The following is a 461,373-nucleotide window of genomic DNA, read 5'->3' as shown; positions in this document are numbered from 1 at the left end:
AAATGCGCTGGTAGCTACGATCATATAATTATCAAGGTCGTATGGCAGACCATAATGCTCTTCATCCCAACGCATGGAATGTTTCAACGCTTCCATCGCGATTTTGCATTTTGGAATGTCTTTTTCTTCAGCATAGATTTCTAGTGCCACATCACGACCTTCTGATGTGGTATAGCGGTCTTTCATCACTGCCAGATCACCGATTACGCAGGCAAATAAATAGCTCGGCTTTTTGGTTGGATCTTGCCAAAGTGCATAGTGACGGTTTTCATCCACTTCGCCGGTTTCGATCAGGTTACCGTTAGCCAGTAGAACCGGATACTTTTTGTCAGCTTCGACACGAGTGGTAAATACAGACAATACATCTGGGCGGTCTGGATAGAACGTAATTTTACGGAAACCTTCCGGTTCGTTCTGAGTTACGAATAAATCTGAACTGGCCTGATACAGACCTTCCAGCATGGTATTGCTTTCTGGATGAATCTTGACCACTGTTTCAATAGTCGCCTGATCTGGAGCATTGCTAATCACCAGTTGCTCAGCATCCAAAATATAATCTGATGCATTTAGTGGCTGACCATTTAACTGGATCGATTGCAGTTCCAGGTCACGGCCAAGCAATACCAGATCATCTGCTGTTTGGCGCTGCATCTCCAGTTTGCTGCTGACCAGCGTATGATCGTCATAGACTTGAATATTCAGGTCGATTGAATCTACAACAAAAGAAGGTTTTTGATAGTCTTTTAAATAAATGGTTTGATCTGCTTCGATCACCGGATTCGCCGCGATATTCATATAATGTCCTGATCCTTTATTGCACAGCTTCTAAGGCAAAAGATTGTCAATGCATTGATCATACGCCTTGATCTTGAACCTGTCTGTGCGTTTCATTTGTATTGTATATGGGAATAATTACTGATCTTTTCAATTGAGCTACATCAAAATATACGATAATCGCCTTATATTTGCCCGATATCTAAAATCCCCATCTCTAAAACAACTTAAAGATAAAATAAAAAAAGCTTTCATCTGCACTGTATGATTCCTCTATGCATGATTCCTGCACATGCAAAGTATTATTCCAATATGAAAAATTACTGCCTGGGTTCAGGACAACCTTATATCTAATTTAGATGCTGGGCGCTGCAAAACCTGACTTCTAAAAGATTAAGTTCTGGTTAATCTGCGTTCCAAATTTCATTTTAAATGCACAAATGACATGCACCAGTTTGAATGCATTTTGCATCACCCAACAGCAATGGCAGGATTCAAAGAAAGATATATGCCAAGTTTTCGGCTAATATCATATTTTTTTACATTTTCTTATGTGCTTGATTTTAAAATATATAATTTATGATTAATAGCAATTCCGAAATATTGATTAAAAAATGAGCATAGTTTTTGCTACAGTTTAAGTGTGTTTTCTCCAAGCGCAAAGACTCCAAGAATAACGACAACAAAGAAATTGAGGTGAGCTATGTATTTAAAACAGCATGTGGTACGGATTGAAAATCTTAAAACACTTCAGGTTCTGGATCAGGCCAATATTGATCATAAAGTCATTGCCCTGTTTATGAGTTCTGAAGGCGTTCAGCTACAGGCGCATGAGGTCAGTGCGATTCTGAATACTTATGATGCACTCGGTGCCAAAAAGGTTCCATCCAAAAAAGTGCAGGCGTTGATTCAAGCGAAACATCAGGGAGAGGAAGACGAAACATTACCCTGCCCCGTTTAAAAACGATGATCCAGTTTTCTTGAATACAGGGCTACTTTCGGTAGCTCTGTTCGTTTAAAGGCTCTCTTCTTCTGAAATCTGCTTTATTAAAAATATTGTCAAATGACGCGTGACTTTGATGAGCTGTGTATAATCGCAGTTTCTCTTCATTCTGGAGTTGTGCGCAATCATGGTATTCAACGTTCTGCAAAAACAGCTTGATGAAAGTACGCAGTGCCCGTTATGTAAGGCCTCCATGTACTGGATCGAGGCAGAACAGTATGATCAGGACATTACTTATCATGAATGCAGCCACTGCCAGCATCAGCTCTATACCGACCAGAAACATAACTGTTATTGCGATCAGTGTCTGGCTCAGCGTAAACGTATGCTGAAAGAAGTCCGTTTACAGGAAAACCGGAAATTTCATAAAAAACAGGATCGGCATGAATATGAGCTCAATCAGCTCAGCTTTATTAATAAACTGTTTCTGCTCTCGATTCTGGATGAACAGGTTCTGGAACATAGCCAGCATCAGGAATATATTGACTGGCATGCCATTAAATATTATTCCATCAGCCCGAATTACCTGTATCAGCATGGTCTGGTCAAAAATCTGCTGAAAGACCAGATTCTAGTTCCTAGAGATATTCAACAAGAGAATCAGCAGTACTATATTAATGTACGTCTGGATGGCTATTCTGAGCCAAGCCTGTTTAGTATTACCCAGCAATTGCGTTACTGGTTCTATGAAAATCTGAGCAAAGGCGTACCTTTTAAAAGTGCGGATGAAGTCAAAGATGCACTGTATTGTCTGCTGTATCAGGAAGTCATTCAATTCGCTCAGTTCTATTGCCGTAGCTGGGGTATCCAGATTGCGGGCAATCAAAGTTTTCAGGCTTTCTGCTATCGCCTGCTCGATGTTTTGGCTGTGGGACAGATTTATTATCTCGTGCAATCGGCCCTCGAATATCTGTATCAGCAGAAAGCTTTAAAACCACGAAATGAAAATTTCATTAATACCAATTTACTGAAAAAGACCCTACAGCAATATCGGGAACGTTCAGTGAATGAAAAATGGGAAACCTCAATTCTACCTCGCCCACCGCAATTGCCTTTGAGCAAAATGAGCAGCATCCTGTTTTTTCGTTTCCTGGGTTATGATGAAAATATTTTCTTCCAGCCGATCTGGCGTTCATGGCAGAAGATTGAACCACGCCTGAAATTTTATTCACAAAAACGCTGTATGCATTGCGGCTCACAAGAGCTTACTGTTGAATATGATGCTAGCGATTATGTCAGCCTGTTATGCCGTAACTGCAAACATCAAGACCATTATTTTACCCGCTAAGCATTTAGCAGCCCTATTCATATTTCAAAGATCAGGATGATGAATACTTCCGTGCAACAATTACAAAATACTTTTCTCGATCAGATCTGTGAAGCCTGGTCATTGCTTCAAGAGCAGCAACCCTTGGTGCATGTGATGACCAATGCGGTGGCCAGCAACTATGTGGCCAATATCTTGCTGGCTGCGAATGCTTCGCCCGCCATGATTGATAATCCTTTTGAAGCAGAGGGTTTTGTCAAAATTGCCGGGGCACTCAGTTTAAATTTGGGAACGCCGACTACTGAACAGGTCGAGGCAATGCAGATTGCTGCGAAAACAGCACACAGCATTCAAAAGTCATGGGTACTAGATCCTGTTGGTTATGGAAATGTACTGCATTGGCGTTCAGGTGTTGTGGATCAGCTCATGACCTATCAACCCACAATTTTACGGGGAAATGCTTCAGAAATTGGTGCTTTGGCAGGGAAAAATATTGAGTCCAAAGGCGTCAATAGCACTGTCGATAGCTCGGAAGTTTATCTACAGGCGCAGTCCTTACTGAAACAATGTGAATGTATTGCTATTTCAGGTGAGTCTGATTACATCATTTCCAGAGATTATCCGGTGATTCAGGTTTTAGGCGGCTCATATTTACAGCCGCGCGTCACAGCAACTGGATGTGCCCTAGGCGCACTGATTGCAGCGTATAGTGCAGTAAGTTCTCCTCCGATCGCAGCACTCTCTGCTCATGTACATTTTGCAATTGCCGGTCAATTGGCTTTTGCCAAAGCACCGACCTTAGGTCATTTTAATGCTGCATTTATCGATGAGATCCATCAATTGAATATAGAAACGATCCGTCAATATGCAGACTTTCGGATTTTGGCAGACTAAGCATCAGTCGGGTGTTTTATAATGAACACATGGAACACCCTATTACACTATTCAACTTATTTTTTAGATAATTAAAGTCAGCCCTAATCTGGCAAAAATAATTTTTCAAGCGCTCAAGCTGAGGATTGTGTAAGTTTTGGATGAGCTTTTGTATCTCGAATTTATCTAATATCTTTCAAAATTACGTGAAATATATATTTTACCACTTAGTCAAATTTACACTTATTTTTAAACTTTATTTAAATTTGTTTAATAATTCTAAATAAAGCATGTCTGGAATTTGATACTTCATTAAGATTTCTTACTTCTAAACCAGTAAAACCTATTACGCATTCTTGGCTTCTGAAATATTCAATACTCCATTTGGCCTGAAGAATAAGCTTAGGTGAGCATTAATATCTAAGTCATAAATAATATTCAATAAAAAAGTCAGTTGCCCTTAAGCGACTGACTCAAAAAATAATCAAGACAGGCGATTAACCCTGATAATGGATACTCACCGACTTAATCCGGTTATTTTCGATTTCCATTACCTGGAATTGAACACCTTGGTAGTTCAGTTCAGTGCCTACCTCGACCACACTATTGGTTTTATCCAGAATCAGACCAGCAACACTGATATAGCCTGCATCTTCATCAATCAGATCCAGCATACCGAGCTCAAGTTCTAACTGGTACAAATCCAGCATACCAGATGCAATCCAGTGTGTATCATCAACTTTGACCAGATCCAGCTGCTCATCGGCATCCGGGAATTCACCGGCAATTGCCTCAAACACATCTAGCGGTGAAATCAGACCTTGTACATGACCAAATTCATCGCTCACCAGCACCAGAGAGCCTTTTGAGGTACGTAAGGTATTAATCGCGTCAATCACCTTCATTCTTTCAAAGATATAGATAGGGCGATGACGCTTGATCAAAGCTTTTAATTCTTCCGGTTCATCCAGCACATCTAACAGTTCTTTGGCACGAACGATGGTAATCACCTTATCCAGACTGCCCCGACAAACCGGAAACAGGCTGTGGGGTACAGACAGGATTTTTTCACGGATCTGTTCCGGACTATCTTCCAGATCGACCCAGGAAATCTGGCTTCGTGGGGTCATGATCGATGCTACAGAACGCTCTGCCAAGGTCAATACTCCGCCAATCATATAGCGTTCTTCATCCGCAAAGGTTTCCTGTGCTTCATGCTGAGTAGTACTGGTGGTTTCAAGCTTAGCGCCCATCAGTTGGAGAATACTGTTAGCGGTACGGTGACGCAGCGGAATCTTGGCCTCATGCTTCGCAGCATTGCGCTGACTAAACTGGTTAAAGGCTTCAACTGCAATTGCAACGCCAATACCGGAATAGATGTAACCTTTCGGAATATGGAAACCGAAACCTTCTGCCATGAGACTGATTCCGATCAGTAACAGGAAGCTCAAACACAGAATCACGACCGTAGGATGACGATTCACAAAGTTAGTCAATGGTTTAGACGCCAATAACATCACGGCCATCGCGATAATCATCGCCGCCATCATGACATAGATATTATCGACCATGCCTACGGCGGTAATCACCGAGTCCAGTGAAAATACGGCATCCAAAATGACAATCTGGGCCACGACTGCGGTGAAGCCCGCATATGCCACCTTGGTGGTAACCTGTATTTCAGGCTTACCTTCAATTTTTTCATGAAGTTCGGTAACAGCTTTATAGAGCAGGAATAAACCACCAAAGAGCAGAATCAAATCCCGTCCGGAGAAGGTCCAGTTAAATAATTGAATAAGCGGTTGAGTCAAGGTGACTAACCAGGAGATCGCGAACAACAGACCTAAACGCATCAGCAAGGCCAAGGATAGACCAATCACACGGGCCTTATCACGCTGTTCAGGAGGAAGTTTCTCAGCCAGAATGGCAATAAAGACTAGGTTATCAATACCTAAAACGATTTCGAGAATAATAAGAGTAATTAAACCAACCCAAATTCCGGGATCTAATAAAAATTCCATTAGAACACCATCCCGTTTGAGTATGTAAGCAACGAATATGGAAGATCAACGCACGGCGAGGGATCCATTTAATTTAACCTTTTCGACTTAAGATGTATCTATTATGCATAAACTTATGATTTTTGAACAATAAAATTTATAAAAAACTGTTGCACCGCTTTGCCTCTCCTCATTCTAAAATCTTTTAATTTTCAAATCATTGGCCTGAATCTGTTATGTTCTACATAACTCATTACAAATTAAAGAAAATTTAGGCTTCTTTTTGACCCTAAGCGCATTAAATCTATCTGATAGAAGCCTGAGATATAAATTACTGTTTCTCTTAATATTCATATCTAATCATGCATCATAAAATATTGAATCATCCACTATCCGACTAAGTCCATTAAATCCACTTATCTAAAGACATATTTTAAATATGGATTTTTTATTAAAATAGTTCATACACGTTATAAATAGTTAGTCGTGGGATCAAAAAGATGCATAAGTTTCTCATCCAAAACGATTTTATTAGATGGGTGACCAACTTAAATGTACTCGCTCTAGCTTTCGATCAGATTTGAGAAATCCGAATCTGCGTCGTGCTACAGATTAAAAAATGTATCAGAGCATTCATTTAAACAGTATCGATTTTGAATTGTATTTCCGCATACTCACCAAAAGTAATATATGCGCAGGTCGGCCATTTATCCATATGGTTTGCCAATCTAGTTCTTATTCAGACTCTAAATTTAATCTGGAGTCTTAAGATTTGTATGTCATATCAATGCCATTCATCTGGATAAAGACAGTTACAATTTGCCCCGATTGATCTACAACACTTAAATCACCTGATTTTTTTGGTGTTAAGAAGATCTAACAAATGCAATCTCGTTAACATTTTAAAAATAAAGGTTGAAACATGTATAAACTTTTACATAAAATGTCAGTGCCCTAGAAAAATAAATAAAAGGAACATTTCATGACTAAAAAATATGCAAAATTTTTACCTTGTGCAGAAGACTTTAATTTAGAAAACTTCCCATACTACTGGGTGACTCAAGTTCATGCCCAATATGTCCTAAATGTAGATCATGCACTTAAAAAGTATGGTGTCGATAATTCACGTCGCCGTATCTTGCTTGCTCTTAAAGCCAAACCACATGCCAGCGTTTCTGACCTGTCAGAAATGGTCGTATCTAAAATGTCGACAACCACCAAGATCGTTTATCGCTTAAAAGATGAAGGTCTGGTTGAAACCTATTCCTGTGAAGACGATGCTCGTATTACCCGTGTCGCGCTGACTGAAAAAGGAATGGAAATGACACATAAAATTAATGACCTGACCAATGTTGTACTGGAACAGTCATTTGAAGGGCTAACCCCATTACAAATTGAAAAAACCATGGAAAGCTTACGCCATATCTTTAAAAATTTGGCTCGTTAAGTATTTTTCAATTTTGAATTTAGCTGGCGAGATCAATAACACCTTTTATAATAATTAACGATCCGCCATTGCTTTCTAGGTTTTAGGATTCAAAAAAGTTCAGCTGTGGACTGGCTTTTTTGATTCTTTCTTTTGGTACATGTGAACATTCGAACTCCTCTACTGGAAATCCCTGTACAAAGCTGCGAATATCCGGTTGCGTGAGATTCAGCCATTCATGTAAACGTTCGTGCGGAATCACAATAACTGAACGTTTAATATTCCCCGGCTCATGAAACTCTTTCATCATGGGATGGTCTATTGCATCCATCGTAATCATACTAGCCGAACGTACGATTTCATCCTGCACCCGAGCAATTTCATACAGTGCCGCAATAAAGGTCGCTTTTCCATCTTTACGCCTGACACCCCAGCGCTGTGGTTTATTATCAAAATACTTTGACTCATAAAATTCCGAGACGGGAATCACCCCAAACTTGCATTTGGCTGTCGCTTCTGCAAAGGTTGGTTTTTGCAGCAAAGTTTCATTTCTGGCATTGTAGGTTTTTGTCCCAATCGTTTTATCCTCTGCCCATTTGGGAATGAAGCCAAAATTAACCGAACGCCATTCCAGACCTTGATCAGATTGAAATAACAAGGGTGTAGCATAATTCGGATAGACTTCTTCCGGATATTCAAAGGGAATTTCCGGTAAGCCCAGATCATGTATTTGCTGTGAAGTTAAAGGCTTAAAGTTGGCACACATGCTTAATCAGACAGATCACTTGATGTTCTGATTATAGCTTGATGCCAAGCTTAAACCTGTATGGATTATGAACAAGTTTCTATCATGTAATATTATTCACTGGGTACAGTCAGCCAGTGAGTACGGGTGAATTCCTCAAAAATCCAGCGTCCATTAAAACGCCCAAGTCCAGAGTTTTTCTCTCCACCAAACGGTGCATTAGCCTGATCTGCCACACTAATACCATTGATATGGGTCATACCGATATCCAGCTGCTCCGTAAAATGAATACCACGTTCAATATTCGAGGTGCAAACTGCACTGGATAAGCCAAAACGGGTATCATTGGCCAGCTTTAAAGCATGTGCTTCATCACGAGCTTTCAGTATCGGTAGAATTGGTCCAAAACTTTCTTCCTGAGCCAGTGGAGATTCAGGTGCTACCCCAGTAAAGATATGTGGATAAACCAGATTACCTTCTATACCCCCTTCATATACCAGCTCTGCACCCTGCTCTTTTGCACTTTGAATAATCTGCTGATGTTTTTTGACCTGACTCTGATTGATGATCGGCCCAATGATGGTCTCTTCCAGATTTGGATCACCCACAGCAACAGTTTTCACTCGCTCTAAAAGCTTTTCCACATAGGCATCATGGATGGATGCATCAACAATGACCCGATTCGTGCTCATACAGATTTGTCCCTGATGCATAAAGCGCCCCATGATTGTCAGTTCTACTGCCAGATCAAGATCAGCATCATCCAGAATCACCAGTGGCGCATTTCCGCCCAGTTCTAGCGCCAGACGTTTAATTCGAGGGCTGGCTAAGGCTTTGCTTCCTACATTCTGTCCGACTTCAGTAGAGCCCGTGAATGAGATCATTTTTGGAATCGGATGTTCGACAAAATAGTCACCGATTTCACTGCCTGCACCTGATACCACATTGAGCACACCTGCAGGTAAGCCAGCTTCTTCAAACAGTTTTCCTAATAAGGTTCCACCTGTCACTGGCGTATCACTTGCTGGCTTGAGTACCACACTATTTCCACAGGCAATCGCTGTTGCTACCGAACGCATGGATAAATGAAATGGAAAATTCCATGGGCTAATGACACCAATCACACCCAAGGGTTTACGCAGTACCAGACTTTTACGTTGGGGATCTTTGCTCTCCAGCTGTTCAGTCTTGATCTGCTCAGGAAATTTCTGACTTTCCTGAATAATGGATAATGTCAACGGCATTCTAAAATTGACCCCTTTTACCTTACAAATGGCAAAGTAAAATTGACCCCTTTGATCTCGTATTAAGTTTCAACCTGGGGCTGAATCCCAATTCTTTTTTTACCCTTCAAACGATAACTCTCACCCGATATTTGTACCACATGACAGTGATGTAATAGCCGATCTAACATCGCAGCGGTCAACGTGACATCATCCGCAAATGACTTAGACCATTGGCTAAAGGGTAAGTTACTCGTCAATATCGTACTGCCTTTTTCATAACGCTTGGCAATCACGTTAAAGAACAGATTCGCTTCTTCACGTCCAAATGGTAAATAACCAATTTCATCGATAATCAGTAACTTTGGTCCCAGTACCGCACGCTGCATATAGGTTTTCAATTTACCTTGCTGATAGGCTGTACTCAGTTGCAGCATTAAATCCGCTGCGGTAATGAACTTGATCTTAATGTTGTTCATGATGGCCTTATAGCCTAATGCCATAGATAAGTGCGTTTTTCCTACTCCGCTAGCCCCCAGAAACACCACATTTTCTGCTCTAGCAATAAAGCTCAGATTGAACAGTTCAATCACCTGTGATTTAGGGGCCCCTAGGGCATAATTAAAATCATAGTCTTCCAGGGTTTTGACTTGAGGCAGGCCTGAGAGTTTCATCAGTACCTGCTGACTGCGCTGTTGCCTGGCAGCATATTCATGCGTCAAGATTGCTTCAACAAAGTCGGCATAACTTCCATCCTGACCTAATGTTTGTTGTGCATGATGTGACCATTGTGATGCGATGGCAGGCAGATTGAGCTTTTGGCAAAGCTGCTCTATACGGTCGTATTGCAGATTCATCAGGAAACTCCTAGCAACTGATCATATACCGATAAGGGATGCTGCAAACTCTCGTAGGGCATGACATGCTGTGCTGCTGCAACAGGTACAGTGCCAGAACCTGTATCTGATTGCGGTAATGGCGTAAATTTTTGCTGCTCCTGTTGCAGTCGAACAGCCGGTTTTTCTTGCGTGGTGGCATGAATCCGCTGATTGGCGGTTTCATGCAGCCACCGGCCAATGTGGGCATTGGCGACATCAACATTTAACAGTAAACCCGAAGTCTTCAGGCTTGCTTTCAATGGCACAATAAAGCTTGATTTGAGGTATCCATTAAAGCGTTCAACTTTGCCTTTGGTCTGTGCACGGTAGGGCTTACATACGCGAGGACGAAAGCTGTATTTCTTGGCGCAGTCGAGCAGTTTGGGGTTCCATTTATGCTGCCCCTCCTGATAGGCATCCCGTTCAATCATGATCGTTTTAGCGTTATCAAACAGGATTTCTTGAGGTACTCCTGCAAAGAACTGAAATGCATTTTCTAGACCATCGATCCATGCATCGGTACGTTCATGATCATAAAATTTCACGAAAGTCGCTCTGGAATACCCTAATGTTGCGACAAAGGCTTTCAAAGTCGTGTTGTTGCGTCGAATCGTGGTGAAATCCACCTGCATTTGTTGGCCAGGTTGGGTTTCAAAACGAATGATCGGTTCCGGTTTAGCAACTGGTTTTAATGTTGCGAGATATTCCCTCAAGATCCTGATCTTTCCTGGATATCCCAACCTTAAAATTTCCTGGTAGAGCACAACAGCAGGAATCCATTCAGGATGAGCTGCGTTTACACGTTTGAGTAAATAGGGTTTATATGGATCAAGAATACTTGTTCTAGGTTGTGTACGCCGATACTGAGGTGTTTCCTTCTGCCGTAAATATTTACGTACGGTATTTCGGGACACCCCCAGTTCACGACTAATGGCTTTAATGGATTTACCTTGCTGATGAAGTATTTGGATTGTCACTGCTTGCTCCAAAGTTAACATGTTGAGCAGTCCAAAATGACCGCTATATTAACCAAGGGGGTCAGTTTTTAAATGCCGTTAGGGGGTCATTTTTACACTGCCGCTAACAGGATAAAGCAGCGCCAACTTCCAGACCCGCTTTAAAACGGGTACTTCCAGACTCAAGAATTAACCAGTCAATAATTTCATCTTGGCGTACCTGAATCACATGTTGTAGTTTTTGCAGGATTTGCCGTCTTAACTCTACTGATTTAATAGCACTCTGCTGAAAGGCTTTATCAGCTGCCACATAAGCCGCATCAACATCTGCAGTACTGGCCGCCTGCAAAGTAAAGATCGTATCCTGGGTGTAGGGATTCAAATTCTGAATCATTTTCTGGGAACGGCCAGGTTGCCACTGGCCCGCAATAAACTGCTGATCCAAATTTTGATATGCCATGCTGTTCTTCCCTGCAATTTATTGATTTGCTTTTACTTTAGCAGAGCCATTTCAGGATGGAAGTGACAGCGACGAATTGTTACGCTTTTATCTTTAGCTTTATAAGTAAGTGGAACTTACTGATGCATGATTCTCTTTTATCGCAGTTTAAATCTTCCAGTACATCAGCCAAAATACGATTCTTAGAAATTAAAAATTGAGAATTAAATTGAGTCTTAAATGTCATGATCCAAAGTTCTACAACTACCCAGCATGAGGAGCTGTAAACGCTCATAAGAATACCGACTGGCAGATATAAAGCTACTGTTTAACAGATAATTATTATTAAAGTTTTCTTCTGTGACATTGTTCTGTTTTAGGTGTTCAGTCAGTTAGTTTACCTTCCAAAAGAACATTTTTATCCTTAGATCTTTTTTAAGAGCAATAAAAAAGCCTCCGAAGAGGCTTTTTTTCAAGTTACAGGATTAGTCACCTGTATAACCTTTAAGCTTTAAACGAGCTGCATGTAGAAGCGGCTCTGTATAGCCTGATGGCTGTTCACCACCTTTGAAGATCAGATCAGAAGCAGCCTGGAATGCAATACTATTGTCAAAATCAGCAGCCATTGGCTTGTACAGTGGATCATTCGCATTTTGCTCATCCACAATTTTCGCCATGCGTTGCATTACTTCTTCAACCTGTTCACGCGTTACAATTCCATGACGTAACCAGTTGGCAACATGCTGAGAAGAAATACGTAAAGTTGCACGGTCTTCCATCAAGCCCACATCATTGATGTCTGGAACTTTAGAACAACCTACACCCAGATCAACCCAACGAACGACATAACCCAAGATACCTTGACAGTTATTTTCCAGTTCTTTCAGTTTCTCTTCTTCAGACCAATTGGTATCAGTTGCAAGAGGTGGAGTCAACAAATCATCTAAAGGCAACGCTTCAGTTGCAAGCAATTCTTGCTGACGGTTTGCCACGTTAATTTGGTGGTAGTGAATCGCGTGAATCACTGCACCTGTTGGAGATGGAACCCATGCACAGCTTGCACCTGCTTCAGGATGTTCAGTCTTGGTTTTGTACATGTCTAACAGCATGTCTGGTTTTGGCCACATGCCTTTACCAATCTGTGCTTTACCACGTAGACCTGTTTGTAGACCTACCATGACGTTACGGTTTTCGTAAGCTGGGAACCATTTTTGGCCTTTGATTTCGCCCTTACGCACGAATGGACCTGCTTCCATGAAGGTATGGATTTCATCACCTGTACGATCCATGAAACCGGTGTTAATGAAGATGGTACGGTCTTTCGCCTGAGCAATACAGTTTTTCAGGTTAACTGAAGTACGACGCTCTTCATCCATGATACCAATTTTCAGCGTTTTAGCAGGTAAGCCAAGCGCCTGTTCAGCACGTTCAAACAGTTCAACCGCAAATGCAACTTCTTCCGGACCGTGCATTTTTGGCTTAACGATGTACATAGAACCGGTACGTGAGTTCTTGATCGTGTTCTCACCACGGATATCAGCCACAGAAAGCAATGGAGTGACCAATGCATCCATAATGCCTTCATAAATTTCTTCGCCATCTACAAGGATCGCCGGGTTTGTCATCAAGTGACCAACGTTACGAAGCAGCATCAATGAACGGCCATGAACCTTGGTCTCACCGCCTTCAACATTTTTGAAAGTACGGTCAGCATTTAGTTTACGGGTAATGGTCTTGCCATTTTTCTCGATAGACTCTTCAAGCGTACCTTTCATCAAGCCTAACCAGTTACGGTAGCCTTCTACTTTTTCTTCAGCATCAACTGCTGCAACAGAGTCTTCCAAGTCCTGAATCGTCGTTACAGCTGCTTCAAGCACAACGTCTTTTACGCCTGCAGCATCTGTTTGGCCAATTGGGCTGTTTGCATCAATCTGGATGATCGCATGCAGGCCGTTATTTTTCAGTACAATTTCAGTCGGTGCAGAAGCTTCGCCATTGTAACCAACGAATTTAGAGCTATCCGCAACAGTTGTGGTAGAGCCGTCTTTCAGCGTTACAACCAGTGCATTACCTTCAACTGCATATTTGGTTGCATCAGCATGTGAACCTTGTGCCAGCGGGAATGTTTCATTTAAGAAGTTTTTCGCGAATGCGATAACTTTCTCACCACGTTTCGGGTTATAGCCTTTACCTTTTTCAGCACCATCTTCTTCAGAGATCACGTCGAAGCCGTATAAAGCGTCGTATAAAGAACCCCAGCGTGCATTCGCTGCGTTCAGGCAGTAACGTGCATTACGTACTGGAACTACCAGCTGTGGGCCAGCCAATAGTGCAATCTCTTCGTCTACATTTTCAGTGCTGATCTGGAAATCTTCTACTTCTGGTAATAAGTAGCCAATTTCAGTCAAGAAAGCTTTGTAAGCTTGTAATTCAAATGTGTTATTGCGATGCCATTCATCAATTTTAGCTTGAATATCATCACGCTTAGCCAAAAGTGCTTTGTTTTTAGGGCTAAGATCAACAACGACTTGTTCAAAGTTCTTCCAGTATGTTTCGCTGTCCAAACCAGAACCTGGTAGTGCTTCATTTTCGATAAAATCGTAAAGTTCTTTAGCAATCGCTAACTTGCCTTTTTGAATACGTGCAGTCATTGTCTTTCCTGATATTGCTACTTTTTATACAAGAGATTCTAGTATACCGATTAAAATCTAGCTGAATAGTACTATCACACCGCAAAATAATGAGCATTTTTCTAATAAGAATACCCTCATATTCTTATTAAATGATGTCACACACGATGCAATATCATCCTGCTAAATACCCTCATGACAGTGTATAAAGTTTTTGAAATGTAGAAATTAGACTTAAGTTCAGATTTTTGAATAAAAGTTGTCCGTTCTTTTTATACAAGGTCATATTTAGATCAAGATTAAGCCATGTTTGGCTGAGCTTGTCGATCTTTGACGCAATGGAATGCATAAAAAAGCGCCGGTCATGACCAGCGCTTGTTGTATTTATTCAGGCTCACTTGAAGCTATTTTCTCGATCTGGCGATGTTCTGAATGCAGATATTCATCTGATTGCATCTCTAGCAAACGTGAACGGGTCCGTTCAATTTCGAAAGCCAGTCGCTCACCCTTATAAAGATCAATAATATTATCTTCTGAAGTCAGCAGTAATTTGACTCCACGGTCATAAAATTCATCGACCAGATAAATAAAACGGCGTGTGGCATCATTTAGGAAATCGGTTAAATGCGGCACATTGCTGACCAATACTGTATTGTAGATATTCGCAATTTCAATGAAGTCAGCCGGACTACGCGGTTTTAGGCATAGTTCAGAGAACTCACACCACAACACATCTTCAGTATGTGCCACAGTTTCAACAATGCGGTTATTGATGATGATTGGTTCTTGAGAAGAGGTTTGGGTTTGAGTCAGTGCGGTATAGCGATGTGCCAACCAGTTTTTATTATCATGCGTTAGTGGATATTTGAATAATTGCGCCTGCTTTAAGACACGTAAACGGTAATCCACACCAGCATCTACATTCAGAATGACACAGTTTTTCTTGACCATTTCAATGGTTGGCAGAAAACGGTCACGGTGAATCCCGTTTTTATATAAACCATCCGGTGCAATGTTCGAAGTCGCTACTAGCGTAATGCCACGTTCAAACAGCTTCTGGAACAGATCACTCAGAATCATGGCATCTGTCACGTTAGATACAAAAAATTCATCAAAGCAGATCACCACAGCATCTTTATAAATCTGATCCGCTACGAGATCCAGCGGATTACGCTGACCTGAAAGCTTGTTTAACTCACGATGCACATGCTGCATAAAATGGTGAAAGTGCATACGGGTTTTGCGGCGAAATGGAATCGACTCATAAAACTGATCCATTAGCCAGGTCTTGCCACGACCTACTCCGCCCCACATGTATACACCCTTCGGCGAAGTCTGACGGCGGAAACGGCGAAAGGCTTTCTTAGACGCTTTAAAGCGCTGAATTAATTCCAGCCAGGTACGATTTAGCTCATGTACTGCCATGGCCTGTGCATCATCAGGCATAAACTGTCCTGAAGACAAAGCCTGTGCATAACGTTCTGCAGGAGAGATCGGACTAAAAGCGGTGCTGTGCTGTGAATTAAAATCGGACATAGGTTTCGTACTATTCAGGATCTGTTTAATTATAGCGGAGTTTAGAACGCACACTATAACACTTTGGCATTAACTAACTTAGGCTATTTTATATATTGCCGAGGACTTTGCCCAAACCAGCGCTTAAAGGCATGGTTAAAAGCAGCCGGTTCGGAATAACCCAATAACTCTGCAATCATTTCAATCGAATACTGTTTATATTCAATGAGTCGCAAAGCTTTATCTTTAATAATCTCTTCACGAATCTGTTTATAACTGGTATCGAACTGCTGTAATTGATGGCGTAAAGTACGTTCTGGAATATTCAGAGCCTGAGCCGTTTCAGCCATACTCGGCATCAAACCGGTTTGCAGCTCCAGATAATCCTGTACTCGCTGTACCACAGTCGGGACATCAGCATCTTCCGCCAGACGTTCCAGTTCAGCCAGACACTTTGCTTCATAGACTGCAAAGGTCTCCGCATCTGCTGAAGGAATCCGGATATCCAAAATGGCCTCATCAAACCAGAATGCAGCTCTTGCAGCACCCAACTGTACCTGTGTTCCATAATAATCATGATAGATTTTCTGGGTAGCAGGTTGTTCCGGTGCGGCGAAAGGCAGTTCAATCTGCAAGTCAGGCTTGGACAAACCCATCATCTTGTAAATATCGCGAATGAACTTGAAAGTACCTGAAATCTCAGCTTGCGCGACCAGCATTCCCAGATGATCTTCCGTTTTCTTGGGATAATAGCAAAGCGCACTGCGGTACTCACTTTGCTCCACTCCCAACTGACCGGTAAGATGCGTCAATTGCTGAAAACGAATCACCTGATGCATCGCATCACGTACGGTTGGACTGGTCACCAGCAACATCAGCAAAGGCCCATAACCTGCCAAAGCATAATGCTGGCCGATCAATAAACCCTGTTCTGGCTGGATATCCTGACCCACCACCTTGAGCACATCATATTCCACGCTTGGGTGAATAATTGAAGTCGGATCAAGCGCATCAACACGCAAGCCGATATTTTGCAGTTTTTGATCGACCTCTATGCCAGCCTTGCGCATGCCCTGGATCAGATACATCAGACTGAGAACAGAACGTTTCATAACCATACAAATACAATGTGATAGCTCTAGTTGTACTATAAAAATAAGCAGTCGACTATTGCCGTTTAGATCAATTTTATATCTAATAGCCAGTTAATAAATCAAGATAATTATCCATTATTAAAATAAGCAAGGAATGCGAAGATGCTGGACAATACAAGCCCTACCCACACTCATCCTTATACCAAAGTGGCCATTATCGGTGCCGGTTTTAGCGGGATAGCGATGGCAATACGTTTACAGCAGCAAGGCATCCATAATTTTATTATTTTAGAAAAAGATAGCGATTTTGGTGGAACCTGGCGCGATAATCAGTATCCGGGAGCAGCCTGTGATGTGCAATCTCACATATGTATTCCCTTTCCTTTGCTCCCAAAACTGACTGGTCAAAACGCTATGCCGAAGCACCGGAAATTTTTAGCTATATTCAAAATTTAGTCAGTGATTATAATCTTCGGGCTTTTGCTCGGCTCAATACTGAAGTACTCGGGGTTCATTATCAACAAGAGCGCTGCTTATGGCAGATCCATCTGCATGATCAAAGCATTCTGGAAGCTCAGTTTGTAGTATTTGCCTCTGGCCCTTTACATGTTCCTCAAATTCCCCATATTGCGGGCATTGAAAAATTTAAGGGTAAAATCTTTCACTCTTCTCACTGGGATCATAATTATGATCTCAAGGGGAAAAATGTCGCATCGATTGGGACTGGTGGCAGTGCAATTCAATATATCCCTGAAATTGCACCCGAATGCAAACAGCTCTATGTCTTGCAACGCAGTGCGGCTTGGGTCATTCCACGGGATGAGCGCCTATATCATGACTTGGAAAAAAAGCTGTTTTCCAAATATAAATGGTTCCGCAATTTACACCGTATTCGGCTGTACTGGTCCAATGAATCACGCGTGGTGCCTATCGTTAAACCAGCTGTCATGAAATATGCTCAGAAACCGGCTGAAGCTTATATTCGTTATCAGGTCAAAGACAAGGAAACTGCCAAGAAGTTAACTCCAGATTACATCATGGGCTGTAAACGGATTCTGGTATCCAATCAGTATTTCCCCACCTTTAACCGTAAAAATGTGGAACTGGTTACTGAAGGCATTCGTGAAGTGACCGAAAACAGTATTATTACTGTAGATGGTAAAGAACGTCCGATTGACTGTCTGATCTACGGTACCGGATTTATTACTGATCCAAGAATTTATCTGAAAAATTTTGACTGCACTGGCCTAAATGGCATTCACTTAAATGATGTCTAGAAAGATGGTGCCGAAAGCTATTATGGAATCTGTGTGAAAGGTTTTCCGAACCTGTTCCAGTTATTAGGACCGAATACTGTGCTGGCACATAACTCAGTGCTTTTTATGATTGAATCGCAAGTAAGTTATATCCTACAAATGATCGCTCTAGTGGATCAATCACATAGTGATGCAATTGTGGTCAAAGATCAGGTACAGGAAAAATTCAATCAGGATGTCCAACATATGCTGGACAATACGGTCTGGCAATCTGGCCGTGTCAGCTGGTATCAACAGGAAGGTGGGAAAAATTTTGCCTTGTGGCCCACTTATACCTGGAAATACTGGCTCAAAACCAAAACCCTTAATGCAGCAGATTATTATTTTTTAAATAAAGCCAGTTAAAAGCCCTTCACATTCATAGTGCTAGCGATGGCATAATAAAGACTGATTTATCATACTTTTTTATTATGCAATCGCTTTGGTTAGTATCCCAGCTTCTGGTCTGTTTAGTGCTTGGTTTTGTTTTTGCGAAACGGCTTCCTGCTCCCCTCACAAAAATCTGCTTTAAGGTTCTTCCGTATTTTAGTTATATTTTGCTGATTGCCATCGCTTTTGAGTTTTCTGAGCTTCTGACGGAATTACCTCACCCTGCCCAGATTCTAAATACCTCTTTTACAATTGCTTTTCTCACCTCTATTGGGGCATTTGGCTGTTGTTATCTGCTATTTAAATGGGCAGATTTCCAGCCTTCTTCTGGACGAGTCTCCACTGACCTAGTGATTAAATCACTAATCAATATCAGTTATGCATTCTTTGCCTTAGCTGCTGGATACTTGCTGCATTATAGTTCCACCCAAATGGGTTTTTCTGTTCAGATCAGCACTTGGCATTTATTACTGGTCTTTATGTTTCTGATTGGACTGGATCTTGCCTACTCACCACTTGACCGCTCATGGTTAAACTGGAAAATCCTGCTGGTTCCGACAGGTTGTATTGCTGGTTCATGCATAGCAGCAGTTGCCTATTCTTTCTGGAATCCAGATATTCATTTAAAAGACCTGATTATGTTGTCACAAGGTTATGGTTTTTATTCTATGTCGGGTGTTGTCGTCACAGAACTGAGAAATGCAGAACTGGGTAGTATTGCCCTGATGAATGACCTGTTTCGAGAAATTTTTGCGATTTTACTGATGTATTCTGCCGGCTGGCGTTACCCAAGATCAGCAATTTCTGCTGCAGGTGCGACTGCGATGGATGTGACTTTACCCATGGTCAAACAGGCCTGTGGCAATGATTTTATTCCACATGCCATGATGAGCGGTTTTATTTTATCTGTATTGGCGCCAGTAGCGGTAAGTGTGTTGGCGGTAATTTAAAAATCCCTCCCGACCTTTCTTTTTTAAAGGGAGGAGAAGTCCCCCTTTCATAAAGGGGGATTTAGGGGGATTTAGGGGGGATTCAATTAGAAATAAAATAAACTACGGAATATTAAAAATTCAAATCAACCCTACTCAATGAATCTCCTACTGTCTCCATCATCTCTGAAGCGAGTTCTACAATATCTATGCTATCAAGGCCTGACATCCAGTCCCATGAACCCGACTGTGCCTGTTGTTTATATTTTTCCTGCTGTTCGAACTGGTCTGCTATTTTTTCCATCTCCAGCCTTTGTTCTAGCATCTTTTGTTCTGGTGTCTTTATTATTCTCATTTGAAATTCCTTTTTATTTTTATACAGCTTTTCTCAATGTATAAAAAAAGCCTCTCATATGAAAGGCTTTTCATCACGTAACCGGAATTACAATGTTGCCAAAATATCTTTTAGAGTCTGACGAGGATTTTCCGACTTGGTAATTGGTCGTCCAATCACCAGATGTGTTGATCCATCCAGCATTGCCTGTTTTGGTGTCACAATACGTTTTTGATCGTCTGCATTTGAACCTTCAGGACGAATCCCAGGAGTGACCAGTGCAAATTCTTTTCCAATAGTTTCACGCAGCATTTTCGCTTCTTGTGCGGAACAGACCACCCCATCCAAGCCACTATCTTTGGTGAGTTGAGCCAGACGTTTTACATGTTCATTAGGCTCAATATCCAAGCCAATATCTTTCAAGTCTTCACGCCCCATTGAAGTCAACACAGTTACCGCAATGAGTTGAGTCTTATAGTTACCTGCTTTTAAACGCTCAACACAGGTCTCCATCATTTTACGACCACCTGAAGCGTGGACATTGACCATCCACACGCCCAAGTCTGCCGCAGCACATACCGCTTGTGCAGTGGTATTCGGAATATCATGGAACTTCAGATCTAAGAACACGTCAAAACCTTTGTCTTGAAGTGCTTTTACAATGATAGGACCTTCATGAGTAAATAACTCTTTGCCCACCTTTACTCGACATAAGGCAGGATCGAGCTGCTCTGCAATCGTTAAGGCATCAAATTGACTTTTAGCATCCAGTGCAACGATGATACTCATGAGAAGACCCTTCAAATTGACAAAATTAAACCATTATACGGACTAGCCCTATAACAACCAAGAATATTTTCGCAAAAATGATTTTTTGATTCAAATTAAGTCATTTATTTATATAATTTTTATATATTTCTTCTAAATATAATTTAGCAATAAAAAACGCCTTAGAAGCTAAGCTAAAAGGCGTTTAATCAAAACAGGCGAAGTAAAAAAATCAGTAGATTACTTCGACTTCTCATTTTTGTCTAAAGCGGTGCCGATGGCCTGTCATTAGAATTAATATCTAATACTGTTTTCTCATGTCGTGTATGAGCTGCCGCTTCTGCTGCCATCATCTTGGCAGTATTCAACTGTTCCTTACGTAGATGTTCAATATCTTTACGTAGTCGTTTAATTTCCCAATTACTCTGAAAAACGCGGAAAACCTGCACGCCGAGTAACAAGCCAACCACTATTCCTAAGGAAAGAGTCAAAAGGAGCAATAACCCTAAGCGCATTGCAGGAACTTGAGTAAATAACAAGTCCACTGAGACCTCAGTCCCGTTTTGCAACACCAAAGCTAATGAATAGCCAAAGACAAGCAATAAAAGAATGACCAGAACGTAACGCATGAACACCCCGTAAATATCTTGTTTATTTGTTTGCAGATTCGTTTACTGCATCACGAAGTGCTTTACCTGGCTTAAAGTGTGGAACAGCTTTTGCTGCAACTTCAACAGATTTACCAGTTTTAGGATTACGACCCACGCGAGGCTCACGATGATGCAATGCAAAGCTGCCAAACCCGCGAATCTCAATACGGTTATCAGATGATAAAGCTTCAATCATTTGATCAATCATAATTTTAACTGCTTCTTCCACTAAAGGTTCAGCCAAATGCGGATTCTTTAGCGCGATGCGCTCTATTAAGTCAGACTTATTAAGTGCTTCAGTAGTCATCTGCGACCTCTTTAATTATCAAGCTACTCGGGATCTATTTTCCGATAATAACCTGTTTAAATACAAAACGGTAGCGCAATAATTAAATACTACGCTACCGTTTACAGTATTTGTGTAAAAAGTATTACTTAACTTACATTAACAATACAATTCACCATCTACTCTTAGTGATTCATTTGCGCTTTGATCAAGTCACCAATAGTTTTAGGACCATTGTCTTGACCAGCAGCAGCTGTTTTCAGGTTAGCAACAGCTTCTTTCTCTTCAGCTTCGTCTTTCGCTTTGATAGACAAGTTGATAGAGCGAGATTTACGATCTACATTGATGATCTTAGCTTCAACTTCTTGACCAACTTCTAGGAATTTAGTCGCATCTTCAACGCGGTCGCGGTTGATTTCAGATGCTTTAAGAGTTGCTTCAACTTCATCAGCTAACTTAACAGTAGCGCCTTTAGCGTCAACTGCAGTTACAGTACCTTTAACAAGTGCACCGCGTTCGTTAGCAGCTAAGAAATCGTTGAACGGATCGCTGTTCAATTGTTTGATACCAAGGCTGATACGGTTGCCTTCAGCATCTACAGACAGGATAACTGCTTCAACAGTGTCACCTTTCTTATAACGACGGATCGCTTCTTCGCCTTGTTCGTTCCAAGAGATGTCAGACAAGTGAACTAGACCATCGATACCGCCTGGTAGACCGATGAAGATACCGAAGTCAGTGATTGACTTGATAGTACCTGAAACTTTTTCACCTTTGTCGTGGTTCTTAGCAAACTCTTCCCATGGGTTAGCACGAGTTTGTTTAATACCAAGAGAAATACGACGACGCTCTTCGTCTACTTCAAGAACCATAACATCAACTTCGTCACCGATCTGAACTACTTTAGATGGGTGGATGTTTTTGTTAGTGTGGTCCATTTCTGAAACGTGTACTAAGCCTTCAACGCCTTCAGCGATTTCTGCGAAACAGCCGTAGTCAGTCAGGTTAGTTACGCGAGCTTTAACGATAGAACCTTTAGGGTAACGGCTCATAATCGCTAACCATGGATCTTCGCCTAATTGTTTAAGGCCTAAAGATACGCGGTTACGTTCGCGGTCGAATTTAAGTACTTTAACAGTAACTTCTTGACCCACTTCAACAACTTCTGATGGGTGCTTGATACGTTTCCAAGCCATATCAGTGATGTGAAGAAGACCGTCGATACCGCCAAGGTCAACGAATGCACCGTAGTCAGTAAGGTTTTTAATAGTACCAGTAACTGTTTGACCTTCTTCAAGCTGAGCAAGAAGCGCTTCACGGTCAGCTGAAGATTCAGCTTCCATAACAGCACGACGTGAAACAACAACGTTGTTACGTTTAGCGTCAAGTTTGATTACTTTGAATTCTAACTCTTTACCTTCCAAGTGAGTAGTATCACGGATAGGACGAGTATCAACTAAAGAACCTGGAAGGAACGCACGAACTGGACCGATGTCAACAGTGAAACCGCCTTTAACTTTACCAGAGATAACACCAGTAACGATTTCGCCGTCTTCAAAGATTTTTTCAAGTTTAGTCCAAGTCTCAGCGCGTTTAGCTTTTTCGCGAGAAAGAACTGTTTGACCCATACCGTTGTCAAGTGCTTCAACAACTACGTCTACAGTGTCGCCAACTTGAACTTCAAGTTCGCGCTGTTCATTTAAGAACTCAGCACGGTCAACAACGCCTTCAGATTTAAGGCCAGTGTCAACAGTTACCCAATCAGAGTCGATGCTTACTACAACGCCTTGGATGACTGCACCCTTTTCAACGTTGAGGTTTAATTCGCTTTCTTCAAAGAGGGCTGCAAAAGATTCGGTCATGATATATCCGATAAAGTCAGCGGTCTTGGATCAGACAAGGCCGGTTTAATTAAGCATCTACATAGTCCATATAAAACTGATCAAGCTATGCGTCTGCTGAAATAATAGGGTTATTGAGCTAATTGCTGATCCACATACGTAGTCATCAGCTTGAATACTTCATCGATATTCAAATCTGAACTATCGATAATGTACGCATCAGCAGCAGGTTTGAGCGGAGCGACAGTGCGCTCCATATCTCGTTTATCCCGTGCTTCGATATTAGCTAAAATGTCGTTTATTTTAACATCCAGCCCCATACCCTGCAACTGCTTTACACGTCTTTGCGCGCGGGATTCAGCCGAAGCTGTCAAATAAATCTTGGCTTGTGCCTCTGGGAAGATACTGGTCGCCATATCGCGGCCATCTGCCACCAGACCAGGGGCTTGAACAAAAGCATGTTGACGGGCCACCAGAGCAGTTCTAAGTTCAGGAATTGCAGCAACTTTTGAAGCATACTCACCCACCCGTTCGGTACGGATAGTTTGGGAGACATCTTCACCATTCAGCCATACCTGAACACCTGATTCAGTGCTGACAAATTGGATATCCAAATTTGTTGCAATTTGTACGCATTCAGCCAGTTTAGTATCCAGTTCATCGAGTAAATTATGGTGATGCAATGACAGTCCTAATAAACGATACAAAGCCCCTGAATCCAGTAAATGAAAATGGTAATGTGCTGCAAGTTTTGCAGCCAGTGTGCCTTTGCCAGATCCACTTGGACCATCAATGGTAATAATTTGAACTGTCATTACTTTCCCGTTATTTATACAGATTTTGCAAGTTTTGCGAGGCCTAGTTTAATCCCTGTCTTGAGCTGTGCAAGAATTAATTTACTGACAAATGGAAGACGTGCCTGCAATTCTATCGTATAAGTCACCAGACTTTTGTTATCGTCCAATGCTTCAAACTCAATAATACCCAAATGATGTTTAATCAAAGGATTCTTTACGATCTTGTATTCAATACGGGAGTTCGGCTCTAGCAAGGTAATTTGCTCTTTTAGCGGCTTGACTGGACCTAAACCCATGCTACGCACAGAACCCACACCATCTGGGCGCTCAGGGTCTGCCGAATCCTTAATCCGTTCCACCTGCATTGGTGCAAAAGCCACGTTATAAGCATCGTGTTTAGACAGCAATTCAAAAACCTTATCAATCGCTGCTGGGAATTCTTTTTTTACCTGAATCGCATTTTTCATTTTTCTTTTTCCTGAAAATAAATGATTTTAAAGTGAGCAAAGTTTAACGAATTAGATTCGATTTATTTATGAGCATTCAGTAATTTTTCTTGCAATTTCAGCTGGCGTTTTTGTTCACGACGCAACTTGAAAAATGCACTCAACTGCTCAGCACACTGCTGCTGCATACAGCCCGAGTCAAATAGAAATACATGATTATAGTAGCCAGTCTCAAAAAGCTTGCGTGCACTCACCAAAGAACCTGCTTTGGGCTCATTTGTACCAAAAACGACCCGTGAAATACGCGAATGCACCAATGCACCTACACACATGGTGCACGGTTCCAGAGTTACATAGAGGACAGCATCTTCAGGCAGGCGGTAGTTTTTCAGGTTCTGACAAGCTTCACGTAATGCTACGATTTCAGCATGGGCAGTCGGATCATTTAAAGAAATAGGCGCATTGTAGCCACGGCCAATGACCTGATTTTGACTGACAATCACCGCACCTACAGGAATTTCACCCTGCTCAGCAGCAAGTGCAGCCTGCTCATAAGCAAGCCGCATCCAGTATTCATCGGTAAATTGTGTTTCGGACATTCAGACTTAAATCACACCATAGTGTTTGAGTAGCTCATTCCAGCTTTCAATAGTGGTTATCGGTGGATTCTGAGACAGAATGCCTTTCAGGCTTAACTCACTGCCTTTTTGCCATTCTGGAGACAGGTCTTTATCAACCAGACGAGCACGTACGCCTTCAACAAAGTCAGGATGACGGATTTTCCAGTCTGAAATCTGAGTTTCCAGTTCAAAAATTTCATTCCAGGAATGAACCTGTTTACCCCATTGCCATAATAACCAGCTTAGAGCAGCGGTTGCAGGTGAACCTTTTTGCAGGTTTTCACTGGCCTGACGCAACCAGTCACTGCGCGCATCACTTAAACCAATAATCGATTCATAATCGTGCTCGAAGTTTACGCCACGACATACACTATGGATTACATCTAGTGAGTTTTGCAGAGGACCCGGGCCTACCGGACGATGCATACTATTCAAGATGTCATCAATCGCACGGAAATCCCCAGCTGGATAATGTTCCCAGTCTATATTTATGACTTTATCCAAAACTGAAGCACGCTGTGCATCACAGATATGGGTTGCCCAGCCAATGCCGTAAGCACCGGCAGCAGTCATGATGGAACCCGTTAAACCAGTAAACAGTCCAATCGCTCCACGGTCTGCCAGAAATCGGGTTGCACCCACATCTGGATATAAACCGATATTAATCTCAGGCATCGCCAGACGCGAATACGGCGTCACCAAACGGAATGGAGCCGCCATAAACAGGCCTAAACCGCCACCCATGACATAACCTTCCCCCCAGACCAATACCGGCTTGGCATAGTTATGCAGCAATAAATCTAGCGCATATTCCTGTTCAAAAAACTTATTGGCCGTTGCCACTTCATCATTAATTACCAACTGACGCAGCTTACGCACATCGCCACCAGCACAAAATGCTTTAGGCGTAGTTGAATCTAACCAGATCGCTTTTACGCTGTCATCTGTATGAAAGTCCTGAAAAACTTCCAGCAGTGCAGAAACCAGAGATTCATCTAAAGCGTGTAATGATTTTGGACGATTCAGGCGAACAATGCGCCAGCCATTATTGGCTTGTTCAACAATCAGGTCCGAATGGTAAGGTTTAGTTACAGGAGAATAAGTCATGCGTCCAGCTGCCAATCTATAGGCTCAATGCCATGTTGTTTGAGATAATTATTCGTTTTCGAAAAAACTTTACAACCAAAAAAACCACCCCGGTTTGCTGACAAAGGCGAAGGATGTGCCGCCTTTAAGATCAGGTGTTTATTTTGATCAATGCGCTGTCCTTTACGCTGTGCGTATGCGCCCCAAAGAATAAAAACGATATGTTCACGTTGTTCATTCAATACATCAATGACGTGATCTGTGAATTCTTCCCAACCACGTTTCTGATGTGAAGTTGGCTGTGCTGCCTCTACAGTCAGTACAGCGTTGAGCAGAAGTACACCCTGTTCCGCCCAATGAGTCAAATCACCATGTTTAGGGATTTTTACGCCTAAATCATTATGTAACTCATGAAAAATATTACGTAAAGATGGAGGTAATGCAACCCCTTTTTGCACCGAGAAGCTTAAACCATGCGCCTGATTCAGGCCATGATAAGGATCCTGACCAATAATGACCACTTTAACCCGATCTAATGGCGTCGTATTTAAAGCATTAAAAATCAGGTGATTCGGAGGATAAATCACCTTGTCTGCTCTTTTTTCTTCAATTAAAAACGTTTTTAAGGCATCCATTTTTGGACTCAATAAAAACTCACTGAGTCCATATTTCCAGCTGTCATCTAACTGAACTTTATTCAGTTTGGCAATTTGCTGTTCATTTAAAGACATGCTTCAATCCTAAATCTATGTCAGTCTGCGTTTATATTCGAATTTTTAAGGCTGGACTTGCAGATCCACAGCCGGATTATGAAATGGAAGGCCCTGTTTCAGTTTCGCAAACATCTCTGGATCTGTCCATTCTGCCTGCACCTGTTCCGAGAATTCAATCTGCTCCAGGCTAAGTGGACCCATCTGTTCATTCTGGATATCTTCCAGAAAGCTTTGCGCATAGCCTGTATCAGTTTCATGGACAATCACAGAGTAAACTTCAACATCCCCTTCACCATTCTGGGTAATGGTGGATGCCAATACCTGCTGAGCCAAGAAGAAGAAAATACGTGAAAACTGTTCTGCAGACGGTGAAACCGGCAAAGATACCCAGCGTGCACTAAAGTTTTTACATGCCTGAATATATTCAGGATCATCTTTTTTCCAGAAGCAGATCGCATGGTCAAAAGAATCAAAGAAATCCTTAATCACCCCTTTGAGCAGACCAAAATCATATACCATCTGACCATGATCCAACTTCGACGCTTTCAGCAATAACTCGACTTTATAACTGTGACCATGAATCGAACGTTTACAGCGATCCGAGGTGCAGTTACGCACAATATGAGCATTTTCAAACTTAAATAACTTACGAATTAACATACGCCGTAATGTCGTCAAAAAATAGGTGAATTAATTTCAATTATAAAGCAAAAGTAAACCGATGAGGATTAATTTTGCAGTTCGTCATGATAGGGAAAAGGGATTGAAGCGAAAACAGATTAAATTCCAAAAAATGAGATGATTTAAAAATGGTGGAATTTTAAAAAGGTGCCATGCTTCGATAGGCAACATAAACCTTCTTGTCCTGCCGCACCAGATCACTACTAAACTGACGTTTACGCTCACTCAGCATCACTTCGATACGTGCTTTAAAGTGATTGGATTGCACCCCAAGCAGGTTATTAAACAGGTTGTGTTTGGCAGCATCCACCTGAGCAAAGGGTTCTAGTGTCCAAAGATCAGCTATATTGGAAAAATATTCCAGATTTGCCTGACGGCGATCCAGCAATTGCTGCACGGCATTCACATCCAGCTTTTCATCCATGCTCGCCAAAAGAAATGCAGATGCGGTATTAATATTGACCGTAGTATCTGCTACAGGCGCAGTACTTAGATAAGGTGCAATTAGTTTGTACTTGTTTTCTTCAAAGCCTCGTACCAGTTTCAGCTCTTCAACGCTATGAAATTTGGCATTCGGAGGTAGGGAACCATTCGGCAAGCCCTGATAATAATTAGATTCTGCACCCATTGGGCCATTTGGCATTTCATCTTCATCCTGCCAGTCGATCACGGCTTCACTCAACTGCTCTGGCAATCCAGCACGTTTCAATATCAGCTCAAACCAGGCTTTAGCATTTTCATTCACTGTGCCTTCTGCTGTAATCAGGCTATTTAAATTAAACTTACCCGACTCATCTTGCAGTATTCCCGAGACATAACCATCTTCAACCGGAAAAGCCGGCATCGGCTGCGCCCAGGTTTCATTTAAATGATCAACTTCCGCTGCATTCTCTGCGTCATCGACCAGCAATTCAGAAAAAAACGCTTCAGCACTTTTGGCATACATCAAAGACTGGTTTTGTCGCATTAAATAAGCGGTACTTTCAACAGTTGCAGCCTGACGTTTAGCAATAGTCGCAGCCAAAATAGTTGCAAGCGCCACCATCACTAGAATGGTAATCAGAGCAATCCCCTTCTGCTGTTTGATCATCATTGCTTTGTTCATCTGCATTTTATTATTCTTTGTCAGGTTAACTTTTGGGTTTCAAGCAGGAAATCTGTATTCAATAAACTGAAAATCCACTCATAACTGACCCCATTAACCATTAAGTTAATTTTAATGCCTTTGGGCAGACGTTGTTTTTGCTCAATCTGATTTAAATCAAGAGATGAGTCTGGCCATTGGGTCATTTCATTCGGATTAAGCACTACGATCTGAAACTGCTCAACCTCGGACAACAACACACTGGATTCAGGTTGATCACGACCAGTCTGATTTAAATTCCGGTATTTCAGTCGATATAGTTTTTGTTCATCTGCTCGGTACTGATATTCAACCCGTTCATCTGGAGAAACCCCCTCTTCCAGAGGATCGGTGACTCCAGTCTTACTAAAGTTAAAACGCTCGTTTTGCAAAACCAGTGCCGGCTGAATATCACCATTAATATTGGCCGTTAAAGGCACCGCCTGTACAGTATCACGCAAGATCTGCTGATAAGTATCTTGCAACTGACTTAAGCGCTGTTCATGCACCGCATTACGGTCTTTGGTTTGTATAATATAATCAAATACTTTCCAGCCTAGAGCAGACAGTACGGCGAAAATAGCAATAGCAACCAGTAGTTCGACCAGCGTAAATCCCTTTGACTTCATGGCGCTTCATTCATCCGGTGATTAAAGAACATCAAGCTGCTAATTCCATTTTCTGCCTGACCAGTTTCAGTGTTGACCAGACTCACCTGTAATTCAATACGTTGTACATTAGGACTTACAGTAGGCTCACTGCGCTTATCAATTTGCCAGGTTTCGCCCTGCTGGGTGAGTTGTTTAGATTCAGTACCAGTGAGCCACTGCTGATTGATTTCCATCAGTGCCGCTTCATTCAAGGCAACAAACTGAGCTTGGGTTCTCAAAATGGCATTCGAAGTCGATTGGGTATATTGCATGGCAACTTTAGTCAGGGTCATAGCTGCTGTGGCAAAAATCGCCAGCGCAACCATCACTTCCAGCAAGGTAAATCCTGAGGCACGATTAAGTCGAGTAATACTCGACCTGAGCGGCATTGTCGCGCAAGAAAGTCCAAAAGCTGTGCTTGAGGAGCCGCGATGAGTGAAATGCTGTTTCACCGCTGCGCAAGACGAAGAGCTATGCCCGGAGTGCGCACGATCAGCATTTGACTTAAATGGCTTGATTACATCAGCTCCGGCACTCTGCTTGAAAACCCTAGCTTTCATGGACTTTACCCAAGTGATCAATTTCAATCGGATTGCCTACTTCACGATCTTCCAGATAAAACTGGATTCTGACCGGTTTAACTTCACCATTGCCTAACCAGATCAGCTTGGGTGCATTGGCTTCAGTAAGATCCCGATTTTGGGCATTATTATAACGCTGCTCTAAAGGCTGAATCCGGAAAGAGACCTGTTCCGGTAAACTGCGCAGATTAAACTCCGCATAACTTTGCCATTTCTGCTGATTTAAAGTCGGTTCTGCCTGATTAGGTGAACGATATTCCACGACCCCGTAGCGAAATGGTGAAATATCAGTGGCAGCCTGAACATCAAGCGCAAGAATACGGGATTGATCATTAGCTTCCCGCAAGATCCGCTGCAAATCCAGTAACAGGACTTCCCGCGTCTGCATTGCCTTGCGCTGATCTACCCCACCAATATTCAATACAACTAGTGATGCCATAATACTCATAATCACAATCACCACCATCACTTCGATTAGAGTGAATCCACGAATGGAGGCGTGATGTGATCTGATCATAGGCAACTCTTAGGCGAACTACTCGGCAGGATGGACCTGTTTCGGTAAAGCTAAAGCTTGATCAATAAGGGCAACGCGCAAGGTATCGCGTGAACCAAGATAGCGCTGGTAGAAACTGGAGTTAAGAATAGCAGCTGCACCATGGGTCAATGACCAGATTGAGGCCAGATAATCACGCACCGACATGCTGCTATTGATTGAAGCCAGATAGCTTTCAGTCATACGGATAATCAGACGTAAGCGCTGTTTGCGCACCTGATAAAGTTCGCTAAACAGATGCTGAATTCCAACACCTGTTGTAGAAAGACGTTCTTCAATCTGATGAAAAAGGACAGTACGTTCAGGGTGATGCAGATGATGCAACATAAAGAATGCCAGATGTTCAGGAAAAGCCTTATCACTATCCTGGATCATTTCCAGCAACATGCGCTCATTACGGATAATCAGCAATATGTACAATTCATCTTTACTCTGGAAATGCTTATAAAGAGTGCCTTTGGCCAGATCCAGTTCTGCTGCCAGTGCATCCAGGGTCATCCCTGCTTCACCATTTTCTAGCAGTAACTGTTCTGCAACTTGAAAAATCAAGGTTTCTCTTGCTCGAAACTGAGCCTGACGATCCATCTTCACCCTATAACTCTCTTGTACTCTTATCTAACTTTACTTACTTTGAATTCAGAAGATTCTCAAAGTTCTGCTTTGTGATATAAGCCATTTCTTCTAGCGACTTATCATATACATCGCAAAGCGCTTTGGCTACATAAGGAACGTATTTTGGTTCATTAGATTTGCCACGATATGGCATTGGAGCAAGGTAAGGACTATCCGTTTCGATTAAAACCCGATCAAGTGGAACCTGTTTGGCAACGTCACGCAAATCCTGGGCATTTTTAAAAGAAACAATACCGGAGAAAGACACATAGTAACCGCAGTCTAAAACAGCTTTAGCGGTTTCCCAGTCTTCGGTAAAACAGTGCAAAATGCCATGGGTAGATTTCTCTGCACGAATAATATCAACCGTGTCATGCTTGGCAGAACGGGTATGCACAACGACAGGTTTTTTCACAATTTGTGAGGCATGAATATGACGGGCAAAACAGTCTTTTTGCTCGGCAATAAAATCGGTGCTGTGATAATAATCGAGCCCCGTTTCACCCAGCGCCCAGACTTTTTCTGGCTGTGCCAGTTCAACCAGATATTCAGTGGTCGCACGCGCCATCGTTGCCGCATCTTCGCAAGGATGTACACCGACGGTATAACCGACATCAGGATGACGGGCCGCGATTTTTGCCAGCTCGATATGATCATCCAGATCCACCGAGATACTCATAAACTTGGATACGCCTGCTTCACGGGCCTGAGCGAGCGCCTGATCCAGATCACCGTTATAAGGTGTTAAATCGAGCAGCGTTAAATGGCAATGAGTATCTACAAACACAATGAGTTCCTACCGAAGGTAAATTAACTACATAGTGTAACTTTTACGTCCATCAGATTTAAGACCCGCAACCAGACGATCTGCTTCATTTTTGAAGAAAACGCCTTTTTCACCGGTGAGCTGAATCCCAAAACCTTGTGGCTTGATGCCATTCTGCTTTTGAGATATCCAGATTACTTTTCCGGTTAATGGAATTTTCTGCGTCTGTTCAGGTAAAGTCGTCAAAACAAAAACTTCTTCACCTAATTTTACTGGCTGCTTGGAAGGAATAAAAAGTCCACCACCTACAACATATGGCATATAACTGGCAAATAACGTTTCAATATCCGGAATATTAGCCTGAATAATACCGCCCATACGTGGTTGCATCTTGTTTTCCCCTTAAGCTAAAGATTCATCAGCTTGATACACAATTCATCGAGCACCAGATTACTTTGTACGTTCTGCTCAAGATATTGTTTGGCTCGCTGAAAATCCTCATAAATTTTAAAAAGTATTTCCAATGAATATTGTTCGGCCAATACATTAAAGTCCAGATCAATGTTTTTTACGGCCTGATTTAGCTTGACACAAATTAAATCGGACAACAAGTATTCAAACATTTGACCAAATTCACCAAAACTCAGGCTTTTATTCCATTTGGTCGCAATTGCTATTGGCATATTTTTTTGAATGACCAGTTTTTTCCAGTCTTCCATGAATTCCTGACGTAATGGCAACCAGGAACTTTGTGCAACCTCAATCGCTTGCAAAGGCATCTGATTGGATAAATTCATTAATAGCTGCTGCTGGCTCGAACCTGCTTCAGGTAACTGCGCCTCTACATATTCACTAAATTGCGCTGATGAAATCCGGTCTAAAGCAAAATGCTGTAAACGGCTGCGAATAGTTGCAGGCAATTTCAGATAATGATCCGCAAGCAGAATAATGACAATATTTTCACCCGGTTCTTCCAGAGTTTTCAGCAAGGCATTAGAAGAAGCAATATTTAATGCTTCAGCGGGTTCAATGACAATGACACGCCAGCCATCGACGGTCTGCTGTACAAAAGGCAGAAGATCACGGATCTTTTCAATTTTAATTTTGGCATTCTGTTTTTTATTGTCTTCATCAGTGCTGATATAGACGTAATTCGGATGGGTATCCGCTTTCAGCCACTGACAACTGCCACACTCACCGCATGGCCCCTTAGGCTGACGGTTCAGGCATAAAACCCAGACCAGAAACTGCTGGGCAAAGGCTTCTTTACCACAGCCTTTTTTTCCATAGAACAATAAACCATGCCCAAGCTTAGGAAAACGCCCGGTTAGCGTTTCCCAAACCTGTTGCTGCCATGGATAAATCTGTGCATTGACATCAAGCGGCATGGAGAATTCTCAAATTAAGCAAAAGAAGATGGATCCATCTGGTTCAAGCGATCCAGATCTTCCTGCGTATCGACACCTGGCGGTAAATTGGCTTCTGCCACAGCAATGGCAATACGGTGACCATTTTCCAGTACACGTAACTGTTCTAAAGATTCCAGTTTTTCCAGCACACCCATTTCCCAGGTTACATATTCCTGTAGCAGTTTCACGCGGTAAGCATATAAACCCAAATGACGATAAGCCTGATCATGCAGTTTCTGTTCAGCTAGCTTGGCACCATCACGGTCATAAGGAATCGTAGCACGACTAAAATACAGTGCCTGATTGTGCTTAGACATCACAACCTTAACGATACTGTCACGCTTGAATTCCTCTAAATGATGAATTGGCTCACACAGAGTCGACATTGAGCAAGCCGGTTGATCTTCTAAGAGTTGCGCGACCTGTTTAACTAACTGGGCTGGCAATAAAGGTTCATCACCCTGCACATTTACGATAATGTCATCACTCGCCCAGCCCTTGATTCGAGCTACCTCGCTTAGACGATCGGTACCTGATGGATGATCTGCTGAAGTCAGGACCACATCAACGCCTTCAGCACGGCAAACTTCTGCAATACGTTCATCATCTGTCGCCACACACAGGTCATCAAAGCCCTGCACTTTTTTAGCCTGATCCACGACACGCAGAATCATCGGACGACCATGGATTTCCAGCAAAGGTTTACCCGGCAAACGTGAACTGGAGAAGCGTGCAGGAATAACTATATGTTTCATCGTAAATAAACCTTAGGAAATAGAAATACCCTGTTGCTCTAATTGCTGCTGCAATATTGTATAACAGGCAGGTGACAAGACTGCATCGACCGGCACCACCCAGATATTCCGCTGATAATCTGGATACTGTTTGAGTAATGCCATAATTTTAACTGCATCTTTTTCAGTAGTAATGATCGGACTATTGTCATCGAATTGCAGATCTTCAATTTCATAATCATGATGATCTGGAAATTCATGACACTGAAATTGCTGCAGCCCCAGATGTTCTAGTGTTTGATAAAAACGCTGTGGAAAACCGATGCCGACTACTGCATAGAAAGCCGCAGTTGGATCAAAGCTTTTGATAACATCTTGATTTAATAGATAGGGCTGAGAGGCTGCAAGATGCATATGCAAAGGTGAAACTGGATTTGCTGCATGTTCAATTACGGTACCCTCTTCTAAGCGGGTAACGGGTTCACGCAGATAACCTTCAGGTAAAAGTTTCTGGTTGCCCAAGCCTCGGTTATTGTCCAGCACAATCCATTCAATCTGACGATTTAAAGCCCAGTGCTGCAAACCGTCATCACAAATGATTAAATCCAGTGCATGCTTTTCTAGCAAAAGCTCAATGCTCTTCTGGCGATTTGGCCCCACAGCCATCGGCACACCAGTCGCTTGGACAATTAAGGCTGGTTCATCTCCTACCACTTCAGGCAAGGTATTTAAATCGACATAGGCAGGAAAAGGACCTTTACCACCATAACCTCGGCTGATCACACCAATCCGTAGGCCTTTTTCATTAAGGTAATCCACCAGATGAATTAGCAAAGGTGTTTTACCACTCCCACCTACGGTAATATTCCCAATCACCATTACTGGAATAGGTGCGGTATAGCTTTTTTTGATCCCTTTACGGTAAAGCCAGTGATTGCTGACAAAACCCAAGCGGTAAAGCCATGACAAAGGACGCAGCACAACCAGCCACTTTGCCTGTGTATTCCAAGCATCCTGAATGATCTGTGCCAAAGCCATGACTTAATGTTCCTCGAAATTACGTTGGTGCAGCTGATAATAAGCACCTTGGCGCGCAATCAGCTCAGCATGATTACCCTGCTCTATAATACGACCCTGATCCATCACCACAATGCGGTCGGCATTTTCAATTGTTGATAGACGGTGGGCAATCACAATCGTAGTCCGATCTTGCATCGCCTGATCAAAGGCACGCTGAATAAAGTATTCAGATTCATTATCCAGCGCACTGGTCGCTTCATCCAGAATCAGAATCGGTGCATTTTTCAAAATGGCACGGGCGATCGCAATACGCTGACGCTGACCACCTGACAGATTCAGACCTTGAGCACCTAGTGGCGTATCATAACCTTGTGGCAAGGCCATAATAAAATCATGGGCATAAGCTGCTTTTGCCGCTGCAATGATTTCTTCATCACTCGCATTTTCTAGCTGGCCATAAGCAATATTTTCACGAACAGTACGGTTAAACAGCACTACCTGCTGGTTTACCATCGCGATCTGGGTACGTAAAGCAGTCAATTCATAATCAGTAATCGGTTTTTGATCCAGCAAAATTTGCCCGGATGTAGCTTCCTGATAACGTACCAACAGATTCACTAGAGAGGTTTTGCCTGCTCCTGAACGTCCAACCAATGCGACAGTCTCGCCCGCTCTCACTTCCAGGTTAAAGTCATGAATCGCATGGTGACCATCGCCATAAACCAGATTGACATCTTTAAATTGAATATTGCCTTTTAAGGCATCATTGAGTTTGCCAGTATTATGCTCTTCAGGCATATCTAGCAATTCAAACACAGAATGTGCGGCCGCCATACCACGCTGAATTTTTTCATTCACATCAGTTAATGTCTTGATTGGGCGTGCCAACATGCCTGCAGCTGTAATATAAGCAACAAATTCACCCGCAGTAGTATCTCCCAGAATTTGTGGGCGCAACGCAATATACATCACGATACTGAGTGAAACTGACATGATCAGCTGTACCACTGGACTGTTCAGCTGCTGCACTGCCACCATCTTTAAGCCACGGCGTAGATTTTCCAAAGAATTCTGTTTAAAGCGTTCCTGCTCATAAATCTGACCACCAAAACCTTTGACAATCAGATTGGCATTTACAGTTTCCTGAACCACATGGTTCACATCACCCATGGTGTCCTGAACCTGTTGTGATAGCTTGCGCATCCGTTTTGAGGCTTTACTGATCACAAAACCAATCACAGGTCCAAAGATCAGAATACACATGGTTAAACGCCAGTTGGTATATAAAAGATATCCCAATAAGGCAATTGTGATCAGACCTTGCTGAATGATCGTTCTAAGTGCTTCAGTTGAGGCTGCGGTGAGCTGCTCAACGTTATACATAATTTTGGCCGTAATATGACCGCTGGTATTGTCCAGAAAATATTGCGCAGGCAAACGCAATATTTTGGCAAAGACTTCCTGACGAATATTAAATACCAGATTACGGGAGATGACCGCCGTATAATATCCACCGAGGAATAGGCCTAAGCCCCTGAAGAACATCAGTACTACCACTAAGAATGGGAAAAGTAAGGTGAAACCCTGGTCTCTGTTTTGTATCGCCTCAATGATATATTCCAGTAATTTGGCTACAGAAACTTCTGTCGCCGCATTCATAGAGAAACCAAGCAGGACAATTAAGGCTGTGCCCCAAAATGGTTTTAAATAGTTTAAAAGGCGAAGATAGACCTTAAAATCGTGCTTCACTAATAACCTCGAGTTGGTACTTTCGTACTGATGTTGACATTAACAAAGCCAAGTTGCCCTGCAACGTCCATGACACGAATAACATCCTGATGTGTCGCTTTTGCATCAGCGGCAATGACAAACATTAAATCACGACGTTCATTCGAAATCTGTTTAATTGCCGTATTTAAATCTGCTGCATCTTTACTGGCAATAGACTGACCATTCACGGCATAGTGACCATTGGCATCCACAATCACTTCAATTTTCTGGTCAAAATTCTTGGGCGGCACACCTTGCGCATCTGGAAGCGTTAGGTTCATCCGGCTCACCTGGTTAAACGTGGTTGAAAGCAGCAGAAAGACCAAAATAAATAGCAGGCAATCAATCATGGGCGTCAGATTGATATGTACATCTTCCACCTGGTTACGTTTAAATTTCATGCCCCTGCTCCTAGCTTGCTTTCTTGATGCGTTCTTCTACATCATCTGAAGCATTCAAATAGAACAGGTTGGCATGAAATAAGGTTGCCTGCTGTTCAAGTTCCGCCACATATTCCTGAACCAGACGCTGGAAATAACGATGTGCAAATAAAGCAGGAATAGCAATCAACATACCCGCTGCTGTTGTGATCAGTGCTTTGGAAATACCGGGCATCATTAACACCGGGTCACTATTAGTACCGACATCAATCATTAAAAATGATTCGATAATCCCAATGACTGTACCCAGCAAACCGAGTAAAGGCGCTACTGCGCTCAAAGTACCCAGAAAATTAATATTTTTTTCCAGATAGCCAATTTCCTGTGAAGCTATCACTTCCATCTGAGCACGAGCATATTGCTCAGACTGGTGACGCGCTTCAAAACCAGCAGTAAATACACGACCCAAAGTACTGTTTTTCAAAGCTGAACTCTGTTGCAGCTTTTGCATGGCTTGGTCTGCATTTTGTGCAGGACCTATCAGAAGTGAGTTGGGCAGTACCAGACTCTTTTTTAAACGAATGAAGCGCTCGACCGAGATCGCCAGCATAAATATCGAACACAATACTAGCGGCAGCATCAACCAGCCGCCTGCTTTAACCAATTCCCACATCTGATTTATTCCCCAATAAAAACAAATTTTAAATTAATTATTCTTCGCCCAGGATCGAAAGAATCCCATCCAGCTCTTCTAAAGAATGATAGCTAATGACCAGCTTGCCTTTTCCTTGCTTGTTGTAGTCAATTTTAACATCCGCACTAAAGCGCTCAGACAGACGCTGAGTCAGCTGCTGAATGTCTGGCGCAATCGCTGCTTTTGGTTTTTCTGTTTTCGGTGCATTGTAGTCGCGTACCAACTGTTCGGTTTGGCGTACTGATAGGCTTTTTTCAATGACCATCTCAGCAACTTTAAGCTGATCTTTAGCCTTCAAAGTCAGGATGGCACGTGCATGTCCCATATCCAGCAAGCCCTGCTGCATAAAGTCTTTTACTTCTTCAGCCAGAGTTAGCAGACGCAGCAGATTGCTCACTGTGGTACGCGCCTTACCGACAGTATCGGCAATTTCCTGATGGCTTAAACCAAACTCGTCATGGAAACGCTGCAAAGCCATCGCCTGATCAATCGGGTTCAGGTCCTGGCGCTGAATGTTTTCGATTAAAGCTAATGCAATTGCGACCTGATCATTCAGCTCACGCACAATCGCAGGAACTTCAGTCAGGCCTGCCAGTTGTGCCGCACGCCAGCGACGCTCACCCGCAATAATCTCGTATGGATAGCGTTCATCATCGACCGGACGGATCACGATCGGTTGCATGATGCCATGCTTTTCAATCGATGCTGCCAGTTCCTGCAGATCCTGCTCATTGATATAGCGACGTGGCTGATATTCACCACGTTTCAGCAGATTGACATCAATCTGTTTCAACTGACCATGATCAAGACCTTGTGCTTCGAGTTGTAATTTTTCTTTTTGAATTGATCCCAGCAAGGCATCTAAACCACGACCTTTGGCGAGTCCACGTTTCTTGACGGTCATGCTTTACTTCCTTTTTTCACTTTGCTTTTCTTTAATACTTCAGCTGCCAGATTCAAGTAAGCAACTGCACCCTTTGAACTTTTTTCAAAATAAATCACTGGTAGACCATGTGCCGGCGCTTCAGCCAGACGGATATTACGTGGAATCACGGTTTCATAAAGTTTTTTACCAAAATATTGCTCTAACTCTTCTGAAACATCACGGGTCAAGGCATTTCGTGCATCATACATGGTACGCAATACACCCACGATCTGTAGGTCTGGATTAAGTGCCTGCTGAATGCGGTCAATGGTTTGTGTCAGATCAGCCAGACCTTCCAATGCATAATATTCGCATTGCATCGGGATGATGACACCATCCACCGCTGCCAATGCATTCACGGTGATCAAGCTTAAGCTTGGTGCACAATCAACAATGATATAGTCGAATGAGGATTCAATTTCCTGCAAAGCTTCACGCAAAATGAATTCACGGCCTTTTTTCTCGGCAATCGCCAGCTCCACACCAGCCAGATCACGGTTTGCCCCTAAAACCTTATATCCGACTTCAGCTTTAGTAATCGCAGTTTCAATCGGCACTTCACCTAGCAATACATCAGTCACTGAATACAGCAGGTCATTTTTCTGAATCCCCGACCCCATGGTCGCGTTACCTTGAGAATCCATATCCACAAGCAAAACGCGTTTTTTTAACACAGCGAGAGATGCCGCCAAATTTACTGCGGTTGTGGTTTTACCGACACCACCTTTCTGGTTGGCAATCGCAATAATTTGTGCCATGTTGACCCCGATCCTTCAAAAATTTTAAATACGTTTTAATAGAAGTAAATGACGTTGTTCGTCCAAGCGCGGAACCTTCAGTTCAATAATCTGACAGCTAAATTCATCTTTTAACGCTGCCACTTCCTCTTCAGGAATCAAACCTTTCATGGAAGCAATAATACTCTGCTCATGCATATACGGTTTAGATGCATTCACAAAATCTGTCAATGAAGCAAATGCACGACTGGTAATCACATCAAACTGACCCAGCTCACTGATACTGTCTTCATTTTCCACACGGGTTTGTACTGCAATGACATTTTTTAATTTTAGGTCTGCAATAAACTGCTTCAGGAAACGAATTTTTTTACCGTTTGAATCCAGTAGTACACATTCACGCTCAGGCTGACATAAAGCAATGATCATGCCCGGCATACCACCACCAGTCCCGATGTCGAGCAAACGACCTGCAGGCAAATCCTTTAGAATACTCAAACTGTCAAGCAGATGCTTAACTAGCATTTCCTTAGGATCACGAATTGCAGTCAAATTGTATGCTTTATTCCACAACACCAAAGCGTCCTGGTACTTGAGTAATAAATTTAAAGCTTCATCAGACAGCTCTAAACCTAAAGCCTGGCTACCCTGCTTTAGTTCTTGAAAAAACGTGTGCATAAACAATCAATGCTCGAAAAAGTTAAGTGGAAGTATACCGTTTTCTCTATATTGGCACAGTAGGGAGTGCTTAGTGAATATTCACTTAAGCAGACTTCCCTTCTCGGATCATTAAATCCAATGCATTCAAACGCTCAGGTGTTCCCACATCCACCCAAATACCTGTCAATTTAGAAGCAGCAATCTTTTTTTCCAGCATTGCTGCTTTTAATAGTGGTGCTAAAGGACGTTTTCCAGCCTCTAAGCCTGCAAACATTTTCGGATGAATCACTGATACACCACTAAAAGTCAGGTTTTCACCCGCCACCTGCTGGTCAAAGGTATAAGCCTTGCCGTCTGCAAGTGTAAAATCACCGTTAGGGTGCTGCTCCGGGTTTTGTACCAAAACCAGATGTGCCAGATTTTCACCCAGCTCAACATTCAATAAAGGTGCAAAGTCCATGGTTGTCCAGACATCACCATTGACCAGAATAAAAGGCTCATCACCCAGAAGTGGTAAAGCATTAATAATGCCACCGGCTGTTTCCAGCCCTTCACCTTCATGTGACCACAAAATCTTGACACCAAACTGTGAACCGTCACCCAAAGCCTGAGCCAGTTTTTCACCTAGCCAGGCAGTATTGATGACAATTTCATTCACACCCATCGCAGCCAGTTTTTCAATATGCCAGACAATTAATGGTTTGCCGCCCACTTCCAGCAAAGGTTTTGGCGTATGCAAAGTTAAAGGACGCATGCGGTTGCCCAAGCCAGCCGCGAGAATCATCGCTTTCATTTAGGCCGCTACCTCGTATGAACCATATTTTGCTTCAAAAGCTGGCATCACTTTTTCATGAATAAACTGCATAAATGGCTGTAATTCTGGATAGTCTTTGGTTTCTTCGAGCAGATACCACATCACACGTGGCAGGTCTTTTAGATAGCCAGATTTCCCATCTCGCTCAAATAGACGTACGAAAATACCTAAAATCTTGATATGACGCTGAATCGCCATCATATCCGCATCTTTTTTAAACTGTTCGAAATCACGGTCCTGTTTTGCCGCTGCTGGTAACAGGTCATAGAACACTTTAAACCAGCGATACACGCGATCTGCATTCCACTGCACATAGGCATCACGGGTAATAGAGATCAGGTCATAGGTATCAGCACCAATCACTGCATCCTGAAAATCAATCACACCCAGTTCGGTTTCATTTTCGATTTTCATCAGGTTACGGCTATGAAAATCACGATGCACAATGACTTGAGGTTGTGCCAAAGCAGCATTCGCCAGTATCGCAAATGTGCGCTTGATCAAAGCAGATTCCGCTTCAGTAGGCTGGATTTTTAGAGCAGGTAGCATCCAGTCAGTCAGCAACTCCATTTCAGAAATAAGCTTCTCATAAGAATAAGCAGGAAACTGACCTTCTCCAGGAATGGACTGCAGCTGAATCAGCTGTTTAAAACTTTGCTCATAATAGGCATCAACCGTCTGATCATTCAGCAGATTTGACAACAGCACATCACCAAAATCTTCGAGCAGCAAAAAACCATTTTCCAGGTCTTTGGCCACAATGTGTGGAACACGTACGCCATGGGCATCAAAAAATTCATCAATCGTCACAAAAGGCACACAATCTTCTTTTTCTGGTGGTGCATCCATGAGCATAAATGTTTTATTATTCAGTTTGATTCGTGCATAACGACGAAAACTTGCATCGCCTGCTAAAAAATGTGTTTCAAATTGATCTGAACCGAGTACAGAAGCAATCCAAGATTGTATCAATTGTTCGCGTTGAGTATTCATTTGCAATAAATTCTAGTACAGGCTGAGTTTTTAAAGTGCTAAGTGTAGCTACTTATCAACTTTTTCTCTATGATGCGACAATAATTAATTGCGATAAAAGCATGATTGGTTAATGAGACAAATGAAGCATCACTTTAAAATAAACCCTCTAGCGACTGCGATCTTAACCCTTTTATGTAGTAGCTCGGTCTCAAGCTATGCTGCATCAAATGACTCATCCAATGTAAATGCGGAACAACTTAAACAGCGCATTAATGAGACCTATCCCGGTGAAGCATTCTTCTCACAATATTATGTGGATAAATCTTCGCCAGAAGCACAGCAGCGTCAAGGTAAATACCTCAGTTCAGCCTATTGTGAGGGCGCCTGGGTCACTCCTATTGCACCTGATGCACCGACGATTGACCCTGAACAGGCAACTTCAACCATTACTGCAGACTATGGTCATTATAATCCGGCCGGGGATTCCTACTTAGAAGGCAATGTGATCATTGATCAGGAAGGTCGCCAGATTCGTGCGGAACGCGTGACGATTGATCAGACTCAAACCTATGCTAAGGCAGAAGGTCAAGTCCAATTGGCCCAAGGTGGCTTGATTTCGCAAAGCGATGATATCAATTACAACCTGAAAACCCAGCAAGGTGACTTAAACAATAGTTTCTTCATTGCCGAAGAACAACATGCGCATGGTCGTGCTGAAAAGATTGCCAAAACCTCTGACGATACGCTTGAACTGGAAAATGCCACCTATTCCACCTGTCCACCTGAACAAAAGCCGACCTGGAAAATTCAGGCAGATCAAATCAAGCTGAATCAGGAAACCGGTCGTGGTGAAACCCGTAATACCAAGCTCTATGTGAAAGATGTTCCGGTACTGGCTGTTCCTTATTTTAACTTCCCAATCGATGATCGCCGTACCACAGGGATTCTGACGCCAACTTTCGGATTTACCAATGATGGGGGTCTGGAATTGGGTATGCCGGTTTATCTTAACCTGGCACCACAATATGATGCGACCATTACGCCACGTTATATTAGTGACCGTGGTGCGATGCTGGATGGCGAGTTTCGTTATCTAACAGAAAACTATGGTGAAGGCCGGATTTGGGGTGGCTACCTGCCATCTGATGAAAGTTATAGCAATAAAGACCGTAAAGACCTACACTTCCTGCATAACTGGCAAATCAACGATCAGTTCTCAACAAATCTTGAATATAATTACGCATCAGACAAGGACTTTTTTGCCGATCTGGATAATAACCCAGATTCAAAAACAGACCTGAACTTGCGCCGTGCTTGGGAAGTTAATTATAAAAATGGTATCCCCGGCTTAAAAGCTCAGTTTAAAGTTGAAGATTTCCAGACGCTTGATCCTGCCGTTCTGGATGAGGACCGCCCTTATGCGCGTTTGCCGCAGCTTTTGGTGAATTATAAGACCGGTAACCCACTGGGTTTACAATACGAATTTAATAACGATACGGCTTATTTCCAGAAAGACATCAGAAATACTGAAAATATTGATACCGGTGATGAAGCCATCTATCAACCAAGTGGTACACGCATCTATAATGATTTCTCGGTACGCTATAATCACTTTACCCCTTGGTCATTCTTCATTCCTCAGGCGACATTACGCAATATCAATACTTTCTATGATCAAGATACTATTGATCGTATTAATAATAATCAAACCAGCTCATCAAGTGAAAATCATTCTATCGTAGTGCCACAATTTACGCTGGACACCGGTTTAATTTTTGAAAAAGATGGTCGCTATTTACAGACCTTGACGCCTCGCCTGTTTTACGCTTATTCACCATATGAAAATCAGCGCAATCAGCCAAACTTTGACTCTGTCGTAGCCTCAATTAATTATGATCAATTATTTAGTGCACGCCGCTTCTATGGTAATGACCGCTTAGAAGACAATAACTTCGCTTCTTTAGGTCTTAGTTACAGTTTATTTAATGAAGAAGGTTTAGAGCGATTACGCGCCAGTGTGGGACAAAGTTTCTTCTTTGAAGATCGCCGTGTCACATTAGATCGTGAAGCAGATAAATTTGATCGTGAAAGCCATACTGGTCCAGTTATTCAGCTTAGAAGTCAGTTAAACAAAAACGTGCATGTCAACCTAAATTCTAGCTGGATGTCGAATGGCTCCAATGCCCAGCGTGATGTACAGGTTTATTATACGGGCGATCAGGGCAATCTATATAACGTAGGCTATTTCTATCGTAAAGATATTCCAAACCGCCAGGAAAGTTATGATCAGGTGGTTGGCTCATTTATCCAGCCAATTGCCAATAACTGGCGTCTGGTCGGCCATGCACAATTTGACCTGGACAATAGTGTCGCACGTGAATATTTACTTGGCGTAAACTATGAGTCATGCTGTTGGGGAGTATCTGTCTATGGCCGCTCATACTACAATGACCTAGACGATATCAATGACCCGGATGTGAAAGCGAAACGTGCAGTGATGGCTGAAGTAACGCTTAAAGGTCTTGGCGGGTTAAGCAACAAGCTAACCTCATTACTAGAAAATCGTATTCTAGGTTTTAACAATATCAATCAAACTTGGACAGAACGTTAATGAAGACAAAACAGTTAAAACAAATTTTTAAAGCGACCGCACTTGCGCTATGTCTTTCTTCAGCGATGACGACTTTTGCTGTTGCCCAACCTAAAGATGAAGTTGTAGCTGTTGTCGACAATAGCGCTATTCTGCGTAGTGATCTGGCACAAAGCGTTGCTGAAATTTCTCACCAGTTGCAAAAGCAAAACAAGCCTGTTCCACCGCAACCTTATCTTGAACAACAAGCACTTGAACAGCTAATTGTACGTCAGGCTCAACTGGAACAGGTTAAACGCTACAATATTCGTCCAGATGAAAAATCTTTAAATGAAGCAGTGCTTAAAGTAGCACGTGATTCAGGCTCCCCTAGCTTGGAAGCTTTCCAGCAAAAACTGGATGCTATCGCGCCGAATACGTATGCCTCTTTACGTAACCGTATTGCAGAAGATCTAGCACTTAGCCGTTTACGTCAGCAAGCAGTAAATTCACGTATTCAAATCAGTGATCAAGATGTTAAAAACTTCCTGAATACACCACAAGGTCAAGCTTTGTTAGGTAGCCAGGTACATGTTCTGCATTTACGTATAACCGGAGAAAATGCTCAACAGATTGCTGCGCAAGTAAGAAATGATTTAAGCAGCAGCAATGATATTCAGGCGATCAGCAAAAAATATTCAACTGGCGATATTAAAGTAGATGCATCTGATATGGGTGTTCGAAACCTATCAGAAATTCCAGGCGAACTCGCTGCACGTGTTTCTACTTTGCAAGCGGGTCAAACATCTGAGCTAATTCCTGCGGCAGATGGCGTGCATGTCCTGAAACTTTTAGAGCGTAAAGATGGTGAACAAAAAGCACTGGTACCTCAATACCAGACTCGTCATATTCTGATTCAAACATCAGAAGTGGTTAGCCCGGAAAATGCTAAGCAGATGATTGATAGCTTGTATACGCGTCTTAAGCAAGGTGAAGATTTTGCAGTATTGGCGTCTACTTTCTCTAATGACACAGGTTCAGCGCGTGATGGCGGCAGTTTAGGCTGGGTCAGCCCAGGTGTCATGGTACCTGAATTTGAACAGCGTATGAAAAGTACGGCAGTAGGTCAGATTAGTGAACCATTCCAGTCACAATTTGGCTGGCATATCCTGCAAGTGACCGATACACGTCAACAGGATATGACTCAGGAATATCAGGAACGTATGGCCCGCCAGATTCTGGGTGAACGCCAGTTTGATGCTGAGCTAGATAGCTGGTTACGTGAAACCCGTAGCAATGCCTATGTAGAAATTAAAGATCCACAGCTAGATCCTAAACGCGCTCGTTAATTTAAGAGAAGAAAAGCCAGCATTATGCTGGCTTTTTTAATGACTTAATTCTTTAAATAATAAAAAGCCTCTTATTAAGAGGCTTTCTATTTCAGATCCGATTAACGATTGTTTTCGTCGTCAGAAGAATCTTCAAATTTTGAATCGTTGTCAAAACCTGCGCCTTGACCACCAAAGCCAGCGCCTTGACCACCAAAGCCAGCACCTTGACCACCGAAGCCACCTTGACCACCGAAGCCACCTTGACCACCGAAGCCGCCTTGACCACCGAAGCCACTTTGACCACCGAAGCCAGCACCTTGACCGCCGAAGCCACCTTGACCGCCAAAGCCACCAGCAGCGCCTTGACCACCGAAGCCACCCGCGCCACCTTGACCACCGAAGCCCGCACCTTGTGGACCAGCAGGAGCACCAGCTGGACGAGGATTACGTGCAGGTACTACTGTAGAAATCGCGTGTTTGTAAACCATTTGGCTTACTGTATTTTTTAATAATACAACGTATTGGTCAAAAGACTCGATGTGACCTTGTAATTTGATACCGTTTACTAGGAAGATAGAAACTGGAATACGTTCCTTACGGAGAGAATTCAAGAATGGATCTTGTAAAGTTTGACCTTTAGACATGTTATAACTCCAAAAATTTAAAAATCAGCGCAAAAAACTATCTCTATTTTTCAATTAAAAATTATAAAAAAGATAGTACTCAAATTTTGCTTTATCCGTGACAGTTTCGCAAGTCTTCTTGGGCCTGCTCGAGCGTAAAATATGTTGTAAATTTATGCTTTTCTTGCAAAGATCTCAACCAGGTATATTGACGTTTGGCAAGTTGTCGTGTCGCAAATAAAGCCTTATCCTCCATTTCCTGTTGTTTTTCATGACTTAGGTCACCTTTTTTTAAGAATTCTATGGCTTGGCGGTAACCTACTGAACGCATTGAGGGTAAATTTTCGTCAAAATCGTATTTTCCCATTAATCCTTTAACTTCATTTAAAAATCCGTTTTTCCACATAATTTCAAGACGTTTTTCAATACGCTTATGCAATTCTAACCGATCAGGCATTAAGGCATAATTATAGAAACTGTAACGATATGGTAAATTTTTTGGTTGTTCTGCTTGTAGTTTTGTAATCGGCTCACCTGTTAGCTTAAAAACCTCTAATGCGCGGATAATTCTCTGTTTATCACTCACTTTAAATTTCTGACCCGCCAAGGGATCTACCTGACATAATTTAGCATACACCGCTTCCCACCCTTCACGAGCTGCTTTCTCTTCAATCTGGGCACGCACCGCGTAATCTGCGCTTGGTAAATTATCAGACAAGCCTTCAAGTAAGGCCTTAAAATACAGCATGGTGCCACCCACCAGAATTGGAGTTTTACCACGTGCATGAATATCATCAATCAGACGGCAAGCATCTTCGACAAAGTTTGCTGCAGAATAGACTTCGAGCGGACTAATAATATCGATTAAATGATGCGGATAGCGCTCTAACTCGTCTTTAGAAGGTTTCGCTGTACCAATGTCCATTTCCCGATAGACCAGCGCAGAATCGACAGAAATCAGCTCAAAATGACCTTGCTCGTATAGTTCACATGCCAAAGCAGTTTTACCGCTTGCAGTTGGTCCCATTAAATTGATGACCGGCAGTTGATTGGACATGTAAGGTTACTCTCCCCGAGCAAAAAGTTTATCAAGTTGAGACAATGGAAATGCTCGCCAGGTTGGACGACCATGATTACATTGGCTCGCAAATTCAGTTTGTTCCATCTGACGCAGCAAAGCGTTCATTTCAGACAGACTCAACATTCGATGTGCACGTACCGCACCATGACAGGCCATACCTGCAAGAATCTGATCACGTTTTTGCATTAACCCCTGTCCCTGATCATTCGGATCCAGATCATTCAGTAATTCAAGGATCAAGGCATCAAAATCAGCCTTATATAAAATGGCCGGTACGCCTCGCACAATGACCTGTTCATCACCATACTGGTCAATTTCCAGACCTAAACGAGCAAGTTGATCTTTGAGTTCGTCAACACGCATGGCTTGCATACGACTAATGCTCACCACTTTAGGAATCAGCAATTGCTGGGATATCCAGAATTCCGGTTTATCCCAAGCCATTTTCATCTGTTGCAGCAGAATACGCTCATGCGCCGCATGCATATCTACGATGATTAAGCCTTCGGTATTTTGCGCTAGTATATAAATACCATGCAGCTGGGCGATCGCAATCCCTAAAGGATGCTCATCCACTTTACTATGTAAATGTGACTGTAATGCATTCGATGCTGAATGACTAGTTTCTGCTTCAGTTTCTCTTAAAGGAGCGAGATAACTTTTCAAGGCATTATTCAGCTGCTGTGAACCCGAATATGACTTACTGTAATCCTGTGCATAATGCACAGTTTGTGGACCAGATGATTCAAAATCCGTTAACACATCAGAAGCTTCTTCTTCACGCTGATGATATGGATATGTGGCGGGAATAACTGGTTGAGTGACTACGGACTGATGCAGGCTAAACTGCTCCTGATAGCGTGGCTGAGGTGTAATTGCAACAACTTCAGACTCAGTTTTCATGGCCTCAGCCAGATCAGCGGTCGCAGTCTGGAATTGTGCCAGGGTTTCCTTGGCATAGTGACGTACAAATTCATGTACTTCACGCTGGTTCAGGAAACGAATTTCATGTTTGGTCGGATGCACATTCACATCGATACTTTCTGGATCGATTTCCAGAAAAAGTAAATAAGCGGCATGCTGATGCCCATGCAGGATACCATCATAAGCCATACGCAGAGCGTGCGAAATGGTCTTGTCCTTAACGATCCGGCCATTCACATAGACATATTGCAGATCGGCTTGAGCCCGTGCATCCGAAGGATGTCCGAGCCAGCCAGATAAACGCATATTGATACTATCTGCATCAATCCAGTAAGCATTTTCAGTAAACTGACGGCCAAGTAATTGTTGCACACGTTGAAAACGCAAAGCACCACTATCTGCGACCGGCAAATTCAGCTTGATGGTTTGGTTATGTTCCAATACAAAGCGAATATCGAAATGCGTTAAAGCCATACGGCGGACAATTTCTTCGATATGTCCAAATTCAGTGCCGGGCTTTTTTAGAAATTTGCGCCGCGCCGGAACATTGAAGAATAAATCCTGCACCCGGATCTGGGTACCTTTGGATGCTGCGACCGGTTGAATGTCTTGATGATCAAAAGCCGTACCGTTCACTTCGACCTGATAGCCGATACCATCTTCATTCTGGCTACTCGTTAGAGTCAAACGAGACACTGCAGCAATTGAAGCCAATGCTTCACCACGAAAGCCCAAGCTGGTAATCGCATGCAACTCTTCAGCTGTTTGAATCTTACTGGTTGCGTGACGCATCACGGCCAATGGCAAATCCTCATGATGAATGCCTCGGCCATTATCAATGATTTCAATCAGCGTACTGCCGCCCTGTTCCACCCGGATGATCAGCTCGGTTGCACCCGCATCAATCGAGTTTTCCAGCAACTCCTTGACCACAGATGCAGGACGTTCAATCACCTCACCTGCGGCAATCTGGTTCGCCAGCGCAGGATTAAGTGCACGGATACGGCGTATGCTTAGATCATCAACCATTTGGGAATTCACGCTCCAAAGCTTGCTGTAAGGCCAGATTAGAAGAAATCAGACTTGCAGTACGGGTCAGCTCATCTTCTGATTTTAAAATTTCAATAATTAAATCGGCTTGTGGGATTTCATCGCCACCCTTAGAAGGCCATTCAAATAAAAATAGCGCATTGGGAGTTTCTAAATAATCCCGAATTCCCATCAATTCAAGTTCATAAGGGTCATTGAGACGATATAAATCAAAATGAAAGATATCCTGACCATTCACCTGATAGGGCTCCACCAGTGTATAAGTCGGACTTTTTACTGAGCCTTTATGACCGAGTTGTTGTAAGTAATAACGCGTCAGCGTGGTTTTCCCCGCACCCAAGTCACCAATCAGATATATAACGCCCGCAGAAAAATTATTTGCCAGAACTTTGGCCAGATTTTGGGTGTCATCTTCATGTTTTAAAGTGACATTAAATGAATAAGGCATATTACTCACGACATGATGAAAAAGAATAATTATGATAGCATCGCAACGCTTTAAAAGCCTATTCACCTCTGTGAGAAACTGTATTTTTTCACAGCATCCGTTCCAGACCAGAGATAGATCCACGTTGTGATGACTTCGACTGTTGAATTTAACCCACCCATGCTAAATGGGGTTACGGCAAGTAAAGTATTCCTGCAAGCGACCTCAGATTCACCCAATACAGTCTATGCCTATCTCTGTGCACAATTTCCACATATTGAGTCAAGCGAATGGCAATCCCGTTTCAATAATGGTCTGGTTTATGATGCTCAGGGCAATACCTTAAGCATCGAAAGTTCTTTTCAAGCGAATACTCATTGTTTTTATTATCGTTTTTTGGCACACGAAGTGCATGTTCCTTTTCAGCATCAGATTTTATTTGAGAATGAGCATCTGCTGGTCGTAGATAAACCTCATTTTCTGACCATGAGTCCTACTGGGCAATATGTACAGGAAACCTTGCTGGTACGCCTAAAACAGCAAACTGGAAATGAACATCTTACTCCGATTCATCGATTGGATCGTGAAACGGCAGGTGTGGTGCTGATTTCAAAATGTGTGCAATCGCGTGGGGTTTATCAGCAAATGTTTGCGACTCGGCAAGTACAGAAAACTTATCATGCGATTGCGGCTTATCGTGATGATTTAAGTTTTCCTCTCATCACAAAGCTGAAAATGGAAAAAGGCCAGCCCTTTTATACCATGCAGGTGGTAGAAGGAGAACCTAATAGCGAAACCGAAATTCAACTGCTACAACATGATCAACAATGGGGCAAATATGAGCTAAAACCGCATACAGGAAAGCAACATCAGTTAAGGGTACATTTAAGTCATTTGGGAATTCCGATCCAGAATGATCCTTTTTATCCGCAGGTTTGCCATAAGGCGGGGGATGATTTTTCTACACCGTTACAGCTACTGGCCAAACACATTCAGTTTACGGACCCAGTTACCCAAAAGCAGATGCAATTTAGCTCTGAACTTGAATTGACACTGTAAATCTCTTGTCATTACAGATTATTTTCTAAAAACGGCAATTTGACGATTGAAATCCCGAAGTTATCTATTAGAATAAGGCGAAAAGTTAAGTAATTTAAAGCTTTGAAAATATTATGAGAAAAACTGAAGTTTATCAAATTCGCCTGGATTCCCAAGAAAAGAAACAGGCATTTGCAGTATTTAAACAATTGGGGATTACGCCGGCTCAGGCAGTTCGTCTTTTTTTTAAACAGGTGGTTCTGACCAAATCAATCCCCTTCTCGATTGAAAATCAGAATATTAATCTGGAACAGCTGATCAAGTTACGCAAGCAGAAACAGAATGAACTTAAGGCAGAACAAACCTCAAGTCCAAGTACTACAGCGATTCCAGCAGATCATCAGGAGATGAATCTGGATGATGATCATTTTGATTTATTTGAAGAACTGAATGCCATTTTAGGTGAGAGCGACAAAATTTAACATTGTTGCATTTACGAACAATTCTTAAGTTTCTCTCCTTTCAAACTTCGCTATGCTTGATGTTAATGATAAATAATAAAATTAACATGGAGTAAGCCGATGATCGTGCGACGTGCCCAGTCAGAAGATATACCTAACCTGGCCGTTTTATTTGATGAGTACCGTCAATTTTATGGTACTTCTTCCAATCTGGATTTATCTTACGAGTTTTTGAAACAGCGTTTTGAAGATGGTCAAACTGTCATTTTTATCAACACTAAAGATGAGATTTTTACCGGATTTATTCTGCTGTATTTAAGATTTTCCTCAGTCGCATGTTCTACTTATTATGTGCTGGACGATGTCTATATTAGTCCGCCTTATCGCCGGCATGGTGCAGCCAAGCAACTGGTTGACACTGCTATCTTGTTTGCCCGACATGAAAATGCGCTTCGAATCAGCCTGGAAACGCAAAAAACCAATTATCAGTCACATAAACTTTATGAGTCACTTGGATTTATTCAGGATAATGAATTTGTGACGTTCCATTGTTTCCTGAAATAAATCCCAGACTTTATTCGGTACGGAATTTTGCCTGTGCCACTTGTTCTGCGTCCAGATAGGTCCATTCCCCTATTGCCAGTTCATTCAAGGCCAATGCACCAATCTGGGCACGATGCAGCTGCTCCACTTTATTACCAACAGCTGCCAGCATACGTTTCACCTGATGATAAACCCCTTGATGAATGGTTATTTGCAGACGATTTTCATCTAGACGAACAATATCTGTAGCAGCAAAGGTGCCTTTTTCATTTCTCAATTCCACACCCTGTTCAAGCTGTTGAATCTGCTCATCTGTCACGGGATCGGTAGTAGTCATCTGATAGACTTTCGCCACATGTTTTTTAGGATGGGTCAACGCTTGTAGAAACTGACCATCATCCGTCAGCAATAACAATCCGGTGGTGTCCTGATCGAGACGACCTACACATTGAATTCCACGGTTTAACAGGATGTCATCAAACAGATCAAATACACTGAAATGATGTGTGGTCTGATGTGAGCACTCATAATCTTGTGGCTTGTTGAGCACAATATATACTTTTTCCCGATAGCGATACTCATGACCATAGACGCTAAAAGTCAGATCTTGCAGATTCAGCTTATGCTTGGGGTTATCGATGAGTTCGCCTTGAATCGAAACAGCACCATTTTTAATCAGTTGCTGACAATGTTTTCGTGAGCCGAAACCTTGTGATTGCAACATTTTTTCCAATAGCATCTGTCTGAACCTGTTTAAACGAACAATAGGCGCATTCTATACCGAAAACCAACTAGATTCAGTTCTTATAAGGCTTTCTCCCTTTAAATGGGTAAAAAGCCTATAATCCTGTGACTTTTCATTTTTCCTATCTCCTTATGTCCCAATTTGATCTGAATCTGCTTGTTCTTCTGGTTCTACTGGCTTGCGGTATTTTTAGTCATAATACTGCTGTGACCATTGCCGCGGCCGTGTTGATCGTATTAAAAATCACGCCTCTCAATGAACTCTTACCTTATATACAGCAACATGGCCTAAATATCGGGATTATTATTTTAACCATTGGAGTATTGGCTCCGATTGCTAGCGGAAAAATTCCCGGTGACAGTATTCTGAAATCTTTTCTTAGCTGGAAATCTTTACTGGCAATTGCAATCGGTCTATTTGTTGCCTGGCTTGGTGGACGCGGGGTGAAACTGATGTCAAGTCAGCCTGATGTCGTTGCAGGTCTATTAATTGGTACGGTCGCAGGTGTGGCGGTACTTCGTGGTGTCCCAGTCGGGCCATTAATTGCAGCCGGGATTTTATCGTTATTGATTGGAACGCAATAAGTCTTTAACCATGATTGTGCAATATTCTTAAAAATTAATATTCTAAAATTAAGAACTGCATAGTATTAAATCACATGATCAGCGACATGGATGTCGCTCGTTGGATTGAGGTACAGGATGTACCTTCAATCCAACAAAAGATTTTTGTTACTTTTGATCTTTCAAAAGTAAAAGCTCAGGTTAAATACTAAAATTTAAAAACCCAAATTTTATTCCACAAACAGCAAGGCCAAACGCACCTGATCATAACCCATACGCGGGCTGGTCAGTTCCACGATTGGGCGTAATTTAATACTGCCATCATCATTAAAATGATCTGAATTTTGACGTTTGGTTAGACGTTTATAAATCTTACGGACTTGTTCAACAACTTCCTCACCCGGATGAGCTACTGAGATATCAAGACCTTGCTCTTTATGCAAACGTCCGAGATGGTTAATGATGGTTGCTGGTGTCAAGCCACGTTCAGTTGCAATATCGGAAATCTCATACCCTTCTTCAAACAGTTCACGGGTTTCATCCAAGGTTGCAGTCGCGTAGTTTTGCTTACCACCATTTTTGGCAATTTTCTTCTCATTACGCTGGATCTCAACTTCGTTCAAAGTGCCACCACAATGGCGGATAAAGGCCTTATGCTGTACAGTCAAATCCACGTTTTCAAAATTCGCTTCTGCTTCATCTGACAGTTCCTGAAAACGGCGATCAGCCTTAATGGCAAGACTATCAAGTTCCAGAGCCTGTTCATTAAAGCCTTTCAAGCGTAGACCATTTAAGCTTTTTAAACGGGATAATGCTACATAGCCCTGACCTTTTTCAAAGGTATGACTCAGGTCAATCTCAGCAGCTTCTAGCGTCATGCCTTGAGACTTATGAATGGTAATCGCCCAAGCCAAACGTAGTGGAATCTGCTGGAAACTGGCAATAGTTTTACCTGCTTCATTATCTACCGACCAGGTTTCAGGCTCTACAATTAATGTAGTTCCATCTGTCAGTTTAACTTTTGGCAGAATGCCATGCTCATCATCATCTTCAAAGCCGATCACTTCACCCAAGCTGCCGTTGATATAACCCATATCAAAGTTGTTTTTCACGAACATGACCTTGGCATGTTTTTTCAGGGTTAAGGCTTCGGGTGCTCGGACTGAAGACTTTAAGGCTTCAATCAGTTTTTCATTACCATCACATTGCGCATCAAACTGGCGGGGATCCTGATCAATTTCATTCAGATGCTTAAAGTTAATGCTGTCGACATCCATATTGTGGGTATAGAGACGTGTATAGGTATCGCCAATGTCCTGCTGACGTGTACCCTGTAGCGCTGAACGATGTTCAGGTGAAATGGCCTGTGCACGAATGGCATTCAGAATATCATTTAGATAGTCATTGCCCTGACGGTGCTGTTCAGTCAAGTAACAGACACGGAACTTGGCTTCAACCCAGGCATCCGACATAAAGCAGAATTTATCGCGGTTACGCTCATCATTTTTCCCAACGGGCGGCAACTGGAAAAAGTCCCCTGCTACAATGACCTGAATCCCACCAAAAGCTTCATCACTTTCCTTGAAATATTTCAGCACCTGATTGACCAGATTGAGCTGCTTGGCATGCAGCATGGAAATTTCATCAATGATCAGGACTTGCGCATTTTCCAAGTGTTCTTTCAGGTATTTACGCTCTTTCATGCGCTTCAGATCTTCTTCAGACAAAAAGTCTTTGATCCCGATTCCTGCCCAGGTATGAATGGTCATGCCATTCATATGCGTTGCCGCAATACCAGTCGATGCAGTAATGGCAACCGACACCTTACGGGCTTTCAGATAATTGATATATTGATTAAGCGTATAAGTTTTCCCTGCACCCGCAGAACCGGTTAAAAAGACATTTTCCCCTGCTTTTAAGAGCTTAAGTGCAGTTTCCTGTTTCATAAAAGAGATACCGTAAAAGAACGGCTATAGCCTAACGATTTTTGCCGGAAAAGTTAAGCTTCACGGACAGAAAAGCACTGAATCAGGTCAAGCCTGCAGGTTTAACCAGTTAATAAAATGCTGGGCAATATTGATATATTCAACTTCCGCTTTTTGATTATTTGGATACTCAAGCTGGTCAAAAATGACTTGGTCATTCTGCAACTGACAGCCTAAAATCAAAGGTAATTTAATGGCAGGATGTGACATGCGAAAGGCCACATATTCACCTTCGACTATACGCTGTGCATAACTTGCAGCCAGACAGTTCCGGAATATTCTAGCCTCTTCAATAATCCGCTCTAGTGTTTTCAATTCCTCAAACCGCCAATTAAAATACAGTAGAAAATGTGCTTGTGTGAGCGGCCTCCAGCTGGCTAGAGCAAAGTCTTTTTTGAGCTTGGCAATAATCTCTTGCTTCTGAATTTGCTCATGCCAGACAACTGCCTGCGTAAATAAACTGGTCCAGCTTAAATTTTTAGGCATTTCTGTTTGAGTAGAAAAATACTCCGGCAGATAATCACGGATATAACCATCCAAACAGGATTCCCGCACATGCCTTGCATGTAAATAAAAGCGCTTCCTGAACTCTACAAATGGAATCTGGTTACGTTGTAGCACGTTATAAAAATCACGGTCTTGCTGAGTTTGGGGCCGAATATAAGCCAGCACATCCTCAGGCAAATCACGGGTGACCTTATACAGATGCTGCATATAAGCCTGCATCACCCGACTTAAGTTGGCGTAAACTCTTTTAGTCATCTGATCACCCATTGCCACTACATCCCGCAATAATCCGATCCATTCATCCAGATATAGAATCGATGGACTAATGGCAATACGATGATCCTCAATAGCCTGACGCGTCCCTTTGAGAACAACTGTTCGATTTAGCTCATGCTCAAACCAGTGATGCTGAATGGCATATTGATGAACATCATCAATAAACAGACGTGCTGCGATATATTGAAAATATTGCAAGGTAGCTAAAACAATCTGCGGATGAATATGATGCGTATCGATAAAGCTTAAAGCTGTTGCTGCTACCCGCACACTGCTATGTTGAATGTTGCTGCTCAGCCAATCCAAGATTTCCGCAGGCTGTTTAAATAGCCAGTTCACTACGCGATGACAGTCAAATAAAGGAAGTTTGGCGACTTTTTTTTGCCATAAATAAGGATTATTTTCCAGAAAATTGCGTTTGGATAGCAGATCATTCCGATGCCAGCTATCACGATTCATCAACCGAACAAAGCCCAGTAGATGACTTTGCTCTTCAGCATGCCGATACAGCAAACGGATATCGTCAATATGGTCATTCAGCTCATGCAGATTGAACCGGTTTTCAAAGGATAAGGAGATAATCCGGAAGGTTGCTGGGTGCAGAAACTCAGGCGCACTAAAACAAAATGCATCCAGACTATCCATAACTGACTGAATCGATAGAAACTCATCTGGCTGCAAATATTGCAAGGAAAAGATTTGCTGTAGCTGTTTTAAGACATTCGCAGGAATCTCATGCCCACTTTGAATCCAATTACTGATACAAGGCTGAGTATAAACTTCGGCTTTAATCATAAAGGAGTCGATGATTTCAGCCTGCACAAGCGACATCTGTTTTAAGCAATTAGCAACTCGGTCAGGCGCATTAACCCATATATAGACTTGATCAATAATGAGCTGCCGGAGCTGTTTGGCTTTATCACGTAAAAACAGGGAATGCTGGGGCTTTAAATCACCAGTCAGAAAGTAAATATCCTGAAAGAAAAACTCTTCCAAAGCCTCTGCTTTAGCCAGCCTGGAATCAATCTGCATTTCTGCTAAGGCATGGGGACTTTCCAGATTTAAATCTTGAGGTGTATATAGCTGTATATTTAATAAGCCATTAAGCAGATCAATTCGATGCTCATCCTGATGAATCCTGAACAAATTCTGGGCATTCACATGACCAATAAGCGCCATTTGATCCAGATACAGCTGATTTAACTCAGGAAAAATACTGAGGCATTGTTCAGCGAGCTGTCTGAATGGCAGTAACAAACCCTCCTGTTCCATATTTCCCCCTTCGTTTTAACCCTATTGAGTTACAGACCTACTGAATTTCAATCCTTTAAAATCGCTTTTTCCTTTCTATTACAGAAATTGAAGCATGGTGATTTTTTAGACGATTCGATCTCAATGTAAAGCAAAGCAGGAATGATGAAAAGACCTAGACTTCATCTTGCCGACGTCTGTCAGCCAACAGTTCTAGCCCCTGATAGATCTTGTGTTGTAAATACTCACGAAAATCAATCAGATCATTCTCGTGCTGCACATGATGAATTGGCTGCCGCGGCATAAACTGAAAATAAAAAGGCAAGCGTTTGGGAAACAGATTTTTAGGTAAGGAAGGAATCACGTCACCATGACGTAATAATTTATTGAGTTGGGGAATTTTTAATAATTTTTGAAAATACTTATGTTGAATGATCTTATTGGCATCAAATCCAATCTCATAGATTTCATCACCGCCCAGTGCAGCAAAAGGGACAATATCGTATTGAAACTCTTGTGCTAATTTCAGAAAACCGTAACGCTCTTTCCAGATCAGCTGATACTGCTCACCTTCCCGCTTCAGCACTTCACGGCCACCACCCGGAAAGACCAGAATCGAGTAGCCTTGCTGCATGGCTGAGCGGACATAGTCCTGTACACCATCAATAGCACCAAATTTCTTCACTGCTTCACGCCATAGCGGCACATAAAAATGGCTATGATCAGCAATACTGACCACAGCCACTTGATGTTCGTTGTACAGGTAATCAATCAGCATTGGCGCATCAAAGATGCCATACATGGAATGATTACCCACATACATTGCAGGTCGACTGGCATCAATATTTTCAGCCCCTAGAAAAGTAGGCGTGAAATACAGTTTGGATAAGGCACTTAAGCGCCTGATCCATGCTCCGTCATGCTTGACCTGCAAAATATACTCCCGGCTTATGCCACGCGTTTTTGTACCAGAATTGAACCTACTGAGTAGCCTGCACCAAATGAACACAGCACGCCATATTCGCCGTCTTCAACTTCATTTGCAGTACGGTGTAAGGCAATAATGACACCTGCTGAAGAGGTATTGGCAAACTCATTCAGAATGATAGGTACCAGACCTGGCTTGGCATTTTCTTTGCCCACTACCAGTTTTAGAATCAGTTCATTCATGCTGGCATTAGCCTGGTGCAACCAGAAGCGTTTCACATCTGTAGGGGCAATATGATTTTTCTCAAGTTGAGCAGTAATCATCTTCGCAACCAGTGGACACACTTCTTTAAATACCTTACGACCGTCCTGACGGAAACGTTTGTCGTCGATATCCGCATTTTCTGACGTATTCAGGAAACCGAAGTTATTGCGGATATTGTTTGAGAACTGGGTAAATAATGAAGTATCCAGAATCTCGAAACCGGTTTTAGTTTCAGTATCTTCAATGATCGATGCTGTTGCGACATCACCAAAAATAAAGTGACAGTCACGTGAACGGAAATCGGTATGTGCAGAGGTAATTTCAACATTCACCAGCAATACACGACGTGCACCTGCTTTGATAGCATCAGCAGCCTGTTTTAAACCAAAAGTTGCTGCTGAACATGCGACGTTCATGTCATACGCATAGCCTTGAATACCCAGAGCAGTCTGGATTTCAATCGCAACCGCAGGATAAGCACGTTGCAGGTTTGAACATGACAGGATCACGACATCGATATCTTCAGCAGTAACACCGGCATTTTCCATCGCCTGTTTTGCTGCGATCACACCCCATTCTGCCTGAAGGGAAATTTCATCATCTGAACGTTCACGTAGATTTGGACGTAAACGTTTTGGATCGAGGATGCCAGTTTTTTCTGACACATAACGGCGTTGTACGCCTGACGCTTTTTCAATAAATTCTGCGCTAGAACCACGACGCGCATCTAATTCGCCTGCAGCGATTTTATCTGCATTTTCGTGATTATACAGTTCCACATAAGCATTTAAACTTTCAACTAACTCTTCATTGGTAATGACATCTTCCGGATGGAACAAGCCAGTACCCGTAATACGGATGCCCATGTAAAACTCCTTCTCAAAATGACCTATATCTTAACTGATTCCAAGACGTTCCCATACTTTTTGCAGGCGAGTTGGAGAAACGGGTGTTTTCGTTTTCATCGGTTGAGAAAACAATGAGATCCTTAACTCCTCAACCATAAAATACAATTCTTTAAGGCGAGCGTCATTTTTAAACTTAAATAATTTTTCCATCCACGGATCAATTTGGTCAATGGCGGAATCATCCCTCTGTAGGTTATTTGGCAAGCGCTCTAAACGCAAGATCAGGGCTTTCAAATAACGTGGAAATTCTGACCATACGTCGGAAGGTTTCCGATAAACGAAGTCAGAAAGACTCATCAAATCAAGCTGATCCTCAATATCATCAATATTTTTTCCAAATATAGATGGGTCTAAAACCAGTAATTTACGACGAATTTCCTGCCACTGGATATAAATATCCGTGATTTCTTTCAGTGCAGTCTGGCCATGAGTCAGGAAAGATTTTTTTACATCCTCTACCAACTTTTGGAACTCTTGCATATTGACAGGCAGCTCATTAATTGACAGGTGGAGTGTGGCATAAACTAACATTTGCTCCAGTTGGGCCTTATCGCCAAGCGGTGAATATGCCAGTGCCAGCGGTTTGGAAATCTGTTTTTTCAGCTGACGCACCAGATCTCCGAGCTGCATATGCACCAGCCGAATGATCCCTTCACGATGCTGTTTGACGGCTTCAGCCTGATCATTAAAGGTCTGAATCACGACACCAGATTCATCTTTCTGTTCCAGTGCAGCAAAGTCTTTGGTCGGAACCAATGCCTGATATTGCTTGACCACTACACCCGTCACTTTCTGCGACGCTTCAAAGACAAAGTTTTCCGGGAAGGTTTTAAACTCACCTTTTAACTGTTTCACCGGACTATGAGTTTCAGTACGGCAACGGGCTTTCAGCTCGGCCAGATCACGGCCTTGTTCAATCAAACGACCTTTTTCATCAATCACCTTGATCAAAGGCAAGAGATATTGCTCAACCCGATCCAGGCTAAAATCTTTTTCTGTAATCTGCTCGCCACGCAACTGGAAAGCCAGAAAACTGAAAATATGCTCACGTAGATTGACTGCATCAATACGGGCTGCCAGCTTTTTCGCAGTATCTGGAATCGGCACCAGACTACGGCGTTTATCTTTAGGTAAACTCTTTAATAAAGCTTCGATCAGCTCCAGACGCCAGCCCGGAATCCCCCATGACCAGATATTTTCATCGACCTGCGGCAAAGCCTGCAGCGGGATTTTAACCGTTGCACCATCTTCATCATGACTTGGGTCAAAACGGTAACTGGTCGCCAGACGCAATTCACCATTACGTAAATAATCCGGAAACTGTTGTGTGGTCGGACGATCATTCAGCCACAGCGCATCATCATCAATAAACAGATAACGTGGATCATGTGGCTCTACTGTCGCACGCCAGTCCTCAAAACTGCGGCGACTGGCTACTTCTGGTGGTACTTTGGAGGCATAAAACTGGTAAATGGTTTCTTCATCCACGACCAAGTCACGACGGCGTAGCTTGTCTTCTACCCGCTCCACTTCTTCCAGTTTCAGCAAATTATGCTTCAAGAAGGGTGGATTAATGCCGAGATTACCAGTAGTCAGTGCATCACGCAGGAAGATTTCATGCGCAGCCGGCTGATCCACTTTCTCATAATTGACCGGACGTTTCGGCTCGATGATTAGACCAAACAGAGAAATCTGATCATACGCATTGACCACACCTGCCTTTTTCGACCAGTGTGGTTCGAAATAATGATGTTTCAGTAAGTCACGCGCAGCGAGCAGAATCCATTCCGGCTCAATCTTTGCCAGAGTTCGTAAATACACCTGCGAGGTTTCAACCATTTCAAAAGCCATCACCCATGGGGTATTGGTTTTGTGCAGCGTTGATGCCGGGAAAATTCGTGCTTTCTGCTGACGGACTGCCATAAATACATTACGTTCATCAGTCTTGTTGGCAATAAAAGACAGTAAGCCGGTCAATAAAGCGCGATGCAGATTTTCATAACTGGCTTTCTTTTCATTAAAGGACAGCTTTAAGCCTTTAGCCAGATCCACCAGCTGCTCATGAGTTTTCTTCCATTCACGCAGACGTAACCAGCTCAGGAAATGATTACGTGCAAAAGTACGACGTTTGTTTTCGCTCATACTTTCACGGTTGTTATGCAAGGTATCCCAGAGCTTGATATAAAACAGGAAATCTGAATCTGCTTCACGGAACAAGGCATGTTTCTGATCGGCCTGCATCTGCTTATCCGCAGGACGTTCACGTGGGTCTTGTACTGCCAGAGCTGCAACAATCACCAAAGCTTCATTCAGCGCACCAAAATGAGCACCGCCAAGAATCATTCGCGCCAGACGTGGATCAATTGGCATTTTTGCCATTTGCTGACCGATTTTGGTTAGAGAATCCCCCTTGCCTTGAAGTCCTCCTTTCGTAAAGGAGGATTTAGGAGGATTAGTAGAATCTCCCCCAACCCCTCTTTCAGAAAGAGGGGCTTTACTCTTCTCCACCATCGCCCCAAGCTCAATCAAGAGCTTGCGACCATCATTGACCAGACGGTGATCTGGTGGCTCAATGAAATCAAAATCTTCCAGTGAACCTAAGCCCAGACTTTGCATCTGTAAAATAACGGATGCCAGATTGGTCCGTTTAATCTCTGGTTCGGTAAATTCAGGACGACTTAAAAAGTCTTCTTCACTATACAGACGAATACAGACGCCTGGCGCAATACGACCACAACGGCCTTTACGCTGATTGGCAGCAGCTTGAGAAACCGCTTCGATCGGTAAGCGCTGCACCCGTGAACGATAGTTATAACGGGAAATACGGGCAAAACCGCTATCAATCACATAACGGATATTAGGTACAGTCAGTGCAGTTTCTGCTACGTTCGTGGCGATAATAATGCGTCGGCCGCCGCCCGAAGGATTAAAGATTTTTTGCTGTTCTGCTAATGCTAATCGTGCGTAGAGTGGTAACACTTCAGTATGGCGTGGACCATGCTTTATCAGGGTTTCCTGCAGTTCACGAATTTCCTGTTCGGTACTGGCAAAAATCAGGATATCGGCATGTTCCGGATGTCCCTTTTCCTGTGCATCCTGAAAACATTCTTCTACAGCTGCAACCACTGCACGTGGCAGATTTTCTTCAAAATCATCAAACTCGTCATCATCACTGCCGACAATGCTCATTTCAGAAATTGGACGATAACGCACTTCTACCGGATAGCTACGCCCTTCCACTTCATAGATCGGCGCGCCATTAAAGTAGTTACTGAAACGATTTACGTCCAGTGTTGCCGAAGTAATGATCACTTTTAGATCTTTACGACGCGGCAAGAGCTGCTTGAGATACCCCATGATGAAATCGATATTCAGCGAGCGTTCATGCGCTTCATCGATAATAATGGTGTCGTATTTGGTCAGGAACCGGTCATTGGCCAGCTCTGCCAATAAAATACCATCCGTCATCAAACGGACAATCGAATCCTGCGAGCCCTGTTCATTAAAACGAACCTTAAAGGAAATTGATTCACCCAGTTTCTCGCCAACTTCTTCCGCAATACGCTGTGATACGCTACGCGCAGCCAGACGACGTGGCTGGGTATGGCCAATCAGACCAGTCAGGCCGCGACCTGCCAGCATGGCGATTTGTGGTAATTGCGTGGTTTTACCGGAACCGGTTTCACCAGCCACAATAATAACCTGATGCTGCTGAATCGCTTCAATCAGCTTGTCTGCATACTGGGTAACAGGCAGATCCTGATTCAGCTTGATATTGGGAATGCGTTCGATACGCTGCATGACTTTGGCATGCGATTTTTCAAATAATTCTTGATATTGCTTTTGGTTGGCATCTTTACCTTTTTGGAGTCGATTTAAACGATGACGGTCACGCGCCATAACGAGCTGATCTACATTTAAAGGACTCTGCACTGAGAAAACACCTGATATAAAAAAAGACAATAGGCAGCTATTTTACGCTGTATTGCCCCTAAGCGAAAGAACGGCCATTTTGAATATTTTTATAATTTTTTAATTTTTACCCTTGAATTTTACTGCTTGCGGCATCATGTCTGAAGAGGCATTAAACCGGGGTGAGTCTTGTCATGATGTATTCACCATTCTACGGTTGAATCATTTATATCAAGAGCAATGCTGTTTGCGCTAATGGTGTTTTATTTTTAGCTTAATTCGGTTTTTCCGATGTATGTTATGTAAAAATACTGTTTCAGCAAGAAAAATAATTTCTGTACCCTATTGGAAATTAAATACAAACCTCAATCATGGAGACAATGATGAGCTTAATTAATACTGAAGTTAAACCGTTCAAAACAACTGCGTTCCAAAATGGTAAATTCATCGAAGTAACAGAAGCTGACCTTAAAGGTAAATGGTCTGTAGTATTCTTCTACCCAGCTGACTTCACTTTCGTTTGCCCAACTGAACTTGGCGACCTTGCTGACAACTACGAAGAATTCAAAAAATTAGGCGTTGAAATCTACTCAGTTTCTACTGACACTCACTTCACTCACAAAGCTTGGCACGATTCTTCTGAAGAAATCAAAAAAATCCAATACGTAATGGTTGGCGATCCTACTTGGACTCTTGCTAAAAACTTCGACGTACTAATTGAAGCTGACGGCCTTGCTGACCGTGGTACTTTCGTGATCGATCCAGAAGGTAAAATCCAAATCGTTGAAATCAACGCTGGCGGTATCGGTCGTGATGCTCAAGAACTTCTTCGTAAAGTTAAAGCAGCTCAATACGTACACGCTCACCCAGGCGAAGTTTGCCCAGCTAAATGGAAAGAAGGCGACGCAACTCTTGCTCCTTCAATCGACCTAGTTGGTAAAATCTAATCTGTATTAGATTGAACTGATTCAAAAAAAACCACGCTTTTAGCGTGGTTTTTTATTTGAACATTTATTTGATTGCTCTATTGGCCAACCGTTTTATTTTCCTTTTTCTTCTATCTAAAGCCATCCTGCCAAATCTTTATTTTTCATCTTAAAGATCATATAAAAATCAGGCATGCATATTGCATCCTCTTCATAACAATCCCCTACTTATGCTTACAATTCAGTTATACATCTTCAATGTCAGTTGGCATAAGTTCAAGACATAAGATAATAATATTCAGTGGAGGAAAACGTATGCAAAAACTGCTAACCGTGATCTCATGGGCTTATAGTCCTTCTAGCCGCCACCTGAAAATCATTTATAGCAATGGCGATATAGAGCTCTACCATCCTGTTCCCGAATTTGTTTATGACAACCTGTTAAGACGACAAGATAAAATGGCCTTTGTACAGAAGTATCTTGAATACAACTTACATTTTGACCGGGTTTGCCTGTTTTAATTTAACTAATTTCTACTTAACGATAAGTCACCATGAGTAAGCCAGCTCCAATCGGCAATGTACTCATGATAAAACGTGAATCCTGCTGGATCAGCTGAATAAATTCTTCTACTTCCGCAGCATGTGAAATCACATTATCCACCAGCAATACTCCACCTTTTGGCTTGAGCAATCGGGCCAAATGGGTCCAATAATCCACATAAGTATCACGTTCCGCATCTAACAATATAAAATCAAATACGTCCTGCTCAGCTTGCAGATAATACAAGGCATCTGTCACTTTAAAATCAATCAAATCCTTTAAGTCTAGCTGATTTGCATACTGCTCGGCCTGCGCAACTCTTTCTGCATCTATTTCTAATGTTGTAATTATCGCTTGAGTCTGCCGGGCAGCTTCGGCCAGCCATAAAGTGGAATAGCCTGTAGAAGTCCCAATTTCCAGAATACGTTTGGACTGCTGGGCACGAATGAGTAATGATAAAAATCGGCCTGATTCAGGCTCAATATTTCGATAGCGTTGCAGACGTTCAGTTTGCTGAAGATCATGCGCATGAAAGGTCTTATACAGTTCCTGCATGAAACTTTCAAAATGTTGTAATTGATTCATTGCTCTTCCCTGAGGTTATCTAAATAAATTTTTTATGGATTGATTAAAGTGCCTGAACCAATTTAAAGCGTTCTACTTCACGATCATCACTGGTATTAATACTTTCCGTAAACATGGATAGCGGTCGAACCCAAATCGAATAGTCACCATAAAGACATTGGTAAACCACCAGCTTTTCCTCCGTTTCACTATGTGTTGCCACATGCAGGACCTGATAAAGTTTACCCTTATAATGTTGATAAATACCGCGTTGTAATTCCATCGTTCAACTCTCAAATGCAGAATTCCAATCTTAACTGAAAAAGACCAATCACACTTTAAACTATTTGAAAATTCATGCTAAGCACCCATATATAAGCTTGAAATTAATCATGAATTTTTCAATACATTTGCAAAACCGATCAGATTTATAAGAACAAACTGTTTTATCTATCTATCGATTTGGCTTAGTATCTACTTATCGAATGAATTCTTACTCCTTTGGAGACGTTAGCAATGTTAGATCAAAATACTTCAGCTCAATTAAAAACACTACTTGAACGTTTGGAAGGCCCGATTGAATTAGTGGCAACCCTGGATGGCTCTGACAAGTCAGCCAAAATCAAAGAACTGGTTGAGGAAATCGCTCAGCTTTCTGATCTAGTCACTGCCCGTCTTGACGGTACCAACAAACGTGCACCAAGCTTTGGTGTGGCAAAAGCCGGTGAACAGCCTCGTGTGTTCTTCGCAGGCTTGCCGATGGGCCATGAGTTTACGTCGCTGATTCTGGCATTGTTGCAAACTTCAGGCTATGCACCAAAAGTCTCTGCCGAAGTTCTGGAATCAATTAAAGGCTTAGGGATCAAATCTGACTTTGACGTATTCGTATCACTCAGCTGTCATAACTGTCCAGACGTAGTGCAGGCGTTAAACCTGATTGCTATCTATAACCCGGGTACGACTGCAACCATGATCGATGGTGCCTTCTTCCAGGATGAAGTGGAAGAACGCAAAATCATGGCCGTACCGATGGTGTTCCAGGACAATGAACATATCGGTCAGGGCCGTATGACACTGGAAGAAATCATTGCCAAACTGGATACCAATGCCGCAGCCAAAGACGCGGAAAAACTCAATGCCAAAGATGCATTTGATGTGTTGGTGATTGGTGGTGGACCTGCGGGTAATACTGCAGCGATCTATGCAGCACGTAAAGGCATCAAAACTGGGATCGTGGCTGAACGTATGGGCGGTCAGGTGATGGATACCATGGACATCGAAAACTACACATCAGTGCAAAAAACCCAAGGTCCAAAATTTGCCGCTGAAATGGAAGCTCATGTTCGTGAATACGGTGTCGACATCATGAACCTGCAACGTGTATCTGACATCAAAGGTGCAGATAGTACAGCGAATGGTCTGGTAGAAGTAACTTTAGAAAATGGTGCGAAACTTGAATCTAAAACCGTGATTCTGTCTACTGGTGCACGCTGGAGAGAAATGAATGTTCCAGGTGAGGCAGAATACAAAACTCGTGGTGTAGCGTACTGCCCACACTGTGATGGTCCATTGTTCAAAGGTAAACGTGTAGCGGTGATTGGTGGTGGTAACTCGGGTGTAGAAGCTGCGATCGACCTTGCGGGTATTGTTGAGCATGTAACGCTAGTTGAGTTTGATACAAAACTGCGTGCGGATCAGGTACTTCAAGATAAATTGAACAGCTTGCCAAACACCACCGTAATCAAAAATGCGCTTTCTACCGAAGTGATCGGTGATGGTTCACAAGTCACAGCGTTGAAATACAAAGACCGTGCAACTGATGAAGAGCACACTGTTGAGTTGGCTGGGATCTTCGTTCAGATCGGTTTGTTGCCAAACACCGACTTCCTGAAAGGAACCGATGTTGAGCTAACTAACCGTGGTGAGATCATGATTAACGAGCGCAATGAAACCAATGTGAAAGGTGTGTTTGCTGCAGGTGACTGTACCACGGTTCCTTACAAACAGATCATCATCGCCACTGGTGAAGGTGCCAAAGCATCATTATCTGCCTTTGATTACATCATCCGTTCTGGTCAGTAATCCTTAAAATTCATGAATTAAAAAAAGCCCGCATTGTGCGGGCTTTTTACTATCTTAAAGCTGATTTATTCCTGTAGTAATTGAGCAGCCAGTTTTTCAATATTTCCCATTTCAGGATGTACAGCAGCGACATTGGCTAAAATCGTAACTGCCTTTCTCTTGTTTAAATCAATCATCAAAATAGCAGAATGCCCTGCGGTATTTCCCCCATGCCAGATGATTTTGGTGCCATTGTCCTGTTCTCGCACAAACCAGCCCAATCCCAATTGGTAGCTACCTGCTTTTTCTGTAGTTGCTTGCTGAGTTAATTGTACTGCCGCATTTTTTGCATCGAGCTGAGCTTGTGCAAATCTGGTTAAATCTGAAGCTGTAGAGAGTACACCGCCCGCAGGTAAAAAGGTATCAAATGTCCAGGTGGTGATTTCTTTTCCTTGGGCATCAAATGCAGGCACAAGTTGCTTAGCTGCTTGATCAGGCGAGGTATAGCTATTTTTCATCCCATACTTTTTAAATACATATTCATTGAGTAACTCAGCAAAATCCTTATTTTGCGATTGACTCAAACTCTGTCCTAATAAAGCCACAGCCAAATTAGAATAATGTGGCACTTTTCCACTGTTATTTGCATGTTCAAGCTCTAATGAATTTTTTAAATATTCTTCCAGTTTAGCTGCATCATATTCCTTATATGGATCAGTATCATCATCTACTTCCAAATTACTCGGTAGTCGTGGCAGTCCAGACGTATGATTGGCTAAATCCTGAAAGCAAATCTGGATATTGTCCTTGAATGGAAAGGCATAATAAGGATTAATCTTGTCATCCAGTTTAATTTTATTTTGTGTCACCAATTCAGCCAATATAGTTGATGTCATTACTTTGGTAAGAGAACCAATTGCAAAGACTTTATCCTAATTGGCCTTGGCCAGGATTTTGTCCTTATGTTTCTGTACCCCATAGTAATGGGTTTTGTCTTGATCTAATACCGCTATAGCCACTTGAGTCTGCTCTGGAAAAGTCCGTGTAGCCTGATAAATTTTCTCTGCAATCGCTTTTGGATAGCCTTGAATAGCATTGACTGTCTTATTATTTGCTGCAGTAGATTCGATATAGGGCGTAAATAAAAGGCCGGAAATCTGTTGATCATTATTCAAACTCATGCTGAGTTTCAGACGGTCTTTTTCAAAGTTGGCCTTATAGACTGCAGTCTCTTTACCTTTAGACTCTATATAGTCAATACTTTGTATTTTGCCGAGTTGCTGCTGTAAGTCTTTAGAGACTTTTTCAAACATATTTAAAGGAATCGCCTTTTTCGCTTCAGGTGAAAACTTTTCAAAAATTGCTGCATAATTTTGCGCATTAAAATCCTGCTGAAACTGGGTAATAACTTCCCTTTCAATATCCGATTGTGCATAAAGACTGCTCATACAGAGCAAGGATGATAAAAACAGTGATATTTTCTTCATGAGATCAGTATTGTTCCTTAAGTTTATAGTGCACTTTCATAAAAATTATTGAAATTAAACATTTTTATAGACTTAATACAGTGCAACGAATAGTTAAAAAATAAGCAAAATATATTCCATATCATTCTATTTTGTGGAGCAGATCAATTCATCTAAGTTCTTGCCCTGTCTATTTCCCATTTTATACTTGTTGTTCTTAAGCTCCACTCGAACTGGTTCAAAAATTGCTTATGAATTTATAGATAGCATAGTTAATTATTCCAGAGAAATTTCTCGAAATAACTTAATAATGTTATGCACTTAGCCAATTATTATTTGTTTTCCTCACTAAGACTTGGGTAACTTTTTGTTATATGACTTGTCAGCGTCTAATTGCATCATTAATATGACATGTAGGCCTAAAATAAAAGTCCGTGAAAGATAACAAAAAAAAATATCAGAAATGTAATGGAGCTTAGCAATGTACTATCAATATCACTGTGCGTGCTGCGATAAAGTTGTGGAAGCTGGCCAAAAAGAATGTCATGCTTGTGGCTCACATAATATTCGCAGCCCTTATGGTTTTTGGATTTTATGTCTGGTGGCCTGTCTGGTTACTGCAATCGCGTTCAAGGTAATGCATGTTTATATCCAGTCACAGCAGCAGGAAGTGCCAGCTCAGTCATCATTATTTGATGTGCTACAACAAGATAATAAACGTCCGCGCTAATTTTCTTATCCTCCAGCAAGACCTGACTTGGATCAGGTCTTTTTTATGCGCTTTTAACTTGAATATGAAATGCTACCAGAATAGAAAATTTGAATTACAATAAGTCATCTTGCAGTGAGAGATGAAAATGGTTCAGTTAATTAAAAAAGGCGGCTTACGTGAGCGTGCCAATCGCAGTCGCAGTTATCAGGGTTCGGAAAATACTGAGACTACCCTTAAACCGAATCGTTATCAGTCTCCAGTGCAGAAACAGGATAATCTAGTTTCTGACGCTTCCGCTGCACAGCAGCTTTCTAACGAAAACTCCTCTGTTACCCCATCGAATTTAGATTTTTAGTTCATTAGAACCAGCGCGTCATACCATAACCAGACTGCAAAAATCAGGAATAACCCGCCTGAAATCATATCGATATAACTTCCTGATCGCTGGTAAGCCTCTTTAATTTTAGGATGGGAAATTAATAGCATTAGTAAAGTAAAAGTAATAAATGTTTGCAGCGGAATAATCACTGCCAGTTGCGCTTTTAAATAATCAGAAGCTGATGAACTCAGTGCAAGTGAAAATACGCTACTGAAATAGATCAGAGTTTTAGGATTCGACAGATTAGTCAATAAACCCTGCATAAAATAACTTTTTGGTGCTTCTACCGTATTTAAATCATCTTGAGTTTGATGTCTGTTCTGAAAACTTTGCCATCCGCCTTTTAACATGGCCCAGCCCATTTTGGCCAAAAATAACCCACCGATGACCATCAATACCTGCTGAATCCAGGGAAACTGGTCGATCAATACGGTAAAGCCTGCTAGCGTCAATACCACCCAAACTACGATCCCCGCTGAAATTCCAGCAATCACCTTTAAGGCATTCATACGTGTCGTAGAGGCTGCACTTTTTGCGATAAGTAAAATGTCAGGACCGGGGCTTAATTGAGCTACAAAATGTAGAAAACAGATGGTAAAAAGCAAAGACATTTAAAAAAAGATCAAATGGTAAAAAAAACTATTATAACTTTTGTTTAACGAAATTAGAAAGTTCCAATAAAAAAGCCGAATCATGAGATTTGGCTTGAAGTATTTATATTGAAAGCGTAATTTTATTTCTTGTTCACATCTTTCATTTCAATTTTCTTGGGTTCCGGGGTCACTTCACGGGCTTCACCATCAATAATGGTTGAATCCCTATGACCACCCTGCTGGTTTTGCATATCCTGCATTTGACGCATCATTTCCGCAAACGGGTTTTGACCTGCACCGCCACCGACATCGCCCATCATGCCACCCATCATTTTTTCCATCATGGCTTGCTGACGTTTCATCATCATTTTCATCATGGCTGCCTGGAAAGCACGTTGTACAGGTGGAATCAGCATTAATACCGCAAGTACATCACTAATCAAACCAGGAATCAGCAGAAAAAAGCCGGCTAAGATCTTAGGTAAATTATTCGATAATGCCGGATCTGCACTCATCTGTCCCATCTGCATTTGCTGCATTTGCGGCATAACGCCGGCCGAATATTTCCGGATTAGGTTCATACCGATAAAGAAGGCCGCCACGAACCAGAAAAATACGTACCACATGCTCCCGACAAGGTCACCCACGCCAATCCATACAAATACTTCGAGGACTAAGCCGGCCAGGATAATAAGAAATAATTTCATGAAAATTAATCTAATCTCAGTAAAATAAATATTAGGATGCTGTAATCAACTGCTTCATCAGGATCAAGCTTTTTTGATACGCTTATGTAACAATATGGGCATTATTTTATTTTTAAAGTGCAGGCATGTCATTAATTATTGGGATTGATCCCGGTTCACGTCTAACAGGTTACGGTATCATCCAGAAAGAAGGTTCAAAACTTACTTTTGTTGATGCAGGAACGATTAGAACTGAAACAGCGGAAATGCCTGAACGTTTAAAACGAATCTTTGCCGGTGTAGAACGGATTGTCAAATTTTACGGCCCGACCGAGGCTGCGGTGGAACAAGTGTTTATGGCACAAAACCCGGATTCTGCTCTTAAATTGGGTCAGGCACGTGGTGCCGCAGTCGCAGCCTTGGTGAATCTGGATCTGAAAGTTGCTGAATATACAGCGCGTCAGATCAAACAGTCTGTGGTGGGCTATGGTGCTGCAGACAAAGAACAGGTTCAGATGATGGTTATGCGTATTCTGAACCTGACAATAAAACCGCAACAAGATGCTGCCGATGCACTTGCTGCTGCGATTTGTCATGCCCATGCTTCAGGCAGCATGAGTAAAATGGCCGTATTGAATGCCTTGGGCGGTATGGCACGCGGACGCAGCCGGGTCAGCACCCGCCGCCGTTAATCTTCGGTTAATACTTTAAAGTCCTGAAAATCCGCGTCTTGGAGATTCAAACTCTGCTGATGTATTGCAGTGACTTTTGCACGTTGTGGTCCAGTTCTGCTGAGCTGGATCATTTTCCGAACAATCGCTTCCTTCCCAACAATGATAGCCTCAACTTCGCCTGTTTCCAGATTACGTACAAAACCCTTTAAACCTAATTGAATTGCTTGTTGTTCAAACCAGCGACGGTAGCCCACACCCTGCACTTTACCCTGAATGATTAAATGAATGGCCTGCATTTTTATTTTCCTTAGTGGTTCACAACCTGGTAAATGGCATGTTTCATATCTTGCGCCTGTAAGCCGCGTTCACCCTTTTCCGCCAGTACATCACCTGCAAGTGCGTGCAAAGTTACGATCTCGTGTAAATGGATAGTATTTCTAAATTGGGCTTTCAAACTGGCGATCATGCCAGCAAGTACATCTCCCATTCCTCCGGTTCCCATACCGGCATTGCCTGCGGTACAAATATAAAGATCATCCTCTAAAATCAGACTACCTGAACCCTTGAGCACCCATTGTCCCTGATATTTTTGCTGGAGCTGTTTAATTGTCTGAATGCGATCTGCTTCGACTCCTGATGCTTTCATTTCTAGCAAAGTAGCCGCTTCACCCGGATGCGGTGTTGCATAAGTATGGGCATTCAAATTTTGTGGTGCTTTTGCCAGAAACCACAAGGCATCTGCATCGAGAACTGTCTCCAGTTCTGATTGCTGAATCAGGTCAAACCAGTAATTATATTGCTTCTCAGCCCAAGCATCGCGTCCTAACCCCATACCAAAACAGACAGCATCCACATGACGAACTAAAGCTTGGCGTTGCTCAGCATCTAGCGCATTAATATCACGCAGCATGATATTCGGAGCACGTGACAAAATGGCAGTATGATGTTTGGCATCACAAACCACAGTGACCTTACCTGCACCGGCAGCAAAGGCTGCCTCAGCTGCCATAATGACCGCACCACCCATATCAGCATGCCCCCCAATCACGAGCACATGCCCATAACTGCCCTTATGTCCAAAAGCTTCACGTTTAGGCAGATGAATTTGAGTCGAGGAAAGTTGGGCAATCGGCACAAGTTCAGCATCGGGAGGAATAACCGAGATGACCTCTACCTTGCCGGCATATTCTTTGCCTCGTCCGGTAAATAGTCCCGCCTTTAAACCTAAAACATTAAAACTATGATCTGCCTTAATGGCAACCGGCAAAGACTGGCCTGTATTGGCATGCAGTCCGCTTGGAATATCCACTGCAATTTTAAGACCTTGCTGGGCATTAATGCTTTGAATAATCTGTTGCCAATTTTCATTCAGATCACGGTTCAAACCGATCCCAAATAAGGCATCAATATAAACTTCATATTGTTTCTGAAAATTAAAACCTGAATAAGTAGGTATACCGATTTGCTGAGCTTCCCCGATTGCTTGAGCCAGATCCTGTGATGGACCGGGTTCTGCTGTATAAATATCTATTTCAAAACCGACCTGTTTTAAATATTTTCCTACCAGATAGCCATCACCGGCATTATTACCCTGACCGCAACAGACAGCGATTTGAGTCAATTGCTGTTGTTCCAATAAAGGGATGAGTCGCTGCGCAATCGACCATGCCACCTGTTGCATCAAACCATAAGAACTATTTTGCTTGCCAAACCAGCGCTGCTCCCATGCTTGTATATCACGGCTATGATAAACTTGCTGCTGCATTTCTTATTTCCTGTTTCTGGTTTATGACAACACCCGATTCCCAAGCGCAAATTCAAGTTTATCAACAAGATCCAAATGAACTGAAAGCGTGGATCAAAGCGCAGGCACGAGAGCTGGGTTTTTCTGATTGTGTCATTGCCAAACCGGATGCTCAAGCAGAATTAGTACGTTTGCAGGAATATTTAGACCGCGGCTATCACGGTGATATGAAGTTTCTGGAAGAAAATCTGGAAAAACGTGCCAATCCCACACTGCTTATTCCCAATACCAAATCCGTGATCTGTGTACGAATGGACTATCTGGTCGATCTTCCAAAACCGCGCTTAGTGCCCTATGCACCAAATTCTGCGATTATTGCCCGTTATGCCCGTGGTCGTGATTATCATAAAACCATGCGCGGGCGCCTAAAAATGCTGGCTGCAAAAATTCGGGAAAAAGTCGGTGAATTTGAATCCCGCCCCTTTGCAGACTCTGCACCTGTATTTGAAAAATCTCTGGCCGAAAGTGCGGGCATGGGCTGGACCGGTAAACACACTTTATTAATCCACAAAAAATCCGGATCTTTTTTCGTTTTAGGAGAACTGTTTAGCTCATTGGAACTGCCCTTTGATGAGCCTGCAAGCAAACATTGTGGTTCATGCACAGCCTGTATTGATATTTGCCCGACACAGGCTATTGTTGAACCTTATATGCTGGATGCACGTCGCTGTATTGCTTATTTAACCATTGAATATAAAGGAATCATTCCAGAAGAGTTACGTCGAGGGATTGGTAACCGGGTTTTTGGTTGTGATGATTGTCAGTTGATTTGTCCGTGGAACAGTTTTGCCCAGAAAACCAATATTGAAGATTTTCACCCCCGACATGGACTGGATCAAGTGAGTTTACTGGATCTCTGGCAATGGGATGAAGCTACATTTTTAAGCTCAACTGAAGGCAGTCCATTACGGCGTACCGGCTATCAGAGCTTTATGCGCAATATTGCGATCGGCTTGGGTAATGCGCCTTTTGATCCACAGATTGTCCAGGCATTACAAGCTCAGCAGAATCAATATGATGAGATTGTACAAGTTCATATTGACTGGGCCATACAGGAACAACTGGCAAAATCCCGGTAATTTTCAATTTTTACTTCGGTTCACATTTTCTCGTCAAAGCCTTACACAGTTACTGTGCAAGCTATGGCATAAAGGAAAAAGAATGGAAATAAAGCCGGAGGTGGATATGCAAAAGTCATCTGATACACAACATCAAAATCAGGAACAGCTTGAAGAGTTGCAACATCAACACCAGAAGGAGCAACAACAGCAACAGCAGCAGTCACAACATGGCCCGCTTGGCTCTCCAAAAAATAATCAGCACGAACAAGATGAACGTGTATTAAACAAGCAACATCGTAGTGATTTACAAAACCAGAATATTCACGGAAATCATCGTGAATAAAGTCCGATCAAGAGTTCAACAACAAAGCCCACCTTGTGTGGGTTTTGTTTTTTCTATAAGGTCATATTTTGCTAATGAAGACGGCGATACTTTTACTTAAGATGGAGCCTGATAAATAAATATGAACAAGGATGGACAGATGAACAGTATTGATCCAATACGTAATGATTGGTCTCGTGCAGAAATTGAGACCCTGTATCAACAACCTTTAATGGACTTACTCTTTCAAGCTCAACAAGTTCATCGTCAATATTTTGATGCCAATACCATTCAGGTCAGTACCCTGCTCTCTATTAAAACCGGTAAATGCCCGGAAGATTGCAAATACTGTTCTCAGTCCGCACATTATGATTCCAAACTCGAAGCGGAAAAACGAATCGCAGTAGAAAAAGTAATTCAGGAAGCTAAAGAAGCTCTGGCTTCTGGCAGTTCACGTTTCTGTATGGGAGCAGCGTGGCGTAATCCGCATGAACGTGATATGCCTTATGTGCTGGACATGATACGTGAAGTCAAAGCACTTGGACTCGAAACCTGTATGACTTTAGGCATGCTGAATGCCTCACAGGCAGAACGCCTGAAAGATGCTGGTCTGGATTATTACAATCACAATCTGGATACGTCACGTGAATACTATTCACATATTATCAGTACCCGCAGCTTTGATGACCGACTAGATACACTGGATCATGTGCGCCAAGCTGGCTTGAAAGTGTGTAGTGGTGGCATTGTAGGCTTAGGTGAAAGTCGCAATGATCGGATCGGTTTATTGTTTGAGCTTTCTACACTTCCGATTCACCCAGAATCTGTACCTATCAATATGCTGGTGCCAATTGAAGGCACACCGATGGCAGATGTTGAAAAACTGGATGTGATTGAATGGATTCGAACTATTGCAGTGGCCCGCATTCTGATGCCCAAAAGTTATATCCGTCTTTCGGCAGGCCGTGAATCACTGACTGACTCAGATCAGGCATTGGCATTTATGGCGGGTGCCAACTCGATTTTTTCAGGCGAAAAACTGCTAACGACTCCAAATACAGCCAAAGGTCGTGACCAGCAGCTCTTTGAAAAATTGGGACTGGTAGCAGAACAACCTAAGCCAAGCATCCGCGCATTGGCGACTGATGCAATGGCAAGTTAATTGAAATAATTCAAGATGCTGAAAAGTTATGTGCAGTAATTAAAATGCCATAACTGGAATTGAGATAATCACCGATCCGGATCTGGTCTGTTCCATTGGCATGATGTACGACCAGTTCCTGCGTCAGTGCATCAAAACTAAAAGAGTCATAACAGTCCTGATGCAGGCTTAACCAGTGCAAAGTGTCAGCCAGATTTTCATCTATAGCTAAATACTAAATAAATCATTACAGTAATCTTTAAACAATTTATCAATATCTTTAACTCTAAATTTATTGCGAATCATTTTTACTCGTGACCACATTTTTTCTATAGGATTTAAGTCCGGGCTATATTTAGGAAGCCACACAATGTAATGGCCTGCACAACGTATCAACTCCTGAAGCCTTGTTCCTTTGTGAAAGGTGGCATTATCCATAATCAATACACTGGTTTTTTTCAGCTTTGGCAATAAATCCTGTTCAATCCAGCATTCAAATACCTCGGTATTCACTGAACAATCAAATACTCCAACTGTAAGCAATCTATTTTCGATTAATGCGCCAATCGCATTGCTACAATTTTTTAACTGCCAGTTAAATTCAGCTTCAGCTCGCGCTCCTTTATAGCTATAACTATGCGATCTCGTACTTTCGCTTTGAAAACCACTTTCATCGATATAAACCAGTGGTAATTGTTGTTCTAAACATTCAATCAAGTTCTGAAATTGCCGACGTTGATTTTGATCTGCTTTAGGGTGCTTTAACGTCTTTTTTTACGCGATATTCCTGCAGCATGTAGCGCATTAAATACTGCATGTGTACTGACACCAAAACGTTCTGCCCGTTCACTGATGTAATCATCGGGATATTGTTCAACATCATTCAATATTTGCTCTTTGCTAATTTTAGCTGGGCGACCAGGAATAGGTTTAGTTACAGTGGACTTTTTCCAATTCTGAATCGTCTGTATACAGACGTTAAAATGCTGTGCTGCTTTTCGCACAGACATTTTATCTCTAGTCATAATTTCTATGACTTTGTCTTTAAAATCTTTTGAATATCCCATGTTTCTATTGTTCTATATTTTTAAGTATTTGGCTATACAATATAGGTTTTGGCATGGAAATCTTTGCTCATTTAAGCCTTCTCATCATGTGATACTGGTAATGATTTTAACGGATATGAGTTTAGATTAAATATAATGGATATAAAAAAGTGAGCATATTGCTCACTTTTTCTTGCAGTATTTTTTTAATCTCTTTGGGTACCACATTTGCGGCATTCCCAATCTGCCCCAATTTCCTCCATTTGCTGGTATTCATAAATGTGCAGACAAAATATTTTTTTTAATAATCGAAGCATTGCTAAAACTCCTGTAATTATTTTTTATCAGCTTCCTGATCTTTCTTCCTGAAACATCCATGATTTTGGTTTAAAAATCATATTATATTTATTAACATATTTTTACATTCTGTCAAATACACTTCATCTGCTTTTTAAAGTTTTCTTTCGATTCAAACATCATCATTTCATAGGTTACTGATTTATAGAAGTTATCTTTAATCAATAAGGTTTTTATAAGACAAGGAATTGAGCTTTAAACTATTCTATAGGCTATATAACGCCTGATTCAGTCAATATCAGGCTTAGAGAGATTCGAAAAAGACTGAAGATAGATTCAGGCTTTCTATAAATTCGTTCAAATAATTTTGTCGGAATCATTACAGTGTAGCTAACTACTAGCCAGAGTTTAATGCTTTTAAATTCCTTAAATTTCCTCTATAAAATTGAAATTTGAAAGCTGCTTTTTAGTTTGAAATAGATCATAAAAAAGTGAACCAGAATCTGCTTTAGTGCCAACTAAGAAGAAATGATCAAAATATTCTTCGCCTTTACCTGGAATGATCTATTACCTACTAAAAGATTTTTATAATGAATTTTTAGACCAAGCAAATTCGAATCGAGATCACGCATATCTACTTCCTTTGCCTATTTTAATGTGACGAAGTCGCATCTACAGCTTTGGTATAAGGTACTTCTTCACATTATTAGATTAATATAATCATCATAAAGTTAGAAAAAGGTTTGAAATGCGACAGGTTTACATTTCTTTTGATTCTTCACAAAAACAATAATAATTACCATGGGTGTAAATCATGAATTATTGTGAGAATAAGGAATGATGACAGAGCAAAATCTGATACTACACAGACAAAAAATTGATCAGCTACGCCAAAGCAGTAGTTTATCGCTATCTTATGCTGCACAGCTAGAACAGAGCATTCGCGCTGTCGATCAAAACCCAACAGTCTAGCTGCGTGTTTTCCAGCGAACATTACATGCCATCGGTCCAAGATATGGCCTGTTATGCTGCACCCATTATTGATCCGTATTCCAAACACATTCTGGGTGTAATTGCCTTATCCACTGAATGGCAAAAGCATAATAGCTTGGGTCTACTGGCAGCAGAACGCTGTGCCTCAATTATTCAATCTGCTTTACTGGAATCACAAAGACAGCGTTTATATATTCGTGCTTTTTTTGTCCCACAGGTCATTTTTAATGGTAAAGCTTTAACAATTACACCACGTCAGACTGAAATTCTTGCGATTTTAGCTTTATATCCACAAGGTTTAAGTATGGATAATCTGCATCAGGCGCTCTATGGTGAACGCAAAGTGAGTATGGGTACCTTAAAAGCAGAAATGTCACAACTTAGAGATCTTTTAGGTGGCATGTTGGGTTCACGGCCTTATCGTCTACTCGCTCATGTAGAAGCCGATTTCCTGCAAACAGAACAGTCTCTGGATGCCGGTTATATCGATTCTGCGTGATGCCATTTTTAAAGCAAATGAAACGGATGTATTGCTTAAACATATAGCTCGTTTCCCCGAAGCAATTGATACAGTAAAACGCTTGATTGAATTGATGCCAAAGAGTCAGCCAGTGCATCAGGCATTACTTAAATTTCAGGATATTTAAATATTAGCAGTTATTTAATTTTAACTTTTATGCTTATAATAAATTTTCAATTGAGCTAAAAATTAAAAAATCACCCCATACTTTAAAATTTATAATTTTGATATACGCTGAATTATCAGGAGACTTTCCCTTGGGAGATTTTAGGCAGCCAACTTATAAAAGTCTTCGGCCATTTGATTTGGTGTCTTAAAACCCAAACCCTTTTGAATTCTTCGATGATTATAAAATAACTCAATGTATTTTATAATATCTGCTTTGGCTTCTTCTCTGGTTTGATAGTTGTAATGATGCACTAACTCATTTTTCAGTATTCCCCAAAAGCTTTCAATCGGTGCATTATCGTAACAGTCTCCGCGCTTGCTCATTGAACCTTGAAAACCATATTGCTCAAGTATATTTCGATATTCATGGCTGCAATATTGACTTCCTCTGTCTGAATGCACAATCAGTTCTTTGGTTGGTTTTTGATTGTGAATAGCCATATTTAGCGCATTACAAACAAGCTGTGTTGTCATGCGCTCATTTAAGCTATAGCCAACCACTTGCTTCGTGTAAAGGTCTTTTACCGCTGCTAAGTACAGCCATCCTTCAACAGTCCATATGTACGTAATATCACTTGACCATGCTTGATTTGGTCTAGTCATTGAGAATTGTTGCTCCAGCAGGTTTTCATAGATCGCTCGATTATGGTCACTATTCGTAGTCCTTTTAAAACGCTTGTGTCGCTTACAATACAGGTGGTTCAGCGCTTTTATCTGACGTACAGCGTACATACTCATTTTTATGCCCTGAGCTTGTAAGTATTTGGTTAATCGAATATAACCATAGCTCTGCCTTGTCTCCTCATGGGCTATTTTCACCAATATCGTCTGTTGATTTCGTTGAATCGTTCTTTTGCTCACACCTCTCTTGAGCCAATCATAAAAACATGAAACTGAAACATGAAGTAATCGAGCCATTAAGGTAATTGGAAATGAATATCTTTTTTGTTTCATATAGGCGTACCTTACTGACTTTCTTTGGCAAAGTACGCTGCTGCCTTTTTTAAAAATTCACGTTCCATTTCAGCTATTTTGAGCTGTTGTTTAAGTTTTTTATTTTCTTCGAGTAGAGCGTTTAGATCAGGTGAATACTGTTTTGTACCTGCTAAAGTTCCAGCCTTTGCTTTGGTATTCCAATTTGAAAGAGTTTGCATTGAAATGCTAAGTTGTCTAGCTGTTTCCGAGACATTGCCTTGATTGGCTTCAATTAATTTGATGGCTTCAGCTTTAAATTCTGTGGTGTAAGTCTTGTATTTCTTGCTCATGGTAAACTCCTGATGAGTGTGTTTAGTTTACCAAGTTAAAACCTCCTGTTTTTTCAGCACACATCATTTTGATTGCTTTTCATTTAATAAACTGCGGACAGAAATCACTTATAGCAAGATATATGATTCTATTCTTATCAAACCTACAGTATATTATCCTGCTTCAGAATAAAAGTATTTAGTTTCTGTTTTTGAGCTAATTAAATTTTTGAGAAAAGAACAACGCCTGCTCCTTATCCCCTCAAGGATTTAGGATAAGCCAAAATGACCGTATGGAGATACGTTTTCTTGGCCCGCTTTCAAAAAGCCGTGAGCAGGGTCGTAAAAAAATGTAAGTCCATCGAGTGGAGAGTTGACTTACATAGAGGCTTACAGCGCCGTTTTAAAAAATTTTGACTACTTGTGCATCCCTAGCCTTATAAAATAAACATAAGGGATAAGTAAACCGTTTTTTTTTAATCTGTAATTTCCTAAAAGCTATGGTTTGATTCCTTCTATCATTTCTCTTTTATTATCAAAGGCCTTTACCGTAATAGAAGTATGGAATAAATCTGTAGAGAAACCTACCTACCAAAATCCTACCTTTTATGGGGTTATTCTATTTTCTAAATATACTGATAATAAACTTGGATCTGCTTCTATACTTTATTTAATTAATTACATAGTGCTTATATGGAATCTGGAATTAAAAAGCACTTAAGAGAGTTACCCTTAAGTGCTTGATAAATTTGGTGGGCCCAGACGGACAACAACCCTCTCCTACCCTATTGTTTTTATTACACTAATTAATATTAAAAAATTACGGGATACAAGCTAGGATACATGATTCAAGTGTTGCTTTTTTGACCTGTTGAACTTTTTTCACCACCGAACTCCCCTACCACATCACCGTGTTTACTGGATTTTTACAATACAAAGCTTCTTGGTAAAAGAGGAACCCACATCAATGTAATGGCAATTATCTATTTTAGTATGCTCTTTTACAATGGTGTGACCCAGATAGATTTCATCAATATTTTCCACAGTATCGTAATGTTCTGAATGATTACGGATACGTCCTCTCCCCCACAGCGCATTCGCATAAGCCGAACTTACACCTGAAATTTTATAGTCGCCTTGTGCAATGTCGTGCTTAAAAGCATTCCAATCATGAATATCGACGTCTGCATGTACTACACCAATGATTTTATGTTCGAATTGAACCTCAATAACTAAAGGAAGTTGTTTAAATAGTTCGATAATTTCAAATTGTTGCTTCGCACTCAGTTGATAAAACCACTCCCCCCCATTACGTGCATGTATATCTTTTATTTTACGATCATGAGGCGACCTTATGCACATTTCTTCATGGTTACCTCGTACCGTAAAAAACCAAGATTGATTCAATAAAGAAATACATTCTAAGTTTTCTTCGCCTCGATCTACAAGATCACCTGTACAAATGAGTCCGTCATTTTGAAAGTCAAAATTGATTTTCTTGAGCTCTTGCATCAAAAGGCTATAACAGCCATGCAAATCACCAACCACATATATATTATCCATTTGATTTGCATTGATTGTACAAATAGGAGAATAGCTCATTGACTTAATTCTTCACACTTAATTTTAATATCATTACCGACTTAACAGCTTTCCAATCATAAGCACTCGATCAAAGCTATACACATGCGCAAAAGGACTTTCTACACAACGTCCAACTAATGGCAAATTATGATCAGTTTGGCCAGTTCTAAGTACAACCTCTGCTGAACAAATAGGACATATCCCTCTAAACCGAGTTACACGTGTTAATTGATTACGCTCTCTATCACGATACATCTCAATATCAGCATGTTCTTCAGCTAATGAAATAAACGTCATAGGTGCTTTAATGACACGATGCTCCGGTAAATTCCACATTGGAACGAACCAATATTTGAATGATAGGTAAGAAAATCCAATTAGACAGACTATAAATAACAAATCAAGTGTCGTGAAGTTTTGTCCTTCACGTACTAAAACTATTGAAAATGCACAAACATATAAAGCCCATGAAATAAAACCGCCAAAGAGAACTATCAGCATAAACAGTCCTCTTATACTTTTATTTTTTATTTCACCATTCTTAAATATAAATCGATAAAACCACGACATCTTTATTGCTGAAGAATCTACACGTTCATAAGTGATGTACTCAATATCTTCCTCATTTACTAATTTTTCATCAACACTTTCAATTACAGTCTCTTGAATGTCCAACCAAAAAAGACGCTCATTACCTTTTCCACCAACAGTGTCGTTCGTGCGTACAACCGGCACATATCCGATTTCGGAAAATTTTTGAATATGCTTAGAACTTAAACGCTCAAGGTATTCATTCAGTTTTCTTTCATTGATCCATTTTCCTAATTCTTTTGGATCTACGTTATCCGCAGAAAGCTTCCCATCTACAGCTGCCTTCAATTTATACCTTGAATAGGCAACATGATCATCAACTTGCCCCTTTAATAGCCCAAGCGTCGCAGCACACATTACCTTTAAGCATTCATAAGCCCTATTTTGTGCTAAATCATCCTTGAGCACACTCCATAAAATTGAAAAAACTTTTAATTTTAATTCAAACACTTAAACCCCCACATACCCGTATATACCCCGTTTATACAGTGTTATCAGAATTAGACCATAAGCATAGTGAGTGAGTAAATCAACTTCACTAAGGATTTTAGTCATGACGATGCATATTGCATTAAACGAAAATAATAAATTGGTTAATATTGAGCAGGTTGAACGTGGACTCGCTTGCCAGTGTACTTGCTTTGAATGCGGTGAAGCCGTTATCGCTCGTAAAGGTGAGATTAAGGAACATCATTTTGCTCATGCAAGTAATAAAGCAAGCTGTACCATTAACCCTGAATCTGTACTCCATAAATATGCTAAAGAAGTTATTCTTGAATCTATGGGACTTATGCTTCCCGCTTTACCTGAATCAGATAATGAGGCAGCATGGTGGACCTTCGAAAACTTACTCCCTGAATTCTCTCTAGGCTTAATCCGTCCTGATCTTATTGGTTATTTTGATGGGGAACCTATTTTAATTGAAATTGCAGTTACTCATTTTATTGATGCTGAAAAACTCAAACGTATTGAAGTCTTAAAATCAAAATGCATTCAAATCGATTTATCGCCACTTCTTAAAAGTGATATTGCAATTCCAAGTATCGAAGCCAAACAGCAAATCCTTGAAAATATAGAAAATAGAAGATGGGTTTATCCATTCCCTTCAGAGGAAACCAGTGCGCAGCAAAAAGCTACTAATCCTACGCACGTACCCGCCACATCACACATGACCTCGTCACAACAGAACACTACTCCAACTTGGCAGGACTATAAATTTAAAGTAAAAGGCATGCATGTAAATGTACGCCATTTTTCGAGTGGGATGATCTCAGTAAATAGTACATATAACCCAGAAATCATTGCATTGCTTAAAGAATGGAAACGTGAAGGACGTGGTTCATATAATCCAACATATAAATCCTGGAACTATTGGCTACCATTTTCCGAGAAAGTTATAGAACGACTCCAAGTACTCAATGAATGAAGGGTATCCCCTATAAATTTCCTGTCTATGCATATATGTAATACGATAAGTGCGAAAATTGGAACTTAACTAGTCAAAAAGTACCGTTTAGTACCCAATATCGCACTTATCGTATAGAGAAAACACTAGTAATTTTTAAATTTTGCAATTCATATACGTTAAATGGCACTACTCTAAGCTTTGCACCATCTGTACTCTTTTAATAGTTGCCGATTTATTAAGCACTACAACGCAATCATCTTGATAAAGAAAAAAATAAGGTTAAGAAGACTAAAGTTCATAATGGATACGCCAATCTCAACTTAAAATAAGATTTTCGAATTGAATTGGTGAATGACCAAGCTTTTTATTTAGCACCACACAAATTGTATGCGACAGAATTTTACGAGTTATGCGGTGGGTTAAATGCCATAGATCTTTTGCCCTCACTTTCTGAATGTGAAAGCGATCTGTTAATTGACCAATCACTGTTTCAATCTTTCTTCTGGCTTTCATCAGTATTTGCAGTGTCTCTTTAGGTCTGAAATCTATCATGTTTTTTCTAAAGGGTGTTTGTAAATCAATACCCTGATATTCATAATATCGTTTCAATTCTGGTCTTAAATAGCCCTTATCTGCTCCCAGTAAACCGTAAATATCATTCGTAATTTCAGGTGCAACATCTCGCTCATCACAATGAGCAGGTGCAAAGGTATAACCCGAAATCATGCCTGAAAGATTAATGACGATATGAGCTTTGAAACCATAATATTTTTCTTGTTTTGCAGCACAATAACTAAAACCTGCGTATTCTTTAAAGTTTTTATGCTTTCTAGCTCTGGTATAACTACAGACAGGGAGTGGGAAGCCATCAATAAAGTGAATGTTATCTGAACCATAACGCTGAATGAGCTGTGCCATAATGGATTGACTGACATGCCACAGGTTTGCACAATGTTTACAGAAATTGGGATAAGATCCTAATTTTGGAAACCATTCTAACCAATTGTTTTTGAAATACATCCAAATATTTTTGTCTGTATCTAAACCAAGAAATTCACCTACTATTTGCATAGTGATGATTTCTGCATCAGTAACAGCAGGCGGAAAACCACGAGTTCTCAGGGGCTGAGTAACAACAATGGGATAAAGTTCTTCTATGATTACATAGACAAAAATGATAAATTCTTCAATGGACATAACTTTGCTTTAATTTCTTGGTGGAAACTAAAATAGGGTTATGTCCTTTTTATTTCAATCACTTAAAAAGTTGAGATTGGGGTAATGGATATATTATTTCTATCACAAACTGCATATTCTTGCATAAAAGTACCACCCATTCCTGTTCCTGCCATACCAGTCAATCCTGTTCGTGCTATACCACTTTAATGGATTTTTTGGACAAAGCCGTTAGGTGAGCAAACATTTGTTCAATACATTGGAGCAAGTAAAATATTATGGAAAAAATTGGTTGTGGCATTACACTAGGAAAGACCATCTGAAGCAAACCAAGAAAAGACCAACTTTAATGGCTGCTTAACCTATGCTTTTAATTTCTGTTATTTATGTGAGGCCCTCTCATATACCAAAATTTAGAGTCCACATCATGATATTGATCTATAAAGCTACGGCACCATTCTAAATTTTCAGCTTATTACCTCACTCATTCAATATAACTTAATAACTCAAATGAATAATCCCTAAATTTACAATAAATATTATCTTCTTCAGTTTGGATTAATTCATAAAACACATTCTCTAAACCTTCGTCATTATTTACAATTAGCATCTTAAAAAATTGATTATAAATTCCATTTAATTTAGATATATTTAAGTCACTTACATTAAAAAACAATACCTTTAAAAACTTTGATTCAATAAAGTCCCTCAAATTATCGGCCAAAATAATTTCCAAATTATAACACTGGTTAATAAAGTCATACTTAAATGATAAATTAAAAACCTCATCATAATTATTAAATTCTTTATTCAATATTTCCAAGCTCATCGTACTCTCCAATATTTATATATTTAAAAACTCAATCATGATTTATCATAATGTTTCTACCGCCAACTGTCCCTGGACCATATTCATATAAATGAGTATGTGGGGTGCTATGGTAATTTTTTGGATCATTTCTATTACCATACCCATGATTTGTATAATCGATTCTTCGCATTTGTCTACCATATTGATCATAAAATACTTCTGACCTTTCCATGTTTCCTGTGCGTGAATTATATCTATTCTGCTCTCTATATCTGATACCTGGTTCTACCTGATGAGGAGCTTTTCCTGCCCACGCACTATCAGGTAAGCAAGTCGTTCTTGAAGTTAATTCCCTAAGTTGTTGATTCAATATATTAATATCATTTCTATTATATCTTGCTGGACTATAATTAGGACTAACCGTTGAATAACTAAAAGATGGATCATAACGTCGTATTTGGTTGATTAAAGAGGCTGCTTGAAAATTGATAGTAGATGAACCATTAGATGGATTCATTACTCGACGATTTAGTCCATTTTCATCAGTTGAATTGATAGGGTCATTTTCTACATAAGCATAAGTATTTAATCCACCAGCCAGTCCTATCGGATCACTTTGCGTATAACGGCCTATACTTGGATCATAGTAACGATTCCAATTATACCAAAGCCCACTTTCAGTATCATAATACTGTCCAGGAAAACCGATGTTAAATTGTCCAATACTACTTTGAACCATTGAACTATCATAACTGCTCGTCTGTGCTTTCCAAACTACCGCTTTACTGACATTGGTTAGGACTTCTGGTCGCCCCAAATGGTCACTATGAACAAAATTTACTTTGTTACCCCGTACCACACCAATTACTTGTCCACCCAACCAGATATATACGCTACCTAAACCACCTGTTTGTGTCGCTGATAATCCAGATTCAGCTAATAGTCGTCCGTCAGGCGCGTAGACATAATTAATACTACCCGCACTACTCATCTTACGACTACGCAAATTAAAGACATCATAATCATAAGTATTTGTTACACTACCAGATTTAACTGTTTTTAAACGGTTAAAGCCATCATAGGTGTAATCGACTGTACCACCATGTCCTGTTTTCTTGGTCAAATTACCAAGACTACTATAAGTGAATTGTTTAGCTTCAGTTGTAGACGTACTTGCTAGGCGATTCGCTGTACTTGTTTGGTAATTAGTAATTAGATTGGTATTGCCGGTACGTGTGAGACGATTACCATTTCCATCGAAAGTCCAACTTTCGCTATAAAGGGGAGAGGCTGACTTGGTCAATTGTCCTAAAACATCATAACTATAGGTTGTGGTTTTATTGCTTTCTTGGCTATTGGTAATTTTACTTAACCAATTATTATTGTTGTAGTTATATACTAAATCTTGAATAGTTGGAGTCTTGATGGCTGTCAGGCGATAATCTCGATCAAAAGTATTGGTTTTAATTAAGCCATTGCCATACGTCCAGTTTTTAATTTCACCATAGGGTTCATATTGAATATTACTTACTACAGTCTGGTCTATACCTTGTATTTTTACCTTTACTGAATTAACTCGGCTCAAAGCATCATAATGATAACTCACCTTAAAACCATCACTGGCTCGACTTTCACCGATTAATCGACCATATTCATCATAGGTCCAATAAACTGGATAACTGACACCATCAGTTTTGGTTATTTGTACACTTAATTGCCCATCTTTTGTATAACTATAGCTTTTAGAAGTAATACCATCTGAAATAGCACAGAGGCGACCTTTACCGTTTGTACAATTATCATAAGTCCATGTTTGGATTTCATTACCTGTTTGTGCCTTGGTTCGTCGATTAAGTGCATCATACGTATATGTCGTCACAACGTTGTTTGCACGTGTCAGTTTAATCAAATTACTATTTTGATCATATTCATAGGATGACACTCCCGTATCTTGGCTACTTTGCATTATTAGATTACCAAAGCCATCGTAACTATATGCTGTCGTTGTGCCACGAGCATCTTTAACAAACCTTAACTCATTAGCCCCTCCGTAACGATATTCTATTGTATTTCCATCTGGATTAACTTGTGTATTGAGTTGATTGAATACATCATATTGATAGGTTGTGGCTTTATTTAGCGAGTCCGTTTTTTTAATCAGATTGCCATTAGCATCGTAATTATAACGAATATTTTGACTATTATTTCCTTTATCTGCTGTTGTCCAACCAAGTTGATTATGTTCATTCGCTTGAGAGTATCTAACATTATTACCCTCTCTATATTCGATAGTTAACAGCTTACCCAATTTAGAATAAGTAAAATACTGTCCGCTAGTGATACTATTTCCGACACCATGGGTAATACTCGCAATGGTACCATTATCATTATAATTAATGGTTTCCCTCATACCATTACGTTCAATCTGGGTAACCCCAAAAGCACCATATTGATAAGTCGTTGTACGAACCTGATTGCTGGCTAAGATTTCTTTTTCAATTGTGATACGCCCACGAGCATCATAAGTAAACTCAGTAACTAAACCATTAGCATCCGTGATTTTACCGGCTTGCCCTAGTCCATTATAGTTACTATAACTGGTGATGTGTCCCAGAGCATTTCTTGTTTGGGTCAAGTCTCCAACTGCATCATAATTATATGTTGTTGTTTTTCCATTGTTATTGATTGCTACATCTTTGAGCATACCATTACTATGGAAGGTATAACCATAACCTGTAATGCTACAAATGGTTGTATTCTGCTTACTACATTGCTTAACGCTTTTAATTCTATATTTAGCAAGATGTGTCACAGGATAGTATTCATAAACGACTTCATCAATCGGCTGATTATTTATACTATTGTAACTACCGTAGCGTTCTATTTTACTTAAAAGATTAGAAGCTGGTGCCCATTGATATTTAATAGTCGTGATTCGACTACGATCTGTACCTTTTATACCTGTAATTTGCTGTGTAACTTTACCAGTAGCGTCCCTTGTATATTCTGTTGTATTACCATTCCAATCTGTACTAGAACTAATATAACCATTACTATCATAAGTAGTTGATACACTGCTATTAGGGCAATTGCTTACGCCACTACGTTCAATCTTAGCAAGTTTATTTTTATTATTATCAGTATAAATATACTTTGAAATAGCCCCTAGGGCATTAGTAACTATTGTATAGTTACCACCAAAAGTTAATTTATCCGTTTGTGTTCCATCGCTTCTACCACTTTGTATTGCTTGATTACCGTTATAATAGTATGTATTGTATCTTTTACCATCAACTGATATTCCAGTTAAGACTTGGCTTTCAGCCCCATTCTCTCCATAATGATAAGTTTTTACACTATTATTAGCTGGATAATGAACCTTCTCCAACCTATCACCATTATAAGAATAATTATATACATTATTATTAGCATCTGTTGCACTAATTATTTTATCCCCCGACCACTTTAAAGTTATTTTTTTGCCACTTGTATGTATTACATTCAAAGTATCAAGAACATAAATAAAGTCACTATTTCTAGATAAATTATATTTAAAAGTCCACCCCACGCCATGAGAGTTAATTTTTTTTAAAATTTCTCCTGTCCCCCCATGATATACCTCGACACTTCCGTCATTGTATGTTAGCGTATAATTAATATTAAAAATATTCTTAAAGTCTTCATCCTCAACAAGTTTTGCATCAAAATTAGCTAAAACAGCAGTGTTTTTATTATTATGATCTCTGACTAGCTCAATAATACCTTCAGGGTTTTGTCTATAAAAACTACCAATGTCATCTCGTAATAATTTATAATCATAACTATGTTTCCACTTACCATTTTTCGAAAAATCTGAAGCACCGGAATTTCTTGAGTTATAAAAACGAATAAACTCTAAGGGCATTTCACCTTTCATGGTAAAATCAATTTCTTTTTGAGTTTTTTGCCCATTACTTATTGTAATTGGATTATTCGTTTTATCACAATTTATTTCAGCAGAAGAGTTACTATTTATTGTTGGAAGTATAAAAACTGGAGGTACCCAAGGAATACTAGTACCTGGAGCATCATAAGCTCGAAATTGATTTAAACAAGTCGTACAACCAAAGTTATCTTGAGTAGCTTTCACACTGATAACTGGCAATTGAGTAGTATTTGCTATAGCTAAATTATTAATAAAAACTAGATTTAGAATTAATAAAAAGTAGATTTTTATCTTATCTCCACAATACAATTTAACTAATTTCTTTTCAGAGTTATAAGACATAATTTTTTATACCTATAAAAATTACATAATAAACACAAAAAAAATATAGTCAATAATCATTCTCAATAAAAGTTATTTTTCTTTGACTTCCTTCATTTCCATTACATAGCTTTGTTGCTGCTCCTTACTAAGGCATGAATCACACTCCCCAAACAGCTACAAAACCACTAATTCATCCTCATACAGTCAAGCCTCCATCAACCGTGGAAATATTTCCATTTGGTTTAATTCCAATTGTAATGATCAAGCAGAATCAGACATTTCCATAGGTAGACCTCACACCCAAGATATAAGCTAAATTTGGATGGGAGGGAGATTTTCTAATTTAGCAAGTTTTGTAAACAGAACCAGTTAATAGACAAATAAATTTATCACCAATAACGTTGTTTTAATTAAATAACTACTGGTATTAAGTATTTGATATTTAAAAATATACCGCTAACTTCTTTTTAGTGTTTAGTTAATTTGGCTGTTATACGGTACTATTTCTTAAGAAAAATCTGAAAAGTATTTAAATTTATTACTTTTACCTATCAAGATTATGAATTCGTATCTTTAATTCCTTCACTTGCAACATGAACAGTAGATAACCAATCAGACCATTGGCCTTCATATAGTTGTGCAGTGTGAGCACTTGGCTGCTTTCTCCAAATTTCCTCCCACCAATAAGATGGTTGAGTATGGTGTAGGAGAGCTAAAGGGTGTGTGTATAGTTTACGAAGCTCATTAAATTTTTCTTTCTTCATTAAATAACTATGTACTGAATTACGGTGAGGACTATCATAAAGGTGAGCCCATAAACTCGCAAAATTTTGCAGCATTCTTCGCCCACCATCACCAATTACTGTAGAAATATGAGCTCGAGTTTCCAATACATTTACTTTCTCATTCTTATATTCTCGAACAATCACTAACTCACCCTCAGGGGAGATATTCCTTACAAAGTGAATCTTTTTAACTTTGCTCATAAAAATTTCATGATCAGAGATGCCTTCTGTTTGAAATAGCTCTAGAATATCTCGCTCAGGTGAACCTGAAGCATCGAAGGAAGAATGTGGTGTTGGATAGCCATCACCATGCACCAGCCAATCTTGCTCTACCCCTAAGAATTCAGCGATTTTTCTGAGTTCAACAAATGTAGGTTCATGTTTACCTTGTACCCAATCCAAAAAGATTTCTGCTGTTTCATACCCAAGCTGTTCTGCAATATGTGAATATTTTAACTCTCGAAAGTTATTGAAATTCGCCCATTGAATAGCATGAACTAATCTATCTGATAATTCTTTTTTACGATCTAAAAGTTGGTAAGGACTTAATATAGTATTCCCATTCTCTGCATCTAACTTTTTAAAATTAAAACTATTTTCAAGACGTGACACAATTTCTGCATTCATTGAACGTTTTGCATCTTGTGCTTCAGCTTCAATTCTTTGTTTTAATTCAGTGGGTATTCTGAGTTTTACTTGAGAATCAGTTAATAGACTCATAGAACATGGACCTTATATATTGATATATAAACCACATTGGTTTAAAATATTTAAACCAATGTGGTCCAAAGAGGTTTCTATGAACCCCAATACTCATGAACTTGCTCAGCTTAAAATTCGTATTCCTGCTCATTTAAGAAAGCAATTACAGGAAGAATCTATTGCTCAACAAAGATCCATGAATGCTCAAATTAACTTTATTTTAAAGCAATTTTTGCAAATTCCTAGCGATGTACAACAGATGAAAGATAACTAAATACGGCAGAAATAATAGAGACTCATGCGGGTACATGAGTCTCTAAAGTTGTCTTAATTTTGCCGTCAAGACAACTTCATTGTATTGAACATCGATTGATTTATCAATGTTCACGCAGTGCTTTCTGCCTCTTTTAAACCAAAGAGGTCCATTCCTATGCGTATTGAAACAGATAAAATTAGGCAAATTGTTCGACTACTTAATCTTGGGTATAGCCAAAGGTCAACAGCGATACAGGCTCGGACTAACCGCAGTTCTGTAAAAACGATTTTTGATAAATTAACACTTTTTCCGATTGATAATAGTGAGCTTAATTTATTTACTAATCTGGAGTTGTTGGATTATTTTGAGATTTCACGCACTCCAACTTACCCAACACGAAAAATCTATCCTGATTTTGAATATATCAATCAAGAGCTCAAAAAGCGGGATATGACTCTGGAACTCCTTTGGCAAGAATATATTGCTCAATATAAAGAAGGTCTTTCATATTCTCGTTTTTGCCATGTATTAAATCATTTTCGCAATAAAAAACATGCGTCAATGCGCCAAACTTTTAAGAGTGGTGAGGCTTTACTTGTTGATTTCTGTGGTAGAACAATGGAAATTACTTCACCTGTAGATGGGTCAAAGAGCTATGCTCAAGTATTTGTAGGGGTTCTAGGGGCTTCTGCTTATACATTTGCTTATGCTGTGCCAAGTCAAAGGGTGGAGCATTGGCTTGAATGTTTTATCAAAACTTTTGATCATATCGGTGGTGTTCCTGCAACCGTAATCACAGACAATCTCAAATCAGCAGTCATTAAAAATAATAAGACGGGCTTAATCTTTCAAAAAGATTTTGAAGACTTTGCTGCACATTATGATTTTGCAATTATTCCAACTCGTCCTCGTCATCCAAAAGATAAGGGTCTAGCTGAAGTCAGTGTTCAGATTGTGCAACGTGCAGTACTTGCTTCATTACGAAATCAAAAATTCTTTTCTATTGAAGAATTAAACCAAGCCATTCAGCAAAAGATGGATATCATCAATCGAAAAACAACTCGACGTTTTACCATCAGTCGCTACGAACAGTTTTTGTCGCTGGATAGCAAGGATATATCACCATTACCACTTTATCCTTATGAACTCTGTTCATGGAAAAGACATGTGCGGGTGAGTGAATTCTATCGAGTTGAATATGATGGGAATCAATATTCAGTTCCTTATACCCATATACATTTGCATGTCGATCTCAAAGTTACTCAATCAACACTACATATCTTTTATGAGCGTGAAAAAATTGCGGAACATGCAATTAATTACGGTATTCGCCAAGATATATGTCTTGATGAACATATGTCACCTACACACCTTACTCAAAAAGGTTTATCAAAAGATGAAATTATTTATTGGGCAAATCGGGCTGGCCCAAATACTTCACAGTATGTATGCCATATTTTAAATCAAAAACGTGATCTTTCTAGAAATATTAAATCATTGAACAAGTTGAGAAAATGGGTAGTTGACAATCAAAAGTCCCATTGTCTTGAAGAGGCTTGTGATTTTGCATCACAACGACAAATTTATGCTGTGGATCGACTACAACGCATCATTGCAAACAGTGCTTATCAAATCCAGCAACAACCTTTGTCAGATGCATTAAGTCATATTCCAACATCCCACCATAATATCCGCGGTGCTGATTACTATTTACAAAATTCTGGAGTTGCTCATGCTTAAACAATCTGTGAAAGATAAATTAGAGCAGCTTAAACTCAAAGGCTTCTTGCGTACAGCAGAGGTTTCTTTAGATCAAATGCTTGCTCAAGGTAAAAGCGTTGAAGATTTTTTAGATTTTTGCCTAGACGCAGAATTAAATGATCGGACAAATAGAAGGATCGAAAGACTTTTTTCGATTGCAAAGTTTCGTTACCCAACTGCACGATTAGAGCATATTGACTATGCCCCTGAACGGAAGATAAAAAAGGCTGATATTTCTCGTTATACAAATTGTGAGTGGATCAGTGATTGCAGAGGGTTAATTATCTCTGGGGCGACAGGTGTAGGTAAATCATGGTTAGCCTGTGCTTTGGGTGCAGAAGCTTGTCATCTCAGCTATAGTGCTATGTATTTTAATGCAATAAGCCTATTCGATGAAATTAGCAGTGCAATCACATTAGGTGAAATCAAAGATTTTAAGAAAAAGGTATGTTCTGTGAAATTACTTATTATTGATGATTTTGGATTAGGTGGTTTTAATCAGTCTTTAGCTCCATCATTTTTGGAAATCATTGATAAGCAATCACAAAATGGTGGCTTGCTCATTACCAGCCAAGTTCCGAAAAGATTATGGTTCGAACAATTCCAAGATCCAACGATTGCGGATGCAGTTATGGATCGCATTTTACATCGTTCATACGAGTTAGAAATTTCTGGTCGATCTTATCGGGAAAAAATCTACTCTCAATAAGGGCAACTTTATTCAGTTAAGGGAGCTTTGGTCTATACCATTCTCCCTTTTATTATAATTAAAGTGGTATAGCACGAACAGGATTGACTGGTATGGCAGGAACAGGAATGGGTGGTCGTTTTATCCAGTATTTTGCACACAAACTTATGATATAAATAATATATACAAAAATTTACTCCAAACAACATAAATTATGTACTTATCAAATATAAAACTTTGGAATTTTAGAAAATATGGAGTAGTTGGAAATACTTTTGATCTAACTAAACCTAATTTAGACCTTAATTTTACCAAAGGTCTAAATGTGCTAATTGGTGAAAATGATTCGGGAAAAACGGCAATCATAGATGCCATTAAATTGGTTTTAAAAACTCATAGCTACGATTACATCAAGGTAGAAGAGAAAGACTTTTTTGACGGTTCTACACGATTTAGGATTGAACTTGAATTTTATGATTTAACTGATGATGAAGCTAAAAACTTTACAGAATGGTTAGGCTGGAAAGGTACTGGAGCTGATGCTAAAACATTCTTAAAATTAAATTATGATGTCACTCGCAATGATAAAAAAATTACTCCTTCAGATATAAAAGCAGGTGCTGATTCAGAGGGTTATCTATTAACGGCTGAATCAAAAGAATATCTAAAAACAACATATTTAAGACCTTTAAGAGATGCTGAAAATGAGTTGATCTCAAAACGAAATTCTCGACTTTCCCAAATTTTATTAGGTGATCCTACTTTTAAAAACAAAGATAAAAATCATGAACTTGTTCATATGTTTGAAGGTCTGAATACAAATTTAAAAAAATATTTTAAAGGTGAAGAAATAAGTTTTATCGACAAAGATGGTAATCCAGTAACAAAAACTTATGATGATGGGAAGACAATTAAAGACAAAATTGATGGTTACATTAAAAATTTCTACAATGAAGGCATTTTCACTGAATTTAATGTTTCGTCAACAGAATTAAAAAGTATTTTAGAAAAGTTTTCTCTTTTTTTAGAATCACAAAGAAATGTAGGTTTAGGCACTTTAAATCGACTTTTTATGGCTGCAGAGTTACTTCACTTAAATAAAGAAGATTGGCATGGGTTACGTTTAGGATTAATTGAAGAGTTAGAGGCTCACCTACATCCGCAAGCCCAAATGCAAGTGATTGAAGCATTACAAAGACAAACAAATATTCAATTAATTATTTCAACACATAGTCCCAATTTAGCATCAAAAGTTAAATTAGAAAATTTAATTCTATGTAATAAAGGCAATGCTTTTCCTTTAGGGAAAGAATACACAATGCTAGAGCCTGATAGCTATAAATATCTAGAAAAATTTCTCGACACTACTAAGACAAACCTCTTCTTTGCTAAAGGAGTGATTCTAGTAGAAGGATGGGCGGAAGAAATTTTAATTCCAAGTTTCGCAAAAGCTATAGGAAAAGATTTAACGGCAAAAGGCATTTCTGTCGTTAATATTGGTGGTGTTGGTTTTCAACACTTTGTCGATATTTTTCTTCGAAAGCAAGAATCTCATATGACTATTCCTGTTGCGGTGATTACGGATTCTGATGTAAGAACTTATGAAAAAGTTGGCGAAGACTACTGTCCCAAATCATCTAAAGTACTAGAAGGTGAAATCGCTAATAAAATTAAAGAAATTAATGAAAAATCGAATCAAAATGTTAAATATTACGCCGCTAAACAATGGACTTTAGAATATTCTATTTTCAAATCTAAAAAACTGTCAGCATTATTTCAGAAACATTCTAAAGCTATACATACAAAAACCAAATGGGACTCAAACTTTGAATTAGAACTCGCAAAAAAACTCATCAATCAAGGGCTAAAAAAAACAGAAATAGCTTATCGTTTAGCTCATGAATTAGATAAAGAAATGAACAAGCACGAACCTGACAGAACATTAAATCTTCATGAAACTGAATCGACAGACAGTATTTATTATTTAATCGAGGCGATTGAATATGTCACAAACAATTGAAATTACAGATGAAGATATAGATTACTCTGAAAAAATTTTACTACCTAAAGGTAAAGTTTTTGATGATGAGCGACGCGACTTTATCCGTAATTTATCTACGATAGATTTACAAGCTGTTCCTGGTAGTGGAAAAACAACAGCTCTTTTGGCAAAATTATTAATTTTAGAAACTAAGCTCCCTTTATCTGATGGTTCAGGAATTTTAGTTCTATCTCATACCAATGCAGCCGTAGACGAAATTAAAGAAAAAATTCATCAATACTGCCCAAAGCTTTTTCGTTATCCCAATTTTATTGGAACGATACAAAGTTTTGTAAATGAGTTTTTAGCTATTCCTTATTATAATTTTAAACTTAAGAAAAAACCACTACGTATTGATAATGAAATATATGCAGAACAAATAGAATTTGCTCTTCCATACAATACAAAAATAGCTCTTTCAAAACGTGGCATAAATTATATTGACATATTAAGTAATTCATTTATAAGTAATAAAGAAATATTTCAGCATTTTTGGAGTAATAAAGAAGTAAATATTCCAAAAATTGGTAACCATACAACTACATATAAAGAATTAGCAAACATAAAACTTAATTTACTAAAAACTGGCATTCTTAGCTTTAGCGATTGCTATGCTTTAGCACAAAAATATCTAAGTAATTATCCTATTATTTACAAAATTATTAATAAAAGGTTTCAATACATATTTATTGATGAAGTGCAAGACATGGATACTCACCAATATGAGCTCATTGAAAATATATTTACAGAAAATAAGGATACAAATAGTACAATTCAAAGAATAGGAGACAAAAATCAATCTATTTATAATTCAATAAAAACTGAATCAATTTGGCAAGATAGGGACAATGTTTTTCACCTTTCAAATAGCCAGCGTTTAAGTAGACCAATCGCAAATATTGTTAAAAATTTTGCACTATATCCTGAACACTGCTCAAGCATAATAGGAATGAATGAATGCCAGCTTAAACCGCATATATTATTATTTTCAGATTCATCTATTAAGAACGTTATCCCACATTTTTCTCAACTTGTACAACAATATAAAGGTTCTGGTGAACTAAACTTTCGTCAAGATAAACCTCTAGAAATAAAAGTCATAAGTTGGAATACCGATTGGAAAGAAGATGAAGCTAGTCGTACTAACCCGTCTAAACTTAGATTAGAAGATTATCATCAAGTTTTTAAAAAAAATGAACAAAAACCTAAAGAGGATTATAAATGCTTAAAAAGTTACCTTCATTTCTATGATAAAAAGTACACCACTCTATCTATGATTAGAAAAAATATTTTTCATGCTCTACTTAAGATCTTAAGAATCGAAAAGATTTCGACAAATGAAAATCGTCTTTATACTATTTTAAATTTAATTAATTACCTAAAGGTAAATTCAGAGCAAAATTATGCAGATTTAAACTTAAAAGTATATCAAATTTGTTTAAAGATAATTAAAAATGAACCGAATCAGGCTTTGTCTGATTTACAAACTTATATTCCTGTATTCCTTTCTTATTTTAAAGAAAATTATAGTCTTTCTTTAACGTGCAGTAATTTTATTAACAATGATACAACTGGTATTGACCAAACTAGTAACAATCAAACTTCTACTTCAAATATTATTGAAGAAAATGATCTAAAAATTGAAATTACTAGTGTTCATTCTGTTAAAGGTCAAACACATGATGCAACACTATATTTAGAATCATATTATTATGAAGATGGAAAAGGCAGTAATGCTAAATCTTACGAGTCGCAAAGACTTGCAAATCAATTTTTAGGAAATCCCTTTAATCTAACCACTGAAAGAGCGAAACAATCAACAAAAATGGCATATGTAGGGTTTTCACGAGCAACTCAGCTACTATGTATAGCAATACACAAAAATAGATTTGAACAATACCTAAACACAATAGATCGAAATATATGGGAAGTTAAAAATATTGAATAGTGATTAATCTTGGTCTGCCCCGCTCCTAGACAAATTTTGACTATTCATTTCACATAGGAGAGAACATTATGAGTGGACAAGGATACATCCCAGATGTTTAAAGATGAAGCTATTAAATTTATTATCAACCGTAGATATTCCACCACAAATGTAACAAAATATTTAAAACTACTATTCAAAATATAAAACTATAATGTAGGTAATTTGATAGGCATCTTATAAAATTTTATAAATTGATCAATTGGCTGAGCTTTTAATAATTTGGGTAATTGTTCGAAAGATCGTTGATCTGGATAAATAATTAAACAATCTACAACAATATTCTCCATTTCTTCACCACTATAACCAAAGCATTTCAGAATTTTTTTATCACGAGCATATCCTGCAATTTGTCTTATATCATCAGAATTGTATCGCCCCCTATTTTTCTCATTATCCTGATAGAGCTGCTTATATTTTGTATCAATCACTATTTTTTCAGATTCAGTAATTAATAGAAAATCTGGTTCACCATAATTGGCTTTTTCCTGAAAATGAATTTTCTTACCATATTTCTCTTTTAGTAGCCCTAATACATAAAGTTCAAAGAGCTTTGGCATATCAATCCAAAAAGGTGGAACACTTACTACCTTGTCATCAATTTCCTTAAGATTGTAACCAAATCTCTTTATGATCATTCTTGCTAAATCGAGTGCTTCTTTATATTCCTTATAAAAAGCATTTATTTTCGTTTGTTTAGTTAAATGAAGATCAAAATTCTTATCATCTACTTCATGAAAAGCTGGTTTACAAAAGCTTATTAGAGGCAAAAAATAATCCGAAAATTGCCGATATTTTGCCAAATACATCTCTGCAAATTTCAAAGCAGACTTTAAAATTTTATTTTCAATAGAATCGACACCATAGACTTCAAAATTACATATAGTCTTATTAGGTCTGTTCTTTAAGATATTTTGTTTTAAAGTCTTTGAGACAAGCACCTTACCTTTGATCTTAGAACTTAAATTCTGTTCTACTCGGTAATATGACTTTTTTAACCCTTTTCGAACTACAGATTTTAAAACTTGCAGATACCTGATCATTAACAGTGGTGTAATTAAATCCTGTTTCTGATTGATCTCGATATATGGTTCATCAAACTTAATTTCGTACAAATCCTTTGAATACGCTGATATATCAGAATGTTTCATACATGAGAATAACATCTGGAAATAGTCAGTTTCTTTTGTCTCCTCATTCAATTTTGGAGCTACATAAATAGCTGTGTCATTCTTTTTAAGCCAATCAACACCAACATAATAATTAGTATGTAAGGTAATACCACCTTGACTAAATTTAAGCTCTATACACTTTTTTTCCTTATTATCACAAAAAATAATTTCTTTGACATTAGCCAAATTATCTACTGTGATATTAAGAGGCAAATGTTCAAATGTTTGTTGTAAATTCACTTTAGACCTTTAAGTTCTCAATATGTGCTGCAGCAGACTCTAGTAAAATCCCATCTTTCAAATATTCTTTTAAAATTGGTTTAATTTCATAATCCAATTTAATTTTTAGTTTATTGTCATCTTGGACTAAAAAATAACTATGCCCAATCATGACATCATCTTTCTGGAAATCGGGTGACAGATGTTCTTTAAATAATGAATCTACATTTTTGAAAAGATTTTTAGCTTTTTGATTTTCAATAATGGACTCATTTGGTCGCACATCAACAAATGCAAATCGCCTTCTTATTGCATAATCGATATGTCCTACAGATCGATCAGCAGTGTTCATTGTGCCAATGATATATAGGTTTTTAGGGAGAATAATCTCCCTTCCACTATCCCCATATTCATACATAGATACCACTGATTCTCCTCTATACTCTAGAGCATAAATAAGTTCACCAAGTACTGAAGGTAAATTGGCTCTATTAATTTCATCAATGATTAATACATACTTTCCATTTGGATTTTCTTGAGCTTTTTTTGCAAAATCTGCTAATATTTTATTTTCTACGTTATAAGATATACTTCCATTATCATCAGTTTCTGCAACAATCCCTCTTACAAAATCCTCATAAGAATATGCTGGATGGAATTGTATAATTTGATATTCACCTTGGCTAATCACTTCATTTTTTTCACTAATATCTTCTCCAGTTTTTAAATTAAAATTGGTAGACAAAATATTTGAGAATTCAAAAACTGAAATATCTAAATTAAATTTTGTTTTTTTATCCAGATAAATTTCATAAAGCTTTTTATTTTTCTCAAATAAATTTAGAGCTGAGCAATCAAATTTAAAAACTTTTAAAGCATGGTTAATCATTTTTTCACTATTTATAGGAAAATATTCTGTTGGATAGTATGTATTTAAAATTTTTAACATGAAGCTATCACCGAAATACTTGACAACCTCATCAAGATTTTTTTGATTTACCAAATTATGAAGTTTTTGTGCTACTTCTTTCATCGCAGCTTCATCATCAGTGACATTTTTAATAAATCCGTGCTTACTATATTCCTGTGTACTCTTTTTCCAATAGATTTGGTATGAACGAGATGATCCTGGGAAATAGTACCCCAAAGGTTGAAGTCCTCTCTCAATCCACCAACAAAAGTTATCTCGCTCACCTGTACCAGTACAATATTTATATAAAGTTAATTGCTGGTCTAAACTTTCTTTAGGAAATTGTTCTAAAAACTCATTACGAAGACGTTGATGGAGTTTTCTAGTGGCTTGAATATGATCGCTAGTCGGATCAAATTTTTTTAGTTCACTATCGATAATTTCTTCTGGATGACCAAGCACGTTTGGTTTGATCATGTCTTCAGCGATCAATTTTGCTAAACGAGTTTTCCCCGTTCCTGGAGGACCTTGTAAAATTATTTGGTACTTATAAGTAAGTAAATTAATCGTATTATCCATTACCACTTTTCCATTTATATCTTGATACCAAAATTTAATAAAGTCTGAATTATTAGCTATTTCAATAGTTGTGGGTAAATATAAAGAATCATTCCAACTACCGTGATAATATTTCTTAAATTTTCCTTTATATAAACTGCCTTCTAGCGATAAAATTTCTATCTTTCTAACCAAATCGAACCAAATACTATTATCTACATTCTCATAGCATTCACTTATTACTTTTACTAGAGCAAGTGGACCATCGCTTCTAATGAGTACAACATCGCCTATCTGGACATCCGTATTAAATTTTTGTGGTTGTCCTCTATCATTCGGCCATTGATTCCCTAAACCTATAACACCATTTTCGAGAAGAATTCTTTTTGCTTCAGTACGGTTAACAGCTTCTTTATCACTAGGATGAATCTGCATATGCCAAAAATTCATATTTTTTTACTCTGAAATATCTTTATTTATAACAAAACCTAACGTTCTCTATTCACCAACACATCATAAATAATATGTGCAAACTGCTTCATCTTCGTTGGATCACTCATGAGCTGTGTCATCTGCTCAGTATGGGCATCATTGCTATCCAAGACGGCGTCATCAAGCGCCGTATCAAACTCACCGAGCATCGCCTGCTCACGCGTGTTGTTCTGAATCTGCTTCATCATCCGTATGTTCTCAGACATCTTATCTGCCACGGTATGAACATAATTAATCATGTCTTTATCAGTCAGCTTATCCGTGATAAAGATCTCATTCACGCGGCTTAAGATCACCGACAGGAAGTCTTCTTTCTTGTCTTTCGCCTTGGCTGTACCCAAATTATTCCCAGGTTCAAGTTTATGCTCAGTACTGTCTGCTTTAAGCTGAATATCTTGCTGACGTAACTTAGACAAGCGGTAATGGCTCATCGCCACATTGCTCAGATCAATCTCATCTTCATCTGCAGCTTGTTCACGCAGCATTGGGCGTAAGTTACGCGCAAAAAGACTGAGCTTCTCAAGTTCTTGATCATCATATTCCACGATTTGAGACATAAATTCATAGAAACGGGTGAAACTGCCTAAATCCTTTTTGAAGATTTCCAGAGCATCACGGGCTTTCTTCGCTTCAGCAAATTCGTTTTCAGCATTGGCAATCAGTACGGCGTCACCTGTCTGTTTACAGCGTTCTAAACGGTTCTTGGTGACATCATAATCATTGATGGCTTGTTTATAGCGATGCTGCCAACGTTGTAAAGCGGGCTTACAGATGTTAGCGAGTGCTGCACTGGATTTATTTTTGCTGTAGAAGGCCTCAACGAACTGTTCTACCTCAGTCCAGAGGAAAATGCCTGAGGCTTTCAGCTTTTCAAACAGATCATAAACCTGATCAGGATTGGATACATCCGCCAGTCCCGCTGTTTGATAATATGGCTGGAAAGCATCCAGAATGTCTTGTGGATCGTTAAAGAAATCCAGAACAAAGGTGCCTGACTCCGCTTTACCCGGATAAGTCCGGTTTAAGCGCGATAAGGTCTGTACACACTCCACCCCACCCAATTTCTTATCCACGTACATGGCACACAGTTTCGGCTGATCAAAGCCGGTCTGGAACTTATTTGCCACAATCATCACCTGAAAGTCATCGCTATCGAATGCCTTACGCATCTCACGACCTTTCATATTCGGGTTCATATTGCTTTCGGTAAATTTTTGACCTAACAGATGACTACTGTCTGCATCATTGGCATTAAATTCTACATCGCCTGAGAATGCCACCATGGCTTGAATGTTGGCATAGTTCTGTTCAGTAATGTATTTATCAAAGGCTTGTTTATAGCGTACCGCTTCTTTACGAGAACTGGTCACCACCATGGCTTTGGCTTGTCCACCGAGTAAACCCATAATATTTTTCTTAAAATGCTCAATGATGATATGCACTTTTTGCGAAATATTATGATCGTGTAAGCGTACCCACTGATTCAGCTTGGTCTTGGCCTTCTTGGCATCGACCTGAGCATCTTTTTCTTCGATCTTCTGCTTCAGCTTATAGATCACTTTATAGTTGGTGTAATTCTTCAGCACATCCAAAATAAATCCTTCTTCAATCGCTTGGCGCATTGAATAGACATGATATGCCACAGGAATATTGGTTTTAGACGGCGGCATGCTTGGATCGGGCAAGCGTCCAAACAGTTGTAAGGTTTTATCCTTTGGGGTTGCGGTAAAGGCATAGAAGCTTAGGTTTGCACTGCCCTTACGTGATGCCATCACCGCATCGAGTACATCTTCAGAAGAAAGCTGTTCATCTTCATCACGCTCTTCAATCATCAAAGTTTCTTTGAGCTGACGCGCCGTGGAACCGCTTTGCGATGAATGGGCTTCATCGGCAATGACGGCGTATTTACGTTCTTTTAAACTGGCGCTGTTTTCAATAGCACGCAGTACAAACGGGAAGGTCTGAATGGTGACGATGATAATCGGCTGGGCCATTTCCAAGGCTTTGGCCAGTTTCTCGGATTTTGAGCCATCACCTTCTTTATTGTTAATCCGCCCCACGACACCATCGGCATGTTCAAACTGATAAATGGTATCTTGTAGCTGTGCATCCAGAATGGTTCGGTCTGTGACCACAATTACAGAATCAAACATCTTTTTATTGTTGGCATCATACAGACTGGACAACTGATGCGCCGTCCATGCAATCGAGTTGGATTTACCTGAACCTGCACTGTGCTGAATCAGGTATTTTTGTCCTGTGCCTTCAGCCAATGAATCTTTAACCAAGTTATTCACCACTTTCCATTGGTGATAACGGGGGAAGATCAGGCTTTCTTTTTTGTATTTGCGCCCTTCCCAGTCTTCCTTTTCTTCAATCTGTAAATGAATAAAGTTACCCAAAATATTCAGCAAGCTATCTGGGGTTAGGACTTCATTCCATAAATAGCCTGTGGCATATTCATTCACATCTTCAGGCACATCATTGCCTGCACCTTGATCTTTGGTACCTTTGTTAAATGGTAGGAAGTAGGTTCTGTCACCATTTAAATGCGTCGCCATATAGACTTCATACTGACTGACGGCAAAATGCACCAATGCCCCACGCTTAAACATCAGCAAGGGTTCAGGCTTATTGGTTTCAGGGTCTTTGGGCAATCGGGTTTTTCGGTACTGTGTCATGGCATTTTGCACAGCCTGTTTAAACTCGGACTTGAGCTCCAGAGTTGCCACAGGAAAGCCGTTGATAAACAGTACCAGGTCAATCCGCCATTTTTTGGCTTGCTTGCCTGTTGCCTCTAATTCAGCTTTGGATGTGTATGGGCTATACACCAGTTCAGGCACGACACGGCAGATATTTTGCTGATAGCGCTGATTCAGTTCGGGGTTTAAACCATGTTCAGGTTTAAACTGACAGAATGAAAAGCGTGTGCCACGGGTCTTGATGCCATGACGGAGTATGCCCAATGTGCCATAACTGCGGGATTCAACATCGGTGGCATTGATATCGGCTTTTTTAAGCTGAGCCACGACGGTATCTAAAAAATGGCGTTCGGTATCATTCGGGAAGATGTTTTTAAATTTCTGCCACTCGACCTGTTGGGTCTTTTGTACAAAGTCGAGTACGTCTTGCTCATACAGGGCTTTTTCACAATTGTAGCCTTGCCCAGAACCCACAATCCAACCATGCGATTGCATTTGCACAATAATATCTTGCTGGAAGATAGTTTCTAAAGTTGCATCCGATCTCATGTTCCCCTACCCCTAAATACTCAAATTTCTTTATTACTGTTCTATTTGCCAAACTGGATAGCTTTGCCAATCTTCAGGGAAGCCCATCGCTGTTTTTGATATGTTGTGATGTGTCAAAAGCAGATCAACCAGACGTTTACGCCATGTATGCTGCGGGGCGATTTTGTCCATGAAATAGAGTAGAAATACCAGACTGTTATAAATTTTTCGATCTGCTGCGTTGGTATTTTCAAAATTGCATTGCACCCGAAGCCCCATTGGCTTACTGCGTGGCTTGGCAATGGTTTTGGTAAATTTTCGGTTCCATAGTCTTGAATGATGGGCACAGGTATTTCTTAGGTAGACAAAGTGCTGTAACAGCCCTTCAAACTGTTTTTCATCGCAATCAAAATGACTGGAAATGGCTTTACGTGTCTGAATCGGTGCCAAGAGCTGATACCATTTGGACAGTTGCCCAAAACTCATGACTTCGCAGGTTGCCCAAATCGGTGGTAATTCAGGCTCATCATAGTTACGTTTATAGTGTTCTATAAAGACTTCATCTGCGCGGGACACTTCAGTTTTCAGTGATTCGAGTAAGCTGTGCCATCTAAAGGCGGGTTTAAAGTACTGCCCTTGCAGATAGGCGTGACAACCATGCCGATGTGCCAATTCATAGGCGAAACGGGTGCGAACGGCAACTTCCAGGCGTTCTATGGCATCCAGGATGAGTAACCTTAATTCACGATCAAATACATACAGCGCTAACACCTGTTCAAAACTGGTATCTAGTTTAAAGCAATGTGGTGAGTGGGTATGTTCAAACGGAAGCCAGTAGGCACCTAAGCGATAATAATTGATTTGCTCTAGGTAAAATTGTGCATCTTGCTCATTGGCAAATTGCATACCACGCGCTTTTAATAGCTCAATTTGTTCAGCAAAGGTTTTGGCGGGCTTGTTAAAAGATTTCATAGATGGCTTGCCCTGATTGTTATATTTTTTAGGGCTCCAGAAACAAGTAACCCGACAGTTTGAGGATGCAATTGCTTGCCTAGCCTTGTCGGGTGTTGTTGAGCATATAGTGAATCATTGCAATTATTTATGCAATGATTTTTTGTATCTGCTTGATTCCACATTTGTTTGAGGCAACTGAGAATATTCATGCGCTAAACTCCGTTTTAGCCTCATTGGGGTGTTGCCAGTTGTGTACGTCAATTTTTCCTGTAACCGCAGATGAAATAAGGGCTGTACGGCGTTCTTTAAGTCGTTCCACTGCTTCTTGAGCTTTCATATTTAAGTTACTCAATACTGCAAGTTTCTGTTCAATAAAGGCTCGAATTTGAATTTGTTCTTCTAAAGGAGGTACTAAACAATTTATATTTAGATAATCTTCTTTTGCAATATTCTGCATACTGCTACTGGCACCTTCAGCCCCTAAAGCAATCTGATCCCTAAACCCTTGAACAGTCATAAAATGAGATAAATACTCAGCATCTATATCAATATTTTCAAAAAATATTGTTTGCCAGAGTCTATCTGGCAAGTAGATATTATCAGCCTCGACTTTTACTAATGCACTAGCTCCAACTAATTCAGGTGTATTCATACGACTGATAATAATCGCCCCTTTACGGACTTTACATTTCACACGATGAATATCTTCAGGGACTACTGTCTTATTTTCCTCGATTCGGAAACTACGGGTATAAACACAACTAGTCTTCAATACCCCTAATTCATTACTTTGAGCAGGAATATCAGCAGCATTTACACTACAACCTGATTCTAAAGAACGAATAATATTTTTAAGTCTTGAAACACCCCAATGCTCAGGCACTTGCCCCAACCATTCCACGCCTGAATCTTTCAGTTTTACATCAGGATTTAAACCTTTGGTGACTGCATGGCTAATCACTGCTTGACGCTTTTCTTTTAGCAGTTCAATCAGCTTTTCTTGTTTGGCAATTAAGCTGTCAATTTTTGCGGTTTCATGGTTGAGGAAATTAGCTATAATTTTTTGATGATTTAATTTCTCAGGTAGAGATAAATATAAATCTCCATATTTTTCAGCACTAACATTTTGAATCGTAGATTGAATTTGTGATCCTGATATGTACTTCCAATATGAATCAGACTGAAAAAACCAATAAGCAAATTGTGAATTTAATTTTCGACAATCTGGTCGAGCACGAATGAGATAACCTGCAAAACAACTTACTCCAAACTCATCCTTGAATAAAAAAGACTTTCCTACTGTTGCTCCACTTCTTGCTAATAGAATATCCCCATCTTCTAACAGGTAGTTCTCAGCAATATGATATGGCAACGATCTAAAAGTATTTGGATCTAATGAGCCATCATTATTCATATCGGTAATACGAATATATCGAGGATTATTGGGATTATCGTCTTCAGCAGCCTCATTTGCACCATAAACTAGATTGCCTACTATCAAATGCTTTAATCGAATTGCATCCCAATGACTAGGAATTTCCACTAACCATTCAACACCTGAATCTTTATATTTAGCATATTTCTGATACTTCGCCATTAAGAATGCACCTCTTGAAGCAGTGCCATAATTTCACGGCTGACCGCATCTAAATCCGCATCAATCTCGCTTAAATCACGTGGTGGTTCATACACATAAAAATGACGGTTAAACGGAATCTCATAACCGACAATGCCAATTTCGCTATCTTGTGCATCACGCTTATCGGCATTAATCCATGCATCAGGTACATGCGGTTGCACCTCACGCTTAAAGTAAGACTCGATTAAATCGGTGGTGCTTTGGCTTGGGTCAAGGGCAATGTTCTCCGCATCACGCAAATCACCATCCTGTACAAACTCAACCACTTTGCCTTTATAGCTAAACTGACCATATAGCCGATTTTCTGCGCCTTTCACCACTTTGTTCACAACTGGCTCAGCATCAGCATTCTTCCAGGTAATGGCATCAATAAATTGCTTCTTCTCTTTAGTCTCAAGCTTCACATTGGCATCTTTTAACGCTTGCTTGAGTACATCATCAAAGGCATTAAAGTCATCACATTGCGCTGTACCAATCTTGGTTTGCAGGCTTTCAGCTTTACGCATCAATAAACGCTGTTCTAACCACAGTTTTGGCTCAAGCACGGTCTTGATATCTTTTTCTTTCAGCTCGCTAAATTCAGCTTTAATCAGCGCACGGATTTCCACGTCAAACTCGTCAAGCTGACCATAGCTGTCTTCTGTCCACGTTGTAGCGTATTGCGCATACACTTTTTGCATCACTGCATTAAAAGGCTTCGGTGCAAAACGTAACGATGCTACGGCGTCATCACTTACCTGAGCAGATAAACGCAATGGACGCTCAATGGTCACACGGCGGTAACCAAACTCGTAACTGTTAAAGATTTTGCTAGAAAAGGTTTTAGCAGCTTCATTTTTAGGATTAGCCGATTGACGACCACGATTAGATTTAACCTCTGCGGGTTTATCCAGTTCACGTGCATCCGTCACTTCAAAGTCACCATAACTGCGGGTAATCATCGCGATATCATCTTCGCTCATTTCATTACGCTTAGAGCCAAGAGACTTACGCATTTTGCTGTACAGGTTACTACCATCAATCAGCTGTACTTTGCCCTTACGTTGAGTCTCTTTTTTATTGCTGAGTACCCAAACATAAGTCGCAATACCGGTGTTATAGAACATATCGGTGGGTAGCGCGATAATGGCTTCCAACAAATCTGCTTCTAAAATATAACGGCGGATTTCACTTTCACCACTGCCCGCACTGCCCGTAAACAATGGCGAACCATTCAAGATAATACCAATACGACTGCCTTGCGCCGTGGCGTCGTCTTTATTGCGCATCTTGCTAATCAGATGCATCAGGAACAGCAAAGAACCATCCGATACACGTGGCAAGCCTGCACCAAAACGACCTTCAAAGCCTTTTTGCTCATGCTCGTCTTTGATGTCCGATTCGATCTTTTTCCAGTCCACTCCAAATGGCGGGTTAGACAGCATGTAGTCAAACTTCTCATACGCCAACTGGTCATTGGACAGCGTATTGCCGAGTTTGATGTTACGCACGTCCTGACCTTTAATTAGCATGTCTGCTTTACAGATCGCATAAGACTCTGGGTTTAACTCCTGACCAAAAACCCGCATCACCGCATCAGGATTATGCTCATACACATATTCTGAACCTGAGGATAAAAATCCACCCGTACCCGCCGTCGGGTCATAAATTGTGCGGATGATACCGTCACCATTCAGAACGTCATCATCCTTGCTGAATACTAGGCCTGTGGTTAAACGAACGATGTCACGCGGGGTAAAATGTTCCCCTGCGGTTTCATTTGAACCTTCGGCAAAACGGCGGATCAGTTCTTCAAACACCAAGCCCATTTCATGGTTAGATATATTTTTTGGACTGAGATCAATTTTAGGGTCTGAAAAATATTGAACGACTTTATAAAGCAAGTTGGCATCATCCAGAAGACCAATAAATTCGTCGAACTTGAAGTGTTCAAAGATTTCACGTGCGTCTTTGGAGAAGTTTTGAATATAAGTATTGAGGTTTGAACGGATGTCCTTTTGACCCAGGCTGCCTAAATCCAGTTCTGAGGTATTGAAAAATGACAAACCACCTGTGGCTCTGAGCAATATCTTTTCTTTAGCATCTTCAGGAAGTTGCTTTTCTTTTTGTTTTTCTTTTTCATTAGCAACCAACACATCCGATTTGGTAGGCGCCAATACACACTCCAGACGGCGAAGCAGTGTAAAGGGTAGAATCACACGACCATATTGCGATTGTTTGAAGTCACCACGCAGGAGATCGGCAACCGACCAGATAAAAGCTGCTACTTGTGAAAAATTATTATTTGTCATTAAAAAATACCGCTAGCACTCAGGCTATAAAAACTTGAAATTTATAGTTTCATTGTGCCTGATTTACAACATGTTTTGCTAGAGATAGACTGTACAAAAGAATATTAATTAGTATGCCTATGAGTTTTTTAAGTATTATTGAAAATAAAGAAATTTTTAGCTTTATGCTCAATAATGAGCAATGGGACAGATTGAAGGTTGATATAAAATACAGCGATCATTAAAAGTTTGTTCTAGTAAGCCCTTCACGTCTGTCCATACCATTTTGGTACTCCCTCAAACCTATCAAGCTCTTTATCGTGAAGGTATATCACCAATCTAATTCTGGCTTTGCGGTCTTTATAACCAGTTTTTGAGTTCGTTTATTATTACCTGAGGCTTTTTTGCGAACTTTACCTTTGAGCTTAAGCAACTGTATCGGTGAAAATGATACTTCAGGTATCAATTGATCTAGATTACCCAACATATTGAGCGCACCTAAAATAGCGATCAGCTCTACTAGTCGAACGTCGCCTTTCTCCGCATTAAGGACAGCTCTCCGACTAATCCAAGCTTTATTAGCAATCTCCGCTTGTGTCATATCTTGATTCAATCGGATGCGTTTTAGGCGCTCACCTATTACTGACGCAATATATATCGGACTATCATTTTCGGAATAATTCATTATTTATTATCCTCATCTAGCTATGTGTTGTGCCGCCGTCATATAAAAATCTAGTCAAAATACCAAAATCTTTAGATCCAAATATGGCACAGCTCTCATGTTAGTTGCCAGTTCTTTGTTAATATCTATGCCTAACTAAATGCGCATTTACCCTAGCTAAAACTGAACATAATGAACGTCCCATCATCAGTTTCCGATGGACTCAATCTTGGCCGCTCTTCCGTATAAATAAAATAAGAAAAATACAAAACACAGTTAAACCAGTCACATTCAAAAACAAAGAATCAATAACTTAAATAAAAAAATCTATCTAAGCAAACCCTTAGCCTAGTTTAAAAAGAATTCAAATTCATCAAAAACCACTCACATTTATAGCAATGTTTTTGATGCGAAAAAGCAATTAAATGCCTATTTTGAATTTTATAATTTGAAACGACCTCATTCGAGTCTGGACAAAATGACTCCAGATGAGTTTTACTATGACCAGCTACCACAACAAAATAAGGTAGCTTAACTAGAGCAGAATATCACTTATAAATAAGCTTTTAGTTGTTCAAACAAGTGGGACCACCTCTAAATCAATAACATTGCTCAACACGAACTCTAAATTTCTACACGATTGAGCCTTCACATCATCAAAATGTGTATAAAAGATCCACAATATATACTTATTTATTTGCGAAGATTCCTCTTGAAAGTTGAACGACATGTTTACTTTCTTCATGGCATGTGTGAGCTGATCAGTAAGACGAACTCACACATCTCGTAACACGAAATAGAGGTTCTAAAATGATAAAAACAACTCTTAGTATTCTTGGTCTCAACCCTAGCACTCGCTGCTGATCCACTCAATGGAACAAAGTGGAAAACCATTGATGATAAAACCAAGCAACCTTTATCTGTTGTCCAATTTACCGAGACATCGAATGGCGTGCTTTCTGCAAAAATCGTTGATGTTTTCACACCGGGTGAAGCACAGAAATGCAGCAAATGTGTAGGTAAATATCAGAACAAACCTTTATTAGGTGCTCAGATTGTTCATGGACTAAAAAATACCGGTAAAAACACCTACGATGGCGGTAAAATTACTGACCCTAAAAATGGTAAGACTTATAGCTTCAATGCCAAAATGTCGAATGATGGCCGTACCTTAAATGGACGTGGTTATATTGGTGTATCGGCTTTAGGTCGTAGCCAAACATGGATTCGTGTGAACTAATATTAAACGCTAGACTTAACATATGCTGTAAGTAAAAAGCGACTCAAAAGAGCATTGCTGTCCCACAATTTTTCACAAGAGGAAGCTCATTTGAGCTTCCTCTTGTTTTATGGGTATTTTATCGGGTGAAAATAAAGCTTTTAAAGTTCTTCTTTCAAACAAATTCACTTGAATTATTCTGAGTAAACGTTGAACTGTCCAACCTGTTTTCCCTAAATGTTGAGCGAAACTCACCAATAAATAGGCGATCATCGCAATCCAGATTTGTGTCTGAATTGCGTTCCTGCTGCGGCCTAGAAACGCTTTTAATTTGAGATTCTGCTTAATCGCCTTAAAGAACAGCTCAACTTTCCAACGATCTTTATAAATCGCCGCAATGGTGGAGGCGGCTAAATGAAAGTTATTGCTGAGAAAGCTAAAGTGCTTGCCACTTTGCTGATCTCTATATTCAATTCTTCTTAACACTGGGGCTTTTCTTTTTAGGGCATGTGCGCTATTCAGCTGAATGGTTTCATCTTTTAGAATACCTTTGGATTCAAGCACTGGATGTTGCTGGATCACCTGATACACAGATTTAGGCCTAAAACGTGTAACAAATCCAATGTTTTGAGCGGTCAGATTTGCATACCATTGGTAATCGACATAGCCTTTATCAAAAACTACAATGCTGCCAGCAGGAAACTGGAATTTGCGGCCTTGTACCATGTCATTTTCTTTGCCATTTTCAACTGCAACAAACTCAGGAATATCATTGCTGTGATTCAATCCTATGCTGAGTTTCATGCTGGCTTTTGAGTCATGAACTTTGGCCCATTCACATAAGGAAAGCGACAGGTCAATATGACTGGCATCCAAGGAATACAAGGGATTCTTAAAGCGAAATTTATGAGCTACTTTTGAGTGTTCATAGTATTTAAGCAACTTGTAAAATAGCTGTTGATACAAGGCAGCAGGCTGCTGCTCATTGATTCGTGCCAGCGTGCTTCGGGGAGTAGACTTTGCTCCGAGATGACTTAGCTTTTCCTGTTGGCACTCCAAATTGGATTGAATATCTCTCAGACTTTGCCTACAAGAGAATTGAGACATCAATATGGCAATAAACTGATCCCACCGGGAAGCCGCTCTAAATTTCTGTCCAACATGGTGTACTTTAGCAAGTTGTTCAAAATCCTGTCGCACAACAGGTTTAATTAGCTCATGAAATACGGTATTCTGATGTGACAAAACCTGAATCCTAGTCGTTAAAGTGTTTGTTTGCACTCATATTTTAACTGTTAGGACTCAGGTTTTTTTATTTAAAGCAAACTATGGGACAGCAGTGCTCAAAAGAGTCGCTTTTTTAGCAATAATGATTAAATTTCATATTTTAAACTGTATAGCGTTTGCTCAATCCCCACTCTGCCAAAATTCGGCGGTAAGTGGTTGATGAACGATCTGCCTCAAAATGTGCCTCCATTGAAATATCTAAAGGAAGTTCTTCTGGTTTTTGGCTTTCCACCATGTCCTGATCTTCAGCGAAGATTTGTGCATTGAAATCATAAACTGCCTGTAAGTCTCCTGTAGTATCAAAGTTACGAGTTAAGGGAACGAATAATCGCGTTTTATTGTGCGAAACTGGACAGCACGCATTTAAAATTTTAAGTAAGCCATTTTCAGGAAAGTCGATAGTCAAAATAGCTGAAAATGGTGGATAGACATCGAAAGTACGTTTCCATAAAAAATCATCTGGTGCTAAATGTTGTAAGCCATGCGGATAGTTACTGACATCACTCACATACTCTGTATGTAAGCCATAATCCGTTCGAACGGTCGAATATTTTTGTACTTTAGGATTTTCACGATCAGCAAAACTTTGGTTATGTACCCATGCAAAGTGCGCAACATCAATAAAGCCTTCAAGCTGACGGCCACTTGATCCAGCAATATCGACAAATGGAGGGAGAATTGACTGATGTTCTTCACTGTCCCACGTGTCTAAATCTGGAAAATTGGCTTTCGATACATCGCGGTTAAATAAACTGGTCCAAATAAGTCCATATTTTTCTACAACTGGAAATTTGGTCAGTGAAAAACGATCTGAAATTTGTGTAAGTTCCGGCTGTGCAGGAATTTTTACACACTTTCCTTCACCGTTATAATGTAGGCCGTGGTATGGGCAAATAATTTCTTCGCCTTTCACCCAGCCTTTGGTTAATGGCACACCACGATGCGGGCAAATATCACGCACGAGATGAATTTTTCCACTTTCAGTTTTATACAATGCCATTTTCACATCAAGTAATTGTACTTGTTGCGGTTGTTCTGAAACGTCCTGTGTACGTGCAACTGGGTACCAATGCTGCGCTAAAATATTCCAATCGTTTGCATCAAATGAACTGCATTGTGGTTGGGTAAATAAATTCAGTACAGGAATCGCATTCATTTTTAAATCTCTACATTCGCATTATTTGCAGAACTTTTATGCCATGTAACTAGGGCTAATTCGTTCTTTTCTAAGTCAAAAATACGTTTGGATAGCATTTCTGTCTATTAGAATGATTTGCATACAATGTTCTGTTTTTTAGAACACAAAAGCAGAATGAATTGAAAAAATCAAAAGTTATGGCATGAAAATCGCTTAAGCATGGATAAGTACTTTGTAAACTGCCCGTGAGATTGAATAGCTGTATGTCGATTACCTTTTCCCGATTTTCTGAATATTTTATGGCTGTTGCCCGTACTGGCAGTTTACGTAAAGCCGCAGAACAGCTTTTTATTTCAGTCTCTGCAGTGCATCGGCAAATTGTTCTTGCTGAAGAAGAGTTAGGCGTTGCTTTATTTGAGCGTTTACCGCAGGGGCTGAAGCTAACGTTAGCAGGTGAATTACTTTATGCTGATTTGCTTAAATGGCAAAAAGAATATCAGCTGACTCGAATTCGATTTGATGAAATTCAAGGATTAAGTCGCGGCAATATTGAAATGGGTTTTATTTCTGCCCTAAATGATGGTTTTGTCGTGGATTGTATTCAACGCATGGCTGAAAGCTATCCATGGATTAATCTCAATATCAGTATGAATAGCAGTGAAGAAATATCGAGAAAAATCATTGATGCAGAATTAGATTTTGGCATTATCTTAAATCCTAAAAGTCACAATCAATTAGAAATCTTATCCTTTATTGAAATTCCTTTAGGCTATGTTTTATCACCACATCACACCTTAGCCGGCATGGATAAAATCTATTTATCTGACACTTTAAATGAGCGTCATATCATGCCAAGTGAGCCCTTAGTCATCAGTGATTATGTACATACACTCTATAAACATCACAAATTTAATCCTATACAAAAGATAGAATGTAATGACATTAGAATGATAACATCATTAATTCAACAACAATTAGGCATTGGCTTAATGTCATATATGGATGCATTACCACTTTTAAACTCAAAAAAGATCGTATTTAAGCCCATTCGTGAAAAAGGTATGCATCGTTTAACCATTGCACTGTGCGTCGCTTCAAAACGTCAAACATCTCGTCTTTCACAAATAATGGTAAATTTATTGGTCGAAAAAATGGAAGAAATCAAATTGCAATTAAAGCAACTTCCTTAAACATTTAATCCTTTGCTCTTCAATCTAATGTTTCTAAATAGCTAAAAAAAGCCAGTGTGAATATTCACACTGGCTGCTGAAAGCTAACCTTTTAGTTTTACATTTCTTTTTGTGTCTTACAGCTTAGTCGAGTGGATTACCGACAATGTTACTAATAATTCCCTTCATAATATGATTGCCTTGTTCTTTACGTAACTCTTCATACCACTCTCGGGTCACCGCTTCATCTTTCATATGTGTCACATCACAGCGCTTACGGGCACGAAGTACCAACTCATTGGCACGTTCATTACGCTTGTTCTGATAGCGACGTAAAGAATCTTGTAAACCTAAGGTATTAATTTGCAATGAACGTGCCAAATAGATAGCATCTTCCATCGCTTGGCAGCCGCCTTGACCAATATCAGGTGTTGTACTGTGCGCTGCATCACCTACAATCACCACTCGACCTTTGTAAAAATCGGCAAATGGTTCGATATCGTGAATTTCTACACGATTGGTCTTTTGCACATCGACTGCATCAATTAACTTTTGGACAGGCTCACACCATCCTTTAAAGTATTGTTTGAATAAAGCTTTGTATTGGCTACGATCATTTTCAAGACCAACAGCTAACGGCACATCAAAAAAGAAATAGAAACGATTATTCGCCACTGGCATCAGTGAAACACGTTTGCCTTCACCTACAAACGTTGTCCATTGATCTGCTGCGGCATAATCGTCTGAGACATCAACGAGACCATTCCAATTGACATAGCCTGCATAGCGTCGCTCAACTTGCTCACCTAAAACATAGGCACGAGTAATTGAGTGTGTACCGTCTGCACCCACCAATAGATCAGATTCTATTTCGCTACCATCTGCAAATTGAATTTTTACACGCTCTCCTTCTTCAACAAAAGAAATCATTTTCTTAGCTAGATGAATATCTTCACGACCAAATTCATCCATTAACATATTCTGAAGTTCCGCACGTGATACCGGATATGGTCGTTGCCCGACTTCTTCAATCAATGGATAAAGGCTAAACTGGGTCATCACATCGCCCGTCAGACCATCAATATAAGCAAGGTTATCCATTTTGCCGCCAAGCTTTTCAACTTGCTCTGTCAAACCCAAATAATTTAGACATTTCACACCGTTAGACCATAACGAAATAGCAGCACCCACCGGTAAAATTTGTTCTGCCTGTTCATAGATGGTTACTTGGTGTCCGAATTTTTTTAGTGCGATGCCTGTAGTTAGACCCGCCATACCTGCACCAATAATTGTAATTTCCATCTATAATTCCCCTGTGTTTTATAAGTTTCTAAGTCATAAAATGCTAAAAGCGTGCCATTTTTTATAAAGCGCCCTGAAAAAAATCCAAAGTTGGCACACGCTGTGCATCTAAACGCGTGTAAATGCTTGTTTTTATCGTTTGTTAAATTTTTTGTAGCACGATAGCGCAAAGCATGAATTTTGAAAGAAAATAGCGAATGGATTTAATATATGGCGACTTTATTAGCACCCGATTTTGATATTCCTGCACAATTACAGACACTTACCAATTTGGCAGATGACCGTATTGGTGCAAAAATTATTGAATGTTCAGATGAATTTTTCGCAGAAGCAAAACGTATGCTTCAATTTGACGCACCAATTTTTGTTGAAGATAAATTCGATGACCATGGTAAATGGATGGATGGTTGGGAAACGCGCCGTAAACGTCACACAGGTTATGACTGGGCAATTATTCAATTGGGCGTAGCTGGGCATATTAAGGCTTTAGATATTGACACTACCTTCTTCACTGGGAATTACCCTGCTTCAGCTTCAGTTGAAGCCTGCTACGCCCCTGATGGCGATCTTGCTCAAGCTGAATGGTTGAACATATTAGAGAACAACGTACTTGGCCCAAGTCAGCATCATGTTTTGCCGATTACAGCTGACCAAGTTTTTACTCATGTGCGTTTAAATATTTTTCCTGATGGTGGTGTTGCTCGTTTTAAAGTGTATGGTGAAGTGAGCGTTCAACAACAAGATCACACTGCAACAATTGATTTAGTTGCTTTAGAAAATGGTGGACGTGTAATTGCTTATAGCGATGCACATTTTGGTCATCCACGTAATCTGATTAACCCAGGTCGCGGAATTAATATGGGTGATGGTTGGGAAACCAAACGTCGTCGTGCACCGGGCTTTGATTGGTGTATTTTGGCTTTGGGTCAAACTGGTGCAATTGAAAAAATTGATATCGATACGGCACACTTTAAAGGCAACTTTCCAGCCCAAGTCTCTATTCAAGCCGTATATGTTAAAGATGCAACTGATCCACAATTAATTCCACAAAGTATGTTCTGGCCATTTTTGCTTGAAGCACAAGACATGCAAATGGATCATATTCATAGCTTTGTAAACGAAATTTTGCAACATGAAAAGATCTCGCATATTCGCATTAATATGATTCCAGATGGTGGTATCAGCCGTATTCGTTTGTGGGGTAAAACCAAAAGCTAAATTGAAAGCTTGAATACTTTCTACATCGAGAAGGATAAGTACTGTGGTTTTATCCTTCTTCTCCTACACTTGATATAGACAATAAAAGAATTACACATGGTTCAAACAATTCAGCTACAGCCCCTGAGCATTGAAAACTTTGCCCCTTTTGGTGAGGTGATTTGCTGCGGAGGACAGGATTTTTTTCATATCAATGATGCACATACCGAGCGTTATCATGCCCTTGTAACCACTGAAATCTTCGGTGAAGCACATGCAGGTATTAGTATTTTTCGTAATATTAAACAGACAGAAATTCCTTTTTCGGTTTCGATGCTTGAGCGACATCCGAATGGCTCACAAGCTTTTATCCCGATGCAAGGTCAGGCTTTTTTAATTGTGGTGGCACCTGCATTGGATGATCAAACGCCTGATATTTCAAAACTCTGTGCTTTTATTTCAGATGGTACACAAGGTGTTAACTACCATGCAGGTACATGGCATCACCCTCTATTAACTTTAGAGGCGCCAAGTAACTTTGCCGTGGTTGATCGTATTGGTATTGGACATAATTGTGATGTTTATCAGTTTAATGAAGTACTCAATATCGTGGCATAAATTTAAACTATCATTGAAATTGAAACCTCAATTTAAAATTGTCTCAGAAATTAAAAGCCCCATCCGTGGGGCTTTTAAGTCTTGTGCAGTATGTTGTGTAACGATGTACGGTTTTAACGAATCAATTAGAAGTGATATTTCACTAGCGCACTGACGTTATTTTCATCTTTACCTTTAATATTATATTTATTATTCCAAACTGAATGCTCAACGCCTACATACAGGCGTGTATCTGGGGAAATATGTTGCCCCACATTCCATTTATATTGACTGGTCCAGTTCATCTCACTGGCTGAGCCTTTTTCCGCAGTTGACCAATCCAGAAAAGCATCTGCTAAGAAAGATTCTGAGCCAATTTTAAAAGGTATGGCATAGGTAAGCGTCATTTGATAGTCATCAGCTTTAGTATCATTATTCACTTTATATAAATTTAATTTTGCATATTGAAAATATGGCACATCAAAGTCTAAGCCAATACCATAGAGAAAATTATCCATGTTGCTACCCGCTTCCCAAGTGGTTGCAAGCAATACATCTTTTACAGGGCCAAATTTAAGTTCTTTACCCGTTACAGCGCCTAAACTCAATCGTGGTGATGCTTCAAAATAGGTTTGATCGCCGACGTCATTATGTGTACGGTCGGCAAAAATGAAGAAATCACCATATTTAAGCTTTGACGCGTATTCAAATGTCACAGTGGTTTGTTTGTCTTCTTTTGCAATGAGCTGATAGTCGGTGCCATATAGACCGGTAATACTGAAGTCTTGCCAGATTGGGGCTGCAAAGATAGAGTTGGCTGAAATAGTGCATAGAATTGCAGCTGAAAGAGGCATAAATTTCATTAAATTGTTTTTCCTAGCGATAAATACGTTTTGAGTAATTTATTTAGCAAAAACAAAGCCAATATTAGATTTTTTAATAAAAAAAGCCCACATTAATGTGAGCTTTTTTTATTTATTTTGAATAGCTTAGTGATGACTATCTATAACAATATTGCTGGTTTTATTCACTTCTTTACTTTTAAAAAAGTTTAGATGGTTAAACACAATATTTAATACGATGGCCATGAGGCACGTTGAACTAATACCTGAATGGAACAGGGTTTGTACCCATTTTGGGAAGTTCGCATAGAATGAGTGATCAATAATTGGAATCATACCTGCGGCAATTGCTGTAGCAACAATGATTAGGTTCTTTTGCTCACTATAATCAATTTTAGCTAAAGTACGAATACCACTTGCAGCCACTGTACCGAACAATACCAAACCTGCGCCACCCAATACCGGTACAGGAATTGCAGCAATCAAACGGCCCATAATTGGTAAAATACCCAATACAACTAAAATTAAGCCACCCGCTGCAACAACAAAACGGCTTTTTACACCAGTAATCGCGACCAAGCCTACATTTTGTGCAAAGGCACTTTGCATGAATGAGCCAAATATTGGTGCTGCTGCACTTGAAAGCATATCGGCACGTAGCCCATTGGTAATACGTTCAGCGTCGACTTTGGTACCGACAATTTCACCAACAGCGATAATATCAGCTGTAGTTTCAGTCATAATCACCAATGTCACAATTAGCATGGCAATAATGGCACTCAGTTCAAATGTTGGCATACCAAAGGCAAAGAAACTTGGGAATTGAATCCAATTGCCATTTGCGACTTTTGAGAAATCGCCAAAGCCCATCGCATATGCCAGCACTGTACCTAGCACAATTGCTAATAAGATGGATAAACGACGAATTGTAGCGTTTCGAGTAATATTCAGCACAATGACAATGGCTAAAGTTAGAAAAGCCAAACTAATATTTTCAGCACTGCCCCAATCAGGCGCTTTGCTATTTCCACCCATCATCCAACGTACTGCGACAGGTAGCAATGACAAACCAATCACGGTAATCACGCAGCCGGTCACGATTGGCGGGAAAAAACGAATAATTTTTGAAAAATATGGTGCTAAAAAGAAACCGATTAATGAAGCAACAATAACCGCACCATATACTGCCGAAAGCCCGCCACCTGCAGTGACTATGGCAATCATCGTTGCCACACCAGCAAAGGATACGCCTTGAACTAGGGGTAATTTTGCACCGATGTATTTCACACCGACCGTTTGTAAAATCGTGGCTAAACCACCGACAAATAATGCTGCTGCAATTAATAAACCAATTTGTGCAGGTTCAAGTCCTGCGGCTGTACCAATAATCAGTGGCGGCGCAATAATACCGCCATACATCGTCAATACATGTTGTAAGCCATAAGCTAGGCTTTTCCCTGCACCTAAATATTCATGTTCTGGTGAAACTGTTTGATTTTGTTCTGTCATTTTTATATCCCCCGATCCGTTTTATGATGCTGTTTTTAGCTACCGCGATATGTTGAATAGGCAAAAGGGCTAATCAACAAAGGAATATGAAAATGCTGTGAGGCATCTTTTACTAAGAAATGAATCACTGCTTTTGGGAAAAAAGTTTCGGTATTAAGACTTTCAAAATAGTCCGCTGTGGCAAACTCTAAGCTATAGCTACCCGTAGAAAATTCGCTTAAACCAAAGTCGGTCACACGGCCATCTGCATTGGTTTGCCCTTCACCAAGTAACATACCGTCTGCATTGAATAATTTAATCAAGACATTGGCAGCAGGTTTCCCCAGATTTGTATCTAAAATATGTGAGCTGATCATGCACTTAGCTCCTGTTTTAATCTTAATAAGGCAATTTCAGCCAATTGATGATGGACAATACGCTTTTCAGTTTCTGGATCATTCAGCAGACGGTACTGCAATGCTTGTAATACATTTTCACTGCTTAAGCCTGAAGCTTTAATTAAGAAGATATAGCCGTACTTTTTTTCATAAGCGATGTTGCCTTTGAGCAATGCCATTTGTGTTTCTTCATCGGCTGAAATAGCGGATTGTTCACGGTTGGAAAAATTCTTTTCTAATTCAGAAAGTTCAGCTTGGGCTTTTTTTTCACCAATACGCGGGTGATTATCTAAAGCAGATTTAATTTCTTCCCACGACCATGTACGAGCAGCTTGAGCCGCGTATTCCAAAATACTGTCTAATGATGCATACGGACGCTGACTGAGCAGCTCATTCGCCCAGCTTTCAATTTGCACACAGTGCTTTAAAAATGTTTTTACATCGGCTTCGGATGCTTGATTAAATTCAACAAGTTGCACTATTAAATCGCCTAAAAATATTTAATGTTCGTTCAAAACATGTTTTGCAATATCAATGCCAATCCCTTATTTCTTAGACAAATTGCTTTTTATAGGCACAAAAAAAGAGGCGCTAAGCCTCTCTTTCTTCTTTATTTTTTTTATTACGGTGCATGGTGTTTTATCCAATGTTCTGCAATATCGGCACGACGACAAACCCATACTTTTTCATGCGATTGCACATAATCTAAGAATCTTTGTAGTGCTTTAAAGCGTCCTGGTCGCCCTAAAATACGACAGTGCATACCAATAGATAGCATTTTTGGCGCAGTTTCACCTTCGGCATATAACACATCAAAGGCATCTTTAAGGTATTGATAAAATTGCTCACCACTATTAAAACCACCCGGCGAGCAAAACTTCATATCATTACTTTCAAGTGTATATGGAATGATTAAATGCGGACGTGTTGCACCATCTACATTCGTCACTGTGCTCCAAAATGGTAAGTCATCGCCATAATAGTCACAGTCATATTGAATCTGAGGAAATTCAGCAAGTAATTTTCGAGTATTCGGGCTATCACGTCCGGTATACCAACCGATTGGTGTTTTACCAAATAGCGTTTCAAGCACGCTAATAGCTTGATCCATATGTTGGCGTTCTTGTTCGATTGGCATATCTTGATAATGCAACCAACGTTGACCATGCGATACGACATCATAATTGGCTGCTTTAATCGCTTCCACAATGTAAGGATTGCGTGCCAAAGCCATACCCACACCGAAAATGGTCATGGGGAGTTGGCGTTTTTTAAACTCTTGGTGAATGCGCCAAAAGCCCGCTCGTGAGCCATATTCGTACATGGAATCCATCGACATGTGTTTGTCTGGAAAACTGGCCGCGCCAATAATATCTGACAAAAACTGTTCTGAACCTGCATCACCATGTTCTACATGGTTTTCACCGCCTTCTTCATAGTTCAATACAAACTGAACCGCGACACGAGCACCATTTGGCCATTCCACTTTGGGTGGTTCTCCATGATAGCCAATCAGATCTCTGGAATAGTCTTGTTGTTGAATCTGGTCTATCAGATCTTGCCCACGTAAATATGTTGCTGTCACATCCACTTCCTAATTTGTTATATCAAACAGTCAAAAAATAGAATGAATTAAGCAATTAGTGCGCCAAAACTTAGTATACAAGTTTTATTTCCTTTCGGCTTTGTTGCACAAAGATTTGAAATGCAAAGCGCCCCTAATTGAGCCAAATTTAAGGCGTAACTTGGGTAAGTGGTCGACCTAATTCCGTAAATCTGTTGAGGACTGCTACACGTGCATGAATTTCATTCACCTGACTAGGAAAGCTTCTTGCCATTAATTTATCGCCTAATAATTTGATGCAATGCATCTTGGTTTCCACCAAACTGCGGCGATGATAGCCTGACCATTTTTTCCATAATGTCCTGCCTAAACGTTTAACTGTTCGAAGTAATTCATTTCGCTCTAGCGAGCTACTCTTTGTATCTTTCCATGGTTTCGCATTTTTTCTAGGTGGAATCACCGCATGTGCTTGCCGATCTGCAATGACCTGACGGCATTGCTTGGTGTCATAAGCTCCATCGGTATAAACAGAGTCAATCTGCTCAATGCTTTTGTCTTCTACAAAGCGTGGTGTAATCTGGAGCTATCCAATTTAATCCGCAAAGTTTAATCAGACTTTGCACAAAGCCAGTAACCATACGTAAAGACAGACGGAATAAGGATTTAATCATTAAGCAGCATTGGATGGCTGCGTCGGAGTAGGTTTGATTTCGCCCTTGTTTGCCTTTTGATGGCGCATACCATTGCGTAGCAGGATCAAACCAAATGGCAATATTTCCGCGACTCATGAGTGCTCGGTTATATGCGGGCCAATTGGTTGTGCGGTAGATTTTGTGTGTAGGCTTCTTCATTTGAAAATTATATCGCTGAAAAAGCCTTTACAGATAGGTTTGTGCAACAAAGCCTATCTGCATTAATCTTTTAAGACTTGCCTGTGGAATCATGATTTCATTTGTTTTTTACACTTATTGGTAGATGGGTATAATCATAAATTATTAAATTTTACATTTTTTGGATTGTTAGCCCTTATAGAGGTAGTCGTATTTTCATATTTTAAAGATTATTTACTTTTCAAAAATACTAAAATTTAAAAAAGAGAAGCCTTTCATATTCAGAAAGGCTTTGTGAAATAGTGTTTTGGAAATGATTAAAATAAGAAGTAACGCTGCGCCATTGGTAACACTTCCGCAGGCTCACAAGTCAAATGCACACCATCTGCACGTACTTCATAAATCTCAGGGTCAACCTCCATTACAGGACAATAAGTATTTAACTTCATATCTGCTTTCGAGATATTACGCGTGGCTTTACAAGGACTAATCAACTTCTTTAAAGCCAATTGTTCATGTACGCCTTGCTCTATTGCCACTTGCGATAAAAAGGTAATGCAGGTGTTATGTACGCCACGAGGGTAAGCGCCAAACATCGGACGATAATGCACAGGCTGTGGCGTTGGAATTGAAGCATTAATATCACCCATCGGCGCAGCTGCAATCATTCCGCCTTTAATAATCATCGAGGGCTTAACACCAAAAAATGCAGGCTTCCATAAAACAATATCGGCTAATTTACCCACTTCAATCGAACCAACTTCATGGCTTAATCCATGGGTAATGGCAGGATTAATCGTATATTTAGCAATATAGCGCTTCACACGATTGTTATCGTGATTTTGATTATCACCTTCGAGTGGGCCGCGTTGCACTTTCATTTTATGTGCTGTCTGCCAAGTACGTAATATTACTTCACCCACACGCCCCATCGCTTGCGAGTCGGAAGACATCATGGCAATTGCGCCCATATCCTGCAAGATATCTTCTGCAGCAATAGTTTCACGGCGAATCCGACTTTCAGCAAAAGCAACATCTTCAGAAATTGCAGGGTCTAAATGGTGGCAAACCATCAACATATCTAAATGTTCATCAATGGTATTGACGGTATATGGACGTGTGGGATTGGTTGAAGATGGTAAAACATTGGGTTGACCAATTGCTTTTAAAATATCTGGTGCGTGACCACCGCCCGCACCCTCAGTATGGTAAGTGTGGATGGTCCGGTTATTAAGTGCTGCTAAGGTTTCTTCTAGAAAGCCACTTTCATTTAGTGTGTCTGTGTGAATGGCAACTTGTACATCGTATTGATCCGCCACACTTAGACAGTTATCAATCGCGGCTGGCGTCGATCCCCAGTCTTCATGTAATTTTAAACCCACCACACCGGCTTTGATTTGTTCAGCGATTGGTTCTGGCTGACTCAAGTTGCCTTTACCTAACAGACCAATATTCATAGGTAAATCATCAATAGCTTGTAGCATGGTCGCAATATGCCATGGGCCTGGAGTTACTGTGGTTGCAGATGTTCCTGCGGCGGGGCCTGTACCACCACCAATCATTGTAGTTGTGCCTGACATTAGTGCTGTTTCAACTTGTTGTGGGCAAATCCAATGAATGTGAGTATCAATCCCTCCCGCCGTTAAGATTTGTCCTTCACCTGCGATGACTTCAGTTGCTGCACCTAAAGGAATTGTAATGTCAGGTTGAATATCAGGGTTACCTGCTTTACCTATTTTCCAGATACGACCATTTTTAAGTCCAACATCGGCTTTGACAATACCCCACCAATCGACAATTAAAGCATTGGTAATGACGGTATCAGCGACCTCATCAGACAATAATTGTGACTGTCCCATACCATCGCGAATGACCTTGCCACCGCCAAATTTAACTTCTTCACCATAAGTCGTGAGGTCTTGTTCAACTTGAATAAACAATTCTGTATCAGCTAAGCGAACTCTATCACCTACTGTAGGGCCAAACATTTCCGCATAAGCACGGCGAGACATTTTCATTAATATATTTCCTATTCTAGATTTTTTGGCTTTAGCAGCTTTTGCATCGGAATAAATTGAATACCCCATTTCTCCGTTAGCGCACCGACCACTTCAAATCCATATTTTTTATAAATATCGAGTGCATAATGACTTGAATTTATTGTGATTATATCGGGATCATTTTTAAGTATTTCTTGCTCTAAAAAGTCCCACATTTGTCGACCATAACCTTGACCGTGATATTCAGCTTTTAAGAAAATACAAAACACGAAGAAACCAGCCACATTCACATCAAATAAAATCAATAACTTAAAATAAAAATTCCAAATACACCCTATTTCCCACCCGCTTTGAGCCTCTCAAATTCATCAAAAACCGCCCACATTTATAACCACTTTCTTGATCTTTTTATAAAAATTAAAAGTTTTTTGTACTTCTTGATCTAAGTTAAAAAAATCAGGAGGGCGAATAAATGAAGCCTACAAAAGCAAATTCTCAGCTAGCCAATAAAAGACCGTTTTATACAAAGGAGGTCATGATCCGTCCTTACCCGCCTCTGTTCAAAATTTACCAAAGCTACGCTCAGATTTTAAATGCCTCGCAACTGCCAACACACTTTCAACATGACGTGAGCCTAATATCTGCTACTGCACCTGCTCCAGCTGAGTTATTCGCAACAGATAACTTTCTTCTTGTTTATATAGCACAACAACAAAATATTCGAATCAAAGCTCGAAGCATTGTAGAAGCTGATGTAGACCTCATTCAGGTTCAATATCAACTCAGCAACACACTCTTTAAGTTGATGACTGAGCTCAAGATCAATCCACAGGCTCTTAATCCCGATAAGCTACTTCATAACTTAAATCAGTCTCTATCGAAACAAGCAATTTACGATGTGAATCAAAAGCTTTATGACAAACCCAGATGCAGTCTTTCTCGAGACCTACTCGCTAAGTTAATCGATTGCAGTCGTAATCAGCTACTTTATCGCCAGAAGCAAATCAACGGCACTCACGACCTACGAATTCAAGCACTCAAAAATAAATGTAAAGCACTCACGAGCGTACAACCATGCGCATCACAATTTTGGAGTTTAGACCATGAAAATTGAAAACATCATTGAGCGAATGCTAGATCATGAATTTTTTGATCAGGACTATCAAAATGCTATCGCACAGCACTTAAAACCTACAGTCTTAATCCCTGAATTAAAACCCTTATTGAAAACAACAGTCAGCTTCGATGCAGACTCTAAGTTTGAACTCCCAACAAAACTACCTCTCCCCCCAAGTGTGTCTAAACATCCGATCTGTGCCTATCTCTATTCAGTAGATCAGCATGAATATCCTGTTATACAACGATGGGCTGTGCATAATTTACATGCAGCATGTATTCTTAAAGCAATTCCGAATCCGACTGAAAAGGATCACCAAACCACCATTATTAGAGTGTTTAATCGATTTAGATTAGCAAACGAAGCTTATGCCGCATCGCAACAAGGCAAACAATTGAATCGGTATCAGCAGGAATATTTGTGGTTATGGGAGCAATTGCCTAGCCATGAGATTACCTTGGCTGACTTCGTGAAGAGTTTACGGGAATTAGAAAACGACTCTAAACTCAATCGTTTTCAGTATCTATTACTGCTTGATATACGGCGATTCTATGATTATGTCTTAGCACTTAAACCCAAGAAACATTACTCAGCACCACCCAAGCACATCGATGAGCCAATTTATTTGGATGAACACAACGCCATTTTACACTGTCCATATGACATGCCTCAGAAACAGCATCCTGCTCTCTTTTATGAGGAATTACAGGATGAACAGCCAAATCAGCAATACTCACTCAATACAGCGCAGGTATCGCCTTTAGCAAGCCAATCGAGTTATTTGCAACATCAAGTGAGTAAACTGACACAACAGCATATCATTAGACAACAACATAATTTTAGCTGTAGCAAGCATTATCCAGATTTCAACAGCCTGAGCTTACTTGTAAAACATTGCCATCAAGTCTATTTGAATCATCCAGAAAAAAATAAAGCGTATCTTTTTATTCTACTCAGTTTCTTAAGCGGTGTTCCGATTGAGCAATGGCTGGAGTTACAGACAAATCAGCGCCGTGTCCTAAATAATCGACAGAAGCTCATTTTAGAAAACGACCAATATTTTTTACGTTCAAAATTCACGCTATTTGAGAACACTGACTTTAAATTTAAAGAACAGTTACTCAATCAAGTGACCTACTTCGACTTACCACTAATTAAAGAATTAGTAGATGGTCTAAAAAAATCTCCTGTTGTGAGCCAGGAGCAAGTCAATCAAGCATTAAAAAAATGCCGTCACGAACTGTTTATTCCGTCTTTATCAACTAAAAAAATAAGTGTTTTACTACATCATTGTATTTATAGACATACCAAGAACGAGCAACTCGCTGACATACTTACGGGTATTGATGCCAATCGATCGGTTTCTATTTCATATTGTTCGTATCCAATCTACCGTTTGCAGCAAAGCTATCAGGGTACAGTACATCAGCTATCAAAAGACTTAGCAAAAGAAATCTATGTCATCGATGATGAGCAACAAAGGTTTGGTAGTTGTAAAGCCCCTAAACCAGCAATAGTAACGGCTATATTTGCATACTTACAACATCAGATCATTCAAGCTGAACATCAAGGAAAAATGCTTGATATGTTTAATCACTATAATGTATGGCTTTGGCATATCTTATTATTGTTCAGTGCAGCTCGACCTGTCAGCGACTTCCCAGGTTTCTTAAAAAATTTCGATTTAAAACAACAATGGCTTTGGCTTTCAGATAAAGAAATTCACAGTAGAACAAATGATGGTCGATTAATTCCTCTATGTGATTTTGTTGTAAAGCAAATCCGCTTATTCATTACCTATTTAAATGAATTCCAACAACTGTACCCAGAGCATCAACCGTATATTCAAGAAATTTTAAGCAGTAAAAAGCCTCTCCTCAGTGTCTATCAACATGGACAATGGCAAGCACTTAGCCCTCATTTAGTCAGCAGTTTCACTCGTATTATGCAACTTGATCATGCAAATTGGCTTAGGCACACGACTCGTGCATATCTCACTGAAAAAGTAGATGAAAATTTAATTTTAGCCCTGTTTGGGCATGAGCAGCATCAACAAGAAATGGGGCAAAAATTCTCAAGTCTCTCACTTCAACAATATAGAACCCTCACTACTCATCTTAACGAGATGCAGCACACTTATAAAATTGATGGAATGGATGAACATGCTTAAAGAAAAACACTATGCACATGAACGCCGTACAAAGAATAGAGATCAAAAGCGCATAAAAGAGCGCTTACAAATTCAAGCAATCATCGATGAATTTCTATCGTTCGAACAATTACAGCAAGCACAGCAATCAGAAGGAATACCAGCTCTCTTTAACCAAGTGACTCAGCATCTAGATCAACATAAACTTAGCTTTTCTTTAAAAAAGAACTTTTATCAGCATTTCCGAAAACAGATTATTCAATACAATCGAAGTCTTCAAACAGACGTACCTTTACCAACTCAATACCTAGTTTCTATTCAACGCACACCATTAATATTCAATGAATCGTGGCTAGATGGTTCAAAATTCGCAGTACAGCTTAAAGAAAAGCTTTTAAGATATTGGTACACGGCAAATGGTTTTACAGCGGATGAAAGTATAGGAAACATCCTGATCTGCGCAATCCTGTATGGCGGAATCTCTAATCTTTCCAGCTTAGATGCCTTGTTAGAAAATTTAAAAGAACAAGGCCCAATCTATCATCTTCAGGCATTACAACTACCGCTCATTTTTTTAGAACCTCATTCACCACACTATGGTGATTTATATGATCCTAAACAAACCTTAAGAAAATCACGAAATTTCGTACCCGATCGGTTAACTCAGCTCTGGATTTCTCGATTTAAAACACAATCAATAGATATCCAACACGATTGTTACACTTATATCCGTTACGTTTTTAATGCCTTAGAGCTTTCTTTTAACCAGAAGAAATTTTATCAGCTTTTACAAGCCTCTAGTCATTCATTTATGCAACTAGAAAAGGTCAAATTAAGTTCTGCGCTTGCACAGTGTTTAACTGAAGAAATAGAAACCTGTGGCTTAAGTCCAAGTGCTTTTAAACGCTATCTCTCACCTCAGCCAATACTTGACCACTCCCATCAAGCTGAAGAACCACAACCCCAAAATACCAATAACAAAGCAAAAGAGGAACAATTACACACTGCAGATCCTCTTGAGGCACTCACTGCTTTGCATAAACAAATTTTAACGTGCTTCAAAAATACTCATAAGATCACCACGGATCTATGTAACCTACTGCACAACCAACATGCCCATCTTCCAGAAAATGCTAAACGGCTTGGGCTTTGGCTATTTAGCTTATTTCATCCTGCCGTAGAAGATATTGAATCTATCGCCAAGCTTTATCAAATTGATCAAAACAAGTACTTACGCTATATCAACCAACAGCAGAAGATTCGCCATTCCTCAATTTATAGCTATTACACCAAGTTAGCAGAGACATGGTTACTACATAGCACTGACTTTATAGAAGAATCCAATCTCAACGACCATCTAGACGTGATCTACAACCGTATGTTAAACGGCATCGGTAAATCTAAATCACAGAAATTCGCCCTCTTAAAACGATTCCATCAATTTCAACAAATGCTATTCAATGCTGAATCCTTTCCACTGCAGACCGAAGGGCAAGATTTCAGCTCACCAAAAGCTGAAATCATCTCTGCAAAAACTTTTCAACAGATGCTCATCCAACTCAAAGGCTATCAAAACCCACGCTATACGGTACATGATTTAGAAATGCTAAGTATCGTATATACGATAGCTTTTCGCTCAGGGATGCGCATCAATGAAATGCTCGGCTTACGAATTAAAGACGTGGAAGGTGTTCAAGCCAGTTCAATTTGGATCCGTCCATATCGTTCAAAGAAACAAGAACATTTACTTAAAACAGATAGTGCTGAACGTAATCTCAACCTTCAAATTCTACTTACAGAAGAAGAGCATTTTAAATTTCAGAGATACTGCACGACACGCCGTAGGGCTTATTCATCCAATGACTATCTATTTACACTTTGGAATAGCACAGAACGTATTAAGCCATATATGGTCACCACACCATTACAAAAGATACTTGATGCAATGTTGCCAAGTCATTGTTATACCTTTCATTCGTTAAGACATAGTGCAACAAACAATCTCGCTATGATCTTGAATATGGACTATGAGTTTGTAAATGCCTTCACGGACTATTCAAACGATCACTATCAGCTACTCCGAAATGATCTCTTACGTTCTAAAACACCACAAGACTGTTGGTATTTACTATCCCATATATTAGGTCATATTGATCCCACTGAAACGTTTAGGAGCTATTTGCATCTAGCTTACATAATGGCAGGTTATCAGTTAAGAAAATTTGACCCATGTTTGGATCGAACCGTTATTCAAAAAATCTGTCCTAGCTTAAAATCACCACGACACCATCAAATAGCGCTTAGCTATTACGATGAACAAATATCACGAACAATAAAAATAAAATCTATAGCAACGCCTGATGAATACATCAACACATCTAATATTAAAGTTGATTTAACTCAAGCAGAGAACAACATTTTTATTTATGGAACGAGCAAGTCAGCTTATCCATTCCCTCTGATCGCAAAAATACTCAAGGCATTAGATCAATCTTATACACCTGAGCTTCTTGCTCAAAAGTATGACTTTTCAATTGAGACCCTCATACTGTGGCAACAAAATATACTTAGACTCAAACAACTCAAAAATCGCAAGAACCGGCCTCGCTTCATTATTGATGCTGATAAATCACAACGCATACTTCCGCATATTGAAACAACGGAAGAAAAAATAGTCTTAGAATATTTTTTTAAACAGCTCAACCAGCATAGTTATAATGATATCCATATATTAAATGCACTAGCTATTTTTGAAATGAAGGCTAACATTTCACACGCGGGATTAATCTTTAACAGTGCTGAAGTAAGACTAGCAAATCGATTTTTGACAGGTATTTATTCTTTATTTCCAGCAAAATATTGGCAGACCGCTCTACCTCCTAAAATCTCACAAGATAAGCTTATTGAAAAAATGCATATTAAATCAATACCTTACCGAATGAACAGCAGTTTAAGTAATGCTTTTAAGCTTGAACTAGTATCACAAAACAATGGAAAGGCACTAACCGCCTTACGCTATTGCATGTTGGTTTTACTGATCCTATGTACGCCGTCGCAACCTAGATCATAGCTGATCTGGCTGATAACCTGAAAACTCATAAAAGTCATGCAACAATTGAGCATAGACATCTGAAAAATTTATTAAGTTTTCCGGTTGTAAACCATAATGGTCAAAATAGCGATCATCAATGAAATAAGCTAATCCTATGTGCGTGTTGAGATAAGTTGATACGCCCAGTTGCCTACAAAAGGCAGGATTATATTGCAACTGTAATTGCGTATTACAAATAATTTTTGAGGCTACAATTTTAGCTACATTGCGAATATTCAGATGTCGAATACTAGGATGCATCGATGTCAAAATTCGACTCGAAGAATAATTCATCATGAGCGTTTGGCCTTCAATTGATTTAGATTTTTATCAAGTAATGATTTAGTTACTTCTCGTTTCACAAGTAAGCATCTAAACTATGTCTATATTTATATAAAAACATGACTAAAACGTCAAGTTTTTATTGTCTATTTGGCGGTAATAATGACACTTGAATTAGACTCGAATGAACTTAAAATTCGATTGAAAGAAGTCAGAAAGATACGAAAGCTGACACAGCAAGAACTTGCTGAAAAAACGGGAATACCCGTAACCTCTATTGCGCATTTTGAGTCGGGCTCACGTAAACCTTCTTTAGAAAATTTTTATAAGCTCATTGTCGTACTTAATATATCAGCAGACTACATCCTAGGACGAAGTAAAGATATGAGTGCATTAGGTGTTGATCCCCTTGTGAGCACCCTGCAAAAATTACCTGAGGTTGAGCGAAGAATGATTGAGAAATTTATTGTTTCTTTAGATCATAACTAGAGTCGACCCTGCATATAGAATCTGAAGACTAGAAAATTAAAAAACCACTTAAAGTGGTTTTTTTGCATAGCCCCGAAATGGATATAAACACATTGTGTGTTTGCTATGTGGAATTGATCATCTAGTATTGCCTAGATGGTTGTTTAAATAGTGATTATTCACTCCTACATTTAGCTTTGTAAGTTTTATACCACTCTTCAATTTCGGCTGTATCAAAATATACTGCTGCTTGACGAGTACTACATTCTTTCAATGGCCGTGGAAATGAAAGATCATTTTCGATGATTTTACGTAAGCAATCTCGTGTTACATTAAGCAACTCACAAACTTGGTTGTATTTTAAGCGAAATGGCTTCATATTGTGACAAACCACTGGTATATCTAAATCATCAAATTTTTTAACAGTACGTACAATACTACGACGAGTATGTGATGTATGTGCTCTAAAATGATCCAATTGAGGATCCTCGTTTAATAATAGAGAAACCATGCTATCAAAAAAAAATAATTCAAATCCCATCCGTCCTAAAACACAAAAAAAGTGATCACGTTTTTGTGTTAATGCTTAAGTAAAGACTCGATATAATTACTCCACCATTGCATTATTTCGTAGCGTTCTTCTAGATGTGCTTCTTTATCATATGCCCCTTTAACGCCACCTTTTAAGTGAGACAGCGCAGACTCGATCACCTGAGATTTAGAACTAAAATTTTTATTCAAATTTGTTGATGCAATATGCCTAAATCCATGGGGATTTTGCTTACCTCGATACCCCAACCTGTTTAATGCCGCATTAAATGTCAAATTAGAAATCGGTTTATTAATATTGTCACGGCTTGGAAATAAGTATTCACTTTCTGGAGAAATCTCTTTTAACTCTATTAGAAGGTTCATAACATGTTGAGATAGCGGTATACCATGCTCAATGCCTCTTTTCATCATACTCGGCGGTCGGATCCATACAGCTTCAGCAAAATCAAATTGTTCCCATCGTGCCTGTCTCAGCTCCCCTGGTCGAGGGAACATATGAATTAAAAGCTCTAAGCCGATCGCCACGGGTCGAGAAGAGGAATTTCTGATTAAAGAGATCATTTCAGGTAACTCATGAATTTTTACATGCTTCATGCTCTCTGTTTCCCCTTTAGCTAAATGATCTCTTATACCTTCTAAAGGGTTATATAGGAGATCTTTCTTAAATTTAGCTAAACTATAGGCTCCATAGCAGTATGAGATCAATTTTTCAATACGGTTAAAAATACCTTCGTTAATTTGTTTTTCTGTATAATGATTTAACCACTCTCTAGAAGTAATTGTAGCGTACTCCCGATCCCCAAAAACTGATAAAAGATGTTTCTCAATGGACTGTTTTTCTTTTCGGTAGGTTTCAGCTTTCCACGTTAATTTCTTACGTTCTAACCACTCATTCATTAAAGTAGAAAATAAGGCATCTTTATCTTGTAACTTTATTTTTTTAATCTCAGCCTGTGTTTTTATTTCAAGCGTACCATTTAACATACCTTCTGCTTTTTCTCGTGCCTGTACATAATTTACTGTTGGATAAGCCCCCAAACCAATCCATGCCCATTTACCTTGATCATTCTTATACCGATACTGCCAAGACTTTTTACCGTTTGGCTGAACTCGACAATACAATCCAGCAATGTCTGTAGGTTGACGATATTCTTTAGCTTTCGGCTTGAGTGCTTTGTAAATATCTTCAACGCTTTTTTTACGTCTTACATTTACATTCTGAGGTGTATTTTTTGAATGAGCGTTTACATCACTTTTTACATCATTTGTTTTCATAACTTATGGAATCTCCAGAGATTTTTTCCTTGGTGTATCCCTGAGTTATATTTTAAATTTAGGATACAAACAAGGATACACAGAGCGTGTTCCCATACGAAGTTATATAAGTTTAAACAAAGCAATAAAAAACCCTTAACTCTTTTAGAATTAAGGGTTTGAATTTCATATGAGTGTATATGATTATAAAATTTGGTGGGCCCAGACAGACTTGAACTGTCGACCAACGGATTATGAGTCCGCTGCTCTAACCAACTGAGCTATAGGCCCTATATAGGCTGAATTTGTTATATTTCAACTAGTTCAGGCGCATTGAATACTAGCCAAGATTAGATCAAAAAACAAGTACTTTTCTTGCTGCTTGCACACTTAGCCAGCAATCATTTTTTATCTTTAATAACTGTTCTGTTTAGGATTTAAGACTTCAGTCTAAGTTGAGCTAGCAAAAGCCTCATATGACATCTATATTTTCTATTTAAAATAAAGAGAGCTGTGCTAATTATTCGAATATCAAATTAATAAATTGATCGCTTTTACGTCTCAATACAATCATAACCAATAAAAATACCAACTATTATGTATAGAAATACAATCTCAGAAGATATTCTTTAAAAAGTTATAAAGACTAAAATTCCGATTCCAATTTCTCGTCTTTACGCAAATCCATATAGATTTCGATTAAAGACCATACAATAACCAGTGCTAAAAGAAGCATTGAGAACGTGAAAGCTGTAATATACGTCATAGGTTTCAATATCAGAGAGAAAATGACCACAAAATAGAAAAGACACAATTTCTTCTTTTCTTTGACAAAAGTCTAATAACTAAAATTTGTGCTGGATAGTCATTTTTTCATCATTTTAAGACTTATTTTATATAAGATGATATATACTAATGATTATTAAGTATTTATTTATATCTTTCAGGTCTTAAAAAACTATTGAATATACTTTTTTGATCTTGGATTTTTCATATTATTAGGGTCTGTTGACATTTACTGTTCATAATTAAACCTATAAAGGTAGCCATAAAAATACACAGGCTAAAGCAACAGAACTTTGATAATTTCTTTTGAGCTTGTCATATCGAGTAGCTATTCCTCTAAATTGCTTTAATGTACAAAACATATTTTCAACTAAATGCCTGATTTTATATAAATACCAGTCCATATGATCATTGTTCGATTGGCTATTTATTTTCTTTGGTATATTCGCTTTTGTCCCTGTTTTTCTGATCTGTTCACGCAGTGGTTCTGAATCATAGCCTTTATCTGCGCAGACCACTTTTGTCTCTTTTAAGTCTAATGTTGATATTAAATCAGGTGCAACTTTGACGTCATGTGTGGTTCCATCGGTAATCATGAAATCAATAGGATTGCCATGTGCATCAACAATCAAATGTATTTTTGAGGAGTTTCCTCCTACACTTTTAGAAATAGATTGATTCGCTATACCGGCAGAATGTTGATGAGCACGTACGTGAGCGCCATCAATAAAAATCCACTCCATATCGGGGCATGATGCTAATAATTTGAATAATCTAAGTAACTTACCACTGCTTGACCAACGATTAAAACGTTTGAAAATAGAGTTGGAATGACCAAAACAAGAAGGAATATCTCGCCACGGACAGCCTGTTCTAATTCTATAGAGAATAGCTTCAATAAAATTACGTAAGTTTGAGTTGTGATGAATAGATAAATTACGCAAAATAGTTTTCAACTTTTGCCAGTGTTGATCTGTCAGCATGGTACGAGGCATAGCGAATAGTAAAATTGGGTTTGGCGATTTGATTTTACTACTTCGCTATTTTTTAAGCTAAAAGTGTCAACACACCCTAATGAATTTGAAATAAAGCCTATTGACTGTGAATAAGAACAGGAAGAAATTATGCAGTTCATACCGTTAGCTCTTATTTCTTTCTATTTATGCTCAACAAATTTATTGGCGAATCTGCATTTAAACTTGCCGGTTGGCAATATCATGTCGAACCTGATGTGCTCGAAGATAAACAGGTCATTGTTGGATTTGAACATACATCCATGATGGATGCGGTTCTATCTTTGGCGCTCTTTAAGATGTATGACATCAAAATTCATACCCTGATCAAGAAAGAACTGTTCAAAGGCCCAATGAAACCAATTCTGGAAGCCATGGGTGGTATCGCGGTCGACCGTAAGGCGAATAAGGATATTGTCAGCGTAATGGTTGAACATTTTCAGAATAATGAAAAATTCAATCTGGTGATCGCACCTGAAGCCACCCGTGCCAAAAATGGTGAAACGCGTAAACCGATCCGTACCGGTTTCTGGCATATTGCCAAAGCTGCCAATGTGCCAATTGTGCTTATGTATGCCAATTCCAAGACTAAGCAAGGTGGGATTTTTGGCAAAATTTATCCGACTGATCTTGCACATGATCTGGCTTTAATCAAGCAGCTCTATAAAGAGAATGTTGGTCTAGATATCATTATCCCGGAATAAACACTCCATGAAAGGGCTTGAGAATAATATTTCTCCTGCCCTTTTCTTATTTAGGTATTTTCTCAGCAAATATTTTCTTAAGTTTTTATTTACATTTATTGTTTTGCCTTTCTGTTTTACTGCCTATTTTTTTGGCATTATCATTAAATCTCAAATCCAGACTCTTTTTTCAAAAAAAGAGCTTATGGTAGAATCGGCGCAATTCGATAGGCATACAGCCAATCTACAAGGAGCATATTTCGCATGGCGGGTCATTCCAAGTGGGCCAATATTAAGCATCGTAAAGCAAAACAAGATGCCAGTCGTGGTAAGTTGTTTACCAAATACATTCGTGAATTAACAACTGCTGCCAAACTCGGTGGCGCTGATGCGGGTAGTAATCCTCGTCTACGTGCTGTTGTAGAAAAAGCATTATCTGTAAACATGACACGTGATGTGATCAATCGCGCGATTCAGCGTGGTGCCGGTGGTGAAGATAACGACGATCTGAAAGAAGTAACCTATGAAGGTTATGGCGTAGGCGGCGTTGCAGTTATTGTTGAAACTATGACAGATAACCTGAACCGTACGGTTCCTGATGTACGTCACTGCTTCACTAAAACTGATGGTAACCTCGGTACCAACGGTTCAGTGTCCTTCCTGTTCACTAAACGTGGTGAGATTACTTTTGAAGATGTGTCTTTAGAAGATCAAATCATGGAAGTAGCACTTGAAGCGGGCGCGGAAGACATCGAAGTGGATGAAGATGAAATTCTGGTCATCACTACGCCAGAAAGCTTCGGTACAGTACAAGATGCTTTAGCTGCTGCAGGTTTAAAATCTGATAACGCAGAAGTGGTGATGAGCCCGTCTACCAAAGCTGAAATCACAGATATCGACCAAGCGAAAAAAATCATGAAAATGATTGATATGCTTGAAGATCTGGATGATGTTCAAAACGTTTATACCAACGTTGAATTCTCTGATGAAGTTTTAGCGCAACTTGATGCCTAATCTTCTAGCAGATCAAAACGCACCTTCGGGTGCGTTTTTTATATTTGTTAAAAAATACCTGGAATTTTAAACCTTATTTAAAAGACCACTACAGTTAAAGACATTATATTCCTTAATCACGAAGCTGGAATGCAGCGCTACAACATGCTCGATCTTACCAATTCTACTTAATAGAATCTGACTATAATTTTCCATATCACGTGCCACAACTTCGACAATAAAATCCGCAGACTGTCCTGTCACCAGGAAAGCGTTAATGACTTCCGGAATATTTTCTAATTCTTCTAAAAATTTGGCAAAAGTATCGCTATCATGCTTGCTCAAGGAAACCTGCAACAGCACATGCAGGCTAAAGCCCAATTTTTGATAATTAATTTCGCGCTTCAAGCCACTGATAATATTATGATCGATTAAATGTTTGATCCTGCGGTGCACCGAACTCACAGATAAATTTACTCTTTCAGAGAGTTCATTTAGATTGACATCTTCATGGGTCAAAATTTCAAGAATATGCTTATCAAAACGATCTAATTCCATCTCTAATCTCTTGCCATTTTATTTAAATACATCATCATTTAACTCTTAGTATTGTGATTTTTTTCGTAAATTACCAGTTATTTGAAAAAAAATGCCAGACACATCTCAATGACTAGTTTTAAGCCATGTTTATGGTCGGTCGTCGTATAAAACAAATTTTCGATAAGCGACGCTTTTAAATAAATTATTCTTATTTATCACTAAACTATTTATGAATAAAAACTATGAAGCTGATAACTGAATTTGCAAAGCATGATTAATCCAACTTAGATTTACACTTGTATAGAAATTGAATAAGAATTGAGCGGTTTATCTAAAACACACAACAAACATAACAAGATAAAAATTCGCAAGGAACGGTTATGGCTTTTAGTATTCTTAGTTCAATTAAAATTAAACTCAGTCCCGTGCTCACGACAGAGACGTAAAATACGAGTTTACTCAGCGGTTTATTGGGTGGCAGTCTTTCTGGCATTATTGGTTCTATTACAGGTTCTACCCCCTCTACCTCCTTCCCTGGATTCTCTCTTAAACAGCCTGCTTTCTGGCAATAGTTTAAATCCCAGTTCCCTCACTGATTTAATTAGCCAGTTAACGAAAGCCAATGGTGGCAGTTTCGACATAGGTTCAATCAGCAATCTGCTTAGCAGCTTAATGGGTGGTAATACCTTAACCCTGGATTTAAATGCAGTTATCAAATTGGTCAGCGGATTGATAGGTGGCAGTGCTGGCAATCTGGATGTTAGTAAAATTGCTGAACTGGCTGGCAACTTATTGCAAGGTGGTGATATTGGTATTACGCAAATCGTTCAATTAGTTAGCGGCTTAATCGGTGGCTCAACAGGTAGTTTAGATACCAGTTCAGTCAATCTGTTAGCCAGTAACCTAATGAGCAATGCAAGCAGTAATCTTGATATCGGTGCTATTACCGATTTGCTCAGTGGTCTAATTAGCAATTCAGGCAATATCGATGCTGGCACCATTGCGCAAACTGTAGCGCAAAGCCTGATGCCACTGCTTGCATCGATTGATACAGGTAATTCATCTATTGATATGAATCAACTTACGCAAGTTTTACCAACAGTGGTTGGTAGTGTGACTACATTGGTATCTGCAATCAGTTCTGCAGGTTCAGGTAATGTGCCAGACACCATCGCGGATGTACTAAAAGGCATCAATCCACTATTGAATCTATTAGCGAATAATGACGTTCTTGATGCTGATCAGGCAGAAATCGTAAATACGCTTTACGATGTCCTGAATGGGGTACAAGTGGTACTGGACTTTGTGAATAACCCATCACTACTCACCTTATCCAGCGACCTCAACAATGTGATTACCGCACTAAAACCTGTGATTGCGCTGATTGATAGCAAAGGTCAATTCTCGGATCTTCTGGATGGTGTTCAGTGTCCTGAAATTGGCGACCTGCTCGGGTCACTCGGTTCTGGCGTGCCAAGCTTAGACGGTTTAGGTCTGGATGCATTCACGGATAGTGTTGACAATTTAGTCGGTAACAACTCGTCCCTACAACTGCCTGATCTTAGCGAATTGATTTCCGGCATTAGTAATACTGATACGGCTACGAATATCAGCATTACTGAAATCCTCCCAACCATTAAAGAGACCATTACCAATCTCTCAAGTGGTAGTTCCCTGCAGAAGTTTGACTTTAGCTCACTGCTCAGTGGATTCAATAAACCAAGTGATATTGATCAGACCAGCCCTTGGGGTTAATTCTAATCTCATCAAAAAACGCGCTTTATGCGCGTTTTTTTTATTTCATTTTTAATTTTATACACCGCGCCAATCAACACGGGCATTGCGCTCATTACGATACATCTTTTGAATATATTGCCCTAATGGCAACTCAGCCAGATGACTTTGATATTCCCGGTATTCATCCGACATTGACTCAAAGCTTTCCCTCTCCCACGGCGTTCCCGGAATAGCCAATAGAGGGGCCAGAATCGAACAGACGGCAATATCGGCCAGAGAGAAACGCGAACCGACGAGATAAGATCCTTCTTTTTCCACACGGATCTGGTTAAGCTGCTCAACCGAATCCTTGATAAATTGTTTGGACTGTTCCAGTGTTTCTTCAGTTAAGGCATAACCCTTGGTCAAAAGGGTTTTTAGCAATGGCTTGGAGAATTTTTCAAACTGGCGCAGATAGCCTTTTTCACCAATCAGGATGTCCATTGATTCATGATCATGCGATAAAGCCTGAGCCAGCATCCAGCGACGCACATGGCGGCCTAATTCCTGAGTGATTTCATCAATATCTAATGCCTGCTGGCGCAAGCTTGCTTCTGCAGGTAGCAGACGGTGTTCAGGATATTGCTCATCCAGATATAGGGCGATTTTGGTCGAGTCCGCAATCCACTGTTCCCGATCACGCAGAATCGGTAAACGATTTTGTCCGGTTTTCAGGCGGGTAAAGGCACGATGGGCACCCGGCATCAGATTTTGCGCAACATATTCCAGTTCTTTGTAATCCAGCATCCAACGTGCCTTTTCACAAAAATGAGAAAGTGGAAACTGGTATAAGATGCGCATAAATTCTCCATGCTTGTTTTTAGGTCAGATCGCATTAAAACCATCTAATTTAGTCGGATACTTTAGTCACCCCAGACTGGAAATACAATGAACTTTTTATTCAAAATAAAGATGTTGCTTATTCAACACGGCGATGAGTATTTTTATACATTTTTTTGTCTTGATTATCTATAAAGCAGATATGCACTGCTTTAAACTCATCTTTTAAAAACAAGGAAATATTAAAAACCTATTTAATTTTAATCAGTTACTATATTCCAAATTTATAAGAATCTAGCAGTTTTTATCTTAAATAGCTTTTTTCATAAGCTTTGCAAAAGCAATTACTTAATTACATAAAGCTTTCGCTGTAACGTTTTGGCATCGATTTAGGATGTCATTATGTCTCGTTTAACTTCTGAAAAAGTTCATATCATCGAAAATGATCTCGACGCAATTAATGCTGCTTATCAGGTTGCAGACTTTGCCCTGGAAGGTCGTAATCAGCGTGATCAGCAACGTCTATTACCTTTTGCTGAGATTGACCTGTTCAGCCAGAAAGGTCTGGGCGGCATGCGCATTCCGAAACAGTATGGCGGTGCATTTGTTACCAATAAAACCCTGGCGCATGTATTCCGGATTATTAATAAGGCTGACTCTAGTGTTGGACAGATTCCGCAGAACCAGATTGCATTACTCAACATGATCCACATCATGGGCACAGAAGAACAAAAACAGTTTATTTATAACGAAATTCTAAAAGGTAAGCGTCTGGCGAATGGTGGCCCGGAACGAAATACTAAAGATACTAAAACCTTGGCAACCACACTTACCCTTGAAAACGGTCGCTATTTTGTGGATGGCGAGAAATTCTATTCAACTGGCAGTAGCTTTGCCCATTGGCTGGCGATTAAAGCGATTCATCCAGAAGGCCATGTAGTACTAACCATTATCGACCGCAATGCTGAAAGTGTGGAAGTGATCGACAATTGGAATGGCTTTGGTCAACGCACGACTTCGAGTGGTACCATCAAACTTCAGCATGTCGAAGTTGATCCGCTATTGATTTTTGATGAGCGTCTGTTAGGAAATCAACCAAGCTACCGCGGTGCCTATTCCCAATTGATGCAGGTCGCGATTGATGTCGGCATTGCCGAAGCTGCTTTTGCCGATACGCTGACTGCCGTACAAAAAGCACGTCCAATTGTCGATGCTCAAGTCGAAAAAGCCAGCTTAGAACATTATACCCTGCAGGAAGTTGGCAAATCTTCTGTGCTGCTCGATGCCGCGATTTTACTGCTGGATGAAGCCGCTGAATATCTGGATGAACTGGATCAACTGGAAGCAGTGACCGATGAGCAGGCAGCCAAAGCCTCAATTCTGGTGGCTGAAGCCAAGGTCTATGCCAATGATGCAGCTTTGCATATCTCGGAAAAATTACTGGAATTGGGTGGAAGTCGCTCCAGCCTCAGTCAGCACAATCTGGATCAGCATTGGCGTAATGCCCGTGTGCATACCTTGCATGACCCGATCCGCTGGAAGCTGCATGCACTTGGGGATTATTACCTGAATCATAAACTCCCTGCCCGCCACGCCTGGATTTAAGGATATTTGCCATGACTTCATTTCAAAACATTAGTCCATTGCAGTCAGAACAGCTGACACATGCGCACATCATCAAATCTGATGAAGAAGCACTAGAAATTGCCCATAATCTGGCAGAGCAGTTCAAGATTAATTCAGTACAACGTGATGCTGAACGTATTCTGCCTTTCGAAGAAATCGAGGCTTATAGCCAGTCCGGACTCTGGGCGATTACTGTACCTAAAGAATATGGTGGTGCAGAAGTGTCTAGCTATACGGTGGCACAAGTCATTGCCCTAATGAGCGGTGTGGATGGATCAATCGGTCAGATTCCGCAAAACCATTTCTATGGTCTCGAAATCCTGCGCAATAACGGCACGGAGGAACAAAAACAGAAACTCTATGCCGAAGTCTTAAAAGGTGCACGTTTTGGTAATGCCCTAGCTGAATTCAAGACCAAGACTGCTGCACAGCGTCAAACCGCGATCCGCAAAACCGAGCAAGGCTATGTCATTAACGGCGAAAAATTCTATTGCACCGGCAGCCTGTTTGCGCACCGCATCCCAACATTGGTCGTGGATGAAAGCGAGCAGCAATTCCTGGCTTTTGTGCCACGTGACAGCGAAGGTCTCACCTTGATTGATGACTGGAGCGGTTTTGGCCAGCGTACCACGGGCAGTGGTACAGTGAAATTCGATAACGTACACGTGCTTGAAGAAGATGTGGTGCGTTTTGATACAGCCTATTCCCACCCAACCATTTCCGGACCTTTTGCACAATTGCTGCATGCCTCCATTGAAACCGGTATTGCCCGCGCTGCATTTGAGGAAACCTTAAACCGTGTACGTCAGGCACGTCCGTGGATTGATTCTGGTGTAGACAATGCTACAGATGATCCACTGACCAAATTTGAACTCGGTCGTGTCGTAACAGATGTACGTGCTTCCGAAGTCTTGCTCAAACAGGCTGGCCGTTCCGTTGATGCTGCTAAAGCTGACCCAACTGAAGCTAGGGTTGCCAAAGCCTCACTGGATGTAGCCAAAGCCCGTGCACACAGTAGTGAAACTGCTTTAAAAGCATCATCAAAACTAATTGAACTGGCCGGCAGCCGTGGCAGCCAGCGCGAAGATGGACTGGACCGTTTCTGGCGTAATGCTCGCGTGCATACCCTGCACGATGCCTCACGCTGGAAATACTATTTCATTGCCAATTATTTGCTGAATGGTGTACTGCCTCCACGCCGGGGGACATTGTAATGACAATTACTAAGACTGATCCAAAAGCAAAAAAAATCCTGCTCAATGCCTTTGATATGAACTGCGTGGGTCATATCAATCATGGTTTATGGACTCACCCACGAGATGAGTCACACCGTTTTAATGAGCTGAGCTACTGGACTGATCTGGCAAAAACGCTTGAAAAAGGCCTGTTCGATGGTCTGTTTATTGCCGACATTACCGGGGTGTATGACGTCTATCAAAATGGCATTGATCTGACTTTAAAAGAATCAATTCAGTTACCCAGCCATGATCCAAGCACGCTGGTGTCTGCCATGGCAACCGTCACTAAAAATCTCGGTTTTGGGGTCACGGTGAATCTCAGCTATGAGTCGCCATATCAGTTCGCCCGCCGTTTTGCCAGTCTGGATCATCTGACCCATGGCCGTATCGGCTGGAATATTGTTACTGGTTATCTGGACAGTGCGCAGCGCCTGATTGGTGAAAATGGCTTGAAAGATCACGACTTACGTTATGAACAGGCCGAAGAATTTTTACAGCTGTGCTACAAGTTCTGGGAAGGCTCCTGGGAAGATGATGCTGTGCTGAAAGACAAGCAGCAACGTATCTTTACTGATCCAGCCAAGGTGCACCAGGTCAATCATCAGGGTCAATTTTATCGTAGCCAGGGCGTGTTCCAGGTTTCACCTTCTGTTCAACGTACGCCTGTGCTGTTCCAAGCCGGTGCTTCACCACGGGGTATGGCCTTTGCTACTCAACATACTGAAGGCATGTTTATTGGTGGTGATCATCCGGACAAGATTAAAAAACAGGTTGATCAGATTCGTCGTCAGGCCACTGAACAAGGCCGTGATCCTGAAGCGATCAAGATTTTTGTCGGCATTACCATCGTGACTGCAGAAACGGATGAACTGGCACAGCAAAAGCTGGATGAATATCGCGCCTATGCCAGCCCTGAAGCAGGTCTTGCACATTATTCCAGCTCAGTTGGCATTGACCTGTCCAAATTTGCTGATGATGAACCAATTCCTTACAAGAAGACCAATAGTATTGCGACGGTTAATGACAAATTCAAAGAGCAGCAGATCACACCCAATGACCTGAAAGCTCAACATGAGCTGGGTGGTCGTTATCCACTTATCGTAGGTAATGGCGCAACAGTGGCAGAAAAACTGATTCAGCTGATTGATGAAACCGGTATTGATGGCTTCAACCTGACTCGCACGGTTGCACCTGAATCGCATCAGGATTTTATCCAATTAGTGATTCCTGAATTACAGCAGCGCGGACGCTATAAAACTGAATATGAACAAGGCAGTTTCAGACACAAGCTATTTCAGCAAGGAGACCGCTTACCTAGTGCGCATCCAGTGCAGCAATTCCGATGTCAAAGCTCCGCCTCAACAGCGAACACGAACCTAAAACAAAAACAATCAGCATAAATTTATTTTGAGGTGCAACATGGCACAAACCGTTAAAACAAAATTCACCGTTGTTGGGGTGATTATTGCCGCCGTCATTATCGGACTGGTGGTGTGGAACCAGCAAAAGAAATCCGGTTCGGATGAACTGGTGATTGGGATCAGCCCATCTTTTGCTAAGCCTTTACAGGTCGCAGCAGAAGAAGCCAGACAGCAAGGTGTGAATGTCAAACTGGTCGAGTTCTCGGACTGGAATACACCGAATATCACCCTGAATCATGGCGATATTGATGCCAACTTCTTCCAGCATCAGCCATTTTTGGATAATGCCAAGAAAGAAACTGATTTTAAAATCAAGGCATTTGCCAAAGGTGCAGCGACTCACGTTGGCCTGTATTCCAAGAAAATTAACAGTCTGGATGAACTTAAAGACGGCGCAAAAGTTGTAGTACCAAATGATCCAGTCAATCAAGGTCGTGCGCTACTGTTATTGCAACAAGCCAAACTGGTAACTTTAAAAGATCCAAACAACCACCTTTCTAGCCTAAAAGATATTGCAGTGAATCCGAAAAAACTGCAATTCGTTGAAGTTGAAGGTCCGCAAACTGCGCGTGCCATTGATGATGTTGATTTAGCATTTGGCTATCCACACTACCTACGTCTGGCTAAAACAGCTGATCCAGAACAAGCATTGCTATTTGACTCTAACAAGGACAACCGTTACGCGATCCTGTTTGCCGTACATGAAGACTATCAGGACAAAAATGACAAGCTGAAAAAATTTGTTGAAATCTATCAGAACTCACCTCGCGTGAAGGAAGCACTAGATGCTGACTTTGGTGCGAAGCTCTGGTTCCCGGGCTGGAAATAAGGAGAATACTATGGTGAGTTTTGGTTCTCAGGTGGCGTTTTACGTTCCGCATATCAAAATCCGCAACCTGAACAAATACTATGAGGTACAAGGCAAATCGGTACATGCCTTAAAGGACATCAATCTGGATATTCCTGAAGGAAATATCTTCGGGATTATCGGAAAAAGTGGCGCGGGGAAATCTTCGCTACTACGTACTTTGAATGGTCTGGAACAGATCAGTGAGGGTCATATCCATATCCATCAACAAGATCTGGCTGGGCTCACCCATGCTGAACTTATCCAGTTACGTCAGCGCATTGGCATGATCTTTCAGCACTTCAACCTGATGTCAGCCAAAACCGTCTGGGAAAATGTAGCACTACCTTTAAAAGTCGCGAATTATAAAAAATCAGACATTGATGCACGCGTGAATGAAGTCCTGCAACTGGTCGGCTTAAGCGAAAAAGCGCAGAACTACCCTTCTCAGTTATCCGGCGGACAAAAGCAGCGTGTCGGCATTGCCCGTGCGCTGGTGCATCATCCGGAAATTCTACTCTGTGATGAAGCCACTTCTGCACTAGACCCAGAAAGCACTTCAGTGGTACTGTCTTTACTGAAAGAAATCAACCAGAAACTCGGCCTCACTATTGTACTAATCACCCATGAGATGCAGGTCATTCGTGAAATCTGCGATCAAGTCGTCGTAATTGAAAAAGGTGAAATTGTTGAATCCGGTGAAGTCTGGTCTGTATTCTCCAATCCACAGCAACAAATCACCCAGGAACTGCTGAATCTGGAACAACTGGAACTGCCATTTGCGATCAGTCCTGAAGTCACTGCTGATACTACACATAGCATTATCAAACTTCGCTATGCCTCTAGTGTTCAGCATTCACCAGATTTGAAAGTGATTTTCGAACAGTTCGAGCATCCGGTGCATCTCTATCAAAGTCATATCGACAGCATCCAGAATCATCTGGTCGGTAGCCTGATTGTCGCGGTTGCTGATCTGAATCTGGATACCGACTTACTTCAGCAAAAATTAAAACAACACATTGCACAAATTGAGGTGATTGGCTATGCACGACCAACTCATTGATTTATTACTGACAGGAACTACTGATACCCTCATCATGGTCGGTGTATCCGCAATCGTTGCCTTTTTAATTGGCTTACCAATGGCGGTAGTGTTAGTCAGTACGTCTGAACATGGTATTTACCCATCTAAACCCATTAATCAGGCTTTGGGCTGGGTTGTGAATATTACCCGTTCGGTGCCTTTCCTGATTTTGATGGTGGCGCTGATTCCTATTACCCGCTGGATTGTGGGGACCAGCTATGGTGTCTGGGCAGCCGTTGTACCTTTAACCTTAGCAGCGACTCCTTTCTTTGCCCGGATTGCTGAAGTAAGCCTACGTGAAGTCGATCAGGGGCTGATAGAAGCGGCTCAAGCAATTGGCTGTAACCGTAAGCAGATTATCTGGCATGTGGTATTGCCTGAAGCTTTACCGGGGATTGTGGCTGGTTTTACCGTCACTTTGGTGACCATGATTAACTCCTCGGCGATTGCCGGTGCGATCGGTGCAGGTGGATTGGGTGATATCGCCTATCGTTATGGCTATCAGCGTTTTGATATGCAGATCATGCTAGCCGTGATTGTGGTGCTGGTAATTCTGGTCATGCTAGTTCAGGCCACTGGTGACACCCTATCGAATCAGCTCGATAAACGTAAAATTTAAAAACATCTATTTCATAAGTTTTCAACAAAGCATCCAGCCATGACCTGACTTTGTCATGGCTTTCATGTAAAATCACTGGCAATTTTTATATAACGCTTTGTGAGTTATTTCATGGGTTTTAATTGTGGTATTGTAGGCCTGCCTAACGTTGGTAAATCTACGCTTTTCAATGCATTAACTAAAGCTGCAATTGCTGCGGAAAACTTCCCATTCTGTACGATTGAACCAAACACCGGTATCGTGCCTGTGCCTGATCCACGCCTGGACAAACTTGCTGAAATCGTAAAACCACAACGCGTGGTACCAACTACCATGGAATTCGTGGACATCGCGGGTCTGGTTGCTGGTGCATCTAAAGGCGAAGGTCTGGGTAATCAGTTCCTGGCGAATATCCGTGAAACGGATGCAATTGCTCATGTTGTCCGTTGTTTCGAAGATGAAAACGTGATTCACGTCAACGGTAAAATTGATCCGCTTGATGATATCGCAACGATTAACACTGAACTTGCTCTAGCTGATCTTGAAACTGTGACTAAAGCAGTGACTCGTTTGGCGAAGTCTGCCAAAGGTGGCGATAAAGAAGCGATCGCGACTAAAGCAGTTCTAGATAAAATTCTTCCTCTTTTAGATGAAGGCAAACCTGCTCGTGCTGCAACCTTAGATGATGACGAACGTAAACTGGTACGTGGTTTTGGTCTGTTAACGCTTAAACCAACCATGTATATCGCCAACGTGGCTGAAGACGGTTTTGAAAATAACCCGCATTTAGATGCTGTACGTGAACTGGCTGCTGCTGAAAATGCAATCGTGGTTCCACTTTGTAACCAGATCGAAGCAGAAATTTCATTGCTTGAAGATGAAGACCGTGCTGAATTCCTGGAAGCTATGGGCATGGAAGAACCAGGTCTGAACGTGGTGATTCGTGCAGGTTATTCATTGCTTGGTCTACAAACTTACTTTACTGCTGGCGTACAGGAAGTTCGCGCCTGGACGGTTAAAGTCGGCGCTACTGCGCCTCAAGCTGCGGGTGTAATCCACACTGACTTCGAAAAAGGCTTTATCCGTGCTGAATGTATTGCTTACGATGACTTCGTACAGTACAACGGCGAAGCTGGCGCCAAAGAAGCAGGTAAATGGCGTTTGGAAGGTAAAACTTATATCGTTCAGGACGGCGATGTTCTGCACTTCCGCTTTAACGTATAAGTTTAAAACCAAAGAAAAGCCCCAAATCTGGGGCTTTTTGTTACCAAATTTGGCTTCTTGCTATTTTCATAAGCATCTTTACACCTTATTTATAAAAACCATACCTCACAACATAAATGATAATAATTCTCATTGTATTTAATGCAACTCAAGCGTATTTTAAAATTTAGTCGAAAATTCCACTCACTCAATTACGCTTAAGGACAATTAAAAATGAGCTATACCCTTCCCGAACTCCCTTATGCTTATGATGCATTGGAACCGCATATTGATGCTAAAACTATGGAAATCCACCATGCCAAACATCATCAAACTTATATCAACAACATCAATGCAGGTATTGAAGGCACAGAATGGGAAGATCTTTCTGTAGAAGAACTGGTAAGCAAAGCCAATCAGGTACCTGAAGATTTGAAAAATAATGTGATTAATAATGGTGGCGGTCATGCCAACCATTCCCTGTTCTGGACAGTAATGAGTCCAGAGGGCGGTGGCAATCCTGAAGGTGAAATTGCACAAGCGATCGACAAGGAGCTTGGTGGCTTTGAAGCTTTTAAAGAAGCTTTTACCAAGGCAGCCTTAACCCGTTTTGGTAGTGGATGGGCCTGGCTCAGCGTAGCACCTGATCAAACCATTATTGTAGAAAACAGTGCCAATCAGGACTCACCACTCATGCATGGCAATACTCCGATTCTAGGTCTGGATGTGTGGGAACATGCGTACTATTTGAAATACCAGAACCGTCGTCCTGAATATATTGCCGCTTTCTTTAATGTGGTGAACTGGAAGGAAGTGAATCGCCGTTATCTGGAAGCACTTTCAATATAAATGAATACAGTAGGACGAAATCTCATGTCTTGGCACTCTTTACGCTTGATCTGCGGCCTCAGTATTCTTTTGGGCGGAGCAGTGTTGTATCTAGAACGTCTGTTCATGTTGCTTTAAGACATGATCGTCTAACTGTATGGGAAGCCTTATTCTGAGGCTTCTTTTATTTTTTGCTGTTTGAATTTTCTATAGGGAGATGGATTTAAAATTTAAGAACGCAATTCACAAACATTGACGCTATCAAAGCCATTGGTACATGGTGCCACTTCACACGCATGAGAAGCTTGTACTGCACTTACTAAAACAGTACTTATACTTATCGCTAAAAACAATTTATTTAACATTTAAAATTACTCCAAAAATTAACTTTTATCTCTAAATCGCTTGATTATGAGTCAACTATAGGACTTTTTTAATGACTCAGGGCAATATTTCTTGATTTTAATTATTTTTTATTTATATAAATAGAATCGTTTTTTATAACAAAAAAGCGGAACCGAAGTTCCGCCTGAAGATTATAAAACCCGATTAAGACTGTTCAGCTACTGCATTACCTTTCTGCTTTGGATCAGTATTTCCCAGTTCAGGATGAGCAATTGCTCCCTGACATTGCTGTTTATCACGCTCATAGTCGGCCTGTCTGTGTGCCACGCTACTGCTATTTTCAACGGTGCTACGTGCCCAGATTTCCAGACTGGTTAAAGCCTTGCGACATAAGGCATATTTGCCTTCCGTCACTGAGTCAGTCATTTTCACATTAATGCGCCAGTCAGTACTTAATTTACGGGCCGGTTGACGCACCTGAGCATCAATCTGCTCCATTTCCTTGTTATAGACCAGCGGATCGACTTCATTCATGAATTGCCATGCAGCATTAGCATAAGTTGTTGCATCATTGGAGAGTTTAGGTGCCGCTTTAATTTCGGCCTTTGGCGCTTGACTGTCATTTCCACAAGCTTGAAGAAATAAGGTGCTGCCGATTAAAACACCGACCAGCATTGCACGTGTCTTGAACATCAACATATCAGAATCGCCAGTTAAATATTTCGGCACTATGCTAGTAAATTCGCGTACAATACACAATCTTGATTTAATCCCTGTTTTAACTCTCTCCCTCAAGGTGTTTTGTGTCTGACCACAATCCAGTAGCGATGCAACCTGCCGGTTTCTGGCAAGGTGCCAAAGATAGCCAGGCCATTATATTTACTTACCTTCCGGTCTCCTTTGCCTTTGGCGTTTCTGCCACCCAGTTCGGCTTTACTGCCTGGGAAGCCTTATTTCTGTCCTGCTCCATGTATGCCGGTGCCAGTCAATTTTTAGTTGTAGCTCTACTTGGTAGCGGTACTTCGATCTGGATGACTGCATTGACCGTAATTGCTTTGGACATTCGCCATCTTTTATACGGCCCAGCTTTACAAAACCTGATCCAAGATCGTTTAAACTTGAAGAAAACCGCAGTCTGGGCTTGGGGTCTTACTGATGAAGTCTTTGCTTCAGGTATGATCAAGCTGTCACAAAGGCGTCAGGAATGGTCAGAGTCGTGGATGCTCGGTCTGAGTCTGTTTAGCTGGTTATCTTGGGCGATAGGTTCATTTCTAGGCGGCCTATTTGCTGATCAGGTTAGTCATCTGCCACAATTCTTGCAGGCGGCTTTAGATTTCCTGCTACCTGCCCTGTTCTTAAGTTTCTTATTGGCAGCTTTTGAAAAGAAACATACCTTTGTCGTGACCAGCACGATTATTGTCTCAGCAGTTGCCTGTTATTTTATCGATTTGTCCGCTGCGATCTTTATTGGCATCAGTTCCGGCATTTTGGCCGGCCTGTTCAAGCACTATGTACTGAAAAAACCAGATCCTGAATATGCAGGAGATCAATCATGAATTTTGAAATTATTTTGGTCGGGATTATTGTCGGAATTGCCAATTTTGCCTCACGTTTTGGTCCATTCTATGTGATTCAAAAATTTCAGCAGGGTTCGCAAAAACGTGGTGCGCTATGGTTGAAAATTGCATTGGGTTCGATTGGAATTGCTGCCATCAGTTCCATGCTGGTTGTGGCGACTTTACCGCCCTTATTGGAAACGCCAGATAAAAGCTTTGCCATGTTGATCGGTTTTATTGTACTCGCTGGACTGTATTTCAAGTTCAAGAAAATTGTCATGGCGACCTTAACTGCTGCTTTAACCTATGGTCTGATTTATACCTATATCCCCATGCCTTTTTAAGCCTTTTAGTAAATTAGAAATCTCATTCAAGACTTATGCTAAATTAAATATATAAGTCTTTTTTATATAAGAAGAAAATAAGGAAAGTGTTGGCATGTTCGAGCCAAAGCAAATGATTGAAGGGAAAATATTTATTCATCATCGACGTGATGAAATGTTGGCTATTTTAACCAGTATGAATTACCCGGCTGCTATTTTGAATGTTTTATCAATGCACAGAATTTTACTGGTCATTTTGTAGAAGTGGTTGCTGAACCCGCAGATTATGTCCGTGTCATTTATATTCAGAAGCATGGCAAAAATAAAATCATTGCCCTCTACAATCAGACTCAACAGGTGATCCATCTGCACCCTAAACAAATCATTTTTAGCCAATGGAGCCTGTTACATAAAGGCATTCCAAATCTCATTTCTGTATTTTGCTTTAGTGTAATTTTACTGTTTTTATTCTTTGCACTTGTCGCAATATCAAATCATCAATTCCATTTTTTCACTGTATTCCTCGATGCACTGCAATTTTCAGGATTTGGTTTATTGCTATGGATATTTGGTTTTATCTGTCCTTTTGTCATTCCCTTTTACGCCTTTAAGAGTATACAAAGTCTGAAACTTCTCCATCAACTTCAGCTCAATGACAAGCAAATTCTGCATATGAAAAAACTCAATCCGCAAAATCGTATTTATGATTTAAACCCTATGAAAAATACAGTAAAGCGAACTGCCTGATTTCAGATGCAATTCTCTATAAACTTTTATAAATAAAACTGCTGGCCAATATCACAATTTTGTATGAAACTCGGCTTATCTCGGCATTGAGTTCTGTTATGCTAAAAGTCCATAAAATCAAGCATGGATAATACACATGAACGTGACTATTGGTACTCCTCTTCAATCTTCAGCTTTTAAAGTTCTATTGCTAGGTTCAGGAGAACTAGGTAAGGAAGTGGTGATTTCCTTGCAACGTTTAGGTGTAGAAGTTCATGCTGCAGATCGTTATGCAGATGCTCCTGCCATGCAGGTGGCACATTTTTCTTATGCCTTAAATATGGCAGATGCAGCGGAACTCAAACAGCTCATTCAAAAAATTCAGCCGCATCTCATTGTTCCTGAAATTGAAGCGATTGCGACAGAAGTACTGGTTGAAATCGAAGAACAGAATATTGCAACTGTAATTCCTTCTGCTAAAGCGGTTAACCTGACCATGAATCGTGAAGGCATTCGTCGTCTGGCAGCTGAAGAACTAGGCTTACCGACGTCTGCTTATCGCTTTGCCGCTTCTCTGGAATCTTTCCGCGCAGCCTGTGATGACATTGGTTATCCAAACTTTGTGAAGCCGGTGATGTCTTCTTCAGGTAAAGGCCAATCTCGCGTGAAAAGTTTTGAAGAAGTTGATGCTGCCTGGGAATATGCGCAAACAGGTGGTCGAGTTAATCAGGGCAAAGTAATTGTCGAATCACAGATTGATTTTGATTTTGAAATTACCCTGCTTACTGTGCGGGCTAAAAATCCTCAAACTGGCGAAATCGAAACCTCTTACTGTGATCCAATCGGACATCGTCAGGACTCAGGCGACTATGTAGAAAGCTGGCAGCCTCAGCCAATGAGCCCTGCTGCTCTGGAAGAATCAAAACGTATCGCCAATAAAGTCACCACGGCATTGGGCGGTTGCGGCATTTTTGGTGTAGAACTCTTTGTCAAAGGCGACAAAGTATGGTTTAGTGAGGTTTCACCTCGCCCGCATGACACTGGTCTGGTCACTTTGGCTTCCCAGTTCCAGAGTGAATTTGAACTGCATGCCCGTGCTATTTTAGGCTTACCAGTCAATACAGCTCGCCATAGTGTGGCTGCCAGTGCCGTAATTTACGCAGGTGTCGATGATCGCAACCTTTCATTTTCTGGCCTGAATCTTGCTTTAGCCCATGCCGATACCGATTTACGCCTGTTTGGTAAACCTGAAGGTTTTAAACGCCGCCGTATGGGTGTCGCGACTGCGCGTGCAGAAAGCATTGAACAGGCTCGCGAGCTGGCTCAACAGGTTGCTGACCAAGTTAATGTGAATCAAAATTAAGTAAATACAACGGACCACTGTTCATGATCAATACCTCCCCACTGCTGAATTACATTAAAAGTCACAATGACATCAAAGCGATCAACCAATGGCGTAGCGATGTAGAAAATCAGCTTCAGGAATGTTTTGAAAATGGACAGTCTATCCGTGACATCATTCAGGCCCGTTCCAACCTGATTGATGAGGCTCTGCAATTCCTGTGGAATCATGCTGAACTGGATCAAACCGATTTGGCACTTTTCGCAGTCGGCGGTTATGGCCGCCGCGAAATGCTGCCATATTCAGACGTCGATATCATGATCCTTTCTGAAGATGATTTCACTCCAGAGCAGGAAAAGCTGATCTCCAGTTTTATTTCTTCTCTTTGGGATGTGGGCAATTTCAAACCGGGCATCAGTGTCCGTACCATCAATGAATGTGTCAATCAGGCCAGCAGTGACCTTACGGTAGCGACTTCCCTAATTGAAGCACGTCTTATTATTGGTAATGAAAATTTAACCAAGTGGCCACGCCGGATCGTGTCACAAACCTGGACCGATAAAACCTTTTTTGATGCGAAAATGGATGAGCAGCACAAACGCTATGCTCAACACAATAATACTGAAAGCAATCTGGAACCGGATATTAAAAATGCACCAGGCGGTATCCGCGATATCAACCAGATTGGCTGGATTGCCAAACGTCATTTCCGTGTCAACCGTATTTATGACCTGGTGCATCTGGGCTTTATTTCAGAATTTGAACTTGCTGTACTCGAAGAAGCAGAAAGCTTCCTCTGGGAAATTCGTCATCATTTACACCGCCTGACCAAGCGCGATGAAAACCGCCTGCTATTCGATTATCAACGAGATATTGCGGCGATGTTTGGCTATACCCGTGAAGAAGGTCAGTCACCGAACTATCCAATCGAACAGTTTATGAAGCGCTATTACCGTAGCGCGCAGCAGGTTTCAACTTTGAATGAAATGCTGCTGGCTTATTTCAATGAATCAGTCATTACCCCACGTTTACCTCAATATGAACGCCAGATTGAAGAAATTAATGAAAATTTCAAACTGGTCGATGGCAAGTTAGCAGTTCAACATCACAAGATTTTCTCAGAAAAGCCAAGCGCCATTCTGGAAATTTTCTATTTGCTGGCTAATCGTCCTGAAATTGAAGGCATACGTGCCCGTACTTTACGTCTGCTTACTTTGGCAGCTAAACGTATTGATCAGGGTTTCCGTGATAATCCGGTACACCAAGCCCTGTTTATGGCCATCATTCGTTCACCGCATCGCCTGTACGAAACGCTAGTTGCGATGAAACGTTATGGTGTTCTGGGCAAATATATTCCAGCTTTCGGACAGATTACCGGCCTGATGCAATATGACCTGTTCCATATCTATACCGTAGATGCACATACCCTGCTCTTGATCCGCAATCTGAACCGCTTCAAAGAACCCGAATTTGCCAAAGAATTCCCAGTGGTCAGCTCCGTGTTCCAGCGCCTAGCACGTCGTGACATTGTTTATCTAGCGGCTATTTTCCATGATATTGCCAAAGGTCGTGGTGGCGATCATAGTGAGCTTGGTGCAGCCGATGCGATTCAGTTCTGCCGTACCCATGGCTTTACCGAACGTGAATGCAATCTGGTTGCTTGGCTGATTGAAAACCATTTGTCCATGTCGGTGACTTCACAGAAAAAAGACATTTCCGATCCGGATGTAGTCAAAGAATTTGCTGAAAAAATGGGCGATATGGAGCATCTGGATTATCTGTACACGCTGACAGTGGCAGATATCAACGCGACCAATCCAAAACTCTGGAATACATGGCGTTCATCTTTAATGCGTCAGCTTTATACACATGCGCGTGATGTGATCCGTTCAGGTCTCGGCCGTCCGGTTGATTATCAAATGCTGATTGAAGATACCAAATTCGAAGCTAGTGAACGTCTGGTAGAACATTTCTCACTCTATGACGTTGAAAAAGTCTGGCAGGAACTGGGTGACGACTACTTCCTGAAAGAATCTGCCGATGAAATCGCTTGGCATACCCGTGCCATTCTGGAACATGGCGATAATCCTGCACCATTGGTATTAATGCGTGCGCATCGTAAATATGCGCAGGATGCCGTGCAGATCTTCATCTATACCCAAGACAAGCCAAATCTGTTCGCTACCACGGTTGCTGTTCTGGATCGCATGAATCTGGACGTTCAGGATGCCCGGATTATTACCGCGACCAAAGCCTTTAGTCTGGATACCTATGTCGTACTTGACCGTTTTGGCACGCTGCTGACTGACCCAGAACGTGAAGCGACTGTGATTGAAGCCTTACAGGATGCCTTAAGTCATTCTGATGAATATCCAGGTCTGATGCAGCGCCGCATTCCGCGTCAGTTACGTCATTTTGATATTGAAAATACTGTCGATATCACTCTCAATGAGGCTTTAAATCAGAATATGGTGGAAATTGCGACACTTGACCATCCTGGTTTACTTGCGAAAATTGGCGGTTTATTTATGATGCAGGGTCTGGATATTCACTCTGCTAAAATTGCCACGCTTGGCGAACGTGCTGAAGATATTTTCTTTGTCACCAAAAAAGATGGCAGCCCAATGACCCAAACAGAGTCCGACAATTTTGCAGCGGCATTAAAAGCTGCTCTGGATGAAGCCTCACATCAGGTCAATGCTCAACACTAACACACTGCTCGGTAACACATTCATGAACTCTAGCTTGTTTTTATTGCACCCATATCCGTTTGAAAAGTTAAATAAACTTTTTGCGGATATCCAGCCTGCGAATATGCCATTGATTCCCCTTTCAATTGGTGAACCAAAGCATCCAGCACCCGAGTTCGTGAAACAGGCGATTATCGATAATTTCCAGCATCTATCGACTTATCCGAACAGCAAAGGCTTACCTGAATTACGAGAAAGCATTGCCAACTGGCTGACTCGTCGTTTTAAACTGAATAGCATCAGTGCAGACAGCAATGTATTACCGGTTTCCGGTACCCGTGAAGCGATCTTCTCTTTTGTTCAGGCGCTGATTAATCGTGAAGATGCGCCTTATGTGGTGATGCCAAACCCTTTCTACCAGATTTATGAAGGTGCTACCCTGCTTGCAGGTGCAAAACCTTATTTCATTAACTGTACTGAAGAAAATGATTACTTAGGCGACTTTGATGCAGTTCCGGCTGAAGTCTGGGAAAAAACTGCCCTGTTATTTGTGTGTACACCGGGCAACCCAACAGGTGCTGTTCTTTCTAAAGAGCAGTTTAAAAAGCTGATTGCACTGTCAGACAAATATGATTTTGTCATTGCTTCTGATGAATGCTATTCAGAACTCTGGTTTGATGAAGCACCGACAGGTTTACTGGAAGTGTGTGCCGAGATTGGCCGAGATGACTATAAAAACTGTGTCGTTTTCCATTCTCTATCTAAACGCTCCAACCTGCCAGGCATGCGTTCAGGCTTTGTTGCAGGTGATGCCACTTTACTCAAACCTTATCTGCAATACCGTACTTATCACGGTGCAGCGATGCCGGTGCAACACCAGTTAGCATCAATTACCGCTTGGAATGATGAAGCCCATGTGGAAGAAAACCGGGTACAGTATCGTGCCAAGTTCGATCTGTTCCAGAAAGAATTGGGGCACTTGCTTCCGCTGAAAAAACCGGATGCGGGTTTCTACTATTGGCTCAAAGTGGACAATGATGAAGCTTTTGCCAAAATGTTGATGGAAAAAGCGCATATCAAAGTATTACCAGGCCGTTACCTGTCTCGTGAAACTACACAAGGCAACCCGGGTGAAAATCATGTGCGTCTGGCATTGGTGGCTGATCTGGCACAATGTGAGCAGGTAATTCAGCGTTTAAAAGCGATTCTTTAATCTTCTAAGACCTAAACACAAATAAAAAAAACCCACTTTCCAGAAGTGGGTTTTTTTATGGATATTGACTACAAATTATTTTTTATTTAACTTATTTTCTATTCATTAGAAATTAGACATTTCAAATAAACTTATAAAACCTTTTCAATTTCTGTTTCGAGATCTTCAGGTTTGGTGGTAGGTGCAAAACGGTTTAATACCTTGCCATCACGACCAATCAGGAATTTGGTAAAATTCCACTTAATACCATTTCCTAGAATTCCTTTAGAATTATTGGTCAAGTAACGGAAGATCGCATGCGCTTCTGGACCTTTAACATCTACCTTGGAAAACATTGGGAAAGAAACCCCATAATTTTTCTGGCAAAATTCACCGATCTGTTCATTTGAACCTGGATCCTGTCCACCAAACTGGTTGCATGGAAAACCTAAAACTTCCAGTCCCTGCTCTTTATATTTCTGGTAAAGCTTTTCCAGACCTGCAAATTGTGGAGTGAAACCACATTTGCTTGCGGTATTTACGATTAAAAGTACTTTTCCTTCATAATCTGCAAGTCGTTTGTTTTTCCCATCTAACAACTCAGCTTCAAACTGATAAATGCTGGTCATGGATAAGTTTCCTCGTCAGTTTTTTCTTGTGTTTGTAATTCTAAAGAGGCTGAGTTTACACAATAACGTAAGCCAGTCGGTTCCGGACCATCCGGGAAAACATGTCCCAAATGTGCATCACAATGATGACAAACAATTTCTGTTCTCACCATACCATGTGAAGTATCAGGTAATTCTTCTACAACTGAGCTGCTCACAGGACGATAGAAGCTTGGCCAACCGCAACCGCTGTCATATTTAGTGGTTGAAGAAAATAGTGGTGTACCACAGCAACGGCAGACATAAGTCCCTTCCTGTTTTGTATTCCAGTACTTACCTGTGAATGCCGGTTCAGTTCCTTTTTCACGCGTAATGCGAAACTCTTCTGGTGATAACTCTCTTTGCCATTCCCGGTCTGTTTTATTGAGTTTTCCCATCACTAACTCCTTTAAATCTTTGACATTCAATGTCATGCTTCAGTACTTCCATATTTACGCTAGAGATGAAAAAATTTCTAGCGAAATTTCAGCATAGATTGTGATATTTGCGTAATCTATAGGTTTAACTTAAAAATTAATTGGATGGAATTATGTCCGGTATTGGTAACACCCCCCCTCGCGAGATCAAGAAATCGTCTAAGCTTGAGCATGTTTGCTACGACATTCGCGGACCAGTGTTACGAGCGGCCAACGAGATGGAAGAAGCCGGACATAAAATTATCAAACTGAATATCGGAAATCCCGCCCCATTCGGCTTTGAAGCCCCGCAAGAAATCATTAATGATGTTGCACTGAACCTGCCAAATGCGATTGGCTATACAGATTCCAAAGGAATTTTCCCGGCACGTAAAGCGATCTGTCAGTATTACCAGCAAAAAGGCATTCTGGATATGCACGTGAACGACGTGTATGTCGGCAATGGCGTATCTGAGCTGATCGTGATGGCGATGCAAGGCCTGCTGGATGACGGCGATGAAATGCTGATTCCAATGCCGGATTATCCATTATGGACTGCGGCAGTGAACCTGTCTGGCGGTACTGCGATTCACTATAAATGTGATGAAGAAGATCACTGGTATCCAGATATTGCGGATATGGAAAGCAAAATCACGCCAAATACCCGCGGAATCGTGATTATCAACCCGAATAACCCGACTGGTTCGGTTTATCCGCGTCATGTATTACAGCAAATCGTGGATCTGGCGAAGAAATATGATCTGATCCTGTTTGCAGACGAAATCTATGACAAGATCGTTTACGATGGTATTGAACATGTTTCAGTAGCTTCGCTTGCAGGCAAGCAATTATGTGTATCGTTCAACGGTTTATCTAAGGCCTATCGTATTGCTGGCTATCGCTCAGGCTGGATGGCGATTACTGGTGATAAATCACGTGCAATGGACTACATTGAAGGCCTGGATATGCTGGCTTCAATGCGTCTTTGCGCGAATCATCAAGCACAATATGCAATTCAGACTGCACTCGGTGGCTATCAGTCTATTAATGACTTGATCCGCCCAGGTGGCCGTCTATATGAACAGCGTAATATTGCCTGGGAAATGCTAAACGAGATTCCGGGGGTATCTTGTGTGAAACCGGAAGGTGCGATGTACTGTTTCCCTCGTCTTGATCCAGAAATCTATCCGGTTGAGGATGACGAAAAACTGATGCTTGATCTGTTACGTGCCGAGAAAGTTCTATTGGTTCAAGGTACTGGTTTCAACTGGCCAACACCGGATCATTTCCGTGTGGTATTCCTGCCAGCAGAAAATGAACTGCGTGAAGCGATTACCCGTTTAGGCCGTTTCCTGGCAAAAATGCGTTAATTTATAAAAGTTAACTCAAAAAACCGCATTTATGAATGCGGTTTTTTATTGTTTAAAAATTTCCGCGACAAGCTTTATAGATATTTAAAAAGAGGTATGCTGTTAATCTAGAGTTTCTTTTCTCAATAAAATCTATTCAGCCTTTTCTCCTTTAGCTTGATGATTCATGCTATTTTTTGAACAAATATAAAACTTCAAGAGTATATGGATGTCCTCAAATACGGTCAAGCTTAGTCTTTTTCTCTGCCTGAGCATGTGCTTAGGCATCGGCATTCTGCGTTTTTCCTATACTGCCCTGTTACCTGGTACACGTGAAGCCTTTGTCTGGAGCGCGAGTTTTGCCAGCCTTTTGGGTAGTGCCAATCTACTGGGTTATTTAATGGGTGCTTTTGCAGCGATGCGCTTGCCTCAAGATCGAAGCATGAGTACCTATATCCAGCTTGCTGCAATAGCTGGAATGGTTAGCTTATTCTGTTGCGCTTTTTCAGGGTTTTCTGAAATCTGGTATATCAGCTGGCGCGTGATCTCCGGTATCAGTGGTGGTCTGCTCATGATTTTGTCACCAAGTGTCGTGGCTCAGTGCTGCGATTTAAAAGACCGTTTTAAGATCAATTTTATTGGTTTTAGCGGAATTGGATTGGGGGTTTTACTAGCTACACTGTTTTTACCTTATCTTGACCAGATTTCCATACGTACGGCCTGGCTGATCTTATGTGGGTTTGCCCTGATGATTTGTATCTGCTTAAGCCTACTGATACAACAATTTAAACCCTATCTAGCTAAACAATCTGTTTCTCATGCTGCTCAAGTACCTTTAAATACAGTCTTTTATAGTTTACTGGCGGTTTATGCCTGTAGTGCATTTGCCTATATTCCGCATTCCCTGTTCTGGATTGACTATCTCAGCCATGAACTAGGATTAAGCTTATTCTGGATTAACTTTAACTGGATTCTATATGGTTTGGGCAGTGCCTTAGGTGCTTTTTCTGCCTATATTCTGGCAAGAAAATTTGGCAATTTTACCGCCTTAAAGATTCTTTATAGTGTGTATATTCTGGCGATTTTCATCGCGACTTTAAATGCTAACCCGTTCCTCACTTTCAGTTCTTCTTTTTTTACCGGAATGTTGAATCCCGCTGTGGTTTTCCTCACCTCTTATACCATTTTGCAACTGTATGGACTGGCCTATAAAAAGCTCTGGAGTATTGCGACTCTATGTTTTGCCTCTGTTCAGCTGATTAGTGGATTAAGTTTTAGCGCCCTGCAATATCTTGGATTGAACTATCATCAACAGTTTATGCTGGCTGCTTTAGTTTTATTAGGGGGAACATTACAACTGTTCTGGAATACACGTTCTTCCAAATATAAGATGGATGAGCAACCGCAACCGGTTTCTGTTCAAGAAGAAAGAATTAAATAAAGATTAAAATCAGTCAATGCCCCAAATCCCAAGGAATAGGACCACGTCATTAAACGTGGTTTTATTCCATTTAATCTTTTTTCAAATCTTTAAGCGGATTACCAAACTGTTTTAGATATTCAACGCCCAATTGCCGTGAACCCTGATCATTAAGATGATTATCATCTTTAAAACGATACAAAGGCACATCATTCAACATCGTTTTACATGCCTGCTGATCACAGATGACTTTGGTTGGATCAATAATTTTTAATTGTGGATATTTCAGTTTTGCTTCTGCCAGAATCTGATTGAATTGCTTTAAATGTGCTTCATAACTTTTTCGAGAAACTGTACATGAAGCGTCTCGATGAAGAATCTCTTTACGAATATTACAATCAGATGGAATCCCTTCCCAGTCTAGATGTGGTACATCATTAATTAGCACCACCTGATCACTAGATTGATGGGCAATTTCTAAGGCTTTCATCAAGCCTGCTCTAAATATCTCTTCCTCAGTATGATGGACACTATCTTTAAGTTTTATATTATCGTCAAAATACTGCGCATAAGAACCCGCCAGAATAATCATTGGATAATGGGTTTCTTTAAGATGCGCAGTAATAGCATCATTACGTTTTTGGAATTTGGTCAATTCTTTCCATTGATTCAACTTTAATTCAAATCGCTGTACATCTGGCAGATAAAAGGTTGAGCTTTGCGTAACGTCATAACCGCGTAAATCAGCATCCTTTGCCCATTCATCCAGCATTGCTGTGTAGGCATTGGCATGCGAATCGCCAATCAACAGGAAATCAATATCTTCTTTAGATTGTCCTAAGACACAATCCTGAGCATTGGGTAAAACATATTGGATCCGCAGTATCCATGCAGTTACTACGAATCACATGTGCATACGTGTGTAATGCTTCCTGTTTGTCATGCACCGATTTTGGAAAACGCTCCGGGAAACCTTCATGTGTTTTGATGGTTTGGGCGATCGCAATAAAACTGACTGCAGGTAACATAAATCCAAGAATAATCACTTTATAATTTGCAGCCATCACAAAGCGTTTCAGTGGTGTTTCAGTCAGTTTATAAGTCAGAAATGCACATATAAGTGATAGAAAAACAATAATAATCTGATTTTCCAGATTCAAGGGCAGCATATAAATGCCAAAGAACACGATGATTGGCCAGTGCCATAGATACAGAGGATATGAAATCTTGCCAATCCAGGTACTAAGACGATTACTCAGTAATAAATTACTTGAAGATATAGATTGTCCCAGATAAATAATGAGTGCCGTTGCAAGACACGGGATCAATGCCATCAGTCCTGGGAATGGGGTTTGCTGATCAAAATAAATTGCAGTTGCAAATAGAACACTTACTCCAGCCCAGACCAATCCCTGTAATAGTTTTTTTGGCAGATTCAGTTTTGGCAAGCAGCTAATCAATGCGCCAATCAATAACTCAAACGCTCGTACCGGCATGCTATAGTAAACTTTGGCTGGATTATGAGTCAGTTGCTGCTGGGCGTATATAACTAAAGCGACAATAAATACACTAATAACAAGCCAAAGATATTTACGTGAGGTTCTACTCAAGAATAGCCATAGCAAGAGCGGCCAGAAAATATAAAACTGCTCTTCTACGCCCAATGACCATAAATGCAACAAAGGCACATTTTCTACATTCGGACTGAAATAATCTCCCACCTCATTTCGCATATACAGATTGGCAATGAGCACAGTGGCATACATGACGCTTTTAAAATATTCCGTCAGCTCACCCGGCAACATCACCTGCCAAGCAATCAGGCTGACAATTGCCAGTACAGTAAAATATGCAGGTGCCAGACGGATCACCCGTTTCTTATAAAACCGTGCAATTGAAAATTGCTGCAACTCAATATCGCGCTTCAAAATGGTCGTAATGAGATAACCGGAAATGACAAAGAAAATATCAACACCAATATAGCCGCCAGAAAATAGTGACCAGCCGAGGTGATTGAAAATGACCAATGATACTGCAATCGCTCTCAGGCCATCGATATCTGGTCGATAAGCAAAACTCATAAAAACAGGAAAAACGGGAGATACGCTATTTTATGCTTTTCATTCTTTAGATGGCGATCTTTTACATTTTTTTTACATTCACCTGCGCTTATTCCAATTCTTCTACCTTTAAATAAGGATAAGGATTGGTCGCACCTTCCCCACTGAGATAAATCCCATAATGCAAATGTGGTGGTGTATTTTTCGCATTACCGGTATTGCCGACATAGGCAATGATTTCACCTGCTTCTACCCAGTCTCCTTCCTGAATATGTTCAGCATAATCATCTAGATGAGCATAATAATGTTGGCTTAAATTCGGGCCAGTAATCCAGATAACTTTACCGCCCAAATTATTGGTTCCAATCTTACGGACGATCCCTTGGGTCGCACTGACTACCGGTGTTCCCCGTTTAGCAAAAATATCAGTCCCCTCATGTTTGCGACCTTCACTCCGTGCTTCACCCCAAGTATCCTGAATCTGGCGAGGTTTTACTCCTTGTACAGGAATTTCTACTGGTCTAATCAGCTCAGCTTTTTTTAATTGCCAATAGAGGTAGGGACTTTTCCAGCCCGCTGGTTCACCTGATGGCGGTGGCTGACAGGCAGTAAGTAATATGCTTAAGGAAAATATTAAAAGCAGGATTCTGGGAATTTTCACAATAGCTCGCTTAGCTGTTTAATGAGGAGTTCGTTTTATCTTAAGGAATACACAGAAATTTAAAGTCAAAATCCTGTTATTTTTAGTGATGTTTTTTCCCAATTGTTTTTCGAAAACAGTCTTAAAAATAGCAAAACCCTCAGCTGAGGGTTTTGTTGAATCAGTTTAAATCTTATTTACGCTTTTTCGCACGGGATGGTTTAGAGGGTTGTTGCTGTTGCTGTTGTTGCTCTTCATTCTGAGCACTGTCCTTTTTATCCTTTTGCTGAACCTGCTTATGTTTTGCTCTTGATTTAGCCATAGAATAAACTCCTTTGGAGAACTGTCTCTATCACTGGAAGTTGCATTAATCACTTTAACCTTTATATAAAATAAGCCAATCGCGGAGCTGTATCCAAATACGTCAATGTAAAAGCATCTTTAGTTAAGTCATTCAATTCAGATTAGATCTTTATTCGAGGTATTTACATCGCTTACATAGCGTTGCATGTTGATACCTGTTTTAACCCTGAATATAAATATGGTTTTCTGAATGAAACCCTTCAAATATTTAACAATAAATGTGCGTCTAACGTGATGATTCAAATTTAGCATTGATGTATCAACGTTCACAAAGTTTCCAGTTCAGAATCGAACCAACACAGTAATAGTATATTTAGTATGAGAGGCTATAAAACGTAGGCCACAGTTTTCGCAGTAAAGGAATAACTGGATGATCAGGTAGATTGAATATTAGATCTGTATTCAGAGTCATCTTGCCACTATTTTCAGGTTTAACAATTTATTAATAGACCTCTTGCGAAAGTATCGTTTTACCTAATTTTTGAATTGGCTAAAACCTTATAAAATGTAGCTTTGGGCTGTTTAAATTTTGACTAACGCAAGAAGTCTAATTTATATCTTTCTAATTATAAATTTAATATTTTCAATTTCTAAAACATTTCTTTAATTAATTCTACAAAATAATTCATAAGATAATTGTTCTTACATAAGGTGAAAGGGTTTTCACGCTAAGCCCGAATATCTTACATAAGCAGACACCGCTCATACATGTGCAGAGAGTTTTATCCCCTATACTGAAATCAAGTTTTAGAAAATTAGAGGATTTTGTATGAAACAGTTTTCGAAAATTCTAATACTCATTACGATGGGCTTTTATGGTACTTCTACTATTGCAGCAGATGCTATTCCTTTGGAAGCTAAAGCTGCCGCAGAAGCACAAAAAGCTGCGCTAGAATATTCTGAAAATCAGAAGAATGATTCAGACTCAGACTGAAAACAAAATAAAGCCCACGAAGGGCTTTATTTACATACGGGAATCATTAGGAAAAGTTATTTTAATAACTCAATGATTGTCCTACTCCATAAACCATCAAGGTAATAAGGAATACGACCAATGCGGAGACAGCTAATTCTGCTTTAGTCATGTGTTTTTCCCTCATGGAGAGCTGTATATTATTTATACACTACATAAGCATAAAACCAAATAACAAAATATTACATAATCTTGAATATTTAAACTAAAGTAAAACACAATATAAGAGAGTAAAACTATAAATTAAACCTTAATTATCAATAAATATATTCTTAATTTTCATTTACTTAATGGATTTTATTTAAAAAATTAATAGATTATTTCTTTGAAATCATAAAATAATCTTTGTTTATAAAAAAATTTTCTATGTAATATATTGCCATTCCAAAATTTAAGCTTTTGAACTTAATGTCTTTTTAAGTTATTTCATAGCTTCTAATTTTACTATTTCATAATTTATTTTCCTTATTTGATATCAAATTAAAACGGCTTTGTTGCACAAACCTATCTGTAAAGGCTTTTTCAGCGATATAATTTTCAAATGAAGAAGCCTACACACAAAATCTACCGCACAACCAATTGGCCCGCATATAACCGAGCACTCATGAGTCGCGGAAATATTGCCATTTGGTTTGATCCTGCTACGCAATGGTATGCGCCATCAAAAGGCAAACAAGGGCGAAATCAAACCTACTCCGACGCAGCTATCCAATGCTGCTTAATGATTAAATCTCTATTCCGTTTGTCTTTACGTATGGTCACTGGCTTTGTGCAAAGTCTGATTGAACTTTGCGGATTAAATTGGACCGCACCAGATTACAGTACGCTTTGTAGAAGACAAAAGCATATTGATATTGCAATCAGCTACCAAAAAAGTAGCGATGGGCTGCATCTACTCGTAGACTCTACAGGCATGAAGTTTCTAGGTGAGGGCGAATGGAAACGCAAGAAACATGGAGCTGAATATCGTCGCCAATGGCGTAAACTACATATTGGTATAGATGCCAAAACCCTACAAATACGCGCTATTCAACTCACAACCAATAATGTCAGTGATTCACAGGTGCTTGGTGATTTACTTAATCAGATTCCACAAGATGAGCAGATTGACTCTGTTTATACCGATGGAGCTTATGACACCAAGCAATGCCGTCAGGTCATTGCAGATCGGCAAGCACATGCGGTGATTCCACCTAGAAAAAATGCGAAACCATGGAAAGATACAAAGAGTAGCTCGCTAGAGCGAAATGAATTACTTCGAACAGTTAAACGTTTAGGCAGGACATTATGGAAAAAATGGTCAGGCTATCATCGCCGCAGTTTGGTGGAAACCAAGATGCATTGCATCAAATTATTAGGCGATAAATTAATGGCAAGAAGCTTTCCTAGTCAGGTGAATGAAATTCATGCACGTGTAGCAGTCCTCAACAGATTTACGGAATTAGGTCGACCACTTACCCAAGTTACGCCTTAAATTTGGCTCAATTAGGGGCGCTTTGCATTTCAAATCTTTGTGCAACAAAGCCCTTATCTTATCTAAAAATATTCAAATGATAAAAATAAAAAATCCCAACAATATATGTTGAGATTTTCTATTTATAATCAAATTAAACTAGCAGTAAATATAAGTAATGCTCAGGCTATAAAATCTCGTAAAATGTGTTGATTAATCACTTCATCAAAACTTAGATTCGAAAGATTTTGCTTGTTATGTTTGATGATTTTATAACAATAACTTGCTGCAATACCCATACTAATTAAAGTCAACAATTTCATTGTTCACCTCAAAATTAAAAATATTAGAAACTGTGAAATTAAAATATCAGCTTGTTTTGTAGTGGTCTAAGTCAATTTGGAAAGCTTTTTGTATGGTATGTAAATTCATCAAAGCCATTTCAGGTCTATAAAAATCATTATCAATTTTTTGCTTTGCCTTGAATTGCCTTATTTTCCCTTAACTAAATCGACAAGTGCAGTCGAAAATGTAGATTATCGATGATTAACATTCTTAAACGGAAGATCATATTTGAATACAAAAAGTACATCATTTTAAAGCGGCATGGTCGCAATCAAACGCAATCAAATTTGATGCAAAACATAAATTCGAGGAAGATAAATCAGAATCTGCTATGATAGCTTCCACTTAGTGGACTCTTTTATGTCTTCCCTTATCTCCTATTTATAAGTAAAGGAGTATTACAATGGGCAACATGACTGCCACATCAGAATTATTTTATATATTTTAGTAGGTTAAAGTGAAAATTGTCATTCTTAACAAGCCTTATGACGTCCTCTCCCAATTTCGTCCAGATGAAAAACATCAGACTATGGCGGATTTCGTAGACGATCCGGATCTGCGTATTGCCGGTCGTCTGGATATGGATTCTGAAGGTTTGATGTTCCTGACCGATCATGGTGGTTTAAACCAATATATTACTAATCCAGCCAGCAAAAAATTCAAAACTTATCTGGTTCAGGTCGATGGTGATATAACCGAAGAAGCTCTAGAACAGCTTCGTAAAGGCGTTGAACTGAATGACGGTATTACGCTGCCAGCCAAAGCAATTAAAGTCACTGAACCGGAATGGTTATGGGAACGCAATCCTCCTGTACGTTTCCGTGTTTCTGTTCCAACTTCATGGGTCGAAATTTCAATCTGTGAAGGTCGTAACCGTCAGGTTCGTCGTATGACTGCAGCAGTCGGCTTTCCTACCTTACGTTTGATCCGCACCAAAATCGGTTCGATTGATCTGGTTCAATTAGGTTTACAGCCAGGTGAAACTAAAGAAATTGAACCCCTACTTTATCCAGACTTTAAAGATGTGCCTGCTCAAGAACCTTACCGCTCGCGCTCTTATGTGAAAAAGCCGGGTGGTACCGGTGGTAAACCGATTAACAAGAAAGTAACGAAAGACGGCACCAAGAAAAAAACCGGTACACCGCGTATCTGGCAAATGGAAGAAGGTGAAAAACCACGTCGCAAGACTAATGGTACTACCCGTCCAAATACTAAGAGTCGTGGCCGTCGTACCCGTTAAGCCACTGCTCAGGTCGGGAAGATCAAACTAAAGACCACACCTTGAGGATGGTTATTCACCTGAACTTCCCCCTGATGCAACTGCATAATCGACTGCACAATCGCCAAGCCCAAACCACCCGTTTGGGCTTTTTGATGCCGGCTGCTTTCAATCTGGTAAAAACGTTCAAACAGATGGGCTAAATACTGCTCGGGGATCTGTACACCTGCTGTCAGCACATCAATCCGACAGCTATTTTCTGTAGTCATCGCCGTGATTCTGATCTCTCCATTTTCCTTTCCATACTGCACTGCGTTGCTGAGTAAATTGGCAAGCGCACGTTGCAGATATTCTGGATGCGCAGCTATATTCAGTTGAGCCGGAATATCCGTATAAATAGATATATTTTTTTCTTCTGCCAGAAGCTAAAAATATGCCAGCAAATCTTCTATGATCTGGCTCAGTTCTAGTGTCTATTTTTCTATCTGATAATGACCATGTTCTACCCGGGCGATAAACAGCATGTTTTCAATCATCTGGGTCAGACGTTCATATTCTTCCAGATGAGAATACAGCAGATTTTCTAATTCATCGCGACTACGTGACTTCGACAAGGCAATCTGGGTTTGCCCCATCAAGTTATTCAGGGGCGTTCGTAATTCATGAGAAATATCTTCAGAAAATCGGACCAGCTGTTCATAGCCTTGCTGTATTCGGTCCAGCATGGCATTTATGGCCTCTGTTAGTTGCTGCACCTCAATAGTTCGGGATGGCAACTCGATGCGTTGATCCAGCTGCTGTACATTAATCTGCTGAGTGGCATAAATTAATTGACGCATGGATCGTAGCAGATAGTGTTCCATCAGCCAGGCTAACAAGGTGGATAAAATAATACCAAGCAGAGTGTAGATCACTAATTTTATCAGGTAATGCTTTAAAACCTGTTGCCCTGCTATGAGTTGCTTACCGGCAATCAGTTGATAAGTCTGTCCATTAAAGTCCACTTGCTTAAATGCCAAACGGGTCGTGGGTTGTTCAATTTTTATTATTTTGATAATTTAGCTTGGTGTGATAATCCAATAGAGGAATAGTAATATTTAAAGGATTAATATCAATTAATGTATTCTGCGCGTTTTTAAGGATCAGTAAGTTGTCTTCCTGTCCAAGCATATTCTCATAAAGCTCTGGATGTTCGATCAGCACCTGAAAGCTTTGCTGATCAGCCAGAAATATTTCAATCCTGGAAATCCGCAAGGCCAAAGCTTCATCCTGCTGTTGTTGCACTATCTGCTGCATATTGTGATAGGACACAATCCACCGATGCTTAGAAAAACGATACAGGAAATGAGGCCAAAAGCGATGCCGAGACGTGTGCCCAAATGCATTTTCATGCTTGCGCATCCAGCTTATAGCCCATACCACGTACCGTATGAATAAGTTTTGGACTGAAATGGTCATCAATTTTAGAACGTAATCGGCGTACAGCAACATCAACGACATTGGTATCGGTATTAAAATTAATATTCCAGACCAGTGAAGCAATTTGTGTCCGGGTTAACACTTCGGACTGGTGTTCCATCAGCAACTGCAAAAGTGCAAACTCTTTTTGGGTAAGCTCAATTTTTTGCTGGTCTCGAAATACTTCCCGGGTTAAACGATTCAGCTCTAAATTGGCCACTTGATACATTTCATGTTGTGTTTTGGGTACACCGCGCAGCAGACTCTTGATACGGGCCAAGAGTTCGATATAAGAGAAAGGCTTGATTAAATAGTCATCTGCACCTAGTTCCAATCCTTTGACCCGGTCAAGCACATGATCTTTGGCCGTCAGCATGAGTACGGGAACTTTAGAGAAAGTACGCAAAGTTTTGAGGACTTGCTAGCCGTCCAGGTCGGGCAGCATCACATCCAGCAATACCAGATCAATCTGTTGCTGTTCCAGCACCGATAAGGCATGCAGGCCATTACCTAGCTGTGTAGTCTGGTAGCCGGATTCATTTAAGCCTGTAGCCAAAAAGCCGGCAATTTTGGTTCCATCTTCTACAATTAAAATATGCATGGGCTGAGTTTAATCAATTTCATACAGCGCAAAGATTACAAATTGGTAATCTGATTGTCATCCATGGGCCTCAATTATTTGATTATGATCTTCTCAATTTCTATATGATTGAACATTATCATGATAAGCAGATTGAATCAGAGAAAAATATTGTTATATCTAGCGAGCTTGGCGATGGTCAGCTTAAGCCATGCTGAATTAAAAACGGCCTATATTATGGACTTGAACACAGCAAACCAACTTGCTGAGAATGTCATGCAAGCTTGTCAGAAAGCCAGCAAACCCGCTGCAGTCACGGTACTGGATCAAGGCGGCAATGTTCTGGCCAGTCAACGGTATGAATCTGTCGGAATTCACAATTTAACTGCATCACAGCGTAAAGCCTTTACTGCATACTCGACTAAGACAAGTACATTGGATTTTATGCGTCATGCACAAAAGAACCCGGATGCACAGAATTTAAATACCTTGGGTGAATTGTTATTACTGGGCGGCGGGGTGCCTGTGGTTTATAAAAACCAGCTCATTGGCGCTGTTGGTGTTGCAGGCTCTGGTGGCTCTGAACAGGATCATCAGTGTGCCGTACAAGGCATTCAACATACTTTAAAACAACTTTAATTTTATCCATCTATTGAATAGGATCAAACCCATGAAAAAAATTATTTTTGGTGCTCTTCTAGCGGTGACAGCAAGCTTTTCTTTTGCACAGAATCCTTTAAGTGTGCATGTGCTGAATCAGGAAACTGGGCTGCCTTCCGCCAATGTCGCGGTGATTTTGGAAGCTCAGCAAGGTGACAAGTGGATAAAACTGAATGAGTTAAAAACAGATGCTAATGGCCGTATTAAAGAGTTTTATCCTAAAGATACTGCTTTACAGAAAGGCATCTATAAAGTGACCTTCAAAACCGGTGACTGGTTTAAGGCCAATAATCAACGCACCTTCTTCCCTGAAGTGCCTGTGGTATTTACGATTGACGGTACTCTAGAGCACTATCATATTCCCTTATTACTGAGCTCTTATGGTTATTCAACCTATCGTGGCAACTAATCCTTATTATCTATAAGCGTCATTTTCATGGCGCTTTATTTTGATGTGTAAAACAGCTGCATTTTATCATTCATCTGGCTTTCGCTTGTTATTTATCTCCTGAAATGCTATTTATGATTCACATAATTATTATTTTTAAAATAAAGTGTATCTAAAAAGGAGTTTTGCAATGGATCAGCAAGTGAATCAAATGTTTAACCAGGACCGATTAATTCAGTATCTCGGTGCACATCTAATTTCCTATAACCACAATCATGCGAAGATTGAACTTAAAGTGACTGAACAACATTTACAGGGACATCAAACCTGTAACGGCGCTGTGATTTTTGCATTAGCTGATGCTGCATTTGCCATTGCCTGCAATACCGGCGAACACCCAGCAGTCGGCCAACATTGCGGGATTCATTATTTAAAACCAGCTTTGTTAGGTGATACCCTTATCGCCATAGCTGAACATAAGGCCAGTAGCGGTCGTAGTGGTATTTACGATATTCAGATCCTGAATCAGAAAGATCAAATCGTGGCTGAATTCCGTGGAACTTCACGACTGATCATTAAATAAATCATCTAAAAAACCCAATAAAAAACCGCTGTCTTAACAGCGGTTTTTTTAATAGCAACATTCTGATTAAGCTTTCAACCATTTCTCGGCTTTAGCTTGATCTTCAACTTTTAACTCAACCTCAGTCAGTTCAGAACCACCATTTTGAACTTCAAAAGTCATCAGCTCATCACGACGGAATGCATGGACAGTATACGTACCTTCCTGTTTCGCATATTTCTCGACAAGTTTCGTCGTTGCTTTAAGGCCATCAATCGCTACAATTACATCATTCGCTGAAAGGCCCGCTTTCACCCCTGCTCCATCACGACGTGCAGACTGAACCAGCACACCTTCAGGCTTATCTGCAAGTTTCAAACCAAATGGTAATGACTTGTCATTTTTCAGCGTATAGCTCACGCCAAATTCAGGTAGTAACTGATCTAAAGGCAATTCATCTGTGGTATTGATCAAATGATTGATCTGTTCTAACCAGTTATCACCTGTCAATTCCTGACATAACTCAAAGATAGTCCGTTCATTGACCTGAATGCCATTTTGCGTATTTTCATAAAGCTTACGCATCAAAGCGTCCAGACTTGAGCCACGCAGACGGAGACCTAGATCAAGACACAATGCGACTAAACAGCCTTTATTGTAGTAGCTTGTACCGGCATTGTTTGAGTTTTCATCCTGACGATAGAATTTCACCCAGGCATCAAAGCTAGACTCAGATACTGACTGGATAAAACGTCCCGGGTTTTGCAAATAGCGATCAATCTGCGCTTTCAGCAATGCAATATAAGATTCCTGATTGATCACACCACTACGTAGCAGAATCAGGTCGTCATAATAAGACGTAAACCCTTCAAAGATCCAAAGCAAAGAGGTATAGCCTTCTTTGTTCAGGTCATAATTCACGAAGTTTTCTGGACGAATAAATTTAACTAACCATGAATGGAAATACTCATGACTACATAGACCAAGGAAACGCTGATAATCTTTCGATGGCTCTTCAGGCTCATCTGCTTTAGGGAAGTCATCACGCGGTGTAATCAGACTGGTTGAGTTCGGATGCTCCAGACCACCATAGCTGTTACCGGTTGCCATAGTCATAAAGGTATAATCATTGAATGGTGCAGAACCGAACATGGAAATTTCTGTCGCACAGATTTTCTCAATATCCTGCTTCATACGCTGTTCATTCATCGCATGTTTGCCTGACACCACAAACTCATGCGGAATGCCATTGGCTTCAAAACTGAAACGGGTCTGCTCTGCCAGTTCAAACGGTGCATCAATCAGTTCAGCATAGTTTTTTGCTTTTAAGGTATAGCGACCTTTGACCAGACTTTTGGCCTGCATACCCGTCGCAAGCTGGAAATGTTTCAGCTCATCCGGCAGGAATACTTCAACTTCAATTTCTTTACGTTCCTGACCTTCCAGCCCCAAACATGCACAAGCCGGGTTCACATAGAGACGGTTTTGATCCACATATGCACCACGAACAGACAGGTCATACGCGTAGACATCGTATTCCACAGTAATCAGTTCATGATCCGTATTGAATAAACGCCATTTATTCTTTTCAAACTTCTGGATTTGTAGCTGGCGTCCATCCTCATCATAAGCCTTGACCGCCTCAATATGCTTTGAGAACTCACGAATCAAGTAACTGCCCGGAATCCAGGTCGGTAAAGAAAGGACTTGCGTTGGGTCTGCTAAAAAGCGAAGAGTTACGTGAATAAGGTGCTGACGATAATCGTCAAATTCGATTTGATAATGCAACATAATGGGCGATATAAAATACAAATAAATGAGTTATAGCTTAGCTTAGCATTTTTTAGGCCAGTATTGCTTAGCTGTCGCATTTGTCTACATTTCTGACTAGCTATCCTTTAAAAAAAGGCATAGCATGCGTGAAAATTAAATCGTTCATCGACCGGTTGGTTATTAAGGAACATCTTTGAAATACATCATCTCACTGCTTGCAGTTCTCAGCCTGTTTGTGCCTGCAATTTCATATGCTGCCCTTCTGAATATTTTGCCTGAAAGCGTTGAAGCAGAAGCCTGGACCATTCTTGACTCACAATCAGGTCAGGTCATTGCCGAACACAATGCCGATGTTCAACGTGCACCTGCTTCCCTCACCAAAATGATGGTCGCTTATATTGCACTCAAGGAAATTCAGGCAGGTAAATTGGATAAAAGTGAAGTATTAACTGCAACGCCGATTGTGAAAACAGTGATGTGGGATGAGTCACAAATGTACCTGAAAGAAGGTGAGCAGATTTCGATTGATCAGCTTCTAGCAGGCCTGATTATCATGTCGGCGAATGATGCTGCTGTGACATTGGCAGAAAAAATTTCAGGTGATATTCCAAGCTTTGTCGAGCGAATGAATCGGGAAGCAAAAGCTTTGGGCATGGTACATACCCATTTCCAGAATCCGGCCGGCATTACCATGCCTGAGCACTATTCTACTGTAGCCGATCTGGCGCGTTTGTCGGCAGCTGTGGTCAACCAGACTCCAGACTATCTGTATTATTCCAAGCAGCCAAGTTTTAGCTATAACAACCATTTTCACCGCGCCACTAACCGCGTGTTGCAAGTGGACCCAAGCGTGGACGGTTTAAAAACGGGCTTCACTCGCGCAGCCGGCTATAACCTGGCGCTTACCGCCAATCGTCCGACTTATGATATGGAACTGCCCCATCGTCGTTTGATTGTGGTAGTTCTAGGGACTAAAAGTGCTGCCAAACGTGCTGAAGTGTCGCATAAGTTGATGAATCTGGCGTATACCTATACTCGTAATGAAGTCGCCATTAAAGACAAACAGTTACTGGCTGAATTACCGGTGATCAAATCGACTTTAAAAATGTTTAAGGTAGAGACCAAACAGCCGCAGATTATTACGACCTCTTTATATGATCAGAATTATGCCATTGACCTGAACCAGTTCGATCAAAACCATCAACGAGTGATGTTGAATACAGGTGATGGTGTAATGCAAAGCATTGAACCGCTACATGAAACCCAGACCCATATTAATGTAGAAATGAATGCTTCTGAACTGATTGCACCTATGGCCAAAGTGATGCCATTGGCGACGATTCATGTCTATCAGAATAATCAGCTTATTCGTACCATCCAGATTGAAGATATGGTTGAGCTTGAAGAAGCAGGTTTCTTCCAGAAATTCTTAAGCTGGTTATCCAGCTTCTTTGGCATCTTTGCAGAAAGTGCACCAAGTGCCAAACTCTATCCAATCCAGAAATAAGCGCTGAATACAGTTAGAAGGCCTCTCATTTGTCTTCTAACTCCCTCCATAGATTTCTTCCTTTCCTCTCGTCAATTTTACCTCCCCTGACATAATTGCTACGTTTTGTAATTTGTATAACAATTCTAATCAAGACGGCCTGCTGCCCATGCCATAGTATATTTGGTCTAAATTTCTCTTATTTTTATTAGAAAAATAAATAGGTTAATAATATATGACAGCACATCGAATCGTAATTGTAGGTGGTGGCGCAGGTGGATTGGAGCTGGCTACTCAATTGGGCGAAACCTTAGGCAAGAGTGGCAAAGCACATATCACCCTAGTAGATCAGAAACTGACGCATATCTGGAAACCCTTATTGCATGAAATTGCTGCAGGTACGCTTAATCCGCATGCAGAAGAAACCAATTATTTTAGTCATGCTGCAGCTCATCATTATCACTTTGTGCTGGGAACATTTATTGATCTGGATCGTGAGGCTAAAGAAATTATTCTGGAAACAGATTATTTTTCTAAAAAAGCTCAGCCTAAACAGAAGAAACAGATCAGCTATGACACGCTAGTGTTAGCACTAGGTTCCACTTCCAATGATTTTAATACGGAAGGTGTTGCCCAATACTGTCATTTTCTCGACAGCCGCCAGCAGGCCGATGTCTTCCAGCAGGATCTGCTACATCTTTATCTCAATGCTCAAAATCAAACCTCTTCCCGTGAGCTTAAAATTGCCATCATTGGGGCTGGTGCGACTGGTGTAGAACTGGCTGCCGAGCTGGTGATCGCCAAACAAAACTTTTTTAAATATGGTCTGAACAAAATTGATCCAAATAAAGTCAAAATCACTTTGATTGAAGCCGCTGATCGGATCTTACCTGCACTGTCTGAGAAAATGGCTGAACACACCATGGAGCAACTCGATCGTCTAGGTATTGAGGTATTAACCAGTCATAGGGTCGCTAAAGTCGATGAAGACCAGATTTACTTTGCTGATGATTCAAGCCTCGAAGCAGAAATTAAAGTCTGGGCTGCTGGAATTAAAGCACCTGAAGTTCTGGCAAAACTTAAAGAGCTGGAAAAAGACAACATTAATCGCCTAAAAGTTTATGCAACTCTGCAAACTCTGTCAGACCCGGATATTTTCGTTTTTGGTGATTGTGCTCACTGTCAGCCTGAAGCAGATCAACCAGCTTTAGGCCCTCGTGCACAGGTCGCCAGCCAGCAGGCCGCTTTTCTGGTCAGAGCCTTAAAAGCACGCATTAATGGCGAAAGCTATTTACCGATGTTCAAGTTTTCTGACAAAGGCTCATTAGTGTCTTTAAGTCAAAACAGTGCTGTCGGTGAATTATTGGGTCAGGTCAATGTTCAAGGCTTTGTCGCGAAATCCATGTATGTATCCCTGTACCGGATTCATCAGGCCACCATTCATGGCTATGCCCATGCTGGCCTGTTAACTGCCAAAGACTTTGTTACACGAAAAATTGCACCCAAGCTGAAATTGCATTGAAATTGTAAATATTGTCCTCATATATGAAAAAATCATCATTAAACATGTCAAATTGCATTTTTTTGCTATTTTTAGTCTACAAAAATACAATTTCACTTTATGATGTACCCTTAAAAAATTGAATGGATCAATTAATATGACTGCTATTGCAAATAACCTCGTGGTTTCTTTCCACTACACATTGACTAACGCAGAGGGCGAAACTCTCGACAAATCTCAAGGTGAACCACTTGCCTATTTGCACGGTGCAGGTAACATCATCCCTGGTTTAGAAAAAGCTTTAGAAGGCAAAACTGTTGGTGAAAAATTCACTGTAAATGTTCCTGCTGCTGAAGGTTATGGCGAATATAACCCAGAGCTAGTGCAAGAAGTGCCTAAACAAATGTTCCAAGGCGTAGACAACATCCAGGCAGGCATGCAGTTCCAAGCACAAACTGATGACGGCGTTCAAATCGTAACTGTTAAAGCAGTTGAAGGTGACAACGTAGTTGTTGATGCTAACTTCCCGCTTGCTGGTCAAGATTTAACTTTCGAAGTTGAAATCGTGTCTATCCGTGAACCTTCTCAAGAAGAACTTGATCACGGTCACGTACACGGTGCAGGTGGTCACCACCACTAAGACTTCCCGGTCTTTAGTATAAAAAGGCAAAGTGAAAACTTTGCCTTTTTTATTGCCTTAAGATTTTAAATATAAAAAAGCAGGACTACTACCCTGCTTTTCATCATTAAAATCGCGAATCACTCAAATTACGCAATCATTAACGTTTGTTATAGATCTGCATTGCTGCTGGCAGATTTTGACGCATTGCTGCGATACGTTGACTGTTCGATGGGTGAGTAGACAGGAAAGTCACGCCAGTGCTACCACCTTCAAGCTTGTTCATTTTTTCCCAAAGAGTAATCGCTGCATTCGGATTATAGCCAGCACGCGCCATTAAGGTTAAACCACCTTGGTCCGCACGACTTTCCAGGTTACGTGAGTAAGGCAAGCCGATACCAATCTGGCTACCCAATTGTGCTACTGCAGCACCACCTTGTCCTACGCCCGCTGCATTTAAACCAATACCCAATGCCAGATCAGTCAGGGCTTGTGCACCAAGTTTCTGTTTCGCATGCTCTTCCAGGGCATGGACCATTTCATGACCCATAATGGCTGCAATTTCAGCATCGGTCAGATTCAGCTTGTTCACGATACCGGTATAGAACACCACTTTACCACCAGGTGCCACAAAAGCGTTGACCTGATCAGATTTCAATACAGCCAACTGCCATTGGAATGCAGTACCTGTCTGGTTCAGCTGGTTGGCATAAGGTTTTAAACGGTTAAAAACAGCATTAATACGACTATATGTCGCTGAACTGGTATCCAGCTGGCCTTTCGCTTTAGCGTCTGCCACCATGGCATTGTAGCTTTGGCTGGCTGAAGCATTTAAAGTCGCTGTATCTGCACCTGCAATATCGGCAATAGTTGTACAACCAGACAAAGTAATGGCTGCGGCTGCACCCATACCTAACAAGAATTTATTTTTCATTATAGTGACTCCACCATAAGCAAAAGGTTAATTTACATTGTAAAAAATTATAAGTTAAAGGCCGGAGCAACTAAATGTACAATTACTTCATCTTGTTATATTTTATGTAATTTTAACCCCAATACTGTATCGCAAGCCAATAAATCAGACAGACAATATTTAAACCTAAATATAAATGACACAAAGGTTTAATTTTTTCTTCTAAAATTTCACTTTTACGCTTAAAAAATAGAAAAGCATTCTGCAGCAAGATGACCGGTACCAATACACAGGCAATGATCACGCTCAAGCCAATGAATGCCCCATAAATAATGTCAGGATCCTGAGTTTGGGCACGGATGATCAGCATCGCAATGGTCGGTGCGCCACCCATCGCGAATAACAAGGAATAGAACATCGTTCCCGATATATTTTTATGCATCCTGCATACTCATATTTTATTTTGTTTTATTCTAACAAGCGCTATGCCACTGCACAGCACTTGCCGTTAAGACTTTAGTCCTGAATTTCGAAATTATTTCTTAGTCTTGTATACCGTCATCGCTTCAGGCATCAGCTGTTGCAAGGCTGCAATTCGGTCATCATTCGTTGGATGCGTAGAAGTAAATTTATTCAGGACACTATTACCACGGCTGTCTTGTGCATTCATTTTTTGCCACAACGTAATCGCTGCATTCGGGTTATAGCCTGCTCGTGCCATTAGCATGAGACCGCCTTTATCGGCACGGCTTTCCAGATTACGTGAGAACGGCAAGCCCACACCAAATTGAGCCCCTATATCCAGCAGTAGCCCACCATAACCACCAGCAGACTGCCCGACGTACTTGCTACCGATACTTACTGCCAGATCAGTAAGTGCTTGCCTTGCGCTCCTACCTTATTCTTAGAATGTTCCTCAAGCGCATGTACCATTTCATGCCCCATGATGGCAGCAACTTCATCATCTGTGAGTTTTAGTGTATCGACAATGCCCGTATAGAACACCACCTTGCCACCTGGTGCAACATAAGCATTAATCTCGTTGGATTTAATCACCGCCACTTGCCAGTCAAACTTCTGACCAGTCTGATTCAGTTGATCTGCATACGGCTTCATTTTCAGAAAAACCCGATTTACTTTTTTATAGGTGGCAGAAGTCATATCCAGAATCTGTTTCTGCTTGGCCTCTGTCAGCATCTGATTATAGCTTTGTGCTGCACTCAGATTTAATGTGGCTGAATCAGCCCCCATCAGATCTGCAACCGTAGTACACCCCGTTAATGTGGTCGCAATGACCATCCCCACCAATAATTTTTTATATTTCATGACCTTCTCAAATATATAAGGTCAAAACATCATAAAGAATCCAAACAGGTTTTCAATCATTTTTATAAGTTCGTTCAAATAAAAAAACCCTGTGAAATCACAGGGTTTTTATCATTTTTAGCTTAAGCGATTAAGCATCAAACGGATGGCGAAGAATAATGGTTTCTTCACGGTCTGGGCCAGTTGAAATGATGTCGATTGGACATTCAATCAATTGTTCAAGACATTTCACATAGTTAATCGCCGCTTGTGGCAATTGATCTAGTGATTTCGCCCCAAAAGTAGATTCTTTCCAGCCTGGCATAGTTTCGTAGATCGGTTTTAAAGTTTCGAATGCAAGCGCATCAGAAGAACCAACACAGCCAGAATCAGCAGCTTCGTAACCTACACAGATTTTCACTTCTTCTAAACCGTCAAGAACGTCAAGTTTAGTCAAGCAAATACCAGACAGTGAGTTCACTTCTACTGAACGACGCAGGATTTCAGCATCGAACCAACCACAACGGCGTTGACGGCCAGTAGACGCACCAAATTCTGAACCTACAGTACCCAGGTGTTTACCAATTGCATCACCTGTATCTGTTGCAGCGTCATACACCAACTCAGTTGGGAATGGACCTGAACCTACACGAGTGGTATATGCTTTAGTAATACCAAGAACATAGTCAAGGTGTAATGGACCAAGACCTGAACCTGAACTTACGCCACCAGCAGTTGTGTTTGAAGAAGTCACGTACGGGTATGTACCGTGGTCAACGTCAAGCAATGAACCTTGCGCACCTTCGAACATGATTTTCTTGCCAGCTTTACGGTAAGCGTGAAGTTCACCAGTTACGTCCATAACCATAGGCTCGATCACTTTGCGCCATTCGTCGCAAAGCGCAAGTACGTCTTCAACTTTAACTGCTTCAACACCGAAGAATTGAGTCAATTGGAAGTTATGGTATTCAAGCAATTCTTCAAGCTGAGCTTTCAGATGTTCGCCACCACGCACCAGGTCAGCAACACGGATTGCACGACGCGCCACTTTATCTTCATAAGCAGGCCCGATCCCACGACCAGTTGTACCAATTTTCGCATTACCACGTTTTTTCTCACGAGCTTGGTCAAGTGCGATGTGGTGCGGAAGAATCAATGGACAGTTTGGAGAAATGCGTAGACGTTCACGTACTGGCACGCCTTCTTTTTCAAGAATATCCATCTCTTTGATGAGCGCTTCAGGTGAAAGAACCACACCATTACCAATTAAGCACAATACGTTTTCACGTAAAATACCTGATGGAATGAGGTGTAATACAGTTTTCTTACCACCAACCACGAGAGTATGACCTGCGTTATGTCCGCCTTGATAACGAACTACTGCAGCCGCTTGATCTGTGAGCAGGTCGACGATCTTACCCTTACCTTCGTCGCCCCATTGGGTACCAAGTACCACAACATTCTTGCCCATAATAGCCTCATTACATCATGCTGTTAAAGTTGAAAGTCCCACTCAGCGACATGAACACTGAGTAAAACAATTAAAGCGATTAAATCGTTTTGATGGTCCACTCACCGTCCACATTCACCAGCTGGTGAGTTGCATACGGTACCGAGTTTAAATCATCATTACCTAATAACTGAATTACACTTAAGCCTTGTGCACGGGTTGCCTGAATCGCATTTAATAATGCAGCATCTGTACCCTTTGGTGCTACCACAACTTTAGCTGTAGCAAACTTGCCTGCACTTAAAGCATATAAGTCACAGGAGAAACCGGTTGCCGGACGTGCACGACCGAAATGCTCACCAATACCATCATAACGGCCACCTTGTGCCAGTGCAGCAGCACGGTTCGGTGCATAAACGGCATACATCAGGCCGGTGTGATAATGGTATGAACGTAACTCGACGACATCAATCCCAATATGCAGATTCGGCCAACGTGCCTGAACTTCATTTTTGGTGGTTTGCAGTGCATCAAATGCCTGTTTGAAGGCTGGATTTTCTAATACTTCAGTACTTAAATTCGTTTTTAAGGCATCCAGGTCACTTGCAAAACGGCCAAGCGTATAGAAGTCTGATCCAAACTTAAGATTTGCAGTAAATTCAGCCAGTTCTGGCAATGCTTTACGTTGATAAAGATCAGACAATTGGCGTTCGGTTGCTTTACTTAAACCGGCTTGTACAATCAGACTACGGAACAGCCCCACATGACCTAAGTCAAGGTGGATACTGTCGGCCAGACCTGCTTCCTGAATCAGGCTGATCATCAGGTCAACCATTTCCACGTCAGCATCAATGCTGTCAGAACCAAATAATTCTGCACCCAATTGCAATGGTGCACGTGTGGTATTAAATCCTTGAGGTTTCGTATGTAAAACCGTACCCGCATAACAATAACGAGCCACACCTTCCACTGGATGTACATGCGCATCGATACGAGCCACTTGTGGTGTCATATCGGCACGCACACCAAGCAAACGGCCAGACAGCTGATCGATCACTTTAAAAGTGGCTAAGTCTAAATCCTGATTCGATTCTGAGAGAGAAGATAGAGATTCAATGTATTCAATAAATGGCGTGTACACCAGCTGATAACCTCGAGATGCGAGGAAATCCAGTGATTGACGGCGCAGGCTTTCGATGACTTGCGCTTGTTCTGGTAATACATCAGCTACACCATCAGGTAATAACCATGTCTCTGAAATGGGCATGTTGTAAACCTAAATTCTTGTCAGCGCGGAATAAACCGCATAAAAAAATCGGGAGCACACCCGATTTCTCCTAGTCTAGCACGATCGTTTAGGCTGTGCATCGCAATTTTGATAATTTTCTCTGACTGAACAAAGGACTTAGATAGATAAACCAAATCATCTCCCTCTTATCAAGAGAAAATAGGCTGAATAAAATTTAATAACCAACATATCAAATTGATTTTCTAATATATTTCCCCAACCAAAACAATGACGAAAAATTTATTCTTGATTCAATCCTCATCTATCCAAGGGTAAAAATTTATAAAATATCAGTACTAGATGCTTAAAAATAATCCTATAGGACTTACGCACTATTATTTATAGATTCTCTGTGGTAGCAGATGATTTTTATCGAGAATAAAGTCATCAATGAAGTTTTTGATAACTGGTCTAAATAATTTCTTCTGCCAACGATATATATTTTCAAAGATCCGCTCAAACTGGTTCTTTTGTATCTCAACATAGGCCATCAAGGCTGAGAAAATATGATTCAAAATCAGTTTAGATCGTCTTACTTGAAACTTTTCAATATGACAAACCTGTTTAATCACCCGGTGATATTGCTCTATTTTCCAATGACTTGAATGTAATTCATGAAAACCCTCAAAGGACAATAAATCATCTTCATCTTGATGCACAATATAAAACCTCTGCTGTTCTTTTAACTGAGTCTTAAATAATTGTACAAAGCCAAAATCTTTGAGCCAGACCACTTGACCCTGATGGAAATCTGGCAATAAACGCAGTTGAAACCATTGTCCTTTTTCTGGGGAAACCTTACGGTTACAGTCGATACCAAACATAAATCGAATACCATATTTTCTTATGGTTTTTAGATTTCCAGTCGATGAATACCAACTATCACCTGTAATAAATTGAATCTTTGCACCCCAACTGAGTACTTCACTTAACATATCCATAAAGTAATCATTCTTGGTTTTACTTTCAGATTTGTCATAAATTCGGAAATTAATTGGAATATTTTGACCATTTTGATCTGTCGCATACAAGGTAATGAGATTAATACCCTTGACGGATCGGTGGTGTTTGCCTGACCAAAAATAGCTAACCAAGTCCATATGTTGACTATATGGTTTATCTAAAACAGTATCATCAATACTGACTATAAGTTTATTATTATCAATATGTTGAATTGATTCTTGATATAGGTCGTGAGGTGTGTAGTCTTCACGCTCTAGAAAGCGATTTACACTATCATGCGAGATATTATAAGTCTCGGCAAGTTGTGTGCAGCTAATAGAGTTCGGTTCTGTCATGAGAAAGCCCATATAAATGGGTAATGTACAAGTTGCTGTAGAAGCATGTTTAATTCGTCTAATCACAGATACTTTATAAAGTATTTTAATACTTTTTTGAATCCGTCAATGCGTAAGTCCTATCCTATACAAAAACCCAATGTGGAGACTTAAATGACCAAGAAAACAGCATCATTCTGGTAGAGTTTAAAGGGACTGCAAAGACTCCGGTATTTCTTATAAACTTTCTTTCTCCTTCTAGAATAAAACCCGATCATCTCATGCCTCCCTTTCAGCCACGTATAACGCCTTCTGATGCCACTCCTCTGAGTGAGTTTCAGCGTGGTGTGAAAGACTGCATACCTTTATTATTGGGTGTAATTCCTCTGGCACTGGTCTTGGGTGCAACAGCAGCACAAAAAGATTTTAGCCTGCTTGAGTTTCCCTTGCTGACCGGGCTGAACTTTGCGGGTGGTTCCGAGTTTGCAGTTTTAGAAGCTTGGACTGATTCACCGCATCTTCTTACCTTGATCTTTATTACTTTTCTCATTAACAGCCGCTATATTCTGCTCGGTGCCAGTCTGGTGCCTTATTTAAGACATCATCCAAATCGAAAAGTCTTTCCGGCATTATTCTTTATGGTCGATGAAAGCTGGGCCTTAAGCCTGACAGATGCACAGCTTCGACTGGCATAGTTTGGATATCAACATGCTTTTAGTCTGCCTTATTATGCCGGGCTATGTATTGTTCTTTATCTGGCTTGGGTCGGCTTTACCACTTTAGGTGCTTTGGTTGGGCCGGTGTTAAGAGATATTCACTATTTTGGTTTTGATATGGCTTTCCCAGCCATTATGCTGATCTTACTGAAAGGTATGTGGAAAGGTTTTACTGAAGCCAGACCTTGGCTAATCAGTTTAATTTTTGCTGCTCTGACTTATAGCTATCTGCCAGGCAACTGGTATGTGCTGATTGGTGCGCTTGCTGGCATTGCCGCTGCCTTCTGGCTAATTCAGGAGAATGAAGCATGATCCAGATGAGCACTTTTATCGCAATCTTATTGGTGGCGCTAACGACTTACTGCACCCGGATACTTGGCTATGTCCTACTCAAAAATAAAACTTTGAGCAAACGTCAGCGTAAAATTCTGGAAGTGATTCCAGGCTGTGTACTGATTTCGATGATCGCCCCATATTTTTTACGAGATGATCCGGCTGATCTGGTAGCCATAATGGTGACACTATTCGTTGCATCACGCTTTGGCATGCTGCCGACCATTTTGATTAGCATGGCCTCGGCAGCTATTTTAAGAACCTTACTGGTTTAAATCCTTTATATAAGGCTAAACCAGCATGAAAAGGTCTTATGACTTTGGTTCTATTACTTTAGCGAGCAGATTTACCAGTTCTGCATTTTGCAGCTCAACTTTTTGCAGTTTAGCCGTAGTCTGATCCAGTACTTCCTGCTGAACATGCATTTTTTTCGCCAGATCCTGCATAATTTCCAAGGTCTTTTTTAAATTTTCTTCCAGATACGCCACTTTTTCCTCAACTGGCACGCCTTCCACACTTTGTGAACTCTCATTATTATTAAATTGCAGCCAGATCAAAAAAATCACAGCCAAGGTCAGTAATATTATAAATCCCCAGATCAACATCATGTGCTTGCTCTTATTCCATTTAATTATCTTTATCTTAACGAAAAAATATCCAGATCACAGAAATATTCGGCATAAATCCAGAGCTTTTCGATCAATTACGTTCAAGTTCTTATTCATTTTCTTCTAATTTTTTAATCTTGCATAAAAAAGCACCCCATTTGGGATGCTTTCAAAATAGCTTAATCTGTATAAAAGGATTCACAGAGATCCAGCAAACGGTTGGCATAACCCCATTCATTATCATACCAGGCAAATACTTTGGCCTGATGCCCCACTACCAAGGTTTGGGTCAGATCCACAATCAATGAATAAGGCGAATGATTAAAGTCTGAAGATACTAGAGGCTCATCTGTCACAGACATGATTTCAGCAAAATCCTGACGTGCAGCGTTCATTAATACTTCATTCAACTGATGATCAGTAATGGGTGACTGGGAGATAAAGGTTAAATCAATGGCCGCTACATTAATGGTTGGCACGCGAATCGAATAACCATCAATCCGGTTTTCCATCTTCGGCATTACGCGTTTTAAAGCACCCAAAGCCGAAGATGTGGTTGGAATAATATTTTGCCCAGAAGCTCGGGCACGTCTTAAATCACGATGGGCATGATCCAGTACTGACTGATCCGCTGTCACTGCGTGAATTTCAGTCATCAGTGCAGTCTCAATACCAAAGGCATCATCAATGATTTTGACTAGAGGTACCAATGCTTGCGTAGTACAAGAGACACTGGAAATAATCTGGTCACTTTCTTTGACATCACGATGGTTGACGCCATAGACAATTGCGGCATCCACTGTATCAAACGGTGCAGCACCGATAATGACCCGTTTTGCCCCGGCAGTAATATGCTGAGTCGCAGCCTCACGCGAACGGAACAGGCCGGTACATTCCAATACCACATCAATATTCAGTTCATGCCATGGCCTTTCCACCGGATTCGCCTGTCTTAACACCTGAACTTTCTGATAGGCATCGCGATAAGTGACATGCAGGTAGGCATACTCATCTTCATAAGTCAGATCAACCTGCCCCGGGAAACGACCATGAGTAGAATCATATTTAAATAGATGCAATAAGGTTTCAACGTCGGCAACGTCATTAATGGCAACGATGTCAAAATTAAAATCTTTCGGATTTTCAAACCATGCACGCAACACATTGCGTCCGATTCGTCCAAAACCATTAATTGCGATACGTTGCATCGACATTCCCTACTGCGGCATAAAACTTTGTGCGCCTATATTAATGGAATTATCCAGCTGACTGATAACTATTCAGCTAAATCCACTAAAAATTACACAGAATGTCCAATATTTCATCGAAAAATTCATACTTTACTTGAAGCAATCCAGTCTTTCTATCAGCGAGAATTAAGATAAATTGCTGTAATGACAATAGCTTTTGATTTTGCAGGGCATTTTTCTGATTTTTCCAATATTCATTCCTTATAGTTTTATGATCTATAAATATGAAAATCATTGGTTGAACAGGCATTTTCCGTTATAATTTGGCGTTTTTAAATATTTAAGCCCCGCATTGCAGCAGAGAACCAACCTTCTTGTCAGACTGTGATGTTTTTAGCCAAATCGGAAATTATGGAGTGACTTGGTTGTGAGTACTCGTTTTATGACATCAGCTGAAATTCGCGAAGCTTTTTTAAGCTACTTTGAATCGCAAGGGCATACACGTGTCGCGTCGAGTTCTCTGGTTCCTGCCAACGACCCAACATTATTGTTTACCAATGCTGGTATGAACCAGTTTAAAGACTGCTTCCTGGGTCTGGAAAAACGTGACTACGTTCGTGCAACATCTTCACAAAAATGTGTACGTGCAGGTGGTAAACACAACGACTTAGATAACGTTGGCTATACAGCTCGTCACCACACATTCTTTGAAATGCTGGGCAACTTCTCGTTTGGTGATTACTTCAAACGTGATGCAATTAAATTTGCCTGGGAATTCCTGACCGGCGACAAATGGCTGGCTCTGCCTAAAGACAAATTGTACGTAACTGTGTATCACACTGATGACGAAGCGTTTGATATCTGGAATAAAGAAGTTGGTCTAGATGCCAGCCGCATTATCCGCATTGGTGATAACAAAGGCGAGAAATATGCTTCTGATAACTTCTGGGCAATGGGTGACACTGGTCCTTGTGGTCCATGTTCTGAAATCTTCTATGACCACGGTGATCATATCTGGGGTGGCCTGCCTGGTACGCCTGAAGAAGATGGCGACCGTTTCATTGAAATCTGGAACAACGTCTTCATGCAGTTCAACCGAACTGCAGATGGCGTACTGCACCCTCTTCCAGCACCTTCTGTTGATACAGGTATGGGCCTTGAGCGTATTTCTGCGGTTCTACAACACGTCAATTCTAACTATGAAATCGACCTGTTTCAAAATCTATTGAAAGCTGCTGCTGAAATCATCGGTCTAGATACTTCAGACATTGAAGCGAAAGCACAAGCTGAAAACAAACCGGTTGAATACCCTGCTTCACTTAAAGTGGTTGCTGACCATGCACGTTCATGCTGCTTCCTGATTGCGGATGGCGTGAACCCTTCAAATGAAGGTCGTGGTTATGTACTGCGCCGTATTATCCGTCGTGCAGTTCGTCATGGTAACAAACTGGGTGCGACTGGTTCATTCTTCCACAAAATGCTTCAGCCTTTAATTGATGTGATGGGCGCAGCTTATCCTGAACTTGAAGCAAACAAAGCACGTATCGAAGCCGCTTTGCTGAAAGAAGAAGAACAGTTTGCTAAAACACTTGAGCAAGGTCTGAAATTGCTTGAAGGCGAATTGTCAAATCTGAAAGGTTCAGTGATTCCAGGTGAAATCGTATTCAAACTTTATGATACTTATGGCTTCCCAACTGATCTTACAGCAGATATCGCACGTGAACGTGATTTAACCATTGACGAAGCGGGCTTTGAAAAAGAAATGGCGGCTCAACGTCAACGTGCACGTGATGCAGGTAAATTCGCAATCGACTATAACAGCGTTGTTAAAGTTGAAGGCGAAACTCAGTTTGAAGGTTATGACGCAACAGCAGGCGAAGGTCGAATCATCGCGATCTACAAAGATGGCGAGCAAGTTGACGAAGTGGTTGAAGGCGACGAAGCACTGATTGTTCTGAACCAAACTCCTTTCTATGCAGAAAGCGGTGGTCAGATCGGTGATACAGGGCTCTTCAAAAACGATACTGGTATTTTCGAAGTTCAAGATACCAAAAAATCTGGTGGTGCATTCGTTCACCAAGGTATCGTGACTATGGGTAACCTTAAAGTTACTCAAAACGTTGAAGCAACGGTTAAAGCCGAGATTCGTGCTGCAACTGCTCGTAACCACTCTGCAACTCACTTGCTCCACGCTGCCCTACGTCAAATCCTGGGTTCACACGTACAGCAAAAAGGTTCATTGGTTGCTTCTGACGTATTACGTTTCGACTTTGCCAATGATCAGCCTGTAACTTTTGAACAGCTGCAAGAAATTGAACGTCTGGTAAATGCTGAAGTAATTGCCAATACGCCTGTTACGACTGAACTGCTCGACATCGAATCTGCGAAAGCCAAAGGTGCGATGATGCTGTTCGGTGAGAAATACGGTGAAGAAGTTCGCGTATTGTCTATGGGTTCAGTGATTGACGAGAAAAACTTCTCGATCGAATTGTGTGGCGGTATTCACGTTAAACGTACAGGTGACATCGGTCTGTTTAAAATCACGTCTGAAGGTGGTGTCGCAGCAGGTGTACGTCGTATTGAAGCCGTAACCGGTACTAAAGCGGTTGAAGCCGTACAGAAAGTCGATCGTGATGTTCAATATATCAATGGTTTGTTAAAAGCACAGAACCATCAAACAGTCGAAAAAGTTGAAGCTGTGGTGGACACTGCGCATCAATTGCAAAAACAGATCGAACAACTGAATCAAAAATTAGCAAGCCTACAAGCCGGTGAACTTTTAAGTCAGGTTCAAGAGCTTGCTGGTCGTAAAACACTAATCACGACTGTTCAGGGTATGGATGCGAAAGCATTGCGTAATCTGCACGACGGTGTGAAATCAAAATTAGAAAATGCAGTCATTGTTCTTGCAGGTGTAGAGGGTGACAAGGTGAGCTTGATTGCATCTGTGGCGAAAGACTTTACTGCTTCTATTAAAGCGGGTGACATCATCAAACACTTGGCTGCAGAGCTAGGTGGTAAAGGTGGTGGTAAACCTGACTTGGCACAAGGTGGCGCGCCACTTAACGAGAAGTTTGCTCCAGTGATGGCTGATTTAGCAGCTTGGCTTGAAGCAAAATAAAAACTTCATTTTGTGTAACTGACCCTGATCGGAAAATCAGGGTCATGGTTTATATGGAACAACTATGGCATTAATCGTTCAAAAATATGGCGGTACCTCAATGGGTACTCCCGAGCGCATTCTCAATGTTGCTCGTCGTGTGAAGCGCTGGCATGACCATGGCCACAAGGTGGTTGTAGTCGTATCTGCTATGAGTGGTGAAACCAACCGCTTGCTTGCTCTCGCGAAAGCCATTACCGAAACCCCTGACCCACGTGAACTTGACCAAATGGTTTCTACGGGTGAACAGGTAACGATTTCCATGTTAGCTATGGCGCTGAATTCAATTGGCGTTGAAGCTAAATCTTTAACTGGTCGCCAGGTTGGTATTAAAACTGACAGCGCATTCACCAAAGCACGTATCGAATCTATTGATACTGATGTATTGACTGAAAACCTAGATGCAGGCCGCGTGATTGTGGTTGCAGGTTTCCAGGGCTTTGATGCTGATGGCAATACCACAACTTTAGGTCGTGGTGGTTCTGATACCTCAGGTGTTGCCCTTGCTGCAGCGCTAAAAGCGGATGAATGTCAGATTTACACAGATGTTGATGGCGTATATACGACTGACCCTCGTGTTGCTCCTAAAGCGAAAAAAGTAGACCGTATCTCTTTCGAAGAAATGCTGGAAATGGCATCTTTAGGTTCTAAAGTTCTTCAAATTCGCTCTGTAGAATTTGCAGGCAAGTACCAAGTGCCTTTACGCGTACTCTCAAGCTTCGATAATGACACTGATGGCGCATTTGACGAAGACTTCAAAAACAACGTCGGAACTCTTATTACTACTGAACTGGAAGACAACATGGAACAGCCAATTATCTCTGGTATCGCGTTCAACCGCGACGAAGCTAAACTGACTATTCTGGGTGTTCCAGATGAGCCAGGTATTGCATCTAAAATTCTTAAACCAATTGGTGATGCCAATATCGAAGTGGATATGATTATCCAGAACGTTGAAGAAGATGGTACAACTGATTTCACGTTTACTGTAAACCGCGGTGAACTTGCTAAAGCCAAAAAAATCCTTGAAGAGACAGCTCAAGCGATTGGCGCACGTGAAGTTGCAACTCGTGATGACATCGTAAAAGTGTCTATCGTCGGTGTAGGTATGCGCTCTCACGCAGGTGTAGCAAGCAAAATGTTCACTGCTCTTGCTGATGAAGGTATCAACATCCTGATGATCTCTACTTCTGAAATCAAGATTTCTGTGATTATCGAAGAGAATTATCTTGAGCTTGCAGTTCGCTCACTTCACACTGCGTTCGGTTTAGACCGTGAACATGGTGAATCTAGCGCACGCGCTTAAGAGAACTACAAAATACCGTTATTGTCTGACAGTATTTCATTAAATCTCTACAAAAATGCAGGGCCACTATAGTTTTTTTTATAGTGGCTCTGTTATATTAAGCCTAAGGATTTTCAACAGTCTGGATAGTTAACCTCTTCATTTCATGGATAGGACTTTCTATTCAAACTTTAATTATATAATTTTAGGTTGTGTTTTTTTATTACATTCAATAGATTGCAGGTTTTGCATTTTGCAAGGAGAGAAACATGCTGATTTTGACTCGACGCGTCGGGGAAACTTTAATGATCGGAGACCAAGTCAGCGTGACTGTACTTGGCGTAAAAGGCAACCAGGTTCGTATTGGGGTAAATGCTCCGAAAGAAGTCTCTGTACACCGTGAAGAGATTTACCAGCGTATCCAGCATGAACGTGCAATGCATGAACATCTTCAGCATATTGACCAGGATTATCAACCTTCTTCTTATGAAGATGATAACCAGACACAAAATAACTTTAACCGTTAATTTTGTATGAATATAAAAGCGGCTTTTAAGCCGCTTTTAATTTGCCTAATTTTCAACTGCATAGCAAAATAATCAAACTTTATCCCGCCTGCTGCTGATCAAGCAACGCTGCCAGCACTTTTTTCACTGGTCCAAAACTACGACGATGTTCATCAATCACCCCGTGTAAGGCAATCGCTTCAAAATGTGCTTTGGTCGGATAGCCCTTATGCTTGGCAAAGCCAAATTGCGGATATTTTTGATCCATCTCCACCATCTGGCGATCACGGGTCACTTTAGCCAGAATACTGGCTGCTGAAATCTCAGGATGCAAGGCATCCCCACCTACGACCGCATCACAACTCATCGCAAGGCCCTGAGGAATCTTGTTGCCATCGACCAGTACATGTTCCGGCTGAATGCTTAATGCTTCCACAGCGCGGCGCATTGCCAGTAAAGAGGCCTGCAAAATATTATGCTCGTCGATTTCTGCTGCAGAGGCCTCAGCAATCGCCCAAGCCAATGCTTTTTCCTGAATCTCAATAAAAAGTTTTTCGCGCTTCTTCTCGCTTAGCTTCTTGGAATCATTTAAACCCTCAATCGGGTTATTCGGATCCAATATCACAGCCGCAGCGACCACCGATCCTACTAATGGCCCACGCCCTGCTTCATCTACACCAGCAATATTCATTTTATTTCCCATAAAAAATAGGCTGAACCAGTCAGCCTATTCAAATTTGATTTTGACTTAGTTTACAGCTTCAGCCACACAAGCGTTAATAGTATTTGCAACGACATTGCCTACAATAGTCGCACGTGCTGCTGGGTCAATTGCTGCAGTTGCCAAATCCACCGCAGTCACGTTTTGTGGTGCTTTTTCACTCACACAACCACAGATTTCAGACTGGATATTCTGTTTTTGTGTTTCTGTCATTAAACGTGTTGCAGTTTGCCAAGCCGGAATATTATTCAGTTCAGTGACACATTTTGCATTGATGGCAATTTTAATGGCTGCAGAACCGAGTTGCTGACCTGTACTTGCTTGAGTTGTGGTGCTGGCACCTTGTGGTGCTACACATGCAGAAAGAACAAGTGTTAATGGTACAACAACAGCCAATAATTTTTTCACGGATTTTATCCTTTTTTCAGCTTTTAAAATATGCGCTATTGTGCCGAAGTTTATCGCAATAAGAAATCTAAAAATGAGTCATGATGTTTAATCTGCGCGCAGCCAGACTCATAGCCATCACAGGAAAGAAGACTCACTATTAATCTAAAGGTAAAGTCTGGATAATCCAGCACCCAAAAATCCTTAATTGATAAACTCACCCATACAGCCTTTTAAGCTATTGGCAATTGCTTTACGGGTCAGCTCTTTTTTAGTTTCTTCATCAATGGTTGCTTTTAACAGGGTTTTGGCCGGCACACCTTCCAAAGCATGCTCACCCACACAGCCACACACTTTTTGCTGTAAATGCTGTTTATTGGCTTCAGCCATGAAATAAGTACCCATTTTCCAGACTTTGGAATCTTTCAGCTCTTGGCCACACTGATACTCAATCACAGGTTTCAGGGCTTTCTGAGTCATTGAGGTATCTGCACAAGCAGGATTGATTAAGCTAACAGCAAGAACAGGCCACAGGAATTTTAATTTCATCTTTGGTTCACAAATCAAATTATAAAAGGCAGAGCGAACTCTACCCTCTTTGGGCTAACAAATTTACTGGAATGATATTTTAAACAAGTGCCTGAATCAGGCTGATCCATTTCTGTTTTTCAGTATCAGAAATAAATGAAGCTTCAAAAGAATTAATTGCGAGCTGTTTAAGTTCTTCGTTGCTTAGATCTAAAGCTTCAGCAATGGCAATGAAATTGTCATTCATATAACCACCAAAATACGAAGGATCATCTGAATTCACTGTCACATGCACACCCTGCTGCAACAGGCGACGGATATTATGCTGCTGCATATCATCCACAACACACAGCTTTAGGTTTGAAAGTGGACATACTGTGAGCGGCATCTTCTCTGCAATCAAACGCTGCATCAATTCTGGATCTTCCTCAGAACGTACGCCATGGTCAATACGGTTAACTTTTAATAAATCCAAAGCTTCCCAGACATATTCTGCCGGACCTTCTTCACCCGCATGTGCGACTACCAGAAAACCGGCTTCACGTGCTTTAGCGAAAACACATTCAAACTTAGACGGTGGATGGCCGACTTCACTTGAATCCAGCCCCACTCCAATGATCCGATCTTTATAAGGCAGCGCTTGTTCTAATGTTTCAAATGCTGCTTCTTCACTAAGATGACGCAGGAAACACATGATCAGATGTGAAGTAATGCCTAACTTAGCTTTCGCATCATCACAGGCTTTCTGCAAGCCATTAATTACGGTTTCAAAGGCAATGCCACGATCGGTATGCGTCTGCGGATCAAAGAACATTTCAGTATGCACGACATTATCATCCGCACATTTTTCAAAATATGCCCAAGCCAGATCATAAAAGTCCTGTTCATGAATCAGAACATTGGCACCCGCGTAGTAGATATCCAGGAAAGATTGCAGATTATGGAAATTATAAGCCTGCTTCACTTCCTCAACTGATTTATAAGGAATGCTAATTTCATTACGCTGTGCAATCGCAAACATTAACTCAGGTTCAAAGGTACCTTCGATATGCACATGCAGCTCAGCCTTTGGCAAAGCCTGAATCAATTCAAGACGGTTCATCGCTACTCCTGATTAAACCTGAGAAAAATAAAAAAGGGTGCAAACTGAGTTTACACCCTTTTGATATTCGACAAAAATTAGCCGCCAAACATCCAGAACTTCAATGCCCATAGTACTGCGATGATCCATACCATGTATGGAACAGTTTTCGCTTTACCTGTCAGCAGTTTAATCAGCGCATAGCTGATAAAACCCATTGCGATACCATCTGCAATTGAATACGTAAATGGCATGAATACAATGGTCAGGAACGCCGGAACCGCTTCAGTAATATCATCCCATTCAATATGGACAATACCCTGAATCATCAATACACCGACAAATAGCAATGCTGGTGCAGTTGCAAAGCCTGGTACAGATTGAGCCAATGGAGCCAGGAACAGGCAGGCAATGAACAGCAAGCCAACCACAACTGCAGTCAGACCGGTACGACCACCTGCTGCAACACCCGCTGATGACTCAATATAAGGTGTAGTTGAAGAAGTACCCAAAGCGGCACCTGCAACAATCGCAGAAGAATCGGCAAATAATGCTTTTTTCAGACGCGGCAATTTACCATCTTTTAACAAACCTGCACGATGTGAAACACCTACTAGCGTACCAGTAGAGTCAAACAGATCGACCAAGAAGAATACGAAGATCACACCGATCAGGCTAGCTGTAAACAGACCTTGAAAGTCCATCTGCAAGAAGGTTGGTGCCAGTGAAGGAATTTGACCCACTACACCCTGGAACTGGTTATAACCTAAAGCAGTAGAAATCGCAGTGATTACCAAAATACTGATAATGATCGCACCACGTACTTTGAAGTGATGCATTACCACCACTAACAGGAAGCCAAGTAGCGCAAGCATAACAGTTGGCTGTTTCAAATCACCCAGACCCACCAGGGTCGCTTGATTATCAACAATGATGCCAGCATTTTTCAGTGCTACCAGAGCCAGGAACAGGCCAATACCACCACCAATCGCCAGTTTGAGAGACATTGGAATGGCATTGACAATCGCCTCACGTATTTTGAACATACTAATGGCAATGAAAACCAAACCTGATACAAATACTGCACCTAATGCAGTTTGCCAAGGCACACCCATTCCCAGACAGACTGAATAGGTAAAGAAGGCATTCAGCCCCATACCCGGCGCAAGTGCAATTGGATAATTGGCAATTAGCCCCATTACCAGACAGCCAATTGCGGCTGCAAGACAGGTGGCTACAAAGACAGCCCCATGATCCATCCCGGTTTCGGATAAAATCATCGGATTAACAATAATGATGTAACACATTGTCAAGAACGTGGTTACACCTGCCACAACTTCTGTACGGAAACTGGTTTTGTTTTCACTCAGTTTGAACAGACGTTCCAGCATATTTTCTGAAGATGGATTAGGAGTCGTCATGACCTAGCCCCTATTGAGTAAACTTTATGCTTTAAGCATGCCGCCGAATCCAGGAAATTTTATAGAAAACTTCATGAATTTTAAGGATCTGTTAGCAACGAATATGCCAGCTTCGCCATTTAGCGGGTCAAAATGTTTCAATAGCGAACAGTAAGAAAACTGCGCTAGAAAAACTCAAAAAACAATCTAAACAAAAAAGCTGCATAACCCCTATGCAGCTTTTTTCATCATTAGAATCAAATACTTAATTAAAGTAAATTTGATCTAACTTTATCTTTTGCAAATTATAACACATTGATTTCTGATTGCTTCTTAGAATTTATATTTTATTAAAAATTAATATAAGTCAGTTTTATTATTATTAAATTTTCTTTTATTTATTATGATTTTATTTTTATCTTTTTACCTGACCCCCCTAATTAAAAAGCTTATGCAAATCTATTAAGGTCGGGGCCGATTTGCATTCAGCAATTTAGTTGAATGTTGTACTTCTTTCAAAATCTGATGAAGCTCTTCATGTTTTCTTGTTTCGGCCTGTTGGTGAACACAATAACCGAGTAAACCCACCATCAGCACAAAAATAGGAATCGTATAAATTTTCATTTTTGTAGTTGAGTTATGTAACAGCATTGAAATTATGCTAACAAAATAACAATAAAATTGTGACATAGTTTACAAGTAACCCGATAAAATGCAGTTTTTTCAATTATTTAGAGTTTTTATATTCTTCATTTTTTTATACTTCTTATTCAATTAATCATAATTTTTTGAGTCATATTTTTTTATTTTTTAGTCATTTTTTGAATATTAAAAGAAATTAATTGATTGATTCTATTTTTTATTTTTTTAGAAATTTGTTTTTACTATATAAATTTATCGAGTGAAAAATATCTTTTAAAGCTCACTATAGCTTTCATTATTTTATTTAGCTTTTCTTCTAAAAAATTCATCCATTTCCTGTTAAAAATTCTTCTAAATAAATGATATTTTGAAAGTTCCTTCCCTATTTTTTAATTTTTATTCAATTCAACCTAATATTGCTAAACTTAAATTTACCCAAGACTTTTAAGAAAATTTCTTCATTCAGTCTTGGGTGAATCTTTTACCTTAAGCAGCCAGCTGCTCATCACGTTTAAATACCAACTCACCTTTTAGTGAACTTTCAGCATCAAAATAATACCCATCGATATTAAAGGCTTTTAAGTCTTCAGTTCGTTTAATCTGGTTTTCAATGATAAAGCGCGCCATTAAACCACGAGCTTTCTTGGCATAGAAGCTGATGACTTTATATTTGCCATTTTTCTGATCTAAAAATACCGGCTTGATGATTTCAGCCTGAATTTTGCTTTCTTTCACTGCCTTGTAATATTCATCCGAAGCAATATTGACCAGAATTTCAGACTCTGCTGCTGCCAGATCATGATTGATCAGGTCAGTGATGGTATGTCCCCAGAACTCGTAGAGATGAGCACCACGTGGGTTAGTCAATTTGGTTCCCATCTCCAGACGGTAAGGCATCATCAGATCCAGCGGACGCAATAAGCCATAGAGGCCGGATAACATACGCAGATGGTTCTGTGCGTAATGAATCTGATCCTGCTTTAATTGGTAAGCATCCAGACCGGTATAAACATCCCCTTTAAAGGCAAAGATTGCCTGACGAGCATTGGAAAAATCAAAATCCGGCTGCCAGTCTCTGAAGCGTTCCGCATTCAAATTGGCAATTTTTTCACTGACGCTCATTAAGCTGGAAATTTCAGTTGCTGATAACTTGCGGGCAACTTCTATCAATTCCTGGGAATGTTCCAGCAATCTTGCCCGAGTAAATTGATCGGTAGGTAAAGGTGTTTCGTAATCTAGAGTCTTGGCTGGAGAAATTAAAGCAAGCATAGCGACCTGGTTAAAAAATGATTAATCAAACTATATCAGTAGACTTATTTTAATTCCAATTCATGTTTTTATTTATCATAATCGTTAAAATAGAAAATTCTCCTGCAATTTATCGGTTTGCTATGTCCGAACCAATCTACCTCCAAGGCCCTGCTGGCCAACTTGAGGTTTTTGTGGATTATCCTCAGGGTGAAGTGAAAGGATTCGCGATTGTTTGTCATCCCCATCCATTACAAGGTGGCACACCACAACATAAAGTTCCGGTGTTACTGGCGCAAATGTTTTTAGAGCGTGGTTGTGTTGTCTATCGTCCAAGTTTCCGTGGTTCTGGTCAAAGTGCCGGTCTGCATGATGAAGGCTTTGGCGAAACGGATGATATACTTGAAGTCATTAAATATGCGCGTCGCCAACATATTGACCTGCCTTTCTTTGCGGGCGGTTTCAGTTTTGGCGCACATGTTATGGCCAAGTGTTACGCCGCCCTGCCAGTTGAACTGCAACCTTCAAAAGTGATTTTGTGTGGTCTACCGACTGCAACCGTAGCTGGCCTACGTCACTATGTTACACCACAGATCAAAGGTGATATTTTATTTATTCATGGTGAAGCGGATGATGTCACGCTTTTATCCGACATGATTGAATGGGCCAAGCCTCAACGTCATCTGGTCACGATCTTGCCTGGCGCAAATCATTTCTTTACCGGTTATTTAAAACAGCTTCGGATTGCGATGAGCCGTTTCCTCGCATTAAGCTGATCAAAAAAACCTCATCGAATGATGAGGTTTTTTTATTCAGAAATAAAATCTTTAGCATGAATTTCATAAATTACAGCCCGATATTTAGGTTTATCTAGGTGGTTGGTAATTTTTCCACCTACACGTTCTGCAATTTTTCGGCTAGCCCAGTTTTCTTCGGCTACCGGATAGCTCAAAGCTTTGATCCCTAATGTATTAAAAGCATAGCCCACAATACAACGTACTGCCTCATGTCCATAATAATGACCATGCGCCGTTTCACGAATCCAGATACCCACTTCAGGTATTTCATCATGCAGTCGATGCAAACCACATAATCCGATAAATTCATGTCTTTCAATATGGCGAATCACAAAAATATATTCTTTATGATCAGCCATATTGTTTAGCCAGTTTTGCCAGACTGTTGCAAATACCTGTTCAGATTCCGGTGCATCCCATGCCATAAAACGGGTCAAACTCGGGGTAATCGAGGCATAGGCTTCCGCAGCATCGGATGACTTAAAATAATCTAAAACAAGACGTTTACTTTGCAATATAGGCGAAAGACTTTGCATTTGTTGAACTAGTTCTTCCACTCAAACTCACTAAAACTTTCTTGTTCTTTCAACGATGCTTCAACAGCTTGTGCCAACTGATTTAATAAACTTTGTTCTGTAATCCGGTCCAGCCAGTCCTGTTCTTCATCCGGGTAAGAGGCGATTTCACAAATCAGGTGCCCTTCCTGGTCTCGTGTCTCACAGCTCACTGATAATGGCAACTCGTGTTCATCGACACTTACGGCCACTTGTGCGCCACTTTGCGCCAAGGTTTTAAAGCCATATTTACCGAGCTCTTCCGTCAGCAGATGTGCCACATATTCCTGAGCCTGCTGACTGCCCTGTAATTGTTCCTGGCTCTGAGGATTGGCCATAAATTTTAATTTTCGCATTGCTACATCCAAATGGCTTTTTTGTTGTATGGTTTTAGCATAAGCCAATATAAACAAAACAGCCAAGCAAAAGCTTGGCTGTTTCATGTAAATTTTAGAATTATTCTGTCACTTCAATCGCCAGACCAGCTTGAGAAGTCAGTTCAGTGAAGGTTGGGAAACTGGTTGCGACGGTTTCAGTCCCAACAATCTTGATTTCACCTGAGTTACGCAGACCTGCAATAGAGAAGCTCATGGCAATACGATGATCATGATGCGATTCAATTTCACCGCCAGTAAAGATTGGTGACCAGTCGCCTGTCTTACCTTTACCTTCGATAATGATGCCATCATCAGTTGGTGTACAGTCAATGCCCATGGTTTTCAAACCATCTGCCATCACTTGAATACGATCAGATTCTTTGACACGCAGCTCAGCAGCACCAGTTAGAATCGTTTGGCCTTCTGCACATGCAGCAGCAATGAATAATGCCGGGAATTCATCAATTGCTAGTGGCACTTGGTCTTCCGGCATATGAATGCCTTTTAACGTACGTGTACCGCGAATACGAATGTCTGCAATCGGTTCACCGCCTGCAATACGTTCATTTTCAACAGTGATGTCCGCACCCATCTGTTTCAAGATTTCAATCACACCAGTACGGGTCGGGTTAATGCCTACCGCTTCCAAAGTCACGTCTGAATTTTCAGTAATCGCTGCACCGACCATAAAGAAAGCTGCAGATGAAATATCAGAAGGCACCTGAATGTTAGTACCCACCAGCTTGCCGCCACCTTGCAGGGAAATACGGTTGCCTTCAGTTTTTACTTCATAACCAAAAGCACGCAACATACGTTCAGTATGGTCACGGGTTGGTTCAGGTTCAGTCACTGAAGTTTCACCTTCCGCCCAAAGACCTGCCAGCAGAATACCTGATTTCACCTGAGCAGATGCCATTGGCAAGTCGTATTGAATACCTTTCAGGTTTTGATTACCCGTAATCGATACTGGTGGTGTACCACGTTCACCCGTAGTTTGAATCTGCGCGCCCATCAAACGTAATGGTTTTGCAATACGCTCCATTGGACGTTTAGACAGGGATGCATCACCCGTCATCACCGAATCAAATTTCTGAGCTGACAGCATGCCAGCCAGCAGGCGCATCGAAGTACCCGAGTTGCCCATGTAAAGCGCAGACTTCGGTGCTTTCAGACCTTGCATACCCACGCCATGAATGGTCACTTCACCATTTTTAGGGCCTTCAATGCTTACGCCCATATCACGGAATGCCTGTAAAGTTGCAAGTGCATCTTCACCCTCAAGGAAACCCGTCACATGCGTTGTGCCTTCAGCGATGGCACCAAACATGATGGAACGGTGTGACACAGATTTGTCACCTGGCACGGTAAATTTACCTTGGAACGTCTTGGCACCTGGTTGAATGGTAAATTGTTGTGTCACTTTATTTTTCTCCATGAGAGGTTTCTTGGCGAGCATATGATTGAAGTGCTGACGCGCGGCTTGCGCATGCCCCAATAAGCCCATTAAAGCTTGTGAATCTTCATCTTCAATCAGCTTGCGGATAATCGCGAGTTGAGCTTCAAAGCCGTCCACGGCATTGAGAATCGCCTTTTTATTGGCAAAAAAGATGTCATGCCACATTTGTGGATCACTGGCGGCAATACGCGAGAAGTCGCGGAAGCCACCGGCAGCATAACGAAAAATATCCAGATTGTCTTCGCGCTTGGCCAGTTGTTCGACCAGGTTGAAGGCCATCAGATGCGGAAGATGACTGGTATGGGCCAGCACTTCATCGTGCTTTTCCACATCCATACAAATCACTTCCGCTTTGGCCACCTGCCACAGTTGAATCAGTTTATCGACCGCCCATTGTCCGCTGCTTGGTAACGGCGTCAAAATCACCTTGTGATTGGCAAATAGATCGACCTTACCTGCATGCACGCCGGTATGTTCAGCACCCGCAATTGGATGCCCCGGCACAAAACCGGCTGGCAGATTTTCACCAAACACAGCTTTGGCTGCTTCTACCACATTGCCTTTGGTACTGCCAACATCGGTCAGAATGGCATTTTCCAACAAATAAGGTTTGATCGTTTCTAGCACTTTCTGGGTAGCACGAACAGGTAATGCCAGTACCACCAGATCTGCCCCTTTGACGGCTTCTACAGGATCTGCATATCCGTTGGAAATCAGACCAAGTGCCTTGGCATCTTCCAAGGTTTTTTGTGAGCGGGTCGATGCCACGATGTCATTGGCTAAATGCTCGGCCTGAATGACACGCGCCAGACTTGAACCAATCAATCCAAGTCCGATAAAGGCAACTTTTTCAAACAGTGGCTGCGACATAACTTAAGCTTTCGCCTCTAAGCCAAGCACTTTGCCTAATGCAGCAAGGAATTTGGCATTTTCAGCTTCAGTACCAATCGATACGCGCAAGTGGTTTGGAATACCCACTGGACGCACGATCACACCTTCTTTCAACAACTTGTTAAATGTTTCTGCTGGATCAGCCTGTACATCGACCAAGATGAAATTCGCGCGTGAAGGTACATAGTTCAGGCCCAAAGCTTTGAAGCCAGCTTCAAGCTGTGCCATACCTGCTTTATTCACTTCACGAGATTTCTCGATGAAGGCTTCATCTTTCAGTGCAGCAACTGCAGCAACCATGGCTAAATGGTTCACGTTGAATGGCTGACGGATACGATTTAAATAGTCAGTTACTTCAACCGATGCCAATGCAAAACCAACACGCAGTGCAGCCAGACCATAACACTTAGACAAAGTACGGCTGACAATCAGATTAGGATACTGCTTCAGGAATTTCAGGCTGTTGAAGTTTTCCGGGAAATATTCCACATAAGCTTCGTCCAGTACCACGATGACATTCGCTGGCACTTTCTGCATGAATGCTTCAAATTCAGCTTCTTCAAACCAGGTGCCTGTCGGGTTGTTTGGGTTCGCAATAAAGATCAGCTTGGTGTTGTCTTTAATTGCAGCCGCCATCGCCTCAAGATCATGCGAGAAGCCTTTTGCTGGTACTTCAATCGCTTCAGCATGGATCGCTTGAGTTACCAGAGCATATACTGCAAATGCATGCTGGCTGTAAATCACAGAATCGCTTGAAGAAACGAATGCGCGGGCAAACATTTCCAGTAAGTCGTTTGAACCGTTGCCCAAAGTAATCTGGTCATGATTAAAACCAAATTGTGCTTTGATCTGGTCTTTCAGGATAAAACCACCACCATCTGGATAACGACCAATTTCTGCCAGTTCTGCAGCGACTGCTTCTTTGACTTTATCTGAACAGCCCAGCGGGTTTTCATTTGAAGCCAGTTTTACGATATCAGTGATGCCCAACTCACGCTCAAGCTCATTGATCGGTTTACCTGGTTGATATGGCTTTAATTTAGAGATGCCTTCATTGGCTGGGACAAACGACATTTTATACTTCCGATTTACAGATGAACCAGTGGTTAGCACCCTCGCACTAACCACGAAAGGCTGCTTTTATAAAACAGCTGCAGGATATGAACCAAGCACGCGGACTTCTTTCACAAGCGGACGAATTTCTTCGATCGCAGCTTTAACATTTTCCTGCTCAATATGACCTTCAAGATCGATAAAGAATACATAAGCCCATTTTTCAGGAAGTGCAGGTCGAGTTTCAATACTGGTTAGACTAATGTTGTGTTTGGCAAATGGAGCCAGAATCTCTAGCAATGCACCGGCACGGTCATGTGCAGAAACCAGTAATGAAGTTTTATCATTACCACTTTGTGGCACTTTTTCACGGCCAATTACCAGGAAGCGTGTAGTGTTTTCTGGATTGTCCTCAATATTGCTGTGCATAATCTCAAGATTATAAATATTCGCAGCAATTTCAGAAGCAATCGCAGCAGAATGCCATTCATTCTGAATACGGCGCGCAGCTTCAGCATTTGAACTGAGTGCCACACGTTCTACACCTGGATAATGAGCATCCAGCCATTTACGGCACTGAGCCAGAGTTTGCTGATGTGCATAGATCTGTTTAATACTGTCTTTACGGGTATTTTCAGAGATCAGGAACTGATGATGAATGGGTAATTCTACTTCGCCAATCACATTCAGATGCGAAGTCTTGAAACAGTCTAAAGTGTGGTTCACTACCCCTTCAGAGGAGTTTTCAACCGGTACCAGACCATAATGTGCACTGCCCGCTTCTACTTCACGGAACACTTCATCAATGGTGGGTAATGGACGAACTACAGCATCATGACCAAAATGTTTCAATACTGCTGAGTGTGTGTAGGTACCAGCAGGTCCCAAGAATGCAATACTTTGCGGTGCTTCAAGCGCCAAACAAGCCGACATGATCTCGCGGAACAGACGTGCCATCGTCGTATCTGACAATGGTCCTTCATTGCGCTCCATAACATTGCGCAAAACCTGTGCTTCACGTTCCGGACGGTAAAACAGCGGATTTTCTTCAGATGCGAATTTTGCTTTTGCTACAGCCTCAGCCAAACGTGCACGACGGTTAATCAATTGCTGGATTTGTTGATCAACTGAATCGATATCTTCACGAATTTTAGCCAAGTCTAAAGAAGCCGTTGTGTTTTGATCGTCGTTGATCATCGTGATGTCGCCCTTCATAAACCTTATCTGTGCAGTATAACAATTAGTGCGCTGCAAATGTTACACAATATAACTTTAGTAGATTAATTCTTAAAAACAGGGAGTTGATTTTAACCGTTAATCGCTTTAGTCACATCTGGTAACATTTCTTTCAGCATTTTCGCATGTTTTACATTATCAAATTGTAAACTTTGCCCGCTCATCTTAACTGATTTCTATCAAGATGAAATATCACTATTTCTTAATCTACATAACGATTTTAAGCATAAGAAAATAAAAATAAAGCCATCTCGATACTTCTAGTTTGACTACTTAAAATCTGAGTGACAGTTCACAATAAAATGCACATAGAAAACTGTTTTTTTAATCATTTTCCTTTGATTTAATTTGATTTTTTACACTAAATCACTATTTGGTTACAAAGCAGAGACGTTTTTTAAACCTTAAATCGCTAGTCTAATTTAAAACTATATTGGGGGTGCCTATAATGCCAAAAAGAATAGCGGTACTTGTAACGAATAATTTTGAAGATCTTGAATATACTGAGCCTGTTGCGGCCTTACTCGCTGCAGAGCATAGTGTCTGTAATATTGAACTACATGCCGGAAAAGTCGTACATGGATTACATGGTCAGTCGAGTGTAACGATTGATTGGGGAATTGATCATATCAGTATTGATGATTTTGATGGCCTACTCATTCCGGGCGGTGAATCGCCTGTATCCCTCGCCAACGATACGCGAGTCTTACATTTCATTCAGGCTTTTAATGAGACCAAAAAGACCATCTTCAGTCTTTGCGACGCATCTTTATTACTCAGTGAAGCTGATGTTTTAAAGAACCGCATCATTACCAGTATCCGTGCGCATGCACCTCGAGTACAACATGCAGGTGCGACGTATTATGATGTCGAACTAGTCAATGACAATAATCAGCTGATTTCATCTCGAGTACCCAATGATTTGCCAATTTTTATTCATGAATGTCTGGATGTATTAAAATCTTAAAATAATAAAATATCTAGATTTCAAGAATATTCTTTCCATAAAAAAAGAGTCCATTTCGGACTCTTTTTTTTATCTGTTAAGTTTTAACGTCCAAGCAGACCGCGAGCGACAATTTCTTTCATGATTTCATTGGTACCGCCATAGATCCGTTGAATGCGGGCATCAACAAAGAAACGCGAAATCGGGTATTCAGTCATATAGCCATAACCACCAAAGAGCTGAAGCAGATTGTCAGCAACTTTCATCTGCATATCTGTCGAGAAGCTCTTTAGCGCTGCTGCAGTTTCAACATCCAGCTTGCCTTGCATATACAACTCAACATTCTGGTTATAGAAAGCTGCTGTTGCCAGCTCGTCAATCTTGGCCTGTGCCAGTACAAAACGGGTATTCTGGAACTGACCAATCGCCTGACCAAAGGCCTGACGCTCTTTGACATATTGAGTCGTTAGATCAATCGAGCCACGAATGGCGCCCAGTGCAGTAGCAGCAATAGCGGTACGTTCACGTGGGAGTTCCTGCATTAGATATACAAAGCCCTGACCTAGCTGACCCAGCAACTGATCTTTCGGTACTTTGACATTATCGAAGAACAGCTCTGAAGTATCCTGTGAATGCAGACCAATCTTGTCCAGATTCTTACCTTTTTTAAAGCCTTCCAGATGCGTATCCACCAGCATCAAAGACACACCTTTGGCGCGTGCTTGCGGATCGGTTTTCACGGCTAATACGACTAAGTCAGCATGCTGACCATTGGAGATAAAAGTTTTAGAACCATTCAATAAATAATGGTCATCCTGCAAGATGGCATTGGTTCGCATGGCTTGCAGATCAGAACCAGCACCCGGCTCAGTCATGCCAATCGCACCGACCACTTCACCAGACACCATTTTCGGTAACCAGTATTTTTTCTGTTCTTCAGTACCAATATGCAGGATATACGGCGCTGCGATATCCGAATGGCAAGACAGACCAGTTGAAATTGCGCTATAGCCTGCTCTTGCCGACTCTTCGATTAACATCAGGGAATAGTGGGTCGGAACACCGTAGCCACCATATTCTTCCGGAACATCGACACATAAGAAGCCATTTTCACCCATCGCATTCCAGACTGAACGCGGCATCATGCCTTCACGCTCCCACTCTTCATAGTAAGGCGCTACGTGTTCATTCATAAAGCGTTTGAAATTGTCGCGGAAAAGTTCCAGGTCAGCATCGTAAGCCAGCATTCTTTTATCCTTATCGTGTTTATCGTTTTATTTCCTGTGCACAGGCTAACTATTTTTAGAAAGGCTGTCATGTGCCTGACTTATTTTTTCGCTAACTTCACAGTCAGATAAAAATAAAAAGGAAGCCGAAGCCACTGCTGTCCCATAGTTTGCTTTAAATAAAAAAACCTAAGTCCTAACAGTTAAAATATGAGTGCAAACAAACACTTTAACGACCAGGATTCAGGTTTTGTCACATCAGAATACCGTATTTCATGAGCTAATTAAACCTGTTGTGCGACAGGATTTTGAACAACTTGCTAAAGTACACCATGTTGGACAGAAATTTAGAGCGGCTTCCCGGTGGGATCAGTTTATTGCCATATTGATGTCTCAATTCTCTTGTAGGCAAAGTCTGAGAGATATTCAATCCAATTTGGAGTGCCAACAGGAAAAGCTAAGTCATCTCGGAGCAAAGTCTATTCCCCGAAGCACGCTGGCACGAATCAATGAGCAGCAGCCTGCTGCCTTGTATCAACAGCTATTTTACAAGTTGCTTAAATACTATGAACACTCAAAAGTAGCTCATAAATTTCGCTTTAAGAATCCCTTGTATTCCTTGGATGCCAGTCATATTGACCTGTCGCTTTCCTTATGTGAATGGGCCAAAGTTCACGACTCAAAAGCCAGCATGAAACTCAGTATAGGATTGAATCACAGCAATGATATTCCTGAGTTTGTTGCAGTTGAAAATGGCAAAGAAAATGACATGGTACAAGGCCGCAAATTCCAGTTTCCTGCTGGCAGCATTGTAGTTTTTGATAAAGGCTATGTCGATTACCAATGGTATGCAAATCTGACTGCTCAAAACATTGGATTTGTCACACGTTTTAGGCCTAAATCTGTGTATCAGGTGATCCAACAACATCCAGTGCTTGAATCCAAAGGTATTCTAAAAGATGAAACCATTCAGCTGAATAGCGCACATGCCCTAAAAAGAAAAGCCCCAATGTTAAGAAGAATTGAATATAGAGATCAGCAAAGTGGCAAGCACTTTAGCTTTCTCAGCAATAACTTTCATTTAGCCGCCTCCACCATTGCGGCGATTTATAAAGATCGTTGGAAAGTTGAGCTGTTCTTTAAGGCGATTAAGCAGAATCTCAAATTAAAAGCGTTTCTAGGCCGCAGCAGGAACGCAATTCAGACACAAATCTGGATTGCGATGATCGCCTATTTATTGGTGAGTTTCGCTCAACATTTAGGAAAAACAGGTTGGACAGTTCAACGTTTACTCAGAATAATTCAAGTGAATTTGTTTGAAAGAAGAACTTTAAAAGCTTTATTTTCACCCGATAAAATACCCATAAAACAAGAGGAAGCTCATTTGAGCTTCCTCTTGTGAAAAATTGTGGGACAGCAATGAAGCCGAAGCTTCCTTTTTATGACCTACAAGACGAACTCGAATTTAATGAGCGTTGTTGCCTTCCTGCGCCATTTTTTCATCAATTTCAGCCGGATTTGCTAATGCATAGTTCAGCTTGTCCATGTCTAACTGACCGACCCATTTTGCTACAACCAGAGTTGCCAAAGAGTTACCGACTAGATTGGTCAAGGCACGAGCTTCAGACATGAAGCGGTCAATACCGAGAATCAAGGCCAGACCTGCAACCGGAATATTACCTACAGCCGCTAAGGTTGCTGCCATCACGATAAAGCCTGAACCAGTTACACCCGCTGCACCTTTAGAAGAAATGAGCAATACGAGAAGCAAGGTAATCTGGTGAGACAAATCAAGTTGCGTATTGGTCGCCTGTGCAATGAAGATTGCCGCCATTGTCAGGTAAATCGAAGTACCATCCAGGTTGAATGAATAACCTGTTGGAATGACCAAACCTACCACTGACTTTTCAGCACCTGCAAGCTCAAGTTTTTTCAGCATACGTGGCAATACAGATTCAGACGATGAAGTACCCAGTACAATCAACAGCTCTTCACGAATCAGGCGAATCATCTTGACAATGCTAAAGCCGGTAAAACGAGCAATTGAACCCAGCACAATAAAGATGAACAGCAAACAGGTGATATAGAAGCAGATGATCAACTGGGCCAATTGCGCCAGAGAACCGATCCCATATTTACCGATCGTGAAAGCCATCGCACCAAATGCACCAATAGGCGCAAGTTTCATGATCATGTTCACGATGTTAAAGAACACATGTGAAATCTGATCTACCAGTTTGAGGACTGGCTTACCTTGTGCACCCAGTTTGTGTAATGCAAAACCGAACAGGATCGCAAATAAAAGGACTTGCAGGATTTCGCCTTCAGCAAATGCTCCAACCACCGTATTTGGAATGATATTCATAAAGAAATCAACGGTAGACTGAGAAGCACCCGACTCTACATATTTAGAAATCCCGGCCGTGTCCAGCGATGCCGGATCAACATTCATCCCAACGCCTGGCTTGGCAATATTAATTACCAGAAGACCAATGATCAGCGCTATCGTTGACACGATTTCGAAGTAAAGTAGAGCGACACCACCAGTTTTACCAACTGATTTCATACTCTCCATGCCTGCGATCCCACTAACCACGGTACAGAAAATCACAGGTGCGATGATCATTTTAATTAAACGGATAAATGCATCACCCAGCGGCTTCAGTTGTTCGCCCAAACCTGGAACATATTGTTCTGCACCATTAATGATTTGTGTACCACTTGGCGAGAAATGTCCGACGAGGATACCCGCAATAATGGCTACAATCACTTGAAAATAAAGCGACTTATAAATTGGTTTTTTAGCCATAACCTTACTTCACGATATACTTCTAACCAGAAGCAATATTCAGTTTTCACTTATTTTTAAAAAACAAGCGTCCAATACTTCATTGTCTGAAACAAAAAAGTGCCTATGTATCAAAAAATTAATCTGATACTGAAATTAGAATGTGTATGTACATTTAACAATCACAGGAACACTGATCCTTAAGAAAAATCAGTGCATTGATCAGGAGATAAAGCAAACACAAGAATTGCGTGAAATTTTAACCGTTTTTTAGACTTTTGTTTAACCCGAAATGTTAAATTTGCCTAAATACTAAACAATACCTCTTAGACTATAGTCTTATAAAACTATAATAATTCTGCAAAATAAGAAGGTGAAATACCAATATCAGCGTAAAATATGCCAATACTTGATGAACATGATTGATCTATGCCCATGACCACAAAGCGAAATATTTATAAAGATGCCGAACATCCTTTTGCCCAGTTTATTCGTATTATTGGCAAGGGAAAAAATGGTGCACGTTCTTTAAGCTATGAAGAAGCCTATCAGGCTTTTAGCATGATCCTGAAAAATGAGGTGCTGAACGTACAACTGGGCGCTTTTCTGATGCTATTACGTGTCAAGGAAGAATCTGTTGATGAACTCGCAGGCTTTGTGCAGGCGACCCGGGACCAGCTGAATTTTAAGGCACTGGATGTTGATCTGGACTGGTCCTCTTATGCAGGCAAACGCAAACATTATCCTTGGTTCATTCTGGCTGCGCTTACCCTTGCCAAGCATGGCTATAATATCGTGATGCATGGTGCTTCAGGTCATACCTTGAATCGGGTCTATACCGAACAGGTACTTAACTACTTAGGCTATCCAATCTGCCAGAATGATGCTGACGTGGAACAGCAGCTTAAAGACAAACATTTTGCTTACCTGCCTCTGGAGGTGATCTCTCCAATTCTGGCTGAGCTGATCGGGCTACGTAATGTTATGGGTCTACGCTCCCCGATTCATACGCTGGCACGTCTGATTAATCCATTTAATGCCAAAGCGACTTTACAGGCTATTTTCCACCCTGCTTATCGTAGTTCACATCAGCAGTCCGCTTATAAGTTAGGTTATCAAAATAGTGCAGTCATTAAAGGTGAAGGTGGCGAATTTGAACGTAACCCGGATGCCAAAACTTTAATCTGCGGGATTAAGAATGGCGAACTTTATGAGCACGAATTACCAAAACTGACCGACAACCGTAGTCCGATTGAAGAAGAGCTGGATCTGGCTGTATTTAAACAAGTATGGGAAGGTCAACGCTCACATGAATATGGTGAGATCGCAGTTGTCGAAACTATGGGCATTGCACTGTATACCATGGGCAAATGTGACAGCTATGAAGTAGCGATGCAAAAAGCCAGAGGGCTCTGGAATAGCCGCCTTTCAGTTTGATCAAGCCAAAAAACAGACATTAAAAAAGACCACATTTGTGGTCTTTTTTTCGGTTTCGATTAAACGAAACGGATTGGCTTGAATTCCGGCTCATTTTTGTGATGATCATCATCACACTGTTCACCTTCTTCTTTAGTGCCACGATCGATATAACCACTACGTTCGGTTTCTGGCAGGTTTTTCATTTCCCAGGCATAGACAGCCTGCATACAGGTCTGACGCTGCTCCTGGGTCAGTGCCACACCATTCGGCCACTTGCCAATTTCAATGGCTGTTCTTAAGCGTTCTACAATCTCAGGATTGAGTACGGCAAGCATTTGTTCAATATTCATATTTAATCCTGCTTAAGATAGTCGAAGTCCTGATTCCAGCCCAGTTTGGTTCGACATGCATTATAGAAGTCATAACCTGGCGGATGCAGAAGATTCAGTTTAAAGGGATGCTTACGAATATGGACGCTATCGCCAACATTCAAAGACACACTGTGTTGTCCATCCGCACTCACCATCGGCAGTACGCGATTTTCACGAATCATTAGTTTAATTTCACTATGCCCTCCGACCACAATCGGACGTGAAGACAAGGTATGCGGATGCATCGGCACCAGCACAATTGCATCCATACTTGGATGCACAATCGGTCCACCACCGGACAGTGCATAGGCTGTTGAACCGGTCGGTGTAGATACAATCAGGCCATCACTATGCTGGCGATAGACATATTGTCCATCAATATTCAGCTCGAAATCAATCATGTGTACCGATTTACCTGAGTGCAAGACCACATCATTCAAAGCAATCGCGTCATAGATGATTTCACCTTTAGAGCGAACTTCCATTTCCAATAAGAAACGGCGTTCTGCCTGAAAATCACCTTTTAATACCTGATCCAGTTTGAAGATGACTTCGGTTGGCTTGATATCGGTCAGGAAGCCCAAACGACCACGGTTCACCCCGATCACTGGCGTATTGTATTTTACCAATGCCCGCGCTGCATGTAACAGTGAACCATCCCCACCTACCACAATCACCAGATCAACCACTTCGCCCAACAAGGCGCGGCTAACTGTTTGGGTATTCTGATAAGGAACCAGTTCAGCTGTATCTGCATCAAAAACAGGATGTAGACCTAAATTGAGCAGATGATCGTGGATCAGGCATAAGGTTTCAACCACTGAAGATTTATCCGGGCGTCCAATCAACCCGATATTTCGAAATGTCTTGTGGGAAATTTGCACCAGTGTCGTCGCTCCGCTTCGAATCTTGCTTATCATAACATTAAGCTTAAATAGGATGACAATTTATAACATGACAAAGCTGTGCAGGATTGAATTGAAATAGATTGAAATTAAGGAGAAAATGTGAAGTTTAATTTTAATTTTAATCTCAATAATTGATTAAATATTGCAAAATAATGAAAAGCTTCGCATGATTAGCACAATTTCACAGGGTCTTATCGTCATTTATGAAATCTGAACGAGGTATGGGGTTCATTGCCTTAATCTTCTCCATTCTAGTCATTTCTGCATTTGTAGCATTTAGTATCTATTTGATTAAATTAGATAATATTGTACGTGAAAAATTTGAAGGCCAACGCTGGGATATTCCGGCCAAGGTTTTCGCACGCCCGATGGAAGTGTATGTAAATGCCCCTGTCAGCCAGCAGGATTTCCAACAAGAATTAAAATTACTGGGTTATAAAGGTTCAGACAGCTATACCAAATCGGGCAGCTTTGTCAGCACTGGCAATACCATGTATGTGCATACCCGTGGCTTTGATTTTGGCGATCGCGTTGAACCTGAACAGGTATTGAAAGTCAGCTTTAATGGCGATCAGATTGCTGAAGTAAGTGCGACCAAGCCCTCTTCTAGCGGGATTGCCCGTCTGGAACCTTTATTGATTGGCGGTATTTATCCACAGCATAATGAAGACCGTGTGCTAATTAAGCTCAATAAAGTGCCTAAACCGTTAATTGATGCTTTAATTGCTACTGAAGACCGCAATTTCTACAATCACCATGGCGTATCTCCACGCGGGATTGCACGTGCAGTGGTGAGCAATATTACTGGTGGTAAGCGTCAAGGTGGTTCAACCCTCACCCAGCAGCTGGTCAAGAATTTCTACTTAACACCAGAACGTACCTTAAAGCGTAAGGTAAATGAAGCCTTTATGGCGATGCTGATTGAATTGCATTATGGCAAAGATGAGATTCTGGAAGCCTATTTAAATGAAGTGAATCTGGGCCAGAACGGCAACTATTCTGTAAATGGTTATGGTCTGGCTTCACAATTTTATTTTGGCCTCCCGTTACGTGAACTGAATATTTCTCAACAGGCCTTTTTAGTCGGTCTGGTTCAAGGTCCAAGCCTGTATAACCCATGGCGTAATCCCGAACTTGCGAAAAAACGTCGTGATGTGGTTCTGAATAATATGCTGGTAATGGGTAATCTGACCCAAGATCAGTATGAAACAGAAACTGCCCGTCCGCTGAACGTCATTTCCAAGCCAACTTTGGGCCCTGCCCGCTTCCCGGATTTTCTGGACATTGTTCGCCGTCAATTGCGTACCGAATATCAGGAAACTGATTTAACCAACCAGGGTCTGCGTATTTTCACCACCTTAGATCCATTGGCACAAACCCGAATTCAAGACAGCTTTAAGAAAAGTGTAGCCCGTTTAAGCAAAGCCAATCCAGGCCGTCTAAAAGATTTGCAAGGCGCTGTTCTGGTCGCACACCCTGAGAATGGCGAACTGGTTGCAGCAGTAGGCTCTACTCAGGACTTTACCGGTTTTAACCGTGCTTTAGATGCCAAACGTCAGGTTGGATCTTTACTCAAACCGGTGATTTATCTGACAGCGCTAGAATCAAATCGTTACCACTGGGCCAGTCCAATTGAAGACAGTCAGATCACCATTCAAAGTGATGGCAAACCATGGACTCCGAAAAACTATAGCGGTAGTGTACATGGTGTAGTACCGATGTCTCTTGCCCTATCACAATCCTATAACCTGTCTGCGGTGCGTTTGGCACAGGAATTTGGCCTGTCGACCTTTATTAACCATTTGAAAAAATTTGGTGTGACTTCTGACATACCAAATTATCCATCTATTTATTTAGGTGCGGTAGATATGTCACCGATGGAAGTGATGAATATTTACGGCAACTTCGCAACAGGTGGCTTTAAATATCCGGTGAAATCGATTCGTTCTGTAGTCGATGCGAATGGCCACTCGCTTGAACGTTACAGCTTAAGTGTTCAGCCGACGATTGATCCAGCATCAGCCTATGCTCTGAATTATGGTTTACAACAGGTCATGTCGAGTGGTACTGGTCGTTCTGCTTATAACAGTTTGCCACGTAACCTGAATCTGGCGGGTAAATCGGGTACGACAAACGATACCCGTGATTCATGGTTTGCAGGTTATTCTGGCAACTATATGACAGTGGTCTGGTTAGGTCTGGATGACAACAAAGTCACTGGATTAACCGGTTCTTCAGGTGCCCTTCCGGTCTGGACCAATGTCATGAAACAGCTACGTCAGAAGCCGGTGAATCTGGCTCAGCCTAATGAAATTGAATGGCACTGGCTGGACCGTTATACAGGTAAACTGACTGCCCAAGGCTGTGATGGTGCCATGTATATTCCGATTTCACGCCATGCTCTACCAAATCAGGCGACTGCTTGTGGCATCTCACATTACGCCACCGAGCCTTATACGATTGATTCAGAACCTTCACCAGAAGATGAGGAAGAAGATGATCTCAGTCGTTATATACAAGAAAGTGAAACAGAAATAGAACGCGAAGTTGCTAAACAAACCCGTATTATCGCGAGTGGAAGTTATAGCCAATAATTGAGCCTATGTTTATGTTAAGAAAATTGATTCCTGGTCTGCTCATCCTCGGTCTGGTGGGCTGCCAAAGCATGTCGGAACCAGAACAGCCTGCGGCTCCGTCCAAACCTCCGGTTCAGCAAAAACCGAAGTCCTCTACACCTGATGGTGTAGTGATTACACCCTATGATCGACCAGAGATTAAACGTCAAAAAATTGTGATCCCTGAGCAAAAGCCCCAGTCACAAAAATTTGATGACGGACGTAACTTACCTGCATTTAAAAAATTGATGCAGCAAACTCAGCAGGCTTATAGCAAGCAGCAATATAATCAAGCTGAAACTTCTGCCGTACAGGCTCAGCGTTTGGCGCCTCAAGCTTCAGAAACTTATCTGTATCTTGGCTTGATCGCAAACCGTAAAAACCAGCCGGCCCGTGCAGATGCTTTTGCCCTACGTGGTTTGAGCTATGCGCAGACTAATGCAATGAAAAAGCAGCTCTGGCAGGTACGCCTGAAAGCAGCTCAACTGCAAAAAAACACCAAAGCCATTCAGCAAGCTCAGCAGGCCTTAAAGAAATTTTAAGGCCCTGGCGTGAGCCCAGTTATTTATAATAAGTTTTTGACTTAAACATAACGGATCCCTGCAATCCCATAAGCATGCTGGTTTTGAGCATAGTCTAGATCTTCAGCCTTCATACCACCTAAGGCAAATACAGGAATCTGTACCTGTTTAGCCATCTGTTTAAATTTTTCCCAACCTAAAGCTGCGGTATCAGGATGTGTTTCTGTTGCCAGTACCGGGCTGAGTAAAGCTGCTTCACAGCCTATATTTTCTGCATGTTTTAATGCTTTCAGATCATGACAGGCTGCAAGATAACGATAGCCACCAGCTAACTCCCCTTTTTGTAGTTGCATCAATTGAGACTGTTTCAGGTGAATGGTACGAATGGTTTGCTGCTGCAATTCATTCAGTTGTGACCAAAGTCTCTGATTGATGATCAATCTGGATAACTGATCGACTGGAATCTGCTGTAACTGGCTGATGTATTCAGGGCTGGCCATTACTCGCCAATATAGCATCTGGTCTTTTTCCAGATTATTCAGGTGACTTAAGTCGTCAGAAATTTTGATCTTCCGCGGCCATTGTAGCTTTTGAATCATGGCCTGATTGGCTTTAGGAAAGTTCAGCTCACTGAGTTCATCCCGGCTATAGCAGCGCCAAGGCTGCTTGATCTCAGCTAATTGTTCTGGCTGAACCGAAGCATGGAAAATATGCAGATTGACGATGACATCTTCATATTCATGCGAAATAAAATCAAAGGTATGCCATTGCTCAATATCAATTCCGACTTCTTCAATCACTTCACGTCGACTTGCCTCTACAGGCAATTCGCCCTGTTCTACTTTTCCGCCTGGAAACTCATATTTATTGCCCTGATGCTGTTTGGCTTCACGCCAACCGACCAGAACCTGATTTTGATGAAATAAAATAGCAATTGCGACATGAATTGTGGCTTTGGACATAATGTTCTGAACCATTGAAGTTTTACAGATTGTAAGCAAATTAGAGTTTTTTATAAATGAAGCAATTATTCGTTGACAGATCTATTCGATAATGATTATCATTTAAATCAATCCAAAACACACCACGGAGTCGACGGAATGAACGCACCATTTAGCCTATTTACCCGTAATAATGATACTCAGCATGCGCTACCGATGTTGCATTCGAACAATTTATTTGCGCTAGGACGAGAAATCCGGATCATGCATGCGGGTGAAGAATACCGTCTACGTTTGACTCGTAACAATCGTCTCATCCTGACTAAGTAATTTAAATACTCCAAAAATAATAAACGTGGGAACAGGCAGTATGAATCAGCGCATACTGCTTTTTTAATTGCTAGATCCAATAACTATATTATTTAACCTGAGTTCGATGAAATATTTTAGCTTTTTAGCAAGTTTTGGAAAGTTGGCTTATTTGGATTTAAGCAATAAGCCACTATAGCAGCCATAATATTCACCATAAAGTTATTCACCGAACGATGACGTGAATGGTCAATTTGATGTAAGTTTTTTAACTGATCATTCACTGTTTCGATCAATCCTCTTCTGCAAAGCAATTGTTTTTCTTCTTCAGTTTGGATGGGTTTATTTTTCATATTCTTGCGTGACGGGGTTAATAGTCTGAGCCCCCTTGCTGCTAAAGCTTCAGTTTTTGCTTTACTCAGATAGCCTTTATCGCCCAGTAAAATACCTTTTAACTCTTGGGTTAAAGATTCAAGTACAGCAACATCATGAACACTTCCCGATGTAATCTTGAGATTAATAATTTCACCCAAGTTGTTGATAACAATATGGACTTTAAATCCATAAAACCAACCTGTGCTACTTTTACCACGACCAGCTAAGCCTTTAAATACACGATGTCTTTTAATTCTAAGATTATGGCAAACGACCAATTTAGTCGAATCAATAATACAAATTCCGGTATCTTCTCCTTTAACTTGATGGAAGAAACTACTCAAAGCTTGCAAACAACGCGGCATAATTTCAATAAAACGATTGTAACTAAGAAGCTTGGGAAAAGCTGATTTCCAAAATGGGATGATCATATGACAATAAAAATATTTGAAAAATCTAAACCCGGATTTATGAAATAAAATGACAATGGTCATGACTTCAGACAAACTTAAAGCTGACTTTTTCATTGTTGTTTTTTGATCAGAAATTAGAGCTTTCTCTAAAGATTCATTAAACTTTTTGCAGAAATCATCCAAGATACAAAATAATTCGGTAATATAGTCCATGAAAAAGCCTTGCTCTGAAATGTTTTGTCTTCGTAACCAAGATATTACAGATGCTAAGGCTTTTTTTTATTTATTTTTTATGTCGAACTCAGGTTATTTAGATTGAAAAATTAATGAAACTTTAAGTCCACCCAAAACTGACGGCGCATAATCAATCTTGGCCGTATGTAACTGCATAATCTTTTGACAAATGGACAGTCCCAAACCTGAACCTTGTGTTCGCGTACCCAAGGCTCGGTAAAAACGCTCACCTAAACGTTGCAATACGTCGGCCTGAATCCCCTCTCCAGAGTTTTCAATCATGAGTTGTGGATTCTGACTTTCAACTATCGTCCTGATTTCGACCTGTCCCTGCACAGGCGTATAACGAATGGCATTATCAACCAGATTGCGGATACAGCTAAAAATCAGCTCTGCATTTGCTTCAATCACTGCATCTTCAAGTTTTAAGTTCCAGTGAATCTCTTTTTCCTGAGCAAAAGGTTGTAAAGCTTGTAAGACCTCATGAACCAATACTTTAAGATTAACCTGTTGTTTGGGCAGCTGCTCTGCATGTTCTGGATCAAGCCGAGCCAATAGCAATAAGTTTTCCAGAATCTGCGTTCCGCGGTTGACGTCATTCTGAATCATCTGTAACGCTTGCCCAAGTTGGGCATCTTCCTGATATTTACGTTTCAGCACCTGTAAACGCATCTGAATGGCAGACAATGGGGAACGCAACTCATGTGAAGCGTCGGCAGTAAAACGTTGCTCGGCAGCCAATGATTTTTCTAAACGGCTCAACATGGCATTCAGCTGACGGACAATCGGTTGCAATTCATTAATCTCAGGATCAGGACTTTGAACCGGAGTGAGATCCTGTGCAGATTTAGAACCGATTTCTCGGGAAATTTTATTTAAAGGTCTTAATTGCCGCTTAATGGCAAAACGTAAAATCAGCCACTGTAATATCCATAGGATAAATAAAATCCCGGCGAAACCTAAAGTCGTTTGCCAAAGCTCATCAAAGCGTACTGAAAGCGGTTGTACCACTTTCACTTTCAAGTCTTGATCTTCAGCAATCAGGATGCGAATAAAATGGCCATTTTCATAATCAAAGTGAAACCCGTTTTTCTGTGCAACTGGTATCTCATTAATCAGTTCATCATCAATTGAAGTGGTCAGTACCTGCTGATTCAGTAGTAAGGCATATTGAATATCAAACTGCTCACTGATTTCATCGACCTGCGTATTTTTGGCCTGGTTCACATCTCCCAGAAGTAACTCTGAAATTTCTTCCATTAGGTCATCATGCAGATCAATCGCCTGATAACTGGAAATTCCCAACAACAGCAGCCACGCCAGAAATCCTGCCAGTATGGAACTGAACATGGCATGTTGAATCAGCCGACTTTGCAGGGAAATAGGTGCCTTCATATGGAGGCCTCGGGTTTATGCATCCGGTAGCCCAAGCCACGAATGGTTTTAATCATCTGACTGCCGATTTTTTTACGTAGCTGATAAATAAAGACTTCAATCGCATTGCTTTCGATTTCATCTCCCCAGGCATAGAGTGATTCTTCCAACTGTTCTCGGGTAATGATATGTTCTGGTTTTTGCATCAGCTTATATAAAATCTGGAATTCTTTTGCAGTCAGATTAATGCTCTGCCCCGCCTTCATTACAGTCTTGGCTTGAGTGTCCAGACTAAGATCCTGCCATTGCAGGATATGATGTGGCATTTGCTGTTTTTGTCTGAGCTGGGCACGCACGCGAGCGGAAAGTTCTTCCAGACTAAAGGGTTTTACCAGATAATCATTGGCCCCTAGATCGAGTCCTGCAACCCGGTCATGAATACTGTCCTTGGCGGTAATAAATATAACGGGCGTATCTTTCTGTTTATTACGCAAGCTTTTAAGAATGTCGTCTCCGGTTGCATTCGGCAGGCCACGGTCCAGCAAAATACAGTCATACTGATGCTGTTCAATCGCCAGAATCGCATGATCCCCACGATCAACCCGATCAATCACATAACCGTCCATTTCCAGCCAGGTTTGAATACTTTCCGCCTGAGATTCATCATCCTCTGCCAAAAGAATACGCATGTTATGCTCCGCTTGTTTTATCTTTCTATCTTGCCTTGAAAAAGTTCCAGACTCAAAAAAACCACATGCTTTTTGGTAACTTGCATGTGGTTTTTTGTTGCTGTCTTCAGATTCAGTTCAGGAAATCATGCTGAAATTAAAACTGAACTTGGTCGACATCAATTTCAACACGTTTCGCAGGTTTATAGTCAATGTCCACTTCACCAATGATTACCATAGGTGTTTTAGCTGATACTGGTTTACCCTGCCAAAGTTCATCATCAATTTCGACAGTAATGGTGCCGGTATTGTCACGGAACTGGTATTTTTCATCACCGACAGCTTTCACCACATAACCTTTCAGCTGAACCTTGCTGTCATCTTTCATGGTCAACGCTTGCTTAACTGTAGTCGTTTTAGCAAATGCAGCCTGATTCACCGCAGTTTCACTACTCGCAACTGCGGCAGTCCCAATTGAACCCATTAATGTAGCTGCTAAAACAGTATTCATCATCATTTTCATTGCAGTTACCTCTTTTTAAAGTCTTGCCCTGTTTCGATAATGCTATTAAAACAGCCGAAGATGAATTGAATCTTAAGATCGCTTCATCTTCAGAATTAATTTAATGGCACAACTCTCAAAACTTCTTCAAGCGTGGTGACCCCTTCCAGAATCTTGCGAGCACCGGCAATCCGTAAAGGTTCTACCCCTTCTTTTTTTGCCTGCTGACGTAATTGATTCAGGTTAGCATCCACTCCGATCAACTGCTTGGTAGTCAGGCTAAGCGGCATAAACTCATAAATTCCGATTCGGCCTTTATAACCGGTATGGCGACACTCTTCACAACCGACTGCTTTAAAAACAAATTCCGGACGTGGTAAAGGATAGTCCACTGCCAGATGTTGCCATTCCTGCTCATCCAGGAAACTCTCCTGCTTGCAGTGCGGACATAGCTTACGTACCAGACGTTGAGCCAAAACGCCCAAGATGGTGGCTGCTGTTAAAAATGGTTGTACGCCCAGATCATGCAAACGGGTCAGACTCGACGGCGCATCATTGGTATGTAAGGTAGAAAGTACTAGGTGACCGGTTAATGCTGCCTGAATCGCCATATTGGCCGTATCTTGGTCACGAATCTCACCGACCATGATTATGTCTGGGTCCTGACGCATCAGCGCACGCACACCATCGGCAAATCCTAGTTCAATTCCGTTATTGACCTGCATCTGGTTAAAGCTCGGCTCGAGCATTTCAATCGGGTCTTCAATGGTACAGACATTGACTTCTTCGGTCGCCAGCTGTTTCAGTGTCGAATACAAGGTCGTAGTTTTACCTGAACCGGTCGGGCCTGTGACCAGAATAATACCGTGACTGTGACTGGTCAGATTATTCCAGTCATTGAGTAAATGTCCTTCGAAACCGAGCTGCTGAAAACTTCTGACTAGAACTTCTGGGTCAAAAATACGCATTACTAGCTTTTCACCCAATGCGGTAGGTAAGGTCGATAAACGCAGTTCAGTTTCCTGCCCTTTCGGAGTCCGGGTTTTTAGACGACCATCCTGTGGTTTACGTTTTTCTGCCACATTCATCCGGCCCAAGATTTTGATTCGGGAAATGACCGCAGTCAAGGTATTGGCTGGCATGTTATAGATGGTATGCAATACCCCATCAATCCGGAAACGGATTTTGCCGGTGTCTTTGCGCGGTTCCATATGGATATCACTGGCACCCTGCTCAAAGGCAAACTGCAGCACCCAGTCTACCAGTTTCACGATATGCTGGTCATTGGCATCCGGATTCTGGGAATCACCCAGTTGCAGCAAGGCTTCTACACCTTTATTTTCCCGCTCATAAGCAGATGATTTTTGCGAGCCACTGACTGCACGACTGACCTGATAATACTCAACAATATAACGCTGGAGCTGTTCCGGATTGAGCAATACCCGTTCAATTTTTTTCGGTGCAATATTCTGTTCGAGATTAGATACCCATTCAGTTTTATAAGGCTGATCTGTGGCAATCAGCACTTTATCTGGTTGAATTTCTACTGCCAGAATACGGTTACGCAATGCATATTCCTGTGACATGACATTGGTCAAGGCCTGCACATCAGCTTTGAGTGGGTCAATGATATAGAACATTAAACCGGTTTTTTCTGCCAGCCACTGACATAAACGGTTGAGTGTCAAAGTACTTTGAGGATGGGACTGATCAACCAGACTAAAGTTCGCGATCCATTGTAAAGGATGCCATTTTATTTGTTCACGTTGACGATGTGTGGTCTGAACTCGCATCCGGTCACGTTCAGTTATTTTTCCGTCTTTTAAAAGCTGATCCAAACACCAGCCTGTATCAATTTCAAAATCAAATTTCATGATTGATGATCCCCAAAACTGCCTCCACTATAACAAGTTTTTCGTGTTTTTCGCATTCCATAGCGACTTCAAAACTAGAAAGCGGATTTATCTTTCATGAATATTAAGCACATCATATTGGTTTGAGTTCATAATCTTTTTTCTGCTTGTCGATGTGTCAATTTTTCGCCTATATTTCAATCAGGATATTTTATTCAATCGCTGAGGCCAGGTATGGATTTAAGCGTGGTTCCCTTAAATGAAAGTAGTTCCTTTCATGAGTTGCTTACTATCCTGACTGCTGCCTTAGGATGTGGTTTGCTAATCGGACTGGAACGTGAACGGCACAAACAGCGTGAAGAACAGGCCAGTTTTGCCGGGCTACGCTCTTTTGCGATCTGTGCTTTATTAGGTGCATTGTGCTTTCTATTCGGAATGACAATGGGCCTAGCTGGTGCACTCATTATTGGCGGCATTGTCATTTTTTCTATCCGGAACCAGATAGAAGATCCGGGAATTACCACTGAATTGGCCTTTATCATGACCTATTTTATTGGGGCGATTTGTCTGTGGAATATTCCTCTGGCTGCAGGACTAGCAGTTCTGATCACGATAATTTTAATGGCCAAACACTCTATGCATAATATTGCCGGACAGTGGATTACTGAGGCTGAATTTAGGGATGGATTACTATTATTAGCCTTAATTCTGATTGGTTTACCACTAACCCCTGACCGGCCTTTATGGGGTGAAGTGCTGAACCCTTATCTGATTTTAAAATTAGTAACTCTCATACTGGTAGTTCAAGCTTTGGCACATATCGCTAAACGTTTCTTTTCGACTAAAAATGCCCTGATATTGTCTTCAATTGCCTCAGGTTTTGTTTCCAGTACAGCCACTATTGCTCAATTAGGCATACAGGTCCGTAAAGGTGAAATAGATGCAAAATCCAATGCCGGTGCTGCCCTGATGTCCTGTATTTCGACACTAGTTCTATTATTCATTGTAGTCGGAGGAGTTTCCTGGGACTGGCTAAAAATTCTGCTCTTACCGTCGTTGGTTGCTATGCTTATTCTGGCTGCATGTGCATTTATATTATTACATAAAGCTGAACCTGCTAAAAATCAGGAGTCTCCGGAATCTTCTGACAGTAAAATGTTTAGGGCGTGTCCTCATTTGAAGAATTGGTTTTAAATACTTAAAATCCTCCTTTAAGCTCTTTTCATTTCTATATTTTTTCAATGGCACGTACTCTTCTCACCGATGATATTTGGCAGCAAATTCAAGATACTATGCGATTACACGGTTGTTACTGTTCAAAAAATAGTAGAAATATCATGGAAGCCATCTTATGGAAACTACGTACGGGTGCGACATGGCGTGATATTCCTCAAGAACTTTGCCCTTGGCAAACTGCTTACAATCGCTTTAATCGCTGGGCAAGTAAGGGATTATGGGATAAATTTTTTTTAGATTACGAGGCATTCTGGATCAGGAATGGGTATTCATTGATGGAAGCTACATACGCGTGCATCAACATGCAAGTGGAGCTCGGCATAGTTTCGAAAGAGCAATTGGACAATCACGCGGTGGACGAACAACAAAAATACATCTTGCAACCGACGCGAATGGATTACCGATTGATTTTAAAATCACTGGGGGTGACGTCCACGACAGTCAAGTTGCAAAACAACTGATTGATATTGTAGGCGAGGCAACTTATCTCATTGCTGACAAGGGGTATGATGCTGAGCACATTAGAATATGTGCCAAAAACAAGAATATGATTCCCATTATTCCATTGAGATCAAACAGTAAAAGATCGAATAAGGAATTTGATAAATATCTATATAACCTGAGTTCGATATAAAAAAAGAGTAGAAAAAAAGCCCTGTTTTTGTAACATATTGGTTCTCAAGACAAAATGTTATAAAACAAGGCTTCTCAATGGATCATATTACCGAATTATTTTGTATTTTGGATGATTTCTGCAAAAAATTTAATGAATCTTTAGAGAAAGCTTTAATTTCTAATCAAAAAACCAAGTTGAAAAAGTCAGCTTTAAGCTTGTCCGAAGCAATGACCATTGTCATTTTATTTCATCAATCCGGTTTTAGATTCTTCAAATATTTTTATTGCCAAATGATCGTTCCATTCTGGAAATCTGCTTTTCCTAAACTGCTTAGCTACAACCGATTTATTGAAATCATGCCCCGTTGTTTGCAAGCTCTGAGTAGTTTCTTCCATCAGGTGAAAGAAAAAGATACGGGAATCAGTATCATTGACTCCACTAAATTGGTAGTTTGCCATAATCTTCGGATTAAAAGGCATCGTGTATTTAAAGGCTTGGCCGGTCGTGGAAAAAGTAGTACGGGTTGGTTTTATGGTTTTAAATTACATCTCGTTATCAATAATTTAGGTGAAATTATTAATCTCAAGCTGACATCGGGAAATGTTCATGATGTTGCTATATTAGAATCTTTAACTCAAGAATTAAAAGGGATCCTACTCGGAGACAAAGGCTATTTGAGCAAAGCAAAAGCCGAAGCTTTAGCAGCAAGAGGACTGAAAATATTGACCCCATCACGTCGGAATATGAAAAATAAACCCATCCAAACTGAAGAAGAAAAACAATTACTTTGCAGAAGAGGATTGATCGAAACAGTGAATGATCAATTAAAAAATTTACATCAACTTGAACATTCACGTCATCGTTCGGTAAATAACTTCATGGTGAATATCATGGCTGCTGTAGTGGCTTATTGTTTGAACCCCAATAAGCCAACTTTCCAAAATATGCTAAAAGGTTAAGTGGATTTCATCGAACTCAGGTTATATAAATTAAGACATTTAGTTGAAAATGCTTTTGCGAGATTAAAACATTTCCGTGCTATTGCAACTCGATTTGATAAGCTTGCACGAAATTACCAGTCTATGATTTACATTGCTTGCATGTTTATTTGGTGTAAAGCCAAATGAGGACACGCCCTAGTCTCAAGGAAGCTGTGATTATCGCTGCCGCATTAACCCTGATTCAGGCTGGAGTTTACGGGCTGGAGGTCTGGCTCGGGGATGCCGGCTTACTGGCCGGGACCTTACTTGCCTCTCTATTCGAGATTCATGCCGCGATGGCCAGTGTTGTCGTTCAAGGCGATCCCTCCAATATGCGTTTGATTTATGCCCTGCTTTTAGGTCTGGGTGCTCATGCCTTGGCCAAGTCAGCCAATGCCGCTTTGACCGGTGGCTGGAAGTTTGTCCTTTATTTTGCGCCTGTGCAGATTTTGCATATGGCGGTGTTAATTGCGATTGTTTGGTGGATGGTCTTTTAATTATTAAAAATTTCTAACTAATTAATTTTTATATTTTTACTCGGTTTTATTTCAATGATTTTATAGCTATAATCGGCTGGCTTTACTTTAAAAAAACAATTGAATTAATATAATTTTTATAGGGTATTTATGAAATTTAAGACTTTATCATTCGCAATTTTTAGTGCATTCATGTTAAGTGCTTGTGGTGGAGGTTCATCTTCTGAATCATCAAATGAAGGCACAGGCACAGGCAGTCTTGAACTTAGCACGCCCTCATTTCAACAATGGACTACATTTTTCATTGATGAATATTCTGATTCAACTTTAGATTATGAAATTGAGCAAAGTACTTTTGATCAAGGAAATTTATACTTTAAAGTTGAAGAAACCACAGGTTGGGATGAAAGCGATACATTCTCTTTAACCGAGAATGGATTATATGATACAGGCAATATCCATACTAAATATGGACAGTTAAATGGAGCAATCAGAACAAATGCTACTACATGGCAACTAGCACCATACTCCTCTATTAATTCAAAAGATCTTCAAACGACCATTAAATTTAAAGAAATTGATATTAGTGGTAAAAATATTGCTCCACTACTTAGTCCTATTAATTATTTAACACTTAAATATAATTTACTTGATACCTATACAATGGGGGAATTAGGTGAAAAATTCTATACTTTAACAAGTGATGCAAAATTCCCAGCAAACTCAAAATGTATTCAATTTCAAGATATTTCAAATTCAAAAGAATATATTGAGCTATATAAATATTCACTTGAAGAAGAAGATTACTTGAAAACAGAATGGGCCAGTGTATCCACCGATAGTAAAAACTATTCTAAAAAAACCTTTAAAGATGCAATTGCTTATTTAGATCTCCGAGAAGATCAGCAATGGGGTCTCGCAGAATATAAAAGTAAATATTATGAAGTAGATTATCATCCAGCAGGAAAAGAATACGATTTCAAAAACTTGCTATCAGAACTTCAAAGTTTGATAACTTCTGCAAAAGATAATAAAGAGAAGCAAGTTCGCCAAGAACTTTATAACTTAACTCAAAATGCATGCAATGCATTTAATGATGTCGCTTCAAATGAAATTAGAAAACAAATGAATAACGTGACCAGTAAGTAATTTTTATCATTTGTCTTGGTTAGTAGCTAAATCATTTAAGAAATACAGGAATTTAAAGTTCCTGTATTTTCACCTTGTTGTCACCTATTTTAAACTTCACATCTAAATCAGCAAACTTCATCCCATAAATCCGCTCTTCATCTTCCTGATATGCTGGTCTTGGATCTAAAGATAAAACCGCTTCCAGTTCCTGAATAGTCTGCATAGAAATTTTTCCATCCAATAGTAATTGTTGCTTTTGCTGCTCCGCTTCATCGCTCCAAATGACGGTTTTACGTGATGGTTCATCCTGTGCATAACCGCTTTGCGCATCAATCACTGAATCCGAATATTGAATATAAGGTTTAATGTCTATAATCGGCGTTCCATCTAACAGGTCGCTTCCTGCGACATAAACCCGGACATTTTTACCGACTTTTTCGACACGATTTAATTTCACGACTGATAAACCAATGGGGGCAGGACGGTACATACTACGCGTAGCAAATACACCTATTTTCTTGTTACCGCCTAAACGTGGTGGTCGAACCTGCGGACGAAACTGCTGGCTCTGCTGATTTTTATTGTCATGAAACTGCCAGACTAACCAGAGATGACTAAACTCTTCGATGCCCTCAAATGCGAGTAAATCATTATATGGACCGGTCATTTCAATATAGCTTTCAACCTGTACCAAATTAGGCTGATGCGGGATGCCAAACTTTTCTTTATAGGGAGAATGCATATAGCCAATAATCGGCAGAGTGAGTTCGGTCATAATCACTTTTTTTGATAAGCTCAATTAAATATATTCAGTTTATAGAGAATGAATTTAGATTAGAATAGCAACCTGTTCTAATTTGATAACTTATTGAGACCTTTAATGGCTGCTTTTAACGTCGAAAAGATTACTCACGTCCACCATTGGAATGACACTTTATTCTCTTTTAAAACGACTCGTGACACTGCATTACGTTTTAAAAACGGTCAGTTTGTGATGATCGGTCTTGAAGTCAATGGCAAGCCTTTAATGCGTGCATATTCAATTGCAAGTGCAAACTATGAAGAAGAGCTGGAATTCTTCTCAATCAAAGTTCCAGATGGTCCTCTTACCTCTATTCTACAAAAAGTTAAAGTTGGCGACGAAATCCTGGTTTCTAAAAAACCTACCGGTACGCTGGTTCTTGATGACTTAAACCCAGGTAAAAACCTGTACCTGCTTTCTTCAGGTACCGGCCTTGCACCTTTCCTTTCTGTCATTCGTGACCCTGAAACCTATGAACGTTTTGAAAAAATCATCGTTGTTCACGGTACACGTTTCATCTCAGAACTGGCTTACCAAGATTTGATTCTGAACGAAATTCCAAATCATGAGTTCTTCTCAGAATTGGGTGCTAAAGAAAAATTAGTGTATTACCCAACTGTTACTCGTGAAGAGTTCCATACCCAAGGTCGTGTAACCACTGCGATTGAATCTGGTCAATTATTCGAGAAAATCGGACTACCACGTTTCAACCCTGAAACTGACCGTGCAATGCTCTGTGGTTCTCCTGCATTCCTGGACGATGTTGCTGCACTGCTAGATCAACACGGTCTGAAAGAATCTCCACGTATGGGTGTTTTGGGTGACTACGTAATTGAACGTGCATTCGTAGAAAAATAATCTGCAAAAAAAACCTTTTGCAACCTAAAACGCATGCTTTAAGCATGCGTTTTTTATATCCAGTAAGTCTTAATCTGAAAGAATTAACTCAACCTACTCTATACTTAAAATTTCTTATAATTAGCATATTTATAAAAATGTAATTACTTAAAAAAGTAAAATAAATGATAAATATCAATACTCACATTATATTTTTTAGTCAAAAATTCATTCTTAAATGTTAGAATATGTAACTATAATTGATTTCTCATGAGGATTTATCTTCGCTAAAGACTTAGTTACATAAACTCTGTAAACTTTTAATTCGATCTATTTAGATCCCATTCTCCTGTTTCACCGTTTATGCAACCAAGCCGTTTTCTATAGGCAAGGTATGAGCACTGAACAACCCTCCTCTATCGAGCGTACAGGGTCTAAAGTCTATCGCTATTTTGTAGTGATATTAACTTTACTCGTTGCGCTGTACTTGATCATTCAAGGCGCTAAATTACTCACTCAGCCTCGGTGGTACAAGTTATTATCTCATCGCAGGGATTGCCTATGTTGCAATCGCCATTTTCTATGCGATGAAAAAAGCCCTTGGTTTCTGGCTTTCTATTGTTACTTTTATTGCAACCATCATCTGGGCGATTGCTGAAGTTCAAGGTTTGAGCTTCTGGCAATATATTCCACGTTTGGTGGTTCCAACTATTCTGTTTGTCCTCAGCATGTGGGCAAGCAAAAACCTGCCAGCACTCGATGCTGCAAAAATCAAAGCTGCCAATCTTGTTGGCTTTGCCGGTTTCTTTGCCTGTGTAGCAGCTCTGATTGCTGCGTTCTTCCCACATGACAAAATCCTTAATCCTGTTGATATCGTACAAGACCCTGCACTGGCTAAACCGAATGCAGAAAACCCGGACAACTGGGAATATTTCGGTCGTAATGGTAACGGTACCCGCTTTGCACCGTACACTGACATTACCCCTGAAAATGTTAAAGATCTGAAAGTCGCTTGGACTTATCACACTGGTCGTGATACCTCTGCCAGTGTCGATGAAAATATACCGATCCAAATTGGCAGCACATTGTACTCATGTACACCAACTAATATCATTTCAGCGATTGATGGTGACAGTGGTAAAGCACTTTGGAAATATGATCCACATGCAAAAACTGCAGAGCATATTACCTGCCATGGTGTCGGTTACTATGATGCAACTAAAGACAAATCTTTAACTGCAGCAGACCTACAAGCACCTGGTATTAAAGCTTGTCCACAACGTATTCTAACTTCTACTGTTGATGGCCGTTTAATTGCCTTAAATGCTAAAACTGGTGCTTTATGTCCAGAATTTGGTACTAACGGTCAGGTCGATGTTCTGCATGACATGGGTCCTACCGAACAAAGTAAACGTTACCATCCAACGTCTACTCCACTCATTGCGGGTCATGTTGCCGTATTAGGTGGCTGGGTACGTGATATTGTGCATGGCGAACCGTCTGGTGTCGTACGTGCCTATGACGTTCGTACTGGTAAATTGTCTTGGGCTTGGGATGTCGGTAATCCTGAACTGGTTGGTGAACCTAAAGATGGCAAAGGCTTTACTTTAGAAACACCAAACATGTGGACCATCCCGACTTATGACAAAGACCTGAATCTGGTTTACTTACCTACAGGTAATGGTCCTCCTGACTACTGGGGTGGTGACCGTAACGGAGCCAAAGAAAAATTTGGTTCTGCCATTGTTGCCGTAAATGCTTTGACTGGTAAAACTGTTTGGTCTTATCAAACTGTTCACCATGATGTCTAGGATTATGACTTGCCGTCACAACCTGTACTTTATGACATGACTGATGATCATGGCAAAAAAGTTCCAGCGTTGATTCAAACTACCAAAATGGGTCAAATCTTCGTTCTTGACCGCCGTACTGGTAAACCAGTCACTAAAGTTGAAGAACGTCCAGTCGACACCAATGGTGCTGAAGGTGAAAAACTTTCTCCTACCCAACCATTCTCTGTTGGCATGCCACAAATTGGTAATACGACATTGACTGAACAGGATATGTGGGGCATCTCAACCTTTGACCAATTGGCTTGTCGTATTGACTTTAAAGACTCTGTGTATAACGGTCTTTACACTGCACCTGGTGAAAAACCATATATCGAATGGCCTAGCCTGCTTGGTGGTTTCAACTGGGGGGTATCTCAATTGATGAATCTACTGGCATGATGTACGTTAACGATATGCGTATGTCACTTCGTATGTCATTGGTTCGTAAAGAAGATATGGGTAAATATCATATCTCAACTGACGAAGTACCAGGATTCATGGGTACCGTACGTCCGCAATTGGCTGGTCCTTATACGGGTGTGAAAATTGACATCATGCAATCTAAACTGGGTGTTCCTTGTAACAAACCTCCATTTGGTACTATGACTGCCATCGACTTGAAATCTAAAAAAGTTGTTTGGGAAGTGCCGATGGGGACAGCAAAAGAGTTGGGGCCGTTAGGTGTTAAAACCCATATGCCAATTCCTTTAGGTATGCCAACACTCGGTGGTCCTACTTCAACTGCTTCTGGTCTAGTGTTCTTCGCAGGTACTCAGGATTACTACCTACGTGCGCTGGATTCGAAAACTGGTAAAGAAGTATGGAAAGCCGAGCTGCCTGTTGCTGCTGTTGCTGCACCGCTGATTTATAAATCTCCAAAAACTGGCAAACAATATGTTGTGATTTCTGCAGGTGGTGCAAGCCACTCTAAAGATGTCGGCGACTATATCATTGCCTTTGCTTTACCTGATCAAAAATAATTTTTTGATAGATAAAGAAAAAACCGAAGCTTAGGCTTCGGTTTTTTATTGCAATCATCATTAAAAATTAACGATCGCGACCTTCTTGGTTTGCAGAACCTGAACAGCCTGCACCACCACCGATAATAAAACCGCTTTCTGCTTTACATGAACCAATCATACGGCCATGTGAGTCAAATGTAGTCACTGTTGATGCACAACCAGTTAGTACGATAGTCGTTGCAAATGCAATAAGTGCTGATAATTTCATGATATTCCCCTCTATGATTTATGGTGCTAAATGAATCTGATTTTGACTTGGTGGTACTGGCAATAAACCTGTTTTAGCATCCACCGTATTGTAGTTCACGCCAATTGCATTGCCTGATCCATTACAATGAGCACTAGCAATTGAAAGCAGACCACGTGTAGCTTTACATGATCCAATCACCTGACCCGATGCGTCATAAGTGACGACCATAGAACTACAGCCAGTCATCAGTACAAAAGTTGAAAGTGAAAATAGTTTTATGAAGCTCATTACTCCCCCTCAAAAACACTAAAAAATTTAAATTGTTTAGTTATATGAATCTTTTGTAAATTTCGCGCATGATTCTTCCTAAATTTATCGCATTTGTAAAGCTTTATTTTTCATCTATTTTTTAGACTTATGGCTAATAAAAAAGCTGCCTGATCAGCAGCTTTTTCATAATTAAATTTAATATTAAGGATCAGGCTGACTCATGCTTCAATACTCGTTCAGCTAGAGCCTGTTTCACTACATGATATCCAGCACTTAAGCCTAGACTCGCCATAATGATTGCAACAATAATATCTGGCCATAGACTGCCAGTGCCAAAGACTCCCACTGCTGCAAAAATGACGGCCACATTACCGATTGCATCATTACGGCTGCACAACCAGACTGATTTCATATTGGCATCCCCATCCCGGAAAGCATATAAAATTATGGCTGTGACCACGTTTGCGATTAAGGCCAATACCCCGATAATCCCCATCGTAATGGCTTCAGGTGGAATACCTTGCATAAAGGCATAAATCACTTTACCAATGACGACCAGACCAAATACTGCCATAGTCAATCCTTTAATCAGAGCAACTGTTGCACGCCAATACAGACTTGCACCAATCACCGCCAGAGAAATACCATAATTCACAGCATCTCCAAAGAAATCTAGCGCATCTGCCCATAAGGCCGATGAATGTGCATAAGCACCGCCGATCAGCTCCACACCAAATAAGGTCAGGTTAATCAATAATGCAATCCATAAAGCTGTTCTAAATTTGTTATTAGGTTTGAGCGGCGCGGGTTCATGACTACAACTACAGGCCATATTATTCTCCGATGACTTCTTATCCTGAATGCGATAAAGTCATTAGAAACTATGGAGTCACTCCAAGGTCAAGCTTGAGGTATTTATGTCACATTATTTGATTTCTGATATAGCCAAGAACACTGATTTAAGCACTGATACCATTCGATTTTATGAGAAAAGAGGTTTGATTCAGCCGAATTTTCGAGCAAGTAACCAGTATCGTAATTATGGCGAAGAGGCCTTAAAACGCTTGATTTTTATCAAACGCTGTCGTGCTTTAGGCATGTCTTTAAAAGAAATTGAATACCTGATTCAGCTGGAACAGCATCCAGAACAGGATTGCTGTGAAGTTAACCAGATGATTGATCAGCACCTTATAGATATTTCAAATAAAATTAAAGAATTACAGTTATTTAAAAAGCAGTTAATGGCGCTTCGCGAAAGCTGTAATACCCCAACTACGATTGATCATTGCCAGATTTTGAAAGCGCTGGAATCTATTGAAAATAGCTGAAATATTTATGGATATTTTAAATCGTTCACTGTTTATCTTTTAACTTGAAATTGAGTTGAATTATGCCAATTCCGAGTTATTTACTAGGTTGAATCCTGATTTTAGATGACTAGAATAAAGACGTACTTTTTATATGTCTTTCTATTTCATCATGAGCATTTCTCACGTTACGGAACTTCTCTCACCTGCTGGCTCACTGAAAAATATGCGCTATGCCTTTGCTTATGGTGCAGATGCAGTCTATGCCGGCCAGCCGCGTTATAGCTTACGTGTTCGTAATAATGAATTTGACCATGACAATCTGGCTATTGGCATCAAAGAAGCTCACGCGTTTGGAAAAAAATTCTATGTGGTTGTGAATATTCAGCCGCATAACTCCAAGCTGAAAAATTTTATCCGTGACCTTGAACCTGTGGTTGCCATGCAACCAGATGCGCTAATCATGTCTGATCCTGGTCTGATCATGATGGTGCGTGAGCACTTTCCGGATATGGATATTCATCTTTCAGTTCAAGCCAATGCAGTGAACTGGGCAACAGTAAAATTCTGGAAGAATATGGGACTTACTCGCGTGATTTTGTCACGTGAACTGTCCATTGAAGAAATTGAAGAAATCAAACAGCAAGTTCCAGATATGGAAATTGAAGTCTTTGTTCATGGCGCACTGTGCATGGCCTATTCTGGCCGTTGCATGCTGTCTGGTTATATGAATAAGCGCGATGCCAATCAGGGTGCCTGTACCAATGCCTGTCGCTGGGAATACAAGGTATTGGACGCTAAAGAAGATGAAACGGGCGATGTGATCCCGGTGAAAAATATTGATTCTGGCTGTTGTTCAAAAGATGCTGATGAGTCACATATGCAAGTACAACATCAGTTTGATGAACCTGTGTTATTGCAACGTAATGACGAGGATATGTTTGCTGCCGAAGAAGATGAGCACGGCACTTATTTTATGAATTCCAAAGACCTGCGTGCAGTGCAGCATGTGGAACGATTGACCAAGATTGGCGTGCACTCCCTGAAAATTGAAGGTCGGACCAAATCTTATTTCTACTGTGCGCGTACTGCGCAGATTTACCGTAAAGCCATTGATGATGCACTTGCTGGTAAGCCATTCGATTCTTCACTAATGACTCAACTCGAAGGTTTGGCCAACCGTGGTTATACCGAAGGTTTTCTACGCCGTCATGTACATAGTGAATATCAAAACTATGAAAATGGTTCATCGAGTTTCGATCATCAGCAGTTCTGTGGGGAAGTGTTAGAGCGTAATAGTAACTATATCAAGATTGATGTGAAAAACCGTTTTGTCATTGGTGACTCACTAGAGTTGATGACTACTAAAGGCAACATCACCTTTACCTTGACAGAGATTAAAGACCGTAAAGGCAATATGATTGAAGATGCTAAAGGTTCAGGGCATATCGTTGAAATTCCAATACCAGCAGATGTCGATATGCAGTATGCCCTGCTGATCCGTAATCTGCCATCATCATCTGTAGACATTTCAGCCTCTTCACTGGCTTATCAGGCGAGTTAAAAAATGGCGCTCTTGATTACCGATAAATGTATCAACTGTGATATGTGCTTACCGGAATGCCCAAATGAAGCAATTTATGAAGGCGATAAGATCTATGAAATCGACGTGAATCGTTGTACGGAATGCGTCGGTTTCTATGATCATCAAACCTGTATTGCCGTCTGTCCTATTGAGTGCATTATGCCGCATCCAGAGCATCGGGAAACGCAAGAGCAGTTAATGGAGAAATTTAAAGGTTTGAATCTGTTTAAAGCTTGAAGGATGCATGAAGTCTTATGACTTCATCTAAGAACAACCTTAGGGAAAGATAAAAATAAGGGTTGAAAACAAAAACTGTCCAGAGGAAAGGAACAGCTAAAAGCGATTGGGGACGCTTTTGGCTGATCTAACAATAACTAAAAAAAAGGAACCCGGGTGTTAGCGTCCTGAGTTCCTATAAAGCGAAAATAATAATAGGAGTTTGAGATTAAGCACCTGGGATGTGGGGATTCCAGGTGCTCTTTTTTTACTGACCAGAACGGATGATGTAATCAAAGGCAGATAATGATGCTTTGGCACCTTCACCAGTGGCGATGATGATCTGTTTGTAAGGAACCGTGGTACAGTCACCTGCAGCAAACACACCTTTCACATTGGTTTCATTGCGCTCGTTAATCATGATCTCACCACGGTTAGTTAGCTCAACATCGGTTCCTTTCAGGAAGTCGGTGTTTGGCAACAAACCGATCTGAACGAAGATCCCAGCCAACTCAACAGTGTGCTCTTCATCAGTTGCACGGTCTTTGTATTTCAACGCTGTGACTTGTGAACCATCACCGATCACTTCGGTAGAAAGCGCATTTTTGATTACGGTGGTGTTTGGCAAGCTGTTCAATTTATCTTGAAGTACCTGATCCGCACGCAGTTTTGTATCAAACTCAACTAGCGTTACATGCTCAACAATACCCGCAAGGTCGATCGCAGCTTCTACACCCGAGTTACCACCACCAATCACCGCTACACGTTTACCTTTGAACAATGGACCATCACAGTGTGGGCAGTACGCTACACCACGAGTTTTGTATTCTGCCTCACCTGGAACATTCATTTCTCTCCAGCGTGCACCAGTAGACAGAATCACGGTTTTAGATTCAAGTTTCGCACCATTTTCTAAAGTTACTTCTACCAGACCATTCGCTGTACTATCTGCACCTTTGATGTCAGATACACGTTGCAGGTTCATGATGTCGACACCGTATTCACGAACATGAGCTTCCATTTCAGCGGCAAATTTTGGACCTTGGGTTTTTTGCACTGATGTGTAGTTTTCGATGTCCATGGTATCCATCACCTGACCGCCCATACGTTCAGCCACGATCCCAGTTTTGATGCCTTTACGTGCTGCATAGATCGCTGCAGTATTCCCTGCAGGTCCACCACCAACCACCAACACATCAAATGCATCTTTGGCATTGAGTTTTTCCGCGTCTTTGGCTGCGGCATTGGTATCCAGTTTGGCAATGATTTCTTCCAGTGTCATACGGCCCTGACCGATATGTTCATTGTCCTGGAAGACCATCGGTACGGCCATGATTTTGCGTTCTTCCACTTCATCCTGGAAGAAAGCCCCATCAATCATGGTTGCAGTCGTACCCGGGTTATAGATAGCAATCAGGTTCAATGCCTGAACAACATCAGGGCAGTTATGACAGCTGAGTGATACAAATACGTCAAAGTCAGATTTGATGCCCAAACCTTTGATGGATTCAAGAACTTCGGCAGAGACTTTTGGTGCATAACCTGAAGTTTGCAACAATGCCAGAATCAGCGACGTAAACTCATGGCCCATCGGCAAGCCTGCGAAGAACACACGAGGCTGTTCACCGGCTTTTGCCACACCAAAGCTTGGTGCACGTTTGTTGGTACCGTCAAAACGGGCAGTGACTAGATCAGAAAGCTGAGCGATTTCCTCAACCAGTTCTTTGATTTTGGCTGATTTTTCAGAGCCATCCAGAGTTGCCACTAATTCAATCGGGCCTTCCAAACGTTCAAGTAGTGTTTTTAATTGAGCTGAAGTATTTTGATCTAACATTGCTAACGTCTCCAAGGGAGTAAATATTTATTCGATGAAGCTATATTAAGTGAATAACAAAAATAGGTAAAACAGTTTGTTTTTATCTTAATGATTGTTTTTATAGATCATAATTTCTAACCTAATTTTATTTTTTATTATCCTTAAGCTTCTTGCTCTGGCTTAAAGAAACCGAATATAGATTGGAAAATAAAAATGCTCCTTTTATAGGAGCATTTTTAAGTTTAGAAGATTCGCTGTTCAATACGTAGCGAACGCCCCTTAATTGAATTGGCTAATACAAATATGATTAAGCTAAGCAAGGTAAATAAGATGGCAATGCCAATAATGATGACATTGGTAATCTTGCTGACTTGTTCGGCTTGCTGGGCTTGACGATCTACACTTTGTGCTAAAGGCGTCAGGCTTTTACCATAGACCTGTTGCTGCATGGTCCAGATCTGTTCCGGTTTAAATCCGTATTGTTCAAACTTGTTATCCTGCCGCTCTGCCTCGACCACTTGTGCGACATAAGGTCGGGCTGCAGACAAATCAACGGGTTTATGCAAGAGTGCTGTTTGGGCGAGTAAATAAGATTTCACCGGTGAAGCAATATCGGAATCAACCAGGTAACGTGCCACTTCGCTATCATTGATATTACTATCGTAATAGACCACTTGCTGATAAACATCTTCACGGTCATTTCTCAGGTCATATTGCCAATAAGTCAGTCCTGACCAGATCACGATAAAAGAAATCAGCCAGCCTACAAACTTTAATATGAAAGACTGAAAGCGCACATAGAAGAAACCAAACTTCTTCAGCAATCCAACCAGAAAAAATGCACCAATAAAAGAAGCAAAGATTTTCAGAATCAGCCAGCCAAACCAGCTTAATAGAGCAAAGAAATAATCCGGACTATCCCCAATACTGGCCAAATTAGCATCGACACTAACTGGTAAATGCAGCTGTTGAAGCTGAGTACTCAGGCCAAAAAAGCCATAAACCAGTTCCTGCTGAAAGAATAGGCCTATCACGGATGCGATACAGACCGTAGAGGTAGTCAGTCCCAAAAGCATCAAATTACGTTGACGCTTTTTGAGTGCGACGACCCCTTGCTTGATTTCCTGAGGATTTACAGCATATTCATCTAAGGGCGGCAATCTCTACTCCTTTTTTTAGATCTTGGCCCTACTGGATTTAGTTGGGTTTAGATCCACTGGTACTTGATTCAATCACCAAATGATTCAGATTATCTTGCAAGGCTCTTAAACGTACCGTCGCTTCAGTGCGTTTCTGTACACCTTCTTTCTGGATCTGAATCACATCATTAACAGTTTTAATGAGGGTATTTTGCACATGTTCAAGCGTTTCAATATCAATAACAGAACGCTGGTTGGCTTTTGCCGTATCGACCGAGTTCTGATGCAATAAATCTGCATTACGGCGTAAAAGCTCATTGGTCGCATCATCAATAGTATTGGCCAGCTGTACACTGTTCTTCTGTTCATTCAGGGAAATGGCCAAACTGATCTGGTTTTTCCATGCTGGCAATGTGATATTTTTAATGGCATAGAATTTATCCACCAGCATCAGGTTATTGGACTGGATAATGCGGATCATTGGCAAAGTCTGCATCGCAGATTGCTGCAATACCTGTAAATCACTGATGCGTTTTTCCAGATTATTGGCCAGATGATTTAGGTCATAGATTTTTTGCGTGGTACTCTGATCTTGTGGCAAGGCTGTGAGCGCAGCAATTTCCTGCTGCAATTCCTGTTCACGTAAACGTCCAGCTGCAATATGAATACCCAGCTGCTTATATTCTTCCTGCACCCCATCGAACATTTTATCTAACGTATCAACGCGTGCTTTTAATCCGGATTGTGAAGTTTCAATTTCCTTGACCAGCACATCAATCTGTTCTTTGGTGGTATTGAAATGGGAGTCAAAATTATCTTTCACACCCTTAAATTTGCTGATGATATTGCCAAGAAATCCCGAACTTTTTTTCTTGTTCAAGATACTGCTGGTATTCAGTTGCTGTGCCACCTGCACCACCTGATTCAGCTTTTGACCGGTTGCATCCAGATCTTTGTTCTGTACCAGATTCAGCAATTCATCGGTATAGCTTGAAGTTTTGGTGGCTATATTTTTGCCATATTCGGCCACACTATTATGACTCATATTCTGCAGTTCTTTACGTGCTGCCAAAACCTCCTGAAAATCGTCAGGCTGCAAGCCCAGCTCTTTCAGATCCATTTGCTGGAACTTCTGTTCAGTCAGTTCAGTTGAGCTTTCGACAGGTAAATTTACTACATCAGATTTGGTCATGTTTCACCTTATATTGTTATGTATTCGAGGGTTTCTCGAGTGACTTTTTTAACGTTTTAATCAGATTGTCCCGGCTATTATCGAGTTTTTCCAGATCACTTGTCGAGTGTTTCGTCTGGCTTTGTTTGACATGATATTGCCAGGCCGGGATCAGCACCTGTTGTGCTTCTTTAAATCGATCCAGCAGGCTATAAGACAGTTGCTGGGACAATTGCATCTGGGTAATGGCGATGTCATTACTGCTTTGCAAGGTTCTTAAGGTATGCACCTTTTTTGACAGCCGCTCAGAAAAATTATCCAGTGGATGCTGATTCCTGATAAACTGCGGATATTCAGATAAAAATTCTTCTGCTGCCACAATATGCTTGGCCATTTGCTCACGTAAACCGATCAGTTGCTGAAATCGCGATTGGGATTTCTGGATTTCAATTTGCAACTTACGGCTAAGGTGATCTGCCTGATCCAATAAATAGTCCAGTTTTTTATAGTATTCAACCTGACTTGAGCCATAATCTAAATCGATACCCAGCCATTTCTGTAAGGCATTAAATTTACGCTTCTTGAGATATTTTTTTGATTGAGCCAGCATCTGAATCAGCTGTTCAATCGTCTGGCTCAGTTGTTGGGTCAGATGCGGATCTACCCCATTTAATAGTACGGACTGTGCCTGAATAAGTGGGTCAGCATAATGATTCAGCTTGTATTGGTCGTGGAGTAAAGGCACAAGTTCGTTGCGCTTGATACTTAGAATCTCGCTCTGCTCTACTGCAATGTCTTGGATTGGAATCAAAACATCTATCTGTGACATGGCCCTTTAAACTCAGTGAATTCGATTTTTATAGTACGTCTTTTCATTCAACATAACATGTAGCATTTTGCAAAGGAATGCTTCAGGCCATAGAATTTTCTTTATATAAGTTGAAGATATTGTTGGAATTAAGTTTGGCATACAGCCATTTCTTGTACAAATTATTTTGACTATAACCTGCTGGTTCTCTCTAGAACCTTTTCCATCGGCCTTAAATAGGCTAATAACCAACTAAATAAGAATAAGCACAATAAATGCCAAGTTATTTTATCGTCTTAATTAAGCTTTTTTTAAACTTAAGAATATCTATAACACATTATAAAACATAAATAATTCTCGAATTTTAAGCATGAATTATTTATGATCAAGATCAACCATAAAGTAGGTAACCTGAGAATAAAATGGAACGTTTTTTTCATAATACGATGTATGCCGCACGCTGGATCTTAGCTCCTGTCTATTTTGGTTTATCATTCGCTTTATTATTACTGGCCTTAAAATTCTTTCAGGAAGTGATTCATGTTCTGCCGCATATCTTCGAATATACTGAAGCTGACCTGATTCTGGTGATTCTATCCTTGGTTGATATGACCATGGTTGGTGGACTTATTGTGATGGTGATGATGATGTTTTCAGGTTATGAAAATTTCGTTTCACAACTCGGTAATACCCCCATTTTTAATTGAGTTAATGAGTAGAAAAACCGAAGCCCTTATCATTGTTTAAATTTAGGTGGTTTACCATCAACTGACATATGAGGTCGTTGATGATTATAAAAGTGTTGCCATGCTGTTGTATAGTCTTGAACATCTTCAAGTTCTCGAAATAAATATTGATTTAAACATTCATAACGTACTGTCCGATTGAAGCGTTCTACATAATACGCATTTTGTTGTGGATTGCCAGGCTGGGTAAATACATGCTCAATTTCATGCTGCTTACACCATGCCTCCATTAAATCACTGATGTACTCTGGTCCATTGTCACTTCGAATTCGTTTTGGTTTACCTCGCCATTCGATGAGTTGATCCAACCCTCGAAGTACTCGTTCAGCGGGTAAGGAGAAGTCAATCAAGATATCTAATGACTCACGGTTATAGTCATCAATGACGTTGTGCACACGGTAACTGCGGCCATCACTGAGTTGATCGTGCATAAAGTCCATTGACCATGATTCATTCTGCGCTTCTGGTACTGCAAGAGTTTCAGGCTTTATCCGTTTAATGCGTTTGTTGGGTTTAATCCGAAGGTTAAGCTCAAGCTCCTTATAAATGCGATAAATACGCTTGTGATTCCAAGGGTAGCCTTGGACATTACGCAGGTACACAAAGCAAAGCTTAAATCCCCAAGTCTTATTCTCATTGGTGAGCTTAATCAGCCAATCTGCAATAACCATATTCTGCTCCTTCAATTGAGCTATATAGCGATAACAGGTTTGACTGACTTGGAATATGAGACAGGCCTTATTCACTGATATCTTATATTGCTCAACGGCTTGTTGAGCAAGTGACTTACGTTGCGTTGGCCTTATAACTTTTTTGACAGTGCATCCTGAAGAATGTCTGCTTTAAGACGTTCATCCGCATACATGCGCTTTAGGCGGGCATTTTCTGTTTCTAGCTCTTTAAGTCGAGTCATCATGGAAAGATCCATGCCGCCATATTTGGACTTCCATTTGTAAAAAGTGGCAGAACTCATGCCATGTTCTCGGCATAGATTAGGCACTGGAATACCTGCTTCAGCTTGCTTCAAAATACTCATGATTAAGCTGTCCGAATATTTAGATGTTTTCATAGAAAATCTCCTTAGATCAAGGCTATTCGATTTTCTACTTTTAAGTTCAATTATTTTTAGGGAGCATTACCACTCAAAATCGATGAAAATAAAACCCGCCTGAACTGGCTCGGCACTATGGATGCCAATTCTCTTAAACTTAAAGTTGCGGCTTCCATCGTAGCTATTTCTTCGATTCATTTACTACGTATTTTTATGGATGCTCGTAACGCCGAGAATGACAAAATCATGTGGTACATCATCATGCATCTGACTTTTGTGATTTCTGCATTTATTATGGGTTATCTGGATAAACTCACCAAGCATTAAAACATGGATATTAAAAAGCCCCGATTATAGGGGCCTTTTTATATCGGCGATTTAACTAAAAAATTATAGATAGTCACCTTCTCGCTCTGGCTGATACAGCACTTTTTCAATCGTGACTTTCATCAACTGACCATCAGGTTGTGGCCATTCAATAGTTTGTCCTTCTGCCAGACCCAAGATCGCAGTTCCAATCGGTGCTACGACATTTACCTGCCCTTTTTCACCTTTAAACTCATGCGGGTAAACTAGGGTAATTTCTACAGGCTCCGTTGATGGTGCAATCGTCAACAATGCACGCGCATGCATGGTCACTATATTGCTTGGCATGTCCTCTGGCTTGATCACTTCAGCACGAGCCAGTTCATCTTCCAGTTGAAGCATGGTCTCACTGAGCTTGTCCTGATTTTCAAGCATGGTTTCGAGACGTTCCACATCCTGTTCAGATAAAATAATTTTTGGTTTAGCCATTCTTACTACCTTGTTTAATGAATGATTGAATAGTTTTTAAAAAGCGAATGAATCTAGGTTCTAAGTGATTAATCGAATTAAATTAAGTTAAATATAAAAAATCTTTTTTTAGCTGCTAAAAAAATTGTGTCTTAACTCAACTTATAAAGCTGTTTTTCAAAGAATGTAACCAGTTTTAGAAAAACTCAATACTCTTTTCGAAATCAGATTTATAGGATCTGTATTTCTCAACTTTGTTTTATAAAAGGATGAGTATTTTATATATAGGATTGATTAAGCTTTGATCTTATCGTCTCTTTTAACTGATCATAAAAGTGAGCAGCAGAAGATGAGTCAGAAACAATATCACCCAATAAAAAAGCCCCCTTGAGGGGGCTTTTCTCAAGTTAGGCTTATTTTGCGTAAACAGGGAATTTAGCGCAAACAGCAGCAACTTTTTCTTTAACCGCAGCGATTACGGCTTCATCGCCTTTAGCATCAAGGATGTCAGCGATCCAACCAGCAAGTTCACGAACTTCTGATTCACCGAAACCACGAGTCGTTACAGCAGGTGTACCGATACGGATACCTGAAGTCACGAATGGAGAACGTGGGTCGTTTGGTACAGAGTTTTTGTTCACAGTGATGTGAGCAGCACCTAACCAAGCATCAGCATCTTTACCAGTGATATCTTGTTTGATCAGAGACAACAAGAACAGGTGGTTTTTAGTGCCGCCAGATACAACGTCGTAACCGCGTTCGATTAGAACTTCAGCCATAGCTTGAGCATTCTTAACCACTTGTTGTTGATATGCTTTGTATTCAGGTGCCATTGCTTCTTTGAAGCAGATTGCTTTAGCAGCAACCGCGTGAACCAGAGGACCACCTTGGTTACCTGGGAATACAGCTGATTGAAGTTTTTTCTCGATTTCTTCGTTTGCTTTCGCCAAGATCAGACCTGAACGAGGACCACGAAGAGTTTTGTGAGTAGTCGTAGTTGTTACGTCAGCAATTTGAACTGGACTTGGGTAAACGCCAGCAGCAACCAGACCAGCGACGTGAGCCATATCTACAAATAAGTAAGCGCCAACTTTGTCCGCGATATCACGGAAACGTTGCCAATCTACGATTTGACTGTATGCAGAGAAACCAGCTACGATCATACGTGGTTTGTGTTCTACAGCTAGACGCTCAACTTCTTCATAATCGATCTCACCAGTTTCTGGATTCAGACCGTATTGAATTGCATTATAAGTTTTACCTGAGAAGCTTACTTTCGCACCGTGAGTCAAGTGACCACCGTGAGCCAGACTCATACCCAATACTGTGTCACCTGGGTTAAGCAGCGCTAGGTAAACTGCAGAGTTTGCTTGAGAACCAGCATGTGGCTGAACGTTAGCATAATCAGCACCAAATAATTCTTTAGCACGGTCAATTGCCAATTGTTCAATGACATCTACATATTCACAACCGCCATAGTAGCGTTTGCCTGGGTAGCCTTCTGCATATTTGTTAGTGAGTTTTGATCCTTGAGCTTCCATTACTGCTGGTGAGCAATAGTTTTCAGAAGCGATCAACTCGATGTGCGCTTCTTGGCGAGCATCTTCGTTAGAGATTGCTTGAGCGATTTCTGGATCAAATTCAGCAATAGAGATATTGGCAAACATTAGCGAGGTCCTATTAAATTAGGGCTTTTAAGCCGTGCTAAGATTGGCGCGTATTGTAACATGAACTTTGCCAATTTCGATCATGAACTTTATTCAGTTTGCAATAAAAATAGCTCATGCTTAAAAAACATGAGCTATAGAGATAAAAATAAGTTATTGAATTGGCATTAGAGATTTTACATCTGAAATAATATTAGCAATATTCAGTGCATAGACGCTACCATGATCCCATGAACCGTCCGTAATATATTGTACCGAGGTTTGTTTCTGATTCGCCAAGCTAACCAAAACATCTGTTGCAGCCTTTGGAACAGTGGGATCCGCCTCTCCCTGATAAATAATCACAGGTGTAGACACTTTAACTTGTAAAGGCTGAGAGTCTTTATCCAGGAAATTCTTCACTACTGGAATACTCATAAAATTAGCTTGAGTACGCGAATATCCTTCTAGATTTCCATTGGTTTGGGCATAAGCTCCCATTGCCATACCGAATTTATTGCCTAATACATCATAACAGTCTGTTTCAGCATTCTTGGCAATCTCATCTGTTGGTGTTTTAAAGACCTGACTATATTGCAGATTTGGATTCGGATTACGCAATCCCGCGGCGATCAGTGCAGTAAAAGTATCTAAAGAGGCTAAAGTTTCAATTTTTTTATTCAGATTTGTTTCCTGTCCAGCTTGAGCCTCACCACCTGCCAAAATCAAACTAAAATTAGAAGCAGGTGCTAAAGCCACCGTACCTTTATAAGTCATTTGAGAAGCACGTACCGCATATTGTGCAGCGCCTAAAGCCGCTTGACCACCTTGGGAATGACCGACAGCCATCCATTGATTAGAGGCATCCGAACCTAAATAGTCTTTTGCTGCGACTACAGCATCGGTAATTGAATAGGCTTCACTCTTAAGATTAAGGAAAGGATGAAGTTCTGTACCACTCGGCTCTCCTAAGCCTTCATAATCAGGTGCAACGACAATGTATCCAGCCTTAAGGAGACCAGTAATCATATTCGTGATGTCATTATTAAGCTGATTTTTACTTGGTGCACACTGATCAGCCACACCGGTCGTACCATGTGCCCATGCAACTATCGGCCAACCTTTCGCAGGACGTGTTCCTTTTGGAGTGAAAAGCAGTGCCGTCGCTTGGGTTTCGTTATTATTGATACCTAACATCTTATAAGTCATAACCACGCTTTCATCGGCAACAGCTGTCAGGTCCGTTTCGGTATAAGCCACAGGCGTTGCTACAACCGGATTGGCAATATTATTTACCGGAATAGCGGGTTTGGACTCAAAATTACCATCATCATCGCTATCATTACAAGCAGTTAAAGCTACGCTTAGGGCGAGTAGAGAACCAGTCAATACATGACGTTTCATCGATCTTATCCTTGTCTTAATTATTGTCTCTTATGATTTTTTATAGTTTTATCAAATGATAAAACTATAGATTAATTTCCCAAGTTATTCTATTAATGGCAAGAGATTATTTTGTTATTTTTCTAATAAATAGCGATTTAATTTATGACCATTCCGACATGATAAATTTAAGTTATGGAAATATTTACAGAAACTTTGAAAACTTTTATTTATAAGTGTAGATTACAAATGTTCTGTATCAGTCAAAAAGTCTGCAATTAAAGTTAAAATCCGGCATTTCAATTGTCAGGATTGAAATAATAATGTTAGATTTTGATATCCACTTTTTTCAGGCATATTTCCGTCATGCAGGCTATCATTCTCGATACTGAAACCCATACCTTGAATGGTCAACCCATTGAAATTGCCTATGCGCCTGTAGAGATCATAGATCATAAAATCAGTCTGGATAAAAGTCGCTTGTTTGATCAACTTTATTCATGCGACGAACCAATTTCCTTTGCTGCAATGGCCGTACATCATATTCTGCAGTCTGATCTGGAAGGACAACCGCACTACAGCAGCTTTGAACTCCCGCAAGAAACTACTTATATCATTGGCCATAATATTGATTATGATATTCGTGCCTTAGAAAAATGTGGCGTCGATTCATCGAATATTAAAGCAGTTTGTACCCTTGCCCTCGCCCGCCGAGTTTGGCCAGAGGCAGAAGCACATAATATCTCTGCATTAATCTATATGATTACCAAAGGCAGTGAACGCGCCCGAGAAATGATCCGTAAAGCTCATCGCGCCGATATGGATATCATTTTGACAGCAAATATTCTGATGCATATTGTGCATCACCTGAAAATCAGCAGTATTGAAGAACTCTATGAGGCATCTGAAGATGCGCGTATTCCACGGACCATCAATTTTGGTAAGCACCGTGGTACTGCGATTGCTGAACTGCCTGCTGACTATGTGCAATGGCTGCTTCGTCAAGAGGATCTCGATCCTTATCTGCGTAAGGCTTTAGAAAATATTGCAATTACAACACTTTAATTTTAAGTAAATTTAACAGCCTCTTCATATTAGTGTAATTTTCTAATATTAGCATCTACTTGAACTCTGTATATAAGGCATTCAGGTATGATGCGCTATTCAAAAACTGCAAAGGGTCTACATGTTCTTCAACATCGCAATGTCGAGCTTAATGCACGTCAAAGACGTCTTTTGGTTTTAATTGGCACTGAGGATTTTGATTTACTCACACCTCAGTTTAAAGCGCGTATTGCACCACATGATTTGCTGCAACAATTATGTGATATAGGACTGATTGAAGTACAAGAGTTAGAGACTTCAAATGCAGCAGTCGGTACAGAGTCAGCACAAACTTCAGCACCTGCTAATAACTCAGTAAAAGCCTCATTTCCACACTTTCCTGAATCAAATATTCAGACTTCAATCACCAGTCCTGCCCCATCTGCCGATCTTGAAGCGCCGATTACTACGACATTAGTTACCACGACCCACGTGCCTGACGTACCTGCTGACATTACCTATATAGCACTCAACCAAGAACAGGTACGCAGCTTGATGCTGGAAAGTTTAAAAAAATACTGTGGCTTATTGGCCAAACAACACATTCAAAATATTGCTCAGGCACCAGATATCAATGCCTTAAAAGTCTGTCAGGTGCAATGGTTGACACTTCTCCAGGAAAGCCGCATGCCTTCACAAGAGTTAAACCAACTGTTCAAGCAAATTAGCCATGCTTTATCCATGCTGCGTGCTCAGGCTTAAAACTCTTCATAGATTCAGTCTTTTTAAGTCTATCTTAAGTTTAAAGATGAATAAATCCAGCCAAGAATTTTTCTTAATTAATTGAAAAATATAATTTTAATTCATTGAAAAGTAGTTGTATTCATTTACTTTCGACTATAGATGCATAGCTATATTAAGGATTTAAAGCCATATAGAATGTATTACTTTTTATTCTTCCCACGCTTATGCAACACTATCTTGAATTCGATACCTTTGATAATCCCATGCAACTGAGCAAGGTGGGAAACTGGGTCATTACTTTTGTCAGTGCTGCCGATGAACTAGAACATATTCAGTTGGCGATCACGTATGTCTTGCCTCGCCAGATCAGTGATGCACTGCAACCGCGTCGCATACTGATTGAGAAAACTGCCTATGAACATCAATGGCTGATTCAGACGATTGAATGCTTTGACAGCAAGACCAATCAGGAAGTACAAATTGCAGCTGCAGATGCATTGGGACAACAAACACTTCAGCAGATTCTGGAAGAATTTGGTCGTTATGATGTAAATGTCACATTAAAAGTTTTCTGAAATAATGCTTTTCTTAGAGCGCATTTTCGAAGAAATTAATTTAGATCATCTATATAGATAGTTTGATATTATTTTATATAAAAAAATGATAAAACTGAGAAATGATAGGAATTTATCCAATCTCTTTGAATTAAATTTATCAGTTTTTATTCTGCATCAAACAATTTGATAAAGAAGTGAACTAAGATATCGAAATCAAGCTCATCATTGGATGAGCTATATCTTTCTTTAAACGTCATAAAGCAGCTTAATGAATCCCGGATCCTTATTTAGCATCCAGAACACGATAGATGCAGTCGGTCTGCTCACTGGCAAATAACAGTTCAATTGTTGGTCTGATAATTTCATCATCCACTACAATATATTCGACTTGCTGTTCCAAATGCTGGGACGGATCACTATGATGAGCACCGGCACGTAGTAATGCTTTTACATTCAGGGTTTTGCCATACTGGTTTTTGACTTGCACTTCAATTAAACCTTCTGTCATCGTCATACCTCCCTTTATTGGCATTATTAAATTTGCTTGTCTGAATTCTTATAACATAGTTATTTGAAAGGCTTTCAAACGAATATGTAAGATTTTTTAGCGAGCACCTTTTATCGACTATATATAGTCGCTAATGAAGAATGTGCTATACAAATAAAAGAGTCGAAATTATTAATAACTCTCGCTTAAAATTTTGCATTAAAAAGCCCGCATCGCTGCGGGCTCTGTGTTGGATGGCTAGTGCTAGATTTATTGCCTGAACCTAAGTTCGAGCTCAACTAACTGTCATTGATCCGTCCAACTTATTGGTAGCGTCGTTTCATTTTATGACCTACCATGAGTTCAATATAGCAGGATTTTTTTTACCTACAATACACTTTTACACTTCTAAAAGAAGACTTATACAATATTTAAATTGTGCTTTTTCAAAAGCAGATTAGAATATTTTGGCTGGATCAATAGAGCACTACAAACAACTCTATTCTTTTCAATCTCTATATCCTATCTATTTAAATTTTAATAAAAATATTCTTTATTTATGTGAAAAATGAATAATTTTAGCTAGATACAATTTTAAGTCTTAAGTAAAAGAGTTCGCTATTAAGGCCATTGATTAGCCACTAAAAGTAATAGCGAAAACCAAATTGATAAGTAACCCCATTCAAGTCCAGATCATCACTCTTGCCAGAGACACATGCGCCATTCATACAAATCTTGGCATCACGGTTAAACATCCATTGATAACCAAAAGATCCAAATAAATCTGCTTCAGGAGCAATTTTATAACCGACTTCCAAGGCAACAGGAATTGTAAAATAATCCAATTCCAGATCGACTCGACCAAGATCTGCATCCGTTTCACTTTCATCTACCCAGCTCATTCCCAGACCTATAGAAATTGCTGAATAAAACTGATCATTTTCCAGAAATTTATTTTTTACCCCAATTGTAACTTGATTGTAATCAATATCTGAGCTTTGAAATTTGTATTCGGCCCATAAGCTGGTCGTCGGATGGGATTGATATTCACCATTAATAAACAGCCCATCGAATGATTCAGTACCCAAAAAGCTGTCTGACCCTATTTTTGAACCGGCGTAACCAAAAGCTAAAAAGTACTGACTTATTAGGTTTTCTTGAGCATAATAAGGTGTAGTCGTAATAACGGCTTTATCTTTTGGAGCAGGATTACCATATTGAATAGCTAAAGGTGTATTCGCTTCAGCAACTGAAGAAGCCCCAATCATTAACCCAATGAATAATAATTTTTTCATATCTATATCTCATTTTTATTGTGAGCATAAGATACTAATTTTTTGATAGAAAAACTACTCAGCACATCTATTTATAGAAACAACAATTTATGAGATTAAACAAACTATAAATACAACAATGTAATTCACCCACTTTTATAGAATAAGAGGTCCAAGAGCATCTTCTACAAACATTACTACCTATATTTCCAAGAGGTAATTCCCGATGGCTAAACCAGATGAAGAACTGAATGAAGAGTTTCCAGAAGAAGAGTTAGACCCACAAGAGAAACAAGATCGAGAGATTCAACGCGGTCAGTTAGGCGTAGATCAAGACCCTCAGGTGAAAAGAGATCAAATACGTCAAAAACATCAGGATGAAGAGGAAGAGAATCCATAATTTATTTTATAAATCTGGAATTGTTTTTTTAGTCTAATGAGGTAAGTGAACTAATAAAATGATGGTGCGCTCAGCGGGACTCGAACCCACGCCACAGGCTTCGGAGACCTGTACTCTATCCAGTTGAGCTATGAGCGCGCGATGCACATCATAACAAAAATTCGCATAAGGTAAAGCAACTATCTATAACTTCGTTATTTTTATGCCTATCCTTTATACAGTGTGCCAAAACAGCAACAGAGAATTCCATGTGAATGACTTGGTTTATTTTGCAAGATCACTCACAATATCTCAACTTTTCACCATTTGAGATCTCTATGACTGATGCGCTGACATTAAGGGATTTGTCGAAGACCTATGGAAATGGTTTTCAGGCACTTAAAGGAATCAACTTAACTGTACCTGAAGGTGAATTCTATGCCCTGTTAGGACCTAATGGCGCGGGCAAGTCCACTACTATTGGTATTATCAGTTCATTAACAAGAAAAACCTCTGGAACTGTTGAGATTTTTGGTCACAATCTGGATACCCACCCTTCTGAAGCCAAACAATGTTTAGGCGTAGTACCCCAAGAATTTAACTTCGCCCAGTTTGAAAAGACCTTTGATATTCTGGTCACTCAAGCTGGTTATTACGGTATTTCTAAAAAAATTGCTCAAGCGCGTGCTGAAGAATATTTAAATAAACTGGGTCTTTGGGAAAAACGCGCTACTCAAGCTCGCATGCTTTCAGGTGGTATGAAACGTCGCCTGATGATCGCCCGTGCGATGATGCATGAACCAAAATTATTGATTTTGGATGAACCGACCGCCGGTGTGGATATCGAATTGCGTCGTTCCATGTGGGATTTTCTTAATGAAATGAACAATAATGGTACTTCTATTATTTTGACGACTCATTATCTGGAAGAAGCAGAGATGTTGTGTCGTCGGATTGCGATTATCGATCGTGGTGTGATCAAAGAAGATACCACCATGAAGAACTTCCTGAATCAGCTTAATGAAGAATCCTTTATCTTCGATCTGGCTGCGCCTATTGAGCCATTAAATATTGAAATTATTGGTGTGAAATTTAATTTAGTTGATCCAATGACCCTAGAAGTGACACTGGATAAAGCTCATAGCATGAATGACCTGTTCCAGTTACTGGAATCTCAGAATATTCAAGTACGCAGTATGCGTAACAAGTCAAATCGCTTAGAAGAACTGTTTGTGAAAATGGTCGAGAAAAATCTGGATGGAGCTGCACAATGAATATAAATCAGCTCGGCGTCGCCTTATATACCATCGTTCATAAAGAAGTTCGCCGCTTTATGCGGATCTGGCCACAAACCTTGTTGCCACCTGCCATTACCATGAGTCTATATTTCGTGATCTTCGGTAATCTGGTCGGTTCACGTATTGGGGAAATGGGCGGCTATAGTTATATGGAGTTTATTGTCCCTGGTCTGATTATGATGGCGGTGATTACTAATAGTTATGCCAACGTTTCTTCCAGCTTCTTTAGCTCAAAATTTCAGAAAAGCATTGAAGAGCTAATTATGAGCCCTGTACCTTTACATGCCATTTTATGGGGCTATGTATTGGGTGGTGTAATTCGTGGTCTGTTTGTTGCCATTATTGTCAGTGCCATGAGCCTGTTTTTTGCAGACCTTTATATTACTAACTGGTTTGTGACTATATATACAGTCCTCATTACCTCGCTATTATTCTCTCTAGGCGGTTTTATTAATGCTGTCTATGCCAAATCTTTTGATGATATTTCGATCATCCCGACTTTTGTACTTACACCACTGACCTATTTAGGCGGTGTATTTTATGCGATTTCAGCCTTAAGTCCGTTCTGGCAAAATCTCTCTTTAGTTAACCCGATCGTGTATATGGTCAATGCGTTCCGTTTCGGCATTTTAGGTCATAGTGATGTCAATGTTTCCATTTCATTGGTCGTGATTACTTTCTGGTGTGCCGTGCTTTACGGTATTGCTTACTATTTATTGTCTCGTGGTTCAGGAATGCGTGAATAATGAGTGTAGAACATTCTCTCCTTGGTAAAGACACCAACTACCCAACAGAGTATCAACCCGATATTTTGTTTCCGATTTCCCGTGCGCCTGCCCGTGAAAAATATGCCCATGTTGAAGCTATTCAGCAAGGTAAAGACTGGTGGCATGTATTTGAAATTTCTTGGTTAAATGCTGCCGGCGTACCTCAAGTGGCAATTGGTCGAATTACCCTACCAGCATTTTCCCCAAATCTCATTGAATCAAAATCTTTAAAGCTATATTTCAATAGTCTGAACTTTGCCAAGTTTGATTCGCAAGAGGCCTTTATTACAACTGTAGAAAAAGACCTCTCAAAAGCTGCCGGTGCTGAAATCACACTGGATCTTTTCCATGTTGATGAACTGGAAATTTCCAAGCCTGAAGGTATCTGTATTGATGACCTGACTCCGGAACGCCTGGAAAATCATCCGGACGCTTCTTTATTGTCTTTAAATCAGCACAGCGATGAAAATATCGAAGTGCAACTCTATTCACATTTATTAAGAAGTAACTGCCCAGTCACTGGACAACCGGACTGGGGTACAGTATTTATACGCTATCAGGGCAAAAAACCTTGTTATAAGAGTATTTTGGCTTATATTATTTCGTATCGTCAGCACAATGGTTTTCACGAACAATGTGTGGAACAGATGTTTGCCGATATCTGGCAAAATCTGAAACCGGAAAAGCTGATGGTATATGCGACCTATACACGCCGTGGTGGATTGGATATCAACCCTTGTCGTGTATCGGATTCCACATGGATGCCTCGCCCTATTCGTTTAGCGCGACAATAAAAAACATTGAGGTTTAAGAATGCCTTTTTTTGGTTTTATTCCTTCTGCAGAACTATTAAATACAATTCAGACTGCACAGAAAAATAAAAACTCGAGTGAACCGCTTTATCCACTGCGTGATAAAACTGCATTAATGATTAATGATGAAATTATTGATGCAATTCTCACGGAACTGGTACGCCGTTTTCCGGCAAGCGAAAAACGCGATACGGCAGAAAAATTGGCGGGCTATATCAAGTCTACTGTGGCAGTGTTACTCAAACAGTTACTGGGTAAAGCACCAAATGAAGTCGTCAAGGAGTCGATCGCTTTCTCTGAACGCAGCCTGTTTAAAGATCCGGAAGGAAATTTCCGTATTGGTGAACCTCTAGATGCCAATCTGGTCACCAATCTAAAACACCATTATGCAGAATTAAAAGCTGGCCAAAGTGTCGATAAACAAAGTCTCAGCAATTTGTACAAACAGTTTGGTGAAGCGACTGTACGTCATTTTATGGTCGACTTTAATAAAACCTTAGATTTAGGCATGATTAAACGCAAGGCTGCTGATATTGGTGCTTCAGCAGTAATCAAGGCGATTAATATTGCAGCAGATAAAATTATCCTGAATTTAAATAAGGATGAATTGCAGGCAATGGCAGAATATCACGACACTTTATTCTTTACTGAATAAAGCCGCATATCTAATCAAAAAATGCAGATTAAGCCTGACTTCGGTCAGGCTTTTTTGTGGCTTAAGAAATAGCTTGTTACAGTTATTGTGAACTAAAATACAAAATGCTGAAAAAACAACCAACCTTTTCCTGTTTTTAAGGGAGTTTATATGACTCCTATTCATCAGAATGTTATCTTTAATATTGCCTCTAATGCCAGAAAATTGAGAAAAGTGAATTGATCTTTTTCATGGCACGATTCAAATGACATAGCCACAAACCTACCAAAAAATTGGAAATCATACCAAGATGTTGAAATCGAATTTTTATAAAAAATTGAAGCAGCTTTCGATCCTTGTCAGTGCATTCGGACTCAGTAGTTTAAGCCTGGCCAACGATTTTCAATATCATCCCTCTTATGCCAGTTTCAAGCAGAATACCATGCAGACCTATGGTCTAAGTGCTCAGCAAGTAGACAGTGCAATGACGGGAGCAAAAAATCTTCCAAATATTATCAATATCATGAATCGTCCAGGTGAAAGTAAGCCATGGTATGCCTATAAGACCAATTTTCTGTCAGAAGGCACGATTCAACGTGGTGTACGTTTCAAGCAGCAATATGCTGCAACACTAAAGCGCGCTGAGCAGCAGTTTGGTGTACCACAATCGATCATTCTGGGTATTTTGGGGGTAGAGACCGGTTTTGGCAGCAACAAGGGTTCATTTGTGACCCGCGATGCACTGGCAACTCTTGGCTTTGGTTATGAACGTCGTGCGCAATACTTCCAGGATGAACTGGCGGCATTGATCGCATGGTCATATAAGGATGGTGTGTCAGCATCCTCAATCGTCGGTTCTTATGCGGGTGCTGTGGGCTATCCACAGTTTATGCCAAGTAATATTCCAAAGTATGGGGTCGACTATGATGGTAATGGCCATATCGATCTACGTAATTCTGCGGTAGATGCGATTGGTTCAATTGCCAACTATCTGGCTCAAAATGGCTGGCAACGTGATCAGCCGATTGCCTTCCCTGCCCGTTATAGTGGTTCGAATCCTGATTCTGTCATCGCCAAAGATCTCACACAGCCAACGCCTTATGGAGTAATCAAAACCCAAGGGATCAGTCCGATGAATCCGATTGTTCGTATTGATGATCTTGATATGGTCAATGTTATTCAATTACAAGAAAATTACGGACCGATTTACTATATTACTTTTCCGAATTTTCAAGTGATTACCACGTACAATCGTAGTCGTATGTATGCCACTGCATTGTGGCTTTTAGGTACAGAAATTACGAGCCGATAACAGTAAAAATTACTACATACTATTAAAGTCAAGATTTTTATTAAACAAAATGCCTAAATTTTAGGCATTTTTTACGCATTGTTACAATATTGATTATTTTTTAATCAATCATTGTTTATTTTGCGTACTTTTTTTAACTATTTTAATTAAACACTAGACAGCCAGTTGCCAGCATGAATATTATCCAATTCGTTAAATGTAGTTGCATAAGTTAAATATCAGGCATGTTTATAGGGTTATCAGCTACTTAGGCCCAATCTAATGAAACATGCTGTTAGGAGTTGATTCAATGCATTCTTCTTTTCTGAAGTATTTTATGGCCATCGCCGCGACCGTTACCCTAACGCAATCGCAAGCAGATATGGTTCAGTCATCATCATTCAATAATGATCATGACAATTCGCGTCTTGCAGCGCGTGTATTAAACAAAGAAGCTCAAAGCTTCAATTCAAATTTCACAAATTTGAACAGCCTTTCAATCACTGAGCGTTCTGGCGATAAAGTTCGTCGTCAAACCATTGCAGCAAAAATTGCAATTCCTGCAGAAGAGCCTTCAGTGATTGAGAAACTGAACAATGTTGCTTCAAACACAGTTCGTAAATTCAGTCAGACAGGTACAGCATCTTGGTATGGTCGTCAGTTCCATGGCCGTAAAACTGCCAGTGGTGAAACATTCGATATGAATGCAATGACTGCTGCACACCGTAGCCTGCCATTAAACTGCTTTATCCGCGTGACCAACAAAAACAATGGTAAGAGTGTTGTTGTGAAGGTGAATGACCGTGGTCCATTCCATGGCAACCGTGTTCTAGATTTATCTTACGGTGCTGCTAAACAGCTTGGTATTACCAATGCTGGTACTGCACATGTCAATATTGAGCGTGTAGATGGGCCAAACTCATAAGATTTGACCGCTCTACATTTAACTCAAAAGCCACAGTCATGTGGCTTTTTTATTTGGTGATGTAGAGCAAGCATTCGACTTGCTTTTATCCTTAATACTGTCGATGTTATTCCATTCAGATATAGCTCTTCTCTACTTTACTCACCCACTATCGATTTCATTTTGACCATACCCTCAAACTGTTTTATATTTTAAAAACTGACAGTACGTTCATGGATGGGAGCGATAGAATGAAAACAATATCCGAATGGTTAGATGAATATAGTGAAAGTCATCAAAACAAAACCAACAAACTGATTCATTGGGTCTGCGTGCCTGCCATCTATTTTTCCATTATTGGCATCATGGCACACTTTAGCGCTTTACTGACTGCCCTGCTCCTGGTTCTGGCTTTTGTGTTTTATGCACGTCTAGATATTGTACTGGCTGTAGCAATGGCAGCGCTAACCCTGATGATGGCTTGGTTTATCTGGGTTTTACCTGTAGGTATCGGCTTCTTTATTGCCTTGTTTGTTTTTGCCTGGATTGGGCAATTTTATGGACACAAAGTCGAAGGTAAAAAGCCTTCTTTCTTCAAGGACCTTCAATTCCTTCTCATTGGCCCGTTATGGTGCATGGATGCCTATTTAGGCAAAGTCCTACCTAAATGGAAATCTCGTCAATCTGAGGCAATACAGTGCGCTTAAAGCGTATGTAATATCATTACATTTATAAAACCAAGGAAAATTCCTTTATTGATAGGTTTTTCCTTGGTGTTTTAACCAACCACTGATGTGCTTATTGGATGGATCATGATGGGTCCAATGAATCACCCCACCTTTGTCGCTATATTCATACTCACCAAAAAACTCAACCTGATCCCCTTTTTGAATATTCTGGATGCGTGGCGCCAGATCAATATTGTGCGCAACTAATACAGTTTGACCAGAGGATAATTCCAGAATAAATTTCTGATGACGGAAACCTTCATTATCATCTTTTAATAACACTACCACCTTACCACTCGCCTGAACCTGAAGATCACTTTGTCTGTGCTGGTAAGCTTGCTCTATACGCTGGGTATCATCAGAAAGCTTATGCGTACTTTTTTGAACATGAGTCTGCTCTTGAAGCGCAATTTCTGCTGAAGGTATAAAAGTATTGGTCTGTTGTTTAGATTCTGATAAATCCAGACCTAAATAAGCAGCCACCAAAAGTGCAATGACAGCCCCGATCCCCATATTGGTTTTATTTGCCATAATTCCTCCTTGATTATTCTTTATTTAGTCATAAAAAAAGCCCCATTCGGGGCTTTTTTCTAATCCGTTACCGAATTATTTTGCAGCAGCCTGAGCAGCAGCAACTTCTTCAGCGAAAGAAAGCTCGGCTTTCTTCTCGATACCTTCACCCACTTCGAAACGAACGAAGTTAGCAACAGTAGTACCAGTCGCTTTAAGAACTTCAGCAACTTTCTTGTCGTTGTCGATTACGTATTGTTGACGCTCAAGAACAACTTCGTTCAGGTATTTCTCAACAGAACCTACAACCATTTTCTCAACGATGTTTGCTGGTTTGCCAGATTCAAGTGCTTTTGCTTCAGCGATTTCTTTTTCTTTCGCAATAAGGTCAGCAGGAACTTGTTCAGCGTTTACAGCAACCGGGTTGAATGCAGCAATGTGCATTGCCAAGCCTTTACCAGTTTCAGCATCACCTGAGTAAGATACAACAACACCGATACGAAGACCGTGTTTGTAAACAGCCAGGTTTTCACCTTCAACAATTTTCGCACGACGTACTTGGATGTTTTCACCGATTTTTTGAACTAGCGCAATACGAGCTTCTTCTACAGTAGCGCCATCTTCAAGTTTAAGCTCAGCGATTTTAGCAGCGTCAGTTTCGTTTGCAGCAAGTGCAGCAGCAGCAACTTTCGCAGAGAAACCAGCAAAGTTTTCGTCTTTAGCAACGAAGTCAGTTTGGCAGTTTACTTCTAGAAGGATTGCTTTGTTGCCTTCTTGAGCAATTGTGATCGCGCCGTCAGCAGCAATGTTACCAGCTTTTTTAGCTGCTTTTGCTTGACCAGATTTACGAAGGTTGTCGATCGCTAATTCGATGTCACCACCAGCTTCTGTCAAAGCTTTTTTACATTCCATCATTGCTAGACCAGTACGATCACGCAGTTCTTTAACCATGCTTGCTGTAACTGCAGTCATGTTTATCTCCTAAATTCGGTAGAAAATGAATTCTTTTTAGAACAGAAACGGCCCAGAGGATTCTCATGGGCCGCCTGCATACATAACGCTTACTTTGCCACCATCACGTGTCGCAAAAATGACAAGCTAGCGTCTAACGCATTAAGCCTCAGAAGCAGGAGCTTCTTCTGCTTTAGCTTGTGCATTTGCTTGTGATTGAGCATATTCTTTACCAGCAAGAATCGCATCAGCCATAGCAGAAGCATAAAGTGTTACTGCACGGATCGCATCGTCGTTACCCGGAATAACGTAGTCTACGTTGTCTGGGTTAGAGTTAGTATCAACGATACCGATTACAGGAATACCAAGGTTTTTAGCTTCTTTAATTGCAATCGCTTCGTGATCAACGTCGATTACAAATAATGCGTCAGGTAAACCACCCATGTTTTTAACGCCGCCTAAAGCACGTTCAAGTTTTTCCATCTCACGGCTACGTTCTAAAGCTTCACGTTTAGTAAGTTTAGCGAAAGTACCGTCTTGAGATTGAGTTTGAAGGTCTTTTAAACGGTTGATAGATTGGCGAAGAGTTTTCCAGTTCGTCAACATACCACCTAACCAACGGTGATCTACGTATGGTTGACCAGCGCGTTGAGCTTGTTCACGGATGATTGCAGAAGCAGCACGTTTAGTACCAACGAACAAAACTTTGTTCTTTTTGCTAGCCAATTGGTTAGCGAAGTTCAAAGCATCATTTAACGCAGGAACAGTGTGCTCAAGGTTGATGATGTGAATTTTGTTACGCGCGCCAAAGATATATTGACGCATTTTTGGGTTCCAGAAACGAGTTTGGTGACCAAAGTGCGCGCCAGCTTGTAGAAGGTCGCGCATGCTTACGTTGTAATCTGCCATTTTCTTTACCTTAAAGTTTGGGTTAGGCCTCCATATATCCGCATTCTCCACCCTTGCGGGCACCCAGAGTAATGTGACGATATATGTGCGGATTTTTAATACACCATTCAATCAGCCTCGCAAATATATTCACGAAAAAGCATTTGATAAAATGGGCGGCTATTTATACCATAGTCACATACAAATTTCCAAAAGTTTTTAGAGATCATGAACACTACTTATCAAGCTCCCCGTCGTTTAATCAAATCCGCAGAAGATATCGAAAAGATGCGTATCGCTGGACGACTGGCTGCAGAAGTGTTGGATATGATCAAACCGCATATCAAACCCGGCGTAACAACACTGGAATTGGATACGATTTGTCATGACTATATTGTAAATGTGCAGAATGCCATTCCTGCATGTTTAGGTTATGGTGCAGCGCCTGGCCGCCCTGCTTTCCAGCATACAATCTGTACATCTGTAAACCATGTGGTCTGTCACGGGATCCCATCTGAAAACAAGATCCTGAAAAAAGGCGATATTTTAAATATTGATGTCACGGTCATCAAAGATGGTTTCCATGGGGATACCAATATGATGTACATCGTGGGTGGTGAAACTTCAATTTTAGCAAACCGTCTATGTAAAGTCGCTCAAGAAGCAATGTATCGTGGTATGGCTGTAGTGAAACCAGGTGCTACCATTGGTGACATCGGCCATGCGATTCAAAAATATGTTGAATCTGAACGTTTTAGCGTTGTTCGTGAATACTGTGGCCATGGCATCGGTACGACTTTCCATGATGAACCACAGGTTCTGCACTATGGTCAGCCAGATACTGGTATGGTGCTTGAAGAAGGTATGACTTTTACGATTGAACCAATGGTAAATGCCGGTGTTTGGCAAACCAAACTACTGGGTGATAAATGGACTGTGGTCACTAAAGACCATAAATTATCGGCTCAATATGAGCATACTCTTTTAGTAACAAAAAATGGCATTGAAGTGCTGACTGCTCGTCCTGAAGAAGATTTGTCACGTTTTAGTGCATAACAACAACACTTCCTCATATAAATGGTCACTTTAAAGTGGCCATTTTTAGTTTATATTTCTCCTATTATTCTCATCCTCAAAGTATATTCTTAGTTCCTGTTTATCTAAACTACCTATCGATGTTCAAGATAAAGTTGTACTGATTCAGCATTTTTTTCGTATATTTTTCCAAATTCTTTTGCCCAATGTGCACCATTTTAGGCTAAGATAATGTGCTTTTTATTTTTTAATCCCTATAAGAAGGAATACTGCCGTGGACGTACGTCTCTCTGATCGTGTGAATGCCATCAAACCGTCCCCTACGCTTGCTGTGACAAACAAGGCTGCTGAATTGAAAGCTGCTGGTCACAACGTTATTGGTTTGGGCGCAGGTGAGCCAGATTTTGATACCCCTCAACACATCAAAGATGCAGCAATTGCAGCAATTAACAACGGTTTCACCAAATACACCGCTGTTGATGGTACGCCAGGTCTTAAAAAAGCAATTATTGCTAAATTAAAACGTGACAATAACCTTGACTATCAAGCGAACCAAATCCTGGTTTCCTGTGGTGGTAAACAGTCTTTCTTTAACTTGGCACTTGCTTTGTTAAACAAAGGTGATGAAGTGATCATCCCTGCTCCATTCTGGGTAAGCTATCCAGACATGGTGATCATTGCTGAAGGTACACCAGTAATCGTGAAATGTGGTGAAGAACAACGTTTCAAAATTACTCCTGAGCAATTAGAAGCTGCGATCACTGACAAAACCCGTTTAGTGGTATTAAACAGCCCTTCTAACCCGACTGGCATGATCTACACTAAAGCTGAATTAGAAGCTTTAGCTGCAGTACTTCGTAAATACCCAGAAGTATTCATCGCATCTGATGACATGTACGAACCAATCCGCTGGGAAGATGAATTCTACAACATCGCAACTGTTGCGCCTGACCTTTACGACCGCACTATCGTATTAAACGGTGTGTCTAAAGCCTATGCAATGACAGGCTGGCGTATCGGCTATGCAGCAGGTCCTGCTAAACTGATCGGTGCGATGAAAAAAATCCAGTCTCAATCAACTTCTAACCCAACTTCTATTTCACAAGTTGCTGCAGAAGCTGCATTGAATGGTCCTCAAGACGTTCTTGTACCAATGGTTGAAGCGTTCAAACGTCGTCATGACCTAGTTGTAAATGGCTTGAATGACATTAAAGGTATTTCTTGCCTTCCTGCTGACGGTGCATTCTATGCATATGCAAACATCAAACCATTGATTCGTGCGAAAGGTCTGAACTCTTGCACAGAATTTTCTGCTTGGTTACTGGAAGAAACTGGCGTTGCAGTCGTTCCTGGTGATGCATTCGGTCTAGGTGGTTTCATGCGTATCTCTTACGCAACTGCTGACGAAGTATTAGTTGATGCACTTGCACGTATCAAAAAAGCTGCTGATTCTATCGAAGGCATTGATGAGGCGATTGCTTCGATCGAAGCTGAAAAAGCTGCGAAATAATCTAATTGATTAGATAAAAAAACCCGCGATCATCGCGGGTTTTTTTATGCAGTTTGTAAATGCTTACGGTATTTAAGTGCCAAACAAAGCAAACACATCAATGCCGCAAAGGTATAGGAAATAGCCAGCATCCACCAGAAACCACTTATTCCCGAGACATTCAGATTGAGATTGAAGAGCGATACTGGATGATAAGCCAAATACCAGCCTCCGCTCAATCCACCTAATAGCAGTACTCCACTAAAAATAAACATGGGCAAGACCACCACTTTCCAGCAGCGCAGCATATTAACGCTAATCACCAGAATCGCATCAAAAATATGCATCCAGCACAATAAGAACATCAATGCCAGACTCACCGTAAGCACATCCGTATGATCACTAAACAGCGCCACAATCGGTTTCTGAAAAATTGCGATCAAGACCGCCAGAACAACTGCGCTTGCAACCACCACACGTAACGCTTTAAAAGTTAAAGCCCAGGCAGATTGCACTTGATTTGCACCAATCCTAGTAGAGACCAGAATGCTAAAGTCAGAGCTCATCGAAAATGGGACCATAAACAGCAGGCCAGCCAAACCCCTCGCTACTTGATGCGCATTCACCATTATCTCCCCCAAAGGCAAGATCAATAATGCAATCGCACTAATTGTAAAGACATCAATAAATACAACAATTGCTGAGGGTAAGCCGATTCTTAAAATTTTTAGCAAAGTCTTAAAATGGAAAAATTGTCCGGACCAGTGCACACGCAACTGCTTTTCCAGAAATATCAGGTAATAGACCACTAATAGTGCCCATTGAACAGTCAGATGAGCAATAAAAGCTCCCTCAACCCCATAGGCGGGCACATAACCCTGAATCCCAAAAATCAGGCAATAAGCCAAACTCACTTTGAATATCAGATAAAAAATATTGGCATAGAACACACGCTTCGCCTGACCACAGGCTTGCGTCAAAATATATAGAATACGCACTAACAAATGTGCTGGAAGCGTCCAAGCCAGTAACCATAAACAAGGTTGAATCAAAGCCTGTAATGCACTATCTGCTTTTAATAAATGCAGCAATGGATCCGCATGAGTCAATAACCATCCTGCAAAGACAGACAGGACACCGACAATAAGGATGCTCTGTTTCAGAATTTTTTGAATATCATCAAAAGCACGTCGCCCATATGCTTCAGCAAGTTCCTGCATCATACCCTGCAAGATCCCCGTCCCCGAAACAAATAATAAAGAATAAATAGATAAACACACAGCCATAGCAGCCACATGTTGCGGTGAGTAATGAGACAGGAAAATCATGTCAAATATTCCGGCCAACATTATGATGCTATTACTCAAAAAAATAGGCACCCAAAGATGCAAAAACTGTTTCATTGCAAAATCACTCTATTCTTAATTTTTTTTCTCGGGTTTTATTTTTAAACTGAATTATTTAAAACTGAGATATACAGTGGAAATCACATACAATCCTTGTGCCATAAATCTTTATATTTATTGATTTTTATAAAAAAGTTCAGTCTCTATCTTCAGTTCGCTTATAGAAAATAATAATTTTTTAAGCTCAGAAATTATGAGTTTTTCATTCTAATGTTTAACAATTTAATAAAAAGAAAGAATGATCACAACATGAAAAGTAGAACGCTATTTGAAATACGAACCTACTAATCACTATTTTCATCAGATAAAATCACCAGACTTGCTCTTCCTTTATCTGATTATATTTATTTCAGGAATCAGGTTGCTGAAACATGGCAATGACCTCAGCTTCTGTCATTTTTTTGGTTTGATTGTTAAATGAATGAAATGCTGGCTGATGATCTATATAAATTTCTAAATTGAAATCCAGATCCTCTGGCAGTTGCTCCAAAGTAAATACATTAATATTGGCAAAGGAATGATCTTTGGTCCGCCAGAAAATAAAAGTACCACAGGCATTGCAAAAACCACGCTCTGCCCATTCAGAAGTACTTGCAACAGATAAATGCTGCTGATCAATAAAGTGAATATTTTCTATATCAATCGACATGAGAGGCCCACTTGTGTGGCGGCGGCACATGGAACAATGACAGGCGGCCACTTCATAATTTCTAAGCTGAACTTCAAATCGAGTCGCACCGCATAAACATCTCGCTTTCATGATTATTCTTCCTCGGTATTATTATTTTTAATCATTTTACCGGATTCATTATAAGTAAAAGGCTTTGTACATTTCCTCATACAATTTTTTATTGCTGATCGAAGCACCATCTGCCTAAACTTGTCATTCAAATCCAGTATTTAAAATAATAAGGATAAGCTATGGATCTCAAGAATCTTTCAGGTTTGCAGATTATGCAAGAGATGCTTAAGGGCAACCTACCTATGCCTTCTATGGCAACCACTATTCCCATGTCTGCAAGCGAAGTCGAACCGGGACACGTGACCTTTGTTGTAAAAGCAGATGAACGCCATCTGAATCCTATGGGAGGTATACATGGCGGTTTTGCTGCAACTGTTTTAGATACGGTAACAGGCTGCGCGATTCATACTTTACTTGAAGCCGGTGTCGGTTATGGCACAATTGATCTGAATGTAAAAATGTGCCGTACAATTCCTCACAACCAAGAACTAAAAGCAATCGGAAAATCAATTAATCTCAGTAAAAATCTAGGCATTTCTGAGGGTCAAATTCTGGATGACGAAGGCCGTATTTATGCCCATGCCACAGCAACCTGCATGATTTTTCGCAATTCCGACCATTAACGTGTTTAAGGCTTAAAGTACGCCCCATTTCCCTTGCGGTGCTTTTACCAGTTTCGGCTGGGTCAATGCCCGATATTCGAAATAATGCTTAGAAACATTTGCTACACTCAGTACCTGAGTTTCTTTAGCAGAAGCTTGCCACACTTTAGACTGGTTCGATCCGGTCAGAAGATTACCAGCAAGCGCATAAATATAAAGATCTTTTTTCTGAGCTTCAGGCATGTTCAGAAAAATCTCAAAACTAAATTGGCGTTCTTTTTCGACCAGCCACTTTTCTGCAAACCATAGTTGCAACAAGTCACCCAGATATAACTGTTTAGTCGCTAAGGGCCATAAACGGATTTCTGCACCAGCCACAGGGGTAAAGTATTGAGCAGAATCTTGAATAATTTCGAGATAATGATCTTGATAAAAAGACAGTTGAGAGAAAATTTGAGGGATAGTGAGCGTATTCATTCGCTTTCTCCGGTTTAGCCATTTTTGTGCTGGCAAGTAGGTTTAAATCCACACTGTTTGACCATTTGGTCAAACGACTTTATGTTTTCAATCTAGCAAGTGAAATTTGTTCTGACAAGCATTTTTTAAGAAATTAATGCAATCGTTTAAATTAAAATCAGATAAGCGCAATTTGTAATAAATATGACAGTTTTTGCTTGACCCTTGATAAAATCTCTCTATAATCGCATTCAGATTCTCCCATAGCTCAGTCGGTAGAGCGACGGACTGTTAATCCGCAGGTCCCTGGTTCGAGCCCAGGTGGGAGAGCCAAATTCAAGAAAGCCCGCAGCATTAAAGCGGGCTTTTTTATTGCCTGAAATTTCATTTATAAAATGATTCGATTCTTCTTTTCTCTTATATATTCTTACTCTGCCCTTTTATTTACCTAGTTAGATTGGCTTATATTTTCATTTAATCAAATGTGTTTATACATACTTATTTTTAGTTAATAACAACGTTTACTATCTTGCATGATGCTAATTTCTCCACTCTTACTGTAAGAAACATCAGATTAAATTTTATATCGCTTAGGCTATTTTAAATTCTTTTAATAAATAAGTTAGTTACAGATTCTTTATAGTTATAAAAAAATCCCCCAATTTGGAGGATCTTCTTTGATGTCTTAATAAAGTAGCTTCTTAAGCTGCTTTTGTTGGCACACCACTATGGAAACGGAACATTTCATCTGGACTGAGAATCAGATTCTTTTCTACTTCCCGGATATGCTTAATTCGACTTTGAATATCTTCTTGCGGATTTTTCAATTTTGCAGTTTTAGCCACATCCAAAGCTAAGGCCAAGTAGTCCTCAAAATGGCGAGATTCAGATTTGAGCAAGTAACGGTAATAGCGTCCTAACTCGTCATCCACCAGCGGAGCAAGCGCATAGAAACGCTCACAAGAGCGTGCTTCTACAAAAGCACCAATCACCAGCACATCAATTAATGCTTCTGGTTCATAGGTCCGGATTTCCTTACGCAAACCACCCGCATAACGCCCTGCACTGAGACCAATCCATTGCTGGCCACGCTTATTCATGAATTCCAGCACCTGTTCATAGTGCAGCATTTCTTCACGTACCAGTTGCGCCAGTTTCACCTGTAAATCTACAAAGAAGCTATAGCGGAACATCAGGTTCATTGCTGTACTGGCTGCTTTCTTCTCACAGTTAGCATGATCCTGCATCAGGATCTCCAGATTCTGTAATGCCTCATCGAGCCAGGCTTTTGGTGTTTCACAACCCAGGAAGCCAATGACAGGCTTCATCAGTTCATCATAATCAATATTTGACATATGTTTCTTGCAATCTTAACGCGCAGCTTTAATTGCAGCCTTCATTTGTTGAACCGCTTGCGCTAAACCAACAAAAACTGCATCTGCAATAATCGAGTGACCAATATTTAATTCATGAATTTGAGGAATTGCAGCAATTGGAGTGACATTATCCATATTCAGACCATGACCTGCATTCACCACCAGACCTTTAGAAGCAGCATATTCAGCGCCTTTCACAATGCGTTCAAGTTCCGCTTGTTGCGCTTCTGGAGTTTCTGCATCGGCATAGGCGCCTGTGTGAATCTCAATCGTCGGCGCACCACACGCGACCGCAGCATCAATCTGGGCAAAGTCAGCATCAATAAATAGTGACACATCACAGCCAATCGCAGTCAGTTCTTGAGTGGCTTTTTTCACATCTTCAAAATGACCAACCACATCCAGACCGCCTTCAGTAGTGACTTCCTGACGTTTTTCAGGCACAAAACAGACATGATGCGGCTGAATTTCTTTAGCAAAAGCCACCATTTCATCAGTCACAGCCATTTCCAGATTCATATGCGTGGTCAATACCGGACGCATACGACGTACATCATCATCCTGGATATGACGACGGTCTTCACGTAAATGCAAGGTAATGCCCTCTGCACCCGCCTGTTCGCAGATCAATGCAGCATTGACTGGGTCTGGGTACGTCGTACCACGTGCTTGTCTTAAAGTTGCGACATGGTCAATATTGACACCAAGTAATGCAGCCATAATATTTTCCTAACTACGATTGAGATTGAGAATTTTGGATCCACAACTGTCGACTTTTCAGTGGTCGGTCACCAAGCAAAGCAGTGATCACCTGTCGATATAGCTTCGTCAGTAATTGTAACTGTTCTGGATTAAAATCCCTACCCTTTTCATAGTGCTGCATTGTTAAAATCTGCTGGCCCGACATGGTTGAGCGCAAGGCCTTGGCCGAAGGCATAAAACCTTCATTCAACTGAAAATAGTAATGTTGCAAGGGATTGATTGGTGCCTGATTGGCATCAACCGAAAAATCCAGTTCATAGCCCAGTTCTTCTAATAAGATATGTTCAAACTGACGCAGAACCTGTTTTAAATAAGTATTGGGATTTTCCTGATCGGAGAGTTTTTGCAAGGCATTCAACGTTTCGCCATATTTGGCAAAGGTCAGCGGCATTTGCACTTCAAGCGGACATAAACGCAACAGGATTTCATTTAGATAAAAGCCAGAAAAGAAGGCATCGCCAAAAAAAAAGATCGGCTGATTAACAATTTCTAATTTGGTGAAGTTTTTGAGTTCAGATTTGCCAGAGGCTAGCAAGCTGATGGGTTGATATTGTGGTGGAGGATTTTGTCTCAGTATCCCGTCAATACGGCCATATTCCTGGGTAAATAAATGCACAATATGACTGCGATCGCGATATTTACGATGATGAATCAAGTATCCATGCAGCACTTCATTACGCATAGGCTACTTCTTTAGTCTTTATTCTTTTTTGATTTTTTCTCGTCTTCTTCGTCATCCCCATCGGGAATGGCGGCACCCACAACAGCCGCGGTCCCTTTGACCGCGTACTTTGTGGTTTTATAGGCAACTTTGGCAGGAACGGTCACTACTTTATGAATACAGCCCTGCAAAAATAAAACACATGCAATGACTACCAGAAATTTCATCATGATCCGTTCCTATCCAATTTAAATGTCGCTATAACCTAGACTTTTCAGGGCTCGCTCATCATCAGACCAGCCGCCTTTGACTTTCACCCAAAGCGTTAGCATGATTTTCTGTTCGAACATCTTTTCCATATCGACACGTGCATCCATACCGATTTTTTTCAGCTTGGAGCCTTTTTCACCAATCACAATGGCTTTTTGGCCAGCACGATCAACGAAAATGGTGGCATCAATATAAGTACATGCCGGCTTCATACGACCTGTTTTTTCGTTCAGGGTCGGCTCTTCAGTTTTGAAAGATTCAATCTGAACAGTTAAATCGTATGGCAGTTCTTCGCCTAACTGACGCATGATCTTTTCACGGATAATTTCAGAGGCCAGGAAACGCTCTGAACGATCGGTAAGCTGATCTAATGAATACAGTGGTGGCTGGAATGGCAGGTACTTGGCAATCGTATCGCGTAAGTGTTCGAGATTTGCACCACGAAGTGCAGATACCGGTACGATTTCAGCAAAGTTCATCAGTTTAGCACGTTCACGAATCAGCGGTAAGGCCTCATTCTTGTTCTCAAACGTGTCCAGCTTGTTAATCACCAGAATTACTGGCATATCCGCATTTTTTAATTTCTCCAGAACAAGCTCGTCGTTCTGGGTCCATTTCTGTGCGTCAACTACAAACAGTACCAGGTTCACGTCACGCAGTGCAGAGTGCGCAGCTCGGTTCATCATTTTATTGATGGCACGCACTTCTTTCTTATGCATCCCCGGTGTATCAACAAATACTGCCTGAGATTTTTCACGTGAATCAATCCCTACAATTTTATGACGTGTGGTTTGTGGCTTACGTGAAGTAATCGAAAGTTTCTGGCCCAGTAAGTGGTTCATCAAGGTCGATTTACCTACGTTTGGACGTCCGACAATCGCCACGAAACCGCTACGATAATCAGAAGGAATTTCAGTACCCTGTGCACTGAAAAATTGACTAATCAAGTCATTGCTGTCGCTTTGCGACTCGTGATCAGCATCAATGTGATCGGAATGAGTAGTCATTAAGACTTATGCTCCAAATGTTTTAAAATATCTGCCGCAACCGCCTGTTCAGCGAATCGTCGGCTTGAACCTTCACCGGCCATGACCGGTAAGCCTTCTACCTGGCATTCCACTTTGAAATGCTGGTTCGGGGCATCACCCTGAATATCTACAACCTCGTAAACTGGGAGAGGTTTTTTACGTGCTTGTAAATATTCCTGTAGGCGTGATTTAGGGTCTTTCAGCTGGTCAGTTGGTTCTATATTGTCTAAATACGGTTCGTACCATTTTAGCACAATCGCCTGTAGTACAGTGAGATCACCGCAATCCACATAGATCGCACCAATAATGGCTTCGACCGTATCCGCAAGTATAGACTCACGATGATGACCACCCGATTTCAGCTCACCCGTACTGAGAATCAGGTTCTGACTCAATTTTAGATCATTAGCAATTTTCCCTAACGCTTCCTGTCGGACAAGAGTCGCACGCATACGCGTCAGACGGCCCTCGTTTTCCTGCGGGTAAGCAGTAAAGAGATAATTGGCTATGATCATCCCTAAAAGAGAATCGCCTAGAAATTCTAGGCGTTCATAGTTGTGTTTATGACTGACTGAACGATGGGTCAATGCCAGTTTTAACAGATCAGCTTGTTTAAACTGATAACCGATCCGTTTGGCAAGACGCTCATCATTTAGTTTTGACTGTGCTTTGATCAAAATCTTTCTCAAACTTCATCACTAAATCTATATTCAATATAAAATTCTTGCGAATTTCATAATTCTTGTGCACCTGTAAACCATCAGTGTTGGTTACCTTGGCAATTTCATCAAATTTCAGATCGCGAATATTGTTCATTTCTAAACGCTGACCCATCTGTTGACGAAATTTTTCTGGTGCAATATTTGCCGGAGAACTCTTTAAAAGTTCCTCAATCTGATTGTCCACCATACGATCATCAAAGTATGGCCCCCAAACTGCAATCGCCACTTTGGCAAGAAAAGCAAACCCCATGATTGCAAATAAAATTCCAATATACGAAGCACCTTGTTGATGTTTCATTTTTTATTTTCCTGACTGAAATAATTAATCGATTATTCCGTTTCGACTAAACGATGGCAGTTTAAAGCCAGGTTCTTTATGCATCCAGATATAGAATGCGCGACCTGTTAAGTTTTCTTCCGGAACAAAGCCCCAGAAACGACTGTCAGCACTTTGATCGCGATTATCCCCCATCGCAAAGTAATGGCCTTCTGGAACTTTCACTTCCCAATATAAACCATTTTCAGCTGAAAACTTACCATTTTCTATATAGTTAAGGAATGGAGCCTGACGAGCTACATTTACTCCTTCCAGTTCACGCATAGTGAAAGTATGTTCGCCAATGGTTTCTTTATGATAAATCGAATTTGGCGTATCCAGGCGATCTTTTTCACGGCTGAATTCTACTGGAACTTTTGCTACTTTCTCACCATTAATGGTTAACTGGCCATGATCATAAACAATATGATCACCTGGCAAACCAATTACACGTTTGATATAGCTAATCGTTGGTTGTGGCGGATAGCGGAAGACCACGACATCACCACGCTCCGGGCTACCTGTATCCAGAATTTTTGTATTAACAATTGGTAATTTCACACCATAGTCAAATTTATTGACCAGGATAAAATCACCGGTTTCCAGGGTTGGAACCATGGAGTCTGATGGAATATTGAAAGGTTCGTACAGGAAAGAACGCAATACTAAAACGACCGCCAAAACCGGCCAGAAATCATAAGCCCAGGTAATAATGAAGTTTTCATTGCCCTTACCTTTGGTCTGTCGTTGTTTCAGAACAAACTTATCCAGCAACCAGACCGCGACGAAAAATAAGGTCGCAGGAACAAGAATCAAATTAAAATCAAAATCCATGGGCTTATTATCCTTATAGTATTAGCGTTCGACTTTCAGTACAGCTAAGAACGCTTCTTGTGGAATTTCAACGCTACCCACCTGTTTCATACGTTTCTTACCTTCTTTCTGTTTTGCAAGAAGTTTCTTCTTACGTGATACGTCCCCACCATAACATTTTGCCAATACGTTTTTACGCATTGCTTTTACAGTAGAACGGGCAATAATTTGCGCACCAATAGCAGCCTGAATTGCCACATCAAACATCTGACGAGGAATCAGGTCTTTCATTTTTTCAACCAGTGCAATTCCACGATGACGTGCATCCTGACGATGGCAAATCATTGCTAAAGCATCGACTTTTTCACCATTGATCAGGACATCCACTTTCACCAGTGATGAACTTTCAAAACGCACAAAGTTGTAATCTAGTGACGCAAAACCACGTGAACAAGATTTCAATTTATCAAAGAAATCCATCACCACTTCGGCCATTGGAATTTCAAAAGTAACGGATACCTGATTCGCCATGAACTTCATGTCTTTCTGTACACCACGGCGCTCAATACATAGGGTCATGACATTACCCAGGTATTCCTGTGGCACGAGGATATGACACTCTGCAATTGGTTCACGCAGGTCTTCAACAGTTGAGCCATCTGGCATTTTTGACGGACTATCGATGTAAATGGTATTGCCATTTTTCATCACTGCTTCATAAATTACAGTTGGTGCTGAAGAGATCAAATCCAGATCGTATTCACGTTCTAGACGCTCCTGTACGATCTCCATGTGCAGCATACCTAAGAAGCCACAGCGGAAACCGAAGCCTAGAGCATCAGAACTTTCTGGTTCGAAGAACAGCGCAGAGTCATTGATTTGCAGTTTATGCAATGCTTCACGGAAAGGTTCAAAATCACTGGAATCGATTGGGAACAGGCCCGCATAGACCTGTGGTTTTACTTTTTTGAAACCAGGTAATGTTGGAACTTCTGGAGTAGTTGCCAGTGTAATGGTATCACCCACTGGTGCACCAAAAATGTCTTTAATACCGGCAATCACGAAACCAACTTCACCCGCTTCAAGGATATCGGTTTCAGTATGCTTCGGATTGAAAATACCGACTGAAGTGATGATATGTGTCTGACCCGTCGATTTCACCAGCATCTTGTCGCCTTTGCGAACACGCCCCTGTTTCACACGAACTAGAGATACCACGCCCAAGTAGTTATCGAACCATGAGTCAATAATCAACGCTTGCAGCGGTGCATCACGTTCACCTGTTGGTGCAGGAATGACATTCACCAGCGTTTCAAGTACACCTTCAATACCTAGGCCAGTTTTTGCTGAACAGGTCGGTGCTTCAGTCGCTTCAATCCCGATAATATCTTCAATTTCCTGAATTACACGTTCGGGTTCAGCCTGTGGCAAGTCAATCTTGTTCAGTACTGGTAAAACTTCCAGACCCTGCTCAATCGCGGTATAGCAGTTTGCTACAGACTGCGCTTCTACCCCTTGCGCTGCATCCACAACGAGAAGTGCACCTTCACAGGCCGCTAAAGAACGTGAAACTTCATAAGAGAAATCCACGTGTCCCGGGGTATCAATGAAGTTCAACTGATACTCTTGACCATTTGGATGGGTATAGTACAAGGTGACCGAAGCCGCTTTGATGGTAATCCCACGTTCGCGTTCAAGTTCCATAGAATCAAGAACTTGAGCCTGCATTTCACGATCCTGTAAACCACCACAAGTTTGAATAAAACGGTCTGCCAGAGTCGATTTACCGTGGTCAATATGCGCAATAATCGAGAAGTTACGAATGTTTTTAATATCAACAGATTTTTTAGCTTGCGCCATGGGCTACCTTGAGAAAAAAACGCGCCATGCAATTTAAAAAGTCATTGCATAACAAAAGCCGAATAGAAATTGCCGAGGATTATAGCAGAATGGAGATACAGAAAAAGAATTATCTTTCTTCTCTCTTAGCTGTCTTAAGCACATGACCAGTTTCTTCTTATTTTTCTTTTCCTCAGCTTTTTCTTAGAAACAGCTTGTTAAATGGGCTGTTTCCTATTTAGTAGCTGCCTTCTATTCGATCTCAATATCATCACCTTATTAGATTGATTCTTCTCTTATTGCCTTTGCTTCTTCACTCAAATATAAAGTAGAAAAATCATAAGGGTTAATACTGTCTGAGAGGGGCTGATAAGCTTGGGTAAAACTTGGCGACATACGCTTCGGGCGACCCGACGCAATTTCGATACAAGCCCACTGCGTGCTACCGGTAAATAGGACATTCTGATCCTGTGGACGATAAAAAGCATACTGTCTGAATGAATATAAGGCATTCAAATCACTTAACCAGGTTCGTAGAATCAGCTCATCCCCTTCAAATGCCGCCTTGCGATACTGGACATGATGTTCAACTGCAACCATGGCATGTTTAAGTTGCAGATACTCATTTAAACCGAGTCCTAATTGCTCGATATGGGCCGAGGCCACATCCTGCATCCACTGCACATAAATGACGTTATTCACATGTCCTAGACGATCAATATGTTCAGGATGTACCTTTAAAACTTGGTCAAAAATACCAGTCACTTTTCTCTTATCCTTTATCGCAATTTTTTCCATGTACAGAGTCTACAGAAATTATGGCTCGGGTAAATTGCGAAAAATAAAAAACCGCCTATACAAGCGGTCTTTTATTGAAGATTCATATATTTTATGAAATGCGCATCCCGACAATGGCACGTTGACCCTGACGAATCAGACCGACACGGGCAACACTACCTTTTTTCAGGTCTGCCACAGCTTCCACAAACTGGTTACTGTTCAATATCGCTTTACCATTGATTTGAGTCACAACATCATTTGGCATGATCCGTGCCTGAGCTGCGATCCCGTCTCTACGAACGTCCTGAATGACTACACCACCCTTAATCTCTAAACGCTCTTTTTCAGCCGGACTTAATTCACGAATAGTAACGCCTAATACCGGACCTTTATTTGGCTGAGCCTGGTTGCCTGCTTTGGCTGGCGTTTCATCTGGCGCAATCGTGAGTGTTGCATTGATATTACGACGTTTATCATCACGTAATATTTCTAACTGGATCTGCTGTTTAGGCGCAGAACGGTTCAAATAGTTCAGCAACTGGCTAGTGCGTGAAATATCAGTACCATTGTATTTTAAAATCACATCACCGGCTTGCAGACCCGCTTTAGCCGCTGGCGAATTTGGTGCAACCTGGGTAATTAAAGAACCTTCTGGCTTAGATAATTTATAAGATTCAGCCAAAGTACGGTCGATATCTTGCAGGCTTACCCCCAGATAAGAACGAGTCACCTTACCATCACGTTTCAGCTGGTCAGCGACTTCCATAGCGACATCAATCGGAATCGAAAATGACAGCCCCATATAACCGCCAGTACCACTGAAGATTCGTGAGTTCACCCCAACCACTTCACCGCGCTGGTTAAATAGCGGTCCACCCGAGTTTCCCGGGTTGAGGGCAACGTCAGTTTGAATAAATGGTACGGCTGTTTCACCCATCATGTTACGCATCTTGGCACTGACAATGCCGGCAGAAGCGGAGTAGTCAAAACCAAAAGGTGAACCGATTGCTAATACGGGTTCACCTACACGTAATTTATCGACATCACCAGTACGCAGTTCCGGGAAACCTGAACCATTAACTTTCAATAAAGCGACGTCAGTACGCTCGTCGCTTCCCACGACTGTTGCATCAATTTCCCGACGATCATTCAAGGTAATTGTCACTTTAGACGCATCTTCAACTACGTGGTGGTTGGTCAGCAGATAGCCATCCTTACTAATGAAGAAGGCACTCCCATATCCGGTTTTTTCCTGCGGTACACGTGGCTGCGGAATAATCACTTGATTACCAAAGAAACGGCGTAAAATTTCAGGAACCTGTTGTTGCAAGAGCTCTTCTTCGCTCATTTTTTTGACAACACTCACACTGACAACTGCCGGACTGACCTGATCAACCAGGTTAGAAAAATCGACGGGTGTTACTGCCTGTAACTGAGCAGCACTCATAGTAACAGTCGCTGCAAATAATCCTTTTTTTAAATCCAGAATTTTCATATAAATTATTCACCCAAATTGTTGATAAATTTATGTAAATAGGTTTTATCACAAACTTCATATATTTTAAGTAAAAATATGTTCGAAAGCTTGAATGTTAGCAACCTTTAATTTTTCTAAAGCATTAAGTTAAAGCTTTTATTACGCCAATCTCAACTTTTTAAGTCATTGAAATAAAAAGGACATAACCTCATTTTAAATCCGTCTATGAAAATAAAATTACAGTTATGTCCACTGAAGAATTTATCATCATTGTCTATTTAATCATAGAGGAAATTTACCCAACTATAGTCTCTGAACCATTAAGAAAACGTGGTTTTCCACCTGCTTTAACCGATATTGAAATTATCACAATTCAAATTGTTGGTGAGTGTCTCAAAATGGATACGGATAAAAGCATATGGATGTTTTTTAAAAACAATTACTTAAGTTGGTTCCCTCATTTAGGTTCATATCCTAACTTTTGTAAGCATTGTGCAAACTTATGGCAAGTTCATCAAAAAATCACAGCCCAATTAACTGCACATTATGGTCAGGATCATATTCATTTTATTGATGGATTTCCTATACCTGTTTGTCGTTATAGTCGAGCAAAAAGACACAAGAATTTCAAAGAACATGCAGGTTTTAGTTATTGTGCTGCACAACAAGAGAAATACTATGGTTTTAAAGGGCATCTTGTAATTAATTTGGAGGGTATGATTACTGGCTATACTTTCGCTCCAGCAAATGTAGATGAGCGTGATGTTGCACCAGAAATCACAGAAAATATTCATGGGTTACTAGGTGCAGATAAAGGTTACTTAAGACCCAGCTTAAAAGAATACTATAAATTTCAGTATGTTGATCTACAAACTCCTTTAAGAAAGAATATGCCGGACTCTAGATCTCAAGAATCAATGAGGTTGCTTATGAGAGCACGAAGGAAAATTGAAACGGTCATTGGTCAATTAACTGATCGCTTTAATATTCAAAAAGTAAGGGCAAGAGATTTATGGCACTTATCGCATCGTTTTATCAGAAAGATTTTGTCACATACGGTCTGCGTCGTTATGAATAAAAAATGTGGTTATTCGCCGATTCAATTTGAAAAGCTTATTTAAAGTTGAGATTGGCGTTTTTATTAATTTTTTTCATCAATAAATGAGCACTTAAACGCTTGCCTTTTGTACAAAAAAGCGCTCTGATTACCGGACTTTTTTCAATTAGCTGATGGACATGTATAATTTTCCCCTTACCCATCATTTTGACGTGATCATTGTGGGCAGTGGTGGTGCCGGCCTAAGTTTAGCACTTTCTTTGCCTGAACATTTTAATATTGCAGTTCTTGCCAAATCTACCCTGACCGATGCCAGTACCTATTATGCTCAAGGCGGTGTTGCAGCCGTACTGGATGAGACAGACTCGATTGAACAGCATATTGATGACACCATGATTGCAGGTGTACATCTGTGTGAAATGGATGCTGTGAAGCAGACGGTGGAAGGTGGTAAGCCTTCGGTGGATTTTCTACTGAAACATGGCGTGCAATTTACTCTGGATGAGCAGGAACAATTACATTTGACCCGTGAAGGCGGCCATTCACAGCGCCGAATCATTCACGCAGCTGATGCGACTGGGCGTGCCATTTCTACCACGTTAGTACAGCGCGTTCAGGAAAAAGAAAATATTACCATCTTTGAAAATTACATTGCGATCGACCTGATCTGTTCACAAAAACTGGGCTTAGATGGTGAAAATCGCGCCTTAGGTTTATATGCACTCAATGAAGCAAGTGCACAAGTTCATACTTTCTTAGCACCATTTACTGCCCTGGCTTGTGGCGGTGCGATGAAAGCTTATCTTTATACTTCCAATCCGGATATCGCGACTGGTGATGGGATTGCGATGGCCTATCGTGCCGGTTGCCGGGTTGCCAATATGGAATTCAACCAGTTCCATCCGACCTGTTTATATCATCCACAAGCCCGTTCATTCCTGATCACAGAAGCCATGCGTGGTGAAGGCGCCTATTTACGCCTACCTGATGGTGAGCGTTTTATGCTGCGTTTTGATGAGCGTGCAGAGCTGGCACCACGTGATATTGTGGCACGCGCGATTGACTATGAGATTAAACGTCTGGGCATTCGTCATGTCTGGCTAGATATTACCCATAAAGATGAAAGCTTCATCAAAGAACACTTCCCAACCTTATATGCACGTCTGTTAGAACTTGGCATCGACATCACCAAGGAAATGATTCCTGTGGTTCCTGCTGCGCATTATACCTGTGGTGGTGTGGTCGTAGATGAAAACAGTCAGACCGATATTGCTGGACTCTATGCCATTGGTGAAACTTCTTATACTGGCTTACACGGCGCTAACCGTATGGCCAGTAACTCACTTTTAGAATGTTTTGTATATGGCATGAGTGCTGCCAAACAGATTCAGGAAAATTTCAGAACAGATCAAGCTATCCCTGAGGTACCAGAATGGGATGATTCTCAGGTGACCAATCCTGATGAAGATGTAGTTATTCTGCAAAACTGGGACGAGCTGCGTCAGACCATGTGGAACTATGTCGGTATTGTGCGTACCACTAAACGTCTGGAACGTGCCCTGCACCGAATTGAGATGTTGAAGAAAGAAATTACCGAGTACTATCAGGATTATCAGGTGAGCAAAAACTTGATTGAGCTACGTAATCTGGTGTTAGTTTCAGAGATGATCGTGCGTTGTGCCATGCAGCGTAAAGAGTCCCGTGGCCTGCATTTCACCCTGGATTATCCAGAATTGCTGCCTGAACTACGTAAAACTGTACTGATTCCACCAAGTTTTGAAGTAGAAACCCCTTTGGTGAATGCTTAAAAATATAAATAAGGCAGATAATATTTTTAAATGTTATCTGCCTTTTCTTTGGCTCTGATTTTTTAAGTTTTTAGAATAATCAGGATTTAAATAAAGCATATAATTTGTAAGAATTAATCAGCATTTTAAGGAATGCACGTGTTCTTTACGTGGTGGAACCGAATAGGTCGCTGTCACATGAGCAACCGGCTCTTCCTGATCAATCGAATAAATCCAGACTTCTCCCACAATGAGCGCCTTCCCCACTTTCATCAATTTACTTTCCCCTCGCAGATCAACACCACCCGAAGGTTTACGCAGAAAATTGATATTTAAGTTCGTAGTCACTGCCAGGCCAACCAGTCCAATCTCACCGAGGATCGCAATATATAAGGCCAGATCAGCTAAGGTCATCATGGTGGGGCCAGACACTGTGCCGCCGGGACGTAATTCCTGCTCACTCACTCGATACAGTAAGATTGCACCCTGAGGCACTACAGCTTCGATCTGGCACTTTTCCAGGCTCTGTGGAAATTCCTGCTGTAAAAACTGGATGATTTCTTCTCTTGTACTTTTCATCATGTTTTATCTTCCTGATTTCTTCCAATATAGAAGATTCTTCCTTGAAATAACTAGAGAAAAGTATGCCAAAAATATCTTTAGAATAAAATTATTTTAAATAAGACAGCGCCTGTTCAAACACCTGATCCGGTGTTTGAGTCGCATCCAGACGTTTAATCCGCTCTGGATGACGCTGGCATAGCGTGGCATATCCGGCGCGAACTTTCTCAAAGAAAGTAACTTTCTCTTGCTCAAACCGATCCAGCGCACCTCGGGCACGTGCGCGATTCATACCCAGTTCAATCGGTGCATCCAGCCAGAACGTAATATCCGGCATACGTTCCACGAAATTTTGATTCAACAGATTCAGCTTGTCTTCACTGAGTCCACGCCCTGCACATTGATAGGCAAAACTGGCATCACTGAAGCGATCACATAAGACAATTTTTCCAGCATTTAAAGCGGGTAGAATCACTTGTGTCAGATGCTGGGCACGTGCCGCATACATCAGCAATAACTCTGTATCATGGCACATCGCTTCTTCGTGGTTTACGGCCAACAATAGCGAACGAATCTGTTCTGCCATCGGTGTACCGCCCGGCTCGCGGGTCAGCACGACCTCTTTACCTTGAGCAATAAAATCATCATAGATACGACGAATGAGTGTGGTTTTCCCTACACCTTCAGTGCCTTCAAAGCTGATAAACATGCTCATTCCTTATTTTTTGAACGTAAAACAGAGAGATACTCTTGTACTGCTTTATTGTGGTCTTGCAGACTGCTGCTGAATTTATGCCCACCATTACCCGTTGCAACAAAATAAAGATTTTGTGAATTGTCCGGATGCATCGATGCTTCAATAGCTTTTTTGCTTGGCAAAGCAATTGGTGTGGGCGGCAAGCCAGCCATGGTATAGGTGTTATAGGGTGTTGAAGTGCGTAGATCCTGACGGGTGATATTACCCTTGTAATTTTCACCCATACCATAAATTACGGTTGGATCTGTCTGTAGACGCATGCCGATTTTCAAACGGCGCACAAATACGCCAGATACCTGTTCTAACTCGCTATCCAGACTAGTTTCTTTTTCAATGATTGATGCCATGATCAGCGCTTCATATTTATTCTGATATGGCAGATCTGATGCACGTTTTTCCCAAGCCTGATCCAGAGCCTTCATCTGACGCTGATAAAGATCGGTCAGAATCTTGCGATCTGTTTCGCCTTTGGCAAAGAAATAGGTATCCGGAGCGAACAGACCTTCAGGATGATTAAATGGAATATTGAGCTCTTTGAGCAATTGATCGGTTGGCAAATTTACCACTTCTTTAGTCACCAGATCATCTTTCTTTAAGGCCTCAATCAGCTGTTTAAAAGTCGTACCCTCAATCACCAGAATCCGGTTCATCTGAGCATTTTCTGCATTGGAAATCATGTCCAGCACTGCACGGATACTCATACCTTGAGGAATTTCATAAACACCCGCCTTCATGGTGTCATGAATCATGATGCGCTGATACAGCTTTAAAATAATCGGAAAGCTGACATGATTTTCTTTGGCCAGCCGATCAATAAATCCAGAATAGGTTTCACCGTTACTAATTGCCAGTAACTGTTTTTGACCTTTTACAGGATAATCTTTCCATAGGCTAGCTTTTAGGATCAGCCCTAGAACCAGGAGTATCCCGATTAGAAATAAAACTATCCCTTTCATGAAACCAGGGCGTTTGGCATTATTTTTCTTTTTGGTTTTAGACTTGGAAGCTGACATATTAATAAGGCATCTGATTCAATCGAAGACGGTTAAAAAGTTCAATACAAGCATCTACATTTAAAGCACGCTGCTCAAATTGAGTGGCAATTTTCATCGGACTGAGCGCATTGCAGAAAAACAGACTGTCGATATGGGGAATTTCATCCATTTCCACATCACGCTGCTGACAGATAATGCCCTGATCCTGCATACGTTGCAAAATTTCTGCACGCATCACACCGAAGACGCCATTATAACGAAGTTCTGGTGTAATCCATGTATTGTTTATACGAATGAAGCAATTACTGCTCACCCCTTCAACAATTGTACCCTGCACATCTGTGACCAGTGCTTCCGGCCAGCCACGCTGATCCGCTTCCTGTTTAAGCAAAACCTGTTCCAGACGGTTTAAGGTTTTCAGCCCCACCAGATTCGACATACTGAGACCAATGGCCTGTTGCAATACACCCGTCTGAATCTGTTCATAACTGAAGTCCTGTACAGTTTTCGGATAATAGAACACCCAAAGATCTGCCGGATGGTCTGGCAGGCTATAACCACGCTGCCCTATACCACGACTCAGTACAATCTTTAAGGTGCCGTTCAGTTCAGCTTCTGATTTCAATAACGCTTGCAAACTTTTTTCAATCAGGTCCAGATCAGCCTGCAAACTTAATTTTTGCTGGCTCATCCTTAAACGGGCTAGATGACGGTCTGCTAACTCGATCCGGTTTCGACGGATGCGAGCGGTAGTAAAGCAGCCATCACCATAATGAAAGGCACGATCCAGCACATCTATATCTTTGACGGGTTGAGCATTTTTTAAATACAGCATGCTTTTAAGGCCTCTCTGGTGACGGATAGAGCGATGAAATATAAGCTCTGTCTATATATCTGTTTTACTCACATAAAATTCGTTTTTAATTATTTTTTCTGCAAAAAATCTCCAGCTATTCTTGCCCCATCCAACAAAACAAAGAAACATTTGAGGCAAATATGAACATCCGTAAATTAAAAATGGGGGTATTGGCAGCTCTTATTTCGGCAACTGCTTTTAGCGTATCTGCAAAAGACTTCCTGAACGTGTCTTATGACCCAACTCGCGAATTGTACGATAACTTTAATAAAGAATTCAGTGCTTACTGGAAAAAATCTACTGGTCAGGATGTTAACTTCAAACAGTCACATGGCGGTTCAGGTAAACAGGCACGTGCTGTCATTGATGGTCTGGATGCGGACGTCGTGACTTTGGCCCTAGCTGCAGATATTGATGAGATTGCAGCACGCGGCCTGCTACCTAAAGACTGGCAAAAGAAATTTCCACAAAATTCGACACCTTATACCTCAACCATCGTTTTCCTGGTGAAAAAAGGCAACCCTAAAGGCATTAAAGACTGGGGCGATCTGGTGAAACCGGGCGTAGAAATCATTACGCCAAATCCGAAAACCTCTGGTGGCGCGCGCTGGAACTATTTAGCAGCGTGGGCCTGGGCGAAACATCAGCCAGGCGGTAACGATACTAAAGCTCAAGACTTTGTTCGCCAGATTTATAAACAGACCAAAGTACTCGACTCAGGTGCACGTGGTGCAACAACAACTTTTGCTGAACGCGGCATCGGTGATGTATTGCTGGCTTGGGAAAATGAAGCACACCTAGCGATTCGTGAACAGCCAGGCAAGTTTGAAATCATCACCCCTTCTCTGTCGATTTTGGCTGAGCCACCAGTGGCAATCGTTGAAAAGAATGCCAAAAAAGATGGTAATGAAAATCTGGCTAAAGCGTATCTGAATTACCTGTACTCACCTGCGGGTCAAACGGTTGCTGCGAAGAATTTCTATCGCCCACGTAATGCGGCAGTATTAAAACAATACAGCAATGTCTTTAAATCGCTGAAGCTGGTGACTATTGATAAAGAGTTTGGTGGCTGGGACAAGGTACAGAAAAAACACTTTGCCAATGGCGGTATCTTTGACCAGATCGTAAAGGTAAATAGCACAAAATCGTAATAATAAATGTCTATGCAATGGCCTTATTGAATAAGGCCATTATTGTTTCAAATACTTATAAACTCTTTTATCTTATATTTTCATATAAAATTCATTTTTAATTATTTTTTATGCATAAAGAATAGGTTTATTCTTCACTCATGTTACAAAACGTGTAAGAGTTTGAGGTTCACATGAGCATTTCAACAAAACTAAAACTAGGGGTTCTGGCTGCTGTTATTTCAGCAACTTCGTTTTCTGCTGCAGCGCGCGACTTTCTGAATGTCTCTTATGATCCGACGCGTGAACTCTATGAAGACGTCAATAAAGAATTTGGTAAATACTGGAAAAGCCGTAGTGGCCAAAGCATTAATTTTAAACAGTCACATGGTGGTTCAGGTAAACAGGCGCGTGCCGTGATTGATGGTCTGGATGCCGATGTCGTAACTTTGGCATTAGCCGCTGATATTGATGTACTGGTCGAAAAAGCCAAACTGTTACCTGCAGACTGGCAGAAAAAATTACCACAAAACTCAACACCCTATACTTCTACTATTGTATTCCTGGTACGTAAAGGCAATCCAAAGGGCATCAAGGATTGGGGTGATCTGGTAAAACCGGGTGTAGCGATTATCACACCAAATCCTAAAACTTCAGGCGGTGCACGCTGGAACTATTTAGCAGCTTGGGCATATGCAAAACACTTACCGGGCGGTAACGACAAAACTGCACAAGAATTTGTTCGTAAAATCTATAAACAAACCAAAGTACTTGATTCAGGTGCGCGTGGTTCAACCACCACTTTTGCTGAACGTGGCATCGGTGACGTATTACTGGCTTGGGAAAATGAAGCACATTTAGCCCTTCGTGAACAACCGGGCAAGTTTGAAATTGTGACTCCTTCCCTGTCAATTCTAGCTGAGCCACCCGTGGCGATTGTTGAAAAGAATGCCAATAAAAAAGGTAACAAATACCTGGCCCAGGGTTATTTAAACTTCCTGTACTCACCACTGGGTCAGGAAATCTCAGCACGTAACTTCTATCGCCCACGTAATGAAAAAGTGCTAGCGAAATACAGCCAAGTCTTTAAGCCATTAAAACTGGTGACTATTGATCAGGAATTTGGTGGCTGGGATAAAGTACAGAAAGCCCACTTTGAAAATGGTGGTGTTTTTGACCAGATCGTTAAAGCTAACAGCGCAAAAAAATAATTTAAACTGATTTCATACAGGAGCATCGACATGACTCATACGCTTATTGTTCCCGGTGTAGGTGGCAGTGAATACAATCACTGGCAAACCTGCCTGCAACACCGGCTCATGCGTTGCTCCCGTGTGCAGCAAAAAGACTGGAGTCATCCGGTACTGGATGTATGGGTCGCTGAATTTGTTAAAACTCTGCAAGCCATTCCAGATGATGTACAAATTGTGGCACATAGCTTTGGCTGTTTGACTAGCGTGGCAGCACTGGCCCAGCATCCTGAACTGAATACTAAAGTCAAAAATCTGGTGCTGGTTGCACCTGCCAATCCGGTACGTTTTGGGGAAAATGGTTTTGCCCGTGATAGCCAGACAGATTACAGTGCCTATTTTCAGCAGCTCAAGATTCAGGCTCCAACGACTTTGTTGATCAGTGAAAATGATCCATGGCTAAGTTTTGAAGATGCTCAGGTTCTGGCGAAAGCCTGGAAGATCAAACCGATTAATCTGGGAGCTGTAGGCCATGTCAATGTTGCTTCCGGTTTTGGTTCTTTCCCTGAAATTGAACAATATTTGATTTCAGAAAAGGCTATGCACCATATCAGCAAAGTTGATGAGAGCAAGTATTATTTTAAATTTGCATTTTAGTCCCTGCAAATTATGCTTGTGCCGATTCTATTTTCTAATTTTCGCTGGTTAACTTTAACCAGCATTCTCTCTTTTGAGGAGTAATCATGTCGCAGCGATCCCGAGTGCTGCCAGGATTTGGTCTTTCTCTAGGCTTTACCCTAGCGTATTTGTCATTAATCGTTCTGATCCCGCTCTCTGCCGTTTTTATTAAATCACTCGGCATTGGCTGGGAAGGCTTATGGGAAATCCTGAGCTCTGAACGTATCTTGAAATCATTACAGCTAAGCTTTAGTTCAGCCATTATCGCTGCTTTGATTAATGTAGTTTTTGGCCTGTTACTGGCATGGTGTCTGGTGCGTTATAGCTTTCCGGGCAAACGTATTGTCGATGCACTGGTCGATCTGCCTTTTGCCCTGCCAACCGCAGTTGCCGGTATTGCTCTGACTTCTTTATATGCACCGACTGGCTGGATTGGTCAATATCTGGATCCCATCGGCATCAAGGTAGCTTATACCCCGATCGGTATTACCTTGGCTTTGATCTTTATCGGTATTCCTTTTGTGGTCCGTACGGTACAGCCGGTTCTCTCTGATTTAGAAACCGAACTGGAAGAAGCGGCATCTGCACTTGGTGCAAACCGTTTCCAGATCGTCACCAAAGTCATTTTCCCAATTCTGCTGCCAGCACTGATCACAGGTTTTGCATTGGCCTTTGCACGTGGTATCGGTGAATATGGCTCGGTCATTTTCATTGCCGGTAATCAGCCCTTTGAAACTGAAATTGCACCCTTAATGATTATTTCCCGTCTGGAAGAATATGACTATGCCGGTGCAACCACAATTGCTGTAGTGATGCTGCTCATTTCCTTTGTAATGCTCTTCCTGATTAACTTATTGCAAGCTTGGGCGAGCCGCCGTACCGGGAGAACTGCACGATGAGTTTAAATACCAACAGCAATGCGCTGGCTGAAAAGCTGCAATCCCGCGATGCGACTCGTGAGCCGACCTGGGTACGTTATACCCTGATTGCGATTGCACTGATCTTCTTTTTAAGCTGCCTGATCCTGCCTTTGGTTCTGGTCTTTGTTGAAGCATTTAAACAAGGGGTTGGCGTATATACGCAAGCCCTTGTTCATCCAGATACTTTATCTGCGGTCAAACTGACTTTACTAACGGCTGTGATCGCGGTACCAATGAATGTAATATTCGGCGTAGCTGCAGCCTGGTCAGTAGCGAAGTTTAACTTCCCTGGTAAGTCAATTTTAACCACCATTATCGATATGCCTTTCTCAGTATCACCTGTTATTGCAGGTTTGATGCTGGTACTGATTTTCGGTACTCAAGGCTGGATGGGTGGCTGGTTGATGGATAATGACATCAAGATCCTTTACGCCGTTCCTGCGATTGTTCTAGCAACGATCTTCATTACCGTACCTTTTGTAGCACGTGAGCTGATCCCTTTAATGGAAGCGCAAGGTACTGAAGAAGAAGAAGCTGCGATTGTACTTGGTGCATCTGGCTGGCAAACCTTCTGGAAAGTGACCCTGCCAAATATCAAATGGGGTCTGATTTACGGCGTAATTCTGTGTAATGCCCGCGCCATGGGTGAGTTCGGTGCAGTATCAGTGGTTTCTGGCCATATTCGTGGTGAAACCAATACTTTGCCGCTACACGTCGAAATTCTATATAACGAATATACCTTTAGCGCTGCGTTTGCCGTGTCATCGCTCCTGGCTCTCCTCGCAATTGTGACTCTGGTTCTGAAAACCTGGGTCGAACTGCGCCAGGAAAAACAAGACAAACGTAATGACGATTCAACAGTTTCTTAAGGAATGCCCACATGAGTATTCAAGTTAAAAATATTGAAAAACACTTTGGTGCATTCCATGCACTGAAAAACATTTCCCTGGATTTCCCGGATGGTCAGCTGGTTGCCCTGCTCGGCCCTTCAGGCTGCGGTAAAACGACTCTATTGCGTATCATTGCTGGTCTGGAATCTGCTGACGGTGGTCAGGTGATTCTGGAAGGACAGGATGCAACCAATGTTCATGTCCGTGAACGTGAAGTGGGTTTTGTATTCCAGCACTATGCCCTGTTCCGTCACATGACTGTGTTTGACAACGTGGCTTTTGGTCTACGTGTCCGTCCACGCTCTACTCGTCCATCAGAAGCTGAAATTAAAAAACGCGTGACCCGCTTGCTTGATCTGGTACAACTTGGCTTCCTGGCTGACCGTTACCCGGCTCAGCTTTCAGGTGGTCAGCGTCAGCGTATTGCTTTGGCTCGTGCACTAGCCGTTGAGCCACGTGTACTGTTACTGGATGAACCGTTCGGCGCACTAGATGCCAAAGTCCGTAAAGAACTACGCCGCTGGTTACGTACCCTGCATGATGAACTGTACATTACTTCAATTTTCGTCACTCACGACCAGGAAGAAGCCTTAGAAGTTGCTGATCAGATCGTGGTGATGAACAAAGGCAATGTGGAACAGATCGGTTCACCACGTGAAGTGTATGAAACACCGAAAACACCATTTGTGTTTGACTTCCTGGGACAAGCTAACCGTTTCGAAGGTCAGAACAATGGCGGCATCATTCAGCTAGGTGAAGACCGTATCCAGTTCGATGCCGCTAAACAGGCAGCTCAGGGTAATGTCATTGTCTTCGCTCGCCCGGATGAACTGCGTATTCATGCACAACCACAAGAGAATGCGATTCAGGCCACGTTTATTCGTGAACTCTGGATTGCAGGAAAAGTTGTTGCGGAACTGAATGATCGCCAAGGCAATCTGATTGAAATTTCACTGACACCAGAAGAAGCTCGCGCTCATCAATTCCGTCCGGATCAAACTGTTTGGTTGAGTGCATTAAATCTGCATTTATTTGAAAACCAGGTCGCGTAAGACTGCAAGATGGGGCTTTTAAATGCCCCATCCTCTTATAGGGTAAAGAATTATGAATTTCCAACAACTAAGAATTATTCGAGAAACTGTTAGACAGAATTTTAACTTAACTGAAGCTTCAGCCGCGCTTTACACTTCGCAGTCAGGTGTCAGTAAGCATATTAAAGATTTAGAAGATGAGCTTGGTGTACAGCTATTTATCCGTAAAGGTAAACGCCTATTAGGACTGACTGAACCAGGTCAGGCACTTCTTGGTATTGTAGAACGTATGCTGGTTGATGCAGACAATATTAAACGTCTTGCAGATGACTTTAACAAGGTCGATGAAGGTACATTAACGATTGCAACGACGCATACCCAGGCACGTTATGTATTACCACCAATCGTAAATCAGTTCAAAAAAGAATTTCCGAAAGTTCATCTGATTTTGCAACAAGCCAGTCCAATGGAAATCACCGAAATGCTTCTTCAGGGTGAAGCAGATATCGGAATCGCGACTGAAGCCTTAACGACTGAAGAAAATTTGGCGAGTGTGCCTTATTATAACTGGCAGCACAGTATTATTACGCCGCAAAATCACCCGTTGAATAGCAAAGAACAGGTTCGTATTGAAGACCTCGCTGGCTATCCGATTATTACTTATCATGGTGGTTTCACAGGCCGTTCTAAAATCGACTCAGCCTTTGAAGAAGCCGGTGTAGATGTGGATATTGTAATGTCAGCTCTGGATGCCGATGTGATTAAAACTTATGTCGAGCTCAACATGGGTGTTGGCATTGTCAATGATCTGGCTTATGATCCAGAACGTGACTATCGCCTAAAACAGATTAAAACCGATATTTTTGGGGTAAATACTACCTGGATTGCAGTACGTAAAGGCCACTTATTACGTGGATATGGTTATGAGTTTATTTCTTTATGCTCACCAGATGCAGATATCAAGGCACTGAAAAAAGTCGCTTATCCAGATGAATAATATGGATTGTACTTTCTAAATTGAAGAGGCCTATCGCCTCTTTTTTCAATTTTACCAGTAGATTATTTCATTAAAAATCAAGCATAATCACAGTATAATTCAATAAATAAATTATATTAATGATGAGCTACAAATTTTCCCTCTTGGGATGTGGACTGATTTTTTCTGGGACAAGTTTTGCTGCCGCTTTTGAGCAATCTAATCAAACCATCCAGTCCTTTTTTGAAAAGGATCATTATGCTGAAGTCTCATTTGCCTGGACGAATCCTAATGTTAGCGGTCAAGTACAGCATACCGAAATATTAGAACAATTAGGTATTCAGGATTTTTCTACGGGTCAACTTGCGAATAATCAGCTGGTTGCCAATGCGGCATTAAAATTACAGCTTCACCCACAGATCTCTTGGGGACTCATTTACGATCAGCCCTTCCATGTCGATGTTGCATATCAATATAGTCCAATTTTTGCAGGTGAACCTACAGAGATTGAAGCAGCCGATATTGAGTTTGATAGTCATAATCTGACTTCCATTCTTGGATATCAGCCTGATCCAAACTGGAATCTCTATGCAGGGCTAAGTTATCAGACCTTAGAAGGTAATCTAAGTTTGGTAGGTGAATCTTTTTCGGTCTTTAAAGGTTATCATGTTCAGCTTGAACAAAATGCTGCCTGGGGTTGGCTCGCTGGAATGAGCTACCAAATTCCTGAGTATTTCTTTAGAACGGCGTTAACTTATCGTTCGACCATAAACCATCAACTGGAAACCACAGAATCAATTACAGTCGGTATACCTACGTCAAGCTTTACGAAAGTACAAACACCTCAATCTATTAATTTAGATATTCAGAGCGGACTTCCCTCTCAGAATATTTTTTATGCGAGTTTACGCTGGGTAAATTGGCAAGATTTTGTCATTCAACCACCGAAATTCGGTACAGTGATTGATTATGCCGCTTTGGAGTTTCCTGAAGTAAAAGATATCAAGATGATCGATTATCAGGAGGATCAATGGTCAGCCAAACTTGGAATCGCACATCAATGGCCTTCTTCTGTTATTCATTCTTTTGAAATCTTATGGGACTCAGGTACGGGAAATATAGCTTCCACCTTGAATCCAAGTGATGGTTATTGGGGGGTGGGTTTGGGCTATTTTCAGAATTTTCTAAAACATTGGGATTTCGCTACAGGAATGTATTATTTAAAATTCCAAAAGCCTAAAACAGATACAAACACTGCTATACCCCAGTTCGTAGGCTTATCTGCAGTGGATGATAACAATGTTTGGGTGGTCGGTATGAAGTTGGGCTATCACTTTCAATAGTTTCTAATAAATAAAAAAAACGAGCCGAAGCTCGTTTTTTTATTAGGTTTAGCAGCTATGATTTAGAAGCGGAAGCTGACACCCAGTTTTGCTACTGGAAGCCATTCGTATTTATTGTCTGTACGAATTTTTTCTCTTTCAGCATCAATTGCATCTGTAATTGGACGACCATTTACACTTGTTGCTATCTGACTACCTGTGTTATATAAATCTACAGTAGGATTACCATTATAGTAGGCACCAATTTCACCGAATACCCCCCAACGATTAGTAATTGCTGGAGAGAAGCCAAGGCCTACATAAGGTGCGATATTATTTTTATAAGATAAACTACCTACTACATCACCTACATCTGCTCCAAATGTAGAACCATCAATTCTGATTTCCCCATCTGTGCCAGGACGACCACGTAGACCATAATCATTATCGATATAAGCCACACCTGCTGCCATATAGAACCAGTTCGCCCAAGGACGAATTTCAGCATTTAAATAAGTCAGGTTATTGTCCATATCCAGGTCATATTTTGTTCCATTAACTGATAAATCATCTGACCAAGAAATATCACCACCGTTATAACCTAGAGTAACACCTACATAAGGGTTAGCATTCCAAGAGATCGCGCCACCATAACCGGTAGTACCGACTTCAGCACGAACAGCTGCAGGTTTAAAGAAAGAGAATTCAGCTACGCCTTCATCTGTTACAATTGTTTCATCAGCAGCCATGACAGATCCAGCTGTGGCAGCTAGAACGGATACTGCTAAAAGTTGATATAAAGCTTTCATTATTTCTCTCCTCAAAAGAACTTTTTTTTCATCATTAGTTATTCGTGATGAGCTCAATATAAAGGAGTCAATGAATATTTTTTATTCGTGTTTTGCTGAGCTTTTGTTATTTTTTGATACATATTAATTTTTCTTGTTGAATGATAAGCCTTTTTTAAACAATGTTTGTACATATTTAAAATACGAAAAGGATACTAATCACTTTACTTGCGAATTTAATTCAGCACCCTTCCTAGTTTTCCATCTTTTTAGAGCAATATAGTGTAAAATATCGGAAATTTTTTTCTGGAAGGAAGATCATGTCTCAGCTTTCAACAATCATTGAACAAGCGTTTGAAGACCGTGCGAATTTCACAGCAGCAGACTGTCCTGCTGAAATCCGTCAAGCAGTTGAGGAAGTAATTGCTGGCCTGGACAATGGTACTTTACGTGTTGCTGAAAAAATCGAAGGTGAATGGGTTGTTCATCAATGGATTAAGAAAGCGGTATTGTTATCATTTAAATTAAACGATAACAAACCAATGGAAGCTTGTGATCTTCGCTTCTACGACAAAGTAGATACTAAATTCTCTGACTGGACTGACGAGCAGTTTAAAGCTGCTGGCGTACGTGTTGTTCCTCCTGCAGTAGCACGTAAAGGTTCTTTCCAGGCGAAAAACGTGGTACTGATGCCTTCTTATGTGAACATCGGTGCTTATGTAGATGAAGGTACAATGGTCGATACTTGGGCAACTGTAGGTTCATGTGCTCAAATCGGTAAAAATGTTCACTTGTCTGGTGGTGTAGGAATCGGTGGTGTTCTTGAACCGCTTCAAGCTAACCCAACTATTATTGAAGACAACTGTTTCATCGGTGCACGTTCTGAAATCGTTGAAGGTGTAATTGTTGAAGAAGGTTCTGTTATTTCAATGGGCGTATTCATTGGTCAATCTACCAAGATTTATGACCGTGAAACTGGCGAAATCCATTATGGCCGCGTACCTGCTGGTTCTGTTGTGGTATCAGGCAGCCTGCCATCTAAATGCGGTAAATACAGCTTATATGCAGCTGTAATCGTGAAAAAAGTAGATGCGAAAACTCGTGCTAAAACTAGCCTGAACGATCTGCTTCGCGAAGACTAAGATGTCTTAACTTAGAGGACACATTTGTGTTCCTCGGAGCTTCAACCGCTCCTCGTCTCTACGGTCAGCAATGATCGTAGGGATTTTTATTTTTATACATTGTTATTTATTTTTCAGTGGTTAATGTTGTTATGAATACGCTTCGATCTTCCGCAATTCCAGTTTCTGATCCGTCTGCGGGCTTACGCATTACGGAGATCTTCTATTCATTACAAGGTGAAGCCAATACCGCAGGTTTACCGACCGTATTTATCCGCCTAACCGGATGTCCGCTGCGCTGTACCTATTGCGATACTACCTATTCTTTTGAAGGTGGCGAGCGAAAATCTTTAGATGACATCATCCAGACCACGCTTGATTTTAAAACGCCTTATGTGTGTGTGACCGGTGGTGAACCATTGGCTCAACCGAACGCCCTGCCCCTGATGCAGCGACTTGCAGATTTAGGCTGTGAAGTCTCTTTAGAAACCAGCGGTGCGTTAGATGTTTCTAAAGTGGATGCACGGGTATCTAAAGTTCTGGATTTAAAAACACCAACTTCAGGTGAAGTTGCACGAAATTTGCTTACAAATCTGGATCATTTAACTCAGCATGACCAGATTAAGTTTGTGATCTGTAATCGTGAAGATTATGAATGGTCAAAACAGCAGGTAGAACAGTATCAGTTGAATGAAAAAGTCAGTACGGTCTGGTTCTCCCCTGCCTTTGCAGTTGAAAAAGGAGCTGCACACTTGCCACAATTGGCACGTGATCTGGCTCAATGGATTTTAGAAGACCATCTCCCTGTTCGTTTCCAGCTGCAGCTGCACAAGTTGTTATGGAATGATGAAACTGGTCGTTAATTTTTGTAAATTTACTATATTGGAGTATTTGTTATGCGCCCTTGTGCCATTGTATTGTTATCTGGCGGATTAGATTCAACAACCTGTCTGGCTTGGGCGCAGGCACGCTATGAATGTATCGCACTGAGTTTTATGTATGGCCAACGCTCTACTACAGAACTTGATGCAGCTCGCGCGCTGGCTCAACGCTCGGGTGTAGAACATCGTGTCATCAATATTGATTTAGGTAACTTGGGCGGCTCAGCCCTTACTGATCATAGCATTGAGGTACCAGACCAATTGCAGGAAGGTATTCCGGTAACCTATGTGCCTGCACGAAATACCATCTTCTTATCTTATGCTTTGGCCGCTGCAGAAGTGTTCAGTGCAGAGGCAATTGTGATCGGGATTAATGCGGTGGATTATTCAGGTTATCCAGACTGCCGCCCGGAATTTATTGAAGCTTTTGCCAATATGGCACGCCTTGCAACCAAGGTCGGTGTTGAAGGTCAAGCCCTGAAATTTGAAACACCTTTGTTACATTTATCCAAAGCAAATATCATTCGCTTAGGCCTAGAACATGGCGTAGACTACAGTCAAACGGTATCTTGCTACCAAGCAGATGACCAAGGACGTGCGTGTGGAACATGTGACAGTTGTCGTTTACGCAAGCAAGGTTTTGCTGATGCAGGTGTTGAAGACCCGACACGTTATTACCTTTAAAATCGATCAAGGTTATAAATCCATATTATGAATATTAAAGCCAAATTACTTGCGACTACCCTACTCTCTTTGTCTGCCCTATTTTCAACTGCATCTTTTGCAAATAATGATCAAGCTAAGGCAAAAGCAGAATTTGAGGCGATGAAAAAAGAATATACAACTGCCATGAAAAATGCTGGAAGCAGTTCAAATGTGCGTGACGGTTTAATTAAAGCCTGCGCTATTCCCTACAAACAGGCAGTGAAGTACAAAAAACTGACTCAGTCTGATGTGAATAAGCTTTGTACATGTGAAGTGGATGCAGAAGGTAAATTAACTCAAGCTCAGAAATGGCAGATTCAAAGCACCATCAACCAGAAGAAAAACCCTGCTACTTTAGACTTTGTTAAAAAACAAAGCCAGAACGTGCAGTCTTGTGTAGGCCCACAGCTCGCAGGTAAATTAAATTCACTTGCTGCAGAAGCCAATAAAGCCGCTCAAAAGAAATAATCCTGACGGATGTTTTTCTAGGATAAGCCACTATAATGTGGCTTATTTTTTTGAAAAAATTTAGAAAAATTGGAGAGATCATGTCTGAGATCAGCTTACTTGAGCACACTTTTCCGACCACTACAGGTGAAATTAATCTGGCCCAATTAAATGCAGAATGGCTGGTGATCTATTTTTATCCTAAAGATTCGACACCTGGCTGTACTACTCAGGCAGTCGGCTTCTCTTGTTTAAAAGATCAGTTTGATGCACTGAATACGACTATTTTGGGCGTATCACGTGACTCAGTTAGAGCGCATCAGAACTTTACTGAAAAACAGAATCTGACCATTAATCTGATCAGTGATAAAGAAGAAGTGTTATGCAAGCACTTTGATGTCATTAAAGAAAAGAATATGTATGGCAAGAAAGTCATGGGCATTGAACGCTCTACCTTCATTTTCCATAATGGAAAACTGGTCAAAGAATACCGCAAGGTAAAAGCTGCTGGCCATGCTGAACAGGTTTTAGAAGATTTGAAAGCTTTACAGGCTGCTTAAGGTGTTTCATAAAATCAAAAAGGCATGCATAGAAATATCATGCCTTCTTCTTTAGAGTTGCTGCAAAGAATAATTCAATTCACTAAAGAAACCGCAATCGACCACATTACACAGCCAATAAGTATATCCAATATTTTCCAGGCTTGTGGTCGCTGAAAAATAGGTTGCAAATAACGTGCTGCATAGCCCAGTCCAAAAAAGAATACAAAGGACGCACTAATCGCTCCTAAAGCAAATTGTATCTGTGCATTGGAATATTGGGTGGAGATGGAACCAATCAAGACCAAAGCATCCAGATAGACATGCGGATTGAGCCAGGTCAGCATTAAACAGATCAGCAAAACTTTATATAAAGAAGGCACATCTTTTTGATCTGTGTCCAGACGCTGCTCATTCTTCCAGGCCTGATAAAAATGCTGAGCGCCATAGATCGCCAGAAAAGTCGCGCCCAGATATTTCGCCATATTGATCCAGTGCGGATTGACCAGCATCAATTGTGAAAATCCCAGAACACCGGCAAAAATCAATATCGCATCAGATAAGGCACAACACATACAGATCGCAAAGACATACTGCTGTTTCAAACCCTGTTTCAATACAAAAGCATTTTGTGCACCAATGGCAATAATCAGGCTAAAGCCTACCGCCAGACCTTGTATATATGCATTTAACATTGGAATATCATGGAATTATAAAGATGGAGATCATTATCTATGTTATTCTTTTCAATTAAATATAATTAAGAAAATATCATTCAGACTAAATTTTATTTAGGTAAGCTATGCCACTTAATTCTAAAAACTGTGATGCTTTTTTAGCCGTCGCAGAAACCCAAAGTTTTGATGCTGCCGCAAAAGTATTAAATATTACGGCTTCAGCAGTCACTTTAAGAGTACAGAATCTGGAAAGAGATTTGGGGCAAGTTCTAGTGCTACGTGAGCGTCCTTGTAAAGTGACCAATGCCGGTCAAACCTTACTGAATTATTTGCAGCATCAACGTCTGTTGCAGCAACAATTAATCCAGCAATTAAATGGTCAAAATAAAGCAGAATTTAGCTCGATTCATATTGCGGTAAATGCAGATTCTCTTGCAACCTGGTTATTTCCCTGTCTGAACACCACTCTGCTTGCAGAGAAAATTACTTTGAATCTTCAGGTTGCTGTTCAAAGTGAAACTCATAAGCTTCTAGAGCAGGGTCAAGTCAATGCCTGTATTAGCAGTGAGAGTGAAGCCATGCCAGGCTGTAAGGCTCATTTTATTGGACAGATGCATTATAGAATGGTCGCAACACCTGCCTTTGTGCATTCCTGGTTTAAACAAGGCATTCACCGGGAATCACTGCGTAAGGCACCCGCTGTGATTTATAATGATCAGGATCATTTACATAGCCATCTACTGTTGGCTCAATTTGGCTTAAACCAGCAATGTTTTCCTTTTCACTATATCCCCTCCTCGACCGCCTTTGCGGATGCTATTTTTTCTGGAGTAGGATATGGTTTGGTTCCGGACTATCAAATTGCGGACCGGATTCAAAATGGGACATTGATCGAGATACTACCTGAATGCAGTTGTGATGTACCTTTATATTGGCATCACTGGAAACAGCAGTCTCCCGCTCTAAAACAGTTAACCAAAGTCATTCTTGAACAGGCAGAACAATGTATGAATAATCCAGTTCATTAAACAGTTCTATGATGTCCTGTCGAATTCACAGAAATTGAATATCACATTATTGGGTTTTCCACTGCCCCATTAAATGAATATTAACTTTTTCACCCACGCCTGCAGTGGCTTTCTTCATCCCAAAATCTGAACGATTAATCACCGTGGTGGATTTCACATCGAGTAAATTAGGATTACCCTTGTTCGGTGTCAGCGTGGTATCGAATACCACTGGTCGAGTAACACCTCTTAGAGTAAGTTGACCCATGACCTGATAACGATTCGTACCATTTGGCTTAAACTGCGTACTTTTGAAATTGACTGTTTTATAGCGAGATGCATGAAACAGGTCCTCACCCATAATCATATTTTTAAGGCTGGGTTTGGAAACCTCCAAGCTATCCACCTGCATAGTGAACTCAGTAGATGATTGTTTTGGCTTATCGGGATCAAACTGCATGGTTGCCTTGAACTCTTGAAAATTTCCCTTTACCACATTCAAACCCAAGGAGTTAATGCTAAAGCCGACACTACTTTGAGGCGTCAATGTCCAGCTTTTAGCATACGCAGCCGATATACACATAGCAGATAGAGCGCCCGCATAAGCTATATGTTTCAGGAATAGATTCATTGTGTTCATCCTTAACAATCAAATGAACTCACTACCTTAAAACGGTTTCAGCCGAGATTTGTTTTATCATTTAGTTCAAACTTGTTGACCAATTGTTGATAAATCTCATTATTTTTAAATTTATGTAAAAATTCACTGGTGCCTAAAGGAAAAGCTGATTCCACCACTTCACCGCGATAATACGCTTCACGTAACGGGGTAGCTGAAATTGCACCCACCAAGCTATCGAGTTCCACCATTTCCCACTCTGGGAACAAACTTAAATAATAAGAAGATTCATCTTTAAAGTGTCCAATTAGACCAACTTTTGCTTCTGCTTCAACTACTTCAGACACCAGCGATTTCACCAGTTTTTGCCATTTTTCATCATTATAGACATCAATGACATGGACAAATTTAATGCGCTTCTGATCTGCTTCAGAAAAATTCGACAGGATCATTTCTTCACGTTCAGTGGCTAGAAATGGATTTTTAATATTGCGTTCTTGCTGTGCTGAGCCTAATGCCAGAATCACCTGCTGGCTCTGCTGCAAGGCAATTTTAATCGTTTGCATATGGGCCAGATGGAAAGGTTGAAAACGACCAATAAACACCAGGTAATCAAATTTATATTTCATAGCACATCTTACTTTTATGAACGCATCAGTTATGCCACAGGGAATTTTTTGCGACATAATAAGCGCCAATAAATTCATATTAATAAAGCAAGGATAGTACGATGACACTGAGCTGTATTCAACAACCGCATCAGCATTTAAATGCGAATTTAGACAATGGCGTACTGACCTTAGCCATTCACCGTCCTGAGGCAAAAAATGCGCTTTACGGCGAACTATATCTATGGATCGCACAGGCACTGGATGAAGCAGATCAGGATAGTAGTGTGCGTGTCGTGATTCTACGTGGTCAGGATGCAGACTTTAGTGCCGGCAATGACATGCAGGACTTCATGAAGTTTATTCAGACGCCTCTACAAGGTAAGGCTGGCGATACCCCTCCTTTTGTGCTGTTGAAGTCCGCTGCAAAATTTTCCAAGCCTCTAATTGCTGCCGTTCGTGGTGTAGCGATTGGGATCGGGGTAACGATTCTGCTGCATGCTGATCTGGTTTATAGTGACAATACTGCCCTGTTCCAAATTCCATTTGTTAGCCTTGGCCTGTCGCCTGAAGGCGCTTCAAGTAAACTGCTAGTACAACAAGCTGGCTATCATAAAGCAGCTGAGTTACTGCTTACTGCACAACGATTTAATAGTGAAAAAGCATTGGGTGCAGGTCTGGTAAATAGCATTGAGGAAGATGTCTATGCTGCTGCTGAAAAACAGGCACAAACTTTGGCTGCTTTACCACTTGCTTCCATTAAGCAGACCAAAGCATTAATGAAGCATAATCTGGCTGAAATTATCGAGTGTATTGATGATGAAGCTGAGATATTTATGAAACGTGTGGGTTCACCTGAAATGACGGAAGCCGTTCAGGCGTTTATGCAAAAACGGAAACCTGATTTCACACAATTCAACTAATTCTGAAACTTATCTTTTAATTGAGGCAGTTTAGACTGCCTCAATCTTTTATTTTTTTGAAAGAATCTAGCTTATGACTAATAAAAACTCCCAAACGACTTCTCAAACAACCGATAGTTCAAATCCTGAAAAGAAACGTTACTACGAACCTGCTCCTCAGGATATTGATGTAGACAATTTCCGCAAGGTCATCGAAAGCCGCCGTTCAGTGCGTAAATTTACCAAGAAGCCAATTCCTGCTGAAGTACTGGATGCCTGTCTGGATCTGGCCTTGCTGGCACCAAACTCCTCAAACCTGCAGCCGTGGACTTTTTATGTGGTGCAGAACCCATCCAAGAAAAAACGTCTGGTTAAAGCATGTATGAGCCAGCTTGCTGCTAAAACAGCTTCAGAGCTGATTGTCTGTGTGGCACGTACTGACCGTGTAGATGAAATGGCAAAACTGAATATCAGCGAGTTTCCATTTCCTGAGGCTCCACCAGCCATTAAAAAGTACTACAAGTACATTCCCTATAACTACAAGACCGGTTATTTGAATGCCTTTGGTAACTTTAAGAAAGTTGCTTTCAAAGTAGCTCGTACACTCGATAAACAAATGCCTGTTTCTGCATTTAGTCCTGCCGATGCCAAGCTATGGGCAAGTAAAACCACAGCATTGGCCTGTGAGAACCTGGTACTGGCTTTACGTGCTTATGGTTTTGATAGCTGTATGATGGAAGGTTTCGATGAACCGATGGTTCGTGAACTTCTAGACCTAAATGACCAGCAATATCCTGTGATGGTGATTGGTGCTGGTGAACGTGCCAAAGATGGTGTGTTCTTCCCGCAGTATCGTTTTGATCGAGAGCTGTTTATTCAGAAGGTTTGAGTTTAAAAATAGTATTTAAAGGATTTAAGAATATTAATTTACTTAATATTTGATGACATGGATGTCGCTTAATTAAGTATATTAGAAAAATCTAAATAATAATTTTATAGTTTTCTCATACAACGGCTTTGTTGCACAAAGAATTAAAAGTAAAGATTTCTCATATCTACTCAAATTTAAGTGACAACTCGGGTATGTGGTCTGCCTAAGTCCGTAAATTTATTTAATACTGCCACACGTGCATGAATCTCATTGATTTGGCTTTGAAAATTTCTCGCACTGAGTTTATCCCCCAACAATTTGATGCAATGCATCTTGGTTTCAACCAAACTTCGCCGATGATAGCCTGACCATTTCTTCCAAATAGTTCTTCCTAAACGCTTAATTGTTCGAAGGTAAGCATCCGGCTAACACAGCCTTACCAAGCGATCCTATAAGCCTTAATTTAGTTCCCACCTAAAAACAAGTGGGGACTTAATCCATGAACATGGATATATATTCAGCAACACCTCCTGTTGCTAAAAAACGCCGAAAATACAGCAAAGAATTCAAACTCAGTATTGTCAATGCCTGAAAAAATCCTAATACCTCGATCGCTTCGGTCACACTGCAACATAGTATTAATGCCAACCTTGTCAGTCGTTGGATCAGGATCTTCAGCCATCATGAGGGTGCCGTGCAGGATCCTACTCATGTGAATCCAGCATTTATTGCTTTGCCTTACACTGCTGCAATCAGCCAACCTATTGATGAGAGGATCACGTTGTGTATCACCGTGCCTCATACGAATAATGATATTCAGCTAAAATGGCAGACATCAGAAATACCTGCCTTGGCAGAATTACTCAAGGCACTTGCAACATGATCCGCATTGATGAAATCTGGTTGTCTACTCAGCCCATGGACATGCGTGCAGGTATGGATACGACCATGGCTCAGGTGGTGAGAGCCTTTGGCTACATCAAACCGCATTGTGCTTACCTGTTCTGTAATAAACGTGGCCATCGCATGAAAGTGCTGGTACATGATGGATTGGGCATCTGGCTGTGTGCCCGGCGGCTGGAACAGGGCAAATTTCACTGGGCTCAAGTTCACCAAGGTGAAACCGTGGCCCTCAGCCCGGAACAGTTACAGGCACTGATCCAAGGTTTGCCCTGGCAGCGCATTGGACGACAGCAGGTGGTGACGATGCTTTAAACCAGGCTCGACCATTCTGCTATTCTCCAAACGTTCTATTTCATTCTTCTCATGACCTCAGGCATACTGCGGTCATGAATACGCTGCCTGACTTAAGCCAACTGACCCATGAACAACTGCTGGAATTCACCAGGCAGTTGGCGCTGCAGCATCAGTCTCTAGCACAATCAAACCAACAATTGGATGCCAAAGTTCAACATCTTTCTATTCTCAATCAAAAATACGAGCATGAACTGGCGCTGTTTAAAAAGCACAAATTCGCCCAAAAGAATGAACACTTAACGGCAAAACAAATCCATCTCTGGGATGAAGCGGTTGAAGAAGATATTGCCGCGGTTGATCTAGAACTGGAACGGCTAAATGCAGATAAAACCAATGCAGCGACACAGAAAGCCAAAACCAATAAACCTAAACGTCGACCACTGCCAGATCATCTACACACCATCCGTATTGAGCATGAACCTGCATCAACCCAATGTGCTTGTGGCTGCCAACTCCGTCGTATCGGCGAAGATGTCAGTGAAAAACTGCATTTCAGACCGGCACAGTTCTATAAGGAACAGCATGTGCGTGGTAAATGGGTCTGTGATCAGTGTGACACTCTAACTCAGCAAGCGATGCCCGCCTATGTGATTGATAAAGGCATTGCTTCACCTGAATTGCTCAGCCATGTGCTGGTATCGAAGTATGCCGATCATTTGCCGCTGTACCGTCAGCGCCTGATCTATCAGCGGGCTGGCATTGATCTGTCCAGATCCACTTTATCTGATTGGATAGGTCGCTGCGGTGTAGAACTGGAACCTCTGGCCAATGCCTTAAAAGAGGTGGTGCTGCAACAGCGGGTGCTGCATGCAGATGAAACACCGGTCACCATCATGCGGATGGGTGAGAATAATAAAAAACCGAAGAAAGGTTATGTCTGGGCCTATGCCACCACACAGTATAATCCAGTTCAGGCGGTGATCTATGACTTTCAGGATAGTCGTTCAGGCCAGCATGCTGAAGAGTTCTTGAAAGGCTGGCAGGGCTATCTAGTCTGTGATGATTACAGTGGTTATAAAGCACGTTTTAAATCAGGCCAGGTGATTGAGGTGGGGTGCATGGCCCATGCACGTCGTAAATTCCATGAACTGCATGTAACTGGGAAAAGTCAGGTTGCTGAACAGGCCTTAGTGCTGATTCAGAAACTGTATGCGATAGAAGCAGAACTCAGGAAAAAGACCGATGGTACAGCGGAAGACCGCCGCGAATACCGACAACAGCATAGTCAACCAGTGATGCAACAACTATATGAATGGCTCAACCAACATCATCTGACAGTGCCATCGAGTTCTCCCACCGCCAAGGCTATCAATTACACTCTGAAGCGTTGGCCAGCCTTAAGCCGCTATCTGGATGATGGCAATCTACCGATATGCAACAATTGGGTAGAGGTGCGACACGAAGTCGCTTAATGAAGTTGTTCCCCCTGCGGGAACCACCCGTGTCACCGGGTGAATCTAGAAGGCTGAATAAAGAGCGCCTTCGACAATGTAACGAGGCACCGCAAGGTGCGGGGTATCAATCGTGAGAGGCGTACCCTTCTGGCAGCCATAGCCGGACAAGGGCTAGATAATCGGTATGGTGAACACATGTGAATCTGCGTAACGATCGTTAAGTTGAACGAGCGGAAATGGCTGATACGCTCGAACCAAAACGGTAATGGAGGTGGGAATTGCGTCTTTCGACTACGCATTCGTGACCCATACGCCTCCCGGTCGATAGCAGGCACCTAAGCCGATGTACTTCAGTAAGCGGAACGTGGAAATCCCGTATTACTCCCATTGGGAAAGCAGTTTGCAAAAACTGCCCATGGTGATGCGGGCGAAGGAACGAGGAAAAAGCGAATGCCAGTCTGTAATGGGTTGGATAGAGGTTGAAACATTACCCCACGCGAAAGCGGGCTGACGTCCTTATGGTCTCTCATCACAAGAGAGTGTGTAGAACCCTTTTAATGGAGGGAGAGCAAATGAATGCAGCAGTATCAGCGTGTGCACCTTCCAGCACATCGTGGGACAGCATCGATTGGATTGCTGTACAGCGTCATGTCAGAGGGCTGCAAGCGCGTATTGTGAAGGCGGTACAAGACGGCAGGCATAACAAGGCGAAAGCTTTGCAATGGCTGCTGACTCACTCGTTTAGTGGCAAAGCATTGGCCGTCAAACGAGTGTCTGAAAACAAAGGCAAAAACACGGCTGGGGTCGACAAGGTGACTTGGAATACACCCAAGGCCAAGACCGGTGCGATGATGTCGTTGAAGAGGCGAGGTTACACGCCCCTTCCGCTTCGGAGAGTCCTTATTCCGAAGAAAAATGGCAAGATGAGACCTCTCGGGATACCCACGATGAAATGCCGGGCCATGCAGGCGCTCCATCTGCTGGCTTTGGAACCCATCGCGGAGACCATCGCTGATCGGAACTCTTATGGGTTCAGACCGCAACGATCAACCGCGGATGCTGCAGCACAGTGCTTTGGTGTGCTGTCAAGAAAAGTAAGTGCGGAGTGGGTGCTAGAGGGTGACATTCAAGGCTGTTTCGACAATATCAGCCATGACTGGATGATCGCCAACCTCCCAATGGACAAGGTGATTCTACGGAAATGGCTCAAAGCCGGTTACGTCTACCAAAGCAAGCTGTTTCCCAGTCGTTCCGGAACACCGCAAGGAGGTATTATCTCCCCGGTGCTGGCCAACATGACCTTGGACGGACTGGAAACGATGCTGGCGAAGAGGTTCTCTAACGCCAAATGGACAGGCAAAAAGCTGCAACTGGTACGGTATGCGGATGATTTCATCATCACGGGGTATTCTAAAGAGTGGCTCGAAAATGAAGTTCGTCCTGCCGTGGTTGAATTTCTGGCGCAGCGCGGTCTCGTGCTCTCTCAGGAAAAGACCAAAATCACGCACATAGGGAACGGGTTCGATTTTCTTGGCTGGAACGTACGTAAGTACAACGGCAAGCTACTGATCAAGCCGTCAAAGGCAAACATCAGCGCTCATCTTGACAAGCTGCGAGCATTAATCAATGCAAACAAAGCGACACGACAGGCCACTTTGATCGGTTTGCTCAACCCGATTCTAAGGGGTTGGGCCAACTATCATAGTCATGTCGTTGCCAAGAAGGTTTTCAACCAGGTAGACAACGCAGTGTGGGAAATGCTCTGGCGATGGGCTGTACGTCGCCACCCTCGCAAGACACTCCGATGGGTCAAAGATCGGTATTTCAAAGTACAAGGAGCGCGTCGATGGGTGTTCTCATGTGATGAACAGTCCGCCGATGGTCGGAAGCGACAATACACATTAGTGTCTGCCTCGGACACGCCAATTGTGCGACATATCAAGATCAAGGCTGCTGCTAACCCTCATGACCCCGCATGGGATGAGTACTTCGAATCCCGATGGGGTAAAAGAATGCTGGTCTCCGCAAAGGGGCGAGCCAAGCTGTATCGGGTGTGGCTAAAACAAGGTGGTCGCTGCTGCGCCTGTCTTAAACCAGTCACCAAAGATACACCATGGCACAGCCGTCATATTGTGAAGCTAAGTCATGGTGGAACGGATGCAGTTGCTAATCTTGAGATTTACCATCTGTATTGTCCGAGGAGTGTTCAGTTTGCCAATGTCAACGATGTATAACCGGGTGCCGAATGGCGCCTTAGCAGAGGCTTGAGCCGTGTGCTGGGAAACTCGCATGCACGGTTCTTAGGGGGTTGGACGTAGGTAACTGCGTCTGACTACCCGACAATCAGATGCGTCCCTGGGCGTTGGGACGCAAGAACTGGCTGTTTGCAGGTTCGCTGCGCAGTGGTCAGCGAGCGGCAAACATCATGACTTTAATCCAGTCAGCAAAGCTGAATGGCTTGGATCCGTATGCCTATTTAAGTGATGTGCTGAAAAGGTTACCGACACACAAAGTGACCCAAATTGAAGAATTGCTGCCGCACTGCTGGAAACCTAAATCGAATTAAAAAATAGGTATGGGATTCAGCGGACGCTTACGTTCGAAGCAATTCATTGCGTTCTAGCGAGCCCATCTTTTTATCTTTCGATGGCTTCGCATTTTTTCTTGGTGGAATGACCGCATGTGCATCTCGATCTAAAATGACTTGTCTGCAGTACTTCGTATCATAAGCACCATCGGTATAGACCGAATCAATTCGTTCGTCTAAAGGAATTTGAGTAAGTAAATCATCGAGTACTTGTGAATCGCTCACATTATTTGTAGTGAGCTGTACTGCACGTATTTGCAAGGTGTCGGCATATCAATACCAATATGAAGTTTGCGCCATTGTCGACGATATTCAGGCTGATGTTTCTTTCGTTTCCGTTCACCTTCACCTATAAACTTTAAGCCAGTAGAGTCGACAAGTAGATGTAGTCCATCACTACTTTTTTGATAGCCAATCGTAGTATCAATACGCTGTTGTCGTCTACAACTTGTAGTGTAGTCTGGCGCTACCCAATTTAACCCACAAAGATGGATGAGACTTTGAACAAAGCCAGTGACCATACGTAAGGACAATCGAAAGAGAGATTTAATCATTAGGCAACATTGGATAGCTGTGTCAGAGTAAGTTTGATTTCGTCCTTGTTTGCCTTTTGATGGGGCATACCATTGCGTAGCAGGATCAAACCAAATGGCAATATTTCCACGATTAATGAGTGCTCGGTTATATGAAGACCAATTGGTTGTACGATAAATTTTAGGTGTAAGCTTATTCATTTGAAAATTATATGGTGGAATAAGCCTTTAAAGATAGGTTTGTGCAACAAAGCCTATCACTTCTAAAATTTAAACTTTTATATCTAAGAGCTGGATAAATTCAAATGCCGGTTCTTCATAAGGATGACTGTCTTTTAGAGCCTTAGCCACTTCAACCGCCTTTTCATCAGGTACAAGAATTTCGACCCGCCATTCTTCCACATTTTCCAATTGGCCAATTTCCCCAATATGAGGATCTGCGCCTTGCTGCGGCTTAAATTGTCCAGTTCCCAGCACTTGCCAGGCACAGTCGGTATATTCACCAATCCCACCCGCACCTGCTGCAAAAACGGCCTTCTTGGTTTCCTCTAGGTTTTCATCTGGTACGTAATAAATCAGTTTAAGCATATATCTCTACAAGTTTTTCAAGCATTTACCGTATTGTTAAGGGCTTCGGTAATAATATTCAATGCTGGATTTTGAGAGTTCTTGTTAAATGTTGCATATAGTTCTACCTGGGGTAAAGGTCGATCTGTCTGGATCACTTTCACTTCATCATTCAGGAACCGTAATAGATAATCGGGAGCAAAACTAAAACCCATCCCCATATTGATCAGGTTAATATGCTGTAGCACATTGGTCGCCCACAGCACCTGATCGTGCTTTAGCTGATCAAAGGACATCAAGGCATTAAGTCTTTCGTAAAATATGGGTGATGCATTCTGATCATACATAATAATCGTATGATTTTTCAGTTCCTGTAATTTCAGTATCCGATCGGTTGGGTGCAAATGCTTGGCTGCAACCAAGTGAATTTGTTCCGTCAATAAATGGATATTTTCAAAATCCGGATGATCCAGCTGAAAAAGGGTAATACTTAGATCTAATTCAGTATTTTTTAGATGTTGAAGCTGTTCCAGACAGAACAGGCTATGCAGATGAATTTTTAAATCTGGCATGGTCTTTTTCAGCTTGGCCAAAATATGTGGCATAACTTTTAGTTCGGCAACATTCAGAAAGCCAATATGAATCTGATTATTTTTCTGCTGGGCCACCTGTCGTGCTGATGCAACAGCCAATTTGGCATTTTCCAGAGCTTTTTCTGCATAGATTAAAAAGGCCTTACCTTCATCGGTTAACTGTATTTTTCGTGAAGAACGTTCAAACAGGTTAACGCCAACTTCCTGCTCCAGATCTTTAATCTGCTGGCTTAAAGAAGGTTGAGCCGTAAACAGTTTTTCAGCAGCCCTAGTGAAACTCTGCTCCTGCGCCACGGTAATAAAATAGCGTAAATGTCGAAGTTCCATAGATTGCTCACTTCAAAAAATAGGTACTTATCTTACGATTTAGGCCAACATATTGAAAATATTAATAGATCAATAGCTTATGCTAATACTCATATAACTACCTTTTATACATGGCTAGATTTTGCCCCCTCATACATTTATGCCTGTATCAAGTTTACACATGGTGTCTTGCATGACACAGTATTCGACACTGAATCGGGTGAAAGCGGGGGTCAGGCAGCTGAATCACTGAACTTGCCATATTTGGATGTGATTCGGATTGTTTCTCATGATGTGTATAGCACCAGAATTACCAAGTCTGAAATTCATGAATCTGTGGCAGTTCTGGTTCGTCCGGATGGTTATGTAGTTTGGCGTTATAGGATAGTACCAATGATCAGTTTGATTATGAAAATACGCTGAAGACTGTGTTAAAGCAGATTCAATTAACTGTGTAGTGATAAAGCCACCTTCGGTTGGTTTTTCTTTAGTAATGGTAAAGGAATCATAGTTGTCGATCATTAAGATCATACATATTTTTCAAACTTTCCATTATTTAAAGCGTCAAATTGATTAGATACCCAGCGACATGGATGTCACCCGTCAGACTGTGGGACAAGGACGTCCCATCAGTCTGACAGCGGTTTTTTTGTCTTGCGGAGCAGTGCTCCTCATGCCCCGTCAAAAGTAAATCCTTATATCCTCTAAATTTAAAAAAGCCACCTCTCGGTGGCTTTTTTAAATCTGTTGATCAAGAACCCTGTAGCAAATAACTACCTACCAAGAACAGCACCTGTAGGCCAACGACAAAACCAAATAACCACCAACCTTTCTGACGTAATTCTGTTCTATCCATTATTCTGAACGTCTTAGCCATGTCATCACCTCATTCTTGAGTGTTGATACTGAACTGATCTATACCATCTTTCCTTTAAAGTGCATAAATATTGTGCATTATTTACACAATATCACTTTTATGCAGATATAAAAGCAAAATCTAAACCAGTTCAGCGGGAGAAAATTAAATAAATGTTTCAAACTGCTTAAAAAGCAAAAAGCCACCCACTGGTGGCAATTGATGAAGCTAGTCTAAACAAAAGTAAATGATTTTTCTAGCTTTGCTGAGTCACTTAAAATTCTAATAATAAAAAAGAGCCGCTACTGCGACCCTTTTTTGAAGCTAAATCAGATTAGCCAATGAACTTACGCGCATTACGGAACATACGTAACCATGCACCGTCCTGATCCCAGTCTTCTGGTTTCCAAGAGTGCTGGATCGCACGGAAGTTACGCTCAGGGTGTGGCATCAGGATCGTCGCACGACCATCTTTCGAAGTGACACCAGAGATCCCTTCAGGCGAACCATTCGGGTTCAATGGATATTGCTCAGTCGCATTACCTTGGCTATCCACATAACGCATGATCACCTGGTTATTGGCATTCAATGCAGCAATGCTTTCAGCTGATGCAACCACACGACCTTCACCATGTGCTACAGCGATTGGAAGAATTGAACCTTCCATACCTTCTAGCAATACAGAATGAGATTTCTCTACACGAACATTGACGCTACGTGCTTCAAATACTTCCGACTTGTTGCGATGGAAACGAGGCCAAACATCTGCACCTGGAATCAGTGGAGCCAATTGTGACAGCATCTGACAACCGTTACAGATACCTAAAGAGAAAGTTTCCTGACGGTTAAAGAATTTCTCAAACTGGTCACGAAGTTGCTGATTGAACAATACTGATTTCGCCCAGCCACCGCCTGCGCCCAATACGTCACCATAAGAGAAGCCACCACATGTGACCAGACCTTCGAAGTCATCCAGACTGATACGACCAGCCAGAAGATCGCTCATGTGTACGTCAACAGTATTGAAGCCGACTTTGTCGAATGCTGCTGCCATTTCTACATGACCATTCACACCCTGTTCACGCAAAATCGCCATATTTGGACGACGTGAATTGATGTACGGTGCTTCGATTTGCTCATTCAGGTCAAATGTCGGTTGAGCAATCAAACCTTTGTGCGCTTTGTCTGTTACTAATGCAAATTCTTGATCAGCAGTTTCTACGTTGTCACGCAGACGCTGGATTTGATGAGAAACTTCAGTCCAAGCCACTTGCAGGTCGGCACGTTCAAGTACCAGACCATTTACAGATAACTGGTCAGAGTTGTTTACTGTACCTACTACAGAGATCGCATCTTTTAGAGTAGAAGTAGCGATTTCTGCTTGTAATGCATCCCAATCTGCTTTCGCGATTTGCAGCACAGCACCGATTTCTTCAGCGAACAGTGAAGCTACAGTTTGTTGTTCCAGAGCTACACCAAGACGTGAAGCGAACATCATTTCCGCAACAGTTGCCAGTAAGCCACCATCACCGATGTCATGATACGCCTTGATCAGACCACGGTTGTTCCAGTCTTGAACCAGTGTAAAGAATGCTTTGAAGTCATCAAAGCTATCGACATCAGGAGTGACAGAACCAATGGCTTTATACACCTGAGCCAGGATCGAACCACCCAGACGGAACTGGCCTTTAGACAGATCAATACGAACCAGTACAGACTCAATATTTTTCAGTTCAGGGGTTAATGTTTTGCGAACATCAGTCACTGGAGCAAACGCAGTAATTACGCCTGACATCGGAGAAGTTACGGACTTGTCTTCGCCTTCGTCATTCCAAGTCGTACGCATTGACAATGAGTCTTTACCAACTGGAATTGCAATGCCCAGTGCTGGACACATTTCCATACCAATGGCTTTTACGCCTTCAAACAAGGCTTGGTCTTCGCCCGGTTGACCTGCCGCCGCCATCCAGTTTGCAGACAGTTTGATGTCGCTGATCTGATCAATCTTCGCAGACATGATGTTCGAGATCGATTCAGCAACTGATAAACGTGCAGAAGCCGCTGGGTTTAACAATGCAACTGGTGGACGTTCCCCCATTGCCATTGCTTCGCCCGTGTAACCGACAAGGCTGGTAGTCGTTACTGCAGCATCTGCTACAGGAACCTGCCATGGACCAACCATTTGATCACGTGCAACCATACCGGTAATCGAGCGGTCACCAATGGTGATCAGGAATGATTTAGATGCAACTGTTGGATTCTTGATCACGCGATAAATCGCATCTTTCAGATCAGTGACTTTAGACGCATCAAAGTCATCGCCTTTACGCGGAGCAGTTTCATATGAACGGCTCATACGTGGTGTACCACCAAGCATCACTTGCATTGGCATATCCACAGGCTTGTTGCCGAACAATGGATCCTCAACAGTCAGATGACGTGCTTCAGTTGCTTCACCCAGTACCGCAAACGGACAACGTTCACGTGCACAGATAGATTCAAACAATGGTAAAGATTCTGGACGGATCGCAAGCACATAACGCTCTTGCGCTTCGTTTGACCAGATTTCCATTGGCGACATGCCTGGCTCAAGCGATGGGATCTTACGAAGATCCAGTACTGCACCTAACTCATGATCGTTTACCAGCTCAGGCATCGCATTCGAAATACCACCCGCACCGACGTCATGTACAGAAACGATTGGGTTTTCATCTTCCATGCGCCAGCAAGTATCGATCACTTCCTGACAACGGCGTTCCATTTCCGGGTTTTCACGTTGAACCGAAGCAAAGTCCAGGTTTTCACCCAATTTACCGCTATCTACAGAAGATGCTGCACCACCGCCAAGGCCGATCAGCATGGCTGGACCACCTAGAACGATTAACAGATCACCCGGCTGGATAGCATCTTTCTCAACATGGTCTGGACGGATGTTACCGTAACCACCCGCGATCATGATTGGCTTATGAAAGCCTTTCACTTCGCCATTGACGTTTTGTTCGAAGGTACGGAAATAACCCGTTAACGCTGGACGACCAAATTCGTTGTTAAACGCTGCACCACCTAATGGACCTTCAATCATGATTTGAAGTGGAGATGCCATACGTGACGGTTTGCCGTAGTTTTCTTCCCAAGGCTGTTCAAAACCAGGAATATTCAGGTTAGATACGGTGAAACCAGTTAAACCCGCTTTAGGTTTACCACCACGACCAGTCGCGCCTTCGTCACGAATCTCACCGCCTGAACCTGTTGCGGCACCAGCAAATGGTGCAATCGCTGTTGGGTGGTTATGAGTTTCCACTTTCATCAGGATGTGAGCGGCTTGACTCTTGTATTTATAAACGTTTTGACCGTTATCTTCTTGAGTTGGATAGAAACGTTGCGTATCAAAACCAACAATCACCGATGCGTTGTCTTTATAAGCCGACAATACGTCTGTTGGTGATTCTTTATAAGTATTTTTGATCATCTGGAACAATGACAATGGTTGAACTTCACCATCAATCGTCCATTCTGAACCGAAGATTTTATGACGGCAATGTTCAGAGTTTGCCTGTGCAAACATCATCAGTTCGATGTCGTTCGGGTTACGGCCCAGTTTGGTAAATGCTTCTGTCAGGTAATCAATTTCCTGTTCAGACAGCGCAAACCCGAACTCATTATTGGCTTTAACCAGTGCTTCTTTACCTTGACCCAGAATATCAATCGAGTTCAAAGGTTTCGGAGCAGTTTCAGTAAATAATACTGCAGCATCTTCAATCGCATTGAAAAAGCTTTCAGTCATGCGGTCATGCAAGATCTGTAACGCTTCTTTAGAAAGCTCTTTTTCACCCTTCAAAGTAAACAAAACACCGCGTTCTAAACGATGAACCGGTGTATTACAGTTGGCAAAAATATCAGTTGCCTTTGATGACCATGGTGAAATCGTGCCGACACGCGGTGTCACCAGAATCTGGATTTCATCACTTGCAGCCTGGTGCAGTTCAAATGATTGACCATCGTTGAGAAGCTGTAAAGCGGATTGCTGTTGTTGCTCGTTGAGCGCTTGGTCAAAAAGATAAACAAATTGACTTTCTAGTGATTGAACAGAACTAATTGACGATAAACGTGTGAGTAGTTGAGCTTTCTTAAAAGAAGAATGTGCAGGTGCACCGGCAACGATAAACATGCTGATTTTGGCTCCACGGGATGATCGAGCGACCATGCCACAATGTGACTTGAGAGAGCGCATATTCTACTGTGAAATATATAAATCGGCTAGAGAGGAAATGGGAAAACTCAAGCGAAAAGCTATAGCATTTTATAAATAATGCTTTTATTTTCAGATAAAAAAATTGAATGTAGTCGCACAGGTTAACACATTTTTTTCAAGAAAAATCAAAACCGCTTCAGAATAATTTTCTGCATAAAAATTGTATTATTTTTCAACGACAATCGGGACAAAATCAAATTTAGATTTTATTGTCATGACCTGTCAAAGCGCCGATTTAGGCTAGGATGAAATACTTGATTACAAGATTTCATGAAGTCGTATTTTTTGCAGACTGCTTTTAATTATTTTGATTGACTCTTAACTTTGACTACTAAGATTAGAAAACTGGTTAAAGGTCTTCTGCCTTTATGAAATACAAAGAGCAATTTTCCGCTCATCTCCGCTATTACAGCATCCGACAAAAATTACTCCGCCATATAAATGAGTAATTAATAATGAGTGGTATTTTAATCTAACATAATCTTCAGAACAAAAACCGGATATCTGCTCTCATCTTATAAAAGAATAAAAATAAAATTTCTTATGTGATCCCTTCATTTTTTTCATATTTGATGCTTATCTTATCAAATCATAATTAAGCGAAATTTACTTATCTGAACAACCAAAAATGATATCGACAAAATTACCCCACTATATCCAATATTTTGAAATTTCATCACTTATTCATTAGTTATATTATGCGTAAAAAGCAGAATATAAATAGCAAAACACCACTCGTATTTATGAGAAAATTTACCACGGATTATGAGGCCTATATAAAAAAATAATGAAGAAATGATTAATAATAAAATTTTGTTACCCTTTTTATTTAATCCGTATTCTCAGGTTTTATTTAACTCGAAAAATTTAAAATAAATATCTGTAATTGCTAAAAAAATATCTGAAATTTTCTTTTTATTCAACTGACAGAGGAACAGACTCACACTTCTATATCAGCTAAGAATCTTACCAAATAGACACTTCATCAGTAAATTTGATGATTTTATGTTAAGCTCTAGCCGAATTGCTGAGGAAATGTCCAAATTCTGGGCCTGGCAATGGTTTTTCCTTTCTGCTGTAGAGATGAATATAAATTCTATATTCGGACACTAATTTTTTTGATGTTCTATAGCTTCACTGCTCTGTCTATTTTAGAGCCTTAATCTGTCACCAATGATTTAATTTTCAAGAACAAAAGGTGACCCGCTTAAGGAGTATGTATGTTTCAATTCACTAGTACAGCAACTGTACTATTGATGGTGCTTTTCTATGGCATCACCTTTTTACTATCGTTACGTATTAAACAGAAAAATGAAAATGTCGATGGCTACATGGTCTCGAATGGCTCCATCGGATTTGGAATGTCTGCGGCCAGTATGACCGCCACCTGGATCTGGGCCGCCTCGTTTTATGCAGCAGCTTCATCCGGATATACATACGGCGTTTCCGGTGCCCTACACTATGGTTTGTGGGGTGCGCTGATGATTTTATTTATCTATCCCTTTGGCAAGCGCTTTCGTGAACTGGCGCCTAATGCACATACTTTGGCGGAAATCATGCATGCCCGGCATGGCAATCAAAGCCAGATGATTCTGGCGGGTTCCAATATTGTGGGTAGCGTGATCAGCCTGATGGTAAACTTTACTGCCGCCGGGGCACTGGTTGAAATTTTATCTCCTTTAAGCTTTATTCATGGCGTGCTGATTACCGGTATCGGTGTACTGTCCTATACCCTCTGGTCGGGCTTCCGCTCCTCAGTCTTTACCGATTTTGGTCAACTGGTGGCAATGATTGTCGCGGCGGTGATTATTATTCCAACCTTATTCTTTACCTTAGGTGGGCCATCCCTGTTTCAAAGCGGGATTCATCATCTGCAACCGGAACAGCTGGATTTTTTCTCTAAAACAGCCTTCTTGGAACAAGGCGCGCCATTTTTTGTTGCCGTATTGGCCTACGCGATTGGTAATCAGACCATTGCCCAGCGCTTGTTTGCAGTCCGTGAAGATCTGATTAAGCCAAGCTTTATTACTGCAACGATTGGTTATGCTGCAATTGTTATTGGTCTAGGCATGCTTGGATTATTGGCGTTATTTGCAGGTATTCAGCCCATTGATGGCAACCTGAATAACCTGATTCCACAAATGGCAGCGACTTATCTTTCGCCATTTATGGTCGCGCTGTTATTTATCATGGTGATTGGAGCCCTGTCTTCTACCGCTGACTCGGATCTGTCTGCCCTGTCTGCGATTGTCATGACGGACATTTATGGCAAACAGATTGCGAAAAACCGCCCTGATCCAAAGAAAATGCTATTCATTGGCCGTATGACCATGATCGTTGCCACCATGCTTGGAATTGTGATTGCCACCTTGAAATTTGACATTTTATCGATGCTGATTTTTGTGGGTGCGCTTTGGGGATCTATTGTGTTCCCAGTGATTGTCAGCCTGTATTGGGACAAGGTGAATGCCCGGGCCTTTAACTGGTCAGTGGGCCTCGCATTTTTCAGCTTTCTGATAGTACGTTTTGAATGGCTTCCGATTCAGGGATTGATCGCACTTGGCTTTGAACTCGTTGCAACCTTGGGGATTGGTGTGGTGCTGGGACTGATGACCTTTGGTTTCTTCGGCAAGAAAGTGGGTCTGGTCGTTGGCATATTGGCCAGTATTGGCTTCATGCCATGGACCATCGGCTTCTTGCACGAATACGGCACCTTGTTAAGCTCACTAACAGCTTATGGCACTAGTGCACTGGTATGTACTGTGTTGACGCTGGTCTACAGTAAAGAACGATTCGATTTTAAACAAATCAATAAGATGGTGATTGAGTTTCACCAGCTATCTGAGAAAAGTAAATAAGGAGATTTCAGATGACAAGTCAATTATTGACCCTATATGTACTTTTTTGGCCATTGGTGGCAAGCCTGGTCTTGTTCACGATTTGCCTGAATGTCTATAAAGACACACAACAGGCCAAGAAAAATGGCGAAGAGCTAATCTGATTCTTCGTCTTAAACAAAAAGCAGGCCATTGAGCCTGCTTTTTATTGTTCATTTGATGATTTCGATTTTTAATCTCAGTCTTTTCCAGCTGACTGAAATAACCATGTGCAGCAAGACAATTCATGTCGCACTACCCTAGTGCAGGAGCTAGTTTTTTGGCATGATGCAAATAGTGGATCACTGAATAATGATAAATGACTCAAATGCGTTGGTTAGAACTGCTTTCGACAGTTCGGATTGGTAGTAAAAAGCAGAGCACTGAACTGGCACGCAGCCCGTTTCATAAAGATTATGACCGTATTATTTTTTCGCAAAGCTTCCGGCAGTTAAACCGCAAAACCCAGGTGCATCCTTTAACTCAGCACGATGGTATTCATACGCGCCTGACGCATTCACTGGAAGTCTCATGTATTGGCCGCTCGCTAGGGATGCTGGCCGCAGAGAAAATTAAAGATCAGCTTCCCCCTTGGGTGTCACCCGCTGATGTAGGTGCCATCATTCAAGCTGCCTGTTTGGCGCATGATATTGGTAACCCGCCTTTTGGCCATGCCGGTGAATATGCGATCCGGGAATGGTTTGATGATGTATCACATACTGACTTCTTAAAAGATTTAAGCCCTGAACAGGAAGCAGATGTACGTCAGTTTGAAGGTAACGCCCAAGGCCTGCGCCTGCTTACCAAAATTGACTATCATCCAAATGATGGTGGCATGCGCCTGACCTATGCCACTTTAGGTGCTTATTTAAAATATCCGTGGCTGTCAAAAACCATGGCATCGCAGGTAGATTTGCCTGCCAGTAGCCGCGCCAAGTTTGGCTGCTATCAGGCAGAAAAAAAGATTTTAAAGCAGATCGCGGAAGAGCTTGGACTGATCCAGCTCGGCGAGTATCGATATTGTCGTCATCCACTGACCTATCTACTCGAAGCAGCCGATGATATCTGCTATGCCCTGATTGACCTGGAAGATGGCATCAGCTTGAACATGCTCAGCTATGCTGAAGTGGAACCGGTATTTTTAAATCTGCTCGGAGATTATGGCACGCCTTCTGAAATCGGCATGCCTAACACGACCTGGCAACAGAAAATTGCTGCACTGCGTGGCCGTGTGATGAAACGTCTGGTGAATGAAGTCACTACTGCTTTTGCACGCCACCATGATCAGATTTTGTCTGGTCAGTTACAAGGCACTTTACTACAGTATTGTTCGTCAGATATTGAAAGTGGTATTAATCGCGCCAAAGAACTGGCACGTGACAGGATTTTTGAACATCCACAGAAAGCAGGCTTAGAAATCATTGCCCATCAAAGTCTACAAAATATTCTGGATGCTTTTATTCCTCTGACCACACCGCATAAAAACCTGAGTTTTAAAGAACAGCGTTTAATGTCGATTCTGCAACGTTCAGGTGCGAATTTTAAAGACAGCCATTATGACAATATCATGCAGGTGCTGGATATTATCTCGAAATTCTCGGACCATCAGGCTTATAACCTGTCACAGGAATTGCAGGGTAATAAAGCCGGATTGTTATAAAACATCTGGCTAGATTAGATGCTTATTGCAGCAAAATCACCTGTTTTGCAGAAGGAGATTTTGCCTTTCCTGAAAATGCTGACTACTATGCTGCAAAACTGAATTGAGTAATGATAAAAGATGATTGGATGCCTGATTGGTGAAGTGCTGGCGCTGGAAGCACCAACTGTTTTGTTAAATGTAAATGGTGTGGGTTATGAAATTGATACCCCACTCACCACTTTTTGCCAGTTGCAAAAAGGCCAGAAAATTACCCTGTGGACACATCTGGCCGTACGTGAAGATGCACAATTACTGTATGGTTTTTTAAATGCTCAGGAAAAAACCATTTTCCGCACTTTATTAAAAGTGAACGGCGTTGGCCCGAAAATGGCACTTGGCATTCTTTCAACTTTAAGTGTTGAGATGCTGATCCATACTGTTGAAAATGAAGATGTAAATACTTTGGTTAAAGTCCCAGGTGTCGGCAAGAAAACGGCTGAACGTTTGATGATTGAACTGCGCGACCGCTTTAAAGTCATGTCTGCTGGCACTGCTCCAAGCAATTCGACAGCTCCACAAATTCAGTTTATGGGCAATTCAGCCGTGGCTGAAGCGGAAGCTGCATTACAGTCATTGGGCTATAAACCTGCTGAAGCACAAAAACTGGTGAACGCTGCCAAAGGTGAATTTACTGAAGCCAGCGATATTATCCGCGCGGCATTAAAGTCGATGAATAGATAATAGGAAAATGACTTTACTTTAAATAAGACTGTTTATTCTCCTATTTATATAAATTACTCGCGACATGGATGTCGCCAGTTGAGTTGGGGTACAGGACGTACCCTCAACTCAACAAAAGATTTTTGTTACTTTTGATCTTTCAAAAGTAAAACAACGCCTACACAATGGCAGCTAAACACAAATCATTATTTGAGGCTGTTTCCGCAGCATCAAACAGCTTCAATAAAGAGATTAAGTTAATAGATATGCAAGACCGTCTCATCAGTGGTTCTGAAAAACCCGAAGATCATTTTGATCGCGCCATCCGCCCAACTTCCCTCGATGACTACATCGGTCAGCCGGTGGTTCGTGAGCAGATGGAAATTTTCATTGGCGCAGCCCGTGGCCGTGAAGAAGCCCTCGATCACACCCTGATCTTTGGCCCGCCAGGTTTGGGTAAAACGACATTGGCCAATATTATTGCCCGAGAAATGGGTGGCAATCTCAAGTCAACTTCTGGCCCGGTACTGGAACGTGCCGGTGACTTAGCCGCGATGCTAACGAACCTGGAAGAAGGCGATGTCCTGTTTATTGACGAGATTCACCGTCTGTCACCCGTGATTGAAGAAATCCTTTATCCAGCAATGGAAGACTACCAGCTGGATATCATGATTGGTGAAGGTCCTGCTGCCCGTTCGATTAAATTGGACTTACCACCATTTACTTTGGTCGCTGCAACCACACGTGCTGGTCTACTCACCTCTCCACTACGCGACCGTTTCGGGATTGTGCAGCGTCTGGAATTCTATTCGGTTGATGATCTGACCCATATCGTGAAACGTTCTGCGAGTCTGATGGATGTGCCAATGACCGAAGATGGCGCAAAAGAAATTGCACGTCGTTCACGTGGTACACCGCGTATTGCCAATCGTTTATTACGTCGTGTACGTGACTATGCTCAAGTCAAAGGCACAGGTGAAGTCACTCAGGAAATGGCTCAACGTGCATTAGATATGTTGAACGTGGATAAAGATGGTTTAGATACGCTTGACCGTCGTTACCTGTCGATGTTGCTAGAACGCTTTGATGGTGGCCCGGCGGGTGTAGAAGCTTTGGCAGCAGCAATGGCAGAAGATTCAGGTACTCTGGAAGATGTGATTGAGCCTTATCTGATTCAGCAAGGTTATGTGATGCGTACTGCGCGCGGTCGTATTGCGACCAATATGGCTTATTTACAATTTGGCATGACGCCGCCTGAGCCAAAGTAAAGATAAAATTCTTTTGGCTTAGCCATTTTTTATCATAAAGAAAAAGAGCTAATTGACTACTGCAATCAATTAGCTCCAAAAGCACAAACTCAAATCTTTATTATTAAGTAGTTTATTTAGTTATATAATTATTGCCCTTCAAACAAATACTTAGGCTATTTCTTTTAAAATTCTATCAATAATAATTATGAAATAATCAAAGCAACTTTAATGCCAAGATAGTATTTAACTTAGAGAAATAGTTGAAACTTACATAATGAGAGTTTTTTAAATCAGATATAAATTCCCTTCAACAATTCCCTATTAGTTTGAATTTTTAAATAAAATAGACCATTAGATTTTTATAATTACATAATTTTACAATATCTACCTCTGTAAAATTCCCTTTATCAGCAAGTCCTAAAAATGAATATACCAAAAAGGTATGAAACCCATACTCAGAGGGTTTTGGTCAAATGTAGTGCATTATGTAATGCTCAGGCATCACTTTAACTCTATTCAGATTTTTAAGGTTCTCCCTGATATGAACATGCATAAGACGCTTTCACTTTGTCTCCCTCTTCTATTCTGTAGTCAACTAGCTTTAGCAGATTGGGTAGATGATTCAGTTAAAGCAGCCGAAGCGCATACCATCAAACTGCGCCAGCATATTCACCAATATCCTGAACTGGGCAATATGGAATTTAAAACCTCGGAATTAGTACAAAAAGAATTAAAGTCCTATGGCATTGAAGTACGTAAAGGTTATGCCAAAACAGGTGTGATCGGCGTTCTAAAAGGTTCAAAACCTGGCCCAGTCATGGCATTACGTGCAGATATGGATGCCTTGCCGATTCAAGAAACGGCAGCCGTACCTTTTGCCAGCAAGCAGAAAGGCATTTATCAAGGTAAGGAAACTTATGTGATGCATGCCTGCGGTCATGATACGCATACTGCAATGCTACTAGGTGCCGCCAAAGTGCTCGCTGCCAATAAAGATAAGATTGCCGGAACCGTGGTATTTGTATTCCAGCCTGCTGAAGAAGGCGGTGCAGATATTGATAACTTTAGCCAGGGCGATCAGATCGGCTCACGTAAAATGCTTGCCGATGGTGCACTCAAGAATCCCCAGCCTGAAGTCATTTTTGGAATGCATGTAATGGCGGGTATGCCAAGCGGCAATATTTTCTATAAAGATGGTGCGATTCTCAATAGCGCGGATCATTTACGTATTCAGGTAGATGGCCATCAGGTACATGGTTCAATGCCTTGGGCAGGTCGTGATCCCATCTATGCTTCTGCACAGATGATTAATAATTTACAAAGTCTGGTAAGTCGTAAAGCTGATTTAACCAAAGGCATGGGCGTGGTCAGTATTGGAAGTATTCAGGGGGGTACCACAGGAAACGTAATTCCTAATCAGGTGAATATGGTCGGTACGATTCGTTCTAATAGTGAAGATGTCCGTCAAGGTATTTTAAAAGACTTGCCGAAAATGCTAGAACACAATGCCGCAGCCAATGATGTAAAAGTCAAAGTAGAAATTGCACCCTATGCACCTGTTACCACCAATGATAAAACCTTGACCCAGTTGATGCGTCCGACTTTGGCTAAAGTGAATGGTGAAGATAAACTGCATCTGCTTGATAACAATGCTAGTGCCAGTGAAGACTTTGCTTATTATGGCAAGCTGATGCCATCGCTCTTTGTGTTCGTAGGTGCAACGCCAGCAGATCAGGATCCAGCCAAAGCAGCACCGAACCATAACCCGAATTTTATAGTCGATGATGCGACTTTAAAAACCGGCGTAGAAAGTCATGTCCGCTTTATTCTGGATTATCCGAAAGTGGCTGATCAGGTACAAGCAAGCTGGAAACAAAATAACAAAAGCTGATTCTTAGTTCCTCAAGCATGAGTGACTGGTCTCATTCATGCTTTTACTTCGCCGTATTAATAAGCAATTGGCCGTTCCGTACCGGCTTAGCCCCTACTCCAACCAGATTTGACATCTTGTGCCATTGGTCTCAAAGCTCACAGTGCTAAACTTTGACGCGCTAAATTGCTTGACTGTTGGCAGGAATCCGGCAAACTCTAATCGCTTTCCTGCATCTAAAAACAAGCAAAAATTTCGAAAATCTGCATGGAACAAAACTATGGCGAATCACTTTGAATTCAATATCCGCGTTTATATTGAAGATACTGATGCGGGTGGCATTGTCTATCACGCCAATCATATTCGCTATATGGAACGTAGCCGTACCGAATGGTTACGTGCCGCTGGAGTGAGCCATTACTGGCATCAGACAGACTACAATTTTGTGGTGCATAAAATTAATGTCAAATACATGCGTCCGATCCTGATGGATGATTTAATTACTGTTACGGCACGTGTCATTTCATGTAAAGCTTCATCATTTGTATTGCAACAAAATATTTATCGTGGTGAAATCATGCTTGCATCAGGTGAGGTTGAGTTGGCATGTATCAGTGCAGAGATGCGACCACGTCGACTCCCGGATGAAATCCGCGAACTAATTCAAAAAGAATTGGAACAAGACTAAAAAAATTTATTGGCACACGTAACAACTATGGCGACTCAGTTAGAATCATCTCTTCAAGTTTCAGATCTTATTTTACAAGCAAGCCCTGTCGTACAACTGGTGATGCTTTCTCTCCTGTTAGCCTCAATATATAGCTGGTATCTGATTGCCAGGCTCTATATGAGTTATAAAAAAGCCCAGGCCGATGATGAACATTTCCAGAAAATCTTCTGGTCTGGTGCTGAGCTGAATACCCTCTATAACAATGCACAACTCAATTCTAAACGCACTGGCCTTGAAGATATTTTCTATCAGGGTCTGGGCGAGTTCCTGAAACTGAAAAAACGCCATGCGCCAACTGCCCAGTCGATTGAAGGGACAGAGCGTATTCTGCGTGTCGGTTTAAGCCGTGACCAAGGTCATCTGGAACAAGGTCTAGGCGCATTGGCGAGTATCGGTTCGGTCGCGCCTTATGTGGGTCTGTTCGGTACAGTCTGGGGCATCATGAATGCCTTTATTGGCCTGGCAGATGTCGATCAGGTCACTTTAGCCACTGTCGCACCTGGTATTGCAGAGGCCCTAATTGCAACGGCGATTGGTTTATTTGCTGCAATTCCTGCGGTTTTAGCCTTTAACCATTTCACATCTAAAGGTGAAGCACTGTACTCTGACCGTGCTCTGTTCGCTGAAGAAATGGTGGCGCTGCTGCAACGTCAATCTGTGGGCGCTATGCAGGACAATGACTAATGGCTATTCAACGTTCAGGACGCTTCGAGCGTATTAAAAAACCACTGAAAAGTGACATGAATGTAGTGCCTTACATCGATGTAATGCTGGTACTTCTGGTCATTTTCATGGTGACTGCCCCAATGATTACCAGTGGCATCAAGGTCGATTTGCCGCAGGCCAATGGCTTGCCAATCGAATCCAAAGATGCGCCTACTATTGTCACTTTAAAAGAAAATGGTACTTATTTTCTGGAATATAAAAATCAGACCACAGGTCCTGTCACCCTAGAGGCTTTGACGCAGACTTTGATAGAAGCACAAAGCACTGCTGAAAGTGAAAACAAGATCCTCAATGTCGTGATCAATGGTCATACTACTCGCCCTTATGGCGATGTGATGGCCTTGATGTCAAGCCTGCAGGATGCCGGTTTATCCCAAGTGGGCTTACTAACCAAGCCATTAGAATAAAGTATGAAAAATTATCAGAAACCACCGTTTCAGAAGAAAGCAATTGCAATTGGGTTTACGCTAGGAATCCATACAGTTGCTTTGGTGGGCCTGCTTTTTCTGGGCATGAGTAAGCCACCTGAACCGCCAAAACAGATTAAAACGGTCTTAATTAAACCTGAAGACCTCAAGCCAGTGACTCGTGAAGAAACTGAGTTCGAAGAAACTGCACATGAAAATATTGCAGAAGAAATTACCCAAACTGCTGAACCGAGTGTAGAGCCTGCGCCTATGGTTCCAACGGCAGCTGCACCGGCACCTCCGGCACCGCAGCCTGCACCAGCACCCCCACAGATCGATATTCAAAAAGCTCAGCAAGAAGCAAAAGCAGCAGAGCTTGCTCAAGCCAAGGCTGCCCAACAAGCAGCCGAAGCTGCAAAACGTGCTGAAGCCGCCGAACAGGCAAAACAGGCTGCTGCTAAAGCCAAAGCAGAGGCTACACAAAAATCTAAGGCTGAAGCTGAAGCAGCGCGTAAGGCCGAAGTAGAAGCACAGCGTAAAGCCGATGCTGCACAAAAAGCCAAACTTGAAGCGCAGAAAAAGGCTGATTTAGCCGCCAAGCAAAAAGCCGAGGCTCAAGCCAAGGCAAAAGCGGATGCTGCGGCAAAAGCCAAGGCAGATACCGAAGCTAAACGTAAAGCGGATGCGGCTGCAAAGGCTAAAGCAGAGGCGGATGCTAAACATAAAGCTGATGCGGCTGCGAAGGCCAAAGCAGAGGCTGAAGCTAAACGTAAAGCTGAAGCGGCAGCGAAGGCTAAAGCAGATGCCGAAGCTAAACGTAAAGCTGATGCGGCTGCGAAGGCCAAAGCGGATGCTGATGCCAAGCATAAAGCTGATGCCGCTGCAAAAGCTAAAGCAGAGGCTGAAGCTAAACGTAAAGCTGATGCGGCTGCGAAGGCCAAAGCGGATGCTGATGCCAAGCATAAAGCTGATGCCGCTGCAAAAGCTAAAGCAGAGGCTGAAGCTAAACGTAAAGCTGATGCGGCTGCGAAGGCCAAAGCGGATGCTGATGCCAAGCATAAAGCTGATGCCGCTGCAAAAGCTAAAGCAGAGGCGGATGCTAAACATAAAGCTGATGCGGCTGCGAAGGCCAAAGCAGAGGCTGAAGCTAAACGTAAAGCTGAAGCGGCAGCGAAGGCTAAAGCAGATGCCGAAGCTAAACGTAAAGCTGATGCGGCTGCGAAGGCCAAAGCGGATGCTGATGCCAAGCATAAAGCTGATGCCGCTGCAAAAGCTAAAGCAGAGGCTGAAGCTAAACGTAAAGCTGATGCGGCTGCGAAGGCCAAAGCGGATGCTGATGCCAAGCATAAAGCTGATGCCGCTGCAAAAGCTAAAGCAGAGGCTGAAGCTAAACGTAAAGCTGATGCGGCTGCGAAGGCCAAAGCGGATGCTGATGCCAAGCATAAAGCTGATGCCGCTGCAAAAGCTAAAGCAGAGGCGGATGCTAAACATAAAGCTGACGCTGCGGCAAAGGCTAAAGCAGATGCAGATGCGAAAGCCAAGGCAGAAGCTGATGCCAAAGCCTCTGCAGCCAAACAGGCTGCTGAAGAAGCTGCACAGAAAAAAGCGGAATCTAAACGAATTGCCTCTACTGCAAAACGTGATTTCGAAAATAAAATCAGACGTGCATGGGATACCCCAGTGGGCTCTTCAGGCCAGAAAGCGACTGCTCGGGTCACTTTAAGCGATAGTGGTTCTGTGGTTTCTGTGGTGGTGAGTGCCAGTGATCCAGATATGAAAGCCAGTGTAGAAGCGGCAGTACGTGCTGCTGCACCTTATCCAATGCCTTCAGATCCGGATGCACGCCGTGAAGCACGAAGTTTTACTTCAACCTTTACAGCTCATTAATAAGAAACAGCCATAATAAAGAAAAAGTGTTATGGCTGTTTTTTTGAGTTAAACTTCAATTGAAACAGATTAAATAATAATCACGCTCCATAGTGATATAACAGTTTGATGATAAATTCGTGGTCTATTTCGCATAAATCCATGCGATGATGTAGCCCAATCACTTATAAATAACTCCGTTGATTTGAGTAAATAACGAATGATGGAAAAGACACGTAAACACCTACTCTGCCTTGCAATCATGACCACTTTGGGTGCCGTCACTGCGACCCAGTCTCAGGCCCAACTGCATCTGGAAATTACCAAAGCTCCTGAAGCTGCCCCTAAAATTGCCATTGTGCCTTTTAGCCAGGATCAGAGTATTTATCCGGTGGTGGAAAATGACTTGAATCGTTCTGGAAAATTTGCCAGTGCCTCGAAGAATTTACCTGCTACAGCACAACTGAATTCGCCAAATGCTGAAGCATGGGCAGCTGCAGGCGTACCTTATGTGGTGACCGGTTCATCCAAGACCAATCCGGATGGTTCTTATAGCATTCAGTATCAATTGTATGATGTCGAAAAACGTCAATACTTATTGAATGAGTTGCTGACTGTTCCTGCTTCACGTACCCGTCACGCAGCCCATATGATCAGTGATGCGATCTATCAGGCATTAACCGGTATTCCAGGAGATTTCACTGGCCGTATTGCTTACGTCTTACGTAACCCGGCAACGCCTGAGCAGCGTTATACCTTGCAGATTGCCGATACGGATGGTGAACAGCCAAAGACTATTTTGACTTCGCGTGATCCAATCCTGTCACCTGCCTGGACACCGGATGCCAAAAAAATTGCATATGTATCTTTTGAAACCAAACGTCCGGCCATCTATGTACAGGATTTGGCAACTGGTCAACGTGAAAAGCTGGCCAGCTTCCGTGGTTTAAACGGTGCGCCAAGCTTCTCTCCAGATGGCAAGAGCATGCTGTTCACTGCGTCTATGCACGGCAACCCAGAAATCTATCAGATGAATCTGGAAACACGCCAGTTAAAACGCATGACCAACGATAGCGCAATTGATACAGAAGCACGTTATGCGCCGGATGGAAAATCATTTATCTTTACTTCAGATCGTGGCGGCTCTCCGCAGATTTACCGCTATGATTTTAATAATGAAAGTACCAAACGTCTGACTTTCCGTGGCGCATTTAATGCCCGTGCAACCTTAAGTGCAGATGGTAAGAAACTTGCATTGGTTCATCGTCCAAGTGGCAGTAACTATAAAGTGGCTGTACAGGATATTAGCTCAGGTGTGACCAATATCCTGACGCCAACCAGCCTGGATGAATCACCTAGCTTCTCACCAAATGGTCAGATGGTGGTCTATGCCACTCGCGAAGGTAACCGTGGATTGTTATCCATCATGTCTCTTGATGGTCGGTTCCGCATGAATTTACCAAGTGAAACAGGTGAAGTCCGCGAACCTGCTTGGGCACCAAAATAATAGTTCAATATTTATAAATGCTTTACCCCATAATCAACCTTCATGGAGATGAAGAATGAACAAAGTAAAATTATTTGCACTTCCTTTGCTTGCAGCCGCAGTCGTAATGACTGGTTGTGCCAGCCGTAAACCAGCAGCTGAAGTTCAAACTGGCAACCTGGATACGAGTGGCACCACCACTGTAAGCACTGAAGGTCTAAGTGAAGATGCAGCTTTAAGCGCTCAAAATATGGCTGGTGCATCTGCTAAAGGTGTAACTGCGGAAAATAAGGCTTATTTAGCTAAACGTGTAGTTCACTTTGACTATGACAGCAGTGAACTGAGCAATGACGATATCCGTACTCTACAAGCACATGCCCAGTTCCTGATGGCAAATGCAAACTCTCGTGTAGCTTTAACAGGTCATACAGATGAACGCGGTACACGTGAATACAACATGGCACTTGGTGAGCGTCGTGCCAAAGCAGTAGAAAGTTTCTTGATCACTTCTGGTGTAAATGCAGGCCAACTTGAAGCAGTGAGCTATGGTAAAGAAATGCCAGTTAATCCTGGTCATGATGAAAGTGCATGGAAAGAAAACCGCCGTGTAGAAATCAACTACGAAGCTGTTCCACCACTACTAAAATAAGTGATCATTTAAATAATGCTGTCTTGTCCTGAAATAGATTGACAGTATTCCACTTCAAACCGAGTTAAGCAATTAGCTCGGTTTTAGTTTGCTCATACGTCTGATTCGGGGTGTTCATATTTAAACTTAAATGTGGTCTATAGCAATTATAAATCATGATAGATTCCGCAATTAAGTGATCTAACTCTTTCATGGTTTGACATCGTGTAGTTAAAAACTCCTGCTTTAATATTCCATTAATCCGCTCTGCTAATGCATTCTGGTAACAGTCTCCTCCATCTGTCATAGAAGGACATACCCCATAATGGCGTAATGCCGATTGATATAGTTCAGAGCAATACTGAGAGCCTCTGTCTGAATGGTGAATCATCCTGGCTGCCCGATCTGTCACATGCTGCATCGCCATATGTAGTGCCTGCACAACATTCTCTGCACGCATATCATTCGATAACTTATAACCTTTAATCTGGCGGGTATAAGCATCTGTCACCAAGGATAAATAATGTACGCCTTCAGCACTCTCAACATAGGTAATATCACTGACAAAGACTTCATTGGCTTGCACCGCTGAATAATCCTTTAATAAATTTGGATGCTTCTTCATCCAATGCTTGCTATCCGTAGTTTTTGTATAACGACGCTTGGGGCGAATCAATAAATTATTTTCTTTCAATATTTTAAATAACTGATCCCGTCCACACTTTAAACCACGCTGCAACAATTTGCCTTTAATAAGCCAATACAGCTTACGTGTTCCGATACTTGGCATGAGACAGCGATACTCCATAACCAACTCGAGTATTTGTTCTGTTACTTGTGCAGTCATTTGAGCACGTTTTTCTGCTTGATAATAAGCTTGTCGAGTGATTCCTAACCACTGACAATAACGTGAAACGCTTAGTCTTCTTTGGCTTTGCCAATCTTTGAAACGTGCTCGGTATACTTTTTTCCAAGATCAGTCCCACACTCTTTATCAATGTGATAAATCACATCCTGTATAAATTCAGTTTTGAGCTTTTCTGCGGCTAACTGTTTTTCTAATTGGCGGATTCGTTGTTGGGGTGTCAATTGGCGTTTAGAAGAAGTCGGCATATTCGAAGTCCAATCCTGTTGTCCGTGCTTGCGTAACCATACCAGCACAGTTGATCTTCCTTGAATACCATATTTTGCCTGAGCTTGTTTATAAGTAATTTGCCCTTTTTCTACTTCATGTACCACCATCATTTTAAAGGCGAAGCTATAATCACGTTGTGTGCGCTTAACTCGTTGTTCTCGTGCATGTTCCATAAAATAAGTCTCTTAAGGTGTAAACTTATTTCAGGACGGGACATGCATCATTAATAAAAAAGCACTCAATTGAGTGCTTTTTTATTAGGAAGATATTTGGAAGATCCAAGAATAAAATTACTCTTTGCCTTCAACTTCTTCGGCAGTTTGCATGGATTCAATCATGTCATGTTTATTGAATTTTTTATATTCAGGTTTTGCTTCGTAATCCTTCCACGCTTCTTTCATCTTGTCTTCAGAAATTTCATCGAGATTAATCGCTTCGCTCGGCGTTGGAGTCGCATCAAACTTTAATGTTGTCATCTCTGTGCTCCTATGATCATTTTTTCCTTTGATTCAACATAGCACTTTCCACAGGAGTTGCAAGGGCAAAATCACAACAAATAATTCAGTTTAATTGTCCTTTTCGAACGTTCTCATCTAAAATATAGCCGTATATCGTTTTGATCTTTTTCCCCCGATTATAAGTCTTGGAGTTTTTCCCTTATGTCATACCGCACCTTATCCCAATTTCTACAACAACAAAGCGGGAACCTCACACCTGAACTTGCTCAAGTAATTGAAACAGTTGGAAATACCTGCAAGCGTATTGACCAACTCCTGCAAAAAGGTGCTCTAGCGGGTGTATTAGGTAGTGCTCAGCATGAAAATGTTCAAGGCGAAGAGCAAAAGAAACTGGATGTGATTTCCAATGATTATCTGATTGATGCATTAAAAGTACATCCACATGTAGGCGGTTTAGCTTCTGAAGAACTGGATGAATTCACTTCAGCTCAGGAAAATGGTCAATATCTAGTATTGTTCGATCCACTTGATGGCTCAAGTAATATTGATATCAACATGTGTGTGGGTACCATTTTTTCGATTCTTCCTGCAAAAAATAGTGTAACCCAGGCAGAAGACTTCATGCAGGCTGGTGTCAATCAGGTTGCTGCTGGTTATGTCCTGTATGGCCCATCAACCATGATGGCACTTACTGTGGGTGCTGGTGTGGTATTCTTCACTTTCGATCCTGAAATTCAAGAGTTTCTGCTGACTTCTGAAGCGATTCAGGTGGCTGCTGATACTAAAGAATATGCAATCAATGCATCGAATCAGCGTCACTGGGAAGCGCCTGTACAGCGTTATATCGATGAATTGCTGGCAGGTAAAACAGGTCCTCGCGCCAAAGATTTCAATATGCGCTGGGTTGCTTGTATGGTCGGCGATATTCACCGTATTCTGTGCCGTAGCGGGATCTTCATGTACCCATACGACTTAAAAGACCCAACTAAAGCAGGTCGTTTACGTTTAATGTATGAAGCCAATCCAATGAGTATGCTAATGGAACAGGCTGGCGGTGCATCAACGACTGGTCGTGTCCGCATTCTTGAAATCGAACCTACAAATCTGCATCAACGTGTTCCTGTCATCATTGGCTCAAAAAATGAAGTTGAGCTTGTGACCAGCTACCACCACTAATTTTTAAACGGCAGTTGATCCTTGATTGACTGCCGTGGACTTTCTTCTTATGCCAACCATCTTCCTTGAATCCAAAGACAATCCTAAAATCAAACACTTACGCGGTTTAATTGAACAGAATTCTTATCGAAAAAAACAAGGACAGACTGTGCTTGAAGGCACGCACCTGTGTCTTGCATGGTTACATGAAAACAAGAAAATCAATTCGATCTTCGCGACTGAACATGCTTTAGAGCATCCTGATTTCGACATTATTTTAAACAAATATACTGGTGTGGTCTTTGTCATTGGTGAATCGCTTTATAAAGACCTGAGTACCTTAGGCACTTCAATTGCCTGTATGGCGATTGTGGATATTCCAAGCTCAAGCCAGGCACTTGATTTTACGGCTGACACCCTGATCCTTGAAAATGTGCAGGATCCCGGCAATGTCGGTACCCTGCTACGTTCAGCAGCGGCTGCCGGTATTGATCAGGTCATTTGTACCAAGGGTTCAGCATCTCTTTGGTCACCACGGGTATTACGTGCAGGTATGGGCGCACATTTTTCTTTGCAAACTTTTGAAAATATTGCACTAGAAGACCTTTTACCGCAATTCAAGATTCCGGTATATGTCACCAGCTCACATCGTTCTAGCAGCCTGTATAGCAAGGACTTGCGTAAAGCCTGCGTCTGGATTCTGGGCAATGAAGGTCAAGGTGTATCTGACTATGCCCTGCAACATGCCGAAGCGGTGACTATTCCACAGCCAGGTGGACAGGAATCCCTGAATGTTGCGATTGCAGGCTCTATCTGTTTCTTTGAGATGGTACGTCAACGTATCTAATACGGTATTTAGGTTACATTGTTTTAATTCCAGTCAGTGTATTTATAAAATAGATTACACTACAAAAATAATAAGTTTTATTGTCAACCAAATCGTTATTCCCAACGTTATATGCACATGAACTTGGGAATAATGGTGGGTATCCAATGACAGGATTTTCCATCTCTATGGATTTAGCACCGAAACCGTTGCAGTCACAAGATGCGAGTATTCTAAAGAGTACGGCTGAGTCTCGCCTGAAAAATTTCATGCAGGACGTGACTGGGCGTGCTTTGGTGATGATGGAAAGTGCGACTCAAGGACAACATGGAATCGCAATGGATCTGGTTCAGGAAGCTTTTATTTCTTTGCATAAATCTTATGCAGAGAAAAGCACTGAAGAGTGGTATCCCCTGTTCTATACGATTCTGAATAACAAATTACAGGATTGGCGTCGTAAAGAAGCACGTCGCAACCAGCCATTTTCCTTTTTCAAAAAAGTCAGCCTCGATGATGACGAAGTTGAATTTGACAATCTGGTAGATGAATCTACGCCCTCACCTTTAGAATTTCTGGATCAGGCAGTAACTGCTGAAGAAATTCAGGAGGCGATTGCCAAATTACCTGTGCGTCAGCAGCAAGCATTTATGCTCAGAGCCTGGGAAGGCTTTGATACTCAAACTACAGCGCAAATTATGAACTGTACAGAAGGCAGTGTGAAAACCCATTATCACCGTGCTATTCAAGGTCTACGTGCCTCTCTAGCACACTTAAATCCATATCTGGGAGGATCATCCGAATGAAGCAAGATGATTTCTTAAAGCAAGTAACTTCCAAACTTGATGGACTGGCACAGCACCACAAAGATAAACCGGTGGTGATGAATCATGTGCTGGAGCATATTCAGGACGCACAACATTCACGCTTTGCATTTCTAAAAATGTCTGGCTTTGCTCTGGCTGCTGCGATTGCTGGCGTGGTAGTGCTACCGAATATTGTCAGCCATAACGAACCTCAGACTCAGGCAGTATCTACCCCCAAACTCTCCCCACAGATGCTTGAAGATCTGGAAATGTTAATGGTTTTAGGTGAGGACAAAGTTCCACATGGCAGCTAAAAGATTAGCAATTGCATTTTGTGCATTCAGCTTCCTGCAAACCAGCTTTGCGGGATTTGAACGTTTTTGGATTTTTTCCAAAGATGCCAATACGCAGGTCAATGAAACCTGGGATACCCTTTCTGACTCCGAACAACTGGCATTAATCAAACGTTATCAGTCCTTAAAAGAAATACCTGAACAGCAACGTATTAATTTACAACAACGCATGGACTGGTTCACTCAGCTTCCTGAAGCTGAAAAGCAGCGTATGCGTGAAACCTGGCAAATGATGAGCAGTCAGGAACGTAAGGAGTTAGGTGCGCGGATGCAAAAAGCAACGCCAGAAGAACGACTGGCGATCCGTGAAGAATACATCCAGAAATACCAGCAACTCACTCAACCTAAAACTCATTGATTTTAGTTAATTAATTAAAAAAGCCTCCATCTGGAGGCTTTTTTTCATACTGCAATTATTTTCTAACTCGGCGATATCCTGCCAGACCTAATAATCCGAACAATCCCCAAATTCCAAATGAACCACCACCACTTGATGATGTATTGGTATTTTTAGCCGTATTTTTTAAGTTAATTCTAGCTGTATCTGACATCAACTCATCCGCATCAAAAACATGATACTGCATATCATAATCTGACTGACTAAAAGTATTTTTCACACTAAAGGTTAATTTTCCACCATAACAGGTTTCTCCTGCAAAATTCCCTGGGCATGGTCCTTCTCGCTCTGCAGAAAGGTTTACTCCAGCAGGAAGCTTGACAATACGAATTGGAATCTCACGACCATCTTTATCACGATAGAAAGCAGCCTTGCCATTCATCCGTGGACCATCACCGTCATCGCTGTCATTCTCTAAGGGATTCACAGTTACGGTCAGATTGTTTTCTGCGCTAATTCTATATTCGTCATTTTTTACAATCGCTTTAATATTTACAAATGCGCCCTGCAAAATACCTGTACTGCTGGCACCTGTCTGCTTGTCTTTAATTGTATAACGGCAATACTCCGTATCCGAGAGACTGGTTACTTTGCCATCAGTACGATACATCATGATACGGTTTAAATCAGGCTTCCATTCACATTTTAAATTTGGGTCATTAGGCGCACCTTGAACAATTAATGAACTGCCTGATCCAGATAAAGACCCTACACCTAAAGATTGCACTGTAATTTCATAATTTTGTGAATTTAATGCTTTAGCTTGTACTTGAGTATTATTTAAAGTTTCTTGAGGCATGACCAAACTAAATGGATTAACGTATATGGCACGATATTTCTGGTATTGCTTGGTATATTTTAAAAGATCCTCATATTCTTTTAGCTCTTCCTTTAAGCCCTGTATTTCTTCAGTTTTTGTATTCTTATCTGCCAGAATAGAATTAATATCATCAATATTATCCTGATAATAATCCAGCAACTCTGTTAAAGAACTATTTTTTAGACCAGAAATATCTGCTGCAGTTAAGTTCCGGATTTCGATCGACCCAATTTCACAAGAATTTTTTGCATCCGGATTAAATAACAATGTTGCCTTAGTTAACCGCTCAATTCCACGCTGATCAATTTCTTCACAACTTTCTGTACCAATATTGACCAGATCTGTATTCGATTGTCGATCAATAGGATAATACATCCCTAAATAACGGTTATTTACAGAAGGTTCGATATAAGCAGTTAACAGATCAGTGATCTGATTACTGGATACATCAATATTCGTTGAAACACTATTTTCTGCCAATTCAGGTAACACACAGCGCGAGGAACCACTTGTATGGATCGCATTATAAGCAGTAAATAAATCTACATCCTGTTCTTTACTTGGGTTTCCACCATTCAAGGCATATTCACAAGACAAGCCCTGGTTAAAGGCCAACACGTTATAAGCCAGACTCGAATTACCAGTATTGTCATAAAAGATGGTAGAGCGAGCAGTATTTTCGACAATCGTGTTATTAATGGCACTAAAAGTGAAGAAAGAACTTAATGGACGGCTGATTTCATTGGCCATTCGGAAAATATGACCTGTGGCACTGGTCGTATTTTTTGCAATTGTAGAGTTACTAATATCAGCTTTGGCATAACCACAAAAGTCCAGAATACTGGCCGTATCAGTAGAACCATTTTTGACAATGCTGCTTGCACTAATTTCTAGCTTGGTCTCTGTACTGCCCAAATTCCCCACACAATCCATGGCCAAAACACTGCCATATGTAGCTGCTTTATTCTGATGAATTAAGGAATCCTGAATCCTGATAATTTTTTCATTATTCATTGCCACTGCATAAATTGCTCCCCCTTCTGCAGCCGCTCGTGAATTTACAATTTCACTATTCACGAGGCTTAGAGGACCGGCGACATAAAATGTTCCACCATTACCTTTATCCAGACTAGTTTTTGCAGCATAACCATCTTTCAGGATGATACCATTTACCACCATGCTGGCTTGGCTAGCGACCGTATTAAATAAGCGGGTTTTCCCTTGGCCTGAAATGGTGGTTGTTAAAGCCTCACGTATTGGATATAAAAAGGTAATAGGACTTCTTTGAGTATAATTGAAGGGTGATTTTCCCAAAATATTGACATGGGATTCAACAATAATTTCACTATTGAGTTTGTATTCCCCAGCTTCGAGTTGGATGACATCTGGAGCGGAACCGTCATTACGCAATGTACGGCCAACATTACACCCTCCATAGGATTTATCCAGCTTGGCCGTCTTAATAGCTTCACGCAGGGAACACGCACTGGTATTTTCCCCATCCTCGTCAGCAAATGTAGTGACATATATGGTTTTATCTTCGGCTGCCATTAAACTCATGGCAGATAAAATCATGGCTGCAAGCAGTCCTTTTTTATAATTTTTCATGATTTTTCCTTAATCTTTTAATCTGCGACGTAGGCCGATCAACCCTATCAAGCCCATTAAGCCAGCGATTCCCCATGCCCCACCAGAGGTTTTCACAGACTTGTCTTTCATTTCATTTTTGGGTTCCTGTACAATCTGGGTACTTAAAACCAGATACGGTTTAGACTTATTAAATCGTGTAGATGAAGTAACTACCTGAATTTCAAAAATGTCAGCACCATGCCATTGTGAATCTGGGGTATAAACCACATTCCCATCAATATCAATGACTGTTTTGCCCTTGGAAACAGTTTTGGTTTGGATAACCTGTAAGCAGCCATCTTGCCAAGGCTCACCCTTTGGATTCTCTCCAATAATATTATTGCATTGTTCTTTAGGGATTAAATCACTATCTCCTAAAGCAGATTCAATTGAAAACTTTGCAGTCTCTCCTTTTAGAAGATCCTGTCCAACCAGACTGGTAGATGTTGGAACTGTAATTTCAATCGCACCACGATCACAAAATAAGTTATCCAGTAAACGGTCTACACCGCGTTGGTCTGCCGCCTCACAGCTTACTGAAGGATTGCTGCTATTGTAGCTAGTCCCTCTATTTACAATCGGTGAATCACTGACCTGATTATAATTCAACAGGATACGAGGACGTAGATAGCCCAAGAACTGATCTTTAGGAACGCTATAAGGACATAGAATAGCATCATTATTTTGTTTTAAATTTAGACAGACACCTTCACTTTGATCTGAAGCCTCTGCAAACAAGCGAGTACCTGTCCAGATCTGGTTTGGATACGCAGCATCACCTGTACCACAAGATGCTGTCACTAGATTATTGTGAATCGTACTTTTATCCGTAGTTTCAATCTGACAATCCTGCGTACCATTTCTTAAAATAATACTATTCGCCACATAGGCTTTACCATTCGGGGCATTCATACGTAGTGCTGTACCCGTATTATCCACTATTGTCAGGTTATTGATTCCCACCCCATCAATCACATTGATCAGTGCTCCCTTATTTTTTAACAGGGTACTGCTTAGGACTTCAGCATTAATGGATTGAATATCGGCAGGATTATCGACTTGGCCCGCTGTATAAATATTGCTAGTATTATTATTAAGCGTCTGGTTATTCTTTAAAACGCTTTGATAGACCAGAAAGTATGGAAGCTGGCTATAGAGTATGCCACCCTGTTGCGCCTGATTATTTTCAATCAGGCTGGTTTTTATTTCGGCAAAAGCAATCAGATTCTGGCCAAATTTCCCCACATTATAAATGGCACCACCTTGACTCGCAGCCCCCTTGTATAAGCGGCTGTAATCAATTATCAATTTACCTTTATTATGAATTAGGCCACCTTGTTCGGCACAGCTGCTTTTACCGCAACCTTCAAGGTCGAGTTCTTTTAAATTGACTTGAATCAACTCTTCATCATTGCTAATACGAAAGAGATTATCTGTCCCTTTCATTTGAATATGAGCGTTATATAACCCCATTACCTTATCGGTACTACTAAATTCACCATCTACTTCTGCAATAGATTTAATCGTTACTGATTTCTTGATCGGGATATGCTTATTCAGTACATAGGTCGTTTTTTCTTTTAAGATAATGGTGCCAATAGCATTTTCGCCACCACAGCCCATATAACCTTCTTTAGCCAGGCCACGATTCACATATTCAACAGCTTCTCGAAGTGAACATTCCTTGTCATCTTTTTCAATGTCTTCTGTGGTAGTTACAATAATTTCTGCACTATATGCCTGCCCCGCCATACATAGCAAAGCCATGCCTATGCTCTTCTTGAGCATACCCTTCTCCTTAATTTTTTATTTCTTTCTTTTTCTTCTAAAGTTGCATCTTCCTTGCAACAGCGAATTATTTTGCCTTACTTTCGCATAGACTGAGTAATTACTCAAGATGTTTTATAATTTAACGATATTCATCAATTAATGCATAAATCTGCCGCAGGTTAGCATTGCTGACTTTCAGCTTTTCGCCTTTAAGTAATTGAATAATCTGTTCTAATGTTTGCAAAAGTACGGAAGTTTGATGTGGTCCGTGATTCAGCAAATAATCAAAAATCTGTGGGTCAAGATGAATACCACGTCGGTCCAATACCGAGGATACCAAGGCAAATCGGTCAGCATAAAGACTGCCATTTGGGACACGAACACTGACTGCCTGCGTGAGTCGGGACTGCAAATCAGGCAATTCAAGTTTTAATTCAATGGGCGCAAAACGGGAAGAAAATACCAACTGACCACCGCCTTCATCATTATAATTAATCAAGTGAAAAACGGCGCGTTGCCAGTGTGGAACCCCACTAATGGCTTCAATATCATCCAGTGCGATCAAGTCAAACTGGTCCAGTGAAGTAATCGCTTCAGTGGGTGCATCCAGAAGTTCCAGCAAAGACACCTGTATAGCGGTTTTGCCGATTTCCAGATAAGAATCACAAATGGCAGAGAGTAAGTGACTTTTCCCTGTTCCAGCTCCACCATACACATAAAAGCGGCTGATTAGGCCTGCATGCAGCTGTCGGACTGCGTCAATTACATGACCCCATCCCGGGCCCGAAAAATCACTAATTCGGGCATCGAGTTGAGGTTCTATATCTAGCTGCAATTGACGCATATGATTCTGATGGCCTTATGAGTCTTTATGAAGAGGTACATCCATCTTACTTGATTTCTCTCCCTCTTGCAGTGGTTTTGCTTCTGACTTTTTCATTTCAATATCAACATCTAAGTCTGAAGTTTCTACGCTTATGGAACCTGTAGCCGGATCATTCATAACGACTGCCTGATTGCCATAAAATGATGTGCATTCATAATATTCACGTGCATGTCTCAGCAGAACCACAATTACCGCTGCAACTGGTAGAGCAATCAGCATTCCCAGGAAGCCAGCCAGTTGTGCGCCCGCCAATACCGCAAAAACCACAGCAACTGGAGATAAACCTATTTTATCGCCGAGCAGGAATGGCTGTAATACATAGCCTTCTACTGCCTGACCGACCATAAATACGATACCCACCAGAACCAGTTGCCACCAGTCAATCCCGAATTGCAGAAAGGTCGCAATGACAGCTGCAATAATCCCGACCGCAAATCCCAGATAAGGAATAATACTGGCCAGACCTGCCACCATGCCAATAATCAGACCAACTTCAAGACCAATCAATTGCAAACCAATCGCATAAACGATCCCCAGCAGAATCATTACCAGAAATTGTCCTTTCACAAAGGCCCCAAGTACACTGTGACATTCACCGACGATTCTTAATGTACTTTGTTCATAAGGACGTGGAATCAGGCGACGTAAGCTTTCCAGCATACGATCCCAATCCAGCAGGAAATAGAATGCAATAATTGGAATCAGGACAATCGTACCGCCAATCTGCAGAAAGTTAATTCCAGATTGTGCAAGGCGTAGCAGGAAGGCCTGAATGCTGTCGGCACTATAATTGGTTTGCACATAGTCCATGACCACATCAGAAATCTGTGTGGTATCAATTTCCATTTCAACGACATTGAAGGTATTCGACAGCCACGGCAAAAAGGTTGAATTAATCCAGCCAATGACCGCAGGTATATTGTCACGCGCATAAATCAGCTGCTGCCAGATCAGCGGGACCAGATACCAGATCGCCAGAATCATAACGATCCCGATTCCAGTAAAAACGATACTAATAGAGAGCCAACGTGGCAGACCGATATCGTGCAGTTTATCTACCAGCGGGCTGAACAGATAAGCCATTAAAAACGCTGCAACAAATGGAATTACAACGGGTTTTAGTAAATATAGAATCCACAACAACAAAGCTATCCCAGCTAGGATAAACACGCGACGCAATGTGCGATCTACCATAAAGTTTCGCCTTCTCTCTATTAATCGTTATAAAAAGTAAAATATTTTAATAAAGATAGCATTTTAGGGCATAAATACCATAAGAGTTTTGCATATTCAGGTTATAATCCCCCGCGCGAATGCGGAGACTTCATTATGAGCAACTCAACTTCTACCCCAAACACTGGTTTAAGCTACAAAGATGCAGGTGTCGATATTGAAGCGGGAGACGCGTTAGTCGACCGAATCAAGTCCGTCGCTAAGCGTACTAAACGTCCTGAAGTAATGGGCGGATTAGGCGGTTTCGGCGCCCTTTGTAAAATCCCTAAAGGTTATGAAGAACCTGTTCTCGTATCAGGCACAGATGGTGTTGGTACAAAATTACGTCTGGCACTGAATTTGAACCGTCATGACACCATTGGTCAAGATCTGGTTGCAATGTGTGTGAACGACCTTCTCGTTTGTGGTGCTGAACCACTCTTCTTCCTGGACTATTATGCGACTGGTCACCTAAATGTGGACGTGGCTGCAAATGTCGTAACAGGAATCGGTGCTGGCTGTGAACTTGCTGGCTGTGCACTGGTTGGTGGTGAAACTGCTGAAATGCCAGGCATGTACGAAGGTGAAGATTACGATCTTGCAGGCTTCTGTGTCGGTGTAGTTGAGCAAAGCAAAATTATTGATGGCTCTAAAGTAAAAGCGGGTGATGTACTCATTGGTGTTGCATCTTCGGGTGCACATTCAAACGGTTATTCTTTGCTTCGTAAAATTCTTGAAGTTAAAAATGTTGACCTGAATCAAATCGTTGATGGTCGTCCACTTGCTGATGTTGCAATGGAGCCAACACGCATTTATGTAAAATCGATTCTTGAACTGCTAAAACAGGTTGATGTACATGCAATGGCACACATCACTGGTGGCGGTTTACCAGGCAACCTGCCTCGCGTATTACCAAACGGTGCTCAAGCAGTCGTAAATGAATCTTCTTGGGAGTGGCCTGAGCTGTTCAAACTTCTTCAAAGTGAAGGCGGTGTAGAGCAGTTCGAAATGTATCGTACCTTTAACTGTGGCATAGGTATGGTTCTTGTTGTTGATGCAGCAGAAGCAGACAAAACTGTAGAGTTACTCAACGGTTTGGGCGAGAAAGCATGGGCAATGGGTCACATTGCAGATAATGCCGAGTCTGTAGAAGGCGCTGACGAAAAAATCCGTGTGATCTTCGCGTAATTTCGCATGATTAAAATTGCTGTACTTGTTTCAGGCAGTGGATCGAACCTGCAAGCCCTGATTGATGCCAATCTGTCAGGAGAAATTGTCGGGGTGCTTTCCAACAAGCCTGAAGCATTTGCTTTAGAGCGCGCTCATAAAGCAGGAATTCCGACTGCAGTCATTGAACATAAGCAGTATCCAAGCCGGGAAGCTTTTGATGATGTCATGCATCAGCAGCTTCTGGACTGGAATGTTGATCTAGTGGTACTTGCGGGCTTTATGCGAATTTTAAGTGAAAAATTTGTGAAAGCCTGGGAAGGGAAAATGCTGAATATTCACCCTTCCCTTTTGCCATATTACAAAGGCATGCATACCCATCAGCGCGTCCTGAATACCGGTGATGTTCTGCATGGTTGTACAGTGCATTATGTCACTCCCGAACTGGATGCTGGGCAAGCCTTAGCACAGGGTGTGTTAATAATATCGCATCAAGATACGACTCACACTTTAGCTCAGCGTGTACATGTACTGGAACATCTGATTTACCCACAAGTGGTAGAATGGATCTGTAATGGGACAATTCAGCATACTGAACAAGGTGTGTTGTACCGTAATGCAAAAATGCAGGAACCCGTTCAATTCTGCAAATTCTAAAAGTCCAAATATAAAAAAACGCATCCTCGGATGCGTTTTTTTATTTCTTTAGATGAGATGAACTTTAAGCAGACTGTTGCTGAATCAGTTGTTTGACCAGACTTGCGACTTGCTCAGGCTGCTCCAATGGGAACATATGCCCACCATCTACCACTGTAAATGGAATGCCAAATTTCTTTTGCACTTGCTGCGGAAATCTGCGCGCCAAAAATGGACCTTTCTTGGCAACCACCAGATGCACTGGTACTTTTGGTTTAGCCTGAGGTAACCACCATAGCGATGGATTAGTTCTAAAGATATTTACTTCATCCATTTTAGGAATGGTGAGTTCAACTCCACCTCGAACCGGATCATCCTTTAAGGCATAGTCAATATAAGCCTGGAAGCAATCTGCATCAAAATCCTGATAAAAGCCTTTTGGACGTAACAGTTCAGCTGCCTGTTCCCGAGACTCCCAATGATCACGACGGCGTTTCGACAAACCTGCAGGTGACATCTGGTCCAGTGCTTTTAAGCGGAAAGTTTTTGCAATATGCAACGCCAAGGCTTCTTTACCCATGATCATCGGTGGATCAAGCATAATCATTTGCGAAAAAAGTTCCGGACGCTGTAAGGAGGCCTGAAAACTCAGGACTGAACCTAATGAATGCCCCAAACCAATCACTGGACGTCCATGAGACTGACGTACAATACTGTCAATCACCTGCTGAGTCAGACTTTTCCAGTGATTATCAATCGGATAACGCTTATCAGGCCCTAATGGCGGCACATAGATAATATCGTAATCATCTTGCAGTCCTTCAAACAGCTTTTGATAGACTTTAGATGGCACACCATTGGCGTGCGCAAAATGAATCAATGGTTTCATTGTAATGTCGTTTTATTTTCTGACTGAAGTTTCTGTGACACTGAAGTTGCAATTCCTTCACCAATCGATGAGCCCATACGACCCAGTACTGACTCAAATGGGCTATATTCAATGGTGTAGTTAAGTGCTTTTTCAGTTTTTAGTTCGCGCTTCAAAGTATTTAAACTGCCAATACGGTCTGCAATACCCAATTTTACCGCCTGTTCACCAGTCCAGAACAGACCTGAGAAAATAGCAGGATCAGTCGATTTTAATTTCGCTCCACGCCCCTGCTTTACAGCATTAATAAAGTGACCATGCACATTATCCAGTACGCCTTGTACATGCGCTTTTTGCGCAGGATCAACCGGCTGTGTCATTGACAGTAAAGCTTTATTTTCACCTGAAGTCATGGTGCGGTCTTCAACTCCAAGTTTTTGCAGCAGGTTATTCACACCATAGTTCGGCATGATCACACCAATTGAACCGACCAGACTCGATGGATTGACAATGATTTCATCTGCAGCAGATGCAATATAGTAAGCACCAGAAGCTCCGGTATCACCAATTACGGCATAGAGTTTTTTCTCAGGATACTGTTTTTTCAGATACTGGATTTCCTGCCAGATTTCATCTGACTGGACTGGTGAACCACCCGGTGAATTAATATTTAGAACAACAGCCTTACTCTGCTTGTTTTCAAAGGCTTTTTTGAGTGATTTGATGGTATTGCTACTGTTTACGCTTTGCTTGTCTGCGGCAATCGTACCAATAATATCAACCACAGCAATGTGTGCACCTGCGCCTGCACTCGGATCAGAAGCACTCATGCTACAGCCTTTACCCAGCGCAAGAATGACAACCAGCAGATAAGCAAAGGTTAAAAATTTAAAGAAGATCCCCCAGCGACGTGCCCGTCGTTGCTCTTCTACTGAAGCTAAAACTGCTTTTTCCAGCAGTTTCCATTCGGGGCCAGTCGGTTGAACTGGTTGTTGCGTATTTTGTATTTGATTTTCAGGTTTTGGTGGCCAATCGGACATAAATAATCCAATAAATTAATTTATATTGAACCCATTATATACACCGAAAAGGGTAATTCTGTCTAAAGAAACCGTTTTCGCCTATAATAAATGCTATTCTTTTTTATTTTATCAATATTACAACTCAATGACTGAACGCAGCTCAAAGAATTCAGCTTACGGTTTACTCAAATATATTAGCCGCCAACCGCTTTCAGTTTCCCGATGGATTGCGCGGATTCTTGCCTTAATCGTTAATATTTTTAAGGTTTCTAAAACTTCTGATGTAATTCGCCTGAACCTTGAGATCAGTTTGTCTGAACTGTCGAACCAGGAAAGAGAACGGATTACCCGTGCTGCGATTCGCAATGAACTGATGTCTTATTTTGAATTTTTTAGTATTTGGGGTTCGAGTAATCAGAAAAATATTGAGAGAGTGCATAAAGTTATAGGCGAAGATTTACTACATGAAGCCTTAGCACAAAATAAAGGTCTGGTATTGATTGTGCCGCACTTTGGCACTTGGGAAATCATGAATGCCTATATTGCACAATTCACTTCAATGACCATCATGTATAAGCCTGTAAAAAATCAGGCAGCGGATCAGTTTGTACGTGCAGCTCGTAGCCGCGAACAGGCCAATCTGGTGCCGACAGATGAGTCTGGTGTACGACAGATTTTCAAGGCATTGAAGCAAGGTGGCACTACTGTCATTCTGCCGGATCATACACCCAACGTTGGCGGTGAATATATTCCTTACTTTGGTGTTCCTCTAGCTACCAGTAATCTGAGCGCCAAGCTAATCCAGAAAACTAAAGCTCGTGCCCTGTTCCTTTATGCCCTGCGTAATGAGGATGCTGGCTTTGATATTCATATCGAAGCCATAGATGAAGAAATTTATCAGGGAGATGCTAATCAGGGTACAGGCATCATCATCAACACGATTGAAAACCTAATTCAGCGTCATCCTGAACATTACCACTGGAGCTATAAACGCTTTAGAGCTCACGAAGATCTGGGAAATATTTATAAGCTTGATCATGACCAAGCTTTGTCCAAAGTGAACCAGTTAAGAACTTCTAATCCGGCTCCTGTTAAACTATCTGTAGAATCAGTCAGTTAGATTTTGTTTTTGTAACCATTTCCAGCGACTTCTTTCAGTTTCTAGAATGATTTGAGTTCCTTGCTGAGAGAAATGCAAACTACCATGCTCGGCTGTAGTCAATAAAGGAATATCCAATTCTTTGAGACGCTGTTGAGTCAACTGACTTGGATGACCATAACGGTTAAATCTTCCTGCAGACGCAATCGCCAGTTTAGGACGATAATGCTGCAAGAATTGATAAGCTGAACTGTGCTGACTGCCATGATGGCCTAATACCAAAACATCCACTTTTAAATCTGGATAGTCTTTGAGTAACTGATATTCAGTCTGCCAACCTGCATCTCCCATTAGCAGAAAACTTTGATAAGGCCAGGCATTTTTGAGCTGCAAATAGACCACACAAGACAGGTCATTTTTATTGAAATTAGCGGTATTTAATTGTTCTAGTTTTGGTGCAATGACCCTAATCTGCAGATCATTCTGCCATTGCCACTGCTGTCCCTGATAACATAATTGAAAGTTTGAAGCGGTTGCAGTGTCGGTCACTTCATTGGCATAGATATTCTGAATCTTGAGCTGGTCTTTAATGCTGTGATAAGCACCACTATGGTCCTGATCCAGATGCGTTAAAATTAGTTGATCCAGTTGAGAAACACCCTGTACCGACAGAAATGGCATGATTACCTGCTTTCCAATACTAAATTTTTCCTCATCATAATAACCGCCCATATCGATCATCATGTTATGGATTTCATGACGAAGGAATATCGCCTGTCCTTGACCGACGTCCAGCACTGAAAGCTGAAATGGTGGATGATAGAATTGAGGAATACAAATTGGTACCGCCGCGACAGCTATCCAGGATTTTGGTAATACTCCACGTGGTAAGCATAAAATCAGCAAAGACAGGATGCATAGACCAATCATCCAGAGATTCATCGCAACTGGTATTAACTGCGGTTTAAACCAGTGATCCAGCAGATTTAAGAAGCCCAATAGGATATTCAGCAACAGATCATTAAGCTGAAATAGCATGCTTGACACCGGTTCAGCGATAAAAAATATCATCGCTGCCAGAATATCGGCCGGTACAATCAGCAGACCGATCCAAGGGATTGCGACCAGATTGCTGAACGGCGTGATCCAAGCAATCTGCTTAAAAAACAGCATCATTAAAGGAAATAAAGCGAGAAAGATTTTCCACTGTGATTCCACCAGCACTTTAGCTGCAAAATACAGTTTTTGTATTGCTGTCTGATTTTGCTCGGATGGTCGCTGTTGAATGGTCTGATAAATTCTGAGCAATACAAAACAAGCCCCATAGGACAGCCAGAAAGCCGCGGACAAGATACTAAAGGGATCAATGAATAACAGTAAGGCAGCGCTCAGAATCAGAAGTTTTAAAGCCTGCAGATTTTGTCGGAGCAGCATGAGAAGAACGCCAATCATACAGATCAGCAGAGTGCGGATTGCCGGGATTTCAAAACCCACAAAGGCACAGTACAGCACCACACAAAACAGAAAAGGCAAAGCCAGAAAATACTGGCGTGGCCATCTTAGATAAAGCTGAGGCATACTTCGAGCAATGAATAATCGAAGTACGGAGCAGACCATCAGGGCAAAGATCAGCACATGTGGGCCAGAAATCGCGAGTAAGTGACTCATCCCCATACGTCGAAATTGCTGCTCAGTTGCAGGATTTAAAAGGCTTTCATCTCCGGTGAGCAAAGCCAGAAGCAGACCTTTATTTTGTACAGGTTGCTTTGCTATGAACTCTCTTAATTGCAGCCGTTTTTGTTCTACCCAAAGTAGAAATTGCTGAGTTAAAGCTCTTTGCTCTCGAATATACTGACTATGCCCCAGTGTAGAAACAGTAGCTGAATCAAGTTGCTCTATCTGCTTGATCCGGAAACCGGCCATCACATTCTGTTGCAGTGCCCATTTTTCAGCATCAAAAGCACCGGGCGTTGCATAACTGTGATTAGGACGTACCTGACCTTGCAGCCGGTAATACTGACCCAGTTCAAGCGTATTTAAATTTTCATGATTCGCTGATAGTTGTGAAGTATTGAGAGGATTTACAGATAGAAAACCCATCCAGGTCACGGTGCGTCCATCGAGGTTTAATACTTCCAAAGGCTGCTGTATAGATTGATCACCGAGTTTATTCAAGCGTTTAACATAAACGATAATGTCTTTTTGCTGTACTTCATGCTCAACATTTAATAGCCGTTGGCTGAGCTGTTGATTGGCATAACCATGTCCCAAAAATATCCCGATTAGAATGCAGGTGCCTACCAGCAATCCTTTATGTAAGGGCTTTTTCAGAATCGCATTACATTTAAAACCACACAGATAGCAAAGTACTGTGAGAAATATGACTGTTATTGGATTTAAATGAATATTGAGGAAATTTTTTCCCATACAGGCCAGACCTAAAATCCAGCCCAGACACAGCCATTGCAACATGAAAATTTTCTTTTTTATTATTATGTGCAGGCAATAATAAAGCCCACCGGAGTGAGCTTCAATTAAAGAAGATTATTCCTGCAATTAGTCATTCATCCATAGACCATCACGCATATGTAGAATCCGGTCTGCCGAATGTGCCAATTGTTCATCATGGGTCACGATCAGCATAGCCATATTGAATTCACTACGTAATTCAGTCAGCAACTCAAAGATTTTATCGGCTGTTTTACGATCCAGGTTACCTGTTGGCTCATCTGCCATCATTAACTTCGGCTTGGTGACTACAGCACGTGCAAGCGCTACACGCTGACGCTCACCACCAGAGAGTTCACCAGGTTGATGGGTTAAACGATGCGTTAATCCAACACGTTCCAGCAAGTATTCTGCCTGCTGTTTGGCTTCTTTAAACTTGACGCTTTTACGCAGCATCAATGGCATCGCGACATTTTCCAGCGCAGTAAACTCTGGCAATAAATGGTGGAATTGATATACAAAGCCCAAATTTTCATTACGGACATAGCCACGGTCTGCTTCAGATAAATTGTCAAAACGGCGACCATTGACCATCACCTGTCCAGCAGAAGGACGATCCAACCCTCCGAGAATATGCAATAAGGTACTTTTACCGGAACCACTTGAACCGACAATAGAAACAAATTCCCCGGCCGTTACCTGTAATGAAATCCCTTTGATCACATCAACCGTAGATTTTCCATCTTTAAAAGATTTCTCGATATTTTGGGCATCTAAAACCAGATTACTCATAACGCAATGCCTCCGCCGGTTGAATTTTAGCAGCTCGGAATGCTGGATAAATAGTTGCCAGGAAACTTAAGGCAAGTGACAGGCCTACAATCACAACCACATCCTGCCAGCGCAGATAAGAAGGTAGGTAGTTGATGAAGTAAGCATCGAACATATTCAGGCCAAGTGAATTGTTTAACCAGCCAATAAAACTACTGATGCTAGTGGCGGCAATAATCCCGAGGATGGCGCCCGCACAGGTACCGATTACGCCAATCACAGTACCTTGAACCATAAAGATTCGGGTAATCGTGGTAGGTGAAGCACCCAAAGTACGTAAAATTGCGATGTCGGATTTTTTATCTGTGACCACCATCACCAGCGAAGATACGATATTAAATGCTGCAACCAGAACAATCAGGAATAGTAATAAGCTGACCATCGCTTTTTCCATCTGGATTGCACTGAACAGATTACCGTGGGTATAAGTCCAGTCAGAGGCATAGAAGTTACCCGGTAAATCACGCACAATTTCCTGAGAAACCTGAGGAGCAGCAAAAATGTCATCCAGCTTCATACGTACGCCTTGTGCACCATCTGGCAGACGTAACAAGGTTGAAGCATCATTCAGAGCAATATAGCCCATCATCGAATCAACTTCTGCACCAATACTGAAGATCCCGACCACTTTAAAGCGTTTAAAACGGGGTACGACACCCGCTGGTGAAGGCGTCGCTTCAGGCAGAACCAAGGTAATGTTATCGTTCAAGCCTACGCCCATGGCATCCGCCATCTGTTTGCCTAAAACAATCCCAAATTCACCTTTTTTCAGGTTATCAATACTACCCTCGACCATATGGTTCTGAATGATCGAAACTTTCTTCTCATACTTTGGTTCAATCCCGCTGACCATAATTCCGGCAACTTGCCCTTGAGCCGTGAGCATCCCTTGTAACTGGGTAAACGGAGCCACACCTTGAACGTGTTCATGCCGCTCAATCTGCTTTGCAAGTTCAGGCCAATTTGTTAGAATTTGCGTTGAAGAAACAGTGGCTTGAGGAACCATCCCCAAGACGCGATTTTTCAACTCTCGGTCAAAACCATTCATGACAGACAAAACTGTAATGAGGACTGCTACACCGAGCGTGAGACCGATCATTGAGACCAATGCGATAAAAGAAATGAAGTGGTTACTACGCCGTGCGCGAGTATATTTCAACCCTATATACAGCGAGATTGGTTTGAACATAACCATCTAGTCCGAGGTAATAAATTATGGAAAATGTACAGCATCCAAACGGATTCACTGAAAGACGAGTCATGTCTCGAATCGATGCTGCTTTACGAATCAATTATCAGATTATTTCCGATGATGTTGCCTTGAATGATCCTTACGATGCTAATTTCGTATTGCCCCGCTATTTTCTACTACTTGCAGAGCTAGATCAATTTGATCATGCTGTTAACTACGAATTAGAACAATTATCTGAAAAAGATCAACAAATTGCTCGAATCTTATCCTTATTCAACCAAAAATTAAACCTTATTACCGGTTCTTTGTATGACGCAATTGTACAAAGCATGTTACCTGTACCGGAACATGTGAATTTTTCAGAGACTGGTTTTAGCTTCTTGAGTGATCAGCCGATTAGTGAAGGAACCTATCTGCATGTGACTTTAAGTCACCCAGAAAACTTCTTCCACATCGCTGCAACCGCTCAGGTGGCCTACAGTCGTGCAGAAGAAAACGGAAAATATCGTACGGGCGCTTATTTTATTACCCTGCACCCTCAGGATCGCGTCAAACTGGGCGAATGTGTGAAAGCCAGCTTTGCTTAAGACTGGCATCTATCTTTTTATTAAAGGCGGGCTTTATAGCTCGCCTTAATTTCTTTAGCGAAATATACCACTAAGCCGAACAATAAAATTACTACACCCACCAAAGCAATAAGCGGCAATTTTTCATTATTCAATAATACGCCTACCAGCAAGGCCAGCATCGGTGTCAGAACTGTAGTTAAAGATAAGGTGGTTGGCTTAATTTTCTGTACCAGTTTGAAATAACAGAACATCGCAATCAGCGAAGCCATAATTACCGCATACACCAGACCAAATAAGGACTTGGCATGTGGCATAGCAGTGGGTGCGTATTGCCAGATAAATGGCAACATACCGATAGAGAAAACGACTGACAAACCAATCGAACCGGCCGCCTGTGCCATAGGATCAATAGGTGCATTGATTTTCTTCACCCAGAACATGGATACGCAATAAACTAACACCCCAACCAGAGCGATCACGATTCCAATTGGCTGTATATGCTGATCTGCATCGCCTAGACAGATCACCGAAAGTCCAGTTAAAGCGATTCCCATCCCCAGCCATTGATTCAGCGAAAGCTGCATCTGAAAAACAAAACGCCCAATCAGGCCTGAAATGAGGGGTGCCAAGCCGAACATTAAGGCAATGATGCCAGAACTTAAATAATCCGTAGACCAGTAAGTAAAAATTTGCGAGCCGATAAAACTGCATGCACCCGCCAAGTAACTATGTAGGGAAACACGATCAAGCGGTAATCTGGTTTTAAATAACCACAGCAATACTAAGGCTAAAGGAAGTGCTAGAAAAAACCGGATCGCCAATGCCCACATCGGATGCAAATCTTCCACACTCCAGACAATCGCCAGTGGTGTGGTGGACCAGATGAAAACCAGCAAGGCATAGGTCAACATCAGGTTACTTTTTGGGGGCATACTTGATCTCGTTCTTTATTTAATCGCAGTTTTACGTTTCTGTTTTTGAATGGTTTGATCTAGAGAGCTGGAAAACTCACGCTTATCACGTTCAGAAATCGGCGGTGGACCCCCGGTTTGTACACCAGCACCACGCAAGGTATCCATAAAATCACGTAAATGCAGACGTGCTTTGACATTGGCCACTGTATAGATTTCACCACGCGGGTGAATCGCTATACCGCCTTTCTCGATGACTTGAGCAGCCAAAGGAATATCCTGCGTCACCACAATGTCATGCTCTTTCATACGATCGATAATTTCCTGATCTGCCGCATCTGCCCCGCTCATGACCTGAATAGAATTGATGCGAATCGACGGGGTAATTCCTACCGGTTGATTGGCCACAAAAGTGACTTCAAGCTGATAACGATCGGAGGCACGAATAATCACATCTTTCAGAATACGAGGTAATGCATCTGCATCGACCCAAAGTTTGAATGGCAACACACATCTTTCCATAAGGGAGAAATTTGGACTAGTGTAGCAAATCAGAGGATGCAGGTTGATGCTTAAAACTGCTCTTTCTCTGAATATCCTGGTATTTAAATACTCAACTCAGCCGTATTAAATGAGTCAGCTATCCACAATCTAAAAAAATTTGACTTCACATGATTTGCATTTTAATTTTTAAATTCATTCGAGTGACTTGAAAAATCGAAATGACCCTCGATTAACTATAAATAAGTCATCCAAGATCAATTGTGCATATGAAAAAACAGAATAGCCCAGAGATCATCACTATTGATGATCAGAATTTCGGTAGTCATGTCGAACATTGGACCTTGCTTACTGAAAACCCAGGCACAGATGTTCCCCAATGGTTAGGCAAAGCCCTTGATGCACCTGTAATGCCGATGGGCCTGTGTACACAAGAATGCGATATGGATGAAACCACCTGGCTGATTCAGGGACCGAGCAAAGCTGCGGTACAATTAAGCCAAGTGATTGCCGTAGAAAATAACAAGCCGCAGGCTGTGAAAACTGCATTCCCAGGCTTTGACAGCCCCTACCAGGTAAAAGCCACGATTGACCGGATTATTTCTTGTAAATCCGATACCCAAGCTGTGTTGCGTCTCAATCTGGGTGCCAACAATATCATCTATGCCTTTGATACGCTGTACAGCGTCAACCGGTCGCATTATGAAAAAGACCAGTCTTATATCGTCAACTTAAATGCCTGGGCTTATGAACTGGAAGTGGTGACTGATCATGAACATTTAGTCGTGGATGATCCTGCCTCTATCAAACATCACCGTGCCCTGAATGCAATTCTTGCGGAAAATAATGGTGTTGCACCAGATAACTTACAGGAACAGATCGATGCCTGGGAGCCGAAATCTGAAGAAGACAAAGAACCGGTAACGGTCGATTTCTCCAAAATGGTCGCTTATCTGTATGGTGAGACCATGGGTCAGGAAGATGAAGCCTGGTTTCAGGGCAATATTGTCGGTAAAACTTCAATGCAGTTTATGGATCAAGACTACACGCTGTATGATGTCACCCTGATTCATGATGAAGGCCAGCCGGCTACCTTGATCCGTGTAGCCACCCGCAATGACAAGCATAAAGATTTCCAGATTGGTCAATATATTCGGGGCAATCTGTGGATTCAGGCCAATATCTATCGAAAAGCAGCTTAAGCTGAATATCCAGATCGGAGGCTCATATTTTTATATGAGCCTCCTGTTTTTTATTTATTTTACTGCGATATTCTTTCAATTCTGATTATTTTTTATCCAAAATTAAAATCAGAATTAATGGATTTTGAATTCATTGAAAATAGATTTATCCACAGATTTAAATTCAAACAAATTCATTTTCAATGTTATCTTCAACTGAATAATCATATTAAAAACATCATAAAAATAATGACTTAATATAATAGTCCTATTTTTCTGAATATATTGAGGCCAGTTATTTAAATAAAATTAATACTTTATGAAGTTTAGTTAAGAATGTACTTTATTTAATCAATTTTTTATGGTAAAAATACGATCAACAAATAATCATTTACGATAAATAGATCGGATAATAAATATCTATGAAAATCGTTCAAGAAGAAAATTTACAGCAGGTTGAGCATCATCTTGGCTCGCGTTATCAGCTTGATATGATGTCATGCCTATTTTTCGTATTGGGTATGCTCATTTGCGGCTATATCTTACATAACTTTGTTTTTTAACCCGAATTAAATGATAAAAAAACCCGGCCAATTGCCGGGTTTTTTAATTCTCAAGGATTAAGCATTGCGTTTAGCAAAGTCATCCATGAAGTTTACCAATGCCTGTACACCTTCTAACGGTACGGCATTGTAAATGCTGGCACGCATACCACCTACTGAACGGTGGCCGGCAAGGTTAAGTAAATGGTTTTCTTTTGCGTCTTGCAGGAACTGTTTTTCAAGTTCAGGATTTGCCAGAGTAAATGGAACATTCATGATTGAACGGTTTTCTTTGGCAATCGGATTTGCATAGAAGTCGCTAGAATCGATATAGCCATAGAGCAATTCAGCTTTTTGCAGGTTCACTTTGTGAATCGCTTCTACACCGCCCTGTTCCAGTAACCATTCGAATACCAAACCAGATAAATACCACGCATAAGTTGATGGTGTGTTGACCATCGAACCGTTTTTCGCTTGATCTGCATATTTCAGGATGCTTGGAATTTCAGGTTTTGACTGATCAAGCAAATCTTCACGAATAATGACCAGTGTCAAACCTGCAGGGCCAATATTCTTTTGTGCACCGGCATAGATCAGACCGAATTTAGAAACATCAATCGGTGCAGACAAAATGCTTGAAGAGAAATCACATACAAGTGGCTTATCAGTTTCTGGCACATGGGCAAATTGCAGACCGCCAATGGTTTCATTATCTGCATAATGCACATAAGCGGCATCATCAGAAAGATTCCAAGTGCTTTGATCAGCAATCGCCAATTTACCATCTTCAGTTTTAATGCCTGCTTCAACCACATTGATGTCGCCATAGCGTTTAGCTTCTTTCAATGCTTTTTCAGACCAGATACCGGTACGGATATAGTCAGCTTTGTTGTTTTTACCCAGCAGGTTCAATGGAATTGCCGAGAATTGCAAAGATGCGCCACCCTGCAAGAACAGTACTTTATAGTTCTCAGGAATATTCATGAGCTTGCGAAGGTCTGCTTCTGCCTTTTCCGCAACTGCAACATAGTCTGCACTACGGTGGCTCATTTCCATGATCGAAAGACCTTTGCCCTGCCAGTCAAGCATTTCAGCTTGAGCCTTTTCAAGTACGGCAGTAGGTAATGCAGCAGGACCAGCACAGAAGTTGTACGCGCGCATGATTTTTCCTTTCAGAGTGAAACACAATAAAATGATGGCATTTAACCATATCTGGACGCCGCTTGCACAAAATTATTTCTATCCAAGAATGAAGATAGAGTCAAAAAACCAATCTAGATTCGGAGGATAATTTGAATACCTTTGATTTTTTACCCTAACCTTGTGATTTCATTTATGAGAAATTGCCTAGGTAAAAATATTCAATCTCATTCAATGCTTAGAACTATCAACTTGAAACTGGAGAAGTAAATCGCTTCGAATTACAACAATACTACAACTTAACCCATCCCTGCACTGCAAGCACTTGATTTATAATGCAGCTTAGACTGAATTAATGTGACTTTTACATTACCACTTTATGAATATGAAGAAAAATAAACAATGTGTCTGCTGGGGTCTGACTGTGCTTGCATCCATGATGTATGGCAGTTTTGCTTATGCACAAAGCATCAGCTTTCAGGATGCAGAACAACAATTGTTGCAACGTTCCTATAGTAGCCAGGCTTTTCAAAGTCTGGAGCAAGCGTCAAAACTTGAAGCAGAAGCGGTTAAAGGTATTGGCCTACCTCGTGTTGACCTGAATGTTCGTGCCTATGCCTTTCATAGTAAAGTCGATATTCCATTAAAGCAGTTTAAAAATAATCTGGAAAATTCACTCTCTCAAGGTGTAAATGGCCGGCTTAATGAGTGGGAAGCCAGTAATGGTGTGGATCTACCCGCAGGTATTACCGATCCACTGCGGGAAGGACTCAACAATACTATTCATAGCGGAGTAGGTCTGATTCCGGATACGTCTAATGTAGTCCTTGAAGATCAGGTGATTCGTCCCACTGTTTCCGTGATGATGCCACTATATACCGGAGGCCTCACCCGTAGTGCCAAAGAAATTGCCAATATTCAGTCAGGACGTAGCAAACTTAGCAATCAGCAGCAACAGGATACGCAGCGTTTTGAGCTGATTCAGTCTTACTTTAATGTTCAACTACAAAAACAGTTACTGGATTCGGCACTTTTTAATTCAAATGCCATGCAACAACATTATCGTAATGCCCTAAAACTGGAACAGCAGGGTTTTATTAGCAAAGGCCAGCGCATGCAGTTTGAAGTAGCACGCAATAATGCTGAACGCGCACAACAAAATGCCCAAGCCAATCTGAATGCTGCCCTATTTCAGCTGAATAACCTGTTGCTGGATAGCAATATCACCGAGCTAAGCACACCTTTGTTTGTGAATCGTGCTGAACCACAAAATGTGAATATTCTGCTCAGCAGTTTTAGCCAGAACTCTCCTCTGATCAAAAAAATGTAGATGGATACCGAGCTGGCCAAAGCCAATGTCAAAGCTCAGCAGGCCGCTAAAAAGCCAAATGTTTTTGCGTTTGGTGAATATAGTCTGGATCAACATCAAAACTGGATTGTAGGGGTTGCAGCACGTTATAATCTGTTCTCAGGTATTGATAAAAACAAGAATATTCAGGCTGCTGAACTAAAACGCTATGCCGCTGAACTCATGACGGCGCGTACCCAGCAGGAGATTGAAAACCTGATTTATAAATCATTTAGTGAAGCAGTCAGCGCCCAGCAAAGTGATGCTCTACTTCAGCAGAATCTGAAAGCAGCTCAGGAAAATCTGCGTATTCAGGAATTATCCTTTAAGGAAGATGTCGGGACAGCCACTCAGGTCATCGATGCCCAAAACATGCTCAGCAGTTTAAAGGCAGAAATGGCATTAAACGCTTATAAATATGTAGTATCTCTCGCGACCTTATTACAGAGCCATGGCTCAATTGTTGAATTTCCAAACTATATGCAACACGCCAACACCCACTATATTCGTTAATGGAGCCAGACATGACAGATGAGCAAAAGCCAGAACATCCTGTTGATGAACCGGCTTCAGAAATCAATTACAGTGAATCAGAGCCAGATAATCCTGCAAGCACAGAAAAAAAATCGCGCAAAAAATATCTGCTTTTAGCTTTAATTCCAGTGATTCTTGCTTTGATTGGGTTTGGCCTATGGAAAACCTATCAACCCAAAGAAATCGAGCTACAAGGCCGGGTTGAGGCAGAGACGGTTCAAGTGGCCACTAAAGTTCCAAGCCGGATTGAAAAGATTTATGTGCAGGAAGGCGATGACGTCAAGAAAGGCCAGGCGCTGGTGAAATTGCATAGTCCTGAAATTGAGGCGAAAAAGCAGCAGGCTTTAGCTACTTTACAGTCTGCATTAGCACTTCAGTCCACCGCAGAACGTGGTTCTCAGGAAGAAAATATCGCTTCTCTGTATGCCAACTGGCAGTCACTAAAAGCACAGGAGCAACTCGCTAAGACTTCCTATCAACGTGGAGCCAATCTATTTAAGGAAGGCGTTATTTCCCGCCAGCGCCGAGATGAACTGTTTGCAGCTTCACAATCTGCGTCGCAAATGACAGAAGCTGCGTATCAACAATATGCCCGGGCTAAACGCGGCAGTACACCAGAACAGAAAAGTTCTGCAGATGCTCAGGTCGATATAGCCCGTGCAGCAGTCGCTGAAGCCAATGCACTAGAAGCAGAAACTGAATTATTGGCACCGATTGATGGTACCGTCTCCAAAACCTATGGCAATGCCACTGAACTGGTGGCAACCGCAGTGCCAGTGGTCAGCCTGATCTCGGCAGAACGCTGGATTAGCCTGAATATTCGTGAAGACCAATATGCCGCTTTAGGTAAACAGCAACAGCTTGAAGGTTTTATTCCGGCACTGAATCAATCAGCCACTTTTAAAGTAAAAAATATTAGTGCTGAAGGTGAATTTGCCACCATTAAAACCACGCGCCAAACCGGCGGTTATGATGTCCGCAGTTTTAAATTTCATCTTGTGCCAGTCACTGAAATGCCTGAGTTAAAAGTCGGCATGAGCGTGCTGTTTAAATTGAAAGAGCCAAAATAAATGGCTTCTGGATTCTGGGCGGGTATTCAGCGTGAAATACGCTATTTATGCAGAGAGAAATGGGATCTGGCTCTAGTCCTGCTCGCCCCTGCCTGTATTCTGATTTTACTTGGTAGCATGTTTGCCAAAGGCAAACCGGATCATCTACCAATCGCCATTATTGATCAGGATCAAAGTAGCCTGAGCAGCAAGATTTATGATCATTTATCTTTGAATCATACCCTACACGTGCATACCGTTTCTGATCAAACGGTCGAAATCGAAAAATTATTAAACGAAAATAAAATCTGGGGCTATATTCATATTCCTACCGGAGCCGAGCAACGACTGGTCAAAGCTCAGGATGCTGAAATTAGTATTGCTTTTAATCAGAGTTATTTTAGTATCGGTAATACCATTTCTTCGGCTATGCTACTTAGCACCTTGCAGGCTCTGGCTGAGTTTACCGGTAAGCAGTATCTAGGCAACACGCTCCCCTATCTGGATGCACCTACACCGAATATTAAAATTTCCCCATTGTATAACCCACAGCTGAATTATGAATTTTATCTGGAGCCTTATATGGTGCCGGCAATTTTGCACTTGCTGTTATGTTGCTGTGTGGCTTTTGCTGTGGGTCAGGAAATTAAACGGCATACTGTTAGTCATTGGATTGCCCAACAAAACTTGTGGTCGGCACTGCTGTCTAAAAATCTGGTTTATGTAGCAATCTTTTGTTTATGGACCTGGGCTTGGATGTTTTGGCTGGTCGAAATTCGCGGCTGGTTTATTGCCGGGTCATTATGGCTAATTCTTCTGGCTCAAATACTGTTCTATAGTGCCTATGCCTTTATCAGTAGTGCTGTGGTTCTGGCTACTCAGGACCTAACCAAATCTTTTGGTCTACTAGCAGTTTATGGTGGTTCATCGCTCAGTTTTGCTGGGGTAACTTTACCTCTTAATAATGCTCCACTATTCACCCAGTTCTGGTCCAATATTATTCCTTATACACCCTATGCCAAATTACAGGCGGAGCAGTGGGTGATTGGCAGTCCGCTCTATCTTTCACTGCAACCGATATTCGTACTCATCATTTATGTCTTGCTTTATGCTGTACTGGCCTATGTCTTTCTCAAAAAAACAGCCAAAGGAGTGTCAGCATGAAATCACTTTGGAAAGCTTATTGCCAAACTTTCAAAGACATTATTAGCAATACCAGTATTTTTACCACGCTGATTTTATCAGTTCTGTTTTACAGCTTTTTCTATCCGACCGCATATAAGGCAGAACAGGCAGAAGCCTTGCCGATTATTATTGTTGACGAAGAGCAAAGTGCTTTAACCAATACCATTATCAGTCATGTCAGCCAAAGCCCTAATGTACAAATCAAGGCGGTGACTGGAAATTTTGCTGAAGCTAAACACTGGATGGAAACTCAAAAAGCCGATGGGATTTTATTATTACCAGATAATCTTTCACAATCTATCCGGCACGGTGAAAATGGCGGGATTGGGCTGTATTTAAGTGCTGCTAACTTTTTAATTACCAAACAGATTGGTTTGGGCTTGGTCTCTTCAGTAGAAAATACCTTAAGCGAATATGCGGAACGCTTTAGCGAGATTTCACACTTCTCTCCTGCACTCTCCATTCACCAGATTCCATTATTTAATACACTCTCTGGCTATGGTAGCTATGTGTTTCCCGCTGTTGCACCGTTGATCATTCATCAGACGATCTTTCTTGGCCTCAGTATGCTGATTGCGCTGTATCGGGAAAGTAGACAGAGGATTAATTTAACCACCTTATTCGGAATCAGTTTGGCGATTCTGACCATTGGATGTTTGGGCTGTTATTACCTGTTTGGTTTTACTTTCTGGTATTTTGATTATCCCCGTGGCGGAAATTTTTGGGGCATGCTGCTCGCTGTACCCATCTTTGTATTCTGCATGATTGGGATTACTACCTTGTTTGCCAGCTTTCTGGACATGCCAGAACGCGCCGGTCATATCATTGTTTTTACTTCGATTCCGCTCTTTATGCTTTCAGGAGTCGCCTGGCCGCATGCTGCCATGCCAGTCTGGGTCCAACTCATTGGGCAAGCCTTACCTTCGACCCAAATCGTGCAGATGTTTATTCAACTCAATCAGATGGGGGTGCCTACTTATATGGTTCTAGGAAAGCTTGCTTATCTATTGGTGATCGGCATCATCTGTATGAGCTTAGGCTATTATCGGCTACGCCCACGTTCTTAAATCCGGATTTACTCAGGCTATTCGCATTGAAAATTATTCACCAAATACCTGAATATTAAAGTTGCGGATTTTAGTACTGCCATTCGGCTGGTCAAAACTCACATCATACTGAACCAGGTTTTTTGGATAGGCAATTTCATAGCTGACCTTGTATTCACTCGGTTTGCCGTTATTTTCCTCGAAGCTCTTTCTCATGATAGTCTTGGACTTATATTCACCTTGCGGAATTGATCGTGAAAAACGCTTCATGATTTTTTCATTGTTTTGAAACTCTGCCTGCAACTTCGGCTCAAGCTGAGCTAAAAACTCGTCATATTTTCCATCACGCAAATCTTCATAAGCTACTTGCGCAGCCTTTTCCTGCCCAGGGCTCGGATCGGGCATACTGTCCATTGCATTATTACAGCCGCTAAGTGCAATAGCTGCGGTCAAAAGCATCAATCTGGTCTTCATTATTTATCTCTCATTTAGTCGATGTGTAAAAAAGGACGCCGAAGCGCCCTTTTTCATCAGTAGCAGAACTTATTCCTCTACTGTATTGTCATCATCTTTTTCAGCTTCTTGTGCATCAGTTACATCATCAGCTGCAGATTCAGTATTTTCCAATATTTCCAACTCATCTTCAACTGCTTCAATCGCTTCTACACCGACCAGTTTTTCATCTTCAGCCAGACGGATCAGACGAACACCTTGTGCATTACGACCAGTCTGTGCCACTTCAGAAGCACGGGTACGAACCAGTGTGCCACCATCAGAAATTAGCATCAGTTCTTTAGATGCGTCAATCGCAACTGCACCGACCAGTTCGCCATTACGCTCTGAGGTCTTGATAGCAATCACACCCTTACCGCCACGTTTCTTGGTTGGGAAGTCATCCACTGGGGTACGTTTACCATAACCATTTGCAGAAGCACACAGCACTTCACCGGTTTCAGGTACAACCACTAGAGATACGATACGACTAATGAAGTTAGCTTCAGTTGCATCTTCATCATCAGATTCAACATCTACATCTTCGACATCTTCAACTTGAGAAGCACCGATGGTCACGCGCATACCGCGTACACCTTTGGCTGAACGACCCATTGAACGTACGTCAGTCTCTGCGAAACGAATTGCTTTACCTTCGTTCGAGAACAACATGATTTGTTGTTCACCATCAGTAATCGCAACACCAATTAAGGTGTCATCGCCATTCAGTTCAATCGCACGTAAACCGTTTGAACGAACATTCGAGAATTGTTCCAGTTCTACACGTTTAATCGTGCCGTACTCAGTCGCCATAAACACATAGAAGTTCTTACGAACAGCTTCAGCCTGCTGAGCAAAGTCATTGATGATGTCATCATCAAGATCAGTGGTTGAAAGCGCTAAGCCCAATTCTTTCAACTGAACACGCAGTGCATCAGAAATATCATCTGCACCATCTTCAGATTCAGCAAGTGCAGATTCTAATGCAGCAAAGTGACTGTTAATCACTTCATTGGTTTGAAGCTGAGCAGCATTGGTCTTCACGAATGCTTTGAAGTCAGCCAGACGTTCTTTGAATTTCTTCGGTGCATCAATTACTGGCAAGATAGCAGTAATGGTTTCATTGTCATCCAATGGCAACAAGTTCACCATTGGGCGACCTTTAGCACCACGCGAAGCTTGTGGCACTTCATAAACTTTCAGACGATAAACCTTACCGACATTGGTGAAGCAAAGCACAGTGGCATGATTCGACGTCACCACCATATGCTGAATGTAATCATCTTCTTTCATGCTGGTTGCAGACTTACCACGACCACCACGACGCTGAGCAGCATAGTCAGATAATGGTTGAGTTTTCGCATAGCCTGTTTTTGAAACCGTAAGAACCATTTGCTCTTCAGGAATCAGATCTTCACGAGAGAAGTCGATACGAGACTCAACGATATCTGTTTTACGTGCATCGCCATATTGCTGAAGAATCAATGCTAGCTCTTCTTTAATGACGTTCATCAATAAGTTGAAGTCATTTAAAATGGCTGTGTATTCAGCAATTTGACCCAAGATTTCAGAGTATTCAGCTTGCAGTTTATCCTGCTCAAGACCGGTCAAGCGGTGCAAACGCAGTTCCATGATCGCGTTAACTTGAGTCGGAGATAAACGATACACATCGCCATCAATACCAAATGGACGCTCTGGATCTTCACCTTCAATTTCGTCCGGACGTACAGAAACAGCACCTGCTTTTTCGAGCAAGGCTGCCACACCGCCTGCTGCCCACTCACCTGCCTGTAAACGCTCACGCGCTTCAGCCGGGTTGGCAGAAGTTTTGATGGTTTCGATGATGGCATCAATATTTGCCAGAGCAACGGTTAAACCTTCTAAAATATGACCACGTTCACGTGCTTTGCGCAGTTCGTACATGGTACGACGTGTCACGACTTCTTGACGATGACGGATGAATGCCGCAATGATGTCTTTCAGGTTCATCAACTTCGGCTGGCCGTTGTCCAGACACACCATATTGATGCTGAAAGAATTTTCTAACTGTGTATTCTGGAACAGGTTATTGACGATGACTTCAGCATTTTCACCACGCTTCAGGTCAATCGCAATACGCATCCCTTCCTTGTCCGATTCATCACGGAGTTCAGAAATACCTTCAAGTTTTTTCTCTTTGACCAGCTCGGCAATACGTTCAATCGTTTTCGCTTTGTTAACCTGATAAGGAATTTCCGTGAAGACAATCGTAGTACGGCCAGATTTAGCATCTTCTTCAAAGTGATATTTACCACGAATATGTAAACGGCCTTTACCGGTGCGATAGGCATCCACGATGCCTGACTTACCGTAAATAATGCCACCTGTCGGGAAATCTGGACCGGAAATATATTCCATCAATCCTTCGATGCTGATATTCGGATTATCTGCATAAGCCAGACATGCATTCACTACTTCAGTCATGTTGTGTGGCGCCATATTGGTCGCCATACCGACTGCAATACCAGCCGCACCATTCACCAACAGGTTTGGAATACGGGTTGGCATGACTTGCGGAATACGCTCAGAACCGTCGTAGTTATCTTCCCAGTCAACTGTATCTTTTTCCAGATCAGCCAATAATTCATGGGTCAGCTTACGCATACGAACTTCGGTATAACGCATTGCCGCAGCGCTATCGCCATCGATCGAACCAAAGTTCCCTTGACCATCAACCAATTGGTAGCGCAGACTAAAGTCCTGAGCCATACGGACAATGGTTTCATAAACAGCAGAATCACCATGTGGGTGATATTTACCGATGACATCACCTACAACACGGGCAGACTTCTTGTAAGCTTTGTTGTAGTCATTGCCCAATTCGTGCATTGCGAAAAGCACACGACGATGAACAGGTTTTAGACCATCTCGTACATCCGGCAAGGCACGTGAAACAATCACGCTCATTGCATAGTCTAAATACGAGTGCTTGAGTTCATCCTCAATGGCAATCGGTCTAATTTCCGATACGCTCATGCATACTCCTTATTCTACAAGCCAAATTTGGCTTGCATTTATATGTCGTAAATCCAGCTATAAATCGGCTCAAAAAAAGCTGAACCAATATTAAAATTTAGTCGTACAGTATAGCATAATCTAGGCTAAATTTACCTGTTTCAGCCCCAACTATCCACAGGATTTTTAGTAGAAATTTTAATCACTTCACAATATTTTGATATTAAAAAACCTCTGCTTGCAGAGGTTCATTTTTTTCTTTAAAAAAGCAAGTCACTTAAATATGAAGTTTAGAATCTATATCGGACAAATCATCTTCAGCTATGACCTGACTAGTTGATTTTGTCACAGTACAATCTTGCTTCATTAATGGATAAGCGACCAGGAATAAGCCGATAATAAGCGGAAATTCGTATAGTTCTTCCATCAAATCTTTATAGATAAAATCTGTAAAAATAAAATGAATAAAAAACCGATTATGTTCAATGCCATCAGACATCAGCAAGCCAATGAAAGCTAATATGAGTGCCCAAATTGGAAGTGATACATGCTTAAACTTATAAGCAATTTCTTGACGCAAAGGTGCTAAAAACAGCATAAACACCACGGGTGCAATCACAAGAACCGAAATACCACGGAAATAGATTTTTGGCACTTCCGGGAAATAGTCACGTCCCCAGCTGGTACTTCTACCAAACAGCATAATCCACCATGCAACTGACCAGAGCCAAAATTGTTTTTGACCTTTACTTAATTCAAATGGACGGATATAGAAAAAACTAAATACGGCAAAACCAAACAACATTAATGCTTGAATTGACTCAACTGCTGTAACCGTCATACCTCCTAACAAAGGAAGGTGCAGACTCGGGAGAAAAGGGAAAATCAAACAGCAGATCATCATTACCAAAATACTGACTGGTAACTGAAAATCAAATTTCACGAACACTCCGCCAAATGGCAAGCTTAATAAAAGCTTAATATTAACACAAAATATACAATAGCCAAAATTTCGAGTCAGAAATGGACGACTTGTTAGTTAGATTAATTATTTAGATTAAAAAAAAGAAAAACGCTCCTAAAGGAGCGTTTTTTTGAAACTGATTCAGAAATTAGATTTTAGAAACCAATTCAGGAATTACAGTGTTCAGGTCACCTACTAACCAGTAGTCTGCTACTGCATTAATTGGAGCTTCTTCATCTTTGTTGATCGCAACGATCACTTTAGATTCTTTCATACCTGCCAAGTGCTGGATCGCACCAGAGATACCTACAGCGATGTACAGGTCAGGTGCAACGATCTTACCAGTTTGACCAACCTGCATATCGTTAGGAACGAAACCAGCATCAACTGCAGCACGTGAAGCACCTTGAGCAGCGCCAAGTTTGTCAGCTAGTGGATCAAGGATTTTGTGGTAGTTCTCACCAGAACCTACACCACGACCACCAGAAACCACGATACGAGCAGCTGTCAATTCAGGACGTTCAGATTTAACGATTTCTTCATTAATGAACTTAGAAATACCAGCATCACCAGTAGAAGCAGCAGCTTCAACCGCGGCAGAACCACCTTCAGCAGCAACCGCATCAAATGCAGTACCACGAACAGTTGCAACGATTACTGATTCAGAAGACTCAACAGTTGCAATCGCGTTACCTGCATAGATCGGACGCTTGAATGTATTTGCAGAATCAACAGCGATGATGTCTGTGATCATGCTGACATCAAGAAGTGCAGCAGCGCGTGGCAGAATGTTTTTGCCAGTTGTAGTAGAAGCAGCAAGGATATGGTTGTAGCCTTTACCTAATTCTGCAACCAGTTTTGCTACGTTTTCAGCCAGTTGGTTTGCATAAGCAGCGTCGTCAGCAAGTAAAACTTTGCTTACACCCGCAACTTTAGCTGCCTGATCAGCAACTGCTTGAGCGCCAGAACCAGCAACCAATACAGTGATATCACCACCGATTTTTTGCGCCGCAGCAACAACGTTTAAAGTAGCAGCGTTAAGTGCTTTGTTGTCGTGCTCAGCGATTACTAAAATACTCATGATTTTTATCCTTCTGTATTAGATCACTTTCGCTTCGTTTTTCAATTTTTCTACAAGTTCGTCTACAGACTTCACTTGTACGCCAGCTTTACGCTCTGCAGGAGATTCAACTTTTACTGTTTTCAGTTTAGTTGTAGTAGTTACACCGAAATCTGCAGGTGACTTAGTATCAAGCGGTTTTTTACGCGCTTTCATGATGTTTGGAAGAGCTGCATAACGTGGCTCGTTCAAACGTAAGTCAGTAGTTACGATCGCTGGAAGTGATAATTCAACAGTTTGTAGACCACCGTCGACTTCACGAGTCACTTGTACTTTGTCGCCTTCAACTTTAACTTCTGAAGCGAATGTACCTTGACCTGCACCTAGAAGTGCACCAAGCATCTGGCCAACCTGGTTAGAGTCGTCATCAATTGCTTGTTTACCAAGAAGGATCAATTGTGGTTGTTCAGCTTCAACAACACCTTTTAGAATTTTAGCAACTTCTAGCGCACCTAATTGGCTGTCATCAGCTTCAACCAGAATACCGCGGTCAGCACCAAGCGCCATTGCAGAACGGATTTGTTCTTGAGCTTCTTTAGGACCAATAGAAACAACAACGATTTCTGAAACAGTTCCTTTTTCTTTTAAACGAACCGCTTCTTCCACCGCGATTTCACAGAATGGGTTAATTGACATTTTAACGTTTGTTAAGTCAACACCACTGTTGTCCGGCTTAACGCGAACCTTAACGTTGGCATCAACCACACGTTTTACAGCAACAAGAGCCTTCATGTAATCCTCGGCTGTTTTAGCAAATGTAAATGTTGAGAAAAGTTATAATAACTCTTCACTTAAATTTTTTAGGTGCCCTATCTTGCAATGTGCACGGCATTTCGGTCAAGTCACAATTCAACAAAGAGCTGTAAAAATGCGTAATTTTCCTTGAACGATGCGTTCACAATTAATCCGTATCGATTTATTACAATGAATTTTATTAATATTTAATAAAATTTAACCTTTGATTTTTATTATGTTTTTATTTGATGAAACACATCAGAACTTTTGATTTCTGCTTATTAAATGTACAAATCTGTCCTTAGATTTGTGGAAAATGACTTATATTTAAAAATGACCGCTTTGGTCAGTTTGGACATAAAGCGAAATTAGTCAGGATTTATTCTGCATATCTGCTCAATTTACTCCGCTTTATTTTGCTGGGCAAGTCTAAAAATTGGGTTGTCATCAATCTATAAATATAAAAAAAGCATACTGGGAGCAGTATGCTTTTTTAAAATACACCATTGCTTAATTAATAATTAACCAGCTTGCAGCAAGGGCAAGTAAACCACCTGAGGTGCCATCAACCCATTTCTGTTTACGTTCATCAATTTGTGTATTGCGGGTAATTCTGCTGAACAGAATGCTGAGAGCACAATAAACAATGAAAATCATGCCGATAAAAATAAAAGAGAGAATTAAGCCTTGGCTCACTGTATTTCCGCTTTTATCAATAAACTGCGGCAAGATCGCAAAATAGATCAGCATGCCTTTAGGATTGAGTAAGGCCGTAAAGAAGCCTTTTTTCACTGGATTAGCAGCAGATTTTTTCTCAATTTTCATTGAGTTTTTACTAAATACTGATTTCAACAGACTACAAGCCAGATAGAGCAAATAAGCAATACCCAACCAGCGAATCGCTTCAAACAATACCGGAAAAGACACGATAATCGCTGCGATTCCTATTGCTACGAAAATGGAATGTACCAGATAGCCTGAACAGATCCCGATGGTTGCCATCATGCCTGCTTTTGCATCTTTACCCATCACTTGAGACAGGATAAACAGCATATCTGGTCCAGGTGTAAAAATCAGGGGAAGCACGGTTAGTGCAAAAAGTGCAAATACAGACATTTCCTTTTCCTTTAAATCTTCGGAAAGTGGAATTAGTATCTGCGAATTTTTACAAAATAGGCTTTCAATTTATTTTATAATAAGTATTATTTTTCGAATTATATTCTAATTTATGAAAATATCTTCCAAGTCTGTGCGAGTAAAACTTGATCGAATTGATAAAAATATCATTCATCACTTGCAAGCCAATGGTCGTATTCAGAACAACGATCTGGCACGTGAAATTGGACTATCCCCTTCTTCCTGTCTGCGCCGGGTAAAGTTGCTTGAAGATGCGGGCGTGATCCAGAATTACACCACCATTGTCGATTCACAGAAAATCGGTTTTCAGTTGATTCTGTTTTCACGGATTTGGCTGGTGGGTCAGGATGCAGAGACGATTGATACCTTTATTGAAGCAATGAAGGAACTACCGCAAGTGATGGAGTGTTATATCATTCTAGGCGAATGTGATGCGATGTTAAAAGTTGTAGTGCCTGATCTGGAAAGTTACCGCCAATTTCAGTCCACACATTTGACCAAGAAAAATGGCATTACCAGTGTCAAAACAGATTTACCCAGCCAGATCATCAAGCAAAGTTTTCAGTTACCGCTGGATGACTTATAAAATATTTTAGCAATAAAAAAGGATGACCTTGGTCATCCTTCATATTTATTAAACTTGCAAAAAGTCACGATGTACATGACTCAGTTCAATCAGTTCATAAGACTTCAGATCGAAAATATTCCAGATTTCGAGCGCATCTTCTTTCAGGTCAACAGCTTGACTGGCTCGCTGCGTGGTCTGCCATTGCAGATCAGAAATCCATAGATAATACTGGTCTGCCTCAGGATTATAAGCCTGCATTTTCCCTTCTGCATTAATCCCCTGCACGATTGCGCCTTCAGGCAAAACGGCTTCAATGGTGGGCAAGCTAATCTCAACAAAATGTTTAATCTGGCGTAAACCATAACCCGCAAACATATCTTTTTGGGCTGGGCTTAACTGCGCATACTTTTGTTGTATATCCGGGATAATTGCTGTGTCCATAAAAATTCCAGTATCGAGATCGCTGATTTTCTTTTAAAAATTGATTACTATTTATACTTATATCCGAAAACAGCCATTTGAAAAATAAGACAATAGTGAAATATCTTTCAAACAGTCTGTTCAAGTCATATTTTGAGCATGATACATGACAGTTTTATGCCATGAATCCTAATCATCCGACAAGCGGAAGAAAACTTTAAATTTTTCCTATTCTTTATGCTGTGCCCGCGGATGCGCCTGATCATAAATCTGCGCAAGTCGATCAAAATCAATATGAGTATAAATTTGTGTAGTACTCAAATTGCTATGCCCCAACATTTCCTGAACGGCACGAAGATCACCACTATTCGACAGCATATGGCTGGCAAAACAATGCCGTAACAAATGCGGATGCAGGTCAACATTAACCCCTGCACGCTGTGCCTGAAACTTGACCCGGTTTTCAATTTGCCGTGCACCGAGCGGATTGCCTTTTTGGGTGATAAATACATTCGCGTCAGGTACAAAATCGCCATTCCAGAGCGGATAAATTTTTAGCCATTCCATCAGACTATCTTTGGCTCTTGAACCAAAAGGCACCACCCGGGTTTTATTGCCTTTACCGGTAATACGGAGGAGCTGACGATTAAAATCAACATCCTTGATTCTTAAGCTCTGAATTTCTGCCAAACGTAAACCACTGGAATAGAGTAATTCCAGAATTGCCTTATCTCTCAACCACATTTGTTGCTGCGCTTCGGTTTCTGGAGCAGGCTGGTCCAGAATCTGGTTCACAGTTTCAATATCGACCATACCCGGTAAAGGACGTGACTGACGTTTCAACTGAAAATCATCAGCCGGATTAAACGCCAGATACTGCGCCTGCTCTGCCCATTTCATGAACTGGCGAATCGAAGAGAGCATCCGCTGCAAGCTACTCGAACTTAATCCGTGCTGCTCGACTTTTTCAGCCAGAAATTGACGTAAATCTGTGGCTTCCACATCATTGAGTGCAAGTTGTTGTACTGCGCAGAATTCCAGAAAATCAGCCACATCACGTTCATAGGCCTGCAAGGTATGTTTAGACTGATTCTGGATCTCACGTTCTTTGAGCCAGATTTCGAGCAAGTCTTTTGCAGAAAGCTTTACTTGCTCCATTCAATTGACTCCAGCCAGGCTTCAATCAGTTCTGCGGTCTGTACTGGATGAGTCGCCGCAAAGAAATGTTCCCCGCCTTGAATTACATGCAAATTTGCATGTTTAAAATTTTGCTTTAAGCATTGCCCCACCTGAACGGTACTTAAAGCGTCTTGGTCACCCCAGATCAGTAGAACTGGAATCTCAAGATTGCTTAACTGTTTCAGGCTAAATATTGTTTGATCTTGTAAAAACCAGTCAGGAACATCTTTAAACTGCTCGCGATAATCTATCCGCCAGTCACCATAACCGAACTGGGATAGATCCAGACCACCTGAAGTTGCCAATAAAACCAGTCCTTTGACTTTCTGTGGATGATGCAGTGCAATTGCAACTGCCAATACTCCACCCATAGATTGAGCAACCAGAATTGAATCATCTTCAATCTGCTCTGTGATGAATTCCTGCAGATCATGAAGATTTTGAATAGTCGAATCTGGTTCTACCCCATCGAAGCCCGGATATGCCAATATTTTTGTAGATTGATCTGTTTTTAAATGAGCCAACAAGGGTTGCCAAAAGTCTCGGCTGCCTGATGCACCCGGTAAAAACACAAGCTGATTCATAGCAGTGTTGTGATATCAATTAAATATGGAATTCATCCTATCATAAAAAAGCACCGTACTATGTGCGGTGCTTTTTAGAGAAATAAATGTTGAGATTAACCCTGGAAGTAGCGCAAGTCCAGTCGACCTTCATAAACATTGGCGGTTGGACCTGTCATCCAGACCACATCACCTTCTTTCCATTCAATCTGCAATTTACCACCCGCAAGTTCAATTTCGACCTTGCTAGATAACAAACCACGGCGCATACCAGACACTGCTGCAGCACAGGCACCTGTACCACAAGCCAGTGTTTCGCCTACACCACGCTCATAAACACGTAAACGAGCATGCTTTTCATCAATGATCTGCATAAATCCAGCATTAACGCGTGCCGGGAAACGCACATGGGATTCCACCTGTGGACCAATCTTAGCCACATCGGCAGTCAATACATCCGGAACAATCGTCACTGCATGTGGATTCCCCATATTGACCACATCAATCGTCAGCTTCTCTCCACCCGCCAGATCGATGTCATACAGATTTTCCGGTTCTTCTGCCACAAATGGAATTTCCTGAGGCAGGAATTTTGGATAACCCATATTCACTCGCACCCAGCCATTGGCACCGAGTTCAGGTTCCACGATTCCAGCTTTGGTCTGTACCTTGATTTTGGTTTTAGTGGTCAATTGACGTTCATGCACGAAACGGGCAAAACAGCGTACACCATTGCCGCACTGCTCAACCTCAGAACCATCCGCATTAAAAATACGGTATTTAAAATCTGCACTTGGAATATCAGGCGGTTCAACAATCAAGAGCTGGTCAAAACCCACACCAAAGTTACGATTTGCCAAGCGCTGAATAGTGAGAGTATCCAGATAAGCACGCTGGCTAATCAGGTCTACCACCATAAAGTCATTGCCCAGACCATGCATCTTGGTAAATTCAAGCAACATTACTCAGTCTCCTTAAGGCAATAAACGCTCACGTTCCCAAAGTGATTCAACCGTTTCACGCTCACGAATCAGATGAGCCTGATCACCATCCACCATCACTTCAGCAGCACGGCCACGGCTGTTATAGTTCGAACTCATTACGAAACCATATGCACCAGCACCCAGTACTGCCAGCACATCATTTTCTTTAATGGCAAGCTCACGTTCCTTACCCAGAAAATCGCCAGTTTCACAGATTGCGCCCACCACATCCCATTCTTTTGTTTCCATATCCGTATGCGGTGTCACGGATTGAATATCCATCCATGCTTCATATAAAGCTGGACGAATCAGGTCATTCATCGCGGCATCAATGATGGCAAAGTTACGGTGATTGGTTGGTTTCAGTAGATCCACTTTGGTCAGTAAAACACCTGCATTGGCAGAGATACTACGACCCGGCTCCATATAAACTTTCAGGCCCAGTTTTTCTAAAGCCGGACGCATGGCATTGGCATATTCTTCAACCGATGGCGGTGTTTCATCTTTATATGTCACACCTAGACCACCACCGATATCGATGTGTTTCAAGTTGATGCCCATGTCTTTCAGCTTGTCGATCATAACAATGACACGATCCAGCGCATCAACAAAAGGTTGAGTTTCAGTCAACTGCGAACCGATATGACAGTCAATCCCGACCACTTCAAGATTTGGCAATGATGCTGCATAAGCATAGGTATCAAATACGCTATCTGATGGAATACCAAATTTGTTTTCTTTTAAGCCTGTTGAAATATATGGATGGGTTTTGGCATCGACATCCGGATTCACACGTAGTGAAATTGGCGCTTTAACATTAAGTTCAGCCGCTACTTTCTGAATACGGTCCAGTTCGGCATATGACTCGACATTAAAACAGGCGATGCCTACTTCCAATGCCTTTTTAATATCTGCTTCTGATTTACCCAGACCTGAGAATACGATTTTTGAAGGTTCACCACCGGCTTTCAATACACGAGCCAGTTCACCACCAGTCACGATATCAAAACCAGCACCCTGCTTGGCTAATACATTCAATACCGCAAGATTAGAGTTTGACTTTACCGCAAAACAGATTTGATGATCGATAAAGCTAAAAGCACGGTCCATATCCAGATAATGCTTTTCAAAAGTTGCTTTTGAATAAACATAAAGTGGTGTGCCAAATTGCTCTGCGAGCTGTTGCAGTGAACATTGCTCAGCATGCAATACCCCATTAATGCGGGTGAAACTCATGAATGTATCCTTTCTCTGAAAGTCTTAAGGAGATGGTGTTGAATCGGATTCAGCGAGCGCTTCAAACTGCTGCTTGACTGGCGCATCCTGTTGTTCATCTGATACTTGCGGTGCAGATTCAGTATTTTTATAGAGTAAATACTTGGCACGTTTATCGTAGTTTGGATCATTGGGAAGATGTAAAGCTCCCGACTGCCCACAACCGACCAAGGCAAAACCGACTGTAATTAAACTGATGTAGCAAATGATCTGACGCATCTGACCACCTATATGAGTATTTTCGATGAAGTATAACGCGATCATCCGCATGACCAAAGCGCTAAACGCTAGAGAGTATATTCAGACATAAAAAAACGCCAGCAGATCGCTGACGTTTTTATTGATATGGATTATTTATGTTTCTGTTTATAGAAGCCTAAATATCCAATAATCAGTAAAATGAACCAGACCGGGCTGACCATCAAGGCACGACGGGTATCATCTTCCAGCGATAACACACCAATCATGCCGACAAAGAAAATAATCACGATCCAGCAAGTCACCAATCCACCAGGCAGCTTGAATATGGATTGAGCATGCAATTCTGGACGAGTACGGTAATAGATCATGTAGCTCCAGATAATGATCAGCCATACACAGATAAAAAAAATGGTCGATAGAGTCGTTGCTAAGGTAAATGCTTCAACCGTATTCGGCACGAAGTACTGTAATGCTGCACCGAGCAATAAACAGATCGCAGAGAAATACAATGCATTCGCTGGAACGGCGCGCGAATTCAAACGACCAAAGGCTTTAGGTGCCTGTTCTTCCCGAGACAAACCAAACAGCATACGGCTGGTCGAGAACACCCCACTGTTCATTGATGACATTACTGATGACAGCACCACCAGGTTCATGATGATTGGTGCCGCCGCAATACCGGCCTGACTGAACAGATTCACGAACGGAGAAACATTTGGATTGATCTGATCCCATGGTGTCACTGACATCACAATGATCAGAGCAAGCACATAGAAAATAATGATACGGATCGGAATCGAGTTCACCGCTTTCGGCAGGTTACGCTCTGGATCTTTGGTTTCAGCAGCCGTAGTACCAACCAGCTCTACACCTACAAAGGCGAAAATCGCAATTTGGAAACCAGCCAGGAAACCCATAGTCCCAGTCGGAAATAAACCGCCATGATCCCAGATATGGGCAAATGAAGCGACCGTACCTGCATCATTTGTGAAGCCAGTAAAGATCATCCATAAACCTACAGCGATCAGTACAATAATGGCGATAATCTTGATCAGGGCAAACCAGAACTCCATTTCACCAAACAGTTTCACGGTTGCCAGGTTCAATCCCATGATGAAGACAATAGAGGCAATACTGATCAGCACACCTTCGCCCGGAGTAAATGGCAGACCGTTATTAAAGAATTGCAAGTAATAGATAATGGCTGACAAATCCGCGATACCAATCGTGATCCAGCATAACCAGTACGTCCAGCCGACAAAATAACCTGCCCATGGCCCGATCAGATCGGTGGCAAAATCGATAAAAGATTTATATTGCAGATTGGATAATAATAATTCACCCAAAGCGCGCATGACCAGAAACACCATAAAACCGATGATCATATAAATCACCAGAATAGATGGTCCTGCCAAGCTAATGGTTTTCCCTGAACCCATAAACAGGCCGGTGCCAATCGCACCCCCAATGGCAATTAACTGCAGGTGCCGGTTGGATAAACTACGCTGTAGCTCACCATCTTCCGATGATGAGTGACTATATTTTTCTGACATTATTTCATTTCAACTTTGAGTTTTAATCGCGACAAATTAACGTAAAAAACCCGGAATACAAAAAGAAAATTCGCATCATTTGTATTTTCCAACTAATCTTGCAAGTTAATTTATTTTTCTTATATCAATATTCATTTATCTTTAGTCTTAGTTTTAAGGCGCGATGAATACAGGATTTTTCTTGTCAAAGCGCTGAAACTATGTAAAAAATAGAATACAAATCCGCCAATATTCGCGTTTAGGATGAGCGCGCATGGCATAGCAATTGCTTTTCAATCAACATCTCAAATAAAGCTGACACGGATAAATAAGAAGAAATTTATGCAAAATTTACAAAGCATCATGGAAACCGTCAGTGGCTGGGTCTGGGGCCCTTATATGCTGGTCCTCATTGTCGGGACCGGTATATTCCTGACCTTCCGCCTGCTGTTCTGGCAGTTCCGCATGTTGCCACTGGCCTTTAAACAGGTTTTTGGCAAACACCCTTCGCATGAAGGTGATATTTCCCAGTTTGGCTCACTCATGACCGCACTGTCAGCTACCATCGGTACCGGTAATATTGCCGGTGTGGCAACTGCCTGTGTACTGGGCGGCCCAGGGGCCGTATTCTGGATGTGGATGACTGCCCTGTTCGGAATGGCAACCAAATATGGCGAAGGCGTACTGGCCGTCAAATACAGGGTTAAAAATGAACGCGGTGAAATGTCTGGCGGTCCAATGTATTACATTGAGCGCGGCCTGAAATGGAAATGGCTGGCACTAATCTTTGCATTCTTTGGTGCTGTAGCGTCTTTTGGAATTGGTAGTTCTGTTCAATCTAATACCGTTGCACTTGCGGTAGAAAATGGTTTCGGTCTGGAAACCTGGGTTACAGGTATCGTGATTACTGCGTTTTCTGCACTGGTGATTCTGGGCGGGATTAAGTGGATTTCTAGGGCTGCCTCTTTCATCGTTCCAATTATGGCGATTGGCTATGTAGTGGGCGGTCTGATCATTATTTTCACCCATCTCGATTTAGTGGGCCCTGCACTGAAAATGATTTTCACCTATGCCTTTACTGGTGAAGCTGCTGTAGGTGGTGCAATTGGTGCGGCAATTCGTTATGGTGTCGCGCGTGGTGTCTTCTCGAATGAAGCTGGTATGGGTTCGGCACCGATTGCCGCTGCTGCTGCAAAAACCGATCATCCTGCGCGCCAAGGTCTAGTGTCTATGACCGGAACTTTTATTGACACGATTATTGTCTGTTCGATTACGGGTATTGTCCTGGTGATGGGCTTCATCATGGCCGGCAGTGATTTTGGTGGACAAACCGGTGCTGTTCTGACCGTTTCTACATTTAACAAACTGCTGCCAGGTGTTGGTGGCTGGATCGTGACCTTCGGTATTATCTTCTTCGCCTATTCTACCATTTTAGGCTGGAGCTACTACGGGGAAAAATGTGCAACTTATCTGCTCGGTGAGAAATTTGTATTCCCTTATCGCATCATCTATATCCTGTCAGTATTTATTGGCTGTGTCGCGACACTGGATCTGGTGTGGCTGTTTGCAGATACCTTCAACGGTTTGATGGCAATTCCAAACTTGATCGGCCTGTTACTGCTGTCTGGGGTGATCGTGAAAGAATCCAAAGATTTTATTGCTCGCCGTAAATCAGGTGAACTGTATTAATAAAATTTAAAATGTCTTGTCCTGAAATAGATTGACAGTATTCCACTTCAAACCGAGTTAAGCAATTAGCTCGGTTTTAGTTTGCTCATACGTCTGATTCGGGGTGTTCATATTTAAACTTAAATGTGGTCTATAGCAATTATAAATCATGATAGATTCCGCAATTAAGTGATCTAACTCTTTCATGGTTTGACATCGTGTAGTTAAAAACTCCTGCTTTAATATTCCATTAATCCGCTCTGCTAATGCATTCTGGTAACAGTCTCCTCCATCTGTCATAGAAGGACATACCCCATAATGGCGTAATGCCGATTGATATAGTTCAGAGCAATACTGAGAGCCTCTGTCTGAATGGTGAATCATCCTGGCTGCCCGATCTGTCACATGCTGCATCGCCATATGTAGTGCCTGCACAACATTCTCTGCACGCATATCATTCGATAACTTATAACCTTTAATCTGGCGGGTATAAGCATCTGTCACCAAGGATAAATAATGTACGCCTTCAGCACTCTCAACATAGGTAATATCACTGACAAAGACTTCATTGGCTTGCACCGCTGAATAATCCTTTAATAAATTTGGATGCTTCTTCATCCAATGCTTGCTATCCGTAGTTTTTGTATAACGACGCTTGGGGCGAATCAATAAATTATTTTCTTTCAATATTTTAAATAACTGATCCCGTCCACACTTTAAACCACGCTGCAACAATTTGCCTTTAATAAGCCAATACAGCTTACGTGTTCCGATACTTGGCATGAGACAGCGATACTCCATAACCAACTCGAGTATTTGTTCTGTTACTTGTGCAGTCATTTGAGCACGTTTTTCTGCTTGATAATAAGCTTGTCGAGTGATTCCTAACCACTGACAATAACGTGAAACGCTTAGTCTTCTTTGGCTTTGCCAATCTTTGAAACGTGCTCGGTATACTTTTTTCCAAGATCAGTCCCACACTCTTTATCAATGTGATAAATCACATCCTGTATAAATTCAGTTTTGAGCTTTTCTGCGGCTAACTGTTTTTCTAATTGGCGGATTCGTTGTTGGGGTGTCAATTGGCGTTTAGAAGAAGTCGGCATATTCGAAGTCCAATCCTGTTGTCCGTGCTTGCGTAACCATACCAGCACAGTTGATCTTCCTTGAATACCATATTTTGCCTGAGCTTGTTTATAAGTAATTTGCCCTTTTTCTACTTCATGTACCACCATCATTTTAAAGGCGAAGCTATAATCACGTTGTGTGCGCTTAACTCGTTGTTCTCGTGCATGTTCCATAAAATAAGTCTCTTAAGGTGTAAACTTATTTCAGGACGGGACAAAACCCTTAATAAAAAAGCCACGTTCATCGTGGCTTTTTTATTAGTTAAGTTTGCTAAAAATATCAGTTCAAACGGCCAGAAAATCCATCGTCATCATCATGAGCTTGATTTAGATTTAAGAACTCTTCACGATCGGCTTCAATTTCCAGCGCAGTTTCTAGAGATAATACAAAGAACAGCACTCCCGGAATCCTCATTTCCCCTTCGGCATCTTCCAGATGCTCACTGACCATTTGGTAAATTGGATTAGCTTCATCAAATGGCACATCGATATAAAGATCACCTGAATAACTTTCAATCACACCAGGCTGTTCTATACCCATACAGGGTGCAAAGTTAATTTGGCGTTGCTTCAGCCATTCCACTAGGTTCTGCCGCAAATGATAGGACTCAGCATCTGCATTTTCATGTTCGTAATTTTCAAAATGTACAAATAATACATCACGGTCTTTTTCACGTGCGATTGCATCGATATGTTTTAAAAGTTGTGGCATGTCAGGCTTCCTGTACCCGTGATGAATTTTCTCATTATAGGAGGTATTTCACTTTCATGTAGGATGGTGAATTCATAAGCGTCATATGCTGACGTAAATCACTGACTTTTTCAGCCAAAGGTCTTGGTTTTCAGTCTCATTCACCGCTATGCTGTAGCCCCTATTCCCAATATTTATTTTCGGAAATTATGGCTAAAGCAAAAAGTGTGTATCGTTGTGAACAATGTGGAGCAGACCATCCCAAATGGGCGGGTCAGTGTTCTGAATGTGGGGAATGGAACAGTCTGGTAGAAGTCAGTATTGTGCCAGCAACGACACATCGTGCTCAGCCAAAAATTGGCGGATATGCCGGTCAGGCAGCTGCGATTACCACTTTAAATAAAGTCTCCGTTTCACATGAAACCCGGTTGCAAACAGGGATTGGTGAGTTTGACCGAGTCTTAGGCGGTGGTCTGGTCACAGGTTCTGTGGTGCTGATTGGTGGTGACCCGGGGATTGGTAAGTCAACTATCTTATTGCAAACCGCAACTCACATGGCAGCGGGTAATAGCTCAGCCCTGTATGTCACAGGTGAAGAATCCCTGTCTCAGGTGGCATTACGCGCCCAGCGTCTGGACTTGCTAACCGACCAGCTGAAAGTCATGGCAGAAACCTGTGTGGAACGCATTTGCGAGGTGCTTGCACAGGAACGTCCTGCTGTTGCGATTCTGGACTCGATTCAGACTTTATATACCGAAACCTTGCAGTCTGCGCCAGGTGGAGTCTCACAGATCCGTGAGTCTGCCGCCCTATTGACCCGTTTCGCCAAAAATAGCGGCACTGCCCTGTTTATTGTCGGTCATGTAACTAAAGAAGGTGCCTTAGCAGGTCCACGTGTACTGGAACATATGGTGGACTGTGTGCTGTATTTTGAAGGCCAGTCGGATTCTCGTTATCGCATGATCCGCGCAGTCAAAAACCGTTTCGGTGCAGTCAATGAACTTGGCGTCTTTGGCATGACCGATAAAGGTCTGCGTGAAGTGGCCAATCCATCTGCCATATTCCTCAGTCGTTATGATGAAGCGATTCCAGGTTCCATCGTCATGATTAGCCGCGAAGGGACTCGCCCACTCCTGGTTGAAGTTCAGGCGTTGGTCGATGATGCCCATGGCCAGCCACGCCGTGTAGCCTTGGGTCTAGAACAAAACCGTCTGAATATGCTGCTTGCCGTAATGCACCGTCATGGTGGCGTACAAACTTCTGGTCAGGATGTCTATGTCAATATCGTCGGTGGTTTAAAGATTACTGAAACCGGTTCTGACTTGGCTGTACTTTTAGCCTGTGCATCCAGTATCCGGACCAAAGCCTTGCCTCAGCAACTGGCTGTTTTTGGTGAAGTTGGCCTATCTGGCGAAATTCGTCCGGTACCGAATGGTCAGGAACGTCTGAAAGAAGCCGTCAAACACGGTTTTAAATATATTATTTTGCCGCGTGCCAATGCACCGCAAAAACCGATTCCCGGCGTGCAGGTCATTGCTGTAGCCCGATTGCATGAAGCCCTGAGTGAAGCTATGAGCCTAAGTGACGAACTCAATTAGTTTTAATCGATAAATCTTGCGAAAAGCCTAAAAAAATACACATTTTTGATTGAAATCCCCTATAAAGCCTATATAAATAGAGTATTCAAATAAGTTTTTTTCACATAGGAAAATTGAATGGAAGTTCGACAGCGTGGTTTGATTGCAGGTCTTTTAACAGCAGCATTACTGGTTGCTCCTTTAACTGCTGAAGCAAAGCGTGCCGGTGGCGGTAAAAGCCATGGTATGCAACGTTCTGCTGCGCCTACTCAATCTTATCAACAACCTCGTCAAGCTGCGCCAGCACAACAGGCTCCAGCCGCTGGTGCTGCAACTCAGCAAAGATCTGGCCCAGGCGTAGGTAGTATGGTTGCTGCCGGTGTAGCCGGTGCTGCCGTGGGTGCAGTTGCTGCCAATGCGCTGGCTGATGACAAAGAAGTACAAGCGGCTTCTGAAGCTCAAGCAGCTCAACAGCAACAAGAGGAAAAAGGTGGTATTCCTGGCTGGATCTGGATTTTACTTGCTGCCGCTGTTGCCTTCTTCATTTTCCGTAAGATGGGCGCAAAAAAAAAAGTAGCTTCTAATCCATACGCTCCAAATAGTGGTGCTGGTCATTCAGCACCATTTGGTCAGACACCTCCTCGCGGTGGTGACAATACCAATATTTTTGGCCAGAACGTGGGTGGTAGCACGCCAAGCACAAATGCTCCGTTTGGTTCAGCTCCGGTAAATAACGCGCCATTTGGTGCAGCCTATACCAATAGCGGCAACCAGCTTCCAGATGGTACAGAACCTGCGACTTTCTTACGTGTGGCACGTCAACGTTTCAACCACATTCAGTCAATGAATACGGCGAGCAACATTTCAGAAATTAAACGTTACTTGACCCCTGATCTTTACCAGTCGATGTATAACGACATTATGGCAAATCAGGATCAGGACGTAGCTGAGTTCTCTAACCTGAATGCAATGGTGGTAGATTCATCGAATGAGAATGGTCAATATGTAGTAAGCGTACGCTTCACTGGCACTGTAAGTGAAGACCTGAATAGCCAACCTCAACCGTTTGCTGAAATCTGGCACTTTGTCAAACCTGCCGGTTCTCAGCAAGATTGGATGGTTGCAGGAATCCAGCAAGACTAAGTTTTTATCTCATAAATCGTATATCAACAGCGGCTTTCGGGCCGCTGTTTTGCTTTCTGAAACATTGAAAACTATTTAAATTTATTCTTGTTCTCTTTCTATTTGTTTTATTGTTATTCCTCTAAACAAATAGCTTAGTTTGTGTATTTTAATCGCTATCAGTCGTATTTTATAAAAAAGTCAATTTTCGGATTGGCTTTTTTATTTTGAACCTTTTAATCTAGATACAAAGATATTTGAGATACTGACATGACTGAGCGTGTTTCTCCCCCTGCCACGCTGGCAAACCGCGCACTGGCAGGCAATGCCGAAGCCCAATTTGAGCTTGCCGAACTCTATATGCAAAGCGAGCATGATGATGACATCATGCTGGCCGAAGAGTGGGCATTGAAAGCAGCCAATGGTGGCTGGGTTGAAGCCATGTACTGGCTCGGTGAGGGTTATACGGTTTATGCCAAAGAGATCGCTGAGGAAGACCCTGACGATTCCAAAGCTCACTTTGAGTTAGCCTATTACTGGTTGAGCAAAGCCAATTTCGAGAAACACCCAGCGGCAACTTTAGAACTGGCTGGCTTTTACCGACGTGGTGATGTGGTCGAAAAAGATGTCGAAAAATCCATTGCTCTTGTAAAGCAAGCAGCTGAATGGGGCGAAGTTCAAGCCATGCGTGATCTTGCCTTTATTTATGCCAATGGTCTTGGTGTGGTCGTTGATGACATACAGGCAGATTACTGGACACAAAAAGCAGACAAAGCTGAGCAGGAAATAGAATAAAGAAAAAGCCCATCGGATGATGGGCTTTTTTTACGAGAATAAAACTTTATTTCAGTTTTTAAATACTAGATTATTTTTCAAAATATTTTCAAAATTTTCTTATTAGTCAGATATTAAACAATTTCGGATTGGAACCAAATTAATTTCCAAGTACAATACCCCGCTAGTCGAGGGATGCTGCGACGTTTTACAGGTACGAAATGTAAAAGCGCCAGGCTCGACGATCGGTCCAACTTTTTCTAGACAGACCAACAACGGCATCCGCGAACTGAATGATCAATTATTGTTTTTTATAAGGAGATCGTGATGAACGCGGTTAATGCTTCATTTACAGATTATAAAGTTGCCGATATTTCCCTGGCTGACTACGGCCGTAAAGAAATCAAACTTGCAGAAGCTGAAATGCCAGCCCTAATGGGTCTGCGTAAGCGTTACTCTGCTGCTAAACCACTTGCTGGCGCGAAAATTTTGGGTTGTATCCACATGACAATCCAAACAGCTGTTCTTATCGAAACTTTGGTAGAACTGGGCGCTGAAGTTCGTTGGACATCTTGTAACATCTTCTCAACTCAAGACCACGCTGCTGCTGCGATTGCTGCGTCTGGTGTTCCAGTATTTGCTTGGAAAGGCGAAACTGAAGAAGAATACATGTGGTGTCTTGAACAACAAATCAATGTAAACGGCACACCTTGGGATGCCAACATGATTCTGGATGATGGCGGTGACTTAACTGCACTTGTTCATGAAAAATACCCAGAAGTTCTTGCAAAAATTCACGGGATTACTGAAGAAACCACTACAGGTGTAGCACGTCTTCTGGAAATGTGGAAAGACGGCTCTCTGAAAGTTCCTGCGATCAACGTCAACGATTCAGTAACCAAGTCTAAAAACGACAATAAATACGGTTGCCGTCACTCTCTAAATGATGCGATCAAACGTGCAACTGACATGCTGCTTTCTGGCCGTCGTGCATTAGTGATCGGCTATGGTGACGTAGGTAAAGGTTCTGCTCAGTCTCTTCGTCAAGAAGGCATGATCGTACGTGTTTCTGAAATCGATCCAATCTGTGCGATGCAAGCATGCATGGACGGTTACGAAGTGGTTTCTCCGTACAAAAACGGCGTTCAAACAGGCAAAAAAGAAGATGTAAATATTGATCTTCTTCAAAATACCGACCTGATCGTGACTACAACTGGTAACTACCATGTATGTGACGCTGCAATGTTAGATACACTGAAAGCTGGCGCAGTGGTTTGTAACATTGGTCACTTCGATACTGAAATCGATACCAACTACCTACGTGGTTACAAATGGGTTGAAGTGAAACCTCAAGTACACCAAGTGTATCGTTCAGATAATGAAAATGATTACCTGATCCTGCTTTCTGAAGGTCGTCTGGTGAACCTGGGTAACGCAACTGGTCACCCATCACGTGTGATGGACGGTTCTTTTGCAAACCAGGTTCTAGGTCAAATGCACCTGTTCGCTGAAAAATTTGCGGATCTTCCAGAAGACCAAAAACAAGCAGCGATTCGTGTAGAACTACTTCCTAAGAAATTAGACGAAGAAGTTGCTGCTGCAATGGTTGCCGGTTTTGGTGGTGTTCTGACTCAATTGACTCCAGAACAAGCAGACTACCTAGGCGTACCTGTTGAAGGTCCATTCAAGTCTGATGCTTATAAATATTAATACCCCTCACCCCATCCCTCTCCCTTAGGGAGAGGGTAACCATCCAAATTATTTTCAATGAAGTTTTAATGACTTCAAGTGAAAAAAATATGGGCTTAAACCCTGCATAATTCAGTAATGAATTCTCCTCTCCCTTTGGGAGAGGTCAGGGAGAGGGTGATAAGTAAAAGGTATTTATAAAAAGGATTTGAACATGTCTAAACAGATTCCAATTTCTTTTGAGTTTTTCCCGACCAAAACTGATGCGGGTGCAGAAAAACTTAAAACCGTACATCAAGAACTACAACTGCTGAATCCAGAATTCTTTTCTGTGACGTATGGCGCGGGTGGTTCAACACGCGAACGCACTTTATCTACGATCAATGATTTTAACGGTAAAGGCACACCTGTTGCCCCTCACCTGTCTTGTATCGGCGATGATAAAGCGCGTATTGCTGAATTGCTTGATTTGTATAAATCTCAAGGGATTGATCGTATTGTCGCGCTGCGTGGTGACTTGCCATCTGGTCAGGTGGGCCTAGGTGAATTGCCTTATGCACAGGATCTGGTTCGCTTTATCCGTGAACATTCTGGTGACCATTTTCATATTGAAGTTGCGGCTTATCCTGAAATGCATCCACAAGCAGACAGCTTTGATAAAGACATTCAGCACTTTGTGGATAAAGTAAATGCTGGCGCTAATGCTGCATTGACCCAGTTCTTCTTTAATCCAGATGCATACTTCTACTTTGTAGACCGTATCCAGAAAGCTGGAATCGATATTCCTGTTGCGCCGGGTATTATGCCGATTACCAATGCCAGTAACCTGATTCGCTTCGCAGATGGTACAGGCGCAGAAATTCCACGCTGGATTCGCAAGCAACTGGCAACTTATGGGGATGACACTGCAAGCATTAAAGCCTTTGGTCATGAAGTCGTGGTGAAATTCTGCGAACGCCTAATTGCTGGCGGTGCACCAAGCTTGCACTTCTATACCATGAATACCACTGATCCAACCCGTCAACTTGTTAAAGACCTCGGTCTTGCATAAGTAAAATACCTGATTTGAGAGTAAAACTTTAATGCCGCGTTTTTTTATTGAAGCTGATTTAGCAGTAGATACCACTGTAGAACTGACTGAAACAGTGTTTCATCATTGGGTTAAAGTTTTACGTGCTCAAGTCAGCGAAAAAGCCACCCTGTTTAATGGACAAGGTGGTGAATATGAAGTTGAACTGGTTGAAGTTTCCAAAAAGTCGGCTGCTGTACAGGTCAATAGCTATAACCCTACTGATCGCACACCAAAATTTCAAGCCTTGCTTGGTCAGGTCATGAGTAAAGGTGACCGCATGGATTATGCGATCCAGAAAGCGGTCGAACTGGGTGTATCTGAAATTCAGCTTTTAACCTCTGAACGCTGTGAGATGCGACTGAAATACGATCGTGATCAAAAGAAACTGGATCACTGGCAAGGTGTAGCCATTGCCGCCTGTGAACAGTGTGGTCTGAATATTGTTCCTAAAATTTTAGCGCCAATGTCACTTGAAAAATGGCTGGAAACCGATCTTCCTACTACCAAACTAGTCCTAGCACCAAACAAAGAAGAAATTGATGTTCTGGCGAATGCCACACCAGATATTGCTTTGCTAATTGGCCCTGAAGGCGGCTTGAGTGAAGTAGAAATCCTAGCGGCGAATGCTCAAGGCTTTGTCAATTGGTGTATTGGTGAGCGTGTCCTGCGTACCGAAACTGCTCCTGTCGTTGCTCTCTCAATTTTGAATTACACTATTTAAGCGATCAAAATTGTAAAATTTGGTTATTAATTTTATTGATTTTTATTTATAAGCACTCTACTCTTGAGTCAATAATAATGAAACACATATTGATTGATTTAAGAATCATTCAGGCTTGAATAAAAATTAAAATCTAGGATAAAAACCGTTCAGGACGAATACAAGGCACTTAATTATATGATTGATAATCAAGAGGCTTATATCAAAGAGCACTTGCATCGTGCTCAGATTGCGAACACGCTTCGACATAGCCGATATTTTCTGTTAAGTATCATGATTATTTGCCTCTATATTTTCTGTGTTTATCACATTCAATATAGCTCATCGAATAGTTACTTTAATCTCTGGTTTATCCTGACTGAAATTACCGTTAGTATGTGCTGGCTCATCAATACTCTGTATTTTAAGCCTGAACAATATCAACTGAAAAATGCACATTACTGGTTACAGATTCAAAGCCTTGCGGTAGGTTGCTGTATCGCTTCCGGTATTTCTCTGATTTATTATTACCTACCACAGGCCAATATCAATTTTGATGAAATAGAAGCACTCACCCTTTCGGCTTTGCTATTAATCGTGACTCAAGCTTTTGGTCTGACTTATTTAACCCAGAAGCTCAGTTACTTTTCACTGGTATTTTTACCTTCATTGGTACCCTTTTTACTCTTTCAGTTTTTTCATATCTCGGGTGCCAATCCGGTCTTTGGCCTGGCACTAAATTTTGCAGTCATTGTGATCCTGCTCTGTGCCAATAGTACCTATCGTATTCATACCCGTACTTCCCGCCTTTATGCAGAAAATGAATTGCTGGTGAGTAATGCCGAACAGCAGGTCGCCTGGACTGATGAGCTATGCAAACAGCTACAAACTGAAGTCAATAAATCCAAAGATATTAAACTGGAGCTACAACTCAGCAACCAGCTACTGGAACAGAAAGTTCGTGAACGTACCTATGATATTGAACAGATTAATATTGATCTGAAAAACCAGCAGCAAAACCTTGAACTGACTCATGAAATCGCCGGTATCCGTCCATGGGACTGGAATATCAAAGACCGCAGTATTTTGCTGACCAATCATAAAGATGAGAAAGTACAACGGAAATCCAGCGAACATCATTTACAGTTACAGCATATGATTCATCCTGATGATCTGGCTGCGTTCAAAAGCAATATGAAACAGCATTTGCGTGGGAAAACTGAGCGCTATGAAGTAACTTACCGGATTCAGCAAGCACCGGGAGTCTGGAGCTGGGTACATGATGTAGGCCGGGTGATCAGTCGCGATCCTGAAACTCACCGCCCTTTACGCATGGTCGGAATTTTGCGTGATATTCAGCAGGAACGTAGCTCTCAAGAACGCTTGAAACTGGCAGCCAGTGTGATCGAGCAGGCGGCTGAAGGAATCTTCATTTTAAATGATGAATTACGTTATATCGAAGTGAATCCTTATTTCGAGAATTTGTCCGGTTTTGAACGTAATGACATCTTGGGTAAATATCTGTTTGATATCACTGCAAGTCATAAGTCACAGCAGCGCACTATTCATTCCAACATCATCAAGCAAGTCGTGAAAATCGGATCCTTTGATGGCGAACTGAGTGAAAAATTCCTGTCCAGCAAAGAAATGCCACTCTGGTTGCATATCAATGCGATTACTGATGATGAAGGTCGTATCACCCACTATATCGGCATTGTTTCTGATCTGACTGAGCGTAAATTACAGGAACAGCGCCTGTCTTATCTGGAAAATTATGACACGCTGACTGATTTGCCAAACCGTTTTTACTATAACTACCAGCTGCATCAGTATCTGATGACGCAAAAAGATTCCATCAAGAAAATGGCTGTGATTCGACTCAATATCGACCGTTTCCGTCCATTGAATGAATACCTGTCTAATAATGGCGGTGATGAGCTGTTGCGTCAGGTGGCACAACGCTTACGTCTGACCAATGCTGAAGCCCTGTTTGTGGCCCACCTAAATGGCGATGACTTTGCAATTTTGTATGAAATCTCGCATATTCGCCCGTCTGTACAAGAACACTGTCAACGAGTTGCTGAAGCCTTCCAGGCTCCTTTCCATATTTTTGGACAAGATTATGTGATTACCCTATCGATGGGCGTGGCTTTCTATCCGGATCATGGCCGTCAGTTAGATTATTTGAATAACTGTGCTGAACAGGCGCTGAGTGAAGCCAAAAATCTCGGTGGTAATACAATCCATTTCTACTCCAATGAAAATACGGCCTTACTGGAACAGGGAATTTTCATTGAACGCGATCTGCGTAAAGCCATCCAGAATGGTGAACTAGTAGTCTACTATCAACCAAAAATTAATTTCAATGACCAGCACATTTATGGCTTTGAAGCTTTAGTGCGCTGGAAACATCCAGAGAAAGGTATTATCCCACCTGACCTGTTTATTCCTTTAGCCGAACAGACCAGCCTGATTTCCGAGATCGGCCGTCTGGTGATTCAGCAAACTGCTAGACAGATTCGTGAATGGAATGACCTTGGCTTTCATAATATCTGTGTCTCTGTGAATATCGTGGCACAGCAACTGCGTCGTGGTCAGTTACTCGATGATCTGGATCAGGCCATTACCGAAAACCAGATTTCTGGCACCAGTCTGGAACTGGAAATTACTGAATCTTCACTGATTGAAAACTCTGAATCTGTCAAAAATCTGCTGAACCAGATCAAACAGCGCCAGATTAATATCTCGCTGGATGACTTCGGAACCGGTTATTCTTCTTTATCCTATCTTGCCGATTTTCCTATTGACATTCTCAAAATTGACCGCAGTTTTGTCTCTAAAATTGGTGAACATAAACAGGAAGCGATTGTCAGTGCCATGGTCGCGATGGGTAAAGCCATGGGTATGACTGTCGTCGCTGAAGGTATTGAAACTGAAGAACAGCTGCAATATCTACGTGATTTAGATTGTGATATTGCCCAAGGCTACTTCTTCTCCAAGCCATTGCCTGAACTGGAAGCAACTGCATATTTAGAACAGAATCGCATCGCTGAAACTTATATATATCAAGTCTAAGTCTATATCTACCTCGAATAAGATTGTCGCAAAAATAGTCGACTTTGACTGGGCTAAGTGCTTAACAAATGTTATATTCAGAGCCATAAATGCAATTTTTTACCCGCTTTCTGGGTAATCTTTACAACGATAGAGATACAGATGGACGAACAATCTTTAAAGCAGCAGGCTCTTTACTATCACGAATTCCCTACTCCAGGAAAAATCAGCGTTACACCAAGCAAACAATTGGTCAACCAACGTGACTTAGCCCTTGCTTACTCGCCTGGCGTTGCCGCACCATGTCTTGAGATTGAACGTGATCCTTCAACAGCTGCACTGTATACCGCACGCGGTAACCTGGTTGCAGTGGTCAGTAACGGTACAGCAGTTCTTGGTTTGGGTAATATTGGCCCACTGGCGTCTAAACCAGTCATGGAAGGTAAAGGCGTACTGTTCAAAAAATTTGCGGGTGTTGATGTATTCGATATCGAAATTGCTGAAAATGATCCCGACAAGATTGTTGATATTGTCGCTTCTCTAGAACCCACTTTTGGCGGGATCAACCTGGAAGATATCAAGGCTCCAGAATGTTTCTATATTGAACAGAAACTTCGTGAACGCATGAAAATTCCTGTGTTCCACGATGACCAGCATGGTACTTCAATCATTGTAGGTTCTGCTCTTCTTAATGCTTTGCAATTAAACGGCAAAAAAATTGATGAAATCAAGATCATTGCTTCAGGTGCCGGCGCTGCTGCCCTGTCTTGCTTGAACTTGCTTTGTGCCCTTGGCGCGAAAAAAGAAAATATCATCGTTGCTGACTCACGTGGTTTATTAACAACTAAACGTGAAGGTCTGGACGAATCTAAAAGAGCATATGTACAAGATATTGACGCCTCTCAGATCGGTGACGTGATTGCAGGTGCAGACATGTTCCTGGGTCTTTCAGCAGCCGGTATTCTCACCAAAGAAATGGTGAAATTGATGGCCAAAGATCCAATTATCTTTGCCTTGGCGAACCCAGATCCAGAAATTCTGCCTGAACATGCACACGAAGTTCGTGATGACGTGATCATGGCAACTGGCCGTTCTGACTATCCAAACCAGGTAAACAATGCACTGTGCTTCCCTTATATCTTCCGTGGTGCATTAGACGTTGGTGCAACCACCATTAATGAAGAGATGAAAATTGCCTGCGTACACGCGATTGCACGTATGGCACACGTAGAAGCAGATGCTGCATCTTATGGTGAAAAATCAGCTTCTTTCGGCCGTGATTACTTGATTCCTGGTCCACTGGATCAACGTCTGATTCTGGAAATTGCGCCTGCAGTTGCACAAGCTGCAATGGATTCTGGCGTAGCGACTCGTCCGATTCAAGATTTTTCGGCATATCGTCAACGTCTGTCTGAGTTTGTTTACAACTCAGCCTTCATGATGAAACCAATCTTTGCACAAGCTAAAACAGATCCTAAACGTATCGCTTATGCAGAAGGTGAAGACCTGCGCGTACTTCGTGCTGCACAAATTGCAGTGGATGAAGGCTTGGCAAAACCGATTCTGGTGGGCCGTCCAGCAGTCATCGAAGCGAATATCAAGAAATTGGGCTTACGTCTTGAAGATGGTGTCAACATCACCATCGTGGATCAGGAAAAGAACCCGGATTACGAAAAATTTGCAGACGACTATTATAACCTGATGCAACGTAAAGGTGTAACGCCTGAATATGCACACCGTGAAGCGCGTCGCCGTTCTACCCTGATCGCTGCGATGCTGGTACGTCATGGCATGGCGGACGGTATGTTATGTGGTACGTACTCAAGCTACGACATCCATCTGGACTTTGTCAGCAATGTCATCGGCAAACAGGATGGCCATAATACCTTCTTCACCTTAAACGCATTAATGCTTGAAGAGCGTAACCTGTTCATCGCAGATACCTACATCAACCGTAATCCAACGGCTGAACAGCTTGCTGAGATGACGATTCTGGCTGCTGAAGAAGTACGTCGTTTCGGTATTACACCACGTGTTGCCCTACTTTCTCACTCTAGCTTCGGTTCAGACCAGCACGATGCCAGCGCACAAAAAATGCGCCGTGTATATGAAATCCTTTCTGAAACTGCACCTGAGCTTGAAGTTGAAGGTGAAATGCATGGTGATGCAGCATTAGACGAAAATATCCGTCAGTTTGCATTCCCGAACTCTCGCTTCAAAGGTTCTGCAAACTTACTGATCATGCCAAATCTGGATGCAGCCAATATTTCGTTTAACCTGTTAAAAGCAACTTCAGGTAACAACGTGACCATTGGTCCTATCCTGCTTGGTGCTGCGAAACCTGTTCATATCTTGACACCAACTGCAACGACTCGTCGCGTAGTGAATATGACTGCGTTAACTGTCGCTGAAATTCAGGAAGCAGAAAAAAACGCGCTCTAAGGAATGTACGCATTAGCGTAACTTCTTGACTTGAGAAAACCTCTATTCTGTAGCATGATGCTTGTAAGAATAGAGGTTTTTTCATGCAAGTTTATTTAGTAGGCGGTGCAGTTCGGGATCATTTACTTGGACACCCCTATCACGAAAAAGATTATGTGGTTGTCGGCGCGACGCCGGAACAATTGCTTGCTGAAGGTTTTCAACCTGTTGGCAAGGACTTTCCTGTTTTTCTTCACCCTGAAACCAAAGACGAATATGCTCTGGCACGTACCGAACGCAAGTCTGGCTATGGTTATCATGGTTTCGAATTTTATACCGATATTAATGTTACCTTGGAAGAGGATCTGATCCGCCGTGACTTGACCATCAATGCCATGGCCATGGATGATTCAGGCAAGATTTATGATCCTTATGGCGGTCAAAAAGATCTGGCTGATCGTGTACTGCGTCATGTATCAGAAGCTTTTGTCGAAGATCCTTTACGTGTTTTAAGGATTGCCCGCTTTGCTGCGCGTTATCAACATCAGGGTTTTAGCATTGCAGAAGAAACGTTGGTGCTGATGAAGCAGCTGGCGGAATCGGGCGAGCTTAATGCATTGACACCTGAGCGGGTCTGGAAAGAAACCACACGCGCACTAATGGAACAAGATGCAGATGTGTATTTTGAAGTATTACGTAGTTGTGGTGCTTTAAAAGTACTGTTCCCGGAACTGGATGCCTTATATGGCATTCCGCAACGTCCTGAATATCATCCGGAAATTGACTGTGGTATTCATACCATGATGTCTTTACAGCAAGCCTGTCGCCAAAATTATAGTCTGGATGTGCGTTTTGCGGTTCTGGTTCATGACCTGGGTAAGGCATTAACCCCTGTGGAAGAATTGCCACGCCATATCATGCATGAAGAACGTGGGATTAAACCGGTAAATGAGCTGTGTGAACGTTTAAGAGTTCCGACTCATACCAAACAACTGGCATTGGCAGTTTGTAAGGAACACTTAAAATGCCATCAGGCTTTTAACTTAAAACCTGGCACTTTATGGCGTTTATTACAGCGTCTAGATGTATTGCGTCGTCCTGAACGTGTTGAAGCTTTTGTACAGGCCTGTGAATGTGACTCTCGCGGCCGCTTAGGGTTGGAAAATCGTGCTTATCCTCAGGCTCAATATGTGCTGGATGCCATGCAGGTGGTTCGCAGTATTAAAGCTCAAGATTTGCCACCAGAAATTCAAGGTCCGGATATTGGTGAGATGCTAATTGAACGACGGATTGCCGCTCTGGCAGAACTGAAAGAACAGCATAGTGCCATACTTTAAACATCAGGCTCCTTCGGGAGCCTTTTAATATCTTAAATCTTACTCATCTCGATTTTCTATATAAATAACCTGAGTTCGATGAAATATTTTAGCTTTTTAGCAAGTTTTGGAAAGTTGGCTTATTTGGATTTAAGCAATAAGCCACTATAGCAGCCATAATATTCACCATAAAGTTATTCACCGAACGATGACGTGAATGGTCAATTTGATGTAAGTTTTTTAACTGATCATTCACTGTTTCGATCAATCCTCTTCTGCAAAGCAATTGTTTTTCTTCTTCAGTTTGGATGGGTTTATTTTTCATATTCTTGCGTGACGGGGTTAATAGTCTGAGCCCCCTTGCTGCTAAAGCTTCAGTTTTTGCTTTACTCAGATAGCCTTTATCGCCCAGTAAAATACCTTTTAACTCTTGGGTTAAAGATTCAAGTACAGCAACATCATGAACACTTCCCGATGTAATCTTGAGATTAATAATTTCACCCAAGTTGTTGATAACAATATGGACTTTAAATCCATAAAACCAACCTGTGCTACTTTTACCACGACCAGCTAAGCCTTTAAATACACGATGTCTTTTAATTCTAAGATTATGGCAAACGACCAATTTAGTCGAATCAATAATACAAATTCCGGTATCTTCTCCTTTAACTTGATGGAAGAAACTACTCAAAGCTTGCAAACAACGCGGCATAATTTCAATAAAACGATTGTAACTAAGAAGCTTGGGAAAAGCTGATTTCCAAAATGGGATGATCATATGACAATAAAAATATTTGAAAAATCTAAACCCGGATTTATGAAATAAAATGACAATGGTCATGACTTCAGACAAGCTTAAAGCTGACTTTTTCATTGTTGTTTTTTGATCAGAAATTAGAGCTTTCTCTAAAGATTCATTAAACTTTTTGCAGAAATCATCCAAGATACAAAATAATTCGGTAATATAGTCCATGAAAAAGCCTTGCTCTGAAATGTTTTGTCTTCGTAACCAAGATATTACAGATGCTAAGGCTTTTTTTTATTTATTTTTTATGTCGAACTCAGGTTAAATAGCAATAATTCTTTGAAGCTATCGTGTAATTTCAACACTTAAGCAAAGTAAATAGTAAGCATCCGGCTAACACAGCCTTACCAAGCGATCCTATAAGCCTTAATTTAGTTCCCACCTAAAAACAAGTGGGGACTTAATCCATGAACATGGATATATATTCAGCAACACCTCCTGTTGCTAAAAAACGCCGAAAATACAGCAAAGAATTCAAACTCAGTATTGTCAATGCCTGAAAAAATCCTAATACCTCGATCGCTTCGGTCACACTGCAACATAGTATTAATGCCAACCTTGTCAGTCGTTGGATCAGGATCTTCAGCCATCATGAGGGTGCCGTGCAGGATCCTACTCATGTGAATCCAGCATTTATTGCTTTGCCTTACACTGCTGCAATCAGCCAACCTATTGATGAGAGGATCACGTTGTGTATCACCGTGCCTCATACGAATAATGATATTCAGCTAAAATGGCAGACATCAGAAATACCTGCCTTGGCAGAATTACTCAAGGCACTTGCAACATGATCCGCATTGATGAAATCTGGTTGTCTACTCAGCCCATGGACATGCGTGCAGGTATGGATACGACCATGGCTCAGGTGGTGAGAGCCTTTGGCTACATCAAACCGCATTGTGCTTACCTGTTCTGTAATAAACGTGGCCATCGCATGAAAGTGCTGGTACATGATGGATTGGGCATCTGGCTGTGTGCCCGGCGGCTGGAACAGGGCAAATTTCACTGGGCTCAAGTTCACCAAGGTGAAACCGTGGCCCTCAGCCCGGAACAGTTACAGGCACTGATCCAAGGTTTGCCCTGGCAGCGCATTGGACGACAGCAGGTGGTGACGATGCTTTAAACCAGGCTCGACCATTCTGCTATTCTCCAAACGTTCTATTTCATTCTTCTCATGACCTCAGGCATACTGCGGTCATGAATACGCTGCCTGACTTAAGCCAACTGACCCATGAACAACTGCTGGAATTCACCAGGCAGTTGGCGCTGCAGCATCAGTCTCTAGCACAATCAAACCAACAATTGGATGCCAAAGTTCAACATCTTTCTATTCTCAATCAAAAATACGAGCATGAACTGGCGCTGTTTAAAAAGCACAAATTCGCCCAAAAGAATGAACACTTAACGGCAAAACAAATCCATCTCTGGGATGAAGCGGTTGAAGAAGATATTGCCGCGGTTGATCTAGAACTGGAACGGCTAAATGCAGATAAAACCAATGCAGCGACACAGAAAGCCAAAACCAATAAACCTAAACGTCGACCACTGCCAGATCATCTACACACCATCCGTATTGAGCATGAACCTGCATCAACCCAATGTGCTTGTGGCTGCCAACTCCGTCGTATCGGCGAAGATGTCAGTGAAAAACTGCATTTCAGACCGGCACAGTTCTATAAGGAACAGCATGTGCGTGGTAAATGGGTCTGTGATCAGTGTGACACTCTAACTCAGCAAGCGATGCCCGCCTATGTGATTGATAAAGGCATTGCTTCACCTGAATTGCTCAGCCATGTGCTGGTATCGAAGTATGCCGATCATTTGCCGCTGTACCGTCAGCGCCTGATCTATCAGCGGGCTGGCATTGATCTGTCCAGATCCACTTTATCTGATTGGATAGGTCGCTGCGGTGTAGAACTGGAACCTCTGGCCAATGCCTTAAAAGAGGTGGTGCTGCAACAGCGGGTGCTGCATGCAGATGAAACACCGGTCACCATCATGCGGATGGGTGAGAATAATAAAAAACCGAAGAAAGGTTATGTCTGGGCCTATGCCACCACACAGTATAATCCAGTTCAGGCGGTGATCTATGACTTTCAGGATAGTCGTTCAGGCCAGCATGCTGAAGAGTTCTTGAAAGGCTGGCAGGGCTATCTAGTCTGTGATGATTACAGTGGTTATAAAGCACGTTTTAAATCAGGCCAGGTGATTGAGGTGGGGTGCATGGCCCATGCACGTCGTAAATTCCATGAACTGCATGTAACTGGGAAAAGTCAGGTTGCTGAACAGGCCTTAGTGCTGATTCAGAAACTGTATGCGATAGAAGCAGAACTCAGGAAAAAGACCGATGGTACAGCGGAAGACCGCCGCGAATACCGACAACAGCATAGTCAACCAGTGATGCAACAACTATATGAATGGCTCAACCAACATCATCTGACAGTGCCATCGAGTTCTCCCACCGCCAAGGCTATCAATTACACTCTGAAGCGTTGGCCAGCCTTAAGCCGCTATCTGGATGATGGCAATCTACCGATATGCAACAATTGGGTAGAGAATCAGATGCGTCCCTGGGCGTTGGGACGCAAGAACTGGCTGTTTGCAGGTTCGCTGCGCAGTGGTCAGCGAGCGGCAAACATCATGACTTTAATCCAGTCAGCAAAGCTGAATGGCTTGGATCCGTATGCCTATTTAAGTGATGTGCTGAAAAGGTTACCGACACACAAAGTGACCCAAATTGAAGAATTGCTGCCGCACTGCTGGAAACCTAAATCGAATTAAAAAATAGGTATGGGATTCAGCGGACGCTTACAGTAAATATTGATTATGATTGATATTATTTTTAGCTAAGACCATGTCCAATGACTTATCTCATCCGTCAACTGGATCTTGAAAGAGACCTGCATGATGTTCATCAACTCACGATTCAGCTTGGCTATCCCTCTACGCTGGAAAATATCAAACAGCGTTGGGAGCATCTCCATCAAGACAGTCATTATCAGACACTGGTTATAGAACAGAATTCACATGTGATCGGCTATGCCGATTTTATTCAGGAATACACTTGGGAATTTGACGGTGGATATTTAAGGATTCAGGCTTTTGTAATTGATCAGGCCCATCGTGGAAAAGGTATTGGCAAGCAACTGATGGCTGCTATTGAACAGATTGCAAAAGAGCAAGGCTTCAAGATGATTCAGCTCAACAGCGGAAAACGCGAAGAACGCCATCCTGCGCATGCCTTTTATCAAGGACTGGGCTTTGACAGTTATAGTATTGGATTTCGTAAGCATCTGGATCAGCCAGTCATGACCAGCTGATCAATCGTGGATTTAATTTATGAAATTTCAGCAGGGAAAGTAATCACTTTTTCCAATTTCATCTGATTGGTTGCAATCATCAGCAAGCGATCAAGACCTAGGGCAATACCTGAACATTCCGGCATTTGTGGCAATGCCGCCAGCAAATACTCATCAATCGGCATGACATGCAAGCCAAGCGCTGCCCGTTCTGCATTATCTGCTTCAAAGCGGGAACGTAAAACTTCAGCATCAATCAGCTCATCATAAGCATTGGCCAGTTCCAGCCCTTCGATATACAGCTCAAAACGGGCTGCAACCAGCTCCCCATCTTCATCGATTCTGGTTTTAGCCAATGATGCCAGTTCCGGTGGAAAATCTGTCAGAAATACAGCCGTATCGAACCCCAGGCTTGGCTCGACCATATGTGAGAATAAAAGGTCGATATATCCTAAACGGTCATCACCCAAGTCCAGATTGAGACCTACCCGGCGACAACAATCTTTGAGTTGCTGCAAAGTGGCCTGTAAAGGATTGAGATCCAAGCGATCCATAAAGGCATGTTTATAGCTAAGGACAGTGGGACGGATTTCCCCAAAACGGGCCTTAAGCGTCACATTTAACAGATCTGTCACTTCAAACATCAGATCTTTCAGACTAAAGCCCGGTCGATACCATTCCAGCATACTGAATTCACTGTTATGCTTGCGGCCGTGTTCATCATCCCGAAACACTTTACAGATCTGGTAAATTGGTCCACTACCACTGGCCAATAAACGTTTCATGGCAAATTCAGGCGACGTCTGTAGATAATGTGTGCTGAGCTTACCCATGACATGACGCTGGGCCTGAATCGAAGCCAGATGCACATCGGTCACACCAGCTTGAGATAAAATCGGGGTTTCCACTTCCAGCACGTCACGTTCAGCAAAAAACTGACGAAGCTGGGCATACATGTTGGCACGTGCTTTAATGGCTTTTAAGTCGCAGGTCGGTTGATAAGATACTGTTTGCCTCATGCCTTTGGCCCTCCATGAGCGGCCCATTCACGTCGTAGTGGATACGTTTTACGTAAATAATCAAATGCTTTCTGATCGACTTTACCATCTTTTAAACATGCACGCAGATTGGCATCATCACGGGCGATATCATAGATCTGGGTTAAATGCTGTTGTAGCGCCAGTTTTAAATCCTGATTCTGGAAAAACTGTTCACAGACAGGCAATTGGCTTTCAAACTGCTTATTAATCTCAAAGCCAAAAGTCTGGCAAAATGCCTCGTAAATCATTTGAGTACCGCGTGCCTTACCTTCCAGACTATAACCTGCAATATGCGGCGTCACCAAGGTAATCAGATTCAGCAGCTGTTCAGAAATTTCCGGTTCATGCTCAAAGACATCAAGTACAACCTGACGTTGAGTTGTCTGAATATCAGCAATTAATGCCGCTTCTTCAACAACTGGCCCACGCGCTGAATTAATTAAAATGGCTTCTGGCTTCATTTGTCCAAGAGCATTAGCATTAATTAAATGATAAGTCGGATGCTGACCTGTTTTGGTTAAAGGCACATGAATGGAAATGGCATCTGCTGCTTTTAGCAATTCTTCAAATTCAACCTGATGAACCTGATCACGCTGCACAAAGGGATCGTAGGCAATCACATTCCAACCCAGCAATTTGGCCATTGTTGCCAAACGTGAACCGACATTTCCTAGACCCACAATACCCAAGGTGAATTCTTTATTTGCATTGATCAATTGGAGTTGTAAATGCAATAAAGCCGTAATCACATATTCAGCCACCGCCTGTGCATTACAACCGGGTGCATTGCTCCAGCGAATGTTCTGTTGTTCTAGTGCAGCAATGTCCAGATGATCTGTACCAATAGTGGCACTGCCAACAAATTTAATCTGACTGTCCTGTACGAGTGCTGCATTGACTTTGGTCACGGAACGAACCAATAAAGCCTCGGCATCTTTTACATCTTCCGCAGTGAGAGTTCTTCCTGCACGATGCTGAATATCGCCAAATTCTGCAAAGAAATAATCGGTAAATGCCAGATTTTCATCTGCGACAATTTTCATAATCTGTTCCAATGACTGAATCTGTCTATCATACCGCGTCAACCAGGATGTGACTATTTTCACTCAAGCTTTAGATGAATTCTTGCAAACATAGAGATATAAAAAATGCCAAAGTCAAACATCACTTCGGCAAAGGAGTGTAATTGGAGTAAGAAAATGACGCAGGGTTAGGCTATTGAAAGCCATACCCTGCACTAAAAAGTTTCCTCTTTTAATGGGAGAATGCAGCAATACCCGTTTGCGCACGACCTAGAATCAAGGCGTGTACATCATGGGTACCTTCATAAGTATTGACCACTTCCAGGTTTACCAGATGACGAGCTACACCGAATTCATCAGAGATCCCGTTACCGCCCATCATGTCACGCGCTAAACGGGCAATGTCTAAAGCTTTACCACAGTTATTACGTTTGATCAGTGAAGTACCCTCGACTGAAGCAATACCTTCATCTTTCATGCGACCAAAACGTAATGCCACTTGCAGACCCAGCGCAATTTCAGTTTGCATGTCTGCCAGTTTTTTCTGAATTAACTGATTGGCAGCCAATGGACGACCAAACTGTTTACGGTCCATGGTGTACTGATGAGCCGTGTGCCAGCAAAATTCAGCTGCACCCATCGCACCCCAGGCAATACCATAACGCGCACTGTTCAGACAGGTAAATGGACCTTTTAGACCACGAATTTCGGGGAATGCGTTTTCTTCTGGAACGAAAACATTGTCCATCACGATTTCACCGGTGATCGAAGCACATAAGCCAACTTTACCGTGAATCGCTGGTGCAGAAAGCCCTTCCCAGCCTTTTTCTAAAATAAAGCCGCGAATATCACCGACATTGCCTTCAGGAGACACTTCTTTTGCCCAAACCACAAAGACATCAGCAATCGGACTGTTGGTAATCCACATTTTGGCGCCCGTCAGACGGTAACCACCATCCACCTTTTTCGCACGGGTAATCATGCTGCCCGGATCTGAACCATGATCTGGTTCAGTCAGACCGAAACAGCCGATATATTCACCGGTCGCCAGTTTTGGCAAATATTTCTGTTTCTGTTCTTCAGAACCAAATTCATTGATTGGCACCATCACAAGAGAACTTTGCACACTGGCCATTGAACGGTAACCGGAATCCACACGTTCTACTTCACGTGCAATCAGACCATAGCTGACATAGTTTAAACCTGCACCACCGTATTGTTCTGGGATGGTTGGACCCAGCAGACCTAGCTCACCCATTTCACGGAAAATGGTGGGATCGGTTTTTTCATGACGGAACTGTTCTAATACACGTGGCATTAGCTTGCCCTGACAGTATGCATGTGCGCTGTCACGGATCATGCGTTCTTCTTCGGTCAGTTGCTGCTCCAGTAAGAATGGATCCTGCCAGTTAAAATAGACTTTGCTGGTTTTTTTCGTATCGACCATTTGATTCATAGTATTCCCTGCCAATCCTTCATCTATCTATTAGATGATGTTGTTTTATCCTTCAGATTGACTCTAGGCATGAATCATGACTTGTTCAAACAATAAATTTGCATGCAGCTATGCAATTTACGCATACCTTATATAAGTTGCTATTTCTAGAAATTATTTGTTTAGCCAATTTGCCTGTTTTTTATACCAAAGTCGTATAGTAGTATAAGAGTGATATACCATTTATTGATATCTGACCATTTTAAGTTCAAGGATGAACAGGTGCGTAGAAAAATACCCTCCCTGCAAGCGCTGATCTGTTTCGAATCTGCTGCACGTCATGCCAGTTATACCTATGCTGCGCAGGAACTGTTTTTAACCCAAAGTGCAGTTTCACGTCAGATCCAGCAACTGGAAGAGTATTTAGGTACAGCTTTATTTACTCGTACGCGGCATGGTGTAGAACTCAATCATGCTGGACAACAATATTTAAAGAGTATCACTCCGCATCTCAAAGGACTGGAACAGTCAACACTAGACGTCATTACGCATCAAGGCCGCGGCGGTACTTTAAAACTGGGCGTAGTGCCTACGTTTGCGACTCGCTGGCTATTACCTAAACTCCAGAGCTTTAATCGACTGTATCCTGAAATTACGGTACATCTAGAAACCAGCACCCGCCCTTTTCTGTTTCAGGAACAGATTTTCGATGCTGCCATTTATGCAGGAACTCCTCAACAGGTTGAACAATGGCCTGGTACGCATAGCCATTTTCTAATGCATGAAGATGTAGTTGCTGTCTGTGCGCCTGATCTGATTCAACAGTATTTTCCCGATGCACAGAAGATTAATGACTACAGCTATGACTTAAGTGCTGAACAACTGGTTCAACTCCCTTTATTACAGCAAACTACCCGGCCGAACATCTGGGAAGACTGGTTCAAGCTGCATCAGATCCAGCATCCGAATCCTTTTCAGGGGCAACGACATGAACTTTTTTCCATGCTCGCTGTAGTGGCTAGTCATGGCATAGGAATGGCCTTGATCCCACAAATGCTGATTGAAAAAGAATTAAAGCGACAGGAATTGGTACTGGTGTCCAGCAAGACCTTAGAAAGGAAACGAGGCTATTATCTGGTTCATTCCAGTCAGGAAAGCTCACCGCTGATTGAAAAATTTGTTGACTGGATACAACAGGAAATTCAAGGCAGCCTTCCATCTGAGTCTGAGCTATCCCCCATGAATAGACAATAAAAAACCCCGATCAATGATCGGGGTTTTCGTATCTGGCGGAAGCGGTGAGATTCGAACTCACGGAGGGGTATAAGCCCTCGTCGGTTTTCAAGACCGGTGCATTAAACCGCTCTGCCACGCTTCCATGGCCGCAATCATATAAATATTTCTGTTTGTTGGCAATAAATTTTCGCAAAACTTCTGTAAAAATCAGTTCATTCAGTCAAAAATCAGACGAAAATTTTAGAGTAGATAAAATTTTATACACAGGCTTTCGATACTGATATTTTTATTTTCAGAATGAAGTTTAGCCTTAATATTCACATCATTTTGAACAATGAAAATTTAAAATCATTTTAATAATTTAAAAATAAAAACCCCGATCAATGATCGGGGTTTTCGTATCTGGCGGAAGCGGTGAGATTCGAACTCACGGAGGGGTATAAGCCCTCGTCGGTTTTCAAGACCGGTGCATTAAACCGCTCTGCCACGCTTCCATGGCCGCCATCATATAAATAAAAATTGCGCTTGGCAAATATTTTTCCAATTTCTCTGCATCAACTGCACAAAATAAAATCAATTTCATTAATCTTCTGAATTTCCTGGCTTTTCATAGCGAATTGAATTGATAAACCAGAGTTTCTTGCCGGATGGCGTTATCACCTCAGCTTCATCATCCACTGACTTGCCTAACAGGGCACGCGCCATTGGGGAATCAATCGAAATATGCTGCGGATGATGATCATAAATTTCATCGACGCCTACGATCCGAAGGTTCTTCTGCTCACCCTGTTCATTTTCAATTTCAACCCAGGCACCAAAATAAACTTTACCTTCCTGTTCAGGAGAAAAATCAACAATTCTCAGCTCTTCCAGCCGCTTGCCCAGATAACGAACCCGACGATCAATTTTACGTAAAAGCTGTTTGTTATACTGGTAATCTGCGTTTTCCGAACGGTCGCCGAGACTGGCTGCCCAGTTCACTTTTTTGGTAATTTCAGGACGTTCTTCATGCCAGAGATTTTTAAGTTCTGCCACCAATTTGTCGTGTCCACCACGGGTAATCAGGTTAGATTTCATGTGTTTTAATTGCCAATTTTGAACCAGTTTTTAGACATTAAGAGCTTATTTTATTTGGAGTTTTAGGACAAGCCAGAATGTGCAATTTTTTTCTTCAATAAATTCAACAACTTAAATTACATTTAAAAAATAAATTATATACAAAATTTGACAATTAATTTTTTGATCTTTAATATGCACCCTACTTTTGGAATCGCTTATTTTTTAATCTATGTAGTTTTTCTACATATTTCCCGATCAATTTAGTCATTTTTGAATGACGTCATGACTGCCCAACCCTTATTGAATTTATCAAACTTTTAAAAGTTTCTGGCTAGTATTGGCTGTGATTTTTAAAGCATAAATTACTTGTAGCGGAGACAACATGCACAGTAGTTCAACCACTGGGTCGAGGCTTTGCCTTAGCTCTTTTATCTCTTCTCTCCCTGTAAAAGCACTGGTACTGAGTACGGCACTTATCCCCTTTCATAGTATCAATGCCACTAAAACCACACTTCAATATGATCATGTGGTAAATAGCAACAAACTCACCGTCGTCGCAGTTCAAAGTCCAACGACTGTGTTTCAGAATGGACAACATCAGCATGGTTTTGGTTACGACCTGGTTCGCAACTATGCCAACAGCCTGAATGTTAAGCTGGATTTTAAAACTGTTCCGGATAATGCCACGGCCCTGAAATGGGTAGCCCAGGGCAAAGCCAATCTGGCCATGACCACCACTGATCTGGGTACGATTGAACAACAGCGTTTAACGGCTTTTTCTGCCACTTGTGGTGATGAGTCTTCACTGGCCAGTAATGGACTGAATGCCAATCTGAATCTGGTATTTAAATCAGCTAGTGATCCCTTGAGTCAAACCGCTAGTGCTTTTGTCTGTCAAGGCAAACAAAGCGGTGCGATCAAGCAACTTGCTTCCTTCTACAATCAGAATGTAGTAGAAGAGCATTCTTGGGATGAAATTCAACAGGACCTGAACCAGCGCCTCCCCACATACAAGGCGAGCTTTCAGAAATCTGCTCAGCAGTACGATCTGGACTGGCACCTGCTCGCCGCGATCGGTTACCAAGAATCCTATCTAAAGCCAAACTCCGTATCTCCCACCGGTGTCCGCGGTCTGATGATGCTAACAAGCTCTACCGCAAAAGCGATGGGGGTTAGTAACCGGACAGATCCAGGCGAAAGTATTGATGGGGGTGCCAAATACTATGATCAGATGCTGAGCCGTTATGAACATATTCCTTATCCGGATCGTAATTGGTTTGCTTTGGTTGCCTATAACATGGGCCCCGGTGCTGTGAATCAGCTGCAAAAACGTATTCAGGCTCAAGGCAAGAATCCGAATAATTGGGTAAACCTGTATGCTTATCTGGAACAGAATAAAGCCAGTAATGGTCGTTACCGTCAGGCCCTTCAATACGTGACCCGTATCCGCGCCTATCTGGAACACATCAAGACCACCCCACAGCTAGTGAATATTTAAGTCTGATCAATTTAAATCTAGCTATTCAGCCATAAAAAAAGCTTACCTCAGGGTAAGCTTTTTTGTTACTTCAGCTTTTTAGATCAAGACTATTAAGCTGTGGTATTTTCAAGAACTTTCTTGAATAGGTCTTTTTGAGCTTGGCTTGGCTTCGCTGTTTGCAATGCCATCAATTGAGACATATCACCTTGCACCTTGATCTTACCTGTCATGAAAGCTTGCATTGCAGCCGCCATATCAAACTCAAGGAAAACTTTACGTAAGGTTTCGCCATCCATGTTCAATGTTGTTTTTGCATTTGGAGACAAACCTTTTTTAATCGCGCCACCTTCCAAAGATAATTCTGTATTACCTGTAGTGTCTGCAACGACCAAATTAATTGCTAGATTTGCCAAAGCAGGTGGCAAATCCAAATCACCAGCTTGTGCAGTGAGCGTGTCTACAGTCGAAAACCAATCATCAGTTAAAAAAGCAGGCATGATCTTTCCTCAATTTATTTATTCATTTGTGTCGACTATCCAGACGACATCAGGTTGAAGCTATTATGCTTGTGACTTGTTATAACATGATCATTATGGCAAAGGCTAACGAATTTTGTACGCACCGTTCAATTTTTGTAGTTCTTATCTTACATTATTTTTGATTCAGGCATCGGCCGTAGCCCATACCTGTATCGGCTTAACTTTATATAGGTCGATTAGTCTGCTGCAAAGCCCAGATTGACCATATTGATGCGGCGGTTCTCACCTTCTACCGCCTCTTCAGTTGAACAGCTGCTGCCTTTGAAATCGAATTCGCGCTGACTGTCCAGAATTTCAAAGTCGAATAATTCACGGTCAACTAACTGAGATGGTGAAACATTTTGTAAGGCACCAAAGATGCTGTGCAAACGTTTTGGATGCGCATTGTCCCATTCACGTAACATGTCATTGATAATGGCACGTTGAAGATTTTCCTGAGAGCCACATAAATTACATGGAATAATTGGAAATTGACGCATCTGTGCATATTTGATGATGTCTTTTTCTTCCACATAGGCCAATGGACGAATTAAGATATTCTTTTTGTCAGAAGACAGCAATTTTGGTGGCATGGCTTTCAGGCTGCCCCCATGGAACAGGTTCAGGAAGAATGTTGCCAGAATATCATCACGGTGATGCCCCAGCGCCACTTTAGTCGCCCCAATTTCCTGAGCAAAACCGTACAAAGAACCACGGCGCAGACGTGAGCATACTGCACAGTAAGTCTTGCCTTCCGGTGTCAGTTTTTTAGTAATGCTGTAGGTATCTTTTTCCAAGATGTAATACGGAATGTTATTTTCTTCTAAATAACGCGGTAATACATCTTCCGGGAAACCGGGCTGTTTCTGGTCCAGGTTAACTGCCACTACATCAAAATTGATCGGTGCAATGCGTTTAAACTGAAGCAGGATATCAAGCAAGGTATAACTGTCTTTACCACCAGAAATACACACCATGACCTTGTCGCCGTCTTCAATCATCTTGAAGTCGCGAATGGCATGTCCGACCTGGCGGCGAAGCTTCTTCAACAAACGGTAGTAGGCAGAGCTTGTTGGCAGTTCAGGTTTGAAATTAAATCCTTGCTCGGATTCAACTGGCGAGTACATAGACGAGAATAACCCATAAATAAAAATACCGCGCAATTTTAGCTGATTCGGTTCCGTATCGCATCAAAAGAATTTATTTTCATACAAATGCCATATTAGTTTCATTTTCATGTTTTATTTTGATTGATATATTGAACGATTTAGTTCAATTTTTAGGCGAGATGCTTATCTTTTGGACTTTTCCACAGTTGTCCACAAAAGCTGTGGATAACTTTGTGGATTGAAATGGACTTGACAACTTGTTCACCTCAAAATTTAAGGCTTTTCTTTAAATTGATCATTTTTTGATCAATTTATTTTATTATTAAAATCAATAACTTAAACCTGTCAACCCTAAGGTTTTAAATTAAATAAAAAAAATATTTTAGTGTTCAAAATATTGACAGGCGTTCCTGTTTACATACTCGTTTATAAATGCAGCGTATAAGGCTGTGCATTACGTAATTTTTTGTTAAACTCATCCATGAATTTTTCTAGCTTATTATTTATCAAATATAAACAATGAAAATAAAGACGTATTTCTTGGGGTGTCAACTGATGGGTAGCTTGGTTATGCTGAGCTGTAGTCATTTGGTGTATGCCGGTGAAACCATCTATCAGTTGCGTGATAAAAACGGCAGTACCTTATTGACCAATAAGAAGAGCCGTTATAATCATCTTCAGGTCGAAAAGAAGACTTATTATCCGGATAGCAATATTCATAGCTATAGTAACTGGGGCAGCAGCGAGTCGTCGGTTTTGCCTAGCTATAGCAAGAATAAGAATGCTTTTGATTCGATCATTCGTCAGGCCGCACAGACTTATGGTGTGTCTGAAGGTTTAATTAAAGCAGTCATGCATACTGAATCCGGTTTTAATACCCATGCCCGCTCCCCTGTGGGTGCACAAGGTTTGATGCAGCTGATGCCAGCCACAGCACGTCGCTTTAATGTCAGTAATGCTTATGATCCGCATCAGAATATTATGGCGGGTGCTAAATATCTGGCCTGGTTATTAAAGCGTTTTAATGGCAATACCAGCTTGGCACTGGCGGGCTATAATGCCGGTGAAGGCAATGTCAGTAAATACGGTGGAATCCCGCCTTTCCGGGAAACCCAGGATTATGTGCGCCGTGTGACCAGCCGTTTTCAAAACCTGTATACTCATGGCCTGAGTGCAAGTACAACCACGTCTAACACACCATCCAGTGAAGGCCGCATCATTGCCAGTTCAGCGAACTACTCCAATGATAGCAGCAGCACTTCGCACATTCAGGCAGCCAAGTATCAGCGTCAGATTATTATGAATGCTGATGGCAGTTATACCGATGCACCGATGGGTTCTTATGCAACGGCGAATGCAACAGCAGCAGCTAAAATTTATTTAAGTGAATAAAAAAATCAAAATCATTTGATTCTGAATGGCCTTAGCGAAAATGTAGCAAAAAATAAAGCTGTGTTTTGTGATCTAGGGCCATTTTTTTCTTGAATTTTTAGTCATTTCACCCCATATTGATTTCAATGATTTTCATTTTCTAATCAGATTATTTTTTTATAATAAGAGGATTTCTCAATGATGCGGATTGGTTTGTTCTTGCTAACCAACCTCGCGGTACTGGTTGTAGCTGGCATTATCCTGTCACTCTTCGGTGTCGGTAGTTACCATGGCGCGGGTGGCTTGAATCTAGGCAACCTGTTGGTGATCTGTTTTGTGTTCGGTATGGTGGGATCACTGATTTCCCTTTTCATGTCTAAATGGATGGCGAAAAAAACAACCGGTACTGAACTGATTGACCCAAATGCCCCTCGTAACCAGGCAGAAGCATGGTTATTACAAGAAGTTGCGCAACTTTCTCAGCGCGCTGGCATTAAGATGCCGGAAGTGGGTATTTTCCCATCTTATCAGTCAAATGCTTTTGCAACAGGCTGGAACAAGAACGATGCGCTCGTTTCTGTGTCCACGGGTCTGCTTGAACGCATGAATAAAGATGAACTTCGCGCGGTACTGGCGCATGAGATCGGTCACGTTGCCAATGGCGATATGGTGACACTGGCTTTGATTCAAGGTGTGGTCAACGCATTTGTCATGTTCTTTGCCCGTGTAGTTGGTGATTTCGTAGACCGTACAATCTTCGGCCGTGAAGAAGGTGAAGCACCAGGTATTGGCTATTTTGTGATTACCATTGTGCTGGATATCGTATTTGGTATTATGGCTTCTGCAATCGTATTGTGGTTCTCACGCTACCGTGAGTATCGTGCTGATGAGGCAGGTGCACGTTTGGCAGGCAAACAGGCGATGATTTCAGCGTTATTACGTTTACAGGCTGAATCAGAAATGCCGGATGCTATGCCGAAAGAAATGAAAGCCTTTGCGATTGCAGCTGGTCAGGAACAAGGTTTTAGTCTGGCGGCTCTGTTCCAGACTCACCCAACGATTGAACAACGTGTTGCTGCTTTGCAACAACTCGATTGCCCTTAAGCAATATATTAATTGCTTGATAAAAAAAAGCCTGCGAATGCAGGCTTTTTTATTAAGTTTATATTGATAAACCTTCAGGCTTTAAACCATTGAAAAAGCTGCATTGTGCCCCAGCCAATAGCCATAATTAACAGAATCAAGAAGAAAGTTCCTAAAAGATCTGGCAGATGAATCCAGATCCAGGCCACCACAGGATTACGCCAGAAAGCGGATTGCTGTTGTCTGCGTTCCAGACTTTCATGCAGAAATGGATGCACCACATGATGATCGGTACGGATCTGGTATTCGTCCCGGATATGCTGATGCACAATATCCAGTGCCTTACGGCTAGGACGAATGAAAATATCAAATATTGTTCCCGCTACAGGAATAAAGCCGACCACAGCATCCATGACGGCCATTTTCAGGACTGGCTTTAATTTTTCATTCGATACCCCGATCTGACGGGCTTTATAAATCGCATAACTGGTCAATACAAAACCTGCGATATCTCCTGCTACCGGAATGGTACTCAAAGCAGCATCTGCCCCGACGCCCTGCTTGGTAAATGGAATCCGTACCACCGAATCCATCATATTGGCGAACTTGGCCAGATCCCGCTCCAGCCGAATGACATCCTGTTGGCTCAGTTTATTTTTCTGTCCGGGATCAGGCATAGGTTCTTCCAGAAATGAGACTGATGTAATTGAGCATAAAGTATTTTTTCTATTTAAGCTGTAATTGCTAAGTATTTAAAACAATAATTGAGAGGCAATAAACAAGTAAATAATCACCCCGGTGGCATCACAAATTGAAGTCACCAGAGGTGCTGATGCACTGGCTGGGTCCATTTTCAATTTATTGAGAATAAAGGGTAAACTCATGCCGATTAGACATCCCATCAGTACAATACCTAACATACTTAAAGCGAGTACAACAGCGACCATCCAGTCGCCTCGAATATAACCCAGAATTGATACTGCAATGGCCATCGTTCCACCCAGACATAAGGCAACTAGAGATTCACGACCAAGCAAGCTAAACCAGTCCTTAAACTGCACATCGCCTGTTGCCAAGGCACGCACCATTAGGGTGGCAGATTGTGAGCCAGCATTCCCCCCACTTCCCACCAACAATGGCAAGAAAAATACCAGCACAATATGGGTGGAAATAATATCTTCAAAATGGGCAATCCCGATTCCGGAGAGCAGACTGCCAAACACCAGAATAACCAGCCAGAATACCCGTTTCTGATACAGTCTGAGAATCGGTGCAGTTTTCAGGCTCAGCTCATTCAAAGGCGTCACTGCACCGGATTTTAAAATATCCTCGGTGCTTTCTGCCTCTGCAATATCCATGGCATCATCATAAGTAATAATCCCGACCAGCTTCTGGGTCGCGTCGACCACAGGCAAGGCGATAAAATCATAATAGGCCAAGGTACGGGCGACCTGCTCCTGATCCTCATCTACCGTGGCATAGACTACATCTGTGGTCATGACCTCATTAATAGTGGCATCCGGCCGTGCCTGAATAATTTGTCGCAAGGAAATTACGCCGAGCAGATGCTGTTTTTCATCGACAATATAGATCAGATATAAGGTGTCATGATTCCCCGCAATATCACGTAGCGTTTCAATCGCTTCAGTCATGCTCAACTCGGGAGCAAGCGTGACGAAGTCTGAACTCATTAATGCACCGGCAGTTTCTTCCGGATAAGCATGCAGCTCTCGCAGGGTTTGTAGCGACTGGGTGGATAATTTGCCAAGTAACTGCTGCTGCACTTCACAGGGCATCTGCTTGTATAAATCAATGAAGTCATCGGAATGCATGGCATCCATCAGACTGGCCAGTTGCTCCAGAGGAAATTGATAGGCCAGCTGGATTTGCATGGCCAGTGGCAAGTACTCCAGTACTTCTGCCTGACGTTCCAGCTGCCTGAAATGGTGACAGCGTTCCGCTGGTCCAAGTTCAGACAAAATTCTGGCCTGATCGGCAATATTCAGCTTTTGTAAAAGCTGATGAATATTATTTTCCCCTGTCAGCAGAGTCTCATGTAGTTGCTGTATTTTTTCTTGGTGCTGCATTTCCCTACCATCATTCCATGCAGGTATGAAACATACCCGCCCTAGAGTGAGTATTCCTCATTTTCCTGATTGATTTGTATAACTTTATTTGTTGCTTTGACACGAAACAGGTTTCGGATTAACACATACATAAATGGGATAAAGAATAACACCAGAATAGTCGCAAAAATGACCCCGCCCAAAACGCTGGCACCAATTTCCTGACGGCTGATCGCACTGACCCCAGAAGCGAAAATCAAAGGGATTACTCCCGCAGCAAAAGCAATAGAAGTCATGAGAATAGGCCGCAAGCGTAAACTTGCTCCCTCTAAAGCTGCAGCTATAGCTGTTTTTCCTGCTTTCTCTGCCTGTGCAGCAAACTCCACAATCAAAATGGCATTTTTACAGGACAGACCAATCGTCGTCAGCAAGGCAATATGAAAAAAGATATCATTGGCGAAACCAAAGACCCAGCAAAATAAGATACTGCCGCCTACGCCCAATGGGATGGCACTGATCACGGCCGCAGGAATGGTCCAACTTTCATATAAAGCGGTTAAGCACAGGAAAATAAAGGCAATCGAAATCACATAAAGAAAAATCGCCTGACCGCTGCTGCGCTTTTCTTCCAATGCGGCTCCGCTCCAGGCCAGATTCACACCTTCCTGGGCATCTACCAATGCTTCAACATCCTGCATGGTCTGACTGGAAAACTTGTCCTTTGGAATCCCTGCATAGACTGGAACAGCGTTATAGCCCATATAACGGTTAATACTGTTCGGCCCGCCCTGCCAATTCAGACTACTGAACTGGTTAAATGACAGCATTTCACCTTTTTGATTGCGTACATGCCAGAAGGCCAGATCTTCAGGTTTGGAACGGTATTCTGCCTCACCCTGCATAATCACACGTTTAATCTGCCCGCGATCAATAAAGTCATTGATGTAAGTTCCACCCCATGCTGCAGCCAAAGTACTGTTTACATTTTGCTGAGGAATGGAATGCTTTAACACACGTTCTGCATCAAGTTTGATATTCAGCTCAGCACTTTCTTTAGGTTGATCCAGCTGTAAAAATTCAATCGATGATTTGCCTTGGGCACGCGCTTCAATCTGGCCAAATGCCTCCTGTAAAAATTCAGCCCCTTTATAATCCAGGTCTTGCAACCAGAAATCGACTACACGACCATTACTTGACATGGAAGGTGCCATAAAGAAAATTTGGGCATTGGCATGATTGGCAAAGTGTTTCTGTGCTCGATCGACAATAGCAAAGACCGAATCTTCAGGATTTTTGCGCTCAGCCCAGTCTTTTAATACCACAAAAAGCTGCCCACGATACGGACCTACACCGACATTGTTGCCACTATACCAGACACCTACACTCTGAATGCGTTCCGATTCATGTTTCATCAAATAATCTTGTACTTCACGCCCGACTTGTTCGACTTCTGTACGCGGTGCATTGCCAGGCATGACAATCTGCCCCATAGCAAAACCCATGTCTTCAGTGGGCATCAATCCTTCCGGCAAATACTTATATACCCAGCCGAAGCCCATTATGTACACACCAAACAGTGCCAACATCGTGAATTTCAATTGCATGCTTCGAGCTGAAACTTTTTGGTAACTGGCATTGAGCTGATCCATGCCATGGTTAAAGCGCTGTGCCCAGCGAGCCTGATAAGGTTTGCGTTTGAGGAGTTGTGCCGCAAATGTTGGGGTAATCACCAAGGCCACGAATAAAGACAGCAACATCGCTACCACCAAAGTGATAGAAAATTGACAATAAATCACTCCAGTGATACTGCCAAAGAAAGCCATCGGGATAAATACTGCAGTAAGTACCAGCGTAATACCGACCAGTGCCCCGCTCATTTCCTGCATGGATTTTAAGGCAGCCGCTTTGGCATCCAGATGTTCGTCCTGCATCAGGCGTTCAATGTTTTCCACCACTACAATGGCATCATCGACTAGCAGACCGATGGCCAAGATCAGGGCAAACAAGGTAAAGTTATTCAGAGTCATACCCAAGACATACAGCACAGCAAAGGTTGCCAAAACCACAATCGGAATCGTAACGGCCGGAATAATCGTGGCACGCCAGTTTTGCAGGAAGATAAACATCACCACAATGACCAGAATAATGGCTTCAACTAGAGTTTTAGCTACCTGTTCAATTGAGCTGGTGATAAATGGAGTTTTGTCCATGGTCATTTGCAACTGATAGTGCGGTGGCAAATTGGCCTGAGCGTTTTTTAATACGTCTTGAATCTGTTTGGAAACTGCAATGGCATTACTCCGTGGCGCCAAAGTAATCGATAAAGCTGAAGAGAGCTGTCCGTTGGTATAGTTAATGTGGTTATAACTCTCTGCACCTAGTTCTACCCGTGCCACATCTTTTAAGTACAGCAATGAACCGGAATCCGTGGTTTTAACAATAATATTCTCAAATTCTTTCACGCTGCTTAAACGTGAACCCGCACTGACCTTGGCATTGAGATATTGATCCTGCATCGTCGGCAAACCCCCAATTGCGCCTGAAGCTAGGGGTGCGTTCTGGGTTTCAATGGCATTGCGAATATCGCTTGGCATCAGGTTAAACTGCTGCAACTTATGCGGATTTAGCCAGATCCGCATGGCATAACCTGCACCGTACAGGTCAATTTCCCCCACACCTTCGATACGTGACAAACGCGGTTCCACATGCACCATCAAATAATCTGAAAGTTCGGTGACGCTACTCTGCCCACTCTCATCATATAAACTTAACAGTGCAAACTGGTCATACCCTGATTTATAAACATTGACTCCGCCCTGCTGCGTCTCTTCAGGTAAGCGGCTCAATACGCCATTGACGGCGTTTTGAACCTGTAACTGGGCTTGATCAAGATCGACCCCTTGCTCAAATTGCAGCGTAAGTTGAGCCCGTCCCACCGAACTGCTGGAGTGAAAGGTTTCCAGACCTTCAATGCCTTTTATCGCCTGTTCCAGAATCTGGGTCAACGATTGCTCAACTGTTTCAGCCGATGCACCACGATAACCTGCGGAAACGCCTAAAGCTGGCGTATCCATATTTGGCATATGTTCAATGGGAATTTTTTGAAGTGCAAATACCCCAAGGGCCATCATTAAAATTGCAATGACCGCTGCAAACTTGGGACGATAAATAAAAAAGCGCGACAACATAAATTAGAAATCTCCATCAAATGCATCTTTAGAGTGCACACGCCATGAATAGATGATTTCTATAGCAATTTTTACACCATGCTTAAATATAAGCCAATCTTTAGCTCTTTAATTTCGACAAAAAATCCCCGTCATAACGAGGATTTTTGAGCTCAATATTTTGTATTGATATTAGGTACGTGATTTCTTCGTCGTCATTTGGCGAATTAAAACGTACATAAATGGAATAAAAATCAGTACCAGTATCGTTCCGAAGATCACTCCACCAAAAACACTGATTCCAATCTCACGACGACTGGCTGCACCTGCACCAAAAGCAAAGACCAGTGGCAAAATACCAGCACCAAAGGCCAGAGAGGTCATTAAGATTGGACGCAAGCGTAATGACGCACCCTCAAGTGCAGCTTCAACTACCGATTTACCTTTTTCCTGAGCCAATGCCGCAAACTCTACAATTAAAATTGCATTCTTACAGGACAGACCAATCGTGGTCAGCAAAGCAATCTGGAAGTAAATATCATTCGGAAAATCTGCCAGAAAACTAAAAATGATATTCCCACCAATCCCTAAAGGAATCGCGGACATGACCGCAGTCGGAATCGTCCAGCTTTCATATAAAGCAGCCAAACACAGGAAAATAAAACCGATCGATACCAGATAAAGCCAGATTGCCTGATTACTGGATTGTTTTTCCTCAAAGGATAAACCGCTCCAGACCACGTCAATGCCATCCTGTTCTGCCACCAGATTTTCAACATCTTGCATCGCTTCACCAGAACTGGAACCTTTGACCATATCCGCTTGCATTTGTAGCGAGGTATAGCCCATAAAACGGTTGACTACCTCGGGACCACCACTCCAGTCCACCTGAGCGAAATTACTAAAAGGCACCATCTCGTTCAGGTCATTACGTACATGCCATTGTGTCAGATCTTCAGGTTTGGAACGGAATTCTGCATCACCCTGCATAATCACCCGTTTAATCCGGCCACGATCAATAAAGTCATTAATATAATTACCGCCCCAAGCCGCTGAAAGCGTACTGTTAATTGCGGATTGACTCAGACCATTGGCCATGGCCTGTTTCTGGTCAATATTGACTTTCAGTTCGGCTTTTTCCGGATTAGAGCGCTTATCCAGATTTTCAAAGCTCCTATATTGAGCTGCGCCAGCCTGCATATTCTGGAACTGTTCTTCCAGATACTCACGGCCATTACCGTTAATATCACGAATCCAGAAATCCAGGCCGTCGGTTTGACCTAAACCATTCACTGAAGCCGGCATACTGATATTGACTTGGGCATCGCGGTTACTACGGAAATGCTTCATGGCACGTTCACGAATCGCCTGCGCAGTATTTTCTTCTCCTGAACGGTCATCCCAATGCTTTAAGGCTACAAAACCGGTCGCCAGGTTCTGACCGGTACCTGAGAAGTTACGGCCATAACGTAACATGACCAAGTCGATATTGTCCTTTTCTTCTTCCAGAAAATACTGACGAATCTGTTCACCGACCTGAATGGTGTTTTTCATTGGAGCACCTTCCTGTAGCCGGATCTGCAGATTCAGAATACCCTGATCTTCGCTCGGCAAGAAGCTGGTAGGTAAGGCGCGGTAGAATAAAGCAAATACACAGATCAACCCGGCAAAAAGCACCAGGCTAATGGCCTTATGTTGTAGAGTGACATTAGAAACTTTCAGATAACGATGCTTCAAATCATCCAGTTTCTGGTTAAACCAACTCGCCCACTTGGCAGGTTTTGGATTCGGTTTCAAAATCAGCGCACAAAGTGCAGGTGTCAGAATCAGTGCGACCATCAGCGACAGAGACATCGCTGCCACGAGCGTAATCGAGAACTGACGATAGATCACCCCGGTTGAGCCACCAAAGAACGCCATGGGAATAAAGACCGCGGTTAAAACCAGGGTAATCCCGATCAGTGCTCCGCTGATTTCCTGCATGGATTCCAGTGCTGCTGCTTTGGCTGTAAGTTGCTGCTCATGCATCAGACGTTCAACGTTCTCTACCACCACAATAGCATCATCGACTAGCAAGCCAATCGCCAGTACTAAGGCAAACAAAGTCAGCGTATTAATACTCAGTCCCAAAACATAAAGTACCGCCATGGTTCCGAGTAAAACTACAGGCACAGTTACAGTCGGAATTAAGGTCGCACGCCAGTTTTGCAGGAAGATAAACATCACGATGACGACCAGAATGACCGCCTCGAATAAAGTTTTAACGACTTCTTTAATCGATTCTTTGACAAACGGGGTATTGTCACGCGGATAAGCAATTTTATAGCCTTCCGGCAACTGCTGGGAAAGTCGCTCGATTTCAGCCTTGATCAGACTCGACGTCGCAATTGCATTGGCACCGGAGGCTAGTGAAATGCCCAGACCGGCAGAAGGATAGCCATTGGTAGTGCTATATGACTGATAATTTTCCGCACCCAATTCTACACGTGCAACATCTTTTAAATAGATAAAGCTCCCGTCCCGGGCAGACTTCACAATAATATTTTCAAATTCTTCGACTGTTTTTAAACGGCTGCCTGATGTGACTTTGGCATTCAGATACTGATCATCGACTGTCGGCAAGTCCCCAATTGCGCCGGCTGCCACCTGAGTATTCTGTGATTCAATCGCTGCCCGCACATCACTTGGCATCAAGTTATATTGTTTTAATTTTGCTGGATTCAGCCAGATGCGCATCGCGAACTGTGAACCAAAAACATCCAGTTCCCCAATGCCATCAATTCGGGAAATATCCTGTTCCAGATGTGTGGTCAAATAATCAGATAGTTCAATATTGCTACTACGCCGTGATTCATCATACAGACCGATGACCATATGGGTATCGCCAAGAGATTTGAAGACATTCACGCCCTGTCGCTGGACATCGTCAGGCAAACGATTGAGAACCCCGTTAATCGCATTTTGAACCTGTACTTGTGCTGTATCTGGATCGGTGCCATTTTCAAAACTGATGCTGATCCGGCTTCGACCTGAAGAATCACTGCTGGAGCTGAAATACAGCAAGCGGTCGATACCTTTAATTTGCTGTTCCAGCACCTGGGTCACGCTCTCTTCTACCGTTTCTGCAGATGCACCAGTATAAGTTGTTGCCACAGTAATGCGTGGCGGTGCAATATCCGGATAACGTTCGACAGGTAAGTTCATCACCGCAAAAAGTCCAATGGCCATGACCACAATGGCCAGTACACCTGCAAAAATAGGACGATGAATGAAAAACTTAGACAGCATAAGTCTGAATCACTTTGAATTTAATGAATTATGGAAGACGTTGCATTATTGAGTCAGCTTAAGGATATTCAGGCAGAGGCTTGGAGAATGCAAGGCTTGATCACAGAAAAATATGTATAAAATTGAATCATGAAGAAAATATGAAGATTTTGCCTTTCATCTAGCTGTTTCAACAATTTATAGAGTTATTCATTTTATGTTAGGCATAAAAAAACCCTGCTTGCGCAGGGTTTTTTTAGAATCGATTCAGAGCTGATTAAGCAGAGAATTGGTTCATTGTGTTTTTCGCATCGTCACCCGCTTTAAGCGCGTTGTCACCAGCGAAGATTTCTTTGTGGTCGTCACCGATGTCAGAACCAGCCATTGCTTGGTGTTTCACACAAGCGATACCACCGCGGATTTCTTTACGTTGTACGCCAGCAACATAAGCCAACATACCTTCAGAACCGAAGTAACCTTGAGCAAGCTCGTGAGTAGAAAGAGCAGCTGTGTGGTAAGTAGGCAGAGTGATCAAGTGGTGGAACACGCCTGCTTCACGAGAAGCGTCTGCTTGGAATGTACGTACTTTTTCGTCAGCTTCAGCAGCCAATTCAGAATCGTCGTACTCAGCGCTCATTAATTTAGCGCGGTCGTATGCAGATACGTCTTTACCTTCAGCAACCCAACGGTCGTACGCTTGTTGACGGAAGTTCAGTGTCCAGTTGAATGATGGAGAGTTGTTGTAAACAAGTTTCGCATTTGGCACAACTTCACGTACACGGTTAACCATGTGAGCGATTTCAGCTACGTTTGGAGTCGCAGTTTCGATCCAAAGAAGGTCAGCACCGTTTTGTAAGCTAGTGATACAGTCAAGTACAACGCGGTCGATCTGAGTGCCTTCACGGAACTGGTACAAGCCAGAAGCAAGACGTTTAGGACGGTGAAGTTTACCATCACGTTTGATCAGAATTTCATCTTCTTGTGCTTCAGAGATGTCAATTTCTTGAGTGTCTAAGTAGCTGATGTATTGAGAAGCGATGTCGCCTGGCTCTTTAACCACTGGGATTTTTTGAGTCAAGTCAGCGCCTTCAGAGTCAGTACGTGCAACGATAATACCGTCGTCAAGACCCATTTCAAGGAATGCATAGCGAAGAGCATGGATTTTAGCGATGAAGTCTTCGTGTGGAACTGTTACTTTACCAGCTTGGTGACCACATTGTTTCGCGTCAGAAACCTGGTTTTCGATTTGAAGTGCACAAGCACCCGCTTCGATCATTTTCTTAGCTAATAAGTAAGTTGCTTCTTCGTTACCGAAACCAGCGTCGATGTCCGCAATGATTGGCACAACGTGAGTTTGGAAGTTGTCGATTTGTGAAGTGATTTCAGCAGCTTTAGCTGTATCACCAGCATCTTGAGCTTTTTTAAGTGCGCGGAACAGGTCGTTCAGTTCTTTCGCATCAGCTTGACGTAAGAATGTGTAGATTTCTTCGATCAATGCAGGAACAGAAGTTTTTTCGTGCATAGATTGGTCAGGAAGAGGACCGAATTCTGAACGAAGTGCAGCAACCATCCAGCCAGAAAGGTAGATATAGCGACGTTCAGTTGTACCGAAGTATTTTTTGTTCGCAATCATTTTTTGCTGAGCGATGAAACCGTGCCAGCAGCCTAGTGATTGAGTGTATTTGCTAGAGTCGGCATCATAAGCAGCCATATCACGACGCATAATCGCCGCTGTATATTTAGCAATGTCTAAACCAGTTTTGAAACGGTTTTGCATTTGCATACGCGCAGCATCTTCAGGACTGATGTCTGCCCAAGTGTTACCGAATTTCGCTTTTAATTCGCGGATTGCATCAATCGCTGTTTGGTATGTAGTCATGATATATTCCTGTATTAATATTAGGATTTTTCTGCAACGAACCGCTCAAATCACACCCTCAATGACTTGTTCAGATTTTCGACGATCCGTTGGGATAGCTAAAGATTAGTGGGCTTCGAAAAATTAATCCAATATTCTGCAAGAATTATCATTATTTATTTAAAAAATATGTAGATGAAAGTCTAATTATATATTGATCAGCTCCTTATAAGTTATTGTATTTAATATTTTATTTTTTAATTTTTAAAATTAGATTTTGTCTAAAACATCAGCAATATGGGTAAAAAATATTCATTAGACTTAAGTCTTGCAGGACTTTAGCAGCGCTTAATTTCAGCAATTTTTGTCTATTTTCTAAGCCTTAAAACTTGGAACACTTATTTCGAAGGAATTATTTTTCATTTATTTGTGGAAATATTTTTAGTCAAATCTGGCACATTATTTGCTAATTCCGTCTGTTTTTCAGAAATACCTTCTTTCGTTTTTGGATGCAGCCAGATTTCTTTTCTGCTCTTAAAAAATAGAGAAGGATTCAGGCTGGCAAAATCTACAGTGAAAGAGACTCTAAAAAGGTATTTCAGTACAATCAGCTGGGCTTTTTTTTCATCAGTTGCGTACACAAGCTATAGTAGTTATGGCATAATCCATATAATTTCATAATTTTATTTTCGGTATTTTTTTTATGAATCTGGAGCGGGTCGATCTTAATCTCCTCATTTATCTTGACGTACTTTTACGTGAAAAAAATGTCACGCGTGCAGCAGAACAACTTGGGGTAACCCAACCTGCGATGAGTAACATTTTACGTCGCTTACGAAATTTATTTAATGATCCCCTCTTGATTCGCTCTTCTGAAGGTATGACTCCAACAGAACGTGCACTAGAACTCCAACCTCGTATCCGCGACGCCTTAGCGGATCTTTCCATGATTCTGGAACCGCGTACCGAGTTCCGTCCTTATACCTCAAATCGTGTCTTCCGTATCATGACTTCAGATTATGCTGAAGCCACACTGGTACCACGCTTGGTGAAAGCATTACGTTCAGAAGCACCAAATGTGGTTCTCGACTTCTTAACGCCAAGTGATGTGTCCTATCGTGACATGGAACAAGGTAAAGTTGATCTGGCAATTAACCGTTTTAATGAAATTCCACAAAGCTTCCATCAGGTACTGGTTTGGCGTGACAGCTTTTCTTGCCTGTTAAATAACAAGCATCCGGCTGCAGGTAACCTGAATCTGAAAAGTTATCTGGATGCACAGCATATCTGGGTATCAAAAACTGGCATGGGCGTCGGCTTTGGGGTAAATCCTGAGAAACAAGCGGGTCTCGGCTGGATTGATCAGGCTCTTGAACGTATTGGCCAAAAACGTAAGATTTCGGTATTTACCCGTCACTATCAAATGCCCGGTCTTTTGGCGGCCAATGTAGATCTTGTAGCAACATTACCGACCCGTATTGCACGTCTGCAAGCCAAAAACCAGAACTTACTCATTAAAGACCCACCATTTTATATTCCCGAGTTTGAATTGAAGATGGCGTGGTGTCCTTTATTGCATCATCATCCCGCCCATCGCTGGTTACGTCAGCTGATTCTATATGTAGCGCGTCAGATGATCGAAGAAGAAAATCGTGAATTTTTAATGAATAATTCGCAATTTTCGCATTATTAAATCGAATATTAGCTAAATTGCTCATTTTTAAGCTTATACTCTAGAGACTTGAGTTGCTTTATTTGTACCTCAAGTCTTTTTTTGTGTTAAAAATATTTTTAGCTAGATCATATTAATCCACAGGTGGATTCGTGAGCCTCTTTCAAAACATCGTGATTATCTTATTACTCATCGCGGGGGCCGGTTTTTTATCATTAACAGAAATCGCGCTTGCAGGTGCTCGTAAGGTCAAATTAAAAATTTTGGCTGAATCGGGAGATATTCGCGCTCAAAAAGTTTTAGATTTACAAGAAAATTCTGCTGACTTTTTTGCAGCTTCCCAAATCGGCTTAAACGCTGTTGCCATTTTAGGCGGTATTTTAGGTGAAGGCGCCTTCCGCCCTTATATCATCAATTTACTTTCCAGATTTTATCAAGGTCCCTGGACTGAAACGATTGCGTTCAGCTTGTCCTTCACTGCAGTTACTTCATTATTTATTCTGTTTGCGGACTTGATGCCAAAACGTCTGGCCATGATCGCTCCAGAAAAAATTTCTGTCTCGGTGATTAATCCGATTCAGGTATTTATCAAAATCTGTAAACCATTGGCCTGGTTCATCAATGCCATTGCGAACCTGTTATTCCGTTTATTTAAAGTGAATACCATTCGAGATGACAATATTACCTTTGCTGATATTTCTGCGGTAATGGATGCGGGTGCTCAGGCAGGGGTGTTACAGAAACAGGAACATCACTTTATTGAGAACGTGTTTGAGCTTGAAGAACGTAATGTTCCTTCCAGTATGACCACTCGTGAAAATGTGGTGTTCTTTACCTTGAAAGAATCTGAAGCCAGTATTCGCCAGAAATTGGCTGAATTTCCTTACTCCAAGTTCCTGGTCTGTAATGAAAATATCGATGATGTGATTGGATATGTCGACTCCAAAGATATTCTGGTTCGTATTCTGAATAATCAGTCTTTACTTCAGTTGAATGAAAATACCATCCGTACGGTTCTGACCATTCCAGATACACTGACTCTATCTGAATTACTGGATCGCTTCCGTTCAACCAAGGAAAAGTTTGCAGTCGTTATTAATGAATATGCCTTGGTCGTAGGTGTCATTACCCTTTCCGACATCATGATTACCGTGATGGGCGACTGGGTTACTCCCTTGGAAGAAGACCAGCAGATCATTAAGCGTGACAGCAATTCATGGCTGATTGATGGCAGTACGCCTATTGAAGACATCAAACATGCGCTGGAAATTGATGAAATGCCGGATGAAGAGAATTATGAAACTCTGGCTGGTTTTATGATGTTCAAGCTGCGTAAAATTCCACGTCCAGCAGATATTGTGCTATATGCGGGTTATAAGTTTGAAGTTGTCGATGTTGATCATTTCAAGATTGACCAGTTACTGGTTACACGTATGCTAGAAGTGAAAAAGCCACCGACAGAAGAATCAGAATAATCTGGTTCTTCTTCAATTTTTTTAAAATTCCAAAAACAATAATAATGAGACTTTTATGAATATTGCTGCGCTACTCGCCTGTCTGAGTTTTTATTCGGCCTTATATTTAATCTATTTCTTCTTTATGCAAGATCAACAGCCTATATTTCTGATCCTAGCAATTGTACTCATTTTACTTTCAATCTGGCTGACTCCCTATCCTTATGAGCGGCATCGGCAAGGATTTGATTCGACTTTAAGAATAGGTAAATATTTTTATTATCCACTCATCACCTGGTGGCGGCTGTTTATCCTTCCTGTACGCTGGCTGCTTTCCCTATTTTATTCTCATTAAAAAAGCACCCGAAGGTGCTTTTTTACATTCAATTCAATTTAGATTTTTGATAAAAGTGCTTTAAGGACTGCCTGATAATGGATCTGGATATCTTCCTGCAAGATTTTGTAGGCATTATCAAATTGCACCATTGGCCAGCCTTCTTTCCAGAATGGGAAAATATTATGCAGGTCATGAGTGACGACTGCATCTTCACGCAGAATGGCCTGCGCAATCTGCGCCAGTACAAAGGCAGTTTCCGCGCCATCAATCGCCAGGTAATCAATACCACGGGCTTTTAAAATACGGATACGGTCTTTCTTATAACGGATTTTTTTGATTTGCGCTTCATTCAGATTCAGGGCCAGAGAAACTGCTTCAACAAATTTTTCTTCAAATGACTGATTCAATACAACCAGCGCCTGTTTATGCGCTTCCTGACGACCCGCTTTACCACCCTGACGAATGACTTCTTTTGCTTCCGTATCTAGCTCATCATTCTTCATGGTTTGAAGGATGTCTAAAATTTCGATGTCGCTTAGCGTCGCAGGAGATTGATCAGTCATAAACTGTCCCTAAAAAATAAATATGCAATGGACTATTTTCGCATAAATCCTTACTAAAAAATTAAAATCTTTAGCTTCAACTCTAATAATTGCAAAATCCGGATCATCTCTATCATTCTGGCGTAAATTGGCTATAGTAGGCGGCAAGTTTCTGATTTACTTCTTTATTATGCAAACCAAACAGATTGATCTTTTATTGCAGCAACTTAAACTGCTTTATCCGGCTGCCTTTAAAAGAAATTATCTGTTTTATGGTCAGATCAAAACTAAAGGTATTTTAAGTGATCTCAAGGAACTGATTCCCTGGGTGCTGGCTGCCATGATCTTTGTACCGATTAGCCTGGCTCTCAAAGATGTTTATTCCTCTAAGCTGTCAACTGCCCAAAACTTTCAGGCGCAAAGTTATGCGATTCTGACTATTCTGTTATTTCTGATGCTGGTGGTTCCACTGGTGATCAAGCAGATCCGGCACTCTTCCCATTCCCTCTATCAGTTTTTAAGACATACACCGATTAAACTCACTGTAGTCATTGTACTGGAAGCGCTGAATCTGGTTTTTCTACAAAGCAGTACGGTCATGTGGATTCTATTCTTTTTCGGGATCAGTTTTGGTTTTGTACGGTTCTATAAAGAAAATATGTTCCGCCCTACTACTAATACAACTGAACAATATCAACTGCAGCAGTTACGCCGCATCTGTTTCTGGGCTTATCAACAAACCTGGAAACTGCGTCTGAAATTATTTTTTCATTCCAAGCCGACCTCCCCAAATGAAGAATTGAAAAATCAGCTTCAGCACTATGCGGATTTGCATACCCGTTTGTTTAAACTGGAACATGAGCAGTGCAAGAAGATTAAATACATCGATATCGATACTTATCTGGATGAGCACCTGTGAAAAGTTTTTTTAAACACGTCCTGAAATAGAAAATTACATGACTTCTCACGCTTATTATCCAGCACTATGGAATTAATTTTTAAATTTAAGCTACTGAATTGCTTTAAAATAAAGCAAACATATTGAAATTTACTTGCCAAGCTTTATTTCGTCCTCTATTATTGCGCACATGCCCGAGTGGTGAAATCGGTAGACACAGGGGATTTAAAATCCCCCGCCCACAAAGCGTGCCAGTTCGAGTCTGGCCTCGGGCACCATTTTAATTCTGATTAGAATGGTGCAATGAAAAATCTCCAGCATTCAGCTGGTTTTTTTATGCGTGATTATCACCAATAGAATGTGCCCTCCCCATGTCTGCATCCCGTTCTTTTGATCTAGCCAGATTGCAATTACGCCATCCTGATGCATTCTTTTGTAGCCTCAGCTATGGCCGTTATAAATATTTGAACCAGACCACTGATCTATATCTGTATTTACGTATCGGTATTCTGGTCATGATCACAGGTTTTTGCTGCCTGTGCTTTTCGCTGCCGTTTTATCCTGACTTTGTCACTTCAAAATATCAGGCGCTCAGTGCAGGTACCATTGTCATGATTGGCATGCTTTATCCTTATATCTGGCGTGCCCAGTTTCAGGCGAAATACAGTTCTGCCCGCTATGCCAAGCGTTTGCAACTCTGCCTGTATATGCAAACCCTGATTGCGATTCTGTCATTTATAAATTATCAGTATTTTCACTCAGCATTTGTTACCTTGCCTTGCTTGGCCCTGCTTGCTTTCAGTAGCCTTGTACCAGTTTTAGTCGAGCCTTGTTTTAGAGTTTCGACTCGCAGCACCCTTCTGGTACGTTTGCAGAAAATCCGTCAACTGGCTTACTGGTCTTATCAGCAGTCGCAAAGCAAAGAGCCGGAACCAGTGCCTTATCACAAAGATTTAAAACAGTATTATCTGGATTTACATCATAGCTGCATGCTGGAAGAACAGAAACTATTAGATGAAATTCATTATAAAAATTTAAAAGACGTATTTTCAGATCATTAAAAAAAAGCCCTGTTTAACAGGGCTTTTTTTACCATTCGCGGTTAACGACCAGTTCTTCCATTTCAATATCAAACAGACCCTGTTCTTGCACGACCATCATCATGGCCTCGGCAATATAGTCTGCGGCAGTATTATCCAGAGAAGAGTCCAGATCTTCAAACTGCGGCTTCATGGCATTGATGTCTGCCACAGTCTCATGCGCTAGCTGGTACACGTCCTGATCTGATAAACTGGATTTAGATACTTTAGAAGCAAAGCGTTCGATGTGTTGCTTGATTTCTGCAACCAGAATATCGGGATAATATTCATCATCGAACATGGGGAGAAGTAAATCTGCAAACATTACAGGCACTCTAAAAGATGACAATCTAACTTAAGCGTGCCTGTATAGCACATTGCTGTTTAAAAGCCAAACAGCTTGTGCCCTTAGATGTCTTTCAGCCCAGATTTAGGCATTTTGCATAGCTTTCCAGATTTTTATGGCGTCTGCTGTTGCCTTGACATCATGTGCACGAACCATACAGGCACCTTGCTGAATGCTCAGCAAATGCGCCGCAGCCGAACCTACTGCACGTGCTTGAGGTTCTGCACCATCTAGTGCAGCACCAATAAAACGTTTGCGGGATAAGGCAGAAAGAACTGGATAGCCCATTTCAGTCAGTTTATAAAATTCCTGAAGCAATTTAAGATTTTGCTGGGCATTTTTGGCAAAACCAAAACCAGGATCAATCATGATATTTTCAGCTTTAACGCCGATATCTAAAGCATCTTGAACCCGTTGTGTCAGTTCCCGAATCACATCCTGAGTCACATCATCATACTGATCCAGATTATTCATCGTAGTCGGCTCACCACGCATATGCATGATGATCACCGGAATATTCAGTTCTGCTGCCGTTTCTAACGCTTGTGGACGAGTGAGCGCGCGTACATCATTCCAGATATGTGCACCAGCCTTGACGGCTGCTTTGATGACTTCCGGCTGTGAGGTATCAATCGAGATGATCACATCATGTTTAGATAGTTCTTCTACAACTGGAACCACACGACGAAGTTCTTCTTCAACGTCCACGACTGATGCACCCGGACGTGTAGATTCCCCCCCGATATCAATCACAGTGGCACCATCAGCGATCATTTCCAAGGCTTTTACTACTGCCTGATCTTTCTGATTATGTAGCCCTCCATCGCTAAAGGAATCCGGAGTCACATTTAAAATTCCCATCACATGCGGCTGAGACAAATCCAGTTTCAAATGACCGAAAGTCCAGATCTGTGGTAGTAATGGCTTCAGCTGCATGGTTCACTCCTAGTTCACAATAACCCCGGTATTGTCTTATGGAAAGGTCAATAAAGCAAAGCTCAATCTAATCAAGGCTTAGATTTCAAAGTGGTTCTTATTGGAATATTGCATCAGCTTGGCTTGCAGTAACGCTTTTACATCAACCCATTCGCTTTTTAAAATACTATAGATATAACTATCTCTGAGTGTCACGCCATCTTTACGCAGCATATGACATCTAATGCTGCCATCCTGTTTGGCACCCAGAGCTTCAATAGCTTTTTGACTTTTGAGATTCAGATGATCAGTCCGAAAGCCTACCACTTGAGCATTCAGCTCTTCAAATGCATGCTGCAACAAAAGATATTTACAGACCCGGTTTACATAGGTTCGTTGATAAGGTTTGGCATACCAGGTAAAGCCAATTTCAACGCGTGGAATTTCTGGCTTGATATCATGATAACTGGTGGTGCCAATGGCGCGGCCCGAATTCAAATCAATCACGGCAAAAGCCATTCTTTCACCTTTGGACTGCTGTTCAAAAGCTTGGATAAAGTAGTGTTTAAGTTTATGTAGGTAAGGCACCGAGTTATATAACACTTCCCCTAAGTCCCCTTCGGCACATGCAGTTTCTAAGTCTGCAAAATGTTCCCAGCTCAGTGGCTCCAAACGTAGCTGATAAATATCGGATTCCAGAACAGGTAAATTCATTCTTATTTTTACTCATTGATTTTTATGAGTTGACTATAGCATTCAACTAGATATGACAAAATAATAGCCATAAAAAAACCACCCGAAGGTGGTTTTAATTGTTAACTTAGTTCGCTGGTAATGGCGGAGGAGTCATTGGACCATCAGTCGGTGTTACATCAATCACTGGATTATCTGAAACATAAACTTTAGGTGGTTTTGGCTCACGACCTTCCATAATGTCACGAATCTGTTCACGATCAATTGTTTCCCACTCAAGTAGCGCTTCCACCATGGCATGGGCAATATCTTTGTTATTTTCAAGGATATCGCGTGCAACCTTGTATTGCTCATCGATGATGCGACGAACTTCCGCATCTACCTGTTGTTGGGTGGCCTCAGAAATCGTACGGGTACCAATGCTACCCATAAATGACTGTTGAGAGTCATCTTCATAGACCATGACGCCTAACTTGTCCGACATACCATATTTGGTCACCATTGCACGTGCCATTTTAGTTGCACGTTCAAAGTCATTCGAAGCACCAGTCGACATCTGGTTAATAAATACTTCTTCTGCGATACGACCACCAAACAGGATTGAAAGTTCATTCAACATCTTGTCTTTATAATGGCTAGTCTGGTCAAACTCAGGCAACTGCCAGGTGACACCCAATGCCCAGCCACGCGGCATGATGGTGACTTTATGCACAGGATCTGTACCTGGAAGCATTTCTGCCACAATCGCATGACCTGCTTCATGGTAAGCCGTAGCACGACGCTCTTCTTCACGAAGTACCATCGATTTACGTTCAGGGCCCATGTACAGTTTGTCTTTCGCATCTTCAAAGTCATGCATATCGACGGTGTTCTTGTTACGACGTGCAGCAAATAATGCCGCTTCGTTTACAAGGTTGGCCAACTGTGCACCTGAGAAGCCTGGTGTACCACGAGCAAGCACTTTGACATCTACACCCGTAGTAGAAGGCAATTTCTTCAAATGTACATTCAGGATTTGCTCACGACCTTTAATATCTGGCAGACCTACCATGACTTGACGGTCGAAACGGCCTGGACGAAGTAAAGCTTTATCCAGTACATCAGCACGGTTAGTTGCAGCGATCACGATAATGCCTTCATTGCCTTCAAAACCGTCCATCTCTACCAGCATCTGGTTCAGAGTCTGTTCACGTTCATCATGACCGCCACCTGTACCTGAACCACGATGACGACCGACTGCATCAATCTCATCAATGAAGATGATACATGGTGCATGGCGTTTTGCCTGTTCGAACATGTCACGTACACGAGATGCACCGACACCGACAAACATTTCAACGAAGTCAGAACCTGAGATACTAAAGAATGGAACTTTTGCTTCACCTGCAATGGCTTTAGCCAGCAGGGTTTTACCTGTACCTGGAGGACCCACCATCAGGACGCCTTTAGGAATAGTCGCACCCAGACGTTTGAATTTTGCAGGATCTTTCAGGAAGTCAACGATTTCGACCACTTCCTGTTTTGCTTCATCACAACCCGCCACATCAGTAAATGTTACTTTGATCTGGTCTTCAGATAGCATTTTCGCTTTAGATTTACCAAAGCTCATTGGGCCATTCTTGCCGCCTGCACCGCCACCCATGTTGCGCATAAAGAACATGAATAACAAAATGATTAGAAGCACAGGGAAACTTGCAATCAGCAATTGCATGAGCAAGCCTTGACGTTGAGGCGCTTCACCTTCAACGACTACATTATTTTTAATCAGGCTTGGCATCAGTTCTGGGTCTTGAACTGCCGGGCGAATGCTTTCAAACTCTGAACCGTTTGATTTTTCACCGCGAATTCTTTCGCCATCAATTGTAACTTGTTTAATTTGGCCAGCATTGACCGCGGCAACAAACTCCGAATAGTTCATTGTAGTCGGTTGATTGCGGTCACTGACGTTGCTGAAGATTAACACCAGCACACCCAGTATCACGAGCCACAATACGGCATTCTTAAAAAGATCGCTCAAAGCTTTATTTCCCATTCCAATCTAATTTGATCATGCCCTCGAAGGGTGACCTTAATCAATAAGCTGCAAATCAATAAGCTGCAAATCAATTTGCAATAATGTAAAAACCTACAAAATGCACAATTTTTAACGTGTTGGCAAGTAAACTTTATTTCAAAGCCTTCTTGCGTCCCTGTCCGACCAAAAACACTTCTTTCGAACGGGCACGTGATGCAGCAGGTTTAATCGTCTTCAATACATCAAAACTGTTAACGACTTCTTTACGAAATTCATCAAAACCTGAACCCTGGAATACTTTCACTACAAACTGTCCTTTCGGACCGAGTACCTTGTTGGCAAAATCCAGAGCAAGTTCACATAAATAAATCTGACGTGGTTGATCTACAGCTCTATTACCTGATGTATTGGGGGCCATATCTGAAATTACAACGTCTACTGTGCGTCCGTTTAAAATATTTAACAATTTATCGAATACTTCTTGTTCACGGAAATCGCCCTGCAAGAAAGTCACATCAGGTAGCGCATCCATTTCTAAGATGTCTGATGCAATCACCAGACCTTTATCACCGACCAGTTTTCCGGCAATCTGGGACCAGCTTCCTGGGGCAGCACCTAAGTCCACTACAGTCATGCCGGGTTTGATAATGCCGTATTTTTCCTGAATTTCTAGCAACTTGTACGCAGCACGGGCACGATAACCTTCTTTTTGTGCTTTTTTCACATAAAAGTCATCAAGATGCTCTCTCATCCACGCACGACTACTTTTAGATAACTTTTGGTTGGTAATGCGTGTTGCCATAACTCTCTAAATAAAAAAAACTTCTAATGATTCATTGTACGTGAAAAACACATTTTTTGCAGTATACATGTGTATCTAAATCTGAGTATTCCGGTGTGATTTGCGATTATTTACAAGTGATTATTTCCTGAGAATTTACAGCGTTTGTTTTTCGCTTTTGCTATACTAAGCCGTTTTAAAAATTAGGTTATCTCTCATGGCGTCTTTATCTATTCAGGAACGTAAGCGTTTACGTCAAATTGGACATGCATTAAACCCGGTTGTAATGCTTGGTGACAAAGGCTTAACTGAATCTGTAGTTGAAGAGCTAAATCGTGCCCTTAATGATCACGAACTCATTAAAGTAAAAGTGGTGGCTGAAGACCGTGAAGCACGTGCAGCACTCATTGCTGAACTTTCAGAAACTACAGGTGCTGAAGTGGTACAAACTATTGGTAAAATTGCGCTGCTTTACAAGAAAGCTCCAAAGCAAAACCAGAAGTTATCCAATCTTGTCCGTTTTGCCCATCTTTCTAACTAAGTACAGGATTTATGGCCAGTTACGAACTCAGCGCATTTGATCGCCGTTTTCAGGCAATCTCATTGGTCGGTGCCATCGAACAGCAAAATCCATGCAGCTTGAATGTCGGATTTTGGTTGCGCGATCCCAACCAGTACGTGCTGTGGCCAGAAATGGTTACTGCACATCCCCGTCGTGATTTTTTGTGGGAACAGACCTGCTTTGAAATCTTTATCGGGGTTCAGGGTGAAGATTATTATCGCGAAATCAATCTCTCCCCTTCTCAGGCCTGGCAAGCCTATCAGTTTGAGGAATATCGCTATCCGGAAGATATGCCGCCACCTGCTGCATACGATATCGAACTGAATCAGCTTAAACGCACCCATTATGGCCTTAATGTCAGTCTGGATCTGACCGAGTTTATGGTTGAGCACAAACTTAAATGGGCAGACCTGTTTATTGGTCTGACAGCAGTATTAAAAACCTCACAAGGTGATCAATACTTTGCAATGCAGCACAGCAGTCCAGAAGCAGACTTCCACAATAAACGGGATTGGCTGCATGTCTTTTAATGCAGATTAAAAGCATTTACTGGATAAAAAAGATATTAAAAAACGTGAGCATTAAAGTCTCACGTTTTTTTATGGGCTTTTCCGGCTCATCCGTTCAAAGCTCGCTGTTATAGCTTGAGGAAAATATTTACCTGTATTTTCATTACATGGATTCAGGTCAAAATTAAATTGATACAACTAGCCTGCTCTCTATACTTAGGGTTGGCTACTTTAATAATAATTTAAACGATATTTAAGCTGATAGACTAAGAGTTCGTTTTAATTGTTTTCGACATTTTAGTGATGTAAGCGGTAATTGTCCTGCACTGATTTTACCGCGGCATAAAAAATTATAGTTAACGTGAAGATGATCAGGATAATCGTTCCAAAAGTTAGTCCAAAGAATCCCAAGCATAACATCATCACACCCAGATAAAGTGCACGCATCAACCAACTTTCCAGATTAAGCATCATAATCAGCGTCAGTAAACCAAGTACACCTGCAAAATAATGCTGCTGCATCGTGACCCCCTTTCATTATTATTGTGAGTCCGTTTGCCTCAAAAAGACAAAGGAGAACATATCTAGTTCTCCTTTCATGCAATTTTAGTCAGCGTATTCCCTTAACTCTTCAGCTCAAGGCTTTTTTCTGAACTTTCAGCTTTTACCATGGGTTTGACCTTTTTCAGGACTTCAATGGTGCTGTCTTTTGAGCGCTTGAATGTACCAGTCAGATGCTCTTTATGTTTGGTCGAGATCTGGCTGACATCTTCTTTCAGTTCTTTACCCATATTGGATAAGTCTTCAATCACTGCGGTAAATTCGGTTTTGATAAAACTGGTTAATTCAGTCAGTTCTTTTTGCGAACCAAAAAACTGCTCTTTCAGAGTATCGATCCGTTGTAACAGATCCTGTTTTAACTGGCGTAACTGTTCCTGCACAGTATCACCCAGCTGTTTCGCTTCGACTTCAAGTTTCTCTTTGCTTTCTTCGATAGTTTCTACCACCTGTTCTTTGGCCTCAGCTGCTACTTTTTCAAGCTGTTCAGTCGTTTCTGAAACCACGGTATTGATCTTTTTCTTGGATTGGGAAGATTTCGCTGCTGTAGTCATGTGTCTTATTCCTATAATTATATTACGACTCATCCATATTAGTAGTTTTGATAAAAATTAAGATTTGATTTGTTAGACAATTCTTAATTGCTTACATTTTTTTACGTTGTTCGTAAAACAGACTTTCAAGCAAAAAGCAAGCCATTTATCTCATACTTTTGCTGCAAAGCTATTGGACTTGGGGGGTGGTTCTGCGTATAATGCCGTGTTAAGTTCAAGCGAGCAGACATAGGAGGGTAGGTTTAAAAATTAACCTTCCTTTTTTTTCGTCTACTCGCTTTTTTACAGCCTAAATTTCAGGAGCTTTGGTTTGAGCACCCCAGCAATTTTAGCCCTTGCCGACGGAACTATCTTTAAAGGTACTTCAATTGGCGCATCGGGTTGTACGACTGGTGAAGTCGTTTTCAACACTGCCATGACTGGCTATCAAGAAATTTTGACTGATCCTAGTTATGCACAGCAGCTTGTAACGCTGACTTACCCACATATCGGTAACACAGGTTGCAACGAAGAAGACGCTGAATCAGGTCGTATTCATAAAGTATGGGCAAACGGTTTAATTATCCGCGACCTTCCTTTACTACATAGTAACTTCCGTGCGAATCAATCACTTGGTGATTATTTAAAACAGCACAATGTAGTTGCCATTGCTGACATCGACACGCGACGATTAACTCGAATTTTGCGTGATAAAGGTGCACAAAACGGTTGTATCCTTGCGGGTGAAAACATCACTGAAGAAGAAGCAGTCGAAAAAGCACGTGCATTCGGTGGTTTAAGTGGTTTAGACCTTGCGAAAGAATGCTGTGATCCGAGCGGTTTCGAATGGACTGAAGGCTCATGGGCACTTGGCAAAGGCTTTACTCAACCTGAACTTAAATTCCATGTGGTTGCATACGACTACGGTGTCAAAACCAACATCTTGCGTATGCTCGCAGACCGCGGCTGTAAATTGACTGTGGTGCCTGCACAAACTCCTGCTGAAAAAGTACTTGCGTTAAATCCAGATGGCGTATTCCTGTCAAATGGTCCTGGCGATCCAGCTGCATGTGACTACGCAATTGAAGCTGTAAAAACAATTGTTGAAACAACTGAAATTCCAGTATTTGGTATCTGCTTGGGTCACCAGATTCTTGCTCTTGCATCGGGTGCTAAAACGGTAAAAATGCCGCACGGTCACCATGGCGCTAACCATCCTGTACAGAACATCGAAACTGGTACAGTGATGATTACTTCTCAAAACCACGGCTTCGCAGTGGATGAAAGCACCTTGCCTGCGGTATTGCGTGTGACTCATCGCTCACTGTTTGATGGTACAAACCAAGGTATCCATCGTACAGACAAACCTGCGTTCAGCTTCCAGGGTCACCCTGAAGCAAGCCCTGGTCCACATGACTGCGCACCATTGTTCGATCATTTCATCGAACTTATCGAAGCATCTAAGAAGTAACTAAGGAAGCATCATGGCTAAACGTACTGACATTAAAAGCATCTTGATCATTGGTGCTGGTCCGATCGTCATCGGTCAAGCATGTGAGTTTGACTACTCAGGTGCTCAAGCATGTAAAGCGCTTCGTGAAGAAGGCTACCGCGTTATTCTGGTGAACTCTAACCCAGCCACCATTATGACCGACCCTGCAATGGCAGATGCGACGTATATCGAACCGATTACCTGGCAGACTGTTGCAGCAATCATTGAAAAAGAACGTCCAGATGCTGTCCTTCCAACGATGGGTGGCCAGACTGCACTGAACTGTGCCCTTGCACTGGATGCCAACGGTATTCTTGAAAAATACAACGTTGAGCTGATCGGCGCGACCAAAGAAGCGATCGAAAAAGCAGAAGACCGTAAACTGTTTGACGAAGCAATGCGTAAAATTGGTCTCGAGTGTCCAAAAGCGGCTATTGCTGAATCTATGGAAGAAGCACTTGAGATTCAAGCGCGCTTCGGCTTCCCTGTGATTATCCGTCCATCATTCACTATGGGTGGTTCAGGCGGTGGTATTGCTTACAACCGTGAAGAATTCCTGGAAATCTGTGAACGCGGTTTCGACCTCTCTCCTACTCACCAGTTATTGATCGATGAATCATTGATTGGCTGGAAAGAATACGAAATGGAAGTTGTTCGTGACAAAAACGACAACTGTATCATTGTATGTACCATTGAAAACTTCGACCCAATGGGCGTGCACACAGGTGACTCGATCACTGTTGCGCCTGCGCAAACGCTTACAGATAAAGAATTCCAGTTACTACGTAACGCTTCTCTAGCTGTACTTCGTGAAATTGGTGTAGAAACAGGTGGTTCTAACGTTCAGTTCGGTATTAACCCGAAAGACGGCCGTATGGTTGTGATCGAGATGAACCCGCGTGTTTCTCGTTCATCTGCTCTTGCATCTAAAGCAACAGGTTTCCCGATTGCGAAAATCGCAGCGAAACTGGCTGTGGGTTATACGCTTGATGAGTTGAAAAACGACATCACTGGCGGTACAACACCTGCATCATTCGAACCTGCAATCGACTACGTTGTAACCAAAATTCCTCGTTTCAACTTTGAAAAATTCCCACAAGCTGATGCAACTTTGACAACACAGATGAAATCTGTGGGTGAAGTGATGGCCATTGGTCGTAACTTCCAGGAGTCTATGCAAAAAGCGCTTCGTGGTCTTGAAGTGGGCGCTTCTGGTTTTGACGAAAAAATTGAAGTGGGTGCTGAAGGCGCGCGCGACAAAATCTTGCAAGAGCTTAAAGTGCCAGGTCCTGAGCGTATTTGGTACGTGGGCGACGCATTCCGTCACGGCTTTACTTTAGACGAAGTATTCGCTGCAACGAACATTGACCGCTGGTTCTTGATTCAAATCGAAGACATCATCAAAACTGAAAACCAGATCAAAACTTTAGGTTTTGGCGACTTGAACGCAGACAACATCCGTGCATTCAAACGTAAAGGCTTATCAGATCTTCGCATTGCGGACTTGATGGGCATTTCACAAAAACAATTCCGTAAACACCGTTGGAACCTGGGCGTCACTCCAGTCTACAAACGTGTGGATACATGTGCTGCAGAATTCGAATCTGATACTGCTTATATGTACTCAACTTATGATGAAGAGTGTGAATCTAATCCGTCTAACCGCGACAAGATCATTGTGATTGGTGGCGGCCCTAACCGTATCGGTCAAGGGATCGAATTCGATTACTGCTGTGTACACGCTGCCCTTGCAATGCGTGAAGACGGCTATGAAACCATCATGGTGAACTGTAACCCTGAAACTGTTTCTACGGATTACGACACATCTGACCGTTTGTACTTCGAACCAATTACACTTGAAGACGTTCTTGAAATCGTACGTATCGAGAAGCCAAAAGGCATTATCGTACAGTACGGTGGTCAAACACCTTTGAAACTGGCTCGTGCTTTAGAAGAAGCGGGTGCGCCAATCATTGGTACATCTCCTGATGCGATTGACCGCGCAGAAGACCGTGAACGTTTCCAGCAAATGATTCAACGTCTGCAACTTCGTCAACCAAATAACAGCATCGTAAAATCTGCTGAAGAAGGTATGGCTGAAGCATCTAAAGTAGGCTATCCACTTGTTGTACGTCCTTCTTACGTCCTTGGTGGTCGTGCGATGGAAATCGTGTACAACGACGAAGAACTCAAACGTTACTTACGTGATGCGGTTCAAGCATCAAACGAAGCACCTGTTCTGCTTGACCGCTTCCTGGATGATGCAATTGAAGTTGACGTAGACTGCGTATCTGACGGTAAAGACGTAGTAATTGGCGGCATCATGCAGCACATTGAACAAGCAGGTATTCACTCAGGTGACTCAGCATGTTCGATTCCTCCTTATTCTTTGTCTAAAGAGATTCAGGACGAAATGCGTCGTCAGACAATTGCAATGGCAAAAGAACTTGGCGTAATCGGTTTGATGAACGTTCAGTTTGCAGTTAAAGGCAAAGACGTTTACATCCTGGAAGTGAACCCACGTGCATCACGTACTGTGCCGTTCGTTTCTAAGTGTATCGGCGAATCTTTAGCGAAAGTGGCTGCACGTTGTATGGCGGGTCAATCTCTAGAATCTCAAGGATTCACTTCAGAGATTATCCCTGAACACTTCTCTGTAAAAGAAGCAGTGTTCCCATTCAACAAATTCCCTGGTGTTGATCCGATCCTTGGCCCTGAGATGAAATCGACTGGCGAAGTGATGGGAGTTGGTAAAACATTCGGTGAAGCATTTTATAAAGCTGTTCTAGGTGCGAACGAACGTCTACCTGGTCTTCCGACAGAAGGTGAAGTGAAACACGCATTTATTTCTGTACGTGACTCAGATAAACCTCGTGCAGCAGGCATTGCGAAACAATTGATTGACCTAGGCTTCAAGATTCTTGCAACTGATGGTACATTTAAAGTGATTAGCGAAGCTGGTCTTGAATGTGAACGCGTAAACAAAGTAACTGAAGGTCGTCCAAACATTGTGGACCGTATTAAAAACGGCGAAATCCACCTTGTAATCAATACGACTGAAGGTAAAAAAGCGCAGGAAGATTCATTCTCGATCCGTCGTTCAGCGCTACAAGGTAAAGTGTATAACACAACTACCTTGAATGGTGCTGATGCTGTATGCCAAGCTTTAGCAATTAAATTGCCAATGGATGTATATCGTTTGCAAGATTTAACAGTAGGTTAATTCGTTACTGAGAAGTCCCGTCACCTTCTCGGTGGCGGGCTTTTTTTCATTTATAGACTTTCATTTTTATTACTGAGGGACAACTATGCAACGTTATCCTATGACTCCCGAAGGCAAACTTGCCTTAGAGAAAGAATTACACCAACTGAAAACTGTGGATCGTCCACGTATTACTGCAGCGATTGCAGAGGCACGTGAGCATGGGGATTTAAAAGAAAACGCGGAATATCATGCTGCGCGTGAGCAGCAAGGTTTCTGTGAAGGCCGTATTCAGGACATCGAAGGTAAACTGGGCGCTTGCCAGGTGATTGATGTTAAAGAACTGGAGCAAAATGGTCGTGTAGTTTTTGGTGTCACTGTGACTATTGAGAATCTGGACACTGAAGAGCGCAAAACTTACAAAATCGTGGGCGATGACGAAGCAGACTTTAAGATTAACAAGATCTCTGTGAACTCTCCGATTGCGCGTGGCCTGCTGGGTAAAAACGAAGGCGACGATGTGAAAATCGTAACTCCACAAGGTGAAGTTGAATACGAAATCGTAAGCGTTGAATATATCTAATTTTTAAATAGATATTTTAGGCTGTAAGACCCCTCAGATGAGGGGTTTTTTTATTGAGTCTAGAAATTTCTATCGGCTTTATTTTAAGAAGCCAGACGCCAAGGCTTCAAATGCCTGTAAAGCCTGAGATAAGACCTGTGCAGGATCCTCACTTGAAGCAACCCATAGTGCTGCATTCATTGCTGCACCATTTAGCAAGACTGCCGCAGCAAGTGCATCAACTGGTTTCAATCTATCTTCAGCCAGTAACTGTTCTACACATTCACGTGTCGACTGCAGGCATTTACTTTGACTTGGCCAATGTGCGGGATCCCCTAATACTGCCGGACCATCACGTAGCACAATCTGTTGAAACTCAGCATTCAAAGCATTTTCAATATAAGTACGCCCTTCAAGCATCAATCCTTCCCATAGATCATTAGGCTGCTCCAGATGTTGCCCGGCATATTCAGCCATTTCTGAATCAATCTGATCGACCACGGCGGCAAACAAGCCTTTTTTATCTCCAAAATGATGGTATAGCGCACCCCGGGTCAGCCCTGCTTCTGCCGTGAGCTTATCCATTGAAGTATCCGCATAACCGTATTCAGCAAATGCACATCGTGCGACTTCTATGAGTTTTTTGCGGGTTTCCGCCATTTTTTGTTCACGTACAGACATATGTTGTTTCCACCAGCATTGTGAAAAATTTTAATTGACATACGCCTCGTATGTCAATTATTTTAACATACGAGGCGTATGTGAAGATTTGAATTGCTTCCTAAAATACGTATAAATTAAAATTGAGCGAGGATTATCATGACTAGAACTGCAATATTTCCCCAAGATCGCCATGCCCTGTATGAACAGCATGGTTATTCTGCTGCCATCAAATCAGAAGATTTATTATTTGTATCCGGTCAGGTTGGTAGCCGTGAAGATGGTAGTCCTGAACCTAACTTTGAGAAACAGGTAAAACGAGCCTTTGAAAACTTGGCTGCTACATTGGCTGCAGCTGGCTGTACTTTCGATGATATTGTCGATGTCACAACTTTTCATACTGATCTGGAACGGCAGTTCGAAAGCATCATGAAAGTGAAAAGTCGGATATTTACAGAGAAGCCTTATCCTAACTGGACAGCAGTAGGTGTCACGTGGTTAGCAGGTTTTGATTTTGAAATTAAAGTGATTGCTCGTATTCCTACAGCATCCACACCAGTCTAATCATTTGCGTTATTCGCAGTCGCTTGAGCGTCTTTTAGATATTATTCAGCAAGTTTAAACGCCGATTAGGTATAATTTCTTATTCACTATTTTTTGTATCCCCCTTATGGCTGAAAAGTTAATTAATTCTCCTGTGAATCACTGGTGTGAATTTGAGTTCATATCAAAAACGGTGAAGAATCCAAATATTCATATTAAGGGCAATTACAGTTATTACTCAGCCTATTGGGATCAAGGTTTTGAGCGTTGTGTGGTGCGTTATCTGCATGACAAGCCAGCCACACCAGAGAAACCGATTGACCAGCTTTATATCGGTAATTTTGTCTGCTTTGGTGCAGAATGCGTGATTATGATGGGTGGCAACCAGTTACACCGTACCGACTGGATTTCTGCGTTTCCATTCGATACACGCAGTTTTGTGCCTGCGGGTGATACTGTTATTGGTGATGGTTGCTGGATTGGCTCTCGTGCCATGATCATGCAAGGTGTAACGCTTGGCGAAGGTGCTGTGGTGGCAACAGGTGCTGTAGTAACGAAAGATGTGCCACCTTATGCTGTTGTCGGTGGCGTACCTGCGAAAATTATTAAATATCGTTTCCCTGAAGAAGATATAGAAAAACTGCTTTCACTTAAGCTCTATGACTTAGATGAAAAGCAGTTTTTAAAGATGCGTGAACAATTGCAGACGAATGATGTTGAATTATTGATAAAATTCATAAATAAAGTTTAAGAAAATAATTTACTCAACAATACAAACCTCTGTCAATATCTTTGAGTCTACATCCTTACGGAAAGTAATTTTAAATTTTTCACTAAACTTTCTTGAATATATATTTTCATAGGTTAGAAGTATATTTCTAACACATACAGCACCTTGATCAAATAATTCCTCCTCAGTCTCACTCAATTCATCAGTAATGTGCATATATTTTTTTTCAAAGTAAGATTTGATTATTGATGAATAATTAATATTGTTTTCTAAATCAGGAAATAATGTTAAATTTTTAGCTGGATTATCTGTAACATTATTAACTCTAAAGTCTAAGTAGTATTTATGTGATTGTTCTTGCACAGTAAAAGTTATTGTAAGAATTGGATTTATTGACTGATGTTTATCCTCAATTTCAAGACGTTGATATTCTGCTAATAATTTTTGCTGTTCAACTGTTTTTTGCATTTCTTCTATCTGTAAGTTTAGTGCAACACTAGTTTTCTGTAATTCAATCGCTTGCATCTTCAAAGCTTCAGAATTTTGCTTTAAGCCCTCGCCTTGCTGATAAAACCCCCTTACCAACCAAAAAATGCAAGTGGCGCAAAAGCACCTGCTATAAAATTTCCAAACTCATTTAGATCTTTAGGCAGCAAACCATTATGAATTTTAAAATAGATAAAGATTAACCAACCAAAAGTTATTGCCCATGACAAACAACTTCCAATATTTTCTTTAATCCACTTAATAAAATTTTGATTCATTATTTTTAAAATTCAGTTACTTATTTTCCACTCATCTTATCATTTTAATTTTTAAAGGCATAAAAAAACCCACTCAATCGGAGTGGGTTTTTTTGAATATGGTGGCTATGACGAGACTTGAACTTGTGACCCCCGCATTATGAGTGCGGTGCTCTAACCAACTGAGCTACATAGCCTTAAACTGTGCGCGCATTATGAGTTTTTCTAAAAAAAACGTCAACCCCATAATGCACTGATTGATCAAAATTTGGTGAAGTGAGCCGATAAGCCGGGTTCTGTCGAGAACGATCATTCCTCTAGGCGTACAATCACTCATACGCTCAAGCGACCTACCCGGATCCAGCATGGGCCATGCCTAAAGGATCCCTATTTGGTCTTGCTTCCGGTGGGGTTTACCATGCCATGAACTGTTACCAGTCATGCGGTGCGCTCTTACCGCACCCTTTCACCCTTACCTCCGATTCCGATTGCTCAGCACCATAATGAAGGCGGTCTACTCTCTGCTGCACTTTCCGTCGGCTCACGCCGCCCAGGCGTTACCTGGCACCTTGCCCTATGAAGCCCGGACTTTCCTCCCCTGCTTCAATCACGGAGATCTCCACAGCAGCGATCGTCTGGCTCACTTCGAGCCGCATAGTATCAAATCTGGCAACTAATTGCTTGATGTTTTTTGAGCAGTCAGTTTTTCATACTTGGCTTGAAGCTGTTCCTGCGTCTCTGCATGGTTTGGATCAAGCGGGATACAGTCTACAGGACAGAATAACTGACACTGCGGTTTATCATGATGTCCGACGCACTCGGTACACAGATCAGGATTGATCTCGTAAATGAGCTCCCCCATATAAATTGCCTCATTCGGGCATACAGGTTCACAGACATCACAGTTGATGCATTCATCGGTGATATATAAAGACACGCTACCAACCTTGTTGAAGTTTACGCTCGAAGGCAGCAACCACGTTTGGCGGAACAAACTTGGTTACATCCCCTCTCAAGCGGGCAATTTCACGCACCAGAGTGGATGAAATAAAGGAATACTGTTCTGAAGGGGTTAAAAATACCGCTTCAAAATGTGAATCCAGCTGACGGTTCATATTGGCCAACTGAAATTCATACTCAAAATCGGACACTGCACGTAAACCACGCAATACCGCGGTAGCATTCTGCTCGCGGAAGAAGTTCACCAGCAGGCCATCAAATCCTACAAATTCAACATTGTTCAAATGGCTTAATGACGTTTGGGCCAGTTCAACTCGTTCTTCCAGACTAAATACCGGGTTTTTGTGATGTCCGATTGCAATCGCAACTACAACTTCATCAAACATCTTTGCTGCGCGGGTCACCAAATCAATGTGGCCATTGGTGATCGGATCAAAAGTTCCCGGATAAATTACACGAGTTTTAGTCATCCATTTGTACTCTGTTTATTGTGTAAGTTTCCATTTTAACAAAATCTTCATTTTTTAGTGAAGAAACTCCATCAATTTAAACACTTCAACTCAATAAAAGTTACGGTACAATAGCTGTAACTTTGGAAGTGTCTGATTATGGCGAAAGCAACTGTAGTTAAAAAAAATAACGGCGGAACGATTGCTCTGAACAAACGTGCCCGTCACGATTATTTTATTGAAGAAAAATTTGAAGCTGGACTTTCCTTGCAAGGCTGGGAAGTAAAATCCCTGCGTGCCGGTCGTATGAGTATTGTGGAGAGCTATATCACCTTTAAAAATGGTGAAGCCTTCCTGTTCGGCGCACAGATTCAGCCTTTACTGAGTGCATCTACCCATGTTGTCCCTGAAGCGACGCGTACCCGTAAACTGCTGCTGAAACGCCGTGAAATTGAAAAACTCATGGGCGCGATCAACCAGAAAGGTTATTCCTGTGTACCACTGGCCTGTTACTGGAAAGGCCCGCATGCCAAGCTGGAAATTGCGTTGGTAAAAGGTAAACAGTTACACGACAAGCGTGCATCTGAAAAAGACCGTGACTGGCAACGTGATAAAGCGCGTATTTTCCATAAATAATGCCAGCAATAAAAAACCTCCAATGAATGGAGGTTTTTTTTACAGATCGAATTAGGCTTTTAGATTCAGACGAGCTAGTGTCAAGGCAATATATTCACCAAACCAGATCGCGGTTTGTAAATCCCCTTCCGGTGGTGTTACTTCAACAGGTGCATTGTCAGATTGGGTCATAAGGCCCAGAAAGCTCGACATACGATTCAGATCGGTAGTGGAACGACCTGTCGGCATTAACGGTAGACCTGACCACAACATGCCATGTTGCATCGCAAACAGATTAATCTGCTGCAAGACAGCCAGCTTGTCCCCACTTAAACCACCACCATTGGTGAAGGCTGCTGCCAGCTTGCCTTGCCAGCTACGTGCCAGCCAGCGCTTGGAAGACTGCTCCATAAACAACTTCATGGCAGAGGTTAGACTACCCATATAGGTTGGACAGCCAAATACAATCGCATCGGCAGCGTCCAGCACCTCCCAATCCACCTGTTCCACATTCATCATATACACCTGGACACCAGTTTTTTGTGCGCCTTCGGCAATGAAGTTTGCCACTTTAGCCGTGTGTCCATAAGGACTGTGATAAACAATCGCAACAGATTGGGAAGATAGGGACATAACAATCAAAAACCAAGAATTTCAATCAAGTTTAACATTTTCATGCTATAAACACGAATGTTGCCATACGTCCGGTTTTGGCTTCACGGCGATAAGAAAAGTATTCATTCGCCTGACGATATGAACACTGATCGCCACCTAAAACAGTCTCAACGCCCTGCTGCTGCAAGATGTAACGCGCTATCGCATACAGATCCGCATAGTATTTTCCGGCCTGTTCCCCTGCCTGAAATGCACTGTCCAGTTCAGGATATTTGGAACAGAAAGCTTCTCTTACTTCTGCGCCAATTTCAAAACAAGGCTGGCTGATGGCCGCACCAAGCCACGCCCAGGTAGGCTTGGTTTGCATCGCGGCAATAGTGTTTTCAACGATACCGCCTGCCAGCCCACGCCAACCCGCATGCAGATTGGCCACTTCAGTGCCTTCGGTATTACCCAGCACCACTGGCAAGCAGTCTGCCGTCATCATCATCAAGGCATGGGCCTTGCGCTGTGTGACCAGACCATCACCGATCAGCGCATCGAAAGGCATCTGCTCATTGATGGTATGACAAATGGTGCTATGCGTCTGTGTCATCCAGGTAATTTTGTCCACACCAAAAGGCTGGAAGTCTTTCAACAGCTGGATGCGGTGCTTCTGCACTCGCACCGGATCGTCCTTGACATGCAAAGCCAGGTTAAAGCCGGCCAGTTCTGGCTGGGCTGAAGGCTGTACCTGTTCATGATGAACACGGGTCTGACCCACATAAACGCCTTGAGGCAAACCTTGTACAAATTGCATGTCGCTTCCCTTTTAATGACTGCTAATAGAATGAAAAATTAATAGGCCTTGTTTTCGCTACGCAGCACTTCAACCAGATTGGCGAAGTCTTCTGGCCATGGCGCATTAAAGGTCATTTCTTCTTTAGTGCGTGGATGCTTCAGACCTAGAGTCGCTGCATGCAGTGCCTGACGTTTAAAACCACGCAAGGTGTCATCTAGCAATTGCGAAGCACCGGCTGGCATACGCACACGTGGCATATAGACCTGATCACCCACCAGACCATAGCCCAGGTAGCTAAAGTGCACACGAATCTGGTGCGTACGACCGGTTTCCAGACGTGCCTGAATACGGGTGAAATGCTGGAAGCGTTCTTTCACATTGTAGTGCGTCACCGCTTCCTTACCGCCTGGCAGGACTGCCATTTTCACACGATCAACCGGATGACGTTTAATCGGTTCATCAATGGTACCGCCGGCAATGATGTTGCCATAGACAATCAGGTCATACACACGGTAAACGGTCTTTTTCTCAAGCTGCTTACTAAGCGCAAACTGCGCTTCCAGATTTTTTGCGACAACCAATAGGCCACTAGTGTCTTTATCGATCCGGTGCACTAAACCTGCACGCGCCAGTTCAGAAGATTTCGGATAATGATGCAGCAAAGCATTGACCAGTGTACCAGTCATATTACCTGCACCCGGATGCACCACCATGCCTACTGGTTTGTTAATGACAATGATGTCATCATCTTCATAGACGATATCCAGTGGAATATCTTCAGGCAGACTACGGGTTTGTGCCTCCAGTTCAACGTTTAAAGTCAGGGTTTCAAAACCGTCACTTTTAAATTTTGGCTTAACTGGTTGACCATTCACTAATAAATTGCCGTCTTTGATCCATTGCTTGAGCTTTTCTCGAGAAAAATCGCTCCAGACCATGGCTGCAATCTGGTCGATACGTTGCCCGATATAACTTTCATCCAATTGAAATTGCAACGATAAACGTGTTGCAGTTGCGTCTGAAGTATGGTTATCTGCATCCTCAGAATCTTCAAGTAAATTGAAATCAGTATCAGGGATATTAGAATTGGAAGATTGTGCTTGACTCATTTGCTCATTCAGACAAAAGTGGTTTAATAGTGCAATTGTAGCTCATTGCCCGTATTAACAGAGGAATTTTTATGTCGCTACCACATTATAAAATGACAATGCTTGCTGTGACGTTAGGCATTGCATCGGCAATGGTAGGCTGTAGCAGTAATCCAAAAAAAGAAGTCGTGGACAAAGGTCCAGAATCTAGCGAACAGGTTTATATCCAAAAAGCGCAGAACGCGCTAGATCGCAAACAATATACTGATGCAGCAAAACAGCTCGAAGCACTGGAAACCTATTATCCAACCAGCCAGTATGCACCGCAGGCGCAACTGGAACTGCTCTATGTCAAATTCCAACAAAAAGATTATGAAGGTGCAGTCGCACTGGCAGAACGCTTTATCCGTCTGAATCCGCAACATCCAAATGTCGACTATGCTTACTATGTTCGTGGTGTAGCGAATATGGAGCAGAACTATAATGGCCTGCTGCGTTATACCTCACTAAAACAGTCGCACCTTGATGTGAGCTACCTGAAAGTGGCTTACCAGAATTTTGTCGATTTCATTCGTCGCTATCCATCAAGTACCTATGCTGTAGACGCTGCACAGCGCATGAAGTTTATCGGTCAGGAACTGGCAGAAAGCGAAATGAATGCAGCCCGTTTCAATATTAAGCGTAAAGCATATCTGGCTGCTGTTGAACGTGGTTTATGGGTAATTGAACACTATCCACAAACTCCACAGATTCCAGAAGCGCTGGCAACCGTTGCTTACGGCTATGACAAGGTAGGTGACAAAGCCACAGCACAGCAATATATCGAAGTACTGAAACTGAACTATCCAGGTCTGGTGAATGCTGATGGTACTGTGAACCTGCGTGCAGCACGTAGTGAAGGCAGTTTCTTCAACCGTGCGACTTTGGGTATTTTCGGTAAAGAAGCCAAAACCGTGACCGATACGTCTAGCCAGTCGTCTGAAGTCCAGGCAGAAAAACGCAGTCTGACCAATCGTATGACGTTTGGCCTACTCGATCGTCCTAAAACTAATGAAACTGAGCTACCTGAACCGACTGCTGAATAAGCCAACTGTTACAGGTGCATTTTTGCGAAGGGCAAGTTATCATACTTGCCCTTTTGCATTTTCTGAGCAATGCTTGAACAAATTGTACAAACAGGTTATACCAATTAATTCATCTATAGCGTTGGATGAATCATCCTACTCTTAATTTTCAATGATTTAACACCTAAATAACGCAGCACGAGAAGCTTAGCAAACCATGGCCATTCCTCAACATACGATTGATCAGATTCTCGATCGCACCGATATTGTCGATGTGATTGGTCAATACGTGAAACTAAAAAAAACTGGCCGTACTTATTCCGGCTGTTGCCCTTTCCATCAGGAAAAATCGCCTTCTTTCCACGTGTATCGTGATAAGCAGTATTTCCACTGCTTTGGCTGTCAGGCCAATGGTAATGCCATCCGTTTTTTAATGGATATTGGCAGCCGTAATTTCATTGAAGTGATGAAAGACCTGTCTAGCCAGACCGGGATTGAACTGCCTAAAGATAATAAAGATTCCAACCGCTTAAAATACAAACGCGAAGCCAAACCGAAACCGATTGCAGCACCACCAGCAAAAACTGCGGATACATCTACAAATCCAGCGCCTGAACAGTCTGCTTATTTTGATCCATTTGCTGAAATTCAGGCACCTGAAGCTGAATTTTATACAGATGACCCTTTTGCTGCTTTTGAGCAAATGCCTGCAGCAGAAGCACAAGCAGATGGCAACTTATACGACCTGCTGGAGAATATCGCGCAGTTTTATGAGCGCCAATTACCCAATAGTCCAAGTGCCCAGCAGTATTTTAAACAGCGTGGTCTGACCGCAGAAACGATTGCCTACTGGCGACTCGGGTATGCACCGGAAGACTGGCAACATCTGGAAAAAGCCTTTCCGCAGGATATTGAAGGTCTCAAACTTTTAGGTCTGATTCGTACTAGCGATAGTGGCCGGGATTTTGACCTGCTCCGTGATCGGGTCATCTTCCCGATTCGTGATAGCAAAGGTCGCGTGGTTGGTTTTGGTGGTCGTGCGCTGAATGACGAGATCAAACCGAAATATATCAACTCACCCGATTCAGAAGTTTTCCATAAAAACCAGTTATTGTATGGCCTGTATGAAGGTCGCAAGCAGAAAGCCCAAGACTGGTTAATGGTAGAAGGCTATATGGATGTCATTGCCTTGCAGCAATATGGCATTCATGGTGCAGTAGCTACTTTGGGAACAGCAAGTAATACTGATCACCTAAATATTCTGTTCAAGCAGAATAACCGGATTACCATTGCTTTTGATGGTGATGCGGCTGGACAAAAAGCGGCACGCCGTACTCTGGAAATTGCCCTACCCCTGCTCAATGATGGGCGTGAGCTAAAATTCTTTGTCTTGCCGAATGACCATGACCCAGACTCCCTGATTCGTCGTGAAGGCATTGAAAATTTCCGCCGCCTGCTGGATCAGGCACCGCTACTCTCTGACTTTGTCTTTGCCCATCTCACTCAGAATCATGATATTGCAACGCCTGAAGGTAAAAGTCAGGTGATGGGAGAACTACGTCAGCTAACCGAATTGTTACCCAAAGCTGGCTCATTCCGTTATCTGCTGCAACAGTTCTTTCGGGAAAAACTCGGTTTTAGCCGCAAATGGCAACCCAAAGTTAATAATGATGCATCTCTAAGCTTCAGTACTAAAATTGATGCCGAAGAATATGTCATTGCAATTCTGTTGAATCATCCATATCTGTATATCCATTTTGAACCATTACGCGCATTAGTCAGTGAAGATCAATTGCTATTCAAGATCCTGAATATATTTAATGTGATTTTCGATGAATTGCCGGATGATCCGGAACTGTCGACCTATTATGTACTCGGTGCCTGTGCTGCACATCATCATGAGTTACAGCATATCTTGCAACACGCCAATGTCAGCGATTACACCTCTTCTCCTGAGCAGGCAGACAAACTGGCGGCAGACTTCTCGATCAAGCTGCAATATCAGTGTCTACAACACAAATTAAAATCGAAAAAGTTTAGTAGTATTGCGGAGATGAAAAATCTCAAGATGCGGATTTATGAAATTGATAAAAAACGTTCCATGACCTTGCTCGAAGATTAAAAACCAAGAAATAAAAAAGGCGTTTATTTTAAACGCCCTTTAAATATCGGGAAGTTAACTCAATATCATCTTAATGTTTAACCTTACGGCGATGCTGTACCACGTCCTGTAAACTATTCTGTAGCATTTCAAAATAGCTTGGATCTTCAGCTTTGGCAGCTTCACGCAGCATGATTGAGGTGGGATGCAGAAGTTTTTGGGTCAAACGATGCGAAAATTCGGCCAATACTGTTTCAGCACTTTCACCTTTGGCAATACGTTGCATAGCAGTTGCCAGTTCTTCCTGACACAGGCTTTCCCCATAATCCCGATAAGCATGAATCGTACTACCCGCCTTACGCAGCTTCTGCTGAGTGATCAACTCGGTCGCCAGTTGATTAACCATGACTTCCGCTTCGACCGCTGCCTGACGACGCTGCGCCAGGTTTTCATCGATCACGCTTTGCAGATCGTCTACGCCGTAGAGATAAACTCCATCCAGCTTTTCAACTTTTGGATCAATATCACGTGGGACAGCCAGATCGACCAACAGCATTTGCTGGTAACGGCGCTTCTTTAAAGCGGCTTTAACATCCGGATAGTGAATAACTTGATGCAAACTGCCGGTACAACTAGAAATCACATCTGCACGATGCAGGTTTGCTGCCAGCTGATCAAAATCAATAATTTCTACATCTGCACGATGCGCAATTTCCTGCGCCAAATTCTCTGCACGAGCACGAGTGCGGTTACAGATAATGATTTTTCCGACGCCCATTTCTGCCAGATGTTTGGCCACCAGAGTGTTCATTTCCCCGGCGGCTACCACCATCACAGTCAATTGCTCAGGTCGGCTAAATACTTGCAATGCTAATTGTGCGACTGCATAACCCATTGATACTGCATGACTACCGACCGCTGTTTCCGAGCGCACACGCTTGGCCGCATAAAAGGCATATTCAAAGATACGATTCAGGTTTTGCGAAACGGTCTTGGATTCTTTGGCAAGGGAAAGTGCAGTTTTGACCTGTCCCAGAATCTGCGGTTCACCAAGCATCAGGGAGTCGAGACCACTGGCGACACGCATCAGATGAGTGACGGCTTGCGCATTCTCATAGCGATAAACGTGATTCTGCAATTGCTTGGAATCAATACCATTGGTCTGGGCGAGCCAGTTCAGCACCATGTCGACATTGTCCGACATAGCGTAAACTTCAGTCCGGTTACATGTAGACACCACCACCATATCATTCAGTACAGGGTGCTGGCTTTGCTCGGCAAGTAAAATGCTTAACTTTTCAGGGTTAAAAGCAATCTTTTCGCGCAGCTCTACAGAGGCAGTTTGATGGTTGACACCCAATGCAAAGAAAGACATATCAGGTCATCATTTCACTAAATTTATGCTATTGTGCAACATCGGTGTCATAAAAAGCATTACTTGGATAAAGAAAAATTGCGTCTAACAACTAGCCGTATAAACGGCCCTACCATTAAGCAATATTCTACCACATTCTTGCTGGTGGTTAGCATGGCTTCAACTGCTCATCTTTATGCAGCAGAAGCAGTTTACCATGCAAATCAAAATTATGATGCGATAAAACAAAGTATGATAGCCGAGTTCGCACTCGCCTATCGCGATATTCCAAACGCTTTACACAACTATACTGTGCTGGCCATTAAAAGCAATTCCACCGCGGTTAAACAGCGCGCGCTCAATATCGCCCTCGAACATGAAGACCTGAATGCAGCGCTGGATATTTCTACCCACTGGGTCGTCCAAGAACCGCAAGATGTTCCGGCATTATTCTATCTGGCACATATTGCTTTAAAAGCGCATGAGTACGAACTGGCGGCAGAAACGCTAGAAAAGATCCTGAAAATTGATGATAACGCCGATCTGGAAGAAATTCTGGCCGGGATTGCCCCGGATGAGCCAGATGACCGTGAATATTTAATTCAGGCTCTAAGTACCAGTAAAGCTAAAGACAATCCTTCGATTCTGGTGCTGGTCGCCGGTCTGGAAGCACAAAAAGGTCAGTTAGAGCAGGCTCTCAATACCATCAACCGTGCATTAAAAAAACGTCCAAAGTCGACTGGCTATATCCTAATGAAAGCCAATCTGTTGGCAGCATTGGGTAACAATGAGGAAACGCTGAAATGGTACGAGAAGGCCAGTCGCAAACATCGCAACAACATGGATATACGTCTGGCTGAGGTCAAATACCTGATCAAGCTGAATGAAGCTGAAAAGGCCTTACAGAAACTAGAAACGATCCTGAAAAAATCACCACAACACGAAGAAGCGTTGTTTATTGCCGGCTTAACCAGTATTGACCTGCAGCAATATGAACGGGCCGAAAAATATCTGGTGGAGCTCCGTTATTCGGCTCAGTACCAGAATGAAGCCTATTACTATCTGGCGGTCAATGCAGAACGCAAACAACATTATGAAACTGCCAAAGCCTATTACCGCCTGGTGGATGGCAGCCTGTATACGGTCTCACGACGCAATATCATTGCTATCTTTGCCGAGCAGGATAAACTGCATGATGCGCTGCGCTTTCTGACTCAGGAACGGGTCAATTATCCGCAACATGCCAGTTTCCTGTATCTGGCTCAGGCGGATATTTTGAAACGCATGAATAATAAGAACGCAGCGATCCGGATTCTGGAAGAAGCCAGCAAAAACCTGCCGGATGATCCGGAACTGGTCTATGCTCAAGTCTTATTGTTAGATCCACATGAAGATCGTGATCAACTGGATCAGCTGTTAAAAACCCTGCTTAAAATCGAGCCGAATAGTCCAACCTATCTGAATGCTTATGCCTATACACTGGCTCGTCAAAATCGTCGTCTGGATGAAGCACGGCGCTATGCTGAACAGGCACTGGAATACGCACCAGAACAGGCTTCTATTCTGGATACCTATGGCTACATCTGTTACCTGCAGAATGACTTTGCCACAGCTGCCCAGGTGCTGCTTAAAGCCTATGAACTAAATCCAAGTGCGAAAATTGGTGTCCGTTATGCACGTTCGCTTTATATGAAAGGCGATCTACAACAATTCCATCAAGTGTTACAACAATTACAACAAAACCATCCAAATGACCCAGAATTAAACCAACTTAATTCGCTATTGTTAGCACCACAATCCTGAACGAGTCCATTCTTTTATGCGCAACATAAGTACTTTAGGCTGCTGTTTCCTTGCTTCTACTGCCCTACTCATGAGTGGCTGTCAGCAGATGGTTCAGCAAAAAGCTCCTGTCACGCCATCGGTACAGGCTAAAAACCAGTTCCAGCTGCAAGGTAAAATCGGGGTACGAACACCTCAGCAAAGCGGCAGTGCCTTTTTTACCTGGGTTCAGCAGCAGGAAGAGTTTGATATTGAACTGACTGGTATTTTAGGTGCCGGAAAAACCCAGATTTCAGGTACTCCTGGTCAGGTAACTTTGAATAGTGCCAAAACCGGCCTGATCAAGGCAGCAACAGCAGAAGAATTACTGCAACGTGCAACCGGCTGGCAAGCTCCGATTAGCCATTTAGTCGATTGGGTACAGGCACGTCCCGCGACACAATCTGCCCAGATCCAGAAAGACAGCTCACAGCGTATCAGCCAGATTATTGAACAAGGCTGGACGGTAGACCTCAGTTATAACCAGCAGGCAACTGTTCCAAACCGCTTGATTTTAAAGCAGTCGCTTGAGAATGGGGGTGAAAACCGTATTACAATGGTGATTCAAAACCGTTAACTGGTCTGATGCAAGCCTATGATGATTCGTGTTCCCTCACCTGCAAAACTGAATTTGTTTCTCCATATCACCGGTCGTCGTCCGGATGGTTATCACGAGCTGCAAAGTATCTTTCAATTGATAGATTTGTGTGACTGGCTAGAGTTTGAGCAAACAGATGATCGGCAGATTCAGATTGAAGGTTTGTCCTCAGTCGATCTGGAACAGAATCTCATCTATCGTGCAGCGCAGATTTTGCAGCCTTATGCCAAAGCGCCTTCTGGTCTGATCATTCGACTGGAGAAAAATATTCCTATGGGTGCAGGTCTTGGTGGTGGCTCATCCAATGCCGCAACAACCCTGATTGTGCTGAATCAGTTATGGTATTGTGGCTTAAATTCCGAGCAACTGGCAGAGCTCGGTGTCAAACTGGGCGCGGATGTGCCCATTTTTGTTCATGGTCGCAATGCTTGGGCTGAAGGTATTGGTGAACACTTAACATTCATAGACTTAGATCAAAAACAGTTCATTGTGTTAAAACCTGACTGTTTTATCAGCACTCAACAGCTTTTTTCACAAAAAACGTTGACAAGAGACACGAAGCCCTCTAAATTTTGCGCCTATCAGATAAAGCCATCTGATTTCGGAAATAACTTTGAGCCAGTGGCACGAAGCCTATATCCAGAAGTCGATGAGGCGATGCAATATCTCGATCAATTCGGTGTTGCAAAGCTTACAGGTACAGGTGCTTGTGTTTTTATCGAAGTGACTGATGATATGAATGTGACCGACATTCTTGAGAATGCACCATGTAAATCTTATCTGGTGAACAGTCTGCAAGAATCGCCCTTACGTCATTTCAAGGTTCAATAGGGGTATCGCCAAGTGGTAAGGCACCGGGTTTTGATCCCGGCATCCGTTGGTTCGAATCCAGCTACCCCTGCCATTATTCACCTGTAGATGTACTGTATTAGGGGTATCGCCAAGTGGTAAGGCACCGGGTTTTGATCCCGGCATCCGTTGGTTCGAATCCAGCTACCCCTGCCATCTTACAGTTCATCAAATCTAGGGGCGTCGCCAAGTGGTAAGGCACCGGGTTTTGATCTCGGCATCCGTTGGTTCGAATCCAGCCGCCCCTGCCATTTTCTCGAAAAAAGACAGAACATCATTTGCTGTAAGACTGTTAATTTACCTTGACACAATACTGCAAAAATATTAAAGTTCTGCCGCATTAGGGGTATCGCCAAGTGGTAAGGCACCGGGTTTTGATCCCGGCATTCGTTGGTTCGAATCCAGCTACCCCTGCCATCTACTTCCATACATACCAACCGCCAAGGGTGCTTCATGCCCAATCTTGTCGTTTTTAGTGGAACCGCGCATCCACAATTCGCTCAAAAAGTCGTAAGTCACTTACATATTCCTCTAGGCGCTGCCTCTGTAGGCCAGTTTTCTGATGGCGAAATCGCTGTTGAGATTACTGAAAATGTTCGTGGTAAAGACGTATTCATCGTACAACCTACTTGTGCACCGACCAATGATAACCTGATGGAAATTCTGGTCATGGCTGACGCGTTACGCCGTGCAAGTGCTGGTCGTATTACTGCCGTGATTCCTTACTTCGGTTATGCCCGTCAAGACCGTCGTCCCCGTTCAAGCCGTGTGCCGATTACTGCAAAAGTTGTTGCAGATATGCTGACCACTGTAGGTATTGACCGTGTGGTGATGATTGATCTTCACGCTGACCAGATCCAAGGTTTCTTCGATATTCCTGTAGACAACATCTACGGTACGCCAGCCCTACTTGCTGACTTACGCCAACAACAGCATCATAACCTGATGGTTGTTTCTCCTGACGTAGGTGGTGTAGTTCGTGCTCGTGCTGTTGCGAAACAGATGGGTGATATCGACCTGGCGATCATCGATAAACGTCGTCAAAAAGCGAATGAATCACAAGTGATGCATTTGATTGGTGATGTGAAAGATCGTGACTGTGTGATCGTTGATGACATGGTGGATACTGCTGGTACGCTTTGTAAGGCTGCTGATGCGTTGAAAACTTTCGGTGCCCGCAAAGTGGTTGCTTACGCGACTCACCCAGTATTGTCTGGTAAAGCACTCGAAAATCTGAAAAATTCTGTGATCGATGAACTGGTTGTAACTGACACCATCCCTCTTTCAGAAGAAGCTTTAGCTCTTGGCAAGATTCGCCAGGTTTCAGTTGCAAGCATGGTTGCTGAAACAATTCGTCGTATCAACAACGAAGAATCTATTAGCGCAATGTTCGATTCTTATCTATAATAGTGCGCTGAATTTCCAAAGCCCTGCCATTTGGCGGGGCTTTCTATCACCGGATCGGTCGCAGGTCCGGTTCATTTAAAACTTAAATAGGATGTCTATCATGGCAAACTTCGTATTAAACGCAGAAGCACGTGAAGTAGCACAACAAGGGAAAGGTTCGAGCCGCCGCCTTCGTCATGCTGCTAAAGTTCCAGCTATCATCTATGGTGGTGAAGCTGCTCCTGTAGCTGTTTCTCTTGAACTTCGTCAGCTTGTTAAATTCTTAGAAAGCAACTCATTCTTCGAAGAAGTAATCGAAATTGATGTAAACGGTAAAGTTGAAAGCGTTAAAATCCAAGCGTTACAACGTCACCCAGCTAAAAACACTCCAATGCACGCTGACTTCAAACGCGCATAAGTGTTAATGGTGTAGATTAGTGTCAAATATTTCACTGATTGTAGGTTTGGGCAACCCAGGTTCTGAGTATGCTCAAACCCGCCATAATGCAGGCTTCTGGTTTGTAGAACGCCTTGCAGATCAATATGGCATTAGCCTTAAAAAAGACCCTAAATTCAATGGATTCAGCGGTCGTGGCAATATCGAAGGTCAAGACGTCCGTCTCCTTCTACCTACAACATTCATGAACCTTTCCGGTAAAAGTGTTGTTCCTTTCGCCAAATTTTACAATATCGCACCCGAATCAATCCTGATTGCCCATGATGAACTGGATATGAATCCAGGCATTATTCGCCTGAAGACTGGCGGTGGTCATGGTGGACATAACGGTTTACGCGATATCGTGCCGCATATCGGTCCGAACTTTCATCGTCTACGCATTGGTATTGGTCACCCAGGTTCTAAAGACCGTGTTTCTGGTCATGTCCTGAGTAAAGCACCAAGCAGTGAACAAGAGTTAATGGACAATGCAATTGCCCATGCACTTGCTCGCGCCAAAATGCTGGTGAACGGTGAAGTACAACAGGCAATGAATCAAATCAATGCTTATAAACCGAACTAAACATTCATAAATTGCTGGACAATTCCGCTTGCCTTGCTGGCCATTTAGGCGCAAAATGCGCAAGCCTACCCACTTATCCAGTGTTGTAGAAATTGATTCAACCATAAGATCAAAGTCTTAGGTCAACTAAGGGGACGCTAGCCATGCTATCTCGTTTATTAAAATGCAAAATTCATCGCGCTTTTGTTACACATGCAGAATTACACTATGAAGGTTCATGTGCAATTGATGGCGTTTTGATGGATCTAGCTGGCATTCGTGAATACGAAGAAATTCATGTTTGGAACGTGACCAATGGTAAGCGTTTTACTACTTATGCCATTCGTGGTGAAGATAATTCAGGGATTATTTCTGTGAATGGTGGTGCTGCGCATCAAGCTGATGTTGGTGATATCGTGATTATCGCAACATTTGGTGATTTCACTGAAGCTGAAGCCAATGCTCATAAACCACGTCTGGTTTATGCAAATCCGGATAACACTGTGAATCACACTGCAAACTGTATTCCGGTACAAGTTGCCTAAGCTGGTTCGACAAGATTCTAAAAAGCTCGCTTCTTGCGGGCTTTTTTTATGGGCTGATTAAAATAAAACTAACTTCCCTGCCACCAGCTTTTTCGGTTCTCACAGTTTAAGGACTTAAGATTTTGATCTACCAGGTCGGCTAACAAAGCTTCTCCATTTTCTTTTAGCTTTAATTCAGCGAATTTGGCATCGCGATAACAAGGCTCAAGTCCTTCGGCAAACATAAAACTGTTGGCAGCCGGATATAAGCCTTCAAAGGTATTCCGCGGATTTTTCAGGATTAATTGTGCTGAGCGTGGCTGATCCAGCGTACTTCGATCAAAACTGGTTTTGACCACTCTTCTTTGCTCATCAAGCTGTACATAGCTTAGTACACGGGACTGGTTTTCAAAATCTTGAATACTGATTTTAGGTTCTGATTGTTCTGATCTATTCTCCGCTGCTAGTGCACTAAAATGCAGATCATAATTCAGCGCCATATAATCGCCTTGCAGAATTGATCGCGGATCTACTGGTGCCAGTTCTACATAAATACTTTGGCTATCTCGAAGATGCCATTCATGTTGCACCACCAATCCACAAAATAAGGCAATACTGAAAATAGCCAGATGCAAAGGAAGAAACTTTTTCATCTTGCCTCTCCTTGATCATGTGGCGGTTTTGATGACTGCTTCAACATATATACCAACAACAAGACCAGCATCCCAGAAGCAAAGATACTGATGCTTTTAAACAGGAAGCTTAAACCCAGATTGTAATACAGCATCCATAACCAGAAGATTAACAGCAAGATAGTTAAGGCCTGAATCAAGGACTGCTTATAAACAATGGCCCATGCCATAAGCAGCATAATGATAAAAATCTCAAAATAGCCCAACAGAATAAGTAAGATGCCAAATACAGGAATTAACCAAAGCCATTTTTCCCTAAATTGCTGCCAGTTTTGCCAAATAAAACTCAGTAGTAATAAGCTCGGAAAAACATAAAACAGCAGAACGTGGTCAAAGCTGATCTGCCCGATGCCCTGCCAGTGCTCTAATCCAGTCACCGATTGAACCACGGCTGAACCTGTCAACATAGCGATGATCCAGAGCAGAATACTTTTCTGATAAATTGAGGACTGCCAATATCTAGCGGTTAGGAATAGCCCGATATAAATGACATAGTTCAAGCTTAGAGCAAGCGTGATTACAATATCATCATGCTTAAAAGAGTTCTCTAATGCCAAAACGACAATTGCTAAAGCATGAGCTATCAAGAGTTGTAAGGTCAGAATGAACCAGTGCATCCGTTTGATCACAGTCAGAGCCAGCATCATTAATTGCAACAGCCACACTATAAACAGACTATTGGTGAGCAGTTCCGTATGAATTAATACCGCAGCTTGCCCGCAAACCCAAAGACAATAGGCAAACTGGCGTAAAAATATGGAATTCTTTTGACTTAATAATTTCCAAGCGATACCAATAAAAATGAGACCTAAAACAATTGAAACCGCTTTCCAATAGGTCAGCAATAGGATTGCCAGAATAATCCCAGCAATCCAGGCACCGAGTGCCAAAGGAATGACGGAGAATTTGGTTTGAGGAAATATTTTCTTGAGCGCAAAACTGATCAGCGCAAACCAGCCAAAGATCAGCATTGCCAAGATAAATAAACCAGCTGCTGAATTGGTAAGCCGATCGTCCAACAGTTCAAACAGCCATAGGCTCACACTGGCAGCCAAGCCTGCAATCAATAAAATGGTTTCTAATGCCTGATGCTTACGATAAAAATAAAATGCAGCACCTGCTGGTAGAACAACTGAAGAAGCCAGATAGATCAGCTGAAAATGATGGGTAAACTGCATCATACTGCTGATCGAAATCATGATGATGAATGCAATAAACAGATATCGCAGCAACGGGTAATAACGTATGACAAAGGCAAAACTAATGGCTGTAAGTAGATTCAAAGTCAGTAGATACAACCCTTCTGCCCGTATCATCCAGAAACTTTGTTTAAAGTAAAAATACAATGCCAGCTGAGTGACCACACAAAGCATGGCAAAAATACCGATATTGGATCGATATAGCCACGGCAAGAGTAATACAGCCCAGAGCAGAAATAACTGATAACTATCGGCACCAGTCTGATAGATCTGCCCAATCACAGCCAGACTTAAGCCCAGCATCAGGCCAGACAAGGTATCCAGACTCTGTCTGATCCATTCCCGCTGATTAAAGTAAATACTGGCTATTGCACTACAGACTAAAACCAGCATTGGAATTGCAAGTTGAACCTGATTCGGTAGCATCCACCAGTTCGCAGCCATTAAATACAGCAAACTGACTGCAATCAGCGCAACGCCCAAAATATTGAGATAACGCAAAACCTTTGCATCACAAAACAGCAAGGGAGAAAATGGATTATTATGGATCAGCTCGGTTTTCTTCATTGTCTGAATGATTGATCAATTTCTATTCTTAATAGCAACATAACATGTTTCCAGTTTTTTGCTAAAAGGCTGTAGTAATTCAAATAATCTGTTTTGCTTATCTGAAATTCTGCAAATTCGTGACTGGCCAAACTATACCATCTTTTAAAAACCAGGACTATAATGATCCCACATCGCTTCAGGGCGGGGTGAGATTCCCCACCGGTGGTAATTTCAGGGTAGTAAATCTTTCTATTTCTGAATCAGCCCACGAGCGGTCAATTTCAATTGATCTGCAGATCTGGTGTAAATCCAGAGCCGACGGTATAGTCCGGATGAAAGAAGACGAAAGCAGTACATCCTGTTTTATGCCTGGCATGAAACTGTTTTGCTATAAGCCTATTTTCACTATGTCCTGAAATGTTCAATCGTACTTTTACTTTACGTGAGCGTTTCAATGTCAAGTTTAATTCAACCCGAAATTTTCTTTTCCGCTTTAGCTCCCGCTGAACAGCGCATCCAACAAGCACTCGAAGACATCCGCCAAGGCAGACCTGTTCTGGTGATGGATGACTTTGACCGCGAGAATGAAGCCGACCTCATTGTTGCTGCAGAGACTTTGACTGTAGAAACCATGGCACGCATGATTCGCGATGGTTCCGGTATTGTCTGCCTGTGCCTGACTGATGAACTGGCCAATCATCTAGAACTGCCGCCAATGGTGCAGGATAACTCTAGCCAGTTTAAAACTGCCTTTACTGTAACGATTGAAGCTGCGGAAGGTGTGACGACTGGTGTATCTGCCAAAGACCGTACCACTACGATTAAAGCAGCCATTAAAGACGGTGCTGTCGCCAGTGATCTGAATCGTCCAGGTCATGTCTTCCCTTTACGTGCCCGTGAAGGCGGTGTGCTGACCCGTCGTGGTCATACCGAAGGTACGATTGATCTTGCACGTCTGGCGGGTTTAAGACCTGCCGGTGTTCTGTGTGAACTGACTAACCCAGATGGCACTATGGCTTCTGGCATTCAGGTATTGTCTTATGCACAGACACATCAGCTGACCGTGATCACCATTGATGAACTGGTGCATTACCGCCAGCAGCACAATGTCTAAGGCGTAAAGATAAAAAATCCCGGCTTAAGCCGGGATTTTTATTTTATATAAATATTTTTAGATGAGTACAGATAATATTCCATAGACTGCGACTACCAATAAAATCAAACCGCACAAACCAAGCAAATAAGGATACAGCTTGGATTTAGCAAAGCGTTGAAAGCCTAAATAAACTAATGATAGGGTCAAAAAATCCAGAACAATCCAGCTGATCGTTAGAATTACTAAACTGGAATCTAAGTTTGGAGTAATGCCGATGAACTGCGGGAAAAATGCAGCAAAGAAAATAATATCTTTGGGATTGGAGATCCCCACCAGAAAACCGGTTCGAAATCCTCCCTGTACTGGTTGCAAACCTTGTGAACTGGTTGGACCCTGCCCTTTCCAGACTTCCCGGAAAATCTGGATTCCTAGCCAGGCAATATATAAACAGCCAAGCAGCTTGATGCCATTCAGCCAGTTTTCATTAATGACTAATAAGCCTTTTAAGCTAAAAATAGATAAGGTGATCAATACCAGAGAAGCAAAATTCGTCCCGAAAATGGTCTGTAAAGCATGTTTATAGCCACCTTTCAGTCCAGTACTGGCAACTAGTAGCATAACAGGCCCAGGTGTGGCAATCATGATGACGACGGCCAGACAATAGAGAGCATATTCACTGATATTCACGCCATTTCCTCAGCTATCATGATTTTTTAATAAAAAAGAGGACTTATTCGTCCTCTTCCTGCATCTGAATCAGGTGCTGGCTCATCCCATCCGCCCGTAAAAAGGCCAAGTCATAACTGGCTTTGGCGAGTGCCAGTACCCGACGCTCGAATTCATCCCAAAGCGGACGTACCTGTTTGTAATGAATGCCTAAACCGCTTTCATCAGTAAAATGACGGTTCTTTTCACAGAGTTTCAAGGCATGGTAAAGCTTACGGCCCTTAGTCGCATCTTCACGCAGACGCACCCGTTTAGACAGGACAAATGTTTCCACTTTGGCCAGGTTTGCCATCGGCAGCATCGGGACCAAAATCTGATCTAGCTGTGCATCCAGCCGCTGCCAGACCGCAGTATGTTGATCTGCGTTATAACTGTTCCAGTGAATCACTTCATGATTAAAACGGCGGCAACCACGACAGACCGCATCACCAAATACGGTTGAGCAACGCCCTGCGCAAGGGGTCAAAGATGCAATACGACGATCCGAACTCAAAACTTACTCCAACTGTGCTGCAACTTCCAGCATCTGCATCATTGCATCAAAATCCTGGGTCGGCATGACTATACATGTTCTCCCTATCGATTTGAAGTCCGTTAAAACCCGGCCTTTTACTCGCTTATTCATTCAAATCACGTTAAAATATGCGCCTTTCAAATTATCATGCTACGTTGGAGTATTCCATGAACGCTACTGTAGAACAGCTTGCACCTGTAGAACAGCAAGCGACGACTGGTTGGGTTGTTGCCGCACTTTATCAATTCAAAGAAGTTCAAGACCCTGAGGGTCTGCAACAACGTCTTTTAGACTTGGTAAAAACCATCAACCTTTGCGGTACTCTAATTGTGGCAGGTGAAGGCATTAACGGTACCGTTGCGGGTAACCGTGAAGCCATCGATAAAGTACACCAGTTCCTGCTGGATGAAGGCTTCAACGAAATGGAATATAAAGAGTCGCATAGCTCTGACAAACCATTCCGTAAAATGAAGATCAAGCTGAAAAAAGAGATTGTGACTTTAGGTGTGCCGGTTAAGCCACGTGATCTGGTTGGCCATTATCTTGATCCTAAAGAATGGAATGAGCTGATTGCACGTGATGATGTGATTCTGGTGGATACTCGTAATGATTACGAATATAAAGCCGGTACCTTTAAAGGCGCAATCGATCCGAAAACTGAAACTTTCCGTGAATTCCCTGAATACGTGAAAAAGAATCTGGAACAGCACAAGGACAAGAAAATTGCCATGTTCTGTACCGGTGGTATTCGCTGTGAAAAATCAACTTCTTTATTGCTTCAGGAAGGCTTTAAAGAGGTATATCACCTGAAAGGCGGTATTCTGAAATACCTGGAAGAAACCCCAGCTGAAGAAAGTCTGTGGGAAGGTGAATGTTTCGTATTTGATGGCCGTACTGCGGTTACACATGGTGTGGAAGAAGGTCAAAATACCAAATGTCATGCGTGTGGCTGGCCATTAACACCTGAAGAAGCAGCGCTGCCAAGTTATGAACACGGCGTATCTTGTGTGTACTGCATCGATAAAACCACCGAGAAACAAAAAGAAGGTTTCCGTATGCGTCAATCGCAAATTCTGGCTGCAAAACGTAAACGTCTCTAACTCCAGTTTTGTAACCAAAAATATCTAAGCCCTCTTCGGAGGGCTTTTTATTTACATAAGCATTACATCTGCAATAAAAAACTTACCAATCCCTTACCAAGAACAGCATATTTTTACAGCCAAGCTTGATAGTCTTTATATCACATTACTTTGTTACCATAAGTCTTTCATTATTAATTAATTTTTTAAATGAAAAGGAAAACAAAATGGCCAATTCACTTGCTCGGGATTCAGATAATATTGTTAGATTCCAACCTAAAGAAAATACAAAACTGGAACGTATTACCCAAATGACAGATGAGCTGGAAGCAGAATCACATCTGTTTATTGTGATCTTGGGAACTATCATTGGTGCCATTCTTGCCCTGTTTATCGGCTACCATATTGAGGCTACAGCAGCACATTATTTACTGCTCAGTGCTCTGCCAGTTTGCCTGGCTTACAGCTTACGTAAAGTTTACATTTATACCTTAACCCATAGTTAATCCGCACTTGGCCATTTATATAACTTAACTTTACCCTCTTAAAAATACTGCTTAGGATACAAGCAGTATTCTTTATTTTGCCAATTCTATGAATCTGACTGAATGGATTATTTCTGTCATGGAACAGCTGGGCTACTGGGGCATTGCCCTGCTCATGTTTCTTGACAATGTCTTTCCCCCGATCCCCTCTGAAATTATTATGCCTTCTGCCGGCTATTCCGCTTCTCAGGGAGAATTACTGCTGGTTGGAGTCATTATTGCAGGCAGTATCGGTTCGTTATTGGCAGCGGCATTGCTCTATTGGATTGGCTACAAATTTAACCACGACAGTATTTTCAGATTCATAGACCGATATGGAAAATTCTTGTTTATCAAATCTAAAGACGTGAAAAAATCTCTGGAATGGTTCGAGCAGTATGGACACCGGATTGTATTCTTTGGCCGGATGGTTCCGGCAGTACGTTCCCTCATCAGTATCCCGGCCGGCATGAGCCATATGCCTTTCTGGAAATTCATGTTCTATAGTGGACTAGGTACTGTTATCTGGACCACGTTCCTGGCCTGTGTCGGTTTTTATTTTGGTGAAAATCAGGAATTGATGCACAAAATCTTTAGTCAGGTCAGTTATGTGATTATTGCGATTGTCGTGATCATCGTGGGCTGGGTTTTATACCGTAGACATCAACGTAAAAATCGCCCATCCTGAAGAGACCCCAGCATAAGGAGGCTAAAACGATGTCGCATTATCTTAAATATTTTGCCACCGTTTATCTGACTCTGGTCTTAATAGTCGGCATACTCATCTATGTATTCAATCTGGGCGCCATTCTGATGATTCCTGCCCTGATTGCCTCCGCCTTTCTCAGCGCCCGATACTTTGTGAAAAAAGAACTCCGACTACCCACCCAGGAAGAGAAAAGCAGACTGGTCTGGGGTTCCACGATTATTGCCATGACCTTTGGATTTATCTTTTTGTTTATAGTGATCTGGCTGCATCCACAGACGGAGGAAATCTATAGAAGAATGGCTTATACAGGACGCGGGCCAAACTCGTTCCTGGTGGCTACAAGTATTGCCTTACATGCCTTGCTGTTCCATATCGCCTATAATGGCTATGCGCGTTATAGCTTGAGCAAGCGTACGGGTGCCGATCATAAACCTTAGACTAGGTAATTAACTAGTCCAAACGTTGTACAAAACACCTGAGCTAAAAAAAGCACCTGACGGTGCTTTTTCATGGCGGGGCATGACTTATTCTGGTGTGTGGTACATCAGATATAATTCATTCAAGTTTTCTGGAATCTCTTCTGCAAGCTCATCCATTAACTGACCATTGCGACGGAAAGATTCCATTTGCGGATCTTCTTCATCGATGCCACTGAATACCATAATTGGCAGCGTTAAATCGACCAACTGTTCTTCAAATTCTTCTGTAAACCAGGCTTCTTCGTTCAGGAACATGGCATCTACAAAGCCCACACTCCAGTCACCTAGACTTGATTCGGTATCTGCTTCTTCAATTTCAAATGGGAAAGTGATCCCTTCTTCATTGGCCAAGCTTTGACGGATTGACTCTAACCATGCTTTAACCTGATTGATGATTTCTGCAGGCACTTTTTTCTGGTTGCCTTCAAAAAGCTCATCCATCCATTTGTCAAATTGCGGGCCTACTGCGATAGCACATAAGAAACCATGAGTTGCCGCAAAATCCAGACCATACTCATTTTGGTCGCCATCCAGATATTCACTCAACAGGTCTAAATCTAAAGCACTCATTTAACATCCAAACTTAGAAAACCGAAAGGATTAGCATAGCATTTATTCAGGCTATGCTAAATCTGAATTCGTTAATCTTCGTCGTCAAAGTCGTCATCATCGTCGAAGTCATAATCAAAATCTTTGAGTTCGCGTTCCAGGCGGCGTTGCGAGAGCAGATCATCAATTAAACGACGTTTTTCCAACGACTCTTTCGCACTTAGCTTACTCGATGCCTCATCGAAATTAACATCATCATCACCGTAGCTATCATCTAGTTCAAAATCTGTCGAAGACACTAAAACTACCTCGTAGTGAAAAATGTAAATGGGTCTAGGCGCTATTTATCTTGCCTTTAAAAACTTGTCAAGTTTTATTTATATATTTTGTATGTTTATACTAGTTAGCTCTTGTTTTTCTACAGCATAATTGTGTATTTATTAGCTGGTTAGATAGTGAACGCTTTTTATCCCATGGATGAGGGACGTTTCTAAAATTAGATTGGGAAATACACTTGAAAAGATAAACTTAGACCCAATATCGATATTCAATTGTTATTCAAACATATTTATAAAATCATGCTTGACTGATCAATTCCAAAAACTATTTCAGGTGAATTGTGCTATCATGCACGGTTTTTCACTGCCACAGATTCAACGAAGAGTAAGCAAAGATGAGCGATATGACTTCCCCTACTTCTCAAGTAGCGGCTCTGATTAGCCGAGGCAAAGAACAAGGTTACTTAACCTTCGCTGAGGTTAACGATCATCTCCCGGACTCCATCACAGAAAGCGAACAGATTGAAGACATCATTCAAATGCTGAATGATGTGGGTATTCCTGTCCATGATCGTGCGCCTGAATCTGATGATGCAATGTTCGAGGATACTGCAGAAGCTGCCGATGAAGTTGCAGAAGAAGAAGCTGCGGCTGTACTTGCATCTGTAGAAAACGAACCAGGTCGTACGACTGACCCTGTACGTATGTACATGCGTGAAATGGGTACCGTTGAACTTTTAACGCGTGAAGGCGAAATTAGCATTGCAAAACGCATTGAAGAAGGTATCCGAGACGTTCTTCACTCTATTGCTTACTGGCCGAATGCTGTAGAAGTTGTACTACAAGAATACAAAGATTATGAAGCTGGCGAACGCCGCCTTGCTGACATTCTGTCAGGTTATTTAGACCCTGAATCAGATGAAGAAATTCCAGAAGTACTGGAAGAAGTCGCTGAAATCGAAGAAGACGAAGAAGCAACGACCAAGTCAACCAAAGATGTAAAACTGGATGATGACGAGGAAGATGAAGAGTCTGATAGCGATGACGATTCTGAAGGTGACTCAGGCCCAGATCCAGAAATTGCCAAAGTTCGTTTTGCCGAACTTTCAGATGCCTGGAAAAATACCAAAGCGGTACTGGAAAAACACGGCCGTAACAGCAAAGAAGCAGAAGAAGCACTTCAAGCGCTTGCAACTGTGTTCATGATGTTCAAGTTCACCCCGCGTTTGTTCGATATCATTTCTGAAATGATTCGTGGTACACATGACCAGATCCGTGGTGCAGAACGTGAAGTGATGCGTTATGCCGTCCGTCGTGGCCGTATGGACCGTACCCAGTTCCGTACTACTTTCCCGGGTCAGGAATCGAATCCAGCCTGGTTAGATGAGCAAATTGCGAAAGCGACTGCTGATCAGAAAGCTTATCTGGAAAAAGTACGTCCTGACGTATTGGCCTTCCAGCAAAAAATCGCAGATATCGAAAAAGACCTTGATCTTAAAGTTCGTGACATCAAAGACATTGCCAAACGTATGGCAGTCGGTGAAGCGAAAGCACGTCGTGCCAAGAAAGAAATGGTTGAAGCAAACTTGCGTCTGGTCATTTCGATTGCGAAGAAATATACCAACCGTGGCTTGCAGTTCCTGGATCTGATTCAGGAAGGTAACATCGGTCTGATGAAAGCGGTAGACAAGTTTGAATACCGTCGTGGTTATAAGTTCTCGACTTATGCCACTTGGTGGATTCGTCAGGCGATTACCCGTTCAATCGCGGATCAGGCACGTACCATTCGTATTCCAGTGCACATGATTGAAACGATTAACAAGATCAACCGTGTATCTCGTCAATTGCTTCAGGAAATGGGCCGTGAACCGACACCGGAAGAACTGGGCGAACGTCTGGAAATGGACGAAGTGAAGGTTCGTAAAGTACTGAAAATCGCTAAAGAACCGATTTCGATGGAAACACCAATCGGCGATGATGAAGATTCGCATTTGGGTGACTTCATTGAAGACAGCAACATCACCTCACCAGTGGATGCTGCTACTTCAGAAGGCCTGAAAGAAGCGACTCGCGAAGTACTGGAAAACCTGACTGAACGTGAAGCGAAAGTCCTGAAAATGCGTTTCGGTATCGACATGCCAACGGATCATACTTTGGAAGAAGTCGGTAAACAGTTCGATGTAACCCGCGAACGTATCCGTCAGATCGAAGCGAAAGCTCTACGTAAGTTACGTCACCCTTCCCGTTCTGAACATCTGCGTTCATTCCTGGAAAATGACTAAGATTTAATACAATTTTGGAGACTTGAAATTTCATCTCTCGCCTCCATTTTGTATTGCAATACACCCAAACGCCTGCGCTACGCAGGCGTTTCGAATAGGGGAACTACATGTTAGACCGTACACCATCTCGTGAACTCCGCGAAGATCTTTGGGTTTTTCCAATGGATTACCCAATCAAACTCATTGGCCTTGCAGGTGAAGAACTGCTGAATGCAGTTGTTGAGATTTTTACCAAACATTTCCCTGACTTTGATGGCGATAGCGTAAGCATCACTCCATCTCGTACTGGTAAATATCATTCGATCACTGCTCAGCTACGTTTCCTTGAACTGGAACAGGTTCATGCCGTATATGCTGATCTTGCAGCTTGCCCACTGATCAAGACTGCACTTTAAGATTATTCTGCTCCAACCTTGGCAAATTAAAAGACACGCTTTCGGGCGTGTTTTTTATATGTGTGACCAGCTCACCAACAATTACTACGAATCCCTCCCCTATCCATTGCTGAAATCATTATAATTATTTTCAGTATGATTTAATTTTCTAAGGACGCACACTGTGACAGCTGCGGTTCAAAAACCCTCCCTGATTATCCGTCAATATAATAACCTGACTCCCTACGAAGACCGTTTTCTGGAAATGAAAAGCTTCACGGAAAACCGTGATGAAAATACGCCTGATGAGTTATGGATTTTGCAGCACCATGATGTACTGACCCAAGGTCAGGCAGGCAAACCGGAACATATCCTGATTCCAACTGATATTCCTGTCATTCAAACCGACCGTGGTGGTCAAGTCACTTGGCATGGTCCTGGTCAGCTCGTCGCATACTTTATGTTTGACCTGAATCGTCTGGGTTGGAATGTCCGTAGATTGGTGTCGTATGCTGAAAACCTGATGATCCAGCTCCTAAAAAATCATGGCATTGAAGCCTATGCCAAACCCGATGCTCCGGGCGTCTATGTGAATGAGCGTAAAATTGGTTCTCTCGGCTTCAAGATTCGTAAAGGCCGTAGCTATCATGGCCTGTCTTTAAATATTGATTGCGACCTGACTGGTTTCCATACCATTAACCCTTGCGGCTATGCAGGTCTGGAAATGGTGCGAATTAATGACCTCGTCAGCAATCCGCCAAAGTTTAATGACTTATGTGTTGAAATTATTGAAACTTTAAGCAGCAGCGGTTACTTTAATCAGGTGAACGTCGAGCAAAGATAAAGCCTTTGCATTTTAACAATAAATAAATTAGAGTAATTACTCTAAACAAATAATATCAAGATAGGGATCATCACGTGATTGCGACAAAATCCGTAAAACCCGCTTTGCAGCTTGCCTATGTCAAACTGATGATGGATATCATTGGCCGTGGCCTGGTCATGGCAAGTCAGGTAGACCCAGAAATCAAACAGGAAGTTGCCCAGTTTCCCGCCAATTTCAGGCTTTCAATGAATGTTTTTCCGCATGGCCCGGCCTTCGTTGCCCGGGTCACGGAACAACATCAGCTGGAACTGGTCAAAGACAGCAGCATCAAGCCAGACCTGACCATTACCTTTAAGCATCTGCATCATGCCTTTCTGGTGTTTTCCTTTCAGGAAAGCACGTCTCAGGCCTTTGCCAATGACCGCATGATTGCCAATGGTGATATTTCCTATGCGATCCGTCTGGTACGTTGCCTGAATAAAATGGAAGCGCTGATCTTGCCGAAAATGGTGGCGCAACTGGCAGTAAAAGAATACCCGAATAATCTGAGACTCAAAGATAAAATCATGGAAGCGAGCAGCATCTACTTAAAAGTCGCTCAATCTTATTTGAAACGGAGTGTATAACATGGCAAAACCTTATTATGAATTTTTCTGTCCAGTCAAAGTGATTGCTGGTCATGCCGCGTTAGAACACATTCCTTTTGAACTGGCCACTTTAGGTGCTAAACGTCCACTGATCATTACTGATAAAGGGGTACGTGCCAATAACCTGCTGGCGCCGATTGAAGCTGCTTTTGAATCGACCGATGCCAAAATTGCAGCGATTTTTGATGATGTACCGCCAGATTCTAGTTTAGGTACAGTGCGTAGCGCAGCACAGCTTTATCGTGATCATGATTGCGATGCCATTATTGCTGTTGGCGGCGGTTCAGTGATTGATACTTCAAAAGCGACCAATATTCTAGTCTCTGAAGGTGGTGACGACTTACTCAAATATTCTGGTGCGCATAATCTGCCTAAACCGCTGAAGCCATTTTTCGTAATTCCTACGACTTCAGGAACTGGTTCTGAAGTGACGATGGTTGCTGTGGTATCGGATACTGAAAAGAATTTGAAAATGCCATTCGCATCCTATTACCTAATGCCGCATGCTGCGATTCTGGATCCACGTATGACCCAGACCCTGCCACCGCATCTGACTGCCATGACAGCCATGGATGCGATGACACATGCTGTAGAAGCCTACACGTGTATGGCAGCCAATCCAATTTCCGATGCCTATGCCACAGCTGCAGTGAAAAAGGTCAGTGCCAACCTGTTTAATGTACTCGACAACCCAGCTGATGCTCAAGGTCGTCTGGAGCTGGCTCAAGCCTCTACTATGGCTGGTATTGCCTTCTCCAATTCAATGGTGGGCCTGGTGCACTCGCTTGGACATGCTCTAGGTGCAGTCGCGCATTTGCCGCATGGCCTATGTATGAACCTGTTCCTGCCTTATGTGCTGGAATATAACAAGGA

Annotated in this window: 424 protein-coding genes, 11 tRNA genes, 1 other RNA gene, 24 pseudogenes and 1 riboswitch (2 of these 461 only partly in view); of the genes and pseudogenes, 211 read left to right on the top strand and 249 right to left on the bottom strand. The window is 41.6% G+C overall.

Annotation, left to right across the window (positions count from 1 at the left end; genetic code table 11):
* Positions 1 to 795: the start of an aminopeptidase N gene (gene pepN / locus C3F22_RS05150; RefSeq protein WP_104425969.1), read on the bottom strand. The gene continues 1,815 nt to the left of window position 1, outside the view; 795 of the gene's 2,610 nt are visible here — the first part of the coding sequence; the start codon lies at positions 793 to 795; the stop codon falls past the left edge of the window.
* 682 nt (positions 796 to 1,477) lie between these two features.
* On the opposite strand from pepN, the gene C3F22_RS05145 reads away from it, so the two are divergent.
* From C3F22_RS05145 to thiM, 3 genes are all read left to right on the top strand, one after another.
* Complete coding sequence (locus C3F22_RS05145) at positions 1,478 to 1,735, top strand: hypothetical protein (RefSeq protein ID WP_004783954.1); 258 nt, start codon at positions 1,478 to 1,480, stop codon at positions 1,733 to 1,735.
* A 169-nt stretch (positions 1,736 to 1,904) separates the two neighbouring features.
* Positions 1,905 to 3,065, top strand: coding sequence for a hypothetical protein (locus tag C3F22_RS05140; protein ID WP_104425968.1), 1,161 nt, complete (start codon positions 1,905 to 1,907; stop codon positions 3,063 to 3,065).
* A 39-nt stretch (positions 3,066 to 3,104) separates the two neighbouring features.
* Positions 3,105 to 3,938, top strand: coding sequence for a hydroxyethylthiazole kinase (gene thiM, locus C3F22_RS05135; protein WP_104425967.1), 834 nt, complete (start codon positions 3,105 to 3,107; stop codon positions 3,936 to 3,938).
* Positions 3,939 to 4,414: 476 nt separating this feature from the next.
* Here the strand turns inward: thiM and C3F22_RS05130 are convergent, their stop codons facing one another.
* Positions 4,415 to 5,938: a TerC family protein gene (locus C3F22_RS05130; protein ID WP_104425966.1), complete on the bottom strand. Its 1,524-nt coding sequence runs from the start codon at positions 5,936 to 5,938 to the stop codon at positions 4,415 to 4,417.
* 961 nt (positions 5,939 to 6,899) lie between these two features.
* Here C3F22_RS05130 and C3F22_RS05125 point away from each other — a divergent pair.
* Complete coding sequence (locus C3F22_RS05125) at positions 6,900 to 7,364, top strand: MarR family winged helix-turn-helix transcriptional regulator (RefSeq protein WP_004783963.1); 465 nt, start codon at positions 6,900 to 6,902, stop codon at positions 7,362 to 7,364.
* An 82-nt stretch (positions 7,365 to 7,446) separates the two neighbouring features.
* On the opposite strand, the gene C3F22_RS05120 is transcribed toward C3F22_RS05125, so the two are convergent.
* The 8 genes and pseudogenes from C3F22_RS05120 to C3F22_RS05085 all read right to left on the bottom strand — a co-directional run bounded on the left by C3F22_RS05120 (position 7,447) and on the right by C3F22_RS05085 (position 16,841).
* Positions 7,447 to 8,109 (bottom strand): SOS response-associated peptidase family protein, encoded by a 663-nt coding sequence (locus C3F22_RS05120; protein ID WP_104425965.1) that lies wholly within the window; start codon positions 8,107 to 8,109, stop codon positions 7,447 to 7,449.
* Positions 8,110 to 8,201: 92 nt separating this feature from the next.
* Positions 8,202 to 9,320, bottom strand: a pseudogene (locus C3F22_RS05115) (aldehyde dehydrogenase family protein); the annotation flags it as partial.
* 74 nt (positions 9,321 to 9,394) lie between these two features.
* Positions 9,395 to 10,168 (bottom strand): IS21-like element ISAba8 family helper ATPase IstB, encoded by a 774-nt coding sequence (gene istB, locus C3F22_RS05110; protein WP_075167882.1) that lies wholly within the window; start codon positions 10,166 to 10,168, stop codon positions 9,395 to 9,397.
* The gene (istA, locus tag C3F22_RS05105) at positions 10,168 to 11,187 is read right to left on the bottom strand and encodes an IS21 family transposase (RefSeq protein WP_104425964.1); all 1,020 of its coding nucleotides are present in this window, start codon (positions 11,185 to 11,187) and stop codon (positions 10,168 to 10,170) included. Before istA (C3F22_RS05105) ends, istB (C3F22_RS05110) begins: the two co-directional genes overlap by 1 nt.
* A 91-nt stretch (positions 11,188 to 11,278) precedes the next feature.
* Positions 11,279 to 11,605, bottom strand: a pseudogene (locus C3F22_RS05100) (aldehyde dehydrogenase family protein); the annotation flags it as partial.
* A gap of 464 nt (positions 11,606 to 12,069) precedes the next feature.
* Entirely contained in the window at positions 12,070 to 14,235 is a 2,166-nt protein-coding gene (locus C3F22_RS05095; RefSeq protein ID WP_034702314.1) for a malate synthase G, read from the bottom strand.
* 363 nt (positions 14,236 to 14,598) lie between these two features.
* Complete coding sequence (zapE, locus tag C3F22_RS05090; protein ID WP_104425963.1) at positions 14,599 to 15,750, bottom strand: cell division protein ZapE; 1,152 nt, start codon at positions 15,748 to 15,750, stop codon at positions 14,599 to 14,601.
* A gap of 83 nt (positions 15,751 to 15,833) precedes the next feature.
* The gene (locus tag C3F22_RS05085; RefSeq protein ID WP_104426984.1) at positions 15,834 to 16,841 is read right to left on the bottom strand and encodes an AraC family transcriptional regulator; all 1,008 of its coding nucleotides are present in this window, start codon (positions 16,839 to 16,841) and stop codon (positions 15,834 to 15,836) included.
* Between the two features lie 144 nt (positions 16,842 to 16,985).
* Between C3F22_RS05085 and C3F22_RS05080 the strand changes: the two are divergent.
* A pseudogene (locus tag C3F22_RS05080) lies at positions 16,986 to 18,484 on the top strand (flavin-containing monooxygenase).
* Between the two features lie 65 nt (positions 18,485 to 18,549).
* Positions 18,550 to 19,458, top strand: a complete 909-nt coding sequence (locus C3F22_RS05075) for a lysine exporter LysO family protein (RefSeq protein ID WP_104425962.1) — start codon at positions 18,550 to 18,552, stop codon at positions 19,456 to 19,458.
* 112 nt (positions 19,459 to 19,570) lie between these two features.
* Here C3F22_RS05075 and C3F22_RS05070 read toward each other — a convergent pair whose 3' ends face one another.
* From C3F22_RS05070 to C3F22_RS04930, 29 genes are all read right to left on the bottom strand, one after another.
* The gene (locus C3F22_RS05070; RefSeq protein ID WP_005236122.1) at positions 19,571 to 19,792 is read right to left on the bottom strand and encodes a hypothetical protein; all 222 of its coding nucleotides are present in this window, start codon (positions 19,790 to 19,792) and stop codon (positions 19,571 to 19,573) included.
* Positions 19,793 to 19,879: 87 nt separating this feature from the next.
* Positions 19,880 to 20,560: an orotidine-5'-phosphate decarboxylase gene (pyrF, locus tag C3F22_RS05065; RefSeq protein ID WP_104425961.1), complete on the bottom strand. Its 681-nt coding sequence runs from the start codon at positions 20,558 to 20,560 to the stop codon at positions 19,880 to 19,882.
* 242 nt (positions 20,561 to 20,802) lie between these two features.
* Positions 20,803 to 21,168 (bottom strand): lipopolysaccharide assembly protein LapA domain-containing protein, encoded by a 366-nt coding sequence (locus C3F22_RS05060; RefSeq protein WP_005236124.1) that lies wholly within the window; start codon positions 21,166 to 21,168, stop codon positions 20,803 to 20,805.
* A 22-nt stretch (positions 21,169 to 21,190) separates the two neighbouring features.
* Complete coding sequence (locus tag C3F22_RS05055) at positions 21,191 to 21,496, bottom strand: integration host factor subunit beta (protein WP_005097312.1); 306 nt, start codon at positions 21,494 to 21,496, stop codon at positions 21,191 to 21,193.
* Between the two features lie 164 nt (positions 21,497 to 21,660).
* On the bottom strand, positions 21,661 to 23,337 hold the full coding sequence (rpsA, locus tag C3F22_RS05050) for a 30S ribosomal protein S1 (RefSeq protein ID WP_004783987.1): 1,677 nt from the start codon (positions 23,335 to 23,337) through the stop codon (positions 21,661 to 21,663).
* A 110-nt stretch (positions 23,338 to 23,447) separates the two neighbouring features.
* Positions 23,448 to 24,131 (bottom strand): (d)CMP kinase, encoded by a 684-nt coding sequence (cmk, locus tag C3F22_RS05045; RefSeq protein ID WP_104425960.1) that lies wholly within the window; start codon positions 24,129 to 24,131, stop codon positions 23,448 to 23,450.
* A 14-nt stretch (positions 24,132 to 24,145) separates the two neighbouring features.
* Positions 24,146 to 24,580 carry an SRPBCC family protein gene (locus C3F22_RS05040; RefSeq protein ID WP_004783989.1) on the bottom strand — a complete coding sequence of 145 codons (435 nt, stop codon included), beginning with the start codon at positions 24,578 to 24,580 and terminating at the stop codon, positions 24,146 to 24,148.
* A gap of 62 nt (positions 24,581 to 24,642) precedes the next feature.
* A complete protein-coding gene (gene tadA / locus C3F22_RS05035; RefSeq protein ID WP_104425959.1) occupies positions 24,643 to 25,158 on the bottom strand; it encodes a tRNA adenosine(34) deaminase TadA in 516 nt (171 codons plus the stop codon).
* A gap of 6 nt (positions 25,159 to 25,164) precedes the next feature.
* Positions 25,165 to 26,286: an enoyl-CoA hydratase/isomerase family protein gene (locus tag C3F22_RS05030; protein WP_104425958.1), complete on the bottom strand. Its 1,122-nt coding sequence runs from the start codon at positions 26,284 to 26,286 to the stop codon at positions 25,165 to 25,167.
* Entirely contained in the window at positions 26,283 to 26,996 is a 714-nt protein-coding gene (gene ung, locus C3F22_RS05025) for a uracil-DNA glycosylase (protein WP_104425957.1), read from the bottom strand. Before ung ends, C3F22_RS05030 begins: the two co-directional genes overlap by 4 nt.
* Before the next feature lie 45 nt (positions 26,997 to 27,041).
* The gene (locus tag C3F22_RS05020) at positions 27,042 to 27,638 is read right to left on the bottom strand and encodes a 6-pyruvoyl trahydropterin synthase family protein (protein WP_104425956.1); all 597 of its coding nucleotides are present in this window, start codon (positions 27,636 to 27,638) and stop codon (positions 27,042 to 27,044) included.
* A gap of 160 nt (positions 27,639 to 27,798) precedes the next feature.
* The gene (gene gspK / locus C3F22_RS05015; protein WP_104425955.1) at positions 27,799 to 28,770 is read right to left on the bottom strand and encodes a type II secretion system minor pseudopilin GspK; all 972 of its coding nucleotides are present in this window, start codon (positions 28,768 to 28,770) and stop codon (positions 27,799 to 27,801) included.
* A 14-nt stretch (positions 28,771 to 28,784) separates the two neighbouring features.
* Positions 28,785 to 29,411: a type II secretion system minor pseudopilin GspJ gene (gspJ, locus tag C3F22_RS05010; protein ID WP_104425954.1), complete on the bottom strand. Its 627-nt coding sequence runs from the start codon at positions 29,409 to 29,411 to the stop codon at positions 28,785 to 28,787.
* The gene (gene gspI, locus C3F22_RS05005; RefSeq protein WP_171065451.1) at positions 29,408 to 29,992 is read right to left on the bottom strand and encodes a type II secretion system minor pseudopilin GspI; all 585 of its coding nucleotides are present in this window, start codon (positions 29,990 to 29,992) and stop codon (positions 29,408 to 29,410) included. The genes gspJ and gspI overlap by 4 nt, the downstream gene beginning before the upstream one ends.
* Positions 29,982 to 30,530, bottom strand: a complete 549-nt coding sequence (locus tag C3F22_RS05000; RefSeq protein ID WP_034170572.1) for a pilus assembly FimT family protein — start codon at positions 30,528 to 30,530, stop codon at positions 29,982 to 29,984. The genes gspI and C3F22_RS05000 overlap by 11 nt, the downstream gene beginning before the upstream one ends.
* An 18-nt stretch (positions 30,531 to 30,548) precedes the next feature.
* Entirely contained in the window at positions 30,549 to 31,154 is a 606-nt protein-coding gene (locus C3F22_RS04995) for a TetR/AcrR family transcriptional regulator (protein ID WP_005236135.1), read from the bottom strand.
* A gap of 40 nt (positions 31,155 to 31,194) precedes the next feature.
* Complete coding sequence (locus tag C3F22_RS04990; protein ID WP_004783999.1) at positions 31,195 to 31,968, bottom strand: TatD family hydrolase; 774 nt, start codon at positions 31,966 to 31,968, stop codon at positions 31,195 to 31,197.
* A gap of 27 nt (positions 31,969 to 31,995) precedes the next feature.
* Positions 31,996 to 32,337 (bottom strand): PilZ domain-containing protein, encoded by a 342-nt coding sequence (locus tag C3F22_RS04985; protein ID WP_005236142.1) that lies wholly within the window; start codon positions 32,335 to 32,337, stop codon positions 31,996 to 31,998.
* A gap of 17 nt (positions 32,338 to 32,354) precedes the next feature.
* A complete protein-coding gene (locus tag C3F22_RS04980) occupies positions 32,355 to 33,335 on the bottom strand; it encodes a DNA polymerase III subunit delta' C-terminal domain-containing protein (RefSeq protein WP_104425953.1) in 981 nt (326 codons plus the stop codon).
* A gap of 14 nt (positions 33,336 to 33,349) precedes the next feature.
* Positions 33,350 to 34,111 carry a 3-deoxy-manno-octulosonate cytidylyltransferase gene (gene kdsB / locus C3F22_RS04975; protein WP_104425952.1) on the bottom strand — a complete coding sequence of 254 codons (762 nt, stop codon included), beginning with the start codon at positions 34,109 to 34,111 and terminating at the stop codon, positions 33,350 to 33,352.
* A 12-nt stretch (positions 34,112 to 34,123) separates the two neighbouring features.
* A complete protein-coding gene (lpxK, locus tag C3F22_RS04970; protein WP_104425951.1) occupies positions 34,124 to 35,128 on the bottom strand; it encodes a tetraacyldisaccharide 4'-kinase in 1,005 nt (334 codons plus the stop codon).
* A gap of 3 nt (positions 35,129 to 35,131) precedes the next feature.
* Positions 35,132 to 36,859, bottom strand: a complete 1,728-nt coding sequence (gene msbA, locus C3F22_RS04965; protein ID WP_004784013.1) for a lipid A export permease/ATP-binding protein MsbA — start codon at positions 36,857 to 36,859, stop codon at positions 35,132 to 35,134.
* The gene (locus tag C3F22_RS04960) at positions 36,859 to 37,281 is read right to left on the bottom strand and encodes an ExbD/TolR family protein (protein ID WP_104425950.1); all 423 of its coding nucleotides are present in this window, start codon (positions 37,279 to 37,281) and stop codon (positions 36,859 to 36,861) included. Before C3F22_RS04960 ends, msbA begins: the two co-directional genes overlap by 1 nt.
* Positions 37,282 to 37,291: 10 nt before the next feature.
* A complete protein-coding gene (locus C3F22_RS04955) occupies positions 37,292 to 37,933 on the bottom strand; it encodes a MotA/TolQ/ExbB proton channel family protein (protein ID WP_034170579.1) in 642 nt (213 codons plus the stop codon).
* A 37-nt stretch (positions 37,934 to 37,970) separates the two neighbouring features.
* Positions 37,971 to 38,858, bottom strand: a complete 888-nt coding sequence (locus C3F22_RS04950; protein WP_034170580.1) for a ParB/RepB/Spo0J family partition protein — start codon at positions 38,856 to 38,858, stop codon at positions 37,971 to 37,973.
* Positions 38,855 to 39,637 carry a ParA family protein gene (locus C3F22_RS04945; RefSeq protein ID WP_104425949.1) on the bottom strand — a complete coding sequence of 261 codons (783 nt, stop codon included), beginning with the start codon at positions 39,635 to 39,637 and terminating at the stop codon, positions 38,855 to 38,857. The genes C3F22_RS04950 and C3F22_RS04945 overlap by 4 nt, the downstream gene beginning before the upstream one ends.
* 24 nt (positions 39,638 to 39,661) lie before the next feature.
* Positions 39,662 to 40,294, bottom strand: a complete 633-nt coding sequence (gene rsmG, locus C3F22_RS04940) for a 16S rRNA (guanine(527)-N(7))-methyltransferase RsmG (protein ID WP_104425948.1) — start codon at positions 40,292 to 40,294, stop codon at positions 39,662 to 39,664.
* Positions 40,295 to 40,379: 85 nt separating this feature from the next.
* Positions 40,380 to 41,069, bottom strand: a complete 690-nt coding sequence (murU, locus tag C3F22_RS04935; protein WP_104425947.1) for an N-acetylmuramate alpha-1-phosphate uridylyltransferase MurU — start codon at positions 41,067 to 41,069, stop codon at positions 40,380 to 40,382.
* Positions 41,070 to 42,083, bottom strand: coding sequence for an aminoglycoside phosphotransferase family protein (locus C3F22_RS04930; RefSeq protein WP_034170583.1), 1,014 nt, complete (start codon positions 42,081 to 42,083; stop codon positions 41,070 to 41,072).
* 121 nt (positions 42,084 to 42,204) lie between these two features.
* Between C3F22_RS04930 and C3F22_RS04925 the strand changes: the two genes are divergently transcribed.
* Positions 42,205 to 44,676 carry an LPS-assembly protein LptD gene (locus C3F22_RS04925; RefSeq protein WP_104425946.1) on the top strand — a complete coding sequence of 824 codons (2,472 nt, stop codon included), beginning with the start codon at positions 42,205 to 42,207 and terminating at the stop codon, positions 44,674 to 44,676.
* Positions 44,676 to 45,983: a peptidylprolyl isomerase gene (locus C3F22_RS04920; RefSeq protein WP_104425945.1), complete on the top strand. Its 1,308-nt coding sequence runs from the start codon at positions 44,676 to 44,678 to the stop codon at positions 45,981 to 45,983. Before C3F22_RS04925 ends, C3F22_RS04920 begins: the two co-directional genes overlap by 1 nt.
* A gap of 101 nt (positions 45,984 to 46,084) precedes the next feature.
* Here the strand turns inward: C3F22_RS04920 and hfq are convergent, their stop codons facing one another.
* The 4 genes from hfq to tsaE form a co-directional block, all read right to left on the bottom strand.
* Positions 46,085 to 46,609, bottom strand: coding sequence for an RNA chaperone Hfq (hfq, locus tag C3F22_RS04915; RefSeq protein ID WP_104425944.1), 525 nt, complete (start codon positions 46,607 to 46,609; stop codon positions 46,085 to 46,087).
* Between the two features lie 91 nt (positions 46,610 to 46,700).
* The gene (miaA, locus tag C3F22_RS04910) at positions 46,701 to 47,645 is read right to left on the bottom strand and encodes a tRNA (adenosine(37)-N6)-dimethylallyltransferase MiaA (protein WP_104425943.1); all 945 of its coding nucleotides are present in this window, start codon (positions 47,643 to 47,645) and stop codon (positions 46,701 to 46,703) included.
* 6 nt (positions 47,646 to 47,651) lie between these two features.
* The gene (gene mutL / locus C3F22_RS04905) at positions 47,652 to 49,622 is read right to left on the bottom strand and encodes a DNA mismatch repair endonuclease MutL (RefSeq protein WP_104425942.1); all 1,971 of its coding nucleotides are present in this window, start codon (positions 49,620 to 49,622) and stop codon (positions 47,652 to 47,654) included.
* Positions 49,615 to 50,091 carry a tRNA (adenosine(37)-N6)-threonylcarbamoyltransferase complex ATPase subunit type 1 TsaE gene (gene tsaE / locus C3F22_RS04900; protein WP_104425941.1) on the bottom strand — a complete coding sequence of 159 codons (477 nt, stop codon included), beginning with the start codon at positions 50,089 to 50,091 and terminating at the stop codon, positions 49,615 to 49,617. The genes mutL and tsaE overlap by 8 nt, the downstream gene beginning before the upstream one ends.
* Positions 50,092 to 50,220: 129 nt before the next feature.
* Here tsaE and C3F22_RS04895 point away from each other — a divergent pair, with 129 nt between their 5' ends.
* The 3 genes from C3F22_RS04895 (at position 50,221) to C3F22_RS04885 (ending at position 52,133) form a co-directional block, all read left to right on the top strand.
* Positions 50,221 to 51,129 carry an RluA family pseudouridine synthase gene (locus C3F22_RS04895; RefSeq protein ID WP_104425940.1) on the top strand — a complete coding sequence of 303 codons (909 nt, stop codon included), beginning with the start codon at positions 50,221 to 50,223 and terminating at the stop codon, positions 51,127 to 51,129.
* Between the two features lie 113 nt (positions 51,130 to 51,242).
* On the top strand, positions 51,243 to 51,590 hold the full coding sequence (locus tag C3F22_RS04890; RefSeq protein WP_004784032.1) for a type II toxin-antitoxin system RelB/DinJ family antitoxin: 348 nt from the start codon (positions 51,243 to 51,245) through the stop codon (positions 51,588 to 51,590).
* Positions 51,591 to 51,689: 99 nt separating this feature from the next.
* Positions 51,690 to 52,133 carry a GNAT family N-acetyltransferase gene (locus C3F22_RS04885; protein ID WP_104425939.1) on the top strand — a complete coding sequence of 148 codons (444 nt, stop codon included), beginning with the start codon at positions 51,690 to 51,692 and terminating at the stop codon, positions 52,131 to 52,133.
* Between the two features lie 10 nt (positions 52,134 to 52,143).
* Here C3F22_RS04885 and C3F22_RS04880 read toward each other — a convergent pair whose 3' ends face one another.
* Positions 52,144 to 52,851 (bottom strand): pseudouridine synthase, encoded by a 708-nt coding sequence (locus C3F22_RS04880; protein ID WP_104425938.1) that lies wholly within the window; start codon positions 52,849 to 52,851, stop codon positions 52,144 to 52,146.
* Positions 52,852 to 52,988: 137 nt separating this feature from the next.
* Here C3F22_RS04880 and C3F22_RS04875 point away from each other — a divergent pair, with 137 nt between their 5' ends.
* Positions 52,989 to 53,441, top strand: coding sequence for a DUF441 domain-containing protein (locus C3F22_RS04875; protein WP_034702287.1), 453 nt, complete (start codon positions 52,989 to 52,991; stop codon positions 53,439 to 53,441).
* A gap of 209 nt (positions 53,442 to 53,650) precedes the next feature.
* On the opposite strand, the gene C3F22_RS04870 is transcribed toward C3F22_RS04875, so the two are convergent.
* From C3F22_RS04870 to hrpA, 5 genes are all read right to left on the bottom strand, one after another.
* The gene (locus C3F22_RS04870) at positions 53,651 to 55,366 is read right to left on the bottom strand and encodes an AAA family ATPase (protein ID WP_104425937.1); all 1,716 of its coding nucleotides are present in this window, start codon (positions 55,364 to 55,366) and stop codon (positions 53,651 to 53,653) included.
* A gap of 87 nt (positions 55,367 to 55,453) precedes the next feature.
* A complete protein-coding gene (locus tag C3F22_RS04865; protein WP_104425936.1) occupies positions 55,454 to 57,460 on the bottom strand; it encodes a hypothetical protein in 2,007 nt (668 codons plus the stop codon).
* 154 nt (positions 57,461 to 57,614) lie between these two features.
* Positions 57,615 to 58,373, bottom strand: a complete 759-nt coding sequence (locus C3F22_RS04860) for a 1-acyl-sn-glycerol-3-phosphate acyltransferase (RefSeq protein WP_104425935.1) — start codon at positions 58,371 to 58,373, stop codon at positions 57,615 to 57,617.
* 14 nt (positions 58,374 to 58,387) lie between these two features.
* On the bottom strand, positions 58,388 to 59,497 hold the full coding sequence (locus C3F22_RS04855; RefSeq protein ID WP_004784039.1) for a beta-ketoacyl-ACP synthase III: 1,110 nt from the start codon (positions 59,495 to 59,497) through the stop codon (positions 58,388 to 58,390).
* A 30-nt stretch (positions 59,498 to 59,527) separates the two neighbouring features.
* On the bottom strand, positions 59,528 to 63,472 hold the full coding sequence (hrpA, locus tag C3F22_RS04850; RefSeq protein WP_104425934.1) for an ATP-dependent RNA helicase HrpA: 3,945 nt from the start codon (positions 63,470 to 63,472) through the stop codon (positions 59,528 to 59,530).
* Positions 63,473 to 63,834: 362 nt separating this feature from the next.
* Between hrpA and ahpC the strand changes: the two genes are divergently transcribed.
* Complete coding sequence (gene ahpC, locus C3F22_RS04845) at positions 63,835 to 64,398, top strand: alkyl hydroperoxide reductase subunit C (RefSeq protein ID WP_004784041.1); 564 nt, start codon at positions 63,835 to 63,837, stop codon at positions 64,396 to 64,398.
* 294 nt (positions 64,399 to 64,692) lie between these two features.
* Positions 64,693 to 64,899: a KTSC domain-containing protein gene (locus C3F22_RS04840; RefSeq protein WP_004784043.1), complete on the top strand. Its 207-nt coding sequence runs from the start codon at positions 64,693 to 64,695 to the stop codon at positions 64,897 to 64,899.
* A 16-nt stretch (positions 64,900 to 64,915) separates the two neighbouring features.
* Here C3F22_RS04840 and C3F22_RS04835 read toward each other — a convergent pair whose 3' ends face one another.
* Positions 64,916 to 65,506, bottom strand: coding sequence for an O-methyltransferase (locus C3F22_RS04835; protein WP_004784044.1), 591 nt, complete (start codon positions 65,504 to 65,506; stop codon positions 64,916 to 64,918).
* Positions 65,507 to 65,549: 43 nt separating this feature from the next.
* Positions 65,550 to 65,768 carry a DUF1653 domain-containing protein gene (locus C3F22_RS04830; protein WP_004784046.1) on the bottom strand — a complete coding sequence of 73 codons (219 nt, stop codon included), beginning with the start codon at positions 65,766 to 65,768 and terminating at the stop codon, positions 65,550 to 65,552.
* A 233-nt stretch (positions 65,769 to 66,001) separates the two neighbouring features.
* Here C3F22_RS04830 and ahpF (C3F22_RS04825) point away from each other — a divergent pair, with 233 nt between their 5' ends.
* Entirely contained in the window at positions 66,002 to 67,567 is a 1,566-nt protein-coding gene (ahpF, locus tag C3F22_RS04825) for an alkyl hydroperoxide reductase subunit F (protein ID WP_004784048.1), read from the top strand.
* A 65-nt stretch (positions 67,568 to 67,632) separates the two neighbouring features.
* Here the strand turns inward: ahpF (C3F22_RS04825) and C3F22_RS18505 are convergent, their stop codons facing one another.
* Both C3F22_RS18505 and C3F22_RS18500 read right to left on the bottom strand, forming a co-directional pair.
* A complete protein-coding gene (locus C3F22_RS18505) occupies positions 67,633 to 68,442 on the bottom strand; it encodes a serine hydrolase domain-containing protein (protein ID WP_004784051.1) in 810 nt (269 codons plus the stop codon).
* 36 nt (positions 68,443 to 68,478) lie between these two features.
* On the bottom strand, positions 68,479 to 69,033 hold the full coding sequence (locus tag C3F22_RS18500; RefSeq protein ID WP_004784052.1) for a DUF3887 domain-containing protein: 555 nt from the start codon (positions 69,031 to 69,033) through the stop codon (positions 68,479 to 68,481).
* Between the two features lie 460 nt (positions 69,034 to 69,493).
* On the opposite strand from C3F22_RS18500, the gene C3F22_RS04815 reads away from it, so the two are divergent.
* Together C3F22_RS04815 and C3F22_RS04810 are read left to right on the top strand one after the other, a co-directional pair.
* A complete protein-coding gene (locus C3F22_RS04815; RefSeq protein WP_004784054.1) occupies positions 69,494 to 69,742 on the top strand; it encodes a hypothetical protein in 249 nt (82 codons plus the stop codon).
* A 127-nt stretch (positions 69,743 to 69,869) separates the two neighbouring features.
* Complete coding sequence (locus tag C3F22_RS04810) at positions 69,870 to 70,079, top strand: hypothetical protein (protein ID WP_004784056.1); 210 nt, start codon at positions 69,870 to 69,872, stop codon at positions 70,077 to 70,079.
* On the opposite strand, the gene C3F22_RS04805 is transcribed toward C3F22_RS04810, so the two are convergent.
* Together C3F22_RS04805 and C3F22_RS04800 are read right to left on the bottom strand one after the other, a co-directional pair.
* A complete protein-coding gene (locus C3F22_RS04805) occupies positions 70,076 to 70,714 on the bottom strand; it encodes a LysE family transporter (protein WP_004784057.1) in 639 nt (212 codons plus the stop codon). The genes C3F22_RS04810 and C3F22_RS04805 overlap by 4 nt on opposite strands.
* 122 nt (positions 70,715 to 70,836) lie before the next feature.
* The gene (locus C3F22_RS04800; protein WP_004784060.1) at positions 70,837 to 71,403 is read right to left on the bottom strand and encodes an FxsA family protein; all 567 of its coding nucleotides are present in this window, start codon (positions 71,401 to 71,403) and stop codon (positions 70,837 to 70,839) included.
* 125 nt (positions 71,404 to 71,528) lie between these two features.
* Here C3F22_RS04800 and ruvC point away from each other — a divergent pair, with 125 nt between their 5' ends.
* A complete protein-coding gene (ruvC, locus tag C3F22_RS04795; RefSeq protein ID WP_004784062.1) occupies positions 71,529 to 72,074 on the top strand; it encodes a crossover junction endodeoxyribonuclease RuvC in 546 nt (181 codons plus the stop codon).
* Here ruvC and C3F22_RS04790 read toward each other — a convergent pair.
* Together C3F22_RS04790 and C3F22_RS04785 are read right to left on the bottom strand one after the other, a co-directional pair.
* Entirely contained in the window at positions 72,071 to 72,352 is a 282-nt protein-coding gene (locus C3F22_RS04790; RefSeq protein ID WP_004784063.1) for an acylphosphatase, read from the bottom strand. The genes ruvC and C3F22_RS04790 overlap by 4 nt on opposite strands.
* An 11-nt stretch (positions 72,353 to 72,363) precedes the next feature.
* On the bottom strand, positions 72,364 to 73,821 hold the full coding sequence (locus C3F22_RS04785; protein WP_004784064.1) for a bifunctional ADP-dependent NAD(P)H-hydrate dehydratase/NAD(P)H-hydrate epimerase: 1,458 nt from the start codon (positions 73,819 to 73,821) through the stop codon (positions 72,364 to 72,366).
* 23 nt (positions 73,822 to 73,844) lie between these two features.
* Here C3F22_RS04785 and queG point away from each other — a divergent pair, with 23 nt between their 5' ends.
* From queG to bioB, 3 genes are all read left to right on the top strand, one after another.
* Positions 73,845 to 74,939, top strand: a complete 1,095-nt coding sequence (gene queG, locus C3F22_RS04780) for a tRNA epoxyqueuosine(34) reductase QueG (protein ID WP_004784066.1) — start codon at positions 73,845 to 73,847, stop codon at positions 74,937 to 74,939.
* An 82-nt stretch (positions 74,940 to 75,021) separates the two neighbouring features.
* Positions 75,022 to 75,264 (top strand): hypothetical protein, encoded by a 243-nt coding sequence (locus C3F22_RS04775; protein WP_155757222.1) that lies wholly within the window; start codon positions 75,022 to 75,024, stop codon positions 75,262 to 75,264.
* A gap of 139 nt (positions 75,265 to 75,403) precedes the next feature.
* Entirely contained in the window at positions 75,404 to 76,405 is a 1,002-nt protein-coding gene (gene bioB, locus C3F22_RS04770; protein WP_004784070.1) for a biotin synthase BioB, read from the top strand.
* A 10-nt stretch (positions 76,406 to 76,415) separates the two neighbouring features.
* Here the strand turns inward: bioB and C3F22_RS04765 are convergent, their stop codons facing one another.
* The 3 genes from C3F22_RS04765 to C3F22_RS04755 are packed head-to-tail and all read right to left on the bottom strand — an operon-like array spanning position 76,416 to position 77,394.
* Complete coding sequence (locus tag C3F22_RS04765) at positions 76,416 to 76,610, bottom strand: hypothetical protein (RefSeq protein ID WP_104425933.1); 195 nt, start codon at positions 76,608 to 76,610, stop codon at positions 76,416 to 76,418.
* A gap of 2 nt (positions 76,611 to 76,612) precedes the next feature.
* Positions 76,613 to 77,101, bottom strand: coding sequence for a transposase (locus C3F22_RS04760; protein ID WP_158651686.1), 489 nt, complete (start codon positions 77,099 to 77,101; stop codon positions 76,613 to 76,615).
* Positions 77,102 to 77,145: 44 nt separating this feature from the next.
* Positions 77,146 to 77,394 (bottom strand): transposase, encoded by a 249-nt coding sequence (locus C3F22_RS04755; RefSeq protein WP_248115011.1) that lies wholly within the window; start codon positions 77,392 to 77,394, stop codon positions 77,146 to 77,148.
* A 1,270-nt stretch (positions 77,395 to 78,664) separates the two neighbouring features.
* Here C3F22_RS04755 and C3F22_RS04750 point away from each other — a divergent pair.
* Positions 78,665 to 79,367 (top strand): annotated as a pseudogene (locus C3F22_RS04750) (transcriptional regulator); the annotation flags it as partial.
* A gap of 140 nt (positions 79,368 to 79,507) precedes the next feature.
* Here the strand turns inward: C3F22_RS04750 and C3F22_RS04740 are convergent.
* The 3 genes from C3F22_RS04740 to C3F22_RS04730 form a co-directional block, all read right to left on the bottom strand.
* Positions 79,508 to 80,673, bottom strand: a protein-coding gene (locus C3F22_RS04740; RefSeq protein ID WP_087748731.1) for an IS3-like element ISAba22 family transposase whose coding sequence is annotated in 2 segments (ribosomal slippage) — positions 79,508 to 80,415 and positions 80,415 to 80,673 — 1,167 coding nt in all. Because the reading frame shifts where the segments join, the coding sequence is not laid out codon by codon here.
* An 894-nt stretch (positions 80,674 to 81,567) separates the two neighbouring features.
* The gene (locus C3F22_RS04735; RefSeq protein WP_104425932.1) at positions 81,568 to 82,254 is read right to left on the bottom strand and encodes a metallophosphoesterase; all 687 of its coding nucleotides are present in this window, start codon (positions 82,252 to 82,254) and stop codon (positions 81,568 to 81,570) included.
* 33 nt (positions 82,255 to 82,287) lie between these two features.
* On the bottom strand, positions 82,288 to 83,277 hold the full coding sequence (locus tag C3F22_RS04730; RefSeq protein WP_104425931.1) for a hypothetical protein: 990 nt from the start codon (positions 83,275 to 83,277) through the stop codon (positions 82,288 to 82,290).
* A gap of 103 nt (positions 83,278 to 83,380) precedes the next feature.
* Here C3F22_RS04730 and C3F22_RS04725 point away from each other — a divergent pair, with 103 nt between their 5' ends.
* On the top strand, positions 83,381 to 84,253 hold the full coding sequence (locus tag C3F22_RS04725; RefSeq protein ID WP_104425930.1) for a competence protein CoiA family protein: 873 nt from the start codon (positions 83,381 to 83,383) through the stop codon (positions 84,251 to 84,253).
* Positions 84,254 to 84,550: 297 nt separating this feature from the next.
* Here C3F22_RS04725 and C3F22_RS04720 read toward each other — a convergent pair whose 3' ends face one another.
* From C3F22_RS04720 to C3F22_RS04705, 4 genes are all read right to left on the bottom strand, one after another.
* Entirely contained in the window at positions 84,551 to 85,432 is an 882-nt protein-coding gene (locus C3F22_RS04720) for an IS982-like element ISAba9 family transposase (RefSeq protein ID WP_004282326.1), read from the bottom strand.
* Positions 85,433 to 85,895: 463 nt separating this feature from the next.
* Entirely contained in the window at positions 85,896 to 86,240 is a 345-nt protein-coding gene (locus C3F22_RS04715) for a hypothetical protein (protein WP_103801056.1), read from the bottom strand.
* A gap of 31 nt (positions 86,241 to 86,271) precedes the next feature.
* Positions 86,272 to 90,489: an RHS repeat-associated core domain-containing protein gene (locus tag C3F22_RS04710; protein ID WP_104425929.1), complete on the bottom strand. Its 4,218-nt coding sequence runs from the start codon at positions 90,487 to 90,489 to the stop codon at positions 86,272 to 86,274.
* 539 nt (positions 90,490 to 91,028) lie between these two features.
* The gene (locus C3F22_RS04705; RefSeq protein WP_103800883.1) at positions 91,029 to 91,976 is read right to left on the bottom strand and encodes an Arc family DNA-binding protein; all 948 of its coding nucleotides are present in this window, start codon (positions 91,974 to 91,976) and stop codon (positions 91,029 to 91,031) included.
* Positions 91,977 to 92,055: 79 nt separating this feature from the next.
* On the opposite strand from C3F22_RS04705, the gene C3F22_RS18250 reads away from it, so the two are divergent.
* From C3F22_RS18250 to C3F22_RS04685, 5 genes are all read left to right on the top strand, one after another.
* The gene (locus tag C3F22_RS18250) at positions 92,056 to 92,232 is read left to right on the top strand and encodes an Arc family DNA-binding protein (RefSeq protein WP_121980311.1); all 177 of its coding nucleotides are present in this window, start codon (positions 92,056 to 92,058) and stop codon (positions 92,230 to 92,232) included.
* 156 nt (positions 92,233 to 92,388) lie between these two features.
* On the top strand, positions 92,389 to 93,954 hold the full coding sequence (gene istA / locus C3F22_RS04700) for an IS21 family transposase (protein ID WP_103800881.1): 1,566 nt from the start codon (positions 92,389 to 92,391) through the stop codon (positions 93,952 to 93,954).
* A complete protein-coding gene (istB, locus tag C3F22_RS04695; RefSeq protein ID WP_104425928.1) occupies positions 93,947 to 94,684 on the top strand; it encodes an IS21-like element helper ATPase IstB in 738 nt (245 codons plus the stop codon). Before istA (C3F22_RS04700) ends, istB (C3F22_RS04695) begins: the two co-directional genes overlap by 8 nt.
* Positions 94,685 to 94,877: 193 nt before the next feature.
* Positions 94,878 to 96,683, top strand: a complete 1,806-nt coding sequence (locus C3F22_RS04690) for an ATP-dependent nuclease (protein WP_104425927.1) — start codon at positions 94,878 to 94,880, stop codon at positions 96,681 to 96,683.
* The gene (locus C3F22_RS04685; protein ID WP_104425926.1) at positions 96,667 to 98,652 is read left to right on the top strand and encodes a UvrD-helicase domain-containing protein; all 1,986 of its coding nucleotides are present in this window, start codon (positions 96,667 to 96,669) and stop codon (positions 98,650 to 98,652) included. Before C3F22_RS04690 ends, C3F22_RS04685 begins: the two co-directional genes overlap by 17 nt.
* Before the next feature lie 188 nt (positions 98,653 to 98,840).
* Here the strand turns inward: C3F22_RS04685 and C3F22_RS04680 are convergent, their stop codons facing one another.
* The 7 genes from C3F22_RS04680 to C3F22_RS04645 all read right to left on the bottom strand — a co-directional run bounded on the left by C3F22_RS04680 (position 98,841) and on the right by C3F22_RS04645 (position 110,820).
* Positions 98,841 to 100,103, bottom strand: a complete 1,263-nt coding sequence (locus tag C3F22_RS04680; RefSeq protein ID WP_228203573.1) for an McrC family protein — start codon at positions 100,101 to 100,103, stop codon at positions 98,841 to 98,843.
* A 1-nt stretch (position 100,104) separates the two neighbouring features.
* Complete coding sequence (locus C3F22_RS04675) at positions 100,105 to 101,985, bottom strand: AAA family ATPase (protein WP_228203572.1); 1,881 nt, start codon at positions 101,983 to 101,985, stop codon at positions 100,105 to 100,107.
* 53 nt (positions 101,986 to 102,038) lie between these two features.
* Positions 102,039 to 105,293 (bottom strand): type I restriction endonuclease subunit R, encoded by a 3,255-nt coding sequence (locus tag C3F22_RS04670; RefSeq protein WP_104425924.1) that lies wholly within the window; start codon positions 105,291 to 105,293, stop codon positions 102,039 to 102,041.
* Between the two features lie 33 nt (positions 105,294 to 105,326).
* The gene (locus C3F22_RS04665; RefSeq protein WP_104425923.1) at positions 105,327 to 106,244 is read right to left on the bottom strand and encodes an Abi family protein; all 918 of its coding nucleotides are present in this window, start codon (positions 106,242 to 106,244) and stop codon (positions 105,327 to 105,329) included.
* A gap of 187 nt (positions 106,245 to 106,431) precedes the next feature.
* A complete protein-coding gene (locus tag C3F22_RS04655) occupies positions 106,432 to 107,823 on the bottom strand; it encodes a restriction endonuclease subunit S (RefSeq protein ID WP_104425921.1) in 1,392 nt (463 codons plus the stop codon).
* The gene (locus C3F22_RS04650; protein ID WP_104425920.1) at positions 107,823 to 110,156 is read right to left on the bottom strand and encodes a type I restriction-modification system subunit M; all 2,334 of its coding nucleotides are present in this window, start codon (positions 110,154 to 110,156) and stop codon (positions 107,823 to 107,825) included. Before C3F22_RS04650 ends, C3F22_RS04655 begins: the two co-directional genes overlap by 1 nt.
* Positions 110,157 to 110,466: 310 nt before the next feature.
* Positions 110,467 to 110,820 carry a helix-turn-helix domain-containing protein gene (locus tag C3F22_RS04645; RefSeq protein ID WP_005103547.1) on the bottom strand — a complete coding sequence of 118 codons (354 nt, stop codon included), beginning with the start codon at positions 110,818 to 110,820 and terminating at the stop codon, positions 110,467 to 110,469.
* A gap of 370 nt (positions 110,821 to 111,190) precedes the next feature.
* Here C3F22_RS04645 and C3F22_RS04640 point away from each other — a divergent pair.
* Positions 111,191 to 111,334: pseudogene (locus C3F22_RS04640) on the top strand (integrase core domain-containing protein); the annotation flags it as partial.
* Positions 111,335 to 111,634: 300 nt separating this feature from the next.
* Positions 111,635 to 112,039 carry a DUF2147 domain-containing protein gene (locus C3F22_RS04635; protein ID WP_104425919.1) on the top strand — a complete coding sequence of 135 codons (405 nt, stop codon included), beginning with the start codon at positions 111,635 to 111,637 and terminating at the stop codon, positions 112,037 to 112,039.
* Between the two features lie 72 nt (positions 112,040 to 112,111).
* Here the strand turns inward: C3F22_RS04635 and C3F22_RS04630 are convergent, their stop codons facing one another.
* Complete coding sequence (locus C3F22_RS04630) at positions 112,112 to 113,263, bottom strand: IS4-like element ISAbe18 family transposase (protein ID WP_086044235.1); 1,152 nt, start codon at positions 113,261 to 113,263, stop codon at positions 112,112 to 112,114.
* 142 nt (positions 113,264 to 113,405) lie between these two features.
* A complete protein-coding gene (locus tag C3F22_RS04625; protein ID WP_005090794.1) occupies positions 113,406 to 114,461 on the bottom strand; it encodes an aromatic ring-hydroxylating oxygenase subunit alpha in 1,056 nt (351 codons plus the stop codon).
* Between the two features lie 245 nt (positions 114,462 to 114,706).
* On the opposite strand from C3F22_RS04625, the gene C3F22_RS04620 reads away from it, so the two are divergent.
* Complete coding sequence (locus tag C3F22_RS04620; RefSeq protein ID WP_005265716.1) at positions 114,707 to 115,633, top strand: LysR family transcriptional regulator; 927 nt, start codon at positions 114,707 to 114,709, stop codon at positions 115,631 to 115,633.
* Positions 115,634 to 115,756: 123 nt separating this feature from the next.
* Here the strand turns inward: C3F22_RS04620 and hpxO are convergent, their stop codons facing one another.
* Positions 115,757 to 116,914, bottom strand: a complete 1,158-nt coding sequence (gene hpxO / locus C3F22_RS04615; RefSeq protein WP_005403788.1) for an FAD-dependent urate hydroxylase HpxO — start codon at positions 116,912 to 116,914, stop codon at positions 115,757 to 115,759.
* A 210-nt stretch (positions 116,915 to 117,124) separates the two neighbouring features.
* On the opposite strand from hpxO, the gene alc reads away from it, so the two are divergent.
* A complete protein-coding gene (alc, locus tag C3F22_RS04610) occupies positions 117,125 to 118,132 on the top strand; it encodes an allantoicase (RefSeq protein WP_000212598.1) in 1,008 nt (335 codons plus the stop codon).
* Between the two features lie 96 nt (positions 118,133 to 118,228).
* Complete coding sequence (locus C3F22_RS04605) at positions 118,229 to 118,729, top strand: ureidoglycolate lyase (RefSeq protein WP_000250866.1); 501 nt, start codon at positions 118,229 to 118,231, stop codon at positions 118,727 to 118,729.
* A gap of 125 nt (positions 118,730 to 118,854) precedes the next feature.
* Here the strand turns inward: C3F22_RS04605 and C3F22_RS04600 are convergent, their stop codons facing one another.
* From C3F22_RS04600 to C3F22_RS04565, 8 genes and pseudogenes are all read right to left on the bottom strand, one after another.
* Positions 118,855 to 119,571 (bottom strand): outer membrane protein OmpK, encoded by a 717-nt coding sequence (locus C3F22_RS04600; protein ID WP_004778009.1) that lies wholly within the window; start codon positions 119,569 to 119,571, stop codon positions 118,855 to 118,857.
* 126 nt (positions 119,572 to 119,697) lie between these two features.
* Positions 119,698 to 121,059, bottom strand: a complete 1,362-nt coding sequence (locus C3F22_RS04595) for a nucleobase:cation symporter-2 family protein (protein ID WP_000139429.1) — start codon at positions 121,057 to 121,059, stop codon at positions 119,698 to 119,700.
* 35 nt (positions 121,060 to 121,094) lie between these two features.
* Positions 121,095 to 121,415, bottom strand: a complete 321-nt coding sequence (gene uraH, locus C3F22_RS04590) for a hydroxyisourate hydrolase (RefSeq protein WP_000625767.1) — start codon at positions 121,413 to 121,415, stop codon at positions 121,095 to 121,097.
* On the bottom strand, positions 121,412 to 121,915 hold the full coding sequence (uraD, locus tag C3F22_RS04585; RefSeq protein ID WP_005265718.1) for a 2-oxo-4-hydroxy-4-carboxy-5-ureidoimidazoline decarboxylase: 504 nt from the start codon (positions 121,913 to 121,915) through the stop codon (positions 121,412 to 121,414). Before uraD ends, uraH (C3F22_RS04590) begins: the two co-directional genes overlap by 4 nt.
* Positions 121,916 to 122,058: 143 nt before the next feature.
* Positions 122,059 to 123,021: an allantoinase PuuE gene (gene puuE, locus C3F22_RS04580; protein ID WP_000127611.1), complete on the bottom strand. Its 963-nt coding sequence runs from the start codon at positions 123,019 to 123,021 to the stop codon at positions 122,059 to 122,061.
* Between the two features lie 148 nt (positions 123,022 to 123,169).
* Positions 123,170 to 123,851: pseudogene (locus tag C3F22_RS04575) on the bottom strand (IS5 family transposase).
* A 296-nt stretch (positions 123,852 to 124,147) separates the two neighbouring features.
* Positions 124,148 to 125,848 (bottom strand): urease subunit alpha, encoded by a 1,701-nt coding sequence (gene ureC / locus C3F22_RS04570; protein ID WP_104425918.1) that lies wholly within the window; start codon positions 125,846 to 125,848, stop codon positions 124,148 to 124,150.
* Positions 125,849 to 125,859: 11 nt separating this feature from the next.
* Entirely contained in the window at positions 125,860 to 126,120 is a 261-nt protein-coding gene (locus tag C3F22_RS04565) for a GNAT family N-acetyltransferase (protein WP_416332515.1), read from the bottom strand.
* A gap of 182 nt (positions 126,121 to 126,302) precedes the next feature.
* On the opposite strand from C3F22_RS04565, the gene C3F22_RS04560 reads away from it, so the two are divergent.
* From C3F22_RS04560 to C3F22_RS04550, 3 genes are read left to right on the top strand one after another with little or no spacing between them, the layout of a single operon-like run.
* Entirely contained in the window at positions 126,303 to 126,944 is a 642-nt protein-coding gene (locus C3F22_RS04560) for a hypothetical protein (protein ID WP_005265722.1), read from the top strand.
* On the top strand, positions 126,934 to 129,117 hold the full coding sequence (locus C3F22_RS04555) for a hypothetical protein (RefSeq protein ID WP_104425917.1): 2,184 nt from the start codon (positions 126,934 to 126,936) through the stop codon (positions 129,115 to 129,117). The genes C3F22_RS04560 and C3F22_RS04555 overlap by 11 nt, the downstream gene beginning before the upstream one ends.
* Positions 129,110 to 132,166, top strand: a complete 3,057-nt coding sequence (locus C3F22_RS04550; RefSeq protein WP_104425916.1) for a tyrosine-type recombinase/integrase — start codon at positions 129,110 to 129,112, stop codon at positions 132,164 to 132,166. The genes C3F22_RS04555 and C3F22_RS04550 overlap by 8 nt, the downstream gene beginning before the upstream one ends.
* Here C3F22_RS04550 and C3F22_RS04545 read toward each other — a convergent pair.
* A complete protein-coding gene (locus C3F22_RS04545) occupies positions 132,161 to 132,484 on the bottom strand; it encodes a hypothetical protein (RefSeq protein ID WP_104425915.1) in 324 nt (107 codons plus the stop codon). The genes C3F22_RS04550 and C3F22_RS04545 overlap by 6 nt on opposite strands.
* A 147-nt stretch (positions 132,485 to 132,631) precedes the next feature.
* Between C3F22_RS04545 and C3F22_RS04540 the strand changes: the two genes are divergently transcribed.
* Positions 132,632 to 132,958 (top strand): helix-turn-helix domain-containing protein, encoded by a 327-nt coding sequence (locus tag C3F22_RS04540; RefSeq protein WP_005263383.1) that lies wholly within the window; start codon positions 132,632 to 132,634, stop codon positions 132,956 to 132,958.
* Between the two features lie 154 nt (positions 132,959 to 133,112).
* Here the strand turns inward: C3F22_RS04540 and C3F22_RS04535 are convergent, their stop codons facing one another.
* The 4 genes from C3F22_RS04535 to C3F22_RS04520 all read right to left on the bottom strand — a co-directional run bounded on the left by C3F22_RS04535 (position 133,113) and on the right by C3F22_RS04520 (position 136,524).
* A complete protein-coding gene (locus tag C3F22_RS04535) occupies positions 133,113 to 133,478 on the bottom strand; it encodes a helix-turn-helix transcriptional regulator (RefSeq protein ID WP_104425914.1) in 366 nt (121 codons plus the stop codon).
* A 38-nt stretch (positions 133,479 to 133,516) separates the two neighbouring features.
* Complete coding sequence (locus tag C3F22_RS04530) at positions 133,517 to 134,764, bottom strand: tyrosine-type recombinase/integrase (protein ID WP_104425913.1); 1,248 nt, start codon at positions 134,762 to 134,764, stop codon at positions 133,517 to 133,519.
* 193 nt (positions 134,765 to 134,957) lie between these two features.
* Positions 134,958 to 135,034: transfer RNA gene (locus tag C3F22_RS04525), tRNA-Ile, on the bottom strand.
* Between the two features lie 743 nt (positions 135,035 to 135,777).
* Complete coding sequence (locus C3F22_RS04520) at positions 135,778 to 136,524, bottom strand: IS5 family transposase (RefSeq protein WP_104425912.1); 747 nt, start codon at positions 136,522 to 136,524, stop codon at positions 135,778 to 135,780.
* Between the two features lie 167 nt (positions 136,525 to 136,691).
* Here C3F22_RS04520 and C3F22_RS04510 point away from each other — a divergent pair, with 167 nt between their 5' ends.
* Together C3F22_RS04510 and C3F22_RS04505 are read left to right on the top strand one after the other, a co-directional pair.
* Positions 136,692 to 137,246 carry a 1-acyl-sn-glycerol-3-phosphate acyltransferase gene (locus C3F22_RS04510; protein ID WP_004784088.1) on the top strand — a complete coding sequence of 185 codons (555 nt, stop codon included), beginning with the start codon at positions 136,692 to 136,694 and terminating at the stop codon, positions 137,244 to 137,246.
* A 243-nt stretch (positions 137,247 to 137,489) separates the two neighbouring features.
* Positions 137,490 to 138,239 (top strand): YebC/PmpR family DNA-binding transcriptional regulator, encoded by a 750-nt coding sequence (locus tag C3F22_RS04505; RefSeq protein WP_004784089.1) that lies wholly within the window; start codon positions 137,490 to 137,492, stop codon positions 138,237 to 138,239.
* 66 nt (positions 138,240 to 138,305) lie between these two features.
* Here the strand turns inward: C3F22_RS04505 and C3F22_RS04500 are convergent, their stop codons facing one another.
* The gene (locus C3F22_RS04500) at positions 138,306 to 138,776 is read right to left on the bottom strand and encodes an Lrp/AsnC family transcriptional regulator (RefSeq protein WP_004784091.1); all 471 of its coding nucleotides are present in this window, start codon (positions 138,774 to 138,776) and stop codon (positions 138,306 to 138,308) included.
* Between the two features lie 456 nt (positions 138,777 to 139,232).
* Here C3F22_RS04500 and C3F22_RS04495 point away from each other — a divergent pair, with 456 nt between their 5' ends.
* Positions 139,233 to 140,513: a hypothetical protein gene (locus C3F22_RS04495; protein WP_004784094.1), complete on the top strand. Its 1,281-nt coding sequence runs from the start codon at positions 139,233 to 139,235 to the stop codon at positions 140,511 to 140,513.
* A gap of 57 nt (positions 140,514 to 140,570) precedes the next feature.
* On the opposite strand, the gene C3F22_RS04490 is transcribed toward C3F22_RS04495, so the two are convergent.
* Positions 140,571 to 141,335 (bottom strand): glutathione S-transferase family protein, encoded by a 765-nt coding sequence (locus C3F22_RS04490; protein ID WP_004784096.1) that lies wholly within the window; start codon positions 141,333 to 141,335, stop codon positions 140,571 to 140,573.
* A gap of 381 nt (positions 141,336 to 141,716) precedes the next feature.
* Between C3F22_RS04490 and C3F22_RS04485 the strand changes: the two genes are divergently transcribed.
* The 8 genes from C3F22_RS04485 (at position 141,717) to C3F22_RS04450 (ending at position 150,180) form a co-directional block, all read left to right on the top strand.
* A complete protein-coding gene (locus C3F22_RS04485) occupies positions 141,717 to 142,919 on the top strand; it encodes an SfnB family sulfur acquisition oxidoreductase (RefSeq protein WP_004784098.1) in 1,203 nt (400 codons plus the stop codon).
* An 11-nt stretch (positions 142,920 to 142,930) separates the two neighbouring features.
* Entirely contained in the window at positions 142,931 to 144,154 is a 1,224-nt protein-coding gene (locus C3F22_RS04480; protein ID WP_004784100.1) for an SfnB family sulfur acquisition oxidoreductase, read from the top strand.
* Complete coding sequence (locus tag C3F22_RS04475) at positions 144,154 to 145,578, top strand: LLM class flavin-dependent oxidoreductase (protein WP_004784102.1); 1,425 nt, start codon at positions 144,154 to 144,156, stop codon at positions 145,576 to 145,578. The genes C3F22_RS04480 and C3F22_RS04475 overlap by 1 nt, the downstream gene beginning before the upstream one ends.
* A gap of 19 nt (positions 145,579 to 145,597) precedes the next feature.
* A complete protein-coding gene (locus C3F22_RS04470) occupies positions 145,598 to 146,428 on the top strand; it encodes a MetQ/NlpA family ABC transporter substrate-binding protein (protein WP_004784104.1) in 831 nt (276 codons plus the stop codon).
* Positions 146,429 to 146,438: 10 nt separating this feature from the next.
* Positions 146,439 to 147,509 carry a methionine ABC transporter ATP-binding protein gene (locus C3F22_RS04465; RefSeq protein WP_004784106.1) on the top strand — a complete coding sequence of 357 codons (1,071 nt, stop codon included), beginning with the start codon at positions 146,439 to 146,441 and terminating at the stop codon, positions 147,507 to 147,509.
* Positions 147,490 to 148,149, top strand: a complete 660-nt coding sequence (locus C3F22_RS04460) for a methionine ABC transporter permease (protein WP_004784108.1) — start codon at positions 147,490 to 147,492, stop codon at positions 148,147 to 148,149. Before C3F22_RS04465 ends, C3F22_RS04460 begins: the two co-directional genes overlap by 20 nt.
* Positions 148,150 to 148,260: 111 nt before the next feature.
* Positions 148,261 to 149,352: a redox-regulated ATPase YchF gene (gene ychF, locus C3F22_RS04455; protein WP_004784110.1), complete on the top strand. Its 1,092-nt coding sequence runs from the start codon at positions 148,261 to 148,263 to the stop codon at positions 149,350 to 149,352.
* 213 nt (positions 149,353 to 149,565) lie between these two features.
* Positions 149,566 to 150,180 carry a superoxide dismutase gene (locus tag C3F22_RS04450; RefSeq protein ID WP_004784113.1) on the top strand — a complete coding sequence of 205 codons (615 nt, stop codon included), beginning with the start codon at positions 149,566 to 149,568 and terminating at the stop codon, positions 150,178 to 150,180.
* Between the two features lie 528 nt (positions 150,181 to 150,708).
* Here the strand turns inward: C3F22_RS04450 and C3F22_RS04445 are convergent.
* The gene (locus tag C3F22_RS04445) at positions 150,709 to 151,203 is read right to left on the bottom strand and encodes a hypothetical protein (RefSeq protein ID WP_004784117.1); all 495 of its coding nucleotides are present in this window, start codon (positions 151,201 to 151,203) and stop codon (positions 150,709 to 150,711) included.
* A gap of 128 nt (positions 151,204 to 151,331) precedes the next feature.
* Between C3F22_RS04445 and C3F22_RS04440 the strand changes: the two genes are divergently transcribed.
* The 6 genes from C3F22_RS04440 (at position 151,332) to dapC (ending at position 158,354) form a co-directional block, all read left to right on the top strand.
* A complete protein-coding gene (locus tag C3F22_RS04440) occupies positions 151,332 to 152,060 on the top strand; it encodes an AzlC family ABC transporter permease (RefSeq protein WP_171064817.1) in 729 nt (242 codons plus the stop codon).
* Entirely contained in the window at positions 152,057 to 152,404 is a 348-nt protein-coding gene (ygaH, locus tag C3F22_RS04435; RefSeq protein ID WP_004784121.1) for an L-valine transporter subunit YgaH, read from the top strand. Before C3F22_RS04440 ends, ygaH begins: the two co-directional genes overlap by 4 nt.
* Before the next feature lie 243 nt (positions 152,405 to 152,647).
* Positions 152,648 to 153,130, top strand: coding sequence for a hypothetical protein (locus C3F22_RS04430; protein WP_004784125.1), 483 nt, complete (start codon positions 152,648 to 152,650; stop codon positions 153,128 to 153,130).
* Positions 153,131 to 153,257: 127 nt separating this feature from the next.
* Positions 153,258 to 154,472, top strand: a complete 1,215-nt coding sequence (gene purT, locus C3F22_RS04425) for a formate-dependent phosphoribosylglycinamide formyltransferase (RefSeq protein WP_171064818.1) — start codon at positions 153,258 to 153,260, stop codon at positions 154,470 to 154,472.
* Between the two features lie 23 nt (positions 154,473 to 154,495).
* Entirely contained in the window at positions 154,496 to 157,162 is a 2,667-nt protein-coding gene (gene glnD, locus C3F22_RS04420; protein WP_004784127.1) for a [protein-PII] uridylyltransferase, read from the top strand.
* Between the two features lie 22 nt (positions 157,163 to 157,184).
* Positions 157,185 to 158,354, top strand: coding sequence for a succinyldiaminopimelate transaminase (dapC, locus tag C3F22_RS04415; protein WP_034590142.1), 1,170 nt, complete (start codon positions 157,185 to 157,187; stop codon positions 158,352 to 158,354).
* 131 nt (positions 158,355 to 158,485) lie between these two features.
* Here the strand turns inward: dapC and C3F22_RS04410 are convergent, their stop codons facing one another.
* Both C3F22_RS04410 and msrB read right to left on the bottom strand, forming a co-directional pair.
* On the bottom strand, positions 158,486 to 158,962 hold the full coding sequence (locus tag C3F22_RS04410) for a glutathione peroxidase (protein ID WP_004784130.1): 477 nt from the start codon (positions 158,960 to 158,962) through the stop codon (positions 158,486 to 158,488).
* Positions 158,959 to 159,378 (bottom strand): peptide-methionine (R)-S-oxide reductase MsrB, encoded by a 420-nt coding sequence (msrB, locus tag C3F22_RS04405; RefSeq protein ID WP_004784131.1) that lies wholly within the window; start codon positions 159,376 to 159,378, stop codon positions 158,959 to 158,961. The genes C3F22_RS04410 and msrB overlap by 4 nt, the downstream gene beginning before the upstream one ends.
* Before the next feature lie 152 nt (positions 159,379 to 159,530).
* On the opposite strand from msrB, the gene C3F22_RS04400 reads away from it, so the two are divergent.
* Together C3F22_RS04400 and C3F22_RS04395 are read left to right on the top strand one after the other, a co-directional pair.
* Positions 159,531 to 160,766, top strand: a complete 1,236-nt coding sequence (locus C3F22_RS04400) for a pyridoxal phosphate-dependent aminotransferase (protein WP_004784132.1) — start codon at positions 159,531 to 159,533, stop codon at positions 160,764 to 160,766.
* 208 nt (positions 160,767 to 160,974) lie between these two features.
* On the top strand, positions 160,975 to 162,186 hold the full coding sequence (locus tag C3F22_RS04395) for a YbfB/YjiJ family MFS transporter (protein ID WP_004784133.1): 1,212 nt from the start codon (positions 160,975 to 160,977) through the stop codon (positions 162,184 to 162,186).
* A 70-nt stretch (positions 162,187 to 162,256) separates the two neighbouring features.
* On the opposite strand, the gene C3F22_RS18495 is transcribed toward C3F22_RS04395, so the two are convergent.
* From C3F22_RS18495 to C3F22_RS18730, 4 genes are all read right to left on the bottom strand, one after another.
* Positions 162,257 to 162,973: an SGNH hydrolase domain-containing protein gene (locus tag C3F22_RS18495; RefSeq protein ID WP_004784134.1), complete on the bottom strand. Its 717-nt coding sequence runs from the start codon at positions 162,971 to 162,973 to the stop codon at positions 162,257 to 162,259.
* A gap of 19 nt (positions 162,974 to 162,992) precedes the next feature.
* Positions 162,993 to 164,246 (bottom strand): acyltransferase family protein, encoded by a 1,254-nt coding sequence (locus C3F22_RS18490; RefSeq protein ID WP_004784135.1) that lies wholly within the window; start codon positions 164,244 to 164,246, stop codon positions 162,993 to 162,995.
* Between the two features lie 88 nt (positions 164,247 to 164,334).
* A complete protein-coding gene (locus tag C3F22_RS04385; RefSeq protein WP_004784137.1) occupies positions 164,335 to 164,886 on the bottom strand; it encodes a M23 family metallopeptidase in 552 nt (183 codons plus the stop codon).
* Between the two features lie 172 nt (positions 164,887 to 165,058).
* Entirely contained in the window at positions 165,059 to 165,187 is a 129-nt protein-coding gene (locus C3F22_RS18730) for a hypothetical protein (RefSeq protein WP_004784138.1), read from the bottom strand.
* 810 nt (positions 165,188 to 165,997) lie between these two features.
* Between C3F22_RS18730 and C3F22_RS18335 the strand changes: the two genes are divergently transcribed.
* Positions 165,998 to 166,162: a hypothetical protein gene (locus tag C3F22_RS18335; protein ID WP_004784140.1), complete on the top strand. Its 165-nt coding sequence runs from the start codon at positions 165,998 to 166,000 to the stop codon at positions 166,160 to 166,162.
* A 580-nt stretch (positions 166,163 to 166,742) separates the two neighbouring features.
* Positions 166,743 to 167,675, top strand: a complete 933-nt coding sequence (locus C3F22_RS04380; protein ID WP_104425911.1) for an IS5-like element IS17 family transposase — start codon at positions 166,743 to 166,745, stop codon at positions 167,673 to 167,675.
* Between the two features lie 161 nt (positions 167,676 to 167,836).
* Here the strand turns inward: C3F22_RS04380 and C3F22_RS18835 are convergent, their stop codons facing one another.
* Positions 167,837 to 167,977 carry a hypothetical protein gene (locus C3F22_RS18835; protein WP_004784147.1) on the bottom strand — a complete coding sequence of 47 codons (141 nt, stop codon included), beginning with the start codon at positions 167,975 to 167,977 and terminating at the stop codon, positions 167,837 to 167,839.
* Positions 167,978 to 168,456: 479 nt separating this feature from the next.
* Here C3F22_RS18835 and C3F22_RS04375 point away from each other — a divergent pair, with 479 nt between their 5' ends.
* The gene (locus tag C3F22_RS04375; protein WP_004784150.1) at positions 168,457 to 169,239 is read left to right on the top strand and encodes an rRNA large subunit pseudouridine synthase E; all 783 of its coding nucleotides are present in this window, start codon (positions 168,457 to 168,459) and stop codon (positions 169,237 to 169,239) included.
* A gap of 8 nt (positions 169,240 to 169,247) precedes the next feature.
* Here C3F22_RS04375 and C3F22_RS04370 read toward each other — a convergent pair.
* Both C3F22_RS04370 and C3F22_RS04365 read right to left on the bottom strand, forming a co-directional pair.
* Positions 169,248 to 170,609, bottom strand: a pseudogene (locus C3F22_RS04370) (heavy metal sensor histidine kinase).
* Positions 170,606 to 171,277 (bottom strand): annotated as a pseudogene (locus C3F22_RS04365) (heavy metal response regulator transcription factor). The pseudogenes C3F22_RS04370 and C3F22_RS04365 overlap by 4 nt, the downstream one beginning before the upstream one ends.
* Before the next feature lie 174 nt (positions 171,278 to 171,451).
* On the opposite strand from C3F22_RS04365, the gene C3F22_RS04360 reads away from it, so the two are divergent.
* The 3 genes from C3F22_RS04360 to paaI all read left to right on the top strand — a co-directional run bounded on the left by C3F22_RS04360 (position 171,452) and on the right by paaI (position 172,887).
* A complete protein-coding gene (locus C3F22_RS04360; RefSeq protein ID WP_004784161.1) occupies positions 171,452 to 171,895 on the top strand; it encodes a GlcG/HbpS family heme-binding protein in 444 nt (147 codons plus the stop codon).
* A 31-nt stretch (positions 171,896 to 171,926) separates the two neighbouring features.
* On the top strand, positions 171,927 to 172,325 hold the full coding sequence (uraH, locus tag C3F22_RS04355; RefSeq protein ID WP_004784162.1) for a hydroxyisourate hydrolase: 399 nt from the start codon (positions 171,927 to 171,929) through the stop codon (positions 172,323 to 172,325).
* A gap of 169 nt (positions 172,326 to 172,494) precedes the next feature.
* Positions 172,495 to 172,887, top strand: a complete 393-nt coding sequence (gene paaI, locus C3F22_RS04350; protein ID WP_004784165.1) for a hydroxyphenylacetyl-CoA thioesterase PaaI — start codon at positions 172,495 to 172,497, stop codon at positions 172,885 to 172,887.
* 66 nt (positions 172,888 to 172,953) lie between these two features.
* Here the strand turns inward: paaI and C3F22_RS04345 are convergent, their stop codons facing one another.
* Positions 172,954 to 174,657: a M61 family metallopeptidase gene (locus C3F22_RS04345; RefSeq protein WP_004784167.1), complete on the bottom strand. Its 1,704-nt coding sequence runs from the start codon at positions 174,655 to 174,657 to the stop codon at positions 172,954 to 172,956.
* 175 nt (positions 174,658 to 174,832) lie between these two features.
* Between C3F22_RS04345 and C3F22_RS04340 the strand changes: the two genes are divergently transcribed.
* The 3 genes from C3F22_RS04340 (at position 174,833) to slyD (ending at position 178,266) form a co-directional block, all read left to right on the top strand.
* The gene (locus C3F22_RS04340; RefSeq protein WP_004784169.1) at positions 174,833 to 176,146 is read left to right on the top strand and encodes a D-alanyl-D-alanine carboxypeptidase PBP6B; all 1,314 of its coding nucleotides are present in this window, start codon (positions 174,833 to 174,835) and stop codon (positions 176,144 to 176,146) included.
* 214 nt (positions 176,147 to 176,360) lie between these two features.
* Positions 176,361 to 177,647 (top strand): NAD(P)/FAD-dependent oxidoreductase, encoded by a 1,287-nt coding sequence (locus tag C3F22_RS04335; protein WP_004784170.1) that lies wholly within the window; start codon positions 176,361 to 176,363, stop codon positions 177,645 to 177,647.
* 136 nt (positions 177,648 to 177,783) lie between these two features.
* On the top strand, positions 177,784 to 178,266 hold the full coding sequence (slyD, locus tag C3F22_RS04330) for a peptidylprolyl isomerase (protein WP_004784172.1): 483 nt from the start codon (positions 177,784 to 177,786) through the stop codon (positions 178,264 to 178,266).
* Positions 178,267 to 178,405: 139 nt separating this feature from the next.
* On the opposite strand, the gene C3F22_RS04325 is transcribed toward slyD, so the two are convergent.
* The 6 genes and pseudogenes from C3F22_RS04325 to C3F22_RS04300 form a co-directional block, all read right to left on the bottom strand.
* Entirely contained in the window at positions 178,406 to 179,179 is a 774-nt protein-coding gene (locus C3F22_RS04325) for a M48 family metallopeptidase (RefSeq protein WP_004784174.1), read from the bottom strand.
* 112 nt (positions 179,180 to 179,291) lie between these two features.
* Positions 179,292 to 179,600, bottom strand: a complete 309-nt coding sequence (locus tag C3F22_RS04320; protein WP_004784177.1) for a hypothetical protein — start codon at positions 179,598 to 179,600, stop codon at positions 179,292 to 179,294.
* Positions 179,601 to 179,693: 93 nt separating this feature from the next.
* Positions 179,694 to 180,484: pseudogene (locus tag C3F22_RS04315) on the bottom strand (M48 family metallopeptidase).
* A 130-nt stretch (positions 180,485 to 180,614) separates the two neighbouring features.
* A complete protein-coding gene (locus tag C3F22_RS04310; RefSeq protein ID WP_104425910.1) occupies positions 180,615 to 181,934 on the bottom strand; it encodes an adenylosuccinate synthase in 1,320 nt (439 codons plus the stop codon).
* A 79-nt stretch (positions 181,935 to 182,013) separates the two neighbouring features.
* Positions 182,014 to 183,180: an ATP phosphoribosyltransferase regulatory subunit gene (locus C3F22_RS04305; RefSeq protein WP_004784187.1), complete on the bottom strand. Its 1,167-nt coding sequence runs from the start codon at positions 183,178 to 183,180 to the stop codon at positions 182,014 to 182,016.
* Between the two features lie 356 nt (positions 183,181 to 183,536).
* On the bottom strand, positions 183,537 to 184,565 hold the full coding sequence (locus C3F22_RS04300; RefSeq protein WP_104425909.1) for a transposase: 1,029 nt from the start codon (positions 184,563 to 184,565) through the stop codon (positions 183,537 to 183,539).
* A gap of 194 nt (positions 184,566 to 184,759) precedes the next feature.
* Here C3F22_RS04300 and C3F22_RS04295 point away from each other — a divergent pair.
* Both C3F22_RS04295 and C3F22_RS04290 read left to right on the top strand, forming a co-directional pair.
* Positions 184,760 to 185,506 (top strand): annotated as a pseudogene (locus C3F22_RS04295) (AzlC family ABC transporter permease).
* Entirely contained in the window at positions 185,503 to 185,802 is a 300-nt protein-coding gene (locus C3F22_RS04290; protein ID WP_004784194.1) for an AzlD family protein, read from the top strand. The pseudogene C3F22_RS04295 and the gene C3F22_RS04290 overlap by 4 nt, the downstream one beginning before the upstream one ends.
* Before the next feature lie 36 nt (positions 185,803 to 185,838).
* On the opposite strand, the gene C3F22_RS04285 is transcribed toward C3F22_RS04290, so the two are convergent.
* Positions 185,839 to 186,135: a hypothetical protein gene (locus tag C3F22_RS04285; RefSeq protein ID WP_004784195.1), complete on the bottom strand. Its 297-nt coding sequence runs from the start codon at positions 186,133 to 186,135 to the stop codon at positions 185,839 to 185,841.
* Between the two features lie 179 nt (positions 186,136 to 186,314).
* Complete coding sequence (locus C3F22_RS04280; RefSeq protein ID WP_004784196.1) at positions 186,315 to 187,343, bottom strand: type I glyceraldehyde-3-phosphate dehydrogenase; 1,029 nt, start codon at positions 187,341 to 187,343, stop codon at positions 186,315 to 186,317.
* Positions 187,344 to 187,752: 409 nt separating this feature from the next.
* Between C3F22_RS04280 and alaS the strand changes: the two genes are divergently transcribed.
* The 3 genes from alaS (at position 187,753) to csrA (ending at position 192,297) form a co-directional block, all read left to right on the top strand.
* Entirely contained in the window at positions 187,753 to 190,446 is a 2,694-nt protein-coding gene (gene alaS / locus C3F22_RS04270) for an alanine--tRNA ligase (protein ID WP_171064812.1), read from the top strand.
* A 64-nt stretch (positions 190,447 to 190,510) separates the two neighbouring features.
* Positions 190,511 to 191,791 carry an aspartate kinase gene (locus tag C3F22_RS04265; RefSeq protein WP_004784201.1) on the top strand — a complete coding sequence of 427 codons (1,281 nt, stop codon included), beginning with the start codon at positions 190,511 to 190,513 and terminating at the stop codon, positions 191,789 to 191,791.
* 248 nt (positions 191,792 to 192,039) lie between these two features.
* Positions 192,040 to 192,297 (top strand): carbon storage regulator CsrA, encoded by a 258-nt coding sequence (gene csrA, locus C3F22_RS04260; RefSeq protein WP_004784202.1) that lies wholly within the window; start codon positions 192,040 to 192,042, stop codon positions 192,295 to 192,297.
* A gap of 79 nt (positions 192,298 to 192,376) precedes the next feature.
* Here the strand turns inward: csrA and rnhB are convergent, their stop codons facing one another.
* From rnhB to yaaA, 7 genes are all read right to left on the bottom strand, one after another.
* Positions 192,377 to 192,967, bottom strand: coding sequence for a ribonuclease HII (gene rnhB, locus C3F22_RS04255; RefSeq protein ID WP_004784204.1), 591 nt, complete (start codon positions 192,965 to 192,967; stop codon positions 192,377 to 192,379).
* 57 nt (positions 192,968 to 193,024) lie between these two features.
* Positions 193,025 to 193,405 (bottom strand): hypothetical protein, encoded by a 381-nt coding sequence (locus C3F22_RS04250; RefSeq protein WP_004784206.1) that lies wholly within the window; start codon positions 193,403 to 193,405, stop codon positions 193,025 to 193,027.
* A gap of 183 nt (positions 193,406 to 193,588) precedes the next feature.
* The gene (locus C3F22_RS04245; RefSeq protein ID WP_004784208.1) at positions 193,589 to 193,933 is read right to left on the bottom strand and encodes a hypothetical protein; all 345 of its coding nucleotides are present in this window, start codon (positions 193,931 to 193,933) and stop codon (positions 193,589 to 193,591) included.
* A gap of 79 nt (positions 193,934 to 194,012) precedes the next feature.
* Entirely contained in the window at positions 194,013 to 195,014 is a 1,002-nt protein-coding gene (locus C3F22_RS04240) for an adenosine deaminase (protein WP_004784210.1), read from the bottom strand.
* 77 nt (positions 195,015 to 195,091) lie between these two features.
* Entirely contained in the window at positions 195,092 to 196,414 is a 1,323-nt protein-coding gene (locus C3F22_RS04235; RefSeq protein ID WP_004784213.1) for an NCS2 family permease, read from the bottom strand.
* Positions 196,415 to 196,855: 441 nt separating this feature from the next.
* Entirely contained in the window at positions 196,856 to 197,044 is a 189-nt protein-coding gene (locus tag C3F22_RS04230) for a hypothetical protein (protein WP_004784216.1), read from the bottom strand.
* A gap of 477 nt (positions 197,045 to 197,521) precedes the next feature.
* Positions 197,522 to 198,304, bottom strand: a complete 783-nt coding sequence (gene yaaA, locus C3F22_RS04225; RefSeq protein ID WP_004784218.1) for a peroxide stress protein YaaA — start codon at positions 198,302 to 198,304, stop codon at positions 197,522 to 197,524.
* 122 nt (positions 198,305 to 198,426) lie between these two features.
* On the opposite strand from yaaA, the gene C3F22_RS04220 reads away from it, so the two are divergent.
* A complete protein-coding gene (locus C3F22_RS04220; protein ID WP_034590098.1) occupies positions 198,427 to 199,059 on the top strand; it encodes an alpha/beta hydrolase in 633 nt (210 codons plus the stop codon).
* Positions 199,060 to 199,091: 32 nt separating this feature from the next.
* Here the strand turns inward: C3F22_RS04220 and C3F22_RS04215 are convergent, their stop codons facing one another.
* The 5 genes from C3F22_RS04215 to pheA all read right to left on the bottom strand — a co-directional run bounded on the left by C3F22_RS04215 (position 199,092) and on the right by pheA (position 204,608).
* The gene (locus C3F22_RS04215; RefSeq protein WP_004784222.1) at positions 199,092 to 199,637 is read right to left on the bottom strand and encodes a GNAT family N-acetyltransferase; all 546 of its coding nucleotides are present in this window, start codon (positions 199,635 to 199,637) and stop codon (positions 199,092 to 199,094) included.
* Positions 199,625 to 199,990 (bottom strand): hypothetical protein, encoded by a 366-nt coding sequence (locus tag C3F22_RS04210; protein ID WP_004784223.1) that lies wholly within the window; start codon positions 199,988 to 199,990, stop codon positions 199,625 to 199,627. Before C3F22_RS04210 ends, C3F22_RS04215 begins: the two co-directional genes overlap by 13 nt.
* Before the next feature lie 100 nt (positions 199,991 to 200,090).
* Positions 200,091 to 202,337 (bottom strand): bifunctional prephenate dehydrogenase/3-phosphoshikimate 1-carboxyvinyltransferase, encoded by a 2,247-nt coding sequence (locus C3F22_RS04205; protein ID WP_004784225.1) that lies wholly within the window; start codon positions 202,335 to 202,337, stop codon positions 200,091 to 200,093.
* Between the two features lie 3 nt (positions 202,338 to 202,340).
* Positions 202,341 to 203,432 (bottom strand): histidinol-phosphate transaminase, encoded by a 1,092-nt coding sequence (gene hisC, locus C3F22_RS04200; RefSeq protein WP_004784227.1) that lies wholly within the window; start codon positions 203,430 to 203,432, stop codon positions 202,341 to 202,343.
* Positions 203,433 to 203,498: 66 nt separating this feature from the next.
* Positions 203,499 to 204,608, bottom strand: coding sequence for a prephenate dehydratase (gene pheA, locus C3F22_RS04195; RefSeq protein WP_004784230.1), 1,110 nt, complete (start codon positions 204,606 to 204,608; stop codon positions 203,499 to 203,501).
* A 487-nt stretch (positions 204,609 to 205,095) separates the two neighbouring features.
* On the opposite strand from pheA, the gene C3F22_RS04190 reads away from it, so the two are divergent.
* Positions 205,096 to 205,614 (top strand): DJ-1/PfpI family protein, encoded by a 519-nt coding sequence (locus C3F22_RS04190; protein WP_004784232.1) that lies wholly within the window; start codon positions 205,096 to 205,098, stop codon positions 205,612 to 205,614.
* An 83-nt stretch (positions 205,615 to 205,697) separates the two neighbouring features.
* Here the strand turns inward: C3F22_RS04190 and C3F22_RS04185 are convergent, their stop codons facing one another.
* Positions 205,698 to 206,840, bottom strand: coding sequence for an acyl-CoA dehydrogenase family protein (locus C3F22_RS04185; protein WP_004784233.1), 1,143 nt, complete (start codon positions 206,838 to 206,840; stop codon positions 205,698 to 205,700).
* A gap of 229 nt (positions 206,841 to 207,069) precedes the next feature.
* Between C3F22_RS04185 and C3F22_RS04180 the strand changes: the two genes are divergently transcribed.
* Positions 207,070 to 208,221: an IS4-like element ISAbe18 family transposase gene (locus tag C3F22_RS04180; RefSeq protein ID WP_104425907.1), complete on the top strand. Its 1,152-nt coding sequence runs from the start codon at positions 207,070 to 207,072 to the stop codon at positions 208,219 to 208,221.
* 63 nt (positions 208,222 to 208,284) lie between these two features.
* On the opposite strand, the gene C3F22_RS04175 is transcribed toward C3F22_RS04180, so the two are convergent.
* Positions 208,285 to 209,628: a dicarboxylate/amino acid:cation symporter gene (locus tag C3F22_RS04175; protein ID WP_004784235.1), complete on the bottom strand. Its 1,344-nt coding sequence runs from the start codon at positions 209,626 to 209,628 to the stop codon at positions 208,285 to 208,287.
* 414 nt (positions 209,629 to 210,042) lie between these two features.
* Here C3F22_RS04175 and C3F22_RS04170 point away from each other — a divergent pair, with 414 nt between their 5' ends.
* A complete protein-coding gene (locus tag C3F22_RS04170; protein WP_004784237.1) occupies positions 210,043 to 211,044 on the top strand; it encodes a glycosyl transferase family protein in 1,002 nt (333 codons plus the stop codon).
* A 59-nt stretch (positions 211,045 to 211,103) separates the two neighbouring features.
* Here the strand turns inward: C3F22_RS04170 and C3F22_RS04165 are convergent, their stop codons facing one another.
* Positions 211,104 to 211,376: a YeaC family protein gene (locus C3F22_RS04165; protein ID WP_004784238.1), complete on the bottom strand. Its 273-nt coding sequence runs from the start codon at positions 211,374 to 211,376 to the stop codon at positions 211,104 to 211,106.
* Positions 211,377 to 211,378: 2 nt separating this feature from the next.
* Positions 211,379 to 212,317 carry an NAD(+) kinase gene (locus C3F22_RS04160; RefSeq protein ID WP_004784240.1) on the bottom strand — a complete coding sequence of 313 codons (939 nt, stop codon included), beginning with the start codon at positions 212,315 to 212,317 and terminating at the stop codon, positions 211,379 to 211,381.
* Between the two features lie 191 nt (positions 212,318 to 212,508).
* Between C3F22_RS04160 and mrcB the strand changes: the two genes are divergently transcribed.
* Positions 212,509 to 214,899 carry a penicillin-binding protein 1B gene (gene mrcB / locus C3F22_RS04155; protein WP_004784242.1) on the top strand — a complete coding sequence of 797 codons (2,391 nt, stop codon included), beginning with the start codon at positions 212,509 to 212,511 and terminating at the stop codon, positions 214,897 to 214,899.
* A 14-nt stretch (positions 214,900 to 214,913) separates the two neighbouring features.
* On the top strand, positions 214,914 to 215,462 hold the full coding sequence (locus C3F22_RS04150) for a hypothetical protein (RefSeq protein ID WP_004784244.1): 549 nt from the start codon (positions 214,914 to 214,916) through the stop codon (positions 215,460 to 215,462).
* A 41-nt stretch (positions 215,463 to 215,503) separates the two neighbouring features.
* Here C3F22_RS04150 and C3F22_RS04145 read toward each other — a convergent pair whose 3' ends face one another.
* Positions 215,504 to 216,403 carry an NUDIX domain-containing protein gene (locus C3F22_RS04145; protein ID WP_034590100.1) on the bottom strand — a complete coding sequence of 300 codons (900 nt, stop codon included), beginning with the start codon at positions 216,401 to 216,403 and terminating at the stop codon, positions 215,504 to 215,506.
* A gap of 138 nt (positions 216,404 to 216,541) precedes the next feature.
* Between C3F22_RS04145 and hemP the strand changes: the two genes are divergently transcribed.
* Complete coding sequence (hemP, locus tag C3F22_RS04140; RefSeq protein WP_004784247.1) at positions 216,542 to 216,712, top strand: hemin uptake protein HemP; 171 nt, start codon at positions 216,542 to 216,544, stop codon at positions 216,710 to 216,712.
* Positions 216,713 to 216,828: 116 nt separating this feature from the next.
* Here hemP and C3F22_RS04135 read toward each other — a convergent pair whose 3' ends face one another.
* The 5 genes from C3F22_RS04135 to C3F22_RS04115 all read right to left on the bottom strand — a co-directional run bounded on the left by C3F22_RS04135 (position 216,829) and on the right by C3F22_RS04115 (position 222,131).
* A complete protein-coding gene (locus C3F22_RS04135) occupies positions 216,829 to 217,692 on the bottom strand; it encodes an IS982 family transposase (RefSeq protein ID WP_004729973.1) in 864 nt (287 codons plus the stop codon).
* Positions 217,693 to 217,785: 93 nt separating this feature from the next.
* On the bottom strand, positions 217,786 to 219,108 hold the full coding sequence (locus C3F22_RS04130) for a sensor histidine kinase (RefSeq protein ID WP_004784249.1): 1,323 nt from the start codon (positions 219,106 to 219,108) through the stop codon (positions 217,786 to 217,788).
* On the bottom strand, positions 219,105 to 219,776 hold the full coding sequence (locus C3F22_RS04125) for a response regulator transcription factor (RefSeq protein ID WP_104425906.1): 672 nt from the start codon (positions 219,774 to 219,776) through the stop codon (positions 219,105 to 219,107). The genes C3F22_RS04130 and C3F22_RS04125 overlap by 4 nt, the downstream gene beginning before the upstream one ends.
* A 136-nt stretch (positions 219,777 to 219,912) precedes the next feature.
* Entirely contained in the window at positions 219,913 to 220,278 is a 366-nt protein-coding gene (locus C3F22_RS04120) for a NirD/YgiW/YdeI family stress tolerance protein (RefSeq protein WP_004784252.1), read from the bottom strand.
* Positions 220,279 to 220,373: 95 nt separating this feature from the next.
* Positions 220,374 to 222,131 carry a GspE/PulE family protein gene (locus tag C3F22_RS04115; RefSeq protein WP_004784255.1) on the bottom strand — a complete coding sequence of 586 codons (1,758 nt, stop codon included), beginning with the start codon at positions 222,129 to 222,131 and terminating at the stop codon, positions 220,374 to 220,376.
* A gap of 213 nt (positions 222,132 to 222,344) precedes the next feature.
* Here C3F22_RS04115 and C3F22_RS04110 point away from each other — a divergent pair.
* The 6 genes and pseudogenes from C3F22_RS04110 to C3F22_RS04080 all read left to right on the top strand — a co-directional run.
* A pseudogene (locus C3F22_RS04110) lies at positions 222,345 to 223,271 on the top strand (MgtC/SapB family protein); the annotation flags it as partial.
* A gap of 80 nt (positions 223,272 to 223,351) precedes the next feature.
* Positions 223,352 to 223,968: pseudogene (locus tag C3F22_RS04105) on the top strand (IS5 family transposase); the annotation flags it as partial.
* 89 nt (positions 223,969 to 224,057) lie between these two features.
* A complete protein-coding gene (locus C3F22_RS04095; RefSeq protein ID WP_104425903.1) occupies positions 224,058 to 224,921 on the top strand; it encodes an IS982 family transposase in 864 nt (287 codons plus the stop codon).
* A gap of 21 nt (positions 224,922 to 224,942) precedes the next feature.
* Positions 224,943 to 225,089, top strand: a pseudogene (locus tag C3F22_RS04090) (IS5/IS1182 family transposase); the annotation flags it as partial.
* Between the two features lie 11 nt (positions 225,090 to 225,100).
* Positions 225,101 to 225,439, top strand: a pseudogene (locus C3F22_RS04085) (Mg2+ transporter-C, MgtC family protein); the annotation flags it as partial.
* 129 nt (positions 225,440 to 225,568) lie between these two features.
* Entirely contained in the window at positions 225,569 to 226,567 is a 999-nt protein-coding gene (locus tag C3F22_RS04080; protein WP_104425902.1) for a hypothetical protein, read from the top strand.
* 52 nt (positions 226,568 to 226,619) lie between these two features.
* Here the strand turns inward: C3F22_RS04080 and tsaA are convergent, their stop codons facing one another.
* Positions 226,620 to 227,324 (bottom strand): tRNA (N6-threonylcarbamoyladenosine(37)-N6)-methyltransferase TrmO, encoded by a 705-nt coding sequence (gene tsaA / locus C3F22_RS04075; protein ID WP_104425901.1) that lies wholly within the window; start codon positions 227,322 to 227,324, stop codon positions 226,620 to 226,622.
* A 105-nt stretch (positions 227,325 to 227,429) separates the two neighbouring features.
* Here tsaA and C3F22_RS04070 point away from each other — a divergent pair, with 105 nt between their 5' ends.
* Complete coding sequence (locus C3F22_RS04070; RefSeq protein ID WP_004784266.1) at positions 227,430 to 228,209, top strand: ferredoxin--NADP reductase; 780 nt, start codon at positions 227,430 to 227,432, stop codon at positions 228,207 to 228,209.
* A gap of 373 nt (positions 228,210 to 228,582) precedes the next feature.
* Positions 228,583 to 231,000 (top strand): annotated as a pseudogene (locus tag C3F22_RS04065) (membrane-bound PQQ-dependent dehydrogenase, glucose/quinate/shikimate family).
* 67 nt (positions 231,001 to 231,067) lie between these two features.
* Here C3F22_RS04065 and C3F22_RS04060 read toward each other — a convergent pair.
* From C3F22_RS04060 to C3F22_RS04050, 3 genes are all read right to left on the bottom strand, one after another.
* The gene (locus C3F22_RS04060) at positions 231,068 to 231,250 is read right to left on the bottom strand and encodes a hypothetical protein (protein WP_004784275.1); all 183 of its coding nucleotides are present in this window, start codon (positions 231,248 to 231,250) and stop codon (positions 231,068 to 231,070) included.
* An 18-nt stretch (positions 231,251 to 231,268) separates the two neighbouring features.
* Positions 231,269 to 231,520, bottom strand: coding sequence for a hypothetical protein (locus tag C3F22_RS04055; RefSeq protein WP_004784277.1), 252 nt, complete (start codon positions 231,518 to 231,520; stop codon positions 231,269 to 231,271).
* Between the two features lie 190 nt (positions 231,521 to 231,710).
* The gene (locus tag C3F22_RS04050) at positions 231,711 to 232,334 is read right to left on the bottom strand and encodes a cation transporter (protein WP_004784283.1); all 624 of its coding nucleotides are present in this window, start codon (positions 232,332 to 232,334) and stop codon (positions 231,711 to 231,713) included.
* Between the two features lie 85 nt (positions 232,335 to 232,419).
* Between C3F22_RS04050 and C3F22_RS04045 the strand changes: the two genes are divergently transcribed.
* From C3F22_RS04045 to C3F22_RS04035, 3 genes are all read left to right on the top strand, one after another.
* Positions 232,420 to 232,830 carry a Cd(II)/Pb(II)-responsive transcriptional regulator gene (locus C3F22_RS04045; protein WP_004784285.1) on the top strand — a complete coding sequence of 137 codons (411 nt, stop codon included), beginning with the start codon at positions 232,420 to 232,422 and terminating at the stop codon, positions 232,828 to 232,830.
* 133 nt (positions 232,831 to 232,963) lie between these two features.
* Positions 232,964 to 234,373, top strand: a complete 1,410-nt coding sequence (gene yegQ / locus C3F22_RS04040; RefSeq protein WP_104425900.1) for a tRNA 5-hydroxyuridine modification protein YegQ — start codon at positions 232,964 to 232,966, stop codon at positions 234,371 to 234,373.
* A gap of 3 nt (positions 234,374 to 234,376) precedes the next feature.
* Positions 234,377 to 234,631 carry a YfhL family 4Fe-4S dicluster ferredoxin gene (locus tag C3F22_RS04035; protein ID WP_004784289.1) on the top strand — a complete coding sequence of 85 codons (255 nt, stop codon included), beginning with the start codon at positions 234,377 to 234,379 and terminating at the stop codon, positions 234,629 to 234,631.
* A 247-nt stretch (positions 234,632 to 234,878) separates the two neighbouring features.
* Here the strand turns inward: C3F22_RS04035 and ahpF (C3F22_RS04030) are convergent, their stop codons facing one another.
* The 4 genes from ahpF (C3F22_RS04030) to C3F22_RS04015 form a co-directional block, all read right to left on the bottom strand.
* A complete protein-coding gene (ahpF, locus tag C3F22_RS04030; protein WP_004784290.1) occupies positions 234,879 to 236,444 on the bottom strand; it encodes an alkyl hydroperoxide reductase subunit F in 1,566 nt (521 codons plus the stop codon).
* 224 nt (positions 236,445 to 236,668) lie between these two features.
* Positions 236,669 to 237,586 (bottom strand): hypothetical protein, encoded by a 918-nt coding sequence (locus C3F22_RS04025; protein ID WP_004784292.1) that lies wholly within the window; start codon positions 237,584 to 237,586, stop codon positions 236,669 to 236,671.
* A gap of 37 nt (positions 237,587 to 237,623) precedes the next feature.
* The gene (locus C3F22_RS04020) at positions 237,624 to 238,757 is read right to left on the bottom strand and encodes a toxic anion resistance protein (protein WP_004784295.1); all 1,134 of its coding nucleotides are present in this window, start codon (positions 238,755 to 238,757) and stop codon (positions 237,624 to 237,626) included.
* Between the two features lie 16 nt (positions 238,758 to 238,773).
* On the bottom strand, positions 238,774 to 239,565 hold the full coding sequence (locus C3F22_RS04015; protein ID WP_004784296.1) for a hypothetical protein: 792 nt from the start codon (positions 239,563 to 239,565) through the stop codon (positions 238,774 to 238,776).
* 401 nt (positions 239,566 to 239,966) lie between these two features.
* On the opposite strand from C3F22_RS04015, the pseudogene C3F22_RS04010 reads away from it, so the two are divergent.
* Positions 239,967 to 240,227: pseudogene (locus C3F22_RS04010) on the top strand (YqhA family protein); the annotation flags it as partial.
* A gap of 53 nt (positions 240,228 to 240,280) precedes the next feature.
* On the opposite strand, the gene C3F22_RS04005 reads toward C3F22_RS04010, so the two are convergent.
* Positions 240,281 to 241,359, bottom strand: a protein-coding gene (locus C3F22_RS04005) for an IS3 family transposase (protein ID WP_104425899.1) whose coding sequence is annotated in 2 segments (ribosomal slippage) — positions 240,281 to 241,107 and positions 241,107 to 241,359 — 1,080 coding nt in all. Because the reading frame shifts where the segments join, the coding sequence is not laid out codon by codon here.
* Between the two features lie 72 nt (positions 241,360 to 241,431).
* Here C3F22_RS04005 and C3F22_RS04000 point away from each other — a divergent pair.
* Positions 241,432 to 241,668, top strand: a pseudogene (locus tag C3F22_RS04000) (YqhA family protein); the annotation flags it as partial.
* 63 nt (positions 241,669 to 241,731) lie between these two features.
* Here C3F22_RS04000 and rnk read toward each other — a convergent pair.
* The 3 genes from rnk to C3F22_RS03985 form a co-directional block, all read right to left on the bottom strand.
* The gene (gene rnk / locus C3F22_RS03995; RefSeq protein WP_004784304.1) at positions 241,732 to 242,136 is read right to left on the bottom strand and encodes a nucleoside diphosphate kinase regulator; all 405 of its coding nucleotides are present in this window, start codon (positions 242,134 to 242,136) and stop codon (positions 241,732 to 241,734) included.
* A gap of 392 nt (positions 242,137 to 242,528) precedes the next feature.
* Positions 242,529 to 243,782 carry a serine hydroxymethyltransferase gene (gene glyA / locus C3F22_RS03990; RefSeq protein ID WP_004784306.1) on the bottom strand — a complete coding sequence of 418 codons (1,254 nt, stop codon included), beginning with the start codon at positions 243,780 to 243,782 and terminating at the stop codon, positions 242,529 to 242,531.
* Between the two features lie 153 nt (positions 243,783 to 243,935).
* Positions 243,936 to 245,165, bottom strand: a complete 1,230-nt coding sequence (locus C3F22_RS03985; protein WP_004784307.1) for an alpha/beta hydrolase — start codon at positions 245,163 to 245,165, stop codon at positions 243,936 to 243,938.
* Positions 245,166 to 245,510: 345 nt separating this feature from the next.
* Between C3F22_RS03985 and C3F22_RS03980 the strand changes: the two genes are divergently transcribed.
* The 3 genes from C3F22_RS03980 to C3F22_RS03970 all read left to right on the top strand — a co-directional run bounded on the left by C3F22_RS03980 (position 245,511) and on the right by C3F22_RS03970 (position 247,507).
* A complete protein-coding gene (locus tag C3F22_RS03980) occupies positions 245,511 to 246,209 on the top strand; it encodes a DUF3820 family protein (RefSeq protein ID WP_004784309.1) in 699 nt (232 codons plus the stop codon).
* 87 nt (positions 246,210 to 246,296) lie between these two features.
* On the top strand, positions 246,297 to 246,950 hold the full coding sequence (locus tag C3F22_RS03975) for a hypothetical protein (RefSeq protein WP_004784311.1): 654 nt from the start codon (positions 246,297 to 246,299) through the stop codon (positions 246,948 to 246,950).
* Positions 246,951 to 247,156: 206 nt separating this feature from the next.
* Positions 247,157 to 247,507 (top strand): hypothetical protein, encoded by a 351-nt coding sequence (locus C3F22_RS03970; protein WP_004784314.1) that lies wholly within the window; start codon positions 247,157 to 247,159, stop codon positions 247,505 to 247,507.
* A gap of 265 nt (positions 247,508 to 247,772) precedes the next feature.
* On the opposite strand, the gene C3F22_RS03965 is transcribed toward C3F22_RS03970, so the two are convergent.
* A complete protein-coding gene (locus C3F22_RS03965; protein ID WP_004784316.1) occupies positions 247,773 to 247,997 on the bottom strand; it encodes a hypothetical protein in 225 nt (74 codons plus the stop codon).
* Positions 247,998 to 248,617: 620 nt separating this feature from the next.
* Positions 248,618 to 249,271 (bottom strand): hypothetical protein, encoded by a 654-nt coding sequence (locus C3F22_RS03960; RefSeq protein WP_004784317.1) that lies wholly within the window; start codon positions 249,269 to 249,271, stop codon positions 248,618 to 248,620.
* Between the two features lie 205 nt (positions 249,272 to 249,476).
* On the opposite strand from C3F22_RS03960, the gene C3F22_RS18330 reads away from it, so the two are divergent.
* Complete coding sequence (locus C3F22_RS18330) at positions 249,477 to 249,650, top strand: hypothetical protein (RefSeq protein ID WP_004784318.1); 174 nt, start codon at positions 249,477 to 249,479, stop codon at positions 249,648 to 249,650.
* Between the two features lie 62 nt (positions 249,651 to 249,712).
* Here the strand turns inward: C3F22_RS18330 and C3F22_RS03955 are convergent.
* Positions 249,713 to 249,788: transfer RNA gene (locus C3F22_RS03955), tRNA-Arg, on the bottom strand.
* 179 nt (positions 249,789 to 249,967) lie between these two features.
* Here C3F22_RS03955 and C3F22_RS03950 point away from each other — a divergent pair.
* The 7 genes from C3F22_RS03950 to C3F22_RS03920 all read left to right on the top strand — a co-directional run bounded on the left by C3F22_RS03950 (position 249,968) and on the right by C3F22_RS03920 (position 256,042).
* Positions 249,968 to 250,903, top strand: coding sequence for an ABC transporter ATP-binding protein (locus tag C3F22_RS03950; RefSeq protein ID WP_004784471.1), 936 nt, complete (start codon positions 249,968 to 249,970; stop codon positions 250,901 to 250,903).
* Positions 250,900 to 251,673: an ABC transporter permease gene (locus C3F22_RS03945; protein ID WP_004784472.1), complete on the top strand. Its 774-nt coding sequence runs from the start codon at positions 250,900 to 250,902 to the stop codon at positions 251,671 to 251,673. Before C3F22_RS03950 ends, C3F22_RS03945 begins: the two co-directional genes overlap by 4 nt.
* Entirely contained in the window at positions 251,673 to 252,488 is an 816-nt protein-coding gene (gene queF, locus C3F22_RS03940) for an NADPH-dependent 7-cyano-7-deazaguanine reductase QueF (protein WP_004784475.1), read from the top strand. Before C3F22_RS03945 ends, queF begins: the two co-directional genes overlap by 1 nt.
* Before the next feature lie 19 nt (positions 252,489 to 252,507).
* Positions 252,508 to 253,161 (top strand): hypothetical protein, encoded by a 654-nt coding sequence (locus C3F22_RS03935; RefSeq protein ID WP_004784477.1) that lies wholly within the window; start codon positions 252,508 to 252,510, stop codon positions 253,159 to 253,161.
* A gap of 289 nt (positions 253,162 to 253,450) precedes the next feature.
* Positions 253,451 to 254,452, top strand: a complete 1,002-nt coding sequence (gene mltB, locus C3F22_RS03930; protein WP_004784479.1) for a lytic murein transglycosylase B — start codon at positions 253,451 to 253,453, stop codon at positions 254,450 to 254,452.
* 289 nt (positions 254,453 to 254,741) lie between these two features.
* Positions 254,742 to 255,356, top strand: a complete 615-nt coding sequence (locus tag C3F22_RS03925) for a septal ring lytic transglycosylase RlpA family protein (protein WP_004784482.1) — start codon at positions 254,742 to 254,744, stop codon at positions 255,354 to 255,356.
* Between the two features lie 230 nt (positions 255,357 to 255,586).
* Positions 255,587 to 256,042, top strand: a complete 456-nt coding sequence (locus tag C3F22_RS03920) for a DUF962 domain-containing protein (protein WP_004784483.1) — start codon at positions 255,587 to 255,589, stop codon at positions 256,040 to 256,042.
* A gap of 45 nt (positions 256,043 to 256,087) precedes the next feature.
* Here C3F22_RS03920 and C3F22_RS03915 read toward each other — a convergent pair whose 3' ends face one another.
* From C3F22_RS03915 to rpsB, 3 genes are all read right to left on the bottom strand, one after another.
* Positions 256,088 to 256,594, bottom strand: a complete 507-nt coding sequence (locus C3F22_RS03915) for a DUF3465 domain-containing protein (RefSeq protein ID WP_004784486.1) — start codon at positions 256,592 to 256,594, stop codon at positions 256,088 to 256,090.
* Between the two features lie 75 nt (positions 256,595 to 256,669).
* On the bottom strand, positions 256,670 to 257,545 hold the full coding sequence (tsf, locus tag C3F22_RS03910) for a translation elongation factor Ts (protein WP_004784491.1): 876 nt from the start codon (positions 257,543 to 257,545) through the stop codon (positions 256,670 to 256,672).
* Between the two features lie 141 nt (positions 257,546 to 257,686).
* Positions 257,687 to 258,433 carry a 30S ribosomal protein S2 gene (gene rpsB / locus C3F22_RS03905; protein WP_004784492.1) on the bottom strand — a complete coding sequence of 249 codons (747 nt, stop codon included), beginning with the start codon at positions 258,431 to 258,433 and terminating at the stop codon, positions 257,687 to 257,689.
* Positions 258,434 to 258,640: 207 nt separating this feature from the next.
* Between rpsB and map the strand changes: the two genes are divergently transcribed.
* Together map and C3F22_RS03895 are read left to right on the top strand one after the other, a co-directional pair.
* Entirely contained in the window at positions 258,641 to 259,468 is an 828-nt protein-coding gene (gene map / locus C3F22_RS03900) for a type I methionyl aminopeptidase (protein WP_004784494.1), read from the top strand.
* 253 nt (positions 259,469 to 259,721) lie between these two features.
* Entirely contained in the window at positions 259,722 to 260,957 is a 1,236-nt protein-coding gene (locus C3F22_RS03895) for a pyridoxal phosphate-dependent aminotransferase (RefSeq protein ID WP_004784496.1), read from the top strand.
* Between the two features lie 44 nt (positions 260,958 to 261,001).
* Here C3F22_RS03895 and C3F22_RS03890 read toward each other — a convergent pair whose 3' ends face one another.
* Both C3F22_RS03890 and C3F22_RS03885 read right to left on the bottom strand, forming a co-directional pair.
* Positions 261,002 to 262,264, bottom strand: a complete 1,263-nt coding sequence (locus C3F22_RS03890) for an MATE family efflux transporter (protein ID WP_267460443.1) — start codon at positions 262,262 to 262,264, stop codon at positions 261,002 to 261,004.
* A gap of 427 nt (positions 262,265 to 262,691) precedes the next feature.
* Complete coding sequence (locus C3F22_RS03885) at positions 262,692 to 263,102, bottom strand: GFA family protein (protein ID WP_004784500.1); 411 nt, start codon at positions 263,100 to 263,102, stop codon at positions 262,692 to 262,694.
* A 161-nt stretch (positions 263,103 to 263,263) separates the two neighbouring features.
* On the opposite strand from C3F22_RS03885, the gene C3F22_RS03880 reads away from it, so the two are divergent.
* Positions 263,264 to 263,707 (top strand): PaaI family thioesterase, encoded by a 444-nt coding sequence (locus C3F22_RS03880; RefSeq protein ID WP_104425898.1) that lies wholly within the window; start codon positions 263,264 to 263,266, stop codon positions 263,705 to 263,707.
* Positions 263,708 to 263,719: 12 nt separating this feature from the next.
* On the opposite strand, the gene C3F22_RS03875 is transcribed toward C3F22_RS03880, so the two are convergent.
* Entirely contained in the window at positions 263,720 to 264,163 is a 444-nt protein-coding gene (locus C3F22_RS03875; RefSeq protein WP_004784504.1) for a hypothetical protein, read from the bottom strand.
* A gap of 236 nt (positions 264,164 to 264,399) precedes the next feature.
* Between C3F22_RS03875 and C3F22_RS03870 the strand changes: the two genes are divergently transcribed.
* Positions 264,400 to 264,475 (top strand) — tRNA-Asn (locus C3F22_RS03870).
* A gap of 368 nt (positions 264,476 to 264,843) precedes the next feature.
* Here the strand turns inward: C3F22_RS03870 and C3F22_RS03865 are convergent.
* The 11 genes from C3F22_RS03865 to C3F22_RS03815 all read right to left on the bottom strand — a co-directional run bounded on the left by C3F22_RS03865 (position 264,844) and on the right by C3F22_RS03815 (position 274,204).
* Complete coding sequence (locus tag C3F22_RS03865; protein WP_004784505.1) at positions 264,844 to 265,497, bottom strand: tRNA-(ms[2]io[6]A)-hydroxylase; 654 nt, start codon at positions 265,495 to 265,497, stop codon at positions 264,844 to 264,846.
* A gap of 15 nt (positions 265,498 to 265,512) precedes the next feature.
* Entirely contained in the window at positions 265,513 to 266,238 is a 726-nt protein-coding gene (pdxJ, locus tag C3F22_RS03860) for a pyridoxine 5'-phosphate synthase (protein WP_004784507.1), read from the bottom strand.
* Positions 266,239 to 266,251: 13 nt separating this feature from the next.
* Positions 266,252 to 266,962: a DNA repair protein RecO gene (recO, locus tag C3F22_RS03855; protein WP_004784509.1), complete on the bottom strand. Its 711-nt coding sequence runs from the start codon at positions 266,960 to 266,962 to the stop codon at positions 266,252 to 266,254.
* A gap of 11 nt (positions 266,963 to 266,973) precedes the next feature.
* The gene (locus tag C3F22_RS03850) at positions 266,974 to 267,171 is read right to left on the bottom strand and encodes an NF038104 family lipoprotein (protein ID WP_004784512.1); all 198 of its coding nucleotides are present in this window, start codon (positions 267,169 to 267,171) and stop codon (positions 266,974 to 266,976) included.
* A gap of 18 nt (positions 267,172 to 267,189) precedes the next feature.
* Positions 267,190 to 268,218 carry a GTPase Era gene (gene era, locus C3F22_RS03845; RefSeq protein WP_004784513.1) on the bottom strand — a complete coding sequence of 343 codons (1,029 nt, stop codon included), beginning with the start codon at positions 268,216 to 268,218 and terminating at the stop codon, positions 267,190 to 267,192.
* Complete coding sequence (gene rnc, locus C3F22_RS03840) at positions 268,218 to 268,916, bottom strand: ribonuclease III (RefSeq protein ID WP_004784515.1); 699 nt, start codon at positions 268,914 to 268,916, stop codon at positions 268,218 to 268,220. Before rnc ends, era begins: the two co-directional genes overlap by 1 nt.
* Positions 268,888 to 269,259, bottom strand: a complete 372-nt coding sequence (locus C3F22_RS03835; protein ID WP_004784516.1) for a DUF4845 domain-containing protein — start codon at positions 269,257 to 269,259, stop codon at positions 268,888 to 268,890. The genes rnc and C3F22_RS03835 overlap by 29 nt, the downstream gene beginning before the upstream one ends.
* A 24-nt stretch (positions 269,260 to 269,283) precedes the next feature.
* Positions 269,284 to 270,111, bottom strand: coding sequence for a signal peptidase I (lepB, locus tag C3F22_RS03830; RefSeq protein ID WP_004784518.1), 828 nt, complete (start codon positions 270,109 to 270,111; stop codon positions 269,284 to 269,286).
* 21 nt (positions 270,112 to 270,132) lie between these two features.
* Complete coding sequence (gene lepA / locus C3F22_RS03825) at positions 270,133 to 271,950, bottom strand: translation elongation factor 4 (RefSeq protein WP_004784519.1); 1,818 nt, start codon at positions 271,948 to 271,950, stop codon at positions 270,133 to 270,135.
* Between the two features lie 258 nt (positions 271,951 to 272,208).
* Positions 272,209 to 272,694: an acyl-CoA thioesterase gene (locus tag C3F22_RS03820; RefSeq protein ID WP_004784520.1), complete on the bottom strand. Its 486-nt coding sequence runs from the start codon at positions 272,692 to 272,694 to the stop codon at positions 272,209 to 272,211.
* A gap of 124 nt (positions 272,695 to 272,818) precedes the next feature.
* The gene (locus tag C3F22_RS03815) at positions 272,819 to 274,204 is read right to left on the bottom strand and encodes a Do family serine endopeptidase (RefSeq protein WP_104425897.1); all 1,386 of its coding nucleotides are present in this window, start codon (positions 274,202 to 274,204) and stop codon (positions 272,819 to 272,821) included.
* A 227-nt stretch (positions 274,205 to 274,431) separates the two neighbouring features.
* Here C3F22_RS03815 and C3F22_RS03810 point away from each other — a divergent pair, with 227 nt between their 5' ends.
* Together C3F22_RS03810 and nadB are read left to right on the top strand one after the other, a co-directional pair.
* Positions 274,432 to 275,307 (top strand): IS982-like element ISAba825 family transposase, encoded by an 876-nt coding sequence (locus C3F22_RS03810; protein ID WP_104425896.1) that lies wholly within the window; start codon positions 274,432 to 274,434, stop codon positions 275,305 to 275,307.
* A 115-nt stretch (positions 275,308 to 275,422) separates the two neighbouring features.
* Complete coding sequence (gene nadB / locus C3F22_RS03805; protein WP_034590115.1) at positions 275,423 to 277,051, top strand: L-aspartate oxidase; 1,629 nt, start codon at positions 275,423 to 275,425, stop codon at positions 277,049 to 277,051.
* A gap of 117 nt (positions 277,052 to 277,168) precedes the next feature.
* Here the strand turns inward: nadB and C3F22_RS03800 are convergent, their stop codons facing one another.
* The 4 genes from C3F22_RS03800 to pabC all read right to left on the bottom strand — a co-directional run bounded on the left by C3F22_RS03800 (position 277,169) and on the right by pabC (position 280,178).
* Entirely contained in the window at positions 277,169 to 277,609 is a 441-nt protein-coding gene (locus C3F22_RS03800; protein ID WP_171064820.1) for a PaaI family thioesterase, read from the bottom strand.
* Between the two features lie 91 nt (positions 277,610 to 277,700).
* A complete protein-coding gene (gene tmk / locus C3F22_RS03795; protein WP_004784527.1) occupies positions 277,701 to 278,300 on the bottom strand; it encodes a dTMP kinase in 600 nt (199 codons plus the stop codon).
* A 2-nt stretch (positions 278,301 to 278,302) separates the two neighbouring features.
* A complete protein-coding gene (gene mltG, locus C3F22_RS03790) occupies positions 278,303 to 279,361 on the bottom strand; it encodes an endolytic transglycosylase MltG (protein WP_004784528.1) in 1,059 nt (352 codons plus the stop codon).
* Position 279,362: 1 nt separating this feature from the next.
* Positions 279,363 to 280,178 (bottom strand): aminodeoxychorismate lyase, encoded by an 816-nt coding sequence (gene pabC / locus C3F22_RS03785; protein ID WP_104425895.1) that lies wholly within the window; start codon positions 280,176 to 280,178, stop codon positions 279,363 to 279,365.
* A gap of 161 nt (positions 280,179 to 280,339) precedes the next feature.
* On the opposite strand from pabC, the gene C3F22_RS03780 reads away from it, so the two are divergent.
* The 8 genes from C3F22_RS03780 to C3F22_RS03745 all read left to right on the top strand — a co-directional run bounded on the left by C3F22_RS03780 (position 280,340) and on the right by C3F22_RS03745 (position 288,357).
* Complete coding sequence (locus C3F22_RS03780; RefSeq protein ID WP_004784532.1) at positions 280,340 to 281,350, top strand: sulfate ABC transporter substrate-binding protein; 1,011 nt, start codon at positions 280,340 to 280,342, stop codon at positions 281,348 to 281,350.
* A 173-nt stretch (positions 281,351 to 281,523) separates the two neighbouring features.
* Positions 281,524 to 282,540, top strand: coding sequence for a sulfate ABC transporter substrate-binding protein (locus tag C3F22_RS03775; protein WP_104425894.1), 1,017 nt, complete (start codon positions 281,524 to 281,526; stop codon positions 282,538 to 282,540).
* 30 nt (positions 282,541 to 282,570) lie between these two features.
* A complete protein-coding gene (locus C3F22_RS03770; RefSeq protein ID WP_104425893.1) occupies positions 282,571 to 283,176 on the top strand; it encodes an RBBP9/YdeN family alpha/beta hydrolase in 606 nt (201 codons plus the stop codon).
* Positions 283,177 to 283,262: 86 nt separating this feature from the next.
* Positions 283,263 to 284,096 (top strand): sulfate ABC transporter permease subunit CysT, encoded by an 834-nt coding sequence (cysT, locus tag C3F22_RS03765; protein WP_104425892.1) that lies wholly within the window; start codon positions 283,263 to 283,265, stop codon positions 284,094 to 284,096.
* A complete protein-coding gene (gene cysW, locus C3F22_RS03760; protein WP_004784540.1) occupies positions 284,093 to 284,986 on the top strand; it encodes a sulfate ABC transporter permease subunit CysW in 894 nt (297 codons plus the stop codon). The genes cysT and cysW overlap by 4 nt, the downstream gene beginning before the upstream one ends.
* Positions 284,987 to 284,997: 11 nt before the next feature.
* The gene (locus C3F22_RS03755; RefSeq protein ID WP_104425891.1) at positions 284,998 to 286,059 is read left to right on the top strand and encodes a sulfate/molybdate ABC transporter ATP-binding protein; all 1,062 of its coding nucleotides are present in this window, start codon (positions 284,998 to 285,000) and stop codon (positions 286,057 to 286,059) included.
* A 52-nt stretch (positions 286,060 to 286,111) separates the two neighbouring features.
* Complete coding sequence (locus tag C3F22_RS03750; RefSeq protein WP_004784546.1) at positions 286,112 to 287,035, top strand: CysB family HTH-type transcriptional regulator; 924 nt, start codon at positions 286,112 to 286,114, stop codon at positions 287,033 to 287,035.
* Positions 287,036 to 287,154: 119 nt separating this feature from the next.
* Entirely contained in the window at positions 287,155 to 288,357 is a 1,203-nt protein-coding gene (locus C3F22_RS03745) for an outer membrane protein transport protein (protein ID WP_171284717.1), read from the top strand.
* A 62-nt stretch (positions 288,358 to 288,419) separates the two neighbouring features.
* Here C3F22_RS03745 and carO read toward each other — a convergent pair whose 3' ends face one another.
* Entirely contained in the window at positions 288,420 to 289,145 is a 726-nt protein-coding gene (gene carO, locus C3F22_RS03740; RefSeq protein WP_104425890.1) for an ornithine uptake porin CarO, read from the bottom strand.
* A gap of 299 nt (positions 289,146 to 289,444) precedes the next feature.
* Here carO and dapD point away from each other — a divergent pair, with 299 nt between their 5' ends.
* The 5 genes from dapD to C3F22_RS03715 all read left to right on the top strand — a co-directional run bounded on the left by dapD (position 289,445) and on the right by C3F22_RS03715 (position 292,838).
* Complete coding sequence (gene dapD, locus C3F22_RS03735) at positions 289,445 to 290,266, top strand: 2,3,4,5-tetrahydropyridine-2,6-dicarboxylate N-succinyltransferase (RefSeq protein WP_004784553.1); 822 nt, start codon at positions 289,445 to 289,447, stop codon at positions 290,264 to 290,266.
* A gap of 131 nt (positions 290,267 to 290,397) precedes the next feature.
* The gene (gene queE / locus C3F22_RS03730; RefSeq protein ID WP_104425889.1) at positions 290,398 to 291,108 is read left to right on the top strand and encodes a 7-carboxy-7-deazaguanine synthase QueE; all 711 of its coding nucleotides are present in this window, start codon (positions 290,398 to 290,400) and stop codon (positions 291,106 to 291,108) included.
* A gap of 33 nt (positions 291,109 to 291,141) precedes the next feature.
* Positions 291,142 to 291,810: a 7-cyano-7-deazaguanine synthase QueC gene (queC, locus tag C3F22_RS03725; protein ID WP_104425888.1), complete on the top strand. Its 669-nt coding sequence runs from the start codon at positions 291,142 to 291,144 to the stop codon at positions 291,808 to 291,810.
* A 27-nt stretch (positions 291,811 to 291,837) separates the two neighbouring features.
* Positions 291,838 to 292,299, top strand: coding sequence for a hypothetical protein (locus C3F22_RS03720; RefSeq protein WP_004784559.1), 462 nt, complete (start codon positions 291,838 to 291,840; stop codon positions 292,297 to 292,299).
* Between the two features lie 80 nt (positions 292,300 to 292,379).
* Positions 292,380 to 292,838 (top strand): peroxiredoxin, encoded by a 459-nt coding sequence (locus tag C3F22_RS03715; protein ID WP_104426980.1) that lies wholly within the window; start codon positions 292,380 to 292,382, stop codon positions 292,836 to 292,838.
* A gap of 74 nt (positions 292,839 to 292,912) precedes the next feature.
* Here the strand turns inward: C3F22_RS03715 and C3F22_RS03710 are convergent, their stop codons facing one another.
* The gene (locus C3F22_RS03710) at positions 292,913 to 293,512 is read right to left on the bottom strand and encodes a LysE/ArgO family amino acid transporter (RefSeq protein WP_004784563.1); all 600 of its coding nucleotides are present in this window, start codon (positions 293,510 to 293,512) and stop codon (positions 292,913 to 292,915) included.
* Between the two features lie 107 nt (positions 293,513 to 293,619).
* On the opposite strand from C3F22_RS03710, the gene C3F22_RS03705 reads away from it, so the two are divergent.
* Entirely contained in the window at positions 293,620 to 294,522 is a 903-nt protein-coding gene (locus C3F22_RS03705) for a LysR family transcriptional regulator ArgP (RefSeq protein ID WP_004784566.1), read from the top strand.
* Between the two features lie 46 nt (positions 294,523 to 294,568).
* On the opposite strand, the gene C3F22_RS03700 is transcribed toward C3F22_RS03705, so the two are convergent.
* Together C3F22_RS03700 and C3F22_RS03695 are read right to left on the bottom strand one after the other, a co-directional pair.
* Positions 294,569 to 295,132: a YceI family protein gene (locus C3F22_RS03700; protein ID WP_005236683.1), complete on the bottom strand. Its 564-nt coding sequence runs from the start codon at positions 295,130 to 295,132 to the stop codon at positions 294,569 to 294,571.
* Positions 295,133 to 295,179: 47 nt separating this feature from the next.
* Complete coding sequence (locus tag C3F22_RS03695; protein WP_004784571.1) at positions 295,180 to 295,749, bottom strand: nicotinate-nicotinamide nucleotide adenylyltransferase; 570 nt, start codon at positions 295,747 to 295,749, stop codon at positions 295,180 to 295,182.
* A 101-nt stretch (positions 295,750 to 295,850) separates the two neighbouring features.
* Here C3F22_RS03695 and C3F22_RS03690 point away from each other — a divergent pair, with 101 nt between their 5' ends.
* Both C3F22_RS03690 and C3F22_RS03685 read left to right on the top strand, forming a co-directional pair.
* On the top strand, positions 295,851 to 296,651 hold the full coding sequence (locus C3F22_RS03690; protein ID WP_004784573.1) for an enoyl-CoA hydratase: 801 nt from the start codon (positions 295,851 to 295,853) through the stop codon (positions 296,649 to 296,651).
* 73 nt (positions 296,652 to 296,724) lie between these two features.
* Positions 296,725 to 297,519, top strand: a complete 795-nt coding sequence (locus C3F22_RS03685; RefSeq protein ID WP_005236685.1) for a nitroreductase family protein — start codon at positions 296,725 to 296,727, stop codon at positions 297,517 to 297,519.
* Positions 297,520 to 297,695: 176 nt separating this feature from the next.
* On the opposite strand, the pseudogene C3F22_RS03680 reads toward C3F22_RS03685, so the two are convergent.
* Positions 297,696 to 297,914, bottom strand: a pseudogene (locus C3F22_RS03680) (IS5/IS1182 family transposase); the annotation flags it as partial.
* Positions 297,915 to 298,000: 86 nt separating this feature from the next.
* On the opposite strand from C3F22_RS03680, the pseudogene C3F22_RS18485 reads away from it, so the two are divergent.
* The 5 genes and pseudogenes from C3F22_RS18485 to C3F22_RS03650 form a co-directional block, all read left to right on the top strand.
* Positions 298,001 to 298,384: pseudogene (locus C3F22_RS18485) on the top strand (transposase).
* Positions 298,381 to 298,716: an IS66 family insertion sequence element accessory protein TnpB gene (tnpB, locus tag C3F22_RS03665; RefSeq protein ID WP_000618091.1), complete on the top strand. Its 336-nt coding sequence runs from the start codon at positions 298,381 to 298,383 to the stop codon at positions 298,714 to 298,716. The pseudogene C3F22_RS18485 and the gene tnpB (C3F22_RS03665) overlap by 4 nt, the downstream one beginning before the upstream one ends.
* A gap of 74 nt (positions 298,717 to 298,790) precedes the next feature.
* Positions 298,791 to 300,149, top strand: a pseudogene (locus tag C3F22_RS03660) (IS66-like element ISAba25 family transposase); the annotation flags it as partial.
* Between the two features lie 575 nt (positions 300,150 to 300,724).
* A complete protein-coding gene (ltrA, locus tag C3F22_RS03655; protein WP_005265392.1) occupies positions 300,725 to 302,386 on the top strand; it encodes a group II intron reverse transcriptase/maturase in 1,662 nt (553 codons plus the stop codon).
* A 104-nt stretch (positions 302,387 to 302,490) separates the two neighbouring features.
* A pseudogene (locus C3F22_RS03650) lies at positions 302,491 to 302,718 on the top strand (transposase domain-containing protein); the annotation flags it as partial.
* Between the two features lie 30 nt (positions 302,719 to 302,748).
* On the opposite strand, the pseudogene C3F22_RS03645 reads toward C3F22_RS03650, so the two are convergent.
* The 3 genes and pseudogenes from C3F22_RS03645 to C3F22_RS03635 all read right to left on the bottom strand — a co-directional run.
* A pseudogene (locus C3F22_RS03645) lies at positions 302,749 to 303,473 on the bottom strand (IS5 family transposase); the annotation flags it as partial.
* 69 nt (positions 303,474 to 303,542) lie between these two features.
* On the bottom strand, positions 303,543 to 303,860 hold the full coding sequence (locus tag C3F22_RS03640; RefSeq protein WP_004784580.1) for a hypothetical protein: 318 nt from the start codon (positions 303,858 to 303,860) through the stop codon (positions 303,543 to 303,545).
* A gap of 17 nt (positions 303,861 to 303,877) precedes the next feature.
* Positions 303,878 to 304,759: a LysR substrate-binding domain-containing protein gene (locus tag C3F22_RS03635; protein ID WP_005236689.1), complete on the bottom strand. Its 882-nt coding sequence runs from the start codon at positions 304,757 to 304,759 to the stop codon at positions 303,878 to 303,880.
* Positions 304,760 to 304,927: 168 nt separating this feature from the next.
* On the opposite strand from C3F22_RS03635, the gene C3F22_RS03630 reads away from it, so the two are divergent.
* Complete coding sequence (locus C3F22_RS03630) at positions 304,928 to 305,161, top strand: hypothetical protein (RefSeq protein ID WP_034581063.1); 234 nt, start codon at positions 304,928 to 304,930, stop codon at positions 305,159 to 305,161.
* Between the two features lie 328 nt (positions 305,162 to 305,489).
* On the opposite strand, the gene C3F22_RS18725 is transcribed toward C3F22_RS03630, so the two are convergent.
* Complete coding sequence (locus C3F22_RS18725; protein ID WP_004784583.1) at positions 305,490 to 305,615, bottom strand: KGW motif small protein; 126 nt, start codon at positions 305,613 to 305,615, stop codon at positions 305,490 to 305,492.
* Positions 305,616 to 305,928: 313 nt separating this feature from the next.
* Positions 305,929 to 309,762 (bottom strand): phosphoribosylformylglycinamidine synthase, encoded by a 3,834-nt coding sequence (gene purL / locus C3F22_RS03625; protein ID WP_004784584.1) that lies wholly within the window; start codon positions 309,760 to 309,762, stop codon positions 305,929 to 305,931.
* A gap of 1,304 nt (positions 309,763 to 311,066) precedes the next feature.
* Here purL and C3F22_RS03620 point away from each other — a divergent pair.
* The 12 genes from C3F22_RS03620 (at position 311,067) to pal (ending at position 324,068) form a co-directional block, all read left to right on the top strand.
* Entirely contained in the window at positions 311,067 to 312,704 is a 1,638-nt protein-coding gene (locus tag C3F22_RS03620) for a sodium:solute symporter family transporter (RefSeq protein WP_004784586.1), read from the top strand.
* An 11-nt stretch (positions 312,705 to 312,715) separates the two neighbouring features.
* The gene (locus C3F22_RS18405; protein ID WP_004645659.1) at positions 312,716 to 312,847 is read left to right on the top strand and encodes a putative transporter small subunit; all 132 of its coding nucleotides are present in this window, start codon (positions 312,716 to 312,718) and stop codon (positions 312,845 to 312,847) included.
* Between the two features lie 194 nt (positions 312,848 to 313,041).
* Positions 313,042 to 314,382 carry a deoxyguanosinetriphosphate triphosphohydrolase gene (locus C3F22_RS03615; RefSeq protein ID WP_004784588.1) on the top strand — a complete coding sequence of 447 codons (1,341 nt, stop codon included), beginning with the start codon at positions 313,042 to 313,044 and terminating at the stop codon, positions 314,380 to 314,382.
* A gap of 120 nt (positions 314,383 to 314,502) precedes the next feature.
* Entirely contained in the window at positions 314,503 to 315,105 is a 603-nt protein-coding gene (gene ruvA / locus C3F22_RS03610) for a Holliday junction branch migration protein RuvA (RefSeq protein WP_004784591.1), read from the top strand.
* 245 nt (positions 315,106 to 315,350) lie between these two features.
* Positions 315,351 to 316,352 carry a Holliday junction branch migration DNA helicase RuvB gene (ruvB, locus tag C3F22_RS03605; RefSeq protein ID WP_034581209.1) on the top strand — a complete coding sequence of 334 codons (1,002 nt, stop codon included), beginning with the start codon at positions 315,351 to 315,353 and terminating at the stop codon, positions 316,350 to 316,352.
* A gap of 523 nt (positions 316,353 to 316,875) precedes the next feature.
* A complete protein-coding gene (locus C3F22_RS03600; RefSeq protein WP_005236693.1) occupies positions 316,876 to 318,225 on the top strand; it encodes an amidohydrolase in 1,350 nt (449 codons plus the stop codon).
* Between the two features lie 259 nt (positions 318,226 to 318,484).
* Positions 318,485 to 318,892, top strand: a complete 408-nt coding sequence (ybgC, locus tag C3F22_RS03595; protein WP_104425887.1) for a tol-pal system-associated acyl-CoA thioesterase — start codon at positions 318,485 to 318,487, stop codon at positions 318,890 to 318,892.
* A gap of 27 nt (positions 318,893 to 318,919) precedes the next feature.
* Entirely contained in the window at positions 318,920 to 319,618 is a 699-nt protein-coding gene (tolQ, locus tag C3F22_RS03590) for a protein TolQ (protein WP_004784599.1), read from the top strand.
* A complete protein-coding gene (tolR, locus tag C3F22_RS03585) occupies positions 319,618 to 320,067 on the top strand; it encodes a protein TolR (protein ID WP_004784601.1) in 450 nt (149 codons plus the stop codon). The genes tolQ and tolR overlap by 1 nt, the downstream gene beginning before the upstream one ends.
* Before the next feature lie 3 nt (positions 320,068 to 320,070).
* A complete protein-coding gene (tolA, locus tag C3F22_RS03580) occupies positions 320,071 to 321,954 on the top strand; it encodes a cell envelope integrity protein TolA (RefSeq protein ID WP_104425886.1) in 1,884 nt (627 codons plus the stop codon).
* Positions 321,955 to 322,156: 202 nt separating this feature from the next.
* On the top strand, positions 322,157 to 323,440 hold the full coding sequence (tolB, locus tag C3F22_RS03575) for a Tol-Pal system beta propeller repeat protein TolB (protein ID WP_171064822.1): 1,284 nt from the start codon (positions 322,157 to 322,159) through the stop codon (positions 323,438 to 323,440).
* 55 nt (positions 323,441 to 323,495) lie between these two features.
* The gene (gene pal / locus C3F22_RS03570) at positions 323,496 to 324,068 is read left to right on the top strand and encodes a peptidoglycan-associated lipoprotein Pal (protein ID WP_004784608.1); all 573 of its coding nucleotides are present in this window, start codon (positions 323,496 to 323,498) and stop codon (positions 324,066 to 324,068) included.
* 64 nt (positions 324,069 to 324,132) lie between these two features.
* On the opposite strand, the gene C3F22_RS03565 is transcribed toward pal, so the two are convergent.
* Both C3F22_RS03565 and C3F22_RS03560 read right to left on the bottom strand, forming a co-directional pair.
* Positions 324,133 to 325,355 (bottom strand): IS3 family transposase gene (locus tag C3F22_RS03565; protein ID WP_104425744.1). Its coding sequence is split into 2 segments (ribosomal slippage): positions 324,133 to 325,019 and positions 325,019 to 325,355, totalling 1,224 coding nucleotides; the frame shifts between segments, so codons are not numbered across the junction.
* 117 nt (positions 325,356 to 325,472) lie between these two features.
* Positions 325,473 to 325,658 (bottom strand): NF038105 family protein, encoded by a 186-nt coding sequence (locus C3F22_RS03560; RefSeq protein WP_004784609.1) that lies wholly within the window; start codon positions 325,656 to 325,658, stop codon positions 325,473 to 325,475.
* Between the two features lie 183 nt (positions 325,659 to 325,841).
* Here C3F22_RS03560 and C3F22_RS03555 point away from each other — a divergent pair, with 183 nt between their 5' ends.
* The 5 genes from C3F22_RS03555 to C3F22_RS03535 all read left to right on the top strand — a co-directional run bounded on the left by C3F22_RS03555 (position 325,842) and on the right by C3F22_RS03535 (position 329,135).
* Complete coding sequence (locus tag C3F22_RS03555; RefSeq protein ID WP_005236696.1) at positions 325,842 to 326,816, top strand: class 1 fructose-bisphosphatase; 975 nt, start codon at positions 325,842 to 325,844, stop codon at positions 326,814 to 326,816.
* Between the two features lie 49 nt (positions 326,817 to 326,865).
* Positions 326,866 to 327,642, top strand: a complete 777-nt coding sequence (locus C3F22_RS03550; protein ID WP_004784613.1) for a TrmH family RNA methyltransferase — start codon at positions 326,866 to 326,868, stop codon at positions 327,640 to 327,642.
* Positions 327,643 to 327,809: 167 nt separating this feature from the next.
* Complete coding sequence (locus C3F22_RS03545) at positions 327,810 to 328,424, top strand: RNA polymerase sigma factor (RefSeq protein WP_004784615.1); 615 nt, start codon at positions 327,810 to 327,812, stop codon at positions 328,422 to 328,424.
* Positions 328,421 to 328,738 (top strand): hypothetical protein, encoded by a 318-nt coding sequence (locus C3F22_RS03540; protein WP_004784617.1) that lies wholly within the window; start codon positions 328,421 to 328,423, stop codon positions 328,736 to 328,738. The genes C3F22_RS03545 and C3F22_RS03540 overlap by 4 nt, the downstream gene beginning before the upstream one ends.
* Positions 328,728 to 329,135: a DUF3106 domain-containing protein gene (locus tag C3F22_RS03535; RefSeq protein WP_004784619.1), complete on the top strand. Its 408-nt coding sequence runs from the start codon at positions 328,728 to 328,730 to the stop codon at positions 329,133 to 329,135. Before C3F22_RS03540 ends, C3F22_RS03535 begins: the two co-directional genes overlap by 11 nt.
* Positions 329,136 to 329,190: 55 nt before the next feature.
* Here C3F22_RS03535 and C3F22_RS03530 read toward each other — a convergent pair whose 3' ends face one another.
* The 4 genes from C3F22_RS03530 to cxpE all read right to left on the bottom strand — a co-directional run bounded on the left by C3F22_RS03530 (position 329,191) and on the right by cxpE (position 335,473).
* The gene (locus C3F22_RS03530) at positions 329,191 to 331,602 is read right to left on the bottom strand and encodes a CSLREA domain-containing protein (protein WP_104425885.1); all 2,412 of its coding nucleotides are present in this window, start codon (positions 331,600 to 331,602) and stop codon (positions 329,191 to 329,193) included.
* Between the two features lie 9 nt (positions 331,603 to 331,611).
* On the bottom strand, positions 331,612 to 333,411 hold the full coding sequence (gene rbtA, locus C3F22_RS03525) for a rhombotarget A (RefSeq protein ID WP_004784622.1): 1,800 nt from the start codon (positions 333,409 to 333,411) through the stop codon (positions 331,612 to 331,614).
* A gap of 121 nt (positions 333,412 to 333,532) precedes the next feature.
* Positions 333,533 to 334,237 carry a DnaA regulatory inactivator Hda gene (gene hda / locus C3F22_RS03520; RefSeq protein ID WP_004784623.1) on the bottom strand — a complete coding sequence of 235 codons (705 nt, stop codon included), beginning with the start codon at positions 334,235 to 334,237 and terminating at the stop codon, positions 333,533 to 333,535.
* A 15-nt stretch (positions 334,238 to 334,252) separates the two neighbouring features.
* Entirely contained in the window at positions 334,253 to 335,473 is a 1,221-nt protein-coding gene (gene cxpE, locus C3F22_RS03515) for a chloramphenicol efflux transporter CxpE (protein WP_004784626.1), read from the bottom strand.
* Positions 335,474 to 335,608: 135 nt separating this feature from the next.
* Here cxpE and purM point away from each other — a divergent pair, with 135 nt between their 5' ends.
* Together purM and purN are read left to right on the top strand one after the other, a co-directional pair.
* Positions 335,609 to 336,679: a phosphoribosylformylglycinamidine cyclo-ligase gene (gene purM / locus C3F22_RS03510; RefSeq protein WP_005236701.1), complete on the top strand. Its 1,071-nt coding sequence runs from the start codon at positions 335,609 to 335,611 to the stop codon at positions 336,677 to 336,679.
* Positions 336,680 to 336,685: 6 nt separating this feature from the next.
* Complete coding sequence (purN, locus tag C3F22_RS03505; RefSeq protein ID WP_005236703.1) at positions 336,686 to 337,315, top strand: phosphoribosylglycinamide formyltransferase; 630 nt, start codon at positions 336,686 to 336,688, stop codon at positions 337,313 to 337,315.
* Positions 337,316 to 337,379: 64 nt separating this feature from the next.
* Here purN and C3F22_RS03500 read toward each other — a convergent pair whose 3' ends face one another.
* Positions 337,380 to 338,183: an alpha/beta fold hydrolase gene (locus C3F22_RS03500; protein ID WP_005236704.1), complete on the bottom strand. Its 804-nt coding sequence runs from the start codon at positions 338,181 to 338,183 to the stop codon at positions 337,380 to 337,382.
* Positions 338,180 to 339,202 carry a signal peptide peptidase SppA gene (gene sppA / locus C3F22_RS03495; protein WP_005236706.1) on the bottom strand — a complete coding sequence of 341 codons (1,023 nt, stop codon included), beginning with the start codon at positions 339,200 to 339,202 and terminating at the stop codon, positions 338,180 to 338,182. Before sppA ends, C3F22_RS03500 begins: the two co-directional genes overlap by 4 nt.
* A 127-nt stretch (positions 339,203 to 339,329) precedes the next feature.
* On the opposite strand from sppA, the gene C3F22_RS03490 reads away from it, so the two are divergent.
* Positions 339,330 to 340,304 carry a lysophospholipid acyltransferase family protein gene (locus C3F22_RS03490; RefSeq protein ID WP_005236707.1) on the top strand — a complete coding sequence of 325 codons (975 nt, stop codon included), beginning with the start codon at positions 339,330 to 339,332 and terminating at the stop codon, positions 340,302 to 340,304.
* On the opposite strand, the gene C3F22_RS03485 is transcribed toward C3F22_RS03490, so the two are convergent.
* From C3F22_RS03485 to C3F22_RS03475, 3 genes are all read right to left on the bottom strand, one after another.
* Positions 340,293 to 342,755: a DNA internalization-related competence protein ComEC/Rec2 gene (locus tag C3F22_RS03485; protein ID WP_104425884.1), complete on the bottom strand. Its 2,463-nt coding sequence runs from the start codon at positions 342,753 to 342,755 to the stop codon at positions 340,293 to 340,295. The two genes, C3F22_RS03490 and C3F22_RS03485, sit on opposite strands and share 12 nt — an antisense overlap.
* 84 nt (positions 342,756 to 342,839) lie before the next feature.
* Positions 342,840 to 343,523 carry a lipoprotein-releasing ABC transporter ATP-binding protein LolD gene (gene lolD / locus C3F22_RS03480; RefSeq protein ID WP_104425883.1) on the bottom strand — a complete coding sequence of 228 codons (684 nt, stop codon included), beginning with the start codon at positions 343,521 to 343,523 and terminating at the stop codon, positions 342,840 to 342,842.
* Positions 343,516 to 344,751, bottom strand: a complete 1,236-nt coding sequence (locus C3F22_RS03475; protein ID WP_004784642.1) for a lipoprotein-releasing ABC transporter permease subunit — start codon at positions 344,749 to 344,751, stop codon at positions 343,516 to 343,518. The genes lolD and C3F22_RS03475 overlap by 8 nt, the downstream gene beginning before the upstream one ends.
* A 26-nt stretch (positions 344,752 to 344,777) precedes the next feature.
* On the opposite strand from C3F22_RS03475, the gene C3F22_RS03470 reads away from it, so the two are divergent.
* Positions 344,778 to 345,341, top strand: coding sequence for a PilZ domain-containing protein (locus C3F22_RS03470; protein ID WP_004784643.1), 564 nt, complete (start codon positions 344,778 to 344,780; stop codon positions 345,339 to 345,341).
* A gap of 20 nt (positions 345,342 to 345,361) precedes the next feature.
* Here the strand turns inward: C3F22_RS03470 and C3F22_RS03465 are convergent, their stop codons facing one another.
* Together C3F22_RS03465 and C3F22_RS03460 are read right to left on the bottom strand one after the other, a co-directional pair.
* Positions 345,362 to 346,255 (bottom strand): DMT family transporter, encoded by an 894-nt coding sequence (locus C3F22_RS03465; RefSeq protein ID WP_004784646.1) that lies wholly within the window; start codon positions 346,253 to 346,255, stop codon positions 345,362 to 345,364.
* 15 nt (positions 346,256 to 346,270) lie between these two features.
* On the bottom strand, positions 346,271 to 346,756 hold the full coding sequence (locus C3F22_RS03460) for a YaiI/YqxD family protein (protein ID WP_004784649.1): 486 nt from the start codon (positions 346,754 to 346,756) through the stop codon (positions 346,271 to 346,273).
* 248 nt (positions 346,757 to 347,004) lie between these two features.
* Between C3F22_RS03460 and C3F22_RS03455 the strand changes: the two genes are divergently transcribed.
* Positions 347,005 to 347,937 carry a hypothetical protein gene (locus C3F22_RS03455; RefSeq protein WP_004784650.1) on the top strand — a complete coding sequence of 311 codons (933 nt, stop codon included), beginning with the start codon at positions 347,005 to 347,007 and terminating at the stop codon, positions 347,935 to 347,937.
* A gap of 599 nt (positions 347,938 to 348,536) precedes the next feature.
* Here C3F22_RS03455 and serC read toward each other — a convergent pair.
* Positions 348,537 to 349,619, bottom strand: a complete 1,083-nt coding sequence (gene serC, locus C3F22_RS03450) for a 3-phosphoserine/phosphohydroxythreonine transaminase (RefSeq protein ID WP_004784653.1) — start codon at positions 349,617 to 349,619, stop codon at positions 348,537 to 348,539.
* A 358-nt stretch (positions 349,620 to 349,977) separates the two neighbouring features.
* Between serC and C3F22_RS03445 the strand changes: the two are divergent.
* The 4 genes and pseudogenes from C3F22_RS03445 (at position 349,978) to C3F22_RS03430 (ending at position 354,781) form a co-directional block, all read left to right on the top strand.
* A pseudogene (locus C3F22_RS03445) lies at positions 349,978 to 351,459 on the top strand (TolC family protein).
* 11 nt (positions 351,460 to 351,470) lie between these two features.
* A complete protein-coding gene (locus C3F22_RS03440; protein ID WP_004784656.1) occupies positions 351,471 to 352,550 on the top strand; it encodes an HlyD family secretion protein in 1,080 nt (359 codons plus the stop codon).
* Positions 352,551 to 353,693, top strand: coding sequence for an ABC transporter permease (locus tag C3F22_RS03435; RefSeq protein ID WP_004784659.1), 1,143 nt, complete (start codon positions 352,551 to 352,553; stop codon positions 353,691 to 353,693). It abuts the gene before it with no gap.
* Entirely contained in the window at positions 353,690 to 354,781 is a 1,092-nt protein-coding gene (locus C3F22_RS03430) for an ABC transporter permease (RefSeq protein ID WP_004784662.1), read from the top strand. The genes C3F22_RS03435 and C3F22_RS03430 overlap by 4 nt, the downstream gene beginning before the upstream one ends.
* A gap of 33 nt (positions 354,782 to 354,814) precedes the next feature.
* Here C3F22_RS03430 and C3F22_RS03425 read toward each other — a convergent pair whose 3' ends face one another.
* From C3F22_RS03425 to C3F22_RS03400, 6 genes are all read right to left on the bottom strand, one after another.
* Positions 354,815 to 355,234 (bottom strand): hypothetical protein, encoded by a 420-nt coding sequence (locus C3F22_RS03425; protein ID WP_004784665.1) that lies wholly within the window; start codon positions 355,232 to 355,234, stop codon positions 354,815 to 354,817.
* 69 nt (positions 355,235 to 355,303) lie between these two features.
* On the bottom strand, positions 355,304 to 358,267 hold the full coding sequence (gene gyrA / locus C3F22_RS03420) for a DNA gyrase subunit A (protein WP_004784667.1): 2,964 nt from the start codon (positions 358,265 to 358,267) through the stop codon (positions 355,304 to 355,306).
* Between the two features lie 256 nt (positions 358,268 to 358,523).
* Positions 358,524 to 359,189 carry a hypothetical protein gene (locus C3F22_RS03415; protein WP_004784669.1) on the bottom strand — a complete coding sequence of 222 codons (666 nt, stop codon included), beginning with the start codon at positions 359,187 to 359,189 and terminating at the stop codon, positions 358,524 to 358,526.
* Positions 359,190 to 359,358: 169 nt separating this feature from the next.
* On the bottom strand, positions 359,359 to 360,291 hold the full coding sequence (locus tag C3F22_RS03410) for an electron transfer flavoprotein subunit alpha/FixB family protein (protein ID WP_004784671.1): 933 nt from the start codon (positions 360,289 to 360,291) through the stop codon (positions 359,359 to 359,361).
* Positions 360,292 to 360,309: 18 nt separating this feature from the next.
* The gene (locus C3F22_RS03405; RefSeq protein ID WP_004784673.1) at positions 360,310 to 361,062 is read right to left on the bottom strand and encodes an electron transfer flavoprotein subunit beta/FixA family protein; all 753 of its coding nucleotides are present in this window, start codon (positions 361,060 to 361,062) and stop codon (positions 360,310 to 360,312) included.
* Positions 361,063 to 361,575: 513 nt separating this feature from the next.
* Complete coding sequence (locus tag C3F22_RS03400) at positions 361,576 to 362,181, bottom strand: LysE family translocator (protein WP_004784676.1); 606 nt, start codon at positions 362,179 to 362,181, stop codon at positions 361,576 to 361,578.
* Positions 362,182 to 362,293: 112 nt separating this feature from the next.
* Here C3F22_RS03400 and C3F22_RS03395 point away from each other — a divergent pair, with 112 nt between their 5' ends.
* A complete protein-coding gene (locus tag C3F22_RS03395) occupies positions 362,294 to 362,788 on the top strand; it encodes an Lrp/AsnC family transcriptional regulator (RefSeq protein ID WP_004784677.1) in 495 nt (164 codons plus the stop codon).
* A gap of 48 nt (positions 362,789 to 362,836) precedes the next feature.
* Here the strand turns inward: C3F22_RS03395 and C3F22_RS03390 are convergent, their stop codons facing one another.
* From C3F22_RS03390 to C3F22_RS03360, 7 genes are all read right to left on the bottom strand, one after another.
* The gene (locus C3F22_RS03390) at positions 362,837 to 363,211 is read right to left on the bottom strand and encodes a hypothetical protein (RefSeq protein ID WP_004784679.1); all 375 of its coding nucleotides are present in this window, start codon (positions 363,209 to 363,211) and stop codon (positions 362,837 to 362,839) included.
* A 207-nt stretch (positions 363,212 to 363,418) separates the two neighbouring features.
* Positions 363,419 to 364,309 carry a site-specific tyrosine recombinase/integron integrase gene (gene xerA, locus C3F22_RS03385; protein WP_376745110.1) on the bottom strand — a complete coding sequence of 297 codons (891 nt, stop codon included), beginning with the start codon at positions 364,307 to 364,309 and terminating at the stop codon, positions 363,419 to 363,421.
* Positions 364,310 to 364,335: 26 nt separating this feature from the next.
* Positions 364,336 to 364,953 carry an alpha/beta fold hydrolase gene (locus C3F22_RS03380; protein WP_004784683.1) on the bottom strand — a complete coding sequence of 206 codons (618 nt, stop codon included), beginning with the start codon at positions 364,951 to 364,953 and terminating at the stop codon, positions 364,336 to 364,338.
* Positions 364,954 to 365,048: 95 nt separating this feature from the next.
* Complete coding sequence (gene dapF / locus C3F22_RS03375) at positions 365,049 to 365,894, bottom strand: diaminopimelate epimerase (RefSeq protein ID WP_004784684.1); 846 nt, start codon at positions 365,892 to 365,894, stop codon at positions 365,049 to 365,051.
* Between the two features lie 12 nt (positions 365,895 to 365,906).
* Complete coding sequence (gene lysA, locus C3F22_RS03370) at positions 365,907 to 367,151, bottom strand: diaminopimelate decarboxylase (protein ID WP_004784686.1); 1,245 nt, start codon at positions 367,149 to 367,151, stop codon at positions 365,907 to 365,909.
* A 24-nt stretch (positions 367,152 to 367,175) separates the two neighbouring features.
* Positions 367,176 to 367,409 carry an LPS translocon maturation chaperone LptM gene (lptM, locus tag C3F22_RS03365; protein ID WP_004784687.1) on the bottom strand — a complete coding sequence of 78 codons (234 nt, stop codon included), beginning with the start codon at positions 367,407 to 367,409 and terminating at the stop codon, positions 367,176 to 367,178.
* Positions 367,410 to 367,540: 131 nt separating this feature from the next.
* Complete coding sequence (locus C3F22_RS03360) at positions 367,541 to 368,944, bottom strand: amino acid permease (RefSeq protein WP_104425882.1); 1,404 nt, start codon at positions 368,942 to 368,944, stop codon at positions 367,541 to 367,543.
* A 321-nt stretch (positions 368,945 to 369,265) separates the two neighbouring features.
* Between C3F22_RS03360 and C3F22_RS03355 the strand changes: the two genes are divergently transcribed.
* Positions 369,266 to 370,612, top strand: a complete 1,347-nt coding sequence (locus tag C3F22_RS03355; protein ID WP_004784691.1) for an alanine/glycine:cation symporter family protein — start codon at positions 369,266 to 369,268, stop codon at positions 370,610 to 370,612.
* A 57-nt stretch (positions 370,613 to 370,669) separates the two neighbouring features.
* Here C3F22_RS03355 and C3F22_RS03350 read toward each other — a convergent pair.
* Together C3F22_RS03350 and C3F22_RS03345 are read right to left on the bottom strand one after the other, a co-directional pair.
* Positions 370,670 to 371,892, bottom strand: a protein-coding gene (locus C3F22_RS03350) for an IS3 family transposase (protein WP_104425744.1) whose coding sequence is annotated in 2 segments (ribosomal slippage) — positions 370,670 to 371,556 and positions 371,556 to 371,892 — 1,224 coding nt in all. Because the reading frame shifts where the segments join, the coding sequence is not laid out codon by codon here.
* 106 nt (positions 371,893 to 371,998) lie between these two features.
* Positions 371,999 to 372,430, bottom strand: a complete 432-nt coding sequence (locus tag C3F22_RS03345; RefSeq protein ID WP_004784695.1) for a hypothetical protein — start codon at positions 372,428 to 372,430, stop codon at positions 371,999 to 372,001.
* A gap of 188 nt (positions 372,431 to 372,618) precedes the next feature.
* Here C3F22_RS03345 and radA point away from each other — a divergent pair, with 188 nt between their 5' ends.
* The 9 genes from radA (at position 372,619) to C3F22_RS03300 (ending at position 386,155) form a co-directional block, all read left to right on the top strand.
* On the top strand, positions 372,619 to 374,007 hold the full coding sequence (radA, locus tag C3F22_RS03340) for a DNA repair protein RadA (protein ID WP_104425881.1): 1,389 nt from the start codon (positions 372,619 to 372,621) through the stop codon (positions 374,005 to 374,007).
* A gap of 117 nt (positions 374,008 to 374,124) precedes the next feature.
* Positions 374,125 to 375,129, top strand: a complete 1,005-nt coding sequence (locus tag C3F22_RS03335; RefSeq protein WP_104425880.1) for a Tim44 domain-containing protein — start codon at positions 374,125 to 374,127, stop codon at positions 375,127 to 375,129.
* A gap of 249 nt (positions 375,130 to 375,378) precedes the next feature.
* Positions 375,379 to 375,903, top strand: a complete 525-nt coding sequence (locus tag C3F22_RS03330; protein WP_004784704.1) for a tetratricopeptide repeat protein — start codon at positions 375,379 to 375,381, stop codon at positions 375,901 to 375,903.
* Positions 375,904 to 376,209: 306 nt separating this feature from the next.
* Positions 376,210 to 377,592 (top strand): adenosylhomocysteinase, encoded by a 1,383-nt coding sequence (ahcY, locus tag C3F22_RS03325; protein ID WP_004784706.1) that lies wholly within the window; start codon positions 376,210 to 376,212, stop codon positions 377,590 to 377,592.
* Between the two features lie 193 nt (positions 377,593 to 377,785).
* Positions 377,786 to 378,622 carry a methylenetetrahydrofolate reductase [NAD(P)H] gene (metF, locus tag C3F22_RS03320; protein WP_004784708.1) on the top strand — a complete coding sequence of 279 codons (837 nt, stop codon included), beginning with the start codon at positions 377,786 to 377,788 and terminating at the stop codon, positions 378,620 to 378,622.
* A gap of 31 nt (positions 378,623 to 378,653) precedes the next feature.
* Positions 378,654 to 379,364: a 16S rRNA (uracil(1498)-N(3))-methyltransferase gene (locus C3F22_RS03315; protein WP_004784710.1), complete on the top strand. Its 711-nt coding sequence runs from the start codon at positions 378,654 to 378,656 to the stop codon at positions 379,362 to 379,364.
* Positions 379,365 to 379,541: 177 nt separating this feature from the next.
* Complete coding sequence (locus C3F22_RS03310; protein ID WP_104425879.1) at positions 379,542 to 382,418, top strand: putative bifunctional diguanylate cyclase/phosphodiesterase; 2,877 nt, start codon at positions 379,542 to 379,544, stop codon at positions 382,416 to 382,418.
* A 141-nt stretch (positions 382,419 to 382,559) separates the two neighbouring features.
* Positions 382,560 to 384,839, top strand: coding sequence for an NADP-dependent malic enzyme (locus tag C3F22_RS03305; RefSeq protein WP_004784714.1), 2,280 nt, complete (start codon positions 382,560 to 382,562; stop codon positions 384,837 to 384,839).
* 83 nt (positions 384,840 to 384,922) lie between these two features.
* On the top strand, positions 384,923 to 386,155 hold the full coding sequence (locus C3F22_RS03300) for a multifunctional CCA addition/repair protein (RefSeq protein ID WP_004784716.1): 1,233 nt from the start codon (positions 384,923 to 384,925) through the stop codon (positions 386,153 to 386,155).
* Between the two features lie 88 nt (positions 386,156 to 386,243).
* Here C3F22_RS03300 and C3F22_RS03295 read toward each other — a convergent pair whose 3' ends face one another.
* On the bottom strand, positions 386,244 to 387,107 hold the full coding sequence (locus tag C3F22_RS03295; RefSeq protein WP_004729973.1) for an IS982 family transposase: 864 nt from the start codon (positions 387,105 to 387,107) through the stop codon (positions 386,244 to 386,246).
* A gap of 239 nt (positions 387,108 to 387,346) precedes the next feature.
* Here C3F22_RS03295 and C3F22_RS18480 point away from each other — a divergent pair.
* The 4 genes and pseudogenes from C3F22_RS18480 (at position 387,347) to C3F22_RS03270 (ending at position 390,259) form a co-directional block, all read left to right on the top strand.
* Positions 387,347 to 387,730: pseudogene (locus C3F22_RS18480) on the top strand (transposase).
* The gene (gene tnpB, locus C3F22_RS03280) at positions 387,727 to 388,062 is read left to right on the top strand and encodes an IS66 family insertion sequence element accessory protein TnpB (protein ID WP_000618091.1); all 336 of its coding nucleotides are present in this window, start codon (positions 387,727 to 387,729) and stop codon (positions 388,060 to 388,062) included. The pseudogene C3F22_RS18480 and the gene tnpB (C3F22_RS03280) overlap by 4 nt, the downstream one beginning before the upstream one ends.
* A gap of 74 nt (positions 388,063 to 388,136) precedes the next feature.
* Positions 388,137 to 389,720 carry an IS66-like element ISAba25 family transposase gene (locus tag C3F22_RS03275; RefSeq protein ID WP_005080957.1) on the top strand — a complete coding sequence of 528 codons (1,584 nt, stop codon included), beginning with the start codon at positions 388,137 to 388,139 and terminating at the stop codon, positions 389,718 to 389,720.
* A gap of 80 nt (positions 389,721 to 389,800) precedes the next feature.
* Positions 389,801 to 390,259, top strand: coding sequence for a GNAT family N-acetyltransferase (locus C3F22_RS03270; RefSeq protein WP_004784718.1), 459 nt, complete (start codon positions 389,801 to 389,803; stop codon positions 390,257 to 390,259).
* 17 nt (positions 390,260 to 390,276) lie between these two features.
* Here the strand turns inward: C3F22_RS03270 and epmA are convergent, their stop codons facing one another.
* The 3 genes from epmA to C3F22_RS03255 form a co-directional block, all read right to left on the bottom strand.
* Positions 390,277 to 391,257 (bottom strand): EF-P lysine aminoacylase EpmA, encoded by a 981-nt coding sequence (gene epmA / locus C3F22_RS03265; RefSeq protein ID WP_004784720.1) that lies wholly within the window; start codon positions 391,255 to 391,257, stop codon positions 390,277 to 390,279.
* Positions 391,254 to 392,321, bottom strand: coding sequence for a 4-phosphoerythronate dehydrogenase (locus tag C3F22_RS03260; RefSeq protein ID WP_004784723.1), 1,068 nt, complete (start codon positions 392,319 to 392,321; stop codon positions 391,254 to 391,256). Before C3F22_RS03260 ends, epmA begins: the two co-directional genes overlap by 4 nt.
* Before the next feature lie 211 nt (positions 392,322 to 392,532).
* Positions 392,533 to 393,756 carry an acyl-CoA dehydrogenase gene (locus C3F22_RS03255; RefSeq protein ID WP_004784725.1) on the bottom strand — a complete coding sequence of 408 codons (1,224 nt, stop codon included), beginning with the start codon at positions 393,754 to 393,756 and terminating at the stop codon, positions 392,533 to 392,535.
* 261 nt (positions 393,757 to 394,017) lie between these two features.
* On the opposite strand from C3F22_RS03255, the gene C3F22_RS03250 reads away from it, so the two are divergent.
* On the top strand, positions 394,018 to 394,989 hold the full coding sequence (locus tag C3F22_RS03250; RefSeq protein ID WP_004784727.1) for a LysR substrate-binding domain-containing protein: 972 nt from the start codon (positions 394,018 to 394,020) through the stop codon (positions 394,987 to 394,989).
* A 33-nt stretch (positions 394,990 to 395,022) separates the two neighbouring features.
* Here the strand turns inward: C3F22_RS03250 and C3F22_RS03245 are convergent.
* From C3F22_RS03245 to greB, 3 genes are all read right to left on the bottom strand, one after another.
* A tRNA-Ser gene (locus C3F22_RS03245) sits at positions 395,023 to 395,113 on the bottom strand.
* A 261-nt stretch (positions 395,114 to 395,374) separates the two neighbouring features.
* Positions 395,375 to 395,465, bottom strand: a tRNA-Ser gene (locus C3F22_RS03240).
* A gap of 88 nt (positions 395,466 to 395,553) precedes the next feature.
* On the bottom strand, positions 395,554 to 396,048 hold the full coding sequence (greB, locus tag C3F22_RS03235) for a transcription elongation factor GreB (protein WP_104425877.1): 495 nt from the start codon (positions 396,046 to 396,048) through the stop codon (positions 395,554 to 395,556).
* Between the two features lie 364 nt (positions 396,049 to 396,412).
* Here greB and C3F22_RS03230 point away from each other — a divergent pair, with 364 nt between their 5' ends.
* On the top strand, positions 396,413 to 397,528 hold the full coding sequence (locus tag C3F22_RS03230) for a transglycosylase SLT domain-containing protein (protein WP_104425876.1): 1,116 nt from the start codon (positions 396,413 to 396,415) through the stop codon (positions 397,526 to 397,528).
* 92 nt (positions 397,529 to 397,620) lie between these two features.
* Here C3F22_RS03230 and C3F22_RS03225 read toward each other — a convergent pair whose 3' ends face one another.
* Together C3F22_RS03225 and ttcA are read right to left on the bottom strand one after the other, a co-directional pair.
* Positions 397,621 to 398,007 carry an SCP2 sterol-binding domain-containing protein gene (locus tag C3F22_RS03225; RefSeq protein WP_004784757.1) on the bottom strand — a complete coding sequence of 129 codons (387 nt, stop codon included), beginning with the start codon at positions 398,005 to 398,007 and terminating at the stop codon, positions 397,621 to 397,623.
* A gap of 218 nt (positions 398,008 to 398,225) precedes the next feature.
* Positions 398,226 to 399,155 (bottom strand): tRNA 2-thiocytidine(32) synthetase TtcA, encoded by a 930-nt coding sequence (gene ttcA, locus C3F22_RS03220; protein ID WP_004784760.1) that lies wholly within the window; start codon positions 399,153 to 399,155, stop codon positions 398,226 to 398,228.
* A 501-nt stretch (positions 399,156 to 399,656) separates the two neighbouring features.
* Between ttcA and C3F22_RS03215 the strand changes: the two genes are divergently transcribed.
* Positions 399,657 to 400,529 carry a lytic transglycosylase domain-containing protein gene (locus C3F22_RS03215; RefSeq protein WP_034170191.1) on the top strand — a complete coding sequence of 291 codons (873 nt, stop codon included), beginning with the start codon at positions 399,657 to 399,659 and terminating at the stop codon, positions 400,527 to 400,529.
* A gap of 177 nt (positions 400,530 to 400,706) precedes the next feature.
* Positions 400,707 to 401,612 carry a protease HtpX gene (gene htpX, locus C3F22_RS03210; protein WP_004784764.1) on the top strand — a complete coding sequence of 302 codons (906 nt, stop codon included), beginning with the start codon at positions 400,707 to 400,709 and terminating at the stop codon, positions 401,610 to 401,612.
* A 74-nt stretch (positions 401,613 to 401,686) separates the two neighbouring features.
* Here htpX and C3F22_RS03205 read toward each other — a convergent pair whose 3' ends face one another.
* From C3F22_RS03205 to C3F22_RS03180, 6 genes are all read right to left on the bottom strand, one after another.
* Positions 401,687 to 402,268: a DUF4112 domain-containing protein gene (locus tag C3F22_RS03205; protein WP_004784766.1), complete on the bottom strand. Its 582-nt coding sequence runs from the start codon at positions 402,266 to 402,268 to the stop codon at positions 401,687 to 401,689.
* Between the two features lie 75 nt (positions 402,269 to 402,343).
* Complete coding sequence (gene mgtE / locus C3F22_RS03200) at positions 402,344 to 403,678, bottom strand: magnesium transporter (RefSeq protein WP_004784767.1); 1,335 nt, start codon at positions 403,676 to 403,678, stop codon at positions 402,344 to 402,346.
* A gap of 41 nt (positions 403,679 to 403,719) precedes the next feature.
* Entirely contained in the window at positions 403,720 to 406,845 is a 3,126-nt protein-coding gene (locus C3F22_RS03195) for an efflux RND transporter permease subunit (protein ID WP_104425875.1), read from the bottom strand.
* A gap of 171 nt (positions 406,846 to 407,016) precedes the next feature.
* Positions 407,017 to 410,112 carry a multidrug efflux RND transporter permease subunit gene (locus C3F22_RS03190; protein WP_104425874.1) on the bottom strand — a complete coding sequence of 1,032 codons (3,096 nt, stop codon included), beginning with the start codon at positions 410,110 to 410,112 and terminating at the stop codon, positions 407,017 to 407,019.
* A gap of 256 nt (positions 410,113 to 410,368) precedes the next feature.
* On the bottom strand, positions 410,369 to 411,970 hold the full coding sequence (locus C3F22_RS03185) for an isocitrate lyase (protein WP_034170185.1): 1,602 nt from the start codon (positions 411,968 to 411,970) through the stop codon (positions 410,369 to 410,371).
* A gap of 398 nt (positions 411,971 to 412,368) precedes the next feature.
* Positions 412,369 to 412,590, bottom strand: coding sequence for a hypothetical protein (locus C3F22_RS03180; protein WP_034701366.1), 222 nt, complete (start codon positions 412,588 to 412,590; stop codon positions 412,369 to 412,371).
* Between the two features lie 62 nt (positions 412,591 to 412,652).
* Here C3F22_RS03180 and C3F22_RS03175 point away from each other — a divergent pair, with 62 nt between their 5' ends.
* From C3F22_RS03175 to C3F22_RS03165, 3 genes are all read left to right on the top strand, one after another.
* Positions 412,653 to 413,642: a LysR family transcriptional regulator gene (locus C3F22_RS03175; protein ID WP_004784775.1), complete on the top strand. Its 990-nt coding sequence runs from the start codon at positions 412,653 to 412,655 to the stop codon at positions 413,640 to 413,642.
* A 131-nt stretch (positions 413,643 to 413,773) separates the two neighbouring features.
* Complete coding sequence (locus C3F22_RS03170) at positions 413,774 to 415,096, top strand: hemolysin family protein (protein ID WP_104425873.1); 1,323 nt, start codon at positions 413,774 to 413,776, stop codon at positions 415,094 to 415,096.
* A gap of 55 nt (positions 415,097 to 415,151) precedes the next feature.
* Entirely contained in the window at positions 415,152 to 415,430 is a 279-nt protein-coding gene (locus tag C3F22_RS03165) for a hypothetical protein (RefSeq protein WP_079280994.1), read from the top strand.
* A 38-nt stretch (positions 415,431 to 415,468) separates the two neighbouring features.
* Here C3F22_RS03165 and C3F22_RS03160 read toward each other — a convergent pair whose 3' ends face one another.
* A complete protein-coding gene (locus C3F22_RS03160) occupies positions 415,469 to 415,975 on the bottom strand; it encodes a hypothetical protein (RefSeq protein WP_034170184.1) in 507 nt (168 codons plus the stop codon).
* Positions 415,976 to 416,144: 169 nt separating this feature from the next.
* On the opposite strand from C3F22_RS03160, the gene C3F22_RS03155 reads away from it, so the two are divergent.
* The 3 genes from C3F22_RS03155 (at position 416,145) to C3F22_RS03145 (ending at position 417,913) form a co-directional block, all read left to right on the top strand.
* Positions 416,145 to 416,873 carry a hypothetical protein gene (locus tag C3F22_RS03155; protein WP_034170183.1) on the top strand — a complete coding sequence of 243 codons (729 nt, stop codon included), beginning with the start codon at positions 416,145 to 416,147 and terminating at the stop codon, positions 416,871 to 416,873.
* 171 nt (positions 416,874 to 417,044) lie between these two features.
* A tRNA-Leu gene (locus C3F22_RS03150) sits at positions 417,045 to 417,130 on the top strand.
* Positions 417,131 to 417,223: 93 nt separating this feature from the next.
* Positions 417,224 to 417,913 carry a hypothetical protein gene (locus tag C3F22_RS03145; protein ID WP_104425872.1) on the top strand — a complete coding sequence of 230 codons (690 nt, stop codon included), beginning with the start codon at positions 417,224 to 417,226 and terminating at the stop codon, positions 417,911 to 417,913.
* Between the two features lie 28 nt (positions 417,914 to 417,941).
* Here C3F22_RS03145 and C3F22_RS03140 read toward each other — a convergent pair whose 3' ends face one another.
* The 5 genes from C3F22_RS03140 to rlmE all read right to left on the bottom strand — a co-directional run bounded on the left by C3F22_RS03140 (position 417,942) and on the right by rlmE (position 422,701).
* Positions 417,942 to 418,256, bottom strand: coding sequence for a DUF5713 family protein (locus tag C3F22_RS03140; RefSeq protein ID WP_034170181.1), 315 nt, complete (start codon positions 418,254 to 418,256; stop codon positions 417,942 to 417,944).
* A gap of 105 nt (positions 418,257 to 418,361) precedes the next feature.
* Positions 418,362 to 419,213, bottom strand: coding sequence for a dihydropteroate synthase (folP, locus tag C3F22_RS03135; RefSeq protein ID WP_034170180.1), 852 nt, complete (start codon positions 419,211 to 419,213; stop codon positions 418,362 to 418,364).
* Between the two features lie 78 nt (positions 419,214 to 419,291).
* The gene (locus C3F22_RS03130; protein ID WP_034701369.1) at positions 419,292 to 419,906 is read right to left on the bottom strand and encodes a GNAT family N-acetyltransferase; all 615 of its coding nucleotides are present in this window, start codon (positions 419,904 to 419,906) and stop codon (positions 419,292 to 419,294) included.
* Positions 419,907 to 420,012: 106 nt separating this feature from the next.
* On the bottom strand, positions 420,013 to 421,902 hold the full coding sequence (ftsH, locus tag C3F22_RS03125) for an ATP-dependent zinc metalloprotease FtsH (protein WP_034701384.1): 1,890 nt from the start codon (positions 421,900 to 421,902) through the stop codon (positions 420,013 to 420,015).
* Between the two features lie 148 nt (positions 421,903 to 422,050).
* On the bottom strand, positions 422,051 to 422,701 hold the full coding sequence (gene rlmE / locus C3F22_RS03120; protein ID WP_004784794.1) for a 23S rRNA (uridine(2552)-2'-O)-methyltransferase RlmE: 651 nt from the start codon (positions 422,699 to 422,701) through the stop codon (positions 422,051 to 422,053).
* 196 nt (positions 422,702 to 422,897) lie between these two features.
* Here rlmE and yhbY point away from each other — a divergent pair, with 196 nt between their 5' ends.
* On the top strand, positions 422,898 to 423,221 hold the full coding sequence (gene yhbY / locus C3F22_RS03115; RefSeq protein ID WP_004784797.1) for a ribosome assembly RNA-binding protein YhbY: 324 nt from the start codon (positions 422,898 to 422,900) through the stop codon (positions 423,219 to 423,221).
* 11 nt (positions 423,222 to 423,232) lie between these two features.
* Positions 423,233 to 423,772, top strand: coding sequence for a DOMON-like domain-containing protein (locus C3F22_RS03110; RefSeq protein ID WP_034170177.1), 540 nt, complete (start codon positions 423,233 to 423,235; stop codon positions 423,770 to 423,772).
* 276 nt (positions 423,773 to 424,048) lie between these two features.
* Here the strand turns inward: C3F22_RS03110 and C3F22_RS03105 are convergent, their stop codons facing one another.
* Together C3F22_RS03105 and C3F22_RS03100 are read right to left on the bottom strand one after the other, a co-directional pair.
* Positions 424,049 to 424,273 carry a hypothetical protein gene (locus C3F22_RS03105; protein ID WP_004784802.1) on the bottom strand — a complete coding sequence of 75 codons (225 nt, stop codon included), beginning with the start codon at positions 424,271 to 424,273 and terminating at the stop codon, positions 424,049 to 424,051.
* 101 nt (positions 424,274 to 424,374) lie between these two features.
* A complete protein-coding gene (locus C3F22_RS03100; RefSeq protein WP_034170176.1) occupies positions 424,375 to 424,863 on the bottom strand; it encodes a hypothetical protein in 489 nt (162 codons plus the stop codon).
* 310 nt (positions 424,864 to 425,173) lie between these two features.
* Here C3F22_RS03100 and carA point away from each other — a divergent pair, with 310 nt between their 5' ends.
* The 3 genes from carA to greA all read left to right on the top strand — a co-directional run bounded on the left by carA (position 425,174) and on the right by greA (position 430,119).
* Complete coding sequence (carA, locus tag C3F22_RS03095) at positions 425,174 to 426,313, top strand: glutamine-hydrolyzing carbamoyl-phosphate synthase small subunit (RefSeq protein WP_034170175.1); 1,140 nt, start codon at positions 425,174 to 425,176, stop codon at positions 426,311 to 426,313.
* Positions 426,314 to 426,326: 13 nt separating this feature from the next.
* Positions 426,327 to 429,557, top strand: a complete 3,231-nt coding sequence (gene carB / locus C3F22_RS03090) for a carbamoyl-phosphate synthase large subunit (protein WP_034701372.1) — start codon at positions 426,327 to 426,329, stop codon at positions 429,555 to 429,557.
* Positions 429,558 to 429,642: 85 nt separating this feature from the next.
* Positions 429,643 to 430,119, top strand: a complete 477-nt coding sequence (greA, locus tag C3F22_RS03085; protein WP_005236827.1) for a transcription elongation factor GreA — start codon at positions 429,643 to 429,645, stop codon at positions 430,117 to 430,119.
* 78 nt (positions 430,120 to 430,197) lie between these two features.
* Here the strand turns inward: greA and C3F22_RS03080 are convergent, their stop codons facing one another.
* Positions 430,198 to 430,779: a TetR/AcrR family transcriptional regulator gene (locus C3F22_RS03080; protein WP_034170173.1), complete on the bottom strand. Its 582-nt coding sequence runs from the start codon at positions 430,777 to 430,779 to the stop codon at positions 430,198 to 430,200.
* Positions 430,780 to 430,917: 138 nt separating this feature from the next.
* On the opposite strand from C3F22_RS03080, the gene C3F22_RS03075 reads away from it, so the two are divergent.
* Both C3F22_RS03075 and C3F22_RS03070 read left to right on the top strand, forming a co-directional pair.
* Positions 430,918 to 431,322, top strand: coding sequence for a RidA family protein (locus C3F22_RS03075; RefSeq protein ID WP_034701376.1), 405 nt, complete (start codon positions 430,918 to 430,920; stop codon positions 431,320 to 431,322).
* Between the two features lie 106 nt (positions 431,323 to 431,428).
* A complete protein-coding gene (locus C3F22_RS03070) occupies positions 431,429 to 432,052 on the top strand; it encodes a CatB-related O-acetyltransferase (RefSeq protein ID WP_034170171.1) in 624 nt (207 codons plus the stop codon).
* Positions 432,053 to 432,061: 9 nt separating this feature from the next.
* Here the strand turns inward: C3F22_RS03070 and C3F22_RS18475 are convergent, their stop codons facing one another.
* The 6 genes from C3F22_RS18475 to coaD all read right to left on the bottom strand — a co-directional run bounded on the left by C3F22_RS18475 (position 432,062) and on the right by coaD (position 434,204).
* Positions 432,062 to 432,556 (bottom strand): hypothetical protein, encoded by a 495-nt coding sequence (locus tag C3F22_RS18475; RefSeq protein ID WP_227504404.1) that lies wholly within the window; start codon positions 432,554 to 432,556, stop codon positions 432,062 to 432,064.
* Positions 432,557 to 432,609: 53 nt separating this feature from the next.
* Positions 432,610 to 432,795 (bottom strand): hypothetical protein, encoded by a 186-nt coding sequence (locus tag C3F22_RS18470; RefSeq protein ID WP_227504403.1) that lies wholly within the window; start codon positions 432,793 to 432,795, stop codon positions 432,610 to 432,612.
* Between the two features lie 99 nt (positions 432,796 to 432,894).
* Positions 432,895 to 432,971: transfer RNA gene (locus C3F22_RS03060), tRNA-Met, on the bottom strand.
* A gap of 72 nt (positions 432,972 to 433,043) precedes the next feature.
* Positions 433,044 to 433,421: RNase P RNA component class A (rnpB, locus tag C3F22_RS03055), an RNA gene on the bottom strand.
* 26 nt (positions 433,422 to 433,447) lie between these two features.
* Positions 433,448 to 433,711 (bottom strand): YfhL family 4Fe-4S dicluster ferredoxin, encoded by a 264-nt coding sequence (locus C3F22_RS03050; RefSeq protein WP_034434081.1) that lies wholly within the window; start codon positions 433,709 to 433,711, stop codon positions 433,448 to 433,450.
* A 1-nt stretch (position 433,712) separates the two neighbouring features.
* A complete protein-coding gene (gene coaD, locus C3F22_RS03045) occupies positions 433,713 to 434,204 on the bottom strand; it encodes a pantetheine-phosphate adenylyltransferase (protein WP_034701644.1) in 492 nt (163 codons plus the stop codon).
* Positions 434,205 to 434,342: 138 nt separating this feature from the next.
* On the opposite strand from coaD, the gene smpB reads away from it, so the two are divergent.
* The gene (gene smpB, locus C3F22_RS03040) at positions 434,343 to 434,819 is read left to right on the top strand and encodes an SsrA-binding protein SmpB (RefSeq protein ID WP_004784822.1); all 477 of its coding nucleotides are present in this window, start codon (positions 434,343 to 434,345) and stop codon (positions 434,817 to 434,819) included.
* Between the two features lie 51 nt (positions 434,820 to 434,870).
* Here smpB and C3F22_RS03035 read toward each other — a convergent pair whose 3' ends face one another.
* From C3F22_RS03035 to rluD, 3 genes are read right to left on the bottom strand one after another with little or no spacing between them, the layout of a single operon-like run.
* Positions 434,871 to 435,431, bottom strand: a complete 561-nt coding sequence (locus tag C3F22_RS03035) for a flavodoxin family protein (RefSeq protein ID WP_004784824.1) — start codon at positions 435,429 to 435,431, stop codon at positions 434,871 to 434,873.
* Between the two features lie 40 nt (positions 435,432 to 435,471).
* Positions 435,472 to 436,212 (bottom strand): peptidoglycan editing factor PgeF, encoded by a 741-nt coding sequence (gene pgeF, locus C3F22_RS03030; RefSeq protein WP_004784825.1) that lies wholly within the window; start codon positions 436,210 to 436,212, stop codon positions 435,472 to 435,474.
* Between the two features lie 38 nt (positions 436,213 to 436,250).
* On the bottom strand, positions 436,251 to 437,303 hold the full coding sequence (rluD, locus tag C3F22_RS03025; protein WP_004784827.1) for a 23S rRNA pseudouridine(1911/1915/1917) synthase RluD: 1,053 nt from the start codon (positions 437,301 to 437,303) through the stop codon (positions 436,251 to 436,253).
* A gap of 71 nt (positions 437,304 to 437,374) precedes the next feature.
* Between rluD and C3F22_RS03020 the strand changes: the two genes are divergently transcribed.
* On the top strand, positions 437,375 to 438,367 hold the full coding sequence (locus C3F22_RS03020; protein ID WP_104425871.1) for an outer membrane protein assembly factor BamD: 993 nt from the start codon (positions 437,375 to 437,377) through the stop codon (positions 438,365 to 438,367).
* Between the two features lie 196 nt (positions 438,368 to 438,563).
* Positions 438,564 to 440,468 (top strand): DNA primase, encoded by a 1,905-nt coding sequence (locus C3F22_RS03015; RefSeq protein ID WP_004784830.1) that lies wholly within the window; start codon positions 438,564 to 438,566, stop codon positions 440,466 to 440,468.
* 70 nt (positions 440,469 to 440,538) lie between these two features.
* Here the strand turns inward: C3F22_RS03015 and hemA are convergent, their stop codons facing one another.
* Positions 440,539 to 441,822 carry a glutamyl-tRNA reductase gene (gene hemA, locus C3F22_RS03010; RefSeq protein ID WP_004784832.1) on the bottom strand — a complete coding sequence of 428 codons (1,284 nt, stop codon included), beginning with the start codon at positions 441,820 to 441,822 and terminating at the stop codon, positions 440,539 to 440,541.
* Positions 441,823 to 441,900: 78 nt separating this feature from the next.
* Between hemA and C3F22_RS03005 the strand changes: the two genes are divergently transcribed.
* From C3F22_RS03005 to panD, 11 genes are all read left to right on the top strand, one after another.
* Positions 441,901 to 443,604 (top strand): tetratricopeptide repeat protein, encoded by a 1,704-nt coding sequence (locus C3F22_RS03005; protein ID WP_004784833.1) that lies wholly within the window; start codon positions 441,901 to 441,903, stop codon positions 443,602 to 443,604.
* A gap of 16 nt (positions 443,605 to 443,620) precedes the next feature.
* Positions 443,621 to 444,199, top strand: a complete 579-nt coding sequence (gene lolB / locus C3F22_RS03000; RefSeq protein ID WP_004784835.1) for a lipoprotein insertase outer membrane protein LolB — start codon at positions 443,621 to 443,623, stop codon at positions 444,197 to 444,199.
* Positions 444,200 to 444,220: 21 nt separating this feature from the next.
* The gene (ispE, locus tag C3F22_RS02995) at positions 444,221 to 445,051 is read left to right on the top strand and encodes a 4-(cytidine 5'-diphospho)-2-C-methyl-D-erythritol kinase (protein WP_104425870.1); all 831 of its coding nucleotides are present in this window, start codon (positions 444,221 to 444,223) and stop codon (positions 445,049 to 445,051) included.
* Positions 445,050 to 445,124: transfer RNA gene (locus C3F22_RS02990), tRNA-Gln, on the top strand. The genes ispE and C3F22_RS02990 overlap by 2 nt, the downstream gene beginning before the upstream one ends.
* A 26-nt stretch (positions 445,125 to 445,150) precedes the next feature.
* Positions 445,151 to 445,225, top strand: a tRNA-Gln gene (locus C3F22_RS02985).
* A gap of 20 nt (positions 445,226 to 445,245) precedes the next feature.
* Positions 445,246 to 445,320, top strand: a tRNA-Gln gene (locus C3F22_RS02980).
* A 91-nt stretch (positions 445,321 to 445,411) separates the two neighbouring features.
* Positions 445,412 to 445,486 (top strand) — tRNA-Gln (locus C3F22_RS02975).
* Between the two features lie 36 nt (positions 445,487 to 445,522).
* Complete coding sequence (locus C3F22_RS02970) at positions 445,523 to 446,476, top strand: ribose-phosphate pyrophosphokinase (protein ID WP_004784839.1); 954 nt, start codon at positions 445,523 to 445,525, stop codon at positions 446,474 to 446,476.
* Positions 446,477 to 446,576: 100 nt separating this feature from the next.
* The gene (gene rplY / locus C3F22_RS02965; protein WP_004784841.1) at positions 446,577 to 446,873 is read left to right on the top strand and encodes a 50S ribosomal protein L25; all 297 of its coding nucleotides are present in this window, start codon (positions 446,577 to 446,579) and stop codon (positions 446,871 to 446,873) included.
* Between the two features lie 19 nt (positions 446,874 to 446,892).
* Positions 446,893 to 447,474 carry an aminoacyl-tRNA hydrolase gene (pth, locus tag C3F22_RS02960; protein WP_034701663.1) on the top strand — a complete coding sequence of 194 codons (582 nt, stop codon included), beginning with the start codon at positions 446,893 to 446,895 and terminating at the stop codon, positions 447,472 to 447,474.
* Positions 447,475 to 447,617: 143 nt separating this feature from the next.
* Positions 447,618 to 447,998 (top strand): aspartate 1-decarboxylase, encoded by a 381-nt coding sequence (gene panD / locus C3F22_RS02955; protein ID WP_004784844.1) that lies wholly within the window; start codon positions 447,618 to 447,620, stop codon positions 447,996 to 447,998.
* Positions 447,999 to 448,066: 68 nt separating this feature from the next.
* Here panD and C3F22_RS02950 read toward each other — a convergent pair whose 3' ends face one another.
* Together C3F22_RS02950 and C3F22_RS02945 are read right to left on the bottom strand one after the other, a co-directional pair.
* Positions 448,067 to 448,630, bottom strand: coding sequence for a GDYXXLXY domain-containing protein (locus tag C3F22_RS02950; RefSeq protein WP_034170162.1), 564 nt, complete (start codon positions 448,628 to 448,630; stop codon positions 448,067 to 448,069).
* On the bottom strand, positions 448,627 to 450,435 hold the full coding sequence (locus tag C3F22_RS02945; RefSeq protein ID WP_104425869.1) for a DUF2157 domain-containing protein: 1,809 nt from the start codon (positions 450,433 to 450,435) through the stop codon (positions 448,627 to 448,629). Before C3F22_RS02945 ends, C3F22_RS02950 begins: the two co-directional genes overlap by 4 nt.
* A gap of 171 nt (positions 450,436 to 450,606) precedes the next feature.
* Positions 450,607 to 450,765, top strand: a riboswitch (FMN riboswitch).
* A 106-nt stretch (positions 450,766 to 450,871) separates the two neighbouring features.
* Between C3F22_RS02945 and ribB the strand changes: the two genes are divergently transcribed.
* Positions 450,872 to 451,531, top strand: coding sequence for a 3,4-dihydroxy-2-butanone-4-phosphate synthase (gene ribB, locus C3F22_RS02940; protein ID WP_004784851.1), 660 nt, complete (start codon positions 450,872 to 450,874; stop codon positions 451,529 to 451,531).
* A gap of 57 nt (positions 451,532 to 451,588) precedes the next feature.
* On the opposite strand, the gene C3F22_RS02935 is transcribed toward ribB, so the two are convergent.
* From C3F22_RS02935 to C3F22_RS18720, 3 genes are read right to left on the bottom strand one after another with little or no spacing between them, the layout of a single operon-like run.
* A complete protein-coding gene (locus C3F22_RS02935) occupies positions 451,589 to 452,200 on the bottom strand; it encodes a LysE family translocator (RefSeq protein ID WP_004784853.1) in 612 nt (203 codons plus the stop codon).
* A gap of 43 nt (positions 452,201 to 452,243) precedes the next feature.
* Positions 452,244 to 452,732, bottom strand: coding sequence for a DUF1289 domain-containing protein (locus C3F22_RS02930; RefSeq protein WP_004784856.1), 489 nt, complete (start codon positions 452,730 to 452,732; stop codon positions 452,244 to 452,246).
* Between the two features lie 3 nt (positions 452,733 to 452,735).
* Positions 452,736 to 452,864, bottom strand: a complete 129-nt coding sequence (locus tag C3F22_RS18720; RefSeq protein WP_262477638.1) for a hypothetical protein — start codon at positions 452,862 to 452,864, stop codon at positions 452,736 to 452,738.
* A 56-nt stretch (positions 452,865 to 452,920) separates the two neighbouring features.
* Here C3F22_RS18720 and C3F22_RS02925 point away from each other — a divergent pair, with 56 nt between their 5' ends.
* The 4 genes from C3F22_RS02925 to C3F22_RS02910 all read left to right on the top strand — a co-directional run bounded on the left by C3F22_RS02925 (position 452,921) and on the right by C3F22_RS02910 (position 455,502).
* Positions 452,921 to 453,853, top strand: a complete 933-nt coding sequence (locus C3F22_RS02925) for a rhodanese-related sulfurtransferase (RefSeq protein WP_004784858.1) — start codon at positions 452,921 to 452,923, stop codon at positions 453,851 to 453,853.
* Positions 453,854 to 454,059: 206 nt separating this feature from the next.
* On the top strand, positions 454,060 to 454,338 hold the full coding sequence (locus C3F22_RS02920; RefSeq protein ID WP_004784859.1) for a hypothetical protein: 279 nt from the start codon (positions 454,060 to 454,062) through the stop codon (positions 454,336 to 454,338).
* 88 nt (positions 454,339 to 454,426) lie between these two features.
* Complete coding sequence (locus C3F22_RS02915) at positions 454,427 to 455,044, top strand: DedA family protein (RefSeq protein ID WP_004784864.1); 618 nt, start codon at positions 454,427 to 454,429, stop codon at positions 455,042 to 455,044.
* A gap of 29 nt (positions 455,045 to 455,073) precedes the next feature.
* On the top strand, positions 455,074 to 455,502 hold the full coding sequence (locus C3F22_RS02910) for an ABZJ_00895 family protein (protein WP_004784865.1): 429 nt from the start codon (positions 455,074 to 455,076) through the stop codon (positions 455,500 to 455,502).
* Positions 455,503 to 455,589: 87 nt separating this feature from the next.
* On the opposite strand, the gene C3F22_RS02905 is transcribed toward C3F22_RS02910, so the two are convergent.
* On the bottom strand, positions 455,590 to 456,114 hold the full coding sequence (locus C3F22_RS02905; RefSeq protein WP_004784868.1) for a YecA family protein: 525 nt from the start codon (positions 456,112 to 456,114) through the stop codon (positions 455,590 to 455,592).
* Positions 456,115 to 456,185: 71 nt separating this feature from the next.
* The gene (locus tag C3F22_RS02900) at positions 456,186 to 456,392 is read right to left on the bottom strand and encodes a PA3496 family putative envelope integrity protein (protein WP_004784869.1); all 207 of its coding nucleotides are present in this window, start codon (positions 456,390 to 456,392) and stop codon (positions 456,186 to 456,188) included.
* Positions 456,393 to 456,766: 374 nt separating this feature from the next.
* Here C3F22_RS02900 and rpoD point away from each other — a divergent pair, with 374 nt between their 5' ends.
* The 5 genes from rpoD to C3F22_RS02875 form a co-directional block, all read left to right on the top strand.
* Positions 456,767 to 458,653, top strand: a complete 1,887-nt coding sequence (gene rpoD / locus C3F22_RS02895; protein WP_004784872.1) for an RNA polymerase sigma factor RpoD — start codon at positions 456,767 to 456,769, stop codon at positions 458,651 to 458,653.
* A gap of 107 nt (positions 458,654 to 458,760) precedes the next feature.
* Positions 458,761 to 459,048, top strand: a complete 288-nt coding sequence (locus C3F22_RS02890; protein WP_004784874.1) for a YbeD family protein — start codon at positions 458,761 to 458,763, stop codon at positions 459,046 to 459,048.
* A 163-nt stretch (positions 459,049 to 459,211) separates the two neighbouring features.
* Positions 459,212 to 459,871: a lipoyl(octanoyl) transferase LipB gene (gene lipB / locus C3F22_RS02885; protein ID WP_004784876.1), complete on the top strand. Its 660-nt coding sequence runs from the start codon at positions 459,212 to 459,214 to the stop codon at positions 459,869 to 459,871.
* 74 nt (positions 459,872 to 459,945) lie between these two features.
* Positions 459,946 to 460,479, top strand: coding sequence for a hypothetical protein (locus C3F22_RS02880; protein WP_004784877.1), 534 nt, complete (start codon positions 459,946 to 459,948; stop codon positions 460,477 to 460,479).
* A 1-nt stretch (position 460,480) separates the two neighbouring features.
* Positions 460,481 to 461,373, top strand: partial view of an iron-containing alcohol dehydrogenase gene (locus C3F22_RS02875; RefSeq protein WP_004784880.1) — the 5' portion only. It continues 292 nt past the right edge of the window; only the first 893 of its 1,185 coding nucleotides appear in the window; the start codon lies at positions 460,481 to 460,483; its stop codon lies off the right edge, out of view.

The sequence above is a fragment of the Acinetobacter sp. ACNIH1 genome (assembly GCF_002934695.1).
Taxonomy (GTDB): domain Bacteria; phylum Pseudomonadota; class Gammaproteobacteria; order Pseudomonadales; family Moraxellaceae; genus Acinetobacter; species Acinetobacter variabilis.
This window is presented reverse-complemented; position numbering and strand designations above follow the sequence as displayed.

What these genes read in the sequence shown, in the direction of transcription:
- C3F22_RS05145 (WP_004783954.1), top strand. Translation starts at nt 1,478, where the DNA reads ATGTATTTAAAACAGCATGTGGTACGGATTGAAAATCTTAAAACACTT.
- C3F22_RS05140 (WP_104425968.1), top strand. Translation starts at nt 1,905, where the DNA reads ATGGTATTCAACGTTCTGCAAAAACAGCTTGATGAAAGTACGCAGTGC.
- thiM (WP_104425967.1), top strand. Translation starts at nt 3,105, where the DNA reads ATGAATACTTCCGTGCAACAATTACAAAATACTTTTCTCGATCAGATC.
- C3F22_RS05130 (WP_104425966.1), bottom strand. Translation starts at nt 5,938, where the DNA reads ATGGAATTTTTATTAGATCCCGGAATTTGGGTTGGTTTAATTACTCTT.
- C3F22_RS05125 (WP_004783963.1), top strand. Translation starts at nt 6,900, where the DNA reads ATGACTAAAAAATATGCAAAATTTTTACCTTGTGCAGAAGACTTTAAT.
- C3F22_RS05120 (WP_104425965.1), bottom strand. Translation starts at nt 8,109, where the DNA reads ATGTGTGCCAACTTTAAGCCTTTAACTTCACAGCAAATACATGATCTG.
- istB (WP_075167882.1), bottom strand. Translation starts at nt 10,168, where the DNA reads ATGAATCTGCAATACGACCGTATAGAGCAGCTTTGCCAAAAGCTCAAT.
- istA (WP_104425964.1), bottom strand. Translation starts at nt 11,187, where the DNA reads ATGTTAACTTTGGAGCAAGCAGTGACAATCCAAATACTTCATCAGCAA.
- C3F22_RS05095 (WP_034702314.1), bottom strand. Translation starts at nt 14,235, where the DNA reads ATGACTGCACGTATTCAAAAAGGCAAGTTAGCGATTGCTAAAGAACTT.
- zapE (WP_104425963.1), bottom strand. Translation starts at nt 15,750, where the DNA reads ATGTCCGATTTTAATTCACAGCACAGCACCGCTTTTAGTCCGATCTCT.
- C3F22_RS05085 (WP_104426984.1), bottom strand. Translation starts at nt 16,841, where the DNA reads ATGAAACGTTCTGTTCTCAGTCTGATGTATCTGATCCAGGGCATGCGC.
- C3F22_RS05075 (WP_104425962.1), top strand. Translation starts at nt 18,550, where the DNA reads ATGCAATCGCTTTGGTTAGTATCCCAGCTTCTGGTCTGTTTAGTGCTT.
- C3F22_RS05070 (WP_005236122.1), bottom strand. Translation starts at nt 19,792, where the DNA reads ATGAGAATAATAAAGACACCAGAACAAAAGATGCTAGAACAAAGGCTG.
- pyrF (WP_104425961.1), bottom strand. Translation starts at nt 20,560, where the DNA reads ATGAGTATCATCGTTGCACTGGATGCTAAAAGTCAATTTGATGCCTTA.
- C3F22_RS05060 (WP_005236124.1), bottom strand. Translation starts at nt 21,168, where the DNA reads ATGCGTTACGTTCTGGTCATTCTTTTATTGCTTGTCTTTGGCTATTCA.
- C3F22_RS05055 (WP_005097312.1), bottom strand. Translation starts at nt 21,496, where the DNA reads ATGACTACTGAAGCACTTAATAAGTCTGACTTAATAGAGCGCATCGCG.
- rpsA (WP_004783987.1), bottom strand. Translation starts at nt 23,337, where the DNA reads ATGACCGAATCTTTTGCAGCCCTCTTTGAAGAAAGCGAATTAAACCTC.
- cmk (WP_104425960.1), bottom strand. Translation starts at nt 24,131, where the DNA reads ATGACAGTTCAAATTATTACCATTGATGGTCCAAGTGGATCTGGCAAA.
- C3F22_RS05040 (WP_004783989.1), bottom strand. Translation starts at nt 24,580, where the DNA reads ATGAAAAATGCGATTCAGGTAAAAAAAGAATTCCCAGCAGCGATTGAT.
- tadA (WP_104425959.1), bottom strand. Translation starts at nt 25,158, where the DNA reads ATGTCCGAAACACAATTTACCGATGAATACTGGATGCGGCTTGCTTAT.
- C3F22_RS05030 (WP_104425958.1), bottom strand. Translation starts at nt 26,286, where the DNA reads ATGACTTATTCTCCTGTAACTAAACCTTACCATTCGGACCTGATTGTT.
- ung (WP_104425957.1), bottom strand. Translation starts at nt 26,996, where the DNA reads ATGTCTTTAAATGAACAGCAAATTGCCAAACTGAATAAAGTTCAGTTA.
- C3F22_RS05020 (WP_104425956.1), bottom strand. Translation starts at nt 27,638, where the DNA reads ATGTTAATTCGTAAGTTATTTAAGTTTGAAAATGCTCATATTGTGCGT.
- gspK (WP_104425955.1), bottom strand. Translation starts at nt 28,770, where the DNA reads ATGCAGATGAACAAAGCAATGATGATCAAACAGCAGAAGGGGATTGCT.
- gspJ (WP_104425954.1), bottom strand. Translation starts at nt 29,411, where the DNA reads ATGAAGTCAAAGGGATTTACGCTGGTCGAACTACTGGTTGCTATTGCT.
- gspI (WP_171065451.1), bottom strand. Translation starts at nt 29,992, where the DNA reads ATGAAAGCTAGGGTTTTCAAGCAGAGTGCCGGAGCTGATGTAATCAAG.
- C3F22_RS05000 (WP_034170572.1), bottom strand. Translation starts at nt 30,530, where the DNA reads ATGATCAGATCACATCACGCCTCCATTCGTGGATTCACTCTAATCGAA.
- C3F22_RS04995 (WP_005236135.1), bottom strand. Translation starts at nt 31,154, where the DNA reads ATGGATCGTCAGGCTCAGTTTCGAGCAAGAGAAACCTTGATTTTTCAA.
- C3F22_RS04985 (WP_005236142.1), bottom strand. Translation starts at nt 32,337, where the DNA reads ATGCAACCACGTATGGGCGGTATTATTCAGGCTAATATTCCGGATATT.
- C3F22_RS04980 (WP_104425953.1), bottom strand. Translation starts at nt 33,335, where the DNA reads ATGCCGCTTGATGTCAATGCACAGATTTATCCATGGCAGCAACAGGTT.
- kdsB (WP_104425952.1), bottom strand. Translation starts at nt 34,111, where the DNA reads ATGAAACATATAGTTATTCCTGCACGCTTCTCCAGTTCACGTTTGCCG.
- lpxK (WP_104425951.1), bottom strand. Translation starts at nt 35,128, where the DNA reads ATGGCTTTGGCACAGATCATTCAGGATGCTTGGAATACACAGGCAAAG.
- C3F22_RS04960 (WP_104425950.1), bottom strand. Translation starts at nt 37,281, where the DNA reads ATGAAATTTAAACGTAACCAGGTGGAAGATGTACATATCAATCTGACG.
- C3F22_RS04955 (WP_034170579.1), bottom strand. Translation starts at nt 37,933, where the DNA reads ATGTGGGAATTGGTTAAAGCAGGCGGCTGGTTGATGCTGCCGCTAGTA.
- C3F22_RS04950 (WP_034170580.1), bottom strand. Translation starts at nt 38,858, where the DNA reads ATGACCGTCAAGAAACGTGGACTCGCCAAAGGTCGTGGTTTAGATGCC.
- C3F22_RS04945 (WP_104425949.1), bottom strand. Translation starts at nt 39,637, where the DNA reads ATGGCACAAATTATTGCGATTGCCAACCAGAAAGGTGGTGTCGGTAAA.
- rsmG (WP_104425948.1), bottom strand. Translation starts at nt 40,294, where the DNA reads ATGCACACGTTTTTTCAAGAACTAAAGCAGGGTAGCCAGGCTTTAGGT.
- murU (WP_104425947.1), bottom strand. Translation starts at nt 41,069, where the DNA reads ATGAAAGCGATGATTCTCGCGGCTGGCTTGGGCAACCGCATGCGTCCT.
- C3F22_RS04930 (WP_034170583.1), bottom strand. Translation starts at nt 42,083, where the DNA reads ATGAATACTCAACGCGAACAATTGATACAATCTTGGATTGCTTCTGTA.
- C3F22_RS04925 (WP_104425946.1), top strand. Translation starts at nt 42,205, where the DNA reads ATGAAGCATCACTTTAAAATAAACCCTCTAGCGACTGCGATCTTAACC.
- C3F22_RS04920 (WP_104425945.1), top strand. Translation starts at nt 44,676, where the DNA reads ATGAAGACAAAACAGTTAAAACAAATTTTTAAAGCGACCGCACTTGCG.
- hfq (WP_104425944.1), bottom strand. Translation starts at nt 46,609, where the DNA reads ATGTCTAAAGGTCAAACTTTACAAGATCCATTCTTGAATTCTCTCCGT.
- miaA (WP_104425943.1), bottom strand. Translation starts at nt 47,645, where the DNA reads ATGTCCAATCAACTGCCGGTCATCAATTTAATGGGACCAACTGCAAGC.
- mutL (WP_104425942.1), bottom strand. Translation starts at nt 49,622, where the DNA reads ATGGTTGATGATCTAAGCATACGCCGTATCCGTGCACTTAATCCTGCG.
- tsaE (WP_104425941.1), bottom strand. Translation starts at nt 50,091, where the DNA reads ATGCCTTATTCATTTAATGTCACTTTAAAACATGAAGATGACACCCAA.
- C3F22_RS04895 (WP_104425940.1), top strand. Translation starts at nt 50,221, where the DNA reads ATGACTTCGACTGTTGAATTTAACCCACCCATGCTAAATGGGGTTACG.
- C3F22_RS04890 (WP_004784032.1), top strand. Translation starts at nt 51,243, where the DNA reads ATGAGAAAAACTGAAGTTTATCAAATTCGCCTGGATTCCCAAGAAAAG.
- C3F22_RS04885 (WP_104425939.1), top strand. Translation starts at nt 51,690, where the DNA reads ATGATCGTGCGACGTGCCCAGTCAGAAGATATACCTAACCTGGCCGTT.
- C3F22_RS04880 (WP_104425938.1), bottom strand. Translation starts at nt 52,851, where the DNA reads ATGCTATTGGAAAAAATGTTGCAATCACAAGGTTTCGGCTCACGAAAA.
- C3F22_RS04875 (WP_034702287.1), top strand. Translation starts at nt 52,989, where the DNA reads ATGTCCCAATTTGATCTGAATCTGCTTGTTCTTCTGGTTCTACTGGCT.
- C3F22_RS04870 (WP_104425937.1), bottom strand. Translation starts at nt 55,366, where the DNA reads ATGAAACAGGAAACTGCACTTAAGCTCTTAAAAGCAGGGGAAAATGTC.
- C3F22_RS04865 (WP_104425936.1), bottom strand. Translation starts at nt 57,460, where the DNA reads ATGGAACAGGAGGGTTTGTTACTGCCATTCAGACAGCTCGCTGAACAA.
- C3F22_RS04855 (WP_004784039.1), bottom strand. Translation starts at nt 59,497, where the DNA reads ATGGGCATCCGTATTACGGGTACTGGCTTGTTCCATCCGGAAGATGTC.
- ahpC (WP_004784041.1), top strand. Translation starts at nt 63,835, where the DNA reads ATGAGCTTAATTAATACTGAAGTTAAACCGTTCAAAACAACTGCGTTC.
- C3F22_RS04840 (WP_004784043.1), top strand. Translation starts at nt 64,693, where the DNA reads ATGCAAAAACTGCTAACCGTGATCTCATGGGCTTATAGTCCTTCTAGC.
- C3F22_RS04835 (WP_004784044.1), bottom strand. Translation starts at nt 65,506, where the DNA reads ATGAATCAATTACAACATTTTGAAAGTTTCATGCAGGAACTGTATAAG.
- C3F22_RS04830 (WP_004784046.1), bottom strand. Translation starts at nt 65,768, where the DNA reads ATGGAATTACAACGCGGTATTTATCAACATTATAAGGGTAAACTTTAT.
- ahpF (WP_004784048.1), top strand. Translation starts at nt 66,002, where the DNA reads ATGTTAGATCAAAATACTTCAGCTCAATTAAAAACACTACTTGAACGT.
- C3F22_RS18505 (WP_004784051.1), bottom strand. Translation starts at nt 68,442, where the DNA reads ATGACATCAACTATATTGGCTGAATTGGTGACACAAAATAAAATTAAA.
- C3F22_RS18500 (WP_004784052.1), bottom strand. Translation starts at nt 69,033, where the DNA reads ATGAAGAAAATATCACTGTTTTTATCATCCTTGCTCTGTATGAGCAGT.
- C3F22_RS04815 (WP_004784054.1), top strand. Translation starts at nt 69,494, where the DNA reads ATGTACTATCAATATCACTGTGCGTGCTGCGATAAAGTTGTGGAAGCT.
- C3F22_RS04810 (WP_004784056.1), top strand. Translation starts at nt 69,870, where the DNA reads ATGGTTCAGTTAATTAAAAAAGGCGGCTTACGTGAGCGTGCCAATCGC.
- C3F22_RS04805 (WP_004784057.1), bottom strand. Translation starts at nt 70,714, where the DNA reads ATGTCTTTGCTTTTTACCATCTGTTTTCTACATTTTGTAGCTCAATTA.
- C3F22_RS04800 (WP_004784060.1), bottom strand. Translation starts at nt 71,403, where the DNA reads ATGAAATTATTTCTTATTATCCTGGCCGGCTTAGTCCTCGAAGTATTT.
- ruvC (WP_004784062.1), top strand. Translation starts at nt 71,529, where the DNA reads ATGTCATTAATTATTGGGATTGATCCCGGTTCACGTCTAACAGGTTAC.
- C3F22_RS04790 (WP_004784063.1), bottom strand. Translation starts at nt 72,352, where the DNA reads ATGCAGGCCATTCATTTAATCATTCAGGGTAAAGTGCAGGGTGTGGGC.
- C3F22_RS04785 (WP_004784064.1), bottom strand. Translation starts at nt 73,821, where the DNA reads ATGCAGCAGCAAGTTTATCATAGCCGTGATATACAAGCATGGGAGCAG.
- queG (WP_004784066.1), top strand. Translation starts at nt 73,845, where the DNA reads ATGACAACACCCGATTCCCAAGCGCAAATTCAAGTTTATCAACAAGAT.
- C3F22_RS04775 (WP_155757222.1), top strand. Translation starts at nt 75,022, where the DNA reads ATGGAAATAAAGCCGGAGGTGGATATGCAAAAGTCATCTGATACACAA.
- bioB (WP_004784070.1), top strand. Translation starts at nt 75,404, where the DNA reads ATGAACAGTATTGATCCAATACGTAATGATTGGTCTCGTGCAGAAATT.
- C3F22_RS04755 (WP_248115011.1), bottom strand. Translation starts at nt 77,394, where the DNA reads ATGTCTGTGCGAAAAGCAGCACAGCATTTTAACGTCTGTATACAGACG.
- C3F22_RS04735 (WP_104425932.1), bottom strand. Translation starts at nt 82,254, where the DNA reads ATGAGCTATTCTCCTATTTGTACAATCAATGCAAATCAAATGGATAAT.
- C3F22_RS04725 (WP_104425930.1), top strand. Translation starts at nt 83,381, where the DNA reads ATGACGATGCATATTGCATTAAACGAAAATAATAAATTGGTTAATATT.
- C3F22_RS04720 (WP_004282326.1), bottom strand. Translation starts at nt 85,432, where the DNA reads ATGTCCATTGAAGAATTTATCATTTTTGTCTATGTAATCATAGAAGAA.
- C3F22_RS04715 (WP_103801056.1), bottom strand. Translation starts at nt 86,240, where the DNA reads ATGAGCTTGGAAATATTGAATAAAGAATTTAATAATTATGATGAGGTT.
- C3F22_RS04710 (WP_104425929.1), bottom strand. Translation starts at nt 90,489, where the DNA reads ATGTCTTATAACTCTGAAAAGAAATTAGTTAAATTGTATTGTGGAGAT.
- C3F22_RS04705 (WP_103800883.1), bottom strand. Translation starts at nt 91,976, where the DNA reads ATGAGTCTATTAACTGATTCTCAAGTAAAACTCAGAATACCCACTGAA.
- C3F22_RS18250 (WP_121980311.1), top strand. Translation starts at nt 92,056, where the DNA reads ATGAACCCCAATACTCATGAACTTGCTCAGCTTAAAATTCGTATTCCT.
- istA (WP_103800881.1), top strand. Translation starts at nt 92,389, where the DNA reads ATGCGTATTGAAACAGATAAAATTAGGCAAATTGTTCGACTACTTAAT.
- istB (WP_104425928.1), top strand. Translation starts at nt 93,947, where the DNA reads ATGCTTAAACAATCTGTGAAAGATAAATTAGAGCAGCTTAAACTCAAA.
- C3F22_RS04690 (WP_104425927.1), top strand. Translation starts at nt 94,878, where the DNA reads ATGTACTTATCAAATATAAAACTTTGGAATTTTAGAAAATATGGAGTA.
- C3F22_RS04685 (WP_104425926.1), top strand. Translation starts at nt 96,667, where the DNA reads ATGTCACAAACAATTGAAATTACAGATGAAGATATAGATTACTCTGAA.
- C3F22_RS04675 (WP_228203572.1), bottom strand. Translation starts at nt 101,985, where the DNA reads ATGCAGATTCATCCTAGTGATAAAGAAGCTGTTAACCGTACTGAAGCA.
- C3F22_RS04670 (WP_104425924.1), bottom strand. Translation starts at nt 105,293, where the DNA reads ATGAGATCGGATGCAACTTTAGAAACTATCTTCCAGCAAGATATTATT.
- C3F22_RS04665 (WP_104425923.1), bottom strand. Translation starts at nt 106,244, where the DNA reads ATGAAATCTTTTAACAAGCCCGCCAAAACCTTTGCTGAACAAATTGAG.
- C3F22_RS04655 (WP_104425921.1), bottom strand. Translation starts at nt 107,823, where the DNA reads ATGGCGAAGTATCAGAAATATGCTAAATATAAAGATTCAGGTGTTGAA.
- C3F22_RS04650 (WP_104425920.1), bottom strand. Translation starts at nt 110,156, where the DNA reads ATGACAAATAATAATTTTTCACAAGTAGCAGCTTTTATCTGGTCGGTT.
- C3F22_RS04645 (WP_005103547.1), bottom strand. Translation starts at nt 110,820, where the DNA reads ATGAATTATTCCGAAAATGATAGTCCGATATATATTGCGTCAGTAATA.
- C3F22_RS04625 (WP_005090794.1), bottom strand. Translation starts at nt 114,461, where the DNA reads ATGAATGCGATTCCTGTACTGAATTTATTTACCCAACCACAATGCAGT.
- C3F22_RS04620 (WP_005265716.1), top strand. Translation starts at nt 114,707, where the DNA reads ATGTCGATTACCTTTTCCCGATTTTCTGAATATTTTATGGCTGTTGCC.
- hpxO (WP_005403788.1), bottom strand. Translation starts at nt 116,914, where the DNA reads ATGGAAATTACAATTATTGGTGCAGGTATGGCGGGTCTAACTACAGGC.
- alc (WP_000212598.1), top strand. Translation starts at nt 117,125, where the DNA reads ATGGCGACTTTATTAGCACCCGATTTTGATATTCCTGCACAATTACAG.
- C3F22_RS04605 (WP_000250866.1), top strand. Translation starts at nt 118,229, where the DNA reads ATGGTTCAAACAATTCAGCTACAGCCCCTGAGCATTGAAAACTTTGCC.
- C3F22_RS04600 (WP_004778009.1), bottom strand. Translation starts at nt 119,571, where the DNA reads ATGAAATTTATGCCTCTTTCAGCTGCAATTCTATGCACTATTTCAGCC.
- C3F22_RS04595 (WP_000139429.1), bottom strand. Translation starts at nt 121,059, where the DNA reads ATGACAGAACAAAATCAAACAGTTTCACCAGAACATGAATATTTAGGT.
- uraH (WP_000625767.1), bottom strand. Translation starts at nt 121,415, where the DNA reads ATGATCAGCTCACATATTTTAGATACAAATCTGGGGAAACCTGCTGCC.
- ureC (WP_104425918.1), bottom strand. Translation starts at nt 125,848, where the DNA reads ATGAAAATGTCTCGCCGTGCTTATGCGGAAATGTTTGGCCCTACAGTA.
- C3F22_RS04560 (WP_005265722.1), top strand. Translation starts at nt 126,303, where the DNA reads ATGAAGCCTACAAAAGCAAATTCTCAGCTAGCCAATAAAAGACCGTTT.
- C3F22_RS04555 (WP_104425917.1), top strand. Translation starts at nt 126,934, where the DNA reads ATGAAAATTGAAAACATCATTGAGCGAATGCTAGATCATGAATTTTTT.
- C3F22_RS04550 (WP_104425916.1), top strand. Translation starts at nt 129,110, where the DNA reads ATGCTTAAAGAAAAACACTATGCACATGAACGCCGTACAAAGAATAGA.
- C3F22_RS04545 (WP_104425915.1), bottom strand. Translation starts at nt 132,484, where the DNA reads ATGATGAATTATTCTTCGAGTCGAATTTTGACATCGATGCATCCTAGT.
- C3F22_RS04540 (WP_005263383.1), top strand. Translation starts at nt 132,632, where the DNA reads ATGACACTTGAATTAGACTCGAATGAACTTAAAATTCGATTGAAAGAA.
- C3F22_RS04535 (WP_104425914.1), bottom strand. Translation starts at nt 133,478, where the DNA reads ATGGGATTTGAATTATTTTTTTTTGATAGCATGGTTTCTCTATTATTA.
- C3F22_RS04530 (WP_104425913.1), bottom strand. Translation starts at nt 134,764, where the DNA reads ATGAAAACAAATGATGTAAAAAGTGATGTAAACGCTCATTCAAAAAAT.
- C3F22_RS04520 (WP_104425912.1), bottom strand. Translation starts at nt 136,524, where the DNA reads ATGCCTCGTACCATGCTGACAGATCAACACTGGCAAAAGTTGAAAACT.
- C3F22_RS04510 (WP_004784088.1), top strand. Translation starts at nt 136,692, where the DNA reads ATGCTCAACAAATTTATTGGCGAATCTGCATTTAAACTTGCCGGTTGG.
- C3F22_RS04505 (WP_004784089.1), top strand. Translation starts at nt 137,490, where the DNA reads ATGGCGGGTCATTCCAAGTGGGCCAATATTAAGCATCGTAAAGCAAAA.
- C3F22_RS04500 (WP_004784091.1), bottom strand. Translation starts at nt 138,776, where the DNA reads ATGGAATTAGATCGTTTTGATAAGCATATTCTTGAAATTTTGACCCAT.
- C3F22_RS04490 (WP_004784096.1), bottom strand. Translation starts at nt 141,335, where the DNA reads ATGCGCATCTTATACCAGTTTCCACTTTCTCATTTTTGTGAAAAGGCA.
- C3F22_RS04485 (WP_004784098.1), top strand. Translation starts at nt 141,717, where the DNA reads ATGTCTCGTTTAACTTCTGAAAAAGTTCATATCATCGAAAATGATCTC.
- C3F22_RS04480 (WP_004784100.1), top strand. Translation starts at nt 142,931, where the DNA reads ATGACTTCATTTCAAAACATTAGTCCATTGCAGTCAGAACAGCTGACA.
- C3F22_RS04475 (WP_004784102.1), top strand. Translation starts at nt 144,154, where the DNA reads ATGACAATTACTAAGACTGATCCAAAAGCAAAAAAAATCCTGCTCAAT.
- C3F22_RS04470 (WP_004784104.1), top strand. Translation starts at nt 145,598, where the DNA reads ATGGCACAAACCGTTAAAACAAAATTCACCGTTGTTGGGGTGATTATT.
- C3F22_RS04465 (WP_004784106.1), top strand. Translation starts at nt 146,439, where the DNA reads ATGGTGAGTTTTGGTTCTCAGGTGGCGTTTTACGTTCCGCATATCAAA.
- C3F22_RS04460 (WP_004784108.1), top strand. Translation starts at nt 147,490, where the DNA reads ATGCACGACCAACTCATTGATTTATTACTGACAGGAACTACTGATACC.
- ychF (WP_004784110.1), top strand. Translation starts at nt 148,261, where the DNA reads ATGGGTTTTAATTGTGGTATTGTAGGCCTGCCTAACGTTGGTAAATCT.
- C3F22_RS04450 (WP_004784113.1), top strand. Translation starts at nt 149,566, where the DNA reads ATGAGCTATACCCTTCCCGAACTCCCTTATGCTTATGATGCATTGGAA.
- C3F22_RS04445 (WP_004784117.1), bottom strand. Translation starts at nt 151,203, where the DNA reads ATGTTGATGTTCAAGACACGTGCAATGCTGGTCGGTGTTTTAATCGGC.
- C3F22_RS04440 (WP_171064817.1), top strand. Translation starts at nt 151,332, where the DNA reads ATGCAACCTGCCGGTTTCTGGCAAGGTGCCAAAGATAGCCAGGCCATT.
- ygaH (WP_004784121.1), top strand. Translation starts at nt 152,057, where the DNA reads ATGAATTTTGAAATTATTTTGGTCGGGATTATTGTCGGAATTGCCAAT.
- glnD (WP_004784127.1), top strand. Translation starts at nt 154,496, where the DNA reads ATGATCAATACCTCCCCACTGCTGAATTACATTAAAAGTCACAATGAC.
- dapC (WP_034590142.1), top strand. Translation starts at nt 157,185, where the DNA reads ATGAACTCTAGCTTGTTTTTATTGCACCCATATCCGTTTGAAAAGTTA.
- C3F22_RS04410 (WP_004784130.1), bottom strand. Translation starts at nt 158,962, where the DNA reads ATGACCAGCATTTATCAGTTTGAAGCTGAGTTGTTAGATGGGAAAAAC.
- msrB (WP_004784131.1), bottom strand. Translation starts at nt 159,378, where the DNA reads ATGGGAAAACTCAATAAAACAGACCGGGAATGGCAAAGAGAGTTATCA.
- C3F22_RS04400 (WP_004784132.1), top strand. Translation starts at nt 159,531, where the DNA reads ATGTCCGGTATTGGTAACACCCCCCCTCGCGAGATCAAGAAATCGTCT.
- C3F22_RS04395 (WP_004784133.1), top strand. Translation starts at nt 160,975, where the DNA reads ATGTCCTCAAATACGGTCAAGCTTAGTCTTTTTCTCTGCCTGAGCATG.
- C3F22_RS18490 (WP_004784135.1), bottom strand. Translation starts at nt 164,246, where the DNA reads ATGAGTTTTGCTTATCGACCAGATATCGATGGCCTGAGAGCGATTGCA.
- C3F22_RS18730 (WP_004784138.1), bottom strand. Translation starts at nt 165,187, where the DNA reads ATGGCTAAATCAAGAGCAAAACATAAGCAGGTTCAGCAAAAGGATAAA.
- C3F22_RS18335 (WP_004784140.1), top strand. Translation starts at nt 165,998, where the DNA reads ATGAAACAGTTTTCGAAAATTCTAATACTCATTACGATGGGCTTTTAT.
- C3F22_RS04380 (WP_104425911.1), top strand. Translation starts at nt 166,743, where the DNA reads ATGAAGAAGCCTACACACAAAATCTACCGCACAACCAATTGGCCCGCA.
- C3F22_RS18835 (WP_004784147.1), bottom strand. Translation starts at nt 167,977, where the DNA reads ATGAAATTGTTGACTTTAATTAGTATGGGTATTGCAGCAAGTTATTGT.
- C3F22_RS04360 (WP_004784161.1), top strand. Translation starts at nt 171,452, where the DNA reads ATGGTCAGCTTAAGCCATGCTGAATTAAAAACGGCCTATATTATGGAC.
- uraH (WP_004784162.1), top strand. Translation starts at nt 171,927, where the DNA reads ATGAAAAAAATTATTTTTGGTGCTCTTCTAGCGGTGACAGCAAGCTTT.
- paaI (WP_004784165.1), top strand. Translation starts at nt 172,495, where the DNA reads ATGGATCAGCAAGTGAATCAAATGTTTAACCAGGACCGATTAATTCAG.
- C3F22_RS04345 (WP_004784167.1), bottom strand. Translation starts at nt 174,657, where the DNA reads ATGTTGCATTATCAAATCGAATTTGACGATTATCGTCAGCACCTTATT.
- C3F22_RS04335 (WP_004784170.1), top strand. Translation starts at nt 176,361, where the DNA reads ATGACAGCACATCGAATCGTAATTGTAGGTGGTGGCGCAGGTGGATTG.
- slyD (WP_004784172.1), top strand. Translation starts at nt 177,784, where the DNA reads ATGACTGCTATTGCAAATAACCTCGTGGTTTCTTTCCACTACACATTG.
- C3F22_RS04325 (WP_004784174.1), bottom strand. Translation starts at nt 179,179, where the DNA reads ATGAAAAATAAATTCTTGTTAGGTATGGGTGCAGCCGCAGCCATTACT.
- C3F22_RS04320 (WP_004784177.1), bottom strand. Translation starts at nt 179,600, where the DNA reads ATGCATAAAAATATATCGGGAACGATGTTCTATTCCTTGTTATTCGCG.
- C3F22_RS04310 (WP_104425910.1), bottom strand. Translation starts at nt 181,934, where the DNA reads ATGGGCAAGAATGTTGTGGTACTTGGTACCCAATGGGGCGACGAAGGT.
- C3F22_RS04305 (WP_004784187.1), bottom strand. Translation starts at nt 183,180, where the DNA reads ATGCCCATTTCAGAGACATGGTTATTACCTGATGGTGTAGCTGATGTA.
- C3F22_RS04290 (WP_004784194.1), top strand. Translation starts at nt 185,503, where the DNA reads ATGATCCAGATGAGCACTTTTATCGCAATCTTATTGGTGGCGCTAACG.
- C3F22_RS04285 (WP_004784195.1), bottom strand. Translation starts at nt 186,135, where the DNA reads ATGATGTTGATCTGGGGATTTATAATATTACTGACCTTGGCTGTGATT.
- C3F22_RS04280 (WP_004784196.1), bottom strand. Translation starts at nt 187,343, where the DNA reads ATGCAACGTATCGCAATTAATGGTTTTGGACGAATCGGACGCAATGTG.
- C3F22_RS04265 (WP_004784201.1), top strand. Translation starts at nt 190,511, where the DNA reads ATGGCATTAATCGTTCAAAAATATGGCGGTACCTCAATGGGTACTCCC.
- csrA (WP_004784202.1), top strand. Translation starts at nt 192,040, where the DNA reads ATGCTGATTTTGACTCGACGCGTCGGGGAAACTTTAATGATCGGAGAC.
- rnhB (WP_004784204.1), bottom strand. Translation starts at nt 192,967, where the DNA reads ATGAATATTGCTGGTGTAGATGAAGCAGGGCGTGGGCCATTAGTAGGA.
- C3F22_RS04245 (WP_004784208.1), bottom strand. Translation starts at nt 193,933, where the DNA reads ATGAAATTAAAATTCCTGTGGCCTGTTCTTGCTGTTAGCTTAATCAAT.
- C3F22_RS04240 (WP_004784210.1), bottom strand. Translation starts at nt 195,014, where the DNA reads ATGAACCGTCTTGAATTGATTCAGGCTTTGCCAAAGGCTGAGCTGCAT.
- C3F22_RS04235 (WP_004784213.1), bottom strand. Translation starts at nt 196,414, where the DNA reads ATGACGACTCCTAATCCATCTTCAGAAAATATGCTGGAACGTCTGTTC.
- C3F22_RS04230 (WP_004784216.1), bottom strand. Translation starts at nt 197,044, where the DNA reads ATGCTGTTACATAACTCAACTACAAAAATGAAAATTTATACGATTCCT.
- yaaA (WP_004784218.1), bottom strand. Translation starts at nt 198,304, where the DNA reads ATGCTTGCTTTAATTTCTCCAGCCAAGACTCTAGATTACGAAACACCT.
- C3F22_RS04220 (WP_034590098.1), top strand. Translation starts at nt 198,427, where the DNA reads ATGTCCGAACCAATCTACCTCCAAGGCCCTGCTGGCCAACTTGAGGTT.
- C3F22_RS04210 (WP_004784223.1), bottom strand. Translation starts at nt 199,990, where the DNA reads ATGCGAAAATTAAAATTTATGGCCAATCCTCAGAGCCAGGAACAATTA.
- C3F22_RS04205 (WP_004784225.1), bottom strand. Translation starts at nt 202,337, where the DNA reads ATGTCGCAGCCACTGTTTGAAAAAGTTGCCTTTATCGGACTTGGATTG.
- hisC (WP_004784227.1), bottom strand. Translation starts at nt 203,432, where the DNA reads ATGTCGTTTGTCCCAGCCAATGAAGGCATCTCTAAATTAAAGCCATAT.
- pheA (WP_004784230.1), bottom strand. Translation starts at nt 204,608, where the DNA reads ATGATCAACGACGATCAAAACACAACGGCTTCTTTAGACTTGGCTAAA.
- C3F22_RS04190 (WP_004784232.1), top strand. Translation starts at nt 205,096, where the DNA reads ATGCCAAAAAGAATAGCGGTACTTGTAACGAATAATTTTGAAGATCTT.
- C3F22_RS04185 (WP_004784233.1), bottom strand. Translation starts at nt 206,840, where the DNA reads ATGCTGGCTTACGATGCTGACCTGGAACTTTTCCGCGACAATTTCAAA.
- C3F22_RS04175 (WP_004784235.1), bottom strand. Translation starts at nt 209,628, where the DNA reads ATGGCTAAAAAACCAATTTATAAGTCGCTTTATTTTCAAGTGATTGTA.
- C3F22_RS04170 (WP_004784237.1), top strand. Translation starts at nt 210,043, where the DNA reads ATGACCACAAAGCGAAATATTTATAAAGATGCCGAACATCCTTTTGCC.
- C3F22_RS04165 (WP_004784238.1), bottom strand. Translation starts at nt 211,376, where the DNA reads ATGAATATTGAACAAATGCTTGCCGTACTCAATCCTGAGATTGTAGAA.
- C3F22_RS04160 (WP_004784240.1), bottom strand. Translation starts at nt 212,317, where the DNA reads ATGATAAGCAAGATTCGAAGCGGAGCGACGACACTGGTGCAAATTTCC.
- mrcB (WP_004784242.1), top strand. Translation starts at nt 212,509, where the DNA reads ATGAAATCTGAACGAGGTATGGGGTTCATTGCCTTAATCTTCTCCATT.
- C3F22_RS04150 (WP_004784244.1), top strand. Translation starts at nt 214,914, where the DNA reads ATGTTAAGAAAATTGATTCCTGGTCTGCTCATCCTCGGTCTGGTGGGC.
- C3F22_RS04145 (WP_034590100.1), bottom strand. Translation starts at nt 216,403, where the DNA reads ATGTCCAAAGCCACAATTCATGTCGCAATTGCTATTTTATTTCATCAA.
- hemP (WP_004784247.1), top strand. Translation starts at nt 216,542, where the DNA reads ATGAACGCACCATTTAGCCTATTTACCCGTAATAATGATACTCAGCAT.
- C3F22_RS04135 (WP_004729973.1), bottom strand. Translation starts at nt 217,692, where the DNA reads ATGGACTATATTACCGAATTATTTTGTATCTTGGATGATTTCTGCAAA.
- C3F22_RS04130 (WP_004784249.1), bottom strand. Translation starts at nt 219,108, where the DNA reads ATGAAGGCACCTATTTCCCTGCAAAGTCGGCTGATTCAACATGCCATG.
- C3F22_RS04125 (WP_104425906.1), bottom strand. Translation starts at nt 219,776, where the DNA reads ATGCGTATTCTTTTGGCAGAGGATGATGAATCTCAGGCGGAAAGTATT.
- C3F22_RS04120 (WP_004784252.1), bottom strand. Translation starts at nt 220,278, where the DNA reads ATGAAAATGATGATGAATACTGTTTTAGCAGCTACATTAATGGGTTCA.
- C3F22_RS04115 (WP_004784255.1), bottom strand. Translation starts at nt 222,131, where the DNA reads ATGAAATTTGATTTTGAAATTGATACAGGCTGGTGTTTGGATCAGCTT.
- C3F22_RS04095 (WP_104425903.1), top strand. Translation starts at nt 224,058, where the DNA reads ATGGATCATATTACCGAATTATTTTGTATTTTGGATGATTTCTGCAAA.
- C3F22_RS04080 (WP_104425902.1), top strand. Translation starts at nt 225,569, where the DNA reads ATGAAATTTAAGACTTTATCATTCGCAATTTTTAGTGCATTCATGTTA.
- tsaA (WP_104425901.1), bottom strand. Translation starts at nt 227,324, where the DNA reads ATGACCGAACTCACTCTGCCGATTATTGGCTATATGCATTCTCCCTAT.
- C3F22_RS04070 (WP_004784266.1), top strand. Translation starts at nt 227,430, where the DNA reads ATGGCTGCTTTTAACGTCGAAAAGATTACTCACGTCCACCATTGGAAT.
- C3F22_RS04060 (WP_004784275.1), bottom strand. Translation starts at nt 231,250, where the DNA reads ATGAAATTATCAGCACTTATTGCATTTGCAACGACTATCGTACTAACT.
- C3F22_RS04055 (WP_004784277.1), bottom strand. Translation starts at nt 231,520, where the DNA reads ATGAGCTTCATAAAACTATTTTCACTTTCAACTTTTGTACTGATGACT.
- C3F22_RS04050 (WP_004784283.1), bottom strand. Translation starts at nt 232,334, where the DNA reads ATGGCCTGTAGTTGTAGTCATGAACCCGCGCCGCTCAAACCTAATAAC.
- C3F22_RS04045 (WP_004784285.1), top strand. Translation starts at nt 232,420, where the DNA reads ATGTCACATTATTTGATTTCTGATATAGCCAAGAACACTGATTTAAGC.
- yegQ (WP_104425900.1), top strand. Translation starts at nt 232,964, where the DNA reads ATGTCTTTCTATTTCATCATGAGCATTTCTCACGTTACGGAACTTCTC.
- C3F22_RS04035 (WP_004784289.1), top strand. Translation starts at nt 234,377, where the DNA reads ATGGCGCTCTTGATTACCGATAAATGTATCAACTGTGATATGTGCTTA.
- ahpF (WP_004784290.1), bottom strand. Translation starts at nt 236,444, where the DNA reads ATGTTAGATCAAAATACTTCAGCTCAATTAAAAACACTACTTGAACGT.
- C3F22_RS04020 (WP_004784295.1), bottom strand. Translation starts at nt 238,757, where the DNA reads ATGACCAAATCTGATGTAGTAAATTTACCTGTCGAAAGCTCAACTGAA.
- C3F22_RS04015 (WP_004784296.1), bottom strand. Translation starts at nt 239,565, where the DNA reads ATGTCACAGATAGATGTTTTGATTCCAATCCAAGACATTGCAGTAGAG.
- rnk (WP_004784304.1), bottom strand. Translation starts at nt 242,136, where the DNA reads ATGGCTAAACCAAAAATTATTTTATCTGAACAGGATGTGGAACGTCTC.
- glyA (WP_004784306.1), bottom strand. Translation starts at nt 243,782, where the DNA reads ATGTTTGCCAATATCTCTATTGCTGAATTTGATCCAGAAATCGCTCAA.
- C3F22_RS03985 (WP_004784307.1), bottom strand. Translation starts at nt 245,165, where the DNA reads ATGAAACGTCATGTATTGACTGGTTCTCTACTCGCCCTAAGCGTAGCT.
- C3F22_RS03980 (WP_004784309.1), top strand. Translation starts at nt 245,511, where the DNA reads ATGCAGGCTATCATTCTCGATACTGAAACCCATACCTTGAATGGTCAA.
- C3F22_RS03975 (WP_004784311.1), top strand. Translation starts at nt 246,297, where the DNA reads ATGATGCGCTATTCAAAAACTGCAAAGGGTCTACATGTTCTTCAACAT.
- C3F22_RS03970 (WP_004784314.1), top strand. Translation starts at nt 247,157, where the DNA reads ATGCAACACTATCTTGAATTCGATACCTTTGATAATCCCATGCAACTG.
- C3F22_RS03965 (WP_004784316.1), bottom strand. Translation starts at nt 247,997, where the DNA reads ATGACAGAAGGTTTAATTGAAGTGCAAGTCAAAAACCAGTATGGCAAA.
- C3F22_RS03960 (WP_004784317.1), bottom strand. Translation starts at nt 249,271, where the DNA reads ATGAAAAAATTATTATTCATTGGGTTAATGATTGGGGCTTCTTCAGTT.
- C3F22_RS18330 (WP_004784318.1), top strand. Translation starts at nt 249,477, where the DNA reads ATGGCTAAACCAGATGAAGAACTGAATGAAGAGTTTCCAGAAGAAGAG.
- C3F22_RS03950 (WP_004784471.1), top strand. Translation starts at nt 249,968, where the DNA reads ATGACTGATGCGCTGACATTAAGGGATTTGTCGAAGACCTATGGAAAT.
- C3F22_RS03945 (WP_004784472.1), top strand. Translation starts at nt 250,900, where the DNA reads ATGAATATAAATCAGCTCGGCGTCGCCTTATATACCATCGTTCATAAA.
- queF (WP_004784475.1), top strand. Translation starts at nt 251,673, where the DNA reads ATGAGTGTAGAACATTCTCTCCTTGGTAAAGACACCAACTACCCAACA.
- C3F22_RS03935 (WP_004784477.1), top strand. Translation starts at nt 252,508, where the DNA reads ATGCCTTTTTTTGGTTTTATTCCTTCTGCAGAACTATTAAATACAATT.
- mltB (WP_004784479.1), top strand. Translation starts at nt 253,451, where the DNA reads ATGTTGAAATCGAATTTTTATAAAAAATTGAAGCAGCTTTCGATCCTT.
- C3F22_RS03925 (WP_004784482.1), top strand. Translation starts at nt 254,742, where the DNA reads ATGCATTCTTCTTTTCTGAAGTATTTTATGGCCATCGCCGCGACCGTT.
- C3F22_RS03920 (WP_004784483.1), top strand. Translation starts at nt 255,587, where the DNA reads ATGAAAACAATATCCGAATGGTTAGATGAATATAGTGAAAGTCATCAA.
- C3F22_RS03915 (WP_004784486.1), bottom strand. Translation starts at nt 256,594, where the DNA reads ATGGCAAATAAAACCAATATGGGGATCGGGGCTGTCATTGCACTTTTG.
- tsf (WP_004784491.1), bottom strand. Translation starts at nt 257,545, where the DNA reads ATGACTGCAGTTACAGCAAGCATGGTTAAAGAACTGCGTGATCGTACT.
- rpsB (WP_004784492.1), bottom strand. Translation starts at nt 258,433, where the DNA reads ATGGCAGATTACAACGTAAGCATGCGCGACCTTCTACAAGCTGGCGCG.
- map (WP_004784494.1), top strand. Translation starts at nt 258,641, where the DNA reads ATGAACACTACTTATCAAGCTCCCCGTCGTTTAATCAAATCCGCAGAA.
- C3F22_RS03890 (WP_267460443.1), bottom strand. Translation starts at nt 262,264, where the DNA reads ATGATTTTCCTGTCTCATTACTCACCGCAACATGTGGCTGCTATGGCT.
- C3F22_RS03885 (WP_004784500.1), bottom strand. Translation starts at nt 263,102, where the DNA reads ATGAAAGCGAGATGTTTATGCGGTGCGACTCGATTTGAAGTTCAGCTT.
- C3F22_RS03880 (WP_104425898.1), top strand. Translation starts at nt 263,264, where the DNA reads ATGGATCTCAAGAATCTTTCAGGTTTGCAGATTATGCAAGAGATGCTT.
- C3F22_RS03875 (WP_004784504.1), bottom strand. Translation starts at nt 264,163, where the DNA reads ATGAATACGCTCACTATCCCTCAAATTTTCTCTCAACTGTCTTTTTAT.
- C3F22_RS03865 (WP_004784505.1), bottom strand. Translation starts at nt 265,497, where the DNA reads ATGTCAAATATTGATTATGATGAACTGATGAAGCCTGTCATTGGCTTC.
- pdxJ (WP_004784507.1), bottom strand. Translation starts at nt 266,238, where the DNA reads ATGGCTGCATTACTTGGTGTCAATATTGACCATGTCGCAACTTTAAGA.
- recO (WP_004784509.1), bottom strand. Translation starts at nt 266,962, where the DNA reads ATGCGTAATGAAGTGCTGCATGGATACTTGATTCATCATCGTAAATAT.
- C3F22_RS03850 (WP_004784512.1), bottom strand. Translation starts at nt 267,171, where the DNA reads ATGATGAAATTTCTGGTAGTCATTGCATGTGTTTTATTTTTGCAGGGC.
- era (WP_004784513.1), bottom strand. Translation starts at nt 268,218, where the DNA reads ATGACTACTCATTCCGATCACATTGATGCTGATCACGAGTCGCAAAGC.
- C3F22_RS03835 (WP_004784516.1), bottom strand. Translation starts at nt 269,259, where the DNA reads ATGAAACATCAACAAGGTGCTTCGTATATTGGAATTTTATTTGCAATC.
- lepB (WP_004784518.1), bottom strand. Translation starts at nt 270,111, where the DNA reads ATGGATTTTGATTTTAATTTGATTCTTGTTCCTGCGACCTTATTTTTC.
- lepA (WP_004784519.1), bottom strand. Translation starts at nt 271,950, where the DNA reads ATGGCGCAAGCTAAAAAATCTGTTGATATTAAAAACATTCGTAACTTC.
- C3F22_RS03815 (WP_104425897.1), bottom strand. Translation starts at nt 274,204, where the DNA reads ATGAAAATTCTGGATTTAAAAAAAGGATTATTTGCAGCGACTGTTACT.
- C3F22_RS03810 (WP_104425896.1), top strand. Translation starts at nt 274,432, where the DNA reads ATGTCCACTGAAGAATTTATCATCATTGTCTATTTAATCATAGAGGAA.
- nadB (WP_034590115.1), top strand. Translation starts at nt 275,423, where the DNA reads ATGTATAATTTTCCCCTTACCCATCATTTTGACGTGATCATTGTGGGC.
- C3F22_RS03800 (WP_171064820.1), bottom strand. Translation starts at nt 277,609, where the DNA reads ATGAAAAGTACAAGAGAAGAAATCATCCAGTTTTTACAGCAGGAATTT.
- tmk (WP_004784527.1), bottom strand. Translation starts at nt 278,300, where the DNA reads ATGTTTATCAGCTTTGAAGGCACTGAAGGTGTAGGGAAAACCACACTC.
- mltG (WP_004784528.1), bottom strand. Translation starts at nt 279,361, where the DNA reads ATGTCAGCTTCCAAGTCTAAAACCAAAAAGAAAAATAATGCCAAACGC.
- pabC (WP_104425895.1), bottom strand. Translation starts at nt 280,178, where the DNA reads ATGCTGTATTTAAAAAATGCTCAACCCGTCAAAGATATAGATGTGCTG.
- C3F22_RS03780 (WP_004784532.1), top strand. Translation starts at nt 280,340, where the DNA reads ATGAACATCCGTAAATTAAAAATGGGGGTATTGGCAGCTCTTATTTCG.
- C3F22_RS03775 (WP_104425894.1), top strand. Translation starts at nt 281,524, where the DNA reads ATGAGCATTTCAACAAAACTAAAACTAGGGGTTCTGGCTGCTGTTATT.
- C3F22_RS03770 (WP_104425893.1), top strand. Translation starts at nt 282,571, where the DNA reads ATGACTCATACGCTTATTGTTCCCGGTGTAGGTGGCAGTGAATACAAT.
- cysT (WP_104425892.1), top strand. Translation starts at nt 283,263, where the DNA reads ATGTCGCAGCGATCCCGAGTGCTGCCAGGATTTGGTCTTTCTCTAGGC.
- cysW (WP_004784540.1), top strand. Translation starts at nt 284,093, where the DNA reads ATGAGTTTAAATACCAACAGCAATGCGCTGGCTGAAAAGCTGCAATCC.
- C3F22_RS03755 (WP_104425891.1), top strand. Translation starts at nt 284,998, where the DNA reads ATGAGTATTCAAGTTAAAAATATTGAAAAACACTTTGGTGCATTCCAT.
- C3F22_RS03750 (WP_004784546.1), top strand. Translation starts at nt 286,112, where the DNA reads ATGAATTTCCAACAACTAAGAATTATTCGAGAAACTGTTAGACAGAAT.
- C3F22_RS03745 (WP_171284717.1), top strand. Translation starts at nt 287,155, where the DNA reads ATGATGAGCTACAAATTTTCCCTCTTGGGATGTGGACTGATTTTTTCT.
- carO (WP_104425890.1), bottom strand. Translation starts at nt 289,145, where the DNA reads ATGAAAGCTTTATATCAACTTTTAGCAGTATCCGTTCTAGCTGCCACA.
- dapD (WP_004784553.1), top strand. Translation starts at nt 289,445, where the DNA reads ATGTCTCAGCTTTCAACAATCATTGAACAAGCGTTTGAAGACCGTGCG.
- queE (WP_104425889.1), top strand. Translation starts at nt 290,398, where the DNA reads ATGAATACGCTTCGATCTTCCGCAATTCCAGTTTCTGATCCGTCTGCG.
- queC (WP_104425888.1), top strand. Translation starts at nt 291,142, where the DNA reads ATGCGCCCTTGTGCCATTGTATTGTTATCTGGCGGATTAGATTCAACA.
- C3F22_RS03720 (WP_004784559.1), top strand. Translation starts at nt 291,838, where the DNA reads ATGAATATTAAAGCCAAATTACTTGCGACTACCCTACTCTCTTTGTCT.
- C3F22_RS03715 (WP_104426980.1), top strand. Translation starts at nt 292,380, where the DNA reads ATGTCTGAGATCAGCTTACTTGAGCACACTTTTCCGACCACTACAGGT.
- C3F22_RS03710 (WP_004784563.1), bottom strand. Translation starts at nt 293,512, where the DNA reads ATGTTAAATGCATATATACAAGGTCTGGCGGTAGGCTTTAGCCTGATT.
- C3F22_RS03705 (WP_004784566.1), top strand. Translation starts at nt 293,620, where the DNA reads ATGCCACTTAATTCTAAAAACTGTGATGCTTTTTTAGCCGTCGCAGAA.
- C3F22_RS03700 (WP_005236683.1), bottom strand. Translation starts at nt 295,132, where the DNA reads ATGAATCTATTCCTGAAACATATAGCTTATGCGGGCGCTCTATCTGCT.
- C3F22_RS03695 (WP_004784571.1), bottom strand. Translation starts at nt 295,749, where the DNA reads ATGAAATATAAATTTGATTACCTGGTGTTTATTGGTCGTTTTCAACCT.
- C3F22_RS03690 (WP_004784573.1), top strand. Translation starts at nt 295,851, where the DNA reads ATGACACTGAGCTGTATTCAACAACCGCATCAGCATTTAAATGCGAAT.
- C3F22_RS03685 (WP_005236685.1), top strand. Translation starts at nt 296,725, where the DNA reads ATGACTAATAAAAACTCCCAAACGACTTCTCAAACAACCGATAGTTCA.
- tnpB (WP_000618091.1), top strand. Translation starts at nt 298,381, where the DNA reads ATGATCCGCATTGATGAAATCTGGTTGTCTACTCAGCCCATGGACATG.
- ltrA (WP_005265392.1), top strand. Translation starts at nt 300,725, where the DNA reads ATGAATGCAGCAGTATCAGCGTGTGCACCTTCCAGCACATCGTGGGAC.
- C3F22_RS03640 (WP_004784580.1), bottom strand. Translation starts at nt 303,860, where the DNA reads ATGCTTAAACTGATTTATTACGTACCAGATGAAAACCTAGAGGAAACC.
- C3F22_RS03635 (WP_005236689.1), bottom strand. Translation starts at nt 304,759, where the DNA reads ATGGAACTTCGACATTTACGCTATTTTATTACCGTGGCGCAGGAGCAG.
- C3F22_RS18725 (WP_004784583.1), bottom strand. Translation starts at nt 305,615, where the DNA reads ATGGCTAAGACGTTCAGAATAATGGATAGAACAGAATTACGTCAGAAA.
- purL (WP_004784584.1), bottom strand. Translation starts at nt 309,762, where the DNA reads ATGTTTATCGTTGCCGGTGCACCTGCACATTCTTCTTTTAAGAAAGCT.
- C3F22_RS03620 (WP_004784586.1), top strand. Translation starts at nt 311,067, where the DNA reads ATGTTTCAATTCACTAGTACAGCAACTGTACTATTGATGGTGCTTTTC.
- C3F22_RS18405 (WP_004645659.1), top strand. Translation starts at nt 312,716, where the DNA reads ATGACAAGTCAATTATTGACCCTATATGTACTTTTTTGGCCATTGGTG.
- C3F22_RS03615 (WP_004784588.1), top strand. Translation starts at nt 313,042, where the DNA reads ATGACTCAAATGCGTTGGTTAGAACTGCTTTCGACAGTTCGGATTGGT.
- ruvA (WP_004784591.1), top strand. Translation starts at nt 314,503, where the DNA reads ATGATTGGATGCCTGATTGGTGAAGTGCTGGCGCTGGAAGCACCAACT.
- ruvB (WP_034581209.1), top strand. Translation starts at nt 315,351, where the DNA reads ATGCAAGACCGTCTCATCAGTGGTTCTGAAAAACCCGAAGATCATTTT.
- C3F22_RS03600 (WP_005236693.1), top strand. Translation starts at nt 316,876, where the DNA reads ATGAACATGCATAAGACGCTTTCACTTTGTCTCCCTCTTCTATTCTGT.
- ybgC (WP_104425887.1), top strand. Translation starts at nt 318,485, where the DNA reads ATGGCGAATCACTTTGAATTCAATATCCGCGTTTATATTGAAGATACT.
- tolQ (WP_004784599.1), top strand. Translation starts at nt 318,920, where the DNA reads ATGGCGACTCAGTTAGAATCATCTCTTCAAGTTTCAGATCTTATTTTA.
- tolR (WP_004784601.1), top strand. Translation starts at nt 319,618, where the DNA reads ATGGCTATTCAACGTTCAGGACGCTTCGAGCGTATTAAAAAACCACTG.
- tolA (WP_104425886.1), top strand. Translation starts at nt 320,071, where the DNA reads ATGAAAAATTATCAGAAACCACCGTTTCAGAAGAAAGCAATTGCAATT.
- tolB (WP_171064822.1), top strand. Translation starts at nt 322,157, where the DNA reads ATGGAAAAGACACGTAAACACCTACTCTGCCTTGCAATCATGACCACT.
- pal (WP_004784608.1), top strand. Translation starts at nt 323,496, where the DNA reads ATGAACAAAGTAAAATTATTTGCACTTCCTTTGCTTGCAGCCGCAGTC.
- C3F22_RS03560 (WP_004784609.1), bottom strand. Translation starts at nt 325,658, where the DNA reads ATGACAACATTAAAGTTTGATGCGACTCCAACGCCGAGCGAAGCGATT.
- C3F22_RS03555 (WP_005236696.1), top strand. Translation starts at nt 325,842, where the DNA reads ATGTCATACCGCACCTTATCCCAATTTCTACAACAACAAAGCGGGAAC.
- C3F22_RS03550 (WP_004784613.1), top strand. Translation starts at nt 326,866, where the DNA reads ATGCCAACCATCTTCCTTGAATCCAAAGACAATCCTAAAATCAAACAC.
- C3F22_RS03545 (WP_004784615.1), top strand. Translation starts at nt 327,810, where the DNA reads ATGGATTTAGCACCGAAACCGTTGCAGTCACAAGATGCGAGTATTCTA.
- C3F22_RS03540 (WP_004784617.1), top strand. Translation starts at nt 328,421, where the DNA reads ATGAAGCAAGATGATTTCTTAAAGCAAGTAACTTCCAAACTTGATGGA.
- C3F22_RS03535 (WP_004784619.1), top strand. Translation starts at nt 328,728, where the DNA reads ATGGCAGCTAAAAGATTAGCAATTGCATTTTGTGCATTCAGCTTCCTG.
- C3F22_RS03530 (WP_104425885.1), bottom strand. Translation starts at nt 331,602, where the DNA reads ATGAAAAATTATAAAAAAGGACTGCTTGCAGCCATGATTTTATCTGCC.
- rbtA (WP_004784622.1), bottom strand. Translation starts at nt 333,411, where the DNA reads ATGCTCAAGAAGAGCATAGGCATGGCTTTGCTATGTATGGCGGGGCAG.
- hda (WP_004784623.1), bottom strand. Translation starts at nt 334,237, where the DNA reads ATGCGTCAATTGCAGCTAGATATAGAACCTCAACTCGATGCCCGAATT.
- cxpE (WP_004784626.1), bottom strand. Translation starts at nt 335,473, where the DNA reads ATGGTAGATCGCACATTGCGTCGCGTGTTTATCCTAGCTGGGATAGCT.
- purM (WP_005236701.1), top strand. Translation starts at nt 335,609, where the DNA reads ATGAGCAACTCAACTTCTACCCCAAACACTGGTTTAAGCTACAAAGAT.
- purN (WP_005236703.1), top strand. Translation starts at nt 336,686, where the DNA reads ATGATTAAAATTGCTGTACTTGTTTCAGGCAGTGGATCGAACCTGCAA.
- C3F22_RS03500 (WP_005236704.1), bottom strand. Translation starts at nt 338,183, where the DNA reads ATGAAACCATTGATTCATTTTGCGCACGCCAATGGTGTGCCATCTAAA.
- sppA (WP_005236706.1), bottom strand. Translation starts at nt 339,202, where the DNA reads ATGTCCGATTGGCCACCAAAACCTGAAAATCAAATACAAAATACGCAA.
- C3F22_RS03490 (WP_005236707.1), top strand. Translation starts at nt 339,330, where the DNA reads ATGACTGAACGCAGCTCAAAGAATTCAGCTTACGGTTTACTCAAATAT.
- C3F22_RS03485 (WP_104425884.1), bottom strand. Translation starts at nt 342,755, where the DNA reads ATGTTGCAATGGCTGTGTCTGGGCTGGATTTTAGGTCTGGCCTGTATG.
- lolD (WP_104425883.1), bottom strand. Translation starts at nt 343,523, where the DNA reads ATGAGTAATCTGGTTTTAGATGCCCAAAATATCGAGAAATCTTTTAAA.
- C3F22_RS03475 (WP_004784642.1), bottom strand. Translation starts at nt 344,751, where the DNA reads ATGTTCAAACCAATCTCGCTGTATATAGGGTTGAAATATACTCGCGCA.
- C3F22_RS03470 (WP_004784643.1), top strand. Translation starts at nt 344,778, where the DNA reads ATGGAAAATGTACAGCATCCAAACGGATTCACTGAAAGACGAGTCATG.
- C3F22_RS03465 (WP_004784646.1), bottom strand. Translation starts at nt 346,255, where the DNA reads ATGCCCCCAAAAAGTAACCTGATGTTGACCTATGCCTTGCTGGTTTTC.
- C3F22_RS03460 (WP_004784649.1), bottom strand. Translation starts at nt 346,756, where the DNA reads ATGGAAAGATGTGTGTTGCCATTCAAACTTTGGGTCGATGCAGATGCA.
- C3F22_RS03455 (WP_004784650.1), top strand. Translation starts at nt 347,005, where the DNA reads ATGAAAAAACAGAATAGCCCAGAGATCATCACTATTGATGATCAGAAT.
- serC (WP_004784653.1), bottom strand. Translation starts at nt 349,619, where the DNA reads ATGCGCGCGTACAACTTCTGTGCTGGTCCTGCTGCATTACCTACTGCC.
- C3F22_RS03440 (WP_004784656.1), top strand. Translation starts at nt 351,471, where the DNA reads ATGACAGATGAGCAAAAGCCAGAACATCCTGTTGATGAACCGGCTTCA.
- C3F22_RS03435 (WP_004784659.1), top strand. Translation starts at nt 352,551, where the DNA reads ATGGCTTCTGGATTCTGGGCGGGTATTCAGCGTGAAATACGCTATTTA.
- C3F22_RS03430 (WP_004784662.1), top strand. Translation starts at nt 353,690, where the DNA reads ATGAAATCACTTTGGAAAGCTTATTGCCAAACTTTCAAAGACATTATT.
- C3F22_RS03425 (WP_004784665.1), bottom strand. Translation starts at nt 355,234, where the DNA reads ATGAAGACCAGATTGATGCTTTTGACCGCAGCTATTGCACTTAGCGGC.
- gyrA (WP_004784667.1), bottom strand. Translation starts at nt 358,267, where the DNA reads ATGAGCGTATCGGAAATTAGACCGATTGCCATTGAGGATGAACTCAAG.
- C3F22_RS03410 (WP_004784671.1), bottom strand. Translation starts at nt 360,291, where the DNA reads ATGAGTATTTTAGTAATCGCTGAGCACGACAACAAAGCACTTAACGCT.
- C3F22_RS03405 (WP_004784673.1), bottom strand. Translation starts at nt 361,062, where the DNA reads ATGAAGGCTCTTGTTGCTGTAAAACGTGTGGTTGATGCCAACGTTAAG.
- C3F22_RS03400 (WP_004784676.1), bottom strand. Translation starts at nt 362,181, where the DNA reads ATGTCTGTATTTGCACTTTTTGCACTAACCGTGCTTCCCCTGATTTTT.
- C3F22_RS03395 (WP_004784677.1), top strand. Translation starts at nt 362,294, where the DNA reads ATGAAAATATCTTCCAAGTCTGTGCGAGTAAAACTTGATCGAATTGAT.
- C3F22_RS03390 (WP_004784679.1), bottom strand. Translation starts at nt 363,211, where the DNA reads ATGGACACAGCAATTATCCCGGATATACAACAAAAGTATGCGCAGTTA.
- C3F22_RS03380 (WP_004784683.1), bottom strand. Translation starts at nt 364,953, where the DNA reads ATGAATCAGCTTGTGTTTTTACCGGGTGCATCAGGCAGCCGAGACTTT.
- dapF (WP_004784684.1), bottom strand. Translation starts at nt 365,894, where the DNA reads ATGTTGCTTGAATTTACCAAGATGCATGGTCTGGGCAATGACTTTATG.
- lysA (WP_004784686.1), bottom strand. Translation starts at nt 367,151, where the DNA reads ATGAGTTTCACCCGCATTAATGGGGTATTGCATGCTGAGCAATGTTCA.
- lptM (WP_004784687.1), bottom strand. Translation starts at nt 367,409, where the DNA reads ATGCGTCAGATCATTTGCTACATCAGTTTAATTACAGTCGGTTTTGCC.
- C3F22_RS03360 (WP_104425882.1), bottom strand. Translation starts at nt 368,944, where the DNA reads ATGTCAGAAAAATATAGTCACTCATCATCGGAAGATGGTGAGCTACAG.
- C3F22_RS03355 (WP_004784691.1), top strand. Translation starts at nt 369,266, where the DNA reads ATGCAAAATTTACAAAGCATCATGGAAACCGTCAGTGGCTGGGTCTGG.
- C3F22_RS03345 (WP_004784695.1), bottom strand. Translation starts at nt 372,430, where the DNA reads ATGCCACAACTTTTAAAACATATCGATGCAATCGCACGTGAAAAAGAC.
- radA (WP_104425881.1), top strand. Translation starts at nt 372,619, where the DNA reads ATGGCTAAAGCAAAAAGTGTGTATCGTTGTGAACAATGTGGAGCAGAC.
- C3F22_RS03335 (WP_104425880.1), top strand. Translation starts at nt 374,125, where the DNA reads ATGGAAGTTCGACAGCGTGGTTTGATTGCAGGTCTTTTAACAGCAGCA.
- C3F22_RS03330 (WP_004784704.1), top strand. Translation starts at nt 375,379, where the DNA reads ATGACTGAGCGTGTTTCTCCCCCTGCCACGCTGGCAAACCGCGCACTG.
- ahcY (WP_004784706.1), top strand. Translation starts at nt 376,210, where the DNA reads ATGAACGCGGTTAATGCTTCATTTACAGATTATAAAGTTGCCGATATT.
- metF (WP_004784708.1), top strand. Translation starts at nt 377,786, where the DNA reads ATGTCTAAACAGATTCCAATTTCTTTTGAGTTTTTCCCGACCAAAACT.
- C3F22_RS03315 (WP_004784710.1), top strand. Translation starts at nt 378,654, where the DNA reads ATGCCGCGTTTTTTTATTGAAGCTGATTTAGCAGTAGATACCACTGTA.
- C3F22_RS03310 (WP_104425879.1), top strand. Translation starts at nt 379,542, where the DNA reads ATGATTGATAATCAAGAGGCTTATATCAAAGAGCACTTGCATCGTGCT.
- C3F22_RS03305 (WP_004784714.1), top strand. Translation starts at nt 382,560, where the DNA reads ATGGACGAACAATCTTTAAAGCAGCAGGCTCTTTACTATCACGAATTC.
- C3F22_RS03300 (WP_004784716.1), top strand. Translation starts at nt 384,923, where the DNA reads ATGCAAGTTTATTTAGTAGGCGGTGCAGTTCGGGATCATTTACTTGGA.
- C3F22_RS03295 (WP_004729973.1), bottom strand. Translation starts at nt 387,107, where the DNA reads ATGGACTATATTACCGAATTATTTTGTATCTTGGATGATTTCTGCAAA.
- tnpB (WP_000618091.1), top strand. Translation starts at nt 387,727, where the DNA reads ATGATCCGCATTGATGAAATCTGGTTGTCTACTCAGCCCATGGACATG.
- C3F22_RS03275 (WP_005080957.1), top strand. Translation starts at nt 388,137, where the DNA reads ATGAATACGCTGCCTGACTTAAGCCAACTGACCCATGAACAACTGCTG.
- C3F22_RS03270 (WP_004784718.1), top strand. Translation starts at nt 389,801, where the DNA reads ATGACTTATCTCATCCGTCAACTGGATCTTGAAAGAGACCTGCATGAT.
- epmA (WP_004784720.1), bottom strand. Translation starts at nt 391,257, where the DNA reads ATGAGGCAAACAGTATCTTATCAACCGACCTGCGACTTAAAAGCCATT.
- C3F22_RS03260 (WP_004784723.1), bottom strand. Translation starts at nt 392,321, where the DNA reads ATGAAAATTGTCGCAGATGAAAATCTGGCATTTACCGATTATTTCTTT.
- C3F22_RS03255 (WP_004784725.1), bottom strand. Translation starts at nt 393,756, where the DNA reads ATGAATCAAATGGTCGATACGAAAAAAACCAGCAAAGTCTATTTTAAC.
- greB (WP_104425877.1), bottom strand. Translation starts at nt 396,048, where the DNA reads ATGAAATCTAACCTGATTACCCGTGGTGGACACGACAAATTGGTGGCA.
- C3F22_RS03230 (WP_104425876.1), top strand. Translation starts at nt 396,413, where the DNA reads ATGCACAGTAGTTCAACCACTGGGTCGAGGCTTTGCCTTAGCTCTTTT.
- C3F22_RS03225 (WP_004784757.1), bottom strand. Translation starts at nt 398,007, where the DNA reads ATGCCTGCTTTTTTAACTGATGATTGGTTTTCGACTGTAGACACGCTC.
- ttcA (WP_004784760.1), bottom strand. Translation starts at nt 399,155, where the DNA reads ATGTACTCGCCAGTTGAATCCGAGCAAGGATTTAATTTCAAACCTGAA.
- C3F22_RS03215 (WP_034170191.1), top strand. Translation starts at nt 399,657, where the DNA reads ATGAAAATAAAGACGTATTTCTTGGGGTGTCAACTGATGGGTAGCTTG.
- htpX (WP_004784764.1), top strand. Translation starts at nt 400,707, where the DNA reads ATGATGCGGATTGGTTTGTTCTTGCTAACCAACCTCGCGGTACTGGTT.
- C3F22_RS03205 (WP_004784766.1), bottom strand. Translation starts at nt 402,268, where the DNA reads ATGCCTGATCCCGGACAGAAAAATAAACTGAGCCAACAGGATGTCATT.
- mgtE (WP_004784767.1), bottom strand. Translation starts at nt 403,678, where the DNA reads ATGCAGCACCAAGAAAAAATACAGCAACTACATGAGACTCTGCTGACA.
- C3F22_RS03195 (WP_104425875.1), bottom strand. Translation starts at nt 406,845, where the DNA reads ATGTTGTCGCGCTTTTTTATTTATCGTCCCAAGTTTGCAGCGGTCATT.
- C3F22_RS03190 (WP_104425874.1), bottom strand. Translation starts at nt 410,112, where the DNA reads ATGCTGTCTAAGTTTTTCATTCATCGTCCTATTTTTGCAGGTGTACTG.
- C3F22_RS03185 (WP_034170185.1), bottom strand. Translation starts at nt 411,970, where the DNA reads ATGACTACATACCAAACAGCGATTGATGCAATCCGCGAATTAAAAGCG.
- C3F22_RS03175 (WP_004784775.1), top strand. Translation starts at nt 412,653, where the DNA reads ATGAATCTGGAGCGGGTCGATCTTAATCTCCTCATTTATCTTGACGTA.
- C3F22_RS03165 (WP_079280994.1), top strand. Translation starts at nt 415,152, where the DNA reads ATGAATATTGCTGCGCTACTCGCCTGTCTGAGTTTTTATTCGGCCTTA.
- C3F22_RS03160 (WP_034170184.1), bottom strand. Translation starts at nt 415,975, where the DNA reads ATGACTGATCAATCTCCTGCGACGCTAAGCGACATCGAAATTTTAGAC.
- C3F22_RS03155 (WP_034170183.1), top strand. Translation starts at nt 416,145, where the DNA reads ATGCAAACCAAACAGATTGATCTTTTATTGCAGCAACTTAAACTGCTT.
- C3F22_RS03145 (WP_104425872.1), top strand. Translation starts at nt 417,224, where the DNA reads ATGTCTGCATCCCGTTCTTTTGATCTAGCCAGATTGCAATTACGCCAT.
- C3F22_RS03140 (WP_034170181.1), bottom strand. Translation starts at nt 418,256, where the DNA reads ATGTTTGCAGATTTACTTCTCCCCATGTTCGATGATGAATATTATCCC.
- folP (WP_034170180.1), bottom strand. Translation starts at nt 419,213, where the DNA reads ATGCAGCTGAAGCCATTACTACCACAGATCTGGACTTTCGGTCATTTG.
- C3F22_RS03130 (WP_034701369.1), bottom strand. Translation starts at nt 419,906, where the DNA reads ATGAATTTACCTGTTCTGGAATCCGATATTTATCAGCTACGTTTGGAG.
- rlmE (WP_004784794.1), bottom strand. Translation starts at nt 422,701, where the DNA reads ATGGCAACACGCATTACCAACCAAAAGTTATCTAAAAGTAGTCGTGCG.
- yhbY (WP_004784797.1), top strand. Translation starts at nt 422,898, where the DNA reads ATGGCGTCTTTATCTATTCAGGAACGTAAGCGTTTACGTCAAATTGGA.
- C3F22_RS03110 (WP_034170177.1), top strand. Translation starts at nt 423,233, where the DNA reads ATGGCCAGTTACGAACTCAGCGCATTTGATCGCCGTTTTCAGGCAATC.
- C3F22_RS03105 (WP_004784802.1), bottom strand. Translation starts at nt 424,273, where the DNA reads ATGCAGCAGCATTATTTTGCAGGTGTACTTGGTTTACTGACGCTGATT.
- C3F22_RS03100 (WP_034170176.1), bottom strand. Translation starts at nt 424,863, where the DNA reads ATGACTACAGCAGCGAAATCTTCCCAATCCAAGAAAAAGATCAATACC.
- carB (WP_034701372.1), top strand. Translation starts at nt 426,327, where the DNA reads ATGGCTAAACGTACTGACATTAAAAGCATCTTGATCATTGGTGCTGGT.
- greA (WP_005236827.1), top strand. Translation starts at nt 429,643, where the DNA reads ATGCAACGTTATCCTATGACTCCCGAAGGCAAACTTGCCTTAGAGAAA.
- C3F22_RS03080 (WP_034170173.1), bottom strand. Translation starts at nt 430,779, where the DNA reads ATGTCTGTACGTGAACAAAAAATGGCGGAAACCCGCAAAAAACTCATA.
- C3F22_RS03075 (WP_034701376.1), top strand. Translation starts at nt 430,918, where the DNA reads ATGACTAGAACTGCAATATTTCCCCAAGATCGCCATGCCCTGTATGAA.
- C3F22_RS03070 (WP_034170171.1), top strand. Translation starts at nt 431,429, where the DNA reads ATGGCTGAAAAGTTAATTAATTCTCCTGTGAATCACTGGTGTGAATTT.
- C3F22_RS18475 (WP_227504404.1), bottom strand. Translation starts at nt 432,556, where the DNA reads ATGCAAGCGATTGAATTACAGAAAACTAGTGTTGCACTAAACTTACAG.
- C3F22_RS18470 (WP_227504403.1), bottom strand. Translation starts at nt 432,795, where the DNA reads ATGAATCAAAATTTTATTAAGTGGATTAAAGAAAATATTGGAAGTTGT.
- coaD (WP_034701644.1), bottom strand. Translation starts at nt 434,204, where the DNA reads ATGACTAAAACTCGTGTAATTTATCCGGGAACTTTTGATCCGATCACC.
- smpB (WP_004784822.1), top strand. Translation starts at nt 434,343, where the DNA reads ATGGCGAAAGCAACTGTAGTTAAAAAAAATAACGGCGGAACGATTGCT.
- C3F22_RS03035 (WP_004784824.1), bottom strand. Translation starts at nt 435,431, where the DNA reads ATGTCCCTATCTTCCCAATCTGTTGCGATTGTTTATCACAGTCCTTAT.
- pgeF (WP_004784825.1), bottom strand. Translation starts at nt 436,212, where the DNA reads ATGCAATTTGTACAAGGTTTGCCTCAAGGCGTTTATGTGGGTCAGACC.
- rluD (WP_004784827.1), bottom strand. Translation starts at nt 437,303, where the DNA reads ATGAGTCAAGCACAATCTTCCAATTCTAATATCCCTGATACTGATTTC.
- C3F22_RS03020 (WP_104425871.1), top strand. Translation starts at nt 437,375, where the DNA reads ATGTCGCTACCACATTATAAAATGACAATGCTTGCTGTGACGTTAGGC.
- C3F22_RS03015 (WP_004784830.1), top strand. Translation starts at nt 438,564, where the DNA reads ATGGCCATTCCTCAACATACGATTGATCAGATTCTCGATCGCACCGAT.
- hemA (WP_004784832.1), bottom strand. Translation starts at nt 441,822, where the DNA reads ATGTCTTTCTTTGCATTGGGTGTCAACCATCAAACTGCCTCTGTAGAG.
- lolB (WP_004784835.1), top strand. Translation starts at nt 443,621, where the DNA reads ATGCGCAACATAAGTACTTTAGGCTGCTGTTTCCTTGCTTCTACTGCC.
- ispE (WP_104425870.1), top strand. Translation starts at nt 444,221, where the DNA reads ATGATTCGTGTTCCCTCACCTGCAAAACTGAATTTGTTTCTCCATATC.
- C3F22_RS02970 (WP_004784839.1), top strand. Translation starts at nt 445,523, where the DNA reads ATGCCCAATCTTGTCGTTTTTAGTGGAACCGCGCATCCACAATTCGCT.
- rplY (WP_004784841.1), top strand. Translation starts at nt 446,577, where the DNA reads ATGGCAAACTTCGTATTAAACGCAGAAGCACGTGAAGTAGCACAACAA.
- panD (WP_004784844.1), top strand. Translation starts at nt 447,618, where the DNA reads ATGCTATCTCGTTTATTAAAATGCAAAATTCATCGCGCTTTTGTTACA.
- C3F22_RS02950 (WP_034170162.1), bottom strand. Translation starts at nt 448,630, where the DNA reads ATGAAAAAGTTTCTTCCTTTGCATCTGGCTATTTTCAGTATTGCCTTA.
- C3F22_RS02945 (WP_104425869.1), bottom strand. Translation starts at nt 450,435, where the DNA reads ATGAAGAAAACCGAGCTGATCCATAATAATCCATTTTCTCCCTTGCTG.
- ribB (WP_004784851.1), top strand. Translation starts at nt 450,872, where the DNA reads ATGTCAAGTTTAATTCAACCCGAAATTTTCTTTTCCGCTTTAGCTCCC.
- C3F22_RS18720 (WP_262477638.1), bottom strand. Translation starts at nt 452,864, where the DNA reads ATGAATAAGCGAGTAAAAGGCCGGGTTTTAACGGACTTCAAATCGATA.
- C3F22_RS02925 (WP_004784858.1), top strand. Translation starts at nt 452,921, where the DNA reads ATGAACGCTACTGTAGAACAGCTTGCACCTGTAGAACAGCAAGCGACG.
- C3F22_RS02920 (WP_004784859.1), top strand. Translation starts at nt 454,060, where the DNA reads ATGGCCAATTCACTTGCTCGGGATTCAGATAATATTGTTAGATTCCAA.
- C3F22_RS02915 (WP_004784864.1), top strand. Translation starts at nt 454,427, where the DNA reads ATGAATCTGACTGAATGGATTATTTCTGTCATGGAACAGCTGGGCTAC.
- C3F22_RS02910 (WP_004784865.1), top strand. Translation starts at nt 455,074, where the DNA reads ATGTCGCATTATCTTAAATATTTTGCCACCGTTTATCTGACTCTGGTC.
- C3F22_RS02905 (WP_004784868.1), bottom strand. Translation starts at nt 456,114, where the DNA reads ATGAGTGCTTTAGATTTAGACCTGTTGAGTGAATATCTGGATGGCGAC.
- rpoD (WP_004784872.1), top strand. Translation starts at nt 456,767, where the DNA reads ATGAGCGATATGACTTCCCCTACTTCTCAAGTAGCGGCTCTGATTAGC.
- C3F22_RS02890 (WP_004784874.1), top strand. Translation starts at nt 458,761, where the DNA reads ATGTTAGACCGTACACCATCTCGTGAACTCCGCGAAGATCTTTGGGTT.